We start from the raw sequence: 456,156 nt of genomic DNA on the forward strand, positions 1-456,156 counted from the left end.
ATCGTGGGAAACTGATGGCTGGGCGTCGTGAAGACCAGTTTGCACCCCGATGGAATGGCACTTGGAATGATCCCGTCATCGTCAATCGCCACGCCGATCATTTCACTTCCCGCCAGGCGGAAGGCGTTATGGGCGCCAAAAAACCCCGGATCCTCCAACGCGATCGGCTTGCCGGAGCGCGCGAAAATCGTGCCGAGGATGTAGAGCGCGTTTTGGGACCCCAGAGTGATTAGGATTTCATCATCGTCAGCGTAGATGCCGCGCGTATTCAGCAACCTTTGGCGTAGTTGTTGGATCAACTGAGGACTGTCGCTTTCGACCGAGTCGCTGGCCCAAACGGGCATGTGTTTGCGCCCCAGGGCCTGACGCGTGCACTCGCGCCAGCCATCGACGGGAAAGAGATCCGGATCAATCTGATTGTAGATGAACGGGTAGGGGTAGTCCTTCCAGTCCAGCGGATTGACGACCGGCAAGAGGTTGTTGGGAGGGAACGTCACCGGGCAGGGCACAGCCGGGGTTGCGGTGGCATCATTGAGCGATTGCGCTTTCTTCAGCGCGGCCATCGGGGGAGCAACGAAGTATCCCGAACGGTCCCTCGACACCAAGAGCTCCAGATCGACCAGGCGGTTATAGGCAGCGAAAACGGTGTTTCGGGAAACGCCCAACTGCTCGGCCAATTCGCGGCACGAGGGCAGGGGACGGTCATGGGCAAGCGATTCCGATGTGATCGCGGCGCTCACAACTTCGCAAATCTGATCTCGCAGACTGAGCTGGGAGTTTTCCGGCAGCTTGAGAAATCTTGGTGTGATGGACGCCACGCTTTGCCCCCGGTGTTGAGTGTCACGTGTCGATGACTTTATCGGCAACGGCGACAGACTGTCAGGTCCAAACCCATCTGTCCCCTTCTTTCAAACAATCTGTCACTTTCTTTGCCCTGACCTGAGGTGAAAGATATGCCCAATCAAAATCCAACGATTGGGAGTGGAAGAAGATGAGACTTATGACGATAGGAAAGGCGTTTTGCCTTGCAAGCGCGCTGGCAGTTTCCGCACAAACCGCTGCCGCGGAAAAAACACTGAAACTTGGGACAGTTGGGTTTATCGGCATGCCGATTGGCGACGCAATTGATCAGGCGCTGATCCCGACACTGGAGGAAGTGTCCGGTGGCAAACTCAAGATCGAACCGCATTATCGCAAATCGTTGTGCAGCGAGCAGACCTGTGGGGAGCAGGCGAACCAAGGGCTTCTGACGCTCTGGACCAGTTCAACCGCGAATTTCGGAAATTTCGGCACGTCGCTGGCGATTTTTGACCTGCCCTATATCTTCAAGAGCATCGAAGACGCGGACCGGATTTCTTCGGAATGGCTGGCCGAAAAGCAATGCCAGATGGCAGCGGAAGAAGCCGGGCATGTCTGCCTGACGGTCTATTCCAGTGGTGGGTTTCGCCAGTTGGGTAATGCCCACGGCCCGGTCCATGAACCCGCTGACATGGAAGGCATTAAATGGCGGGTGACCAAGAGCCCGATCGAATACACGTTGGTCAAGAATTGGGGTGCCGTGCCCGTGCCTTATGACTGGGGTCAGCTTTATCAGGGGCTGCAAACCGGGGTCGTCTCGGGCCAGTATGTCGCCACGCCCTGGCAGCATGTGGCCAAGCTGCACGAGGTCGCCCCCTACTTCACCGAGATCGGCGGATCGTGGTCGGGCAACCAGCTCTCCATCGATAAACGTCAATATGACGAACTGACCGACGACGAAAAGGAATGGCTGCACACGGCTGCCAAAGCCTTTGGTCAAAAGGTGCAGGAGCTTGACCGGGCATGGGTTGAGGCCGGGGAGGCCGAGATCAAGAAAACCGCCAAGGAATGGTACGTTCCGACCGAGGAAGAAATGACCAAATGGCGTGCCGGTGCCATCGATGCCTGGCTGAATGCCAAGGGCACCTATGATCCCGAAACTGCCCGCCGGGTGCTCGAGGAACAGGGCATGACAGGCTTCATCGCCCAGCTCGAAGAGGCAGGCGCTCTCTAGGGTCCCGGCCCACCTAAACAGTGACAGAAGCGCGGAATGACTTTCCGCGCTTTTGCTTGACAAGCCACCGCCGCAACTAGGATCAAGCTCCATGGAAAGCATTGTGCTTCTTATCATTTTGGTCGTGCTGATCATGCTGGGGGCGCCGGTCGGATTTATCATGATCCTGATCCCGGTGGTCTATATCCTCATCACCGATGCGGCACCGATGATCCTGATCCCAAGCCAGATGTTTCAGGCCATAGATTCAGTTCCGTTGACGGCAATTCCGTTTTTCATGCTGACCGGTGAGCTGATGACATCCGCCACCATCACGGACCGTCTGGTGGACCTCAGCCAGCGGATCATCGGGCGGATGCGTGGCAGCATGGCGCAAGCAAATGTCTTGGTGAGCATGTTCTTTGCTGGAATGAACGGCTCGGTTGTGGCGGATACCGCCACGGTCGGCTCTTTGCTGGTGCCGGGCATGAAAAAGGCCGGATACCCGCCGGAATTTGCCGCGGCCATAACCGCGGTCAGCTCCACCATCGGTGGGATCATTCCGCCCTCGATCATGATGATCGTTCTGGCCAATGCCGGGGGCATTTCGGTGGGCGCGCTCTTTGCGGGCGGGATCATTCCCGGCCTGATGATCGGCGCGCTTTTGATGGTGATCAATTACATCATCGCCAGGCGCAATAACTTCGAACGCAGCGAGGAGCCGTTCAGCCTGAAAGGCATCGCTGTCGCCGGGTACAGATCCTCCTTCGCCCTGCTGATTCCGGTCGTGTTGGTCGGATCGGTCGTCTTTGGCATTGCCGGTGTGGTGGAGGCCGGAGCTCTCACCGCGACGATTGCTTTGCTGGTGGGGCTTTTCGTCTACCGCACCATCACGTGGGGCAATTGCAAAAGCGCTTTCGTGCGCGCGTTTCGCAACTCTGCCATGGTCTTCATCATCATCGCGGCCTCTGGTCCGTTCAGCTGGCTGCTGACCTCTCTCGGGGCCATAAGCCAGTTGGAACAATGGTTGCTGGGGTACACTTACAATCCGCTGATGTTTGCGCTGGTTCTGGTCCTGTTCATCTGTCTTCTGGGCATGGTCATGGACTCGGCGGCCAATATCATTGTGGTCGGCCCGGTCCTGGTGGATGTCATGGTCAAGGCGGGCTACCCGGATGTGCAGGCCGCTCTTGTGGTTGTTGTCGGCTTCCTGATCGGATCGGTCACCCCGCCTGTGGGTGTTGCGTTCTTCACGGCGGGCGCCATTGCCGAAGTCCGGTTGGAGAAGGTCGCCATCGCCATGTTGCCCTATCTGGCCGCGCTTTTTGCGCTGCTCTTTGTGCTGATCGTCGTGCCGGACATCACCATGTTCCTGCCGCGTGTTCTGGGCTTTGGCGGTTAACGGATCGAGAGGGAATGACATGATTGCAGCGATCAAGTTTATCGACAAGGCGGTCAAGAAAACCCTGACCGCCTTCTGCGCTGTCCTGCTTTTGATGATGGTCTCTTTCACGGTCTATTCTGTCGTCATGCGATACGTGTTCAAGAACCCGCCGATCTGGGGGGATCTTCTGACGGTTCTGAGCAACATCTGGCTGGTGTTTTTCGCACTCGCGCTGACGGTGCGCGACAAAGACCACATTGCCCTCGATCTGATCTACAACTGGCTGCCCCGCAAAGCCGCCTTCTTTGTCCAGCAATTCTGGACGGCGGTCATTTTCTGTCTTGGATTGGTGATGATCATCTGGGGGATTGAGGCGGTGGCGACCATGGGCGGAAAATATTGGGAGATGTGGTACTTCGCATGGGAGGATGGCCGGTTTGTCTTCAAGCCGAATTACATGCCAAAAAAATACGCCATCGCCATCGTGCCTATTTCGGGCTTTCTGGTTTGCGTGGCCGCGGTTGCATCGATTATCGAAGATTGTCTGAAACTGAAAGCGGGCACGTACAAGCAGTCCAAGGACATCGACCACGTAGAATAAGGTAGTTGTTCGACATTGCCGCTCGTACAAGATGCTTCTCTTTCCCGAAGCACATTTCAGGCCGTGCGTATCGGTTGGCTGACCACAGTCGCCTTTTGCGGATGCGTGAACAGCGGTAAGTCACTCAAAGCCCACTGATCAGGATTTTGCAAAAGTGGCATTAATTTTTGCCCGCACCACCAAAGCCAGAAGTATTCTTTTCCACCGAGGGAATAAACCGGGGGCTTGGCACGTCAATGTCGAAACACTGCGCGGCCTTTGAACGTCGCGATCTTGCCAAGGGAGGACAAAATGGCATTCGACAACGACAAGAAACGGGACATCCACAGCTTTTTCGCCGCGGACCCGGAACAGGCGGACAAAGCGTTTTTTGGGCGTGTCGCCAACCCGGACCGACGCGGATTTCTGAAGCGCACCGGGCTGGCAACCATGGCGGCAATGGTCGGAACATCCATTCCATTTCATCGCAATATGCCCATCGGGTTTGTCCCGGCGGCCATGGCGCAGGAGGATGTTCTGGTCGGCAAGGATGGCCTCACGCTTTTGAATGACCGGCCCGTCAACGCCGAAACACCGCCGGAATTGCTGGACGATGCCATTACGCCAACGTCCCGGCATTTCATCCGCAACAACGGCATTCCGCCTGAAGAAACGGACGCCTCGACATGGACCCTGACCGTTGACGGATTTGTTGACACGCCCCTGACGCTCACGATTGTCGATCTGCGCGAACAGTTCGAGGTTGTCACCATGGCGCTGACGCTTGAATGCGGCGGCAACGGGCGCGGGTTCTTCAACCCACCTGCCAAGGGCAATCAATGGACCTATGGCGCGGTCGCCTGTTCGGAATGGACCGGTGTTCGGTTGAAGGACGTGTTGGAGAAGGCGGGCGTTCAATCCAATGTGGTCTACACCGCGCATTACGGCGCCGATGGGCATTTGTCCGGTGATCCCGAAAAACTGCCGATCTCGCGCGGTGTGCCAATTGCCAAGGCCATGACCGATAACGTCCTGATTGCGTTTGAAATGAACGGCGCTGAGCTGCACCCCATGAACGGGGCGCCGCTGCGTCTGGTGGTTCCCGGGTGGCCCGCGTCAACGGCACAGAAATGGCTGAAACGCATTGAACTGCGTGACATCGTTCATGACGGGCCCAAAATGACAGGAACAGCTTACCGCGTGCCCAATCGCCCTGTCTCTGCGGGCGAGGAGGTTGCGAAGGAGGATTTTGTGATCATCGAGCGGATGCCCGTGAAATCGCTGGTCACCTTCCCGGCAAATGGTGCGGATGTCGGCATGGAGACACAAGTGCGCGGCCACGCCTGGTCGGGCGACAGAACCGTCGAGACGCTCGAAGTTTCAATCGATTTCGGCGCGTCCTGGCAACCGGCGGAACTCGATGCACCGGTCAATGAGGGGGCCTGGCAAAACTGGCGTGCCACCGTGGCCTTCCCGCAAGCGGGCTATTACGAAGTATGGGCGCGGGCCACCGATAGCGCGGGGGCGATGCAGCCCTTTGCAATTGATTGGAATCCCAAGGGATATCTCAACAACACGATGCATCGCGTCGGGTTGCGTGTGAGTTAAACAGTGCGCGGCGGAGCGTCTGAAAACGCTCCGCCCCTCAAAGGAGATATCTATGAAACGCTTTTTGTCTGGGACAGTGTTCGCACTGGTTGCCACTTTTGCAGCAACATCCGTACCAGCTTCTGACGCCTCAGAATTCGGCGTGCTGAAGGTCGCGCCCGGCGCTGAAGAAACCTATTATGCCTGCACGGCATGCCATTCGGAGATGATTGTCGCTCAGCAAGGCCTGAGCCGCGAACACTGGGACGACCTGTTGGAGTGGATGGTCGAAGAGCAGGGCATGTCCGAGCTGGACGAACCCGACCGGACGATGATCCTGGACTATCTGGCGGCGCATTACGGCGAAGACCGACCTAACTTTCCGAAACCTCTGGAGTAGCGCACGGATTACGCGCAGCGGGCCGAATTTTGAACTGCCCCTTGCAGCGCAACAACCGTGTTTTGGTGCAGCTGCTGGCGGGTTGCTTGCAGCAGATATGCAGACACGGCCTTGAATTTACTCTGATCCATACCCGACGCCACGGTTTGAAACCACATGTCCTCCAGGTGCCATTCGGCTGATTGCAGGTCTGCCGGGATATCCGGCGCCTCACCACGGCCCCGCAAAACGGTCAGTCTGCATCCGTTTTTGCCGACATAATGCGCCGACGCTGTGGGGCCTTCCAGGTTTGTTACAACCAGTGTCAGGTTCGCCTCTTGCAACGCCGGAAATCCATCAACTTCGGTGCCTGCCACGCGATGCGTGTCCGATAATTTGTCGAGTTCGAAGTTTTGCGAGAGGTAGATCCGGTGGATGTGTTGCCCGGGGTTTTGTGCAGGTGCAAATGCCATGACAGCCGCAAACAAAACCGCCGCCGCCACGGCACCACCGGACGCCCACATCCATGGGCGGCGCGACAGGTTGGCAGCAGGCGGGGCGGCGTCAATTTCCGGCCGCATGGAGGCCAGAGACGACGACACCTGTTTGACCGAAGCCAAGGCATCGGCCAGTGCCGGTTCGGCCTTCAGCCGTTCAGACAGATTGGCCGCTTCGTCCTCGGACAGCTCGCCATCCGCCCAGGCGTTCACCAAATCCCAGTCTTGATCAGATAAAACTGTCATTCTTTCTTTTCTTTGCGGTCTGAACCAGACCCCTCCACTACACTCAGCAACAGTCGTCGTGCGCGACTGACCCTGCTCATAACAGTCCCGTTTGGGACATCCAACACCTGAGCGACCTCTGCATATTTCAGGCCCATCACATCCACGAGAAACAGCACTTCCCGGGGTTCCGGAGGGAGCTTTTCGAAGGCCAGACGGATGAGCACATCGCGGGCGTGATCGCCATGTTGACCAGCCTCGCGAGACAGACGTCCCAGCCCCGCGGTATATTCCCGCCGAACGCGTCTTTTTCTAAGCTCGTCATAGTGGAGGTTTCGCATGACGCGAAACATCCAAGGACGAAGCGCGTCGAGAGTATCCGGTTTTGTGGGCGCGCGAATGGTCCGTTCGATGGCGTCCTGAACCAGATCTTCGGCCTCATCAACGCTGTCGGCAATTGACCGCGAATAAGCCCTGAGCTCCGGCAGCAGACGTTCAATGAGAGGCATGCGTGTCATTCACAGACACTGCCCGAAATCCGATGGAGCGTCAAAGCCGGGTAGCGCAAAGGCCCGCGTTCTTGAGCGGGTTTTACCCCTTGGTACGTGATGTGCAAGCCGGACATCGGGTCATAATACGACCGTAGATTTAGCTTGAAGAATGAGGCGCAAGCTATGCATGGTTGAAAAAAGACAATTTAAGTTTGGTCAAATTGGAATATGTGGACGTACAAACAACCCTACGGGGCGGAAGAACTCACCAAAGAATATATTGATGAAAGAGGGCGCGTGGCCTTGTCGCGCGCACTCAGTATCGGACGTGTGGTCGGCTTTGTCGCATCCGGTGCCACGGTCAGTTATGGTCAACCCGATTGGAAATCCCTGATCGAACACGCCGTCGATTTGGCAGAGACCTTGTCTGACGACGGGCCCGTCCGAATGACCGGCGCAGCAACATCCGCTCTGACCCGCTTGCAACGCCTCAAAAACGAAAAGCGTCTAGACGAAAAAGCCATTCACACATTGGGCTTGGCTGAACGCGTGGCCGCGGAATTGGGTCGTGGTGAAGAGTTTCGAAATCAGATTGGGCTCTATTTCTCAAAAGTCCGCCAATCGGAAAACGAGAAACCCGCAGGCGGTTTCGAACGCAAATCAGAACCGTTGCGGCAATTGATAGCAAAGATGCGGGTCAACAGGTTGCTGACCCTGAACTATGATTGTGAGATCGAGGCAGAGTTTCGTCGGCTCTATCGCACATCCGGTACGTCTCGCCGTTCCATCATGCCCAGAACACCGACGACAAAAATCGTGAAGACCGATGACAGCGGGAACGTGGTGCCTGACCCGACTGCGCTGAGCAAAAACAATCAATCGCCACCGATGTCTGCATTTGATGTGCTCTGTTCGCAAGACTTTGACCGGGCCCGGGATGTCCCACAACGGGTCGAATATACCGATGGCACAACGCGCTCAGTGCTCAGCGTTTCGATGAGTTCGGAAAACATTGGCGAGCTGGTGAACTTTGCGCTGCAACCGCGCCAGTATGTGGGGCAGGTGTTTCACTTGCATGGCCGGTTCGACAAACCTGCGGACATGGTTTTGACCGACGCGGATTACAGGCGCACCTACCTCAAATCCGAAGAGCAGTCCAACACCTTCCAGGAAGCATTCGCGGCATTGATGTCCGGCAACGACGTGTTGTTTGTGGGTGTTGGGATGACCGAACAGGACCTGCTGCGCCCCCTTCGCCAATTCATCAGTCAGGACAAATCGCCGGATTTTGCCAAGCGGCACATTTTTGCGATGCGAGAGGCGACCGTAACGCTGGATAAGGATTGGCTGCACCAGAAAAGCGACGGTACGTCGTTGGAAGATCTGGAGGAAGAATTCATAAGCGATCACCTGAACATCTGGTCGCCAAGTGACGGCGAGTACGGCGGGAGCGCTCGCGCGGATTATTCGACAGATGAAACCACAGCGGTCGAATACCGGACCGAATATGGCGTCTACAGCCTTTTTCACGGGGACCAGACGTTGCGCACACTGCGTATGGCCATTCAATTGTTGCAGGCGATCGACACCAAAGTAGGCGCCGAAGGTGCGTTGGAACGCAAGTATGACCCGCAAAGATACCGGGCGGCGGTTTCGGCCTTGCGCAAGGCCGTTGCTGAGCTCAACCCGGCACCAACAGATCACGAAGCAGGTGTCACGAAGGATTTGCTGAACCAGGTTGAGCTTGACACAATCGTAGATTTGCTTGCGCAGGTTGACACACAATTGAAGGCATCCGCCAAAAATAACGACTTTGCGTCCGTTTCCCTAGAACCCTTAACAGTGGACAGTAAGATCCTGCGGGCCATGGATTCAGAGCTGAGAAGCCGCGCATTGGATGTGGCGCTCAAAGAGCACTGCAGCATAAAGGACAAATGGTGGGACGAATGGCGGACCTCGCCGAAAAACAGAAACCCGGAATTCCGCTCTGCGTATCTCGAGAATGACAAAAGTAAGACGACCCCTTCGGTCGCACGGCATCGGCCGGTCTATCAGGCAATCCCACAAAACAAACCCTTGTCGTTCGATGTCATTGATGCGTTGAAAACGCGGGCATTAGAGGCGCAATGCGAGATCGACGAATTTGGCAAAACGCCTCCGGTGCCAACCGGCAAGGTCAATGCGCGAGACGAAGGCGACCTGACCCTGTGCGGCGGGCATCTGGCGGGTTTGGATACAAACCAACTGTCCTATTTTGAGGGCGCAAATGCAGGCTTGCAGCGAAATTTCAAACGCGTCCCACCCCGGCGTATTGTGCGGGGGGTCATGTCACGAGGCCATGGCAAAGGCTCGTTGCTGCACATCCTTCAGCAAAAGATGCCGCAACAGGAATGTCTCTATGTCGACAGTCTGTTTGATATGCCGCAGGCGGCGTTGCATGACGGTCGGTTCTTTGGAACATTTTGTCTTCATCTGAGTTTCTCTATGGAGTTTGCCTCCGTCATCTCCGCGCTGAAGATTTTTGTCGAAAAGGCCATTCTGGGTGTCTTCACGGAGCATGCGGAAAGTGTCTTGAAGGGCTTGGAACGCCTGCAGGCAGATGGGGTTGATGGCACCTTCCTGCAGATGTTGCGCCGTGAGCAGGGCGAGACAGGTGCGCGCTCTCTAAAAGCGCTTTTGAAAAGTCTTGTTCCGGCCGATGTTGACGACGCCAAAATTGAGCATGCAAGGACATCCATCAGCAAGATTCTCTACGACAAGCACTGGTCCAAATATCAATACACAACCGGTGCCGGGCGTATGCACCGATTGGAAGAATTACGGACGCGTCTGTCTGCTTTCACGGATATGGTGGATCTGCTGGGGGATAAAAACCTGCGCATTTGTTTCGTGGTATCGGGCGTTGACAAACTGTGCGATGGGCAAGGCGTTGCCTTCAATCCGATGTTTAGGGCGCTTTTCCGGTTATTGACAGGATGCGGTGCAAAATATCCGTCGGAAAGTGACATCACCACGCCGATGGACGTGATCCTGATCAGCGGGGCCAAGGATACACCCACCCGATATTTGAGCGATGAACTATCCCGTAATCAGATCGAAGTTGATCTGGAGCGCAACCCGGGGGCACAAGACGGCGATCACTATGCTTCTTATGCGCAATACCGTTGCCTCGCGGGGGATCGGTTCCTTCGGGTGTGGGATCCTCTTCCGGCAATCCGACTGGGCGAGCGCTACTGGTTGCAATCGCCGCAATCGATTGCGCTCCGCACTGAGTTTTTAAAGGCGCTCGATGCGCAGGTTACCCCAGACAAAAACCCGCCCCGCGAAATAGCGCGCCTGTGTTCCAACAGTGTGGCGTTGCATTCCTGGGTCACCGGCGCGTTGGAAAATTTACCATCTATCGCCCATATCAACGATCCTGAGGATATTCCCGCGTCTACGGGTATGAAGGATTTCCTGCAAACCATGAACGCGGCCGCGGCCCGCGGTGACATTGCGTATCTGCTGCATGAAATCCTCGAAGTTCACAAACCTGTACTCCGCGCCTGGGGCGCGCGCCTTGCGCGGAAAATCGACAAGACAGATTTAAAGAAAATCCGAAGCTGGCCCCCAATTAAGCTGCTCAAGTCGGAGACGTTGGAAGAGGCATCGCCGGAAGATGCAAATCGAATAGTGGATTTAACCTATCTTGTGCTGTCGCATCTGTCGCTGTTTCCAATGCCTGTCGAACCGCGCATTCTTTACGGCTGCGATGAAATCCACGATATGCTGTGCCGGATTTGCAAACCCTCAAGCGCTGTGCGTCACAAAAATGCGCGAGATGTGGTCAAAAAACTTAACGGTGAAGGATCATGGGCCGCATCGATGCGCGAAGCACGGTTGCGTGTGCTCAACCAATTGCTCGCGTATCTGCATGAAGCGAACCTGATCATTGCGGTGCAGGGGAAATTGCAACAGGCGGATGCCAAGGCCCGGCACGAATTGAATGTTGGCCAAGCAGAACGAACGCAAGAAGACATTCACACGCGGTACACTGTTCAGCATCAACTCCGTGATTTCTCCGCGCGGCTGATGGACCTATCGCTGCCGGACCAAGGCGAGCAAAATTTCTTTCAGGTTACGGTTTATTGCGATCAGCCGCGTGATCTGCCGGCGCCCCGCGAAGATCATTACACGCTGGTGCGCAAAATCATGGACCGTCAGATCATTCAGGCCCGCAATACGATCTGGTGTCTGATGCAGCTCAGTCCCGGTGTTTTCGAGAAGGAAAAGCTCAATGAGGTTGAACGAACACTTTTGAAAAAAGGTTTGCGGCGTCGATTGATAAACCTGGCGCACGAAACTGAAAAATTTGACGAGTTTTTCCCATCCCTTCACGCGGTCCCCCAGAGAATTCGGGCGCTCTATGGCTTGCTGAGAAGCGGGTTTTCCATTGGCACAGTTTCGCGCCTCAATGCGCTGGACGATCAGGAGTTTGACCAGCCTTATGAGCGGTTCCGCGGGTGGCTTCGTGGGATCACCAATGCGGCGGTGGGGTGGGACTATGTGCTGGATCAGTGTTTTGTGAAGCCCGATGATGGCGCAGCTCTGAATAGAGATGCTCTAGAAGAAGAAAAAACAAAGCCCACCTTCAAAAAAGCATCCGAAATCACCGGACTTGCGCCGCAAACACCGTCTCTGAAAACGGAAAACGGGTTCAATGGGTTTGCCCGGCCGCTTTACCGCGATGAGATTGGTTGGCTTTTGAACGAGCGCGGTGTGGTGTCACTGGTGCAGGGCAAAGTTTTTGACGCCATTCCCCTTTTCCAACGCGCTTTGGATGAAATGCACCATGACGACGTCAATGGCGCCTATGATCCCTCGCTTCATGCGGCGGTTAGGCGCGTGCGTTTGAACATGAGTGCTGCGTTGATCGATCGGGGTCATCTGGACCGGGCACGCAATGTCTTGAGCGATTTGTACTTACCCGAGGATTTTTCGAGCCATTCGGGAAGTCAGGTCAGCTGGCTTGCCAATGGGTATTTGGGCCTCGTGCAACATCTCTCTGGTGATCAGGGACTGGCGGCCCAAAGCTACGAAGAGGTGATCAGCCGCGCGCAGGACCGAGAGATGATGCGTGTTGTGGCGATTTTCAGCAAACACATGGCAGATTTGTTGCGCCGGAAATCAGATTTCAACGGCGCGCGCGATGCGATTGACCGTGCGATAAATGCCTCGCTGAACTGCGCGCAGCGGGACATCTTGCACCTTGCCAAAGTTTCGCAGGCGCATATCGAAATTTCTGACCCTGCCGGCAACAAGGAACTGGTGGGTGTTGCACTGTCCGAAGCCGTGCAGTTCGCGCAATCCATGGGTATCCCCCGTTTGGAATCTGAGGCGTTGTGCCTGCAAGCGGCGATCATGTTGAAGCAAGGGGAACGCATGCTGGCCGGGTCCTTTGCCGCCGAAGCCGCAGCCATTGCCAACAGAAACGGTCTGCGGCTCAACAAATTGCAGGCGCTTCGCCACTACGGCGCGGCGTTGCGGCAACGCGGTCAGATCAATCTTGCGGTGCAAATTCTGACGGAAACACGTCGCGAGGCCGAGCGCCGGGGGTATCAGAGCCTGGCGAAGGGATTGACCAACGAGCTTCGGCAAATCCGGTAAGGGCAGACCATCATTTCCCATATTTTGTTGGCGGCCAACCACAGGATTGCACCAAAGCGTCAAAAATGTTAATATCTTTTACATTGGGCGTGGGGAAGCATCGGCAAGGTTCAAAAATGGACAGACGCACATTTAACTTGGGGTTGGGCACAAGTATCGCGGCTGTAGCGGCCCCCAAAACGGTTGCAGCCCGCGATTTCAAAGGCCCCAATGTCATTCTCGTTCGCTTTGGTGGCGGGGTCAGGCGCGCTGAGACCATTGGCGAAGCGACGACCTTTGCCCCCTATCTTCGACATGTGTTGGCAAAACGCGGCGTTTTCATCCCGGACATGCAGATCGCGCAATTGGACGGTGTGAACACGAGTCACGCTGAAGGAACACTGAACCTCCTGACTGGCCGATATCTGGCATACCGCGATGCCGGTTCCAAATTTCTGCAGGATCGTCTGGAACCGACAGAACCAACATTGTTCGAATATTTGCGGGAAGTATTTGATATCCCGTCACATCAGGCGCTTTTGATCAATGGTGAGGACCGACCCCAGGAGGAGTTTTTCACCTACGGCGTCGCTGAACATTTTGGCATCGCGTACCGGTCAGAAATGCTGAGCCTGCACCGGTTCAAATTGTACAAATTTGCCCAAATCCTGGCAGATGGCGCAGCGGATGAGGAAACGCTTGAAAATGCGCGCCTTCGATATGCCGAACTATTGGCCGCCGACCCGCGGGCCATCACCCCGGACCAATCGCCTGAAGTCACGCGATTTTGGCAGGGCTGGCGGGCACACTACGGCGATGACGGGTTCCGCAACCCCCGCGGGGATCGTTTGCTGACGGCCCTGGCAACACGGGCTTTGCATGAACTGAAACCCCGGCTGATGATGGTCAATTATCAGGATCCGGACTACGTGCACTGGGGCAACCCGAGCCATTATACACGCGCGATCCAGGTCATTGACGAAGGCTTGCAACGGTTGGTCGAGACCGTCGAAGCAGATCCGTTTTATCGCGACAACACCGTGTTTGTCATTTCCCCTGATTGCGGTCGGGATGACAATCCGTTGATGGGCGTGCCCTACCAGCACCATTTCAACTCCCGCACCGCACATGAGACATGGGCCGTGATTTTTGGCGCGGGTGTTGAACAAGGCAGGGTGCTGGACAAACCGGTCGATCAATCCGCCATCGCCCCCACCATAGCAGCCCTTATGGGCTTTCAGGCGTCGCGATCCGAAGGTGACGTCTTGTCAGATATTTTCACATGAATTCAGTGGCGGCCCGCCCACTTTTGGCCCGCAGACCGCTTCGGTTTCTGGCACTGCTGCGTGATCTTGCGGTCGGCATGGTGCTCTGTATCGCGCCGCTCACGGCGGTTCTGGCCCTCGGCTGGCAAACCCGCCGGATGAATGCCACAATCCGCAGGCGATGGGGAACTGCCGCGGCGCGGGCCGGTTGGGTATTGGGCCCACCACATCAGAGCTGGATCATCCGATTGACCGGGGGGCTTGCCGGGAATATCCGCAGTGGCCTGATATCGTGCCTTGGTCTCGCGTTACTCAGCGCACCTTTTACAGTTTTATGGCTTGGCGCATGGTGGGCAGGGTGGGAAAATTCCTTCAACAAAGGCTATGAACAAGCATCAATCGGCCCCGCCGTCTGGTTTCTAGGTGCTGTTCTGGCATTGCCATTGCTGGTGCATATGCCGTTTGGATTGGCACATGCCGCACATGAAAACCGGCTCAGCGCCTTCTTTGAATTCCGGCGTATCCGCAGTGTTGTTGCCGCCGCCGGATGGCGCAGTGTCTGGCTGGCCCTGTTGTCGGTCGTTCTCAGCGTTCCGTTCATGGGGTTGCGTGCAATCCCGGTTTTCATCGAAGAATTTATACCCGGTTTTGCCGACATGACATCGGACCAGCAGATTCAGGTGTCCCAATCGCTTGACCTCTTTGGTGCCGCGCTTGCTTTTGTGTTTCTCTGGTTCCTTCGACACCGAGCTGCCGTGATTTATGCGCTGGCGGCTCCACGTGCTGCGGTCGGGCGCTTTGCCCCATTTTGGGCGGAACATGCCGCGCAAACCGTGGCACCCACGGGCGCTGTGCCTTCCCGTTTAAGCGCTACAATCTGGCTGATATGCGCCATGCTGGTGTGGACCGCGCTTCCGGTCATGATCGTTGTGGGCCAGTTCATGAACTACGACCCCTGGCTTTGGCTCACGCACCCTGTGTTCCTACTGCCGTGGGCGGGGTAGTGCGCCGCGCAGATCTCAGAGTTTGTTGATCGGCAGTTTCAGAACCATGTTGCCGCGTTCATCTTGCGGAACTTCCCCGCCCCGCATGTTCACCTGCAGGGACGGGATGATCAGTTTGGGCATGGCAAGCTGTGCATCACGTTCGGTGCGAAACTTGATGAATTCGTCCCGTGTCTTGCCCCGGCCCACATGGATGTTGGCCTCACGCTGTTCGGCAATTGTTGTCTCCCATGAAATCGCGCGGCCGCCGGGGCCATAGTCATGACAGATGAACAACCTCAGCTGATCCGGCAGGCTCAGAACGCGCTGAATGGAGTCGTACAATTCGCCCGCATCGCCGCCCGGAAAATCCGCCCGGGCAGAGCCGCCATCGGGCATGAACAACGTGTCCCCCGCAAAAGCCGCGTTGCCCATGACATGCACCATGCAGGCAGGTGTATGGCCCGGCGTATGCATGGCAAAACACCGCATTTTGCCAACCATGTATTCATCGCAATCCTTGAACAACGCATCAAACTGCGTGCCGTCACGCTGGAATTCCGTGCCTTCATTGAAGATTTTGCCGAATGTATCCTGAACCTTGAGGATATGTTCCCCAATCCCGATCTTGCCGCCCAGCTCCTGCTGGATATAAGGCGCCCCCGAGAGGTGATCCGCGTGAACATGCGTTTCGATGATCCATTCCAGATCCAGCTTTTGCGCTCGAATGAAATCGATGATGCGATCCGCGCCATCATAGGTCAGACGACCAGCGGCCTGATCAAATTCCATCACCGCATCAATGACCGCACATGCAGTGCTGTCCGGGTCGCGCACCACGTAGCTGATCGTGTTGGACTGGTCGTCGAAAAAGCCAGTCACGTCCGGATTGCAGGTTAGCTCAACAGGGGGTGTCATCATGATCGTGTTCCTGTGCAGGCGTCAGTCTAGCGTTACTGTACCATTTGGCGTGGAAAAATCGAAACTCAATGCACGATCATCCCCTTGTGTAATTGTGACCAGATGATCCGCGGTCACAGCGCGCAGCAAGTTTTGCATCTGATCAGGGTCAGGATGCTGCAAATTGATGCCCGTCAAACGGACGCCAAGGTCCTGTTGGCCTGTGCTGGGATGCGGGCCGGGTGACCATTCGATAAATGCGGGCATCAGACCACGTTCCGGCAAATGTCCGTCCGCCGGAACCGTGAGGCGCCACGAGCGATCCCCGCGCGTAAAGTTCACGACTTCCCCAAGATCGATCGGGCTCGCAGCAACGACGCCATCCAGATCGTCCGTGTTCACCACCCAGCACAGCGCGCGGGGGCGCTCAGCGATCCGCTTTTGCGTCACCGGATCATCCATTGTGAACCATCTGGTCCGACCGGGATCAGAGGCATCGGGATCAATTGCCAACAGCTCAAAGAAGCTCTCGTTACCGGTCTGCATGACGCAGTTATGCGTGCTCATGGCAGCATGTTTCCCACCCATCGGGATCTCGACGCCGAGCGCCTCTTTCATGGCGGCCCTCCCATCGGAAAGGGATGAGGTGGCAACGGCGAAATGGTCAATCTTGTTGTGCACAGATGTCTCCTAAGCGGTGTTGAGATGCCCAAGAGCGGCCGTGATATCCGCCTTGAGGCTGTTGGGGTTTTCAAAACCAATGCTGAACCGGACAAGCTGGCCCGGTTCGTCCCAATGGGTGGCGGTTCTCACGGGTTTAACCGGCAGTACAAGGCTTTCAAACCCACCCCAGCTAACGCCAATGCCAAAGTGCTGCAGCGCATCGACGAACTGGTGTATTTGACTGTCGTAGCAGGGGTGAAACACCACGCTAAAGAGGCCGGACGCACCGCTATAATCTCGTTTCCAATGGGTATGGCCCGGACATCCGGGCAGGGCAGGGTGCAGAACTGTTTTGACCTGCGGAAGCGTGTCGAACCAATGCGCCATGTCCAGTCCGGCTTTCTCCACGTGTTCCATACGCATTTTCAACGTACGCAATCCACGCAGCGCCAGAAACACTTCCTGACCGCCGGTCTTGTCACCGATGCCCATCACGACCTTGCGGATGCGTGCCACATGCGGACCCCGCGCCGCGATGACGCCAATCATGCCGTCCGAATGGCCGCACAGGTATTTTGAACCGGAATAGACAACAAAATCGACGCCCAGATTGAGCGGTTGCACCAGCAGCGGTGACGCCCAGGTGTTATCGATGATGCTGGTGACACCGCGCGCTCGGGCCGCGGCGGCAATGGCGGGGATATCAGGAACTTCAAATGTGCCAGAGCCGGGGGATTCGAACATAAGAGCGGCCGTGTTTTCCCGGATCAAATCCGCGACAGCGCCACCGAGCATGGAATCGAAATACTCCACCTCGACACCCTGCTGCGTCAGCAATCCGTCACAAAAGGCGCGGGTATTCCCATAGACGTTGTCTGCCACAAGAACATGGCTTCCGGGTGTGGTGCAGGCCATCAACGGCATGGTGATCGCGGCAACGCCGGATGAGGTGAGCGTTACGCCATCAGCGCCTTCCATTTCAGCGAGCATGCGTTCCAACTGGTAGACGGCCGCATTGCCGTACCGGCCGTAATAAAGCGTGCCGCTTTCGTACCGGTCGTCGCGCGCGGCCTCAAATGCGGCCATCGTGTCAAACACCATGGTCGAGCCCAATTCGAGGGGCATGTTGACATGACGTCCCTCCGCACGTGGGGGACGACCGGCCTGTACCAGATGATCGTCAGGCGAAAACGAATGTCCCGTCACTATATGTCCTTTTCGTGAGTTCGTTCAGAGGATGACACCTCCGATGCATGTGTCAATATTTGGAAACGATGCGCCATCCCGCAAAACTCAACCAAGCTGACCGTCAGCGCGACGTATTCTCGCGCAATCGGGACACAAATCTCCCAGAAACAGCAGGCCGCCCGGTATCGGGCCGTTGTCTGGCCAACGAAACGGAGTTCCTTTAAACCAAAGGCATGAAAGCCGAAGACAAACCTGCCCCAAAGGTCGATCTCGACCTTGTCCAAGGGATTGGCCATTCTGGAGCATCTGGCAAAGGCGCAGACCGCCAAAGGTGTCACGGAGCTTTCCAGGGAATTGGGCCTGACCAAGTCCAACACGTTTCGTCTTCTTCAAACCCTCACAACGCTTGGCTATGTGAAGCATGGTGAGGACAAGACCTACGCGGCAACACTCAAAACCTGGCAAATCGGGCGGGCGTCGGTGGAAACCTTGAACCTGCGCGGGCTGGCGGCACCCGAGATGAATATTCTGGCGCAGGAGACCGGTGAGACGATCTATCTGGCCGTGCTCGAAAACCTGTCAGTCATTTACATCGACAAGATCGAAAGCCAGAAACCCATACGGTCGTGGAACCCGGTTGGCGGCAGCGCGCCATTGCATTGTGTGGGCACAGGTAAATCCATTCTGGCGGCAAATTACGAAATGCTGCGCGACAAGATTGCCGGGCACCTGCAGGAATATACGGACCACACACTGACGTCGTTGGAGGCGCTGGATGCCGATATCGCGCTGACGCGCAAGCGTGGCTACGCCTATGACCGCGGAGAATTCCGCGAACAGGTTGTCAGTTTTGGCAGTGCCATCGTGCTGCCGGATGGTGAGGCGATCGGATCATTGGGCGTATCACTCCCCAAGATCCACCTTGAGGATATCGGGGAGGAAAAAATCGGACATGCGGTTCAGTCAGCAGCGCAGAGCGTTTCTAGAAAACTGGCGCGGCTCTGACCGGAACAACCTTTAATCAGGCCGCTCAACCGGGCCGCCCTGTTTTTCCCAGGTTGAGAACCCGTCCTTGAGATGAGCTGCTTCGAACCCCATCTCGTTCAAGGTTTTGACGGTCAACGCTGAGCGCCAGCCTGACGCGCAATGAAACACGTATTTTTTCCCGTCCTGGTCAAACACGTCCTTGAAATAGGGGCTGTCTGGATCAACCCAGAATTCGATCATACCTCTGGGGGCGTGAAAGCTTCCAGGAATGTATCCGCCACGTTGTCGTTCACGAATGTCTCTTATGTCGACGACAACGACGTCAGGATTGTCTAGCATCGCGATCAGGTCTTTTGTGTCGATCTCTTCGATTCCGGACCGTGCATCCGCCACCATCTCGGCTGCAGACTTGTTGAGCTTTTTCATACGGTTATCCAAGTTGTGCTGATATGTGGAACAAACATGTCATATATTGACACTGTATTTGGTTTGGAGCAACATTTGTCGCGAGTTTTCTACCACGATTTGAACGCCGAAAGCACCCGGATTAATGGCAACAAAAACACCGATTTCGCTTTGGGATGCCTCGGCAGTGGAAGAGCCGTATGAGGCCGAGTTCGAGGGCGATGCGGTCGCGGATGTCGCAATTGTAGGCGGTGGTTTCACGGGTTTGTCGACGGCGCTGCATTGTGCGCAAAAGGGCCTGAATGCGCATGTTCTGGAGGCCAAGCAGATCGGTTTTGGCGGCTCCGGCCGAAACGTCGGGCTGGTAAACGCCGCCCTGTGGCTGCCGCCGCGCAAAGTGCGAGAGGTGTTGGGTGAAGAGATCGGACCGCGTTTCGTGCGGATATTTGGCGACGCGCCAGAATACGTCTTTTCTCTGATCGAAAAACACCAGATTCGCTGTGAGGTCACCAAGACCGGGACCTTGCATGCTGCCCATGCACCAAGCGGCTTTCGCAACCTGCAGGACCGCTATGACGAGTGGCAACGCCTGGGCGCGCCGGTGGATTTGTTGAACAGGGAAGAGGCGGCAGAAAAAATTGGGTCTGATGCATTCTATGGCGCTTTGTTGGACCACCGCGCAGGGACGATAAATCCAATGGGCTATTGCCGTGGATTGGCACGTGCCGCGCGCGCAGCGGGCGCCACGATCAGCACCGGTGTCCGCGTGACCCGTTTGACGCGGAACAACGATCGTTGGCGGGTTGAAACCGATAAAGGCGTGGTCGATGCCAAATACGTTGTCCTGGGAACAAACGCATACACCGATGACCTCTGGCCGTCGTTGAAGCGCAATTTCACCATGATCCATTACTTCCAAATGGCGACGCAGCCGCTTGGGGCCGACATCGAAAAGGTTTTGCCCGAACGACAAGGCCTTTGGGATACGGGTCAGGTCATGTTCTCACTGCGGCGGGATGCGTTTGACCGCTTGCTGATCGGCTCCATGGGCAAGGTTATCGGAAAGGCGGATGCCGGGCTGTCGCACCGATGGGCCCGCAAACGGCTGAAACACATGTTCCCGTCGCTTGGGGAGGTCGCATTCGAGGAGGCGTGGCATGGGCAAATTGCAATGACGCCGGACCATTTACCACGCATCTATAATCTGGCCGAAGGTCTCTATACGCCCATCGGCTATAATGGACGCGGCATCACGACCGGGACGGTGTTCGGCCGGGCCATGGCGGATTTGTTGACGGGCATGGCGCCAAACGAATTGCCACTTCCGATAACGGAACCAAAGCCGATCATGTCTGCGCCGCTTCTGTCGCGGTGCTATCAGGCCGCGTTCACATGTAAACAATTCATGAAAAGCCTCTGACCATGACCCTTCCTTCGATCCGTGTTGGCGTGGATATTGGCGGTACCTTTACGGATGTCGTCCTCAGCCACCCCGGCGGTTTATCGACCAGCAAAGTGCTCACAAATTACAGCCAACCGGAACAGGCGATTCTGGACGGGATCGCAATGGCCGCCGATGATGCGGGTGTCCCCTTGCAAGACATCGGGCAGGTGATCCACGGCACGACTCTTGTGACAAATGCATTGATCGAACGGCGCGGAGCCAAGACCGCTTTCGTGACCACAGAAGGATTTCGAGACGTCATTGAAATGCGGTCGGAAAACCGGTTTGAACAATACGATCTGAACCTCGAATTGCCAAAGCCGCTGGTGCCGCGCGCGCATCGGTTTACTGCGCATGAACGTGTTGCGGCCAATGGCGATGTCCTCCTGCCGCTCGAAGCAAACGATATCGACAGGCTGGTTCAGACCGTTCTGGCGGGCGCATTCGACGCCGTCGCCATCGGGTTTATGCATGCCTATGCCAACGACACGCATGAAAAGATGATGGCGGACGCATTGCGCAAAGCGGCGCCTGATCTGTCGATCTCGATCTCATCAGTGATCTCGCCCCAGATGCGCGAATTGCCACGGTTCAACACCGTGATAGCCAACGCCTATGTGCAGCCGAAGGTGGCGGATTACCTGGGCAGGATGGTTTCCCGTTTGCGCGATACCGGGATCACCGCGCCGGTTTTCATGCTGCATTCCGGGGGCGGGCTGATTTCGGTCGAGACCGCGTCGGAGCAGCCGGTGCGATTGCTGGAATCCGGTCCAGCGGGTGGGGCAATCTTTGCCGCAGATGTCGCGCGCTCCCACGGGTTGGACAAGGTACTGTCCTTTGACATGGGGGGCACCACGGCCAAAATCTGCCTGATCGAAGATGGCGCGCCGAAAACGGCAAACACATTCGAAGTGGCGCGCACGTACCGGTTCAAAAAAGGCTCGGGCATGACCGTCTCAACGCCAGTGGTGGAGATGGTCGAAATCGGTGCCGGGGGCGGGTCTATCGCATCGATTGACAGCATGGGGCGCATCCAGGTGGGGCCGCGGTCCGCAGGATCCGAACCCGGCCCGGCATGTTACCAACGCGGCGGCACCGAACCCACGGTTACGGATGCCAACCTGTTGCTGGGCCGGTTGGATCCGGATAATTTCGCTGGCGGTGAAATCCCCCTATCCCTTGCGAATTCGCGCGAGGCCGCACAGCAGAACCTGCCGGATATGTCCGTGCAGGATGCGGGGTTCGGCATCACCGAAATGGTGGATGAAAACATGGCCAATGCCGCGCGCGTGCACACGGTCGAAAATGGCCGGGATATCGAGCATTTCACCATGATCGCTTTTGGCGGTGGCGCGCCGCTTCATGCATGCCGGCTGTGCGAAAAACTCAACATAAAGGCACTCTTGGTGCCGCCGGGAGCCGGGGTTGGATCGGCCATCGGGTTTCTCAAAGCGCCGTTCAGCTACGCGGCCAGTCGCGGGCTGTTCCAGCGCCTCGCAGCGTTTGATCCAGGCGCGGTCAACGACGCCCTGCGCGACCTCGAAATTGAGGCGCGGGCGTTTGTCGATGCCGGTGCAAAAGGGGCACCAACCACCACGCGGCTGACCGCCTTCATGCGTTACGCGGGGCAGGGATGGGAAATCCCGGTTCTCCTGCCGTACCGGGATTTTGCCGCAGCCGACCAGACCGAGATCCAGACCGCCTTTGAAGCGGTCTACCGCACGCTCTTTGGCCGCACCATCGAAGGTCTGGCCGTAGAGATCACCAACTGGTCTTTGGTTGTTGCAACCGTTTTGCCGGAGGCGCGCCCTGTGACACCAAGCGCGGGATCAACACCTGTGCCTGCAATTGGCAAGCGGGATTTTTACGACGCTGCACTGCGCCACAGCGTCTCAGCCCCGGAGATCGACCGGCATGCCATGACCGCGGGCGCAATCATCGACGGGCCCGCCGTCATCATAGAACGCGAAACATCGACAATCGTGACATCCGGGTTCCGCGCCATCGGTCAATCCGACGGAAACCTGTTGTTGCTGCGCAAGGGAGAGGTCGCATGACCCCTACCGCAATCGACTACCAGATCATGTGGAACCGCCTCATTGCCGTGGTTGAAGAGCAGGCCACAACCCTGATCCGCACGGCGTTTTCCACGTCGGTGCGTGAGGCGGGTGATCTGTCAGCCGGGCTTTTTGATCAACAGGGCCGGATGATGGCCCAAGCGGTGACGGGCACGCCTGGTCATGTCAACGCCATGGCCGAGAGTGTCACCCATTTTGCCCGGGAAATCGGTGCGCAAAACACGTTCGAAGGGGATGTGTTTATCACCAATGATCCTTGGTTGGGGACGGGTCATTTGCATGACATCACCGTTGTGACGCCGGTGTTCCGCAAGACCAACCATATCGGTTACTTCGCCTGCACCGCCCATGTTGTTGACATCGGCGGGCGTGGTTTTGGACCCGATGGCAATGAGGTTTTTGAAGAGGGACTGTTGATCCCCATCACCAAATTTGCCGAGCGCGGACAGGTCTCGGACCTTTTGGTGAAAATGATCCGCGCCAATGTGCGCACACCGGATCAGACCGTGGGGGATATGTATTCACTAGCCGCGTGTAATGAGGCCGGAGAGCGTCGACTGCACGCCATGCTGGATGAGTTTTCCATCGATGACCTGCATGGCCTGTCGGATTTCATCATCGAAAGCTCACGCAAAGCCACGCATGCGGCCATCGCTACCGTGCCTTCGGGGACCTATCGCCATACGATGCAGGTCGATGGGTACGATGCGCCGGTTCATATGGAAGTGTCCCTCAGCGTTGACGGCGATAGCCTGACGGCGGATTTCACGGGCACATCTGGCATGAGCCGTTTCGGTGTCAATGTGCCCGAAGTCTACACCCGCGCCTATGCTTGCTACGGCCTGAAATGCGCCATCGCCCCCGATGTTCCCAACAACACCGGCTCGCTTGAACCCTTTGTGATCACCGCGCCCGAAGGATGCATTCTGGCGGCCAAACGACCGGCGCCTGTGTCAGTCCGGCACGTGTTGGGGCATCTGGTGCCTGATGTTGTGCTGGGCGCTTTGCATCAGGCCATGCCGGGTGTTGTGCCTGCTGAGGGGGCCAGCGCACTCTGGAATATCCAGATTTCAGCCCGTCCACTTGACCCCGATAGTGACCTGCCAAGCCGGGAGATATTGATGTTCAATTCCGGCGGAACCGGCGCGCGCCCCGGTGTGGATGGCCTCTCCGCCACGGCGTTTCCATCCGGCGTATCAACAATGAGCGTCGAGGCAACCGAACAGGTTGGTCCAATCACCGTTTGGCGCAAAGACCTGCGCGAAGGGTCTGGTGGGGCAGGAGCATTGCGCGGTGGTCTGGGGCAGGTCATCGAGATTGAGGCGCGAGAGGGTTATGAGTTTTGGTTCAACGCTATGTTTGACCGGGTCGAGAACCCGGCACGCGGTCGCGAGGGCGGCGCGCACGGTGCTGCGGGTGTGGTGGCGTTGACTGATGGCACAAGGCTCAACAGCAAGGGTCGGCAACACGTTGGGAACGGATCGCGCCTGCGATTAAGCCTGCCGGGCGGTGGGGGCTATGGTGATCCCAAGGCGCGTGACCCCGAAAAAGTCCGGCAAGATCTGGAAGACGGCTTCATCACGAAACGACAGGCCAAGGAAATTTATGGCTTTGAGAGCTGAGGAATTGAACATGTCAGACAAACCGATTGCATTGGTAACCGGCGGGGCGCAGGGCATCGGTCTCGCCTGCGGTGAAGCGCTGGCGGAAGACGGGTTTTTCGTCGTGCTGGCCGACATTAAGGAAACCGTGCATGGGGCCGCAAAAGGGATCGGCGGCGCAGGCCTGATCTGCGACATGGGTCATGTCGATGATATTGCCGCAATGTTCGACACGATTGAGGCAGATTACGGACCGGTGACTGCGCTGGTCAACAATGCGGGTATCGCAAAGCCCGGTGATTTTCTGAGCTACGAAGTTGATGCGTTCCAGAAGGTGGTTGACGTCAATCTGCGCGGGGTTTTTCTGGCCACGCAGCGTGCGGCCAAAACGATGGTTGAAAAAGGTATCGAAGGCGCGATTGTCAACATGTCTTCGATCAACGCCCAGGTCGCGATCCCGGCCATTCCGATTTACTGCGCGACCAAAGGCGGTGTCATGCAGTTGACCAAGGCGGCAGCCCTGGCGCTGGCGTCCCATAACATCCGCGTCAATGCCATCGGGCCGGGTTCGATCGATACCGAAATGATGGCAGGTGTGAACGCCAACCCCGAGGCATTTCGTGTGGCGATGTCGCGCACCCCTCTTGGTCGCTCGGGAACCGCGCGTGAAATCGGTGATGTGGCGGCCTTCCTGTGTTCAAAAAAATCGAGCTACATCACCGGTGAGACGATCTATGTCGATGGTGGTCGTCTGGGCCTCAACTACACGTGTTGACCGGTTGAACCCATGCCGCGTCACACGTGCAAACAGGCAATCCTTCCCCGCGGGCCTCTGGGGCGTTGCGTTTCATAACCCAAGCTTGTCGAGCATGCGAAGGCGCAGGATTTCCGCCTCGACCATGGTTTGGCGTGCAAAGGACAGGGGCAATGGTTTGATGGCGGTCACCGGAAAATCAAGATCATCCGCATGGGCCCCCATGGCCCATTTCGACAGCACGCGGCCCATTGCCGTGGCGATCGCAACACCGCGGCCATTGTAACCCAACCCGGCCTTAAGCCCGGGTGAGATTTCGTGCAAATGCGCATAGTGATCACGTGTCAGGGCCACAAACCCGCCCCAGGCATATTCCCAATCCACATCCGCCAATTGCGGGAAAAACTCGCGACTGACCCGTTTGAGCCGTTCGAACTGGCGGCGCGTTGACGTGTCATTGTAGGTGCCGCGTCCTCCCATCAGAAACCGGCCCTGCGCATCCAGCCTGAAATAGAGCAGCAACCGGCGAGCATCTGACAGTGCATGAAGTCCCGGCAAAATAGACGCGCGGATGTTGTCGGATAAGGGCGCCGTCGCGACCTGAACCGACCGCACTGGCAGGACGGATTTCGAAAGGGGTTTCTGAAGATCCCCGGAATAGGCGTTGGTACAGATCAATACCTGCGGCGCAGTGACCGTCCCGTCCGTGGCATGCAGGACATATCCTTTGGCGTTGCGTTCAATGGATGTCACCGGCGACTGCCCGTGCAGGATGGCGCCCAAACGCGCCGCAGCCTCTGCCAGACCAAGCGCATAGTTCAAGGGCTGAAGGTTGCCGCCACGGTAGTCCATCAACCCACCCAGATAAGCATCAGTGCCCGTCAGCCGGATCATGTCGCCCCGGTCCAACGCATCGACAGGCGCACCCAGGTCCGTCCATTCCGCCGCAAGGCCATGCAGTTTCGCGAGCGTCTTTGGGGTATGCGCGGCGCGTATCCAGCCCGGGCGCAGGGCATTGCAATCGATCTGATACTTTTCGATCAACTCGAACACCAGATCACCCGCGCGCCCGGACATGTCGATCATCCGTTGCCCTTGTGCATCGCCGAATTTTTGCCGGATGACACTGGGGGCATCGTAGAGACCGACATTGATCTGGCCGCCATTTCGACCTGACGCGCCCCAGCCGGGTTGTTCGGCTTCGAGCAGCACGGTTTTCACCCCCGCCTCGGCCAGATGAAGCGCCGCAGACAGGCCCGTGAAACCGCCGCCAATAACGGCCACATCCGCGGTTTGTGCCCCTGCCAAAGGCGCGTAGTCCGGCACGCGATTGGCGGTCGCGGTCCAAAGGGAATTGGCAATGACAGGACGTTCGTTTGGGATCATGGGTGTCGCCATTTCGCTTGTCTTGCCGGGGTTTTCGCATAAGCCTTGGCGGGGAAGACCACATAAGGATGCGCCACTTGCCATACCAATTGCTTAACCAGTTTAGCCTCAAACCCGGCTTGGACCGCGCCCGGTTTGATGCGGCATGGGCAGTCTTTGGCAACTACCTTGTTGCGCAGGATCTGGCGGTTTCCTTCAGCCCGCTTTTCAATCGCCATTCTGATACGGGATACGACACGGATGCCGACCGCCCACATGAATTGATGTCGACGATTGATTTTCGCGACAAGAACCAGGCCGATGTCGCGTGGCAGGCAATTGAAACCCGTGCCCAGCCTTTGGGGCGGTTGCATGCGGCTGTGTTTGGGCAGGTGCATGATCCGGTTTTTACCTTTTGGCAGCGCGATTAACCGAGGGCTTTTGCGATTTTTTTTGCCGTTGCGTGGCCGCTGTAATAGGCGCCGTTGACCAATGCCGACACAGGACCACCGGTTGCCTCACCCGCGAAGTAGAGCTTTTCATCCAGGGTTTCCGCCAGCTTTTCACGTGCACCAAGCGCGCCGGGTTTGACCGCGCCATAGGCCCCGAGCGTGAGCGGATTATCAGCCCAATCCGTGGCGAACCCTTTGACGAAGTGTTTGCGGGCGTCGCTGCCCACATTGCGCACCAATTGTTCGAGCGCATAATCGACCACCGCGTCTTGACCTTGACCATAAAGCTCCCAAGCGAACCTGCCGCCGATATTGCCAAAGAGGTAATCGTGCCCGCATGGCCAGGCGACAAAGTAACAGGCCCGGCCAGCTTGATCTTCGGGGATGCGGTAGGTGACCCAGTTGTTTTCGCCCAGACCCAGGCGTGCCCCGTCAAACAAGAGCGGCACTTTCATCAACAACCCCATGGGAATATTTGCTGCAGCTTCCTGCTTCCAATCGGGCAGGGCGGGTGTGAATTTGATCTTGTTGGCATTCAGCACACCGGTTGAGACGGTCAAAAGGCACGCTTTGGCGCGCAGCGTCCCGGTGTTGGTTTCGACCGAAACACCGGGGCCGGAATAATCAATGCCGGTGACGGTTGTGCCCAATGAAATCGGCAGGCCTTCCGCAAGGGTGGCGACGATACTGCCCAAGCCCTCCTTGACGATGAAGCTGGGTTGGCTTGATGCGCTGTCCCAGTAATCAGCGGTGGAGACCTGATCAAAGTCGACGCCGTAATCCATGGCGCCGGACCAGGACTGTATCGCGGCGCCGTAGGGGATATCTGGCACCACTGTTGATGCGGCCACGTCCTTGCCTGCGCTGCCCGCCCTGTTGAGCGCGCGTTCAATCGCGCCCCAGGCGCGATCATATGCGGCCCATTCCGCGTCATCAGCTCGGTTGCCCTCCAGATCAAACAGATCGGTGTCGGCGCTGGTGTGATTGACTAGCGTGAAGCCACCTTCGTTGCCGATGCGCGTGAAGGGGTTGTTGTCCGAGCCTGAAATCCACGAGCATCCGTGATCCACAGGTGCACCAAACGTCGTGCTTTCAGTATAGGCGCGCCCGCCCACGCGGTCCGCCGCCTCGACGATCACAAATGACACGCCCTTGTGTTGGAGTGTCCGGCCGGCCTGCAATCCTGCGGCCCCCGCGCCGATGATCACAACGTCCGGATCACTTGGGATATTCTGAGCAAACAGAGGCGTTGCGCTGGCCATGCTCAAACCGGCCAAGACGGCGCGGCGTCCGATATTTTGTGACATGTGATGTCCTCCGGATTTATAGCTTTGGACACACGCTCCGCGGTAGTGCGATCCTTGGTCGACGTTCTTGAAATGCGTTTCCGGGCCTCATCAAAATCGGTAGCCGCCCGGTATAGGCGATTGGATACGTGCGGTGTAGGCGGCGTCAAAGGGATGATTCGGTGTGGCACGTTCATCTCGATTTTTCCTTCCGGTCACGTTGTCTAAAAATTCACATTGTGCCTGTTTTTCATCCGTTTTTGCGGCTGCCAAGCCCGATCCGGGCAAAAACCTTGACTCGTGCTAAATGGCCAATGAATGATTGAATGGTCATTCAGTGGAATGAACGCAAGATGATAAAAAGTCAATCTGCCAAATGCGCGTCCGACGCGGTGAGGTGGATCAGAAACAAGAATGCAAACGACGTCCCGGGGCGCCGCATTTGCATCGTAAGGGAGATCAGATTGTCATGGATGTACTTGACCAACTAGGGGCTGTTCGCGAAGGGAAGCTGAGCCGACGCGCGTTTACCAAGGGGCTGATGGCGGCGGGTGTTGCGATGGCCACCGTGCCAGCCGGCACCAGAGGCGCAATGGCCGCGCCTGAAGATCAGGCCACGTATTTCACATGGGGTGGATACGACATTCCGGAGCTTTTCGGTGCGTACCAGGAAAAGCATGGCGAGCTTCCGAACTTCGCCATTTTCGGCGGCTCGGAAGAAGCGTTGACCAAGATGCGCGGCGGGTTTGTTGTGGATGTATCGCATCCTTGCAACGCCAGCATGCCGCGGTGGGTGCAGACCGGCCTGTTCCAGCCGATTGATACAACACGCCTCGGCAATTGGGGTGATGTGATCCCTGAATTGGTCGCACTGCCCGGCAATGACGCGGAAGGCGATAATGTATGGATGGTGCCCTTTGACTGGGGCCAGACCTCGATCACCTACCGGACGGACCTGTTTGAGCTCGAAGGCGAGGAAAGCTGGGACATGCTCTGGGACAAACGCTATGGTGGGCGGCTTGGCTCACTGGCGGCGGGTGCAGACGCATGGTGGTGCGGTGCGATCAAGGCCGGTGTTGCGATGGAAGATATCGCGACCGAAGACGCCTTCACAAAAATCGCGGCTGCCATGCGCGAGCAGCGTCCGTTGATCCGCGTCTACACCGACGATACGACAACGCTTGAACAGGCACTTTCCTCCGGTGAAATGGCTGCGGCGATGACCTGGAACGCCTCGGCCACCTTGCTGAAATCCGAAGGTGTACCCGTCAAATTTGCGAACCCCAAAGAGGGCGCGTTGACATGGGTTTGCGGCGTGATGGTCCACAAGGATGCACCGAATGTCGACCGCGCTTATGACGTTATCAATTCGCTTCTGAGCGTCGATACCGGCAAATTCATGATCAATGATTATGGCTACGGTCACTCCAACGCGAAATCCTTCGATAGTTTTGACGCTGAAACTCTCGCGGGCCTTGGATTGAGCAAGAACCCGACGGATGTTCTCGGCGCTGGTCACTTCCAGCTGCCGCAGACGCAGGATTGGGAAACCCGCATGAACGAGCTCTTCGAGCAAATCAAAGCCGGTTTCTGATCTCATCTGCTTCGGCCCGCCAGTGCGATGCTGGCGGGCCATTTTCTTGCGAGCGAGCGTTCCTGACACATGGCTGATACTTCCATCCCTCAGGCGAAAGCCGACCCTGCCAGTCGACCCAGTTCCAGACTGGGCGCGCTGCTGCATCGAAACGAAACCCTGCGCGGGTATCTGTTGATGTCGCCCACCGTGCTGATCATGACCATCGGCATTATTATCCCGACCACCATCCTGCTGGTCATGAGCTTCTGGACCCGCGAGGGCTTTGGGTTCGATACCACAATGACGCTCACGAATTATCAGCGGGCGTGGTCCGAGCCGATTTTCGGCGCGCTGTTGTCCCGGTCTTTCTGGATATCTGGCGTGGCGACCGTGGCGACAGTGGTGCTGTGTTACCCGATGGCCTACTTCGTCGCGTTCCATGTGCACCGCAACAAGATGATGTGGATCATCCTGATGACGCTGCCGTTCTGGACCAGCTACCTGCTGCGGGTCTTCGCATGGAAGGTGATCTTGGGCTACGAAGGGGTGATCAACTCGGGCATGATGACGCTTGGATTGATCGAAGCCCCGTTGGAATTTCTGCTCTACAGCCAGACGGCGGTGATCATCACGCTGGCCCATGCCTGGGCAGCCTTTGCGATTTTGCCGCTCTATGTGTCTCTGGAGAAAATCGACAAATCCCTGCTTGAGGCCGCAACTGATCTGGGGGATGGGCCGTTCAAACGGTTCCTGCGCATCACCTTGCCTTTGTCGATGCCGGGCGTGATTGCCGCGTCATTCCTGATCTTTATCCCGACGACCGGTGACTACATCACGCCCGCGCTTCTGGGCGGGCCCGACGGGGCGATGATCGGTAACTTCATCCAGCTTCAGTTCGGGGCAGTGAACAACTGGCCTATGGGTGCGACCCTGTCGATCGTTCTGATGCTCTGGATATCGGCCATTGCGCTGGTGTTCCTTTTCCTGACCCGCAAAGCACAGGACAAGATCGCATGAGTGGTACATATATCAAACGCCCCAACAGGCCGCTGCAGATTTATGCGGTGATCTTCCTGATCGTGCTCTACGTGCCTGTGCTGTTCATTCCGATGTTCAGCTTCAACGACTCGCTCTACGTGCGGTTTCCGCTCACTGGTTTTACCCTCAAATGGTACGGCGAGCTGTGGCTCCGCGAACCGGTGTGGCATGCGCTTTTCAACAGCATCAAAGTGGGCATCGTGGTTGCGCTGATCTCGACCCTGTTGGGAGTGATCGCCGCCCGCGCCATTACCCGTTACCGGATGCCCGGAAAAAGCGCACTCGTAACCTTCATCATGATGCCTCTGGTCATCCCGGGGATTATTTTCGGCGTGGCCTTGTTGGTGCTGATGAGCCGTCTGGGTATCCCGCTTTCGCTCTACACCGTCACATTGGGGCATTTGATCGTGTGTCTGCCATTTGCCGTCGCCACGCTGTTGCCGCGTTTTGAAGGGTTTGATCCGTCGATGGAAGAAGCCTCTGCAGATCTCGGCGAAAACGGCTGGTGGACCTTCTGGCGCGTCACCTTTCCGATGGTCTTGCCGGGCGTGGTGGCCAGCCTGCTTTTGACATTCACGATCTCGTTTGACGAGTTCATCATGGCGTTTTTTCTGACCGGCACTGACCCAACCCTGCCGATGTATATCTGGGGTCAATTGCGGTTTCCGCAGGAATTCCCGTCTGTCTTGGCACTCTCTTCGCTGATCCTTTTCATTTCATTCGCACTTGTCTTCATCGCCCAACGGATTGGGCGCGTGGGGCTGGACGATGACCTATAACCGGTGACGACACATGACCAATGCAGATGCGTTCATATCCATCCAAAACGTGAACAAGTATTTCGGGTCGTTCCAGGCCATCGACGACATTTCGATGGATATTGCCAAGGGCGAGTTCTTTTCCCTTCTGGGCGCTTCGGGGTGCGGCAAAACAACGTTGCTGCGCATGTTGGCGGGTTTCGAATCCACCTCAGACGGTGAGATTTTTATCGATGATCAACCCATGTCCGATGTTCCTCCGCACCACCGACCGGTGAACATGGTTTTCCAGAGCTATGCGATTTTTCCCCATCTCAACGTCCGCGACAACATCGCCTACGGGCTGCGCAAACAAAAACTGTCCAAGGCGCAGCGGGCGGACCTCGTGGACGAAATGCTGGAGTTGATAAAGCTGCCCGGGTTTGGGGATCGCAAGGCCACCGAATTGTCAGGCGGTCAACGCCAGCGGATTGCATTGGCGCGGGCCCTGATCCTAAAACCCAAAGTGCTTTTGCTGGATGAACCTCTGGGCGCGCTCGACAAACAGTTGCGCGATCAGATGCAGCTCGAATTGCGCGCGTTGCAGCGCCAGGTGGGCATCACCTTTGTGTTCGTCACCCACGATCAGGAGGAAGCACTGACCTTGTCTGACCGGATTGCAGTGATGTCCGGCGGCAAGGTCCTTCAGGTGGATACGCCCGAGGGCCTTTATGAGCGGCCCAAGTCACGCGAGGTTGCCAGCTTTATCGGCAACATGAACTTCTTTGATGCAACGGTGCATCGCAACGGTTCGGCGATGGGATCGGTCGAAGTTCAGGGATTAGGCACAATTCCGATGCCGATTGAGCACCTTGTCAAACCGGATCAGACCCCGGTGCAGGTGGCGTTGCGACCGGAGAAATTCACCTTGTCTCCCGACAAACCTGAAACCGGATTAAACGTGGCCGCCACGTTGAGTACATCGGCCTATCTGGGTGAGCGCAGCCATCATTATGTCACCATCGAAGGGCGCGATGAACCGGTCGCTGTTTCCTCCCCAAATCTGGGGATGGGACGTGGCGCAAACAACGGTCAAAATGGCGCCCCGGTTTGGCTCTCTTGGTCCGCCGATGCCATTGTGATTTTGGACCGGGAATAGCCACCCACCACCCGCCGCAACGCCATGTTGGATAGCAATATGAACAAAACGATCAGAAGCGAAAAATCCGGCCCCAAAACACAGCGGCGCACCGCGTCCAAGGAAGTGCGTCGTGGTCAACTGATTGATGCCACCATCAATTCCATCGCCAAGCACGGGATTGGCGGCACAACGATGCAAACTGTGACCGAGATCGCGGGCCTGTCGATCGGCATTGTGAATTTCCATTTCGAGAGCAAGAAAAAGCTTTTTGAAGAGACGCTGGTGTTTTTGGCGCGCGAACATCACGATCAATGGTTGAAAGCCTATGAAGATGCCGGGTTGAGTGCCACGACCAAGCTGCAGGCGATTGTAGATGCGCATTTCCATCGCAAAATCTGCACCCGCAAGAAACTGGCCGTTTGGTTTGCCTTTTATGGCGAGGCCGGTCGGCGTCGGGTCTATCGCAAATTGATCGAAGACATCGATGAGGAACGCTTCGACATCTGTATCGCGCTCTGCGAAGAGATCGTGTGTGAGGGCGGGTACAAAGGCATGTCGCCGCGCCAGATCGCGAATGTGCTCGAGGCGCTTTATGACGGGTTGTGGTTGGATATTCTGACCTATCCCGACAGCTATTCACGCGATTCCGCACGCGCCCATGTGCACGGGTTTTTGGCCACCGTGTTCCCGCAGCATTTCGAGATGCCTGAATTTTAACGTTTGCCTGATGGAGGCAGGACGGGCCGGGCATGCCTGTGCCGTCTCACGACCGGAGTACCCAAGATGGTCCGCGACCCGCGCTACGATATCCTGTTCGAGCCTGTTAAGATCGGGCCTGTCACCACGCGCAACCGGTTCTATCAGGTGCCGCATTGCAATGGCATGGGGCATGCGTATCCGTCGTCCATGGCAGAAATGCGGGGAGTCAAAGCCGAAGGCGGCTGGGGCGTGGTGTGCACCGAACAGGTCGAAATTCACCACTCTTCCGAACTGACCCCGATCATCGAAGGTCGTCTGTGGGACGACAGCGACATTCCCATCATGAAAAAGATGACCGACAAGATCCACGAACATGGCAGCCTTGCAGGGATAGAGCCTTGTTATGACGGCCTGCACACGGCCAACCGGTTCAGCCGCGAAATCCCGATGGCCCCGAGTGCGCGCCCGGTCAACTACATGGACCCGATCCAGTCACGGGTGATGGATATGGCGGACATACGTCAGGTCCGCCACTGGTATGTCGAGGCGGCCAAGCGGGCGCGTCGGGCCGGATTTGACGTGATCTATGTCTACGCAGGCCATGATTTGAGCGTGATCTCGCATTTTCTCTCGCGCCGCTGGAATGACCGCGGCGATGAATATGGCGGCAGTCTAGAAAATCGCGCCCGTCTTTTTCGCGAAATCCTGACCGACACCAAAGAGGCGGTGGGGGATACCTGCGCCGTTGCCGTCCGGTTTAGCGTTGATGAATTGATGGGGAATGACGGACTGACCTCTAAGGGAGAAGGCCGCGATGTCGTCGAAATGTTGGCCGATATCCCGGACCTTTGGGACGTGAATGTCAGTGACTGGGACAATGACAGCATGACTTCGCGTTTTGCCGGTGAAGGTTTTCAGGATAGCTATGTGTCCTTCGTCAAGACCGTGACCAACAAGCCCGTGGTGGGTGTGGGCCGCTACACGTCGCCCGATACGATGGTCAAGCTGATCAAATCAGGTGCGCTCGATTTGATAGGCGCCGCGCGGCCTTCGATTGCTGATCCCTTCCTGCCCAAGAAGATCGAGGAAGGGCGCGTGGAAGACATTCGCGAATGCATCGGCTGCAATATCTGTGTGTCGGCGGATTTCACGTCTGTGCCGATGCGCTGCACGCAAAACCCAACCGTGGGTGAGGAATGGCGGCGCGGCTGGCATCCGGAACGGATTGCCCAGAAACATGCGGATGAAAGCGTGTTGATCGTGGGGGCCGGTCCTTCAGGCCTAGAAGCGGCGCGGGCGCTGGGTGAGCGCGGCTATGCGGTGACACTGGCCGAGGGGTCAGATGTGCTCGGAGGGCGGGTGGTGTCCGATAGCCGCTTGCCCGGATTGACCGAATGGAAACGCGTTGCCGATTACCGCGCCTACCAGATCAGCCAGATGGCAAATGTGGCCACCTATCTGGACAGCCGGTTGAGCGCAGAACAAGTGCTAGAATTCGAGGCGGATCACGTGGTGATCGCGACCGGAGCAACCTGGTGTGACACAGGCATTGGCCGGGCGCATCACAAACCAATTCCGCGCGACAACGGCGCACGTATCATCGTGCCGGATGCGCTCGGGTCCGGCCCGGCGATCAATGGACCCGTGGTGATCTTTGACGATGATCACTTTTACATGGGCGGGCTCATGGCGGAACTGTTGCGCGCAGAGGGGCATGCGGTGACGTTTGTGACGCCAGCCGCAGATGTCTCGCACTGGACGCATAATACGTTGGAACAGGCACGCATTCAGACCCGTCTGATTGAGATGGACGTGGAGATCATTCCGCTGCACACGGTGACCCATATCGGCGTCGATAACGTAACGCTGGCCTGCGTCTACACCGACAGGACGCGCAAAATTGCCTGTGGAACGTTCCTGCCCGTCACCATGCGGCGGCCGGTAGATCAATTGTATCACGATCTGGTGGCGCATCCGGAGACAGGCGACGGTGGCCCCAAAAGCATTACCCGAATTGGCGATTGCCTGGCACCCGGCACGATCGCGGCGGCGGTTTATGCGGGCCATCGCTATGCCCGCGAGTTGGGGGAGGCGCGCAACGATCCCGATGTTGTGCCGTTCCGTCGTGAACTACCAAATCTGGCCGCCGAATAGGCCCCAAGGAGACAGGCCATGACCCGCGACCCTCGCTACGATATCCTGTTTGAGCCGGTAAAGATTGGCCCCGTGACCGCCAAAAACCGGTTCTATCAGGTACCGCATTGTACCGGGATGGGCCATATCAGGCCCCGGACGCTGGCCGCGATGCGGGGCGTTAAAGCCGAGGGCGGGTGGGGCGTGGTCTGCACGGAATACAACTCCATTCACCCAACCTCCGATGATCTGCCCCATCCATCGGCGTCGCTGTGGGATGACAGCGATGTGCGCGCACACAGCCTGATGACCGACGCGGTGCACGCGCATGGCGCGCTGGCCGGGGCAGAGCTGTGGTATGGTGGGGCGCGGTCGGCAAATCTGCTTACAAGATTACCGTCAATGGACATCTCCAGCATGCCAAATCTGGCGGGTCACCCATTTCAGACCCGGGCCATGGACAAAAGCGATATTCGCACGCTGCGGCATTGGCATCGGCGCGGGGCCCTGCGCGCCCGCGAGGCCGGGTTCGACGTGGTCTATGTCTATGCCACACATGGCTATCTGCTCTCGAACTTCCTCAATCCGCGGATCAATGCGCGTACCGATGAATATGGCGGCAGCCTTGAAAACCGCGTCCGGCTGGTGCGCGAACTGATCGAAGAAACCAAGGACGCGGTCGGCGATCGGTGCGCGGTTGCGGTCCGGTTTTCGGCCGATGAAGAGATTGGCGAAGATGGGCATCCGATCCCCGGCGAGCGGCGCGATATGCTGGAAATGCTCGCCGATCTGCCGGATCTCTGGGACATCAACATCGCAGATTACTCGTTGGAAATGGGCGTATCACGCTTCGTCAAGGAAGGCGCGTTGGAGCCCTATATGGCATGGGTGAAATCAGTCACGTCCAAACCGGTTGTGACCGTCGGGCGTTTTACATCACCGGACACGATGGTCAGTCAGGTCAAACGCGGGATCACGGATTTTATCGGCGCGGCACGCCCGTCGATCGCGGATCCGTTCCTGCCCAAAAAGATCGAAAAGGGCGCGATTTCCTCGATCCGCGAATGCATTGGCTGCAACGTTTGCTATTCGGGCGACAGTATCGGGGTGCCAATACGGTGCACGCAAAACCCGACAATGGGCGAAGAATGGCGCCGCGGGTGGCATCCCGAAGGGATCACGCCAAAGGCATCAAATGCACGCGTATTGATCGTGGGGGCAGGGCCCACGGGTCTGGAAGCAGCACGGGCCTTGGGCGCGCGCGGGTATGACGTCATGCTCGCCGAGGCCACGCGGGATCTGGGCGGGCGCGTCACAAAAGAGGCAAGCCTACCGGGCATGAGCGAATACATCCGTGTGCGTGACTACCGGGTGCAGCAGTTGAGCGAGATGCCCAATGTCGAGGTGTTCCGCGAAAGCAACATGAGTGCGCAAGATGTCATCGCCGTCGGCGCGGATCACGTGGCACTTGCAACGGGTGCGCATTGGCGCGCGGAGATCTTCAACGGTGAGGTATTTGCCCCCGTGGCCACCGGCGATGCGTCCACGCATGTCTTTACGCCGGATGACATCATGGCCGGTCACCTCCCGGACGGTCCGACGCTGATCTATGACGGAGACGGCTACTACATGGGCAGCGTGATGGCCGAGGTGGTGCGTGCCGCCGGGCAGGCCGTGACCTACTGCACGCCTTCCGACAGCGTGTCGTCCTGGGCGGGCAAGACATCGGAACGTTGGCGTGTCCGCTCGCACATGATGCGGCAGGGCGTTCAGATTGAAACCGCCCAGATTTTGACGGGCTTTGATGGCGCGCAGGCCAAATTGGAATGTGCGTATAGCGGTGCGGTGAAATCGTTGCCGGTCGAAAACATCGTGATGGTCAGCGGCCGACGGCCAAACGATGCGCTTTACCATGCGCTGCGCGGGAATGCAGAACCTGCTGATTTGCCCTTCACGCTGACCCGGGTCGGGGATTGCGACGCGCCGGCTATTATCGCGGCTGCGGTCTATGCCGGACATCGCTACGCGCAAGAGCTGGATGCGGAGATTGATCACGATGTGCCGCTGCGCCACGACCGCATCGATGTGGGGCTGGACGACGCGGCACCGGCCCAGTGGAAGTGAGGAACGCAGATGCCTGCAGATAAAATTTATCTTGAAACGTTGCTTCTCTACTATGAAGAAGAGGTCGAGGGCGAGGCCTATTTCGAAGTCATGGCCGAGGCGTTTGATGCACCTGAACACAAAGAAAAGCTGCGCCTTCTGGCCGATGTCGAACGGCATGCGGCCCAAAGTGTCGAGCCGCTTTTGGCGAAATACGGGCTGCAATCGCGCCCACGTGCAGAACTGCGCGCATTGGGGAAGGCCGAGGCGAAGGCGACCAAACCGGATTGGGCGGCACTTATTGGAGGGATGAGGGCGTCTTATCCCGGCTACCTCGTGTCCTTCGAGAAGCTTGAGGCAATGGCCCCGGCCGCAGATCGCGCGCGCCTGTCTTTCCTGACCGAACATGAGAACGCGGCGCTTGCGTTTTTGGCGGCAGAGGCGCGCGACCCGCTGACCAGCACAGCCCCATTGCAAAAATATCTGGCAACCGACCCGGCGGTCTGGGTTGCGCGGGTGGCCTGAAATGCGCCATGCCGGTCTGATGCTGTCTTTTGTCCTGTGGTCATCGGTGGCTTGGGCGCAGGAGGTGTCTGATACGGCGCTCGACCCGACGCCTGATGCGGAAACGCTAAACACTAATGAACCAAGCGCTGATCAAGCTTACGAATGCCAAAGCTGTACCGCGCGGCACAAAAGCCTGCAGAAGTTGCAGCAGGCACGAACCGGTCCTGATACGTCCACCGACACCGGCGATGACACCAACTGAAATCGGCACGGGCACATGGGCAAAGCGGCAACAGTTTGCATGTCCAAATTCAGGGGCCTGACATTTCGCAAATTGTTTGGTATGTCTGCTGCGACTCATGAAGGAGAGATGTCGATGAGAATGATCAGGATCCCGCGCCAGAGCTGACAAGCCGGTCCTGAAAGGGTGGCTTGCGCTACCCCAAACTCACATCGTCATTTACCTGCGCCCGTTGGAGGGCATCATGTTTCGAAAATTCGAGAATATCGTTGATCCATTCGCACCCGTTCCCCGTGGAACGCCGCCGCTGGCCCTTGGGGCCTACCTTCGGTCGCAAATGCGCCCGTTCAAGAAGTGGTTGCCCAGTATTTTCATCGTCGGCCTTGTTGTCGCGTTCATGGAAATCTGGCTGATCTTCTACGCGGGCCGTCTGATTGATCTCATGTCCGAGGCCGGACCCGGCCAATTCTGGGCCACCCACAAAGTGGAAGTCATCGCCGCAGCGCTCTTTATCCTGCTGCTCCGGCCCTGTCTCTTTGCGCTGAACCATCTGCTCTTGGGGCAGGCCATGGCGTCGAACCTTCAGGAACAGGCCAGATGGCGCGCCCATACGCATTTGTTGGGGCAATCCTCCGGGTTCTTCCAGAACGACTTTGCCGGTCGGTTGGCCAACCGCGTAATGCAGGTGGGTCCGGCGGTCGAAGACAGTGCTTATCTGGCGCTGGAAGGCATCTGGTTTTCGCTGACATACATCGTCGGCGCTATCCTGATCCTTGGTGATGTCGATATCCGGCTGGCCATTCCGGTGGCGCTCTGGCTGGTGGTCTACGTGCTCTTTGTACGCAAAATCGCGCTCCGCGTGGCGAAGGCGTCCGAAAAATGGTCGGACGCCCGATCGCTGGTGACCGGCCGCGTGGTAGATGCCTATGCCAATATCGAGACGGTCAAGCTTTTCTCCCATGGCGACCGTGAAGAGGCCTATGCCCTGTCGGCCATGCGGCGTCTGCGTTTGCGGTTCCAGCGGTTCATGCGACTGATGACCGAAATGGAGTTTGGCCTGAACCTGATCAATGGCTTGCTGATGGTCGGCGTTGTGGCGCCCGCGATCTGGCTGTGGAGCACAGGGGGTGTCACCCTTGGGCAAGTTGCAGCGGCGTCTGCACTCACAATCCGGCTCAATGGCATGAGCGGATGGATTGTCTGGGTAACCATTCAGCTTTTTGAAAACGCGGGCACCATACGCGAAAGCCTGCGGTCGATCGCCAAACCGCAAGTCGTTCTGGATGCCCCGGATGCGGCACCTTTGGTTGTGACCCGTGGTGAGATCAAGTTCGAGGATCTGAGCCACCACTATGGCAAGGACAAGGGTGGGTTAAGCCATGTCGATCTGACCATTCCTGCCGGGCAACGGGTGGGTCTGGTGGGGCGTTCCGGAGCCGGAAAATCAAGTCTTGTCAATCTGTTGCTGCGCTTTCGTGATGCGGAACAGGGCCGTATCCTGATTGATGGTCAATCCATCGCGGAGGTCACCCAAGACAGCCTGCGCCGCGAAATCGGGATGGTTACGCAAGACAGCTCCCTGTTGCACCGTTCGGTGCGTGCCAACATTCTTTATGGCAAGCCGGAGGCTACGGAGGACCAGATGATCGCGGCGGCAAAACGGGCCGAAGCACACGATTTCATTCAGGATCTGTGTGATCCGGAAGGACGTGTCGGCTATGCCGCGCAGGTCGGTGAGCGCGGCGTGAAGCTGTCCGGTGGTCAGCGGCAGCGCATCGCAATCAGCCGGGTTGTTTTGAAGGACGCGCCCATTTTGGTGTTGGACGAGGCGACATCCGCCTTGGACAGCGAGGTCGAAGCCGAAATCCAGAAGGCCCTTTATGGCATCATGCAGGGCAAGACCGTGATTGCGATTGCGCACCGTTTGTCGACGATTTCGCAGATGGATCGGATCGTGGTTCTGGATGAAGGCCACGTGGTGCAGGATGGCGCACCGTCCGACTTGTTGAAGCAGGATGGCATCTACGCGGACCTTTGGGCGCGGCAATCGGGCGGGTTCATCGCCAGCGGAGACTGAAGCCACATCGACCACGCGCGTGATCGCGTGGCCATGCAAAGAGAGCGGTGCGGGGGGAAACCTCCGTACCGTTTGCGTTTGGAAGGCGCGAACGTGCGAGTTCCGTCAAGTTAACAATAGAGTTCTTGACAAACCTGACTTAATCACTCAACAATAAATCAAGCCATCCTGTTACGACCGGACAAGCCAGCATTTCAATATCCCTGGAACTGGAGTGGCTCATGCAAAACCAAGCCCCAGACCCAATCAGCACACGTGCCTTCAACAGCAGCCGAATAGATTTGATCTGTTCGGCCTTCGAAACCGGCAGCTTGTCGTTTTTCAACCTCGAGCACTGCCTTGACGCAATCGAGAAAGACGAATGGAAGGGGATATGGTGGTGAGTGTGATCGAACAAAGTACAAAACGGCTTGAACATTCTGTTCCTGTCTATGATGCGATGGACCTGACCCAGAATGAGGGGGTGGCGCATATCCAATTGAATGACCAGCTCTACACCCTGCGCATCACCCGTGCGGGCAAGTTGATTTTGACCAAATGAGCACGCCAACGCCGTTTCGGGGCGGAGCCCCGGTGGGCCATGTGGGTGATCTTGGACCGGTGGAGGCGGGTGCCATCCTCTATATGCGCCTATGGAGTAATGGCGCCGAAGCGCAGGCGCAGGTCTGGAATGACTTTGCCACAGCGCTTGGCCCGGTGCAGGGGCGCAAGGCGTTGAAATCGTTTGAAACGCTTTGCCGTCTCTGCACCCACCATGCCCGCCGTCCGATGATGCGACACAGCGTTGGCTGCTCTTGTGTTGGGGCGGACGAATCCTGCTTTGCCAATTTCATCGGCTATGCCAGCGAGGGCGAACGGGAGGACGCGTTCTTGATCGCCACCAACATGGTGCGTCCGGATGTTGCGATCACGCTGGTGGAATTGGCGCAGGATGTGGGTGTTGCGCTCAAACGCATGGCTGTCATGGCGCAGCGCCCTGTTGGCCCCACACCGGACGTCAATATCCAACTGCACTAGGCCCAGGCACCGAACGGGACAATCCACAAAAAAGGGGCCGGAAATCCGGCCCCTTTTGCTATGTCTGATCGTGGAAGGATCAGGCGAACGACCAGCGCTCCGCCCAACGTTCCCCGTCCATATCCCAGTTCGAGCCCAGGCTGTCGGAGATCTTGACCTTGTTCGATGTTGCAAAGACGTAGTTTGCAAACATCGGGATGATCACACCACCCTGGTTCGAGACAATGTCCTGCATTTCGTAGTACATCGCCTGACGCTTGGCTGCGTCCAGTTCGGCGCGGGCTTCGACCATCAGGGCCTCGAACTTGTCGTGGCACCAGAAGCTGTCGTTCCAGGCCGCACCACACGAGTAGGCGGTTGCGAACATCTGATCCTGAACCGGACGACCCGACCAGTACACGGCCGAGAATGGTTTCTTCATCCAGACGTCTGACCAGTAGCCATCGTTCGGCTCACGCACGACCTTGAGGTCGATACCCGCGGCCTTGGCCGAGTTCTGGTACAGAACGCCCGCGTCCACGGCACCGGCAAACGCGGCATCCGCAGCCGAGAGGCTGACTTCAAGACTGTCCAGACCGGCTTCCTTCAGGAAGAACTTGGCCTTGTCCGGATCATATGTCTTCTGCTCCAGATCCTTGTTGAAATACTGCTGACCCTGGCCAACCGGCACGTCGTTCCCGACCGAACCGTAACCGAACAGGATCTTCTCAACCATTTCCTCGCGGTTGATGGCGTATTTCAGTGCCTGACGTACGTTGTTGTCGTCAAACGGGGCCTGGTTTGTGGACATCGCGAAGGTGAAGTGCTGTGTGCCTGCCACCGAGTTGATGTTGATATTGGCGTTGCGGCCCAGCAGACCCACTGTTTTCAGGTCCAGACGGTCGATCACGTCAACGTCGCCGGAAACCAGCGCGGTTGTGCGGGCATTCTGGTCCACCAGCGCCAGCATTTCGATGCTGTCGAAGAAGCCCACATCGTCACGCCAATGGTTCGGGTTGCGCTCCATTGTGACCGATACGCCGAAGTTCTTGGACTTCAGGATGTAGCTGCCGCAGCCATCGCCGGATTCCCAATCAATGCTGTCATCTTTGGCCGGATGGATTGTCAGGTGATAATCGCTGAGGATGAAGGGGAAGTCCGCGTTGCCGCCGGAGAGTTCAAACACAACCGTGTCGCCTTCGATGCCGATGTTTTCAACCGGAGCCACCAGTGGGCCCGCAGCCGAGGTTGAATCTTCGCCCCGGTGGAAGTTGATCGAGGCGGCGACGTCTTCCGGTGTCAGGTCTTTGCCGGAGTGGAATTTCACACCCTGGCGGATTTTGAAGCGCCATGTCTTGGCGTCTGGCGTGGCTTCCCAGCTTTCAGCCAGTTCCGGCGCGAGCGAGCCATCTGCCTTCACCTCGGTCAAACGACCGTGGATGGCAAACGCCATACCGATGGTGAAGCCGTTTTCCCATGTGCCGGGGTTCAGCGTGTCGGTTGTCTGGCCGTGGCCTTTACCGACGCGCAGGTGACCACCGCGCTTTGGGGCAGCAAGTGCGCCGCTGAGCGGCAGAGATGCCGCAACGGCGGTCGCTGCTGTAGTTTGTAGGAAACGGCGCCGATTCAGGCCGCCATTGTTGATAAGTGTCATACGTTTTCTCCCTGGTAGTTTGGTGTTCTTGGGGTTCTGCCACGGCGGATTGGCGTGGTCAGACCTTCTGTTACTTTCGTCGATCGTAGCAGCGTGTCTGCGGAAACTTGCGTCACAGAAGCGGTTGTTTTCGTCATATTTGGAGTAAAGCCCCTAACACGTTCCACGTCGATTGAACGGCCAAAGCTTAGGCCGATGCGCAAACTATGTGCAAGGTCAATGTAACATGACGGCAAAGAGACGGCGAACAAACAGCGCTCACTTTTTATTGATTGACGAGTCAATTAAACACGCATACGACGGTTTGGCAATTCAAAAAACGGGGGTTTTCAGTGCCAAAAGTGGGGATGGAACCGATACGCCGTTCGGCCTTGGTCGAGGCCACGATCCATGAAATCGGTGCGCAGGGCACGCTGGATGTCACCGTAAGCCAGATTGCCAAACGGGCGGGGATGTCCAGCGCGCTGGCGCATCATTATTTTGGCTCCAAGGAACAGATTTTTGCCGCCGCGATGCGCCACATCCTGACGCTTTTTGGTGCCGAGGTACGGGGCGCGATGCTGATGGCCAAGACGCCGCGTGACAGGATCGAGGCGATCATCCGTGCCAGTTTTGCACCGGCGCAGTTTCGCCCTGAATTCGTATCAGCCTGGCTGAACTTCTACGTTCAGGCGCAAAAGTCGGACGAGGCGCGGCGCTTGCTGCACATTTATCAGCGGCGTTTGCGCTCGAACCTGCACCATGCGTTTCGCCAGATTGCCGGTGCGGATGCGCGCATGCTGACGCGCGGATTGGCGGCCATGATCGACGGGCTCTACATCCGTCAGGCGCTGCGCGAGGACCCGATGTCGCGGGCGGCGGCGATCGACGTCTTGCTGCATTACCTCGACACCAGCCTGGCCGAAGGAGCACGTGAATGAGCGCGCCTAACATTATGATTTTTATGGTGGATCAGCTGAATGGCACGCTCTTTCCGGATGGCCCCGCTGATTGGTTGCATGCGCCCAATCTGAAAAAACTGGCGGCCCGGTCAACGCGCTTTGCCAATGCCTATACCGCGTCGCCGCTCTGCGCGCCCGGACGGGCCAGTTTCATGTCGGGTCTTTTGCCATCGCGCAGCCGGGTTTATGACAATGCGGCCGAATTTGCCGCCGACATCCCCACCTATGCCCATCACCTGCGCCGCGCCGGGTATCAGACGTGCCTTTCGGGCAAGATGCATTTTGTTGGCCCCGATCAGATGCACGGGTTCGAGGAGCGCCTGACCACCGATATCTACCCCGCCGATTTCGGCTGGACGCCGGATTACCGCAAACCCGGAGAGCGAATTGACTGGTGGTATCACAATATGGGCTCAGTCACCGGCGCGGGCGTGGCCGAGATTTCCAACCAGATGGAATATGACGATGAGGTCGCCTACAACGCGACCCGCAAGGTCTATGATCTGGCGCGCGGTCACGATGACCGGCCCTGGTGCCTGACGGTCAGCTTCACCCATCCGCATGACCCCTACGTGGCGCGCAAGAAATACTGGGATCTCTACGAGGATTGCGAGCATCTGCTGCCAGAGGTTCGGGCGATGGACTACGCCGATCACGACCCCCACGCGCAGCGGATTTTTGATGCCAATGATTGGCGGTCCTTTGACATCACCGAAGAGGACATCCGCAAATCCCGCCGGGCCTATTTCGCCAATATCTCGTACCTCGATGACAAGATCGGCGAAGTGATGGAGGCGCTGGAGACCACCCGGCAAGAGGCAGTGATCCTCTTTGTCAGCGACCATGGTGACATGCTGGGCGAGCGGGGCCTCTGGTTCAAAATGTGTTTCTATGACGGCTCGGCCCGTGTCCCGTTGATGGTGTCGGCGCCGGGCATGGAGCCAGGCCGGATCGACGCGCCGGTCAGTACGATCGACGTCTGCCCGACACTGTGTGAGCTGGCCGGTGTCAGCATGGAAGAGGTCGCACCCTGGACCGAAGGCCAGAGCCTTGTGCCACTGGGGCAGGGGCAGGAGCGTGATGCGCCGGTGGCGATGGAGTATGCGGCGGAGGCGTCTTACGCACCGCTGGTGTCGCTGCGCTATGGCAAGTGGAAGTTCAATCGCTGCGCGCTGGATCCGGATCAACTTTTCGACATGGAGGCGGACCCGCATGAGCTGACCAATCTGGCGGGTGACCCGGCACATGCGGGCACCCTGGCGCAATTGCAGGCCAAGGCCGAGGCGCGGTGGGACCTTGAGGCGTTTGATGCGCAGGTGCGCGAAAGCCAGGCGCGGCGATGGGTGGTCTATGAGGCGCTCAGAAAGGGTGGCTATTACCCCTGGGATTATCAGCCGCTGCAAAAAGCCTCCGAGCGCTACATGCGCAACCACATGGACCTTAACGTCGTTGAAGAAAACGCTCGGTTCCCGAGGGGCGAATGATGCTGACGGTACTGGGGCGGGCAACATCGTCAAATGTGCAGGCCTTGCTCTGGGGGCTGGAAGAGCTTGGTTTGAGCTACGAACGGCAGGACTACGGTGAGAATTACGGCGGCCTCGACACGCCGGAGTTCCGCGCGATGAACCCGCATGGCAAAATACCGGTTCTCAAGGTGGGGGAGCAGGCGCTTTTTGAGACGCCCGCGATACTGCGCTATCTGACTGAGGTCCATGGCGGTGAGGCGTTCTGGCCGCGCGATCCACTGGCGCGCGCCGAGGTCGACATGTGGGCGGAATGGGCCAAGCACGATGTGGCCGAAGCCTTTACCGGGCCAGTATTCTGGCGCGTTGTGCGTACGCCGAAGGCCCGATGGGACTTACCCGCAATTGGAACGGCAGTTGAGGACTTGGAACGTCAGTTGGAGATTGCCGAAGCGCGATTGGCGACACAGTCTTACCTTTGTGGCGATGCCCTGAGCCTTGCGGATATCCAGTTCGGGCATGTGCTCTACCGGTATTTCGATATTGAGATTGAACGGCGCGAATTTCCGGCTGTGCGTGCGTATTACCAACGTTTGACGGCCAGGCCCGCCTATCAATCGACGGTGATGATTTCCTATGAGGTGCTGCGTGACACGGTTTGATCTGACACCTCAACGGCGGGACCGTCGCATTGGCACGCCGCCCACCCACCCACCCCGTCGCGCCAATGCGACGCCTCAACTGATCCGGGGGTTCCATGGAAGCTGACTATGTAATCGTGGGCGCCGGAAGCGCCGGGTGCGCCATGGCCTATCGCCTGGCTGAGGCAGGCAAATCCGTGTTGGTGATCGAACATGGTGGTTCGGACATCGGGCCATTCATCCAGATGCCCGGTGCGCTCAGCTATCCGATGAACATGAAGATGTATGATTGGGGGTTCCAGAGCGAGCCCGAGCCGCATCTCAATAATCGCCGTTTGGCCTGTCCGCGGGGCAAGGTGATCGGCGGCTCGTCCAGCATCAATGGCATGGTCTATGTGCGCGGCCACGCCCGTGATTACGATCATTGGCGCGATCATGGTGCGGACGGATGGGGTTATGCCGATGTACTGCCCTATTTCAAACGGATGGAGGGCTGGGACGATGCCGGCCATGGCGGCGATCCGGCATGGCGCGGCAGCAACGGACCCTTGAGCATCACGCGCGGTACGATGGAAAACCCACTGACCCGCGCCTTTGTTACCGCTGGCGGGCAGGCCGGGTATGAGCTGACCGATGATTACAATGGTCAGAAGCAGGAGGGGTTTGGCCCCTTTGAAATGACCGTGAAGAACGGGCAACGCTGGTCAGCGGCCAATGCCTACCTCAAACCGGCGCTCAAGCGTGAGAATTGCGATATCCTGCGCGGCCTTGTGCACCGCGTGGTGATGGAAGACGGCCGCGCCGTTGGGGTCGAAGCCACGGTCAAAGGGCAGAAATCCGTGATCCGGGCGCGGGCGGAGGTGATCATCGCGGCATCCGCCATCAACTCGCCAAAAATCCTAATGCTTTCGGGGATCGGTCCCGGCGCGCATCTGACGGAGCATGGCATCGACGTGGTGGCGGACAGGCCGGGAGTGGGGGGCAACCTGCAGGACCACCTGGAGCTTTACATCCAGATGGCCGCAAGCCAGCCCGTCAGCCTCTATAAATACTGGAACCTTGCGGGTAAGGCCTATGTGGGTGCGCGTTGGCTGATGGGTTTTGGTGGACCGGGGGCCAGCAACCAGTTTGAAAGTTGCGGATTTATCCGCTCCGACAAGGGGGTGGATTACCCCGATGTGCAGTTCCATTTCCTGCCCATTGCCGTGCGTTATGACGGCAAGGCGGCGGCCGAGGGACATGGCTATCAGGCCCATGTCGGCCCAATGCGCAGCAAGTCGCGCGGGGCGATCACCCTGCGCAGTTCGGACCCGATGGCGGATCCGGTGATCCGCTTCAACTACATGAGTGACGAAAGCGATTGGGTTGATTTCCGCAAGTGTATCCGGCTGACGCGGGAAATTTTCGCGCAGGACGCTTTCAAACCCTTCGCCAAACACGAAATCCAGCCCGGTGCAGACGTGCAATTGGATGACCAACTGGATGATTTCATCCGCGAACATGCCGAAAGCGCCTATCACCCTTGTGGGACGTGCAAGATGGGTGCCGCGAACGATCCCGACGCGGTGGTGGACCCGCAGGGGCGCGTCATTGGCGTGGACGGGCTGCGTGTGGCCGATAGCAGCATTTTCCCGCAGATCACCAATGGCAATCTGAACGGCCCGTCGATCATGGTCGGCGAAAAGATGGCGGATCATGTTCTGGCGCGTGATCCCTTGCCGCTGGACAATTCGGAGCCTTGGATCAACCCGCGGTGGGAAACGTCACAGCGTTAACCTTTTTGGCCGCAGCCGCTTGATTTTGGCGCCATCACCGCCGATATAGGGCGCGTGTTAAGAATTTGTTCACTTTTTGTCCTGCTCGTACTGGCCGTTCCGGCACAGGCGTCGGTCGAGGGCGCAATCCGCGTGATTGACGGTGATACGCTGGATGTGGGCGGCGTGCGTGTGCGGTTACACGGCATTGATGCGCCCGAATCCAGCCAGACCTGTACACAAACCGATGGCACGTCATGGCAATGCGGCGCGTGGGTCAGCCGCGAGGTGCGGGCGCGTTATCAGGGCGCGCAGGCGGCGTGCGCACCGGTCGAAACGGATCGCTACAACCGGATCGTTGCGGTATGCCGGGTTAGCGGGCAGGACATGGCGCGCACCCTTGTGCGGGAAGGAATGGCCGTTGCGTTTCGGAAGTATTCCAGCGCCTATATCAAGGAAGAAGAACGCGCCGCACGGGCGGGTATTGGCCTGCATGCGGGTGTGTTTCAACGACCCACAGCGTTTCGCAAGGCACAGCGGTCTGAAGGCGCGACACCTACGGGTGAGTGCCGGATCAAAGGCAACATATCAAGCAAGGGCACCCGTATTTTTCACAGCCCCGGCCAGCGGTTTTACGACGCCACGACGATCCGAACTGACAAAGGCGAGCGATGGTTTTGTACCGAGGCAGACGCGCGGCGAGCAGGGTGGCGCAAAGCCCGGCAGTGATGCGGTTCTGCTATCCAACGGTGTAGGGCAATACGCCGCGCTCATCGGGTGTGATCGACAGGCGGCGTTCCAGCGGCGGTACCGAACGTTGGTGACAGTTGGTGCGCTCACAGATGCGGCAGGAAATACCAATGGGTTCAAACGCACGGGCCTTCGAGAGGTCCAGATTGTCGGCATAGACCAACGCCTCCGCATGTTTGACCTCGCAGCCCAGGGCAATGGCAAAGCGGCGCACCGGCGCACCGTAGGAGCCCCCGGATTTTGACACATCCCGTGCCAGGCTGATGTAGCGGACGCCATCCGGCGTTTCGGCCAATTGACGCAGAAACTGTCCGGGAATTTCAAACGCACGGTGCACGTTCCACAAAGGGCAGGCCCCGCCAAACCGGGCAAATTGCAACCGCGTTGCCGAATGGCGTTTGGTGATCGTGCCTGCCTGATCCACCCGTACAAAAAAGAACGGAACACCCTTGGCGCCGGGACGCTGCAGCGTGGACAGCCTGTGGGCGACCTGTTCAATGGACGCGCCAAACTGATTGGCCAGCACCTCAAGGTCATGACGGGTTATTTTGGCCGCCTCCAGAAACCGCCGATAGGGCATCAGCGCGGCCCCGGCGAAGTAGTTCGCGAGACCGATTTTCGCGATGGAGCGCGCGGCGTCGGACTGGAAATTGGCCAAATTAAGCGTGGCTTCAAGCAGTTTGTCCTGCGTCAGCAAAGCGACCTGTAAAAGGATCTGAAAAAGGCGTGTTTCAGGTGCCGCGCGGGAGGAAATATAAAGCGTGCCTGACGCGCGGTCGAAGGCCCGCAATTGATCGGTGTCCGCATCTTCGAGCCTGACGCCCAGGGCGGAGAGCCGTTCGGTCGCGATTTCGAAAATGCTGCGCTGTGTATCGCCGGGCTGGGCGAAATGTTCTGCGGCGCGGTCCACGGCATCGATGTAATTGTCGCAATAGTGAAAGAAATCACGCACCTCATCCCAGGGGCTCGTTTGAGTGCGACTGTCCTCACGCCCCAACGCCTCGTCCAGCGAGGCGAGACGTTCATGGGTTTGCCGATACGCACTATGGAGTTCCAGAAAAGCCCGCGCCAAGGCCGGAGCGTTCGACGCTGTTAGTCGTAAATCCGCCAGCGGCGGGGCGGTGTCACCAAAGACCGGATCGGCCAGTGCTTCGCGCATATCGCTCACCATCCGTTCCGCATCCCCGGTGCTGAGTTCGGTCACGTCAAAGCCGAATTCCTGCGCCAGTGCCAAAACGACCGTTGTGCTGACCGGACGATTATTGTTTTCCATCTGGTTCAGGTAGGGCAGGGAAACCCCTAATTTTGCAGCGAAATCCTTTTGTGTCAGGGCAAGGCGCTGGCGGGTTTCACGCAGTTTCGCCCCGGCGTAGAGTTTTTGAGTTGGCATGAGGTGGCCCAAAGCTTTGCAAATTTGCGGATGTCGCAGAATAGGTTTGCAAACCCCGCTGTGCAACCCCTAGACCTGTTCCAATGCCCTTTCGCGGCGGATCACCAGCAGGATCGCAACGATGCCCAGAAGCCCGGTGCTGAGCATGATCCACAGCAGGGGAAAGGCACCGGTTTCCGGGGTCAGCAGCGCGCCCGCCAGCGCCGACAGCGCGGCACCCAGGCCGATCATCAGTGCGCCAGCCAGACCACTGGCTGTACCCGCCAGATGCGGGCGTACCGATAGTGCGCCCGCGGTGGCATTGGGGATGGCCATCCCGTTGCCCAAGCCCATCAGGGTCATCAGGCCAAAAAAGCTGAGCGGGGTGCCAAGATCGGCGTAGAAAAGCGACAGATTGATGGCAATGCCCAAGGCATTGATCACGGTGCCCCAGAACACCATCCGGTTGATGCCCACGCGCACGGAGAAGCGACCGGACAGGAAATTGCCGGTGAAATAGCCGATGGCGGGGGCGCCGAAATAGAACCCGAGCTGCGCCGGGGTAAGGCCAAAGACCTGATCCCCGACAAAGGGCGCGCCGCCCAGATAGGCAAAGAAGGAGCCTGACGACAGGCCTGATGCCAATGCGTAGCCCCAAAACCGGGGTGAGGCGAAAAGTGCGGGGTATTCGCGGATCTGGTCGCGCAATGAACGGCCGGATAGTGGTGCGGTTTCCCCCAGATCGGCCCATGTCAACCAAAGCACAAGGCTGCCCAGCAACATCAGAAGCCAGAAATTGGCCTGCCAGCCAAATTGGGCGTCCAAAAGCCCGCCAATGGCCGGTCCGATCATCGGGACAACAGCCATGCCCATGGTCACATATCCGATCATGCTGGCGGCCTGCGCATCTGGCACGATATCACGAACGATGGCACGGCTCAGGACCATGGCCACGACGATGGTGGCCTGCATCATGCGAAAGGTGAGAAAGACATAGACATTGGTGGCGAAAACACAGCCCACGGTGGCCAGCAGGAAAAGCACCATGCCCCATAGAATTATCGGCCTGCGCCCCCATTGGTCAGAAAGCGGGCCGACCACCAGCTGCAATACTGCGTTGACCGCCAGATACAGCGCCACCGACAGCTGCATCAGCCTGTAATCTGTCTCGAAATAGGCGGTCATGCCGGGCAGGCTGGGCAAAAAGATATTCATCGCCAGAGCCGAGAGACCTGCGAGCAAAATCAGGGTCAGAATGTGTGGTGCTGATCGGCGATCGAGAAACCGAGAGCCGGAAATGTGAGCCATGGGGTATCGGTAAAGTTGGTGGTTGGGGAAGTCCACGCCCTGTGGCGGAAATTAGCAGATTTACAAGTTAGCTACATTAATTTTTCAAAACTTTGCAAATTTGCTGATTTTTGCTTTAATCCCCTCCGGTCCTTTCTCTATTATCGCGCGATGACCGAAAAGGGGAGCGCTATGAAGGATATTCTTGCAGAACTCGAAGATCGCCGCACGGAAGCCCGTTTGGGCGGTGGTGAAAAGCGAATTGAATCGCATCATGCCAAGGGCAAGCTGACCGCGCGCGAACGCGTGGAATTGTTGCTTGATGAAGGCAGCTTCGAAGAATTCGATATGTTCGTGGCGCACCGCTGTACCGATTTCGGTATGGAGAAAAACAAGATGCCGGGCGACGGTGTGGTCACCGGTTGGGGGACAATCAATGGCCGCATGGTCTATGTGTTCAGTCAGGATTTCACCGTGCTGGGCGGGTCCGTGTCGGCCACCCATGCGCGCAAGATCTGCAAGATCATGGACATGGCGATGCAAAATGGCGCGCCGGTCATCGGCATCAACGATTCTGGTGGCGCGCGCATTCAGGAAGGTGTCGACAGTCTCGCGGGCTACGGCGAAGTGTTTCAGCGCAACATCATGGCCTCGGGTGTGGTGCCGCAGATCAGCGTGATCATGGGCCCCTGTGCGGGCGGCGCGGTATATTCGCCTGCGATGACGGATTTTATCTTCATGGTGCGCGATACCTCCTACATGTTCGTGACCGGCCCCGATGTGGTCAAGACCGTCACAAATGAACAGGTGACAGCCGAAGAGCTGGGTGGTGCTGGTACGCATACCAAGAAAAGCTCGGTGGCTGATGCGGCCTTTGAAAACGATGTGGAGGCGCTTGCCGAAGTGCGCCGCCTCGTGGATTTCCTGCCGCTCAACAACCGCGACAAGGCGCCGGTGCGTCCCTTCTTTGATGAACCGGACCGCGCCGAAGACAGCCTTGATACGCTGGTGCCTGACAATCCGAACACGCCCTATGACATGAAGGAACTGATCGAGAAGGTCGCGGATGAAGGGGACTTCTACGAAATTCAGGCCGAGTTTGCCAAAAACATCATCACCGGTTTTATCCGCCTGGAAGGTCAGACCGTAGGCGTGGTGGCGAACCAGCCGATGGTTCTGGCCGGGTGCCTTGATATCGACAGTTCGCGCAAGGCGGCGCGGTTTGTGCGATTTTGCGATGCGTTCGAAATTCCGATCCTGACCTGCGTCGACGTGCCGGGCTTCCTGCCGGGAACCAGCCAGGAATATGCCGGTGTGATCAAGCACGGCGCCAAGCTGCTTTACGCCTATGGCGAGGCGACGGTGCCGAAGGTGACGGTGATCACGCGCAAAGCCTATGGCGGTGCCTATGTGGTGATGGCGTCCAAGCACCTTGCGGGTGACTTCAACTATGCCTGGCCCACGGCTGAGATTGCCGTGATGGGCGCCAAGGGGGCCACCGAGATCATCCACCGCGCTGATCTGGGCGATGCCGAGAAAATCGCCGCCCACACGACGGATTACGAAGACCGGTTTGCGAACCCGTTTGTCGCCGCCGAGCGTGGCTTCATCGACGAGGTGATCATGCCGCGCAGCACCCGCGTGCGGGTCAGCCGGGCCTTTGCCAGCCTGCGCAACAAGAAGGTCAAAAACCCGTGGAAAAAGCACGATAACATTCCGCTCTGATCGCGGGGGAGGCCTTCAGTTCCATGTCCCGCAATCGCTGGCATATCATTCGCGATAAGAACGTGCTGACGCTGGCGCGGCGTTTACCTGTGCGATTTGATCTGATGGCACAGACCATGCTGCCCGATGGGTCGCGGTTCAGGGTGGCGCATCAGGTACGCCAGGACATGTGGCGCGCGCTTCAGGGCCTTCGGGGTTTTTCACCGGTGGTGCAGGTGGCGCGGTCAGCATCGGGCCTGGAGGTAACGGCTGGGGGGCAAGTATCGGGCGCTTTGCCGCGCGCTCAGGCCGAGGCACGGATTGCCGAAGTGCTGGAAGACCCGTCCAATCGGGCCCGTTGGGTGCGGTGGGCGCGGTGAGGCCCGGGTTGACGCATATGACCGCCGGGATCGTTGGGGCAACGATGGCAGTTGCGGTAAGCGCGATGGACGTGCGAGCGGCTGAGGGCACAGAAGATGAGCCCATAACCTTGCCCTCTGGTCTGAGCGCCCATTTGCAGGAAATGCTATGGGATCGCCCGGGTGGTGGATTGACCTACCGCTTTCGTTTCGTGGCGCCAGATCTTTCGGTGGCGGAAGAGGATTTCGAGCAGGTGCGCGCGGATCTGGAACATCTATGCACTGATTTTGCGATCCCGCGGGTGGCCAATATCGGTCCAACGCCATCCCAGATCATCATTTCACTGGCGGATCGTGAAAGCGAATTTGGCGTCTTTGATCCTGATGTTGCGCAGGTTTTCGAGGCATATCGGATCGAAAACGATGCCTGCATATGGGAGGTTTTTTGATGTACCCACAACATGTTGCGCATAAAAGCTCAACCGGTGCGGCGTTTGAGGCTTTCCGATCACAGGCGCATGGCTTTGCGCGCCACGCATATCAATACAAAGTCGATTTCTGTATGTTTCCGGACGGTTGCACCCATGCAACTCAAACCTCGAGCAGATGGCAGGCGGGGCGAACATCGCTGTGTCTGTCGCATAAAAAATACAGGAGACATATATGTCTAACACCATCAAAAGCATCCTGGCCCTGGGCCTGGTTGGCATCGTTGCGGCATGTGCGCAGCCAGCCGAAGAAGAATTTGTGGTCGTTGATCCAGAGCCGATCTCGACCGAGCCTGTGCATTCGGGCAAATACTAAGACAACTCGGTCAGAGCGGGCTTTCGGGTCTGCTCTGATCTGCCCGCATCCCTCTGGTCCGGAGGGTGCACCATGCTGAAGCATCGCGGGTTTCCGGGGCGATTGCCCGGTTCGGACTTTCAATTCACCATCCGCCGCGCCAATCCCAAGGGCGTCACCGCGATTACGCGCCGCGAACGCTACCGCGATCGCAGACCTGCGGACCGACGCGCGGATACGGCATTCCTCAAGGCACTCTGGGAGCATTTTGGCGATCAACCGTTTGAACGCGGCAATCTTGATGCTGGCCGCCTCAGCTGGCTTTTTGGACGCGAAGTGGTGCCCGCCGAAGATCCTTTTGATCTCGCAAAGTTACGAGGCATTGCTGATTTTGGACGTTAATGCCGCAAAAGCGGCCTTCCCGGATGCCTTTGACGAGGAGGAGGGAGGACAATGAATGCGTTATTTGTTCATGAACTGCCCAATTACTCGCCTTTTGGTTGTAAAATGGGCATCTTTCTGCCCATCGAAATCAGGAATACGCGGAATATAGCCGATGCATTCATTGCGGGTGTTATCCCCTTGGATCGCCCCATGATTGCAGGCAGCATCAAAACTGTAGTGGCGGTCCCCCCCAATGGGCCGAGACGCATAGTCTAATCCGTTACCCTTCCCCTTACGGGCGGTCTCGTGCGTTTGAGCACAGACCGCCCTTTTTCCTTGGAGCCGAGCTGTTTCGTGCTATCGGCGGGGCGTTGCCCAGAAACCTGCACAAAGGGCGTTTCGTTTTGACCCGCGCGGCGCAATCGCGTTGAATCGTGGCACAATAAATCAAAACAAAACACGAGGCTCGAACCGATGCATTGCAAACCGAAACTCATGTTGCCCGTCCTGGCCCTTATCGGGCTTTCGGCCTGTGGCGACACCTTTGGCCAGCAGGCCCTTATTGGCGCGGGCGCCGGGGCGGGGACGGCCGCCGTTGTGGGCGGAAGCGTTGCAACCGGCGCACTTGTCGGCGCGGCGGGCAACGTCGCCTATTGCCAGGCCTATCCAAACCGCTGCTAACCACATTTCGCGGGCCCTGACGGGCACGCCTGACCATGAACAGACCATCGACGCGCCTGCCTGGCGTGCCGGTGGTTTTTTTGTTGCCATACCGCGTGCTGCGTCACGCCACCAAGACCTGACGGAAGGGACACCAGATGTTTAAAAAGATCCTGATTGCGAACCGGGGCGAAATTGCCTGTCGTGTGATCAAAACCGCGCGGAAGATGGGGATCAAGACGGTTGCGATCTATTCGGACGCGGACCGTAATGCGTTGCATGTCAAAATGGCGGATGAAGCGGTTCATATCGGACCGCCCCCGGCGAACGAATCCTATATCGTCATCGACAAGGTGATGGATGCCATCCGCCAGAGCGGCGCCGAGGCTGTGCACCCCGGGTATGGTTTTCTGAGTGAAAACAGCAAGTTTGCCGAAGCTCTTGAGAAAGAGGGAGTGGCCTTTATCGGGCCACCCAAAGGGGCGATTGAGGCGATGGGTGACAAGATCACCTCGAAGAAGATCGCGCAGGAAGCCGATGTCAGTACGGTTCCGGGATATATGGGCTTGATCGAGGACGCCGAAGAGGCCGTCAAAATCTCGAACCAGATCGGGTATCCGGTGATGATCAAGGCCAGCGCTGGCGGTGGCGGTAAAGGCATGCGGATTGCCTGGAATGATGACGAGGCGCGCGAAGGTTTTCAAAGCTCCAAAAACGAAGCCGCCAGCAGTTTCGGCGATGACCGGATTTTCATCGAGAAGTTTGTCACCCAACCGCGCCATATCGAAATCCAGGTGCTTTGCGATGGCCATGGCAATGGCATTTACCTGAACGAGCGGGAATGCAGCATCCAGCGCCGCAACCAGAAGGTGGTGGAGGAAGCCCCCAGCCCGTTTCTGGATGAAGCCACCCGCAAAGCCATGGGTGATCAGTCAGTCGCGCTGGCACAGGCGGTGGGATATACCAGCGCCGGTACAGTAGAATTCATCGTGGACGGCGCCAAGAACTTCTATTTCCTTGAAATGAACACCCGCCTGCAGGTGGAGCACCCGGTGACCGAATTGATCACCGGTGTTGATCTGGTCGAACAGATGATCCGCGTGGCCTATGGCGAAAAACTGTCGATGAAACAAAGCGATGTGAAGATCAACGGATGGGCCATCGAAAACCGGCTTTATGCCGAAGATCCCTACCGGGGCTTCCTGCCATCCATTGGCCGTCTGACACGCTATCGCCCACCCGCCGAGGTGGCCGAAAAGGCGCGCGCCGTGCGCAACGACACCGGCGTGTTCGAGGGTGGTGAGATCAGCATGTATTACGACCCCATGATCGCCAAACTTTGTACCTGGGCGCCGACCCGTGGCGAGGCGATTGAAGAAATGCGTGTGGCGCTGGATGGCTTTGAGCTCGAAGGTATTGGCCACAACCTGCCATTCCTGGCGGCGGTGATGGACCATCCAAAATTCATCAGCGGGGATATGACCACGGCCTTTATCGAGGAAGAATATCCCGAAGGGTTTCAGGGCGTTACGCTGGAAGGCGACACGTTGCGCCGCATCGCGGCTAGTGCGGCGGCCATGCACCGGGTGGCAGAAATTCGGCGCACGCGCGTATCGGGCCGCATGGACAATCACGAGCGTCATGTGGGTGACGAATGGGTTGTCTCGCTGCAGGGTGAAAACCACCCCGTCACAATTGACGCGTATCGCGGCGGATCCAACGTGCGGTTTGCCGATGGCACGGAAATGACCGTCGAAAGCGAATGGACCCCCGGCGACAAACTGGCAACGCTTATGGTCGATGGCGCACCTTTGGTGCTCAAGGTCGGCAAGGTCAGCGGCGGGTTCCGTATCCGCAACCGCGGGGCGGACCTCAAGGTTCATGTCCGTTCACCGCGTCAGGCGGAATTGGCGGCGTTAATGCCCGAGAAACTGCCACCTGATACATCCAAAATGCTGCTCTGCCCGATGCCCGGTCTGATTGTCACGGTTAACGTGAAAGAAGGGGATGAGGTGCAGGAAGGGCAAGCGCTTTGTACGGTTGAGGCGATGAAGATGGAAAACATCCTGCGGGCTGAGAAAAAGTCTGTTGTGACGTCGATCAAGGCCGGACCAGGTGACAGTCTGGCGGTTGATGATGTGATTATGGAGTTCGAATGATCTGATGCACGATCGGGGCGCAGATAAACGACCGGGATGGCGGGGCAGGTCTCTGTTGGCCATGGTCGTCCTGTCGCTGCTCTCCGGTTGCATCCGCGAGGATGAGACGGCTCTGCGTGACCGGCTGGAGCGTTGGTTTTCCGTCGGCGAAACGATCGCGTTTTATGCCACCAAGGACTGCGTTGCTGCGACCTTCCGGCTGGTGCAGTGGCAAATCAAATCGCCTTTGCCGGTGGTTCAGGGAACGCCACAGGCGGTTCGCGCATTATCGCGCGGTAACGCGGTTGCCCTGGATGACCCGGCATTGGCGCCCGATGCCGCGTTGGTGGAGGTTGCCAACGCCAACAGACCTTTGGGGATGGGCATGCGGCGCGCAGCGCTCGAAGGGCGGTTGTGTATGAATGAAGACACGGAAAGCGCCTTTCGCTACGCGCTCGACAACCCGCGCGCCGTGTTAGCCTTTGATACGGAAACGGCGACCCTGATGTTGCTGGACCCCCATACGGGCCTTTTGGTCGTGGCACGGGGGGCTGTGGAATGGCTGTGATGTGTGCGCCTCAGCTTCCGCCGAGACCATCGCGAATTTCCTGCTGGCGCAGGGGCAGTTTGTCGATGACACGGGTAATTTCGCGCACATTCCACGGCAACGGTTTGCGCAGGTACTTGGTGCCATCTTTGCCGATCAGCACCATCATGAACCCACGCGGGCGCAGCTTTTTCCGGAGGGCACTGGCGGCTTCGGGGTTTGTGTCGGTCAAGACGATCACGTCCCGATCCGCCAAATCCGTCGCGCGATCAGAGATATATTCCATCTGCTGGATGAACCGCGGATCCGCAGGTGTATCGGCAAACACGATGAGCGGCCTGTTTATCCACAAAAATTCACTCAAATCCGCGTCTTCGCCGGACATGACCACCGGGGCTTCCAGCGCGTCTTCGGTGCTGTCTGTGTCTTGTGCGATGGCGCCAGTGGCCAAAAAACTCAGCAAAATGAGCGGGGTAAACTTGTTCATCATGTCTCCTGTCGATGAAAATATAAGCGCCCGCGACAGGATTGCGAACGATAAATGTGCCGGAGGTCGGGAAAACTTTAACATTAATCTCGTTGATAGCATTGAGGTGTCAGAATGCAGCGCATGACCCTTCAATCGCCGTGTTTTGGGGCGAGATCGACAAAAGGTGACTTCGAGATGGATGTGATCCTGCATTTGGGGGCCCATAGAACGGCCTCGACCAGTTTTTACCACTACCTTCGGGCCAATGACGCACGTCTGGCACAGGGCGGTGTAGGGTTTTGGGGGCCGCAGGCCGTGGCAGGGGAAGATCCGGCGCCAGCTACCCAAGGTGAAACGCCCGATATGCAGATGGCTGTGGCCCGCGATCATGTGTGCGCAAACCTCGATCTGGCTGAGGCCCGGGGGATTTCGCATTTGGTGGTAAGCGATCAAAACGTGATCGGTGATCCCAGGGTCAATTTGCGTGACCAGCAGCTTTATGGCGCTGTCGGGGAACGCATGGCACGGTATTCGCAGACATTCGGCGGACGGCTGAACCGCATTGTACTATCGATCCGGTCGCAGGACAGATACTGGGGCTCGGTTGCGGCAACGGCTGTGGCGGAAGGGCAAGGTATCCCGGGCAACGATGCGTTGGACAGTCTGGTCACCAGTTCGCGGAACTGGCGCGACGTCATTACTGATCTGGCCTGCGCCGTGCCAAACGTGGCAATTGATATCCATTTGTTCGAGACCTTCTGCAGTATGCCCGAGCGTCGGTTGGCAGCGATGACAGGCGTGCAGAACCTTCCGGCCCAGCATGCGCGCGAATGGTTGAACCGTGCACCGGGCCTGGGCGAATTGCGTGAAATTTTGGGGACACGGGGCGAAACCCCGGACCCTTTACCAGCGGGCGATGGCCGTTGGAATCCGTTTGACAGGGAACAGAACATGGCACTGCGCGAGGCCTATGCGGACGATCTGTATTGGCTGCGTGCAGGCGCAGATGGGCTGGCGACATTGATAGAAGAAACCGGTGCGGAAAAGGCGGGGAAACACCCGCCAACCGACGACGTGCAAAGAGGACAATCTGATGGGAAAGAAGACCGAAGACTGGCGTGAGCTGGCGGAAAAAGAACTGCGGGGACGTCATCTGGATGACCTGACCTGGCAAACGCTGGAAGGGATCGCGGTCAAGCCACTTTACACGGCCGACGACACGGCGGGCTTGGATCATTTGGGCAGCATGCCCGGTTTCGCGCCCTTCACGCGTGGCGTAAAGGCAACCATGTATGCAGGGCGGCCCTGGACCATTCGCCAATATGCAGGGTTTTCTACAGCCGAAGAGTCGAACGCGTTTTACCGTCGTAACCTTGCGGCGGGTCAACAGGGGGTTTCGGTGGCCTTCGATCTGGCAACGCATCGCGGTTATGACAGTGATCATCCCCGGGTGATCGGCGATGTCGGCAAGGCTGGCGTGGCCATCGACTCGGTCGAAGACATGAAGATCCTCTTCGACGGTATCCCGCTGGATCAGGTCAGTGTCAGTATGACGATGAACGGCGCGGTCATCCCGGTTCTGGCCAGTTTTATCGTGGCAGGCGAAGAGCAGGGCCACGACAAATCCGTCCTTTCGGGTACGATTCAGAATGACATTCTGAAAGAATTCATGGTGCGCAACACATATATCTATCCGCCTGAGCCAAGCATGCGGATCGTCAGCGACATCATCGAATTCACATCCAGTGACATGCCGAAATTCAATTCGATCAGCATCTCGGGCTATCACATGCAGGAGGCTGGCGCGAACCTTGTTCAGGAGCTGGCCTATACCCTCGCTGATGGCCGCGAATATGTCCGCGCTGCGATTGATGCCGGTATGGATGTCGACAAATTTGCCGGGCGATTAAGCTTCTTTTTCGCGATCGGCATGAATTTCTTTATGGAGGCTGCGAAGCTGCGCGCCGCGCGCACCTTGTGGCACCGTATCATGATGGAATTCGGGGCCAAGAATGAACGCTCCAAAATGCTGCGCACCCATTGTCAAACAAGCGGCGTCAGCCTGCAGGAACAAGACCCCTACAACAACGTCATTCGTACCGCCTATGAGGCCATGAGCGCGGTTCTGGGTGGCACGCAATCGCTGCACACGAACGCGCTTGATGAGGCCATTGCATTGCCCACGGATTTCAGCGCGCGAATTGCTCGCAATACGCAATTGATTTTGCAGGAAGAAACCGGTGTGACCAATGTGATCGATCCGCTTGCCGGCAGCTATTACGTGGAGAAACTGACGGCCGATCTGGCCGAAGAAGCGTGGAAGTTGATCGAAGAGGTCGAGGAGATGGGCGGCATGACCAAGGCCGTGGCCAGCGGCATGCCCAAGCTGCGGATCGAGGAAAGCGCCGCCTCCCGGCAGGCGATGATCGACAAGGGTGACGAGGTCGTTGTGGGCGTCAACAAGTACCGCAAGGACAACGAAGACCCGATCGACATTCTGGATATCGACAATGCGATGGTGCGCGACGCGCAGATCGCGCGGCTCGAGAAAATTCGGGCGAGCCGGGATGAGACCGCCTGTCAGGCCGCATTGGACGAAGTCACACGCCGCTGTTCGGAAGGTGGAAATCTGTTGGAAGCAGCGGTTGAAGCCGCACGTGCACGCGCATCTGTAGGAGAGATCAGCATGGCCATGGAAAAAGAATTCGGGCGCCATCGTGCCGAAGTGAAAACGCTGGCCGGTGTCTATGGCGCCGCTTACGAAGGCGACGAAGGGTTTGCGGCCATTCAGAAATCTGTTGAGGATTTTGCCCAGACTGAGGGCAGGCGTCCGCGTATGTTGGTCGTCAAGATGGGTCAGGACGGCCATGATCGCGGCGCAAAAGTGATCGCAACCGCCTTTGCGGATATCGGCTTTGATGTGGATGTCGGCCCTCTCTTCCAGACACCGGATGAGGCCGCTCAGGACGCCATCGACAATGATGTTCATGTCATCGGCATTTCCAGCCAGGCGGCGGGTCACAAAACACTGGCACCCCAACTGATCAAAGTGTTGGAAGAAAAAGACGCGGGCGACATCATTGTGATCTGCGGCGGCGTTATTCCGCAGCAGGACTACGAATTCCTCAAGAAAGCAGGTGTCAAAGCCATCTTTGGTCCCGGCACCAACATCCCGGACGCGGCGCAAAATATTTTGCGCCTGATTCAGGAAGCGCGGGCCTGATATGCCCTTGGCCGGGCACGCAAATCCATGACCCGCCGCCGATCGATCATGGTCGGAATGGTGGCGGGTCTGGCATGGTCTGTTGCGGTGCTATGGCTGGCGGCAACCTATGTGGTTTTACCAGTGTTTACCTTGATGCCCACAATCATGACCGCGTTTCTGGCGCCGGGATTGGTGATTTTACTGATGATCGCGCGTCTGGCGCAGCGCCGTTTTTTCGATCCCACGCTTATCGACGGCCAGCCTTTCGAACAAGGCAGCAGTGCGGAGATTGACCAGCGGGTATTGTCCAACACGGTAGAACATGTTGCGATGAACCTGTGCATCTGGCCCGCTGCGGCGGTTCTGTTGGGTGGGGCCGGGCCCGGCGTGATTGTCGTGCTGGGGCTGAACTTTGCGCTGATGCGTTTGGTGTTCTGGGTTGGGTATCACCTGTCGCCCAACTTGCGCGCATTCGGGTTTGCCGCAAGCTTTTATCCCACCCTTCTGGTCGCTGGTTGGACGATCTGGGCCATGGCGACCTACGCACAGTAACGGTTTTGCCGGTGGTTCTGCCGATGATCTTGTGCGACGGCCCATTGCAAATCCGTAAACGAAGATTCTATCTTTTGGTATCCGCTTTGATCATTTTGCTGGACGGGCAGGAAATCGGTAATTTCAGGAGACATTTATGCTTGAATTGGACCATCTGGCTGTGGCGGCGCAGACGCTGGAAGAAGGTCGTGATTACGTCGAAGAAAAACTTGGTGTGGCCCTGCAATCCGGCGGGAAACACGCACATTTTGGCACGCACAACATGTTGCTGGGGCTCGAGGGCGGATTGTATCTGGAGGTGATCACCATTGATCCCGAAGCGCTCGCGCCCGCATATCCACGTTGGTTCAATCTGGATCAGTTTTCCGGCGCGTCGCGGGTAACCAATTGGATTTGCAGATCAGATGATCTGGATGCCGCTGTGGCGCGCCATCCCGGTGCGGGGGACCCGGTATCGCTGAGCCGTGGCGATCTGCGGTGGCGCATGGCCGTCCCGGCCACTGGCGCGCTGCCGATGCAGGGTATGTTTCCGGCTCTGATGCAATGGGATGGGCATGACCATCCCGCGCAACGGCTGATCGCGTCGGGCTGCGCGTTGAGCACCCTCACCATCTGCCACCCACAGATCGACGAACTGAGCGCGGAGTTTGCGGGTGAGATTGTGGATGACCGGGTTGTGTTTGAACAAGGTGAGCCCGGTTTGCATGCAGCATTCTCCACCCCTTCGGGACTGCGGATTTTGTGATGATCATCCGGGACGCCACCCCTGAAGATGCGGCAGAAATTGTGGCCTACTGGAATCCCCAGATCCGCGATACGGCGGTCACTTTTGCATCGGAACTCAAAACCCCTGACGCGTTGGCGGTCCTGATCCCCGAAAGACAGGCCGCGCATCAGGCGTTTCTGGTGGCCGAGGATGGGGGCGCGGTGCTGGGACATGCCACGTTTTTCCCGTTTCGGGGCGGGTCGGGATATGCCCGGACGATGGAACACACCGTTATTCTTGATCCGCGCAGAACGGGTCGCGGCATTGGGCGGCGCTTGATGGCGGAGCTTGAGGATCGCGCCCGCGCGGCCGGCATTCATGCCATGATCGCGAGTGTGAGCAGTGAAAACCCTCGGGCCGTGACATTCCACGAGCAAATTGGATTTCGCCATGTCGCCACGTTGTCGGAAGTGGGCCGTAAATTTGACCGTTGGATGGATATGGTTGTCTTGCAGAAACTCCTGTAAGCCTCGCCTGACAAGTTAATGCAAAGCCGATAGAGTATCGCCATGTCGATCTGGACACGCATATCCGAGGCCCTGTCGGCGCTGGCCAGCGGCGAAGGCTTGAGCGCGGTTTTCGACCGGTTGCGCACGCCGCCCGAACGCAGTGTCGCCTTTACCATCGCGGTGATCGCATTGAGCGCGAAAATGGCAAAGGCAGATGGGCTGGTGACGCGCGATGAAGTGACGGCCTTTCGCGAAGTGTTCCAGATTGCACAGGCGGACGAGGCTGGTGCGGCCAAGGTTTTCAACCTTGCCCGCCAGGACGTCGCCGGGTTCGAGGAATATGCGACGCGGATCAGCGGCATGTTCGGTGAAGAACGCGAAGCCCTGTATGACCTGGTCGAAGGCTTGTTCCACATCGCCATGGCGGATGGGGTGTATCATCCTAACGAGGACCTGTTTCTGGAACGCGTCGCAGAGATTTTCGACATCCCATCAACGGAATTCAAAGGCATGCGCAGCCGCTTTGTGCCCGATGCAACGCCTGATCCATACGTCGTTCTGGGCGTCACACCCGACACACCCCTTGAGGACATTCGCGCGGCATGGCGGCGGATGGTGCGTGACACACATCCGGATCGGATGATGGCCCGCGGCGTACCTCAGGAGGCAATCAAGCTGGCAGAAAAGCGGTTGATCGACATCAATCGCGCGTGGGAAGACATCAGCGAAGGGGCCTGATATGCGCATCGCCACATATAATGTGGAATGGTTCAATGCGCTCTTCGATGAAGAGGCTAACCTCTTGGATGATGGCGAATGGTCACGTCGTCATGATGTGACGCGGTCTGATCAGCTGGCGGCGTTGGGTATCGTTTTCACAGCCATTGATGCGGATGCGGTGATGGTGATCGAGGCCCCGGATCATAACGGCAAGCGCGCGACCGTGCCGGCGCTGGAGAATTTTGCGTCGGTGATGAAGCTGCGCACCAGCAAGGCTTTGGTCGGGTTTGAAAATGACACCCAGCAGGAAATCGCACTGCTCTATGATCCCAAAGCCCTGACCGTGCGCCATGACCCAAAAGGCGGGGAAACCGGCAAAAAGGGTTCTCGCGATGCGCCCCGTTTTGACGGCGTTTTCCGGATTGATCTGGACATCGACAATACAGAAGATTTGGTGACCTTCTCGAAACCGCCCTTTGAGGTTGCGGCAAAAACCGCCAGCGGGACCGAACTGCGCCTCATTGGCGCGCATCTTAAATCCAAGGCACCCCATGGCGCACGTAGCCGGGATGAGGTCATGCGCAAGGCCATCGCCAACCGCCGCAAACAACAGGCACAGGCGGTCTGGTTGCGTCAGCGGGTTGAGATGCATCTGGAGGCGGGTGACCACCTGATTGTTCTGGGTGACATGAACGATGGCCCGGGTCTGGATGAATATGAAAACCTTTTTGGGCACTCTTCGGTTGAGATTTTGATGGGCGAGGGGGCCGCCCCTGAAATGAGCCTTTATGACCCGCATGCCCGCCGCGCGTTGCAGCGCAAAATCGGGGCGGTCAACACAACCTCACGGTTTTATCTGTCCAAGGAAAAACGCTACATTCAAGCGCTTTTGGATTATGTCATGGTGTCGCCGGGTCTGCTCTCCAAACGGCCAACATGGCGTATTTGGCACCCGTTCGATGATCCTGATTGCTGGAACATGCCAGAGCTGCGACAGGCGCTTATTACCGCCTCGGATCACTTCCCGGTGACGATGGATATCGATATCTGACCTTCAATTGTTGCAAAAGTACCCTATATTCGGGGAATGAGACGTTTTGCACTGATCTTGACCCTCGCAGGTGCTGCTGCTGTTCCGCTGCACGCACAAGAGGCGGACTCCGAAGACAGTTTTTCTCTTATGGAAGAGGGCGCACGCCTGTTTTTTCGGGGCATCATTGAAGAGATGGAACCCCGGATGGATGAGCTGCGCGGCTTGGCAGACGACATGCAGCCCAAATTGCGCAGTTTTGTGGATGAAATGGGCCCGGCACTGGCCGAAATCCTGGGCAAAATCGATGATCTGAGCGTGTACCATGCGCCGGAGATCTTGCCGAATGGAGATATCATTATGCGGCGCAAAACACCCAAGGAAGAGACCGAAGAACCGCAAGGTGAAATCGAACTTTGAACCGGTTTTCGCGGATTTTCAGGCCTTGGCCCGCTTGACGACAACCTGAGCATCCAGAGACGCCGCCAGCGACATGAACCGCGCTTCGGCCACTTCTCCGAACAACGGTGTGGCCTCTGGTGACAGTTTGAGTTCCAGTACGCGTTTTCGTGGATGCCAGATCATTTCGCCGGGATTGGCATCTTTGCTCAACCACAGCATGGCCGCAAAACGCATCGCCTTGCCGAGCACTTCGGCCTCGTGCTGCCGCTCCGGTGGGATCAGACCATAGAGGGTTTCAAACCGGGTGCCGCCGCGCTTGTTGGAATACCGGTGCATCAAGGCCAAACCGACAAACACACGGTCCGAATGCTTTAACCCGCCCAGATTGGCCCGTGTCGCGTTGTCGAAGCACACTTCGGGACGGTAATCGGGATGGGCCCGCCAACTGACATCATGCAAAAGGCACGCGGCCTTGATCAGGCGGCGCTTTTCCGGGCCCGCAGATTTGAAAATCGGCATGATGAAATTGTAGATGATCTTGCCGAAACCCCGCACGCGTGCGTCCTTGGCCTCGGCAAACCGACAGGCCTCGATCAGGGGGTCACGGTCACGCAATTGCTGGGGCATTTGCTCGTAGAGCAATCCCTCGCGGATTCCATAGCTCGATAGTGCTATGTCGCGCGGTTTAAAAACCTTGACGATTTCGCGCAAGACTTCGGCCGCATGTGACACCAGCGCCATTCGGGCGGATGAAACACCCGCGCGCTGACGCAATTCTTCCGTATTGGTGATGTCGATATATTGCGCGGTTTCGCGGACGGATTTGGCCGACATTCGGTATTCGTGCAGAACCCGCAGCGGATAGCCGCGCCGTTCCATGTCGATCTTGGCAATTGCCCGCCACGATCCACCCACCAGAAACAGCCGGTTGTTTTGTGGCCCCATTTCCGCGCGCATTTCAGAAACTGTTTTTTCTATCAATGCCTTGCGGTCTTTTTTGCCACCCTTCACATCCAGAAGTTTGAGCGGCCCCAAAGCCGATGTGACCCGGCTGCCCACACGGCCGCCGTCGATCGCGGCAAGCTCCATCGACGATCCGCCAATATCGCACACCAACCCGTAAGAGCCGGGCCAGCCCAACAAAACGCCCTGGGCAGAAAGCCGCGCTTCTTCGGGCCCGTCGATCACCCACACTTTGGTGCCTGTCGCCTCTAAGATTTCGGCGCAGAATTCGGGCCCGTCTTCGGCCTCGCGCACGGCGGCTGTGGCGACCATGGTCAGCGGGCCGGTTTCCATTGTCTGGCTCAAGAGGTGAAACCGGGTGATCGCCGCCAGCGCCCGTTCCCGGCCTTCAGGATTTAACCGGCCGGTCTCGGACATGCCCGCGCCCAGCCCACACATGATCTTTTCGTTGAAGAAATAGGCAGGGCTCCGCGCGGCGCCGTCAAACACAACCATCCGAACCGAGTTTGACCCAATATCGACAACACCCACACGGCTGAGCGCGCGTGCCGAGGGCTTGTCAAACAGCGGCCTGCCAAACGGACCGGCGTCGCCTTGTGTGCTGTCGTTGCTGCCGTCCATGCGTCCCCCCGCAAACCTTGGCTAAGTGTATGCGACAGCCGGGCGGTTCGGTCAATCTTCGGTATGAGTCAATTTGGGCACATCCGACGCCCCGGCCGACCCGCGCCCCGACAGGGACGGGTTTTCCATGAAAAAGCGGTGACAGTTGAAGGCAAATTCGCCCTCAGGGGTTGGGTTGCGTACAAAACTGCCATCCCCGGTCATCACCCAGCTTTGGGCGACATCCGCCATGTTGGCCGCCATCACCTGACTGACGATCTGGGCTTTGACAGTTGGGTTTTCGATCTCGACCAGTGTTTCCACGCGGCGATTGAGGTTGCGGCCCATCCAGTCGGCCGAACTGATGAACACCCGCGCTTTTTTGTGCGGCAACCCGCGGCCATTGCCAAAACACACGATCCGGGAATGCTCGAGGAAGCGGCCGACAATGGATTTCACGCGGATATTTTCCGAAAGTCCTGCAATCCCGGGTCGCAAACAGCAGATGCCGCGGATCACCAGATCAATGCGCACGCCCGCCTGACTGGCGCTGTAGAGCGCATCGATGACATCGGCATCCACCAGCGAATTCATCTTGGCCCAGATCGCGCCGGGTTTGCCATTGCGAACATGGTCGACCTCGGCCTCGATCATCTCAATCAGGCTTGATTTCAAGGTCAGCGGCGAGATGGCCAGATTTTCGAGCGTTTCCGGTTGGGCATATCCAGACAGAAAATTGAAAACCTTGGTGGCATCGCGCCCCAACGTAGGATTGCAGGTGAAAAAACTGAGATCGGTATAAATCTTGGCCGTAATCGGGTGATAGTTCCCGGTGCCGTAATGGGTATAGGTGACCAGATTATCGCCCTCGCGGCGCACCACGGTGCTGATCTTTGCGTGGGTTTTCAGATCCAGAAAGCCATAAACCACATGGGCGCCGGCCCGTTCCAGACGTCTGGACTGCCGGATGTTTGCGGCCTCGTCGAAGCGCGCTTTCAGCTCAACCAGCGCCGTGACGGATTTGCCGTCCTCCGCCGCCTCGCACAGCGCCTCAACAATGGGTGACAGCTTGGATGTTCGATAAAGAGTTTGCTTGATCGCCACAACATTCGGATCGCGGGCGGCCTGATTGAGAAACCGCACAACCATATCAAAGGTCTCATAAGGATGATGGAGCAACACGTCCTTTTGCCGGATGGCCGCGAACATATCGCCATCGTGATCCTGCACCCGCTCGGGCACGCGCGGTGTGAAGGCGGGCCATAACAGGTCGGGACGGGCATCCAGAACCAGTTCGCTCAGATCGGCCAGACCGATCATGCCCTCTACCTCGACAACCTCGTCAGGGTTTACATTCAGCTCTCCCATGATCACGGCGCGCAGATTTTCCGGCGCGTCGGTCGAGATTTTCATCCGCACCACTTCGCCCCGGCGCCTGCGTTTCAGGGCAACTTCGAATTCACGCACCAGATCTTCGGCTTCATCCTCGACCTCGAGGTCGCTGTCGCGCAGCACGCGGAATGCACAATGGCCTTTGTATTTGTATCCCGGAAACAGGCTGTCGAGATGCAGGATCAGCAACTCTTCCAACGGCAAGGTGCGATGGCAGCCTTCGGGCGCAGGCAAGGTAATGAAACGGTCGATCTGAGCGGGAATTGGCAACAGAGCCTGAAGGGATCGTTTGTCCTTCTTGCGCTCCATTTGAAGCGCCAGCGAGTAGCCCAGATTGGGAATGAAGGGAAACGGATGCGCGGGATCAATGGCCAGCGGTGACAGAACCGGGAAGACCTTGTCCAAAAACACCTTGGCCAGGAAGGGCCGGTCATCTTCGGTGACACTGTTGCTGTCGAGGATCGAGATGTTTTCGGCTTCCATCTCAAGACGCAATTTCTGGTAGGTCGATTGCTGGGCCTGAAGCAATTTCCGCGCGTCTTCGTTGATCAGGACCAGTTGTTCGGCCGGGGTCAGCCCATCGGATGCCGGGGTGGTGTTCCCGGCCCGGGCCAGCTCCCGCAAACCCGCGACGCGGACGTTGTAAAATTCATCAAGGTTGTTGGCAGAGATCGACAGGAACCGCAGGCGCTCGAGCAGCGGAACGCGGGGGTTTTTGGCCTCATCCAGAACCCGCCAATTGAAGCCCAGCCAACTGAGTTCGCGATTGTAGAACCGGGCTGGGCCGGTCAAATCGACCTCCGGCATCTCGACCGGGGCGGGCAGGGGGATTTTAGAAAATCTGCAGGCGACATAGCCGGTTATTGTCCAAAATACGTAACAGGAAGGTGACGAGTGTGACGCTAGAACGCAATATTGTCCAGCACTTGCCGCGCAAGCGTGCGATTGATGGCGCGGCCACTTTCCATGGCCGTCTCATCAAGTGCGGCTACCACATGTCCCACAGCATCGAAGGCGCGGGGCATGCGCCGGATCAGATAGGGGATCGTGTCGGGCGCCGGTGACAATTGCCGGTCGGTAAAGAGCTTCATCAACACGGCGGCCAGCAGATCATCATCCGGGGCCTCAAGGGCCACAAGCCCGGTGCCCTGCATCCGGCTTGCAAGATCAGGCAGGGTCAGCCCCCAGTTCTGAGGTGGTTTTTCCGCCGTTACCAACAGCGCGTGACCCTCGGCAAGGGTCAGGTTGTGGAGGTGAAAAAGCGCGTCTTCCAATGGCCGCATTCCGGCGATCAGATGTGCATCTTCCACCGCTACATGCCCTGCCGCAAGTGTGGGGATGTCCGCGTTGCCAAGATCTTTTGCAGCGATGATTTCTGCCCCGGCCAAGGCACGCCAAACGCAGCACAGATGGGTTTTGCCGGCACCGGGTGGACCCGTCAAAATCAATTTGCGGGAGGTCCAGCCCTGCCACCCTTCGATCATGCCCACAGCAGCGGCATTTGCAGGCGACACAAAGAAATCATCGCGCCCCAAGGCCTGTCGGACCGGCAGCTCAAAGCTCAATTGCCGCGCCATCAGTTGTTGTCCTGTTCCTCAAGCCCTTGGTAGAGGCGGCTGTCCTTGTATTGGCCAATGGCAAACCGCGCCAGAACCCCGATCGATGCGGCCACGGGCACGGCCACCAGCATGCCGACAAATCCGAAGAGGGTCCCAAATACTGACAGGGCAAAAATCAGCCATACTGGATGCAGCCCGACCGATCCGCCGACCAGTTTGGGTGTCAGCACATTGCCTTCGATGACCTGTCCCAGCATGAAAATTCCGGCGACCAGCCCAATCGAAAGCCAATCCCCCCAGAACTGGAACAGGGCAAGGCCCAGAGCCAACGCCCCGCCAAGCAACGCCCCGATATAGGGAATGAACGTGATCAACCCTGCAAACGCGCCAACCACGAGGCCGAATTGCAGGCCCACCAGCATCAGCGCCAGCGCATAATACGTGCCCAGGATCAGGCAGACTGTGCCCATCCCGCGGATGAAACTGGCGAGTGTTTTGTCGATATCACCGGCCAGTCTCCGCACGACCGGCGCATGATCGCGGGGCAGCAGATCATCGATTTTTGCAATCATCCGGTCCCAATCATAAAGCAGGTAGAAGGCCACAACGGGCACGATCACAAAGAGCACAGCCACGTTCAGCAGCGATGCGGCTGAGGTCAGCACGGAGTTCAATAGCTCTCCGCCCCGCTCGCGGATGGTTTCACCCAAAGACAGAAGCGTTTTGTGAACGGTCGAGTCTGCGTCCAGCAATTGCGGAAACTTCTGCGTCAGAAACCCCTGTAAATCCCGCGCCAGTTGCGGCGCCACGTTGAAGAGCGCGATGGATTGTTCGACCAGCGTTGGAACGACCAGAAGCGCCATAACGACAAAGATCAGCAGGGCAATCAGTGTGATGATCGTAACCGAAAGGGCGCGCGTGCAGCCCATCTTTTCCAGCCGGTCCGCAACGGGATCCAGAAAATAGGCCACAGCGCCCCCCAGAACAAACGGCAAAATGACGTCGCCCAGAGACCAGAGAAGAATAAGGAAAACGGCTGAAGCAATGCCCCAGTATTTCATTTGTGTTTTGACCGGCAGGGCCATGCGCGCCTCAGTAATTGGTTAACCCTAGACATCGCCCAACGCGGCCATGCTTTCAAGGGCCGGGGCGCGAAAAGCACGGTGTGGTGGCTTGTATGCGCTTTCGCAAAGCCATAAACGGATGAAAACGTCTTTCCCTTTGAGGTGCCTCATGCGTCTGTCCCGCTATTTTTTGCCCGTTCTCAAGGAAAATCCCGCTGACGCGCAGATTGTCAGCCATCGTCTGATGTTGCGGGCGGGCATGATCAAGCAGGCGACCGCCGGGATTTATTCGTGGTTGCCGATGGGCTTCAAGGTGCTGCGCAAGCTTGAAAACATCGTGCACGAAGAACAGATGCGCGCAGGCCATGTGCCCATGTTGATGCCCACGCTGCAATCGGCGGATTTGTGGCGCGAAAGCGGGCGATATGACGATTACGGCGAAGAAATGTTGCGGATCTCCGACAGGCATGGGCGCGATATGCTGTATGGCCCCACGAATGAGGAATTGATCACTGATATCTTCCGCAGCCACGTGGGCAGCTACAAAGACCTGCCGATGACGCTCTATCATATCCAGTGGAAGTTCCGCGATGAGGTGCGCCCACGGTTTGGTGTCATGCGGGGCCGTGAGTTCTTTATGAAAGACGGCTACAACTTTGATTTGACAAAAGAAGATGCGCTGCACGCCTACAATCGCCATCTGGTGAGCTACCTGCGCACCTATGAGCGCATGGGCCTGCAGGCGATCCCGATGCGCGCGGATGGTGGGCCAATTGGCGGCGATTACACGCATGAATTCCTGGTTCTGGCCGAAACCGGCGAATCCGAGGTGTTTTACGATAGCGCCGTGACGGACCTGACCTTTGGGGATCGCGTGATTGACTTTGACAGCAAAGAGCAATGCGCTGATATCCTTGAGGAATTCACCACGCGCTATGCCCGCACGGATGAAACCCATGATGAGGCGCTCTACAATGAGATCCCCGAAGACCGTCGGCGCAGTGCGAGGGGCATTGAGGTAGGGCAAATTTTCTACTTTGGCACCAAATATTCCGAGCCGATGGGCGCCACGGTGCAGGGCCCGGACGGCAAACCTGTGCCAGTGCACATGGGTAGCCACGGGATTGGCGTCAGCCGCCTTGTCGGCGCGATCATCGAGGCCAGCCATGATGAAAAGGGCATTATCTGGCCCGAAGGTGTGACGCCCTATCACGTCGGGATCGTTAATCTGAAGCAAGGCGATGAGGAGGCCGACGCGGCATGCGAAAGCCTTTATGCCTCGTTGCAAACCCTTGGTTTGGAACCTCTTTACGATGATCGCAGCGAGCGGGCTGGCGGTAAGTTTGCCACAATGGACCTCATCGGCTTGCCGTGGCGTATAACGGTGGGGCCGCGTGGATTGAAAAACGGCGTGGTTGAGCTGACCAGTCGCCGCAGCGGTGAAAGCGAAGAGCTGCCTCCGGAACAGGCGCTCGAAAAGGTTGCCAAAATCTACGCGGCTCACCGGGTCACGGGCATCTGAAACACTCTGTGATTTTCTGGGGATTTCCGGACGAGTGACAAATCGCTATACTGTCTCAAAAAAGAATGAGGCAGAGCAGATGTTTATGAAAGCCATGGCAATGGCCTGCGGTGTGACGTGCGCCGCAGCTTTTTCGCAATTTCCGGAATATTCCCAGCAATATACGCAGCGACTTGCCGGCGCGGTGGATGAGCTTTCGGGCGTTGTGCAGGCGTTTGACGCGGACGCCGCGGGCCTTGGGCTCACCCGTGCAGCGGCGCTGGAACAGATGACCAATGCGCGTGGCATGTCGGCCGCACGGGCCAATTCCATGCGTCGCGTTTTTGATCGACATGATAGATTATCGAATGATCTGAACGCGTTGAAATACAAAGCTGTCACGGCGCAGGCGGCGCAAATCTGGCGTATGACGGATATGGATGTGGCGAAAAAAGCCTGGGCCGATTTCAAACCTGCCGTGCCTGTCTCGTCGGACGGGATCGGATTTGGCATTGCCGGCTTTCTGGCCGGGCTTGGCGTGATGGGCGCTTTGGGCGCGGTTTTGCGGCGGATGACAGGGCGCGCGCGGGTTGAGCCTTGACCTTGCCGGTGCCCACGGTCACTGTCCGCGCAAAACAAGACAAATCCGCGCTCTGAGGTCACATTTTGGCAGCCAACCCAACCCCCTTTGCTCCATTTGAATGGATGATCGCCTGGCGGTACTTGCGCGCAAAACGCGCCGAAGGTGGCGTCAGCGTGATGACATGGATCAGTTTGATTGGCATCACGCTTGCGGTGTTTGCGCTGATTGCTACGCTGGCTGTCCGCTCAGGCTTCCGGGCGGAGTTCGTTGACACCATTCTGGGAGCCAATGCGCATGTGACGGTCTACAATGCGGGGATCGTGGATGATCAAACCGGTCGCATCGACCGGACGCTCAAAGACTACGACGCAATGGCCGAACGTGTGCGCGCGGTGCCGGGCGTCACCCGGGTTGCACCACTTGTCAAAGGGCAGGTGATGGCCAATTCGCGAGATCGCAATGCCGGCGTCCAGGTCTTTGGCATCACGCTTGAGAATTTGAAAACCATTCCCCGCATCGCCAATCCCGACACCGGCATTGGTGACATCAACAGCTTTGGCCCCATTCCCGACACGCAGGAAGCTACCGTGGCCATCGGTTCGGGCGTGGCGCGTGAGTTGGGCCTTGCTGTGGGAGATCGCATCAAACTGATCCTGCCCGGCGGTGTAAAATCGCCCCTGGGCGCGACGCCCCGGGTCAAAAACTATGATGTCGGATATATTTTTTCGGCCGGGCGGTACGACATCGATCGCACCCGCATCTACATGCCATTTGCCGAGGCGCAGAGCTTTTTCAACCGCGAAGGGCGCGCCGATGAATTGGAAGTGATGACCACCGATCCGGACCGGGTCGATGATCTCGCGGTGTCGCTGCTGCGCGCGGCGGGTGAAACGAGCCAGCTTTGGACATGGCGGGACGCCAGTGGCGGGTTTCTGCGGGCATTGGATATCGAGGACAACGTGATGTTCATCATCCTGTCCATTCTTGTGCTGATTGCGGCGATGAACATCACCAGCGGGTTGATCATGCTGGTCAAAAACAAAGGCCGCGACATCGGGATTCTGCGCACGATGGGCCTGACAGAAGGATCGATCTTGCGGGTGTTTTTCATTTGCGGTGCGTTCACGGGCATGATCGGCACACTCTTTGGCGTGATCCTGGGATGCCTGTTTGCCGTCTACATCGATCCGATCTTTTCAGTGGTTAACATGATGTCGGGGGGGCAGGCATGGGATCCATCGATCCGCGGCATCTATCATCTGCCAGCGCAATTAAACGCCCGGGATGTGCTCTCGGCGGTGGCCTTGTCGCTCGGGTTGTCCTTTGTCGTCACGATTTTCCCGGCGCGGCGCGCGGCCCGGATGAACCCGGTTGAGGCGTTGCGCTATGAGTGATGTGATGCTGCGTCTCGCAGGTGTTGAGAAGACCTATAACGCGGGCAAATCCAATGCCGTTCAGGTGCTGAAGGATGTGCAGCTTGAGGTCGAAGCCGGTGAGATGGTGGCATTGGTCGCGCCGTCGGGCGCAGGCAAATCGACCTTGTTGCATATTGCCGGTCTGCTGGACACGGCCGATGCCGGTCAGGTGCAGATTGCGGGTACGGATATGACGGGGCTGAGCGATCGGCGCCGGACCGTGGCGCGCCGCCGGGATGTTGGGTTTGTCTATCAGTTCCACCATCTGCTGCCGGAATTCTCGGCGCTTGAAAACATCGTCCTGCCTCAACTGGCCAACGGTGTGGCGCGTGGTGTTGCCGAGGACCGCGCACGGGATTTGCTGACCAGGGTGGGTGTGGCCGAACGGGCGGGTCACAGACCCTCAGCAATGTCCGGCGGGGAACAGCAGCGCGTGGCGTTTTGCCGGGCCCTTGCCAATCAGCCGCGGTTGCTCCTTGCGGATGAACCGACGGGAAATCTTGATCCGGCGACGTCAGATCAGGTTTTCGCGGCACTTGTAGAGTTGGTTCGGGACACGGGATTGGCCGCCCTGATTGCGACGCATAACATGGAACTTGCTGCCCGAATGGACCGCGTGGTGCGTTTGGATAAGGGCGCTTTGGTGCGTGCCTGATGCGCGAAGCGCGCGGATTACCCCGCCAAAAGGTTAAAATCGATCCGTGATCCGGTGCCGGATGCAATATGCGTATTGACCGCGCCTCTATGTTTCTGGCACTGAGATAAGGCCGGTCCTTCGCGTCAATACTGGGGTGAGGGTAAAAGGGAATGCAGTGAGGATCCGTCCGACTCTGCGGCTGCCCCCGCAACTGTGAGCGGTGAGCAGGGCTGAAAACGCCACTGGAGAAATCCGGGAAGGCCAGCCTATGCATCGACCCGTAAGCCAGGAGACCTGCCGGTCTGGGACCACTAAACCCGTCGGGTGCGACGGAAAGGAAAATGAGATGAACGCTGTCACTGCTTCAGTAACAAAGACCAAATCAGGCCTCGGCGCCGCCGTTTTCGCAGCCTTCCTTGGCTTCGCGGTTGTTGCTGTTACAGGCCTTGCACAGGCTGAGACGCTGCACGCGGCCGCACATGACGTGCGTCACGCGACCGGCTTCCCCTGCCACTAAGCACGTGTTTACGCGCATACTGACCAGCGCGTTGTTTGCTGGTGCTGCCGCGGGGCTGATTGCCGCCCTGCTGCAGCTTGTCTTCGTTCAACCCGTCCTGTTGCACGCCGAGCTTTATGAAAGTGGTGAGCTTGTGCATTTCGGCGCGACGTCGACGGTTTCTGCACATCCCGATCTGGGTGGCATGGACATGTTGCGCGATGGTTTAAGCATCATCTTCAGCATGTTGATCTATTCCGGTTATGCTCTGATGCTGGTGTCGCTGATGTCTCAGGCGCAGGACCGTGGCGCTGTCATCAACGGCCGCACGGGATTGCTTTGGGGTCTGGCCGGTTTTGTGGCGGTGCACTTTGCGCCGGGCTTTTCTCTGGCACCCGAAGTGCCCGGTGTTGCCGCCGCGGATGTAAACGCACGGCAAATCTGGTGGTTGGCAACCGTGGCCACGGCAGGCGTCGCTATGTGGCTCATTGCCTTTGGACGTGGCTGGCTGGCCTGGGGTGTTGCTGTCGTTTTGCTTCTGGCCCCACATCTGATTGGCGCGCCAGAGCCTGATGTCTTCACCGGCCCTGTACCCACGGAAATTGGGGCGCATTTTGCGGCGCGTGCCTACGGCGTTGGGATGGCGGCATGGATCATCTTGGGCTGTTGTGCGGGCTATTTCTGGTCCCGCGATCCAGCGGCAGAAGGCATGACCCAGAACGCCTGACACGGCAGTGCATTTCGGAAAGGCGACCATGGACCGTTCAATCGTTCTGTTGATCATCGGGTTGGTTTTTGGCGGAGGCATCGGTTTTACGGTTGCCGCTGGCAATGGCATCACGCTGGATGGCCACGATCACGACATGCATGTCAGTGGCGGCATGGACCATAGCGCGCATGATATGCTGCTCTCTGTGCCGGCGGGCCCCGATGCGCCCGAGTTCGCGGTCGAGATATCAGCTGATCCCGTATTGGGCTGGAACCTGCATGTGATGCCGCGCAATTTTCGGTTTGCCCCTGACCGGGCCGGCCTTGATCATGTGGATGGCGAAGGCCACGCCCATGTCTATATCAACGGCGATAAACTCGCACGGCTCTACGGCCCTTGGATGCATATAGGTCAGTTGCCCGAGGGCGATGTTGAGGTGAAAGTCACGTTGAATTCCAACGATCACCGGCCGCTGGCCGTGGGTGATAGGCTGCTGGAACAGGTGGTGGACCTGAAAAACTAGTCCGTATCCAACGCCGGCACGCGCCCGATAAGGCAGTGTCGCAGGCGTCCACAGGGACGAGCGTCTTCGATCCAACCACGCGGGCTGTCGATATAGGCCTTCAGCGTGTTGATCACATCTTTCTGATCCGCTGCGGGATCAACCCCCGCAAAGAAACAGGTGGCGCGGCCAGCCCCTTGCAAGGCCAGGGATACAGGCGCGGCACAGCCGTTCATGCAGTCTTGCGTTTTGACAACAATGGGCACGGTCAATGCGGCAGCGTCGATCGCTGCGGCCAGTGCTTCGCCCGCCGGGTCCCCTTCGGGCAGGCAGGTCGCGCACAGACGTAGGATAATTTTGTCTTTCTGGCCCATTCCGACTCTCCGTCACGATGCTGACGGGGGTGTTAACGCATTGAATGGCGCTGCGCCATTGCGGTCTCTGTATGTTTGTAAGTCGCGCGTGTAAAACAAGCGATTGACCCCGGCGGTGCAAGTGCCCAAAGTCCCGCAAAATTATCGGAGGCGACATGGTAGATATATCTCTGGATCAGATCGAAGCAACCAGCCGCGCAGCGCTGGAACGTCATGGTGCCGCGCCGTGGATTGCCGCCTCTGTCGCAGATGCGGTGCGCAAGGCCGAGGCCGTGGGTAACAAGATCTGTGGGCTTTATTACCTCGAGAGCTACTGCACGCAGCTGAAATCGGGCCGGGTCAATGGCACCGTCGATCCGGTGGTCACACGGCCGCGTCCTGGTGCAGTTAAGGTCGATGCCAAATTTGGGTTCGCCCAGCCTGCGTTCGCCCGGGGTCTGCCCGAGGCGCTGGCTGCTGCGCGCGAATGTGGCGTGGCCAGTCTCGCGGTAGGTCATGCGCATACCTGCACTTCGCTGGGATATTTTACCGAACAGATTGCGGCTGAGGGATTGATCGCTCTGGGGCTGACGAATGCGTCGCCCATCGTCGCCCCGCCGGGGGGTAAGACCCGTGTCATCGGCACCAACCCGATTGCGTTTTCCGTGCCGGACGGCAAGGGCGGCATTGCCATGCAGTTTGACCAATCGACCACCACCGTGGCCCTTGGCAAGATCACCATGGCCAAAGCCGCCGGAGAACGCATCCCCGAAGGTTGGGCGGTGGATGCCGACGGCAACCCCACAACGGACCCCGAGGCGGCTCTGAGCGGATCTTTGGTCAGTATGGGTGGCTACAAGGGGTGGGGCTTCGGCCTGATGGCCGAGTTGTTGGCCGCAGGCATGACCGGTGGCGTGGTCAGTCGAGACGTCAAACCCCTGAAAGCGCCTGATGGTCCGCCCCACGACCTTGGGCAGTATTACCTGTTGATGGATCCCGACGTTTCAGGTGATTTTCTGGACCGTCTGGCGCAGGTTGCCGACGGTGTCGCCATGGACGAAGGCGCCCGCATCCCCGGTCAGACCAAGCGACATATGGATCCGGTTCCGCTGGAGGAGGCCGTTTGGGCGCAGGTACAGGCGCTTGCGGGCCACTAAACCTGCTGGGTAATGAAAACGCCCGCCGCCATGACCGCGATGCCGCCGGCACGCGTCAGCGACAAGGGTGAGATTTGCGCGCCGAACAACCCGAAATGATCTATTGCGGCGGCGCTAATGAGCTGTCCCAACAGAACAAAAAACACGGCATTGCCCACCCCGAATTTCGGCGCAACAAAGGTGATCGTCAGTACATAAAACGCCACCAGACACCCGCCGAGCAACAGGTGCTTAGGGGCTGTGGTGACCCCCAAAACGGCGCGGGGAGAGTTGAACAGCAGCACCAGCAGCGTGCTCAGCAATGCCACGACAAACAGAATGCAGGCGGCTGCGACCGGTGATCCCAACCGCGTTCCAAGGGCGGCATTCAGCGCCGCAAGGATGGGAATGCCAATACCGGCGATGAGCATGACCAAAGCATAGGACGTTGTGGGGGGCATGGGGATGTCTCCGGCAAGTGTTTTGCCTCAAACTGGCATGCGGCGGCGGCGGGTTCCAGTTCAAATACGGCGCAGGTGGGCCGGGGTGCTGGAGACACGCAAAGCAAAGGGCTATTTGATCCGCGCGCCGCTTGGCCTACCTTTGGGCTCGGAGGTGCGCGATGCGACAGTTTCTTTTTTCTCTTTTGGCAGCCTTGGTGTTCTGCCTTCCGGCACGTGCGGATGATACGGCCATCAGGTCCGTGATCTCCGCCCAGATCGAAGCATTTCAGGCGGATGATTTCGTGGCGGCATTCGACTTTGCAAGTCCGAACATACAACAGATTTTCGGCACGCCTGAAAATTTCGGCACGATGGTACGGCAAGGCTATCCAATGGTCTGGCGGCCAGCGCAGGTCGATTTTCTGGCGGTCGATACGGTGGACGGGATGCTTTGGCAAAACGTTATGATCCGGGATCAAGCAGGTGTTGTCCATATTCTGGAATACCAGATGATCGAGCAGGGAAATGGCTGGAAGATCAACGCTGTACGAAAGAAAATTGAGCCCGGCGGTACGGCGTAAAAGCAGATGTAAACCGGTTCAGAATTCACGCCAGATACCGAGTTTTGCGCCATAGACTGACCCGCCGCTGATATCTGCGACCAGACCCAGCTCCCAAAAGCGCCCGGGCTTGCGTTCGAAGACGTAGGAGGGCGCGAATTTGATGTAATCCGATCCCTTGGGCTCAAGCCCCGCTTGTATTTGTGCGATAAGTTTCGATCGTTTTCCCGCGTTCAGACCAAAGGTGAAATCCGCTTCGAACCGCATGTCGCTAGGGCCGTCCTTTAATACCGCGCGGGTGTCCAGCGTCATCCAACCGGTGCGTTTGCCCAACGTAAGGCCGCGGCCAATCGAAAACCCGGGCCGAAACGCCCATGCACCGTCAACCAACCCCACCCCCACTTCCACCGCATACCGGAACTTCCGCTCGGTCCCCAAAATGGGGATGCGTAAAAACGCGACGGCCTTATCGGTGCGAATTTCACTGCCGCTGTAATCCACGCCGATTGTGAGGTTTTCGGTCAGACCATATTCCGCGTAAATCGTGCCGAACTGTGTGACCAGACCGATATCATCTGAATATTCCCCATTCGCATGCGCGGAGTAAAACACCTTGCCCTTGCCGCGCGGCCAAGGCCCTGCCTGTACTTGCCCCGCCATCAGCAGCAAAAGAATGAATGCGCGCAAATTGGTTTCCTCCGCGTTAACCATCCTTAAAAAGGGTAAAGCGAGTGTTAAGGCCTTCGAGATTTTGCGCTGATGTCACAACCTGCTAGGCTGCGAGGCAGAAGGAGATGAGCCATGCCCGTAATAGCCAAATCCGACACCAACCAGACCGTGATCACCACCTTTGAAATGACCCCGGGGACCTGTCAGGACCTGCTGGAGCTTCTGACCGCTGCCTATGATCAGTTTATTTCCAAACAGCCGGGTTTCGTATCCGCCGGTTTGCACGTCAACGACGCCCAAACCCGTATCGCAAACTACTCGCAATGGGAGCGGCGGGAAGACTTTCAGGCCATGTTGCGAAGTGATGAGATGCGCAAAAGAAATCGTGAAATCAATGAGCTGTGCAAAAGCTTTGAGCCAGTAATGTACGATGTTGCGGCCACGTTTGGCTAAGCGCAGAATGGAAAGGGTCTCCCATGTGTGGCGCGGACGTTTGGCATGAGGGCACGTTTTTTCGATCTGGCGAAAAAACCGCCCCGTGCTAACGATTGCACATGGATAAACTGATTGTTCTTTGGTCACACCCGCGATCCATGTCGACCGCCACCGAAAGGGTGATGCGCGAGCGCGGTGATCTGTGGTGTGCCCATGAACCCTTCATGTATGACTATTACGTGCACCGCGGCGTAGCACGGATGCCGCATTTCGACGTCCAGTCAGACCACCCCGTGCGCTACGAAGACATCCGTGACATGCTTGTGGCCAAGGCATCAGACGCGCCGGTGTTTTTCAAGGATATGGCTTATTATGTCATGCCGCGCATTCTGTCCGATGTCGCGTTTCTGAAGCGGCTCACCCATGTTTTCCTGATCCGCGATCCCGTTGCGGCGATCCTGTCCTACCACAAACTCGATCCGGAGATGACGCTTGAGGAAGTCGGATTGGAGGCACAGTGGCAGCTTTTTGATGCATTGAAGGCGATGGGCATACGCCCGCCGGTGATAGAGGCTGAAACGGTTCAACGTGACCCCAAGGGTGTGATGCAAAAGGTGTGGCAAACCATTGATCTGCCCTTTCGGTCAGAGGCGTTTGACTGGGATGCCGCGCCTCCGGAAGATTGGTCGCAGGTTGAGCAATGGCACAGCCGCGCTAAAAACTCCTCGGGTATCGTCCCCGTCAAGGAAGGCGAACACGAAAGAAAACGCGCTGAATTCGAAACGCGGTCCGAACACCATCCACAACTGGCTGAATTCCTGATGCATCACGCGCCGTTTTACGAGCGCTTGCGCGAAAGGGCGATCAAGGTGTGATCGTGCAGTCCGCCTCAGGCAACACGGACCATGAGCACCATGGCCAACAAGGCGCACCCGATCCCGGCATATTCGCGAAGATACAGCGGCTCATCGAAGTACAGCGCACCAATTGCGCAAAGCGCCAGCAGCGTGATCATAGAAAACGCAACGCCCGCCTGCGACAGTGTCACATGCAGCAACGCGTAATACCACATCACAGCCGATATGGCGTAGAGCAGGCACCCCGACATCACCAGAGCGGAATGCACCGGCTGACCGCCATCTGCGGCGAGTTTGATCATATAGTCGCCGATGATAACCAGCAGCGCGGTGAACAGGCAAAATACAAAGCCAAATGTAATGGCCAACATAGCAACCTCCTGTCGAGGTAATTTGATTTCATTATAAAAATTAGGTCTTGAGAAAATGCGCCCCGAGCCGATTTCCCCCCGGGGCGCTGATACAAAATAAACAAATCAATCGTTAATGCAGCCATCCTGCGCGCTGCCGGGATGACAGACAAGTATGGAGAACCATACCTTTGTCTGGGCCTGACCAACCCGAGGGTTGATGACGATGGGATCGTTTTTTGAGAGGGATTTGGTAGCGGAGGAGGGACTTGAACCCCCGACACGCGGATTATGATTCCGCTGCTCTAACCACCTGAGCTACTCCGCCGGACCGAGCCGGTTGGTATGACACGATAAGGTCCACGTCAAGGGACAATCCGCGCTAATGTGCTGCGCGCAAATCAGTGTCGAGCGTGTCGCACAGGCGGGCCAACTCTGGCGCGACTGGTGCATCCGTTACCAAAGTGTCGATCCGGTTCAGGGAGGTGATGCATACCGGGGCCGTTCGGGTGAATTTTGACCCATCGGCGAGCAAGACACTGCTGCGGGCGCGGGCCAGGGCGCGTCGGCTGACGATCACTTCCTGCGGGTCAAAATCTAACACCTCGCCATCCGCATCTACGCCGGAACAGCCGATGATCGCGAGGTCAAACTTGAATCCCTCAAGCGCCGCGGCGGCCATATCACCCACCATCCCGCCATCTGCCGCGCGCAGTGTGCCGCCGGTCAACACGATCTGACAATTTTGGTTTTGCCCCAGGATTTGGGCGACGTTGATGTTGTTTGTCACCACGATCAGGTTTTCGTGGCCGGTCAATTCCTGCGCCAGAGCCTCTGTCGTGGTGCCGATGTTCAAGAAGATGCAGGCATCGTTTGGGATCATCCCGGCGGCCGTACGGGCAATGGCGTGTTTGGCGTCACTGTTGAGCTGCCGGCGCTCTTCATACTGGATGTTGCGGATGCCCGCGGGCAGGATCGCGCCGCCATGCACCCGCGTCAGACGCCCGGCATTGGCCAGATCGGTCAGATCACGGCGAATGGTCTGCACGCTGACGCCAAAGCGACCAGCCAGGCCATCCACGGTCACCTTGCCCTCGGACCGGGCAATCTCGAGGATATCCGGATGGCGGAATGTCTGCGACATAAACGCTCCTTTGCGCGCGAAACTTCTGAAAAACGAAAATAAACGAAAGCGCGTTATTGACAAGTTTTTCCGTATCAGGCTTTGTGAATGCTCTTCAACCGAGGCAGGGGGCCTCACGTGTCTGCATCCGCAAAAACTGCCGCAACGCCGTGGGACGTCGATCTTTTTGTGATCGGCGGCGGCATCAATGGGTGTGGCATTGCACGTGATGCGGCGGGCCGGGGCCTGCGCGTGGAACTGGCCGAGATGAACGATCTGGCCTCTGCCACGTCGTCGGCGTCGACTAAGCTCTTTCATGGCGGGCTGCGATATCTGGAATATTTCGAAATCCGGCTGGTGCGCGAGGCGCTGATTGAGCGTGAAACCTTGCTGCGTGCGATGCCGCATATCAGCTGGCCCATGCGATTTGTGCTGCCATATCATGCAGATATGCGGTTTGACGGCGATACGCCCACATCCAAGTTGCTCGGGTTTTTCATGCCGTGGATGCGCGGACGCCGCCCGGCCTGGCTGATCCGATTGGGGCTTTTCCTCTATGACAACCTGGGCGGGCGAAAAATCCTGCCCGCCACGGCCACGGTTGATCTGACATCCGACCCGGTTGGCGCGCCGCTGCAAGAGCGTTTCGCCAAGGCCTATGAATATTCCGATTGCTGGATCGAAGACAGCCGATTGGTGGTCTTGAACGCCCGAGATGCCCAGGCCCGGGGCGCTGTGATCAACACGCGCAGCCGTGTGACCCGGGCGGAGCGGAAGCAGGATTACTGGCAAATCACCGTTGAGATGCCAGATGGGGGGCAGCGCGATGTGCGGGCACGGTTGCTGGTCAATGCCGGTGGGCCATGGGTCAAGGATGTGATTGGCAACGTGGCGGGTGTGAACGCGACCGAAGGCGTGCGGCTGGTCCGCGGCAGTCATATCGTGACGCGCAAACTCTTTGATCACGACAAATGCTATTTCTTTCAGGGCGAAGATGGCCGGATCATTTTTGCCATTCCCTATGAGGGCGATTTTACCCTGATCGGGACAACGGATGCGGAGCACTCGGATGTGCATGAAAAGCCGGTTTGCACCCCGCAAGAGGCTGATTATCTTCGCAAATTCGCTTCTTCCTATTTTCGTACGCCGATCGAGGCTGATGATGTGGTCTGGACCTATTCCGGCGTGCGCCCGCTTTATGATGACGGGGCAAGCTCAGCCACGGCGGCCACGCGGGATTACGTTCTCAAGCTGCGCGAAGAAGGCGGCGCACCGATGCTCAATATCTTTGGCGGCAAGATCACAACCTATCGCAAACTGGCCGAAACAGCATTGGACAAGATCGTCCCGTTCTTTCCAAATGCAACCGGTCCCTGGACGGCAGGGGTGGCCATGCCCGGTGGTGATTTTCCGGTGGATGGGTTTGACGGGCTAGTGCGCGACCTGGCGCGGGATTATCCGTTTCTGGACGCCCGGCAGGCGCGTCGTCTGGTGCGGGCCTATGGCACCGAGGCGCGCGATTTGTTGGGCGCAGCCGTGACGCGCGATGACTTGGGCAAGGATTTTGGCGCTGGTCTGAGCGAAGCAGAAGTTCGCTGGCTGATGGCCCGTGAATTCGCGCGCACGGCCGACGATGTGGTCTGGCGGCGCTCGAAACTGGGTCTGCGGATGCGCGCGGCGGAAATCGAGGCGTTGGAGGAATGGATGCAGACCGCCTGAGCGCGGGATTGCCAAGTGCCGCACGCCTTGCCAGACTGGCTGAAACACGAAGAACGGGGAGGGGATCAGATGAGCAATATTCTGGCCATCGATCAGGGCACGACGTCCAGCCGGGCCATTGTCTTTGACGCGCAAATGCAGGTGGCGGCTGTCGCGCAGCAGGAGTTTGCACAGCATTATCCCGCGTCGGGTTGGGTCGAGCATGATCCGGCTGATTTGTGGGATACGACGCTGGCAACCTGCCGTGAGGCGATGGCACAGGCCAGCGGTGAAATCACGGCCATCGGCATCACCAATCAACGCGAAACGACTGTGGTCTGGGATAAGACAACGGGTGAGCCGGTTCATAACGCCATTGTCTGGCAGGATCGCCGGACCGCTGATTTCTGTCGCGAGCTGCGCGAGGCGGGGCATGGCGACATGATTACGGCACGCACCGGGTTGCTGGCTGATCCGTATTTTTCCGGCACAAAACTGCGCTGGATTCTGGAGAATGTCGAAGGTGCACGGGCGCGGGCGGAGGCAGGTGAGCTGCTTTTCGGCACGGTAGACAGTTTCTTGATCTGGAAGCTGACCGGTGGGGAGGTACATGCCACCGATGCCACCAACGCCGCGCGCACGCTGCTTTATGACATCCGCAAAGGCCGGTGGAGCCAGACGATTTGCGATCTGTTGAACATTCCCATGCAGATGCTGCCCGACGTGCGCGACAGTGCGGCGGACTACGGCAAGGCGCAGGCCGTGCATTTGGGGCAGGACATCCCGATCCTTGGGGTGGCCGGTGATCAGCAGGCCGCCACCGTGGGGCAGGCCTGTTTCAGCCCGGGCATGATGAAATCGACCTATGGCACAGGATGCTTTGCGCTTCTCAATACGGGCGATACGCCGGTTGAGTCCAACAATCGTCTTTTGACAACAATCGCTTACCAGCTGGACGGCAAGCCGACCTATGCGCTGGAAGGCTCGATTTTCGTGGCAGGGGCCGTGGTGCAATGGCTGCGCGACGGGCTCAAGATCATATCCGAGGCCGGGGAGACCAAAACCCTCGCTGAGAGCGCCGATTCTGGGCAGGATGTGGTGATCGTGCCTGCGTTCACGGGCCTTGGCGCCCCCTATTGGAACGCCGAATGCCGCGGCGCCGTTTTTGGCCTGACGCGTAATTCGGGCGCGGCGGAACTGTCGCGCGCGGCCCTTGAAAGCGTGGGGTATCAGACGCGAGACCTTTTGGAGGCAATGCGCGATGATTGGGCCGCCACTGGTGGCGAGGCGGTCTTGCGCGTCGATGGCGGTATGAGCGCCTCGGACTGGACGATGCAGTTTCTGGCCGACATCATCGACGCACCCGTTGACCGGCCTGTCGTGCTGGAAACCACGGCGCTCGGCGCGGCCTGGCTTGCCGGGATGTATGCGGGCATCTATCCAAACCAGGCGGAATTCGCCAAAAGCTGGGCCCGCGATCGCCGGTTCGAGCCGGATATGGACACGGACGCGCGAGAGGTCAAATATGCCGCGTGGAAGCGCGCGGTTGAGGCAACAATGTCCTACTAAGCGAGCGCGCGTGCCCACAAGATGCTAGATGTTGCGGGGCGCAAAGGCTAAAGACATGCACGTCCCAGAATGCGGGCAAAAACAGTACAGGTATTGAATTCGTATGGCGGAAAAACTCTTTGGAACCGACGGTGTGCGTGGCCGCGCCAACAGTTGGCCGATGACGGCTGAGGTGGCCCTTGGGCTGGCCGCTGCCGCAGGGCGCTATTTCCGCCGCGACAAGAATGAACACCGTGTGGTGATTGGCAAGGACACGCGCCTTTCGGGCTACATGATCGAAAACGCGTTGACGGCGGGGTTCACCTCCACCGGGATGAACGTATTTCTGCTGGGGCCCGTGCCCACGCCTGCGATTGGGTATCTGACCCACAGTCTGCGCGCCGATCTGGGCGTGATGATCTCGGCCAGCCATAACCCGGCATCGGATAACGGGATCAAGTTTTTTGGCCCCGATGGGTTCAAGCTGAGCGACAATGCCGAGGCGGAGATCGCCCGGCTGCTAGACGAAGGTGTGGCGCCTGCCGCGCCCGAAAACATTGGCCGGGCCAAAAGGATCGACGATGTGCGCGGCCGCTATATTGAATACGCCAAAACCACCTTTCCACGCGGCAAGCGTATGGATGGCCTGCGCGTCGTTCTGGATTGCGCCAATGGGGCTGCTTACCGCACAGCACCCGAAGTGTTGTGGGAGTTGGGGGCCGAGGTCATCCCCTTAGGAGTGGAGCCTAACGGCTTCAATATCAACGAAGATTGCGGTTCTACCCATCCGGAACGCGCCGCCGCCAAAGTGCTGGAAACCGGTGCTGATCTGGGCATTTGCCTTGATGGGGACGCGGACCGTGTGATCCTGATCGACGAAAAAGGCCGGGTGTCTGACGGCGATCAGATCATGGGGTTGATTGCATCACGATGGGCGCAGGAAGGGCGGTTGAGCGGTGACGCTCTGGTGGCCACAGTGATGTCCAATCTTGGGCTCGAGCGCTTTCTGGAGGCGCAAGATATCGGGCTGGAACGCACGTCGGTGGGGGATCGCTACGTAGTGGAACGGATGCGCGGCGGCAATTTCAACCTTGGCGGGGAGCAATCGGGCCATATCGTGATGACCGATTATGCCACCACCGGCGACGGGCTGATCGGCGCATTGCAATTTTTGGCAGCGATGGTAGAAACCGGCGACAAGGCGAGCACATTGAGCCATGTGTTTGATCCTGTGCCGCAAAAACTGGTCAACGTCACTTTTGAGCCGGGCAAGACGCCGCTTGAGACTGATCAGGTGCAGGCGGCGATTGCGGCGGGAGAAAAGACATTGGGGAATGCCGGCCGCCTTTTGATCCGCGAGTCGGGTACCGAGCCGCTGATCCGCGTGATGGGAGAAGCCGAGGACCTGACCCTTTTGGACCAGGTCCTGACCCAGATCACCGACGCGGTCCGCGCCCAAAGTTGAACCACGGTCTCACTGCAGCGCCTTTGCGAGATCCTGCGCGGGCTGCACCGGCTTCTCCTTTGCACCGGTGATCTGACGCAACATCGGTGCCAGTTCGACATGGCGGAAGGTAAATCCATGCCGCAACAGGGCGGCCGGCACCACGCGTTGACCCCCAAGCATGGTTTCCCGCGCCAGATCACCCAAGAGGCCGCTCAATACGCGGGACGGGAACCGCAGTAACAACGGCCGGTGCAACGCGCGTGCCAGATCACGCGAAAACCGTTCATTGCGTACCGGGTGGGGCGCGGTTGCGTTGATCGGGCCGGTGATTGCGTCATTGGCCATGGCAAAGGCGATCACGCGGATCATGTCATCATGTTCGATCCATGGCATCCATTGCTGTCCGTTGCCCATGATGCCGCCGCCGCCGAATTCAAATGGGGTTAGCAGTTTGGCCAGCATCCCGCCATCCACGCCCAGAACCAGCCCGGTGCGCAGCAGGACCAATCGCACGCCGTGCTTGGACACACCAGCGGCGGCCTCTTCCCATGCGGTGCAGATGTCGCGGGTGAAGGCGGCAGCTGGCGCGCTATCCTCCGACAATTTCGCATCACCTTGCAACCCGTACCAACCAACCGCAGAGCCGCTAATCAGGCAGTCCGGTTTGTGCGCAAGGCGTGCAACCAGCGCAACAATCGCCTTGGTCATATCAACCCGTGAGGCGATCAACAGCTTGTGCCGCTTTGCGGTCCAAAGCCCCCGGCGATGGATGCACCGGCGAGGTTGATAATGGCGTCAAACCTGTCCTGATCATGGATCTGATCAAGGCTGGTGATCACGCGAACCGGATGGGCAAGCACGTCCGAGTTGCGCGCATCACGGGTCAGGACGGTGACATGATGCCCGGCGGCGACAAGCGCCTCGACAAGCCGCGCGCCGATGAAGCCGGTGCCGCCGGTGATCAACACGTGCTGACGCGGTTTCAGCCCGGCCACGAGGGTCGCGGGATCGCCCCGGTCCAGCCGGTCACTGCGCGCGGCGGCCAGAAGGTCACGCGCGCTGAAGATGCCGACACCAAGGGCCGACAGTGTGGCCATCACGCTCCACCAGCCGTAGCTGACCGGGATCAGCGCGGAAGGCAAGAAGGCCCATTCCCAAAGGTAAGGCGCGGCCAGCGCAAGGATCGCGCCATAGTTCAGCGCCAAAAGCGTGTGGTTGATCCGCTCGCTGCCGGGCAGTTTGCGGGTCAGGTCTTCTTCAACGAAATCCCACAGGGTGATCAGCACTTCGACGGCCAGAATACCCGCTAAAACAACGGTATAGATGCCGTGAGGTTCAAACCAGGCGAAGCACAGAAAGATCACGATGTAAAAGAAATTGCGCACGCCATGCAGGCGCAATTCCTGTTTTTGCGACGGGCGCCAGGCCAGCCGTTCGGTGCCTTCATGATGCACCAGCGTGTCGAAAGCGCCCATGAAAACCTGAACGGTTATGAGGCTCCAGAGAATGGGATTGTCCATAGTGATTACTCCTTGGCGTCGTTGAAAAGCGCGTCCTGACGGATCAATTGACCGAACAGGCTGTGCTTGAGATCGAGAGAAAAGATGAACTGGCCGTGGCCCAGATCATGGTGGCCGATCACCAGCGCACCTGGGCTGAGCAGGCGGGGCAGGCGCAGGCGCCGGCCGAGGATTTGCAGAAAATAGTGATCGCTTTTGAAGAAGAGCGCGTCCGGGCCGGTTTCGATCTTGAGGGCCATGCCGATGCCATAACCCACGTATTCCTCGAGCCCGGTGGGACCGGCGAAGCGTTTGGAGCTGTGCACCACTTGCGGGAACCCGGATGCACGGCCGTATTGCCGGATCCAGAACTGGCCGTCGCTGGCGATATCCTCGGTCACGGTCACCACGGCGGGTTGTCCCACGGCGGTCATGTCATAGGGCAGGGGCGCGCCGACCAAACGTGCCAGATTGGCCAGGAATTTGCCGGCAAGGTTCATCTCCATCACGGTCACCTTGCCCTGATAGGTCACACTCGCACCGCCGCTGACGCGTTTGCCAAAGCGGTTGCGGATCGCCTGGGGCAGGCTGGACCAGGCGGCAGAACCGACAAGCGCGCTGAACCGGCCATCGGCCATTTTCTGTTTTGGGTGGGGTGGGGTGCGTATATGCATCATATCAACTCGTTCTGTAAGGTCACTTATTTCTGTATAGAGAGAAATTAAGGGGCAAATAAAAAGTATTGTTGATTATTCCGACTTTTTGCCGGTGAATTTGAGGAGGGAAAACACCTTATCGCCCATCTTCATCAGGGCATTCAGCTTGCCTTTGGGTACGGACAACATCTGGCTGGACCAATGGTCAGCTGTCTTCAGAAACGCCTGCATCTCCTGCATCCGGCTCAACACGACGGGGTTCAGGTTCGGCTCGTCCGCGGCCTGGTTCAGGCACATATCAATCGCGGCCATCGCGGGATCAATCTCGCGCTCCTTGCGGCCCTGGGCAATCAACATCGCCATTTCCCAGACATCCACCTCGGCGACGAAATGTTCACGGCGATCGCCGGGCAGGGGCACACGGCGAATGAGTTTCCACCCCACCAATTCCTTGAGCGAGTTCGACACGTTTGACCGTGCAATGCCCAGCTCATCCGAAATCTGTTCGGCATTCATCGGGCTGACACTCAGGAACAACAGCGCATGGATTTGCGCCACGGAACGGTTCACGCCCCATTGGCTGCCCATGTCCCCCCAGTAGAGGATGAATTGGCTCTTGGCCGATGAATCAGTGTTATCAGTAGTTTCTGTCATGACAGAAATATCAGTCAAAACGATCAAAAAGTCAAGTCAGCCTGATTAAGTCGCTTTTAGTCACACCCAAAAATACGGGCGTAATCACTGATACCAACGCCGAAATGCCGTTGAAACGCACGGCGCATGCGTTGCGTATCCCCAAATCCGCTGGCGGTTGCGACAGATTTCAGGGGCAGGCGGTTGTTCAGTAGCCCGCGCGCATGATCTACACGGATGCGTTCGACAAACTGCGCCGGTGGCATGTTGAGATGTCGGTTGAAATGGCGCGACAGGGTCCGGCTGTTCATGCCTGCTTCCTGTGCCAATGTCTCGAGCGTCCAGTTCCGGTCCGGGCGCGCGACCACAGCTTCGATCAACCGGCTCAGATGATCATCACGGGTGAATTGCCCGGCCAGATGCATGGCATACTGGCTTTGCCCGCCGGTGCGCCGCAATTGCACCACCAACTCGCGGGCAACCTCCAACGCAACTGTGTTTCCGCAATCTGCGCGGATGATGGCGAGGGCCAGATCGATGCCCGTGGTGACACCGGCCGAGGTGAAAATATTGCCGTGTGATGCGCTGATCCGATCCAGATCCCAGATGACATCCGTATAAGCGCGCGCATCTTCTTCCCGCGACCAATGGGTCGTGGCTGTTTGGCCATCCAGCACGCCAGCCGCGGCCAGAACCAAAGCGCCTGAGCATATCGATATCAGACGCGCATCGTGTGGTGCGTGCGAGCCTGAGGCTTTGTCGGCCACCGCGGACAGAAGCGGCTTATGGTGCAAAAGGGCGTCCACGCCGACGCCACCCGGGATCAGAAGATCAGCATCAATAGAATGGTCATCCAATGTGGCATCCGCACAAAGTGTCATCCCGTTGGAGGCGCGGACCGGCTCATCCTCCAGGCTGACGTAGCGGTGGGAATAAGCAGGCTTCCCCCCAAGGGATGCGGTTTCGAATGCCTGAACCGGGCCCGCCACGTCCAGCAGGTTCACGTTTTCAAAAATCAGAACGTCAATGTGGCGCGCCATGTGCGTTTGTCCGAATTTGATAGGTAAATGACATTTCAGACAATTTGTCTGGCAGCTAAAAAGCAAAAGGTCAAGAACGAGTACGAAGGGAAACACCATGGCATTCAGGGCCAGCGGCGCGCGCGACTTCGGGAGCCTGATGGCGTCAAACACCATTTTGGGTGTCGCCATGCCGATGCTTATCATTCTGGGCGGGCTTGCCGGATTGATGCTGGCGCCCAAGACGGCTTTGGCGACCTTTCCGCCATCAGTTCAGATGCTGGCGGGTTTGGGCGCGGCAGGCCCATTCTCGGTTTTCATGGGGCGCTACGGGCGCAAGGCCGGGTTTCTATTGGGTGGTGCCGTCGCCATTTTGGGCGGTGTCATTGGGACCGTCGCGCTGTTTCAAGGCAGCTTCCTGATGCTGTGTCTGGCGCATGTCTTCTTTGGAGCTGCGATGGCCTGTTACCAGTATTTCCGCTTTGCGGCCGCAGAGGTGGTTCAGACGTCGTGGCAGCCTGTCGCCATATCGCTGATGTTGACCTCTGGTCTGGTGGCCGCATTAGTGGGGCCGCAGATTTTCATTCTGGCCAAGGATTACTTTGCGCCGGTCCCCTTGGCCGGTGCCTATGCCGCGATCAGCGTGGTGAGTGCCGTTGGCCTGATGCCGCTGCTCTTGCTGCGTATGACAGAGGGCACGGCTACATCGCGCCCTGAACCGTTTGACTGGCCGACCACGCGCCGTGTCCTGCGGCGGGGGCCTGTCTTGCAGGCCATTGTCATCGCCTCAGCCGCCCAAGGGATCATGGTGCTGCTGATGGCGCCGACACCGCTGGCAATGATCGGGTGTGGTCTGAGCGAAACGCTGGCCGGTGACGTGATCCGCTGGCATGTGGTGGCCATGTTTGCCCCCAGTTTTGTCACCGGCTTTCTGATCAAACGGCTTGGTGTGCGGTTGATTGCGATTGGCGGTCTGGGGCTCTTGGTCGCGTCCTCTGGTGTGGCCGCGAGCGGGATGACACCGTTTCATTTCTATATGGCACTTGTTCTGTTGGGGGTGGGATGGAACTTTGGGTTCATCGGTGCCACCACCATGCTGAACGGCGCGTTAAGTGCTGATGAGCGATCCGGCGTGCAGGGCGTCAATGACACGATCATCGCTCTGGCATCGACCATTTGCGCCTTTGCTTCGGGCGCGGTTGTCACGGGGTTGGGGTGGACCGCGCTGAACCTGATGGCGCTGCCGCTTGTGTGCTGCGTGATCGTAGCAGTTCTGTTTTCCGGAAAATGGCGGCGGGCAGATACGGTCTGACTGCATCTGGGCGCGAGGCCACATCCCAAAAAGAAAACGGCCCCCGCAAAGCAGGGGCCGTTTCCGTCAAATCACAAGGCTTACTTGTGTTTTTTGTATTTTCCAGCTTCGCTGCTGTTTCCCATTAGCAAAGCGACAAGGCAGATGATGATCGCGATCAGGGTGATGATCCCTGGTGCGGATCCGCCCACGCCCATGAAGATTGCGCCACTTGCGGCGTCCCACGTGGGGGTGTCGAAAGGATATCCCATTTCAGTCTCTCCTCTTTAGTCGGATGCAGGCGCTGAGGCCGCAATACCTTCGGGGTATGCCTGTGCAGGCACTTTGACCGTATCAAGACCGGCTTCTTCTGCAGCGGCCGGAACACGTAGCATTCCCAGCATTTTCAGAACAAGCGAGCTGACAAAGCCCGTGATCAAGCCAATGGCGATGAACACCACAGCACCGACAAGCTGACCCATGAAGCTCACCGTTGGCGCACCTTCACCCAGAAGGGCAGGATAGCCGCTGGCAAAGATACCCAGCATCAGCATACCGTAGATACCCATCGTACCGTGCACGGTGACCGCGCCAACAGCATCGTCGATCCCCATATTCTCGAGGATGGTTGCGGCGGGTTTAAGCATGAACCCGGCAGAGAACGCGATGATCAGCGTTAGCGATGGCCAGTAGATATCAAGCCCCGACGCAACCGAGATCAGGCCGGCAAGAGCGCCGGACATCATCCAGAATGGATCCTTCGTAAAGAGCCATGCGCCGATGATGCCGCCCGCGATGCCCATCAGGATATTGAAGGTCAGAGCACCCAGGTTGGTAGGCGTGCCATAGATCGTCGAGTAGTTTGCACCCCAGGACCATGCTTCGCCACCAACAACCAGACAGGCCATCAGGAAGCCCCAGAAGCCGACAACGATCAGCATCAGACCTGTCGCCGTGAAGGGCATGTTGTGGCCTGGCAGATGATTGGCCGTCCCATCGGCGTTGAACTTGCCGATACGTGGACCGAGGTTGATCAGAACACCAAGCGCAAAGAACGCGGCAACTGCGTGAACAAGACCGGCGGCGCCAAAGTCATGCACACCCCAGTTTTGCACCAGCCAGCCATCTGCGTGCCATCCCCAAGCGGCGGCCAATGTCCAGCTGAACCCGCCCAGAACGATGGCCAAGATAACGAAGCCAACTGTCTGAATGCGTTCAATCACAGCACCCGACATGATCGAAGCCGTGGTTGCTGCAAAGAGCGTGAAGGCCCCCCAGAACACGCCGTCAATCTGGTCGTCCAGATTGGGGCCCATCGTGGCGGCGGCATCGCCCCATGCCAGCGCAAAGCTGTTTGCATATTCAGCGCCTGAAATCCCGTTGGGACCCGCCGACAGCGAAAACCCTGTTGGGAAAGCCCAATAAACCCACCATCCAAAAAAGTAGAATGCGGGGATCACAAAAGCGAAAGCCAGGATGTTTTTCACCCCTGACGACAACGCATTTTTCGCGCGTGAGGCGCCCATCTCATATGCCAAGAAACCTGCGTGAATGATGATCATCAGCGGAATTGTGATGTAATAGTACATCTCCGCGAACATCGTATTCGTCATGTTCCCCTTGGCTTCCATTGCGGCGACCTTCGCCACAAGTTCCGCGACTTGTTCTTCCATCTTAGTTCGTACCTCCGTGCCCTGTTTTCCGGCGTTTATTTTATTTTGGTTTACTTTTGGTCCACCAATGAAACCGATGTTACACCAACAATACCCCTAACTCGACTCTTTTCATCACGAAACAGTGGTGTCGCAAACAAGCTACTGTGTGCCGGTTTTCATTTTTGGTGCAAATTTCCACTGTGGTTTTTATCCCACATATAGTGGCGACGCCCGCAAATTAGCATAGACTTGCTCTGAATGACGCTCCGGAGCGCAAAGCCAGAGATGTTCGACCTGACGTTGAATTCAGGCTTTCAGCGCATCTGCAGCGCGTTGATATGCGGTACGGGTTTGGGTCAAATCATCATCGGTCAAGGCGAGGCATGGATAGGTTTTTCCGGGCGATTTGAAGAGGCCCTCTTGGCGTAAAACCGCGTTGAAAGTTGCGGTGCGCGCCGCATCACCATGCAAGACATCCCGGTAGTTTTGCGGTTCACGTTCCGCGAATACGACCTCGAACAACGTAGCATCCCCAACGATGGAATGGGCAATGCCGGCCTCATTCAACGCGGTGCGTGCCATCTCCATGATCTGCAATCCTAAGCTGCGCAGCCGCTCATATTGGCCGTCGCGGCGCAGGATTTCGAGCGTCTTCAAACCGGCGATCGCAGCCACTGGATTGCCCGAGAGCGTCCCAAGTTGCATCAACCAGCGATCGGCCCCAACAACGGCCTTGTCGAAATGCGCCATGATATCGGCCCGCCCGGCAAGTGCCGCGAGGGGAAATCCGCCGCCAATCACTTTGCCCAATGTACAAAGATCGGGTGTCACCCCGTAGTGCTCCTGCGCCCCGCCATAGGCAAACCGGAAGCCTGTGACCACTTCGTCAAAGATCAGGACGATCCCGTATTTGTCCGCCTCGTCCCGCAAGAGCTGCAGAAAGCCCGGGGCAGGGGGATGATCCGCTGCAACGGCTCAACGATGATCGCAGCCACCTGATCCCCCCATTCCGTCAGAAGCGACCGGATGTAGTCGGGATCATTGAAGGGTGCGATCAGCATCTCTGCGGTGACGCTATCAGGGATGCCCGCGCTGTCGGGAACCGCTTGCGGAAAGTTGGCTAGTTGCGTGGGGGCAAGGCTCATCTGTGCCTCGGCGGACATGCCATGATAGCCGCCTTCGAATTTCACCACCTTGTCGCGTCCGGTAAAGGCGCGGGCGGCGCGGATCGCGTACATGTCGGCCTCACCGCCCGAGGTGACATAGCGCAGCTGATCGGCGCAGGGCACTGCGCGGCAGATTTCCTCGGCCAGTTCGACCCCTGCGACGTTGTTGGCAAAGAACGTCATGCCGCGCGGCAGCTGTTCGAATATTGCCTCTTCGACTTCGGCATTGCCATGACCCAGAAGCATCGGACCGGACCCAATCAGATAGTCGATATATTCGGTACCATCCTCATCCCAGACACGACTGCCCTTGCCCTCGCGGATAAAGACAGACGGGTCGAAATTGCCAAAGCCGCCAGCAGGCAGCACAGCGCGGGCGCGGTCGGCCCATTCGGCCTGCGTGTTGATTTTCTGCATGGTGTTCTCCTAGTCGAGGACCAGATCAGGCTGGCCAAGGATGTCTGGATCCGGGGTGATGCCCAGGCCGGGGCCCTCAGGCGGGGCGATGCGACCCTGGTGGCGGGTGGGGCAATCAGGGGCCAAACGGGGCCCGACATAATGGCTCAGGTCGCAGGTATTCATAAGTCCACGCGCCGGTGTTGACGCCGCCAGATGCAGCACAGCCGCGGTGGTGATATCGCCGCCCCAGGTGTCTTCAACACACATTTGCGTACCTAGCGTCAGGCACATATCCCGCGCGGCGCGCATCGCACTCAACCCCGAAAACTTGCTGAGTTTCAGCGCAACAGCGTCCATGCATCCCTTTGCATGGCCCTCCAGCAGGCTCTCGATATCATACGCGTTTTCGTCGAGCTTCATGGGCAGGCCGGTCGCTGCGCGCACGGCGGCACATTCATCAATCGTGGCGCAGGGCTGTTCCAGCATGACATCCAGATGCGCCACCGCCCGACCCACACGGGTGGCGGTCAGCCGATCCGCGCCGCAGTTCCAATCACCATAGACCAGCGGGCCGGGGCCCACGGCCTCACGAACCTTTTTCAGACGCGCCACGTCCGCCTGCCAATCCGCATCCCGGCCCAGCTTGACCTGAAACTGCGTCATGCCATGCGATTGTGCCTCTATGGCCATGCGGGCCATCTCATCCGGGTCGACGCAGGTGATGGAATGATAAAGCGGCATGTCTTGCACGGCTCGACCCCCGAGCAGCACATAAACTGGCAGATTGGCCGCCTTGCCCGTCAGGTCCCAAAGGGCAGTATCCACTGCGGATTTTGCGTATCCGTGTCCTTTGAGCTGGTGGTTGAGGCGGTGCATCATGGCCTCTGGCCCAATGGGATCGCCGCCCAGAAGAACGCTTGCCATTTCCTCAAGTGCCGGGGCGACGCCGCTTGCATAGGCGGGCAGGTAATGGGGGATCGGACAGACCTCCCCCAACCGCTCAGGCCCGTATCCGTATCGAGCCGCACAACAACGGATGTGGTTGTGTCGCAGGTTTTCCCATCTGCCATGTGGTAGGTTTCATGGGCGGTCAAGGGTACATGCCAGAGGGATATGCGGTTTATCTTCATGGGCTTACTCGTAGATTGCGATGGGTTCGCCCAATGCCTCGGGGTTTGGCACAACGCCCAGACCTGGCGCGGATGGCGGGGTGGCAAAGCCACTTTGATTGCGCGCGCCCTGACCCGGAACCGGATCGATTGACAGGTGATAGTGACATAGCCAGGAGGCCAGGCGATTTGCCTCGGGCGTGGATGCAGCCAGGTGAATGGCCGCGGTATCGGCGAGGGCCGAGCCGCCCACATCCTCGATATGCATCTGCCAGCCGACAGAGAGGCCGAAATCACGGATCTGCTGCGCTTTGGTCAACCCGCCCACGCGGTTGGGTTTGACCTTGACCCCTTCGCAGGCGCGCCGCTTCCAAGCTTCAAGGTGGTCATTCATCGTGGTCATGCATTCATCCAGCAGGATCGGATTTTGCACCCGCGCGGCCACATGGGCGCATTGATCCAGTGTCTCGCAGGGCTGTTCGACCCAGTCCCGCGCGCTGACCGAATTCAAGACCTCGATCGCGGTGGATGGCTGCCACGCGCGATTGACGTCGAAGGTGACGCGATGCCCGGCGGGCAGGGCAGCGGATATCGCCTCGATCCGCGCGATGTCAGCGGCAATATCCGTCCCGCCCACCTTGGCGGAATGCACGGTGTAGCCCTTTTGGGCGGCGCGGTTGATCAGCGCGATCATTTCCTCAGGCGTGCCGGTAGAGATGGAGGAGTTGACCGCCACGGGCGCGGCCTGATCGCCGCCCAGCATCTGCCAGAGCGGCATGTTGGCGGATTGGCCGAGGATATCCCAACAGGCAATGTCGACCGCGGATTTCGCATATTCATGCCCGGGCAACTGCACATCCATTACCCGGTTCACATGATCCGTGCTGCGCGGGTCCAGGCCGATGAGAATGGGCGCAAGCGTTTCCAAACCAGCGCGGATACCGGGGCCATGGGCGGGCAGGTAGGTGTGGCCCCAGGGGCACCCCTCGCCCCATCCGTTGAGGCCCTCATCGGTGTCGATGCGGAGAAAGGTGCTGTCGAGCCGCTCAAACTTCAGCCGTCCGCCCGAGAGCCAGTAAGGCTCGGACAAGGGCAGATCAACCTGCCAGACGGTGAGGCGGGTGATTTTCATTTCAGCTCAACCTCGACAAAACTCATCGGGGCATCGCCCGCGTTGATGACATTGTGCTCGACACCCACGTCGCGGCGATACGCGGTTCCGGCAGGCACGGTCACTTCGTTGATCTCCCCGCCGGGCAGTTCAAGGCGCATGTGGCAGTCGGTGATGGCGGTGATCACGTAATCATAAGCATGCCTGTGCCATCCGGTGTCCTGACCCGGTTCAAAGTCAAACCGGGTAACGCGGGTGCGGGTGTCGTCGATCAATTCTGTGGCGGTGCAGTGGGTCATGAGACGCCTCCATACATAGCCACAGGCGCGCCGAGGCTGTCGAAATCGGGCGTCACGCCCAGCCCAGGCGTGTCAGTGGCATAAAGCCTGCCCTCTTTGACCAACGGTCCGCCAATCCCGGTAGAGCGGGTATTGTAATTCATCAGGTCGGTCGAATTGACGAGGTATGCCGCCGAGGTCGAGGCGGCAAAATGCGCCACCGCCGCACTTGTGATCTCGCCGCCCCAGGTGTCTTCGCTGACCACGGGGATGCGATTTTCCACCAGATAATCGCGCACCCGCCGCGCCTTGGAGAGACCGCCAAGGTTCGAGATTTTGAGGCAGCAGATTTCTGCGCCCCGGTCGGCCACAATGCGTTGCGCGGCGTGGATGCCTGTCACACATTCATCCAGTTTCATGGGCTGGGTGGCCACGCGGCGCACTTGCTGGCATTCCTCATAGGTTCGGCAAGGCTGTTCGAGGATGAAATCCAGATCAGACGTGGCGCGGGCCACGCGGATGGCATCATCGACGCGCCAGCCCTGATTGGCATCGGCCATGGCCTTTTCGCCCGGTTTGAGCAGGGGCACAGTAGCGCGGATGCGGTCAATATCCGTAGACCAGTCGCCGCCCACCTTGATCTGAAACTGCCGATAGCCATTGGCCCGGTGCCGGTCCAGTTCCGCAATGGTTTCATCCAGCGCGCGTTGCGGTGCGACGCGGTACATCGGTGCGCCATCGGTCAGCTTGCCGCCCATCAGCATCCAGACCGGTTGACCGGTGGCCTTGCCCAGCAAATCCCAACAGGCCGCGTCAAACGGCGCCTTGGCATAGCCGTGGCCCTGCACCAGATGATCCATCAATCGTTCTATCCGCGCGACCTGACGCGGGTCTTCACCGATCAGATGTGGGGCGACCAGACGCGCGAGCGCCTCGACCCCTTCGGAATGAGCCACCATGTAATTTTCACCGCAGGGCGTGAATTCCCCGCAGCCCTGCAGGCCTGCATCCGTGTCGATCACCACAACCGATGCCTTGGCCACCGAAATCGCATTGCCTGCGCCCCAGACATAGCTGCCATCGACATAAGGAAGGTCGGTCTTATAGATGCGGATGCGGGTGATTTTCATCCGTTACCTCCGTAACGCGAAACCGGATCGCCAAGTTTGTCCATATCAGGCACAACGCCCAGGCCGGGGATGTAAGGCGCGGTGACGCCGCCATTCACAACCGGCGCGTCCAATGTTGCCACGTTGATATCCACCATCGCGCGCGTATCGAGCGCACAGCGCAGCAGGTGGCGCGGTGTGGATTGGGCGATGTGGAAAACGGTGGCGCAGGCGATTTCGCTGCCAACGGTGTCCTGAATGGACATGACCATGCCAGCCGCCGCCGCGATACCGCGCTGTCGGATCATCGGCGTGACACCGCCCTGTTTCGAGACCTTGAGGCCCACCCCATCGCAAGTGTCATTGGCGATGGCCTGGATCAGATCGCCTTCAGATTGGATCAACTCATCCAGCAGGATTGGCACGGCGCACCGCGCGCGCAGTGATTGGGTTTCGCGCCACGTGTCACAGGGTGCCTCCAGCACGAAATCAAGCCCCTCGGGCAGAAGCGCCAGCATCCTGAGCGCTTGTTCCGAGGTGAGGCCATTATTGGCATCGGCCAGAAACCATTCACCCGGCCGACGATCTGCCAGACAGGCGCGGATGCGCTCGGCATCCAGTGCGGGGCCGCCCTCAACTTCTGTCGCGCCGATCTTGATGGAATGCCCTAGGAAGCCTTCAGCGCGATGCGCAGCGACCTTGGCGCGCATCGCCTCGGGTGTGTCGCCGCCGATGGAAGAGATCACTGGCACCGGTTCGGGGATACGCCCGCCCAACATGTCACAAAGCGGTACCCCGGCGGATTGCGCTGCGATGTCCCAGCAGGCCACGTCCAGCGCCGTGCGTCCATCGCGGTGGCCGCGCAAAGTGTCCCGCATCCGGTCCCAGATACGGTCAAGCTGGCGCGGGTCCATGCCGATAAGGGCAGGGGCCAAGAGGTCAAGTGCCGCACGTGTGCCGCCCGCATGGGCCGCCACGTAGGTTGCGCCAAAGGGCGTGCTTTCACCCCAGCCGACGCGCCCGCACGCTGTGGTCACCCGCACGATTGTGGCATCGTAAGAAGTGTATTCCCGCCCGCCCGACAGCCGATACACCCCGCCTTTAACGGGCAGATCAACCTGATAAATGTCGATACGGGCGATCTTCACTACAAATCCTCGGGATAGGTCAGCACGGGCTTGACGTTGAAGTGATTGCGCCAGAGCACATAGGCCAGCACCGGGTGGTCATGGGTTGTCAGCGCATGTGGCACGTTGGAGCGGTGATAGATCGTGGCCCCCGCCCGCAGGGTTTTCGATCCCTCGCCTTCGATGGCAAATTCGGCCTCGCCCGCAAGCACGACATACATTTCTTCTGCCGGGTGGTGATGCCAGGGATAGTGCAGGCCGGGTGGCTGATAGACGACAAATCCGCGCATCTGGTCCGTGCCATACGGCGCGTCCTGGCCAATGATTTCGTAACAGGCAAACTTCTCCATGAATTCCTGCCCGATCGAGGTGTCTTTGTAGGGCTCACGCCATTGCGCCAGCGGGCCCGCGGCAACAAGCGCGTCGCGGAACCCTTCGAACCCATCGGAAAAGAGATTGGGATCGTTGCACATCAGATCAGCCGCCGCGATATGATAGGGCGTCACATGTTGCGTGGTCAGGGTTTCGGGGACTTCAACAAACGCCTTGAGATCGGGGAGGCGATCATGCGCCGCGCGCACTTCTTTCAGCAAGGTGGTCCACCGTTCATCCATCATGGCGTCACTACGATGTTTCCAGTGTGCGTTTTGGCGATGAAGGCCGCCTGTGCTTCGCGCAGTTGGTTCAGGCTGTAGGTGGCCGCCAGCATGGGTTTGACCTCGCCTCTTTCGATATAGCCAATCAAGTCGTGGAACACGTGCTGAGGCAGAATGGTTGAGCCGCAAAACGTCAGGTCCCTCAGGTAAAACGTGCGCAAATCCAGCGTGACCATCGGCCCTGCGATGGCACCGGAACAAACATACCGGCCGCCACGTTCCAATATGTCGATCAGGCCAGGCCAAGCGTCACCGCCGACGATATCGGCAACAACAGTTATCTTTTCGTCTCCCAGAGCGGCGCGCAGGTTCTCTGGCGCGCGGGGCAGGATGAGATCAGGGCCGGAGAGGGCCACGTCCGCATGTTTGCTCTCGCTGGCCAGTGCGATGACACGCGCGCCGCGACGCTTGGCCAGTTGGATAAGCGCGCCACCCACACCGCCTGATGCCCCTGTCACCAGAACCGTATCTGCCGCCCCGACATTGGCGCGCACCAGCATACCTTCGGCTGTCGCATAGCTGCATTGGAATGTGGCGAGTTCCGCATCGCTCAGGTCACACTCGACAACCGCCACATCACGGTAGTCCGCTGTCGTGTATTCGGCATAACCACCATCGCGTTCGGACCCGAAATAGCCGGTTTTGTCCATGTTATCGGGGTCAGTCCAATCGCGCTGCCAGCCATCGACCATTACGCGTTTGCCGATGATACTCGCATCGCCATTGGCGCCCACGGCCACCACGCGGCCCACCACATCCGCGCCTTGGATGCGTGGAAAGGTCAGCGGGCGCCCGCCCCATGTTGGGTCGTCTTCGTTCACTGTCTCAAAAGCGCCCCCAGTGGTGGCATCATCCACGGCCTTGGAGTACCAGCCCGAGCGCGTGTTCACGTCCGTATTGTTCAGACCGCAGGCACCCACCTTGATCAGCACGTCGTCGGGGCCGACATCGGGCACCGGCCAATCCTCGTGCCATTCATAGGCATCCAGATCGCCGTGACCCATCAGGACCATCGCTTTCATTGTCTTGGGAATATCGGTCATGCATCTGTCCTTGGTTTCAGGCTGTCAGGATCATAGACCGGCGCATCCAGAATGCGGCCTTGGCGCGGCTCACCCGCGATGACAACCTCGATATCGGTGCCCGCAACGTTGGCGTGGGGCTTGATATAAGCAAAGGCCAGAATTTTGCCGACCGTGTGCCCATAGGCGACAGAAGCTGTCGAACCGACGACCTTGCCATCCAGTAACACGGCCTCTCCGCCATGGCCGTCATGCGCGCCGTTGGGTTCGATTTCGAGATAGGCGCAGACCCAGGGCATCGTGCCGTTACTTGCCATTTCTGCGCTCTCGCGGGTCTGATCCACGCCGATGTACGACTTATCGAGCTTGGCAAACCGCATCACATCCGCTTCGGGCAGGGTCACTTCGTTGGTCAATTCGCCTGCGCCTTTGAACATCTTTTCCATCCGCATGGCGTTCATCGCGAAGGACCCGGTATCGCGCAGGCCCAGAGGTTCGCCTGCGCTGGTGATCGCGTCATAAACAGGGGCCAGATGGGCCATGGGCGTATGAAATTCCCAACCCAGTTCACCGGCATAGGACATGCGCATCGCTTGCACCGGCTGGCCCGCCACGGTGATGTCTTGCGACGACAGCCATGGGAATGCGGCGTTTGACAGGTCCGCGTCGGTCAGTTGCGCAAGGATGTCACGGGCGCAGGGGCCTTGCAGTGCAAGTGCACCGTATTCAGCGGATTGATTGTGCAGAGTAACGTCCGCGCCGGCGGGGATATGGCGCGCAAGCCAATCCATAACGCGCTGTTCAAAGAACGCAGCACAGGTCAGATAAAACCAGTTTTCAGCCAATCGGACGATGGTCACCTCGGCCTCGATCCGGCCGCGGTGATTGAGCAGATGCGTCAGAATAATGCGCCCATCCTTGGAGGGCAGGCGGTTGGCCACCATGCCGTCCAGAAATGTTGTGGCATCCGCGCCTGCGATCTCGACCTTGGCAAAAGAAGAGATGTCCATGACACCCGCCGCCTCGCGCACGGCACGGCATTCTTCGGCCACGATGTCATGCACCGGCGTGCGGCCAAATCCGTAATAGTCGCGCTGTTCGACGTCGCCCCGGGCAAACCAGCGGGGCCGTTCCCAGCCAAAGACTTCCTCATGCACGGCGCCTTTGTTCTTGAGCGTTTCGTAGATTCCAGAAGTCTTGATGGGTCGTCCCGCGAGGCGGTTGAAATGCGGGAAGGGAATTTCGTGGCGCAGGCAATAATCTTCTTTGGCCTTAATGACTTGCCAGTCTTTGTTCGCGTAGTCACCAAAGCGGCGCGGGTCGTATTCGCGCATTGAGATATCGGCCGCGCCATGCACCATCCAGCGGGCCAGCTCACGGCTCAGGCCGGGGCCCCACCCGATGCCAATCTGCGTGCCGCAACAGCACCAGTAGTTGCGCACGCCGGGTGCGGGACCAATCAGCGGGTTGCCGTCAGGCGGATGGCTGATCGCGCCATGCACTTCGCGGGTGATGCCCAGTTCGGAGAAGATCGGCATCCGGTCCAATGCATTCTCCAGCCAGGGCATGACGCGATCATAATCGGCATCGAAAAGTTCATTCTCGGCTTCCCAGGGGCAGTGGTCCTCCCACACCGTGTTGGGGTTTTCCTTTTCGTAGATGCCGATCAAACCGCGTTTCTGCTCCATCCGGATATAGCCCGAAACCAATTTGTCATCACGAATGACAGGAAGTTCGGCTTCCAGGTCTTTGAATTCAGGCACATTTTCCGTAACGAAATAGTGGTGCGTCATAGATGTCATCGGCAGTTGCAGCCCGGACCATTCGCCCATCTGACGCGCGTACGTTCCGCCCGCGTTGACCACATGTTCGCAGGTGATGCTGCCCTGTTCGGTTTCGACAACCCATTCGCCCGTGTCTGCCTGAGTGATGTTGGTTGCGCGGCAGCGGCGGATAATCCGCGCGCCCAATTGGCGGGCACCGGCCGCCATGGCCATGGTGACGTTTGTTGGGTCCACATGGCCATCATCGGGCGTGTGCAGCGCGCCAATCACGCCATCCAGATTGTAAAATGGGTGCAGTTTGGCAATCGCATCCGGGCCGACAAGATCAATGTTGAAACCAAGTGAGCGGCCCACACTGAGCGTATGGCGCAACCAGTCCATCTCGTCTTCGTCATAGGCCAGCCGGAACGACCCGCAGCCATGCCATGTCACGGCCTGACCGGTCTCAGCCTCCAGCCCGCCTGAATAAAGCCCGATGTTGTAATCAACGCATTTGCCCAAGCCGAACGAGCTTGTGGAATGGGTGATCTGGCCCGCCGCGTGCCAGGTTGATCCGCTGGTCAGCTCGGCTTTTTCCAGAAGAACCACCTCCGGCCCCCAGCCCTCATGCGCGAGATGGTAGGCCAGCCCAACGCCCATGACGCCGCCGCCTACAATGACCACGCGGGCGTGGGTCGGGAATGATTTTTCGGACATGTTCATTTTCCTGAGGCCTGAGTCGAAATTTTCCTCGACAGGCTAATCGCACATATGTACCATCGTCAATCATGAATGATACAAATGTACAATCAACAGTTTTGGAGCGCCTGACCGAGGAATGGTCAGCCCTGACGCCTGAGGCGCAGAAAGCGGCGCGCTATGTGCTGGAGAACCCGGCGGATGTGGGCGTGTCGACCGTGCGTGAAATTGCCGAGGCGGCCAAGGTCAAGCCCAACACCTTCGTGCGCATGGCGCGGCAGGTCGGGTTCGAGGGCTATGATGATTTCCGCGAGCCGTTTCGTGAAGCGATCAGGCGCGGGCAGGTCAGCTATCCGGATCGCGTGCGCTGGCTGCAGGAGGTGCGCAAATCCGGCGATCTGGGTGGGCTCTATGCCGATCAAGTTGCCGCTGCGATTCTCAATATCGAGGAGACTTTTGCCGGGATCAGCGCAGAGGCCCTTAAATCGGCGGCGGAGACGATCTGGAATTCGCGACAGGTTTTCGTGATGGGGGTGGGCGTCAACAACGCCAACGCGCGCAATTTTACCTACCTGGCCTCGACCGGAATGACCCGATTTCACACGATTCCACGCGCCGGGTCCGTGGCGACGGATGATCTGGCCTGGGCGGACGAGCGCGATGTGTTGATCGCCATCACCTGCCATCCCTACCGGTCCGAGGTGATCGACGCCGTCAAGATTGCACGCGAACAGGGGATGAAGATCGTGAGCATTTCTGACAGCCCCGCCAGTCCGATTATTTTGGGCGCACAGCACGGGTTTGTCGTGGCTGCTGACACGCCGCAATTCTTTCCCTCCTCGGTGTCGACTATCGCTCTTCTGGAGACGCTTTTGAGTTTCGTCATCGCCGTGTCGAGCGAGGAAATCGTTGAACGCGTTGAGAAATTTCACGAACGCCGCCATCAGCTCGGCATCTACAAGGAGGGGCCTGAATGAGCGAACCGATCCGCTCTCTCGCCGCGCGCTACTACACTGATCCGGCGGTTTTTGAGGCTGAACGCGCCGGACTTTTGGCGCGGACGTGGCAGTTTGCCGGCCATGCCAGTCAGATTGAAAATCCGGGGGATTATTTTGCCTTCGATTTGGGAGGCGAAAGCCTCTTTTGTATCCGCGGGCGTGATGGCGTGATCCGCACCTTTTACAATGTCTGTCAGCACCGGGCGCACCAATTGGTCGACGGCAGTGGCCAGACCCGCGTGGTGGTCTGCCCCTATCATGCCTGGACCTATGAATTGACCGGCGAATTGCGCGCGGGGCCAAACATCAAGGTTGTGGAAGGTTTCGATAAATCAAAGGTTTGCCTGACCTCCGTGCGCACCGAAGAGTTTTTGGGTTTCATCTTTGTCAATCTGGATGACGCTGCCAAACCGATGGATGAATGGTTCCCCAATGCGCGCGCTGAGCTGGAAAGTTTTCTGCCGCACTGGGCCGATCTGAAGCCGCTGGAATGGGTTAAAATCCCTGAAAACTGCAATTGGAAAGTCAGCGTCGAAAACTACTCGGAATGCTACCATTGCAGCCTCAATCACCCGACCTTTGCGACCGGTGTGGTCAAGCCAGAAACCTACGATATCCAGCCGCAGGGTTATTGCCTGCGTCACACGACGGAATGCAACGCGCTGGACCAGATGTCCTATGACATCAACTCGGGTTTTGCCCATAACGAGGAGTATTCGAGCTGGTTTCTCTGGCCGATGTTCTCGTTCCAGGTCTATCCCGGCAACCTGTTGAACACCTATCACTGGCGCGCGATTGACGCCGATCACGTCGTGGTCTGGCGGGGTTGGTATTCCGTCGGCGGCGCCGAAGATGAGACCGTGCGGCAGATGGCGGTGCAGGATCGCGAGACAACCGTTGAAGAAGATATTCATCTGGTCGAATCCGTGCAACGCGGTTTGAAATCAAGAGGTTACGTGCCGGGGCCCCTGGTCGTGGACCCAAAGTGTGGGGTAAATTCCGAGCATTCGGTCATGCATCTGCAGCGCTGGATGCGGGAGGCAGTGGATGGCTGAATTAAAGGGAACCTGCATGTGCGGCGCGATCGGTTGGGCCTATTCTGGCCCGGTGACGCGGAGCCTTGTATGCCACTGCTCCGATTGCCAGAAAGCCACATCGTCACCTTTCACCGCCTTTGTGGGCCTGCGCATGCCATTATTGTTTTGGACTGGCGCGCCCAACCACTTCGAGAGTTCACCCGGCACGCATCGTGGGTTTTGCCCTACCTGTGGGACGCGTCTCTATTTTCGATCAGATAAATGGCCTGACGAAATTCATATGCATGCCGCCACATTGGAAGACCCCGCGGTCTATGAACCGACAGCGCAGGTTGTGATGCGCTCAAAGGTTCCGTGGTTGAAGGAATTGGAAAATATCCCTCGTTTTCAAAGCTTTGAAGCGCCACCGAAGGAGCGAATTTAACCATGCTGATGCCTGAAACCTGGCGGCCTGAACACAAACTTTTCCCGCATCAGGTGGGTTTTACCTGTCCGCCGTTTGACTACGATGCGGCGCCTTCGGATTTCCTGCGCATGGCCCCGGCTAGCGTCGGCGTGCATGGCTGGATGCTGCATGTGCCGGACTATGCGCATGGGCTGGACCAGCGGAAGCAGAATTTTGGGATGATGGATGATTTCGTGCATTGCATGGCGCGCAATGGCGTGGATGTGGCGGGGCAAGTCGGCAGCAATTGGGTGCATGCCAGCGGTCTGGGGGTCGAGGGTATTCGCCAGCATTGCGAAGACCTTTCCGATCGCCACGGGGTGCGGTTTCACATGGCTGGCTACGCCATGGTTGAGGCCTTGCGCGCGATGAATGTTGAGAAAGTTGCGCTGAACGCCGCCTACCATTGGCCGGAATGGTGGCAGGGCACGGTTGGGTTCCTGAAAGAGGCTGGATTTGACGTACTTTGGGCCGGAAATTTCCATGATCAGGGGTGGTTTGACAGCCAGGAAGCGGTGAATGACTGCCGGTGGGTGTTTGAGGGCGATCTGGCGCTCAAATCGTTTGAATATGTCGCGGAACAGGCCCCGGATGCGGATGCCTATCTGATCAATGGCATGTGCAATTTTCGCAGTGGAGAGGGCGGTTTACCGCAACGCCCGCTGCATTTGACGCCCGCGCTTGAAACACTTTTGGGTAAGCCGGTTATCGGCCATGATACCGCCCTTTATTGGCGTATTTTCAAAAGTTTAGGTCTGTCACCTACGTCCGCAAATGGCCAACTTCTGGAGAGTTTGAATGCATAAGATTGTAGCCCTTTGGGCGGTGCCGCGCTCAACATCGACGGCGTTTGAATGGATGATGCGGCAGCGTGGAGATCTGGATTGCCTGCATGAACCATTCGGAGAAGCGTGGTATCAGGGCGAAGCACCGCTTTGGCAGCGCTATCAGCCCGGTGATGTCACGACGCCCGGTCTCACGTTGGGCAGCGTGTGGGAGGATATCCAGAAACGCGCCCAATCCGGACCTGTTTTCCTCAAGGATTTCCCCCACTACATCAGTCACATGTGGGACCCGGAGTTTCTGTCGCACTTCACCCATGCCTTTTTGATCCGCGACCCGGCCAAGACCATCACGTCGATGCACCATAAGTGGCCGGATTTTCACGAAGGGGAAGTCGGGTTTCCGGAACAGCGCGCACTTTTTGATCTGCTTTCGGCGCTGAACGGATCACCGCCGCCGGTTGTCGACAGTGATGACCTGCTTGAAAACCCGCACGACATGACGCGCGCCTTTTGCGCAGCCGTTGGCATTCCGTTTGTACCGGAGGCTTTGAGCTGGGAACCCGGCGGAAATCCGTCCGAGCATAGCTGGTGGGATGGAGGATCCTTCCACGCAAATCTGGCGCAATCGACCGGTTTGACCCCGCAAAAACGCAAATATGTAGCGCTCGAAGATATGCCGCCACGCGTGCAGCAAGTGCATCGCCGTATGAAGCCACATTACGACAGGCTTTTTCAGCACCGCCTGCGCGTTGACGTAACCTAAAGCATGCCGAACTGCGCCGTTGCTTTGCCTAAATCAACCATTGCACGAGGCCGGGAAGATCGTGTTCAATTCTTGGATCAATCGCCAAAGAGCGATGTTTCAGGGAGATTTTAAGTCATGACAGATGCATTTGCGGAAGACACGGAAAATAAATGCGCCAAGATTTCGAATAAGGATTACGAGGCCGCGATGGCCGATATGCAGGTTGAGCTGGTCAAGCTGCAGGAATGGGTCAAGCAAGAAGGGTTGCGTGTTGCGTTGATCTTCGAGGGGCGTGATGCAGCCGGAAAAGGCGGTACAATCAAGCGCTTAACGCAGTCATTGAGCCCCCGGGTTGCGCGGGTTGTGGCGTTGCCAGCGCCTACGGAGCGCGAAAAGACGCAATGGTATTTTCAGCGTTACGTCACCCATTTGCCCGCGGCGGGTGAGATCGTGATTTTTGACCGGTCGTGGTACAACCGCGCCGGCGTTGAGCGGGTAATGGGCTTTTGCAGTGACGACGAGTACGAAGAATTCTTCACGTCGGTGTGCGAATTGGAACGCATGCTGGTGCGCTCGGGGATCAACTTGATCAAATACTGGTTCTCCGTGAGCGATATCGAGCAGGAAAAACGGTTCCAATCGCGCCTAACGGATCCGCTGAAACGTTGGAAACTGTCACCAATGGACCTCGAAAGCCGCAAAAAGTGGGTCGATTACTCCAAGGCCAAAGATGAGATGATGGCGCGCTCGGACATTCCCGAGGCGCGGTGGCATGTGGTGAACGCAGATATCAAGAAACACGCCCGGTTAAATTGCATCTCGCATTTCCTGGATCAAATCCCGTATGAGGACACAACACCTGAAGATATCGTTTTTGACGAAAGACCGCAGCATCCGGAATATGAACGTCCGGCGTTCTCGACGCAAAATATCATCCCGGAGCCATTCACGCCCGATGCCAAATAGGTTTCTACGATCAACATGTTGGTGAAAGGCTAAACGCAGCAAATGCAAAAACCATTCACCGAAGATCAGGCGCGCGGAATGCTGATTGGCCTGGCCGTTGGCGATGCTTTGGGCACGACGGTTGAAACATTGCCACGCGGCAGTTTTGATCCCATCACGGATATGGTCGGTGGTGGGCCGTTTGACCTTCAACCGGGTCAATGGACCGACGACACATCGATGGCGATGTGCCTTGCCCAGATGTTGCGCTCGGCCAATGGATGGGATGCCGAGGACGCGATGAAACGGTTCATCAATTGGCGCAATCATGGCTATCTGTCCTCGACCCGCGTGTGTTTCGGGATGGGTCAGCAGATAGCCAAGGCACTGACGGTCTTCGAGCAGACGGGCAACCCGTATGCGGGGGCGGTGGAGGCCGAAACTTCCGGCAGTGATGGTATCGCGCGGCTGGCACCTGTTGTGCTGGGCTATGGCGCGGTGGCCAATTCGGCGATGGCGGTGGCACAGCTGCAAAGCCGCCTGTCACATGGCAGCCCCTTGTGCCAGCGCGCGGCAGCCAACATGGCGCAATTCATGATCACCGGTGATTTGGAACTTTTGCCAAAGCCGGACGCGCCGCCCGAAGAAACAACGGGTTATGTGGTGCATACGCTACACGCGGCCTATTGGGCGATGACCCAAGGAGGCACGTTCCGCGATGTTGTGTTGGCGGCGGTCAATCTGGGCGGTGATGCCGCAACCGTTGGCGCGGTCACGGGGCAACTGGCGGGCCGCGTTTACGGCCACGCGAATATCCCGGAGGAATGGCGTGCCATTCTGTATGATCATGACAAGATACAAACCGCGGCGGACGATCTACGCGCGCAGCGACCTATAGATGTGTAATTTTGGAGAGGCTGAACACATGAGTACATTCGACGAAGATCTGTTCCTAAAGGGTCTTGAACAGCGCAAGGGCACGTTGGGTGCCGAATATGTTGAGAAAAACCTGGCGGCTGCGGATGACTTCACCCGGCCTTTTCAGGAAGCTATGACAGCATGGTGCTGGGGCTTTGGATGGGGCGACGAGGTAATTCCGGCCAAAACGCGGTCGATGATGAACCTGTCGATGCTTGGTGCATTGGGAAAGATGCATGAATGGGAAATTCATTGCCGGGGTGCGATAAACAATGGCGTAACCGAAGATGAAATTCGCGCCATCATTCATGTTGTTGGAATTTACTGTGGTGTGCCGCAGGCATTGGAGTGCTTCCGGGCCGCCAAAAAGGTCCTGGCAGAAAGCAAAGCGTGAGGCGGTCATATTTGTTCGATCCCTTCTGAAAGGTTAACCCATGAGCCAACCCTGCATTATTTGTGTCGCCATCACGGGATCGGTGCCGACCCAGGCTGATAACCCGGCCGTGCCTGTCACGATAGATGAGCAGATCGAAAGCACGCATGCAGCCTTTGAACTGGGGGCGGCCATTGCGCATTGTCATGTCCGTGATGATGCGGGGCTGCCCTGTTCGGATCCTGACCGATTTAAGCGGTTGGGCGAGGGCATCCGCAAGCACTGCCCGGGCATGATCGTACAGTTTTCCACCGGGGGCCGGTCCGGGGCAGGGGCGGAGCGGGGTGGAATGTTGGCCTTGCGACCGGATATGGCGTCTTTGTCCGTGGGCTCGAACAACTTTCCAACACGCGTCTATGAAAACCCTCCGGAACTGGTGTCGTGGTTGTCAGCAGAAATGCAGACCTATGAAGTAACCCCCGAAATTGAAGCTTTCGACCTTAGTCACATTCTGCATGCCATTCGGATGCATCAGGACGGTCTGCTCTACGGCCGTCTTTATGTGCAGTTTGTCATGGGCGTCAAAAATGCGATGCCCGCGGATCGGGAGGTCTTTGATTTCTACGTACGGTTGATGCAGGAGCGTGCGCCCGAGGCTCAATGGTGTGCGGCGGGGATAGGCCCGAACCAGATTGCGGTGAATGAATGGGCCATTGCCGCCGGTGGACATACGCGCACCGGGTTGGAGGACAACATCCGTATAGACCGGAACACGTTGGCTCCGTCCAATGCCGCACTGGTCGCGCGCTGCGTTGCACTTTGTGAAAAGTATGAACGCCCTATTGCGTCACCCGCTGAGGCCCGCGCGTTGCTGGGGTTGCGCGCAGCGGCGTGAGGGTGGGGCGATCCACCCCTTAAAGCGGCTGATCAGGTAGAATCGATTCTATCCGGGTTGCGCGGATAGTGGCGAAACCGCAACGGCCAAACCAATGCTCCACACGAAACCAAACAGTGACATGAGCGCCACGTTATCGCAGCCAAAGCCCTGTTTTTTCAGGCAAGCCCAGTAAAATAAGGCGAAACTGTGGTGTTGGTTGGAGCCGCCTCAAACAGCCGCTTCAACAGTGTGTGATTTAAACGTCACAACAAATACAACAACGTTTCCGCACTTGGCGCATTCGTTGACACTTGGGGGGTGTTTGCCTCATTCCATCATTCAAGTCGTGCCCGCGTTGGGGGCGGCGGAACTTAAACTCTTGCTTATGAGGAGGGATACCCTTGAAAAAGCAACTTCTCTGCACCAGCGCGATCGCACTTGGCGTTGCCGCTGCTGCTCCGGCTTCGGCCGCTGAATGGAATCTGGACTGGGGCGGTTTCTACAACGCCGGCGTCGCATATGCTGACGTAGGTGGCTCCCTGGCACTGGGTAGTGACTTCGACGGTGTCGACGTTCACAACACCGGTGAGATCTTCTTCACACCATCGATCACTCTGGACAACGGCCTGACATTCGGTGTCAACGTTCAGCTGGAAGCATCGCAAAACGGTGACCAGATCGACGAAAGCTTCATCACCATCTCCGGTGATCAGCTGGGTACAATCACCATTGGTGACGAAAACTCAGAAGGCTACCGTCACATGATCGGCGCACCTGCCGTGACATCCATGTGGATCAACTCACCTTCGATCTCTTCGTTCATTCCGTTCTCGGCCGCTCTTGGCGCGCTGGGTGGCTTCCGTACAGCGATCATCTCGTCGTACACAGAAGTTGGCGGCAACAACGACGCAGCTCGTATTTCGTACCGCACACCAAGCTTCAACGGTTTCACCGTTGGTGTTTCGTATGCACGTGACGGCAACCAAGACGCCAACTTCGCAGCTAACACAGCTGCAGGTACAGGCGCTCTGCATGACATCTTCGACATCGGCATGGGCTACTCCGGTACCCTCGGTGGCGCAGACATCAGCTTCGGCGCACGCTGGGGTACAGGTGACGTTGCTTCAACAGGTGTTGCACCTGCTCCGGTTACACCCGGTGGCACAGCTGAAACATGGGGCATTGGCCTGAATGTTGGCTTCGGTGGCTTCACAGTTGGTGGTTCGTACACAGAAAACGACAACCCAGGTACAGCTACAGACACATCCGGTTGGAGCCTCGGCGCCAGCTACGATGCACCTGGCCCATGGTCGTTCGCTCTGTCGACATACCAAGGTGAATCTGATGCACCTCTGAACCAAACATCGTATGAAGCCTACAAACTCGGCGCAAGCCGTGACTTGGGCCCAGGCGTTGATTGGGACATCTACGCGATCCAGCTCGACGCTGAAAACGCTGTAGGCGGTGACATCGATGGTCTGGCCATCGGTACACAGATCAACCTGAGCTTCTAAGCTTTAAAATTAGCGGCAGGGGATTTTAATTCCCCTGCTGTTTCTTTAATAAGGGGCGTGAATTTCACGCCCCTTATGCATGAGCAGACCCCATGAAAAAAAGTATCGTCTGGCTGGCCTCCTATCCCAAGTCGGGCAATACATGGGCGCGCATTTTTCTCGCAAATTACATGATGAATCAGACCGAGCCGGTACCGATCAATCAGGTGCACCGTTTCGGTATTGGCGACACAATCGAGAAAACTTACCGCATGGTTGGCGGGGCATCTGCGGATTTGACGTCAATTGAGGTGACTCTGGCTCTGCGTCCCAAGGTTTTGCGTGGCATTGTTGCCAATAATGCGGATGTGAACCTGGTCAAAACCCACAATATACGCTCTCAGGCCTTTGGTCATGATCTGATCCCCGCCCAACTGACGCGCTCTGCGGTTTACATCATGCGAAATCCGCTGGATGTGGTGATTTCCTATGCGCGTCACTTTGGAAAAACGCTTGAAGAAACCGCGGAAGCCATCGGTCGGAGCGATAATGCATCCCCGGGTGGGGCGGGTGTTGTGCATCAGTTCCTCGGATCGTGGAGCGAACACGTCCAAAGCTGGACATCCAAGGCCCCATATCCGCAGATAACCTTGCGATATGAGGATATGATGGATGATCCTCACAATACATTTGCCAAAATGGTCGAGCATTTTGGCGTGCCGCTCGAAAAAGAGCGTCTGGACCGGGCAATTCGTTTTTCGAGCTTCGATGAAGTGTCAAAGCAGGAAGAAAAAGGCGGTTTTGTCGAAGCGTCAGATAAGACGGACAAGTTTTTTGCCAAAGGCACGTCGGGGCAGTGGCGTGACGAGTTGGCACCAAAGCTGATCAAACGGGTCAAAAAAGAGCATCGTAAAGTCATGCAAAAATACGGCTATCTGGAATGAGTAATCTCAACCGCATCATCTGGATCTCGTCCTTTCCCAAGTCGGGCAATACATGGATGCGCAGTTTTCTGGCGCACTACATGATGCCGCCGGGACAAGCACCGGATATCAACAATTTGCGAAAATTCACCACCGGCGATGTGCGTCAGGATTTTTCGACGCAGCAGCGGGTGGAAAATTCCAAGCCGATACGATCGAAGACTGGCTGAAGGTGCGCCCCAAGGCATTGCGCCTGATTGCCGGATCAAAAACCGGGCATCACTTTGTCAAAACCCACTGTCAGGCCGTCAATTATCTGGGTCAGGATCTGATCCCGGCTGAAGTCACAGCAGCGGCGATCTATATCATCCGCAATCCGTTCGATCTTGCGGCCTCTTTCGCGCGACACCTTTCGGTAGATATCGATACAGCAATTGACCGGATGGCGGATCCGGATTCGATCATGGCCACGCATCAAGGCATCTATGAAGCCCTGGGTCGGTGGGATCGGCATGTCTATACTTGGACAAATGCACCAGGCTTACCACGATATGTTGTGCGCTATGAAGATTTGCTGGCCAAACCAGCAAAGAATTTCAGTGAGCTTCTCTCGAAATTCCTCAAGCTTAAAGTTGATAAACCCAAGCTTGCCCGAGCGGTCAAAGCGACCAGTTTTAAAGCTATGCAAAAGCAGGAAAATGAGCTGGGGTTCTTTGAAAAGCCAGATGGCATGAAGAGCTTTTTTGCCAAAGGTCAGGCAGGCGCATGGCGCGGAGACCTGACCCCTGAGCAAGTTGGCCGTATTCGTGAGGAATTTGGGCAAGCGCTGGAAAAATGGTATCCGGAGATGCTGGAAGACACAGCCAGTTTTGCAGCCAGTGCCTAGGTGTTGACGATAACGTCATCGTCTGTGCCTTGCTTTCAGGGCATCCAGACGCATTTTGAGACAGACCGCACACGTTCCTGGAGGACAAATTGATGAAACGATCATTCGCGGCGATGGTTTCCGTTTTGGCCGTCGCTTCTTGCACCACCTATATTGGCGACACGTTCAGCGCTGTCTTGTCCGAAGATCCCGCTGTCTCGGGAGGGCGGTATACGTCCGGTGGCGGATTGAGCCTTGCGGCGGACATCCGGGAAAAGGATGGTTACACGCTGGTTTGCGGTGTCTGGGCACAAAGCAAACAGCAGTCGATTTTGACCAAGGGAGCGGCGCGCGACGTGATAGCCGCGGGCAGTGTGTTCCTTGGAAAAGAACGTGTGGCGCAAGGATTGAATTTCTTCGCAGAGGTTGCCCCGACCGGCTCTTATGGCGGAAATCCTGCAACGTGTCGGTTAAGCGAACGCGCCTGGCAGAAGGACGATGAAAAACGCGCTCTGAATTTCCGAATTCCCCGTCAACAGGTCTATCGTGACAGCGATGGCGTCGACGGTGGGATCACGGTGATGTTCCTGCAAACGGGGCCAAGCGCCGAAGCAAAGTAACGCATCGGCGCGCTTTTCGGCTAAGGAATTCCCTGTTGGTAGGGGTTTCCGTTGTCGTGCGCGGAGAGACAATTCTTGACCGTGTAGAATGCAGACCTGTGTGCGAAGTCATTTCTTGCGGTTGCCGGAATATGCGTTAAAATTTTGAAATATATAGTATAATTTCGAAGTAATGTAAGTTCTTGCGGTCTTCGCTGACCGTGATCTCACCACTTAATCCCACCACGCCCGAGCACCGTGCCGTGTGGTTACCAATTCTTCACCGAACCCACCAAGTTTAGAACGTGAGATTTGCAACCAAAGCGGGTGGGTTTGGCGCGATAGGTGAAAAGACGTCTTCCTCGTGAGAGACGCGCTTTCCAAAACGACAGCTGAGGCAGTGGGCGGTTCACCGTCCTTGGACTGCTGACGGGTCTTTCCCCCCAAAGCCGGTTCCCGTTATGGGCGCAGGCCGAAAAACGACCGGATGCGAACACCAAAGAATACGCGTGCCCGTACCTGTGACCACCAGGTTCCGGGTGCCGCTTTGAATTTTAAGAACAATGGAAAGGAAGACCAAATGGCCGACAATTTTGCAGGGTTTGCAGCAAGTTTAACCTCACCGGGCGAATTGCACTATGTGATCACGCCTTCTGATTCCAGTGATCTTGATCCGCGTCCGCGGGCGCTGAAATGCCTGACATCGGGCAATGTCGCTGTTCGGGATATCGGCGGAACGGACGTTACTTATCCGGTCGAGGCGGGCGAGATTCTGGAATTTCGCGCGGTCCGCGTTTTGGCGACAGGCACAACCGCAACTGTGGTGGCCTGGGAATGATCGGTCTCTTTGTCGCGCCACGAAGGCGCAGCCGCCAAGGCGGTCAAAGCGGCCCGCCCGATACGACGGCTCCTGTTCTGAGCGCGCTGGTCATTGATCAGGGTGTCCCCAGCCTGACGGTGACGAGTGACGAATTCGGCGTCCTGCATTGGTTGATAGATGGTTCAGCCACCCACGCGAGTGTGGACGACTTGATTGCGGCAAAGCCGGCAGGCGAGGCGTCAAGCATTCAGGCCGTGACCCCGGGAGTGAATGTGGTCCCGTTGGACGTAGAAAGTGCATCGGCTGGAAGTTGGCGGGTGCATGTGGGTGTCCGGGATGGCGCGGGCAACGCATCGAATATTTTGAGCGGAGATCTCGCAATTTCATCCGGAGATTTAGCATTGGATGGCGATCCCCTGGAGTGGAACGGCGATCAACTGATCTTTAACGCGGCATGAGGAGTTAGACATGGCGACAGAATTCAATACAGGTAGCGACGCCTCACTGAATGAAGCGGTCAAAAGCCGCTATGAGGCAAACGCGAACACCAATGCGTTTTCGGATGCGGAAAAGAGCAAGCTTGCGGGTATTCCTGCAGGTGCAGAGGCCAACGCAGTCGACAGTGTCAATGGCGCAACCGGCGCTGTCACACTCAACGCAGACGACATAGACGACAGCACCAGCACGCGCAAATTTGCGACCGCGGCACAACTGGCCAAGATCGACGGTGTAGAAACCGGAGCGACGGCTGACCAATCGGGCGCTGAGATCGTCTCGGCAATTGATACCGAACTGGGTGGTGTTTCCTGGCAAAGTGGCGGCAGCGGCGGCGGTGGGCCGATAACCTCAGTCTCGGACGTTGCTCAGGACCGCATTCTAGGCCGTACTTCGGCTGGAAGCGGCAACAGTGAAGAGCTGACGGCGGCAGATGTCCGTGCGTTTTTGAATATCTCGGCCGGAGATGTGCCAATTGCCGACAATGGTGATTTCACATCTGCCACAACAACCGAAAGCGCCTTGCAGGAAATCTATAGTGTTCTGGATGCCCACGGGGACATCGTTACCCAAGATATCGCGAGTTTCGTCCGCAAATCCGAGCGCGAAGTTGTTGTTTATGATGCGGTTGGCGACGTCAACGCAGCCCGACCGACGCAGGCAAGCGACAAGACAGTCATCTGGTTCAACCATGGCGCAAGTTTGCCGGCCAATATGGGCGCGTTTGATATTGCGATCGGACAGGGCTTCGGTGTTGCTAACGTCAATACGCAAACGGGTACTGCCTACACCTTGGTATTGGGCGATGCGGGCTTTAATCTTGATATCGACAGCAGTGCGGCAGCAACAGTGACGATACCGGCAAATGCCTCGGTTCTGTTTCCTGTTGGCACCGTCATTTCCATTACACAGCTTGGAGCAGGTGGTACCAGCATTGCAGGAGATGTTGGTGTAACGCTGAACGGAACCAGTGCTGGCACCGTGACCATCAACACGCAATTCTCGGGATGTGTGATCCGTAAGACAGCTGCGGATGCATGGGTCGCGCAGGGGGATATCTCCTGATGGTTACCTCTGCCAACCAACTTATCGCAACGGGCATCGCGCAGTCTCGTGCGGGCGGGGCACCTTCGTTTATCGAGACCGGGGTCACCTTGTCCGGCGCGGAGTATCTGGCTGCGCCTACCAGCCTGCCAGACAGCCAGTTCGTGCTTGGGTTCTCTTCTTGGACCCTTGCCGCGTCTGGCAAGCAATTGCTGCACAGCTACCAATCTGGCAACGGGGCCAATGCGTTTCGCGCGGACTGGGGCGGAGCGGCACCCAATACTCAATCGGCCATGCGGTTTCCCATCAATGGGGCCACGGATTTTCTGTCGAACATCGGCGATCCCTATGCGCCCGGTAGCCGCTTGCATTGTCTCTACAGCGCGGAAATCGCCAGCGATACTGCGGTTATCAAAGTCGCAATATCAGCAAACGGTGCGGCTTGGGAAACAGCGATTGATTTCACCTCAAATGCGGGTGCTTTGTCCATCAACTATGCCACCGCAGGGACAGGTTTTTCGATGTTCGCGGCAGTTGGCGGCAATCGTCCAATGTCTGGTACCGTCTATCGCCAAGCCATTTGGGCCGGGACGACCTTTGCCGGTTTTCCAAATGTTTTAGACCCGTCGGTGCAAGCTCAATTTGCCAGCAACGGCTCAGTCATTGACCCGGCAGTTAGTCACGGTCTCTACGGCCTGCCGCTCTATGAACCGCTCGATACGGCAGCGGGCATGAACGCCGGGACAAATATCGGTACGGAATCAGATTTCACCAGCTTCGGAACATTCGTCTAGGGGGCCCCCATGCGGTCAGCACAGAACGAGCAATTCAATGGTACTAACGGCACAGGCATGGTTGCCATGTCAATCGTGGCTAACAGCCAAAATGAAACCCCGATGGGTGATCCGGCGACGTTCTCCGCCGCCGCACAAGCCTTGCAAGAGGACTACGATGATGCGGCTTACTTCGACACCCGGTTACGCGCGGATGTAAACAGTATCAAGTCGCATTGCAGCCGGTCCTTTGCGGATGTGGTTGCTGTTGCAAATGGTAATTGGTCCAGCGACAGCACCTGGTACAACGTGAACAGCGGTGCCCAAGTCAAGCCAGTTTCGGGCGATAAAGTATTGGTTCCAATCGGTATTTCAGTACTTTACGATCAAAACGATAATACTGAATACGATTGGGTGCGCGTCGACGGCACGTTCGAGTTTGACACCGCCGCAGACCGGAAGATCGTGTTGGACACGTTCTTCATTGATCACACCGGTCAGTTCAAAATCGCGACCGAGGCGGCACCATTGCCTGCGTCCAACACGATTGTCATTGAATATGCCGATAATGGTGATTTGGACGTCACGCATGATCCGGTGAAGATGCAACGTGGCTTCGTGTGTTTCGGTCGATCGTTCATTTATGGCGCACCCAAAGCCGCGTTCTTGCGCACTGCGACCGGACTTGCACAGGGTGCCACTTCGGTCACGTTGTCAGGCCCCGCGACAGGGTGGCGCGTCGGCGATGAAATCCTGATCACGGGCACGCGGTACCGCGGGTTTATTGGCGGCACGTGGACGCCTGGAGAAGACGAAACGCGCCTGATTACAGCGATCGACACCACCAATCCATCGGCGCCGGTTGTGACATGGTCCGGAGGGCTGACCTATCCGCATCCATCCTCACATCTCAACCCGGCGTTGACCGGGCACGTGGCCAACCTGACCCGCAATATCAAGACATACACAGCCGGCAATCCGCTGAACAAACACCGTGCGCATCAGCTATTCAAAAACAAGGATGCGAATGCCGTTTTCTACGTCGAAGCCCGAAAAATGGGGCGCACCGACATGGATGACAACAATGGTCAAATCCCGGTTGGCCTGCGTACCATTATGGAAAATGGCGGTATCGTCCCGGGCACCAGCGGCCCAATCAACGCGGACACAAACCATTCGGGGCGCTACACGTGGCACTTTCACCGCAATGGCCCGGATGACCCCACGCTCGATCCCACGATTTTCAAGGGACTGGTCGGCGTGGACTGCCCTGGTTGGATGTTTGTTCATCATGACAGTCACGGCTTTATGCGTGAATGTATCGCGTATGATTTCCAAGCCGTTGGTTTTGCCGGTGAGGGTGGCGGTAGTTTTGGCGCACTTGAAGACTGTTTGGCGTGCCATCAGCGTGAACCCAAAAAGCAATACTCCAACGCGAATACTAAGGATGGCGGCAATAAGATCGGTGATCTGGGCCATGGCTTTTGGACCAACAGCCGACCGCTGAACCTCAAGAGGTGCGTTGCATGTGGCGTGCAAAACGGCATGTCATGGACGTCGCGGGTGAGTTTTTCGACCAATGTCTATCCGGGCATTACCGAGGAAATCCGGGCGTTTTACGGTCTTGCAAGTTTGCCGGACACAGAAGTGATCAAGGCGTTCGCGGTGATCGAAGGGTTTGAGGACAACGAGAGCTATGCGTGCTGGATGGGCGGGTCTGTGGCCAAAAAGCAGGGCAACCAACACCACAATTTGCGATCGGTTCTGGACGGATTTACCGCGTGGGAAGTCAATATCGGCTTTCACCTGCAATACACGGCTGAGTATAGCCTGTTGCGTTTCCGCGCCTATGCGTTTGATCAGGCCAATCGAGGCGGTCAGGGGGATGAAGGTATTGCTATCTTCCGGCTGACATCGATGATCACGCTGGTCGAGCCCTATGCCGAAGGCTTTAAGCGAGGTGTGAGCTTTAGCAAGGCTTCGGGCTATAATTTTGACAGCAACTGGCAGAATGAGGTTGTCGCGCCCACTTGGGTCAACTGCACGGATGACTACTATATCACCGGCAATGCCGATGAACCTTCGGAGCCAATAACCGTTCCCTTCAGTCGCCAAAACAATGGTGTAATCGACGTGCGGGAGATGCCGCTCAGCGCCCTCGGGCCGGGCGGTGCAGGTAACATCGTGGCCGGGTACCCAGAGGATGAGTGCTACTGGAACGGCTATGGCAACAACTTCACGATTGCCGAGACGTTCACCCTGACGGACAGCCTTGGCCTGCGGACGCGCTATGCGGGACGCCCAAGTGCTGAGCGAGGCATCGGAGACCGGGTTGAGACGCAAGCCGAGGCGCTAACAGCCGGTAAAATCGGATCGGCCTGGGGCCATCTGACCATCATTGACCAGCAACAGATGGACCTGATGATCCGGCAAGAAGGGGTCTACACATCCAATGCGGGCGACAAGGTTCTGCTGATCCCGGATGTTGCGCAAGACCGCGGCGATGGCTCCACCACCTATTTCTACACGCCCTGTGCGCTACGCATGCCGACCTCGCAATATAACACCATTGCCCCGACTGAATTGGGCAATCTCGATACGTTGATGCCTGAATTCGCAGGCTTCAACCCGGCCGGTACGCCCGGCCTGACTTAATGGAAATCTGCGGAGTATCCCCCATGCATTCTGAACATATGTTCTCGAACGGTGCTGCCATCATCTTCATGATCGCCACCGCCATTGCCATCGTTTTTCACTATTACAACCAGATGAAGCCGGGGTGGCTTCTGGCCTTCGAGAAGGAGGAACTGGTGATGATGTTCCGTCAAATGGAGCGTAACATGCTTTATGATTGCGGCGTCATGATCTTCATGTCGTTCCACGCGCTCGGCCTGTTGCACGGACCCGTGGCGCAATGGGCGGGTTGGTTGATTGTGGCAACCCGTATCTACATCGCGTTCCGGGCGTGGCGCCGGGCCTCCAAAATCTACCACTTCAAATGGGAAGAAGTGAAAGAAGAATTGGGCGTTTGACCATGTCGATTTGACTGCACTTATACAGCTATGACGACAGGGGTCCGTTTTGCGGGCCCCTTTTTTTGATCCGAAATGTTTGCTCCGTGGAATCCGTCTGGCTGTGGACCTGCGATTGGTTCTGCTCTATCCATGCGCCGCCGCGGGGAACGACATCTTCGCACATCAAAAGGTCTGAAATGGCGCAGGGTGCCCAAGAAAAAATGGAATTGGCAGTGTCGGTGGATGCATCGACAACTGCGCCTGTGCCCGGTCAACGGGCCAGGACAACCCGTGCTGCGCGCCTGTCTGTTGCGCCAATGATGGATTGGACGGACCGTCATTGCCGATATTTGCACCGGCTGCTGTCGCACAACGCCCTGCTTTACACCGAAATGATCACGGCGCCCGCTTTGGTACGGGGTCAGGCCATGCATTTGCTGGACTATTCAGCGGCGGAACATCCCGTGGCGCTTCAGCTCGGTGGCTCTGATCCGGCCGAATTGGCGCAAGCTGCGAAACTGGGTGCCGAGGCCGGATATGATGAGATCAACTTGAATATCGGCTGCCCATCGGACCGGGTCCAATCCGGCACGTTCGGGGCCATTTTGATGCAGGAGCCCGGCCTTGTGGCCGAGTGCTGCGCGGCCATGATCGAAGCGGTGGATATCGACGTGACCGTCAAATGCCGCATTGGCGTGGATGACCAAGACCCCGAGCAGGTCCTGCCTGAGTTTCTAGCCCGGGTCAGTGCCGCAGGCGTGGGCCGGTTTGCCATTCACGCACGCAAGGCTTGGCTCAAAGGGCTCAGCCCCAAGGAAAATCGTGACATTCCGCCGCTGGATTATGATCTGGCGTTGCGCATGAAAGGGCTCTTTCCCGCATTGCATCTGAGCATCAATGGCGGGATCACAACGCTGGAACAGGCGGAGCAGTTTCTGGCGGCAGGCATGGACGGGGTGATGTTTGGTCGGGCAGCGTACCATCACCCAACGGATATTCTCTGCGCGACTGACCGGCGCATTTTTGGCGCCGATACACCCGATACGACACCCGAGCAGGCGGTCGAAGATATGCTGCCCTACATCGAAGCGCATCTGCGCGATGGCGGTCGACTGCATCAGATCACGCGTCATATGCTGGGCCTCTTTTCGGGTCAGCCGGGTGCGCGGGGCTGGCGACGCACCTTATCCGAAGGCGTGAGCAAAAAGGGGGCGGGTCCGGAGCTTCTCCGCGAGGCTCTGGCCCACGTGACATGACAAAAACCAATTGTCGGCGGGGCGCAAATCCGGTCTATGTGGCGGCAGATACGTAACAGGACCTTTCACCATGCCGGACCCTTCTTTGCTTTTTGCCATGCTGGTGCTGCTTTTGGTGATCGGAGCCTTTGCGGGCGTGCTGGCAGGCCTACTGGGTGTTGGCGGCGGGATCGTCCTGGTCCCAGCATTTTTCTATGCGTTTCAAACCTTGGGCTATAGCGGCCCGCAACTCATGCAAATCTGTCTGGCAACGTCCTTGGCCACAATCATCGTGACTTCGGTCCGGTCTGTCCTGAGCCATAACAAAAAGGGCGCTGTGGATTGGGATATCCTGAAAACATGGGCGCCGGGCATTGTTCTGGGCGCTCTCATCGGTGTGAGCGTCGCCTCCAACCTCAGCTCGGTTTTCCTGCAGGGTGTTTTCGGCATCTTGGGCATGGTGATCGGCCTCTACATGGGGTTTGGCCGCGCGGAATGGCGTCTGGGACAGGCCATGCCAACGGGCGTTACCCGGGCCATATTCTCACCGGTTCTGGGGTTTTTCTCGGTGCTGATGGGCATTGGTGGCGGCAGCTTTGGTGTGCCGCTCATGAGCCTTTACAACACGGTGATCCACCGGGCTGTGGCGACTGCGGCGGGGTTTGGCGTGACCATTGCCGTGCCGTCGGTGTTGGGTTTTTTGTTTCTGAACATTGCGCCTGAACATCGCCCGCCTTTCACAATCGGGGCCGTAAATCTGCCTGCCTTTTTCACCGTGATCGCGATGACGCTTGTGACCGCACCTTTGGGTGTCAAACTGGCCCATGCGATGGATCCTAAACCGCTCAAACGGGTGTTCGCCGTGTTCCTGACGCTTGTGGCTCTCAACATGTTGCGCAAGGCCATGGGATGGTAGCCGCCCTTTTCGACAAGGGCTGGGCCCTGTTTCCGGCGGAGCCTGCGGTGATGGACTGGGTCCGCGTGGCGCACGATCTGGCCAAAGAGCGGGTCCGCGACCCGGAAGAGCAGCGCCAGTGGCTGCAATGCGAAGGCACGTGGTTTGTGGGAGTGGATACGCTGCCCAACATACCGGACGGTGCAATCCCGGGTGCAGGTCCCTTGTCCGGAGAGGCCTATGCCGCCATGTGCGCGGCCTACGGCGCGCTGCCTCTGCACCGCGCGCAGGTGTCGGTGATGTATCCTGGCTATCCCCGCCCGCGTCAGGGCGAAGGGCAGGGCGCGTTTAACTACCGTCTGAAACGCGATGCGGCCCATGTGGATGGTCTTCTGGCGGTGGGTAATGATCGCCGCAGGATGCTGAAGGAACGCCATGCCTATATTCTGGGTCTGCCTCTGACACGATGCTCTGAGGATGCCAGTCCTTTGGTTGTCTGGGAAGGCAGCCACCATATTATGCGCGCGGCTTTTGAGGCCGCGTTGGGCAATGTGCCCGAGGCGGAATGGGCCGATTTCGACCTGACCGAGATGTATCAGACCGCCCGGCGCACGGTGTTCGAAACCTGCCCCCGCATCACATTGCCAGCGAAACCGGGTGAGGCCTATCTGGTGCACCGCCACGCGTTGCACGGAGTGGCCACTTGGGCGGAAGACGCAAAAGCTCCACCCGAAGGCCGCATGATCGCGTATTTCCGCCCCGAATTGCCGACCGGATCGAAAGATTGGCTGACTGCACCGTAGAAGATGAGCGTATCCGAATTTTGCCTGCCGTTGCAGCTTGATGATCGCAAAGCGGATGAAGCGGTAATTGCCGCCTGCGCCGTCAACGTTTGCTTGGATCAGCGGCATGCATATTTGTATTTTGCACATTTTGGAACGTGACCTACGGCGCAGTGTCGAAAGAGCTTTTCTTTGATTTGAGTTTCGCCTTTTATTCCAGACGCCTCACGCCCCGATCGTTGGATGATCGAAAATATCAATATCCGTTAAGGAAAATTCATGTCTGCAAACCTCTTCACGCCGTTCCAAATCAAGAATGTAGAATTCAAAAACCGGATCGGTATGTCGCCGATGTGCCAGTATAGCTCCACCGATGGTGTCGCAAGCGATTGGCACATGGTGCATCTGGGCGCACGGGCCGTTGGCGGCGTCGGCTTTATCATGACCGAATGCACTGCCGTCTCCGCAACAGGACGCATTTCGCAAGGCTGTGCCGGGCTGTGGAACGAAGAACAAGTTGCAGCCTTGAAGCCGATTGTCGCGTTGCAGCGCCAATTCGGAGCTGTGACAGGTATCCAAATATCGCACTCTGGCCGCAAAGGCAGCGCAGCCACAGCGCTTGAAGGTGGAAGCCACCTGGATGCCGATGATCCGAACGGCTGGGAGACCGTCGGCCCGACCGCTGATGCCTTTGATCCAGATGGCACCCGGCTTTGGAAGGCTCCGCGCGCCCTTTCAGTCCCCGAAATCCTCGAAATTCAGGACCAGTTCGTCCAGTCTGCCAAGCTGGCGCTTGAGGTCGGGTATGATCTGCTGGAGGTGCATTGCGCCCATGGTTATCTACTGCATTCGTTCCTGACACCTTTGGTCAACACCCGTACAGACGACTACGGAGGTGATCTGCGCGGGCGCGCGCGGTTCCTTTTGGAAACCGTCGAAAAAGTGCGCGCCGTTTGGCCTCAGGACAAGGCGCTTTCTGTGCGGCTTTCGGTGCACGATTTTGTTGATGGAGGTCTGACCCTTGATGACACAATACAAGTTGGCCTGTGGCTGAAGGAGCTTGGAGTCGACATTCTAGATTGTTCTGGAGGTGGCGCTGTGCCAGAGGCGCGTGGCGCTATCGGGAACCGCACTGCGGAACAGCCTGACATGGCGGGTGAAGTGCGCAAGGGGACGGGTTTGCCCGTCATGGCCGTGGGCGGCATCACCGATCCGAAACAAGCCGACGCGCTTGTAGCGAACTCCTGCGCGGACCTCGTATTGCTCGGTCGCGAAATGATGCGTGACCCTCATTGGGCCTTTAACGCGGCAAAAGAATTGGACGTGAATCCGCGTCACGTGCTTGCCGAACAATACGGATTTTTTGTCGGGGCTGCATGATGGCATAGCCACGATTGCCAACGTGCTCATCGCTCAAACCGGGTTCACCAATTCTGTTGCGTCATACCGCATGTTAATGCGGGGCATTCGTGTTGCCATCGACAAGCAGAGCTTGGTGCGACATAGCCCAGAAGGATGACGATCCCGAAGGTATTGCGAATGCGTCAAGTTCTTTGAGCCGGACATGCGCCACATTGCGGCATGCTAGTAAGCTGAACGCCAAACAGACATTCGGCATTCCTGAGCCGACTAGGTTCTCATCACTTCCCGCGCGCCATACGTGCGGCCCGGCCACCGCGTCGTTTGCGCAGCAAAGGCGCGCGGTCCGGTAAATCCGCCATGATGTCCCGGCGCTCGTCATTGCTCATCTTCGACCAGCGGGCGATCTCATCGATTGACCGATAACAGCCCGTGCAAATCCGCGCCTCAGGATGCACCACGCAGATGCGCACGCAGGGGCTTTCGACCTCATCGCGGGTCCAGACGGGAATGTCATCGCTCATGGTGTGGCTCTCAGATGGCTCAACCGGTCCAATACTCCTTGCAGGATATAGGACGCGGCGATGTTATCTATGACCTCGGCACGACGTTTTCGTGACGCATCCGCCTCAAGCAGCGCTTTTTCCGCCGCCACGGTCGACAAACGTTCATCCCAGAAGCCGATGGGCAGATCGGTCAGTTTTTCCAGATTGCGGGCAAAGGCGCGGGTGGATTGGCATCTCGGGCCTTCGCTGCCGTCCATATTACGGGGCAGGCCCAGGATGATCCCGGCAATACGCCGATCCTTGGCGATCTCCAGCAGCCGCGCGGCATCAAGGCCAAACTTGCGCCGTTTGATCGTTTCAAACGGGCTGGCCACCGACAGCATCCCGTCCGAGATGGCCACGCCAATCGTTTTGTCCCCCAGATCAAGGCCCATGACCGCCCGCAGACCGGGCAGGGCCTCGGCAAACTCTTCGATTGTCTCGGTGATCATTCCGCGACCCCGGCCTGTTGCGCGGCATTGCGGATCAACGCAAGCGCCTCGGGGGCATCCCAGAAGGTTTTCTGCGCATCTTCCCAGGTCGAGGCGGCCTGTTTGGTTTCGCCCAATACGCCGTAGGCCGAAATCAGGCGGGCCCAGTCAACGGGGGCCACGGCCTCGTTTTCGACCCGGTCTGCCAGATTGCGGACCATGCCACGGATCATCTCCATGCGCTCTTCGGGTGTCATGTCCTCCGCGGCAGCAATATCATCGGCCGTAGGGCCGCGCGCCGGTGTCATGGGGGCGTCACCCGGCAGGGGGGCAATTCGTATTCCACGCCCGCGCGCCAGGCCAAATCTTCGATCTGGGCGCGGATCGGGGGCACCCACGGCGCGTCGGCTGCGCTTTGCCGCAGGAGCTCTTCCCACATGCGGAACGCGGCATCCGGGCGATCAACCTGCATCAGATAGGTGCCCAGATAAAAGCGCGACGTGGGATGGTTTGGATCCTTAGCGAGAGAGGCGCGCAATGCCGATTCTGCCTCCACCGAGACATATCCACCCGCCGCCGCAATCATCAAATCGGCCAGCAGCCCGTGATCCGACGCGGTGGCATCCTCACCCTTTGCCTCAACCAGCTTCGCCTGCGCTTTATACGCGGCCTCGACATTGCCAAACGCCGCCTCGTTGCGCACCAGAAGGCTTAGCCCGCGCAGATCACCGGGCCGGTCTTTGACCGTTTGGCGCAGGCGATCCATCAGGGCGGCATATTCCGGGTCCGCTTCCCGGGCGGGTGCGCGGGGCGGCGCCATCAACTCGGCGTTGGATTGGCTCAACCGTTCCAACCGCGCCTGATCCGACGCGGCGAGGCGCACTTTGAGGGGCAGATCACCCAGGCCCGGAGCGCCGATTTGGGTGTAGAGCCCGACAGCACCCGCCAGTGTCAACGCCAGCAGACCCAGTGCGACCACGGGAGACTTGCCGCGCGCACCGCCGTCACCTGCGTGATGGGCGTGCAACTCGGCATCCGCGGCCAGAATCCGGCGTGAGACTTCTGTTCGGACTTTTTCAGCCTCCTCGGCGCTCATCACGCCGCGGGCCAGATCGCGGTCCACTTCCTTGAGCTGATCACGGTAAACCTGGAGGTCATAGGCCGCAGGTGCGACATCGCCCGCGCGGCCACGCAAAAGCGCCAGAGCCAAAATGGCTCCCACCCCGAGGGCCAGCGATGCAACGACAATCCAGAAAACCATAATCTCTCCCGTTCACCCCCATGTAGCGGTGCGCGGGGTGGGAAAAAGACCTAACCCATCACAACAGGGTCAGGCGGGGTGCGCCCCGACGTCGCGATGTCGCGATTTTGATGTTTTGTGCCGCCGTCAGTGTGCCATCTGGCCTCAAATCGGCGCATTACAAAACCTGACGCAGAATTCTGTGCTGCCACCCCAAAACCCGAGATCGCGCATGAAACGTTATTCCGCCTTTGCCGTTGCCCGTGAAGCTGCCCGTTACCACATGGGCTGGGAACGCGCCTGGGCCTCGCCCGAGCCCAAGAAGAAATACGATGTCATCATCATCGGGGCAGGGGGGCATGGTCTGGCCACGGCGTTTTACCTGGGCAAGAATTTTGGCATCACCAATGTGGCGGTTCTGGAAAAGGGCTGGCTCGGCGGGGGCAATACTGGGCGGAACACCACGATCATCCGCTCGAATTATCTGCAGGATCCGTCGGCTGCGATCTATGAAAAGGCCCGTTCGCTTTACGAGACGATGAGCCAAGATCTGAACTACAACGTCATGTTCTCGCCCCGGGGCGTCATCATGCTGGCCCAGACCGAACATGAGGTGCGTGGATACAAGCGCACGGCCCATGCCAATGCGCTGCAAGGGGTGACCACCGAATTCATCACGCCTGCGCGGGTCAAGGAAATCGTGCCGATCATCAATCTCGACGGTCCGCGCTATCCGGTGCTGGGTGGCCTCTGGCAGGCGCGCGGCGGCACGGCGCGCCACGATGCGGTGGCCTGGGGCTACGCGCGGGCGTGTTCGGACATGGGCATGCACATCATCCAGAAATGCGAAGTAACCGGCGTGCGCACCGAAGGCGGCAAGGTTGTCGGCGTGACCACCAACCGGGGCGATATCGATTGCGACAAGCTGGGCATGGTGACGGCGGGCAACGCGGGCCATGTGGCGGGCATGGCGGGCTTCCGTCTGCCGGTCGAATCCGTGGCGCTTCAGGCGCTGGTGTCTGAGCCGATCAAGCCGTGCATGGATTGCGTCGTGATGGCCAACACGGTGCATGGCTATATGTCCCAGTCCGACAAGGGCGAAATGGTCATTGGCGGCGGCACCGACGGGTTCAACAATTACACACAACGCGGGTCCTTCCACCATATCGAGGAAACCGTGCGCGCCCTGGTCGAGACCTTCCCGATGGTCGCGCGCCTCAAGATGCTGCGCCAGTGGGGCGGGATCGTGGATGTGACCGGGGATCGCTCGCCCATTCTGGGCACTACACCGGTTGAGGGTATCTTCATCAACTGCGGCTGGGGCACCGGTGGCTTCAAGGCGATTCCAGGCTCCGGCTGGGGTTTTGCCGAGCTGATGGCCAAGGGGTATTCGCCGCTAACTGCCGCTTTCGGTCTGGATCGTTTCTACGAAGGGCGATTTATCGACGAGAGCGTGGCTGCCGGGGTGGCGCATTAATGAACGTCCATGTTTTCAAGGCTGTCGCACCCCGCCGGGCGGAAACTGGCCGAGAGGCGTCTGCGCAACGCGCGGGCTTTAGCCGGTTTTGCCCGGGGTTTTCCGCTTATTCTTCTCATCTACCTGCCGCGTCCCCATCTTTGTTTGTGCAAGGAAAGGAGACCATGCCATGTCAAATTACGATCAGTGGCGCGACACGCATAACTACTCGCGCGGCGCAATCGATACCGGCAGTACAGGCTCAGGTCTGCTCTGGCTATTCGTGGCCGTTGCGGTTCTGGGTGTGCTCGTGCTTGTCGGCTCTCTCGGGGGCGGATCGACTGTCACGCAACACCCCGGTGGGGCCGGCGCGGATGCCGTTGCTGTCCCAACTGAACCGGCAGACGGCGGTACAAGTTCGACCGGCGCCGAAGCAGTCGGCACAGTGCCTATCGAATAACACCAAAACTCACGGGATTATCTCGGGCGGGTGCCAATCGGTGCCCGCCCTTGGCGTGTTCGTCAATGCCAAGCGGAGCACACACTGATGCGCTCCTCGCTGATCACTGACGCTATTGGCCTCCTAAGTCTGGCAGTTTGGCTGTCTCTTTCTTGCTATTTTGCTTTTTCTTTGAACGCTGAGTTTTTCCAAAGAATGGGGGCTTTTGGTGTTGCAACCGTTGTGGCGTATTTCACTTTCGTTCGCCACGCTGCTGCCCATCCAGTTCTGTTGCTGGAAAGATTAGCCCTGATACGTAAAACCCAACACTTGCACACTGAAGCCATCTTGAGCGCCAACAGAAATGCCTCAGTTGTCGCGGCTTACTTGAATCGTACGCGTGTTGAACTCGGTTGCTCCGAAGCAGAAGGCTTAACTTTGATGGCGAAGTGTTTAGACGAGCGTCGTTTGGATGAGAATGATATGTCGGCGGAACACATTATTGAGACATTTTCGTCGTTGGATGCAGAAGCGATTAAGGCAAACAATAACGTGGAGACTACACGTTGGTTTTCTGAACGCTTCCAAATGATCTTATTGGTCTTGTCGACCCTACAGTGGGGTTTTGGAGACCTCCTGATATCCGAGGAGTTCCTGATATGTTGATCCTGACCTGCCCCTGCTGCGGCGTCACTGGCGAGGAAACCGAATTCCACGCGGGCGGCGAGGCGCATATCAAACGTTTTGGTCCCGGCTCAACCGAAGAGGATTTCCACGGCTACCTCTTTGCCAAGGAAAACGCCAAGGGCGTGCATTTCGAACGCTGGCGGCACAACAATGGCTGCGGCAAGTGGTTCCATGCCGCGCGCTGCACCGTCACGCTTGAGGTTTTCGGCACCTATTCGGCCCAGACCTATGAGCCCCCGCAAGACATCAAGGACAAGATCTCGGCCAAGCGGCCGGGCTGGAGCTGGAGAGAGTTCGCATGAGCACACGTCTGGCCACGGGCGGCCGCCTTCTCAACAAGGACCGCGCGTATAACTTTACCTTCAATGGCAAGCGCCTGACTGGTTATGCGGGCGATACGCTCGCTTCGGCCCTTCTGGCAAACGACCAGATGCTGATTGGCCGGTCGTTCAAGTATCACCGCCCGCGCGGCGTGGTCGCCAGCGGTGCCGAAGAGCCCAATGGCATCGTCGGCATGGGCGATGGCGCCAAGTTTGAGCCCAACCAGCGCGTCACCACAACCGAGCTTTTTGATGGCCTGACCTGCGCCAGCCAGAACCATTGGCCAAGCCTCGAATTCGACGTGGGCGCGATCAACACCAAACTGTCGCGGTTCCTACCCGCAGGCTTTTACTATAAGACCTTCATCAGCCCGCGGCCCTTCTGGAAACATGTATACGAGCCGATCATCCGCAAATCCGCCGGTCTGGGCAAAGCACCCAAGGACCGCGATCAGGATACCTACGAGCATTTCTATGCCTTCTACGACGTGGTGGTGATTGGTGGCGGTGTGGCCGGTTTGCAGGCCGCACAGGCCGCCGGAAAATCCGGTGCGAAGGTATTGCTGATGGAACAAACCGCCCATTTGGGCGGGCGCGCTCCCGTCGATGGCGGAAAGGTTAACGGCGGTCCTGTGGATAAGTTCGTGGATGAAATTGTCTCCGAACTGGAAACAATGGATAATGTCACGCTGCGCACCCGGATGATGGGCGCAGGAGTTTATGACCACGGCTATGTCGTTGGCTATGAGCGTGTGAATGATCATCAGCCTTCGTCCGATGGCCCACGGCACCGTTTGTGGCGCATTCGCGCGGGTCAGATCATCACCGCCACCGGCGCCATCGAACGTCCGCTCAGCTTTGCCGGGAATGACATTCCGGGCGTTCTTCTTGCATCCGCTGTGCGCGATTATGCGGTGAATTACGGTGTTTCCATCGGTGATCGCACCGTTATCGTAACCAATAATGACGACGCTTACCGTACGGCAATTACCCTTAAAACGCTGGGTCTGGACGTGCCGGTCATTCTTGATGCAAGGGTTTTGCCTGAAGACAGCACATTGATGGCCGAGGCTAAGGCGCTGGGCATCCGCGTGATGATGGGCCATGGCATTGCGTCAGTCAAAGGCGGCAAGCGCGTCACCGGCGTTGAGATTTGCAGTCAGGCCGGCGAAGGCGCGGTGCTGGAATCCGTTGACTGCGATGCGGTTGCGATGTCGGGCGGCTGGTCACCCGTGGTGCATCTGTGGTCCCATTGCGGGGGTAAGCTGCTTTGGAACAACGATTTTGCGATGTTCCAGCCCGATGTGGATAACCCGCCCAAAGGTGCCAATGGCGAGGGTTTCGTGATCCCGGCCGGGTCCGCCAATGGCGCAATGGATCTGGGCGCGGTTCTGGCCGATGCCGATGCAGCCGGTAAAGCGGCCGCCAAGGCGACGGGGCACAAACCCGGCAAGGGCAAAGCACCGGAGGTTGAGGCCGTGGACGAGGCCGCGATGGCGGCCGTGTGGATGATGCCGCAGGGCGCGGGCATCAAGAAGCGGATGAAAGCGTGGCTGGATTATCAGAACGACGTGAAGGTGAGCGACGTGCAACTGGCCGCGCGCGAAGGGTTTGAAAGCGTAGAGCACGCCAAGCGCTACACCACGTTGGGCATGGCCACGGATCAGGGTAAGTTGAGCAATATCAACGGTCTTGCGATCCTTTCTGATGCGTTGAACCAACCGATCCCGCAGACGGGCACCACCACGTTCCGCCCGCCTTACACACCGATTTCGCTTGCTGCGATTGCCGGTGAGGCACGTGATGAGCGGTTCCAGCCGATCCGCAAGACGCCCATGCACGCGTGGCACGAGGAAAACGGCGCGTTCTTTGAACCCGTGGGCCAGTGGCGCCGCCCCTATGCGTTCCAGAAACCGGGCGAGGAGGTGCATGACGCTGTCACCCGTGAGATCAAGCAAACGCGTGACAGTCTGGGCCTGCTGGATGCGTCAACCCTGGGCAAGATCATCGTCAAAGGGCCCGATGCGGGGCAATTCCTCGACAAGCTTTACACCAACATGATGTCGACGCTGAAACCGGGCAAATGCCGCTATGGCCTGATGTGCAACGAAAACGGCTTCTTGATGGATGACGGTGTTGTGGCGCGGATCGACGAAGATACGTTCCTGTGCCACACCACCACCGGCGGGGCCGAGAGCATTCACGGCCATATGGAAGAATGGCTCCAGACCGAATGGTGGGATTGGAAAGTCTATACCGCCAACGTGACCGAGCAATACGCCCAGATCGCCGTTGTCGGCCCCAATGCGCGGAAAACGCTGGAAAAACTGACCGACGCGGATATCAGCGCCGAGGCGCTGCCGTTCATGGCCTGGGCGGATATCACTCTGGGTGATGGCATCCCGGCGCGGGCCTATCGCATCTCCTTCTCGGGTGAACTGAGCTATGAGATTGCCGTGCCTGCCAGCCGGGGGCGTGAGCTTTGGGACCTGCTTTTGGCCGTCGGTGCCGAGGACGGCATCACGCCCTATGGCACCGAAGGATTGCACGTGATGCGGGCCGAAAAGGGCTTCATCATGATCGGCGATGAAACCGATGGCACGGTGATCCCGCAGGACCTGAACATGCAATGGGCGCTGTCGAAGAAGAAAGACGATTACCTGGGAAAACGGGCGCAGGAGCGTAGCCACATGGCCGATCCGAACCGCTGGAAGCTGGTGGGGCTGGAGACGGTGGATGGCAGCGTGCTGCCCGATGGGGCCTATTGCGTGGCCGAGGGTGAAAATGAAAACGGCCAGCGCAATGTGCAGGGCCGCGTCACGTCGACCTATTATTCCCCCACGCTCGACAAGGGCATCGCCATGGGGCTGGTGCTGCACGGACCGGACCGCATGGGAGAGGTGATCAATTTTCCCAAGGTGGATGGCGCTGTGGTGAAGGCCAAGATCGTCGATCCCATCTTCTACGATAAGGACGGGGAGAAGCAGAATGTCTAATCCGGTCAGTGCGTTGGATGGCGCAGTTTATGAAGGTTTTGCCAAGGTCGAAGAGGTTGGCCTGTGCGGCATGATCACGATCCGCGGCGATGTGAGTGCGGCCAAGATCAAAAAGGCGGCCGTCAATGCAAGCGGCACAGACATGCCCGGCCAGCGGGAAGTGAAAACCGACAAGGGCCATGCATTGGCATGGATGTCGCCGGATGAATTGCTGGCCATGGTGCCCTATGCGGATGTGGACGCCAAATTAGCTGCAATCGACAAGGCATTGGCCGGGCAGCATTATCTGGCGGTCAACGTGTCAGACGCACGGGCCGTCTTTCGGGTGTCGGGTGCTGGCGCACGCGAGGTGATTGCCAAGCTTTCACCGGTAGATATGTCGCCTGAGGCGTTTGGCCCCGGTCAAATCCGCAGAACGCGCATGGCACAGGTCCCCGCGGCGTTCTGGATTGATGCGGACGGCAACATCACGGTCGTTTGCTTCCGGTCGGTTGCACAATATGTCTTTGATTTGCTCAAGGGTGCTGCCGCACCAGGCAGCGAAGTAGGCGCGCTGGTATAGCGCGCCCGGCCGCAACGGCTCCGGTCACGGAACCGATGCGGCAAAGGCGCTAGAAGTTAGTGATTGCCCCACCGTTTGCGCCAACTGCGGCGTTCCCAGGCGCTGATGAACCGGGGCGAGGGTTTGCCGGCCCGATCACGTCGGCTCTCAATTCGGTCAAACCGGTCCTCAATCACGTCGCGGCGGCCCAGATCAACCCGTTCATCCCGGATGCTCTCGCGCCGGTCGATCCTGTCTTCGATCCGGTCCCATGTCTGACGCGGTCCTGCTTCGGCCGGGGTGGTGAAAACGGTGCCCATGCTGAGGGCGGTGGCGATTAAAATCGTGGTCTTCATTTTAGGCGTCTCCTTTTTGCTCAACAGATTTTCTACGGGCGCCATGAAGGTTTCCGTCGCAAATGCAGATTTCCGGGGTACGGGAATTCCTTGCCAATTGCCGGCGGGCAGGCAGTTGGCCCTTGACCTTCCGGGCCCGAGCCTACCATTTAGGGTCAGACAATCTGCTAATGAACAGGGGGCCCAGAATGGCTTTTGAACTTCCCGATCTTCCCTATGCGCATGACGCGCTGGCCGATAACGGCATGTCGAAAGAGACGCTGGAATATCACCACGATCTGCACCACAACGCCTATGTGACCAACGGCAACGCCGCCATCGCGGGCACCGAGTGGGAAGGCAAATCGCTGGAAGACATCATCACCGGCACGTATGACGCAAGCTCTGTGGCCCAGAACGGCATCTTCAACAACATCAGCCAGCTGTGGAACCACAACCAGTTCTGGGAAATGATGGGGCCGGGCAAATCTGCCATGCCATCCGAATTGGAAGCCGCGCTGAAAGACAGCTTTGGCTCGGTCGATGAGTTCAAATCGCAATTCTCCGCCGCCGGTGCGGGGCAATTTGGCTCGGGCTGGTGCTGGCTGGTGAAAAACGCCGATGGTGGTCTTGCGGTGACGAAAACAGAAAACGGTGTGAACCCGCTCTGCTTTGGCCAAACCGCGCTTCTGGGCTGCGACGTGTGGGAGCATTCCTACTACATCGATTTCCGCAACAAACGCCCGGCCTACCTGACCAACTTCCTCGACAACCTGGTCAACTGGGAAAACGTCGCCTCGCGTATGTGATCTGGCGACCAATTGATAGAAACCCCGTTGGTCGCGTGGCCGGCGGGGTTTTTCTATGGCCCGTGCTGTTTTCAGCTGTCCAGACACTGTCCATTCGATCCGTCGGCGCATATGAAGGCGTGGGCAGACCCGTTGGGCGCGTGTTAGATTCCGTTTGATGCGACGATGGCGTCCAATTTGGCCCATGCACATTGGTTCAGGCCGTGTGCTTCGGTGACCAAAACGCCACTACCGTCCGAGCCCAGGACATGAAGAAGCCCGTTGCGGGAATTCAATTTGTGAAGGTGCAGCCAATGCGCCAGGTTTTTTTCTTCCGCGCATTCCGCAAACGCCGCCCTCTGGGTTTCTTCTGGAAGGGCGCGTCTGGCATCCACGGTCGCGGCATCATCACAGGCCGCGATTGACGTTGCCAGAAGCAGAGTGGCCGAGAGGCGATTGAACAAAGTCAAATGGAACTCCGGACGTTTTGTTGGTGCAACGTTACGCCAGATCGAGAGTGATGGAAACCAGTGGCGACCGCGGATGTGCCTGCCGATGGTTCGCGGTGAGACGCCTTTGGAGGACTGCAGGCCCGCCAATACCCGCGCCGTGGTAGACTGTTTAGCTTGATTTCTTGCTTTGCCGGGCAGCCATCACATCGCGCCCGAGGGTCAGCGTATAGGCTTCCAACTCGTGCAGCGCCTGGCCTGCTTTTTCGGCGTCCATCGCGTCGACCGCATCGGCAATTCGGGTGTGCAGGCGTACGATTTCTTCTCGGGACCGGGCGGTGAAAGTGATCATGTTCATCAAGGGCTGCATCGCCTCGACCGCGCCGGCCAGTTGATACGACAGCACCGGGTTGCCCGCCGCATCCACCAATGCGCGGTGGAACGTCACGTCCGAGGCGCAAAAGCTCTCATCGCTCAGGCCCGGCTGACCCTGACGGTGGATTTCCGCGCGCATTGTGGCCAGATGATCAGGCGACCGGCGTTCGACCGAGAGGGGTGTGCACGCGCGTTCCAACGCGTACCGGGCCTCACACGCAACATCAAAACTGACCGCGTTCATGCTCAGAAGCAAAGTCGAGGTTGTGATCTGCTGACCGTAGGCTTCTTGGTAGCTCAGCCGATTGACGAAGGCCCCGCCAAAGGCCCCGCGCTGCGTGCGAATGAGCGATTGTGCCGCAAGCCGTTTCAGTGCTTCGCGCACGGTCGGGCGCGACACCTGAAACTGATCAGCGAGTTCGGCCTCGGATGGCAAACGCTCATCCACGATCATATCGCCGCCGATGATCGCATCACGGATCGCTTGCGCAATCTGCGCCGACAAATCTGCCTTCTTATCCGGATCAATTTTCATTTGTCTTACATTTAAATGTCTGACATTTTAAAAGCAACCCCAAGGATGCCCTTGGGAAGCCTGTGAGTCGGAGGAAAAGACCGGTGCGCACCATCCTGCAATCGCCCGTGCGAAGCCTGTTATGGCTGGCGTTTTTCGCCACCATTCTGGGCGCGTGGTGGATGATGTACATGATGGCGATGGGCATGGGCCTTGATCTGATCGGTCGGCCCACCGGTGCCATGCAGGCCATGGGTGGCGACATGGCCATGGCGATGACCCGCTTTGGCCCGCTTTTTGCGATGTGGGCGATCATGATGGCCGCGATGATGCTGCCGACACTGGTGCCGACACTGCGCAGCTATGAAGACCTGATGACAAGTGCCGATGGCACGCGGGCCGGGTGGCTCGGCGTCTTGCTGGGCTACTTCGTGGTCTGGGTGGCCTTCGCCGCGTTGATCACGGCGGTGCAATTGTCCCTGCTTTATGGCGGTGTGATCGACATGCTGGGCATCGCCAAATCGCCTCTGTTTGCCGGGTTGCTCTTGTTGGTCGTGGGGGGCTTCCAGTTCACCCGCGCCAAGGAAATCTGCCACGGGGTCTGCCACAGCCCGATGACCTATTTCCTGGGCCATTGGCGCACGGGTTTTGCAGGCGGATTGCGCATGGGTCTGGGCCTCGGTGCATTTTGCGTCGGCTGTTGCTGGGGCTTCATGGCGCTCGGCTTTGTGGGCGGGGTGATGAGCCTTTTATGGATGGGGCTGGCCACGTTTTTCATGGTCTTGGAGAAATTGCCGCAGATCGGTCATCATGTGACAAAACCGATGGGTGTGGCGCTGATATTTGGCGGTCTGGCCGTGCTGGCCCTGCCGTTCATCAACGGAGGATAAATCATGGCGATCAAACGCAAACCGGAGGCTGATAAGCTGCCGGTCTCACAACGGATCGACAACCGGATGCCCAACCCGAAGCGGCGCAAGATGTCGCCCACGGAATGGGCCATCAAGGGCGAGCTTTTCCTGAACTGCTCCTGCACGGTTTTCTGCCCCTGCGTGGTCAGCCTGGGGGCGCATCCGCCGACCGAAGGACATTGCCATGCCTGGATGGCGATTGCGATTGATGAGGGTCATTTCGAGGGTGAAGACCTGGGCGGTCTGAATGTGGGTTTGCTGGTCGATATCCCCGGTCGCATGGGGGAGGGCAACTGGAAGGTTGCGGCCTATGTGGACGAACGCGCCAGCGGCAAGGCCTATAATGGCATCCTGCAGATTTTCAGCGGTCAGGCGGGCGGCACAACGGGCCTCTTCACCATGCTAGTCAGTGAAATCATCGGCGCCGAGCGTCAGAAGGTCGAGATTGTCCGCGAAGGCAAGAAACGCGGCATATACATCGGCCGCAAGATCGCCGGTGAGATCGAAATGGTAGACGGCCTGAGCCCCGATCACCCGGTGATGGTGTCCAATTCGAAATACTGGATGGGCCCCGATATCATCGCGGCTGTGGGCACAAAATCCAAGGTGCGCGACTATGGCCGCGTCTGGGATTTCGGCGGCAAATCGGCAGAGATCTGCCCGATTGATTGGAAAGGTCCAAAGTAAAATGCCAATCACGCCCGCGTGGTGCGCTTTGATGGCGCGCTACAACACCTGGCAAAACCGGAGCTTGGTCGCGGCCGCAGACGGGTTGGACGTCACGGCGCGCGAGGCCGACAGAGGGGCCTTTTTTGGCTCGATCCACGGCACGTTCAGCCATCTTCTCTGGGGGGATCTGATCTGGATGTCGCGGTTTGACGGCGGCACGCCTCCGGCCTCCGGCATTCCAGGCAGTGATCGGTTGTTCCCCGATTGGACCGCGCTGAAGGCAGAGCGGCAGGCCACGGATGCGCGTATCCGCGCTTGGGCCGAAGAAGTTGAGGCCGAGACGTTGGCACGCGACCTGACGTGGCATTCCGGTGCTTTGGACCGTGAGGTGACCAAGTCTTTTGGGTTGTGCGTGGCGCATTTCTTCAACCACCAGACCCATCATCGCGGGCAGATCCACGCGATGCTGACCGCCGCCGGGGCCCGCCCCGGCGATACCGATCTCTTTATCCTGCCCGAGGACATCTAAGACATGAGCGCATTGCTTTCCCCTCGCACCGGCTGCGCCGGACCCCGTTTTCGGACGGTGTCGAAGCCGCGGGCGTCAAAGCCTATACGGTCTATAACCACATGCTTCTGCCGACGGTGTTTCGCAGCGTCGAGGAGGATTACCGCCACCTGAAAGAGGCGGTGCAGGTCTGGGATGTGTCCTGCGAGCGACAGATCGAGCTGCGCGGGCCGGATTCTGGCCGCCTGATGCAAATGCTCACCCCGCGTGATCTGCGCGGCATGTCCGTGGGGCAGTGCTACTACGTGCCGATCGTCGATGAGACGGGGGGGATGTTGAACGACCCGGTTGCGGTCAAACTGGCTGAGGACCGTTGGTGGATATCGATTGCCGACAGTGATCTTCTCTTTTGGGTCAAGGCGATTGCCCATGGTTGGCGGCTGGATGTGCTGGTGCATGAGCCGGATGTCTCGCCTTTGGGCGTGCAGGGCCCGAAAGCGGATGATCTGATGGAGCGGGTCTTTGGCAGCGGTGTGCGGGATGTGAAATTCTTCCGCTACGGTCTCTTTGACTTTCAGGGCACTGAATTGGTGGTGGCGCGTTCCGGGTATTCCAAACAGGGCGGGTTCGAGATTTATGTCGAGGGCAGTGATCTTGGCATGCCGCTCTGGAACGCGCTTTTTGAGGCGGGCAAGGATCTGGATGTGCATGCCGGTTGTCCCAATCTGATCGAACGGATCGAGGGCGGATTGCTGAGCTATGGCAACGACATGAACACCAATAACACCCCGCATGAATGCGGATTGGGCAAGTTCTGCAACACCCATACGGCCATTGGATGTATCGGACGGGATGCCTTGTTGCGCGTCGCCAAGGAAGGCCCGGTTCAGAAAATCTGCCCGGTGGCCATCGACGGCCCACCTGTCCCAACCTGCGATCGCTGGTGGCCCTTGACCGCCGAAGGAACCCGTATTGGCCGGGTCAGTTCAGCCGCGTGGTCGCCGGATTACGATACGAATGTCGCCATCGGGATGGTGCGGATGACCCATTGGACCCCGGGCACGACATTCACCGTTGAAACGCCGGACGGCACGCGCAAGGCGCGGGTCAAGGAAGCGTTCTGGATTTAACGATGCCGCCCCGATGCCATCGGGTTTGCGGATTGGAAAAGATGAGAGGAAACAAGATGTTCAAGGCACTGGTTGTTGAAAAAGATGAAGAAAGCGGCAAGACGAGCGCAGCTGTCACCGAGTTGACGGATGCCGATCTGCCTGACGGCGACGTGACCGTCGCGGTCGACTATTCCACCGTCAACTACAAAGACGGGCTGTGCATCGGGCCGGGTGGCGGGCTGGTGCGCAACTACCCGCATGTGCCGGGCATCGATTTCGCCGGAACGGTCGAGGCGTCGTCGGATGACCGCTACAAGGCGGGTGACAAGGTGGTGCTGACAGGCTGGCGTGTGGGCGAGGCCCATTGGGGCGGGTACAGCCAGAAAGCCCGTGTGCGCGCCGAATGGCTGGTGCCCTTGCCCGAGGGACTGGATGCGCGTCAGGCGATGGCCGTTGGGACCGCCGGGTTTACCTCCATGCTGGCCGTCATGGCGCTTGAAGATCATGGGCTGAGCCCGGATCAAGGGCCTGTTCTGGTGACAGGTGCGGCCGGTGGCGTGGGCAGTGTGGCCACCGCGATCCTGGCCAATCTGGGATACGAAGTCGCGGGCGTGACAGGCCGTCCGGAGAGCGCGGATTATCTGAAATCCCTCGGCGCCACCCAAATCGTGGCCCGTGACGAGATTAACGAGACCACAAAGCGCCCGCTGGAGGCCGAAACATGGGCAGGATGCGTCGATGCGGTTGGTGGCGCCATGCTGGCGCGGGTGCTGGGCCAGATGAAATACGGGGCCTCAGTTTCGGCTGTGGGTCTGGCCGGTGGGGCCGGCCTGCCTGCGACGGTTATTCCGTTCCTGCTGCGCGGTGTGAACCTTTTGGGCATCGACAGCGTGATGCAGCCCTATGACAACCGCGTGCGCGCATGGCAGCGCATTGCCAAGGACCTGCCGATGGACAAGCTTGAGGCGATGATCCACCCGGCCAGCTTGTCTGATTTGCCGCAACTGGGCGGCGATATCCTCAAAGGTCAGGTTCAGGGGCGTGTTGTTGTCGACGTAAACGCCTGAATTTAAAGGCCAGGTTTCAGATTTCAATCAATACCGTCCGTGGGAAGCCCCGGGCGGTATTGTTTTTGTGTGATAAACAATCGCCTGTTTTGTGCCCTATTTCGGACAAATCAAATGTCCAACATCGCCTCGCGTAATTCTAGGAGGCAGGTGATGTCTTTCAAATACGATTTCGACATGTTCTCGGTCATGCCGGCCGAAGTTCAGCAAGAATTTAAAGGCATGTTTGATGAGCTTGGCATGGGCAATGCCATGAGCCAGCAGGTCGCGTTGTTTCGCGATCCGGCTCTGGTTGAGGCGCTTGCGTCAGCGGATGAACAGGTCAAAACCCTCTTCCTGGACTCCGGTTTTGGCCTCAACGTCTATGACAGCGGCGCGCCCGAGGGGCGGTATCCGGGGCATGACGAAGACGCGCGCAACGAATGTGTGCGCAAACTGGCGGATAACATTGCAACCGCGGAAGGCCTGAGCGAGGCGGATTGGGGCGGCTTCAGTATTGAAGAATTCCTGTCGCATCTTGTGACTGCCAAACCGGTTGAAGATATTGGCACAGTCCCGTCAGCCGCGGCGCAGGTGTTTGCACCGGTGGATGATTTCGAAGAAGCATCTGATCCCGTACTGGCCGCGGAACACGTGGAACCCCGGAAACTGTCCTACGCCCGTCTTGGCCTTGTCGCCGGTGGTGCCATGTTGATGGTGTCGACCGTCGGTATTTTGTTCAGCATGGTTCTTGGCTGAGGCCAAAATACCAGCCCGGCTCATTTCGTGCCTCAGCGGTATGCAACTCATATTGCCATGCTTGCGACGAATGTGATTGTCTGCCCGCGACAAAAATGACCTGGGCGGCATATCTGTGACGATCAAACCAAAAATCCGATTGGCGCGCGACAGCGATTTCGACGGGCTGTGGCCGATTCTGCGGGACGTGATCCGCGCCGGTGAGACCTACGCCATCGATCCAAAGATCAGCCGTGAAGGGGCCTTCGAATTGTGGATGAATGCGCCGCGCGCCACCTATGTGGTTGAACTGGGTGGCGACATTCTGGGCACTTATTATGTCAAAACCAATCATGCGGGGGGCGGGGCGCATGTGTGTAATTGCGGCTATATGGTTGCCGCCGCAGCGCGGGGGCAGGGCCTGGCCGCGCAGCTTTGTGTGCATTCGCAGGCCGAGGCGTTGAAGCTGGGATATCTGGCGATGCAGTTCAACCTTGTCCTCAGCACCAACACCGGCGCCATTCATCTCTGGCACAAGCTGGGGTTTGACACGGTCGGGCATCTGCCGCTGGCGTTTGAGCATCCGACAGCCGGGTTTGTTGATGCGCTGGTGATGTATAAATGGCTGGCGGGGTAGGGCGCCGCATCGGCCCCGGCGCATGAAAACAGCGCCTGACCCAAAGGGTAGGGCGCTGTCTTGTTTGTGTGGTGGCGTCTAGGCGTCCGCCAGTATCAGATCACTCGCCTTTTCGCCGATCATGATCGCAGGCGCGTTGGTGTTGCCCGACACGATTTCCGGCATGATCGAACAATCCGCCACGCGCAGGCCCTGAATGCCATGCACGCGCAGCTTTTCATCCACCACCGCATCTTTACCGCTGCCCATCTTGCAGGTGCCGGTTGGGTGATAAATCGACGCCGTATTGTTGCGCGCCCAATCGAGCGTGGCGTCGTAATCATCCATGTCCAGATCCGCATGGGGCCGGAACTCCTCGGATATTTTCGAGGTCAAAGGCGCATGGCGCGCGATGGTACGTGCGATATTCACGCCCGCCACCACCGTCCGGCAATCTGTTTCCGTCGAGAGATAATTCGGAATGATCTTGGGATAGGTGCGCGGATCAGCGCTGTTCAGCCTGATTTCGCCCCGGCTTTCGGGCCGCAGCTGACAGACCGACATGGTGAAGGCTGAAAACTTGTCTGCACCTTTGCCGGGATTCTCCGCTGAAAGCGGTTGTACATGGAACTGAATGTCAGGCGTTTCCTGATCTTCGTTGGTCTTGAGGAACCCGGTGGCCAGACTGGCGGCCATGGTCATCGGACCTGCCCGGAACATCAGGTACTTGAGACCAATCTTGGCCTGTCCAAAGAGGCTGCTGACCTCGTCGTTCAGTGTGGGTTCATTGCATTTGTAGACCAAACGCGCCTGCAGGTGGTCCTGCATCCCTTTGCCGACACCGGGCAGATCCTTGATCACGTCGATGCCGTGTTCCGATAACTGTTCGGCCTCGCCGATACCCGAGACCATCAGAAGCTGGGGCGAGTTGATGGCGCCGCCGCTGAGCACGATCTCGCGCCGCGCATTGACCGTTTGCACCGTGCCGCTGCGGTCCTTGTAACTGACGCCTGTCGCCCGCCCGTCGGTGATCTCGATCTTGTCGACCTGGGCGTGGGTAATGATCTTGAGGTTCTCACGGCCACGGGCCGGTTTGAGATAGGCTACCGCCGAGCTGCAGCGCCGCCCGTTTTTGGCCGTCAGCTGGAAAAAGCCAACGCCTTCCTGGCTGGCGCCATTGTAGTCGGGATTGAATTCATACCCGGCCGCCTGCGCTGCCGCGACCCAGGCATCGGTGATCGGACGCTGGATGCGCATATTCGACACGGACAAAGGCCCGCTGTCGCCGTGGAATTCATCCGCGCCGCGTTCATTGTTTTCAGCGCGTTTGAAGAGGGGCAGGACATCATCCCAGCCCCAGCCCTTGTTCCCCATCTGGCGCCAGCGTTCGTAATCCTCGGGCTGGCCCCGGACATAGAGCAACCCGTTCAGCGAGGATGAACCGCCCAGCACCTTGCCGCGCGGCCATTCGATGGACCGCCCGTTAAGCCCTGGATCAGGCTCGGTCTTGTAACACCAATCAACCGACGGGTTGTGAATGGTTTTGAAGTATCCAACAGGGATATGAATCCAAGGGTTAAGGTCACGCCCCCCGGCTTCAAGCAAGATAACTTTGTTCTTTGGGTCAGCACTTAAACGATTAGCTAAAACACATCCGGCGGACCCTGCACCAATGACTATGAAATCCGCGTCCATCTGGTACCCTCCTAAAAGATTCAAAATAATTCTAGGCAGGTTGGAAAAAATAAGCTAGTGTTTTTTGAAACTAAAAGTCTCATTCAATGAAACCCAGGGAGGAAACTATGGGAACACACAACAAGATCAACCACCTATCGCGACGCGACTTGTTCAAAGTCGCCGGGCGCTACGGTATGAGCTCGACTTTGCTCGCAGCAGGTAGCTTTGGCGGGGCGATGAGCCTTGCAAACTTGGCTTCTGCGGCAGAATCGACATACGAAAAGCGCTTCGCGAAAGAGCCAAAACACACGCTGAAATTCGGCGCTTCTGGCTTCAACGCGCGCAACCTTTTGATCGAACGCGCCGGTGCGCTGGAATTCGCTCGTGACCTCGAATCACGTACCGATGGTGAGATTCGCGTCGAGTTTATCGGCGACAATCAGATCTGTGGTCAGGTGTCTTGCGTTGAAAAAGCGCAGCAAGGGATTGTGGACATCTACGCGGCATCGACTCAGAACTCAGCGGGCGGTGCGCCGTACCTGAACGTTCTGGACTATGCATTCATGTTCCGGAACCGGGCGGATCAGTACCACTTCCTGTATCATCCAAAATCCGTGAACTTGCTGCGTGACCCTTACGAAAAGCGTCACGGCCTGAAATTCCTCTTCAGCCACGCTGAATTGCGCGGGATCCAGTTGGGTCTGGCATGGGAAGACAAGCCAACGGTCACCAGTGTGGAAGAACTCTTCGGCACCAAAAACCGCGTCACGGGCACACAGCTGGGTCGTATTGCGATGACAGCTCTGAACCTGAACCCGGTTCCAGTGGCTTGGGAAGAAACACTCGACGGTCTGAAGCAGGGCCTGATCGATGGTGCGGAAACATGGGCCTCGGCCGTGGCATATGCCAACATGTCTCCGGTTGTTTCCCAGTCTGTCCATCTCGACTTCTTCTGCGGCACCGAGCACACCGCCATGAACGCAGGCGTGTTCGATGGTCTCTCGGGCGAGTTGCAGGATGCAGTTCTGGAAAGCTCCTACTGGGCACAGACACACGTGCAGGCGGCGAACGAAGCGGCTCTGGTCAAGACCGTTGGTCTGTCGGATCCACAACTGCCGAGCACAATCTTTGCGCAAAACAACGTCCGCAACGCCTTCCTTTCGAAGGAAGAGCGCCGGAAAGCCGAAGAAATGTGCTCGCCAGAGTTCCAGCCCCAGCTTTGGGAAGAGTGGCGCGAGCGCCTCAACGGCTGGTCCGGTGGTCAGGACACGTATCAGGAAATCTACGACATTGCGCGTGAGATTGAAGAAGATACGTTGCCAGAAAACGTGGAACCACGTCGTTGGTGGAAAGCCTAATACAGGCTTCGCAGATAAAGAGAGCCGGCCCTGGATCAGGGGCCGGTTTTTTTTAACTGAACCAAGTTTCTCTAGATGTATGCGTTCCGGGTTTTGTCCAATACGAGGCACAAGCCTTCGGAATTTCAACATTTTCCCAAAAGTACTTTGATCTTGCAGGGAGTTTGGGGCAGCATCGAGTAAAACAAATTAGGGAGGGCAACAGATGTCTATCTGGTCTGACATGGTCACCATCGTCAGTGCGACACTGAGTGGAGACATTAACTTCAAAGTAGTTCAGGCATACCGATCAGATGCCGCATGGTTTGTTTTTGGGCCGTTGACAGTTATTGGCGCCATACTGACGTATTTCATGTACAAAAAAGTGCCCTGGATTGATCGAAATTTCGAACGGGCCGTCATTGTCTATACCTATATCATCATCGCGTTGATCATCTTTGTAGGTGTGATCCAGCGCTTTGTCTTTGCGTCCCAGGTGCCGTGGTCCACGACGATCCCGCCGCTCCTGTTCATGATCATGGCGTGGTACGGATGTTCCTATAACGTCAAGCTGCGGACGCATTTGAGTTTCAGCGAATTCCGCACCAAAATGGGCCGCTCGGGTCAATTGACATGCCTGATGCTGGACAATGTGTTGTGGTTCATTTTCTGCATCATCGTTGTCACGACAACGGCACGCGTGACCGTGAACACCTATGACAACTTCGCCATCGTTTTGGGCACCGACAACGTCATGCGTTGGTGGTTCCTGGTGACCATGCCGATTTGCTTCATCATGATGGCCGGTCGCGTTCTGGAAAACACGCTTGAAGATCTTGCGAACTTCCGGGAAGGCAAACCGCTTATTCAACAAGCCGTAATCGGGGGAGATGTCTGATGACCGACGGAACATGGATTACACTCATCTCGCTCGGCGTGACCTTTCTCTTTATGCTTGGCACACCGGTTCTGTTGATCATCTTCTACTGGGTTGTGGGCTGTAGCTTTGTTCTCGACCTGACGCTGGACAACACCGGCGCAGAGATGCTCAACGTCTTCAAAGACGGGTTCGCGCTCTTGGCGATGCCGCTCTTTATCCTGACCGGTGACTTGATCAACAAGTCCGGGATCGCCAAACGACTGTCCGATTATGCCTATGCCTGTCTGGGCTGGTTGCGCGGCGGTCTGGCAATGGCCTCCATCGGGGCCTGTGGCCTCTTCGCCGCGATCTCCGGATCGAACTCGGCGACCACGGCGACAATCGGTTCGATGCTGCATCCTGAAATGGTCAAAGGCGGCTATGACGAACGCTTCTCCGCGGCAACCGCGGCGGCGGGTGGTACAGTCGGGATCATCATTCCACCGTCGATCATCTTCATCGTCTACGGCTTCCTGATGAACCTTGAGGTTGGTCAGCTCTTCCTCGCGGGTATCATCCCGGGTGTCCTGATGGTTCTGGCCATGATGATGGTCTGCTTTGTTGTGTGTACGCTCAACAAATGGGGCATCCTGATCAACATCAGCCCGACGCGCATTGTCAAAACGGCAATTGGCGCCTGGCTGGGTTTCTTCGCCATTGGTCTTGTGCTCTGGGGCATCTACACCGGTAAGTTCTCACCAACAGAAGCTGCGGGTGTGACAGTTGGATTTGGTATCATCGTGGGTCTGATCAGCTACCCGCTGAACAAGCTCATGGGCTCTGATTCCAGCACACCGATCGATCAAAAATCGATCTCCTCGATGTTCGTGGTCGAAGGCTTCACATTGCCCGAGATCCCGTCAATCGTGGTACGGTCCGCACAGATCACCGGTATTCTTGCGCCGCTGATCGCCGTATCGGTCGTGATGCAGCAGATCCTGTCCCTTCTGGGTGCACAGGAAACCATCGGTGGTTTCGTGACCAGCATGGGCGGCTACTATCCGGTGCTCTTCACGTCGATGGCGATGGTGTTCGTTGCGGGTATGATCCTGGAAAGTCTTCCGGTGACGATTATCATGGCACCAATCCTTGCACCTATCGCGGCCTCCGTTGGGGTTGATCCGATCCACTTCTCGGTCATCTTCCTCGTCGGCGCATCGATTGGGTTCATTACGCCACCTTACGGATTGAACCTTTACGTTGCATCTGGTGTAACAGGGGTCCCATATTTCAAGTTGTTGCGCTACTCAACGATGTACCTGTTCTCTCTGATTGCAGTGTGGATCCTTGTGGCGTTGACACCTGAATTGGCACTGTTCTTGCTACCAAACCAGTAGGGTGAAATGCCGAAAGAAAGCAGCAATCTGATGGAAAACGACGGGCAAATCCCGACCAACCTCAGATTGCTTATCATCCTCGAAGAAGTCGCACGGGCAGGCGTACCAGTGAAGCCAGCAACAATTGGCAAACTGGTCGGCCTGCCCAAGCCGACGGTCCACCGCCTCTTCCAAACGGCAGAGGCGGAAGGATTTCTACAACGCGATCTGGATGGCAGGTCCTATGGGCCGGGGCCCCGGTTGCGTGATCTGGCGGTCAACGTCATTTCCTCACAGCATATGCGCACTGCGCGCCTGGCCATCCTCAAATCCGTCGCCGAAGAGATTGGGGAAACCTGCAACCTGGCGACGCCGGACCGGGAAGGGATGGTCTATCTCGACCGGGTCGAAACACATTGGCCATTGCGCATTCAGCTGCCAGTGGGCTCACAGGTGCCGTTCCATTGCACCGCCAGCGGCAAGATGTATCTGGCCTCGCTCAAACCAACGATCCTTGAAGGGTTCCTGTCGGCCAGCAGGTTGGAAACCTGTACCGACCGCACGATCACGTCGTCTGACGAGCTGCGGGCTGAGGTCGAGGCCACGCGGGAGCGTGGGTATTCGATCGACAATGAAGAATTCATGACCGGCATGACCGCCATTGCGGTGCCGGTCACAGACGGGCAGGGGCGGCTTGTGGCCACCCTATCCGTGCACGTGCCGGTGCCGCGCCGCACCCTTGAGGACCTTCTGACCGCTTTGCCGGTTTTGCAGGCCGGCGCGCAAAAGCTGTCTCAGCTGAACGTCGACTAACCCCATAAAGTCTGATTTCCGGGAATTCGTGGGAAACAACATGTGTTTGCTGCGATTCCGCCCTTTCCAAACGAATCACGCCGTGGGATTGCGCCCATGTAAGGGCTGTGATCGCGGGAAATCATACGATATGTGATGGGTAACGATGGTATTTTGAATAAATTTTGGGAATTTATGGTACCGATTTACCCAGTCAAAAATCGCCTGATGCAATCTACATATAGTGTTTTAGTTTAATTTAGATACCAATTGAAGTGCAAAATTCAGCAATTTGACCACATCATCTTGTTTTTGGAGGGCGCTCAAAACAAGATGATGTGTCAATAAAGGTCAAATTTATGTTGATTTCCATGATTTCCCATGTCATCCCTATAACCACGATGAGGACGGGAAAATAAGGGGCGACTTAGAACCCCGAAACAAAACTCCCAAGTCAGGTTTCATACAGGCCCCGATTTCATCGAAACTAAGGATCCGGCGCGCGGGCGAGCAGACATCCCCCCAGGTGGCGCGCGCAGCTGGACACACCCCGCATAGCGGGACGAGGGCGGCGGATTGGGCAGTGGCAGCAGCTCAATCCGCCGTTTCGTTTTAACGAGGTAATTGGGGGAGAGAGAGGCCAGCGGGACAGTGGTTCTGAGCTTCAGAGGCGAATTCAACCAGAAGGTTGACGGCAAGGGACGCATGTCGATCCCGGCCGATTTTCGTGCCGTGCTCTCCGATGGTGACCCGCGTTGCCCTGAAAATCCTTTACCGCGCTTGGTTGTTCTGCATGGGCCCCATCTCAAGGGATGCCTGCACGCCTACACAATAGATGCCATGGCCGAGATCGAAGCCGGTATTCGTGAACTTCCCCGCGGCTCGGTCGAGCGCAAGCGCGCCAGCCGTCTGATCCTGGGCAAATCCTGGGACACTGAGATTGAAAAGGACGGTCGCATCGTCCTGCCACAGCGTCTGCGTCAGCAGATCGGTCTGGAAGGCGAGGCGGTGATGGTTGCCATGGGCGACTATTTCGAGATCTGGAACGCCAAGACCTATGAAGAGGTCGAAGCCGCCGAGACCAATGACTGGCTCGATGGCATGCCCGAGGATTACGATCCGCTCACCTTGATCAGCCCGCCTGGCGGGGAGTGATCAATGGGGAGTGCTGCCGCCGATATCCCCCATGTTCCGGTGCTCATCGCGCCGCTGATTGCCGCTTGCTCCCCGATTGAAGGGATCTGGCTGGACGGCACGTTTGGCGCGGGTGGGTATTCCCGTGCCTTGCTGGATGCGGGCGCAGACAAGGTGATCGGGATCGACCGCGACCCGCTGGCCTTTGATCTGGCTGCCCCCTGGGCGGGCACATATGGCAACCGGTTGGAGCTGGTCGAAAGTGTCTTTTCGCAGATGGATGATCATGCCAGCGATCTGGATGGCGTGGTGCTGGATCTGGGTGTCAGTTCGATGCAGCTTGATCAGGCCGAGCGCGGATTCTCCTTCATGAAGGACGGCCCGCTGGACATGCGGATGAGCCAGGAGGGGCGAACCGCGGCCGATCTGGTCAACAACGCATCCGAAGGCGAACTGGCCGATATTCTCTATCTCTACGGCGAAGAACGCGCCAGCCGTCGCATTGCGCGCGCCATCGTCAAGGCCCGTGCCGACGCGCCGATCAACACGACGCTGCAACTGGCAGAAATCATTGAAAAATGCCTCCCGCGCGCCAAGCCCGGACAGGCCCACCCGGCCACACGTAGCTTTCAGGCGATACGCATTGCGGTGAACGATGAATATGGTGAATTGATCGGCGGGCTGGAGGCAGCCGAACGTGCGCTGAAGCCACAAGGGCAGTTGGCGGTTGTGACCTTCCACTCGATCGAAGACCGGATGGTCAAACGGTTCCTGCAGGCGCGTGCCGATGGGGGCGGGCGCGGTAGCCGTCATGCGCCGGCCACGGCGGTCAGTGCGCCACAATTCACGCTCAAGAGCCGCAAGGCCATCGGGCCCGACAAGACCGAACTATCGGTCAATCCACGCGCACGTAGCGCCAAGCTGCGCGTTGCCATCCGCACCGACGCGGCACCCGGCACAACAGATCGCAAAGCGATCGGCATGCCGCAACTGAAAGGGGACATGTAATGCGTAGTTTTTTCCTTGGGATGACCGCCTGTCTGGTGATTGGTTTGGCCTTCTGGGCGTATCATGAAAACTATGAAACCCAGGAAGCTCTGAGCGAGGCTGAAACGCTGCAGCGCGAGATCAGTCAGGCGCGCCAGCGTCTGCGGGTCCTGAACGCTGAATGGGCTTATCTGAACCGCCCCGACCGGTTGCGCGATCTGGCAGAAATCAATTTTGACAAGCTCGGGCTGTTGCATCTGCAGCCCTCGCAATTCGGCAAGATCGATCAGGTGGCCTACCCGCCTGAGGAGACGTTGCCGATCACCAATCCTGTTGACGTTATCAATCTGGAGCCCACCGAATGATCCGAACGCCTCTGCGCCCGCTGGCCCGTATTCTGGATGCCCGCAACAAGGGTGAAAACCCGGATGCGATCGAGCGCGAAAACATCCGTCTGCGCCATGAAGAAATGCGCGACAAGGCGCGCAGCCGCGCCGAGGGGCGGCTTTTGGTCATGGGCGCCATGTTCTTTTGTGCCTTTGCCGTTGTGGGTGGGCGCATGGGTGTTCTGGCGAGTTCCGAGCCAAGCGAGCCGCGCAGTTCCGTGGCCGGGGCCAGCATCATTGCTGAGCGCGCTGACATCGTGGATCGCAAGGGGCGCGTGCTTGCCACGAATTTCGAGACGCATAGTCTTTATGCTCAGCCTCAGCAGATGATTGAGCCGCAAAAAGCGGCGGACAAGCTTGTCGAAATCTTCCCTGATCTGGACCGGGAGCGGTTGATCAAGGATTTCACTGGCAAGCGTAAGTTCCTGTGGATCAAAAAGAAAATTAGCCCTGAGCAAATGCAGGCTGTGCATGAGTTGGGGGAGCCGGGGTTGTTGTTTGGCCCCCGCGAGATGCGGCTATATCCCAACGGCAAGCTTGCCGCGCACGTCATGGGCGGTGCCAGCTTTGGCCGCGAAGGGGTTGATGCGGCCGAAGTCATTGGTGTGGCCGGCGTCGAGAAGCATTTTGATGCGCGCCTGCGCGACCCGGCACGTGGTCACGAACCCTTGAAGCTGTCGATTGACATGTCGGTGCAATCCGCCACCGAACGCGTGCTTTATGGTGGCATGAAGCTGATGAACGCCAAAGGCGCGGCGGCCGTGCTGATGGACATCCACACGGGCGAGCTTCTGGCGCTGGCATCCCTGCCAGATTTTGACCCGAACAACCGCCCGCGTCCTCCGGTAGAGGGCAACCCGTCTGACAGTCCGCTCTTTAACCGGGCGGTGCAGGGCGTTTATGAATTGGGCAGCACATTCAAGATTTTCACCGTGGTGCAGGCGATGGATCTGGGGCTGGTGAACCCGTCCACGGTGATCGACATCAAGGGCCCTCTGACATGGGGCAAGCACAAGATCCGCGATTTCCACAACTATGGCAAAGAGCTAGCCGTCAGCGGCGTGATCGTGAAATCCTCCAACATCGGCACGGCCCGCATCGCGCAGATGATCGGCGCCAAACGGCAACAGGAATTTTTGCGTCAAATGGGGTTCTTCGAGGCCACCCCGCTGGAGATTGTCGAGGCCAAAGGCGGCAAACCACTCCTGCCGCCGAAATGGTCCGAACTCTCTGCCATGACAATTTCCTTTGGTCACGGCCTGTCGACCAGCCCGCTGCATCTGGCCTCGGGCTATGCGGCGATTGCCAATGGCGGCACGCTGGTCACGCCGACATTGCTGAAGCAACCACGCGGCCAGTTGGGGCCGCGAGTGATGTCCGAACGCTCTGCCGCAGCGGCGCGCAAAATGCTGCGCGAAGTGGTGACAGAAGGCACGGCCAGTTTTGGCGAGGTCGAAGGCTATGCGGTGGCTGGTAAAACCGGCACTGCCGACAAGCCCAAGGAACGCGGGGGCGGGTACCACAAGGACAAGGTCATCGCGACCTTCGCCAGCTTTTTTCCCGCCCATGACCCGCGCTACGTGTTGGTCGTGACGCTGGATGAACCTGTTGAAACCTCGGGTCGGGAACCGCGCCGGACCGCTGGCTGGACCGCAGTGCCCGTTGCCGCCGAGGTTATTCGCCGGGTGGCGCCGCTTCTGGGATTGCGCCCTGTGATTGAACCTGCTGCGTTAGGCAGTATAACCCTTACATCCAATTGACCCAAAGGTTAGGGGAATTCGGTGGTGGGGCAGAGTAGATCACTGGCAGAACTGGGCTTGACGGCCCAGGCCGGACGCAAGGCGGACGTGACCGGGCTCGCGGTGGATAGCCGTGATGTCAAAGATGGTTATCTGTTTGCGGCATTGCCCGGTACCCGCGTGCATGGCGGCGAATTTATCCAATATGCGCTGCGCATGGGGGCTGCGGCCATTTTGACCGACACACATGGCGCCCGCATCGCACACGAAGTGCTGGCCGAAAGCGAGGCCGCGCTGATCCTGGCTGAAGATCCGCGCCAGACGCTGGCCTTTGCCGCCGCCTTGTGGTTCGAGGCGCAGCCAGAGGTGATGGTGGCCGTGACGGGCACCAATGGCAAAACCTCCGTCGCCAGTTTCGCGCGCCAGATCTGGACCGAGCTGGGTCTGGATGCGGTCAACCTGGGTACCACCGGCGTTGAGGGTGCTTATACCGCGCCCTTGATGCACACCACGCCCGAACCCATCACGCTGCACCGCGTTCTGGCGGAAGCCGAGGGGGCAGGCGTGACCCATGCGGCGATGGAAGCGTCGAGCCACGGGTTAGAACAACGGCGGCTGGACGGCGTGCGCATTCAGGCGGCGGGATTTACCAATTTCACCCAGGATCATCTGGATTACCACGCGGATTTTGAAGAGTATTTTGCCGCCAAGGCCGGGCTTTTTGCCCGCGTTTTGCCCGAGGATGGCACCGCCGTGATCAACATCGATGACAGCCGCGGCACCGATATGCTGGCAATCGCGCAGGCGCGCGGTCAGGGTATCATCACCGTAGGCCGCGATGAGGGGGCTGATCTGCATCTGGCCGATCAACGCTATGAGGCAACGGGCCAGCGCGTGCGCTTTGCCTGGCACGGCGAAGTCCACCAGATGAAACTGGACCTGATCGGAGGTTTTCAGGGCGAAAACCTGCTTCTGGCGGCGGGGCTTTGCATTGGCGCGGGCGCAGATCCGGACCGTGTGTTCGAGACCTTGCCGCATATGAAAACCGTGCGGGGCCGGATGCAACTGGCTGCGACGCGCGAGAACGGTGCAACGGTCTTTGTGGATTATGCCCACACACCTGATGCGGTGGCCACGGCGCTCCAGGCGCTGCGCCCTCATGTGATGGGCCGTTTGATTGCCATTGTCGGTGCGGGTGGGGATCGCGACCCCGGCAAGCGGCCCCTGATGGGTCAGGCTGCGGCGGATAACGCCGATCTGGTGATCGTGACCGATGACAACCCCCGCTCCGAAGATCCCGCCAGCATCCGCGCGGCAGTGATGCAAGGCTGCCCCGAGGCCACCAATGTAGGTGACCGGGCCGAGGCGATCCTGCGCGGGGTCGATGCGCTTGGCCCTGGCGATGCCTTGTTGATTTCCGGCAAAGGGCACGAAACCGGCCAGATCGTGGGCGATGACATTCTGCCCTTTGATGACAGCGAACAGGCCAGCGTGGCTGTGGCCGCGTTGGACGGAGGTCTGGCATGAGCCTTTGGACCGCTGCTGACGCCGCAACGGCCACTGGCGGAAAATCCCAAGGCGATTGGCAGGCATCCGGCGTTTCCATCGACACACGCACGCTTGCACCCGGCGATCTTTTTGTTGCGCTCAAGGACATTCGCGACGGCCATGAATTTGTAGCACAAGCCCTGGCCAAGGGTGCCGCGGCCGCGATGGTCAGCCATATTCCGGACGACGTGGCGGCGGATGCACCGCTCCTGATTGTTGATAACGTGTTGCCCGCATTGGAAAAACTGGGTGAGGCGGCACGCGCCCGCACCGAGGCCCGTGTTGTGGCTGTCACAGGGTCCGTGGGCAAGACATCGACCAAGGAAATGCTGCGCGACGTGCTGAAATCCCAGGGTAAGACCCATGCGGCCGAGGCCAGTTACAACAACCATTGGGGCGTGCCGCTGACGTTGGCGCGGATGCCGGTGGATACGCAGTTTGCAGTGATCGAAATCGGCATGAACCACCCCGGTGAAATTGCCCCTTTGGCGCGTATGGCGCGCCCGCACGTGGCGATGATCACCACGGTGGCCGCCGCGCATCTTGAGGCGTTTGACGATATCAGCGGCATTGCCCGTGAAAAGGCGGCGATCTTTGACGGGCTGGAACCGGGTGGTGTTGCGATCATCAACGCAGATCTCGATACCACGCCGATTTTGACCGAAAAGGCCAACCATGTCGGTGCCCGCATCGTGACTTTTGGAGAGACGGACGCGGATTTCGCCCTGTCGAACGTGACCCTGAGCAATGACAGAACCATTGTGCAGGCGCTGTTGCGGGACGATCCGGTGCTCTTCAAGATCAACAGTGCCGGTCGACATTTCGCAATGAACGGGCTGGCGGTTCTGGCGGCGGTTGACGCGTTGGACGGTGATTGCGGCATGGCGGCCGTGGACATTGCGGGGTGGGTGCCACCGGCAGGGCGCGGCACGCGCGAAATCATTGCGCTCGACGAGGTCGAGGAAAACAAGACCATCGACCTGATCGATGACGCCTTTAACGCAAACCCAACGTCAATGGCTGCAGCTCTGGAAGTCCTGGCGGCGGCAACCCCAAGCGATGATATCGGTCGCGTGGCCAAGGGCCGGCGGATCGCCATTCTGGGCGACATGCTGGAACTGGGTTCCGAGGAATCCGCCCTGCATCGCGACATCGCTGATCTGCCCTATATCAGCGCGCTGCACGTGATCCACTGCGTGGGGCCGCGGATGCAGACGCTCTGGCAGGCACTGCCCGAGCCAATACGGGGTCGGCAGGTTGACACTGCCGAAGAATTGGCAGAACAGGCCCATCGCATCATCGACGCAGGCGATGTGGTGCTGGTCAAAGGCTCCAAAGGCAGCCGTGTCAGCCTGGTGGTGGATGCCCTGCGCAAGGCGGGCAGGGTGCTCGACACCCAAAAAGACGCCCAGAGAGGGGACGCATAGATGCTCTATTGGTTGACGTTGTGGTCGGATGGTGGGGATTTCTACAACCTGTTTCGCTACATCACGTTCCGTTCGGGCGGGGCGTTTCTGACGGCGCTTGTGTTCGGCTTCATCTTCGGCAAACCCCTGATCAACGTGTTGCGCCGCAAACAGGGCAAGGGTCAACCCATTCGTGATGACGGCCCCGAGGGCCATTTCGTAAAGGCAGGCACGCCCACGATGGGCGGTTTGTTGATTGTGGGCGCGCTTCTGACCTCGACCATCCTATGGGCACGTCTTGATAACCCGTTCATTTGGCTTGTTCTTTTTGTTACGATGTCCTTTGGCATGATCGGATTTCTGGATGACTACGCCAAGGTGTCGAAACAAACCGTCTCGGGCGTACCTGGCAAATTGCGCCTTGGGCTGGGGTTCCTGATTGCCGGGATTGCCGCCTATTGGGCCACGCTGGCGCATCCCGAGGCGCTGCAATACAAACTTGCCCTGCCGGTCTTTAAAGACACGCTGATCAACATGGGATACTTCTTCATTCCCTTCGCCATGTTTGTCATTGTGGGGGCTGCGAACTCTGTGAACCTGACCGATGGTTTGGATGGATTGGCCATCATGCCGGTGATGATCGCGGCGGGCACGTTGGGCCTGATTGCCTATGCTGTCGGGCGCGTTGACTTCACCGAATATCTGGACGTGCATTACGTGCCGGGGACCGGTGAAATCATGGTCTTTGTCGCGGGGCTTTGTGGCGGCGGGCTTGGGTTCTTGTGGTACAACGCGCCGCCGGCGGCCGTCTTCATGGGCGATACCGGCTCGCTGGCTCTGGGCGGTGCGTTGGGGGCCATTGCGGTTGCCGCCAAGCACGAGATTGTGCTGGGCATCGTGGGCGGGCTTTTTGTGGTCGAAGCGCTCAGCGTGATCATTCAGGTGCTCTATTTCAAAAGCACGGGTAAACGCGTTTTCCTGATGGCGCCGATCCACCATCACTATGAGAAAAAGGGATGGGCCGAGCCGCAGATCGTCATCCGGTTCTGGATCATCGCACTGATCCTGGCAATGATCGGATTGGCCACGCTCAAGGTGCGGTAAACCCGCGCCTCCGGGTCAAAACATCGCTGGACAAGAGGCATGGCTTGCTGGCAGCTTTGGCGCAGGTTTGCATGATTTTTGGATAGCGACTTGGAATTACCCACAATCACCTTCGCGCTTGGAACCATAGGCTGGGATGCGGTTTCAGCGGTATCGGGCTTTGTGATCGCCGCCGTCGGTATCGCCATCGGCAGCGCCTTGCGACGGCGGGAAAAACGTTCGCAGCAATATGCATTGCTGGCGGAGTACCGCAGTGAAATCATCGATTTTTCGGAGAAATTCTTCGACACAGTATCCGAAGCTCTGGCTGTTCAGGCCTGTACTGATGGCGGCAAGCCGGATATGCGCGAGCTGGACAAGTTAAGCTCGAAACTGTCCAGCCTGGCCGATACAGGCCGGTTTCTTTTTCCCAATGACGTGAGTGCCAATGATGACCATGGCGCCCATAAGGGGCCGGCGTTTGCCGGGCATCGCCGTCCGCCGCTCGATGCGATACTCGCGGCGCATTATTCGGTCGAGGCGATGAAGAGAACCGGCGACGGCAAAAAGATCTATCTTGAAAGAGCGCTGACAGAACTCGAAAAAACCGGGCAGCCCATGACCCAGCCGGTGCGCGAGTCCGACCCGGTCTATTTGCTGGTTCAAAGTCGGCGGTGTTATTTGAACTGCGTTGTGCCCGACACATTCCCGCGCGAATGGTTGTCGATGTTCTCGGAACTTCTGGGCCCGATGAAAACCAGCGGCAAGACCTCCTGATCTCACGTGCCTCTGGCCAAGATGAGTATCATGCGCTAGCGATATGTCCCAAGGAATGAAGGGCAGGAAATGATACCAGTCAGGGGGTTTGAAGGGCGCGAGGTTGCGGTACTGGGCTTGGGCCGTTCGGGTTTGAGCGCGGCACATGCGCTTGCTGCGGGAGGTGCGAAACCGGTCTGCTGGGACGATAATCCGGAGGCGCGCGCCCGTGCCGAGGCCGCCGGGTTTGACATAAGGGACCTGTCGCGCGACGGCGCATTTGACAGTGTCGCCAGCCTGATTGTCAGCCCCGGTATCCCGCATCTCTACCCCGAACCCAACCGGATTGTGGCGGCCGCGCAGGCCGCAATGGTGCCGGTTGATAATGATATCGGGCTTTTCTTCCGGTCATTCGGCTCGGGCGATTGGCACCAGATGGAACAACCGCCCAAGGTGATCGCGGTCACCGGAAGCAATGGCAAATCCACCACGTCGGCGCTGATCCACCATGTGCTGACAGAGGCTGGAAAACCCTCGCAACTGGCCGGGAATATTGGCCGGGGTGTGCTAGATATCGAGCCGCCTGAGGATGGCGGCGTGGTGGTACTGGAACTCAGCAGTTACCAGACCGAACTGGCGCGCGCACTGACGCCGGATGTCGCTGTTTTCACCAATCTCAGCCCTGATCATCTGGACCGTCACGGCGGGCTTGGCGGGTACTTTGCCGCCAAGCGCAGGCTTTTTGCAGAGGGGGGCCGGACCGGTCGGTGATTGGCGTGGATGAAGCGGAAGGCATCTATCTGGCCGGTGAACTCAGCCAAGGTGCCACGGATGACAGCGTGATACGCGTTTCCGTGTCGCGGAAGCTATCGGGCCCGGGGTGGTCTGTTTTCGCCCGCAAGGGATTTTTGTCGGAGTATCGCAAGGGCCGACAGGCAGGATCGGTGGATTTGCGTCCAATCAAGGGCTTGCCCGGCGCGCATAACCACCAGAATGCCTGCGCCGCCTATGCCGCCTGTCGCACATTGGGTTTGGCGCCCAAGGTGATCGCCGCCGGGTTCCAGAGTTTTGCGGGGTTGCCGCATCGCAGTCAGGTGATCGCAGAGGCAAATGGCGTCAGTTACGTCAACGACAGCAAGGCGACCAATGTCGACAGCGCGCTCAAGGCGCTTCAGGCCTTTTCCAAAATCCGCTGGATTTGCGGTGGTTTGGCCAAGGATGGCGGCATGTCAGGGCTGAAGCCGGGCTTTGACAATGTAATCAAGGCATATGTCATTGGTCGCGAGGCGGCGGGTTTTGCGCTCGAGCTGGAGGGCGTGGAAACCGAAACCTGTACCACGATGGAACGTGCTGTCGCGCGCGCGGTCGCAGAGGCTCAGGCCGGGGAGACCGTTTTGCTGGCCCCCGCGGCGGCCAGTTTTGATCAGTATGATAGCTTTGAAAAACGCGGCGATGACTTCATAGCGCAGGTTGAACGGCACCTTTGACCGCGCGCCCGTTGCGTGCGGCGGTTGGAACCGGCTGATCGGGGTGGTTATTGCGTGCCAGGTTCCGCCAGCGCCACAGCCAAATTGTGCAACGCTGCCCGCTTGTGCTCAGAGATTTTGTAATAGCTCGAAACCAGCAAGGCCGCGCTGTGATCCGCCATTATCTCTTCCATATCCGTGTCATCATTCTCGGGGAGTCGAAAAAGAAAGACACGGGGACATCGAGAGCGCGTGAGATTTCCCATAATTTAGAGGCGCTTACCCGGTTTCCACCGGTTTCGTACTTTTGAATTTGCTGGAACCTGAGGCCAATTCGTTCGCCGAGTTCCTGTTGCGACATGCCAACCATCCAGCGACGAAACCGGATGCGCCGCCCCACAAAAGCATCTGTCACCTCTGTCATATCCCTCACTCCAACATGCCAATTGCGCCTGCGTGGCACCGTCGGTGCCGACGGGGAACAATAGTTAACAAACCGGAAAATTTGTATTCGTGTGATTACCTATGCCGCTGACAAGGTCGCGGGAAACGCACACATGGGCCGTTTGGTATGCGCGTCAGTGCTATCTAATTGATGCGAGAGCTGCGAATGGCCTGTCCCGCGGCCCAGCCCGAACTCCACGCCCATTGGAAATTGTAGCCACCGAGCCAGCCGGTCACGTCCACCGCTTCGCCTATGAAATAGAGGCCCGGCACGATGTTCGACATCATTGTTTTTGACGAGAGCCCGCCTGTATCAATACCACCCAATGTGACCTCGGCGGTGCGGTAGCCCTCTGAACCGCTAGGTTTGAGCCGCCAGTGCTTGAGGGTATGCTCCAACGCCTCAAGACGCGCATCGGATTGGTCCGCGAGGTTTCCCGACAGACCTAGCTGCGGTGCAAGATACTCAACCAGCCGGGCGGGCAGGTGGCGCGCCAACTCGGTTGTCAGGTTACGCCGCCCTTCCTTCTGTCGTTGCGCGCGCAGGGCGTCGCACAGTGAAATCTCGGGCAAAAGATCAAGTGAAATTTCCTCGCCTTCCGACCAGTAAGACGAGATTTGCAGGATCGCAGGGCCGGAAAGACCGCGATGGGTGAAGAGCACAGCCTCATCAAATCCTGTCCGGTCATTCGAAACACGCGCGGGCGTCGCCACGCCGGACAGACCCGCAAAGGGGGTGTCGGAAAACGTCAATGGAACAAGGGCCGGACGGGTCTGCGTCACCTTGTGACCGAACTGGGCTGCGATGTCGTAGGCAAGGCCCGTGGCACCCATTTTGGGGATGGATTTGCCCCCTGTGGCAACGACGACATGGCGTGCGGTAACGGTAATATCCTTGCCGTCCTGCTCCAGTATGGCAGTAAAGGTCTGACCGTCATGCGACAGGGATTTCAGCACCGTCTGCAGCCAAAGTTCGGCACCGGCAGCGGCCATTTCAGCCCTCAACATGGCGATGATCTGGGGGGACTTACCGTCGCAAAAGAGCTGTCCCAGTGTTTTTTCGTGCCAGGTGATGCCGTGGCGCGCCAGGAGGTCTATGAAATCCCATTGAGTATAGCGGCTGAGCGCGGATTTGCAGAAATGCGGGTTGGACGAGATGAAATTGTTCGGCCCCGCGTGCAGATTGGTAAAGTTGCAACGCCCGCCGCCAGAGATGCGAATTTTTTCGCCGGGCGCCTTGGCGTGATCGATGATCAAGGTGTTTGGCCCGGCATGCGCCGCGCACATCATCCCGGCGGCACCCGCGCCCAATATCAACGTCTCGACCTGCATGGAAGGTGCCCTGCCTGAGCGGAAGGATATCGTCAAGTTCTCCATCCATTTTGAGCATCTGATCGGGCCTGCACCCTCACCTCGTTCAAGCGGAAATCGCGCATTTAGTAATCGGCAAGAAAACGCCCGCTAAATAAGGGGCAAAATGCCATCAGAACCCTTCCCACAAAGGCTCCTAGCTGTTAGTATAGCTTCAACGACCCCGCAAACGGGGCGGCGAATGAGGCAGTTTGGCGGTTAGCAGATGACAGAGATGGTGTATGGCGCGGTCCCGGTGCGGGACGGAGAGCCCATTTTGCCGAAATGGTGGCGCACGATCGACAAGTGGTCGGTGTCGTGCATCCTGATGCTGTTTGGCATTGGCATCCTCTTGGGGCTTGCAGCCTCGCCGCCGCTGGCAGAGCGCAATAATTTCCAGCCTTTCCACTATGTGCAGCGGCAGGCATTTTTCGGATGTCTTGCGCTGCTGGCAATGATGTTGACCTCCATGATGACCCCGCAGCTGGTGCGGCGGTTGGCTGTACTTGGCTTCGTTGTGGCGTTTATCGCACTGTTATTCCTGCCATTTTTTGGCACTGACTTTGGCAAAGGTGCGATGCGATGGTATTCGCTTGGCTTCGCCAGCATCCAGCCATCCGAATTTCTCAAGCCCGGATTTGTGGTTGTTGCCGCATGGATGATGGCCGCCGGACAAGAGATCAATGGCCCGCCGGGCCTGCGCCTGTCGTTCCTTTTGGCGATCGTGATCGTGACGCTTTTGGCGCTGCAGCCGGATTTCGGGCAGGCCTGTCTGGTGCTCTTTTCGTGGGGTGTGATGTATTTTGTAGCCGGCGCGCCAATCCTGCTGCTGATGATCATGGCGGGGCTTGTGGTGCTGGCGGGCAGCTTTGCCTATTCCAATTCCGAGCACTTTGCGCGGCGCATTGATGGGTTCCTGAGCCCGGATGTTGATCCCAACACGCAGCTTGGATTTGCCACAAACGCCATCCGCGAGGGTGGGTTTTTCGGCGTTGGTGTCGGCGAAGGTGAGGTGAAATGGTCATTGCCCGATGCGCACACCGATTTCATTATCGCGGTCGCGGCCGAGGAGTATGGTTTGGTTCTGGTGCTCTGCATCATCGCGCTTTACGCCGCAATTGTGCTCAGGTCGCTGACGCGGCTGATGCGTGAACGTGACCCCTTTATCCGTCTGGCAGGGACGGGCCTGATTGCCGTGTTCGGCGTACAGGCGATGATCAATATGGGCGTCGCGGTGCGGCTCTTGCCGGCCAAAGGCATGACATTGCCCTTCGTCAGCTACGGTGGGTCGTCACTGATCGCGATGGGGATCGCGATGGGCATGCTCTTTGCATTCACGCGCAGTCGACCCCAGGGCGAAATAGGGGACATTTTGAAAGGCCGGGTCAGATGAACGCCGACGCGCCCTTGCTGGTCATTGCCGCCGGAGGGACCGGCGGGCACATGTTCCCGGCTCAGGCTTTGGCCGAGGTGATGTTGCGCCGGGGCTGGCGGGTCAAACTCTCGACCGATGAGCGCGGCGCGCGCTACACCAGCGGGTTTCCCCATTCCGTCGAGATCGAACAGATTGCCAGTGCCACGTTTGCCCGCGGCGGCATCGCCGCCAAACTGGTGGCCCCGTTTCGCATTCTCAGCGGCATCGTCAGCGCGGGCATGCGCATGATGTCCGACAGCCCGGCGGTTGTTGTGGGTTTTGGTGGATATCCCACCATTCCGGCCCTGTCAGCGGCCCGTCTCTTGCGCAAACCCACGATGATCCATGAACAAAACGGTGTTCTGGGTCGTGTGAACAGTTTTTTCAGTGCGCGGGTCGATCGGGTCGCGTGCGGCACATGGCCCACAAGACTGCCCGATGGCGTGGAGGGGGCGCATGTTGGTAACCCGGTGCGCGGCGCCGTCTGGGACCGGGCCAATGCGCCCTATATCAGTCCGGGCGATTACCCGATGTCGATCCTTGTGATCGGGGGCAGTCAGGGCGCACGAATTTTGTCGGATGTCGTGCCGCCCGCCATTGCGGCATTGCCGATGGAGGTGTTGCGCAACATCCGCGTCAGCCATCAGGCGCGTGACGAGGATGCGGAGCGTGTGGCGCAGTTTTACGCTGATCACGACATTGATGCCGATGTGCAGCCGTTTTTCCGAGACGTCCCGCGCCGCATGAGCGAGGCGCAATTGGTCATCAGCCGATCCGGCGCCTCATCCGTTGCGGATATTGCGATGATCGGACGCCCCTCGATCCTTGTTCCCTATGCGGCGGCCACCGGCGATCACCAGTCGGCAAATGCGCGCGGGTTGGTCGAAGCGGGTGCCGCCATCCTGATCCCGGAACGGCGGCTTGAGGTCGAGACATTGGCGCGTCAGATCTCAACCGTGATTGAAAATCCGGAAGGGGCGTCCAAAATGGCCCGCGCGGCATTTTCCTGCGCCATGCCCGACGCGCCGCAAAGCTTGGCGGATATGGTTGAAGAATTGGCCGGCAGAGAACTGGCAGAAGCGAGGACAGGCACATGAATGCGGCAACCAAACTTCCCGGCGACGTTGGCCCGATCCACTTTGTGGGTATTGGCGGCATCGGCATGTCAGGCATTGCCGAAGTGCTTTTGAACCATGGTTACACGGTGCAGGGGTCGGATCTGAAACGCTCGAAAATCACCGATCGGCTTGAAAAGGCAGGTGCTGCGATTTTTGAGGGTCAACGGGCTGAAAACCTCGAAAACGCCGAGGTCGTGGTGATTTCATCTGCGATCAAACCCGGGAACCCGGAGCTGGATGAAGCCCGTGCCCGGGGGCTGCCGGTCGTGCGGCGCGCCGAGATGCTGGCCGAATTGATGCGTCTGAAATCCAACGTTGCGGTGGCCGGTACGCATGGCAAGACCACCACCACCACGATGGTTGCGGCGCTGCTGGACCACGGACAGTTTGATCCGACGGTTGTGAATGGCGGCATCATTCATGCTTACGATCCCAACGCCCGCGTTGGCGATGGCGAATGGATGGTGGTCGAGGCGGATGAAAGCGACGGCACGTTTAACCGGTTGCCCGCGACCATCGCGATTGTCACCAATATCGACCCCGAGCATATGGAGCATTGGGGCACCGAAGAAGCACTGCACCAAGGGTTTCTCGATTTTGTATCGAATATTCCGTTTTACGGGTTGGCCGTGTGTTGCACCGACGATCCGGATGTGCAGACCCTTGTGGGCAAGATCACCGACCGCCGTGTTGTGACCTACGGTTTCAATGCGCAGGCGGATGTGCGGGTGGTCAATGTCAGCTACGACAAGGGTGTCGCGCATTTTGACATCGTGTTGCAGGCCGAGGGCATGCTGATCGAAGGATGTACTTTGCCCATGCCGGGCGATCACAACATCTCGAACGCGCTCAGCGCCGTGGCCGTGGCCCGTCATCTGGGTATGAAACGCGATGAAATCCGCGAAGCTCTGGCAAGCTTCGGCGGCGTTAACCGGCGGTTTACCCGTGTCGGCGACGTTGGGGGCGTGACGATTATTGACGATTATGGCCATCACCCTGTGGAAATTGCCGCCGTGCTCAAGGCCGCCCGTCAGGCGACCGACGGGCGCGTGATTGCTGTCCATCAACCACATCGCTACACGCGGCTCAGCCATCATTTCGAAGATTTTTGTGCCTGCTTCAACGAAGCAGACGTGGTTGCCATCGCTGATGTGTTCTCGGCGGGCGAAGACCCGATCGAGGGCGCCAGCCGCGATGATCTGGTGGCGGGGCTCATCCGTCATGGCCACCGTCATGCCCGCGCGCTTCAGGATGAAAATGACCTTGAACGGTTGGTGCGCGAACAAGCCAAATCCGGGGATCTGGTGGTCTGTCTTGGGGCCGGTACGATCAGTGCCTGGGCCAATGCCTTGCCTGCGCGGCTCATGAAAGGGGCGGCATGACGCTTTTGGTGCTCTCCTGCCTTTGGGTTTTGGCCGCGACCATCGTGGCGTTTTTGCCGATGCGGCGCCAATATATTCCCGGCATCATCTTGTTGCTGGCAGCCCCCGTTCTGATCTATCTGATCGGTCGTGATTTATCCGTCTGGGCGGGGATTGCCGCAGGGTTAGCTTTCATCTCCATGTTCCGGAATCCATTGCGCTATTTTGCAAAGCGCGCTATGGGCCAGAAGGTGGAGGTGCCAAAATGAGTTTATCGCTGATTCTTGCTTGTGTCTGGGCGTTGGTCGCCAATGTTTTGGCGATGATCCCGTCAAGCGACAACCTCTGGCGCCGGGCCTATTTCCTGATCGCTTTCGGCGTGCCGATCGTGGGCTTTGTGACCTATGAAAACGGACCGTGGATCGGCCTTTTTGTCCTTGCCGCAGGCATGAGCATGCTGCGCTGGCCGGTCATTTATCTGGGCCGGTGGTTGAAATCCCTTTTTGTAAGTGGCGGTGCTGACGCGTAAGCGTGTCGTTTCGACCTCAATCAGTTCGAAGAATTCTGCGGGTCTTTACCTCGGGGATGTGACAGGGCAAAAGCCGGTCCATGACGCTTGAAATGCCCGATACACGTGGAAAATTGACCCCAAACCGGCCGCTGAATGACCTGACGTGGTTGCGGGTTGGCGGACCTGCGGATTGGCTGTTCCAACCGGCGGATGCTGACGATCTGGCTGACTTCCTGACTAACCTTGCGCCGGAGGTTTCGGTCTTTCCCATGGGGGTGGGCAGCAACCTGATTGTGCGTGATGGTGGTATGCGTGCGGTCGTGATCCGGCTGGGGCGCGGCTTCAACCAGATCTCGGTCGAGGGTAACCGCGTCACCGCAGGGGCGGCCGCACTTGATGCCCACGTCGCGCGCAAGGCCGCGGATGCGGGGGTGGATTTGACCTTTCTGCGTACGATTCCAGGCGCAATTGGTGGGGCGGTTCGGATGAATGCGGGCTGCTATGGCAGCTACACCGCGGATCACTTCATCGAGGCGCAAGCCATCACACGGGCAGGGGAGCGGGTAACGCTGACCGCTGACGATCTGAATTTCCAATATCGCCAGACTGATCTGCCCGAAGGTTGGGTGGTTACGCATGTGACGTTCGAAGGGCGCGCAGCAGACCCGGGTGAATTGCACGCCCGCATGGAGGCGCAACTCAAAAAGCGCGATGAAACACAACCCACCAAAGACCGCACAGCGGGCAGCACGTTCCGCAATCCGGCGGGTTTCAGCTCGACCGGGCGCGAGGATGATGTGCACGATCTCAAGGCGTGGAAAGTCATCGACGACGCCGGAATGCGCGGCGCCACAAGGGGCGGCGCGCAGATGAGCCCCAAGCATTCCAATTTCCTTGTGAACACCGGTGATGCAACCGCCGCCGATCTGGAAGGATTGGGCGAAGAAGTACGAAAAAAGGTTTTCCAAACCAGTGGAATAGAGTTACATTGGGAAATCATGAGGGTCGGCGAAACGGCCCCGGATTAAGTCAGTAGGCAGTTAACAATAACAAGGGCCAAAAGCGGCCTGACATATTGAGGCACAAGGTGGTTCGTTCGAGCAGGACAACCCCGAAAGTGGCGGTGATCATGGGTGGCCCCTCGGCTGAGCGCGAGGTGTCACTGTCATCCGGACGCGAATGCGCGGTCGCTTTGCGGGAAGCAGGGTTTGAGGTGGTTGAGCTTGATGCCGGCCACGATCTTGCTGTGCAGCTTGCGGATGTTTCCCCAGATGTTGTGTTCAACGCGCTCCACGGTCGGTGGGGGGAAGATGGCTGTGTGCAGGGCATTCTGGAATGGCTGCGCATCCCCTATACGCATTCCGGCGTTTTGGCCTCGGCGTTGGCGATGGATAAGGAAAAGACCAAGGAGGTTTACCGCGCCGCCGGTTTGCCCGTGGTCGACAGCGTTCTGGCCGACAAGGCCGATGTGTCCACACGCCATGTGATGACGCCGCCCTATGTGGTCAAACCTTACAACGAAGGCTCCTCTGTGGGTGTTTACATCGTCAACGAGGCTGCGAACGCGCCGCCGCAATTGGCCGATGACATGCCGCAGACCGTGATGGTCGAAGCCTTTGCGCCCGGGCGTGAGCTGACAACAACCGTGATGGGGGGCAATGACGGTGACCCCGGCGCGTTGACGGTCACGGATATCATCACCGACGGATGGTATGACTATCACGCTAAATATGCCGAAGGTGGGTCGCGCCACGAAGTGCCTGCAGCGATCCCGTCTGAGATTTTTGATGCCTGCATGGATTTTGCCCTGCGCGCCCATCAGGTGCTGGGCTGTCGTGGGGTCAGTCGCACGGATTACCGGTGGGACGAAACGCGCGGCCTTGACGGTCTGATCCTGCTGGAAACCAACACGCAACCCGGGATGACGCCGACGTCACTCAGCCCGGAACAGGCACAAAAGGTTGGGATCTCTTTTCCCGATATGTGCCGCTGGATGGTGGAGGACGCGTCATGCGACCGATGAGCCCTCGCAATGACCCGGCCCCGTCGCGGTGGTCCTATCGCTATCAGCGTCTGATGCTGACGCCGTTGTTCCGGCAGGTTTTGCGGGTTGGGATTCCGTTTGGCCTGACATTTGGTCTGGCCTCGGCCTACCTGGCGGACGAAGAACGCCGCGAGCAATTGATCCTGACTTACACGGAACTTCGTCAGGACATTGAAACGCGCCCGGAATTCATGGTCAACCTGCTGGCGGTCGAAGGCGCGACCACCGCCGTCTCTACCGAAATCCACGAAATCTTCCCGATCGAGTTCCCAATCAGTTCATTTGATCTGGATCTCACAGAAATACAAAGCCTGATCAAAGCGTTACCGGCTGTTGCTGATGTCAGCGTCCGCATCCGGCAGGGCGGTGTGCTTGTGGCCGACGTGACCGAACGTCAGCCCGCCGCGCTCTGGCGTAGCCACGAGGGTCTGGCCGTGGTGGACCGCGAAGGCGTGCGCATCGCCGAGGTCGACAGCCGTGTGGCGCATGCGGATTTGCCCGTTGTGGCCGGTGAGGGCGCGGACGCCGCCATTCCAGAAGCGCTGAGAATTCTGGCCGCTGCTGCTCCGCTTGAGGGCCGGGTGCGCGGCCTTGTGCGCATGGGCGAGCGGCGATGGGATCTGGTGCTGGACCGCGATCAGCGCATTTTGCTGCCCGAAGACGGGGCGGTGCGCGCGGTTGAGCGCGTGATCGTGTTGGGTGACGTCCAGGACATGTTGGAGCGCGATCTGGTGGCCGTTGATATGCGGTTGGCCGCACGACCGACCATCAGAATGAACGCGAGAGCCGTCGAAGAATGGTGGCGCGTCAAAGGATTTACGGCAGGGGAACCGAGTGATGATTGAGCTTTACGAAACGCAACGGGCCATGCGCAACATGCGCAAAGCGGCGATGCAGCGCGGCGTTGTGGCGATTTTGGACGTGGGCAGCTCGAAGATTGCGTGTCTGGTGTTGCGCTTTGACGGTACAGACCGATTGGCCGAGGCCGAGGGGATCGGCGCCATGGCGGGGCAGGCCGGGTTCCGGGTCATCGGCGCGGCCACCACCCGATCTCGCGGCGTTCGCTACGGCGAGATTGAGGCGATGCAGGAGACTGAGCGCGCCATCCGGACCGCACTTCAGGCGGCACAGAAAATGGCCAATATCCGCGTCGATCACGTGATCGCCTGTTTTTCTGGTGCGCAGCCACGATCGTACGGGCTGGCCGGTTCGATCGAGCTGGAAGGCGAGAATGTGAATGAGCAGGATGTGAGCCGCGTGCTCAGCGCCTGTGATGTGCCCGACTACGGCGAGGGGCGTGAGGTTTTGCATGCCCAACCCGTTAATTTCGCGCTGGATCATCGGTCCGGCCTGATAGATCCGCGGGGACAGCTGGGTCAGGTGCTCTCGACGGATATGCATATGCTGACCGTGGACGAGATTGCAGTTCAAAATCTGGCGCATTGTGTGAAGCGCTGTGATCTGGAACTGGCCGGTCTGGCGAACTCGGCCTATGTGGCCGGGATCGCGTCGTTGGTTGAGGACGAACAGGAGCTGGGTGCCGCCTGTATTGATCTGGGCGGCGGTAGCGCAGGCGTCTCGATCTTCATGAAAAAGCACATGATTTACGCCGACAGCGTGCGGATGGGCGGCGATCACGTGACCGGCGATATTTCAATGGGCCTGCAGGTGCCCAAGGCCACGGCCGAGCGGATCAAGACCTTTTACGGTGGGGTCGTTGCCACCGGCATGGATGACCGTGAGATGATCGAAATCGGCGGTGACACGGGCGATTACGAACATGACCGCCGCACGGTCAGCCGCGCGGAATTGATCGGCATCATGCGGCCGCGTGTCGAAGAAATTCTGGAAGAAGTGCGCGCACGCTTGGACGCGGCAGGCTTTGAACACTTGCCCAGCCAACAGATCGTCCTTACCGGTGGCGGCAGCCAGATACCGGGCCTTGACGGTCTGGCCAGCAAAATTCTGGGGCAACAGGTGCGCCTGGGGCGTCCGCTGCGGGTGCACGGCCTGCCACAGGCCGCGACCGGGCCCGGGTTTGCCAGCGCCGTCGGCATGTGCCTTTTTGCGGCCAATCCGCAAGACGAATGGTGGGATTTCGAAATCCCGGTCGACCGTTATCCCGCGCGTTCGCTGAAACGCGCGGTCAAGTGGTTTAAAGATAACTGGTGATCAGCGGCGCCGCCGCAGCACGCCCATCATCGCTATCGCACCCATCATCAAAGGCAGGCCCGCAGGAAGCGGGATGACATTTGGCGGCACGACCGTGCCATCGTCATAGGTATATTTGACCGCGATTTTGTATTCCGCGCCGTAGAACCCGCGCAACCGGGCGCTACACCCGGTCAAAATGGTGAGGGTGCTGGGCCGGCACGTCAGGTTGGGATCGATCTCCGGCAGGAAAAACGGTGTGATCTCAAACGTGCCCAAGCCGGAAAACGCTTGCAGATCGCCGGGGCTCGTAAACGCGTCTCGTGCTGAAAAATTCTGGATGCCAAAAAAGGACGTGCTGGTTTGCGACGTCGACATGCTGGTGCTTCTTTTGAACGAGATTTCGTCCGTGCTCCCAACGTTCAGAAAAATGCCATAGGTGACCGAGTAATCCGAAGACAAGCTGACTTGCCTGCAACTGGGATCGCGAAGCCCTGTATCCCCGCAGCTCAGATTTAACCTGTCGATCCGCCCGAACGCGATGCCGAAATAATCGATATCGACCGACAGCAGCTTGCCAAGGCTTGGATCGAATTTCTGAACCTGAAAACTAGGCGCCAGGTCAAAGACACCCTGGCTTGCGCCAAAATTGACGATCGAGCCAGTTAACGGAATGCGAGGCGAAAGGGTTCTTGTGTATTGGTTGTTCTTCTCGCCTTCCAGGAATGGCAGGCCCAAACTGACAGGAACAGCGTGGGCCGCACCTGTCGAGAGCATCAAAGTGAAGGCGAGTATTGCCAACCGCGTTGACACAATAAACTTGCGTGTTTTGAGCATTTTCAAATGTCCCCCAAAATATAGTTTTTGATCCAAAATGGACCGGAAACACAAATTTCAACAAAGTCTAATGGGTTAAAACTAGCATGTTTTGGCATGCCGTGTGGTGGTTTTTTGAGGCGAATTTGGGGTTCAGATCGCCGCGCCGATTCGGAGAAACGCATTTTGGCGCGCCAAATAAGAATCAGGTGACGTTAAGTATTTGTTGTGATACACTTTTCCTTAAGGCCCAAAGAGGCCGACACGAAGGATGAGCAGACATCCTTACATCTGATGGTTGAATGAATACGCCCTGCGCGTGTTCTTTGTGGTAGCGAGTACTTGTGTGTACCAAATCGAAATCCGCGATATCTTGCCGATTTGGCGAAATAACGCGTTGAAACTCAATGAACTAACCACATTTTGTGTCCAAAGGGTGGTTTTTTGATGACTGAAACGTTAACGACGGGTAATGATACCCCTCATTAAGCGGAACATCAGCCTGCGCGGGCAGGCCTAACAGCAGGCGGAACAAAAAATGACATTGAACCTGACAATGCCAGGACATGAAGAACTAAAACCCAGGATTACCGTTTTTGGTGTCGGCGGCGCAGGTGGCAACGCCGTGAATAACATGATCGAGAAACAGCTCGATGGTGTGGAGTTCGTGGTTGCCAACACCGATGCGCAAGCGCTGAGCCAGAGCAACGCAGACAGCCGGGTGCAACTGGGCGTGAAAGTCACCGAAGGTCTCGGCGCAGGGGCCCGCGCCAGCGTTGGTGCCGCGGCGGCCGAGGAAAGCATCGAACAGATCGTAGATCATCTGGCGGGCGCGCACATGTGCTTCATCACCGCTGGTATGGGCGGCGGCACCGGAACGGGTGCAGCACCGATCATTGCACAAGCTGCACGTGAGCTTGGCGTCCTGACCGTTGGCGTCGTGACCAAGCCCTTCCAGTTCGAAGGCGCCAAGCGCATGAGCCAGGCCGAAGAAGGCGTTGAAAGCCTTCAGAAAATGGTCGACACGCTGATTATCATTCCAAACCAGAACCTGTTCCGTCTGGCGAATGAGAAAACCACCTTTACCGAAGCCTTCTCGATGGCAGATGACGTTCTCTACCAAGGCGTCAAAGGTGTGACCGACCTGATGGTTCGTCCTGGCCTGATCAATCTCGACTTCGCCGATGTCCGCGCGGTGATGGATGAGATGGGCAAAGCCATGATGGGTACAGGCGAAGATAGCGGCGAAGATCGTGCGATCCAGGCCGCAGAAAAGGCCATTGCCAACCCGCTTCTGGACGAAATCAGCCTGCGCGGCGCGAAAGGCGTCCTGATCAACATCACAGGCGGACACGACCTGACCTTGTTCGAGCTGGACGAAGCCGCCAACCGGATCCGCGAAGAAGTCGACAGCGATGCCAACATCATCGTCGGCTCGACGCTGGACACTGGCATGGAAGGCTCCATGCGCGTGAGCGTGGTCGCTACAGGCATCGATGCGACCGAAGTTGTGTCGGACATTCCCGTCCCACGCCGATCACTGGCCGAGCCGCTGAAACCGGTTGCCGAAATCGAGCAAAGCGACGCCGCACCTGAAGAAGTGGCCGCTGTCGCGGTCGCGCGCAGCGAAGTCGAAGAACCCTCTTTGTTCAATGAGATGGATGCGCGGCGCGCCTCCGCGGAAGAACAACGCGAACCGGTCTTCACTCGGTCAGCCGAGGCGCGTGCGACATATCAAGACGATGACGTGCCGCCACCCGCGTATACGCCACGCGTAGAAGAATTCGATCCTGTCGCCAGCGAAGAGCGCGGCACCATGGAAGAATTCGTGGCCCCACGGGCGCCATCTGCGGGCACACCGACACCAGATGCGATGGCACGCCTGCAAGCGGCCGTGGCGAAAGTGCCGGCAAGCGGTTTCCAGCGCCCTCCAGAGCGTCAGGCGGCACCCGAGGAAGCAACCGGCGCTGAGCGTCCACGCTTCGGTATCAACACGTTGATCAACCGCATGACGGGCCATTCGGGAGAGGCGGAAGCGCATGCAGCACCTCGCCCCGCACGGCAGCAACCGTCCATGCAAGCGCCGCAGGCGCAGCGTGCACCGGTTGAAAGCCACGACGAGGAAGACGAGCAAATCGAAATTCCGGCCTTCCTGCGGCGTCAAGCCAACTGATTGACGGTCACATAAAACTGACCCATTGGGCTGCCTTCGGGCGGCCCTTTTCGTTTAGTTACAGAGGGTTAGGTGGCGCAAAAACGGACTCGGCGGATTACCGCCAACGCGCCGATACGCCATGTTTCAGACCGTTGCAAAGTTTGAGTTGAGCATTTGCAGGTGCAGCATTATTCACAAATCCCAAGACAGCGGACCACTCTCCGCGTGGGGACTTGAGGCACGATTTGCAGAATACGATTAAATCACGACTATCCTTTGACGGGGTTGGCCTGCATTCGGGCGCGGCAGCGCGCCTGACCGTATTGCCTGCGCCCGCGTCGCAGGGCGTGGTTTTCCGGCGGGTCGATGTCACCGAATACAACAATGAAATCCCGGCGCAATGGGACCATGTGCGCCAGTCGCCGCTGTGCACACGTCTGGTGAATGACCAGGGCGTGTCCGTCGCGACCGTCGAACACATCATGGCCGCGCTTGTTGGCTGTGGCATTCACAATGCCATCGTCGAGGTGGATGGCCCGGAAGTCCCGATTTTGGATGGCAGTTCCGCCGCCTTTGTGCGCGGCATCCTGGCCACGGGCATTGAGCGTCTCAGCGCGCCTGTGCGGGCGTTGCGAATTCTCAAGCCGGTCGAAGTACGCAAAGGGCAGGCATGGGCGCGGCTCAGCACTCATGAGACACTCCTCATTGAATTCAACATCGAATTCGAAGATGCGGCGATTGGTGAGCAGAAGAAAACGCTGAACATGTCCAACGGCAGTTTCGTGCGCGAATTGTCCAACAGCCGTACATTCTGTCGTAAGGCGGATGTCGATCAGATGCGCGCCAATGGGCTGGCTCTAGGCGGCACGCTGGAAAACGCGGTGGTTGTCGACGGCGACAATGTGCTCAGCCCGGGTGGCTTGCGGTACAGTGATGAGGCCGTGCGCCACAAGATGCTGGATGCACTGGGCGATCTGGGCCTGGCGGGCATGCCGATCCTGGGCCATTACCAAGGGTTCCGCGCCGGCCATTCATTGACCAACGATCTGCTGGTCGCCCTTTTCGCGGACAAGACCGCTTTTGAAGTGGTCGAATGTGATCCGGACATGGCTGCCAAACTGCCGGGTGCGGGCGTGCATTGGGGCGAAATTCCCGACGTTGCTTAACCCGTCACGGCGAATTGTGCCAAAGGCGTTTTGCCCCGCAAAATTCTGTGCTAGGACCGTATGCAAGAGTGGGGTACATACTCCTGTAAGGCGCAACTAGGGTGGGTTTTTCTGATGACAGTCCGTAAGTTCCGGGCACACTGGATTAGCGCGTTGGCGATTGCGATTGCCGTTGCTGGATGCAGCGACAGGGGCAAGGTTGAACGCGGCGACGTTGATTTCGAAAACTTCACAGCGAAGCAGATTTTCGAACGGGCGGAATACGATCTGGCGCGTAAGGATGCGGAACTGGCGGCGAAGCATTTCGCTGAGGTTGAGCGGCTCTATCCCTATTCCGAATGGGCCAAGCGTGCCGTGATCATGCAGGCCTTCGCCTATCATCAGGACAAGGACTATGAAAACAGCCGGTCCGCCGCACAGCGTTTCATTGATTTCTACCCGACCGACGAAGATGCCGCTTACGCGCAATATCTTCTGGCGCTGAGCTATTATGACCAGATCGACGAAGTCGGCCGCGACCAGGGGCTGACCTTTCAGGCGCTGCAGTCGCTGCGCGAAGTGATCGAGCGGTACCCTGACAGCGAATATGCCAGCTCGTCAGTTCTGAAATTCGATCTGGCGTTTGATCATCTGGCGGCCAAAGAAATGGAAATTGGCCGTTATTACCTGCGCCGGGACCATTTTGGCGCGGCGATCAATCGATTCCGTGTTGTGGTCGAGGATTTTCAGACCACCACGCATACCGCCGAAGCGTTGCACCGTTTGGTGGAGGCCTATGTGTCATTGGGTCTGGTGAATGAAGCCCAGACAGCGGGCGCCATTTTGGGACATAACTTCAAATCAACCGATTGGTATGAGGACAGTTACAAACTGCTGACCGGTCGCGGGCTGGAGTTGGAGGCCGCTGGTGACAGTTGGCTGCGCCAGATTTACCGCCAGATGATCCAAGGCAGGTGGCTGTGATCAAAGAGGCGTGCGTGTAACCACGTATCGGGCAGGTGGGGCCAATGCTGCGCACACTTGATATCCGCGACATGCTGATCATTGATCGGTTGGAAATGGACTTCCAATCAGGTCTGAATGTGCTGACCGGTGAAACCGGGGCGGGGAAATCCATCCTTCTGGATTCGTTGGGGTTTGTCCTGGGCTGGCGTGGTCGTGCCGAATTGGTACGTGCGGGCGCGGATCAGGGTGAAGTGCAGGCGGTTTTTGACCTACCGGCGGATCACCCGGCCCGTGCGATTTTGCGCGACGCGGGACTGCCGGAGAACGATGAGCTTATCTTGCGCCGCATCAATATGGTTGATGGCCGTAAAACCGCTTGGGTTAATGACCGGCGGTGCTCGGGCGAGGTGTTGCGCCGCTTGTCTGAGACCCTGGTGGAATTGCACGGGCAGCACGATGATCGGGGTCTTCTGGATCCGAAAGGGCATCGGGCGTTGCTGGATGAATTTGGCCAGTTGGATGCGGCACGCGGTAAAATCGGGGCGGCATGGCGCAAGGTGGCTGAGCGGCGCAACGCCTTGCAGGCGGCTGAGGCCGCGCTTGCCGAGGTGCGGGCTGAAGAGGAGTTTCTGCGTCACACGGTGGCGGAACTTGACGCATTGGACCCGCAGCCGGAAGAAGAAGCCGAGCTGGATACACGTCGGCGCATGATGCAGGGCGCAGAGCGGATCCGCGAAGATATTGGCAAGGCCGCACAGGCATTGGGGGCCGAAGGCGCGGAAGGGCGCGCAAGTGACGCCCTGCGCTGGCTGGAGGATGTGGCGGACAAGGCGGAAGGGCAGTTGGATGCACCGATTGCCGCATTGGGACGTGCCATGGTGGAGCTTGATGAAGCATCCGTGGGTGTCACACGATGTCTCGAAACCTTATCCTTTGATCCCTTGGAATTAGAACAAGCCGAGGAAAGGTTGTTTGCGATCAGGGCCTTGGCCCGCAAACATGACGTGGCGCCCGATGATTTGAGTGCCTTGGCCGACACGCTCAGAGGTAAGTTGACCACGTTGGATCAGGGCGATGCGGATATCCACTCTCTGACGCAGGAATTGACCAAGGCGCAGGCTGATTATGACAAGTCCGCACGGTCATTGAGTGCCGCGCGGAAAAAGGCGGCCAAGCGTCTGGACAAGGCGGTAATGGCCGAACTTGCCCCGTTGAAAATGGATCGCGCGGTGTTCATCACCGATATATCGGAAACGGATCCGGGCCCGTCGGGCGTGGATGAGGTGACATTCACCGTGGCCACCAATCCGGGTGCGCCATCGGGACCTCTGGCGCGGATCGCATCAGGCGGCGAGCTGAGCCGGTTCCTCTTGGCCCTCAAAGTCTGTTTGACCGATGCCAGCGGCATGACCCTCATCTTTGATGAAATTGACCGCGGGGTCGGTGGGGCCACGGCTGATGCGGTCGGGCGGCGGTTGTCACAGATATCGCAAGCGGGGCAGGTGTTAGTGGTCACCCATTCGCCTCAGGTTGCGGCCTTTGCCGCGCATCACTGGCGCGTTGAAAAGCGCGTCAGTCAGAATCAGACGCTCTCAACCGTGGTGGCACTCGCGGAAAACGATCGTATCGATGAGATTGCCCGGATGTTGTCAGGTGACACAATTACCCCCGAGGCCCGCAGCGCGGCTCAGGCTCTCTTGGCTACTTAAATAATTGAAAATACGTAAATAAACAGCATTTCAGCTTGCATTTGACCGCGGCAATTTTGCTCCATTCCTGCCACATTTCGGACGCATTTACAGCAAACTTGCCTTGAATTTGTCTCAATTCGTGGTATCGCAAGGGTAGTAGTGAGTAAAACTGTGTGGGGTTATTATGCTTTTTCAAAGCAAAAATGCGGCTGTCTATACACGCGCCGCGATTTCATTTCTTTTCGTAGCTGTGTTCACCCTTTGGGTCTCCGATGCGCACGCGAGCGTTAGCGGTGGCAATTCCGGTGGCACGGGTGGTGGTACATCTGGCGGCACGTCCGGCGGAGGAACATCCGGTGGCGGCACGTCTGGCGGCGGTACTTCTGGCGGTGGCGATGTGGGGGACCACAGCGGCCGCGAGGATGACCGTTCTGGCCGTCAGAACCGGGGCGAGGTCACCAAGTCGCGCACCAACTCCGTTGACGTCCCGCTCGGGTATGTGGTGTCAGACGATATCTGCACCGGCGGCAAATTTGAGAAGTGCTACTAATCTAGCACTTCCAAAGACTTGGCTGGAAAAGCTCAGGCGGTACTTCTGTGCCTGTCCGCTAGTTTTGCGGCGGCACCAGCTTGCCTGGATTCATGATGTTGTCGGGGTCCAGCGCTTTCTTGATGGCGCCCATAACGCCCCATCCGCCACCATGTTCGCGTGCCATGTAAGGTAGTTTGCCCATGCCCACGCCATGCTCGCCGGTGGCCGTACCGCCAAAGGTCAGCGCCCGTTCGACCATCCGTTCCGATGCGGCCTTGACCGCTTTGACCTGCGCGGAATCCGTTTCGTCAAACATTAGGGATGTGTGGAAATTTCCGTCGCCTACATGGCCCACTATCGGCCCTTCAATGCCCGCCTCTGCCAGATCAACGCGGGTTTCTTCGATCACCTGAGCCAGGTTCGAGATGGGTACACAGATATCCGTCACCATCACGCTGGATGACGGATATGCGGCTTTGAGCGCGTAGTAAGCGTTGTGCCGCATGGCCCACAGGGCGGTACGGTCTTCGGATTTGGTGGCCCAGTCAAAACCCGAGCCGCCATGGGTTTCCGCGATTGCGCCAAAGGTTTCCGATTGTTCGGCCACGCCGCTGTCGGACCCGTGAAAATCCAGTAGAAGATGCGGCGCTTCGCTCAGGTTGCTGCCCGCATAGGCGTTCACAGCCTTGACCGTGGTCACATCGACCAGTTCGATCCGGGCCATCGGAATGCCCATCTGAATGGTGTCGATCACCGCGGCCACAGCGTTTTCAACGCTCGGAAAGGCACAAACGGCGCTGGCAACGGCTTCGGGCTGCCCTTGCAGGCGCAATGTGAGCTCCGTGATCAGGCCCAATGTCCCCTCTGAGCCCACCATCAACCCGGTCAGATCGTAGCCAGAGGAGGTTTTGCGGGCACGGCTGCCGGTGCGGATGATCTCACCTGATGCGGTGACCACCTCCAGCGCCAGCACGTTTTGGCGCATCGTGCCGTAGCGCACGGCCGTCGTGCCGCTGGCGCGTGTGGCAGCCATCCCGCCCAAGGTGGCATTGGCGCCGGGATCGACCGGGAAAAAGAGGCCCGTCGCACGCAAATCTTCGTTGAGAGCTTCCCGCGTGACCCCGGGTTGCACGGCGACATCCATATCTGCTTGCCGGACCTCAAGGATGCGGTTCATCCGACTGAAATCAACGCATATCCCGCCGCGCGGTGCCTGCGCCTGTCCCTCCAGCGAGGTGCCCACACCCCAGCCGATGACGGGAATGCGGTGCCGGGCACAGACCTTGACGATGTCCGACACTTCCTGCGTGTTCTCCGGATAAACCACCGCGTCCGGCGGCATCAGTGGGAAATGGGTTTCACTCTGTCCATGCTGGTCCAGATCGGACTTGGAGCAGGAGACGCGTTGGCCTAGACTTGTGGATAACTCGGAAATGACGGCCTTAATGCCCATAGGCGCTTCTCTTCTTCTGATTGCCGGGTCATTCTAAGCGAGATGCCGTTCCGGGGAAAGTGGATCGGCATGGCAGGAAAGTACGTGTAAGTGTCTGAACCGGAATCTTCGAGCTGGGCGGAAACGCGGCGCACCATCGCCGCTTCCATTCGCAAGGCCTGGAGCGTGTTGCGCACCCATGGGCCAAGCCAGTTCCAGTTCTGGGTCATTGCGCTGATTGTGGGGATTGCGGCAGGCTTTGCCACTCTCCTCTTTCGCAAGGGCATCCATGCGCTGCAATATCTGGCCTATGGCGCCGAAGATATGGCTCATATCCACTCCCACATCGCGCAATTGCCATGGTTTCTTGTGCTGACCGTGCCGATCATCGGCGGGCTAATTGTGGGGCAAATCCTGCATCACTTTACGCCCGACGGTCGGGTCAGATCCGTGGCGGATGTGATCGAAGGTGCGGCCCTGCATGAGGGACGTGTCGAAAAACGGGCGGGCATCGCCTCGGCCTTTGCCTCGCTGATCACGTTGGGTACGGGGGGATCGACGGGGCGTGAGGGTCCGGTCGTCCATATGGCGGGGGTGATTTCAAGCTGGGTCAGTAACCGGATCAACGCCAATGGGATCACTGGTCGCGATCTGTTGGGCTGTGCGGTGGCCGCGGCCGTTTCTGCTTCGTTCAATGCCCCGATTGCGGGGGCACTTTTTGCGCTCGAGGTCGTTTTGCGCCATTTCGCCGTCCATGCCTTTGCGCCCATTGTGATCGCAAGCGTTGCGGGTACGGTGATCAGCCGTTTGGAGTTTGGCGACATCACCGAGTTCACCCTCGCGCAATCGGGTGTGCTGGAATTTTACGTGGAACTGCCCGCCTTCCTGATCCTTGGCCTCTTGTGCGGATTGGTGGCGACGGCGCTGATGCAATCGATCTTTTTCGCCGAAGATTTCGCCAATCGCTGGCAGGAACGGATCAATCTGCCGCGCTATCTGCGCCCGGCTGTATCCGGTGCCCTGCTTGGGGCACTGGCAATCTGGTTTCCGCATATCATCGGTGTTGGATATGAAACGACAACCGCCGCGCTCAGCGGTGAGTTGTTGTTGCACGAAGCAGTGGTGTTTGCGGTGCTCAAGGTGATGGCGGTTGCGATCACCTTTGGCGGGCGCATGGGGGGCGGGGTGTTTTCGCCGTCTTTGATGGTCGGGGCGCTGACCGGTCTTGCCTTCGGCCTGATCGCCACCTCACTCTTTCCCGATGTGTCCGGCTCGCACACGCTTTATGCGCTGGCGGGAATGGGCGCGGTATCAGCCGCCGTTTTGGGCGCGCCCATATCGACGACGCTGATCGTTTTTGAACTGACCGGCGATTGGCAGACAGGGATTGCCGTGATGGTCGCGGTGTCGATGTCAACGGCACTGGGGTCAAAACTGGTGCGGCGCTCGTTCTTCCTGACACAACTTGATCGCCGCAACATCCGGCTGGCGGCGGGCCCTCAGGCCTATCTCCTGACGACCTTCCGGGTGGCCAAACTGATGCGTGCGCCGGATCATCCGCGCGCCGCTCCGGAGCACGCGTGCTGGGACCTGATCGAAGACGGGATTTATGTGGATGGCAACGCAACGCTGGATGCGGCTATGGCCATTTTTGATCGCTCAGATGCTCGTTTTATCCCGGTTGTGACCTTGGGAGGCGAAGATCAGCCGCCCGAACTCTGGGGCGCGTTGTTTCATGTCGATGCGCTCAAGGCCTACAATTCTGCGTTGGCGGCGGTCTCTGAAGAAGAGCACAGCTGACGCACGCGCGCCGATGATTGCGCCCAACAGAAGACGTCGCAGGCGATGACCACCCGCTGCCAAAAATCCTCTTCAAACTTGCCTGATCGATGATCTTGGGTAAACTTAAAGTCGATTTTAAGAAGGGCATTTCAATGAATAGTCGTGCGGCGGTCGTTATTGGCGTCAACAAAGGGGGCGGGTTAACACCCCTGGTGTCCGCCGCAAAAACAGCTCAGGAAATTGGACAATGGCTGGCAAATGGCGATCCCGCCTATGACGTCGCATTGCTCACAGATGCGGGGTTGACGCTTGCAGGCGATCCCCAAGATCCCAAACCGGTGACGATAGATGCGGTCGAAGATGCGGTTCATTCCTTTGTTACCGTCCCGCCGCGTTATGATCTGCTGCTGATCTACTATTGCGGCCACGGGCTTTACACCAAGGGCCATGATGTCTGGCTGTTGAACAAGGCCCCGCGGCGATCGCGTGAGGTTATCAGCGTCAACGCGTCGGTTGATCTGGCGCAGGATAGCGGCATTGAAACCGTGGTCTTTGTCTCGGATGCGTGCCGGGATACGTCGGACAAGCTGTCGTTGAACCGTCTGGATCCGGGCGGTGTGTTCCCGAATGATCCGGCATTGCCCGCATCGTCCAGCAAGGTTGATCTGATCCGGGCGACGATCAAAGGGGCAAAGGCCTATGAGGTGCCGAAAGGATCGAACAAAACGCCCCTGTTGTCCGAGGCGCTGCGCAATACGTTTCGCACCCCTCCGCCGGGACTGGTGCGCAACATCACCACGCCGGGCGGTGCCTATGATGTGGTGCCTAACCGAAAGCTCGAGGATTGTCTGCAGAATGCGGTCTACGACGCGATTGATGCCGCGGACGAAGATGTAAATCAGTTTGTTTATGTCAACGTGCCTTCCTCCGACGACACGTTCATCGCCGCGATTGATCCGCAACAACCGGTGGCAATGGCCGCGGAGAAACCGGCGATGTCTTCGCCGCCCAAGGCGTCTGCACCAAAGGCCGCGGCGCCAAAACTGTTGGCGGGCCAGCCGGAGGATGCGGACAAGCTGTCCCTGATCAAAGGCATCGGGCCCATGCTTGAAAAGAAACTGAACTCACTTGGTATCCACTTTTTCGCGCAGATCGCGGACTGGAGCGAAGAGGAAATCGAGTGGATCGAGCCGAATTTGGGCGGCTTCATCGGGCGGATTACGCGCGATCAATGGGTGGCGCAGGCCCGTGATCTGGCCGATGACGAAGATGCATTGAAAATCGATGCGATGGTTGCGATGAGCCCGCCATCGGATGAGTTTGATGCCGACGCTGTAGATGAGCTTTTGTCGCACGATTTCGGATTGGAATCGTTCCAGCCCGAAGCCCCACCGCCGCCCACACCGCGAAACCCGGCGGCTGAGGCCAATGCGGAGACGCACCGTATCCTGCGCGCGGGTGAGCTTGGGCCCTATATGGTGCATGATTTCCGGTGGCAAAAACCGCTGACCCTGCCAAGCCACTTTGAATCGACCTGCGGGCTGAGCATCAATGGCGCGCGTGTGGACCGTATTGAATCCGGCAGTAATGACTGTTTTGTGGAGCTTCCGACCCCCGGTGATGGCGGCGATGAGGCGGCGTTGATCCGGGTCTGGGATGCCGATCCGTGCACGCAGGTTGCCGTGGTGCTGGAGGACGGGCGTTCGATGTTGCTGGGCGCGCTGAACGGGTATCTGGGACACGCTGTTGTGGATCATGTCGGGATCAACAAACTGTCCTACATCCCGTCTGACAATACCGACAGATGGACCGACTACGAAGACAAACGCGACATGCTGGAGCAATTGCGCGGGGCGGCCACGGTTGCCATGCAGGGGGGCAGCTCAAGGCCGGATCAAGCGAGGATGCGGATACTCTCGGCAACACGTTGCAAGACCTGAAGGCGCTTGACCCCATCCTGAGCCTGCTATCCGCCTGGAGCTATTCCGAGGCGACATATCTGAGCAAGATCCATGATGTTCTGGGCACCCTTCGAAACGAATTGGGCGCGGATCTATTCGATCTTCGCATGCTGTCCTATCGCAGACTGCCCCCGGAAGACACCTTGCCGCCCCTGGTGCCAAGCTGTCCGATCCTGACCCAAGGCTGGCACATTCTTGGCAGTCGCGGGATCACGCTACCCAAGCGTTTGGAGCGGGGAAAACGGCATCTGACGGACGCGCTTTACACGACATTTGAACCCGAATTTGCAGACACACTTATTGGATATTTGAGAGAGGAGAAGGCCAAATGAAAGTATTGATGGTCCATGGGCGCGCACAGGGCGGACGCGATCCGGAGGAAATGGCGCAGGAATGGAAAGACACATTGGCAGAAGGGTTGACGGCGGCGGGCCTTCAAATGCCGTCTGATGTGGAGCTTGTGTTTCCGTTTTATGGCGATGTGCTGGACGAAGAAGTCAAACGTATGTCCGAGCCGCAGGCGGGTGGTGCCAACGCGATGGGCGACGGGGATGACAACGAATACGAAGAATTCATGCGTCAGGCCATGGAAGAGGTGAACGAGGTCGAAAACCTGCCGGAAGCGGAAATCAGGGCGGAAATGGCCGAAGGTGCCGGTGCGATGGGCCCGCAGAACTGGGAATGGGTCCAGGCCATCGTCAAGGTGATTGATCGCCGCTGGACAGGGTTTTCCTCCTTCACGATCGAGGTTTTTTTGCGCGATGTGTTTTTGTATCTCAACAGCCGGCGGATGCGGCGCAAGATCAATGCCGTGGTTGAAGAAAAGATCACGGATGAGCCGACAATTGTCGTCTCGCACTCTCTGGGCACGGTGGTCTGCTACAACATCTTCAAAGACCGGGACCCGGGTAACATCAAAGGATTTCTGACGCTTGGCTCCCCTCTGGGCATCAAGGCAGTCAGCGGAAAACTGGGAAGACCCAAGCATCCAGCACCCTTGCGCGAATGGTACAATGCTTATGACGAGCGTGACGTGGTGGCACTAAATCCGCTGGATGATCGGCATTTCCCCACATCGCCTGTGATTTTCAACAACAACAAGGTCAGGAATGACAGCGACAACCGTCATTCGATTTCGGGGTATCTGGATGACCCGGCCATTGTGAAGAAGATGATCGAAATGATGTCCTGAAACGCCGCTGCCGGTGGGGTCAGATTTGCTCCACCGCCACGGCTTCACTTTGATAAAACGCCAGATGGCCTTTGATGCGTGCGACATCTTCCAAAGGGTTTTCATAGCTCCAAGCGGCGTTTTCCAGCGTCTGGCTCTTGGTGATGATTGAAAAATAGCTGGCGCTGCCCTTGTGCGGGCAGGTGGTGCTGTGATCGGTGGCATCCAGAAAGGCCATGGCGATGTCTTCGCGCGGGAAGTAGATCACCGCAGGATAGTCGCCTTCGCTTAGCTCCAGAGCGTTCTTGCTTTCGGCCAGAACAGCCCCGCCTGCACGTACCGTCCAGACACCGTCGGCCTTGCGTATCCTGATAGTTGCCATGGCTGTTTTCTCCCCATTGATCGCTCTTCGCATCCTGTTGGATGCAACCGTACACCAGAACTCTACAAAGGGGCAGTCGCCTGATCCAGCCAATTTGCCGCAGCATCCGTGAGGCGCGGGCGGATTTTTTCGCGGCAAGTTGCGTGGTAGTGATCGAGCCAGTCCCGTTCCGCCGTGCTCAGCATACCAACATCGATCAGGCGGCGGTCAATCGGCACCCAGTTCAGCGTCTCAAAACACAATTTGCCCGTCTGATCCCCGCCCAAAATCGGCTGCGCCTCGGTGACCACCACAAGGTTTTCGATGCGGATGCCAAACGCCCCCTCGCGGTAATATCCCGGCTCGTTTGAAACGATCATGCCGAGCTTGAAGGGCACGTGGCTGACCCGTGACAATCGCTGCGGGCCTTCGTGCACACACAAATGAACGCCCACGCCGTGACCGGTTCCGTGGTTGTAATCCTGATCCGCGAGCCAGAGCGGATAGCGCGCTATCGCATCCAGATCCCGCCCGGCCAGCCCCGCAGGCCAGCGCAAACGGCTGATCGCAATCATCCCCTGCAACACGCGGGTAAAGGCCGTTCGCTCATCCACGCCCACGTCACCGATGGGCAGGGTGCGGGTGATATCCGTGGTGCCGTCCAGATATTGCCCGCCGCCGTCCAGCACCAGTAAATCGCCGTTTTCGAGTGTTCGGTTGGTGCCGGTTGTGACGCGGTAATGGGCCAGCGCGCCGTGGGGGCCAGAACCTGCAATTGTATCAAAGCTGATGTCCAGAAGCTCACCCGTTGCGGCGCGACAGGCCTCGAGCTTGGTGACCACATCGATTTCCGTGATCGACCCCGGCGCTTGCGCTTCGAACCAGGTCAGGAATTCGCACAAAGCGGCGCCGTCGCGCAAATGCGCCTCTCTCGTGCCTGCGATTTCGGCGTCATGTTTGCATGCCTTGGGCAAAATCGGGGGTTCATCGCCCCATTCATGCGCGACGCCCGCTTCCTGAAGCTGCTGCATGACCCAAACCGGAACCCAGCCTTTGTCCAGTCTCACGGGGCCCGTGAGGCTGCGCAGGGCCGGGCCAAAGGCGTTGAGCGGCCGGGTCAGGACGTCGTCGCCCAGATGCGCTCGCACGGTGTCATCCAGCTTGGCCTCATCCACAAAGAAGGTGAGATTGCCAGTGTCATGCAAAATGGCAAACCCATGCGCAACAGGGTTTCTGGGAATGTCACGCCCCCGAATATTAAGCGTCCAGGCGATGGAATCGGGCAAGGTAATCACCGCTGCCCTATGCCCGGAGTTGCGCAGATCATCTGCCATCGCGTTGCGCTTTTCCGCGTGGTCGCGACCGGCAAGATGCACCGGATAAGGCGTGATCTGACCTTGCGGCGCGGCGGGTTGATCGGGCCAGATACGGTCAATCAGGTTATCCATCGGGCGCAGCGTGATGTCGCTGCCCGCCAGGCCTTTCTCGAGTGTTTCGATCTGCTCCACCGTATAAAGCCAGGGATCAAACCCAACGATCCCGCCCGCCGGCAAGTTCTGGCGCAGCCACGCGGCAGGCTTGGTTTCTGGCCAGTCCACAGGTGTGAAATGCGCGGTATCGACCTGCACCTTGACCTGCACGCGATATCGCCCATCCACAAAGACCCCGGCTATCTCGGGCAGTGCGATGCAAAACCCCGCCGAGCCTGTGAATCCGGTCAACCACGCCAGCCGCGCGTCGCGATCGGCCACATATTCCCCCTGATGCGCGTCGGCGCGAGGCACCAGAAAACCCTGCACACCCTCGGCCTGCATGGCATCGCGCAGTGCTGCCAATCGGGCAGGGCCTGCGTCGGGACTGGCGGTGTCTTCGAAGGATTGAAACATGGTCGGTCTCCGCTTGCATTCTGGTCTATTACTTGCCCAGTCTTGTGGAAATGACCAGCGTTGCCTTTGCCCGTCGCGGGTTTATCTGCGGATCAATTTGCGGCGAAAGCAGATTGCGGTAGGATCAGGCAGGAACAGCCAGTGAGGGTTTGTCATGAAATTTCGAAGCTTGGCTCTTATGGTGATGGCAGGCGTTGTTTCGGCCTGTGTCAGCTCGCAACCCAAAATCACCGCGCCGTTGGGTGCGCAACCCATCCTCGGGGGCGGCACCTACACGTCTGGCGGTGGCATTACGGTCGCGGCGGATCTGCGCAACAATGCGGGGATGACGATGGTGTGCGGTGTCTGGGCCATCGGCAAACAATCGGCGCTGACCAGCCTGGCTGAATTTCCAGTGCTGGAGTCGGGCTCGGTCTATATCGGGCGGGAACGCATTGTCAGTGGCCTCAGATTTATGCGCCGGGTCGATCCCGCACCAAGCTATGGCGGGCAGGAGGCACACTGCCGCGTCACTAACCGTCCCTGGCGTGGTGAGGCCGCGGCGAAACAGGCGCAGCTCTTCTTTCCGCGACAGGTGGTTGCCGACGAAACCCAAGGCTTTCTGGGTGGCTTCCTGGTCTGGTTCGAGCCCACAGGCCCCGGCGCGGGCGAGGGGTGAGGCCAGCCCACCGCGGCGGGTCTGAGCCCTGATTTTGTGGGTTAGCTGGCCTTTTTCATGCCCATCACACGCGCCCGCGCGCGGGGATCACTGTCAAAGAGCGCGGCCAGTTGTTCGGTCATCGCACCGGCCAATTGGTCCACATCGGTGATCGTCACGGCACGGTTATAGTACCGCGTGACATCATGGCCGATGCCAATGGCCAGCAGTTCGACCTGGCGGCGTTTTTCCACCATTGCAATCACGTCGCGTAGATGTTTTTCCAAGTAATTCGCGGGGTTAACGGACAAAGTTGAATCGTCCACCGGCGCACCATCACTGATCACCATCAGAATCTTGCGCGCCTCGCGGCGGTTCACCATGCGCCGATGCGCCCATTCCAGCGCCTCGCCGTCGATGTTTTCCTTCAACAGGCCCTCTTTCATCATAAGGCCCAGATTTTGACGGGTCCGGCGCATGGGCGCGTCTGCGGATTTGTAAATGATGTGGCGCAGGTCGTTCAGCCGCCCGGGCAGTTGCGGTCGCCCGTTTGCCAGCCAGTTTTCCCGGCTTTGGCCGCCTTTCCACGCGCGTGTGGTAAAGCCGAGGATTTCGACCTTGACGCTGCAGCGTTCCAATGTGCGGGCCAGAACATCGGCGGAAATCGCCGCGATGGAAATCGGCCGCCCGCGCATCGAGCCGGAATTATCCAGCAGAAGCGTCACAACCGTATCGCGGAATTCAGTGTCCTTTTCGACCTTGAAGCTGAGCGGGGTTGTCGGATTGGCCACCACGCGCGCCAAACGTCCGGCGTCCAGCGTGCCTTCCTCCAGATCAAATTCCCACGATCGGTTCTGCTGCGCCTGCAACCGGCGTTGCAACTTGTTGGCCAGACGGCTGACGGCGCCCTTCAATGGTTCAAGCTGTTGGTCCAGATAGGCGCGCAACCGTTCCAATTCGACGGGTTCAGCCAGATCTTCGGCGGCAATCTCTTCGTCGAACTCGGTGGAATAGACGCTGTATTCAGGATCTGCGTCAGAAATAGGTTGCGGGGCAGGGGGTTCGAGCGGCGCTTCTCCTTCGGGCAGTTCGGTTTCGTCCCCCATTTCCTGATCAGCCATGTCATCCATGCTGACCTGGGCCTGACTGTCATCTTGTTGATCGTCCTGCGCCTGTTCGGGGTCCGCGTCGACCTGATCGTCGTCACCGTCATCCTCGCCAGAGCTTTCCGGCTCTTCCTGCTCATCGCCATTGTCGTCGGCCTGATCGTCTTCGTCATCATCCAACGTGTCCGGATCATCGCCCAGCTGATCGCCATACCCCAAATCTTCGATAATCTGGCGGGCGAATTTGGCAAAGGCCGTCTGGTCCACCAAAATGTCTTGCAGGTCTTCCAGTGTTCCGCCGGCCTGCTCTTCGATAAATCCCTGCCACAGCTCCATGACGTTCTGGCACGCGGGCGGCAGATCGCGACCCGTTGCCAGATGGCGGATCAAATACCCGGCGGCGGTCGGCAATGGCACCTGGGCGGCATCGGTCACCTGATCATAGCCCAAACGCAGGGCTTCGGCCTCGATCTTGGTGTCGATGTTGCTCGCCGTGCCAGGCATAACGCGTGCGCCTACGGCCTCGCAACGTGCTGTTTCCATTGCATTATAAAGCTCGCGCGCCATTTCACCCTGCGGGTTGTAGCGGGCGCTGACGGATGGGTCATGATATTTGTGACGCAGCGCCAACGCATCCGCCGTGCCCCGCGCCATCAACACCTCGTCCCGCGTCAACCGGCGGCTGACCTGTGGCAAGCGCATGGCGTCGCCGCTGACACCGGCGGGATCAACCGAATAGGTGACCGACAATTCCGGATCATCGGCCATGACCTTGGTGGCTTCGGCCAACGCCTTTTTGAACGGATCAGCAGGGTTGTCGTTGGGTTTCTTCATCACACCGTCTCCAGGTCGTTCAGACCCAATTCATCACAGGCCAACTGTGCCAGCACGTCCACATGCACCTCAAGCGCATCGATCACGCGATAATCGGGCGTCTGCCCGTCAAACGCAAGGTTCAGGTCAGTCCCGGCCAGCACCACCGCATCGGCGCCGTGATCCCGTGCCAGCCGTTGCCCGGCCTCCAGAAAATAGGCGCGATCCGCATCTGACGCAGTGCCCGCCAGCGCCATATCCACATACCGTCGGCCCAGCTCGGGAACGTCGTCTTCGATGGCAACAGCGCGGGTCCGGGTCAATTGCCCGTATAGCTTGGTGGCCATGACAACTTCGGTCCCCAAAAGCCCAACAGTTTCAATGCCCTGATCCGCAAAAAACGCATCCAAAGGCGACACTCCTGAGACCAGAGGAAGGGAAGACACGGCCTCGGTCTCGGCATAACAGAAATGTCCGCCGAGCGAGGTGATGGCCGCACACTCCGCGCCTGCTGCTTTCAAACGGTCGATCAAGGGTGCATAGACAGCGGCCTGTGCCGCGCGATTGCCTTCGCGGTTGTTCTTCACCAGCGTCGGTGCATCCGCCTGGACAATGGTCAGATCCAGCGGCTTGCCCTTCGCCGCAACAGCCGCCGCCAAACGCTGGTAATACACCACCGTCGCCGCCACGCCGATACCGCCAATGAGACCTATATGCATGCCAAACCTCGCGGGGTTGGGCGACCCAAAGGGTTACCCCATGCTCGTGCTTGCAGCGCTTTCCGGGAGTTCTTCGTCAAAGCAGCGCTGGTAGAATTCCGCCACGGTCTGGCGTTCCAACTCATCGCATTTGTTGAGGAACGTCAGGCGGAAGGCATAGCCGACATTGCGGAAGATATGGGTGTTCTGCGCCCAGTTGATGACCGTCCGCGGGCTCATCACCGTGCTCAGCTCCCCGTTCATGAACGCCGTGCGGGTCAGTTCGGCCACAGTGACCATCTGGCTGATCGTTTTGCGGCCCTGCTCGTTGTTGAAGAGCGGGTTCTTGGCGATCACGATGGCGGTTTCCGCGTCGTGGCTGAGATAGTTCAGCGTCGCCACCATCGACCAACGGTCCATCTGCGCCTGGTTGATCTGCTGCACACCGTGGTAGAGCCCGGTCGTGTCACCCAGACCCACGGTGTTTGACGTGGCAAAGAGGCGGAAATTCGGGTTCGGCGTGATGATCTCGTTCTGATCCAGCAATGTCAGCTTGCCGTCATGCTCCAGCACCCGTTGGATCACGAACATCACATCCGCGCGGCCCGCGTCATATTCATCGAACACGATCGCAACGGGGTTGCGCAGGGCCCAGGGCAGGATGCCCTCGTGGAATTCGGTCACCTGCTTGCCATCGCGCAGCTTGATCGCGTCCTTGCCGATCAGGTCGATCCGGCTGATGTGACTGTCGAGGTTCACGCGCACGGCGGGCCAGTTCAGGCGTGCGGCCACCTGTTCGATATGGGTCGATTTACCCGTGCCGTGGTAGCCTTGGATCATCACCCGCCGGTTATGCGAAAAACCCGCCAAAATCGACAATGTGGTGTCCGGGTCAAACTTGTAGGTATTGTCGTGGTCCGGCACCCGGTCAGTTCGCTCGGCAAAGCCTTTAACGATCATGTCAGTGTCGATGCCAAAAACCTCACGCACCGAAATCTCTTCGGTTGGTTTCGCGTTCATATCAATCGTGCCGTCGGCCATTGGCAGGGTCCTTCAATCGGGTCGTTGTAATTTGCCCCGTGGTGCCTGAATTCAAAGCCAAGGGCAAGGGGAAGGGGCGAGAATACACGTCAGTTTCAACTGGAATATACGTGCTTTTAATACCCCTGCGTTCTGACCGCAGCTAGGGCCAGTTTGAAGCCAATCAATATCCAGTTTGTAATGTCCGCACTGCGGAAAGGGTCTTTGATGAAAAATGTGACGGATCCCAAAAGATTTGCGTAAATCCGGGTCTTTGGGCGAAACTATTTCAATCGCGCGGTCGTGTCTTCACCGTGAGCACCAGGAGATTACGAGACAGGAGAGGCCACATGGACGCAAAACCATCCGCTCGAATGGGCAGACCGCGCAAGGGTGCACCCCCTGTTATCTGTGCCTGTCCTCTTGCGATGCCGCCCGTTGATGCTCACATCTACGCCAACAACAAAGGACTTTAACCGATGCAACGTCGTCATTTTATCTTATCCGTTTTGACCTCCGGGACGGCCATTTCTCTGGGGATGCAGGCGGGCGCCGCGAAGGAAACGTTTGAGGTCACCCGCACTGATGCCGAATGGCGCAAGATGCTCAGCGATCTGGAATACCGGGTCATGCGCAAGGAAGACACTGAACGTGCCGGCAGCTCTCCGCTCGACAAAGTCTATGATCCAGGCACGTATCATTGCCGCGGGTGTGATTTGCCGCTCTACAGTTCAAAAACCAAGTATGACAGTGGCACCGGCTGGCCCAGTTTTTACAAGTCTTTGCCTGGCGCCATCGGCACCAAAGAAGATCGCAAGCTGTTGTTCAGCGTGCGCACCGAATGCCATTGCGCCCGCTGCGGCAGCCATCTGGGACATATCTTTGATGATGGACCGGCCCCGACCGGCAAACGGCATTGCCTGAACGGCGTGTCGCTGGTGTTCAAAGCCGCCTGATATGCGCAGATCGTGATGCACCGGGATGCAGTTTTCCGGTGCGTCGCCCAATGCGGAACCGGTTGATCTGATTATTTGAAATTGCGGCTTGGTTTGATCTGATCCCAGGCCCAGACAACCTGCTGCAATTGCTCTTCCTGACTGCGGTCCCCGCCATTGATGTCGGGATGAAGAATTTTGATCAACGCTTTGTAAGACTTGCGAATTTCCGCCTTGGTCCAGTGGTCCTTGGCTTCCAGAATTTCAATGGCGCGTCGTTCTGTCGGGGGCAGTTTCCGGCTGCTGGTCGTGGTGCCCTTGCCCGGATTTTGCGTGGCATTGCCGCCCAGCACCTGATGCGGGTCTTCGATGCCCAGACGTGCCCATGCCCGCGCCTCGGGGTCCGCAAAGGATTTGGTTTCACGTTCCCAGACCTTGTCTTTCGACATCTGGGCGTTCATTTCGGCTTCGGTGGTCCCGTGGAAGAAATTCCATTTCAGATTATACTCGCGGACATGGGTCTGGCAGAACCAATAGAAGTCATCCAAAACATCCGGCGCTTTTGGCGCGCGAAACTTGCCCGCCTCCTCACATCCTTCATGCTCACAGACCCGAACCGACGTTTCAGATTCGCCCGACATTCCCCGCCGCCCGCGCGGGTTTTTCTTCTTTGCCGAAGACACGGACATATCGAAACCGAATGGGTCAGATTTGGACATAGGATCACCTTTGCGACTCGGAGAAGAGAGTTTAGGCCAAAACGCGGCGAATAGAAGGGGGCAGGTGGTAAAAAATTTGAAAAATAATTTAACGAATTGCCGACGGGCCGACCAGTGGCGTTCCGCCGCTCATAATGGCGCGTCGGAACGTCAGGGTTGTGTTTTGCGTGACGTGTTTTGGGTCAGCTCGGCTGCTTTTCCACGTCACTGTCGGATGTAGCGTTCTCGGTATCGTCGCCCTGCGACATGTCGTCTTCGGAAGATGTTGTGGGTTCGTCCAAATCATCCGGCATGTCTTCGGCTTCGGGACTATCTTCCACCGGGTCTGTGTCGTGCGCATCCTCGATATCATCCGCAAAAACGTCGACCTCATCGTCGGCGACCAAGGCGCGGCGGAAAACCAGCAATGAACGATACACGGTCTGCGTCGAGGTCAGACCCTGACGCTCCTCACTGGGCAGAATATCCGAGCGGATGTACTCCCACCCTTCTGCCGCGAGTTCATTGATGCGCAGTTCCATCGCATTGGCAAACCGCGCACCGGGCCCTTTGACGCCACGCGCCTTTTGCCCTTTGGTCGGGGCCGGAATGACCCTGTATTCATAACCCACCATTACCCTGTCCACACCCGTCCTGTCTTTGCTAAGCGCCGCATCCTAGCTATGCAGACGTTCAGCGCAAGCCCGAACACGGCGTCACGCGCGCATTGCGTGCCTATTCAGAGCCCGGTAGGGGCGCCATCAAGGCTGATGCTGTTCTTTTTGCGCCAGAACGCCTCGATCTCTTCCTGGGTCATTTTGGCGTACCACGGCTCCAGCTCGGTGCCGGCCCGATCCCGGGTGATGGTCATTTCGGGGACGCTGGTGCCGCAGGAAGTGGTCACCAATTCGATGTCGAGCTCATAGATATTGCGCGCACCGGCATATTTGGGAAACTGGGCCAGCATATCTGCCCATTCCGCGTCGCGCGGATGGACCACACGCGCGGTGCCGTAGACCCGCAAGGTCAAGGCGTCCCCGTCAATGGCGCAAAACATCAATGTCATCCGGGGAAGCTGCCGGATATGGGCAGCAGTTTCATTGCCGCTCCCGCTCAGGCTCAGCCAGAGGATCCGAGTGTCTGACAAAATACGAAGTGAATCCAATCCTTTAGGTGACATGTTCACACGTCCGGTTGCGGCGGCCGTGGCCACGAAAAAGAGGGGCTGGCGTTCGATGAAATCCCGAAAGCTGCGATTCAGTTTGTCGGTCTTGATACCCATCGGTTGATCCTTTCAGAGTGGTTTCGGAAGTTTTTTGCGGGAGGGAAGCTGCGAGTAGATCACTGCCAGCATGACCAGAATGCCGCCCGCAATGGCCCAAGACGTGGGCAGTTCCCGTAAGAAAAGCCAGGCCCAGATGGGTGCCAGCGGCGTCTCCAATGCGCCCAGAAGCGCGGTTTGCGCGGCCGGTATGCGCCGCGCGCCTTCGGTCAGGGTGATGGAGGCCACGGCAAAGACCAACCCAAAGATCAAAAGAATGCCGATCTCGGGCGCGGAGGTGGCCATGGGCCCCCCGAAGATCCAGCTCGGTACCAACAGGATGACCGAGGCCAGAACATTGGGCAGCACCGTGGGTGTGTCGGGCCATATGCGATATATCACGTAGAAAAGTGCCATCATCAGTGTCATCCACATAGCCAGCATGTCACCCACCAGATTTCCGGTACCCAGAGAGCCGCGCAGTGTGAGTGCTACGCCGATCAGCGCCAGAACGCTGCTCAGCATGACCTTCAACCCTGGCCGTTCACCGATCAGGCACCATGCGAGCGCGGCAGATACAAACGGGGCTGTTGCCCATATCAAGACAACATTGGTCACGCTGGTCAGCTTGAACGCCGGGATAAACGCCGCCGTGCCGGATGCCGCAACCACAGAGACCAACAGGGCGGGCCAGCCAAATCGCGCGATTTCCCCGGGCAGGCCGCCCCGCAATGCCACATATCCAAGCGACAAGACCGCAGCGCCCAGACCGCGCCAAAATATGACCGACCATGCATTCGCATCGACGCCTTTGGTGAATATGCCGGCCGTGCTGAACACGATGGCAGATATGCACACCAACGCCACGCCTGCCATGTGGCCTGTCATCGGTTTGCGTGTCTGGGTCCGGGTCATGAATGCCTCATCCTTAAAGAAGTCAGGCGACGCTACCAAACCACTGCTGACATGTATCTGTCAGCAGTGTCATGATAAGCTGCAATTGACCGGCGAAAGGAAACCCCCGTGACGCGATCTACCCGGATGTTTGAGATCATTCAGATACTGCGCAGCGCCGATCAGCCGCGCACGGCGGCTCAGCTTGCGACAGCTCTGGAAGTGACCCCGCGCACGGTGTACCGCGACATCGCGTCGTTGCAGGCCATGCGCGTGCCCATCGAAGGGGCGGCGGGCGTGGGCTATATCATGCGGCCGGGGTATGACCTGCCGCCGATCAACTTTGATATCGAAGAGGCCGAGGCGGTGACCGTCGGGTTGGCAATGATCGCGCGCACTGGAGACCGCGGGCTGAAAGAGGCCGGGCACCGCGCCTGCCGCAAACTGGAAGAGGCCACCCAGCTCAGCAACGCGCTTTTTTCGTCAACATGGGGCCCGCAGGTGCCGGACACGGTGGATCTGTCCGATCTGCGGGCCGCAATCCGGTTGGAACGTAAGCTGGCAATCAGCTACTGCGATGGCAATGGCGATGTCTCGGAACGTCAGATCATGCCCTTTGCCATCGTCTACCATTCCGAGGCCATCGTGCTGGCGGCGTGGTGCGAGCTGCGCAAGGATTTTCGCAACTTTCGTCCGGATCGGATCATGGCCTATGAATTGCTGGAGGCGTCCTTTGCCGGGCAGGGCGAAGATTTGCGCCGCGAGTGGATGCAAAGCTATGCCGCGTGGTTGTGATCGCGCCCGCATACAAAATGCCTAGACGTTTCGAATAGCAGCGGGTTAGGGTTGGCCCAACTCACTTGGGCGGTCTGGGGGCTGTCTGCAATCTGTCCGCCAACCTGGTGCTTGATACATGTTAAGAATGCTCGTGCGCCGACTGTTCCTGGGGTTTGTGACCGTCTGGATCGTATCGGTGATTATCTTCGCGGGGGTCGAAGCACTGCCCGGCGATGCCTGCACGGCCTTTCTGGAGCGCGACGCCAAGGGTAAATTGCTGGAAAACTGCCGCGCTGATCTGGGCCTCGATAAACCCGCCGTGACACGGTATCTGGAATGGGCGTCCGGCGCCATCAAGGGGGATTTTGGCGTCTCGGCGGACGGTCAGCAAAGCATCGCGGCACTGGTGGGGGACAGGGTTAAAAACTCGATGCTCTTGGCCGCGGGTGCGTTGGCGGTGGGCGTTCCGTTGGCGATATTCCTGGGCATTATCACAGGGTTGTGGCGCGACAGCTGGATCGACATCGTTCTGTCGACCGGCGCGATTTTCGCCATGACCATCCCTGAATTTGTGTCCGCCACCGTGCTGATCCTGATCTTTGCGATCTGGCTGGGCTGGGTGCCCGCTGTCGTGCTGACACCGGCGGATGCCCCGGCCCTCGACTTCTTCCCGGAATTCATTCTGGCCGCCGTGGTGCTGACCATGGTGATGATCGCCCATATCATGCGCATGGTGCGTTCTTCGGTGATCGAAGTGATGGCCAGCGATTACGTTCAGATGGCCACGCTCAAGGGCGTGCCTTATTGGCGGATCGTCTTTCGCCACGCATTGCCCAACGCGCTTTTGCCGGCAATCAACGTCGTGGCGCTGACGGTGGCCTGGCTGCTAGGGGGCGTTGTCGTGGTTGAAATGGTGTTCAACTATCCGGGTCTGGGCCGCACGATGATTGCCGCGATTTCTGATCGCGACTTGCCGGTGGTGCAGGCGCTGGCCCTGATTGTCGCGGCCACTTATGTGGGTGTGAACCTGGCGGCAGACATGCTCACCATCATTCTCAACCCGCGGTTACGCACCTTAAGCCAGAGGCGTAAATGACGGATATCGCCCATCAAAAACCAAGCTTGGGTTTGCTGAGCCGCCTGCGTGTCATTCTGCGCGACGTTGCCTCCCGGCCCTCTGGTCTGATCGGACTGATACTGGTTTTTGGACATATCGTTCTGGCCATCACCAGCCCGTGGTTGGCCGCGTATGACTATAAGGCCATGGACTCTTCGTTGATTTTGGAAGGCCCGTCTGCGGACCACCTTCTTGGCACGGACCACCTCGGGCGGGATATCCTGACGCGCGTGCTTCAGGGCGGGCGCGTGGCGTTGCTGGTCACCGGGATTGCCACGCCGATTGCCCTGCTCTGGGGCGGGATGACAGGCATCTGGCTTGGCCTCGTGGGCGGGCGAACCGATGAGATTGCCATGCGCGTTGTCGATGCGTTTTTGTCGATCCCGGGGGTTTTGTCGCTGCTGGTGCTGGTTGCGGTTTTCGGCACCGGAAACGCGGTGATGATCCCGACACTGGCGTTTTTCTTTGGCATTCCGGTCATTCGGGTCATCCGCGCGGCAACCCATGACGTGGTTGCGCGTGATTTTGTTCTGGCGGCGCGGGCACGGGGCCACAGCCGCCTCAGCATCGTGTGGCGCGAATTGCTGCCCAATGTGCGCGACGCGATGATGGTTGAGGGCGCGATGCGATGGTCCTGGATGCTGCTGGCGTTTTCATCCCTTTCGTTTCTGGGTTTTGGCGTGTCGCCGCCCACGCCGGATTGGGCGGTCATGATTGCCGATGAGCGCGCCTATATGCCTCTGGCCCCGATGGGCGTTCTGGCCCCGGTGGTAGCGCTGTCGTCACTGATCATCGGCATCAACCTGACCGCGGATGCGCTGGCCAAGGCCATGGGCATCGACCGTGCCAGAAAGGCAGTGGTTTAAATGGTCGAACCGATCATCGACATCCGCAACCTGTCTGTCGGGTTCACGGGGCGGGGCGGTCACACCCTGCCGGTTCTGCGCAATGTAGACCTGCGGATTTGCCCGGGTGAGAGCATTGGTATTGTGGGCGAAAGCGGATCGGGCAAAAGCACGCTGGCACTGGCGTCGATGGGCTTTTTGAAACAGGGTTTGCGCGTCATCGAGGGATCCGTCTGTTTCAACGGGCAGGACATGTTCAGCCGGTCCCGCGAAGAGCTGGAGGCGATCCGTGGCGGACAATTGGGCCTGATCCCGCAGAATTCCGGACAATCCCTGACCCCGACCGCCCGGATTGGCACGCAGATGGCCGAGGCGCTGGAGCTGCATTGCAACCTTGCCAAGAGCGCATATTATGACCGTATCATAGATTTGCTGGGGCAAGTGCGCCTGCCTGATCCGGAGGTGATTTACACACGCTATCCGCATGAATTGTCAGGCGGTCAGCAGCAACGCGTGGCCATTGCCATGGCCTTGGCCGGTGAACCGGACGCCTTGTTGTTGGATGAGCCGACCACCGGTCTGGATGTGACCACGCAAGCGCATATTCTGGAGCTTTTACAAGATCTTGCCCGTGAGCGAAACATGGCGATGGTCTATGTCAGCCATGATCTGGGTGTGATCGCCCGGGTCTGTGAAAGGGTCATGGTGATGTATGCGGGCGAGGCCGTATTGGAAGGGCCCACACGCGCGGTCTTGCAGGATCCGGCACACCCCTATGCGCGCGCGCTTCTCGCCTCGATCCCCCGGCTGTGCGATGATCATCTGCCCATCGCGTTGGATGGGCGCCCCCGCCACCCGGCGGCGCGGGCGGTGGATGCGCCTTTGCACCCCGCTGCGGTCTGGCCAACACCCAATGCCTCAACGCCCGCCCGGAATTGATGAAAGCGGGCGATGACAGCCGCGCGCGGTGTTTCCGCCACGCCGATGCCCATACGCTGGCCGTAGGCGGCACAGGCGCCGTACCCTTGCACCATTGCGATGGCGGCGAAACCGCGCTGGAACTGGATGATCTGTCGATCAGCTACGCGTCACCGGGCTTTTTCGAACGCCTCTTTGGGGGCGGGGAAGAGGATGTGCCGACGGTCGATGACATCTCAGTCGCGATCACGGCAGGTGAAACGCTTGGTCTGGTGGGAGAATCCGGTTCGGGCAAATCCACCATTCTCAAGGCCGTTGCGGGCCTCCTGGCACCGGCAGGCGGAAAGATCAGCGTCGCCAATGATACGGACCTGCCCGTTATGGTCGAGCAACGCCATCCACAGCAGCTGCGCCGCATCCAGATGATTTTCCAGAACCCGGATGACAGTCTGAACGCGCGTCACACGGTGGCGGAAATTCTGGCGCAACCCCTGCGGCTCTATGACGGGCTGAGCGGGCAGGCCTTGCATGACCGGAGCGTTGAAATCCTCGAAACCGTGCGTCTGGGTGCGCATTATCTGGACCGTCTTCCCGGCCAGCTTTCGGGCGGAGAGAAGCAGCGCGTGGCGATTGCACGCGCCTTTGCGGCCAACCCGGAAATTGTGCTCTGCGATGAAATCACCTCAGCCCTGGATGTGTCTGTTCAGGCTGCGATGCTGGAACTTCTGAATGAATTCAAGAAGCTGAAGGACACAACCTATGTGTTCGTCAGCCACGATCTGGCCGTGGTGCGTGCCTTGTCGGACCGGGTGGCCGTGCTCTATCAGGGACGGCTTTGCGAAATTGGCCCTACGGATAAAGTCTATGGGCCGCTCTCACACCCCTATACCTCGGTGTTGCTGAACGCCGTGTTGGAGCCTGATCCGGACGCGGCGCCGCACCTGATGGCCGAAGACGTTGTGGAGCTTTCCCCACCCGCCCGCGGCTGCCCTTTTCAGCGCCGCTGTACCCGCAAACTGGGGGCCATCTGCGAAGAAGAAACCCCGCCTTGGCGCAAGACGGATGACGGCCATATCATAAGCTGCCATATCCCGCTGGGGGATTTGAAGCAAAGCACGTAAGGTTGCATCGCTTTTGGGCATGCAATTGCATAGAGATCAGCGCACTAGTCGGTTGGCTGTATGTTTGTTGTGATCCAACCAGCAATAACTTGAGTTCTTGTCGGTTAACTCGCAACATGTGGATATACAAAATGATGCAAAACTGATCATTCTTTTCCGGGTGGCCGCGTTTTTCGAATGATATCCAAATTTCATAAATCTGAGCTCGAGTCCTCTGCCGCGGCAGCATGGAAAGAAGTTCAAACAAAGACCAATTTGCCTAGACATGAATGGTCATTCGAGCAGCTTGCTAAACAAGACGGTCCTGAAATCGCAACTGCAACGTTTTTGGCAAAGCATCCCGACGGTTTGCGCTATACATACAAACACCAGATGAAACCTTATGTACCTGAGGGATTTGTCAATCACTACAAAATGCAGGCTCAAGCATTTCTCAAATTCGCGCATACCGCAAAAAACACACTGCCTGAGCCCGTGTTTGTCGATCCTGATAACCAAGCAAGTCTTCTAACTTACATCGAAGGTAAGCCATTTTCAGATGTCATGCGCGACGTTATTCACGATCGAAATGCGCAGTTGGCCTTATTGCGGAGAGCTGGATCATGGCTTGATGCGTTTCATAGATGCCAAGTGGATGAAACTCGAAATTTCAACCCGAAATACACTGTCAGTTACTACCAGAAACTACGTGAAGAAATTATGTCTGGTACGACAGAAGTCGCCGCGAGAGGTCTCTTTCTACGTGGCATTGAACATATTGTTTCAATTGCACCTAAGTTTGAAAAGCGTAAAACTGTTTCGGCAAATCAGCACGGTGATTTTCACATGCGAAATTTGATTGTCTCCGACTCTCAGATGGCAGGTATCGACATTTCCAAATCTGGCCCTGCGCCTGTCGGTTATGATATTGCAAAGGTATTGCTCGATTACACTTCAATAATACGAGATGCGAACGATGTGCGCCCCGGTCATATCGTTCCGGATGACGCGTTTTTTTCGTTCTTCGACGGTTATAAACTGGTCGATCCGAACGACCCTGGCGTCAATTTTCTTTTATTCGCCCGCATATTGGCGACGCTTTTAGGTGTTCCTAAAAGGAAGGCAGATAGAACAGATGCCAAAATGAGGACGTTGCACCGATTGCGACCAATCGCAAGGAAAGCGTTTTGTATCGAACAGTAGAAAATGCGATTCCGGCATTGTCCTTTGGTATACATCCCTGAAGATACAGCCTCGCTTTACTTTCCCAAGGTGCTTTCTGGAAAGCGAGCGCAAATTTCATGCCAATGTATCTCATAACAGTAGTAGAGATGAGCCAACTGTTTTTCAGACCACAGGGAGAACGGCGGATTAGAAATTGAAACTGGGAATTTTCGAGTTGCCTTCCTGACGACTTTCCTTGGCTCGGCAAAACGGCCCTGTTTGCGGAGAACATGAGAAATGCGCCTCATCGCATCCTGTGAGAGGCTGATATTTGGGCGAGATTCTAATCTTGACTCAAAACTCGCTACCAATTCGGCAAAAACAGTGGCCTCCAGATTTTGAAACTCTTCATATCGCCAAACTTTCAAGTTGGCTGCCGGGAAGACTGAGTGAATTTCGGAGACTATATCCACCCAGGTTCTGTGAAGCGCCAAAAAAGCGGTGCGCAAGTCTTGGTAGTTGAAAGTGTCGCCGGTTCTCACCGCTGTTGTAATGTTGGACGAGATAAACGCACCATAATCGCGAAGCGCCAAAAGGAAAGTCACATTTGGGTGGTCGAACTCTGATGGGAGTTTGCCAAGCTTGGACTTTAGATCTGGATACAAAGATCTCTCGTCGAGGTTGTTGTTAGTGGATCCAAGTATAGCTTCTTCTGATAGAATAATCCGCTTCGTCTCCGGATGTGCTGCAATGCCATTTAGGAGTTGGATTATTTCAATATGCCGTACATCAGAACTCGCCGAAATCTCTTTCGGTCCATTATGCTTTGCCAGTTTCCGGAACAGGCCAGTCACGCGTAAATCACTGGGCAACAACAATGAAACGCCGGCAGCTTTGAGCCGCTCACGCTGATCGCCGAGCGATTGTTGTATGTAAGTTGTAGCTGTCTTGTGAGCGCCCAAATGAACGATCACTTTATGGTCTTTTAAAAACTCAACTAACACGTCAAAAGTTCGACTTCATTTAGATTGGTTCACTTATCTACATTCAAACAACGGTGACGCGCACACTTATACTTTCATTTACGTAGAAATCCGCCGGGGTTTAAACCGATGAGTAAGCCACGGATACAAATATCTTCTTTCAGTCAAGAACTGAAGCATGCATTTCGAAATCAGAAAACAGGAAAGACAGCTTCAGCGGCAAAGCTGGCGTCACATCAAAGCCCCAGCTTGGCGCTCACAATCTGGTTGACCGCTTTGGGGTTGGCCTTGCCGCCGGTGGCTTTCATCACCTGACCCACGAACCAGCCCGCCAGTTTCGGGTTGGCCTTGGCCTTTTCCACCTGGGCCGGATTATCGGCGATGATCTGATCCACCGCGGCCTCGATGGCACCGGTATCGGTGACCTGTTTCATGCCGCGCTCTTCGACGATTTTCGCCGGATCGCCGCCTTCGGTATAGACGATCTCGAAGAGGTCCTTGGCAATCTTGCCGGAAATGGCGTCGGAGGCGATCAGATCAATGATCCCGCCCAATTGCGTCGGGCTGACCGGGCTTTCGGTGATATCGTGGTCATCCTTCTTGAGGCGCCCAAAGAGTTCATTGATCACCCAGTTTGCGGTCAGCTTGCCATCACGGCCCCCCGCCGCTTCCTCAAAATAGGCCGCGTTGGCCACATCGGCCGTCAAAACATTGGCGTCATATTCACTCAAGCCAAATTCGCCCATGAACCGCGCCTTTTTGGCATCCGGAAGCTCCGGCAGCGAAGCGGCGATGTCATCCACCCAAGCTTGCTCGATCTCCAGCGGCAACAGATCGGGGTCGGGGAAGTAGCGATAATCATGCGCCTCTTCCTTGGACCGCATCGAGCGAGTCTCGTTCTTGTCCGGATCATAGAGCCGCGTTTCCTGAACGATTTCGCCACCCGCTTCCACGATCCCAATCTGACGACGTGCCTCGTAGTCGATCGCGGCCTGAATGAACCGCATCGAGTTCATGTTCTTGATCTCGCACCGCGTGCCGAGATGACCAAAATCACCGGTCTCGCGGTATTTTTCGTACTGACCCGCCTGGCAAATACTAACGTTCACATCCGCCCGCAGATTGCCGTTTTGCATGTTGCCATCACAGGTGCCCAGATAGCGCAGGATCTGGCGCAGCTTGGTGACATAAGCGGCGGCCTCTTCTGGCCCGCGAATATCGGGGCGGCTGACGATTTCCATTAGGGCGACGCCGGTGCGGTTCAGATCGACGAAAGACATGTTTGGATCCATGTCGTGGATGGATTTGCCCGCGTCCTGTTCCATATGAATGCGCTCGACCCGTACCAGACGTGCGATGCCCGGCTCCATATCGACCAGGATTTCGCCTTCACCCACAAGTGGTTCATAAAGCTGGGAAATCTGGTATCCTTGAGGCAGATCAGGGTAGAAGTAATTCTTGCGGTCAAAGGCGGATTTCAGGTTGATCTGCGCCTTGAGGCCAAGCCCCGTGCGCACGGCCTGTTCCACGCAATATTCGTTGATCACCGGCAGCATCCCCGGCATTGCAGCATCCACAAAGGCGACGTTTGAATTGGGTTCGGCCCCAAACCGGGTGGAAGCGCCGGAAAAGAGCTTGGCGTTCGAGGACACCTGCGCGTGAACCTCCATGCCGATCACCAGTTCCCAATCATGTTTTGCCCCCGCGATCACACGCGGTTTGGGGCTTTCATAGGTCAGGTCCAACATAGGGGTGCCTCTTCAATTGCTGCCCGCTGGTTCTAATCCAGCAAAGGGGTACGGGCAAGGGGTTGGAAACGGTGTGTTTTTGCAATTTCCGCCACGGTATGGGTGGTCTTTTAAGTTGAATTGTCGGTATACAGGCTCAACACTAAGCGGAGTCGTAACAAGTGCCTAATATCGTTGGAACAAAGTGGGGTGACCCCACGCTCGGAACACCCGGTGGAACCGTCACATGGAGCGTGGCGGATGGCGGAACGGTCATCTCGGATTTCTTCACAAGACCGGTCGATATTTTTGGAAGGCCTTGGCGGTCCGTCGACGGTGATGACTTCATGAATTTCGACTACGTGTCGGTGATTGCCGATGCGTTCGCGGAATGGTCGAAATACGGCAATATCGAATTCCAGCAGGTGGCCGACAGTGGCTCAAGCGCCGGAAGCTCGGGCAGCGGCGACATCCGCATTTATTTCGCCAAGCTGCCGGGTCAGACATTGGGCGTTGGTGCCTTTCCGAACCCGGACGACTTCATCGGCGGTGATATTCTGCTGGATCAGCGCGGGTTGTACAATTTCGACCGCGCTATTTTCAAAGGGCTGGTGTTGCATGAAATCGGCCACGCTCTGGGGTTGGGGCACGTGTCGGGCGGTTCTGTTTTGACGCCCGTGATCAGCCGGTCGAACCTCACGCGTGACGACCGCGATGGCATTCGCGCGATCTACGGCAATCAGGATGAGGGCGAGCAGACCTATGACGTCTCCGGTGCCTTTGTACAGCTCAAGACCAAGAATGATGATCTCGCGGCCATCGGGAGTGACGGGAATAACAAAATCCGTGGCACCAGCAGCAACGAGACGATGGACGGTGCGGACGGCAATGACATTTTGGTCGGTCGCGGGGGGCAGGACCAATTGCGCGGCGCAGCCGGTGATGACACGCTCAAAGGCGGCGAGGGGGCTGACATTATGAATGGCGGTGCGGATTACGATACCGCTGACTACCGTAATTCCAAGCTTGGCATTGTGCTCGACCTGGAACAGCCCTTTGGTGTGGGTGGCGACGCATTGGGTGACACATTGATTGATATCGAGCGCGTGATTGGCTCGCTGAAAGACGATGTGATTCAAGGAGATAGCACGGACAACCGGTTTGATGGACAGACCGGTCACGATCTTTTGGGGGGCGCGGTGGAGATGACTGGCTGCGTGGCCAAGGTGGACATGACACGCTAAGTGGCGGTACAGGGAACGACACGCTGGAAGGCGGCGGCGGTCGTGATCGGCTGATTGGTGGCGATGACCAGGATTTCCTGCATGGAGGCAGAGGTGACGACGAGTTACAAGGCGACGACGGCAATGACGAGCTACGCGGAGGTTCAGGAAAAGATGAACTGACCGGCTATTCAGGCGACGACATCCTGAATGGTGGAATGAACGCAGATACATTCATTTTCAACGAAAATCACGGCCATGACGTTATTCAAGATTTTAATCCGCACAGCCGGTCTGAAGTGATTGTCCTAAGGGACTTTGAAGCATTTGATGGTCTTGCGGACTTGATCGCTGTCTCGACAGATACGGACGATGGCGCATTGCTAAATACCGGTGCGTCTAGCTCAATATTGTTGAATGGCGTACGTCTCGAGGATTTAAGTGAGCAAGATTTTTCGTTCGCCACGACGACGTTCGGCATCAATATCGAATTCATGCTATGATTGTGTTTTGTTGCCTGCCGAGGTGTTTTTCTGCAGGCAGGCAACATATGACCACCAAAAATAAAGTATAAGTATCAGCGTATTAATTGCTTTAATTTGCTGAAAACAACCTAAAGATGTAGATCTGCAAGACCCTGCATTTTTTGCGTGATCACATTTTGCAAATGGTTAATTTTGCCCTTTTGTTCGCCAGCACAGTGCCCTTATGATCCTCTGAGTTTGCGGTTGGTGAGCGTGGTTTTTGACATGCCCCGGCTGAGAAGGCGCATTTTGATGCGCAGGTAACGAGTTCTGAAGGGTCAGACAGGGGGGTCTGAGATGCCAAATTTTGTTGGCAGAAAATGGGGTTTTTCGGCCTTCGGTTCGCCGAGCGGCACGGTCACCTGGAGTATCGCCGGTGGTGGAGAAAACATCGATCGTTTCCCCGTTGGCGCAGGCAAGTCGATCGCTGGTGAAAGCTTCCTGAATTTTGACTTTGAGCAAGTCATTCGCGACGCGGTTGCGGAATGGTCGCGCTATGGTGAGCTTGACCTGATCCAGATCGAAGATGGCGGCGGCCCGGCCGGGACGGGCAAGAAGGCCGATATCCGGATATTCTTTGGTGATATTCCGGGCTCAACCGTCGGCTACGGGTTTTTCCCCACTTTTGGTCTTTCTGCAGCGGCTGGTGATGTCCTTTTGGACGCGCTCGACCGCTACAATAATGACAGGGATTTCTTCCGGGGTCTGGTCATTCACGAATTGGGCCACTCACTGGGCCTTGATCATGTGGAGGACGATTCAGTCCTGACGCCCATCATTTCGGTCAGCGAATTGCAGCCGGATGACATTGAGGGCATCCAAGGCATTTACGGTGTGCAGGACGGCGCGCCCACGGTCTACGATCTGAAAGGCGCGCGAAAGTTCGAGTATCTTTATGGTCAGGACGGCATGATCGTGAACGGCAACGGTCAGAACAATGTCATCCGTGCGGGCCATTCGCAGGAAACAATCAACGGCGGCAACGGCGCCGACATGCTCTATGGCCGCGGCGGTGCAGACCTGATCAATGGCGAAAACGGCCAGGATTTCCTGATCGGCGGCGCGGGGGCCGATACGCTCGATGGTGGAGACGGTCTCGACACGGTCGATTACCGGGAGGCTTTTGCCGGGGTTGGGGTGGACATGCTCAACCCGAATGTCGGTGGCTTTGGCGATGGCCGCGGCGATACGTTGATCAGCATTGAAAAGGTCGTGGGCTCCACGTGGGACGATAATATTGCCGGCGATAACGCCGAAAACCGCCTGATAGGAGATGATGGCGACGACAATCTATCGGGTCGCGGCGCCAATGACGTGCTAAAGGGCAAGGACGGTGACGATACCCTGAATGGCGGCGATGATGACGATCAGCTTTTCGGCAATGGCGGCAACGATCTTTTGCGCGGCGATGCCGGTGTGGACGTGGTGCGTGGCGGCCGGGGGGATGACACGCTGGAAGGCGGTGACGGCGCCGACAAGCTGCGTGGCGGATCGGACCGCGACGAAATTCAGGGCGGCGGCGGTGATGACAACCTTGGTGGGGGCACTCAGCCCGATGTTTTCATCTTTGCGGACGGCCATGGACATGACAGGGTTGTCGACTTCAATCCCTTTAACGTCGAAGAACAGATTGATCTGAGCGGCGTCAGCACGCTCAATGATTTTGAAGATGTGCGGGCGGCCTCCAAGAACACGCTCTTCGGGGTCAAGATCGATACTGGCGCAGACAGTTCAGTCCTGTTGGTCAATGTTCGGCTAGGCATGCTGGATGCGGATGAATTTCTCTTCTGATCTGTGCCAACGGCCCTCGCAAACAGGACTGATGGGCGGATCACGCGAATCGATACTCTGGTAAAGCGAGTGGCCTCCCAATTGGGTTAACGCTTAAGGCGAACAGGTCCAGAATCACCGCGTCAAAATCCGTTGAATCCGAAAAATTTCCGAATGGGCAAATTACCGCCAACGCAAGAGATTTCTCATCGAATGTGGCGCCGGTGGGACGTAACCAGCATATTTCCGCCTTTTTTCGCACATACATGGTTAACGGCTGGCGGAATCCCGCGAGTATAGAGGGGGGCGATGGGAACATTGTTGAGTGTCTTCATGGGAAATGGTTTGGGTTTCCGTGGGATGAACGACAATAAGCATTGAGGTGTCTGAATTGGCAAATGTAGTGGGAACGAAGTGGGGATCGAGCAAACTTGGTACCCCAGGGGGAACAGTGACGTGGAGTTTGGCAGGCGCGGGATTGGATATTTCGCGCTTTAACACGTCCACTAAGAAGTCTACCACAGGGGATACTTTTCTGGATTACGACTTCGCCGAAGTGATTGCGGGCGCATTCGCGGAATGGTCCAAATACGGTGATATCGAATTCAAGCAAGTCGCAGATCGGGGCGGCGCGGCCGGAACCGGCAAAAACGCAGATATCCGCATCTTTTTTGGTGAAATTCCGGGAGGCACAGCCGGCTTCGCATTTTACCCTTCAGCTTTCGGCTCAGCTATCGCGGGAGATATCCTGCTCGACACGATAAACCAGTTCAACAACGACCCTGCACTCTTTGAAGCGGTTGTCTTGCACGAGATTGGTCATTCGCTCGGTCTGGGTCACACCACCGGCAATTCCATCATGACACCGAACGTCAGGAAAATCGGCCTGCAGGCGGATGACATCAACGGAATTCAACAGATTTACGGCGTCCAAGATGGTGCACCACAGAATGATGGTAGCGCCGGTGATGACGTGCCACCACCTCCTCCGCCAGCGGAAGAGGATGATCACGACCATGACCACGATCATGATGATCACAGCCATTCGCCAGACGAGCCGCATGATGATGGACCACATCCGGAGGATCAGCGTCTTGTTGGCACCGGCGGTTCAGACAAAATCTCCGGTCGCGACGGCGAAGATACGATTATTGGTCGTGGCGGTGCGGATCGACTGCTTGGCGGCGACGATGATGATGAAATCTACGGCGGCAACGGCCTCGATCGTCTGGAAGGTAATTCTGGCAACGACAAACTCTACGGCCAGGGCGACCGCGACATCATGCTCGGCGGCAACGGTAACGACTACCTCGACGGTGGCCGCGGCAATGACAAGATCAAAGGCGGTTCTGGCGAAGACACGTTGAACGGCGGGTCGGACAATGACTGGCTGCAGGGCGGTAACAACTCTGATACCTTCGTGTTCACCAATAAACATGGCCGTGACACGATCGCAGATTTCAACGCGCGTAACAACGCAGAGAAAATCGATCTGAGCGGCGTGACCGGCTTCGACAGCTTCCGCGATGTACGCGATGCGGCCAAGCAGAAGAGCGGCAATGTCCTGATCGAAACATCGGACGACAGCTCGATCCTTTTGCAGCGGGTGAACCTCAGCGATCTGGATGCGGGCGACTTCATCTTCTGATCGACGCAACATCGGCTAACACATATGCGCGCGCATCTACCAAGATGCGCGCGTTTTTTTGTGGATTGTCACCTCAGGCGGTCACCAAAGATGCACTGGTGCGACGCAGGCGGCTCAGCGTCACCAGATGGAACGCCAGGAACAGCGGCACGAAAAACCCCGGAAACATGGCAAGCGGGTGCAGGTTGATGATGTTGGGCATGTCCGGTGAGAAGAGGTGCAAAAACCCCTCTGACGTGGTGATCCCGACCAGAACCGCGACCAGAAAATCCAACATGCCGATCACTGTGGCCTGAATAACCTTGCGCCGCGCATTGGCGGCACCCCGTCGCACGGCGACCCACGCCTGATACCCGGCAATACCCGCCCAGATATCGCCAAGACCTGCCAGCAGTGCAAACTGCCACGGGATGACGCCCATGACCCACCCGATCAGGAAAAGCGCCCCCATGACGCGCGGGATCTGAAACGCGCTCAGCAGGCCAATATCGACATGGTCACTGACCCGCCGTCCGGTATGCGTCAACCGCGCCAAAGCCCACAGGATAAATGCGCCGATAAAGAGAAACCCAAGCACGGTAGGAGGTTCGGCTAAGGTATCGGGAACATTGAAGAAGTTGAATTCCGACAGGGCCATGGCAAGCGCGAACCAAAGGCCAAAAACCGCTGATGGAACCAGAATAGCGCGCCGTAGAGCTGGTCCTGTCAGCCCGGCCTCATGGGCGCCGATGGTTACAATTGAGACTGTGAACACCGGCAACAAAACAGCGAAAAAGTGAACATACCCGAGAAAGAAAACGTCTAGCATTTTGAGCTCCTAGTAAGGTACGTTTTACGTAGTAACTACGTAAATAGGAGTCAATTCACATTTTGAATTTAGATCTTATATTGCAATTCATGACCAAGCATGGCCGAGAAAACTGCCCCATTGTGCGGGCAACAAACGTAATGGGCGACCAATGGTCGTTTCTGATCCTGCGCGAATTCTTTTTGGAAGGGTCCCGGCGGTTTCAGGACCTTCAGGACGTGCTCGAGGTGTCGCCCAATACACTGTCAGGCCGTTTGAAGCGGCTGGAAGCGTCGGGCATATTGGTGCGCCATCAATATTCGACCAACCCACCGCGATCTGAATACAAGCTGACGGAAAAGGGTCAGGCCTTGGCACCGGTGATGAGTGCATTGCGCAGTTGGGGCACAAAACACACCCCCGATCTTGACTGAAATCTTGACAGACTGGTGGCGTTACAGCGCAGGCAGCCGGTACATGCCCGCCGATGAGAACGCGATGGAATTCCCGCTGGCAATGTCATCCGCAAAACGTTCAGCGATCACCCGCAACGCTGTTTGACGCCCCTTGGCCACCAAAGCACGTCGGGAGGGCAGGGGTGGCGTCAAACCCGGACTGAGCAAGGTCTGAGACCAGATCAGGGGATGCAATTCCTGAAGGTGGCAGGTCAGGATCCAGTCCAAGAACTCATGTAGTTTCTTGCGCGACGCTTCGGCCGGAGCGGACCTGCGTGGTTCTTTTGTATCTGGCCCCATGGTGATTGCACAAAACGCCGCCAGAAGATTGGTCAGGTGCTGTTCCTTGCGCGCGTTGAGGATGTCTTTCATCCCCTCGATAAAGAAATCGCAATCAAGGTGGTCCAGCGCCAACCGGTCCAGTGCCAGAGCGTCGAAATACACCCATGAATATGCGCCAGCGCCCCAAATCTCGCCAGTGCGTGCGGCGGTGCGCCGGGCCTCCAGCTCCAGTTTCTTGTAGTCACCGTAATAGGCGGGCAGCAAATGTTGACCGAGGGCCCGCATGTGACGCGGGCTGTCAGGGTCAAGGTCGATCAGTGTTTCATAGTCATCGGCCACGCGGTTGCCGGGCTGGCGCCGCGATGCCAGAAGCGCGCATTGCGCTGCCGCAAGGGATGGGGCATCCAGATCGACCCCGTCAAACGGTCCCAGAATGTCATCGGCGCGTTTGAAATGTTCCTTGAACCGCAAGGTGTGCGTGTCGCTGCCCCCTTCGGGCGTCGTGTTGCGCCATGCCCATCCGATATCGATATGCGCAAGCGCGGTCACAAGAGCACAAGCATAATCGCCGTAATGCTCCGCCAGCATTTCTTCCAGCGCATTGATCCCGTCGGGGCTGGGTTCGGCTTCGTCGTAGAGCGCATCTTCTGCCACGGCAACGACATCGCTGCGCGCGCCAAAGGCCAGGAGCATCGCCGCGGATTCGCCTCCGGGTGTGCTCAGGCGGCAATCTTCGGCATATCGGATCAGGCGCGACAGCTCTTTCCAATTCTCCTGCCGGGCCAGCTTCTGACCATTGTCTTGATGCGCCGCCCGGGCCATCTCCTCATCGGTGACGGGCAGGGAGGGCAAAATGATGTGTTTGGTCAGCACATCCATGTCGACATCCGGCTTGCGGCGGATCACGGAAGGAACCGCGCGCTCTGGCAGAGCCGTCTTCAGCGTCTTGAAGACAGAACCTGCCAAGGATTTGCCGGTTTCAAAAGGGGTCGTCATTGCGGCTCCAACATGTGTTTCGCCTGTAGAATGACGATTTTTGTGGGCCAAAACATGTCCGGCCTTGGGAGAAGGCAGGGAAAAATACAGGCCGCGCAGGGGCGTTGCCAAGGGGAGGCAAACCGGTCAGAATGCCCTGATGAAACGCGCTGCCGCCCTTGTTTTACTGGCCCTGATGCCAGGATTCGCCATGTCTGCAGAGACTGAAACACGCGACTTTGCCATGGCAAAGCCCAAACCGCCCGCGCGGGAGGGCAATTTACCGCGCACACGGTGGGAAAACCGCCCCGAGGCACAATTGTGGACCCGGGCGGCCTTGTCCGCCCTCAAAGAGCATGGGGCGCGACTGCCGCAAACCGTTCCGCGCGACATCGAAACCTGGTGTCCGGCCTATACCAGTGCGGACGAAGCGCAACGCCGCGCATTCTGGGTTGGGCTGCTCTCGACGCTGGCAAAACACGAAAGCACCTATAAGCCACGCGCCGTGGGCGGGGGCGGCAAATGGTTTGGCCTGTTGCAAATTTCGCCCGGGACCGCGCGTGGCTATAAGTGCCGGGCGCGCTCTGGCGCTGCGCTGAAGGACGGCGCGGCAAACCTTTCCTGCGCGATCCGGATCATGACCGTGACGGTGCCGCGCGATGGCGTTGTGTCACAAGGCATGCGCGGTGTGGCCGCCGATTGGGGGCCGTTCCACAGCCGCGCCAAACGAAACGACATGATCCAGTGGACCCGGAACCAAACCTATTGCAAACCGATGAACGCGGTCCGGCCCAAAACGCGCCCAATCGAAGTGGCCAGCGTCGATCTGAACTGATCCCGCCCTTTAGGCCGACAGGATGCGGCTGACCATTTCGGTTGTGTCGCGGCTCAGATCAGGCGTTGCCAAAATACGCTCCAACTGGACCTTGATTAGCGCCTGCCGATCCTTGTCATACCGCCGCCATGTCTCAAACGCTGTGGACATGCGCGCCGTAGTCTGCGGGTTCAGCGGGTCAAGCTTGATCAGCCAATCCGCCAACACGGTATATCCCTTGCCGCTTTTGTGATGAAAGCCAGCGGCGGAGGCACTCAACCCGCCAAGTGTGGACCGGAAGCGGTTTGGATTTTTCATCGTGAAATCAGGGTGTTCCGTTAGTCCTGCCGCGGTATCAGCCGTTTCGGCGGGATCAGCATGAATGATCTGCAACACGAACCATTTGTCGATCACCAGCCGGTCATGTTGCCATTGTGCGTAAAACGCATCGGTCGCCTCCGCGCCGTTTCCGGCCTGCAACAAACACGACCAGGCGGCCAGTTGCTGGGTCATATTGGTGGCGCTGTCATACTGGCGCTTGGCCTGTGCGCCGCCGTCCAGACGGGTGATCATCGACAGGGCGGCATTGGCCAGCGCCCGGGCGCCGGATTGCTCTGCGTTGGGCTGGTAGGGCGCGCTGATCTGGTATTGCGCGTATAGGCGCGGGGCCAAATCCTGCAGGGCCTGTGCCTTGGCCTGCCGCAGGGTTTCCTGCGCATCCCAAATGGCCTGCGGGTCGGGTGTGTGGCCACGGTCATACAGGGTTTGTGCCAAATCGTCCTGACTGGGCAACCCCAGTGCAAGCGCGCGAAATGCGGGATCAAGCGCATCATCGCGCGCCATGGTTTCTACCGCATCCAGATAGCCGGCATCAGGTGCGGCACCATTGCAGATCATGTCAATCAAGCCCTCGCGGGCGAGGCTCAACCCGGCCTCCCATTTGTTGAACGGATCGGTGTCATGGGCCAACAGGAATGCGCGCTCGGCGTTGGTGACCTCGCGCTCGAGGATCACAGGGGCAGAAAAGGCACGTAGGATCGATGGTGTTGGGCGTGCGTCCAGACCTGAGAAAGAGAAACTCTGCTGCGCTTGGGTCATTTCCAACACGGTGGTTTGCTGTACCTCAGCCCCGTTTGGATCGAGCAGACCCACGGCAATCGGGAGTACCCTGGGGTCTTTGGTGTCCTGTCCGGGCGTTGGTGGTGTTTTTTGTTCAAAATGAAGGGTGTAAGTGCCATCCTTGAAGTCATCTGTGACGCTCAGCCGTGGTGTTCCGGCCTGTTCATACCAGCGTTTGAATTGCGTCAGATCGCGGCCGGTGGCGTCTTCGAAGACCTGTAACCAATCTTCAATGGTTGCCGCATCTCCATCGTGGCGCTCAAAGTAGAGGTCGAGCGCCTTGTAGTAGGCCGTATCCCCCACAAGTGTTTTGAGCATGCCGATGAGTTCCGCGCCTTTTTCGTAGATCGTTGCGGTGTAAAAGTTGTTGATTTCGACAAAACTGTCCGGGCGAACGGGATGCGCCAGCGGGCCATTGTCTTCGCGAAACTGACGGGCCCTGAGCGCAATCACGTCTGAGATACGCTTGACAGGTTCGGACCGCAGATCTGACGTGAATTGTGCGTCACGAAACACGGTCAGACCCTCTTTCAGGCACAGCTGGAACCAATCGCGACAGGTGATGCGATTGCCCGTCCAGTTGTGGAAATATTCATGGGCGATAATCGCCTCAATCCGTTCGAAATTCATGTCGGTCGAGGTTTCTTCGCTGGCCAACACCGCGGAAGAGTTGAATATATTCAACCCTTTATTCTCCATCGCCCCCATGTTGAAGTCATCGACCGCGACGATGTTGAAAATATCCAGATCATATTCGCGGCCATAGGTATTTTCGTCCCAAGTCATGCTGTCCTTGAGCGCTTGCATGCCAAAGGCACATTTGTGTTCATCCCCGGGGCGCACCCAGATGTTCAATTCGACATCGCGGCCGGATTTGGTGGTGAACCGGTCGGGATGGTTGATCAGATCGCCCGCCACAAGCGCAAAGAGATAGGCCGGTTTGGGCCAGGGATCATGCCATTCGGCGAAACCGTCGCCCGCGTCACCGGGATTGCCGTTGGACAGCAGGATCGGCTCCTTTCCCTCGATGCGCACGTCAAAACGGGCCATGACGTCCGGACGATCAGGGTAATAGGTGATTTTGCGAAACCCTTCCGCCTCGCATTGGGTGCAATACATGCCGTTCGACATATATAGGCCTTCCAGCGCGGTGTTGGTCTGGGGTGAAATCTGAACCTCAGCCTCCCACAGGAACGGCGCATCGGGGACGTCACAGGTCAATCCGCCATCCACGTGTTGCGGGGTCACCGGAGCACCGTCGATCTTGGCATTGATCAGCGTAAGCTCTTCACCATGCAGGAAAAACCGATGATCCGTCGCATCCGGATTGGGCCGGAATTTGATGCGTGAGATGACCCGCGTTTCGGTTGGATGCAGGCGAAATGTCAACGTGACGCCATCAATCAGATAACCAAACGGAGTGTAGTCCTTGAGATAGATCGTTTGAGGGGCGGCATCACGCATGGGCGGGCTCTCCTGTCATCGGGGTTTTGACAGGTGTAGCGCACTGACACGTGGCTGCAAGTAATGTGCTGGTGTGGACGACGACATCCTGCCCTGTCCGGGATGCTTGTGGCCAGAACAGGGGTGCGTTTTGGCACCAAATGCCGCCGCCCACGGCTGGAGAACCTAAGATCCTGCCGTTACCATAAGGTGCATGAGCGCGCGAAACACTGTGCGGGGATTGGTGTTTTATTATCAATTTGATGCATATACTAAAGTCTCAGAGACACTGTTCAGGGGAATAACATGACGCGTCCGGTCATTGGTATTGTTGGCAACCGGTATGAAATCGAAGAACGGTATCTGGTCCATGCCTCCGGGCGGATCAATGTGACCGCGATTTCCGAGGTCGCGACATGTTTGCCTTTGATCATACCGTCGGACCCGGAAGTTGCGGACATCAATGACCTGCTGGACGTGTGCGACGGGTTTTTGTTGACTGGCGGTCGCCCCAATGTCCACCCGGAGGAATATGGCCACGCAGAAACCGATGCGCATGGCGCCTTTGACCGGGAACGCGATGCGCTCAGCCTGCCACTGGTGCGGGCCTGCGTTGAGCGGGGGCAACCCATATTGGGTGTTTGCCGCGGGTTTCAGGAGGTCAATGTGGCGATGGGGGGCACATTGCACCCCGAAATTCGGGATCTGCCCGGCCGCGACAATCACCGGATGCCACCCGATGGCACGCTGGAGGAGCAATTTGCGTTGCGCCACGTGGTGACCTTCCGCGAGGGTGGCCCGTTTCACCGGTTGATGGGCGCCACCGAAGTGATGACCAACACGCTGCATGGTCAGGGCATAGAAGAGGCCGGACCACGGATTGTGATCGATGGTCACGCGCCAGACGGCACGCCCGAAGCGATTTATGTGGAAGGCGCATCGGGGTTTGCCCTGTCCGTGCAGTGGCACCCGGAATGGAATGCCGCACATGACCCGGTCAGCCGCCCGCTCTTTTCCGCCTTTGGCGATGCGGCGCGCGCGTGGCAATCCGGACGCCGTTCACCCGCCTTAAAAACGGCCTGAGGCCGGCATTACCCCGATATCGACGGTCGCTCTGGCGCCAAAAGGCGCGCTTCGTGGGCCTTGAGGCAGGTCCGCGCCGTACCGCCATAGGCGCCGATATTGCTGCGAAGTTCCGGGAAAATCGCGAACATCTCATCGCGTGATTGATCTGAAATGGCCGAAATCCCGATGTCACCTGCGTGAAAACTCTCGGTGGCCGTGCCGTTTGCGTATATCACCTCATGCTGATCAAACATCAGATGCAGATAGGTCACTGAAGGGCATTCGATCTGGCATATGTTCAGGTCATTCACCAAATGCTTGGCGGTCACCAGAACTTCGGACGTGCCAAAGAGCAATTCCGCCCGGTACCCCGAGAACAAAAACCGGTGCTGGGGCGAAACCAGCAAGGGCTGGGTGATGCCTTCCAACGCACCGGCCTCAAGCCGGACGGGTGCAAAGCGCTGCAGGCCCGGCACCGCCCGATTGCCCAACCAGCGTATAGGCTGTGGTCCGTTATCGCGTGTGATCACCAGATCACCGGCGCGCAGTGTTTCAATGGCGCGCTCCCCGTGGGGTGTCAAAATCATCGCGCCTGGCGTGAAACAGATGATGTTCTCGATCTCGCTGAACGTCACCAGAGTGCCATCGGCCATGGTGAAACTGCCCGACAGGCCGCCCGCGTCATCATCTGTGTTGGTAAAGGTTATGTCGGCTTGCGAAATGTCAGAGGTCAGGCGCAGCGTGTCACCGTCGGTTTCATCGCCTTCGCCACCAATGATCGTGATGCTGTCGTTGCCAGCCTCTGACAGATCGGTCAGCGTGAAGAAATCATCGCCGTCGCCGCCTTCTGCCGTATCGCCCTGGGCCACGTTAAACGCGTCGTCACCGGCCCCGCCGACCATGCTGTCGGACCCGGTGCCACCGGTCAGGCTGTCATCACCGGCACCGCCGTCCAGCGTGTCATCGCCGCTGTCGCCGCCAAGCGTATCATCGCCGCCTTCACCGAAAATCTGGTCAGCACCGTCGCCGCCATCAATGACGTCATTGCCGTCTTCGGGGGGCACCGCGTCGAAATGGATATCCGTTACGTTGATCCCATGGGTGCCGTTTTGGCCGTTGGAATAGACGATTTCGATCTGCGACACCGGACCCGCGATTTCGACAAGGACCGAGCCGTTGGCGTCATCGGGATCATCCAGCGCGCCACCAGCCGTGATTGTGTTGCCCAAGACCGTATCATCACCTTCGGCCGTCAGAACCACCGTGACGGGATCACCATTTGCGTCAAACGCGTTGATGGTCACCGTATCCGTGTGGTTGCCGGCGAAACTGTCGATGTCGTTGATCCGGAAGCTGACATTCTCGACTTCATCGGAATAGGTGCTGTTGGGGGCGGCGGCAAAATCGATTGTTGTGGTCGACGTTGCGGCATCCCCGTCTCCAAACAGAGCAAGCGAGGAGGTGGTGTTGAACGGCTCACCGGTATCTTCGTATTGGGTATCGGAGCTTTCGATGGTGAATGTGGCCGAGTTGTTGCCATCGTTGCTAAAGCCGACTGTCACCTCGATTTCGCCGGTGATCTGGGTGATCCCGGTCGAGACGTCATCTTCGTCGTTGTCAGCGGCTTCCCAGTTCAGGAACTCCGAGGATGTGGTCGGCGTACCATTATTGTCGCCATGCAGAACATCCGCACCGCCACCGCCGGAAATCGTATCATCCCCACCACCGCCTTCGACAGTGTCACTGCCCGCGCCGGTGGTGACGTTGTCATTGCCATCTCCGGCCTGAACGCTGTCATTATTGGTCGTGTCGTTGACCGCGTCATTATCCTGATCGCGGTAGCTGTTGTTGATCGTGTCATCGCCCGACGTGCCGGTGACAACCGTATCGGTGCCGACATAGTTCGAAATATTGAAGCCCGGATCGTCGATGGCCACGTTGGGGTTGCTGTCAAAGGCCACCACCTCATAGCTGCGCCCGGGGATGAGGGGGCGTTCGGAAATCGTATAGAAACCGGCGGCAGACCCGTTTTCGACCTGAAACTGCGAAACGTCGAATTCTTCGCCGGTCACCGTATCGCGGATTGTCCAGCTTTGTTCGGCATCGACGTTGGAACCTAGGGACGTATTGCCACCGATGGTGACATTCGCGGTCGCTGTTTCCGCGCCGTTATTGTCGTCGTCGAGCGTGTAGCCCTGGAAATTGGCCTCATTGTCGGTGACGGTGGCCGTGCCCTCCTGATCGGCGGGGCCGGTCCAGCTGAAGGTTGACCCGATCGTCGTCGTGAAGATCGTTGTTGGATCAACATCGTAAATACCAACGGTATATGTGGGCATTAAACGCCCTCCTGTCTTGCAAAGCTAGGATTTGCACCTGTTCATTCGCGCCCGTTTTGGGCTTGGGTGACGGAAATCACCGCTCGTTCTCGACGCGTAGTTTAGGAGGGCGCTGCGGCGCAATTGCGTATGGATTTGGGTAAATTTTCGGCCAAATCTGTTCTAATTGCGGTTTTTCAATCGAAGAGTGTAGCGTTGAATACTGCGCGCAATCTGGAGGGGGTGTTTGTAGCTGAAGCAGCAGGCAGGCGCGGTTTTTGCTATGAAGTTCAATCCGCAAGCAGCTTGAATCATTCAGCTTTTTTCAGGAATGCCCAATTCTGTGCGTTTCTTCTTGCTCAGATTTGCCGCCGCCAGATGATAGGATGCGATCAGATGATCGCGCAGTTCGTCGTCCGACAGACCGGGCAGATCATAGACCTGTAGCCATTTGAGCCCGCGAGAGGCCAGATAAGGCGCTGGCCGGATGCCCGGCTGGTCGCTCAGCACCTCGAAAGCAATGTCGGAGGCTTTGAACGTGAAGGCGTCGCGCCCGTCATTCCATCCGCAAACGGCAAACACCTTGGTGCCGACCTTCCAGACATCCGCATTTCCCCATTGCACCACGTGATTGGTTGCCGTCAGGCCGCCGCAGAAGGCATTGAATTCGTCGCGGGTCATGTCAAAATTTTCCGCCTGCAATTTCAATGGTTTGCCCGTTGATGCTGTCAGACCCTGAACCGCAGAGCCAGAGCACGGCTTGTGCCACCTCATCGGGGTGGATCAGCCGCTTGTGTTTGTTGGCATTGACCATCATCGAGCGGGCCTCGTCTTCACTCACGCCGGCGCGTTCCTGAATGGCGGCCGTGTTCCGGGTCACAATGTCGGTGTCTACATAGGCGGGGCAGACGGCATTGAATGTGTAGGGCGTGCCCAGATAGTCCTCGCTGAGGGCACGGATAAGGCCCACCATCCCATGTTTGGACGCGGTATAGGCCGCGGCCCCGCGCAACCCCTTGAGCCCGGCGATGGACGATATGGCAATCATGCGACCCCACTGCGTATCGCGCATCGATGTCAGGCTCTCGCGAATGGTGAAAAACGCGCCGTCCAGATTGGTGGCCATGGTGCGTCGCCAAAACGCGGCATCTGTTTTGTGCACGGCGCGGCCTTCGGCAATACCCGCATTTGCAATGCATATCTGAACAGGTCCGCGTTGGCGCACCGCCTCGGCGATTGTCTGGCACAGCTGGGCTTCGTCGGTCACGTCCATCACGGCGGCATGCATGCCGGGGCCCGCGACCTTCTCCAGCACCTCGGCGCGCCGACCGGTGATCGTCACCTCGGCACCCTCGGCGGCCAGCGCCCGGGCGATGGCAAGGCCGATCCCCGTACCACCCCCTGTGACCAATGCGTGTTTGCCTGATAGAGACATGGGGCGCAGCCTAGCAAAACGTCGGGCTGTGACAAGTCGCGCGCTTTTGTCTGCGGACAGATCGGGGTAGGGGGCACCCATGTTCAAATGGATTGACATACCACCCATATGGCTGGGGTTTTTTGCAGCATTGGCCTGGGCTCAGGCGGCTTACACCCCGATGGGGCTGACGTTTGGCGGCACATGGGCCGGGTTCGCAGGCGGGCTTCTGGTGGGGGGCGGTCTGGTGCTGATGGCACTGTCCTTTGCAGAGTTTCGTCGCCACAAGACCACCGTTATCCCGCATATGGAGGCCGCACGTCTCATCACCAGTGGTATCTTTTCGCGCACGCGCAACCCGATCTATCTGGGCGATGCGTTGATCCTGGCGGGCCTGATTCTCCGGTGGGATGCGGTTTTATCGCTGCCTTTGGTGCCTATTTTCATCTGGGTGATTGAAAAAAGGTTCATTATCGCAGAAGAAGATCGCTTGCGGCGCAAGTTTCGGGCGGATTTCGCCCGGTATTGCGAAAAAACGCGTCGATGGGTCTGACGGAGATGGGACAAAGTGACCATCCTACCTTGGGTGGCCTTGTGAAATAACGACGTTTGACGTTAAGAGAGCGACGACCGATCAGGGCGGTCGGGCAAGCGGAATTGCCAGAAGAGGAAACGGTACAGTGAAGATAGGGACACCTAAAGAGGTCATCGAGGGCGAAAACCGAGTCGCAATGACGCCGGATTCAGCCACTCAGTTGCAAAAACTGGGTCATGACTGTGTGATCGAAGCCGGAGCCGGTGCATCGGCTGGTTTTTCAGACAAACAATACAAAGAAGCCGGTGTGGAGGTTGTCAAAACCGCCGCCGCTCTTTGGAAAGCAGCCGATGTGGTGGCGAAAGTGCGCCCGCCCACGGAAGCGGAAATGAAACGGTTGAGCGACGGTCAGACGCTGATCTCGTTCTTTAATCCGGGCGGCAACGAAGCCCAGATGAAGTCAGCCGCCAAGAAGGGCGCAACCGTAGTGGCCATGGAAATGGTCCCGCGGATCAGCCGCGCGCAGAAGATGGACGCGCTGAGCTCGATGGCCAATATCGCGGGCTACCGCGCGGTGATTGAGGCGGGTAACAACTTTGGCCGCTTCTTCACCGGTCAGATCACGGCGGCGGGCAAGGTGCCCCCGGCCAAGGTTCTTGTCGTTGGTGCCGGTGTGGCCGGTTTGGCCGCGATTGGGACCTCAACCAGCCTGGGTGCGATCACCTACGCTTTTGACGTGCGGCCAGAAGTGGCCGAACAGGTGGAATCCATGGGCGCTGAATTCGTCTATCTGGATTTCGAGGAAGAACAGACCGATGGCGCGGCCACAGGTGGGTATGCGGCGGTCTCCTCACCAGAGTTCCGCGAAGCACAGCTGGCCAAGTTCCGCGAACTGGCGCCCGAGGTCGACATCGTGATCACGACGGCGCTCATCCCCAACCGCGAAGCCCCCGAGCTCTGGACCGAAGACATGGTCAAATCCATGAAGGCCGGTTCGGTCATAGTGGATCTCGCGGCGGAAAAGGGCGGCAACTGTAAGCTTACAGTGATGGACGAAAAGATCGTGACAGATAATGGCGTGACGATCATCGGCTATACCGACTTCCCGAGCCGGATGGCGGCACAATCGTCGAGCCTTTATGCCACCAATATCCGCCACATGATGACGGATCTGACGCCGGAAAAAGACGGCGTGATCGTGCATGACATGGAAGATGACGTGATCCGCGGGGCCACGGTGACCCACGCCAAGGAGGTCACCTTCCCGCCGCCCCCACCCAAGGTGCAGGCAATTGCGGCTCAGCCCAAGAAGGAGGAGCCCAGAGAACTGACACCTGAAGAAAAACGCGCCGCTGAAATGGACGCGTTCAAACAGCAGACCAAAACCCAAGTGGGCCTCCTGGCAATCGGTGGCGCGTTGGTATTGGGGATTGGTGCAATCCCCGGAATGCCCGCAAGTTTCATGCAGCATTTCATCGTGTTTGTCCTGTCGGTCTTCATCGGCTTCCAGGTCATCTGGAACGTGGCTCACAGCCTGCACACCCCGCTCATGGCGGTGACAAACGCGATCTCCTCGATCATCATTCTGGGCGCGCTGATCCAAATTGGATCGTCCGGCGTGCTGGTCACCTTGCTGGCTGCCTTGGCGGTCTTCATGGCATCGGTGAACATCTTTGGCGGGTTCCTCGTGACCCGGCGGATGCTCGCCATGTTCCAAAAGTCTTAAGGTAGGGGATTACGCAAATGGAAAACGCATTCACGATTGCGGCCTATGTGGTCGCGGCGATCCTCTTCATCCTCTCACTCGGAGGATTGTCAGGACAAGAAAGCGCGAAACGCGCTGTGTGGTATGGCATTGCCGGTATGGCGCTTGCGGTTGTAGCCACGTTGTTTGGCCCCGGTTCGGGCCTGTGGTTTGTCTCGCTCGTCATGATCGCGGGTGGCGCGGCCGTTGGATACCAACTGGCCACGCGTGTTCAGATGACACAGATGCCGGAACTGGTGGCGATCATGCACTCGCTGGTCGGCCTAGCGGCGGTCTTTGTGGGCTTCAACGCTGACTTTACCATCACCGCCGTTGAAGCAGCCAAAGCGGCAGGTGACACGATCGAGGGCACTTTTGCTCAGCTTGTGGCCAAGAAAGAACCCATTGAAATCACCATCCTGCAGATCGAACTGGTCCTGGGTGTCTGGATCGGTGCGGTGACCTTCACCGGCTCCGTGATTGCCTATGGCAAGCTTGCGGGCAAGGTGGACAGCGCAGCCAAGCAATTGCCGGGCGGTCATATCCTTAACGCATCCGCGGCGGGTCTGTCGCTGATTTTTGCGATCTGGTATTTCCAGGGCGGCGGCTTCATTACGCTCTTCGTGCTGACCCTGCTGGCGCTCTTCATCGGGTATCACCTGATCATGGGCATCGGTGGCGCGGACATGCCCGTGGTTGTCTCGATGCTCAACAGCTATTCCGGCTGGGCGGCGGCGGCCATTGGCTTCAGCCTCGGCAATGACCTTCTGATCGTTGTGGGTGCACTTGTGGGGTCGTCCGGTGCGATCCTGAGCTACATCATGTGCAAAGCCATGAACCGCTCCTTTGTCAGCGTGATCCTGGGCGGCTTTGGCGGCGCTGCGGGTGAGCAGATGGCCGTTGAAGGTGAGCAGGTCGCGATCGACGCCGATGGCGTTGCCACGGCGCTCAACGAGGCCGACAGCATCATCATCATCCCGGGCTACGGTATGGCGGTGGCACAGGCGCAACAGGCGGTCAGCGAGTTGACCAACAAGCTGCGCGCCAAGGGCAAAAACGTGCGCTTTGCGATCCACCCGGTCGCCGGGCGTCTGCCGGGACACATGAACGTGCTGCTGGCCGAAGCCAAAGTTCCCTATGACATCGTGCTGGAAATGGACGAGATCAACGAGGACTTTCCGGAGACGGACGTGGCCATCGTGATTGGGTCGAATGACATCGTGAACCCTGCCGCGCAGGATGATCCCAACAGCCCCATCGCCGGTATGCCGGTGTTGGAATGCTGGAAGGCGAAACAGGTGTTTGTCTCGAAGCGCGGGCAGGGGACCGGGTATTCCGGCATCGAAAACCCGCTGTTTTACAAAGAAAACACCCGGATGTTCTACGGCGATGCCAAAGACAGTGTCAGCTCGCTGTTGTCCAAGATCGACTGACGCATTCGACATGCAAACCGGTCGCCAGTGTTTCAGTGGCATCGACCTGTTTGGAGAATACCACGGAAAAGGGCCTGCACCGCGCGGGCCCTTTTTCGTTTCTCCGGGCGCGGGTGTGCCCCGCGCCCGACATCCGTACCCGACACCTGTGGACAGGCGCAAAAGGCCGAAACCCAAACGCGATGCGCGGCAAATCTGGCGGCTCTGCCTATTTTGGCAGCATGTCGGTGGCCTGTATACGGTAGTATTCACTTAACCTATTGTGGATAAAGGAAAAAATAGGTTTCAATGCGTAGGGTGTGCCGCTATGGTGCCCCGATTCCCAGGAGAGCTGCAATGCCCCCGATCCAAGACCACCCGCTGCGCTATGCGCTGGCCAATGAATTGCATGCGCGCCCGTTCCCGTCGGTGGGCCTGCCGGCGCGGGCGGTGTATCTCGCCATCAAACGCCCGACTGACGCGGCCAAGCGTGACCGTGCGGCGGATCGGGACCATCTGCTGGAACTCCTGGACCGGCACGGCGCGCCGCATCCGCAACCCGAGGCGACGCATTACTTCGGGCAGGTCGGTCAATTCATGCTGAAATGGGAAAGCCACACGGAGTTTGTGACCTACACGGCACTGATCGACGGGATCAGCGAGCGGCCATTCGATCCCGCCGATTTTGAGGTTTTTCCGGAAGACTGGCTGGAAACTGCGCCGGGGCAACGCATCACATCCGGTCTGATCCGCGTGGCCCCGTGGAACAGTGATGAAGTGCTGCGCGAGGAGCTGACCAAATGGTTTGTTCCCGAAAGCGTGGCCGTGGCGCGGGTATTGGATAATTCAGCAATTGTTGCCGGGGATTTCCGGATCGATTCCGCGGGTCATTTGCGATTTCTGGTCAGCGTCATGCCGGGTACTGGTCCGCGCCGTATTGGCCGCGTGGTACAGCGCCTGTGTGAGATTGAAACCTACAAAACCATGTCGATGCTGGGCTTCAGCCGGGTACGCGATATGGGCAAGCATATGGGCGATATCGATGGGCGTCTGGGCCGGTTGATGGGGGATATGTCCGGCGGGCTGGCGGGGTCCGAAGATACGCTTCAGGAATTACTGGATGTCTCCGGTGAGTTGGAATGGATGGTTGCTCAATCGTCGTTCAGGTTTGGGGCGACAGAAGCCTATTCGCGACTAGTGTCACAAAGGATTCAGGTCCTGCGCGAAGAACGGTTTGAGGGCCGCCAGACATTTTCGGAATTCATGATGCGGCGGTTTTCGCCGGCGATGCGCACGGTGTCATCCTCCAAGGACCGGCTGCGCAACATGTCCGACCGGGCTCTCCGGGCCGGCAACTTGCTCAGAACGCGGGTGGATGTGGAGCGCAGCGCCCAAAACCAGATATTGCTGGAAAGCATGAACCAAAGGGCTGACACGCAATTGCGATTGCAGCGCACGGTCGAAGGGCTCAGCGTTGTGGCAATCAGCTATTACGCGGTGTCGCTGGCCGGGTACCTTCTCTATCCGCTCAGCGATGTGCTGAATCTGAGCAAGGGTATGATCACGGCGTTGGTTACATTGCCTGTTGTGGGTTTGGTGTGGTGGATGATCCGCCGCATTCGTAACAAACTCCATTAGTCACGTATGTGCCATTTGGCACCGCCAAAGCGTTACGCCACATGTATATCGCGCGGTGCGCGGCCCTCTTGCCAATTGTCCCACGCGGCGCGGTACCCGTCCTCCAGATGCCGGGTGTAGAGGCGTGTATTGAACAGCGGCGCCGCGGGCAGGTTGCCCGCAAGTTTTTGCCGGATGTCCGACAGGGCGGCCGGGTCTGTTGCCAGACGCAGGATCAGCGCCTCGTAGGCCTCACTGTCCTGCGCAATCAGCTCGGGCATCTCCACCGCGTGCAGCAGACTTGAGGCGACACGCGCGGCAAATTGTGCACCGGGCCGGGTGACAACGGGCAGCCCCGCATAAAGCGCATCACTGGCCGTAGTATGGGCGTTATAGGCAAAGGTATCCAGAAAGAGATCGGCCAGGCGGTGGCGCGCGAGGTGTCGATCCTGCAGCAGTTTGTCGGCAAAGATCAAACGTGCTGGTTCGATGCCATGTGCCTTGGCCGCATTCCGCATGTTTTTCTCGGCCACCGGCGTGCTTTTCATCAGCCACAGCACGGCATTGTCGACCTGCGCCAAGACCCGCATCCAGATACGGAACACCTGTTCGCAGATTTTGTAGTTCTGATTGAAGCAACACAGAACCAGCGCATCCTCGGGCAATCCCATGTCTGTGCGACTTACCAGGACGTCAGAAATCAGCCGTCGGTCATCGTTGGGTTGGTAACTGTGCGGCAGGTAAATCACCTGTTCTGCGTAATGCGGGCGCTGCGCAGGGGGAATGACCTGCGGGTCAGCGATGATGTAGTCCATTGCTGTCATGCCCATGCTGCCGGGATAGCCCAGGTAGTTGATCTGGACGGGGGCCACGCCGGCGGCAAAGAGGGCAGGGCGCGCGCCCAACGTGTAGCCCTTGAGGTCAACGGCGATGTCGAGCGCGTCCTGCCGTAACCGGGTGATGACGTCAGTATCGGACGCCTCGTGCAGATCAACCACCTGCGCGACATTGCTGCGGAGCCGGTCGAACTGCGCGCTTTCACGCGGCGCGTTCAGCCCGTAGACGATGACTTCAAACCGGGTTTTGTCATGCTGTTCCAGCACACCGTTCAGCAAAAACAGCGTCGCGTGATCAAAAAGATCGCCGGACACATAGCCAATCCGCAGGCGCTCTTTGGGTGCACATGGTTCAAAGCAATGGCGTGGCATATCCCATTGCCGGGCATAATGCGCCGCGCGCTGCAGGTGTCGGGCGGGATCATCTTCAAATCCCAATAGGGCAAAGGGCGATACAGGCTCTCCGCGCAGTCCAAGCGAATTGGCCACGGCGTCGAATTCCTTTTGTGCCTGCCAATCACAAATCTGGGCCTGAAAATGCAGTTTCTGCGCCAATGCGGCATGTAAATCGGGGTTTAGCGCAACGGCTTGGCCATAGTGATGGATGGCTTGGTCAATCTGACCCAGCCGTTGATGAACATTCGCCAGGTTGTGATGCGCGCGCGCGTGAGTTGGATCAATTTTCAAGGCGGACTGACAGGCGTCCTGCGCGCCCTGATAATCGCCCATGGCATAGAAAGCAGAGGCCAGATTGTTCAGTGCTTTCACCGAACCCGGGTCTTGAGCGAGGACCTCTTTCAGCGTGACGATGGCACGTGCCGGATCACCGGCCTCTAGGGTGGTTGTAGCGATGCATAGCGCAATGCGGAGGTCACCGGGATGCGTTTCTTGCGCCTCTGACAACAGGGCAATTGCATCCTCGGCATGCCCGATGTCACTCAGTGTTTCTGCCAGCGTGATCAGCGCTTCGATGTTGCCGGGGTCTGTCGACACAATGGCCGACAAATCCTCCACCGCCTCCGCGTTCTGACCAAGTGCCACATAGGCAGTGGCCCGCGCCTGCAGATACGGGGCCGCGCCCGGGGCGAGATCTAGCGCCCGGGTAAAACACGCCACCACGTCTTTCGGCTTCTTTTGGCGTTCGTAGACGGCCCCCAGATTTGCGTGTGCCTGAACTGACGACGGGGCAAGCTGTGCGGCAGTCTCGAACGCCTCCCGGGCGGCCTCCAAACGCCCCAATCCCACGGCCGAAGCGCCCAGAAGAGTCCAAACCGGTTCGGACCCGGGAAACCGTGCACTCAGCCCCTTTGCTGCGTCAAAGGCCGTTTGAAACCGCCGTTGCGTATAGGCGGCATGCACGGCCTGAAGCTCGGCTTTGGGCGGTGTGTTTTGCACATGCGATAACCGGTCGAGCGCTTTTTTGGCCCGGGCGTTGGCGGGAAAGACCTGTAAAACCTGCTGGTAACACTGGATGGCATCGGCCATCTGCCCCCCGCGTTCATGGGTTTTTGCCCGTCGCAACGTGCGATCCACACTCAAAGCCATGGCATCCCTTTCCTGCAAATGCTGATGGCGCCAACGGTCAGATTGGCACCGCTCTTTCGAGTGATGTCATCGCTTGTTTAAAATTCGATTGATTTTCGCAGCGGCGCAACGGCACCCCATTTTTTGCCGATGCGGCGGTCTTCAGCGGCCTCTGATCCTCGGGTCCAGCGCGTCGCGCAGACCGTCGCCCATGTAATTGACGCTGAGCACAGTCAGCGAAATGGCCAGGCCAGGCCAGATAACCCGCTCGGGATAGTCTTGCAGGTACACAACCGCATCGTTCAAAAGCCGCCCCCATGTGGGGAAATCCGGTGGAAAGCCAAGCCCCAGAAAACTGAGCGCGCTTTCTGTGATGATGGCATTGGCGATGCCAAGCGTGGCCGAGACCATGATGGGTGACATCACATTGGGCAGGATGTGCCGGGTGATCAGGTTCAGGTTGCTTGTGCCGATGGACCGCGCCGCCAGTACAAATTCGCGCTCCTTCAGCGCCAGAACGTCGCCGCGTACAATCCGCGCCGTAGGCATCCAACTGGTCACGCCAATGGCCACAACGATCAGGATGAAAATGCCCGTTTCCGGGCCAAAGGCCGTGTTCAGCGCTTCGCGGAACAGCATCACCATGACCAGCAGCAAGGGCAGCAAGGGCAGGGACAAAAAGAGATCAGTCAAGCGCATCAACGGCCCGTCCAGCCATCGGAAAAAGCCTGCAACAACGCCCACAAACGTGCCTAGGATCAGGGCCAGCAACATGGCGGTCAACCCAACGGTGATCGAGCTTTGTCCGCCCGCGATCATACGCGCCAGCGTGTCCCGGCCCAGTTGATCCGTCCCAAAGGGATGCGCCCAGCTGGGCCCCTGATTGCGCGACGGGATGTCAATGAAGGTGGGATCAATCCGCCAGACCAGAGGTCCCAGAAAGACCGTGGCGATGATCAGCAGAAAGATGATCATGCCAATCAACGCGCCGCGATGGGCCCGGAATTGCACCCATACATCATGCCAATGGCTGCGCGGTGGTGTGTTGATGGCCGGGTCACTCATATCGGATCCTCGGGTCAAGGACGCCGTAGAGCACATCCGCCAGTACGTTGAAAAGAACGATCAGGATGGCCAGCATGAAGGTAACAGTCTGAACCATGGGCAGGTCATTGGCCTGAATGGCGGTGATCAACAATTGCCCCAGCCCGTTCACCTTGAAAATCTGTTCGGTGATGATGGCTCCGCCAAAGATTTGCGGCACACCAAGTGCGATGACCGTGACAACCGGGATCATTGAATTGCGCAGCACATGGACCATGACCACCACACCTTCGCCCAGGCCCTTGGCGCGCGCGGTACGCACGTAATCCTGCCCCAGATTATCCAGCATCGACGCGCGCATGAAGCGGCTGATCTGGGCGGTAATCTGCAGGGCCAGCACCATCACCGGCATGACCATCTGTTTGAGTTGAATGACAAAACTGTCCCAATCGACCACGCGGTGCGTGGTGTCATAGATCGACGGCAGCCAGCCCAGTTGCACCGAGAAGATCACAATCACCAGCACACCGGAAAAGAAGGGCGGCACGGAATAGCCCACCATGGTCACAAATGTGCCGACCTGATCAAAGGCGGAATACTGACGATACGCTGAATAGATGCCGATCGGCAGGGCAATCAGAATGGCCACCAGATACGCCATGGCCACCACCCAGAGGGTCTGTGGCATCCGTTGCATGACAATTTCCATCACCGGCGACCGGGTTTGCCAGCTGATCACACGTTGCTGGCCTTCGGACAGGGTTGTGCCAAAAGTGGCATCAATCAGGACTGATGGTTCCACCACGAAAAACTGGTAGAGCCATTTACCAAAGCGGATATGGGTGGGCTCGCCAAGGCCCAGAGCCTCGCGCATCTGTTGTTTAACTTCCGCCGGGACGGTCAGAGGTACCTGCGCCATGGGATCACCGGGCGCCAGTTCGAGCAGCAGAAAAATGACAAGGGCGATAAAAAGCAGCGTCGGAACGGACAAGACCAGTCGTCGGACGGTGTAAGTCAGCATTCGTCGCCTCGATTTCGTCGGCGGGTAAGCCGGCCGGAAAGGGGCCCCGCGGGGCGGAGCACCCTTTTTGGTTTAGGCGATTACTTCACGCGATACCAGTCAGCCGCGTTCCAAAGTTCGCTGTCCCAGATGTTGAGGACAACGCCGCCAAGCGTATTGGAATGACCAGAGACGCGACCGCGATCCACCAGCGGCAGGATCGCATATTCCTGCATCAGCATGTCATTCATTGCCTTGGCCAGACGGGCGCGTTCATCCAGATCCGCCGTGACGGCCATCTCTGCCACCAGCGCATCATATTCGGGCGAACAGAACCGGCCCATGTTATTGCCCTGCCACTGGTTTTCCGGGGCAGGGGCCTGATCACAAGCCCACCGGGCCATGTAGTTTTCAGGGTCCGTGCCGTCGAAATTATTGGCATACATCTCTACATCAGCAAAGAATTTCTGGAACGTGTCCGGGCTCCCGGGGTCGCCGCCAAAGAAGACCGATCCGTCAATGCTTCGAAGCTCGGTTTCAATGCCGATCTGCGACCACCATTGTTTGATCTGCTCCTGAAAGTCGCGGCGCACGGCGTTGACCGAGGTCTGGAACAGCAAGGACAAACGCACGCCATCTTTTTCACGGATGCCGTCCGCGCCCTTGACCCAACCGGCCTCGTCCAGAAGCGCGTTTGCGCCGTCGATATCCTGTATCTTGCAGGCGTCATTCGCGGTCGAGGCGTAGATTTCCGGCGCTGGCAACACGTTGCAGGTCACGCGACCCGCATCGCCATAGCCGATTTCAACCAATTGCTCGCGGTTGATCGCCATCGACAGGGCCTGTCGCACGGCCTTGTCCGTCAGGAAAGGATGCGGATGCGCCCGTGTGCCACGTTCGTCGCCCAGGGCAATATCCGGGTTGGTGAAGTTGATCATGATGCGCTCGACAAGGGTGCCAAATGTCGACACGGTCTTGCCCTTGCCCGCCGCCTCCATGCGCGCCAGGACATCCGGCGCCAGTTGCAGGTTCCACGCGTAATCATATTCCGCCGTTTCCAGAACCGCCCGGCCTGCGGCCGCGGCCTCACCGCCCCCTTTGAAAAGAACGTTCTGGAAGGCGGGCTTGGCCGGGTCGCGGTAGTTGGCATTAGCCTCAAGCTGGATCACGTCATTGGGTCGGAAATCCGTGACGGTGAAGGGGCCGGTGCCGACCGGGCTGAAATTGGCGTCGGTACATTCCGGCGCCTTGGGCCCAAGGCAATCTGCGAACTGCGCCTTTTGAATGATCGGGGCCTGACCGCCCACAAACGGACCGTAGGGGAAGGGTTTGGGCACGCCAAAGGTCACCACCACTGTGCGTTCATCCGGCGTATCCACCGAGACCACATCAAGGTATTTTTCAGCCTGGGCACATCCGCCGCCATCCGCGGTACAATACTGCCAGGTGAACTGCACATCTTCGGAGGTAACCGCGCTGCCATCCGACCACAGCAAGCCGGGTTTCAGGGTCCATGTGATGGTGGTCAGATCTTCGCTGACACCGCCATTGCCGACGGTCGGGATCTCTTCGGCGAGCCATGGCACGAGATTGCCGCCCTGGTCATACCGCGCCAATGGTTCGATCACGAGGCTGGCCGCCTCCATGTCCTTGGTGCCACCCGACAGGTAGGGGTTCATGATTGAGGGCGCTTGCCAATAGAGGATGTTCACCTGTCCATCCGCGCCGCGTTCTGCCTGCGCCGCCGTGGTCAATGCCAGCGAAGCGGCCGTGGCAGCCAATAGGGCTTTTAGTCTCATCTTTGTCTCCCCGTTTGTGCCAGAGGTGTGGAGCGCGCTCCCGCCTCTGCGATTTGGACATGTCCATTGCAGTATATCATGCATGTTGGAAGCATAATGTATACGTAAACAATGGCTTGCACGCCCTTATTTTCTTGCAGTTACGTCCATTTCAGACCGAATTGAACGTAAAAATCAAGGTTTCCTTTACTACCCTCTGGTTAAGGTTGTGTTAGGAGTTTGACCCTGTGTGCGTCCGTCTGTAGCGTGATGACAGTTTAGAGAAGAAAAAAGGGCGCTGTTTCAGCATGACCGCCGACCCTATCGCCCGGATCGAAAATCTGCGCGTCGAATTTGCAACGCGTGATGGCCCGGTGGTGGGCGTCGAGGACGTGTCTTTCGACGTTTATCCCGGTGAAACACTGTGCATTGTTGGGGAAAGCGGCTCGGGTAAATCGGTCTCCTCGCTGTCGTTGATGCGGCTGGTGGAATTTGGCGGTGGCCACATCAGCGGCGGACGTCTGATTTTTGACCGTAAGGCATCCGGACAGCTTGATATCGCCCGGTCCGATCAAGACATCATGCGGCATGTGCGCGGCAATGAAATCGGTATGATCTTTCAGGAGCCGATGACGGCGCTGAACCCGGTTTTCACCATTGAACGTCAATTGACCGAAGGGTTGCGCCTGCACCGGAAAACGTCACGCGCGACAGCGCGGGCGCGTGCCATCGAGCTCTTGCAGGAGGTGCGCATCCCCGAGCCGGAACGCCGCCTGCGACAATATCCCCATGAGCTCTCGGGCGGTATGCGCCAGCGGGTGGTGATTGCCATGGCGCTGGCCTGTCGCCCGCGGTTGTTGATTGCCGATGAACCCACGACCGCACTGGATGTGACCATTCAGGCGGAAATTTTGGCACTGATCGACCGGCTCAAGCGCGAAACCGGGACGGCGGTAGTGTTCATCACCCATGATATGGCTGTGGTGGCGCAATTGGCGGACCGTGTTGTGGTCATGTATCGCGGACGCAAGGTGGAAGAAGGGCCGGTGGCACAGATATTCGACGCCCCACAGCATGCCTATACCCGTGCCTTGCTAGCTGCGGTTCCGCGTTTGGGCGAAATGCGGGGCAAAGCTGCGCCGGAACCGATGCGATTGGTAGGCGAGGAAAGCACACCAAAACCCATCCCCGGCAGCGATGATGTGTTGCTGGAGGTCGAAGGCCTGACCACACGTTTTGCCGTGGCCGGTGGGTTCATGCGCCGCACGGTGGCCAATGTGCACGCGGTCGAGGATGTCTCGTTTCAGGTGAACCGGGGGCGGACGCTGGCGCTGGTGGGCGAATCCGGTTGTGGCAAGTCCAGTGTCGGTCGCTCTCTTTTGCGGCTGATTGAGCCAATGGCCGGGCGCGTGACGCTGGACGGTGTGGATGTGACCAGTCTGCAAGGGGCTGCGCTACGGCGCGCCCGGGCCGATATGCAGATGGTCTTTCAGGATCCGTTTGCGAGCCTCAATCCGCAGATGAAGTTGGTGGATCAAGTTGCTGAACCTATGCGCAATTTCGGGATTTCCCATGCCGAAAGGAATTCCCGCGTTTCGCAGCTTTTTGATCGGGTCGGCCTGCCGCAAAGCTACCTCAGACGCTATCCGCATGAGTTGTCTGGCGGGCAAAGACAACGGGTCGCCATTGCCCGCGCCTTGGCGCTCAAACCCAAATTGATCGTGGCGGATGAAGCCGTCAGCGCGCTGGATGTCAGCGTGCAGGCGCAGGTGTTGAACCTGATGATGGAACTGCAAGCGGAACTTGGGATTTCCTATCTTTTCATCAGCCATGACATGGCCGTGGTGGAGCGTGTCAGCCACGATGTGGCGGTGATGTATCTGGGCCGGATTGTCGAAAAAGGGCCGAGATCTGCCATTTTTGAAAACCCGCAGCACCCCTATACCAAGGCCCTGATCAAGGCCGTACCAATTGCCGATCCCAGCCAGAGAAAGCTGGAAAAAGACATGAATTTCAAAGCAATACCATCGCCAATTCATGCGGTTGGACACGTGCCCGGCCCGTCCGAATACGCCAAGGTCGCACCCGGTCACTTTGTCCTCAGCAGCGAGAGCGGATATTGACCGGCTTTCCGATCACCAAGGATGATCCGATCGCGCATGACGCGCCGCTGCCTGAGCGCGTGGATGTTGCCATTGTGGGTGGCGGCATCATTGGTGTAATGACGGCCTATTTCCTCGCCCTCAAGGGGCAGAAGGTGGTGGTTCTTGAAAAGGGCAGGATCGCTGCGGAACAATCCTCGCGCAATTGGGGATGGGTGCGTCAAACCGGAAGGGACGCGGCGGAATTGCCGATCATGGTTGAGGCCAATCGCCTCTGGCCTGAGCTTCAACGCAAAACCAACGAAGATCTAGGGCTGGTGCAGAGTGGACTGACCTATCTGGGCAGCACACAAAAGGATATGAGCGGGTTTGAGGCGTTTCTGACGCTGGCCAAGGAAAACGGCGTCGACAGCCGCATCCTCTCTGGCAGCAAGGTTGCTGATATGCTTACGGGCGCCTCGCGCAGCTATCTGGGTGCGCTGCACACACAATCGGATTACCGGGCCGAACCCTGGGTCGCGGTGCCCCGTCTGGCCAAGGCGGCCGTGCGCGCCGGAGCCGTTTTGATCGAGGGATGCGCGGTTCGGGGGCTGGATCAAACAGGCGGCGCGATATCCGGTGTCATCACAGAACGCGGCCCTATTGCCGCAGATCAGGTGCTGGTGGCGGGCGGTGCGTGGTCATCGCTTTTCCTGCGGCGCCACGGGGTCAAGATCCCGCAGATATCCGTGAAATCCACCGTCGTTGCCACCGGACCAGTGGCGTCTATCCACGAAGGTGGTGCCGCAGATCACAAACTGGCCTTTCGCCGCCGGGTTGACGGGGGCTATACGCTGGCGCCCGAAGGGTTTCACGAACTCTATATCGGCCCTGATGGCATGCGTGGATTGCCCAAATACCTGCGCCCACTGATGAATGATCCGTTCAGCCGCAAATATTATCCGGCATCTCCAAAGGGCTTCCCCGATGCATGGGGCACACCGCGCAATTGGGCGATGGATGCACCGTCGCCCTTTGAGGCAACACGCGTCCTGAACCCGATCCCGGATCGGCGTCGCACGGCGCGTCTGCTTCAGGACTTCCAATCCCTTTTCCCGCAGGTGGGACAGGTCGACATGCGCGCCAGTTGGGCCGGAATGATCGATGTTTTGCCCGATGTCGTGCCGATTGTGGATCACGTTCCTGATTTTCCAGGCCTATGGATTGGCACCGGCATGTGCGGGCATGGCTTTGGCATCGGCCCGGCCTTTGGTCGCATTCTGGCCGATATTATGACGGGTGCCGCGCCGGGGCATGATATGACACGGTTCCGCTTTTCGCGCTTCACCGATGGCAGCAAACTGGTGATGGGCCCCGGAATGTGAGCGGGCACGCGTCAAAAGCGCCATGTTCCGCCGAATGTGATCGGTTTTGCGGCACCAAGCCTTGCCCGTTCGCGTGCATTGCGGCAGGTTGATCACACCCAATCGCGACAACAGGAGGCCCCGATGCCGATCAAGAACCGTTTTGCGGAATTGCATGATCAGATCACCGAATGGCGCCGCGATATTCACCAACATCCCGAGCTGATGTACGACACCCACCGGACCTCTGCACTGGTTGAGGAAAAGCTGAAATCTTTTGGCTGTGATGAGGTGGTCACCGGCATCGGGCGCACCGGTGTTGTGGGTGTGATCAAGGGCAAGGCCTCGGGGTCGGGCCGGGTGATCGGCCTGCGCGCCGATATGGATGCCCTGCCAATTCACGAAGAAACCGGGTTGGACTATGCCTCCAAAACCGACGGGGCGATGCATGCCTGTGGTCACGACGGCCACACCGCCATGTTGCTGGGGGCCGCGCAATACCTGACCGAGACGCGCAATTTCGATGGCACCTGCGTGGTGATCTTTCAGCCCGCCGAAGAGGGCGGTGGCGGCGGCCGCGAGATGTGCGAAGACGGCTTGATGGCGCGATTTGGCATTCAGGAAGTTTATGGCATGCACAATTGGCCCGGCGTGCCGGAAGGCACGTTTGCGATCCGCCCGGGCCCGTTTTTTGCCGCAACGGATGTGTTCAAGATCAAAATCGAAGGGCGCGGCGGACACGCGGCCAAACCCAACGAAACCATCGATCCGATTGTGATGGCCAGCCATCTGGTTACCGCGCTGCAAACCATTGCCAGCCGCAACACCGATCCGACCGAACAGGTGGTGGTTTCGGTCACGTCAATCCAAAGCTCATCGGATGCATTCAATGTGATCCCGCAATCGGTGGACTTGCTGGGCACCGTGCGCACCCTGAGTGGCGAAATCCGTGATCTGGCGGAAACCCGGATGCAGGCGCTTTGCGACAGCATCAGTGCGGGATTTGGGGGGCACGTTGATCTGACATATGACCGGAACTACCCGGTGATGGTGAACCACCCGGAACAAACCGATTTTGCCGCCGAAGTGGCCCGATCCGTCAGTGGCGATTGCCCGGAGGCGCCTTTGATCATGGGCGGTGAAGACTTTGCCTACATGCTCGAAGAACGGCCCGGCGCCTATATCCTGATGGGCAATGGCGACACGGCCAAGGTCCACAGTCCGGACTATAATTTCAACGACGAAGCGATCCCGACAGGGTGCAGCTGGTGGGCGGAAATCATCGAACAGCGGATGCCGGCCTGAGGGCCAAGCCAGCGCCTTTATGATCCGGGTTTGCGCCCGCGCAGATGATGCGGGCAATGCTCGCCGGTTTTCAGAACCTTGATCATCGCATTCCAGATATCGACGTTTTCACGGATGAGCTTTGCACCGAAGCGATCTTCGAATTCGGCCCGGCGCGGCCCTTCAAGCACGGCCCGTTCCTCTGTCGCGACACCAAGGTACCACAGGTTTCGGTTGACCGTCTGCACATCCTCGAAACCTGCCTGTTCCAGCGCCCGGTGATAGCGTTCCGGCGATGCCATCGCAAAATCGAGCCCTTCGAGCGCGATGTAGCGCGCCATGTCATCCGACGGGGGGCCGTCATGGGAAATCAGCCAATCAGAGGCGGCGAAAGACCCACCGGGGCGCAACACGCGAAAAATCTCATGTGCCAATGCTTCCTTGTCGGTGATGTGGATGATCGAGATCCTTGGAAAAGACGACGTCGAATTCATTATCGCCAAAGGGCAGCGGCCCGGGTTCGACCTTGATGATCCGGGTGGTGTCACTCAGGCCAGCCTCTGCCACGCGCATCCGTGCAATGTCGCAAACCGTTTCTTCCACGTCGATGCCCACAACGTCTCCGGCGCCGTGCGTCTGTTTGAGGTCGAGGACGATGGCGCCGGTGCCGCAGCCGATATCGAGCACGCGCTTGCCTGTCAGGTCCAGCCCTTCAAGGACGCGCGCTACCTCTTCGGGGCCCCCGGGCGACATGTAGCCTTCGCCCCACATCTCCTCGAGGAAGGCCGCGAAATTCTCGTCGTAATGTTCGTCTGGTCCGGACATGATGCGCCAGCCTGCCGCGTCTTGCGCGCAACATCAAGGGCGGGCATGTCGGCGCTTGGTCCGAACGTAAACCTTTTGGTGCAACAGGCGTCAAACACCAAAAAAGGCCCCGGCGTTGACCGGGGCCTTCTGTATCACGTTCGAAATAGCGGGTTAGTTGACGGCTTTTGCGTCGACCACGTCTTTTTCGATGGCCGAATGCGTGGCAATTTCGATCCGGCGGGGCTTGAGGGCCTCGGGTACTTCGCGCACCAGATCAATATGCAGCATGCCATCCGCATGGGCGGCACCGTTCACGCGCACGTGGTCTGCAAGCTGGAACTTGCGCTCAAACGCGCGGGTTGCAATGCCACGGTGCAGGTAGGTTTTGCTTTCGTCATCGTCCGTCTTGCGGGCCGAGACAACAAGCGATCCTTCCTTGACCTCTACCGAAAGATCTTCATCAGAAAACCCAGCCACGGCGATCGAGATACGATACGTGTCATCGGCGGTTTTTTCAATGTTATAAGGGGGGTATGTGGGATGGTTAATCTCACTCGACAGAACACGATCCATCATGTCCGCGATCTGATCGAAACCAACAGTTGCCCGATAAAGCGGGGCCAAATCAAAGTTACGCATGGGTTATCCTCCATTTGAGCGACAACAATATTTATGCCTTCCCTTTGGGACAGGCGGTGGAATGTGCGACCTGCATTGCAGCGTCGAACATGCCTTATGTGGGGGCTCAAAACCGGGTTTCAAGACCCGAAATTATGGGTGTTAAACCGCCTGATTTTTCAGGGTTTGGCGAATTTGGCACCGGATGCGCCGCCACCCTGGCCAACCTTGACACGGCGAATGCCGGTGCTGGCGGTCTCAGCCGCCGGGGCGGCCCGCAAATCGCGTTTCAAATCGGCAACCAGCGGGGGCAGATCCATGCCAAAGGCCACCGGGTCGCCTTTGCCTTCTTCCATATTGCCGCCGCTGACCAGCGACAGAATACGCGCGCGTGATCCGTCACGGACAAAAACCGGGGCACCGGAAGAGCCATAGGTGATGTTGCAATCAAATGCGATCATGCCGCGGCTACGGCCCAAGACGCCGCAATCACGCTGCCAGGACAGCGCCTCATCACGCCCTTTGCCATATGACACGACGCTGACACGCCGCCCGTCACTGGTCCCTTTGTAGAGAACAAACGGGTTGGCCACTGAGGTGGGAATGGGCTCGGCAAGCTCCAGCAAGGCCGCGTCATGGCGGATGTTATTGTCACCGTAGGGCAATTGCGGATCATATCCCGAATGTGCCACCAGCCGGGCAACAGGGCGATCGGCAATTGATGTGCCGTCTTGTAGTCCTGCGCGGAATGTCAGGTTGCCCGGCTCAATCGCCATTCTTCGCTGATCATACACGCAATGCGCCGCGGTCAGCACCAGATGAGGTGCAATCAGAACGCCTGTGCAATAACCGCTGCCGCCGATTTCAACGCGGCCCACGGCCTCCCACCCAAAAAGGTCATCGCGATCCGACAGGCGGATCAAACCGCTGCCCGCCGTCGCCTGCAGGGTCATGCAGCTCAGCAATAATGCGGTGAGGGAGAAGCGTTTGAACATCATGGTTTCGCAAACTTTGCGCCGGTGTTGCGGCGTTCCGTGCCGCTGAACATCTTGGGGGCGGCGTGTTGAAAGACGCCCTGACCTTCATCCAGCGCGGCCTTCAGGACCACCAGTGGCTCCTGTAACAGCGTGCCCAGAGACACCTTGTCGCCATCGACCTCTGCCATCGCGGACACCACGGAAACGATGCGTGGTTCGTCGCCCTCAAAGCTGAAGACCGGCGCGCCGGAGGAGCCAAAATTGACATCACAGGACATGATCAACACACCAAGCTGACGGGCCCGAACGTCACAGACTTCCTGAAGCGATGGTGCCTCGGAACGGCCTTTGGCATAGCTGACAACGCCGATGCGTTGGCCTTTGCGCGGGCGTTTGTCGGTTAAAAATGGGGTGATGCGGGTGTTTTTGATCGGGTGATGCAGCTCCAACAGCGCCACGTCATTGCGCACACGCAGTTCGCTTGATGCATCGCCATAGTCAAATTCGGGGTGCACCACAGCGCGTTTAACCCAACGATAGGCCGACGCGCGGCCATTGCGCCATCCGGCCAGAAATTCGATTTTAGTGTGATTGATCCGGTCCCCGGTGTGACGATCAAAAAGGCAATGTGCTGCTGTCAACACAAGATCTGGCGCAATCAGGGCGCCGGTGCAAAATCCGCGCCCTCCGATATCGAGGCGCCCGACAGCTTCCCATGCGCGGCCTGCGTCGCCGGTGTCGAGACGTTCCAAAGTGCTGTCTTCGGCGGTGGCCATTCCTGCGGAGGCTACGAAGGCAAACACAAACAACAAGATACGCAACATGAGGTCTCCGACATGGGACTGATTTGCCGGGCAACCTAGGGGGGTTTAGGGCGAAAATAGGGCAGTTTCGAAAGAACTCAGCGAATTTCTGGAGGTTAGAATACTGTGATTTTTGGCATAAAAAATTATGGAATACCAAATAATTTCAGAGAGTTGATTTAGTTCGACACGCGCTCCACCCGAACTTCCGGTAGTCCGGTGAAAGGCGCTTCAATCAGGCGCATCGCCGACAGCGAGAGCCGACTGCCTGCGGTTTTGGGTCCATCAATCGGGATCAGGTCAACCTTTACCGATTTGCCGTTTTCCGGATAGGTCACACGGCCCTTTGCGGGCGTATCCACCAGGGGCGTCTTGAGCCAGAAACCAGGCTCGCTTGGTGAGCCGAGCGATGCAATCGTAACCCCAAGATCCACGCTGGCACCGCCTATTTTGGCGGTCGCCGCGGCTTTTTGCTCGGTGGTTGTGGTGTCGAAATCATCCACGGTCCGCGCAGCGGGCGGAACAGATGCCACAGTCTGACCCGGGTTTTCCGCGGGTGTCGGTTCTTCAACCGGGGCAGGGCGCGATTTGCCGGGCCATTGCAATTGTGCGCACCCGGCGACCAGAAAAAGTACTGAAAACGTTACCAAAGCCTGTTTCATAAAGTTAATTTAACCACGTGCCCCGGATGCTTCAATGGCAAGTTCTGGCTTGCCCCCGGTCGCGTGCGCGCCTAGGTTCATCCCATGGTAACACCGTTGATTGATCCCTTTCAGCGCGCAATTTCCTACCTGCGCGTCTCGGTCACTGATCGCTGCGATTTTCGCTGCGTCTATTGCATGTCTGAGAACATGACGTTCCTGCCCAAAAAGGAATTGCTGACGCTCGAAGAACTGGATCGCATGTGCACCACCTTCATTCGTTTGGGCGTTGAAAAGCTGCGCATTACAGGTGGTGAGCCTTTGGTACGCAAGGGGATCATGACGTTTTTCGGGTCGATGACACGACATCTGGAAAGCGGCGCGCTGAAGGAGCTGACCCTGACCACGAACGGCAGTCAGCTGGAGCGTTTTGCCGATGATCTCTACGCCGCAGGCGTGCGCCGTGTGAACATCTCGCTCGACACGATGGATGAGACGAAATTTGCCGATATCACCCGATGGGGGCGTCTGCCCCAGGTGATGCGCGGTATCGATGCCGCGCAAAAGGCCGGGCTCAGGGTCAAGATCAACACCGTGGCGCTGAAGGGTTTTAACGAAGATGAACTTTTCCAGCTGATCGAATGGTGCAAGACGCGCGACATGGACATCACCTTTATCGAGGTGATGCCGATGGGTGATATCGGCAACGAAGATCGCCTTGATCAATACTGGAAGCTGTCAGACCTGCGCGCCCGCCTGGCGGAAGAGTTTACCTTGCGCGAACTTGCCGAGCGCACCGGTGGACCCGCGCGGTATGTCGAGCTGGAAGAAACCGGCCAGAGGGTCGGGTTTATCACGCCGCTCACACATAATTTCTGCGAAAGTTGCAATCGCGTGCGCCTGACCTGTACCGGGGAGCTGTTCATGTGCCTGGGGCAGGAAGACATGGCGGATCTGCGTCCCGCGCTGCGCAACAATCCGGGCGATGACGCGCTGTTGGAAGATGCTATTCGCGCCGCCATTGCGCTCAAGCCTAAGGGTCATGATTTTGATTATTCCCGCCAGGTTGTGGATGGCAAAATGTCCCGCCACATGAGCCATACCGGCGGCTGATGACCCCCTTACCGGTCCGTCTCTACTCCCTCGTGGCAAACCTTGTCGCGCCACTGGCCTACCGCCGTGTCGCCGCTAAACTCAAGGCGCATGGTACGGATCCCGCGCGGTTCCGCGAACGCATGGGACATACCACCGCGCAGCGCCCTGACGGTCCGCTGATCTGGTTTCATGCCGCGTCGGTGGGTGAAAGCCTGTCGGTGCTACGGTTAATCGAACATATGGGCGATGCGCAGGAAGACTGGCAGTTTTTGCTGACATCCGGCACCGCGACTTCGGCTGAAATTGTGGCCAAGCGGCTGCCGCCGCGCTGCCAGCATCAATTTGCACCGCTCGACGCCAAACGTGCCATGCGCCGGTTTTTGACCCGATGGCGGCCGTCAGCCGTGATCTTTGTCGAGAGCGAGCTTTGGCCGCAGATGCTGCAGATGACCAAGGATGCAGGCATTCCGCTGGCCTTGCTCAACGCGCGCATCTCCGACCGGTCTGCGCGCAACTGGAAACGCTTTCCGGCCACATCGCGCCACCTGATGGGACATTTCAACATCATTCACACGCAGGATGCGCGCACCACGGATCATTTGCATGATCTCGGGCTCACGCATGCCTATACCGGGCAAAACCTCAAATCCGTGGCGGGACCTTTGCCCTTTGACGCCGCTGAGCAGCAGAAGTTGCAGACAGTCATTGGCACGCGCGCCGTTTGGGTGGCCAGTTCGACCCATCCGGGCGAGGATGAGGTGGTGATCAAGGCGCATGCTGATGTCTTGCGTCATCATCCCAAGGCGTTGATGATCCTTGTGCCGCGCCATCCGGAACGGGCCGCTGAAATTGAGAAACTTGTTTCGGATGCGGGTTTGACCCTGGCGCGACGGTCTGAGGGTGGTGAAATCACCCCGGACACACAAGTTTATCTGGCCGACACTCTGGGCGAAACCGGTCTTTGGTATGCGCATTGCCCCGTCACGTGCCTCTGCGGTTCGTTCAGCGCTGTTGGTGGTCACAACCCTTACGAGCCTGCCTATGCTGGATCCGCAGTTTTGCATGGCCCGCTTTATGCGAATTTTGCCCAAACCTACGCGGATTTTGATGCCACGGGCGGCGCACGGCAGGTGGCCGGTGCAGAAGAATTGGCGCAGGCTGTGCATGACCTCCTGTCACAGCCCGACACCTTGCGCGACATGCAGTCAAAATCCCGCGCTTTCGCGGTGGCGCAGGACGATATGCTTGAAGAGATCACCGCAACACTGACCGACGCATTGGGGCTTGCGTCATGACCGAACTGATTGTCACCAATTTCAACCGTAATTTCACCGGCGTCTCGGCCACGGCGGCGGGCGTTGTGTGCCAACAGATGACGCGCTACGACATGGCGCTGGCGGGCGTTGCGCTGCCGGGGTGCCCGGATCCGGTCACGACAGCACAAGCCCGCGCGCTAACGCGGACCACACCACCGGAGCGCCCCTTTGCGCTCTGGCACGTGCGGCGCAACACCGAAATGCGCGCCGCGATCTGGGCGCGGGATGTGATGCGCCTGCCGATCAAAATCGTCTTCACCTCAGCGGCAATCCGACGGCATTCCGCCTTTCCGCGGTGGCTGATTTCGCGCATGGATGCGGTGATTGCCACCACCGAGGCGGCAGCAGGATTTGTGCCGCATGTGCGCGCGGTTGTTCCTCATGGCGTTGATACCGAACGGTTTACCCCCGCGCCGGACCAATCCATGGCTTGGGCTGCGACCGGTTATCCTGGCACGCGGGGCATCGCCACCATTGGCCGCATCCGCCCGGAAAAAGGCAGTGACCGCTTTGTGGATGCGATGCTGCGGTTCCTGCCGGATCATCCCGATGTAACGGCTTTGCTGGTGGGGCGCGCGGGTCGGTCGGATCAGGCTTTTCTTGACGGTCTCAAACGCAAGGCCGCAGAGGCGGGCCTGAGCGAACGTATCCTGTTTCCGGGGGAAGTCGCACCGGATGACCTGCCCGGATTGATGCGTGGTCTGTCGGCTGTTGTGCAATTGCCCCGCTATGAAGGCTACGGCATGACCCCGCTCGAGGGTATGGCCAGCGGTGTGCCGTTTGTGGCTACGGATCAGGGCTATTACCGGAGTTTTTCCGGCCAGGGGAAAACCGGTACCATTGTGCCGGAGGATGACCCGGATGCCGTGACGCACGCCTTGGGCAAGATGTTGTCAGACCCGGAGCATTACGCCGCCATGGCGCGGATGGCGCGAGACACGGCCCAGACCCATTTCAGCATTCGATCCGAAGCCGATGGTATTGACGCGGTCTATCAAGAGCTTTGGAGCGCAGGCTGAACCACCGCATGAAAAACCCCCGGGCGATGGCATCGTCCGGGGGCGTTGTTTTGAAGCTGCGGCCGCTTAGCTGTGCTTACGGCGACGTTTGATCGCGCCAAGCGCACCCAAACCACCCAGCAACATCCAACCAGCGGCAGGAAGCGGCACCTGACCACCTGTTCCACCGGGTTCGATTTCAAAGCTGGCAATCAGCTTGGCTTTGTTCGACTTGTTTTCCTTGGTGAGGAAACTGGTGAACGGCCCACTGCCATCGTCAAAGCCCAAAATCGTCAAGGTGAATTCGTCACCATTGGCCAGTGTCAGCACCTGCGACAGGTCCTGTTGGTTTACAAGCGTCACAAGGTCAGGACACGGGTTGGATCCGCCCGCACCACAAGGGTTTGCATTGTTGGGCGTCTCAAAGTGGGTGAACGAGAAGATAGGTGAAAGGTTGAAAATCTCGCCATCAACCGTGCCCGAGATATCAACCTTGAGGTCCGCTGATGTCAACGAATCCCCTGACTGAACGGGGAAGTTGTTGTGTACGAACTTACCCAGGCTGAAGGGCGACGATACGTCGTTTTGAGGTGTTGGTACCGCATTGAATTCGTAGCTGCTTGACCCGTTGCTGGTTGCAGGGACGCCCCACGAAATCACGTTAGTGCCTTCTCCCGTCACAGGATCACCCGCAGTCACTGTGTTCTGCCAGGTGCCGACCACATTTGTGAGATTGACTGTCGCAGCTGATCCTGCTGTGGCGGCCAGTGAAATAAGGGCCGCTATTGCCGTCGATTTAATAAAATACATCTTTACTACCTTTCTGGTAGCCCGCCAAAAATCCGTTTTGAAACCATGCTGGAGCAACGTGCGGACAACCGGTTTGAAATAAATATTCTAAAATAAGCGCCAGCATTCAAAACAGACGCGGGCAAATGATCACTCAAAACTGATTTTTTTGAAAGGGTGCTAGTGTTCAATACTCGCCCCATGATTGTGTTTTGATGGGTTGGTACCGAATTACGCTACGTAAGGATGAGATTTTGCTGAGCGTCCTCAGGCCATTTTGGCGTGCAAAGCGATGAAAACACGAGATCTGACCGCCATTTTGCGCAAATTCCGAACAATCAGCCACGTGATTCGCTGTTGTTTCCGAATGCGAAACACGTGCCGACCGAAGGGTTGGCACTCGTTTGCGCAGCCAAAACGCATCTGACGATTACGCTTTCGGCAGGTGCTTTTCCGCCTCGCGCCGGGCGAACGGCTTCATATGACGGCCATTGGCGACCATAAAGGCGCGCACGCGGTCCGGGTCATGTTTGCTCAGATCGCGTAACCACCATGCGACAGATTTCTGAATGAACCAGTTTTCGTCCTGAACATACGCCGCCGCCCATCCCAATACGCGCTCTCGGATGGCTGCGTCAGCGGGTTTGGGATGGTTCTGTTTGGTCCAGGGCAGGGTGATCACCATTGCCGCGCGCCGCGTCCAATGGCTGTCTGATTTGGTCCACGCCTCAACCGTATCGACGCGGGATGGATCCGCGCTCAGGCGTTTTTGCCCGGCCATACAGGCGTGATCAGCAATGGCCCAGCTGTCAAAATCTGGCACCCATGCGGTGATCAGCGCCCAGGCGCTTTCATCGGGTCGAATTCGGGCTTGGGTCAGGAGCTTGGCCGCGGCCAGCCGGGCTTCGAACACATTGGTCTTCCAGAGCCCATCGGCCAATGCCACACGCGCCTCGACATCCAGAGCGCCGCGCCATTCCTTGGTGATGTCATTAATCGCCGGGTTCGGGATGCCCAAATACGTGCGCGGCACCTTGTGATAGGCCGCCATCCCGTCAGCGCGGCCTGGTTCTGCCAAGCCACGCAATGCGTCAAGCGCTTGTTCTGGTGTCATTTTTCAACGATTCCTGTGGGCGCACCGTCTAGCGTTTTTGTGTTGCTCTTGGCCCAATAGGCTTCGATGCCGTCTTCGCCCTTGTTGGCCGCCCAGTCTTCGAGCGTGTCGCGCTCACCGGCATGTTCAAAGAAGGGCACCGCATAGCCGCAGGATTTCTGCACCATGTCGATTTTCATATCATATAGCTGCCGCATCCCCAGTTGATCGGGGAAAAGCGCCGCCAGTGCCGCCCAGTCATCGTCGCGCGGATGAATGGCGCGGGCGGTGCCATAGGCGCGCAGGATCATCGGTTGTTTGCTGAACGAGCACCACATCAGCGTCATCCGGTTGTTCTGCGCCAGATGGCCTGCGGTTTCATTGCCGCTGCCAGTGAAATTGCGCCAAAGGATGCGGTTCGGGTCCAGAACCCGCAGGCTGTCCATGCCCTTGGGCGAGATATTGACCTTGCCCTCGGGTCCGGCTGAGCCGCTGAAAAACAGATGCTGCTTGCCGATGAATTTGATCAGCGGATCGCTCAGACTGTCATATTGTGTGCCCATGGGTCACTCCACCGTTACGGATTTGGCAAGGTTGCGGGGCTGATCCACATCCGTCCCCTTGGCGACGGCGGTGTGATAGGCCAGCAATTGCGCCGGCAGCGCGTAAAGAATAGGCGTCAGGACCGGGTCAACATGCGGCATGATCAGATTTTGCCAAACCTCTTCGCCCGCTTCCTTGGCACCGGCGGCGTCTGACACCAACATCACCTTGCCGCCCCGCGCCATCACCTCTTGCATGTTCGAAACGGTCTTGTCGAAGAGGGTGTCGCGCGGCGCCATCACGACCACCGGCATTTTCTTGTCGATCAGGGCAATAGGGCCGTGTTTGAGCTCGCCAGACGCATAAGCTTCGGCGTGTATATAGCTGATTTCCTTGAGCTTAAGTGCGCCTTCCAGCGCCAGCGGATACATCAGGCCGCGCCCCAGAAAGAGGACGCTGCTGGCTTCGGCCAAGCGGCGCGCTGATTTTTTGAAATCCGCATTGTTCTCAAACGCGTGGTTAAACGTCCCCGGCAAGGCGCGCAGGGCCGACAGCTTGTCGGCGTAGTCTTCGCGGCTGATGGCGCCGCGATCATGCGCGGCCTTGAGCGCCAGCAACAGCAAAACGGTCAATTGGCAGGTAAAGGCCTTCGTCGATGCCACGCCGATTTCAGCACCCGCATGGATCGGTAATGCCAGATCACTTTCCCGCGCAATCGAGCTTTCCGCGACATTCACCACCGACACGATCTTGTCGGCTTTGCCTTCGCAATACCGCAAGGCAGCCAGCGTATCGGCGGTTTCCCCAGACTGGCTGACAAAGAGCGCTGCGGTACGCTCACCGATCGGGGGTTCGCGGTACCGGAATTCCGAGGCGATATCGACTTCGACGGACATCTGGGCCAGCTGTTCGAACCAGTATTTAGCGGTCAGGCAGGCGTAATAGGCGGTGCCGCAGGCGACCATGACCATCCGGTCGATTTTTGTGAAATCAAGGCCGGCATCGGGCAACGTGATGTCGTTGCCATCCTTGTTCAGATAGAAGTTCAGGGCATTTGAGATCACCGTGGGCTGTTCAGAAATTTCCTTTGCCATGAAATGCTTATGGCCACCTTTATCAACGCGGGCGGCGTCAATTTGGACCTTTTTGATCTTGCGATTGGCCAGCGCACCGCGTGCGTCGGTGACCGTCAAACTGTCGCGCGTGATCACCGCCATATCGCCCTCTTCGAGGTAGGTGATCCTGTCGGTCAGAGGGGCCAGTGCGATGGCGTCTGACCCCACGAACATTTCACCGTCTCCGTGACCGACGGCCAAGGGGCTGCCCTTGCGGGCGGCAACAAGCAAATCATCCTCGCCATCAAACAGGAAACACAGCGCATAGGCGCCATCAAGCTTGGCAATCGTGTCACGTGCCGCCTCAACGGGGGAGTGACCCTGGCTCAAGAAATGCTGCACCATCAGGGCGACTGTTTCGGTATCGGTATCGGTCTCAAAACCGATGCCATAGCCAGCCAGTTCGTCGCGCAGTTCGCGGTAGTTTTCGATGATCCCATTGTGCACGACCGCCACGCCATTGGCGCTGTGCGGGTGCGCGTTGGCCACATTGGGCGCGCCATGGGTGGCCCACCGCGTGTGACCAATTCCGGACTTGCCAGCCAACGGTTCATGCACAAGCAGATCGTTCAGATTGACCAGCTTGCCCACCGCGCGGCGGCGGTCCAGACGATCCTTGTTGATGGTGGCGATCCCGGCGCTGTCATAGCCCCGGTACTCCAGCCGTTTGAGCGCTTCGACCAGCAACGGCGCGGCCTCATGATGACCCAGAACCCCTACAATACCACACATTATGCTGCCCCTTTGTCGCGTTTTTGTTTCTTATTCTTAAGCATTTCGAAGAGCTTACGGGCAAAACCCGGTTTGTTTTCCTGCACCGCGCGGGCGACCGCCAATGCGCCCTCCGGCACGTCCTTGTTGATCACCGATCCGCTGGCCGTCATGGCATCGTCGCCCACATTCACCGGCGCGATCAGCATGGTGTTGGAGCCGATAAAGGCGTTTTTGCCCACCTCCGTGTGATGCTTCATCACACCATCATAATTGCAGGTGATCGTGCCCGCGCCGACATTCGTGGCCTCGCCCAGATGCGCATCACCGATATAGCTGAGGTGATTGACCTTGGCGCCCTCGTCGATGATCGCGTTCTTGATTTCCACGAAATTGCCGACACGGGTCTGTTCCGCCAACTCTGTTCCAGGACGCAGCCGCGCATATGGCCCCACAGTGGCCCCGCGGGAGACGTGACAGCCTTCCAGATGCGAAAACGCCCGGATATGCGCGCCGGATTCGATGGTGACACCGGGGCCAAAAACCACATTCTGCTCAATCACCGCGTCTCGGCCCACCACGGTGTCATAGGCAAAGTGTACGGTTTCGGGGGCAGGCATCGTGATGCCGTCTTCCAGCGATGCAGCACGTGCGCGGGTTTGAAACGCGGCTTCGGCCTGCGCCAGTTCACCACGGGAATTGATGCCCATCGTTTCAGCTTCGTCGCAGGCAACCGCCGTGGCGCTGAGCCCTTTTTTGCGTGCGATTTCAACGATATCCGTCAGGTAATATTCGCCCGATGCGTTGTCGTTGCCCACCGCGTCGATCAACGCGAATAGCTCGGAGGTCTTTGCTGCGACGACGCCGGAATTGCAGAATGTGATCGCGCGTGTGGCTTCATCGGCGTCCTTGAATTCGGTAATGCGTTCCAGCGTTCCACCTTGCATGACCAGACGGCCATATCGGCCCGGATCGGCGGCGTGGAAGCCCAGCACCACCACATCATGGGTCTTGCGCGCCTCGGCCATGCGCAACAGCGTGTCCTGGCTTATAAACGGCGTATCGCCATAGAGCACGATGGCATCACCGGCGTGATCTGCCAGGGCGGGGGCGGCCTGCGCCACCGCATGGGCGGTGCCCAACTGCTCGGTCTGGCGCGCGATCTGCAGCGTGTCATCATAGTCATGCGCCGCCGCGGCCACGGCGTCACCATCATGGCCCACCACGACAACGGCCGCATCAGGCTCCAACACCTGACCTGCGCGTACCGCATGAACCAGCATCGGCGCGCACGCGATATGGTGCAGGACCTTGGCCCTGTCGGATTTCATGCGAGTGCCTTTTCCTGCGGCCAGGATGATCAGCGCGGTGCCCATGCGGTTTCTCTTTGTAATTACGTCGCGCCCGTTTTATCCGGAAAGCGGCCCCGCGCAAGGTGGGGCGAGATCAAACAAGATTGCGGGATGTGACAGGTGTGTGCAGAAATTCGCCTACCGCGTTGAATTAAAGGGGAAATAGGCGATATGCGGACAGTGGTTTTTGACCTGGATGGCACACTTGCGGACACAAGTGGTGACTTAATTGCCGCAGCCAACGCCTGTTTTCGCGATATGGGTGCGGGTGACCAGCTGTCCGCAACCACCGATGCAGGCACCGCGTTGCGCGGCGGACGGGCGATGTTGCGTCTGGGTCTGGAGCGGTTGGGACAGGGTGTGGATGAGGCCCGGATTGATCAGTATTACCCCGTCCTGCTGGATGCATATGAAAGCGCGATCGATACGCACACTGTGCTCTACCCCGGCGCGATGGAAGCGGTGGAGGCTTTGAGCCGTGATGGGTATGCCGTTGCGATCTGCACAAACAAACCTGAATACCTCGCCCGTCTGTTGATGGGAAATCTGGGCGTTCTTGATGCATTTGGTGCGTTGATCGGCGCGGATACGCTGCCGGTGCGCAAACCTGATCCGGAAGCGCTTTTGGAAACGGTGCGTCGGGCAGGCGGCGATCCGGGACAGTGTTTGTTGGTTGGCGACACGGAAACAGACCGTGAGACATCCAAACGGGCAGGGGTGCCCTCTGTCTTGGTCACTTTTGGCCCCAATGGTGATGATGTGACGGCGTTGAAGCCGGAAGCGACGATCAATGCGTATGGCGAGTTGCAGGGCGTGGTGCGTGATCTGATCGGGTGAACGGAATACACCCTGTGCCGCGGCGATAGTGTTCAGAAAACATGCAAAGACGTTGCTGATTTCTTGATCAAACCGTGTTCGGTGGCGTTTGCCATTGACCTGAGCGCGGCGGGGTTTCAAAACCATCCTATGACAGAGATTTTCAATGGCAGTTTCACCCAGCAAGAACCCATCCCCGAGGATGGGATCAAGGCCGCTTTGGAGGTGATGCAATCCGGGCGGTTGCACCGGTACAATCTGGCGCCCGACGAAGTGGGTGAAACGGGTCTGCTGGAACAGGAATTTGCCCAATATGTCGGCGCGAAATATGCACTTGCCGTGGCCTCGGGCGGTTATGCCATGGCAACTGCCTTGCGCGCCGTCGGGGTCAAGCCGGGTGACAAGGTCCTGACCAACGCCTTTACCCTGGCCCCGGTGCCGGGGTCGATTGCGAGCGTGGGGGCAGTTCCGGTTTTTGTCGGTGTCAGCGAAAACCTGACTATTGATCTGGAGGATCTGGCCACCAAGGCAGATCAGGCGTCGGTATTGATGCTGTCACACATGCGTGGACATCTGGCAGATATGGACCGGCTTATGCAGATCTGTAACGACGCCGGGATCACCGTGATCGAAGATTGCGCCCATACGATGGGAGCGGCGTGGAAAGGCCGCGCCTCCGGCCGCGAAGGGCTGATCGGCTGCTATTCGACCCAGACCTACAAACACATGAATTCCGGCGAAGGCGGCTTCTTTGTGACCGATAATGATGAGGTGATGGCCCGCGCCATTATCCTCTCGGGCTCCTACATGCTTTATGGGCGCAATGGCACGGTGCCGCCCGCGGAGGTGTTCGAACGCGTCAAATACGAAACCCCCAACGTTTCGGGCCGGATGGACCACCTGCGCGCGGCGATTTTGCGACCACAGCTGCGCCGTCTGGATGCACAATGTGCGGCGTGGAACGAACGGTATGATCTGGTCGAAGAGGGTTTGCGCGGCACACCCGGTCTGACGGTGATTGATCGACCGGAAGCGGAAACCTATGTCGGCTCATCGATCCAGTTTCTGCTTCTGGATTGGAGCAATGAGGCCGTGGATGATGTGATCCGGCGCTGCCTGAAGCGCGGGGTCGAATTGAAATGGTTCGGCGGTGCTGAGCCTACCGGATTTACCAGCCGCTATGACAGTTGGCGCTATGCCCCGTCCGAGCGGATGCCCAAATCCGACCGTATCCTGCGAGGAATCATCGACATGCGGCTGCCCCTGACCTTCAGCCTCGATGATTGCGCTTTGATCGCACGGATCATCCGGGCCGAAGTGGGGGCCGTGTACCAAGCGACCTGATCACAGGCTTTTCAGGCACGGGATTGACCCGACTCACTTCTACGCGTAATAAATGAACAAGTGTTCAATAAATGCCGGAGGCGGGGCGATATGTTCAACGCGGTGATGCAATTTGATCTGGGCGAAGATGTAAACGCACTGCGCGAGATGGTGCATCGTTGGGCGCAGGAGCGCGTGAAGCCGATGGCGGGTGAGGTGGATGCCTCAAATGCATTCCCCAATGAGCTCTGGACCGAGATGGGTGAGCTGGGCCTTTTAGGCATCACGGTACCCGAAGAATTTGGCGGGTCCGACATGACCTATCTGGCGCATGTGGTCGCGGTGGAAGAAATCGCTCGGGCTTCGGCCAGCGTGTCGCTGAGCTATGGCGCCCATTCCAACCTTTGCGTGAACCAGATCAAGCTGAACGGCACCGATGAACAGCGCCACAAATACCTGCCGGGGCTGATTTCGGGTGAACATGTAGGCGCGCTTGCCATGTCGGAGGCCGGAGCGGGCAGCGATGTGGTCTCCATGAAATTGCGGGCTGAAAAGCGCAACGATCACTACCGCCTCAACGGCAACAAATATTGGATCACCAACGGCCCGGATGCGACCACGCTGGTGGTCTATGCCAAGACAGACCTTGAGGCCGGACCCAAAGGGATCACGGCCTTTATCATCGAAAAATCCATGGCCGGTTTCACGACAAGTCCGCATTTTGACAAGCTGGGCATGCGCGGCAGCAACACGGCCGAGTTGATCTTTGAGGATGTCGAAGTGCCCTTCGAAAACGTTCTGGGGGAAGAGGGCAAGGGCGTGCGTGTGTTGATGTCCGGCCTTGATTATGAACGCGTCGTGCTGGCGGGCATCGGCCTTGGGATCATGGCGGCCTGTCTGGACGAGGTCATGCCGTATCTCAGCGAACGCAAGCAATTTGGTCAGCCGATCGGGAATTTCCAGCTGATGCAGGGCAAGATCGCCGACATGTATACGGCGATGAATTCCGCACGTGCCTATGTCTACGAGGTCGCCAAAGCCTGCGACCGAGGCGATGTGACCCGCCAGGACGCTGCGGCCTGCTGCCTCTATGCGTCGGAACAGGCCATGGTGCAGGCGCATCAGGCAGTGCAGGCCATGGGCGGCGCGGGTTTCCTGCAAGACGCGCCTGTCGCGCGTATTTTCCGCGATGCCAAGCTGATGGAAATTGGGGCGGGCACCTCGGAAATTCGCCGCATGCTGGTCGGACGCGAATTGATGGGGGCGATGGCATGAAATATCTCGCCGTGATCGCCACATTGACCGCGTGCAGCGCTGGCGCACAAGAAGCAGCTTTCTCTCTGGCTGCGACGGAAACGTGTCTGAATGGAGCGGAAAGTATCTCGGAGAAACGAGTTTGCATCGGAAAATCTGCGGAAGCGTGCACCAAGCGCGTGTCCGAGGGCGCGACTTTGATCGGCGGCGTCGGGCGTTGTTACTCGAAAGAAGGTCAGTATTGGGAAAGCCGATTGGCGGATACATACGCGACTGGGTTGGCGCAGGCTGAGGCAAACAACACGCAACCGGCGGGACTGGAGGCATTGGTGCCGCCAAAGGCAGATGCTTATCGTGAAATGCAAACAGCTTGGGTGTCGTTTCGTGACGCGCGGTGTCGGTTTGAAGGCAATTATGTTGTCTCGGTCATTCCCGCGGTTCATGTTTGTTTGTTGCAAGTGACAGCTGAACAAACGCTGCATCTCGAAGAGATCCAAGCGCGTTTCTGATGCTGGAACGCGCTGCGACATATGACGCCCTTTGCGACGGTTTCGCGTGGAATTTGCCCGCGCAGTTGAACATGGCCGCGCAGGTCTGTGATGACTGGGCGGCGCGGGCGCCGGATCGTTTGGCGATCATTGATCTGACCAGTGGGATGAATAGCGGGCGGCGCGATGTAAGCTATGGTGAATTGCGCCGTTTGGCCGATGGTCTGGCGCATGATCTTGTGGCGCGGGGCGTTACCGCCGGTGACCGGGTTGGTGTTTTGCGCTCGCAGGGCGTTTGGACGGCGGCAGCGCATATCGCGATCTGGAAAATAGGTGCGATATCAATACCTTTGTTTAAGCTCTTCATGCGGGACGCGCTGCTGAGCCGGGTCATCGATGCCGGTGCGCAATTTATCATCACGGACCCGGAAGGTGCGCGGATGCTGGACGGGCAAACGCCGATTTTCCCCGAAGACTTGGTGCTGGATCCAACCCCGTTTGAGACCGCAGAAACCACGCCTGAGACACCTGCCGTCCTGATCTACACCAGCGGCACCACGGGCAGTGCGAAGGGCGCGCTGCACGGCCACCGCGTGCTGACGGGTCATTTGCCGGGCACGGAATTGCCGCATGATTTTCTGGGGCAGGACGGCGATTGCCTCTGGACGCCTGCGGATTGGGCGTGGATCGGCGGGCTTTTCAACATCCTGATGCCGGGGCTGGCCCTTGGCGTGCCGGTGGTGGCTGCGCGTCTGCCCAAGTTCAACGTGGAAGAATGCCAACAGATCATCCAAGAGGCGGGTGTCAAAAACATCTTCTTCCCGCCCACAGCACTCCGAATGCTCAAGGCGGCAGATGCGCGTATCGATGGCCTGCGCACCGTGGCAAGTGGCGGCGAACCTCTGGGCGCGGAGATGCTGGAATGGGGCCGCGCGGCGTTTGGCCTGACGATCAACGAGTTTTACGGCCAGACGGAATGCAATCTGGTGGCCTGTTCCAGTCAGGTGCTTTTCGACCCGAAACCGGGCTGCATCGGGCGTGTTGTACCCGGGCATGAGGTTGCGGTGTTGGACGCTGCGGGCCAACCGACACAGGATGAGGGCGATGTGGCTGTCAAACGCGGATCGGCCTCGATGATGCTGAAATACTGGAACCGGTCTGAACAAACCGCAGAGAAATTCAAGGGCGACTGGATGCTGACCGGCGATCGCGGCATCTGGGAGGGGGAATACCTGCGTTTTGTCGGGCGCGAGGATGATGTGATCACCTCTGCCGGATATCGCATCGGGCCGGCGGAGGTGGAGGATTGCCTGTTGCAACACCCAGCCGTGGCAACGGTGGGCGTTGTGGGTAAACCCGATGCGCTGCGCACCGAAATCGTCAAAGCCTATGTGGTGTTGAAACCCGAAAACACGCCGTCTGATACGTTGGCAACAGAGTTGCAGAATTTTGTCAAAGAACGCCTCGCAAGATACTCATATCCAAGGGAAATCGGATTTCTGGATGTGCTTCCCATGACGGTGACCGGCAAGGTGATCCGGCGCGAACTCAAGGCCCGTGCTGCGGCGGAAGGTGAGGTGATATCGTGAGAGAGTTTTCATTGCGCATCCATAGGCGCAAACCCAGTGGGCCGGGCGGGGCTGCGGATACGCGCGCCGCCAAACCGATCAAACCGTGTGAGGGACCATGAAGCTGAAATCCAAGGCATTGGCGTCCTCGGAGACGTTCCAACAGAACCAGGCCGCCAATCTGGAGGCTTTGGCGGTTGTCGAAGACGCGGCGCTGGCGGCGGCAAGCGGAGGTGGGGAGACGGCCCGTGAACGCCATCTCAGCCGGGGTAAAATGTTGCCCCGCAATCGGGTGGCGGGCCTTCTCGATCCGGGATCGCCCTTTCTGGAGGTGGGCGCGACAGCCGCGCATGGCATGTATGACGGTGCCGCACCCTGTGCCGGGGTCATTGCGGGAATCGGCCTTGTGGAAGGCACCCAGTGCATGATCGTCTGCAATGATGCGACGGTGAAGGGCGGCACATATTACCCGTTGACGGTCAAAAAACACCTGCGCGCCCAAGAGATTGCCGCGGAATGCAACCTGCCTTGCATCTATCTGGTCGATAGTGGCGGCGCGAATTTGCCCAATCAGGACGAAGTATTCCCAGACCGCGATCATTTTGGGCGGATTTTTTACAATCAGGCGCGCATGTCGGCCCAGGGTATTCCACAAATCGCGGTGGTCATGGGGTCGTGTACTGCAGGGGGGCCTATGTCCCGGCCATGTCTGATGTAACGATCATCGTCAAAGATCAGGGCACGATCTTTCTGGCCGGACCGCCGCTGGTCAAAGCCGCAACCGGTGAAGAAGTCACGGCGGAAGATCTGGGTGGCGGGGATGTGCATACGCGCCTGTCAGGCGTGGCGGATTACCTTGCCGAAGATGACGCCCATGCCCTGGCCTTGGCGCGGCGCACGGTGGCGGGGCTAAACCGCCGGATGCCGCAAACGGTCAATTGGGTCACCCCGGAGGAGCCCGCCTATGACCCCGCGGAACTTCTGGGCGTTGTCCCGGGTGATCAGCGCACGCCCTATGATATCCGCGAGGTCATTGCCCGGCTGGTTGACGGCTCGCGGTTTGATGAATTCAAGGCGCGGTTTGGGGAAACGCTGGTCACAGGATTTGCCCATCTCAAAGGCTGTCCTATCGGCATCATCGCCAATAATGGCGTGCTCTTTTCCGAAGCGGCGCAAAAGGGTGCGCATTTTGTTGAGCTCTGCAGTCAACGCAATATCCCCTTGGTATTCCTGCAAAATATCACCGGGTTTATGGTTGGCCGGAAATACGAAAACGAAGGTATTGCGCGGCACGGTGCCAAGATGGTGACCGCTGTGGCCACCACAAACGTACCCAAAATCACCATGGTTGTGGGTGGGTCATTCGGCGCGGGCAATTACGGTATGTCGGGCCGCGCCTATCAGCCGCGCTTTATGTGGAGCTGGCCCAACTCGCGCATTTCCGTGATGGGCGGCGAGCAGGCCGCTGGTGTTCTGGCGACGGTCAAACGCGACGCGATTGAGCGTAAGGGTGGCAGTTGGAGCGCCGAGGAAGAGGCCGAATTCAAGCGTCCTACGGTGGAGATGTTCGAGCGCCAGTCGCATCCGCTTTATGCGTCTGCACGGCTCTGGGATGATGGCATCATTGACCCCCGCAAATCCCGCGACGTTCTTGCCCTGTCGCTCAACGCAGCCCTCTGCGCCCCCATCGAGGAAACACGCTTCGGCGTGTTCAGGATGTAGCATGGTGAGTTACCCGACGCCGGGCGCCCTTGCGCAAGGCTCAGCATTGAGGAAATGAGGTCGAAATGTTCGATAAAATCCTAATCGCCAACCGGGGTGAAATTGCCTGTCGGGTCATGGAAACGGCGCGCAAGATGGGCGTGCGGTCGGTGGCGGTCTATTCTGATGCGGACCGCGAGGCGCGGCATGTGTCGCTGGCGGATGAGGCCGTGCATATTGGCGGGTCTGCACCGGCGGAAAGTTACCTGAAGGGCGATGTCATCATTCAGGCGGCCCTTGATACGGGCGCTCAGGCGATCCACCCGGGCTATGGGTTCCTCAGCGAAAACCCAGATTTTGTCGAAGCCGTCGAAAAGGCGGGGCTTGTCTTTATTGGCCCGTCAGCCGCCGCCATCCGGGCCATGGGGCTCAAGGATGCCGCCAAGAAACTGATGGACGATGCCGGGGTGCCGGTGGTGCCAGGCTATCACGGTGACAACCAAGACGCGGATCATCTGGCGTCAGAGGCAGGCAAAATCGGGTTTCCGGTTCTGATCAAGGCCGTTGCTGGCGGTGGCGGTAAAGGCATGCGGTTGGTGGAAGCGCCGGACGCCTTTCACGATGCGTTGGAAAGCGCCCGCAGCGAAGCCGCAAAAGCCTTTGGCAATGACGCTGTTCTGATTGAGAAATTTGTCGATAAACCGCGCCATATCGAGGTGCAGGTATTTGGCGACGGCAAGGCGGCGGTTCATCTTTTTGAACGCGATTGCTCGCTGCAGCGTCGCCACCAAAAGGTGATCGAAGAAGCGCCCGCGCCCGGCATGACGCCCGAAATGCGCGCCGCCATGGGGCAGGCAGGGGTGCGGGCCGCAGAAGCAATAGGATATGCCGGGGCGGGCACCGTGGAATTCATCGTGGATGGTTCGGACGGGCTGCGCAGTGACGGCTTCTGGTTCATGGAAATGAACACGCGACTCCAGGTGGAGCACCCGGTGACCGAAGCCATCACCGGCGTTGATCTTGTCGAATGGCAGTTGCGTGTTGCCAGCGGTGAAGGCCTGCCTGCAGCACAGGAGGATTTGTCGATCAACGGGCATTCCTTTGAGGCGCGGCTTTATGCGGAAGACGTCCCAAAAGGCTTTTTGCCCGCAACCGGAACGCTGTCGCATCTGAAATTCCCCGCCGATGCGCGTGCGGATACGGGCGTGAGGGCAGGCGATGAAGTCAGCCCGTTCTATGATCCCATGATTGCCAAGTTGACCACCCATGGCCCAACCCGCGCCGTGGCCCTCAGGCGGCTTTCGGCAGCATTGGCCGACTGCGAAGTGGCGGGTACGGTGACCAACCTGGCCTTTCTGGGTGCGCTGGCGGCGCATGAAGGATTTGCCAAGGGCGATGTCGATACGGGGCTAATCGCCCGCGATATAGATGCACTGGTTGCGCCGCCCGCGTCAGACCCACGCATAACAGCATTGGCGGGTTTGGCGGCGGCCGGTGTGCTGGATTTGACGGATGACGGTTCCGGTTTTGCACTTTGGGCACCGGTGGGCCGGTTGCAGGGTTTGCGACAGGGTGATGACACCATCGAGATGCGCATCAGAACTCTGTCACAACACGCCCACGATGTGGTGCTCGATGATCAGGTGATCGAGGCGCGCCGCGTGGGTGATCGCTGGCTGATAGATGGCAAAACAGCACCCAATGTCGTGGTTGCCGGAGGGCAGGTGAATGTGTTCTCCGATTACGGCATCAGCTTTGATATTGTAGATCCGCTGGATCGCGACAGCACAGCGGCAGGGTACGCCGCGGTGATCGAAGCGCCAATGCCCGGATTGGTCAAAGCGGTGCATGCCAAGGCGGGTCAGACCGTCGCCGAGGGGGACCGGTTGGCTGTTCTGGAGGCGATGAAGATGGAGCACAGTTTGTTGGCCGCGCGCGATGGTGTGGTGGCCGAAGTATTGGTGCGCGAAGGGGATCAGGTGACCGCCGGGGCAGCTCTCGTAAGGTTGCAGGAGGAGGAGACCGCATGATCAGACTGCATCACGTGCCATTTTCGCGATCCTTTCGCGTCCTGTGGATGCTGGAAGAACTGGGTCTGGATTTTGAGATCAAACGCTATTCCATCCGCGATGGCAGTTTGCGCGATCCCGCCTTTCTGGCCGTGTCGCCCGCTGGCCGGGTCCCCGCGTTGGAAATTGACGGGCAGGTATTGTTTGAAAGTGCCGCCATTTTGCAGGGACTGTGCGAGCGACACCCAGAGGCCGGTCTGGCCCCGTCCGCAGGCGACCCTGGCCGCAGCCGGTATCTTGAGGCCTTGGGCTATGCTGAAACCATGGCCAGCCTGCTTGAATTTCTAAACATGCAGCATGTCTTCCTGCGGGACCCCACTCAAGCCTCGCCCATTGTGATCAAGTTGACCACGGGGCGGCTGGCGTCGACCCTTAAAGGGATGGAGGCCATGTTGGGCGATCAGGATTATCTTTTGGGTGGGGAGTTTTCGGCCGCGGATGCGATGATGGGGTTCAATCTCTTTTCCGCGCCGTATTTCGTGCGCCTTGAACCGTTTGAGAAGCTCCGCGCCTATTGTGGGCGGCTGAGCGCGCGACCGGCCTATCAAAGCGCCCGGGTCAAGGACGGGGAACAGGATTTTTACACCCAGGATTTCTATCCGGTGCCGGATACGTAAATGTCTGAATATGTAGAGATATTTGAGGTCGGACCGCGCGATGGGCTGCAAAATGAAAAGCGCCACATCCCCGTGTCGGAAAAAATTGATCTGATCAATTGCCTGAGCCGCGCCGGATTTCGCCGCATTGAAGTTGCCAGTTTTGTCAGCCCGAAATGGGTGCCGCAGATGGCCGATGCGGCCGAGGTTCTGGCGGGGATCACGCGCGCCGACACGGTCAAATATGCAGCTTTGACCCCCAATCTTCGCGGTTTTGAGGGCGCGATGGCCGCCCGCGCGGATGAGATTGCAATCTTTGGGTCGGCCTCGGAAGGTTTCTCTAAGGCCAATATCAATGCCACTATTGCTGAAAGCCTTGACCGGTTCCGTGCCGTGGCAGAAGCGGCCCGATCAGCCAACATCCCCATGCGGGGTTATGTATCTTGCGTGGCGGAATGCCCCTATGACGGGCCCACCGCACCGGGTCAGGTCGCAGACGTGGCCGAAACGCTGTTGAAGATGGGATGTTACGAAATCTCGCTGGGCGACACGATCGGGCAGGGCACACCTGAGCAGATTGATGCGATGCTGGCGGCGGTGTCGGATGTGGTGCCGGTGGCGCAACTGGCGGGGCATTACCATGATACCAGTGGTCGGGCTTTGAGCAATATTGAGGTGTCTCTGGCGCGCGGGCTGCGTGTGTTTGATGCGGCGGTTGGCGGGTTGGGCGGATGTCCCTATGCGCCCGGTGCTGCGGGAAATGTTGCCAGCGAAGCGGTGCATAACCGATTGGTTGCATTGGAGTACGAGACCGGATTGAACCGTCAGAAACTGGAAGAGGCGGCAGAAATGGCGCAGGCCATGCGGCAGGGATGAGGAAGCCACGAGATGTTTGAAACCGTTGAGATCACAACCGATGACCGTGGCGTCGCGACGCTGTGGCTGAACCGGCCCGAAAAACATAACGCCTTGTCGGCCCAGATGATCGCCGATCTGACGACCGCAGCGGGCACATTGGCATCGGATGACGCCGTCCGCGTGGTGATCTTGGCCGCCCATGGCAAATCGTTTTGCGCCGGGGGGATCTGGGGTGGATGCGCGAGCAGTTTGATGCCGCCCCCGATGTGCGCGCCGCCGAGGCGACCAAGCTGGCGCAGATGCTTCAGGCCATGAACACCTTGCCTAAACCGCTGATCGGCCGCGTGCATGGCAATGCGTTTGGCGGCGGGATTGGCATGGCCAGCGTATGCGATGTGGTTGTTGGAGCGGATCATATCAAACTTGGCCTGACCGAGACCAAGCTTGGCCTGATCCCCGCGACCATCGGACCCTATGTGTGTGCCCGGATGGGCGAGGCCAATGCGCGTCGGGTTTTCATGTCCTCCCGGCTGTTCGGGGCTGAGGAGGCTATTTCCTTGGGTATACTGGCCCGCGCCGTTCCCATAGCAGATCTGGATGCGGTGGTAGAGGCGGAAGTTTCACCTTATCTGGCCTGTGCACCCGGTGCTGTGGCGCGCTCCAAGGCTTTGTTGCGAAGTTTGGGGCCGCAGATCGACGAAGACGTGATCGCGCACACCATTGCCGAACTCAGTGCGTGTTGGGCGGGAACCGAGGCACCGGAAGGGATTGGTGCGTTTTTTGACAAGCGCCCAGCCTCCTGGGTGCAGGAAAACTGAGCGCTGTCGGAGGATCAGTGCGCGGCTAGCGCAGGGTCAGCAGGGCCGTCATCGACGGGTGATGGACGCAAAAGAAATCCAAACCCCACCCATCCGACATGATCAGGGTTATGCTTTCACCCTGTTCCAAGGTGCCGGTGTCCCAACTGCCGTCCCGCGCCGTGGCCGTATGAGGCGCCAGATCATGATTGGTAAATGTGATCTGATCCCCGGGACGCACGACAATCGGATCCGGTTCATATCCAAAACCGCGAATGTCGACATGAATGAACCGCGCCTCGGCAGATGACGCGTGGGTGGCCGCGACCAGTGGCGCGAGCATCGAAACACCCGTCGCCACTGTCAGTTGGCGCAGTACCCGGCGACGCGCGCCGTTCATGGTAGCGCTTTGACCATCATTTCAGCGTGATCTTCATGGGCCTTGAAAATCTCCAAACCCTGCTCGAAGAGCGCCTTGACTTCGGGGTGATCAATGTTGGGCAGGAAGGTATTTTCCACCAGATTGTTCACCGCCTGATGATATCCCAACTCATTTTCCGCATAGGCGCGGTCAAATTCGGCGCCGCGCAGTTGCGACAACCGGTTGATGATTTCTTCCGCATCAGCGGCCAGTTTTTGCGACAGGAAGTTGTCCTGTGCCTCGACGCCGAGCTTGTCTAGCAAACCCAGGGCGGCTTCGTTTACAGCCTCATGATCGCGGATCATGGTATTGGCAAATTCATGGATTTCAGGCGAACTGCTGATGGCCAGAGCCAGATGCGCATACCGGATATCAATCGTATCCGCGACATAGGCCACATGGGCAATTTCCGTGTCGTTGAGCTCGGCAGGGTCGCTGGCCTGCGCCGCGCTGGCGACGCTCAACATCAAAAGGGCGGCAAGGGTACGTTTCATGGGGTTTGCTCCTTTGGAAAAACGTTTTGCGTGTTTCCAACAAAAGTCAGCTCGCCCGGTTCTTGAATGCCGCTACGTTCAAAATACCGTGCAGATCGTTCAATCAGATAGACGACTGGACAATTTTCTGCATTCTGACCGCCATGACCGACTTACTCAGCGATATTTTGATGCAGCTGTCGATGCGCGGCACACTCTATTTCCGCACGTCTTTCCGGCCGCCCTGGGGCGTGCGCGTGCCCGATTATTCCAACGTGGCGCGGTTCCACTATGTGCACCGTGGCGAATGTCTGATCAGACATCAAAACGGTGGTGATCCTCTGCGGTTGGCGCAGGGCGATCTGGTGATCATACCCCATGGTGCCGCGCACGCGCTCTACTGCACGCCCGAAACCGAAACCGATGCCCTGCCACTGGAAACCGTGTTGGAGCGTGCGGGGTATCAGGACGAGGGCGTGCTGATCTATTCGGGCGATGACAATCCGCAAGATCGCGAAACACAGTTGGTTTGTGGGCATTTTTCGATTTCCGAGGGGCAGGAGCACCCGATTTTTGACCGTCTGCCACCCTTCGTGCATATCCCGGACTACGGCGCCGAGGCGGGGCAGTGGATGGAGGCCAGCCTTCGGATGATCGGGTCCGAGGCCGGGCGACAAGGCATGGGCGGTGATCTGATCGCCCTCAAACTGTCAGAAACGATCTTTGCCCAGGCGATCCGCGCCTTTCTGGCCAGCCCGGCGGCGCAGGATGTGGGCCTTTCAGGGTTTTCTGATCCGCAATTGGCGCGGGCCCTTACGATGATTCACTCGGATCCGTCCAATGGCTGGACACTGGAGACGTTGGCGCGCGAGGCTGGTCTGTCCCGCACCGGGTTCGCCGTGCGTTTTGCCGACAAGATTGGCATGCCGCCTCTGCAATATGTGACCTATTGGCGGATGCAGCTGGCGTGTCGCGCGTTGCGCGAAACCCGCAAATCAATCGCGGATGTTGCGGCGGATGTGGGATACAGTTCGGAATCCGGTTTCTCGCGTGTGTTCAAAAAGGAAAAGGGTCTTCCACCCGCGCGGTACCGGGCTACGGCCCACGCCGCTTGACGTTGTTTCTCTTGCTGAGGCCTGCCAGCGTGGCTAGCATCGCGCCCGTTTGGACCGGAAAGAAAAGAGAGACGCGCCATGCCTTTGCCCACCACCTGTCTCGGGGCCTACCCCAAGCCGGATTACGTGCCCATTTCTGATTGGTTTCAGGTGCGCTGCGACGACGAAAGCTATGGCGACAAGGTGTTGCGCCAGTGGACCGAAGAGGATGAGAAAGACAATGAAGCGTTGCTCGACAGAGCCACAGCCGAAGCGATTGCAGACCAGATTGCCTGCGGCATCGATATGCCCACCGATGGTGAACAACGGCGCGAAAACTACGTTCATTACCAGTGCCGCCATTTCGAAGGGTTTGACTTCACCAACCTGACGGAAACCGTGCAGCGCAACGGGGCATATTCCTCAGAACTGCCCACCATCCGTGCGCCCATCCGTGCGACAGACACCTCGACGCTGGTGCGCGATTGGCGCATGGCCGAAGAAGCGGCGGGCAGGGCGGTCAAAATCACCGTGCCGGGGCCGATGACCATATCTGACACCACGGCAGATGCTTATTACAACGATGCGCCCAAACTGGCCCGCGATCTGGCGGATGCGTTGAACGGGCAAATCCGCGCGCTGGCCGATGCGGGATGCAAGAACATTCAGGTGGACGAGCCGATTTTCGCCCGCAAGCCCGAAGCCGCGTTGCAATACGGAATGGAAACGCTGGAGCGCTGCTTTCATGGGTTGCCGACGGACGTGAACCGCGTGGTGCATATGTGCTGCGGATATCCCACCTATCTGGATCAGGAAGGATATCCCAAGGCCGAACAGGAATCTTACGTAAAAATCGCCGATGCCGTGGATGGGCTTGCGGATGAAATTTCGATCGAAGATGCCCATCGACACAACCCCGCGCACCTCTTTACGCAGTTTCAGAAATCCAAGCTGATTGTGGGATTTATAACCGTGGCGTCTTCGCGTGTGGAGCCGGTCGAGGAGATCCGCGCGCGCATGATCGACGTGATGCAGTATATCCCGTCAGAGCGGCTGATTGCCGCGCCGGATTGCGGGCTTGGTTTTCTGGGGCGTACACTGGCAATGCAGAAGCTGACAAACCTGTGCGACGCCGCGAAATCGGTTTGAAAGCAAGCGCTTTGGGCAATGGTCAGGCGGGCGATCAGGTTTTCGGTTAACAACGCGGCGAAAATCACATGCTTTGGTTGACCCCACCAAGGGGCGCGGGTAAACCCGGCTGTAGCCATGACAGACATCTGAATGCGCGGCAATCTAAGCGCATGAAAGGAGCCACCACGTGGAAGAGATGCTGAGGGAATACCTTCCCATTCTTGTGTTTCTAGCCATCGCCATCGGTCTCGGACTTGTTTTGATCCTTGCCGCCGTTGTTTTGGCCGTCCGCAACCCCGATCCGGAAAAAGTCAGCGCCTATGAATGCGGGTTCAACGCCTTCGATGATGCGCGGATGAAATTCGACGTCCGGTTCTATCTGGTTTGCATTCTATTCATCATCTTTGATCTCGAAATAGCGATGCTGTTTCCCTGGGCCGTGGCGTTCAAGGACATCAGCATGGTGGGTTTCTGGTCGATGATGGTGTTTTTGGGCGTGTTGACGGCTGGTTTTGCCTATGAATGGCGCAAGGGAGCGATGGAATGGGATTAGCAACCGGCCTCAACACCGCAGGCGGTGATCGCGACTATGCCACGCAGGAGCTCAATCGCGACCTGCAGGATAAGGGCTTTTTGCTGACCACCAGCGAAGACATCATCAACTGGGCGCGCACCGGTAGTTTGCACTGGATGACTTTTGGCCTTGCCTGCTGCGCGGTTGAGATGATGCACACCGCCATGCCGCGGTATGACGTGGAGCGCTTCGGCTTTGCCCCGCGCGCCAGCCCGCGCCAGTCCGATGTGATGATCGTGGCAGGTACACTGACCAACAAAATGGCCCCCGCGCTGCGCAAGGTCTATGACCAGATGCCCGAGCCACGCTACGTGATCTCAATGGGAAGCTGCGCCAATGGCGGCGGCTACTATCACTACAGCTATTCCGTTGTCCGGGGCTGCGACCGGATCGTGCCGGTTGATATCTACGTGCCCGGCTGCCCACCCACCGCCGAGGCGCTGGTTTATGGCATTATGGCACTGCAACGCAAAATCCGCCGCACCGGGACGATCGTGCGCTGAGCGTGCGTCTATGCAAACCGCGCGGTGAATTTGCGCGCAAGGAGTTGAACAATGACTGACGCGCTGAATGAGCTTGGCACGTATATCGAGGCGAAACGCACCGATTGCGTTCTGGCGTGGGACGTGACCCACGACGAGCTCAACGTCGATGTGGCGCTGTCCAATATTGCGGGTTTTGCGGAATTCCTTAAAAGCGACCAGACCTGCAAATTCTCAAGCCTCGTGGACATCACGGCCGTCGATTACCCCGAGCGGGCCAAGCGGTTCGACGTCGTCTATCATTTCCTGAGCATGTACCAGAACCAGCGCATCCGCCTGCGCGTAGCGGTGCGCGAGGATGAGATGGTGCCATCGATCACCGAGGTGCACCCATCGGCCAACTGGTTTGAACGCGAAGTCTTCGACATGTACGGCATCCTGTTTTCGGGCCATCCCGACCTGCGCCGCATTCTTACGGATTACGGTTTCCGCGGGCACCCGCTGCGCAAGGATTTCCCGACCACGGGCTATACCGAGGTGCGCTATGACGAGGTGCAAAAACGCGTGGTCTATGAGCCCGTCAGCCTTGTCCAGGAATACCGCCAGTTTGATTTCATGAGCCCGTGGGAAGGCGCCGAATACATCCTGCCCGGTGATGAAAAGCAGGAGGAGGCGAAGTGATGGCGTTGACGACTTTCCTTGCCATCTTTGCCATGCTCTTCGCGGTTATGCTTTTGTATCCGCCGGTTTTCTTAAGTGGTTTGATTGCAGGTTCGTTTTTCCGCCAACCCTATACGGCGTCGATTGCAGGTGCGTTGTTTGCGTTGGCGGTTTTCTTTGCGCTTGTTTACTTTGGGATGTTTCATTTGGAAATGGGACGGTTCCCGAGCACTGAGGGTATATTGGCCTACTTCTTTGCAGCGATGTTTTCTGGCGCGGTTTGGGCGTTCATGGTTCGAAAACTCGTAAACTGGCGTTTCGGCGGCCCATCGGGAACAGGAATTTCTGCTGACGGAGTAGAGAAATGATGGATGGAGCGGTCAAACCGGATCATGACGCTGTTCACGCGCAGGCCGTGGCCTATTGCAAGGGTATTCATCATTCAACGCCCGGTACGTTTGTCGAGATGTGTCACGATAATTTTCTGATGACCGCTGTGACCCGATCGGGAGGTACGGTGTTCTGGGACAAGGCAGCCTATCTGGAGCGTGTTACAGGCCGTGATCCGTTCCCAGGTGAGCCGTCCTACGAGATTTTGAGTATCGATGTTGCAGGGGACGAGATTGCGCGCGTCCACCTTTGGGTCGATGTGCCGCCGCGCCGGTTTGAGGACCATTTGGGCTTCATCCGGGTGGATGGTAATTGGAAACTGATCACCAAAGTGTTCCGGACCATGGATGGTCCGGCGCTGGAAGGGTGAGGGAAGCATGATGGACGGCTCCAACACTGGACGCGGCTACGAAGACGCCCTGACGGGCGAGCAGCAGATTCGCAATTTCAACATTAATTTCGGGCCACAGCACCCGGCGGCCCACGGCGTGTTGCGCTTGGTGCTGGAGCTGGACGGCGAGATTGTCGAGCGGTGCGATCCGCATATCGGCCTGCTGCACCGCGGCACTGAAAAGCTGATGGAAAGCCGGACGTATCTGCAGAACCTGCCGTACTTTGACCGGTTGGATTACGTGGCGCCGATGAACCAGGAACATGCCTGGTGTCTGGCCATCGAAAAGCTGACCGGCACGGTTGTGCCTCGGCGCGGCAGTCTGATCCGTGTGCTGTATTCCGAAATCGGTCGCATTTTGAACCATCTCTTGAACGTGACAACCCAGGCGATGGATGTGGGCGCATTGACGCCGCCGCTCTGGGGCTTTGAAGAACGCGAAAAGCTGATGGTGTTCTACGAGCGAGCCTGCGGCGCGCGACTCCACGCCGCCTATTTCCGCCCTGGCGGGGTGCATCAGGACCTGCCCGAAGACCTGATCGACGACATCGAGATATGGGCCAATGAATTCCCAGCCGTGATCGATGACATCGACGGGCTGCTGACGGAAAACCGTATCTTCAAACAGCGTAACGCCGATATCGGGGTGATCACCGAACAGGAAGCACTGGATTGGGGCTTCTCGGGCGTGATGGTCCGAGGCTCGGGCATGGCCTGGGATCTGCGCCGCGCGCAGCCCTATGAATGCTACGACGAGTTCGAATTCCAGATCCCTGTCGGCAAGAACGGCGATTGCTATGATCGCTACCTCTGCCGCATGGAGGAAATGCGTCAATCGCTGCACATCATCCATCAGGCCATCGCCAAGCTGCGGGCCGAGGATGGCAAGGGCGATGTACTGGCGCGGGGCAAGCTGACGCCGCCCACACGGGGCGACATGAAAACCAGCATGGAAAGCCTGATCCACCACTTCAAGCTTTACACTGAGGGCTTTCACGTGCCTGCGGGCGAGGTTTATACCGCCGTCGAAGCCCCCAAGGGTGAGTTTGGCGTCTATCTCGTGGCCGATGGCAGCAACAAACCCTACCGCGCCAAAATCCGCGCGCCGGGTTTCCTGCATTTGCAGGCGATGGACCATGTGGCCGGCGGGCATCAATTGGCCGATGTGGCGGCAATCATCGGCACCATGGACGTGGTTTTCGGGGAGATTGACCGCTGATGACGCTGGAAAGCGTGGCCATAACGCTGTCGGGCGTCGGGATCCTGGTCACAGGCGCGCTGGCGCTGGTGTTTCTGCGTGATCCCATTGCGGGCCTGACGCATACAACGCACCGGATGGAAAAACTGCCGGAGGTGATGACAGATCGCTACATCGCTTTGACGATGTTGACCGTTGGCGCCACGCTTTACGGTGATCTGAACGTGATTGCAGTGCTGTTCGCCAGCTTTGCGTTCATGGGCTTTGCCGATGCCTGGATCTATGCGCGCGGCGGGTTTGCGTTTGGCAAACACCTGGCGGCGGGGATAGCGGCCTCGGTTGTGGTGGTCGTGGCGCTGTTGGCCATTGGGCAGGGGGCCTGATGATGGTGAAGACTTTTGAGGGAATGTTGGGAATGAAGATGCGTACACAAGTGAGCCTGGCCGTTGCCGGTGTGATGTTGGCCGGATGTGCCCTGCCGCCGGATGGGGTCACTCAGAAAAATATCTCGGATTACGAGGCGGCCGTGGCCAGCATCGGCTGTGTTCTTAAACACGAATCCGACTATCTGCCGGTCGAGTTGCAGACCGGATTGACGCGCCAGCAGGTACTGGACGTGACCAAATACCAGATTGCCGCGGACCGGGCGATGAACCTGGAGTCCGGCGGCGTGAAGCTGACAACAGGAGCCTGCGCCTAGATGCTACGTCGTCTCTACCACGAGCAGCCTGACAGTTTTGCCTTCACGCCCGCCAATCAGGCATGGGCTGAGGGGCAGATCACGAAGTTCCCCGAAGGGCGTCAGGCCAGTGCGATCATCCCACTATTGTGGCGCGCACAGGAGCAGGAGGGCTGGTTGACACGGCCGGCCATCGAACATGTTGCTGATATGCTGGGTCTTGCCTATATCCGCGCGCTCGAAGTGGCCAGCTTTTACTTCATGTTTCAACTGCAACCCGTTGGTTCTGTTGCGAATATTCAAGTTTGTGGTACGACCTCCTGTATGATCTGCGGCGCTGAGGATCTTGTGAGCGTCTGCAAGGAAAAGATTGCCGACAAACCCCACACCCTCAGCGCGGATGGCAAGTTCAGCTGGGAAGAGGTGGAGTGTCTGGGCGCCTGCGCGAATGCGCCCATGGCGCAGATCGGCAAGGACTATTACGAAGACCTGACAGCGGCCCGTCTGGGCGAGATTATTGACGAGCTGGCGGCGGGCAAGGTGCCCACACCGGGCCCGCAAAATGGCCGCTATGCCGCAGAACCGTTGAGTGGGTTGACCACACTGAAGGATTTCGACAGCGGCCAGACCAAATACAATGCCAGCGTGCAGCTTGCCACGGATATTGGTGAGACGGTCAAGCGGATCGACGGCACCGAGGTGCCGCTCTTGACGCCGTGGCAGCAACACGGTGCCAACCACGCGCCGGGTGCGCCCAAGGTCAAGGTAAATGCAGCACCCGCACCCGTAACGTCGAAACCTGCCGCAAAGGCCGCCCCAAAGGCCAAGGCGAAACCCAAGCCTGCTGCCAAAGATGCCCCAAAAGAGACCAAACCCGCCGCAACCGGCGCGGGCACCCGGCCCGAAGCCTTGAAGGCGGCGCGCGACGGCAAGGCGGATGATCTCAAGCAGATCAAGGGCGTTGGGCCCAAGATGGAAAAACTGTTGAATGCGCTCGGGTTTTATCACTTCGATCAGGTTGCAAGCTGGTCCGGTGATGAGGTGGCCTGGGTGGATCAGAATCTGGAAGGCTTCAAAGGTCGCGTCAGTCGCGATAACTGGGTCGAACAGGCAAAAATGTTGGCATCAGGCAAGGAAACCGAGTTTTCCAAGCGCGTGAAAAAGGGGGATGTCTATTAGGGCCGGACCAATCGGCACCTTCCAAAGATAGCTGACACGATGCACATGTTTCGCCCCCAACATACTGGCCAAAAGGCCCACAAATGCCCGCCAAACCGGGCGGATCGTTCCGTGGAACGGGGTGAGAACGCAATACGTAATGCTCTTAGGGAGGAGACATTTGATGAGTGAAGGTAACAATGGGATCGGATGCACCCTTGGCTGCTGGCTTCTGGCCGCGGGCATGGGGGCGGTCGCGACAATCTTGATGCTGGTTCTGGGGGACGTGCGCTTCATGTCCGCCATATTCCTGGGGGGCGTGATCTTTGTCGTCCTGGGCCTGCTGCTGTCCTGGATCTTCTGCCGCGAGCTGCCACCGCTGCAGCAGGCTGGCAGTGCGGGTAAACCGGCTGAACCAGCCAAACCTGTGGCACAGAAGGCCGCAGCGACGGCAACGGCAACCGCTGCTGCCCCCAAAGCAGAGGCCGCGCCCAAACCGAAACCCAAAGCAAAACCCAAGCCCAAGGCAAAACCCAAACCGGCCCCTGCGGCTGACACGACACCGGACTATGACGGTGACGGTGTGCATGAGGGCGCTGATGAAGGCACCAAGCCCGAGACGCTGAGTGCGGCACGTGGCGGCAAGCCCGATAATCTCAAGCAGATCAAAGGGGTAGGGCCCAAACTTGAAGGCCTTTTGCACTCGATGGGCTTCTATCACTTCGATCAGGTCGCCAACTGGGGTCCCCAGGAAGTGGCGTGGGTTGATGCCAACCTGAAAGGCTTCAAGGGTCGCGTCAGCCGCGACAATTGGGTCGAACAAGCCAAAACACTTGCGGCGGGCGGCTCGACCGAGTTCTCCAAGCGGGTGAAAAAAGGCGACGTGTACTGACGGATGAAAAGCGATGAGCGCGCAGGACGACGAAAGCAAAAAAGGCCGCAGAGCCTCCTTGGTGATCGCCGGAACGGCGGTTTTCTGGGTGGTGGCGTCCTTTGTGGGAGGTCAGCTCGGGCTGGACAACCGCACGCGCGCGCTCTTCGATCTGATGGCTTTTGCAGGCTTCGTCTGGGGCCTGTGGATGGTGTTTCAAATCTGGCGCGCGCGTCAGGATAATCAGAGGTAGCAGCGGATGCTCAGTGATCAGGATCGTATCTTTACCAATCTCTACGGGATGCATGATCGCACCCTGAAAGGCGCGAAGGCGCGGGGGCATTGGGACGGCACGGCCAAAATCCTGCAAAACGGCCGCGACTGGATCGTCGATCAGATGAAGGCTAGCGGGCTGCGCGGACGCGGCGGGGCGGGTTTCCCGACCGGTCTTAAATGGTCGTTCATGCCCAAGGAAAGCGATGGTCGCCCAGCCTATCTGGTGGTCAATGCCGACGAATCCGAGCCCGGGACCTGCAAGGACCGTGAGATCATGCGCCATGACCCGCACACGCTGGTCGAAGGGTGTCTGATCGCGTCTTTCGCGATGCAGGCCCATGCCTGCTACATCTATATCCGCGGCGAATATATCCGCGAAAAGGAAGCTCTGCAGGCCGCGATTGACGAGGCCTACGAGGCCGGTCTGATCGGTAAGAACGCGTGCAAATCGGGCTATGATTTCGATCTGTATCTCGCCCATGGGGCCGGGGCGTATATCTGCGGTGAAGAAACCGCATTGCTCGAAAGTCTTGAGGGTAAGAAGGGCATGCCGCGCATGAAGCCGCCCTTCCCGGCGGGCGCGGGTCTATATGGCTGCCCGACCACGGTGAATAACGTGGAATCCATCGCTGTAGTGCCCACGATCCTGCGGCGTGGCCCTGAATGGTTTGCGGGCTTTGGCCGCCCAAATAATTCGGGCACCAAACTTTTTGCCATCTCGGGCCATGTGAACAACCCCTGCGTCGTCGAAGAGGCGATGTCGATCACCTTTGAAGAGCTGATCGACAAGCATTGCGGCGGTATTCGCGGCGGGTGGGACAACCTCAAGGCCGTTATCCCCGGTGGGTCATCTGTGCCCTGTATTCGCGGTGAGCACATGAAAGAGGCCATCATGGATTTCGATTACCTGCGCGATCAGCGCTCGGGCCTCGGCACGGCGGCGGTGATCGTGATGGATCAATCCACGGATATCATCAAGGCGATCTGGCGGCTCTCGAAGTTCTACAAGCACGAAAGTTGTGGGCAATGCACACCCTGCCGCGAGGGCACGGGCTGGATGATGCGGGTGATGGACCGTCTGGTGCAGGGCGATGCGGAACCCGAAGAGATCGACATGCTGCTGGACGTGACCAAGCAGGTCGAAGGCCATACGATCTGTGCGCTTGGGGACGCAGCAGCTTGGCCGATCCAGGGCCTGATCCGCAACTTCCGCGATGAAATCGAAGACCGGATCAAAGCCAAACGCACCGGCGCCGTCAGCGCCGTCGCGGCGGAGTAGGGCAATGAAAACCAACAGCATCACGAAACTGTTCAGTGCGCTCTTGCTGGCGTTGAGCCTTGCAGCATGTAACACAACGTCGGGGTCCGAAACGGCATCTGCAGGCACGGCTGCTGCGCCTCAAACGTTACCGCCGCTTGCACCGCGCGTACATGCATTCACGCGGGATGCAGGTGTGGCCAGCTTTTTGGCAGATGCATGTCCCGGGATACGACTGAGAGAGGGAAGCCAGCTTGCCTTGGTGCAGTCGCAGGTCAAGGTATGGAAGGCGCAGGGCTATAACGACGCGCAAATCAAAGCGGCAAACGCCGCGGGCAAAAACCGAAATAGCGGGCAGCAAGCCATCAATTATTTGACCGCGCGCGGCGCGCGTCCGGGTGATCCGGGATCGCTCTGTCGTGTGGCGCGGCGCGAAGTCGCGGAAAAAACGGCAATTGGCAGGATGTTGAAGGCATGATCAATAACATGGCGCAGACATGTCCGGCTGACGTGACCGTGGGGCAAGGCTGATGGAAGCGTTTGTCGCATATGGCCATGCGATTGTAGCAATTGCGGGCACAGCCCTGTTCGGGTTGGTGCTCAGCCCGTTGTCGGCCATGCGCAAAACCGCACTGCAATTGCCGCCCGGCGCCGAGCCGGAGGCGGATTACAGCACCGCCGCTTATCGGTGGCACCGTGCCTATCTTAACCTGTCCGAGACCATCGGCTTTTTCGTTGGCTGTGCTGTCGCGGCGATATTGGCCGGCGCGAGCCCGTTTTGGGTCAATCTCTTTGCATCGCTGTTTTTTGTCAGCCGTTTGGTCTTGGCCGTGGTTCATATCAGGGGAATTGGCAAGCCGGATGCGGGCGCGCGTTCGATCGTCTACGTCATCGGGTGGTTGATGTGCATCCTTTTGGCGCTTATGGCGATTTTTGGGGTGATGTGAGGTGAGAAGAATGCAGATTTGTTATCGGTCAATGGGGGGAATGTGCGGATGAGGAGCCTGATATTGGTGATAGGCGCCGTGGCGGCGCTTGGCGCATGTTCCCAGAAGTCGGACCGCGTCTTTTTTGATGGAAAGTTTTATCCGGCCAAGGCCAAGAAGGTGAAAGGCGATCGCGAGTCGTTCACTGTCAATGTGCGCAAGGTCGATCAGGGTCTGGCCGGTGCACGCGAAGCAGGCCGCCATGCGGGTGTGAAATACTGCGTTGAGACATTTGGATATTCGGAAATCGATTGGGAAAATGGCCCCGATGACGATGAGGCAGCGTTGCTGCGCGGCAATAAGGGCCTGACGTTAAAAGGGCGTTGCGAAGTATGGGATTAAATCGCGCAATATCATGGGTTTGGCCCGCTTGTTATTGCATATCAGGCGCGGGTGGCACCACGTTTGTGCGTCACGGGACTTCTCTTTCGGGAAGGCCCGGTTATCGCATCGAAGGAGGCACCCAATGCGTATGATTACCCCCTTATCCTGAGTGTTGCGCTGTTGACCGGCTCAATCGCTGCTGCGGATAATTCACCGCTGCACAACGAGAAATCTATCAACGATCAGCTATTGCTGGTGGCCGTGGTCGACAAGATCAATCGCGGCTGCGGCAGCATCAAGGTGAAGTTTTTCAAGGCCCAGTCTTTCGTCAATAACCTCAAAGCCGAGGCGCGGGATCTGGGTTACACCAAGACCCAAGTGAACAACTTTATCGAGAACAAGGCCCACCGCGCCGATATGCGCAAACGCCGCGACGCGTTTTTCGTGGCAAACGGTGCCAGCAGCACAGATCCGCAAAGCCTGTGCGTCTTTGGCCACGCAGAAATCAATAAGCAGAGCCAGATTGGCGTGCTGCTAAAACCAAGGTGAGAATGGATGTCGGAACTACGCAAGATCATCATTGATGGCGAAGAGATCGAAGTAGATGGCGCGATGACCCTGATCCAGGCCTGTGAGCAGGCCGGGATCGAAGTGCCGCGTTTTTGCTACCATGAGCGTCTGTCAATCGCCGGAAACTGCCGGATGTGTCTTGTCGAGGTCGTGGGCGGCCCACCCAAACCGGCCGCCTCCTGCGCCATGCAGGTGCGCGATCTGCGGCCCGGCCCCGAGGGTCAGCCGCCGGTCGTGAAGACCAACAGCCCGATGGTCAAGAAGGCGCGCGAAGGCGTCATGGAATTTCTGCTGATCAACCATCCGCTCGATTGCCCGATATGTGATCAGGGCGGCGAATGTGACCTGCAGGATCAGGCCATGGCCTATGGCGTGGATTTCAGCCGCTTCCGCGAGGCTAAGCGCGCGGTGGATGATTTGGATCTGGGGCCGCTGGTCGAAACCCACATGACGCGCTGCATTTCCTGCACGCGTTGTGTGCGCTTTACCACCGAAGTGGCGGGCATCACCCAGATGGGCCAGACCGGCCGTGGTGAAGACAGCGAGATCACCGCCTATCTGGGCGAAACGCTCGACAGCAACATGCAGGGCAACATCATTGATCTTTGCCCCGTTGGGGCGCTGGTCAGCAAGCCTTATGCCTTTACCGCGCGTCCCTGGGAGCTGACCAAGACCGAAAGCATTGATGTGATGGATGCGCTTGGCAGCAATATCCGCGTGGATTGCAAGGGTCGCGAAGTGATGCGCATTCTGCCGCGCAACCATGACGGCGTGAACGAAGAATGGATTTCCGACAAGACCCGCTTTGTCTGGGACGGCCTGCGCCGACAGCGCCTGGACAAGCCGTACATTCGTGAAAACGGCAAACTGCGCCCCGCAAGCTGGGGCGAGGCGCTCGGCGCTGCCGCAGCCGCGATGGACGGCAAGAAGGTGGTCGGACTGGTGGGCGATCTGGCGCCGGTCGAAGCTGCTTTCGCGCTCAAGCAATTGGTGGAAGGTGTTGGCGGCGCGGTGGAATGCCGGACCGATGGCGCCAAACTGCCTGCCGGTAATCGCTCGGGCTATGCCGGAACAGCGATGATCGAAGACATTGATGCGGCCAAATTCATTCAGTTGATCGGCACCAACCCCCGGGTTGAAGCGCCTGTCTTGAATGCGCGCATTCGCAAGGCCTGGAGCAAAGGCGCGCATGTCGGTTTGGTGGGTGAGCCTGTCGATCTGACCTATGACTACGCCCATGTCGGCACAGATCGGGCAGCGTTGAACAGCATTCTGGACAAAGACTATGGCGCTGTTGTTGACGCGCCGAGCGTTGTCATCGTGGGGCAGGGTGCCCTGCGCGAAGCAGACGGTGAAGCGGTGCTGGCGGCGGCGATGAAACTGGCCGAGGACACGAAATCACGGTTGATGGTCCTGCACACGGCCGCGTCCCGCGTCGGTGCGATGGATGTCGGGTGTACCGCCGATGGCGGGCTCGACGCAGCCATGAACGGCGCAGAGTTGGTCTATAACCTTGGTGCGGATGAGGTCGACATCGCCGAAGGGGCGTTTGTGATTTACCAGGGCAGCCATGGTGACCGCGGGGCACATCGCGCCGACGTGATCCTGCCGGGCGCTGCCTACACCGAAGAACAGGGCCTCTTTGTGAATACCGAAGGCCGCCCGCAACTGGCGCAACGCGCTGGATTTGCCCCAGGGGAGGCCAAGGAAAACTGGGCCATCCTGCGGGCGCTGAGCGGCGAAATGGGCAATCCGCTCCCGTATGACAGCATCGCGCAGCTACGACAGGCGATGGTGGAAGTTGCCCCGCATCTGACACAGATCGACAGCGTGCCGGAAAATGGCTGGCAACCGCTGGCCGTGGGTAAGCTGGGCAAGGCCGATTTCCGGGGCGCGATCAATGATTTCTACCTGACCAACCCGGTTGCCCGGGCCAGCCAGTTGATGGCTGAGCTGAGTGCCGCCGCCAAGGCACGCAATTCCAAACCGATGGCGGCTGAGTAGTGATCAAACCGGCAATCATATCATCAATGCTGCTTGCCAATGCGGCGGGGTTGTTGGGATGCGGTGCACCGAAATACGATCAGGTCAGCCGCGCCGCTCCTGAATATCAAGGCATCGAGACGCGGCTTCTGGATGGCGATCTGGTGAATTTCCTGGTCTCGATGTCCGGTTCAAGCTCCGCCGAAGACGTGGACCAATACGCGGAATGCGCCGCCGCGCAATATACCCTGATCCGCGGCTACGGATTTGCGCGCCATGTGCGCACGAATGTGGTCGAAGAGGGTGGTATCTGGCGCGGCGATGCGGTTTATACGATCTCGCCGGCACTGCCCCGCGGATTGAAAACAATCGACGCCGAAGTCGTCGCCGCACATTGTGCGGAAAACGGAATACCGATGGTGTGAGGACCTGATGGCTGAATTCTTAACAACCCCCGCCGGGATCGCCGTATTGATCGTGGCGCAATGCCTTGCCGTCATTGGTTTCGTCATGGTTTCGCTGCTGTTTCTGGTCTACGGCGATCGCAAGATCTGGGCCGCGGTCCAGATGCGCCGCGGACCCAACGTTGTGGGAACCTTCGGGTTATTGCAAACCGTGGCTGATGCGCTGAAATACGTGGTCAAGGAAATCGTCGTACCGGCGGGTGCCGACAAGGCCGTTTTCATGCTGGCCCCGATGACCAGCTTTGTGCTGGCCGTTCTGGCCTGGGCGGTCATCCCGATGAACGAAGGCTGGGTGCTCAGTGATATCAACGTCGCGATCCTGTTTGTCTTCGCGGTCTCCTCGCTGGAGGTCTACGGCGTGATCATGGGCGGCTGGGCGTCTAACTCGAAATACCCCTTCCTGGGCTCGCTCCGGTCGGCGGCGCAGATGATCTCTTACGAGGTGTCGATTGGCCTCATTATCATTGGCGTCATCATCTCCACCGGATCAATGAACTTCGGTGATATCGTCGCGGCGCAGGATGGCGATTACGGCTTCTTCAGCTGGTATTGGTTGCCGCATTTCCCGATGGTGTTCCTCTTTTTCATCTCGGCCCTGGCTGAAACCAACCGGCCGCCATTTGATCTTCCCGAAGCGGAATCCGAACTGGTGGCGGGCTACCAGGTGGAATATTCCTCAACGCCGTTCCTCTTGTTCATGGCCGGTGAATACATCGCCATCTTCCTGATGTGCGCGCTGACCACACTCTTGTTCTTTGGCGGCTGGCTCAGCCCCATTCCGGGCCTGCCCGATGGCGTCTTCTGGATGATTTCCAAGATGGCGTTCTTCTTCTTCATCTTCGCGATGGTCAAGGCGATCACCCCGCGCTACCGCTACGATCAGCTCATGCGGATCGGCTGGAAAGTATTCCTGCCGCTGTCGCTTGGCTGGGTGGTGATCGTGTCGTTCCTCGCAAAATTCGAAGTCCTCGGCGGCGCATGGGCCCGCTGGGCGGTGGGAGGATAATTCTTGGGCATCGACTGCGTCCTTTTCGAACGATTGGTTGAGCTTTCAACCCGGTTCCAGCCGAAGGGCCGGACCCTGATGCTGGGGCGTCAATCGTTCGGGATTCAGACGCAGTTCCGGCTGGAGTATGACCGGTGCCTGGAGGCGCACGGCATCAACGCCTCGCGGTTCGATTTCCTGCAAGAGGACGGATTTTCCGAGACCCTGATGGCCAAGCTGGGTTTTGGTGCGATTGAGACTATGGATTTCTCCGACTACGAAGGCGCGTCGATCCTTCATGATCTCAACAAGCTGCCGCCCAAGAAGCTGGAAAAGAAATTCGACCTGATCTTTGACGGCGGCACAATCGAACATGTGTTCAATATCCCCAACGCGCTGGAAGCGGTGTACCGGATGCTCAAGCCTGGGGGCGGTTCATCTCGGCTAACGGTCTCAATGGCTGGTACGGGCATGGCATGTACCAGTTTAACCCCGAATTGGTCTGGACCTACTGGAAACGCGCGTGCAATTGCAATGTGATCGATTGCCGTGCCGTGCCGATTGAGCCGACATCCGAGTTTGGCCATGTCACGTTCCCCGATCCGGCCCTGACCGGCACCCGGCTGCGGCTCAAGAACAAGATCGGACCGGGGCGCACATATCTGTATTACGAGGTCGAAAAGACCAAGGACTCCCATCTGCCCAACTACGCGTTGCAGAGCGATTATGAAGAAACCTGGCAAGGGCACAAAAACGCTGGAGATATCCACGTGGAAGAGGCGAGAGGCTGAACCGATGGCGAACATAGATTACGGACGCGCGGCGGGGTATTTCCTGCTGACGGACTTCATCAAGGGTTTCAAACTGGGGCTGAAGTATTTCTTTGCCCCCAAGGCCACGCTGAACTACCCGCATGAAAAGGGGCCTTTGAGCCCACGGTTCCGTGGCGAACATGCGCTGCGCCGCTATCCCAACGGCGAAGAACGCTGTATTGCCTGCAAACTCTGCGAGGCGATCTGCCCGGCGCAGGCCATCACCATCGATGCCGAGCCGCGTGATGACGGCAGCCGCCGCACCACGCGTTATGACATCGACATGACGAAATGCATCTATTGCGGATTCTGTCAGGAGGCCTGTCCGGTCGACGCCATCGTCGAAGGGCCAAATTTCGAATTCGCCACCGAGACCCGTGAAGAGCTTTTCTACGACAAGGCCAAGCTTCTGGAGAACGGCGAACGTTGGGAAGCCGAAATTGCCCGTAACCTGGAACTGGACGCGCCGTACCGATGAACAATTCTGACGCCTATACCCGTGGCAAGGCGATGGCCGAAGCTACCAATCCGGGGATCGAAAGTGCTCTGGCGGAGCGCTATGATGCGGTTCTGCCGGGATTTTCGACCACGATGATGGAAGTGGCCTTTGGACACTACTACACGCGGGACGGGCTGGACGATAAAACACGGTATCTTGCAACGGTGGCGGGCTTGGCAGCTCTTGGAGGGCAGACTGGCCCGCAATTGAAAGTCCATATCCGAAACGCTCTGCGGTCCGGCGCAACTTGTCGCGAGGTCGCAGAGGTGATCAACCAGATGGCGCTCTATGGCGGCTTTCCGGCGATGATCAACGCGCTGAACGTCGCCCTAGAAGTGTTCGGCGAAGAGGAATTTGATGATGTCTGACACCAGCAACCCTTTTGCCGCCATGATGGCCCAGGCCCAGGAAATGGCCAAGGCGATGAACCCGTCGCTTGAGAGTTTCTCACCCAAGGGGTTCGAGAACCTGTGGCCGACCATGCCCAAGGAATTCATGGAGATGGCCTTTGGCAAGGGCATGAGCAAAAACGGGCTGGACGCCAAGACGCGGTTGCTGATCACGCTGTCGGGCCTGACAATGCTGGGCGCGCAGAGCGATACACAGATCCGGATGACCGTGCGGCACGCGCTTGAGGCCGGGGCCACCAAGGATGAGATTGCCGAGACCATCGGGATGATGTCGATGTTTGCGGGCCTGCCGTCGATGACCCGCGCGATGGAAATTGCGCGTGATGTTCTGGACGAGCATGAGGATGAGGGAAGAGACACATGACCATCGCCGCCTTCTGTTTTTATCTCTTTGCGGTCTCGCTGCTGGTGGGCGGGCTCTTTACCGTCATCAGCCGCAACCCGGTGCATTCGGTCCTCTGGCTGATCCTCTCGTTCATCAGTGCCGCGGGTCTTTTCGTGCTGTTGGGCGCGGAATTCGTGGCGATGCTGCTGATCATTGTTTACGTGGGCGCCGTCGCGGTCCTCTTCCTCTTCGTGGTGATGATGCTTGATGTGGATTTTGCGGAACTGAAGGCCGAAATGGCCAAATACATGCCGCTGGCCATCCTGATCGGGATGATCCTTTTGATGCAGTTTGGCCTGGCCTACGGCGTCTGGGAAACATCGACGGGGGCAGACGCGGCCCGCGCCGCACCGACGCCGGACGGGGTGGAAAATACCGCCGCTCTGGGCCTCTTGCTCTACGATAAATACTTCCTGCTCTTCCAACTGGCCGGTCTGATCCTGCTGGTTGCGATGATCGGGGCGATTGTCCTGACCCTGCGCCACCGCAGTGACGTCAAGCGCCAGAACGTGCTGGCCCAGATGTACCGCGATCCGGCCAAGGCGATGGAACTCAAGGACGTGAAACCGGGGCAGGGGCTGTGATGCGGCGTCTGGTCCTCGGGGGCATATTGGCCATGTTCAGCCTGGTCACAATAACAACACTATATCACGGCGCCTATTCGCCCGTGATGATCGTACACTGAGGGACGACATGATTGGTTTGGAACATTATTTGACGGTGGCGGCAGCCTTGTTCGTCATCGGCATTTTCGGCCTCTTCCTCAACCGGAAGAACGTCATCATCCTGCTGATGTCGATCGAGTTGATGCTCCTTTCGGTCAATATCAACCTCGTTGCCTTCTCGTCCTACGCGGGCGATCTGGTGGGGCAGGTCTTTACCCTCTTCGTGCTGACCGTGGCCGCCGCCGAGGCCGCGATTGGTCTGGCCATTCTGGTCTGCTTCTTCCGGAACCGCGGCACGATTGCGGTCGAAGACGTCAACGTGATGAAGGGCTGATATAATGGAAAAAATCATCCTCTTTGCGCCCCTGATTGGCGCCATCATCGCGGGCTTTGGCTGGCGGATCATCGGCGACAAGGGCGCGCAATGGGTGACCACGGGTCTCTTGTTCCTCTGCGCCTTGCTCAGCTGGATCGTTTTCCTGGGCCATGACGGTACGACCGAATACATCCACGTTCTGGACTGGATCCAATCCGGCACGCTCGACACCGCCTGGGCCATCCGCGTGGACCGCCTGACCGCAACCATGCTGATCGTGGTCACGACCGTCTCGGCCCTCGTCCACCTTTATTCCATGGGCTACATGGCCCATGACAGCCAGTTCAACGAAGAAACCGAAAGCTACCGCCCCCGGTTCTTTGCCTATCTGAGCCTCTTCACCTTTGCCATGCTGATGCTGGTCACGGCCGACAATCTGGCGCAGATGTTCTTTGGCTGGGAAGGGGTGGGCCTCGCCTCCTACCTCTTGATCGGGTTCTACTATCGCAAGCCAAGTGCTAATGCCGCCGCGATCAAGGCGTTTGTGGTTAACCGCGTGGGTGACTTTGGCTTCGCGCTTGGGATCATGGCGCTCTATTTCCTGACGGACAGCATCAAGTTTGATGACATCTTTGCCGCAGCACCCGAGCTGGCCGAGACACAGCTGACCTTCCTCTGGACGGACTGGAACGCCGCCAACCTGATTGCGTTCCTGTTGTTCGTGGGCGCCATGGGCAAATCGGCGCAGCTCATTCTGCACACTTGGCTGCCGGACGCGATGGAAGGCCCCACACCGGTGTCGGCGCTGATCCATGCCGCAACAATGGTAACGGCGGGTGTCTTCCTCGTCTGCCGCATGTCGCCGCTGATGGAATTCGCGCCCGAAGCGAAGCTCTTCGTCATGTATCTGGGGGCCACAACCGCCTTCTTCGCGGCCACGGTCGGCCTCGTGCAAAACGACATCAAACGCGTCATCGCCTATTCGACCTGTTCACAGCTTGGCTACATGTTCGTGGCTGCGGGTGTGGGTGTCTATTCGGTTGCGATGTTCCACCTCTTCACCCACGCGTTTTTCAAGGCGATGCTCTTTTTGGGCGCGGGTTCGGTCATCCACGGGATGCACCACGAACAGGACATGCGCAATTACGGTGGCCTGAGGAAGAAGCTGCCCTACACCTTCTGGGCGATGATGATCGGCACACTCGCCATCACCGGCGTGGGCATTCCGCTGACCGGCTGGATCGGTTTTGCGGGCTTTGCCTCCAAGGATGCGGTGATTGAAAGTGCCTATGCCTTTGCGCCGAGCGGCTACGCCTTCTGGATGCTGGTCATCGCGGCGCTTTTCACCAGTTTCTACAGCTGGCGGCTGATGTTCCTGACGTTCTATGGCGAGGCGCGCGGCGATAAGCACACGCACGAGCATGCCCATGAAAGCCCGATGGTGATGTTGGTGCCGCTTGGCGTCCTCAGCCTCGGCGCGATCTTTGCCGGTGCAATCTGGTATTCGTCCTTCTTTGGCAAAACGAACGAGGTCGCGTCGTTCTTTGGTGTGCCCTACGCGCAAGAGGCGCATGAGAAGGGGCATGATGACAGCCACAGTGACGATCACGCTAAGGAGGATCATGGCGAGGCCAAGACCGACGGCAAAGAGAAGAGCGAGAAGAAAGCTCATTACGTCTTTGACGGCAAACCGGGCCAGGGCGCGATCTATACCGCCAAGGACAACCACGTGCTGCATGACGCGCATTACGTGCCGAAATGGGTCAAGATCAGCCCGTTCATTGCCATGGTGCTCGGCTTCCTGACCGCCTATTGGTTCTACATCGTGAACCCGGCGCTGCCCAAGAAACTGGCCGAAAACCAGCGCCCACTTTACAACTTCCTGCTTAACAAATGGTACTTTGATGAGATCTACGATTTCCTCTTCGTGCGGCCCGCCAAGGCATTGGGGTCGTTCTTCTGGAAACGGGGTGACGGCAATGTGATCGATGGATCGATCAACGGGATCGCGATGGGGATTATCCCGTTCTTCACGCGCCTCGCGGGCCGCGCGCAATCGGGCTACATCTTCACCTATGCCTTTGCCATGGTCATCGGCATCGCGGTGCTTGTCACCTGGATGAGCTTCACCGGGGGGCCGAGTAATGGATAACCTTCTCTCCATCACAACCTTCATCCCGACGATTGCCGCGCTGATCCTTGGCGTGTTCCTCAGGGGCGAGGATGAGGCCGCGCAGCGCAATGCCAAATGGGTGGCACTGATTGCCACGTCGCTGACTTTCATTGTGTCGCTCTTTATCCTTTTTGGCTTTGATCCAAACAATACCGACTTCCAGTTCGTGGAAGAGCGCGATTGGCTTCTGGGCCTGAAATACAAAATGGGCGTGGACGGGATCAGCGTGCTTTTCGTGCTGCTGACCACCTTCATGATGCCGCTGACGATTGCCGCCTCGTGGAACGTGACCACGCGGGTCAAAGAGTACATGATTGCGTTTCTGGTCTTGGAAACACTGATGTTGGGCGTCTTCATGGCGCTCGATCTGGTGCTGTTTTACCTCTTCTTCGAGGCGGGTCTTATCCCGATGTTCCTGATCATCGGCATCTGGGGCGGCAAGGAACGCATCTACGCCAGCTTCAAGTTCTTCCTCTACACCTTCCTCGGCTCGGTCCTGATGCTGGTTGCGATGGTGGCGATGTTCGCCGATGCGGGGACTACGGACATCCCGACCCTGATGAACCACCAGTTCTCGTCTGACAGCTTCAGTATCTTGGGCGTCTACATCGTGGGCGGCGCACAGACGCTGATGTTCATCGCCTTCTTCGCCAGCTTCGCGGTCAAGATGCCGATGTGGCCGGTACACACATGGCTGCCCGATGCCCACGTGCAGGCGCCCACGGCGGGCTCGGTCGTGCTGGCGGCGATCCTGCTCAAGATGGGCGGCTATGGCTTCCTGCGGTTCAGCCTGCCGATGTTTCCCATCGGGTCCGAGGTGATGACACCGCTGGTCCTGTGGATGTCGGCCATTGCGATTGTCTACACCTCGCTTGTGGCGCTGGCACAGGAAGACATGAAAAAGCTGATTGCCTATTCGTCCGTCGCGCACATGGGATATGTGACCATGGGCATCTTCGCGGCGAACCAGCAGGGGATTGATGGCGCCATCTTTCAGATGATCAGCCACGGCTTTATCTCCGGCGCGCTCTTCCTGTGCGTGGGCGTGATCTATGACCGGATGCACACGCGCGACATTGATGCCTATGGCGGTCTGGTCAACCGGATGCCCGCCTATGCGCTGATCTTCATGCTCTTTACCATGGCCAATGTCGGCCTGCCGGGCACATCGGGGTTCATCGGTGAATTCCTGACGCTGGTCGGTATCTTCCAGGTCAATACCTGGGTGGCCCTGGTGGCCACGTCCGGTGTGATCCTCAGCGCCGCCTATGCACTATGGCTCTATCGCCGTGTGGTCATGGGCGATCTGATCAAAGAGAGCCTGAAATCGATCTCCGACATGGGAACCCGCGAACGGGCGATCTTTGCCCCGCTGGTGGTGATGACCCTGCTCTTGGGCGTCTACCCGGCGCTTGTCACGGATATCATCGGCCCCTCGGTTGAGGCGTTGATTACAAACTACGACACTGCTCTGGCAGACGGCCACGCCGCTCGCCAGTCCGCAGCGGTCGCGCAGTAACGGGAGCCCTGAAAATGATTCAGGCTGATCTGAATATCATCGTGCCGGAGATCGTCTTGTCGGTCTATGCGCTGGCGGCACTTCTGTTCACGGTCTACACCGGCAAGGACAAGATGGCAGGCATGCTGGTCTGGCTAACGGCCGCCCTTTTTGTCGCGATGGCGCTCTTTATCGGGGCCACGGGCAATACCACCCGCGTGGCGTTTGACGGCATGTTTGTCGATGACGGGTTCGCGCGGTTTGCCAAGGTCACGATCCTGCTCAGCGCCGCCGCTGTTCTGGTCATGGGCCAGGAATATATGGCGCGTCGCAATATCCTGCGGTTCGAATATCCGCTGCTGATCGCGTTGGCGGTCGTGGGTATGATGGTGATGGTCAGCGCCGGTGACCTGATGGCGCTCTACATGGGACTCGAACTGCAATCGCTGGCGCTTTATGTCGTGGCGTCGCTGCGCCGCGACAGTGCGAAATCCACCGAAGCGGGCCTCAAGTACTTCGTTCTGGGCGCATTGAGCTCCGGCTTGCTGCTCTATGGGGCTTCGCTGACTTATGGCTATGCGGGCACCACGCTCTTTTCCGGCATCATCGAGGCGGCACAGGGGCAGGCGCCTTTGGGCCTGCTCTTTGGCCTTGTCTTCGTGATCTCAGGTCTGGCCTTCAAAATCAGCGCCGTGCCGTTCCACATGTGGACACCTGACGTCTATCAGGGCGCGCCAACCCCGATCACCGCCTTCTTCGCGACAGCGCCCAAGATGGCGGCCATGGGTCTTTTTGCCCGCGTGGTGCATGACGCCTATGGAGGTGTCGTGGGGGACTGGCAACAGGTCGTGGCACTCCTGAGTGTGCTGTCAATGTTCCTTGGCGCTGTCGCTGCCATTGGCCAGACCGATATCAAACGCCTGATGGCCTATTCCTCGATCGCGCATATGGGCTTTGCCCTGATGGGTCTTGCCGCAGGAACCGCCTTTGGCGTGCAGGCGATGCTGATCTACATGGCGATCTACGTTACAATGAATGTCGGTACCTTTGCCTTCATCCTCAGCATGGAACGGGATGGCCAGCCGGTCACGGATATTGCCAGCCTGAACATGTATTCCAAGGCCCATCCGGCGCGCGCCATGGCGATGCTGGTGCTGCTCTTTAGCCTCGCTGGTGTGCCGCCGCTCCTTGGGTTCTTCGGCAAGTTCTACGTGCTGCGCGCAGCCTATGATGGCGGTCTGGCATGGCTGGCGGTGGCGGGCGTGATCGCCTCGGTGATCGGGGCGTTCTACTACCTGCGGATCGTCTTCTTCATGTATTTCGGTGAGGAGCAGGAAGAACTGGAGACGGCACGCTCACCTGTCCTGTGGAGCCTTTTGATGGTGTCCGCGGTGGTCATGCTGGTTGGGATTATTAACATGTTCGGCGTCGAATCCATTGCGGCCGCCGCGGCGGCCACCCTTGTTAACTAAGCGCTGCGCCCGCCGTGACGGATGATTGGCCCGCAGGGTACGGCCGCCGGGTTCTGGACCGCGTGGACAGCACCAATGCCGAGGCTGCCCGCATTGCCCCTGATCTGACCGGCCCGGAATGGATATTGGCGCTGGAACAGACCGCCGCCCGGGGCCGTCGCGGGCGGGCCTGGGTCAATCCGGTTGGCAATTTCGCGGCCACGCTGGTGATGCATCCGGGCGAGACACCAGACAAGGTGGCCCTGCGCTCCTTCGTGGCGGCACTGGCCTTGAACGATGCGCTGGTCGCAGCGACGGGGCGGACAGAACCATTTACGCTCAAGTGGCCCAACGATGTGCTGCTGAACGGCGGCAAACTGGCCGGGATCCTGTTGGAAAGCGCGGGTGTTGGCGGGCAGCTCACGCATTTTGCCATTGGCATCGGCGTGAACCTCAAATCCGCCCCCGGTTCTACCGAGGTGGAAGAGGGCGCCATGCGCCCCGTCTCCCTCATGTCGGAAACAGGCGTGGACATTACACCGGAAGATTTCCTTGATCTGCTGGCCCCAGCCTATGCCCGATATGAGGCGCAGTTTACCACCTACGGGTTCGATCCCATTCGCACCGCATGGCTCGACCGGGCGGCACGGTTGGGCGAGGTCGTGACCGCAAGAACGTCGCGTGACGAAGTGACCGGCACCTTTGAAACGGTGGACGCGGCGGGCAATCTTGTACTATCTACGGCCAAATCCCGCGTGGCCATTCCGGCCGCGGACGTGTTTTTCTAAAGGGCGAGGGCGCGATGCTTCTGGCAATTGATTGCGGCAACACGAACACTGTCTTTGCCATCTGGGATGGCGAGAAATTTTTGTGCACGCTGCGCACGTCAACCCATCACGCCCGCACGGCGGACGCGTATTTCACCTGGTATTCGACGCTGGTCAAACATTACGGGATCGATGTTGATATCACCGATGTGATCATCTCCTCCACCGTGCCGCGCGTGGTCTTCAACCTGCGCGTCTTTGCGGATCGGTTCTTTGGCTGTCGCCCGATGGTGGTGGGCAAGCCGGAATGCCGCCTGCCAGCAGAACCACGGGTGGACGAAGGCACAATCGTGGGGCCCGACAGGCTGGTCAATGCGGCCGGGGCCTTTGACCGTCACGGGGGCGATTTGATCGTGGTGGATTTCGGCACGGCGACGACGTTCGACGTTGTTTCAAAAGATGGGAATTACATCGGCGGGGTGATCTCACCGGGGGTGAACCTGAGCCTCGAAGCGCTCCATATGGCCGCCGCCGCCTTGCCGCATGTGGACATCTCCAAGCCACAAAAAGTGATTGGAACCAACACGGTAGCTTGCATGCAATCAGGCGTGTTCTGGGGCTATATCGGGCTGGTCAAGGAATGCTGCGCCCGGATCAAAGCCGAGCGTGAGCGCGACATGACGATCATCGGCACGGGCGGCCTTGCGCCGCTCTTTGCCGAGACGGAAGAGCTTTTTGACGTGATAGAAGATGATCTGACGATGCACGGCCTGACCGTGATTCATGAATATAATAAGGAGGGCTAAGGCCCCATGAGCAGTGAAAGACTGATTTACCTGCCCCTCGGCGGGGCGGGCGAGATCGGGATGAACGCCTATGTCTATGGTTATGGCAAACCCGATCAGGAACGCCTGATTCTGGTCGATCTGGGTGTCACGTTTCCCGACATGGATGGCAGCCCGGGGGTGGATCTGATCTTGCCGGATATCACCTGGCTGAGTGCGCGTCGTAACCAGTTGGAGGCCGTGTTCATCACCCACGCGCATGAAGACCATGTGGGTGCGGTGGCGCATTACTACGAAGCGCTCGGCGCGCCGATCTATGCGCGTGCTTTCACAGCCAATATCGCGCGGCGCAAGATGGACGAACATGGCCACCCGGAAAAGGCGGTGCGCACCGTCTCGCCTTGGCCCGAAACCGTTGAGGCGGGGCCGTTCAACGTGGGCTTCGTGCCGATTTCTCATTCCATTCCCGAAAGCTCCGGGCTGGTCATCGACACGCCGGATGGGCGGCTTGTCCATACCGGTGATTTCAAAATGGACACCGACCCGGTGGTGGGGGAACCGTTTGATGCCAGTGTCTGGGAGGACATTGCCAAACCGGGCGTCAAGGCGTTGGTATGCGATTCCACCAATGTGTTCAGCGCCGCAGAGGGCCGGTCGGAATCGAGCGTCGGGCCCGAGATCGAAAAGCTGGTGGCCGGGGCCAAGGGCATGTTCGTCTGCACCACCTTTGCCAGCAACGTGGCGCGCGTGAAAACCCTGGCTGAGGCCGGGGAGCGGGCCGGGCGATCCGTCTGCCTGATGGGCCGCGCGATGCGCCGGATGATCGAGGCCAGCGTTGAAAGCGGCGTGCTCAAAGGGTTTCCGCGCACGGTCAGCCCGGAAGATGCCAAGGAAATCCCGCGCGACAGCCTGATGCTGATCGTGACAGGCAGCCAGGGCGAGCGCCGGGCCGCGAGTGCACAGCTGGCGCAGGGCAAATATATGGGGATCACACTGGCCGAGGGGGACACGTTCCTCTTCTCCTCCAAAACCATCCCGGGCAATGAGCGCGGCGTGATCAGAATAATCAACCAATTCAGTGAGATGGGCGTTGATGTGGTGGATGACACCAGTGGGCTTTACCACGTGTCGGGCCATGCCAACCGCCCCGATCTGGACGCCATGCACAAGCTGATCAAGCCGCAGATGGTGATCCCGATGCATGGCGAACACCGGCATCTGCGTGAACATGTGAAACTGGCAAAGTCGAACCGCCTTTACGGGGTCTTGGCCGTCAACGGCATGATGATGGACCTGAGCCAGAACACCCCCACCGTGGCCGAATATATCGAGACGGGCCGGACCTATCTGGACGGATCGGTCAAGGTGGGCGCGCTGGATGGGGTGATCCGCGACCGGATTCGCATGGCGCTGAACGGGCATGTGATGGTCAATGTCATTCTGGATGAAGACGATGAGCCGTTGGGTGAACCCTGGTGTGAAATCAAAGGCTTACCGGATACTGGTGCCAGCCGCGCACCGCTGGTCGATGTGCTGGAAGAAGACCTGAGCCAGTATCTTGGCCGCGCCGGATCGAAGACGCTGATCGACGATGACAAGCTGGAAGACGGATTGCGCAAGATCGTGCGCCAAAGCGCGCAGGGTGAAATTGGCAAGAAGCCCGAAGTGTCAGTGATCATCAGCCGGCTTTCGGCCTGACCCTTAGGGTTTCCGATTTGCGACATTTCAGATGTCGAAATTGGCGCAGACGGCCCTGATGTCGGGGCGGTTTCATGGACACCGCTACGAAGAGGTGTCCCCATGACGTCCGATGCATCCGACCTGATCGATCTTGCCAGCTATCCCATTCACCGGGATGGGCCTGTGCGCGACAGGCTGCTCACTGATGTCAGGGCCGACTTGGCGCGTGACGGATGTGCGGTCATCAAAGGGTTTTTGACCCAGACCGGTGTGGATGCGTTGACGGAAGAGGCGCAGGGGGTGGCCGATAAAGGGCATAAATCCTTCAACCGGACCAACGCCTATTTCACGCAGGATGATCCGACGCTGCCCGCTGATGATCCGCGCCGGCAATTCTTTGACCGCTCCAACGCTTTCATCCCCGCCGATAATTTCGCCAAGGATGGTCCGTTGCGCCGGGTGCATGACTTCACCGGGTTTGACGAGTTCATCCGCGATTGCCTGCAGGAAGACCGCTTTTACCGCTATGCTGATCCGTTGGCAGATGTGATCGTCAACATGGCCGAAGAAGGCAACGGCTTTCCCTGGCATTTCGATACGAACAACTTCACCGTCACCCTTGCCATTCAGAACGCGGAAGCGGGCGGCGAATTTGAATACGCGCCGGGCATCCGCGAGGGGAACGAGAACTTTGAGGAAGTGGCACGTGTTCTTAACGGCACTTCTGACAAGGTCACGGTGCTGGAACTTGAACCCGGCGACCTGCAGCTCTTTCGCGGTCGCTATTCGCTGCACCGGGTGGCACCGCTCAAGGGAAAACGCCCGCGCTTCGTGGCAATTTTTTCCTATGTGGAAGAGCCCGATATGGTAGGCGCTCCGGAACGCACCCAACAGCTTTACGGTCGGACCCTGCCGATCCATCACGAACGGGCAGGGCACCGGGCGGATCAGTTCATCGACTGATGCAGCTTCAGTTTGCGTTTGGAACGAAAGACCAATGCTGTTTCTTGTCGTCAAAACTGCAATTTGCCGTTCGGACATAGGTCAGTTTCGTGTCGTTCTTTTCGTTGAAGGTCAGGCATCTGCCAAACCCGGCTTCCTGAATCAGGCCCGGCGTTCCGGCATCAGCGGAGGACGCATCGCGATCCAGCGGGATGAACCGCCAGAGCTGCTGGCTTTCGCGGCTTTTGCAGTTATGCGGTGCCACGCGCGCGCCGCTTTTTGTTGGTCCGGCCACACATTCGTCCGTGCGAATCTGCAACTGGCCAGTGTCGACCGTCGCGAGACGCTGCTTGGCTTCTGTAGCATTGGCCTTGCACGCCCGGATGAAGAGCACGTTGTCTTTGTTATTCTTCGGATGGGCGGTCAGGCAGATTTCAGCGCGCGTAAAGAGAGATTTGATCTGATACCCGGCAGGCTTGGGATACCAGGTGTCGGTGATAACCGCGTCAAGCTCGGGCCCGTACTCCGCATTGAGCTGGGCAATATCCTTGCAGCCGGGATGAGACAGCTCAAGTTTTTGCTGCAACTTGCAGGATCCATCCGCCGCAGGAATGTGGTTTTGACGCAGAAGCGCCTTTTTGAGATCAGACTTTGGCAGAAACGCCTCGACCGGGTTGGCTTTGTTGGCCATCTTGAGCGGCAGGCGGGACATATAGATATAGGGGTCCGTCAAGGTGCCCGTTAGATTGGCCGTCAGCGCATCCGTATCCGCACAGGCCGCCGGAGCGCCTTCGGCTTTCCAGCTGTTGCAGGCGTCATAAAGATCGCTGGTTTGTACGATGTCGTCGCGGATCGCTTTGCTGAGCTGGCTAATTGTTATGTCATCCCCCGCACCACCCATTTGGTTGCGTCCCAGCACATGGGTGTATTCGGACCCGTTGCCCATGGCTTTGATCTGGTCAATCGTATTGGCAAGTGTTTCGTAGCTGGCGCGGTAGTAGGCCAGTAGAACAAGGTCGGGGCTGGGCTTGAGCTTGAGTTTTTCAACATCTATCAGCGCGTTGTAGGATTGCACCTGATAGCCGACGGGCACGGTGTTGGTTGTGGTCTGCAAACTCTCCAACTTGCCTTTGAGCTTGTCCCAATCTGTTTCGGCGGCTTTTGTTTCGTCTGTAGCACTGACGCCATCACCACCGCCGATCTGTTTATACGTGATCCGGAGGTTTTTGCTGCTTGTCTGCTTTGTCATTTCAGCATCCATGCTTGCGCTCGCTTTCCACGCGACGCCGGCCACATTGACGGAGGCTGTGATCTTGTCGCGTGTTGTCTGATCAATCGCCGTCAGGGTCAGGATCGCAAATCCCTCTGCCCCGGTGTAATTGGCCCGCACAAAGGAATCGCCGCATTTATCCCGAAACGCGTTTTCACCTTTGTTTTTCAGCAGCTTCATCGCGGATTTGGTCAAGCGGATCGTTTCACCCTCTTTTGGGCGAAGCCATTTTGTCGGGCCTTCCCGATTGGCATAAAACGCATAGTTGAGATTGTTTTGATTGAGCGACGTACTGCCCGCAAAACCCATTTTCCCCGAACTTTCCGCGCCAAATACCTTGCCGCTGGCCGAGACATCAATATTGAGCGTCTGCATGAGGCCCAAGGTGCTGGACACCTGCAACAGGCGGGATGTGAATGACCCTGTGTCCTGTTCATCCTGTTTGGCTTCGAACCCCGTGATACAGGATTCCGGTCCAATGAAAGAACTGGTCACGGTATTGAAGGGCAAACCGATGGTCGCGTCATCGCCTTTGGTCAATGGATAGTTGCGCGTCCCTTGGGTTTCGCTGACCTGCGCCTGCGCCACGGCGGAGGTAAGTATCAATAGGCAAAGTCCGAGTTTAAACGGGTGTATCATCAATCTGTCCTATGCGTATCTGAAATAACTCAACCTAGAGGCGCACTTTCCCTAACGTCAAGGTTTGAAACCATGTAAGCATAAGGCCAATCAGGCGTGTCCCGGGCGGCTCGATACCAGGACGGATCGTGACAAACGAGCCGGTCAGAGGGGCCTTGGACAGAGGAGAAAGACAGTGATGACACGGGTATTGCTCAGCGTTACGGTGCTGATGGCCGCATGCACGCCGGAACCTGCACCGCACCCGCCGGAAGACCCAGATTTGCCGTTCGTCCGGCCATATCGCGCGGAGGGGGATCAGTGTTATCTGGTTGGCGAAAGCAATGTCACCGGCGAATTCCTGGATGACGCTGCAGATCTGGTGGCCTGTCCCACGGATTATGAAGGGCTGGGCGTTTTCGTGACCGAAACAGGCGCGCAGCAGGTCGCGCTACACGGGGCCTATACGCTCTTTTCTGTTCCGGTCAGGTAATCGCGGGCGGGTTCAGCCCGCGCGACGATCATCAAAACTCAGGGCAATGAAGCTGGGCATGTGATCACCCATGCCAACCACCTTGTTGCCATCCGAGCGCCGATTGTCGGACTTACCGCGCCCACCGCGACGATTGCGTGATTTGGGTGCGTCTTCCTGTGGCGCCTCTGGGGCAGGGTCGGCTGATGCCGCATCTGTCGCTTGATCCTGCACAACCTGATCCTGCACCACCTTATCCGGCGCTTCGGCCGTCTCTTCAGATTTCTTGCGGGAACGGCTGCGGCGCGGTTTGGCCACCTTTTCCTCAGCGGCCTCATCCTTTTTGGGCGCATCGGATTTCAACGGATTGTCCAGCCGCGGGATTTCCTTCTGGATCAGGCGCTCAATCGCATCCAGATTTTTCTCATCGCGCGGAATGCAGATCATCATCGCCTTGCCATCACGACCGGCGCGGCCCGTGCGGCCAATACGGTGTACGTAATCTTCGGCGTGACCGGGCACATCGAAGTTGAACACATGGCTCACGGAAGGCACATCAAGGCCCCGCGCCGCCACGTCTGATGCGCACAGGAACCGCAACGCGCCTTCGCGGAACCCGTCAAGGGTGCGCGTCCGCTGCGACTGGTCCAGATCACCGTGGATAGGAGCGGCGTCATAGCCATATTTCTTGAGGCTTTTGGCAACGATATCCACATCCGTCTTGCGGTTGCAAAAGATGATCGCATTGGTGCATTTCTCACCTTCACCATCGATCATTGCACGCAGAAGCTTGCGTTTTTCGGTACCCTCGCGGTCACGACGTGACCCCTTGAACATGACTACGCCCTGTTCAATGGTTTCCGATGCGGTGGCCTGACGGGCCACCTCGACACGCTCAGGATTGCTGAGGAACGTATTGGTGATACGTTCAATTTCCGGCGCCATTGTTGCGCTGAAAAAGAGCGTTTGCCGGGTGAAAGGCGTCATGCCAAAGATGCGTTCGATATCGGGGATGAACCCCATATCCAGCATCCGGTCCGCCTCATCCACAACCATGACTTTGACGTCAGACAGGATCAATTTGCCGCGCTCGAAATGGTCGAGCAACCGGCCCGGTGTTGCGATCAGGACATCGACCCCCTTATCGATCAACTGATCCTGTTCCTTGAAACTCACACCGCCAATCAGCAAGGCTTTGGTCAGCTTCAAATGCTTGGAATAGGTGTCGAAATTTTCCGCAACCTGTGCGGCCAATTCGCGCGTCGGGCAGAGCACAAGGCTGCGCGGCATCCGCGCCCGGGCGCGTCCGCGCGCCAACAGCGAGAGCATGGGCAGAGTGAAGCTTGCCGTTTTGCCAGTGCCGGTCTGGGCGATGCCCAACACGTCACGGCCTTCAAGCGCGGGTGGTATGGCACCTGCCTGAATGGGGGTAGGGCTTTCGTAGCCCGCTTCGACGATTGCTTTCAGAACCTTCGGGTTCAGTTTTAACTCAGAAAACTTGGTCATATGTGTCCGTTACTTGCGGACACGTCCATGGCCCGCGCATCTGATATCAGGTCGGGCCCCGCATGGGCCTGTGGACATCCACAAAAAATGACCGGATACGCAGGGCTTACCGGAAGAAGGGGGTGTGGGTCAATGGACGCGGCCAATTCAACCCAAATGGGCGGAACAGTGCAAACTTTGTCGTCAAAGTCGCAACAATCCCGGGTTGCACACGGGATTGATCACCGAAAACTAGACCAGATTTAAACCAATCCACCCGCCGCCCGCAGCAGGTTTTTGGCATCGGGATGCAGGCCGGGTTCATACCCGTTGCTAAGTGCCGCAACCGTTGGGGCAGGGGTCAGCACATTTGCTGTGCCCGAGGCGGGGCGCGGAACGCAGTCTGTATATGCCCCCTCTTCGGAGCGTAGCATATGAGCACCCCAGATCAGATGCGCGGCCCCGTCATGCCAGATGAAGCTCCCATTTGGCAGCGCGTCGATCGGGGCGGCGTGACGCAGATGGTGGCGGGTCCGGGAGACACGCGCCTTGTGCAGCATCCTGTCATCATGCTCCAACGACTGTGACCCATGTGCGGCTGCCCATGCGGACCGGAATGCGGTGTAGTCTTGATGCCGGCATAGGCCACAGGGGCGGTGACCCGCCGCCAGAGCCGTGCATTCATCCAGGAAAAACAACTCGGTGTAGCGGCGCGGTGTCATGACCGGGCGGTGCCAGTCGTTGTAGGTCAACACGCAGGTGACCCAGTGCGGATGGGTCCAGCGCGACGTTTTCAGGCGTTGGTGATCGTCGTGCAGAATGCCCCGGTTGCCCATCAATGTGCCCCGAAACGGGGCCGCGACGATGTCACCGGTGGGCAGCACACGATTTTGCAAAGGCATCTGAGATCTCCAACACGAAAAAGGCCGCCCCTAGAGGCGGCCAATCTAGCATCGAATTCAAAAAAGCTTAGGCTTTTTTGCGACGTCCAGCTGCACCCAGTGCGCCGATACCGGCCAGCAGCATCCATGCTGCGGCTGGAAGCGGAACCGTACCGCCTGTGCCGTTCGGGTCAACTTCGAGGTCGATGTTGATGTCGCCCTTGCCCGAGCTGTTGAAAGTGTAAAGGTCCGCCGAGTCTGACACGTTCATGCCCGACTTTTCCCATGTGAACCACATCGAGAAGCCAAGACCGGTTTCTTCCAGCGCGTTTGCCGCTTCACCAGCTTGTGGTGCGTGCTTTGGGTTGCTGACCAAAGAGTAGATCAGACCTTCCATGTGCGAGCCAACGGCGCCTGTGAAGATCGCGGAGCTCAGCGAGAAGTAGGTCCAGTCACTTGGGTCAATGCCCGCGTTTGTGGTTGAGCAGTCATGCATGCTGCCGGCACCTGCCTGCTGGCAATACGCTGTGTTGCCAGTTGTTTTGATGTCGAACTGCAGATCGAAATCAAAAGCCAGGTTGGATTGACCGGTGTTTGTGGCCGTGCCTGTCAACGAGGCTTTCGAGCCATCATACGAAAAGGCGCCGCCTGTGCCGAACGACCACGTGGCGCTTGCGCCATTGCCGTTTACCAGAGCGTGTGAGCTGGTTGTGTTGTTTCCGCCAGGTGTCCAGATTGACCGCAAGCCATTATAGTCCAGGGCAAGGTAATCATCGGCGGCGATGGGGGCTGCAAACACGGCCGAAGGGGCCAGTGCTACACATGCAGCTAGAATAGCATTACGGAATGTAGACATCGTATTCTCCTTACTCGTTACAAATCCAAGAATGCTGATAACAGTCCCGTGATCTCAAGCCAAGAAAAATTGTGTCAAATTTAGGGGAATTTTGCAGCAATTTCCCAATTTCGGGGTCAAGTGTACACGAGCTCACAACAATCCTTGCAATTAGGGCGTGTTTGTTGCCGTCTCTGGCCGTTTTCCGCGGCGTTTTCAGCTGGCCATCATCTCTTTGGTGGCCGTCAGTGTGACGTCCGGGAAATCACGCTCAACCCGGTCGATATCCCATTGCAAACGCGTCAGGTATACGGTGTCACCGTCGTGATCATGCGCGATGTGTTGCTTGTTTGATTCCGTAAATTTATCAACGGCTTGCCGATCGCCGCTCACCCATCTGGCAGACGTAAACTGGCTGGCTTCAAAGCGCACCGGCAGACCGTATTCCAACTCGATTCGGCTGCCGAGAACCTCAAATTGCAGCGCGCCCACAACGCCCACGATAAAACCCGAGCCAAAGGCGGGTTTGAACACCTTGGCCGCCCCTTCTTCGGCAAATTGCATCAGGGCCTTTTCAAGGTGCTTTGCCTTCATCGGGTCGCCCGCGCGAGCCTGTTGCAGAAGCTCTGGCGCGAAGGAGGGGATGCCGGTCACGCGCAGCGCCTCACCTTCGGTCAGGGTGTCCCCGATGCGCAGCTGACCGTGGTTCGGGATGCCGATGATATCCCCGGCCCATGCCTCTTCGGCCAGTTCCCGATCGGAGGCCAAAAACAACACCGGATTGCTGATCGCCATCGGCTTTTTTGACCGCACATGGGTCAGCTTCATACCGCGTTTGAAATGCCCCGATGCCATGCGCAAAAACGCCACGCGGTCGCGGTGTTTGGGGTCCATATTGGCCTGCACTTTAAAGACAAACCCGGCAACCTTGGTCTCATCGGGTGAAATCTGGCGCGGCTCGGCGCGCTGTGGCTGTGGCTCGGGGCCATAAGTGCCGATACCGTCCATCAGTTCCTTGACGCCAAACGAGTTGATGGCGGAACCGAACCAGATTGGCGTCATGTGTCCTTCAAGGACGGATTGCGGGTTGAGCTCAGGGAGTAGCTCGCGTGCCATCTCAACCTCTTCACGCAGCTTGTCGAGCAGGGTGGTAGGCACGTGATCTGCAAGAGCAGGGTCGTCCAAGCCCTTGATCTCAATCGATTCCGCAACACGGTTCCGATCAGCGCGGTCCATCAATTCGAGCCGGTCGTTCAGCATGTCGTAACAGCCGAGGAAGTCCGAGCCCACACCGATGGGCCAGGACGCGGGAGTCACGTCAATCGCCAGATTTTCCTGAATCTCGTCGATGATATCGAACGTATCGCGGCTTTCGCGGTCCATCTTGTTACAGAAGGTCAGGATCGGCAGATCGCGCAGGCGGCAGACCTCAAAAAGCTTCTGGGTCTGGCTCTCCACGCCCTTTGCGCCATCAATCACCATCACGGCCGCATCCACGGCAGTGAGCGTGCGATAGGTATCCTCGGAGAAATCCGAGTGGCCGGGTGTATCGACAAGATTGAACCGGAAATGTTTGAAATCAAACGACATTGCCGAGGCGGAAACGGAAATCCCGCGATCCTTTTCCATTTGCATGAAGTCCGACCGCGTGCGCCGGGCCTCGCCCTTGGCCCGCACTTGCCCCGCCATCTGGATCGCACCCCCGAAAAGCAGGAATTTTTCCGTTAACGTGGTTTTGCCCGCGTCCGGATGCGAGATGATCGCGAAGGTGCGGCGCCGGGCAATTTCCGGCGGCAATTCGGGGGAGTTTGAGGCGTTGTCCAACATGGGGCGGCGTATAGGCAAGCGCGCCGCAATAAGCAAGGGAATGCGCATTCCGAAACTGTCAGTAGACGAGGTGCGTGCCACCAGATTAAATGCGAACATAACATGAACATACATAGGGAGAATCATTCATGTCATTGCACGAAATTGCTCAGGAACTGGTCGCCGGATGTCGCGAAAACCGTTCTAAGGAGAACCTTGCCAAACTTTATGCGCCTGATGCGGTGTCGGTTGAGGCAGCGGATATGGGACAGGGGCGCGAGGCCCGTGGTGTCGAGGCGATCAGCGCCAAACATGACTGGTGGGAAAGCACCATGGAGGTGGAAGAGGCGCATGTGTCCGATCCGATGCCCCATGGCGACGACCGCTTTGCCGTGATTTTCAAGATGCGTGCCGGTGAAAAAGGCAGCGGACAGATGATGGATATGGAAGAGGTCGCACTTTACACGGTGGCGGATGGCAAGATCACCCGTGAAGAATTTTTCTATGCCATGCCAGAGGCGTAACGCCTGATCTGTTTCCTCCCCGAAATATTTCTTTACGCAAAGGCATGTTTCGGGTGCTATGCGCCAAGGATACTTTTTGGGGGGAGCGATGGCGGGGCTACTGACGCCTGAAACGCTGGTATTGCTGGCGGGTGGCACATTTGTGCTGGGATATCTGACAATCAATCAGGTGCTGCTGCGGATCTTTGTGCTGGTCGGCACCATTCTTTACATCTGGTACTACGCGACCGTGGCGTCGTCCCCCCTGTGGGAGGCAATTTATACGTCGCTTGCGATGGGGGCCGCGAACCTTTTTGGTTTGATGAGCCTGATGGCACAGCGCTCGCGCATGATTGTGCCCGCCCGTCATCGCGATATCTATCCGCAATTTAGCAATCTGACCCCGGGCGACTTTCGGTCTCTGATCCGCCGTGCGGAGCGGTTCATAACTGACGAAGACATGGTGTTGGCCACAGAAGGTGGCGCGTCAAATGACCTCTATTTCATCATCAGCGGTGGCGCGCGGGTGCAAAAGCTGGGCGCGGAGTTTGCGTTGCCCTCGGGCACGTTTGTGGGGGAGGTCGCGTACTTGACGGGCAAGAAAAGTGCTGCAACAACGGTGCTGGTGGCCGGATCAGAAGTGCTGCGTTGGGAATATGCAGACCTTTATCGGCGCAGTGCCAAATCCTCCCGCTTCAAATTGGCGCTGGAGGCGATGATATCGGGTGATCTGGCGGCCAAGGTATCGCTGGCCGTTGCACCGCAGAAATTGCAGGAAATCATGGCCGCGCAGCAAAAGGCGTGACGAGCCTCAGCGGGTCGAAGCGCGTTTGAGGAATTTGGCCATATCCGGGTGGTTCAAAAGGCTCTCACCGACTTCGAACTGCAAATGCTTGCGATCGGCATGCCCCGACAGGGTCTTGGCCAATCGCTGACCCAGCTCAGGCGGCAGTACCGGGCTGGTCCGCCCATCCACCAGCAATGTCTCTGCCGCGATCCCTTCGGCGTAGATGATTTGGTGATCGTCGAAAAGCAGTTGAAAATAATCAACAAATCCGCCGTCTTGCTGCACCACCGTCGTCCCGTTGATCAAATGGCGCGCCCGCACCAGCACTTCGTTACGACCCGCGCCAAGCGCGTCCGAGCGTTGATAGATAAACAACCGGTGATCCGGGCTGACCAGCAGATCGTTTTCGTTGTGCAATGTGCCTGCCGTGATGCGAACCGGGGCAAATTCGCCAATGGCGCGCACTGTTGCATTGCCAATCCAGCGGATTTTTTGCGGCCCGTCATCGCGCGTCAGGACGCTGTCACCAACGGATAACTCTTCAATCCGCTTCTGTTCGCCTGAGGCTAGCGTGATATGCGTGCCGCGAGTAAATGAGACGCATGCCGCTTCGGCGAATTTTGTGCGCGCGCTGTCTTGGTTGATCCCGACCAGCGAGTACCCAAGTTGCGGCTGCAGAGGGGCCAGCGGCAGGGCAAAGACGTTTTCGACATCCCCCTCGACGTCGACTTCGACAAGCACGAGGATTTCCGTGGTCACACCATTCCCGGACATCAACGTCAGGCAACTGTCGAGATGAAGCGTGGCACCGGGTGTCCCGATCTGGGTATCCGATGCGATTTCGAACGTACCTTCGGAAATGGCGTGTATCGCCAGGCTAAGCTGCGTTGCGCCGACGGCCAGTTCATAGGTATCGTCAAGGTCGAGCTCTGCGGCAAATGAAATCGGATCACCCAGATTGGCACCGCTGGTCACAGTCACATCGGCCGACTGGTAGACCGGGATCGATTGCGAAGGGGCGCGCGTGGGTGTGCTCATGGCTCTCGGTGAAGTGGATGACGTTGGGCGAGTGGTTGTTCGGGTAACGTAGGTTTGTGCAGGTGGCGGGTCAATGAGCGCCGCTTTCTCTGGCAATACTGCGCGCACGAATGGTATGTGTCATGGGGAATTGCAAAGGGAATTCATCATGGATTTAGGAATTAGCGGAAAGCGCGCTCTGGTTTGTGCCTCCTCCAAGGGTTTGGGTCTGGGATGCGCACGGTCATTGGCCGAAGCCGGGGTTGATCTGGTCATGAATGCACGCGGGAGCGAGGCGCTTGAGGCCTCCGCCGCTGCAATCCGCACGGATTTTGGCGTATCGGTCGAAACTGTCGCCTGCGATGTGACCACACCCGACGGCCAGGCAAAGGTGCTGGCAGCGGCGGGTGATCTGGACATTCTGGTGACAAATGCGGGCGGTCCACCCCCGGGCTCTGGAGCGATTGGGAGCGCGAGGATTTCATCAAGGCGCTTGACGCCAACATGCTGACACCCATTGCGCTGATGAAGGCATCCCTGCCGGGGATGATGGAGCGCGGTTGGGGCAGGGTGGTCAACATCACCTCGGTCAGCGTCAAAGCCCCGGTGCCGGTGCTGGGCCTTAGCAACTCGGCGCGCGCCGGGTTGACCGGTTACGTCGCTGGAACAGCCCGTCAGGTGGCTGGCTCGGGCGTGGTGATCAACAATCTGCAACCGGGTATTCACGCAACAGATCGGGCGGTATCGCTGGATAACGCGGCGGCGAAAGCCCAGAACATTTCGGTCGAGGAAGCCATGGCCAACCGGAATGCGACCATACCTGCCGGTCGCTACGGCACCATGGAGGAATTCGGCGCAACCTGTGCGTTCATGTGCTCGCAGCACGCAGGGTACATGATCGGGCAGAACATTCTGCTGGATGGCGGCGCGACAAACTCAACCATGTAAAGGGGCGGTACGGCGCTGTGGCACAAGGGTTTTCACTCAAGGACCAATTGTTCAATGCCGACAGTATTGGTGATCTGGCGGCAGAATTTGCCGCCGGGGTGCCCGGGTTCGATGCGGAGGCGTTTCATGCTGAAGTGATGTCAGGGTTGGCGGAACGCGAACTCATGGCGCGGCTCGATTGGATCGCCGATTGTCTGGAGCCGCGGCTGTCCAGCGATTTCCCGACCATGGCGGATCAATTGGAAGCGGCCATGCCACCCGAACTTGACCCGTCTTTGTCAGATGATGATTTTGGCCGGTTCATTCACGCGACACCCGGTATATTGGCGGTGCGTCACGGAATGGAGCCCGCGCATCTCAACCGGGCGCTGGACCTGCTGCACCGGGCCACCAAACGGTTCTCGATGGAGTTTTATATCCGGCCCTTCCTGAACCAATGGCCGGACCAGACGTTGGAACGACTGGCCCTCTGGGTCGAGGACGCGAATTACCATGTGCGCCGGCTGGTCAGCGAAGGCACCCGGCCCAAACTGCCCTGGGCCAGCAAGGTGACGATTGATCCGATGGTGCCGCTGAAATTTCTGGACGTCTTGCATGCCGACCCGACGCGCTATGTCACGCGCTCGGTTGCCAATCACCTCAATGACATCGCGAAATTCGCGCCGGACACGGTTGTCGCGCAACTGGCCAAATGGCAAGGGGCAGGCAGGCAAGACCCAAAAGAACTGGCATGGCTCACGCGTCATGCGGCACGCACCCTGATCAAGGATGGCCATTCTGATGCGCTCCTCCTGTTGGGATATCGCCCGGATATCGAGATTGATGCCCGGCTCACACTGGCACCCGGCCCGGTGCGCATCGGGCAGGCGCTGTCGTTCAGTTGCACGCTCACAACGCCTCAGCCCCGGCCGGTGATTGTAGATTACGTGCTGCATTTCCACCGCCCGGATGGACGCGCAGGCCGCAAGGTTTTCAAGCTGAAAACGAGTGAAACAAAGGCCGACAAACCGCTGACCTTAAACAAAAAACACGCCCTAAAAGGCGACGCCACAACGTTTCGCCTCCACCCCGGCCCACATCGGATCGAACTGCAGGTCAACGGCCGGATTGTTGCCGAAGCTGCATTCGATTTGCAGGCCTGAACTATCCCTTCGGACAGCTATCCATCACAATCGCGTTGGTGCTTGTTGGATCGACTGGCATGGGTCGACGCCTCCTGATACGCCCATCCGAATTGTACCAGGGATGGGAATGACGCGATGCATGCGACCGCGATTGTAATGGTTTTTGGATTGGTGGTTTTGGCGAGCCTTATGGTGGCCCCACGACGCGCCACAATCGAAGGGTTTTTCGGCGGTGCCGGTGCAAATGGGCGCGCGCCCGGCCTTGGATGCTGGTGCTGAGCCAGGTCACCACGTGGATTTTCGCCCGATCCCTGATGAACTCCGCCATCCTGGGGTATTTCTACGGCATTTGGGGCACAATGGCCTATGCGGCCTACTATGGCTCATTCCTGACCGGTGGTTTTATCGTGGGCCGTTTGCGTGAAGGCGGTGCGCGATCGGTGCAGGATTGGCTAGGCGCGCGTTTTGGCACCGCTGGCGTGACCTGCTACAACATCGTGATCGCGCTTAGGCTTTTGTCGGAAGTTTTCGCCAATCTCTTGGTTGTCGGGCTGATCTTTGCAGCGGCTTTGCCCGAGGTCGGACTGGCGCGGGAGGCATCGATCATCATCGTGGCGCTTCTGGGCCTTGGATACAGCGCCTGGGGCGGGTTGAGTGCCGCGCTGCGTACGGACGTCCTGCAAATGCTGGTGTTTCTTGTGGTCTTCGCCATGGCCTTTGTGGCGCTTGTGACCAGCCCGGGTTTCGATCTGGGTGCTGTCTTGACGTCAGAAGGGACCAGCGGCGCGTGGAATGGTCAGGTGTTGCTGCTGGTCGCGTTTCTGCAGGTGTTCTCCTACCCGGCCCATGATCCGGTGATGATGGATCGCGGCTTTATCGCGGATCGCGACACCACCCGCCGGTCGTTTTTACACGCCTTCTGGATATCTGGCCTCTGCATCATCGCCTTTGGCTTTTTTGGCATTCAGGCGGCACTTCTGGGCGCTGAATATGAAGGGCAGTTAATCGGCACATGGATGAACATGTTCCCGGCATGGCTCTTTGTGGCATTGCTTGTGTCGCTGCTGATCTCCGCGCTCAGTACGCTTGATTCTGCCTTGGCGTCGGCGGCGCGACTGGTCGTCGATGAATTGAAGCTCTCTCCCAGAACGCTGAACGGGGGGCGCATGGCGATGGTGATTTTCATGATCCTCGGCGCGCTTCTGACGCTTTGGGGCAACCAAACCCTTTTTGACGCGGTGGCCGTCAGCGGCACCGCCAGCATGTTCCTGACACCGGTTTTGATTGTGGGGCTGGTGATGGGCCGTCAGGTGGCGCTTTGGTCCTATCTGGTGGCGTTTGGCGCGGCTATCCTTGGGGCGGTGGCGTATTTTGACCGCGACGGGGCATTTGCCGCGATCCTGCCTGAGGGCCATAAATACGAGCAATTGCTGGCGATCTGCGTGGTTGTTCTGATCGTCGGGTTCAGCGCCGTTCTTGCCAGCGCACGACGGCCTTAATCCGGCGATGAGGACGCGGGAAACACCATTTTAACCTTTGGCAGATCCCGCCCGACATCACACCACGGGCTGCGCTCTTCGTGGCGCCAATGCAACGTGGGCGGATGGGCATCTGGCGTGTCCAACGTGCCGATGTGCACCGAGATCAGCCCGTGGCCATGCCAGCTCAGGCTGGTACCGCAGCGCGCACAAAACCCCCGCTCGATCCCGGGCGAAGAGGTGTAACGCGACAAGTCTCCGGCAGTGACCGTTACCTGTGCCGGGGCGAACACCAGCATGGCGGCCACGGCGGCACCTGAATGGTGACGGCAGCTTCGACAATGGCAATAACCGGTGTGCATGGGCTTGCCATCGGCCTTGTACCGAATATCCCCGCACATACAGCCGCCTGTGATCACGTCATCTTTTGCCATGGAAAACCTCACCGCTTGGCGTCAAACCTGACAATCCTTAGCAAACTCTGGATACGCGCGGCAGCAAAATCACCGCCCCCTATGCCAAGGCGCACTTGCCTCAGACGGGTGGGATTGCTATCTGGCGTGTCGAATGTCTGATCAAATTGATCGGAAAAACGTGAGGCCCCGTGGACGCAAGCCCCCCAAGACTTGAAATCAAGAACCTCAAACGCCTCTATGACGGGCGCGTGGTGGTGGATGATGTGTCGCTGGCGGTGCAGCCGGGGCAGGTGACGTGCCTTCTGGGTCCGTCGGGCTGCGGCAAGTCGACAACCCTACGCATGATCGCGGGTGTCGAGATGCAGGATCAGGGTGAAATCTGGGTGGATGGCGCGCTGGTCTGCGACACGGTCTACCGCGTGCCGCCCGAACGGCGTCATATCGGGCTGATGTTTCAGGATTTCGCGCTCTTTCCGCATCTGCGCGTCGGCGAAAACGTGGCCTTTGGTCTGGAAGGCGACAAGGCGGCGATGGGTGCACGGGTGCAGGAATTGCTGAAACGCGTTGGTATGGCGGGATATATCGACGCGTTTCCTCATGAGCTGTCTGGGGGCGAGCAACAACGCGTGGCCTTGGCCCGTGCCTTGGCCCCGCGTCCGCGGATCATGCTGATGGATGAGCCGTTTTCAGGCCTTGATAACCGCCTGCGCGATGGCATTCGCGATGAAACGCTCGATATCCTGCGCGAGGAAGACACCGCCGTTCTATTGGTCACGCATGAGCCGGAAGAGGCGATGCGCATGGCGGATGAAATTGCGTTGATGCGCGGTGGCCGGATTGTTCAGCAGGGGGCGCCCTACAACATCTACAACGCGCCCGTAGATCGTGATGCTGTGGCGTTTTTTAGCGATATCAATACGATAACGGGCAAAGTTCAGGGGTCTCTGGTGCAAACACCTTTTGGCCAGTTCCTGGCGCCCGGTGTGATGGAAGACCATGAGGTCGAGATCGTCACACGCCCGCAGCACATAAAAATCGACTTTGATCGCGACGGTCGCGGGCCAAACCCCACGATCTCTGATGGCACGGCCGTGCGGGGCATCGTACAACGGTCGCGATTTATGGGCAGCGAGAGTCTGGTGGAATTCAAAATGGACCACGATGGCACGATCCTGAAGGCGACAGTGCCCAACGTGTTCCTGCCAAGCCCCGGAAAACCACTCTGGCTGATGATCCGCCGTGATAAATGCTTCATTTTCCCGGTCGAAAGCCGCCAAAATGGCTGATTTAAGCGGAAAATATGCGTTGGTGACGGGCGGGGCCGGCGGCATTGGGCTGGCCTGTGCCAAAGGTCTGGCAGAGGCAGGCGCCCGCGTGACAATCGCCGATATGACGGCAGACATGTGCACGCGCGCGCTGTCAGAGTTGCCAGACGGGGTCGAATTCTGCGCCTTTGATGTGGCGGATCGCGCCGCCACTGAAACGGCCTTTGCGGCGCTTGGTGATCAGGGCGGGGTAGATATCCTCGTGACCTGTGCGGCGATTGTCAAAGCCCTGCCGGTGCTGGATTTTGACCCGGAAGACTGGGCAAAGATCATTGATGTAAATCTCAACGGGACATTCCATTGCTGCCAGTTGGCCGGACGTCAGATGGTGAAAAAAGGCTGGGGCCGGATCATCACGTTGAGTTCCGTCAACGGGCAGATCGCCAATATCGGGCGCGGCGCGTATTCGTGCAGCAAAGGGGGCGTTGATATGCTGACCCGCCTTTTGGCCGCCGAATTGGGCAATCAGGGCGTTACGGCCAATGCCGTGGCCCCGATCCCTGTGGACACGCCGATGATCAAAGAGGTGCATGGCCCACAGGACCGCGCGCTCTGGTATGCGCAAACGCCCATCGAACGCTATGCCGAGCCTGAAGAGGTGGCCTCCGCCGTCTGTTATCTGGCCTCTGAAGAGGCGGCATTTATCAACGGTCATATTCTCAACGTGGATGGCGGCTTCATGGCATCGGGTGTGCTGCCGCGCGGTTGAATTCTGCGGATTTTGCGCGTTCAGGTTGTTGTGTTAAGGTTCCGGTATTTCCCGCAACACTGCGGCATAACGGATTGAAATATGCGCAATTTCCTGACTGAGAAGCGGCACGTACCGCCGGCTTGTTTTCTGATATTGGCGGCACCGGTGCTGATCTTTGTGCTCAGCGATTGGATGGTGCCCAACCTGGGCGTGCCGATGCTGGACGTTGCGGCGGATGATCTGCTGATCGACGGGCAGGGTTATCTCGAAGCGGCCGGGCGCAACCGGTATCTGGGCGCGCTAATGTTTTTTTCCGTTCTGGTGATCATTGCGATCGTGATGTTCGTGGGCGAGTTGATGCGGCCCCTGACGACCAAGACCCGCGTGCTGGCGGTTGCCGTTCTGATCGCCACGCAAATGCCTGTTCTGACCAGCGTTTTTGGCCATCAGGAAGAGGCGATTTGGAGCTGGCGCTCCTACCATCAGCTTGGCACCGATGTGATGGAAAAGGTGTTGGAGCGCGGAGAGGTCCGGCGGTGTCAGGAACTTACATGGCAGAATGGTGTGCCCAACTACCAAACCAACCCTGAAAAGACACTGTTGGTCGGTCGCCCCTGTACTGACAATCCGGCGCTGGCGCTTTTTCGGTTGTTGCTTGATTACTCATCCGTGCTGTCGGGGATAGGCGTGGCGGCGCTTGTGCTGGGGATGATCCTGTCGTTGTCGAGCCCGCCCGCGGGCACCCCTCTGGAGGAGCGTGCGTTTGATCACGGGCGTAACCAGCGCGCGGCGCGGCGGTTTTTATATCTGGCGGGTTTGATGCTGAGCGCGGGCATGTTTATGGCCATGGCGTGGATGCATTGGCCTTTGCCGCTGGTCGATACCAAGGCGCATCCGGGCTACGCCGATACGATCAAGGCGACGCTGTTTTACTACGGTGTGTTCTACACATTGCTGATCGTCACCGGTTTTGGTCCGGTGATGTATCTGGCCGCCAAGCGCACCGATCAATTGGCGCTGGAAAGCCTAATAATGGCGGAAAGCACGCCCGAAGCTGCCAAGGATGCCATTATGCCCACGGTGACGCGCCTCGACAAATGGAAGGCCAGCCACGGGTTGCAGATCTCCATGACTGAAGTATTTCAGGCGCTGATTGCAACCGGGTCGCCGTTGCTGACGGCCTTTGCGGGCAATTTCTCCCCGGTTTGAGAGTGCATTGCATGATGGGCTTTGTGCCCAAGACGGCAGATACTGCACCGTCACCGAACGACAGGTAACCTAGCTGATCGGGACTGTGCTAAATAGGGCAATTTCAGTAAAATTCTAGGGCTCTAAAGTTTCGCCAGTGCTTTTGCCATGCGGCCCACCAAGTTTGGGATGCGTTTCTCGTTCACGCCCGAAAACCCCAGCACAAGAGCATCTTGCCCGATCGGTTTGGACGCATAGACCGACAATGGCAGGGACTCGATCCCGGCCTCCAGCAAGGCGCTGTGGGCAGTCTGATCATCAAGGTCGCGCTTTAACCAGGCCAGCATGTGCATGCCCGCGTCCGTTGGTTGCACGTCCAGATGATCTGCGCAGTCCCGCTGTAAGCAGTCGTGTAATACGTCGCGCCGTGCACGGTATACCCGGCGCATTTTTCTGATGTGTTCGACGAAACGACCGTTGTCCATAAACTGTGCCATCGCGCTTTCCACCACGGCCGACGAGCTTTGTCCCAGCAGGTTGCGCGCCTTGGCAAACGTATCGACCAGCCCCGGCGGCACCACGATGTATCCCAACCGCATGGCGGCAAACATCGACTTTGAAAACGTACCGACGTAGAAAACCCGCCGTTCCGTATCCAGAGCGCTGAGCGCCGGCAGTGGTCTGCCGCGGTAACGGAATTCGCTGTCATAATCATCTTCGATAATCCACGCACTCTGTTCTTGCGCGTAGTTGAGCAGGGCCAACCGTCTGACCAGTGACATGGTTGTGCCCAATGGTTGCTGGTGTGAAGGCGTGGTGAATATGACTGTGGGTTTGGGATGTCGCGACATGGCATAATCGAGATCAAGCCCTTCGCCATCGATAGGGACCGGCGCAACCTGGGCACCCATGGCCTGCAAGACATCACGGCCAGCAATGTGGCCCGGATTTTCGTACCAGACGGTGTCACCGCGATTTAGCAAGGCAAAGGCAATCATGACAAACGCCTGTTGCGCGCCCGAGGTGATGATAATTTGCGAAGGATCGGTCTGCACGCCGCGCGCATCCGCCAGATGTCGGGAAATCGCCGCGCGCAACGCAGCCGAGCCCGTGACCCCTCCGTAACTGAGGTTGCGGCGTTCATGGACAGTCATCGCGTCAAAAAGATACTTGTTCCAAGTTTTGACCGGAAACAAGTCCAGCGCAGGCACGCCCGGCCGAAACCCGTCGGTTTTGCCGTGGCGGATGCTGGCCTGGGACGACATGATCATGCGGGCATGGTCCGAAATCTCGATGTCCGGTGGATGTGCGCGGCGGCGCGGGAGCCGAATATTCGGAGAGAAATCCGGATCCAGCCCGTGCGCCACATAGGTTCCAGCACCTGTCCGGGCCTCGGCGTAGCCTTCGGCAACCAGCTGTTCATACACCGACTTGACCGTAATGCGCGACACGCTCAGATCTTGCGCAAGTTCACGTGTTGATGGCAGTTTCTGAGCCGGATGCAGCGTGCCTTCCAGTATCAGTCTGCGCAGCGCCGCATCCAGCTGACGATAGATCGGCACCGATGAGGTGCGATCAACGCTAAAACCGTGCAGCAACACGCCTCCGGGAAGTTTCGACATGCGGATTTCTCAAAATGGATCTAACAATTTTACGATAATGGGTATATTCCGCTTATCCATTCCTGAATAGCTTTTTGAACAGACCCGCCGCGAAACGGCTGAATTTTGATCAAGAGCGATAGCGACCCATGACTGATCTGGAAAATTACCGTTACCCGTCAGGCCTTCATTTGCTGCAACGCTGGCAATCTGGCGACCCGCAGGCGAAGCAGGAGATGACTGAATTTTTTGATGCGGCCATCGCTGGTGAATTCGATGAAAATTTCAAAAAACGTGCACCTGCAGATCGGGTGCATTCGACGGCATCGGTCCATATGCTGGCGCTTGCCCTGCTGCACGATCTTTATGGGATTGAATCGCGTGAATACTACCATGAAGATCCATACCGTTACGTGCGCGCCAACCTTGCGGTCAGCCGCCTTCTGGGGATCAGCAAGTTCTATATGACCTGGGCGCTGTATGCCTGGACCTGTGAGCCGTTGGGCCAGACGATGATGTATCCCGACAAGTTTCCACCCGGCGCGGACCCCGACGCCATCCTGATCAACAAAGACACTTGGCGGGATCTAAAGACGCCCGACTTTTCAACCGGTGTCCCGGCGGCCATCGACGGTATCCTGCGCGTGACCCAGGAACTGACCGGGATTGCACCGCTGTTGCAGATATCTGCGCCCTACAGCCTTGCCGCGGATATCTATGGGCAGGAACCTTTGCTGGCAGATGTCATAAATGACCCCGTCGAGGTCAACGCTTTGCTGGATCATCTGGGCGACGCGGTGCTGGCGCCGTGGATGGATCATCATTTCGAGATGTTTCCCGGTGGCTGGGTCGAATTGTCGGACGCCTCCGGGTCCCCGTTTTTCATCGGGCCGGATAATTGCATGAACATGTCTATCCGCTCGATCCGGCATATGCTTCGGGACAAACCCTATGCAGATCGTGTTTTCGACAATAACTATCGCGGTGATTTCGTGACCGAGGTGCGAAAAAAGGGCCGGTCCGCCAGGCGGCGAGGGGCGATCAGTGAAGGCGCCAGCAACGCAAACCGCGCCAGGCTGCTGGCTCTGACCGAGGCCAAGGTCAGCGTCAACCCGCTCTTCATCATGCGTCTGGAATCCGACAAGGTGGACATTTCGTTCTATGAACAACAGGCGATGGAACGGAACATGCCCTTGACCGTCGGCATCGGATCGCCGGAGATCGACCGCAACAGCATCGAGGATCTGGACGCGACCAAGGCGGAAACGGTCGCCAAAGCACGCTCTTTTGTGGCCGCGATCAAAAACGTCTGCGAAACGGTCGACCTGCCAGAGGATAACCACGTGGGGCAATCCTGGCCCAGCCATATCTATTTTGAGGACGTTAATGGCCAGTCCCAGTTCGAGCTTGTCGAGTTAATCCTAAAAGAAGTTCATGACTGCCCGGCGATCGAAAGGTCAGGCTCGGGCTCGGAGGCGGGTGTTCAACCCGCGTCAGACGATGCTGTCCTCGGGTAATTTGACCAGATAGTTCTCTGCGCTTTTGTCTGATTTTAGCGTCTCGCGGCAAACATTCGCGAAGGCTTCTATCAGCTTCGTAGGGATGGAACGATTGGTCAGGGCCAGCCCGTATTGCGGCGCGGGCACATCATCGGTCAGCGGAACATAGACCAGTTCACTCCCATCATAGGCGCGTTCATTCACGGGCCGCATGATCAAAAGCGCATAGCCCTCTCCGGCGCCGACGAGACTTCGGACAAGCTCATAGGATTTGGCTTGATGTTTGATCCGGGGGTTCAGATTGGCCTGCGAAAACAGCGACAAAAAGAATTGCTGGGTGATTGGCAGGTTCAGAGCAACCATGTCACGGTCAGCAAGCTGGGCCAGCGAGATGGAGGGTTGACTGGCCAGCGGATCGTCCTTGGTCAGCAGCACATAAGGCGGCGCTTCGATCAGGGTTTCAAATTCAATGCCCGGGCTGGGATGCATGTTGTAGGTCAGCGCCACATCGATCCTGCCTTGGGTCAGCATGAGGTTGATCTCATCCAGATCCGCCTCGTGCACCTGCAGGGATATGTCGAATCCCCGGTCCCTCAATCCACGCAGAATAATCGGGATGATAAAGGCCGCGGTGGGTAGAAAACACCCCACCTCTACGACGCCTTTGATCGTCTGGCGCAGGTTGCGGGCGTCATCATCGAACTCCTGCGCGTTCTCAAGCAAGCGCCGGGCACGGGCGATGAAACGCCGCCCAACGGGTGACAGCACCACCTTTTGCGGGCGCTCGCGGATGAAGAGTTTGAGCTGATATTCCTCCTCAACCTTTTGAATGGCGGCACTAATTGCCGGTTGGGAAATCGACAGATTTTCCGCAGCAGCCGAGATGCTGCCGTAATCGGCCACCGCCACAATGTAGGAAAGTTGGCGAAAGGGGATCATTATAAGAAAACCTGAGATTGATTGATATTATAATACTATTTTACAGATATTAACCGATCCATTCAACTTGCTGGAATAATCCGCCCCGCTTTTCGATCCGCATTTGGGAGACCGGTCGAGGGCGTAAACAGCCATTGCTGTCATCCGGAAGGGTGTCATGCGGCTGTCAAAAAACAGGGCGAAAAAGACGACGAGATATTGAAACCTGGGAGGTCCAAATCATGAAGAAAACAAATTTTATTGCGGCTGTTAGTGCTGCTTTTGTCGCCTGTGCGGCGCCGGCCATGGCCGAGAAGCTGGACGTGGCCAGCACCTTTGGCACGAACAACCTATTGGGACAGATGGGCGTGAAATTTGCCGAAAACGTTGCGATCGCAACGGGTGGCGAACTGGAGCTCGAGATTAACGAGCCGGGTGATCTTGTACCAACGTTGGAGGTGTTCGATTCCGTGGCCTCAGGCGCAATTGATGCCGGTTGGGACTGGATGGGGTATTGGTCCGGCACGGTGCCTGTGGCGCAGTTCTATGGTGGCCTGCCCTTTGGCCCAACCTCGGAAGTGTCCTCATCCTGGATGTGGAATGGTGGCGGGATCGAGATCATCCGCCGCGAATATGCCAAGCACGGCGTTGTGGTCTTTCCCTGCTTCATCGAACCGCAGGAAACGGCCGGTTGGTACCGCGAAGAGATCACGGGCCCCGAAAGCTATGACGGTATGAAAATTCGCATCTCTGGTCTGGGCGCGAAGGTGCTGACCAAACTTGGCGCGTCTACTCAGCTGGTGCCCGGTGGCGAGACGTTCCTGGCGCTTGAGCGTGGACGTGTGGACGCGGCTGACTTTGCCATTCCGACCGTGGACGAGGCGATGGGCTTCTACGAGATCGCCAAATACAACTATTTCCCCGGTTGGCATCAGTCGGCCAGTTGGTTCTCGTTCATCATGAACAAGGACATGTATGACAGCTGGAGCGACGACCGTAAGGCGCAAATTCACATGGCGTGTCAGGCGACCATCCAGTACACGTTCAACCGCCTGCCGGCGGAACAGATGGACGTCATCGCACGTATGGCCGAAAAGGGTGCGATCACCAAACGTCTGCCAGACAGCGTGATGGAACGTCTGCGCGAGGCATGGGCCGAAGTTCTGGCCGAAGAAATGGCCGCGAAACCGGTTGTGAAGGAGATGTACGAGATCTCTGCAAGCGCATCAGGCAAAAGTGGATGCCTGGAACGAGTTGCAGAGCCTCGACTAAACACTCCCTGACCTGAAGACGGAGGCCTCACCTTTGAAACAGCTTCTTGTGAACATCGCCCGGCTGATCGAACGTTTTGGACGTTGGTTGGGCGAAATCACAAGCTGGCTGGTTCTGGGTGTTCTGGCCTCCGTCCTTGTCGCCGTCATCGCAAGTGCCATGCGCGCCAATGTGATGCTGGAATGGGGCAGTGACATTCCCCTTTTTGGCGACAACCTGACGGTCAATGATGTAATCGATCTGGAATGGCATTTCTTTGCGATCATGGTCATGGTGGGCGGCACCTATGCCTATCTTGATGACAAGCATGTGCGCTCTGATCTGATCTATGGCGGGCTGCCGGACCGCAAAAAGAAATGGATCGATACAATTGGCGATGTCTTCCTGATGCTGCCGTTCACCGCCGTCATGTGCTGGCTGTCGATCGGATTTGTCATGCGGTCCTACAATTCTTCCGAAGGATCGGACTATGGAGGGATGCTGGATCGGTTCCTGATCAAATCGACCATACCGATTGGGTTCGCGATCATGTTCATTGTGATCCTGGCACGCGTCATCCGCCGTCTTCTGGACGATGAACTGGCCGAGAGCACCTATTCCCCGATAGACGAAAGCAGTTAGCCGGAATGGAGTTTTTCGTCGAATACAGTTGGGCGATGGCCATGATCCTTGCCCTGGTGGTGGGGGTCTTCACGGGCTACCCGGTGGCCTTCCTGCTCTGTGGGCTTGGGATTGTCTTTGCGATCCTGTCGGGCATTCCGCTCAAGTTCATGGGCACGGTGGTGTCCAAGATCTATGCGGGCACGCTTTCGAACTGGCTGCTTCTGGCCGCACCACTATTCATCTTCATGGGTCTGATGCTGGACAAATCCGGCCTGGCCGAACGGCTTTTGTTGACGCTTGAACGTCTCTGCGGGCGGCTGCCGGGCGGGCTGGCGCTTTCGGTGGCCCTTCTGGGGATCATCATGGCGGCCAGCACCGGCATCGTGGGCGCTTCGGTCATGCTTTTGGGGGTGATAGCCCTGCCAGTGATGATCCGGCAGGGGTATGATCCGCAATTCGCCACCGGGGTCACCGCCGCCTGCGGCACGTTGGGCATTCTGATCCCGCCCAGCATCATGCTGGTTTTCATGGGGGCCATTCTGCAGGTTTCCATCGGTGATCTCTTCAAGGCGGCGTTTGTTCCGGGTCTGCTGCTTGGCTCCGTCTATATCCTTTATATTCTGGGCGTTGGCATTTTCAGCCCGCACAGAGCGCCCGTGCCGGACCGGAGCGAGATTGACAAAATTGCTCAAAAGCAGGGCAACCTCTTTGTTGAATTACTGCTCAACCTTGTAGGTCCGCTCTGTCTGATTGCGGCTGTCCTGGGGTCCATCATGATCGGCCTTGCCACCCCGACAGAGGCGGCAGGCATTGGCGCGGGCGGGGCCTTGGTGCTGGCGCTGCTTGCGCGCAAACTGAGCTTTACCGTGATGCGGGATGTTGTGCGCGACACGTCCAAAACCACGGCCATGGTGATCTTTGTCATGATCGGTGCCGCCTGTTTCAGCGCCGTTTTCAAGCGTCTTGGCGGTGATGACATGATCGAGGAACTATTCATCGGCACCGGGTTTGGCCCTTACGGGCTGCTCCTGCTGATGATGGGGCTCATATTCGTGATGGGCTTTTTCCTCGAATGGATTGAAATCAGCTTTATCGTGCTGCCTTTGTTTGCGCCGATTGTCACATCACTGGATTTCGGGTTCGACGCCACCCGGCCTGAAATGCTGGTCTGGTTTGCGGTGCTGGCAGCCGTAAACATGCAGACCTCTTTCATCACACCGCCCTTCGGCTATTCCCTCTTTTACCTGCGGGGCGTTGCCCCTGAGGGTGTCACCATCAAAACGATCTACCGGTCATCCATCCCCTTTGTTGTCCTGCAACTCATCTGCCTGGGCGCGCTGGTGATATTTCCGGACATCGTCCTGTGGCTGACCCGGCTCTGATCCGCACATACATCTGACGAGGCATAAGATGACCACCAATCAGGAATTTGAAATCAGACGCGACAACGCCGTGGCCCGCGCCATCGCCTATTCCTCGACCTTCGTGGCGGACCGGGCGGAAAATGCCGAGGTCTGGGATGTCGAGGGCAACCGCTACATCGATTTTTGCGGCGGCATCGGCTGCCAGAATGTGGGGCATCGCAACGACACGGTCATCACGGCCATCAAGGATCAGCTTGACCGGTTGACGCATACCTGTTTCCAGGTGACCCCCTATGAGACATACATCACCCTGGCCGAACGTCTAAACGCGCTGCTGCCCGGTGATTTTGAGAAGAAATCCCTGTTTTTTTCCGCCGGTGGCGAGGCCGTTGAAAATGCGGTCAAGATCGCCCGCTATCACACGGGCCGACCGGCTCTGATCACATTTACCAACGGCTATCACGGGCGTTCCTATATGGGCATGGGACTCAGCGCGCGGATGGTGCCCTTTAAGCAAGGGTTTCGCCCGTTCCCGACCGAGATTTACCGCCTACCGTTTCCGGACGAATTCCATGGCGTCAGCCTGGAGGACACGAAACGCGCATTTGAAACGCTCTTTCGCAGCGATTGCCCACCCGATCAGATCGCGGCGATGTTCTTTGAGCCGGTTCAGGGGGAGGGCGGCTACAATATCGCCACGCCGGATTTCCTAAGCTACCTGCGCGAATTGTGCGACGAACACAGCATCGTGCTTGTGGCCGACGAAATCCAGACAGGCATGGGCCGGACCGGCAAACTTTTCGCGATGGAGCATTTCGGCATCTCACCCGATCTGACCTGCATCGGCAAAAGCATCGGCGGCGGCCTTCCCATTTCCGGCATTGTCGGGCGCGCGGACATCATTGATACGGTGCCTCCGGGGGGCTTGGGTGGCACCTTTGGGGGCAATCCAATTGCCTGCGCGGCAGCCCTTGCGGTGCTGGATGTGATCGAGGCCGAAGACCTCTTGCAACGGGGTCTCGACATGGGCGCGTTGATCGACGCTCGCCTGCGCAAGATGGCGCAGCGCAACGCCTTCACCTGCATTGGCGACGTGCGCGCGTTGGGCTGCATGAACGCCATCGAAATCGTCAAAGACCGCGACAGCCGCGAACCTGACGGTGATCTGACGGCGCAGATCGCATCAATTGCCCTCAAGAAGGGCCTGATCCTGATTACTGCGGGGCCCGCCCGCAATGTGATCCGGCTGTTGGTGCCTTTGTCAGCCTCCACCGGGGTGCTCGAAGAAGGGCTCGATATTCTGGAAAATGCGTTGGAAGAGGCAACGGCCTGATCGTTTAAAGGGGCTGGAGGAAAGCCATGAAAATCAAGGCAGCAGTGTTAAGGCGATCCGATCTTCCCCGTCCCTATGCGCAAAGCACACCTCTGAACATTGAGGAGATTGACCTTGATCCCCCGCAGCAGGGTGAAGTGCTGGTGCAGATCAAAGCCGTGGGGCTGTGCCATTCTGATTTGGTCGCCATCAATGGCGAACGCGGCAAACCAATGCCGATTGTCATTGGGCATGAGGCTGCAGGTATCGTCGTTGAACTGGGCGCGGGCGTCACGGGATTGAAGGTCGGTGATCATGTTGTGCCCTCATATGTCGCAAGCTGCGGGCATTGCGAAATGTGCAATGTGGGCAGGCCGGCCCTGTGCGAACCAGCGACCACATCGAACGCTGCGGCCGTCCTGCGGGATGGCACGACGCGGCTGCACAGTAACGGCAAGCGCATTCACCACCATTCCGGGATTGCCGGTTTTGCCGAATACTCCGTGATGCCGATGGAGGCGCTGGTCAAAATTGACAAAGATATTCCCTTTGAACACGCCGCTCTCTTTGGGTGCGGCGTCGTGACAGGCGTCGGAGCCGTTGTGAACACATCCGGTGTCAGGCCAGGCGAAAGCGTCGCGGTGGTCGGCTTGGGCGGTGTTGGGCTCAGCGCCTTGCTGGCGGCGCGGGCGGCGGGGGCGGGGCGGATTGTTGCGCTGGACCTCAGCGAAGACAAGCTGACCCTGGCCCGAGACCTTGGCGCGCATATCGCGCTGAATGCAGCCGATCCCGACTGTATTGAAAAAACTCTCGAAGCCACGGCAGGCGGTGTGCATGTCGCCATTGAAACCGCCGGATCACCCCGCGCGTTGAAAACGGCCTATGACGTGACCCGCCGTGGTGGCACAACCGTTGCGGCCGGAATGCCCGGGCCAGACGCGGAAGTTACATTCTCGCATCTCAGTATCGCGGCGCATGAACGGACGTTGAAAGGGTCATACATGGGCAGTTGTATCCCCAAACGCGACATTCCGCGGTACATGGCCATGTTCAAAGATGAAAAACTACCGGTCGACCGTTTGTTGACCCGTATGATTGGCTTTGATGATCTGAACGCTGCAATGGACCGACTTGATGATGCCGCAACGGTGCGTGAAGTTCTGATCCCCTGATGTTCCCGTGAATGTGCGATTAGGCCCAGTTAAACGCTACATATCGCATCGAAACCGGCCATTCCTGCAACGTCTCCCAAGGCACGCATCGTCCGGACTGCGGATATCGTAAATCGCGTGCGCCGACTGATGTGGTTTGCCGAAAGTAAGGCCAGTGAGCAGTTTTCTCTCAATTTTTGGCAGAATTAACCTTTTGATCGCGCATTGGTTCTTCCAACCGGCGCGTGAAGCGCTTAGATACAGTTGACGAAATTCCCGGGGCTGCTCAAGAATGGCCTCGATCTAGGGAGAAAAACACATGCTTAACAATATTGGCCTGCCGGGCATATTGCTGATTGCCGTCGTGGTACTGGTGCTGTTCGGGCGCGGTAAAATCTCGTCGCTGATGGGCGAAGTGGGCAAAGGCATCACATCGTTCAAGAAGGGCGTCGCCGAGGGCAACAAAGAGATCGACGATGCGACCGAAGATGCGGTCGAAGCCGCCAAGGACGTCACTCCCGAAGACGAAAAAGACAAGGCCTGAGGCCCTAGATGTTCGATCTGGGCTGGACCGAGCTGCTGCTGATCGGCATCGTGGCGTTGATCGTCGTGGGGCCGAAAGACCTGCCTGGCATGTTCCAGGCGGTCGGCAATTTTGTCGGGAAAGCCAAGGGTATGGCACGTGATTTCAGTCGGGCGATGAATGATGCGGCGGATCAGGCAGGTGTCAACGATGTGACGGACACGCTGAAAAAGGCCAGCAATCCGATGTCCGGCGCGATGGATGAGGTCAAGAAGGCTACCAGTTTCACCGAACAGACGATGAATAGCGGGCTGCCCAAGGACAAGCCTAGCACCTTGTCGCCGGAGCGTCAGGCCCAAGCGGAAAAAATCCGCGCCAAGACAGCGGAGAAGGCCACCGAGCGGCTGAAAGCCGAGGCCGCGGCAGAGACAACCAAGAAGACGGCGGCCAAAACCGCCAAGACGGTGTCTGCGAAAAAGCCTGCGGCCAAGAAACCGGCCGCCAAAAAGCCAGCTGCGAAGAAGCCTGCGGCAAAGGCTGCGCCAAAACCAAAAGCCGCGCCTAAGGCTGTTGCCAAGAAACCGGCTGCCAAGAAATCTGCCGGGGGCAAGGCATGACCAATACCGACGAGATCGACGACAGCTCCGCGCCGCTGATTGAACATCTGGCAGAACTGCGCAATCGCCTGATCCATTCGGTGGTTGCCTTTATCGTTGGCATGGTGATCTGTTTCACGGTCGCCACACCCATATTCAATTTCCTCACCGCGCCGCTGTGCTCCGTACTGGCCGAGCGCGGGCAGGATTGTGACTTGATCTTTATCAGTCCGCAGGAAGGCTTCTTTGTTGCCATCAAGGTGTCGCTTCTGGGGGGCTTCATATTGGCCTTCCCCTACATCGCCAACCAGATGTGGCGGTTCGTGGCGCCCGGGCTTTACAAAAACGAAAAGGGCGCGTTCCTGCCGTTTCTTGTGGCGTCACCCTTCATGTTTTTTCTGGGCGCGGCGTTTGCGTTTTATGTCGTAACCCCGCTGGCGTATGATTTCTTCCTGGGGTTCCAGCAATTTGGCACCGAAGGCGAGGCGGTTGAAGGCGGGCAGAATGCAGCACCGTTGAGCGTTGTTTTCCAGGGCTCGGCACAGGAATATCTGAACCTGACAATCAAATTCATTGTGGCCTTTGGCATGTGTTTCCAGCTGCCGGTTCTGCTGACCCTGATGGGCAAGGCCGGTCTGGTCAGCGCGGAAGGTCTGCGCGGCGTGCGCAAATTTGCCGTTGTGGGCATTCTGGTACTGGCCGCGTTGGTCACACCGCCCGATGTCATCACGCAGGTTATCCTGTTTGTCGTGGTCTATGGTCTTTACGAAGTATCGATCCAGCTGGTCAAACGCGTCGAAGCGAAACGCGAAGCCAGGATGCGCGCCGAGGGCACGTGGTTTGAAGATGACGATGATCTCGAGGCAGAGATGGACGAGGAAGAACTCGCCGATGAGGCTTTGGCCGACGCGGGTGAGGCTGAGGATCCCAAGGCGTGAGTGATGCGCTGGAGCGGATTGCCGCAGCGTTGGAGCGGATGTCGCCTGCGCCAAGTGATGCGCCGGATTTTGATGCGGCAGAGGCGTTTGTCTGGCATGTCGAGCCGGATCGCTTGCAACCTGTCGATCGGGTGAACCGGGTGGACATGACGCTTCTGGTCGGGGTCGATCGGTCGCGCGATACACTTTTGGAAAATACGGCTCAGTTTGCCCGGGGCCTTCCTGCCAACAACGCCTTGTTATGGGGTGCGCGCGGGATGGGGAAATCCTCCCTGGTCAAGGCCGTGCACGCCGCCGTCGTGGCGCAGGGTCACGCTCTGAAGATTGTGGAATTGCAGCGGGAAGATCTGAGCAGTGTCGGGAGATTGCTGGACTTACTGCGGCAAAGCTCAAAACGGTTTTTGCTCTTTTGTGATGATCTGAGCTTTTCGCATGATGATGAGCATTACAAATCTCTCAAGGCCGTGTTGGATGGTGGGATCGAGGGACGGCCGGAAAACGTGGTGTTTTATGCCACATCAAACCGGCGCCACCTGATGCCCCGCGACATGATCGAAAATGAACGATCCACCGCGATCAACCCAAGCGAGGCCGTGGAAGAGAAAGTGTCACTGTCCGATCGTTTTGGGCTTTGGCTGGGCTTTCATCCCTGCGACCAGGACGAATATCTGCAGATGATCCGCGGCTATTGCGACGCATATGGCGTGACGATTGATCCCGAAACCCTGCGCGCCGAAGCGATTGAATGGCAGGCCACGCGCGGCGCACGATCCGGGCGCGTGGCGTGGCAGTATTTCACTGATCTTGCCGGCCGACAGGGCGTTTCACTTTAACTGTGCGATGTCAAAAGGCGTGCGCTTGCGCGCAAAAGGCATGTCTCGTCGACAGCCCAAGGCTGTCTCCTCGGGGGAGATGGTTGCAGATGTGACATGCCCCTGCAAAGGGCGCTTTTGCCGGTCTCAGGAATTCAGATAGGGCATCGGGTCAACGCTATCGAACCCTTCGCGCACTTCGAAATGCAAGGCCGCAGCGCCGTCGCGCCGGATTTCAGCGAGTTTTTGTCCGCGCGTGACCTGATCGCCCTTTTTGACGGCAACCTTGGCGACGTTCGAATAGACGGTAAGCACGTTGTTTTCGTGTTTGATCACAACAATCGGCACACCGTTCGTGTCTTCGGTGATCGCGGCAACCACACCTGTGGCAGCGGCTTTGACCGTGCTGCCCGGGGTGGCCGCGATATCAATCCCGTCATTCTTGCCCTTTTGATACTCGCGGATGATGTCGCCCCGGACCGGGAATTCCATCCGGCTTTTGGTGACAGACGCCTGTGTGCGGCTTTTGCTGAGGTCTGGCGCTGTGGTGGCTTTTACCGGACGCGCGGCGGGTTTGGTATCTTCGGCGGGCAGGGGTTTGGTCGCACTGGGCGGTGTCGGTGTCGGTGTGCCTTGTCCCGGCGCTGATGCCTCATCGAACGGGTCTGTTTTGCTGCCGGGCAGGGCGACCGGGATCAGCAGAAACTGCCCTTCGCGAACCGAGAAATTACTGTCCAGCCCGTTCCATTCCGCCAAGCTGCGGATGGAGACATTGTAAAGCCGCGCGATGGTAAAGGCGGTCTCGCCGCGCTCCACCTTGTGGCGGATAGGCTCAACGCCGGTTTGGCCTGCGGGTTCCAGGGCGGAAGTCTGCACGTCCGAGGTTTGCGCATTGTCGAGCGCGGTGCCCGCGATAGAGGTGATGTCGGAATTAGGCGGCTGGATCGGGCCGCCGGCGGGTTCGGTGACCCGGCCGGGCAGGGCCACGATTTCACCGGCACGCAGGGTGTCGCCGGTCTGGATGCCGTTGAACCGGGCCAGTTGCGTGGCGTCCACTCCGACACGGGCGGCAACACTGGCCAGCGTATCGCCGCGTCGGGCAACGGCGACCTGATACCCGGGATACGAGATGATCCCGCGTGCATCCGGCGCAGGTCGTTCGGCGGTTGCGGACCGGGCGGCAGCGGCGGTGCTGGGTGCCTTGCCGCCGCGCAGGTCAAAATCAAGCGGTGTATCGCAGGCGGACAGCACCAAAAGGGCCGTGCCGGCGAGCGCCGTGGCGGGTCGGAGTGAGAAGGTCATATGCTCGTGTCCTCGGTATCGTCCCCTTGTTGGTCGGGGATTGTTTGCACTTATTATGGTCTTTTTACGCGTCTTTGCCCAGCCCTTCGAGCAAGGGCACAAAACGCACCGGCAGCAATTCGTCATAGTCAAAGCCCTGATCGGTCCGCGTGACCCGGATCAGGCTTTGCACGGCATCAGACTGTCCCACCGGCACAACCATGATACCTCCGATCTTGAGCTGAGCCAAGAGTGGCCCGGGCGGATCTTCGGCGGCTGCGGTCACAAGGATACGGTCAAACGGTGCCTGATCGGGCAGGCCGAAACTGCCGTCGCCCATCACGGGCGTAATATTGGTGAGGTCGAGATCGTTGAAAATGGCGCTTGCTTCGCGCACAAGACGCTTGTGGCGGTCAACCGTGTAGACGCGGCGCGCCAGTTGACTGAGGATCGCGGCCTGATAGCCGGAGCCTGTCCCGACTTCGAGAACCTTGTCGCGCGGTTCGATTTTCAGCGCTTGTGTCATCAGCCCGACGACCGATGGCTGGCTGATGGTCTGCCCGCAGGCAATGGGCAGCGGCATGTCCTCATAGGCGCGTTCGGCAAACAGGCCACGAATAAACGGGCCCCGATCGATTTTTTCCATTGCCGTCAACACGCGCGCGTCGGTCACACCCTTGGAACGCAGGGCAAACAGGAACTGCATTTTGCGCTCGGCTGCGTCGTCTTCGGCGTCGTTCATTAGATGGCTTTCAATGCATCAAGCGCGTCATGTGCCGTAAGATCTGCGCGCATGGGAGTGACCGAAATATAGCCCTGAAGGTTCACATCTGCATCAGAACCGGGTGAGCTGGCTTGTTGCTGCGGCGCGCCGGTGATCCAGAGAAAGCGGCGGCCTGATGGGGAAACATGCGGCTGAACGCCGAAACCCATATCGCGACGAAAGCCCTGATGGGCGGCGCGCATGCCCTTGACCGCATCGGCGGGCACAGGCGGGAAATTTACGTTGTAAAAGATGCCGTAGTCATCTTTGCCCCAGACACCTTTGTCCAGCAACCGCCGGACGGTTTCGGTGCCGTGAACCCGTGCGGCTTCGAACGTATCCTCGAGGTCGCGGTTGTCGGGCCCGTAATATTGGCTGAGCGCAATCGCTGGAATGCCCTGCAGCGCGGATTCCATCGCGGCACCCACCGTGCCGGAATACACTGCGTTTTCCGCGGAGTTGTTACCGCGATTGACGCCTGAAAGCACAAGGTCGGGTTTGGCGTCTTTCATGACATCATGGACGGCGGCAAGAACGCAATCCGCCGGGCTGCCTTGGGTGGCAAACCGGCGCGGGCCCATTTGGGTGACCATCATCGGTTGGGTGAAGGAGATGCAATGTCCGACACCGGATTGCTCAAAGGCGGGTGCCACGGTCCAGACTTCTCCATCCGAGCCAGCGATGTCGCTGGCAATCTCGTGCATGACCTCGAGACCGGGGGCGTTGATGCCGTCGTCATTGGTGATCAGAATGCGCATTTTCGCCCCTTTTATGCCTTTAGTCTTAGTAGCGAGCGTGGTGCGGCGGGGCAAGCGCCTGCGATGCGCTGCGCATCAGATGGCCCTGCCTGCGGAACGCCCACCCACCCGCCCCGTCCCGCAGGCAGGGCGAAGTCGTTTCAGGCGTGTTCCGACAACAGACGTTGCGCTTCGGCAATTGGGCTTGCCAATGGTGTCCGGTCTTCACCCGGAAAGAACCGCGCCCGCGTTGCCGTTGGCATTGGGGCGGGGGTGAGAATGTGCACCTTGGGACCGATGCGCGCAGATTCGGCCTGCCAGCTGCGGGCCAGAGCGATCTGGGCCGATTTGGTCGCGCCATATGCGCCAAAGAATTTTTGCCCGGCTTGCGGGTCATCAAAGAAAAGGGCAGTGCCATTTTCACCCAAAAGCGGCGAAATGAACGGGATCAACTGCCCGGTTGCGGTGACATTGCAGGAAATCGACTTGGCCCAGTCTTTAGTGTCCAGATGCGCCGCAGGTGTCAGCGGCGCAGCATGCACCGCCGTATGCGCCCAGATATCGAGCCCGCCCCACCTGTCGTGGATCGAGCGGCAAAGCTGTGCCATGGCGTCAACATTGGTGATGTCCATCGGTGCCAGTGTCGCCTGTCCACCGGCCGCTTGTATCCGATCATCCAATTCTTCAAGCGCACCCGTGGTCCGACCAACAGCAACCACGTGATGTGTCTGCGCCAGTTTTTCCGCCAACGCAGCACCCAATCCGCGCGTGGCCCCGGTGATCAAAGCGACTTTTGGCTCATTCTTCTCTGTCATAGCGCCGGAAATCCCATTCCTTGGTGCATTAATCAAGGGCATTTGCTTGACTTTCTCGCACCTGCGGCGAAAAAGAGGGTCATCTGAGATGAATTTTCAAAAGGGGTGCAGCAAGATGCACGATACTGTTCTGAGCAAGGCCATCATCGGTCAGGAGACGCTGCTGAAAAAGGTAGCACTGGTATTGGGCGGCACGCTGTTTATCGCGATGGCCGCGCAGATTTCGGTGCCGTTCTATCCGGTTCCGCTGACCATGCAGACCCTTGCGATCCTGATTGTCGGCCTGACATTCGGTGCGCGTTTGGGCGGCTTGACGCTCGTGGCATATCTGGCCGAAGGCGCGATGGGCCTGCCGGTCTTTGCAGGCGGCGCCTCAGCACCGGCTCTGATTGGACCAACGGCTGGTTTCCTTTTTGGCTTTGTGGCCATGGCATATCTGGCCGGGTTGGCTGCGGATAAAGGCTTGGCGCGTGGATTGGTATCCACGGCGCTTGTGGGCATTGTTGTCTCGGCGCTTCTTTATATTCCCGGCGTGGCCTGGCCGATGGCCATTGCTGAAACCGCAGGCATGACCGGTAAATGGGTCGGCTCTTCGGCAGATGTGATCTGGACCTACTGGGTCAGCCCCTTCCTGCTGGGCGATGCGGTCAAAGCCGTGATCGCGGCCATGATCGTCTGGGGCGGCTGGAAAGCGTTGGAGGCCCGCAAAGGCTAATCCCGACCAACACGATATAAAAAAACGCCGTTCCCTAGGGGGCGGCGTTTTTTTGTGCATGGGCGTCAAATTCGAGCGCGTCGCCTAGAGGTTGTTGAAAAACCACCAGCTTAGCGTGGTGGCATCCACCTCGCGGGTCGCAGGCCCTTGCAGAAGCGTTGCTCGTGCGCCGCGTCGCGGCCAGTCATGGCCGTGCCCGTCGATCAGGACGTAGGTCAGGCGGGCCGCGCAACGTGCGAATTGTGTAATCTTGGCGGTGGTGCCGTCTTGCGCATTATCTAGTGTTTTCTCGCGCGCCACGCCGCGGCATTTGTTGCGTTTTTGCCAGAGCGCAATGGTCGCGAGCCCTGATAACGCGCCCCCTAAACGGCTGTCCCCAGAGCGTCCGGAATGCGGTGAAATCGGATCCTGCGTGCCATGAAAGAAGATGGCGGGGACTGGCGCACCATTGCCGCATTGTAACTTCAGAGGGGATTTTGTGGCGACAACGGCAATCCCTTTCACCAGATCAGGCCGTTCACACGCCATCCGCATCGCCATGCCGCCGCCATTCGAATGACCAGCCAAAAACACACGGTTCGGGTCGACCGCACCTTTGGCAATCATGCCCGTGATGATCGCCGAGATGAAACCGACATCATCCACATCCGCGCCCGGGCTGCGCCCGTCGTTCCACCGCCGTCTTTTGCCGTTGGGATAGGCCACGACAAGGCCATGACGACGGGCGACCTGATCAAATCGCGTTTTCTTTCGCATGTTCGATGAATTGCCCAGAAAACCATGCATCGCCACGATCAGAGGCGCCGATGCGCTGGCACTTGCGCGGCCATCCGTGATGTCGACCTTGCGCCCCATGACGGTTTCGGCCCGGGCAGGCAGGCTGGCGATGACAAACGCGGCAACAATGAAAACTAGGCGAAACATGTGACCCCCGGGGATGAGATTACGCGATCGTACCAATAAACCACGGGGGCGGCTACCGCGGTGGGTTTGGTTGCCTGATGCAGATGTACCTAGATCTTTTCGTGAAGGTCGCGCAGGGCTTGTTCGCACAGGCCCAACTCCAGCCATTGGCACCCCTGGCAAAGCGTTTGCAAAGAACCGGGTGGCACGCGTTTGACGATCCTGCGTTTCGCCTCGCCCCACGTCATTTTGGTGCCGACAAACGCCCCGATTGCGCGGGCATGACGGGCATCCAGCGCGGCAATTTTTTCCTGTTCGGTGCACAATGTATCACGCCGCTTGGGGCAGGGGCCGCAAATGTCATCGGTCACGCCCGTGACAGCAATCACCGTCTCATCGCCACCCTCCGCGCGCAGCCCATCAACAACGATCCGCGTCATGTTTGCGGTAAAGCCGTCGGAATATCCTTCGCCCTGATATCCCAGTGCGCATAGGAAATGATGGGGACGGAAAGTGACGGTCTCGCGGGTCATGTCGCGGCAAATGCACGGGTCAGGGGGCTGTTGTCAATTGAAACGGCGGGGTTGCGACCGCATGACCCGCATCGCACGTCAAAGGGAAATGCGGCTTTACTCTGCCGCTTTGAGTTCAAAACCCTTGTCGATCATGTCGGAGGGCGACACAGGATATTCACCCGAGAAACACGCATCACAATATTGCGGGCAGGACACATCGCGCCCTTTGGTTTCGCCGACCGCCCGGTAGAGCCCATCAAGCGAAATGAATTTCAAACTGTCGACCGCCAGATGCTCGCACATTTCTTCTTCTGACATGGTCGCGGCCAGTAGTTTTTCGCGGTTTGGCGTATCGACCCCGTAGAAACAAGGCCATGCCGTGGGCGGTGATGCGATCCGGAAATGGACTTCCTTGGCGCCCGCATCGAGGATCATTTCCTTGATTTTGCGGCTGGTTGTTCCGCGCACAACGCTGTCATCGACAAGGATCACCCGTTTGCCCTGAATCAGCGCGCGATTCACGTTGAGTTTCAAGCGCACACCCATGTTGCGGATCTGCTCGGTTGGCTCAATAAACGTCCGGCCCATATACTGATTGCGGATGATGCCCATTGCATAGGGAATGCCGGATTCGTGGCTGAACCCGATGGCCGCAGGCGTGCCGCTGTCCGGAACCGGGCAGACAAGATCCGCGTCGACCGGGGCTTCACGGGCCAGTTCGATGCCAATCTGGCGGCGCGTTTCATAGACGCTGCGCCCGCCAATGATGCTGTCGGGGCGCGAAAAATAGACATGTTCGAAAATGCAGAAGCGCGACGGTTGCGGTCGGAACGGATAATGGCTTTCGACCCCGCGATCGGTGATCACAACCATTTCACCCGGTTCGATTTCGCGCACGAATTTTGCACCAATGATGTCCAGACCGCAGGTTTCCGAGCTTAGCGCCCAGCCGTCACCGACCTGACCCAGTACCAGAGGGCGCACGCCCAACGGATCCCGCACGCCGATCAGTTTGGTTCGCGTCATGGCAACCACCGAAAACGCACCTTCGACGCGGCGCAGCGCTTCTTCCATCCGCTCGGGGATTGTACGCTGCAACGACCGCGCCATCAGGTGAATAATGCATTCAGTGTCGGACGAGCTTTGGAAAATGCTGCCGCGTTCGATCAGTTCCTTGCGCAACGCGTCGGCATTGGTGATGTTGCCGTTATGGGCAATGGCTGCGCCACCCATGGAAAACTCGCCAAAAAAGGGCTGCACGTCACGGATCACGGCGCCTTTGGAGCCTGCGGTGGAATAGCGCACATGCCCGATCGATAGTGGGCCGGGCAGGGTTTCCATCAACGATTGCTTGGTGAAGTTATCGCGGACATAGCCAAATCGGCGGGCCGAATTGAACCCATGTTCGGGATGGTGGCAAACGATGCCTCCGGCTTCCTGACCCCGGTGTTGCAGGGCGTGCAGGCCAAGTGCCACGAAATTTGCTGCGTCCGTTACGCCGACGACGCCGAATATGCCGCATTCTTCATGGAGTTTGTCATCATCGAAAGGATGGGCGGGTGGCATCTGTTTGGACAAGGCGGGCAGCTCCGAATCCGTTAACTCGTGATCTGTTTCGTTCATAAGGGCTGAATATCCTTATGTCACGAACCGATGACAAAAACCGGGATGTCCCGTTACGTCGTTGTCGCGTTGCGACCACAGGCAGGGGGACGGGTGAGTGGTTACATGTAGGCGCGCAACACCGTTGCATCGGCCTTTTTCAGCGTCATGGCGGCACTTTCGCCAAACTGGCTCAGCCCCTCGTGGATTGACGGGAAGAGCGCCAGAATTTCTTCTCTCTGGCGATCATTGACGCCGGTGATGGCATTCTCTGACAGAAAGAAGCTCTCGGTCAGTGCGCCGTTTGACTGGATGATCTGGTGGTTTTTGAACATCACATGGCTGTACTGAATTTCCTCCTGTTCGCGAATGTCGATGCCGGGCAAGCCGCATAGATGCTTGGCCGCGATCAGCACTTCGGACTGACCAAAGAGCATCTCGGCATTGACGCTGTCAAAAAAGATCCGGTGCTCTTGCGAGACAACCAGCTCCTGCACATTACCGATGGTGCCGGGTGCAAAGACAACAGGTGCAAACGAACCAACACCCGGCACCACGGTTGTGCCGACCCACGCTACTTTTTGCGGGCCATGATCGCGTGTCCAGACAAGCTGTCCGGGCACGAGTGTTTCAACGGCCTGATCCCCGTCAGGCGTCTTGATTTTGGTGCCCGCGCCGAAGCAGGCAATGAAATCGCTGTATTGGCTGTCCCCGTTATTTGAGCCGCTAATCTTCACGTAGGACACGCCGTCTTGCAGGGCGGTATCGGTGGCAAAGCCCCAGACATCCCCCGTCACGCCGCCTTGCGAAAAAACCGTAATGTCGATCACCGGCCCCGTCGGATTGCCCGCGCCATCCAGCGCCCGCACGCGAATGATCGATTCCGCTTCGACCTCGGTGCCATCGGCGACAATCCCGCCCCCGTCGGTGATGACATGGTTCGCTTCGTCATCATCGTCGAACGTGTTCCTGCTGCCGCCGGTGTCATCCAGCGTGACGGTTGTACCGCCCCCGGACGCATAGGTGAAAACCGTCCCATTGGGCGTACTGGAATTGTTGATCACCGGGTTGCCGACAATCGATGGATTGGAACTTGAATCGACCACCAGGTTCGCATTGTCGAAAGCGAAGAAACTGCGAAGTGCCATGTCACGTACCTTCCAGAGCCAAAGTTGAGGGCTTATGTAGTTTGAATACCGGCGGTGGTAAGACCACATTATGATTAATTTTCGATGCAATTTCACTAGTTGAGGAATTGCCGGCGATTTTTAGCCCAAATCGTTGATCTTATTGGTGGAACCAGTGGCGAAAACAGTGCCGCCCCATCAGGTAGGGGCGGCCTTGTTGTGGCGGGCATGGTTTACGCAGCCAGTGCGTGCAGCCGTTCGGTTTCATCGGTGTCCAGAAGGGCCAGCAGGATACGGGCCTCGGCATTGGTCAGAACCCGGAAGAAGCCATCGGTCTGGCCGGATTGCGCCGCACAGTGCAGCATCGCGCCACTGTTGGCAAAGATCACCTCTTCGGTTTCAAACGTCACCTCAACGGCAACGGTGCTGGGCAGGCTGTCAATCTGACGGGTGCCGCGGAAGCCTTGCAGGGCAGGGACGGGAACCAGCACATACGGCGTATCATAGAGGTCTTCGGCATTGTCGTCGAAGATCATCACGTGCTGATCCTGCGTCAGGTACATGTCGGCACAATTGTTCAGAACGCCACCCGGCACGTGCCAGAGCTGTGTTCCGGCATTCAGATGCGTCTGGCGCAGGCCGGCAACACGGGCGGCACCGCCATCAAACGTGTAGATCGCATCGCCCAGGCAGAGCCGTTCTACAGGCATCCAGCCGGTCTCGGTTTCCACCATAGTGCCGGCGGTGATGGTTGGGGCTGCGTGGAAACTCCGGGGCTTCGCGGCGCTCTTTTCTGTGGTCTCGGTGACGGGCTCAAAGCTTGTGAAGGCGGCTGTGTGATTGAGAAACATTTTGTAATTTCCTTGGTTGATTGCGTTTTGTTGTCTGCAACCAAACTGGACCGCAAATTCTGCCGTAATTCCGACACTGTCGGGGCTTTTAAAAGTCAATATTTCCATATGGTTGCTAGTCCGCCCATGGGGCCAACATTCCCGGTCAGATGCGAACACCGGGCAAGGTTTTGTTAACCAAGAACGGCCATTTCGACCTTAAAAACAAGGATTTTCGCTCTCACGCGCGCGAGGCGAATCGCAACGATTCACCCCTAGATGCCGGGTTTTGAGGTGAAACCGCGCTTATTCGAAGCGCGGACCCTCGCATTTACCGACCAACTGTTCGTATTGCTGGGTGATCCAGCCAAGCGCCTGCTCCGGGTTGCCGCTTTCAACCTGATTGGTCAGTTGGGCAAAGACACGGGCCGAGCGGCTGTCGTCAATGATCTGGATGTTTTGGGATGTGACGACCGTCTCGTACACGAAATAGGCGATGGCTACCAAGAGGATGCCGCGCGCCACGCCAAAGATGAACCCAAGGCCCTGATCCAGCCCGCCCAAAGCGGATCGTTGGATGAGTGACGAGAAAAGCGGTGTGATCAGTGAAGACACAATAAGTGCAACGGCGAATACAACACCAAAGGCACCGATCATCGACAACTCACAACTGTCGGCGATGAATTCGCCCACAACCGGGATTTCCTTGACCAGTGGCTCAAGCTGCGGGGCAAAGATGAAGGCCAATATGCCCGCAACGACCCAGCCTGCAATCGCAAGCGACTCGCGCACGAACCCCCGCGAATAGGCCAAGAGTGCCGACAGCACGATTACCAGCGCAACCACGCCATCAATGATGGTAAAGCCTTCCATACCTGCTCTTCCTCAACTTCTCAGCGCCTATCCGGCGCCGAATTTTTCACCCACAAAACTTGTCAAATCACCCATCAGCGACAATGCCATGCCGCTTTCCCCGGTGGATTTTCCACCCGCGGGCGCGATGGCCGACGTGAAACCAAGTTTTCTGGCTTCTTTCAACCTGTTTTCCGTCTGTCCTACCGGTCTGAGCGCGCCGGACAAACTAATTTCACCAAAAACCACCGTATCTGCGGGCAAAACTGTGTCTTCCCGGGCACTAAGGAGCGCGGCAGCTACGGCCAGATCGGCGGCGGGTTCGCTGATTTTCAGGCCCCCCGCGACGTTCAGGTACACGTCCAGACCCGCAAAGGGGATGCCGCAGCGCGATTCCAGAACCGCGAGGATCATGGCGAGACGCGCCCCATCCCAGCCCACAACCGCGCGGCGGGGTTGCGAATGCGGGGTGGGGGCCACAAGCGCCTGTAGTTCGACCAGAACGGGCCGCGTGCCTTCGATCCCGGCAAAAACCACACTGCCGGGGCTGGGCGCGCCGCGGGCAGACAGGAAGAGCGCCGAGGGGTTGGTGACTTCGGCCAATCCACCGCCGGTCATTTCAAAAACCCCGATTTCATCCGCCGGGCCAAAGCGGTTTTTGACCGCGCGCAGAATGCGGAACTGATGGCCGCGTTCCCCTTCGAAATAGAGCACGGTATCGACCATATGTTCGACCACGCGGGGGCCGGCAATCTGGCCCTCCTTGGTGACATGACCCACCAGAACAACCGAGACACCCTTGCGCTTGGCAAAGCTGGTCAGTTCATGGGCGGCGGCGCGGACCTGCGCCACGCTGCCCGGTGCGCTTTCGACCGTGTCGGACCAGATGGTCTGAATGGAATCGATGATCACAAGGCCAGGCGCTTCGGCCTCCAGCGTGGTCAGGATATCGCGCAGGGACGTGGCGGCGGCCAGTTGCACGGGCGCGTCCGCCAGCCCAAGGCGCTGCGCACGCATCCGGACCTGCGCGCTGGCCTCTTCACCCGAGACATAGATGGTCTTGAGGCCGGATTGCGCAAATCGTGCTGCGGCCTGCAAAAGAAGGGTCGATTTGCCGATGCCCGGATCGCCGCCCACCAGGATGGCACTGGCAGGCACCAGCCCGCCGCCCAAAACGCGGTCCAGCTCGGCAATACCCGAATGCGTGCGGGGCGGAGGGGCTTCATCGGTGGCCAGATCGCTCAGGGCAATAGGCGTGCCGCGTTTGGCGCCAAGGGATTTCGATTTCGGCCCGGTGGTCAGCGGGGCCTCTTCCACGATGGAATTCCATTCGCCACATGCGTCGCAGCGCCCGGACCAGCGGGAATGGGTCGCGCCGCAGGATGTACAGGTGAAAGAGCTTGATTTTGCCATGACCCGGTGATGCCCGATGCGGGCCGGGGGTCAAACCCTCAATCACCCCTCCGGGCGCGCGCGTTTTTCCGTCAGATATCCGATGGCGATCGAGGCCAGAATGCAGGCCGTGAAGAGGTAAAGCCCCCACGCGGTTTCGATCTTGCCGATGCCAATGCCCTTGGTCAGCGTGATGTAGACTGCGATCAGAAAAACATCCGCCATCGCCAGTTTGCCAAGGATATGCAGCACCGGCAGTACCTTGCGGCGCATCAGGCCAAAATGGATGAGCGCCAGGCCAATGGTTTTCAGATAGGGCGCGAAAAGAGCGAAGAAGGTGACCATGAGGGCCAGAAAAACGTCCGTTTCCCAAAGGCTTTGCAGGCCGGAGATGACACTGATTTCATCCAACCCGAAAAGCGGCAGACCAAGGCCCGCGCGCATCAGCGGGGCAAACCACGCGATGGGAAACAAAATCAGCAACAAGAGATTGGCGTATTTGTGCATGAGACCTCAGACTGGTGCGTGCACTACGTAACCCCCGGTGGGGCGACCCGCAAGTTTTTGATTGAACTATGATCCTTAGAAAATTGAAAACGAACGAAATTCGGGGGTTTCATAGGGTGAATTCTACCACATCCGCCTGCGCCATGCGCCGCAAATCTTCGGGCGCTGCTGCAAAGACATGGCGCGGGGTGCCCGCCGCGGCCCAGACCTGTTTGAACGTCAATAGATGGGGGTCGAAAAATGCGCGTGGGGGTGTCAGGTGCCCGACGGGCGACACACCGCCAATTGCGAAACCGGTTTGGGACCGGATCAATGCGGCATCTGCCTTGCCCAAAGGCTCTCCGGCGAGGGCACTGGCGCGTTCGGTACTGACGCGATTGCCACCCGCCGTCACAAAAAGCAGGGCAAGCCCCGTCGTTTCACCGCGGAAAATGATCGATTTGGCAATCTGGTCAATCTCGCAGCCCACCAGATCAGCGGCCATTTGTGCTGTGGTTGCCTGACCGATTTCGACAGGCGTTGTGTTAACTCCGGCATCGCTCAGGGCTCGGATCACACGTTTCAGGCTTTTGCTCATGTCATTCGCTTTGATTGGACCGTTGGATTGCGGGAGTATTCCAAGGCCGCGCCCCATTGACCAGCCCCGGATAGATGGGTTCAGTGGTGATATGGATTTTGAAAGCCGGATCACGCGTTTACCCCGTCCCTTTGACCCGGATCAGGGGGCCGAAGCGGCGGCAAGCCTGCCCGAAATGAGCCAGTCCCTGACCGATCTGGTGATTGGCACGGCGGGATGCAGCCCCTATCTGGCGCAGCTGCTGGCGCAGGAAAGCGATTGGGTGCCTGTGGCGCTTCATGACCCGGAAGGGGCGGCACAGGATATTTTTGCCGATCTGCCCGAGGTTGCGCCTGACCAATTGGGCGATGCCCTGCGCCGCGCCAAACGTCAAATCGCGCTGATCACCGGGTTGGCCGATCTGGCGGGTGTATGGCCGCTGGAAATGGTCACGCAGGTGTTGACCGATTTTGCCGATCTGGCCGTTGATCTGGCCACGAAGGCGATGATTGCGGCCGAAATCAAACGCGGCAAACTCCCCGGCATGGGCAACGAAGATGTCGCGACCGCCGGGGGGATGGTGGCGCTGGCCATGGGTAAAATGGGCGCGGGAGAGCTCAATTACAGCTCAGATATCGACCTCATCTGCCTTTTTGACGAAACCCGGTTCGACCCCGATACCTATCACGATGCGCGGGCCAGTTTTGTGCGGGCCACGCGGCGGATGTCGTCGATGCTCAATGACAGGGATGCGGGCGGGTATGTGTTCCGGACGGATTTGCGGTTGCGCCCCGACCCGGCGGTGACGCCCGTTTGCATGGCGATGGCGGGGGCGGAGGCCTATTACGAAAGTCTGGGCCGCACATGGGAGCGCGCGGCCTACATCAAGGCGCGCCCCTGCGCCGGAGATATCCGCGCGGGCCAGCGGTTTCTCGAAACCCTGCGACCGTTCGTTTGGCGCAGGCATCTGGATTTCGCCGCCATCGAGGATGCGCACAATATGCGGTTGCGTATCCGCGAACACAAAGGTCTGGGCGGTCGGTTGAACCTCGATGGCCACAACATGAAACTGGGGCAGGGTGGCATCCGCGAGATCGAGTTTTTCACCCAGACGCGTCAGATCATAGCCGGCGGGCGCGATCCGGATTTGCGCGTGCGCGGTACGGTCGAGGGGTTAGGGAAATTGGCGAAAAAAGGGTGGATCCCCTCCGAGGCCGCGACGCTTCTGGCGGATCATTACCGATCGCACCGCGAGGTCGAGCATCGCTTGCAGATGTTGCGGGATGCCCAGACCCATTCGCTGCCGAAATCCGAAGAGGAGTTTGATCGCCTGGCCTGTTTCATGGGCTGCGCCACAGATGCGTTGAAAACCGATCTGACGCATCGGATCATGCAGGTGCATGAGGTGATCGAGGGCTTTTTTGCGCCGGAAGCGGGCGATGGGGCTGCGCCAAGATCGCCCGATCTTGATGCTGAGATCATTGGCCGATGGCGCAGCTATCCGGCGCTCCGGTCTGATCGGGCACAGCAAATTTTCAACCGGCTCAAGCCCGAAATCCTGACCCGTCTTGCGCAAACCAGTCAGCCGCACGAAGCGCTTGTGGCGTTTGACGGGTTTCTGGGTGGGCTGCCTGCGGGGGTTCAGGTCTTTTCGCTCTTTGAGGCCAACCCACAGCTTATTGACCTGTTGGTGGATATTGTTGGGACCGCCCCGGCCTTAGCGACATATCTGTCACAAAACGCCGGGGTGTTCGATGCGGTGATCGCGGGTGATTTCTTTGCGCCCTGGCCCGGGCAGGAGGCGCTTGAGGCGCTGTTGCGGGTGCGCCTTGCGACCGAAGATGATTACGAACGTAAACTCGACGCGGCGCGGCGGTGGCGCAAGGAGTGGCATTTCCGCATTGGTGTGCATCTCTTGCGGGGGTTGATCGATGTCGACGATGCGGGGCGGCAATATGCCGATCTGGCCGGTGCGGTCTTGGCCTGTGTCTGGCCCGAGGTTGTTGCGCATTTCGCCGCCAAACATGGGACACCGCCGGGGCGCGGTGCAGTTTTGTTGGGGATGGGGTCTTTGGGTGCGCAAAAACTCAATGCGGGCTCTGACCTTGATCTGATCGTGATTTATGATGCGGCGGGTGTGGAGCAATCCGAGGGGCGCAGACCTTTGGCCGCACGGCTCTATTACGCGCGCCTGACCCAGGCGATGATCACCGCTTTGACGGCGCCCATGTCCGAAGGGCGGCTTTACGAGGTTGATATGCGGCTGCGGCCTTCGGGCAATCAAGGGCCGGTGGCCACGGGATGGGCATCATTTCAGGAATATCAGCGCACCGAGGCTTGGGTGTGGGAACATCTGGCGCTGACCCGCGCACGGGTGATTGCCGGTGATCCCGGGTTGGCGTCGGAGGTCGAAACCTTTCGCGCGACATTGCTGACCGAAAGCGGCGCGCCGGACCGGGTATTGCGAGAAGTCTCAGAGATGCGCGCCAAGATTGCAGCCGCCAAACGGGCCGAAGGTGCCTGGGACACGAAACTGGGCCCCGGGCGTCAGCAGGAGATCGAACTGGTGGCTCAGGCCGGTTGCCTGATGGCGGGATTGAGTGCCCGCGATATCGCCGCCGGTTTGGATGGCAGCGTCGCAATCAACTGGTTGAGCGACGCAGACAGGACGGCATTGATGCGCGCCTACAGGCTTTGTTGGCAGGTGCTTCAGGGGTCTCGCTTGCTGAGTGACAAACCGATGCAATCAGATGAGATTGGCGCAGGTGGCGCGGGATTTATCCTGCGCGAAACCGGCCATGAGGATCTGGGCGCATTGCACGCGGATCTGGAGGACGCCACCAGTGTGGCGGCAGAGGTAATTGACCGCGCCTTGGCGCGACAACCGGGAGGGATGTGATTTGGAGCGAGATCCGCTGGACCACAAGGGCCTGATCCGCGAGGCCTACCGTATTGAGGGCATTACACTGGGCGAGTGCCGGTCGATCTTTTTGGACTGGGCGCTCTCGACCCCGGAGGGGGCGGATACTGCTCCCATGATTGCGGGGCTGTTGGAGGCTTATGCCCCCGAAAACCCGGACCATCCGATGACCCAGGTCCTCCACGAAGGGACCACACGTGCCACGGCCCCCCGACGCCGGGGAGGCTGGCGATCCCGGCCACGCGATCCGCAATAGGCGGATTTATCCGAGGGCCTGCGCGCCCAGATAAATCACAACCGCCACCACAAATGAAAATCCGAAGATCAATGTGATGGCCGTGCCTTCCAGGAAGGTGCGGCGTGCGGGTTCTATCGAACAGATAGCAAGGATGCCCATTGCGCCGAGCGCGAGCAAAAGCAGCAGAAACATATTCATCGTAAACAACCAAAAATAGCAGAAGCAGAGCTAAATCATGCCCCTAAATTTTGGCAGAAATTAGTTGGAATAGGGCAGTTCCTATGGTGGTCGAAACAATGGCCAACCGGGTGCGGGATTGTTGCGAAAAATTCGGGCCGTGGCGGCGGGCCCGGCACCACTCTAGGCCGCTTTGTGCTGAGGTTTCTTTTGGGACATCTGACGCGCCCGTTGTGTGATGACCTCCCAATCCCCGGCCTGGATCAGCGCGGGCGATGCCACGCAATCGCTTGCGATGCTCATGACATTCGGCAGCGCCAGGTAAGGCGCGCTCATGTCCATGTCGATCTCGCCCGATACGCAGAATTTGATATGTGGCAACGGGTGCTGCAGCGCGGTGAGGGTTTGCAATGCGTTTTGCGACGCACCGGGAAAGAAGTTCAGCATCGTGTAACCACGGCTTAGCAAATGCATTGCCTCGGTCGGGGTGGCCACGCCGGGCAGCAGCGGCATATCAATGCCGTCGAAATACCGCAGCAACGGGTCGGTGATGCCGGGGGTCGACGCAAACTGCGCGCCTGCGTCACGCGCAATGCGCACATCGTCATGGGACAGGACCATGCCCGCACCCACAATCGCATCGGGGACTTGAGACATTTCGCGAATGACCGCAGCCGCATTGCGGGTGCGCATCGAGACCTGAATGACCGGCAAGCGCCCTTTGGTCAGTGCCTGTGCCAGAGGAGCCGCGCGCGCCGCGTCGTCGATAGCGGGGGTAGAGATAACAGGTGAGATGCGACAGATCATTTCGATCGTGTCCGAGGCCAGTTTCGTCTGCATTCATCGTCCAATTCTGCAAAACGTGAGTGCCCCCGCACGAGCAGGATTAATCAGGTTATGCGACGCCTGCGTCAATGCTCAAAACCTTTTAAAACAGGGTTTTCTGCCCAGGTGTTGCACATGCGTTTCAGGTTTCGCCAAGGCTCGAAAAATGCCGCGCATTAACCATGTATTTGTTCTGAGCGTGCCCAATGCTTGCCGCAATCTCCGGCCACAACGAGCCAAAAGAAACATGGCAAAATGCCAGGAGGACGACATGAGCAGTCTCAAGATTTTTGCACTATTACTGGCCGGTCTTGGCTTGTCCGCGTGCGCGCAAATGGACAGCACCACCCGCAACGCATTCGTGGTGTCGGAGGCCGTAAAGGCCACACCGCTATCGGTAGATGTTCAGGCGGTCCGCGTGGTTGTACCGGAAACACTGAGCGTATCGGAGGCCAACCTTTATTACCCCGGTGGAGATATCGTGTGGCGCGGTGATCCCCCCGGCGACCGTCGCGCACAGGTCAAAGCGATCTTTGAAACGGCAATGACGCGCGGCGTCAAATCTGTGCCCAAGGGCAACGTGCCGGTAGTCATGGACATCCAGATCACCCGCTTTCATGCGTTGTCGGAAAAGGCCCGGTACACGGTGGGTGGCGTGCACGCCCTGCAGTTTGCCGTGATCCTGCGCAATCCTGAAACCGGCGATATCCTGGGCGCACCGCGCCACGTAAAGGCCGATTTCCGAGCCCTGGGCGGCGCCGAAGCACTGACCGCAGAGCGCAACGGCATCACGCAGAAAGTGCGCATCACCGAACATCTGGCCGCGGTCATCGCCACACAGCTGCGTGATCCCGCGGGCCACAAGGCTGAAAAACTGGGCCTTCTGGGCGCCATCAACCAAATGTAAGCTTTTCGGCACGGTCGAAACCTTTTAAGGGGGCAGCATGACGCTGTCCCCTTTGCCTGTTATCCGCCTGAAACCGAAAATTCGCCCGCAAGCCATCCGGCACGGGTTTCCGTGGGTGTATGACAATGAATTGGTGACGGACCGACGCACCAAAGCGCTGTCTGCGGGCAGTATTGCTGTGCTCGAAGATGCGGAGCGCGCGCCGATCGCCCTCGTTGCGGTCAACCCCGCCTCGCGGATCATGGCGCGGGTGCTGGACTATGACGTCACTATGCCCATTGACCAGGACTGGCTGGCGGCCCGTGTGCAGCGGGCGCTATCGTTGCGGTCGCGGGTGTATGACGCGCCATTTTACCGGTTGGTGCACGCCGAGGCGGATGGTTTGCCCGGCGTGGTCATCGACCGGTTCGGGGATGTGGCCGTGATCCAGCCCAACGCGGCCTGGATCGAAGCGCTCCTGCCGGCGCTTGTTGCCGCTCTTCGCGATGTTACCGGCGTGACAACGGTGTTGAAAAACGCAGGCGGTCGCGCGCGGGTGCTAGAAGGCCTGGATCAGGAAAACAGCATTCTGGCGGGCGATGCGCCCGATGGCCCGGTGCCCGTACCGATGAACGGTGCCACCTACATGGCTGATCTGGTGGGCGGGCAAAAAACCGGGTTGTTTTATGATCAACGCCCCAACCACGCCTTTGCCGCGCGCTTGGCCGAAGGGGCACAGGTCCTTGATGTATTTTCCCATGTGGGCGGGTTTTCATTGGCGATGCTGGCGGGGGGTGCGACCTCCGCACTGGCGGTGGACGGATCAGCCCCTGCGCTCGATCTGGCCAAGGAAGGCGCTGCGCGCATGGGCATGTCCGAGAAATTCGACACACGCCGCGGCGATGCGTTCGACGTGTTGACGGCACTCGCCACCGAAGGGCGTGTATTTGATGTCGTGATCTGTGACCCGCCCGCGTTCGCCCCTTCGAAAAAGGCATTGGATGCCGGGCTTCGCGCCTATGAACGGGTGGCACGGCTTGCCGCCCCACTTGTGGCCGATGGCGGGTATCTGGGCCTGTGTTCGTGTTCACATGCGGCGGATCTGAGCAAGTTTCGTGGCGCCTCGACCCGCGGGATTGGTCGGGCCGGTCGATCGGGTCAGGTGATCTGCACAGGGCAGGCGGGTGCCGATCACCCGCAACATCCGCAACTGGCAGAAAGCGGATATCTCAAAGCGTTGTTTTACCGCCTGTGAAGGTGCTGTTGGATACCTGCGTGATCTACCCCACGGTGATGCGCCAAGTGATCCTCGGTGTCGCGAAAGAGGGCGCGTTCACACCGCTCTGGTCTGCGCGCATCATCGAAGAATGGCAGCGCGCCGCCCTTAAACTGGGGCCTGAGGGCGTGGCACAAGCCGGGGCAGAAGCCGCACTGCTTGCCGCACGTTGGCCCGAGGCGGAGGTCACGTATCCCGCGTCTCTGGAGGCGAGGTTGTGGTTGCCCGATCCGGCAGATGTTCATGTATTGGCGGCAGCCATTGCCGGTTCGGCGGACATCATCCTGACCCTCAACGCCAAGGACTTCCCGCGCAACGTGCTGGCCGAAGAAGGCGTGAGCCGGGCGGACCCTGATGGCTTTTTACACGGCATCTGGCAGTCGCAGCCCGAGATGGTTGCAGGCGTGGCCGGCGGAGTTTTGGCAGATGCAAACCAACTGTCGGGCAAGACATGGCAGATGCGTGCATTGCTAAAAAAGGCGCGTCTGCCGCGTCTGGCCAAGGCGCTTGGCTAAAGCCGGATCAGGAGGATTGCCAGCGCTCTTCCAGTTTTTCGATGGCCGCTATGCGCTCATCTACCTTCGGGTGGCTCATCAACCACGCAGGCGCGGTGCCAGCGCGGGATTGGGTCAACGCCTCAAGCTTGGTGAAGAGTGATTTCTGGGGCTCCGTGCCGATGCCCGCCTTGGTCAGCAAGGCCGCTGCATATTCATCCGCCTCATATTCATCCGAGCGTGACAAGCGGGCGGCCAGCAACGTGGTCAGGCCATTGGCAATCCACACGCCGATGCCGGGCAGAAACCGGCTCAGCACCATCGCCAGCGCCGTGCGCAGGGCGTTTTGGCCGGAAAAATCGATCATCCGGCGGCGTGAATGCCCTAAGGCCACATGCCCCAGCTCATGAGCGATGACCGTGGCCATTTCATCCGCCGTCACATCGCCGTTCTGGAATTTGCGGTAAAAGCCACGGGTGATGAAAATCCGTCCATCCGGGGCCGCCAGCCCATTGACCGGATCGATTTCGTAAATGTGCACTTTGATGCGGGGCAGATCGAGCGCCGCGGCCAACCTGTCGGTCATGACCTTAAGCAACGGATCGGCCAGTTCGGTCGAGCGCGCATCAAGTTCGCGCCGCGTGCGCCACGCGGAGACCCGGTACATGGCCAGCGCATAGGCAATTGCCAGAAAGATGGGGGCGAACTTCAGCATAAAGGATATATGGGGCAGGGATGGGACCGGGGCAAGCTGCTTGTCACAGATGCAAGGCAGGCCATTGGAAACCGCGATGCGACGGAGATGGCCTTTACGCGGTAAAGAGGTTTTGGAACTGATCGCGCAACAGGTTTTTCTGGACCTTACCCATCGTGTTGCGCGGCAATTCAGGCAACAGTTCCAAGTGCTTAGGCTGTTTGAAGCGGGCCAATGACTGCGCCATATCCTGCGAAATCACCTCCAAATCCGGGTCCATGCCCGGACGGGGCACCAATACGCCCACAACTGTTTCGCCGAAATCCGGGTGCGGTACGCCGATCACCGCGCTTTCCAGCACACCGTCTTGCTGATCAAGGATCAGTTCAATTTCCTTGGGGTAGATATTGTAGCCGCCGGAAATGATCAGGTCTTTGTTGCGGCCCACAATGTGCAGATATCCGTCTGCATCCAGTTTGCCCAGATCGCCGGTGATGAAAAACCCGTTTGCTCGCAGCTCTTGGGCGGTCTTCTCGGGCATCTGCCAATAGCCTTTGAATACGTTGGGGCCGCGCACCTCGATCTCTCCGATCTCCCCCGGAGGCAATGGTTCGCCTGTGCTGCTGTCGCAAATCTTGACTTCCACCCCGGGCAAGGGATGACCCACCGTGCCCGCGCGTCTGTCGCCGGAGTAAGGGTTGGACGTGTTCATATTTGTTTCGGTCATGCCGTAGCGCTCAAGGATGCGGTGGCCGGTACGCGCCTCAAAGGCGGTATGGGTTTCAGCCAGAAGCGGTGCGCTGCCGGAGATGAACAGGCGCATGTGCCGGGCATGATCTTGGGTGAAGCGCATATCTCCCAAGAGCCGCGTGTAAAATGTGGGCACGCCCATCATCGACGTCGCCGCTGGCAAATGATCCAGCACGGTGTCCAGATCAAACTTCGGCAAAAAGATCATCTGCCCGCCAGCCAGACAGGTGATGTTGCTTGCCACGAAAAGCCCATGGGTGTGGAAAATGGGCAGCGCATGCAAGAGCACGTCATCTTCGGTGAACTGCCATTCGTCCTTCAGCGTTTGGGCATTGGACAGCAGATTATCCTGTGTCAGCATCGCACCTTTCGAACGCCCGGTGGTGCCGGACGTGTAAAGGAAGGCGGCCAAGTCATCAGGCGTGCGGGACACGGTCTCGAACACCTCGGGCATGGCGCGCGCCGCACTGGTGAAGGTGCCGGAGCCATCCGCACCCATGGTTTCAAGTGACGCGCCGCAGCTGTGCGCAATGGCCGACAGGGCGGCCTTCTTGGCGGGATCGCAAAGCATGAGGCGCGCGCCACTATTCTCAAGGAAATATGCGACCTCATCGGGCGTGTACGCGGTATTGAGCGGCAGGAAGATCAATCCGGCCTGCGCGCAGGCGGCATAGACCGCCAGCGCATTGGGGGATTTTTCGATCTGAACCGCCAACCGGTCCCCGGCGACCAGGCCAAGCGCCGTAAGCTGTCCGGCATATTGTGCGGCCAAACCCACAAATGCCCGGTAAGTCAGAACCGCGCCATCCGGCAATTGCAGAAACGGTGCGTCGCGCTTGGAATGCTGACCAAAGAGGGCATCATAAAGCGGGTTGGCCATGGCGATACTCCTACTTGCCGGGCGTGACAGACGCGCTCAGATTGCGCACATCCGTGGAGGCAATCACAGTTTTCTCCGCCACGAATTGCTCGTGGTTCTGCGGAATTTGCGACAGGTCGTAAAGATAATTCACCATCGCGCCATTGGATTGTGCCATGCCGTTTTCGGAAATATCGGCACGGGCGTGCACCGCATGGACCCGCGCGCCGTTGCCCAGATGGAACCGGGCGACGGGATCAACAGGCATGCCGTCAGGGCGTTTGGCGTTCAGCAGGTAATGCGCGGCCAAAGCCTCCTCAGTGGCTTCAGCGGGCGGATCGAGATCAGCCGATTTGAGCCAGGCGTTCATCCCTGGGATGGGCGACAGTGTGACAAAAGTCGTCAACGACGGCAATTCACGCGACAAATCCGCGACCACTTGCTTGATCAGCGAGTTGCCAAACGAAATGCCCGCAAGCCCGGCCTGACAGTTTGATATGGAATAAAAAACCGCTGTGTCTGCCTCATCCGTAGCAATTGCATCGCGCCCGTCCGCCAAGAGATCCTGCACCGAATTGGGAATGCCCCGGGTCAGGGCCACTTCGACAAAGATCAGGGGCTCATTGGCCATGGCCGGGTGAAAAAATGCGAAACAACGCCGGTCCGACGGATGCACGCGGCGGCGTAAATCCTCCCAGCTGTCGATGGTATGCACGGCCTCATACGCGATGATCTTTTCCAGAATGTCGGCCGGGCTGGACCAATTGATCGGACGCAAAACCAGAAAACCACGGTTGAACCATGACGAAAACAGATGTTGCAAATCAACGTCCAGCGGCTCCAGTGCCGGATGATCGCGCAGCAGCTGAAGAAGGTCCTTGCGCATTGTCACCAACTGCCCGGTCGCGCCCGGCACCTGATTGAGGCGTCGGGTCAATTCCTGTCTTTGCGGCTCGCAGGCGGCTGCAAATGCGCGGTAACTCGTGCGGGACGGGGCGTCGCGATAGATGGCCAGCGTTCTTGTGACCTCTTCCGCATCAATCTCCAGATCATGGGCGAGGAAGGCAAAGAACGCCTGTTTTTCTTCAGGTGTCATTTGCGCGTACCGGTCCATAATGAGGCGGGCTAGAGTGCTGCCCGATACCTCGCCATGGGTGCCCAGAAGGGACCGCGCCAGATCTTCGGTGGATTGCCCGGTTGCATCCTCACGCAGGGCGCCGCGATACCGCCGCTCGAACACCGTTGAAATGAGATCGCTGAAATAGCTCACACGCCGACCCCCATCACCGCATTGGGCAGCCAGGTGGCCAGCCCGGGGAAGATGCACAGCAGGATGATGGCCAGCACCATGCACGCCACGAAGGGCAGCGATCCACTCAGGATCGTCTTGAGGGAAATATCAGGCGCGATACCGTTGATCACATAGAGATTAAGACCCACCGGTGGCGAGATCAGACCAATCTCCATGTTGATCGTCAAAATGACGGCAAACCAGATCGGATCAAACCCGGCCGCCGTGATGATCGGCAACAAGATCGGTGCGGCCATCAGGATCACCGCCACTGGCGGCAGGAAGAACCCGGCGATCAGCAGGAATATGTTCACGGCCCCCATCAGGACCCATGGGTTTACGTCAAGTGTGCCGATCCACGCGGCGATGGATTGGGTGATGAAGAGGCTGGAGAGCATGTAAGAAAAGACACCCGCCGCCGCGATGATGAAGAGGATCATCACGCTTTCCTTGGTGCTGTCGCGCAGGACGACCCACAGGTCTTTCGGGTTCCAGAGCTTGTAGATCACCATTGCGATGATCAGGCACAAGAGGGCGCCCACGGCGGCGGTTTCAGACGGTGTCGCAACGCCGCCATACATCGCGTAGAGCACGCCGATGATGATCAGCAGAAACGGCAAAACGCGCGGCAGGATTTCGAATTTTTCCTTCCAAGAATAGCTGCGCGTGGCCAGAAGCGCGCGATCGCCGGAGCGCCATGTTGAATAGAGCGACCACACCATGAAAAGCCCGACGAGCAGCAATCCCGGAAAAACACCCGCCAGAAAAAGACGCCCAATCGAGGTTTCGGTTGCGATGCCGTAGACGATCATCGTAACGGATGGCGGGATCAGAATGCCCAACGTCCCACCGGCGGCGATCGAGCCCGCGGCGACACCATCAGGATAGCCGCGTTTGCGCATCTCGGGGATGCCCATTTTGCCAATGGCCGCGCAGGTGGCCGGGCTGGATCCGGACATGGCCGCAAAGAGCGCACAGGCCCCAAGGTTGGAAATGACCAGCCCGCCGGGCACACGGGTCAGCCAGCGCTCCAGCGCCTCATAGAGATCGGCACCGGCGCGGGTCGACGCGATGGACGACCCCATGATGATGAACATCGGGATCGACAGAAGGGCAAAATTGTCCAGCTTGCCAAACAGGATTTCGGGCAGCAGTTCCATCGATCTCATGCCGTCGAAGATCAGCAGGAAACCGGTGGACACGATCAGCAATCCAATCGCCACGGAAACGCCGGAAAAGAGCACCAGAATCGTGCAAAGCGCGACAATGCCGCCAAGCGTGAGCGGGTCCATCAGGCGTCCTCCAATCCGAAAGGCGCGTCAATTTTGAGAAGGACGGCGACAAGGTCTGCGATCAGTTGCAGCAAGAAGAGTGCAAACCCGATGGGCAAGGCCGCATAGGGAATCCAAAGGCGGACACCCCACACCGTGTCGGATTTCCAGTTGCGTTCAAAAGCAAGGTGCCAAAATTCATACCCGTACCAGAGCATGATGGCGACCATCAGGATGGACAGGGACAGAGTGAAAACCGCCAAACCAAACCGGGCGCGCGCGCCAAGCCAGAGCGGGATGAGATCAACGTTCACGTGCCCCCGCAGCCGCTGCACATAGGGCAGGCCAATCAGGGTTGCGCCCACGGCCAGATAAATCACCGCTTCGGTTTGCCACACGGTGGACCCGTTCAGCACGAAGCGAATGAAAATCATCTGGCACGTGATGGCAACCGCCGCGACGATCATCGCCGCTGAACACCACCCGGCGCATGTTGAAAGGGCTGCCACCGCCCGCAAAAACGGGTTGTTGCCCGTCCGGGAAGCGGCAGTCGCGCGTTGGCCCGCCATGGTGAAATCCTCGGAGTCAGAAGGGGAAAGGGGTGGAAGGCCGCCACGATGCGGCCCTCCAAAAGATCACTATTCGACCGCAAGCGCCATATCGAGCAGCGCCTGCCCGTCGGGCACTTCTTCGACAAAGGCCTTGTAGGAGGTCTCTTGCGCCAGGGCGCGCCATTTCTCGAAGTCTTCGGTCGACATCTGGGCAATCTCAACGCCCGCGTCACGGAAGACCTGCTCGGATGCAGCATCCTGCTTCTTGGCCTCTTCAAGATAGAAAGCCTGCGCCTTGGCAGATGCATCCAGCAGGGCTTGTTGTTGATCCGCATTCAGGCTGTCGAACTTGGATTTGTTCATCAAGAGCGGTTGATACATGAACCACAACGCAACATCGCCCGCAGGTGTATAGCAGCTCACCTGCTCATAAATCCGGTAGGATACGAAGGAGGAAGAGGATGTGTTCGCCGCGGTCAGAACACCGGTTTGCATGGCATTGTAAATCTCGGACGACGCCATCGACGCGATGGAGGCACCAGCACCGGCCAGCATTTGTTCAAACGCCTTGCCCGCCGCGCGGGTTTGCAGGCCCTTCACGTCCTCTGGCGCGGTGATGCATTTATCCTTGCCGACAAATCCACCCGCCAGATAGCCATGGACAAGGACCATGACGTCATCATCCGCCATTTTCTCTTCCAACGCGGCCATGAACGGTGAGGCGCTCAGACGCGCCGCATGGTCATGGTTTTTGACCATGCCCGGCATCAAGGTGAGGTTATAGGCTGGCTGCTGACCGCCCGCATAGCTCAGGGGCAGCACGGTCATGTCAAGCTGGCCACGGCTGAGCGGGCGGTATTGTTCGCGTGGCTTAAAGAGCGATTTCGATCCGAAGATCTGAATCTCAAGATCGACATTCGCATCGGCGACGCCTTGCGCCACGATTTCCGCCACTTGGTGGCGCACATCTTTATTAGACCATTGGTGCGACAGGCGCAGCGTCTCTGCGTTGGCGGCAGCGCCGAACGCAAGACAGCTCATCACGGCTGCCGTGGTAAAAAACTTCGATTTCATTGGTTCCTCCCAGGTTGTGACCTGACTTTTATGTCTGGCACTGTGTATCGGTCCTTTCAAACTTCGCATTCCATGTCAATGTTTTTGTATACAAGAAATATGAGATTGCATTATTTGGCGCCGCTGTGATAGTCGAAGGGCATGGAAATCAGGCGTTCGGAAAAAATTGCAGAAGCTTTGGAGCAGTTGGTATTCTCTGGCGAATACCCGGATGGCGCGCGTCTGGATGAGCTGAAGCTGGCCGAGCAATTCCATGTCTCACGCACACCCATTCGCGAAGCGTTGCAGGTGCTTGTTTCCACCGGGATGGCCGAACAAATCCCGCGGCGCGGTGTGTTTGTGCGTCAGCCGGGCCCCGTCGAATTGATGGAAATGTTCGAGACCATGGCCGAGCTTGAGGCCTCGTGCGGGCGTCTGGCGGCGTTGCGGATCAGCGATGAGGCATTGGACAAGCTGGCGGTGGCCAATGACAATTGCCAAAAGGCCATCGAGGCATCGGACCACGGACGATACTACGCCGAGAATGAGATATTTCACCAGATCATCTACCGCGGATCAGCAAACAGCTATCTCGAGAAACAGGCGTTGCAGTTGCAAAACCGGCTCAAAGCCTACCGCAAGGTCCAGCTGCGGTTTCGCGGGCGCATGACGCAATCCATGGCGGAACATCGGGCCATCGTAGAGGCGCTGCAAAACGGCGATGCGGATGGGGCGGCACAGGCTTTACGAAGCCATGTGGCGGTGCAGGGCGAAAAATTTCACCAATTGATGACCAGCCTGCGCCAGTGACACGCCGCCGTGGCTAGCGGATCAGCAAATCCAGTGAATGCCGCGACAAACGTTCCACGCCTTTATCCGTGACCCGCACCGAATGCCCGTAACACATGGCCTGACCGGCCTCGCTATCCATCAGGATCATATGCAGAAAGAACACCTGATTTTCCTGCATCAACAAAGGGTTGCCGTGATAAAACATCGGAAAATCCACCCAGATTGGGTTGTATATGGCACCCATGGCATAGCCGCAGGCCTGTGATCTGGCGTGGGACAGCCCGGCGGCGTCGAATACCTTGGCATGAGCATCAAACACGTTGCCCATCGGCTCACCGGGGCGGATCGCGTCTTCGCAGGCAGCCATGGCGTCGACCGTGGCCGTGTGCATGTGGCGCTGCCAATCGGTGGGCTCTCCGATCACCACGGTGCGCATCATCGCGGCGTGATAGCGCGCATAGGCCCCGGACCATTCCCAGGTGATCTGGTCTTGGGCATCCAAGTGGCGGCGACCGGAATAGTAACGGCAGAGAAGCGCACCCGGACCGGAGCCGAGGATGAATTCGTTGCCGGCGTAATCACCACCGCCCCGAAACACCGCCCCCTGCATTTCTGCCAGAATATCACCCTCGAACGCACCGGCGTGCGTCGCCGCAAGCCCGGCATCCATCGCGTCATCCGACAGCGCCGCGGCTTTGCGATGCATCTCGATTTCGGCAGGGGATTTGATGCGCCTGAGCGTGCGGATCACCTCGGAGGCATCCACCATGTCGGGCAGGGCACTGCGCACCATCTGGCCGTTGAAATCCGTAAGGCCCGCCGTGTTGGACTCGAACCCGAGCCGTCCGTTGGCCACGCCCAACCTTTCCAGAAGACGGATCAGATCCTGCACCGGTTTGGCGCCTTCGACCTCGGTCCAGATATGGATTTCGTCATCTTCGAGGGTCGAGGTCAGTTGCGCCTGACGCAGGTCGGGCAGGCGGGTCAGCAAGTGCAGATCGCCGTTGGACGTCAGCACCATCGCCTGAAACATCGCAAATCCAAACGTGTCATACCCACTGATCCAGAAATGGCTTTCGGGGGCAAACATGATGAGCGCGTCAAGCTCTGCGTCGGCCACGGCCTGGGTGGCGCGGGCCTGACGGGCCGCATATTCGGCGGCGTCGAAATGAAGGGTCATAAAGGTCTCCGGGTTTGCGTCAGGAAAACTCAATCGCGGGACCGGAGATTTGGCAAGCAAAATGAACCGCAGGCGGCGGCTGCGTGACCGCCGCCTGCGCCTGGTTTATGCGACGACGGACAGACACTCCAAAATCGCGCGCCAGCCATTTTCGTGATTGTCGCGGCTTTCCTCATTTGGAAAACGGATATGGGTCAGGGTGACATGGGTGCCCGCACCGTCCGGGCGAAAGTCGAGCGTGACCTGACTGCCTTCGACCGAAAAGGGCGATTCCCACGAAAAGACAATCTGATGCGGCCGGTCAATCACCTGGTAAACGCCGCCATGGGGCATTTCATCGTCACCGTTTTTCATGATCAGATCAAAGCGCCCCCCGACACGGGGGTCATTGGTGGCGGCGGGGGTGGTCATGCCGGTGCCTGGACGCATGAATTTCATCAGCATCTGTGGGTCCAGCCATGCGTCAAACACCCGCTCGGGCGGGGCGTTGACGGTGCGCGATACGGTCAGCGACAGGTCGGTTTCAGTTACAGTCATTTGGCAGTCTCCTCTGTGAGCAGGGTGTCCAGCGCGTCCAGTCGTTGCGCCCAGATTGAACGCAGGCCCGAGAACCATTGATCGATTTCCGTGAGTGGATCGATCTGCACCTCAATGAGATGCTCGCGCCATTCGGTCCGCCGGACGACCAGCCCGGCCCGTTCCAACACCTTGATGTGTTTGGAAACGGAGTTGAGGCTCATGTCGAAATGTCCGGCAATCACCGTCACCCTTTGCGGCCCATGCTGCGCCAGAAGCGTCAGAATGGAGCGCCGCGTGGGGTCACTGGCAGCCTTCAGAATATCGGTCAGCGGGTCATGTGATTCTTGTTCAACCATAAGGGTGAATAACAACTCACACCCAATCAATCAACCCAAAAGGTGAATGAGTGCGTTGCAGCAAACGGGCGATGAAGTGAGCTAAGACTTTAGTCGTTAATCCGCGCGTCGCCGGAAAACAGCCTTCCCATAACAAAGGATGCATGTTTATCTTTGCAGAATAGAAAGATAACAAAACTGGGAGGTGCCTATGTCACAGGTCAACATGACCGTGAATGGCAAGTCTGCGTCCGGCGATGTCGAAGGACGCACTTTACTTGTTGAATTCTTGCGCGAAAATCAGGGCCTGACGGGCACGCATGTCGGCTGCGACACCAGCCAGTGCGGTGCCTGTGTTGTGCATGTTGATGGCAAGGCCGTCAAAGCCTGCACGATGTTTGCCGCCGAAGCGGAGGGCGCAGAGGTGACCACGATCGAAGGCATGAGCAATGCCGATGGGTCGTTGGGCACGATCCAGCAGGCGTTTCAGGACCACCACGGATTGCAATGCGGGTTCTGTACGCCGGGCATGGTGATGAGTGCCGCCGCTCTGTTGTCAGAGAATCCGAACCCCAGTGAAGCAGAGATCAGAGATTACCTTGAAGGCAATATCTGCCGCTGCACCGGGTACCATAACATCGTCAAGGCGATCATGGCCGCGGCCGGTCAGGACGTATCGCACATCGCCGCAGAATAAGCGCCAAGTAACGCCAGCATTTAGGAGGAATTCACATGCCAGCAGATGGAGGCATAGGCGCCGCAACACCGCGCCGCGAAGACGTCAGGTTTCTGACAGGGGTCGGAAACTACACCGACGATATCAATTTACACGGTCAGGCCTATGTGCATTTCCTGCGCTCGGACGTGGCCCATGGGACGCTCAACAGCGTGGACACATCCGCGGCGGACGGCATGCCGGGCGTGTTGCGCATCTTTACCGGCGGTGATTTTGCCGAAGTGGGCGGATTGCCCTGCGGCTGGCAGGTCACCGACCGCCACGGTGAGGTCATGCAAGAGCCCGCACATCCGGTGCTGGCGCAAGGCAAGGTCCGCCATGTCGGCGATCCGATTGCGGCCATCGTGGCCGAAACCCGCGAACAGGCCCGCGATGCGGCCGAGGCGATCGAGGTCGATATCGACGAATTGCCCGCCGTAGTCGACATGAAGGCCGCGTTGCAGGACGGGGCCACGAAAGTGCACGACGATCTGACATCGAACCTCTGCTACGATTGGGGCTTTGTCGAAGAAAATAAGGGCGCTGTGGATGAGGCGATCAAGAATGCCGCCCATGTCACCACGCTTGAGCTGGTCAACCAGCGGCTAGTCGCCAACCCGATGGAGCCGCGTGTGGCCGTGGGAGATTATCAGCGTGGCACCGATGACAGCACGCTTTATACCACCAGTCAGAACCCGCATGTGATCCGCCTGTTGATGGGTGCGTTTGTTCTGGGCATTCCGGAACATAAACTGCGCGTTGTGGCCCCGGATGTAGGGGGCGGCTTTGGCTCCAAAATCTTCCACTACGCCGAGGAAGCCTTCTGCACCTTCGCTGCCAAGGCGCTGAACCGTCCGGTCAAATGGACCTGCAGCCGGTCCGAGGCGTTCATGACAGACGCCCATGGTCGCGATCATGTGACCAAGATCGAACTGGCGCTGGATGCGGATAACAATTTCACGGCCATCCGCACCGATACCCATGCCAATATGGGCGCGTATCTGAGCACGTTCGCGCCGTCCGTGCCCACATGGCTGCACGGCACACTGATGGCGGGCAACTACAAAACCCCGCTCATCTATGTGAACGTCAAGGCAGTCTTCACCAACACGGTGCCCGTGGACGCGTATCGCGGCGCGGGCCGCCCCGAGGCGACGTTCCAGTTGGAGCGCGTGATCGACAAGGCCGCGCGTGAATTGGGCGTCGACCCGATTGCGCTCAGACGTCAGAACTTCATCACCGAGTTCCCCTATGCCACGCCGGTGGCCGTTGAATATGACACCGGCAACTATGGCGCGACGATGGACAAGCTGGAGGAGATCGCCGATCTCAGCGGGTTTGCAGCCCGTCGCGCCGAGAGTGAGGCCAAGGGCCGTCTGCGCGGCCTCGGTGTCAATTGCTATATCGAGGCCTGTGGCATCGCGCCATCGAACCTTGTTGGGCAATTGGGCGCGCGCGCGGGTCTCTACGAGATCCGCGACCGTGCGGGTCAACGCCACCGGCGGCATCACCGTCATGACCGGAAGTCATTCACACGGTCAGGGCCATGAAACGGCCTTCCCGCAGGTGGTGGCCGACATGATTGGTATTGATGCCGGCATGGTCGAGATCGAACATGGCGACACGTCCAAAGCCCCAATGGGCATGGGTACCTATGGTTCCCGCTCCATCGCCGTGGGAGGCAGCGCCATGGTCCGCGCAACCGAGAAAATCATCAACAAGGCCAAGAAAATTGCGGCCCACCTGATGGAAGCCTCAGACGCGGATGTGGAGCTCAAGGACGGTCAGTTCAGCATCGCAGGCACAGATAAATCCGTCGCCTGGGGCGATGTGACGCTGGCCGCTTACGTGCCGCATAACTACCCGCTTGAAGACATCGAGCCGGGGCTGGAGGAAACCGCGTTTTATGACCCGGCCAACTTCACCTATCCGGCCGGTGCCTATGCCTGCGAGGTTGAGGTGGATCCCGATACCGGCAAGGTCACCATCGAACGCTTCGCGGCGGCCGATGACTTTGGCAATATCGTCAATCCGATGATTGTCGACGGTCAGGTCCACGGTGGTCTGGGGCAGGGGATCGGGCAGGCACTGCTCGAATCTTGCGTCTATGATGAAAACGGTCAGCTGCTGAGCGGATCCTACATGGATTACGCCATGCCGCGCGCCGATGACGTGCCGTTCTATCAGGTGGATCATTCCTGTCAGACGCCGTGCACGCACAACCCTCTTGGGGTCAAAGGCTGCGGTGAGGCGGGGGCGATTGGCTCACCACCCGCTGTGGTCAACGCCGTCGTGGATGCGCTGCAAAACGCGGGCCACAACGTAACGCACATCGATATGCCGCTCTCGCCATCGCGCGTGTGGCAGGCCATGCAAGGGTAAGGAGATCAGATATGTATGCATTTGACGTAGAACGCCCGACCCGCCTGACCGATGCGGTGAAACTTCTGAGCGACTCGACAGACAGTCAGCCCTTGGGCGGCGGTCAGACCCTGATCCCCACGCTGAAACAGCGCCTGGCCATGCCCGAACGGCTGGTCAGTCTCGGGGCCATTGATGAGATCAAGGGCATCTGTACCGGCGACGATGGCGCGCTGTGCATTGGCGGGGCCACAACCCATGCTGATGTGGCCGCAGGGGCGGGGGCCTATCCCGCGCTTGCCGGTCTGGCGGGGCATATCGGTGATCCGGCGGTGCGCAATCGGGGCACCATTGGCGGCTCACTGGCCAATAATGACCCGTCGGCCTGTTATCCGGCCGGTGTATTGGGGTCAGGTGCCACGGTCGTGACCAACACGCGCCAGATCGCGGCGGATGATTTCTTTGACGGGCTCTTTACCACGGTGCTCGAAGAGGGTGAGATCATCACCGAGGTTCGCTTCCCGGTGCCCGAACGTGCGGCCTATGAGAAGTTCGAACAACCTGCCTCGCGCTTTGCGCTGGTGGGCGTGTTTGTCGCAAAATTCGCCGACGGTGTGCGCGTGGCTGTGACCGGCGCGTCGGAGGAAGGCGTCTTCCGCTGGAGCGAGGCGGAGGCGGCCCTGAGTTCGGATTTCTCAGGCAGTGCGTTGGACGGCTTGTCGCCAGCGGGCAGTGGCATGATCAGCGATCTACACGGCACGGGCGAATATCGCGCGCATCTGGTCAGCGTTATGACCCGACGCGCCGTTGCAGCCGCTTGACATGAAACACCGGCACAGGCGGGCGTGATCTGCCTGTGCCGCTTACCCCTGATGCCCGCGCTTTTCGAAACGCGGCAACATGGCGCTGAAGTCTTTTCCCGCGCCGTCTTCCTGTTCGACAAACTGTGCATAAAGATCCCGCGCGGCCTGCCCCAATGGCGTGTCTGCATCTGCGGCCTCGGCGGCCTGCAGGGCCAAGCGCAGGTCCTTGAGCATCAGATCGGCGGCAAAACCGGGTTGGTAGTCATTGTCCGACGGGCTTTGCGGGCCAATCCCCGGCGCGGGGCAATAGGCATTCATTGTCCAGGAATAGCCCGATGACGTGCTGACCACGTCGAACATCGCCTGCCGGTCCAGCCCCAGCTTGTCGGCCAGGGCAAAGGCCTCGCAGGTCACAATCATTGTCGCACCCAGGATCATGTTGTTGCAGATCTTGGCGGCTTGGCCATTGCCAGATGGGCCGCAATGAACCGCCTTTTGTCCCATGATATCAAAAAGTTCCTTGGCAGTGTTAAAGCCCGCATTGTCGCCGCCGACCATAAAGGTCAGCGTGCCGCCCTGCGCGCCACCCACGCCACCGGACACGGGCGCATCCAGCGCCGAAAGACCGGCATTTTGTGCCTGATCCGCAACCGCCCGCGCACTTTCGACATCGACGGTCGAGCAATCGAGCAGCACGGCACCCTTCTGCATCACCGGGATCACCTGATCGGCCACGCTGCGCAGAATCTGACCGTTGGGCAGCATGGTGATCACCACATCGCGGCCCTCGGCGGCCTCTTCGGCGCTGGCAGCGTTGCTGACGCCCTCGATGGTCACATCGGCCATGTCAAACCCGGTCACTTCATGGCCCGCCTTGGCCAGATTGGCCGCCATCGGCCCGCCCATGTTGCCGAGCCCGATAAATCCGATTTTCATGGCCTAACTCTCCCCTTCGAAGGTCAATTTATGTGCGCCCAGAGGCATCAACATCCTGGTCGCCGCCAGCGCGGGCGGGTTTTCCAGATCGTGCTGCCACTTGGGCGCGCGGTCCTTGTCGATCACGGCGGCGCGGATGCCCTCCAGAAAGTCACCGTGTTCCATGGCGCGGTAGGTGAAACGATATTCCAGTTCCAGCGCGTCGCGGATGCCGGTGCGCGACCCCCGCAGGCGATGCGTCATCTCGATGGCACAGGCCATGGAAAGCGGTGAATTGCGGCCCATGGCCTTGAGGGCCTGCGTGGCAAATTCACTGTCATCGCCGCGCAGGGCATTCAGAATATCCAATAACCCCTCGCCAGAAAAATGCTGGTCGATCATGGGCTGCAGCTTTGCAAATGTGCCGTCGGGGGCAGGTTCGGCAGCGGCTTCAATCTCGGTCACATCGCCGGTTTCCTCCAGAGAGGTAATCAGGTTTTCCCACTTTGAGTTCGGAATGTAAGTATCTGCAAAACCTGCGTATATCGCATCCGCGGGCCCCATGCGTGCGCAAGTGGTCCCCAGGTATTCTCCCAACCGGCCCGGCGCCAAGGCCAGCATCAGTGAGCCACCAACATCCGGCACCAACCCGATGCCGCATTCGGGCATCGCGACCTGGCTTGTCTCATCCACGATCCGGTGTGAGCCGTGACAGGAAATGCCGACACCGCCGCCCATGGTGAAGCCCTGCATGAAGGCCACATAGGGTTTGGGATACTCAAAAATCTTGGCGTTGAGACGGTATTCATCGGCCCAGAATGACTGCCCATAGGCAAAATCACCGGCGCGGCCCGTCTCATAGAGCTTCTGGATGTCCCCGCCCGCGGAAAACGCCTTGTCCCCCTCCGCATCGATGATCACCAGCGCCACGTCATCATCATCGCGCCACGCATCCAGCGCCTGTTCAATCGCCGTGCACATCTCATGCGTGACCGCATTCAGTGCCTTGGGCCGGGTCAGCGTTATACGCCCCGCACGGTCGGTTTTGCGTATGTGGATGTCAGGCATGTTCTTCGATCCATTTTTTGTACTCAAGCTCAGCTAAGTCTTTGTAACTGTTTGCTGTGGCCGGTCGTCCAAAAAGTGCACTGACGTGGGCAGCCGGGGCATTGATGGACTCTGAAAACATTGCCCAAAGAATGGGAGCATGAACAGTAATGAACCCCGAGAGCACTATGCCAATTGCGAGGCCGGGACTGACCTCCAAAAGGAGTATCAATCCATTGGTCAAACAGATTACTCCTACGAAAGGGATAAAAAACCAGACCACAAAATAGGCGAATTCAGCAAGAAAACCCAAAGCTGGTTTGGTCGCTACTACGGTCCATTTCCATGCACGTTGGCGCAGAAATTGCCCGTACAACCGGCTGCTCTTCAACCATTTGTACCAGCGCTTCATTTCTGCTCTGCCAGCAATTGCCGGGCGACGATCAGGCGCATGACCTCGTTGGTGCCTTCAAGGATTTCGTGCACGCGCAGGTCACGGACCAGTTTTTCGATGCCGTAATCCGCCAGGTACCCATAGCCGCCATGCAATTGCAGGCACTGGTTCACGACCTTCGATCCGGTCTCGGTCGCCAGCCGTTTGGCCATAGCGCAGAATTTGGTCGCATCTGGTGCGCCGGTGTCGAGCTTCCACGCGGCCTGACGCAGGAAGGTTCGCGCGGCCTGAAGCTCGATCTCCATATCCGCCAGCCGGAATTGCAAGCCCTGAAACTGGTCAATGGTTTTGCCGAAGGCCTTGCGTTCGGACATGTATCGCAGGGTCATGTTTAGCGCGTTCTGCGCCGCTCCGATGGAGCAGGCCGAGATGTTGAGCCGCCCGCCATCAAGCCCTGCCATGGCATATTTGAAGCCCTTGCCTTCCTCGCCCACCAGATTGTTTGCGGTGATCTGGCAATCGTCAAACTGAACTTGTGCCGTGGGTTGCGAGCGCCAGCCCATCTTGTCCTCCAGCGCGCCAAAGCTGAGGCCCGGGGTGCCATCCTCGACATAGACGGTAGAGATGCCTTTGGGACCATCCTCACCGGTGCGGACCATGACGACATAGGCGTCGGAGTACCCGCCACCCGAGATGAACGCTTTGGACCCGTTGAGCATATAACCTTCGTTGGTGCGTTCCGCGCGGGTCTTGAGGGCCGCGGCATCCGAGCCGGAACCGGGTTCGGTCAGGCAATAGCTGAGCACGGTTTGCATGCTCAGGATATCGGGCATGATCCGCGCCTTCATCTCCTCGCTGCCAAACGTATCGATCATCTTGGCGCACATGTTGTGGATTGATAGGAACGCCGCAACCGACGGGCAAGCCATTGAAAGCGCTTCGAAAACCAGTGTGGCATCCAACCGGGTGAGGCCCGATCCGCCACCGTCTTCCGACACATAGAGCCCGCCAAACCCAAGCTCGGCAATCTGCGGCCAGAGCGCTTTGGGGATCGTGCCCTCAGCTTCCCACGCGCGGGCATGGGGCGCGATGTTGTCCTGCCCGAAGGCATGGGCCATGTCGAATATCGCCGTCTGTTCTTCGCTCAGCGCAAAATCCATCGAATCGTCCCCTTTGGCGCAAGAATTGAACGCATGTTTAATTACCAAATCTTGCAGCAATGTTGCAAGCTAAGCCCTGCTTGGCCGCCGTTTTTCACAGGTCGGCGTGAAACTCCTCGATCAGGTGGCGAACCACATCTTGCAGGGCGTCGTCGCTCGTTTTTCCGGCGGTGATCGCGTCTTCATACGTACGGCGCTGGCGGGTGGAACTGGTTCCGGTTTTGAGAATGTCGCGGGCGGTTTCAAGCTCGGAAACGGACGTGAAAAACCGGGCATCTTCCTCGGTCAGTTCAAACAACTCCTCCAGCAATTCCGCCATGGGAACGATCTGGGACTGCCCAAAGTCGATCAACCCTTCCTTGATACCATAGCGCTGCGCCCGCCACCGGTTTTCTGAGACCAGAAAGTGGTCGTAAATGCGCCAGCGCTGGTTTTTCTTGGCCAGCCGCCAGAGCATCCGGGTCAGGGCTTGGGTCATCGCGGCCAGCGTCAGGGTGTGTTCAAGCCGGGGCTGCACGTCGCATATACGCGACTCAATTGTGGGAAATTTGGAGGATGGGCGCAGATCCCACCAGATTTTCGAGCTGTCTTCGATCACACCCAGATCAATCAAGACGTCGACGGAGCGTTCAAACTCACCAAAGCTCTCCATCCGCGGCGGCAGGCCGGTGCGCGGCAGGTTGTCAAAAACCGTCAGCCGGTAACTGTCGAGACCGGTATCGCGCCCTTGCCAGAAGGGTGAGGAGCACGACAACGCCAGTGTATGAGGCAGGAAATAGGTCAGCTGATTGATCAGGTCGATGCGCCGGTCCCGCTCCGGAATGCCCACATGCACATGCATCCCGCAGATCAGCATGCGGCGCACAACACCGGCCAGATCATGCGAAAGGTCGTTGTAGCGGTCTTTGTCCGTATGGCTTTGATCACGCCAGTCCGAGAACGGATGGCACGACGCCGCAATGGGTGCCAGATTGTATTCTGCGGCATGTTTGGCCACGCAGCTGCGTAGGTGTTTCAGCTCTTCGCGCGCCGCACCCACATTGGCGCAGACCTTGGTGCCAATCTCGATCTGGCAATTCAGGAATTCGGGGCTGACCTGATCCTGCAACTCCGCCTGGCAGGCCTCCATCAATGCCGAAGGGGCAGGGGACAAGGCCATGCTGTCGCGGTCAACCAACAGGTATTCTTCTTCGATGCCTATCGTGAAATCCGGGTCCGCCGACACATGGTCCTCCTGAAATGACGTTCAATCAGGATGCATAGACAGGCATTGTTTGGCAAGGTGCACCCTTGCCGTTCAATCCCAGGGCGTTGCGCGGTGCTTACTGAAAGGACGCTTGAAGATCACCCAGCTCGTCTTGCACGTGCTTTTGGGTTTGCGCATCGATAGCGGCAAACCGTTGTGGCAATGCACGGCGCAGCAACGCGGTCGATATCTGCGCGTCGGAATGCAATTGATCCGCAAGGCTTGCCGTTTGCTCAACCGGTTCAGCCACGCGCGGTGTCGGGCGTTTCGGTGTCACGTGAACCGATTGACAGGGTTGGGTCACCGGCTCCGGTACATATTGCACAGGCGCGCGGTTGTGCCGGTGCGAATACCGGGTGTATTTTTCCTCCGGCGGTTGGGCCAGAGCCGTTTTATCCACCGATCTCGTTCCAAAGAGCTTCATATCCAAACATCCCCAAGATGTAACTTGGGTAAAGGCTAGGTAATGAATGGGACGAAAATTTGTCCAAACCTTGGCTTGGACTTGCCAACAAAAAAGGCGCAAACCGAAGTAAGCGCCTTTGTTTGTTGAGGTTTTGGGGTCTTTAGTCCATCGCCTTGAAGTTGAATTCGCCGCCTTCCTTGATGCCCGAGGGCCAGCGCGCGGTCACGGTTTTGGTCCGGGTGTAGAACTTGAACGAGATCCGGGCCGTGTTGGTTCAGGTCGCCAAACATGGATTTTTTCCAGCCGCCAAAGGTGTGGTAGGCCAGCGGCACTGGGATGGGCACGTTGATCCCGACCATGCCGATATTGATGCGGTGGGCAAAATCGCGCGCCGTATCACCATCACGGGTATAGATCGCGGTGCCGTTGCCATATTCATGGTCCATCGCGAGGCCCATTGCCTCTTCGTAGGAACCCGCGCGCACGGTGCTGAGAACTGGGCCGAAGATTTCCTGCTTGTAGATGTCCATGTCAGGGGTGACGTGGTCAAAAAGATGCGGGCCGACAAAGAAGCCGTCTTCGTAGCCCTGCAATTTGAAATCGCGGTTATCGACCACCAGTTTTGCGCCCTGATCAACGCCAGACTGGATCAGACCCAGAATGCGTTCCTTGGCGGCTGCGGTGACCACGGGGCCAAAATCGACGTCATCGCCATCGGTGTAGGGGGCCACGCGCAGTTTTTCGATCCGGGGCACAAGCGCATTGATCAAACGGTCAGCAGTTTCATCGCCCACAGGCACGGCCACGGAAACCGCCATGCAGCGTTCGCCAGCCGCTCCGAAGCCCGCACCCACAAGCGCGTCTGCTGCCTGATCCATATCCGCATCGGGCATGACGATCAGGTGGTTCTTGGCACCGCCAAAGCATTGTGCGCGTTTGCCGTTGGCTGTGGCGCGGCTGTAGATATATTGCGCAATCGGGGTGGAGCCCACGAAGGATACACCGCCGATGATGTCATGATCCAGAAGCGTATCCACCGCTTCCTTGTCGCCATTGACCACCTGAAACACGCCCTTGGGCAATCCGGCCTCAACAAACAGCTCCGCCAGCATCAGGGGCACGGACGGGTCCCGTTCGGACGGTTTCAAAACAACCGCGTTGCCGCAGGCCAGCGCCGGGCCGACATGCCAGAGCGGCATCATGGCCGGGAAGTTGAACGGCATGATCGAGGCAACCACACCCAGAGGCTGGCGCATCGAATACATGTCAATGCCGGGGCCTGCGTCATCGGTATACTCACCCTTCAGCATTTGCGGCGCGCCGATGCAGTATTCGATCACTTCCAGACCCCGTTGCAGATCACCTTTGGCATCAGGGATGGTCTTGCCGTGCTCGCGGCTCAGCGCCTCGGCCAGCTTGTCCATATCGCGGTTCATCAGGCCGACCATGGCCATCATCACCCTTGCGCGCCGCTGCGGGTTCATCGCACCCCATGCGACCTGTGCGGCGGCAGCGTCTTCGATCGCCTTTGTGGTTTCGGCCACGCTTGCCATCGGGCAGTGTGATTGCGTTTCGCCCGTAGCCGGGTTGTAGACATCGCTGAACCGGCCGGACGTGCCCTTGACCTGTTCACCGTTCAGAAAATGCGTGAGCTCTTGCATTGGGTTCTCCTTCAAGATTTGCGCGCAGGGTAGCGTTGCAATTTTGGTTGGAAAAGAGGCAATATACCAAAAGAGATTTGCAAAAATGCAAAGGGGGTAGGCATGGACCCACAATGGGATGATCTGAAAATCTTTTTGGCCGTGGCGCGGAGCGAAAGCCTGTCGGCGGCGGGGCGCATCCTGAAGGTTGACCCGGCCACCGTCGGACGGCGCGTGGCGCGCCTTGAGGCGGCCTATGGCGCGCCGCTTTTTGCCAAGTCGCCCACCGGCTATGCGATGACGGATGCAGGCCAGCGCCTGATGGCCCATGCGGTGCGCGTAGAGCAGGCGATGGAGGACGCGGCCGAAGAAATGATGGGTAAATCCGGTGGTTTATCCGGTCAGATCCGGATCGGCGCACCGGATGGATCGGCCAATTTTCTCCTGCCACAAGTCTGCACGCAAATTTCGGAGGCGAACCCTGATCTGGACATCCAATTGGTGGCCCTGCCGCGGGTTTTTAACCTGACCCGCCGTGAGGCCGACATGGTTGTGGCCGTCAGCCCACCCAATGCGGGGCGCCTGACCGTGCAAAAGATTGCAGACTACAAGCTGCATCTGGCCGCCTCGCGGAAGTATCTGAGCAAACACCCGCCGATTGAGCGGCTGGAAGATCTGCAGGGACACAAGATCATTGGCTACATTCAGGACATGATTTTCGACAAGGAGCTGGATTACCTGAGCGCCACCGGGTTGGAGCGCGTGCATCTGGCCTCGAATTCCGTGTCGGTACAAATCAATTGGATCAGGCATGGCAGCGGGATTGGGATAATCCATGACTTCGCCATTCCATGGACCCGGGGCATTGTGAAGATTCTGCCAGACCAGTTCAATCTGACCCGTAGCTTTTATCTGGTGCGTCACGCAGATGACCGGCGGTTGGAGCGGCTCAATCGGTTTGCCGCCGCCCTGGTCGATGCCGTGCGCCAAGAGGTGGCACGACTGGAGGCGTTGACTTGACAGGGTCCGGATCAAGCGGGCAGGTTGAAAGTCTAACATTAAAAAATAGCGGAGGCCCGTGATGCTGGTGCAACAAATCCTTATGTCAAAGGGCGATGAGGGCGTGATCACTGTTGAGCCGGGCACGTTGGTGTCTGATGCCGCCCGAATTCTGGCGGAAAAACGCATTGGGGGTCTGGTTGTGTCCAAGGATGGGACCAGCCCGGATGGCATTTTGTCGGAACGCGATATTGTCCGGTCTTTGGCAATGCGCGGCGCAACCTGCCTGACCGACAAGGTCGAGACCATGATGACGCGCAATCCTGTGTGCTGTGCGCTACAAGACCCGTCGGATGCGGTGCTGGCGCGGATGACCGATGGCCGCTTTCGCCATATGCCGGTTGTGCAAGAGGGCATGTTGGTGGGCATTGTGACCATCGGCGATGTGGTCAAGGCGCGCCTCAATGAACTTGCGGCCGAGAAAGATGCCCTTGAGGGCATGATCATGGGCTACTAACCGCTTGCATTCCGCGCCGCAGTATTATTGCGTAGCGCCATATGTTTGACGCCTGTTGCAAGGAACACAGCGATGCGCATTGGCCTCTATCCCGGTACATTCGACCCCATCACCATGGGTCATATTGATATCATCCGGCGCGCGGCCGTCTTGGTAGACAGGTTGGTGATCGGAGTGGCGATCAACCGGGACAAGGGCCCGATGTTCTCGCTTGAAGAGCGGGTGGCGATGATCGAGGCGGAATGCGCCAAGCTGTCGAAGGAAACCGGGACCGAAATCGTCGTTCATCCCTTCGAAAACCTGTTGATCCAATGCGCCCGCGATGTCGGGGCCCAGATGATTGTCCGCGGCCTGCGTGCGGTGGCGGATTTCGAATATGAATTCCAGATGGTCGGCATGAACCGGGCGATGGATGCCTCGGTTGAGACGGTGTTTCTGATGGCCGATGCCAATCATCAGGCGATTGCATCGAAACTGGTCAAGGAAATCGCGCGGTTGGGCGGAGATGTCACCAAATTCGTGCCAAGCGATGTCAAAGACGCGCTGCTGACCAAGCTGAGCTAGTTTCGACGCGCGTCAGGGCGCGTGGAACCTGTCTTCGGGGATCACCGCAATCGCCGTCAGTTCGACAAGGATCTCGGGTGTCCAGAGATCGGCCACGCGCACACCGGTCGCGACAGGGCCGCATTCAGGATCAAGCCGCGCGGCGCGGGCACGGGTGATGGCCTCCTGATCGCCTTCGCGGGTAAAATAGGTCGTCAACGATACGATGTCGCCCATGCGCCCGCCTAGAGATGCCAGAATGCGTTCGATGTGATCCAAGGCGGCATGGGTTTGTGCCTCGGCATCCTGGCCACCGATCAGATTGCCATCCGCATCCCACGCAACTTGTCCTGTCAGATGCACCCGGCGGCCCGAGGGTTCGACCACGGCGTGATTCATGGGGAAGCCGTCACGGGGCCAGGTGCCTTTGGGATTAGAATGAAGTCGGTTCATCATCGCGGCCTCCTACGCTTTTTGCGCTGCATGGTCTTTGAAAAAAGGATCAGCCGTCCGGTCAACGCCAGAAGGCCATCCACTCGATCAGGTCTGCCAGTTTACGGCCAACAAACAGCGTGGCCGTCCACTCATTGAAAAACCAATCCAGCCCCAGAGCGATCAAGATGAGGCTCCCCAGCAAGATGGCAATCTGATTGGTCATGGTGAGTGGCCCGCAAGAAAAGTCCCGCCGGGTATGCCCGACGGGACCAACATCTGCAATATCGCAAAACTCAGCCGAGCTTGCCCATGGCCACGGCCACATCGGCCATCCGGCAGGAAAAGCCCCATTCATTGTCATACCAGGCCAGCACGCGCACCAGCCGGTTGCCAATCACTTTTGTCTGCTCTGGTGCAAAGATCGAGCTTTCTTCGGTGTGGCAGAAATCGACGGAAACCTTGGGCTCTGGGTCATAGCCCAGAACGCCCTTCAGCGGGCCTGCGGCAGCTTTGGCCATCAGTTCGTTAACGTCCGCTTCGGTCACGTCTTTTTGGGCGACAAAGGTCAGGTCCACGGCCGAAACGTTCGGCGTGGGCACCCGGATGGCCGAGCCGTCCAGCTTGCCCTTGAGAGCGGGCAGAACCTCACCCAATGCTTTTGCCGCGCCGGTCGAAGTCGGGATCATCGACATCGCCGCCGCGCGGGCGCGGTAAAGATCCTTGTGGCGGCGGTCCAGCGTGGGCTGATCACCGGTATAGGCGTGGATCGTGGTCATGATACCGGACTCGATCCCGATGCCTTCGTGCAGCACCTTGGCAACCGGGGCCAGACAGTTGGTGGTGCAGGAGCCGTTGGAGATCATCCGCTCACCGGCCTGCATATCCGCGTCATTCACGCCAAAGACCACCGTGCGGTCAACGTTCTTGCCCGGCGCTGATAGCAGCACCTTGCCCGCGCCACGCTCCAGATGTTTCTGTGCCTTTTCGCCATCGTTGAACTTGCCCGTGCATTCCAGCACGACATCAACACCGGACCAGTCGAGCTCATCCATGTCATAGGTCGAGAACATCTGCATCGGGCCCTTGCCCAGATCCATCGTGCCATCGCCCAGGGTAATCTCATTGGCGAAGCGGCCATGCACGCTGTCATATTTGATCAGATGTGCCGCGGTTTCCAGCGGGCCGGTTGCGTTGACCTTGACGACCTTGATGTCTTCGCGCGCGCTTTGCGCGATATAGGCGAGGGTGCAACGGCCAATGCGGCCAAAGCCATTGATGCCAACTGTGATGGTCATGGCGGGTTCCTTTGATGCGAATTCTTGCCCGCGATATAGACCCGGCGCGCCCATGCTGAAAGGCGAAAATCACCTTGATTTCAACTGTTAGCGATAAACACCGTTCGCAAAATGGAACCTGTTGATGAATTTACCTGCCGCGCGCGCCGATTGGTGGATTTGGTAAAATACACAAACCTGTGCTAGAATTCTCGTCATAGTTGAAGTTGCCCGCATAGGGCGTATTTAGATTTGAGTATTTAGTCATGAGAGCTTTGCGTCTCTTTGTCATCGCGTGTGCCTGCAGTTTGTCCGTCTTATCGACGACGGATGCCTTGGCGCAAACCACTGATACACAATCTGATCAAACTGGCAGAGCGACGGACAGAGAAAACCCATTAGAGCTCTTTCTGCGTGACCGTCTTCGCGATGCCATTCGCGAACGGCTGGAACAATCCCAAGAGCAAACGCCGCCTCGCCAAACGCCACCACGCCAGACACCTGAGACGCGACCTGTGGACGATGTGCAGCGTGCGGACCGGGCGGGCCCGACGGTAACGCCAACGGCAAAACTGTTCGACAATGACAGCAAATCGGTGGAGGTGACCGCCACCATTACCGATCCAAGCGGCGTGCTGGCCGCTTTCGTGATCGCAGATAATACACGCATTGAAATGGTGGGACGCGGAAACACCTATCGCGCGGCGGTGCCGTTGCCGCAGAATTACGACGCTACCCAAGTGGACATCCTGGCCTATGACCGGCTCAAAAATCAGGCCAAAAGAGTTCCGGCCTTCATCCAACGGCTCCCTGTTTGCGGGGAGGTGAACGGGGTCAGCGTGGCTGTGGTGCAGTCGGTTCAACGTAGTCTCACGGCGCTGCAGCGCGCGCCCGGTCCTGCAGATGGCATCGCCGGAGAGCGAACCTGCACCGCGCTTGAACAAGAGAAGATATTCGAGCCGTTTAGCTGGCCGAAGATCGCGCGCCTTCTGGAAACGCGTGTGGCTGAGCGGCTGATCACCCTGACCGCTGAGGGGCCATTGGAAGTGACCCGCGACATCACACCGGTCGTGGTGCGTCTAAAGGATCCTCGCCAAACCGGGGCCGTAGTATCGGTGGAAATGCAGGTGAATGGCACGGTCGGCGGGCGCCAAAACAACCCGGCATCGACGACGCGGTTTGCGGTCAAGACACCGCAAGGCGAGGTGCAGAAGCTGGTTTTCCTGGCCGTTGCGCGCGACGGGCGCGTCTTGGCACGTGCACCCCTCACACTCGAACGCCCGGGTGCTATTTCTCTTGCGTTGACCAGTGCGGCATTGATGGACGACCGCATCGAGACGGACCTTGCAGGGGTCAGGATGCGAGCCGATGTTGACGGTACGAAAGAGGCGCAGATCATGGGGCAGGCCGATAGCAGGCCCGCCCAGGAAATCACGAAATTTCTGGGTGACCCGGTCGAATTCATGATTGGCATGCCGCAAGTGGGCGAAACGGCGACGGTGGCCTTTTGGGCGCAATCGGGCGCGCGTGCGGCGCCGCGCCGGGTGATCACGCTGATCCGGGTGGACGCCTCGATCAACCCGCCGCCGCTGACAGACGTGGTCGAACCTGATGCCCCTGAAGCTGATGGCCTGGTTGCCCTTCGGTTTCCCGCGGCGCCCTTCGACCCGGCAAATATGCCCGACACACCGGACCCCACAAAGGTGAATGCGTTGCCGGAGGTGGATCTTTCGACGCCGTACTACGCGCCCGAACCTGACCCGTTGCCGGTGACACCCGGTATTTTGGCAGCAATTCTGGTGGCGCTTGGGGTTCTTGTGGCGGCTGGCCGGAGGCTATTGCGCCGCGATCCTGTAGAAACGGTTGAGACTCCCGTTGTGCCCCCGACATTGCGCGTCATTGCTTTGCCGGACGACACCCCGGATGTTGAGGTAACGGGCAATGATCTGCCCGGCCTCGTGATGGTGGTCGACGACGATGAGACTGCTGAAATCGAATTGGAATTTGATAGTGATTTGGAGGATGTAGCGCGATGAGCGATCAAACGGTTGCCCAGAATATGGCCCCGGCAGATTTCAGCAATGTGGTCGATGCGGTCAAATCGACATTGGCTACAGGCCGATCCGGCGTTCAGCTCAAAGGTTTGGGTCTCGATGGTGACACGTTGCAGAAAAGCGTGGCAGACGCGGTTGAAAACGCATTGTCGATTTCGGTGTTCGACGCGCTTTTGAAAGGCTGGTACGGCGCCAAGAGTATCGCCGAACTGGTGGGCAAAAAGGGACCAATGGATGGCAAGCCGCGTGTTGCGGCACTGGCCACGCATAAACTCAAAGTATCCCACAGACCGCAAATCCGCCTGAGTGTCGGCGGGCAGGTGGATATCCGCACCATAGCCATACCCGTGACGCTGGAAATCGAAGCCGCTGGCGTTGCCCTGACGGTGGTCAACCGCAAGATCACCAAGGCGTCCACTGGCTACGTCGAGCCAAAACTGATCGTGAAGGTGGAAAAAGTGAAGGTTGTCGAAACCGTGCTGACGCGGGTCGATCTGTCACGCAATGTCCTACCCGAGGGTGCCGCGCCGCGCGAAGAGGTTGTTGCCTAGCCGGTCCGACCCCGCCAACAAGTGGCAGGGCCGAAACCGGGTTTAGAGCAGCGATTTAACCTTGTCCGCCACGGCCTCTGCGGTGATGCCAAACTTTTCAAAGAGCGTACCGGCGGGGGCGGACGCCCCAAAGCTCGACATGCCCACAAAGCCCGCCTTGGCCTCACGTCCACGTTCGCCCAGAAGCCAACGGTCCCATCCTTGCTGCACGGCGGCTTCGACACCCACGCGCACCGGCCCGCCGGGCAAGACACGTTTGCGATAGGCTTCGTCCTGGTCGGCAAAAAGCTCCATGCAGGGCATCGAGACAACCCGTGTGCCGATGCCTTCGGCCTGCAACATGTCGCGGGCTTTCATGGCAATTTCGACCTCAGAGCCGGTGGCGATCAGGATCGCCTGACGTTTGCCATCGGCGTCGGCCAGCACATAGGCGCCCTGCGCGGTCAGGTTCTTGTTCTTGTGCTCAGTGCGCACGGTGGGCAGGCCCTGACGCGTCAAGGACAGGACCGATGGCGTAGATTTGGCACTCAGCGCCAATTCCCAGGCTTCAGCCGTTTCGACCGTGTCGCAGGGGCGAAACACCATGGTGTTGGGCGTGGCCCGGCTGATCGCGAGATGCTCGACCGGTTGGTGCGTTGGGCCGTCTTCGCCCAGACCGATGCTGTCATGGGTCATCACAAAAACAGTTGGCACTTTCATCAGCGCGGCAAGGCGCATGGCGGGGCGGGCGTAATCGGTGAAACACATGAACGTGCCGCCATAGGGGCGGATGCCGCCATGCAGCGCCATGCCGTTCATTGCCGCCGCCATACCATGTTCGCGAATGCCCCAGTAGACATAGCGCCCCTTGCGGTTATCCGTGTCAAAGACGCCCAGATCACCGGTTTTGGTGTTGTTTGACCCGGTGAGGTCCGCCGAACCACCCACGGTTTCGGGCATGATCGGGTTGACCACTTCCAGCACCATTTCGGATGACTTGCGGGTTGCAACCTTCGGCTTTTCCTCGGAAACCTGCTTTTTCAGCGCTTTGATCCGGGCGGAAAGCTTTGCGGGGGCATCGCCCTCAAAGACCCGGTTGAATTCGGCCTGACGTCGCTCGGACACATCGGCCAACCGCGCTTTCCATTCCGCGTGATCCGCGGCACCGCGGCTGCCCATGGCCTCCCACGCGGATTTGATCTCTGCGGGCACTTCGAAGGGCCCTGTTTTCCAGCCATAGGCGTCTTTGGCGGCGGCCATCTGGGCCTCATCCGTCAACGCGCCATGACCCTTGGAGGTGTCCTGCGCCGCGTGACCCAGGGCGATGTGGGTTTTGCAGGCAATCATCGTCGGCTTTTTGGTCTTCTTCGCCGCCGTGATGGCCGCGTCAATTTCATCCGGGTTGTGGCCGTCGATTTCCAGTACCTGCCAGCCCGCAGCGCGGAAGCGTTTGACCTGATCGGTGCGATCCGACAGGTCGACCGTGCCGTCGATGGTGATGTTGTTGTTGTCCCAGAAGACGATGAGCTTACCCAAGGCGTGACGCCCGGCAAGACCGATCGCCTCGTGGCTAACGCCTTCCATCAGGCAGCCATCGCCCGCAATCACATAGGTGTAGTGATCCACCAGTTTGCGGCCATAGCGCGCGCGCAGGATTTCTTCGGCCATGGCAAAGCCGACGGCGTTCGAAATGCCCTGACCCAGAGGACCGGTGGTGGTTTCGATCCCGTCATGCAGGAAGTTTTCCGGATGCCCCGCCGTGACCGCGCCCCATTGGCGGAAATTCTTGATCTGGTCCAGCTCCATGCCCTTGTAACCGGTCAGATGCAGCAACGCGTATAGCAGCATCGAGCCATGTCCCGCCGACAGGATGAACCGGTCCCGGTCGGGCCAGTTGGGGGCGGAGGCATCGAATTTGAGGTGCTTTTCATAGAGAACCGTGGCCACATCTGCCATGCCCATGGGCATGCCGGAATGTCCGGAATTGGCGGCATGGACGGCGTCAAGGGTCAGCGCGCGGATCGCGGCGGCCTTGTTCCAGTGGTCGGGATTGGCTTGGCGCAGAGCGGCGATATCCACGGGCGAACTTCCTTTGGCAGTGGCAACAGATAGAGGCTGAATAACAGTCCAGCCCCAAAGATCAACCCGGCCAGAACCCTCCTGCGCAAAGGGGGCGCAATTTACGTGGGTCTTGGGTACACTTAGGATCAAATCAAGCGTGTCGCGATTCGCGGCGCGGGTGGGACAGAGAGTTGAGGGGGTTGTGGCAATGAGCCAGATTGATGAGCTTGAGCGTCGTATCACAGGCGCATTGGACCGGATCGGGCAGGGCCTGGACGGCATGTCACAGGGCGGCGGCGTGGATGCGGCCGAAATGGATGCGCTGCGCAAGGAACTCGAAGACGAAAAGCTGGCCAGTGCGCAGCTGGAGGAACGCCTGCGCGCGTTGAGTCATAAACAGCGGGAACGCGCCGAAGCCGAAGACAGCGCCCGCGCGGCACAGGCAGATGCGATGCGCAAGCTGGACAGTGAATTGCAGTCCCTGCGCAAGGCCAATCAACAATTGCGAGAAAACAATCAGGCGCTGCGCGAGGCCAATGAAGCTGGCGTGGCCGAGCCTCATCTGATCAACAAATCCATGCTGGCGGAACTGGAAGGCCTGCGCGCTGCCCGGGCCGCGGACCGCGCCGAGGCCGATGTTGTTATGTCGGATCTGTCGGCGCTGATCACGGGTGCCAAACATGCCGAGACCAGCCAAGCGGAGGATGCGTAATGCCCGAAGTTACGATAGAAATCGGCGGCCGCAGCTTTGATGTGGCCTGTCAGGAAGGCGAAGAGCATTACCTGCACTCCGCCGCAAAGATGCTGGACGAAGAGGCCGGTGTTCTGGCCGCACAAATCGGACGTATCCCCGAAGCGCGGATGCTGTTGATGGCGGGTCTGATGCTGGCGGACAAGACCGCAGGCGTGCAGGACAAGTTGCGTGACGCTGAAAATCGCATGGCTGAAAAAGAGGCCGAGCTGGAGCAATTGCGCAGCGCGCCGCGTCCGGATGCGGAGCGGGTCGAAGTGCCGGTTGTCCCGGCCCATGTCACCGACACGCTGGCCGAAATTGCCGCACGCGCTGAAGCGCTGGCCGAAACCGTGGATGGCAAGGTCGCCGGTTAACGGGCGCGATTTTCGAAGGCTTGACAGATGGCGGCAGTGATGCTGCGCAGGGCAGGTGTTTCGGGCCCTGCCGTTTTCAGGATCAGATTGGATTTTGGCATCTCCGGAAACCCATCCTCCGGACCCAGAGCGATAATCTGTTGGCTCAGCGCATTGCTGCTCAACAGCGCCACCGCAACGCCCGCCTCAACCGCAGCCGTGATGCCTTGCACCGATTGGCTTGAATAGAGCACACGGTAGGGCCTGTTCATCGCGGCCAATGCACCAAGGGCCGCATCCCGCCACCAGCAATCGCGATCAAACAGGGCAACGGGCAAAAAATCGCGCGACAAAAGATCGTGGTGGCGCGACGTGACCCATTGGGTTTGATCCTGCCAAAGCACGAGATCTGTCGGGGCGGGGGTTTCAACCTCGTAGATGGCCAGATCAAGCGTGCCCTCGGCCAACATATCAGGGAAACGCGCGCTCAGATCACAGGTGACGTCCAATTCGACCGCCGGGTGTGATTGGGCAAAGGCGGCAATAATCTGTGCCAAGGTGTCGTGGCTGTGATCGTCCGGCACGCCGAGACGTAATCGACCGTCCAAAGAATCGGCGCGCAATTGCCTCAGCGTGGTTTCCAGCGTCGTTGTGACCTGTTGCGCGGTTGGCAGCAGACGTTCCCCCATCGGCGTTAGGGTGACACCACGCCCATGTCGCTCAAAGAGCGGTTGGCCCAACGTGTCTTCCAGACGTTTGACCTGAAGACTGGCGGCAGATTGCGTGCGCCCGATACGTTCCGCGCCAAGCGTGATGCTGCCGGTTTCGGAAACAGCCAGAAATGTGCGCAGAAGGTCACTGTCCAGTTGAGGCATTTGGAAAACTCATGTCTGAATTATAATCTATTCGTTTTTCTTTTATCTTAAAGGTGCGCATTTTGCCAGCCAGAGGATACAAGGACTGCAAAATGAGTGACCAGACACAAACCACCACACCGTCCCGACCCCTTTGGATGATCGTGGCTGCAAGCCTGTTGGCCGGTGCCACCGCCATTTGGCCCGCTGCGGTTTGGGACACGGCAAAGTTCGTGGCCTACAGCATGGTGGTGATCGCGCCGCTGGTGATCCCGGGCATCTTGCTGGCCGCATGGATCATCGCAAGCGGGGCCGACAGCCGGATCGCAAAGGCTCTTGAGGGGCGCATGGGCCGCGCCATTCTGGCAGCATCGGCCATCGGCGCGGTCACACCGGTCTGCGGTGTAACCGTGCTCCCGCTGATGGCCGGGCTGTTGGCAGGGGGCGTGCCTTTGGCTCCGGTGATGGCTTTTTGGCTGTCATCTCCGGTCACGGATCCGGCCATGCTGGCCACGACAGCAGCCACATTGGGCGTAAGTTTTGCCGCGGGCAAAACCACAGCCGCGTTTTGTCTGGGCCTGTTGGGGGGCGCTGTGACACTCGTTTTTGCGCGGGCCGGTTGGGCGATCAGCCCCTTGCGCGAAAACGGGTTTGTCGGTCGGATCATTGCGTCGCGATGTGGCTGCGACATGCCCTATGTTGCTGCGATTTGGCGCGATGCGGAGAGGCGTGACCTGTTTTTCCGCCAGATGCGGGCGACCACAAGACTTATTCTGATTTGCTTGATCCCGGCATTCGCGGCCGAGCATCTGTTGAACGCGCTGCTGCAGCCCGAAGCGCTGAGCGCCTATGTCGGGCGGGATCAGAGCTGGGCCATACCGCTGGCGGTTTTTGTGGGCGCTCCGGCCTATGTGGATGGCTACGCCGCCCTGCCGTTAACGCGGGCCCTGATTGATCACGGCATGTCCAACGGGGCCGCAATGGCGTTCCTGGTGTCGGGCGGGGTGGTCAGCATCTGGGGAGCGATGGCAATTTTCCCGGTGCTGCGTCTGCCGCCGTTCCTGCTCTATCTGGTGCTGGCCGTGATCGGCTCACTACTGGCCGGATACGGGTTTGAGGCCGCGATGTGGAACAGCACGCCTGCCATAAAATAAGGGCGCCGCGAGGTGATCGCGACGCCCCAAAATCATGCCCGGTTGCTCGGGATCAGGCGTTGGCTTCGCGGATCTTGTCCGCCGCTTCCTTGTCAAAGGCCACGCCATTTTCTTCAAACAGTGTGTCCAACTCACCCGACAACGTCATCTCGGTGATGATATCGCAGCCGCCCACAAACTCGCCCTTTACATAAAGCTGTGGGATGGTGGGCCAGTCTGAATAATCCTTGATGCCCTGACGGATGGCGTCATCGGCCAGTACATTGATATCGGAAAATTCGATGCCCATAAAGTTCAGCACACCCGCGACACGGCTCGAGAACCCGCATTGCGGCATGTCCTTGGTGCCTTTCATAAACAGCACCACGTCATTGGCTTTTACGGTTTCTTCGATCTGGGTTTTGGCGTCGGTCATTTCGATTTGTCCTTTGGTACGAAACTTCTGGCATATTCCTGCGGGTCACGTGGCACTTTCCACGTTGTGACATGTCCGCCGCCCATGCCGGATTGGTAGTCAGCGGTCAGGGTATGGTATCCCTTGCCGGGTTCGCTGCCGCGCAGCTTGATGCTTTTGCTCTTGCCCATACGGGCCAGCGCACCGACGGCCAGCACGATCAACGCACTGATGATTAGCACGGAGATGTCCATCAGTCAGGTGCTTTCGTTGTCAGTGCCAGGGCATGTACTTCGCCCGCAGGCCCGTCCATTTTGCCCTTGAGGGCCGCGTAAACGGCGCGCTGTTGCTGGACGCGATTTTTGCCGCGAAAGCTCTCGTCGATCACCTCTGCCGCGAAATGTGCCCCATCATCCCCCTGAACGGTGATCTGTGCATTGGGAAAAGTTTCGCGGATCAACGCTTCGATGTCTGTGGCGAGAATGGCCATCCGAGCCCTCCTTGGTACGTATCTCATGATGTAGAGTGCACGCCGGGCAAGCGCAAGGTGTCAGACGTGAGCCATAGTTCAGATCTCTTCGCCCTTCTTCAGCAAATCTTCGATCAACTGGCGTTGGATCGCGCCGCTGTCACCGCCGCCAAATTGCAACCCACCGCCGGAATAAAGCGTGCCATAGGATTGCGCCAGATTGACCGTTTGCCCCAGCCCGGAAATGAATTCATCTTTTTCCAGGGGTGACAGAGGGTGAATAAACGTGGCCCAGAGAATGCCCTGCGCAACCGCGTAGCGCGCGTCCAGTGCGGTATCGAAATTTGCCTGCATCATGCGCAGAAGGTCTTCTTGTGTCAGCCCGTCGGCGTTTCGTACGGGCGACATGGCCCGCATACGGTCCGCCGCTTCATCCGTCACGATCAATACCGCCGCGTCGCCGATTTTCAGCTGCCACACGCGACCATCGCTCTTGGCTTCAGGATCGAGCGCCATGATGATCTCGTTCAGGGTTTCAAGCGTCATCGGCGGTTCAAGCACAACCTCAGCCTCAGGGGTTTCCGGGGCGGCGTCCGGTGCGATTTCCGGCGCAGTTTCGGGGGTGCTTTCCTGCGCTGTTGCCATGAATGGCAAAAGGGTCAGGCAAAAGGCAGCGAGCATTCGAAGCATAGGGACATCCTTTCAGGTCTGGCCCCAACCTGACATGCGCGTTTCAGCCGCGCTATGCCCCTGATACAAATGTGATCAAAAGTTCAGTCGAAGATCGCGCCGAATGTGCTGCGGAAAACGCCCGACAAATCGGCAAGCGGCGCGGATGAGGCGCCAAACGCGACCGTGTCACCGGCAAACCGACCTACCTGCGCCACCGGGACGCCTGCCGTCTTGGCCGCATCGGTCAGGGCTGCGGCATCCTCGGGCGACGCGGCAATCAGATAGCGCGCCTGATCTTCCCCAAAAAGCGTAGCAGTATCCTCACTGTCGATTGTCACACCCATACCCGCCGCTTCGGCCAGCTCAAACGCAGCCAGCGCCAGACCACCATCCGACAGGTCCGTGCAGGCACCGATCCGGGCATGGTGGGTGCGAATGAAATCACCGTTGCGTTTTTCTGTGTCCAGATCGACAGGCGGCGCGTCGCCTTCGGCACGGCCATGCATTTCGGCCAGCAGGGCGGATTGCCCCAGATGGCCCGCGGTTTCTCCGACCAGCAGGGCGACATGCCCGTCCTGCGCCTGTCCGGTGATGGCATCACCCGACGCTTCGATCAGGCCAACCGCACCAATCGTCGGCGTGGGCAGGATCGCAGCACCGTCGGTTTCATTATAAAGCGACACGTTGCCCGACACGATGGGCATATCAAGGGCGGCAACCGCTTGACCGATGCCTTTGATCGCGCCCACAAACTGCCCCATGATCTGCGGCTTTTCAGGATTGCCAAAATTCATGTTGTCGGTGGAGGCAAGGGGCAGGGCGCCCACGGCGGTCAGATTGCGATAGGCCTCGGCCACGGCCTGTTTGCCGCCCTCAACCGGGTTGGCTTGCACATAGCGCGGCGTCACGTCTGAGGTGAAGGCCAACAACTTATCAGTGCCATGCACGCGCACCAGACCCGAACCCAGACCGGGCGTACGGGCGGTATCGGCCATCACCATCGTGTCATATTGCTCGAACACCCATTCGCGCGACGAATAGTTGGCGGATCCGATCAGCGCCTTGAGCCCGTCGATCGGATCAACCGGCGCAACGCTTGTTGGATCAAGCGCGGCAGCAGCGGGTGTTTCTTCCCAAGGGCGATCATATTCCGGTGCGGTGGAGCTCAGTTTCGACAGCGGCAGGTCGGCCTTGACCTCATTATGGTGCAGGATCAGGAAGCGATCTTCGGCGATGGTCTCGCCCACGATGGCGAAATCGAGGTCCCATTTTTCGAACACGGCGCGGGCTTCGGCCTCAAGCTCAGGCTTCAGGACCATCAACATGCGTTCTTGCGATTCCGAGAGCATCATCTCGTAGGCGGTCATGTCTTCTTCGCGCTGCGGCACGTCTTCCAGCGAAAGTTTGACGCCCAGACCACCCTTGTCGCCCATTTCCACCGCAGAACATGTCAGGCCCGCGGCCCCCATATCCTGAATCGAAATCACCGCACCGGTGGCCATCAGTTCCAACGTCGCCTCCATAAGGCGCTTTTCGGTGAACGGGTCACCGACCTGCACCGTGGGGCGCTTTTCTTCGATACTGTCATCAAATTCAGCGCTGGCCATGGTGGCCCCGCCCACGCCGTCGCGACCGGTCTTGGCGCCCAGATAGACCACGGGCATGCCGACGCCCGATGCCGCTGAATAAAAAATCGCGTCCGTATCTGCGAGGCCTGCCGCAAAGGCATTGACCAAACAATTGCCGTTATAGGCCTTGTCGAACCGGACTTCGCCGCCTGCCGTGGGCACGCCGAAGCAATTGCCATACCCGCCCACACCGGCCACCACGCCATGCACCAGCTGGCGGGTCTTGGGATGCGATGGCTCCCCAAAGCTGAGCGAGTTCATCGCCGCGATGGGCCGCGCGCCCATGGTGAAGACATCGCGCAGAATGCCCCCCACGCCGGTGGCCGCCCCCTGGTAGGGTTCGATATAGCTGGGGTGGTTGTGGCTTTCCATTTTGAAAACAACGCATTGGCCGTCACCGATATCGACGATGCCCGCGTTTTCACCGGGCCCGCAAATCACCTGTGGGCCTTCGGTAGGCAGTGTCCGCAGCCATTTCTTGGAGGATTTGTAGGAGCAATGCTCATTCCACATCGCCGAGAATATCCCAAGCTCGGTAAAGCTCGGCTCGCGTCCGATGATCTCAAGGATGCGCGCGTATTCGTCGGGCTTGAGGCCATGGGCCTCGATCAGCTCGGGCGTGATTGCCGGGTCCTGCATCTGAATGGAATCCCCCACGTGTTCCGTTGGCGTCTCTTTAGGGTATTGCTGGCCGTTGGGAAAGGCCCTGTCGCCATGATGCTTGACCATTTTGAGCGTATCGGTTTCAGTCGCGCCAAATGAGGGAGAGATCATGGAAAACCTGCAGAACCCATGGCGGGGCAAAGGCCTGTCTGATGAAATTCTGAGCGGCGCGCCCTATCCCAGTGTGGATGCGGCTGCGCCCACAGGCCTGCTGACCCGATGCCCGGCGGCGAATGAGACGCCGATGCTGCGGATCGATGGGCTGGGCGCGCAGGTTTGGGCCAAGGATGAACGCCAGCGCATGGGTCTGGGCAGTTTCAAGGCCCTGGGTGCTGCTTACGTGATCGCGCATCAAGCGGCGGCCACCGGCAAATCTGATCTCACAAATGTCCTGGCGGGCGAAACCTTTGTCAGCTCCAGCGCGGGTAATCACGGCCTCTCCATTGCGGCGGGGGCCAAGGCCTTTGGGGCCAAAGCAGTGATATACCTTTCCGAAACCGTGCCCGAAGGGTTTGCCGAGCGTCTGCGCGATCTTGGTGCTGACGTGGTCCGCGCCGGTTCGGATTACGAGGGCAGCATGACCGCCGCGATGGACGCCGCGCATAAAAACGGCTGGACCATCTTGTCGGACACGTCCTGGCCCGGGTATTTCGACATCCCGCATCGGTTGATGGAAGGCTATCTGGTCATGGCGGCAGAGGCCGAAAGGCAAATGCCCGAGCCACCGACGCATATCTTTCTGCAGGCCGGTGTGGGCGGGTTGGCCGGGGCCTGCGCCGCCTATTTCCGCAAAGTGTGGGGCGACGCACCTCAGATCATCGTGGTCGAGCCCGAATTTGCCCCTGCGTTGCAGGTCAGTGCGCGGGAAGGCAAATGCGTCAATACCGAGGGGCCGGTTTCAGACATGGGGCGGCTTGATTGCAAGGAGCCGTCGCTCATTGCGCTCAACGGTCTGGCGCGCGATGCGGATCAGTTTGTGACCATCAGCGAAGAAGAAGGCTTTGCCGTGTTGCCGGTGCTTGCCGATCAGGACGCGGCCACCACCACGTCGGGCGGGGCCGGACTGGCCGCGACGCTGGCGATGGATCTGCCTGCGGATGCGCGTGTGCTGTGTTTCATCAGCGAGGAGGCCTGAGATACAATGACGGGGTTTCCGGAGAGCGAATTCCAGACACGGTTGACGATGGCTCAAACCAGAATGAGCGACACTGGCCTGAGCGCCATTCTTCTGACAACCGAGCCGGAAATCCGCTACTTCACCGGCTATCTGACCCGGTTCTGGGAAAGCCCGAGCCGGCCTTGGTTTCTGGTGGTTCCGGCCAGCGGTAAACCCATTGCGGTGATCCCGTCGATCGGCGCGGCCTTGATGGGCCGCACCTGGATTGACGATATCCGGACCTGGTCTGCCCCTGATCCGGCGGATGACGGTGTGACCCTGCTGGCCGCTACGCTGCGCGAGGTGGCTGCGGAGGGTAAGATTGGCGTGCCCTCCGGTCCGGAAAGCCACCTTCGGATGCCGCTGATTGATTTTGACCGGGTCAAAACAGCCTGCGGGCTGCCTTTCACGGATGATCGCGGCATCGTTGCGGCGCTGCGCATGATCAAATCGGACGCCGAAATCGAAAAGATTGCCGCGATTTGCACGATTGCGGGCCGTGCCTTTGGCCGGATGGGTGAAATCGCTGGCGCGGGTACGCCCTTGGCGCAGGTCTTCCGCAATTTCCAGCGGTTGTTGCTGGAGGAAGGCGCGGATTGGGTACCGTACCTGTCGGGGGGCGCCGGACAGGGGGGATATGGTGACGTTATCTCGCCAGCAACAGACACGCCGCTTGTCGCTGGTGATGTGTTGATGCTGGATACAGGCGCAGTGCTGGATGGGTATTTCTGCGACTTTGATCGTAATTTTGCGATTGGTCATGCCCGTGACGCCGCTCAATCTGGTCATCAGCGCCTGATCGAGGCAACAGAAGCCGGGCTTGAGGCGTCGCGTGTCGGTGCCCGTGCCAGCGATGTCTGGAAGGCCATGGCTGATATCGCGGGTGGCGGTGAGGGGGCGGGCAGGCTTGGCCACGGGCTTGGTATGCAACTGACCGAAGGACTGTCCCTGACAGCAAAGGATCACACCATTCTGCAGCCGGGTATGGTCATCACGCTGGAGCCGGGAACGGAAACCGAAAACGGCATGCTCATGGTCCATGAGGAAAATATCGTGATCACCGATGCCGGGCCGCGCCTGTTATCGCCGATGGCCGCGCGCGACATTCCTGTGCTTTGAGCCACCAGCTACCCGAGAGGGTATTCCAGAAGCGGAAGCACCCGACCGGGGATGGATCCGGACGGCGCGGTCCCGACAGGGCGGGCTCCAACGCGCTCGTAAAACGCGGCTGCCTTGGGTTCGGCCACGATCACAAGGCGCGTGTGCGAAATCTCCCGTGCCGCGGCAACCGCCCACTCAAAAAGTAGCGTGCCAATGCCCCTGCCAATAAAGGGGGGATCAACAAACATGCCCATCAGGTCAGCATCGTCACCGTCGGGGCCAACCTGCGCCACACCGGCCAGCTGGCCATTTTGCTCGGCCACGGCGAGTGCTGTTGTCGTCAGGTCGTCCGGGCGCAGCGTCAGCTCCTCGGCGCAGGCCGCCATGAATGCAGCGTCATAGCCCCAATGCGCCTTCGACCGGAGTTGCAGCGCCGACAAGGCGTCCAACTCGGACAAAAGAGGCGGGCGGATCACGGTGGTGGTCATAAGGATGCGTAATTCACGCAGGTTCAGGACGCAACGCAGAGGCCGGGCGCTTGCGCAAAAAAAGGGCCGAGCAAAAGCTCGGCCTTAGTCCAACAGGGAGGTATGATGGTGACCGCCTCGCGGCTATCACCGTCATGGGTTGAATTAGGCACCCAAAGTGAGTCGTTCAAGGATAAATATGCCGCACCCGCAGCATTGCCGGTATGCGTTGCGTGCATACCACGGTTAAAAATCAGGCAACTTGCTGATTTTTTGTGATTTTCCTGTAATTTACGATTTCTTCCTGCACAAAGTCGCGGAACACAGAAATCCGTTTTGAATGCCGTAATTCCTCTGGATAGGCCAAAAATACCGGTACTTCGACTGATTCTACCCCTGGTAGAACATTCACAAGCTGCGGGAAATCATTGATCAGGTAATCCGGCAGTACGCCGATACCAAGATTGTTCAAAACGCTTTGCAAGACGCCGTAGTAGTTATTGACCGTCAGGAGCGATTCAATGTCATGCGTCATCAGGTCATTGACGAATTCCGCCCCGGCGCCAACCTGCGCGGATCGGGGGTTTTGACAGATCAACCTGTGCTCTCGCAGATCTCCTGCGGCGTGTGGCACCGGATGCGTCTCCAGATAGCTTTTTGCGGCATAGAGCTTCATATGCACGCTCATCAACCGCTTGCGGATCAGATCCGCCTGGCTCGGCTCTTTCATGCGGATCGCGATATCGGCCTCGCGCATCGGCAGGTCCAGCACCTTTTCTTCGAGCATCAGGTCGATTTTGAGATCAGGGAATTTCTCATAGAGTTTCGGCAGGCGCGGGGCCAGCCATAAGGTGCCAAAGCCGATGGTGGTGGTGACACGCAGTTCGCCATAGACCTCTTCTTCACTATCCCGAATGCGTGCCGTGGCTGCATCCAGCCGCTTCATCATGGCGCGGGTCGCATCAAACAAAAGCTCACCCTGTTCGGTCAGAATAAGCCCTCGGGCATGGCGGTGGAAAAGCGTGGCACTGAGTGATTCTTCCAGCGCCCGGATCTGACGGGAAACCGCAGATTGCGACAGGTGCAGCTGATCTCCCGCATGGGTCAGGCTGCCAGCATCCGCAACGGAATGAAATATTCTAAGCTTGTCCCAATCCATATCCGCAACTTTCGAGTCATTCTATTCGCGCTCACGCAATAGCAAATAATTCTGCGACTTACACGGGCCGTTAACAATAATTCTGCTTGGTAGGTCATATATTTTGACCTATTATGGGGTTATATTCAATAAAGATGGTCACATGTGGGGAGGTCCGCAATGAGCACGCAAGCGATAACGTTGAACGATCGGTTTGATCTTGAAAAATCACCGGTCTTGCTGAACGGAACGCAGGCGCTTGTGCGACTGATGCTGGCGCAGGCCGCACGTGATCGGGCGGCGGGCTTGAACACAGCCGGCTATGTCACCGGATACCGCGGGTCGCCTCTGGGCGCGGTCGATATGCAGATGACCCGCGCCGCCAAGGTTCTGGGCGAGGCCAGTATCACCTTTAACGAAGGCCTGAACGAAGATCTGGCCGCCACGGCGCTCTGGGGCAGCCAGCAGGCAGAATTGCGCGGCGAAGGCAAATATGACGGCGTATTCGGCCTCTGGTACGGCAAAGGTCCGGGTGTGGACCGGTCCGGTGACGTCATGCGCCACGCCAACATGGCGGGCACCAGCAAATTCGGCGGTGTGCTGATGGCGATGGGCGATGACCACACCGGCGAATCCTCGACCGTGTTGCACCAATCGGAATGGGCGTTGGTGGATGCCTATATGCCTGTGGTCAGCCCCGCGGGTGTGCAGGAAATCATTGATTTTGGCATCTACGGATACGCGCTGAGCCGTTTTTCCGGTCTTTGGGTCGGCCTGAAGACGATGAAAGATACGGTCGAGGCCACATCGGTGGTGGATGGCAGCATCGACCGGGTGCAACTGGTGACCCCCGATTTTGACATGCCCGAAGGTGGCTTGAACATCCGCCTTGGCGATACACCGCATCTGCAAGAGACGCGGATGATCGATTTCAAACGCTTCGCCGCGGAAGAATTCAGCCATGTCAACAAAATGGACAAACGCGTGCTGGGGAAACCGGGTGCGAAAATCGGGCTGGTGGCGGCGGGTAAAAACTGGCTCGACCTCGTTCATGCCCTGGATCTGTTGGGCATTGATGCACCCGAGGCTGAACGGCTGGGCATTACAACCTATAAGGTCGGCCAAACCTTCCCGCTGGACATGAAAGGCTTCCACAGCTGGGCGGAAGACCTTGAGCTGATTGTAATTGTTGAAGAAAAGCGCAAGCTGATCGAAGTGCAGGTCAAAGAAGCAATATTTGATGATCGCCGAGGTCGCCGGGTCTATGGCTGGTACAAGGGCGGCACGGGCGGGCTGCACCGCGAAGAGCTGTTTCCCACCCGTGGCGCGCTGGACCCGATCATGATTGCCGAAAAGCTCGGCGGAATTCTGGTTGAGGAAGGGCGTGGGACCGAACGGGTCAAGGCAGGCCTTGATATGCTTGCTGACGCGCGTCGAAACGACAACGCCGAGGAAATCGCCTCGCGGCTACCCTATTTCTGCTCGGGTTGCCCGCATAACTCCTCCACGAAAATCCCAGAAGGCGCGCGTGCCTATGCCGGGATCGGATGCCATTACATGGTGCAGTGGATGGACCGCGAAACAACCGGTTTCACCCATATGGGCGGAGAAGGCGCAAATTGGATCGGCGAGGCACCGTTTTCGACCCGGGCGCATGTGTTCCAAAATCTGGGCGACGGCACCTACAACCATTCGGGCGTTCAGGCCATTCGCGCGGCTTTGGCCGCGGGCACCAACATCACCTACAAGATCCTCTACAACGACGCCGTCGCCATGACCGGTGGCCAATCCAACGAAGGCGGACTGGATGCGCCGCGTATTGTGGCCGAACTCAAGGCGATGGGCGTGAAACATCTTGCTGTCGTCTATGATGAAAAAGAGGATGTCGACATCAAGTCATTCCCGCAAGGCATTGAAATCAAAGAGCGGTCCGAATTGATGGGTGTTCAGAAATCAATGTCTGAGATCGAGGGGGTCAGCGCCATCGTTTATGTGCAGACCTGCGCCGCGGAAAAACGCCGCCGTCGCAAACGCGGTCTGTTTCCGGACCCTGATAAACGCGTCTTTATCAACACGGATATCTGCGAAGGATGCGGCGATTGCGGGGCGCAGTCCAATTGCGTGTCAATTGTGCCTGTTGAGACGGAACTGGGCCGCAAACGGGCCATTGACCAATCGAGCTGCAACAAGGATTTCAGCTGCGTCAACGGGTTCTGCCCGTCTTTCGTGACCCTTGAAGGCGCCAAGATTCGCAAGGAAACAACGGCGGAGATTGAAATTCCCGATTTGCCGCAACCCAAATTGCCCAGCATCGACGGGACACATAACGTCGTGATCACCGGCGTCGGGGGCACGGGTGTGGTGACCATTGGTGCGGTGCTGGCACAGGCCGCACAGATTGATGGCAAGGGCGCTGGCATGATGGAAATGGCAGGCCTCGCGCAAAAGGGCGGTGCCGTGCATATCCATTGCCGGTTGGCGGAACGCCCGGAGGATATTGCCGCCATCCGTGTGGCCACAGGGGAATGTGATGCTCTGATCGGCGGCGATTTGGTGGTGAGCGCGGGGGCAAAGACCCTGGGCCTGACCAAACGCGGCCGTACCGGAGCCGTGGTCAACAGCCATGAGATCATCACCGGTGACTTTACCCGCGATACGGAATTCAAGCTCCCCACGGACCGGCTCGAACTGGCGCTGGAAGCGCGGCTCAAGGACGGCGTGCAGATGTTCGATGCCACGGATCTGGCGCGGATCACCATGGGGGATCTCGATCTTCTCCAACATGATGATTTTCGGTGCCGCATGGCAACGCGGGTTGATCCCGTTGAGCCTTGACTCGATCACGGCTGCGATTGAGTTGAATGGGGCGGCTGTGGCCAAAAACCTACGCGCATTCGAGATCGGTCGCTGGACCGCCACACATCCCGAAGACGCCGCCCGCGTCGTGCAGCCCACAGTCGTTGAGTTGCCAAAATCGACCGAAGAGAAAATCGCCTTTCGCGCGGATCATCTGGTGGCGTATCAAGGCAAGGGCCTCGCCAAAAGATACCGCAAACGCGTGGGTGCCGTTGAAGATGAAGGCGTAAAGGCCGCCGTGGCACAGGGGTATCACAAGCTCTTGGCCTACAAAGACGAATACGAAGTCGCCCGGCTTCTGCTTCGGTCGCAAGAAAAGGCCGCGGCGGAGTTTGACGGCGATTTCAAAATGACGTTCCATCTTGCGCCGCCGATCCTGTCCAAGACCGGGTCGGATGGACGCCCTGCCAAACGCAGCTTTGGCGCATGGATGGCCGGACCGTTGAAGTTGATGTCGAAGCTCAAATTCCTGCGGGGCACGCCGCTGGATATGTTCGGCTATTCATCGGAACGGCGCATGGAACGCGGTCTGATCAAGCAATATGAACGTGATCTGAAAGAGGTTCTGCCCAAGCATGACAGCGCCACGCATGATGCGATTGTTGCTCTGGCGTTACTGCCGCTTCAAATCCGCGGGTTTGGCCCGGTGAAAGAAGCCAACGCTGCCAAGGCCGCGAAGCGCCGAGAAGAACTGTTGGCGGTCATCCGCGCGGGCGGGGTGCAGGTGTCAAAAGCTGCAGAGTAATTGTCACAAATCTGTGGTAGAAGTGCGTAATACCCAAATTGTCCGGGAACCGGGTTTGCAGGTTTGAGGGAAACGGCATGCCGCAACAGCGCCATATCGCACGGGATATCAGCTATTCACATTCCGCAGAAACGCGCGGTGGCCGGGCGCTGATCCGAACTATGGAAAACCTGACCGGGCGTTTGAGGCTCATCAAACGCGCGGATGGGTACGAGGATGAGGTCGCATCGGGCCGGGATTTCTGGCAGGTCATGGCCGATCGATACGGGTTGTCGCTTGATGTGCAGGGTGGATCGCTGGCGGATATTCCGTCGCAAGGTCCACTGATCCTGATTGCCAATCACCCTTACGGTATTCTGGACGGGCTGATGATGGGTCTTGTCTTGCGCCAGACCCGGGGTGATTTTCGTATCCTGGCCAATTCGGTGTTTCGCAAGGCGGATGAATTGAACCGATATGTTCTGCCCGTGAGTTTTGATGAGACGCGCGAAGCCCTGCAGACAAATCTGCAGACCCGGCGGGAAGCATTGGATTTCCTCAACAACGACGGCGCCATCGGGATTTTTCCGGGCGGCGCGGTTGCGACCTCCGCACGGCCGTTTTCGCGGCCTATGGATCCGGGCTGGGGCAGTTTTACCGCCCGTCTGATCGCGAAGTCGCAGGCGACCGTGGTGCCGATGTTCTTTGACGGGCAGAACAGCCGGTTGTTCCAGATTGCCAGCCATATGCATCAAACCCTGCGCCTTGGGTTGCTGATCAAGGAATTTGGCCGACGGGTGGATGCGCCGGTAAAAATAGCGATCGGAGAGCCATTGGGGCACAATATTCTGCATCCTTTGGCCAGTGACGCGAAATCCCTCATGGAATTCCTGCGCCATAGGACGTATGAGCTTTCTTCAAAGCCGATTGATCCGAAAATGGTCGGCTATGAATGGAATTGAAGGCGCTTTGGCGTAGGCATAATGGCAGTTGGTATTTTCGATAGCGGGCTTGGCGGCCTGACGGTTCTGGACGCAGCGCAAAAGCGCTTGCCGGACATGCCGTTCGTCTATTTCGGCGATAATGCCCACGCGCCCTATGGGGTCCGCGATGCCGATGATGTTTACGGGCTGACCAAGTCCGCGGTGTCGCATTTGTGGAATGCAGGGTGTGATCTGGTGATTCTGGCCTGCAATACCGCGTCGGCGGCCGCGTTGCGGCGCATGCAAGAAGCCGGTGTGCCCGAGGGCAAACGGGTTTTGGGTGTGTTTGTACCGCTGATCGAAGCGCTGACCGAGCGGCAATGGGGTGATAATTCCCCGCCGCGGGAAGTGGCCGTGAAACACGTGGCCCTGTTCGCGACACCAGCGACCGTGTCCAGCCGGGCGTTTCAGCGGGAACTGGCCTTTCGCGCCATCGGCGTCGATGTTGAGGCGCAGGCCTGCGGTGGTGTCGTCGATGCCATCGAAGACGGCGACTTGATCCTGGCGGAAGCGCTGGTGCGCAGCCATGTCGATGCCCTCAAGCGTAAAATGCCCGAACCGCAAGCCGCGATCCTGGGCTGTACGCATTACCCGTTGATGGAAGAGGCGTTCCAGCAAGCCTTGGGACCGGATGTGAAGGTGTTTTCGCAGGCCAGTCTGGTTGCAGAGAGCCTTTCGGACTATCTCGAACGGCATCCGGGCATGATGGGAAGCGCGACGGAAACACAGTTTTTAACGACCGGGGATGCCAAGCGTGTCTCGGACCGTGCAACGCAGTTTTTGCGACGAAAAATCGAGTTTCAGGCCGCATAGATTGCCGCCCCGCTGATTTTTTCCTAAACGCTACCATGAGATTACAGAAAGAGGTCTGACATGACCCATAAAATCGCCATTCTGGGCGCCTCCGGGTATACTGGCGCCGAACTTGTCCGGCTGATCGCCACCCATCCCACGATGGAGGTCGCCGCTCTTGCCGCCAACTCCAAGGCCGGTCAGTCGATGGCTGACGTGTTCCCGCATCTGCGCCACCTTAACTTGCCCAAGCTGGTCACGATTGATCAGATTGATTTTGCCGGAATTGATCTGTGTTTTTGTGCGCTGCCGCACGCGACATCGCAGGCGGTGATCAAGGACCTGCCAAAAACCCTGAAAATCGTCGATCTGAGCGCGGATTTCCGGCTGCGGGATCCGGAGATTTATGCCAAGTGGTACGGTGGCCAGCACGATGCGCTCGATTGCCAGGCAGAGGCGGTCTATGGCCTGACCGAGTTTTACCGGGATGACATCCGGCAGGCGCGGTTGGTTGCGGGTACCGGCTGCAATGCGGCCACTGGCCAGTTTGCCGTGCGGCCTTTGATCGCGGATGGTGTGATCGATCTGGATGACATCATCATCGACCTCAAAACTGGGGTCAGCGGTGCCGGGCGCGCGCTGAAGGAAAACCTGTTGCACGCGGAGTTGTCCGAGGGCAGCCACGCCTATGCGGTGGGTGGAACACATCGTCACCTGGCCGAGTTTGATCAGGAATTCAGCGCCGTGGCCGGGCGGCCGGTCAAGGTCCAGTTCACGCCACATTTATTGCCTGCAAACAGGGGGATAATCGCCACTGTTTATGTAAAAGGCGATCCGCAGGACGTCTATCATTCTCTGGAACGCGCCTATAACGATGAACCATTTGTCGAAGTGCTGCCCTTTGGGCAAGCGCCCAGCACACGGCATGTCAGGGGCAGCAATTTTTGCCATATCGGCGTCAGCGGTGACCGGATTGAAGGGCGCGCTATTGTGATTGCCGCGTTGGACAATCTGACCAAAGGCTCCAGCGGGCAGGCCTTGCAGAACGCGAATCTGATGTTAGGTGAAGACGAGACGTTGGGCCTGATGCTGGCCCCACTCTTTCCGTAACGGGGGGCACGATGAAATCGCTCAAGAAACAGCGACGGATACAGATCATTGCACTCGCCATGGTCGCGCTGGTGATCTCGACCGGTCTGATTGGCTATGCCTTGCGTGATGGTATCAACTTCTTCCGCTCCCCCAGCCAGGTTGTGGCCGAACCACCCTTGTCCAGTGAAGTGTTCCGCATCGGCGGTCTGGTGGAAGAGGGCAGTCTGGTGCGCGGCGAAGGCAAAATGGTGCGCTTCAACGTGACCGATGGCGGCGCAGTTGTGCCGGTGACTTATACCGGCATCCTGCCTGATCTTTTCGAGGAAAATCAGGGCATGGTCGGTATGGGCAGTTATGTGGATGGTGTGTTCCGCGCATCAGAAATCCTGGCCAAGCATGACGAGGATTACATGCCGAAAGAGGTGATCGACGCGCTGAAGGAACAAGGAACCTATCAATCGCCGGACGGTAGCTAAGCCCTGCGTTAACCCCAAAAGACGATTCTGCGCGCCAATTTCCCTCATTTTACGGGCTACAGGCATGCAGAGCGTCGCAGAAATTGCTAAACAGATCGTCGACCGCGAAGGCGGCTATGTGAATGATCCGGATGATCCCGGGGGTGCCACCAAATACGGCGTCACAATCCATACGATGCGCCGGCTTGGTATGGACCTCACGGGCGATGGCCGTGTGCGCGCGGACGATGTACGTCGTCTGACACCTGCCCAAGCCGAGGAAATCTTCATCGATCACTATTTTCGCAGGCCAGGTATTGCACGCCTGCCTGAACCGCTGCAGGCGAGTGTTTTTGACATGTATGTCAATGCGGGCGGCAATGCCGTGAAAATCCTGCAACGCCTGCTGCGCCAGATGGGGCAGCGCGTGGATGTGGATGGGTTGATCGGTCCACAAACCGTGGCGGCGGCCAGATCGGCCTATGCAGCAGCCCCGGATCATCTGGCGGATGCATATGGTATCGCGCGGCGCAATTACTACTTCAGCCTGGCCGATCGCCGGGCCGCATCCCGCAAATACGCGCGCACCCGTGCCGGTGGCAAAGGTGGATGGATCAGGCGGGCCGAAGAATTCATATCGACCGAGTATCACATGACGCCAGCGCAGTTTCGGCAAAGGACGTCGGCATGGGGTTGATCGGTCAAATCCTCAACGTCATCTTTGGCGGCGGCAGGAATGTTGTTGCTGAAACCGTCGAGGTGTTTCGTGAAAATGCCGAAGCCGGGGCAACGCGCCAGGCCGACATGCGTACGCAGACCATGGCACAATATGCCGGAGAGTTTGCGCCACGTCAGCGCGGTTGGTTTGATCGGCTGATGGACGGTGTCAACAGATTGCCGCGTCCGGCCATGGCGTTGGGCACCTTGGGTCTCTTTGTGGCGGCAATGGCGGATCCCGTTTGGTTTGCCGAACGTATGCAAGGCATTGCACTGGTGCCTGAGCCGCTCTGGTGGCTGTTGGGAGCCATCGTGTCGTTTTACTTTGGAGCGCGTCACCAGATGAAGGGGCAGGAGTTCCAACGGTCCATCGCGGCAACAATGGCGCGTGCGCCCAAGGTCATCGACAATATCGCGGCGCTGCGTGCGCTTCGCGCGGACAGTCCCGGCGTGGCGGATACCGGATCGGATGCGGCGCTCACGTTGGCCAGTGTGAAGCCAGGTGACAACCCGGCATTGGAAGATTGGAACCGCTCGCGCAACTGACCGGGTTGACCAACCTGCCCGCGACAATGTGAACACCCATCGGGTGGTTTTCACGTTGGCCCGGCGCGCGGGACGAACTATAACCTTCATATGATTACCGAACTCGGTCACTTCGCGCTGATCCTTGCGTTTTTTACGGCGTGTTTTCAGGCCATAGTTCCGCTTGTCGGTGCGCAAAAACGGCTGCCGGGATGGATGGCCGTGGCAGAGCCTGCCGCCACTTTGCAATTTGTCCTGACAGGGGCTTCTTTTGCAGCGCTTACCAACGCGTTTGTCATGTCCGATTTCTCTTTGAAACTTGTGGTGCTGAACAGCCATACGGCCAAACCGCTGCTCTACAAGGTCACCGGCGTTTGGGGCAATCACGAAGGCTCGATGCTGCTCTGGGTTTTGATTGTCACGCTGTTTGGCGCATTGGTCGCATGGTTCGGAGGCAACCTGCCGCCCGGCCTCAAGGCACGTGTTCTGTCGGTGCAGGCGATGATCGGCGTCGCGTTTTTCGCGTTCATCCTGTTTTCATCCAACCCGTTTTTGCGCCTTGCAGTGCCCCCCTTCGATGGTCAGGACCTGAACCCGCTATTGCAGGATCCGGGCCTCGCCTTCCATCCGCCCTTCCTTTATCTCGGCTATGTCGGTCTCTCGATGACCTTCTCCTTCGCTGTCGCGGCCCTGATCGAAGGGCGTGTCGATGCCGCCTGGGGTCGATGGGTGCGGCCCTATACACTTGCAGCTTGGATATTCCTGACCATCGGCATCGCGCTTGGCAGCTGGTGGGCCTATTATGAACTGGGCTGGGGCGGCTTCTGGTTCTGGGACCCGGTCGAGAATGCAAGCTTCATGCCATGGCTGATCGCGGCGGCGCTTTTGCATTCCTCCATCGTGGTTGAAAAGCGCGAGTCGCTGAAAAGCTGGACCATTCTTCTGGCCATCATCGCCTTTGGGTTTTCCATGGTGGGTGCTTTCATCACACGCTCTGGCGTCCTGACATCCGTGCATGCCTTCGCCACGGACCCCGAGCGCGGTGTCTTTCTGCTGGGTATTCTGGCGATCTTCATGTTGGGCGGTTTGACCCTCTTTGCGGCCCGGGCAGGGGCCATGCAGGCCAAAGGCGTGTTTGGCGTGGTCAGCCGCGAATCCGTTCTGGTGGTCAACAATATCCTTCTGGGGGTGTCGGCGTTCGTGGTCTTTGTGGGCACCATCTGGCCCCTGATCGCCGAACTCTTTTTTGACCGGAAGCTTTCTGTCGGGCCACCGTTTTTCGACCTGGCCTTTACCCCCTTCATGGTCGTGCTTGGCCTGATCCTGCCTGTTGGCGCAATGCTGCCCTGGAAACGGGCGAAACTCGGCCGGGTCCTGCGGAGCCTGCGCGTGCCCTTTTTGTTCGCCGTCGCGGTTGGCGTTCTCACATGGTCGCTTCAAACCGGTCGCTCGGCCTTGGGTCCGATGGGCCTCTTTCTGGCGGCATGGTTGCTGGCAGGATCAGCGGTTGATCTGTGGTCGCGGACGGGGCGCGGGCCCAACCGGTGGGGACGCCTTTGGCGGCTGCCGCGCGCGGATTGGGGCAAGGCTGTGGCCCATGGTGGATTGGGGGTCACAATGGCCGGTATTGCCGGGATGATGGCGTGGCAGCTCGAAGACATTCGCGTCGTGAAAGAGGGCGAAACCATCGAATTGGCCGGATATACGCTGACGCTGGATGGCGTGCGCGAGGTACAGGGCCCTAACTTCAACTCCACCACTGCCGACTTGACCCTGACGCAGGACGGGCGCGTAATCGGCACGATGCATCCGGAAAAACGTTTCTACCCCGTCGCGCGGATGCCGACCACCGAAGCGGCGCTCAACAATGGGTTTCTGCGCGATATCTACGTTGCGGTGGGTGATCGGCAGGTGGGCGGCGGATGGGCGATCCGCAGCTACTATAAACCGCTGGCCAACTGGATTTGGGGTGGCGCGATCCTGATGGCGTTGGGCGGCTTTTTGTCGTTGAGCGATCGTCGGTACCGCGTGGCGGCCGGCGCCCGCAAAGCACCCGCCGCAGGGGTGCCTGCGGAATGAAACGCATATTGCTCTGCCTGTGCCTGATCATGACACCTGCCTGGGGCGTGCAACCGGATGAAATCCTTGAAGATCCGGCGCTGGAGGCCCGTGCGCGAGAGCTGTCCAAAGGGCTGCGCTGCCTGGTCTGCCGCAATGAAAGCATCGACGAATCCCACGCGGAACTGGCCCGCGATTTGCGTCTGTTGGTCCGGGAACGGCTGATGGCGGGCGACACCGATGAGTCGGCGATCGCCTTCATCGTGGATCGCTACGGCGAATATGTCTTGCTGAAACCGCAAGCGGGTGGATCAAACCTCGTTTTGTGGTTGGCGGGGCCCGCAATGTTGTTGATGGGCGGGACAATGGCCGCGTTGTATTTGCGACGGCGATCCAGAGCCGCCCCTGTGGCAGAAGCGGGCCTGAGCGAGGCGGAAACCGCGCGCCTCAAGGAAATCATGAAGGACTGACGCACCGTTCCCTCTTTCGCAATCGTGCCGTATAGGGTTTGACTGAGCGCAGGCGAGACAAAAGGGGTGCTTTCCGTGAAAGATTATCAAACCATCACCTTGGACGTAACCGACGATATGGCCGTGCTGCGCCTGAACCGGGCCGACAAGATGAACGCGCTCAACACCCAGATGCGCGCCGAGATCACCGATGCCGCCACCTATGCCGGCAAAAACGCCCGCGTGCTGGTGATGACAGGTCAGGGCAAGGCGTTTTGCTCGGGTCAGGACCTGAGCGACAATGGTAACGCTGCCTCGCTTGATCTCGAGCGGGTGCTGCGTGACGAATATGTGCCAATGCTGCGGGCGATTTCCGATTGCCCGATCCCGACCATAAGTGCGGTCAACGGACCGGCGGCCGGGGCAGGGGCCAATCTGGCGCTGGCCGCGGATGTGGTGATTGCCTCGGACAAGGCGTATTTTCTACAAGCCTTTACCCGGATTGGTCTGATCCCGGACGCGGGCGGTACCTATTGGCTGCCCCGCCAGATGGGAGCGGCCAAGGCCATGGGGGCGGCGCTTTTTGCCGAGCCAATCAGCGCGCAGCAAGCGGATGACTGGGGCATGATCTGGGAAGCGGTGGCAGAGGCGGAATTTGAAGCCCGGTGGCGGGCGCGGGCCGAACATTTGGCCAAGGGGCCAACGCAGGCCTATGGCAATCTCAAACGCGCGGTGCGCGACAGTTGGGAAAACGGATTGGCATCGCAGCTCGATCTGGAGGCCAAACTGCAAGGCGATTGCGGCAAGACCCGTGATTTCAAGGAAGGTGTCGTGGCGTTCCTGGAAAAAAGACCAGCGGCGTATGAGGGCCGGTAAATGGCCGAGGCGCCGGAAACGGCGCTCTACGCCCTGGTGAAAGCCTATCTCGAAGGGCAGGGCTATACCGTCAAGGGTGAGATCGGTGCCGTGGATGTTGTGGCCATACGTGGCGATGAACCGCCTGTTCTGATTGAACTCAAGACCAATTTCACGCTGAGCCTCGTGCATCAGGGCATCGCGCGCCAATCGGTCAGCGATGCGGTCTATCTGGCGGTGCCGCACAAACCCGGCAAACGCGCCTATGCCAATATGCGCGACAACACGGCGCTGTGCCGGCGTCTGGGTCTTGGCCTGATGACGGTGCGGGCGCGCGACGGTTTCGTGGATGTTCTGGTGGATCCCGGGCTCTATAAACCGCGCAAATCCAAGGTCAAACTGGGCCGGTTGCTGCGCGAATTCCAACGCCGGGTGGGGGATCCGACCAAAGGCGGATCAACCCGCGTGGGCTTGGTCACGTCCTACCGGCAAGACGCCCTGCGCGTGGCCACTTTTTTGTCGGACGAAGGGGCCAGCAAAGGCGCCGTGGTGGCCAAGGCCACGGGTGTGGCCAACGCCACGCGGATCATGGCCGATGACCATTATGGATGGTTTGAGCGGGTCACCACCGGCATCTATGCGCTGACCCCCGTGGGGGCGGAAGGATTGGCGCAGTACGGCCGGGTTGAATGCGGGCCGAAATCGGAGCCTAGTTTGCCGTGACTGTTCCCGTCGGTTGCAACTGAAGCAATTGCCCGGAACTTGTGGAGCTTGTGATAAACGCCCTGCCGTCCGGATAAACCGTGATACCCGCCACGACATTATCTTGCGGAACGAAATTATGGGCGGTCACGCGCACGGTCTGGCCGCTTGGCAATGTGCAGGACGCGGGTGCGTTACGATCTCTTTGGGAAAAATTGATCTTGCCGGGAATGTTCGCGTTCTTGAGAACGCCCGCTGATGTGCTGACCTGACATGTTGATCCTGCTGGGAATTCGAAAAGAAGGCTGATCCTGGATTTCGCAATGTCAGGGGCCTCTACCGTCGGGTAGGAAGAAACACAGGCGGTAAGCGTCGTTAAGGCTGCAACACCGTATAGAAGTTTGAACATTTGGGACCTTGTCCGTTTCTATGGACGGGCCGTTGCCTCACAACGGACCGTCCTTCCTTAATTAACGGTTTTCGATATCGACGTAATCGCGTGCCGTTGGCCCTTTGTAGAGCTGGCGCGGCCGGCCGATTTTGAGCTGTGGGTCGGCAATCATTTCCTTCCACTGCGAAATCCAGCCCACTGTGCGCGATACCGCAAAGATCGGTGTGAACATCGAGGTGGGGAAGCCCATGGCCTCGAGGATAATGCCCGAGTAGAAATCCACATTGGGGAACAGCTTCTTCTCGGCGAAATACGGATCCTCCAGCGCCTGTTTTTCAAGCTCCTTCGCAACCTGCAGGATCGGGTTGTCCTCGATCCCCAAGAGCTCAAGCACCTCATCGGCGGATTGCTTCATCACCGTCGCGCGCGGATCAAAGTTTTTGTAGACGCGGTGGCCAAAGCCCATCAGGCGGAAATCGTCATCCTTGTCCTTGGCCCGGTCGATATATTCCGGAATGCGGTCTACGGTGCCAATCTCGCGCAGCATCTCAAGACAAGCCTGATTGGCGCCGCCATGGGCAGGGCCCCAGAGGCAGGCAATGCCCGCCGCGATACAGGCAAACGGGTTCGCCCCCGAACTGGATGCCAGCCGCACCGTCGAGGTCGAGGCGTTTTGTTCGTGATCCGCATGCAAGGTAAAAATCCGGTCCATCGCGCGGCTCAGGATCGGGTTAACTTCATAGTCTTCGGCTGGTACGGCAAAGCACATGCGCAGGAAGTTCGACGCGTAATCGACATCGTTGCGTGGATACACGAAGGGCTGACCGATCGTGTATTTATACGCCATCGCAGCGATGGTTGGCATTTTGGCGATCATGCGGATCGAAGCGACCTCACGCTGCCACGGGTCGTTGACATCGGTACTGTCGTGATAGAACGCGCTCAGCGCGCCCACAACGCCCACCATAATGGCCATCGGATGCGCGTCCCGGCGGAACCCGCGGAAGAGGAAGTGCATCTGTTCATGCAGCATCGTGTGATTGGTCACACGGCTCTCAAAATCCTCCAGCTGTGCGGCCGAAGGCAGATCGCCATATAGCAGGGTGTAGCATACTTCGAGATAGTGGGACTTTTCCGCCAGTTGGTTGATCGGATACCCGCGATGCAGCAATTCACCCTTGCCGCCATCAATGAACGTGATGGTACTGTCACAACTTGCGGTCGAGGTGAAACCGGGGTCATAGGTGAACACGCCCGCCTGACCATAAAGCTTGCGAATGTCGATGACGTCGGGCCCGGCTGTCGGGGAAAACACCGGCAATTCGTAGCTTTTCCCGTCAATTTCCAGCGTAGCAGTCTTGGTTTTGTCAGCCATTTTCTGTCCTCCGTCACATAGCCCGCGCCAGATGCGCCGAGGGGCTTTTATCCTGTTGGCACTGAGGACAGGTTAACCGGCCTCATGTGCAGCATCGTCGAGTCGGGCAAGCGATTCTTCCTGCCCAAGCACCAACATCATATCGAATACACTTGGTGTCGCACTGCGCCCCGCCAGAGCGGCCCGCAACGGGCCGGCCAACGTGCCAAATTTCATGTTATGGTCTTCCGCAAACCGATTGGCGACTGCTTCAATGTCTTCGCGTGTCCACCTAGCATTTCGCAACTGCGGCGTCAATTCATACAGTATACCACGGGATACATCATCAAGATTCTTCGCGGCCTTTTCATCTGGCCGGATGGGCCGATCAGCAAAGATAAACTCAGCCTTATCAATGAGTTCCGGGTATGATTTCGCGCGCTCTTTGAGGCAATACATGGCCTCTTCAAGCTGCTTCACCTTTGTGTCACTTAGCGATGGTTTTCCGGTAACCTCCATAAAGGCCAACAGGTTATGCAGCAGCGCAGCATCATCTGAGGCGGCAATATGCTGACGGCTCAGGTTATCGAGCTTTTTAAAGTCGAACCGCGCCGGAGATTTCCCGACGCCGCCCAGATTGAACCAATCGCGGGCCTGCTCATCGGTGAAAAACTCGTCATCGCCGTGGCTCCAGCCCAGTCGCGTCAGATAATTGCGCATCCCCGCCGCCGGATAGCCCATATCGCGGTATTCCTCGACGCCGAGCGCACCGTGCCGCTTGCTGAGTTTCTTGCCATCGGGGCCGTGGATCAGGGGGATATGCGCCCAGACTGGCACATCCCAACCCATGGCCGTGTAAATGCCCATCTGACGGGCGGCATTGTTGAGGTGATCGTCGCCGCGGATCACGTGCGTGACGCCCATATCATGGTCATCCACAACAACCGCCAGCATATAGACCGGTGTGCCATCGCTGCGCAGCAGGATCATGTCATCAAGCTGATCGTTACGGATCGTCACATCACCTTGCACCTGATCATGGATCACGGTGGCTCCATCATTGGCCGTGCGCAGGCGGATGACATAGGGCGCATCGGGATGGGTGGCCGGATCAGCATCCCGCCACGGGCTTTGAAAAAGGGTCGAGCGTTTTTCGGCCTGTGCAGCCTCGCGAAACGCGGCGATCTCTTCCTGGGTCGAGAAACATTTATAGGCCTTGCCCGCCTCCAGAAGCTCATGGGCCACGGCCGCGTGGCGTGGCGCGTTGTCGAACTGGCTGACCGCGTCACCGTCCCAGTCGAGCCCTAACCACGTCATCCCGTCCAAAATGGCCTGACTGGCCGCGTCTGTTGAGCGGGCGCGGTCCGTGTCTTCGATCCGCAGTTTGAATTCACCGCCATGATGGCGCGCAAAAAGCCAGTTAAAGAGCGCCGTGCGCGCGCCGCCAATGTGCAAATAGCCCGTGGGCGAGGGGGCAAATCGGGTCACGACATGCTGGGACATGGGGCAAATTAACCTTTCGGTAACCGGGATGGAGATAGCGTTAACGCCTGTCTATCCACCCGTCAGAGGGGTGACAAGTCTTGGCGGTCCAGCAGCTCTTGCAATCCATGTGGCTCTCGCAACGGGGACATTTGTTCCCGTGGGTGCCGGTATGTCTTGCGGTGGGGATCGTGGGCTATTTCACGCTCAAGATCGAACCGCAAAACACGCATTATTTGTTGATCGGAACCATCTCCGCCAGCCTCATCCTCTTGACCCGGTGGACCGGTATCATCGCGACACCGATCCTGTGGGCCATCGCCTTGGTGGGGGTCGGCTTTTGCCTTGCGGGGGTGCGCGCCCACCAGATGGACGCGCCGGTGATGAGTTGGCGTTATTACGGTCCCGTCGAAGGGCGGATCATCGGCATAGACCGCTCCGGCAGTGATGCGGTGCGCCTGACGCTGGATCAGGTTGTGCTGCGAGACACGCCGCCTGAACGCACGCCGGAGCGTGTGCGCATCTCGCTGCACGGGCAACAGGGGTTCATTGATCCGGTACCGGGCCTGCGGGTCATCGGCACCGCGCATATTTCCCCACCCGGTGGGCCGGTAGAACCCGGCGGTTTTGATTTCCAGCGTCATTCCTGGTTCTTGAAACTGGGCGGGGTGGGATACACACGCACGCCCCTCTTGGCGATTGAACCGCCGGGGGACGGGTTGCTTCTGTTCAAAACGCGAATGGCGCTTTCGAGCCGGGTGCAGGCCGCTTTGCCGGGCGAAGTCGGTGCCTTTGCCGCCGCGATCATGACCGGGGATCGCGCGGGCATGGGGCAGGACACGTTGAAGGCGCTGCGGGTGTCGAACCTGGCGCATCTGTTGGCCATATCGGGTTTGCATATGGGGCTTTTGGCCGGGTTTGTTTTTGCCGTGTTTCGGCTCGGTTTTGCGGCCATTCCGGCCATTGGCCTGCGTTTGCCAACCAAGAAAATGTCGGTGGTCATGGCGATGATCGTGGCGGCGGGATATCTTGCATTGTCGGGCGGCAACGTCGCGACGGAGCGTGCCTTCATCATGGTGGCCGTGGCCTTGACAGCGGTGCTTTTTGATCGGCGCGTGCTGAGCCTGCGTGCCGTGGCCGTGGCGGCCATCATCGTCCTTTTTTTGCGGCCCGAGGCGCTTCTGGGTCCGGGGTTTCAGATGTCTTTTGCCGCGACGACTGCACTTGTTGCGGTCTTTGGCTTCATCCGGGACCACAAGATCCGCTTCAAACACCCTTGGCTGCAAGGCGCATCTTCTGTCGTGATTTCATCGCTGGTGGCGGGGCTGGCCACGGCCCCCGTGGCCGCCGCCCATTTCAACCAGATCGCCCATTACGGCCTGATCGCCAATCTGGTAAGCGTGCCCTTGATGGGGGTTTTGGTCATGCCCGCAGCGGTGTTGGCCGCCTGCCTGATCCCGTTTGGCCTGGATGCCATCGCCCTCTGGATCATGGGTCTGGGGCTGCGCTGGATATTGGGCGTGGCCCATTGGATTTCCGGCATCGAGGGCGCGCGGGGTACGGTGGTCAGCCCTGATCCTTATGTCCTGCCGGTCATGGCCCTCGGTGCGCTTCTGATCGTGCTGTGGCAGGGACGGGCGCGAATGCTGGGTGCGGTACCCATGGTCGTGGCGTTCTTCCTCTGGTCCCAGACGACGCGACCCGACGTGTTGATCGCTGACACCGGCGCCTTGGTGGGCGTGATGACGGCCGAGGGCAGGGCACTCAGCAAGCCCAAGGGCGGCGGGTTTATCGCCACGAACTGGCTGGAAAATGACGGCGACGCCGCTGAACAGGAGGGGGCCGCCAATCGCTGGCATGCGGAACTGGCCAGTTCCTTCAACATCACGGCAATTTCTGGAAAGCGCGCGGCGCAGGCGCTGACCGAATGCGCCGCAGATGAATGGGTGGTGATGAATGTCAGCCCGCCGCACAATTTGCCCTGCACCGTGATCCACCCCAAAACACTGATGAAATCGGGCGCCCTGGCGCTTTACCGAACAGATCAGGGGATCAAAACGATAACCGCGCGCCAAATTACGGGCGCGCGGCTTTGGAATTCCAGATAGAGCTGGCTCAGTAAGTGCGGATCAATCCAACCAGACGCCCCTGGACCTTGACCTTGTCTTCGGGGAAAACACGCGTCTCATAGGCGGGGTTTGCCGCTTCAAGTGCGATGGCATTGCCCTTGCGGAAAAACCGTTTGAGCGTGGCTTCCTGATCCTCGACCAGCGCAACAACGATATCGCCGTTATCGGCCACGCTGCTTTCACGGATCACAACCACATCGCCATTGTTGATCCCGGCGTCGATCATCGAATCACCTTTGACTTCAAGGGCATAGTGATCACCTGAGCCGCTGATCATCCCGCCCGGGACGGCCACATTGTGCGAGGCATGCGCAATGGCTTCAATCGGCACACCGGCGGCAATCTGACCCATCACGGGCAATTCGACCGCGGCCGCCTGAACCGGTTGCGCATTGGCAGGCTTGCTGACATCCGGCTTGTCGCCATCAATCACGCGGGGGGAAAACCCATGCGTGGCCTCACCGCCCAGACTTTCAGGCAGTTTGACAATCTCCAGCGCCCGCGCCCTATGCGCCAAACGGCGGATAAAGCCGCGCTCTTCCAGCGCGGTGATCAACCGGTGGATGCCCGATTTGGAGCGCAAATCCAGCGCTTCCTTCATTTCATCAAAACTCGGGGGAACACCATCGCGTTGCACACGTTTATGGATAAACTCCAACAAATCCAACTGCTTCTTGGTCAGCATTTGACATGTCCTTTGGTCACTGCGTTTTGTTTTGTTCTACGCATGTTCTCGTTTTGTGTCAACTGTGCTGGTATTTGTCGCTAAATCGGGATGTACTCAACCGTATCGCCCACGGCGCGCGCATCATCGGCAACAGGCCGGATCAAAAGCGCATTGGCATCGGCCAGAACAGTCAGCAAGGCGCTGTCCTGCCGGGTTTCGGCCCGGATCTGGTCACCGTCGACAAAAGCGCGCATGTAATGTTCCCGCGGGCCGTTTTCCGGCAGCGGTGCGGCCAGCACAGCGCGGCGGCGGGGCAACGGTGCCGCCCCCAGACCCAGCATCGCGCGAATGACCGGCACCACAAAAACATGGCCGCACACCATGGCGGATACCGGGTTGCCGGGCAGGCCAATCATCATCGCGTCGCCTTGATCACCAGCCATCTTCCCGGCCATCAGCGGTTTGCCGGGGCGCATTGCAATCTTGTAGAACGCGCGATCCATTCCCAGGGATGCGGCTACATCTCCGACCAGATCATGATCACCCACGGACGCGCCCCCGATGGTGATGATCAGATCAGCGTCTGCCGCAAGGGCAAAAGCGGTTTCCAGAAGCGGGCGGCTGTCCCCAGCAATGGGCAGGATGCGCGCCTGTGCCCCCGCCGCATCCAACATGGCTTTCAAGCCAAAGGTGTTTGACGCAATAATCTGGTCCGGGCCGGGGTTCTCACCCGGCATAACCAGCTCATCCCCGGTCGAAATCAACGCGACGGACGGGCGGCGCGTCACCTGCACCGCAGCAATATTCATCGAGGCCAAGAGCGCAATGTCGGACGGGCGCAGGACACGTGGTGCGGCCAACGCGTCACCTATGCGGAAATCAGCGCCCGCGGGGCGGATATTATCGCCGCCGCCCAGGCGGTCAGTCAGGGTAATCTGATCTCCATGCCGGTCAACATCTTCCTGAATGACCACGCGGGTGGCACCTTCTGGCACAGGCGCACCGGTGAATATCCGCACGGCATCGCCCGGGCCACATGTGCCATCAAACCCATGACCCGCTGCAGCCTCGCCGATGACGTTGAAGGTGGCCCCAACGGTGGCCGCGTCGCCGTGCACGGCATATCCATCCATGGCGGAGGCGGCAAAAGGCGGTTGATCGCGGGTTGCAATGGCGTCTTCTGCCAAAACCCGCCCCGAGGCCTCGGTGAGCGACACGCTTTCCGTTGGCAATGCACGGGCCAGCGCAAACAGATGCTCCTGCGCCTCTTCGACAGTGATCATGTCGCTTCGTACCGCCCTGATTTTCCACCATCTTTCAGAATGACACGGGTGGCGCCGATTTCCATGCCGCGGTCTACCGCCTTGCACATGTCATAAACGGTCAATGCGGCGACGCTGGCAGCGGTGAGCGCTTCCATCTCGACGCCGGTTTGACCGGTGGTTTTGACGGTGGCCTCGATCGCCACGCCGGGCAGGTCGGGATCAAGCATCATATCAACGGTGACCTTGGTGATCGGCAGCGGATGGCAAAGCGGGATAAGATCAGCGGTTTTCTTGGCGCCCATTATGCCCGCCAGCCGTGCCACCGACAAAACATCGCCCTTTTTGGCGCGACCTTCTGCAATGATATCAAAGGTTTCTCGCTGCATCTTGATGTGACTTGCCGCCACCGCGACACGGTCCGTCACCGCCTTGTCGGAGACATCAACCATATGGGCATCGCCCTTGCCGTCAAAATGCGTGAGGCCGGCCATTTACATCCCCCCGGGCGTCAAAGGCGCGCTGAGCAGATCACGGGTGGCTGCGGCCACGTCATCCGCGCGCATCAGCGTTTCACCGATGAGGAAGCTGCGCGCGCCATAGCGGGCCATATCGGCCAGATCTTCGCGCGTCGCCAAGCCGCTTTCGCAGACAATCATCCGGTCCACGGGCACAAGTTTCGACAGGTGGCGCGTGGTATCCAGCGTGGTTTCAAACGTATTCAGATCGCGGTTATTGATGCCGATCATGGGTGATTTCAGGGTCGCTGCGCGTTCCAGTTCGGGCTGGTTATGCACTTCGATCAGCACATCCATGCCCCAATGAACCGCCGCGTCTTCCAATTCAGCGGCCTGGCTGTCATCGACGCTGGCCATGATAATTAGGATGCAATCCGCGCCGAGGGCACGTGCTTCGGCAACCTGATAGGGATCATACATAAAGTCTTTGCGCAAGACCGGCAGATCGCACGCTGCCCGGGCGGCGGGCAGGAATTCTTTTGCGCCCTGAAAACTGGGCGTATCCGTCAGCACCGAAAGACAGGCCGCACCGCCGCTGGCATAGGCCTCGGCCAGTGTTGCAGGATCAAAGTCATCGCGGATCAAGCCTTTGGAAGGGCTGGCTTTTTTGATTTCGGCGATCAGGCCATAACCGGGCTGTGACGCCGTGCGCAGCGCATCCATGAACCCGCGCACAGGATCCGCCTCGCGGGCTGCGGCTTCCACCGCCTCCAGAGGGGTTTCCGCCTTCGCTGCGGCCACTTCATCCAGCTTGTAAGCCTTGATTTTTTCCAAAATGGTGGGCGTGCTCATGCGGCCTCCGATGTCAGGGTGGCAAGGGCGTTGATCTTGGCAAGCGCCGCCCCACTGTCGATGCTCTGGGCGGCCATTTCAACGCCCGATTTCAAATCCGGTGCCGCGTCGGCCACAACCAGCGCAGCCGCAGCGTTGAGCAATACTGCGTCTCGGTAAGCCCCTTGGGTGCCTTCAAGAAGCGCGCGGAACGCGACGCCGTTTTCTTCCGGTGTGCCGCCCAGAATATCGTCGAACGGATGCACAGGCAGGCCAAACTCTTCGGGATGCACTTCCAGATCCCGCACGCTGCCATCGATCTCAAGCGCGCTGACCCAGCTGACGCCGGTAATGGTCAATTCGTCCGTGCCATCGCTGCCATGCACCAGCCACGCGCGTTCCGACCCCAGCTGACCAAGCGTTTCGGCCATGGGGCGGATCATCTCGCGTGAAAAAGCGCCGGTCAGTTGGCGTTTGACACCCGCCGGATTGGTCAGAGGTCCAAGAATATTGAAGATCGTGCGGGTGCCAAGCTCCGCCCGGGTGGGCATCACATGCGCAATCGCCGGGTGGTGCATCGGCGCCATCATGAAGGCGATGCCAACCTCGGCCAGCGCGCGTTCAACGACGTCTGCGCCCACCATCACATTCACACCCATCTGGCCCAGAGCATCCGCAGCACCCGATTTGGAGCTGAGATTGCGGTTGCCGTGTTTCGCGACGGTCACGCCCGCACCTGCGACCACAAAGGCCGTCGCGGTTGAGATGTTCAATGTACCCTTGCCGTCACCGCCGGTACCGACGATATCAATCGCATCTGCGGGCGCATCAACGGCGTTGCATTTGGCGCGCATCACAGCCGCGGCGGCGGCATATTCATCCACCGTTTCCCCGCGCGTGCGCAGAGCCATCAACAAGCCACCGATCTGGCTCGGGGTTGCCTGACCTTCAAAGAGGGTATTGAAGGCCGATTCGGCCTCATCCCGGGTCAACGGGCGATCTGCCGCCGCCCCGATCAGCGGCTTGATGTCGTGGTTCATGCAGGCACCTTCACGGCTTTCGGTGTGAAGCCGGGCATTGTTTCGAGGAAGTTTTTCAACAGCGCATGCCCGTGTTGGGACGCAATCGATTCCGGATGAAACTGAACGCCGTGAATCGGCAATTCGCGGTGCCGCAGCCCCATGATGGTGCCGTCTTCCAGCTCGGCATTCACCTCCAGCACGTCCGGCAGGCTGTCACGGTCTACAACCAACGAATGGTAACGCGTTGCCTCAAAGGGCGAGGGCAATCCGGCGAAAACACCCGTACCCTTGTGATGCATATTGCCCATCTTGCCATGCACGATCTCGGAATGTCGCATGACGGTGCCGCCAAAGGCCTGCCCGATGGCCTGATGGCCCAAACAGACGCCCAGAAGCGGTGTTTTTGTCTCGGCTGCCGCCTCGACCAGCGCCAAGCAAATGCCCGCCTGATCCGGGTCACACGGGCCGGGGCTCAGCAGGATACCGTCGGGGTTCATGCCCATCGCTTCCTGCACGTTGAGCGCATCATTGCGGCGCACAACCACATCCGCCCCCAATTCGCCCACATAATGCACGAGATTATAGGTGAAACTGTCATAGTTATCGATCAAGAGCAGCATTTTGCCAGTCCTTACGTTTTAGGGGCTGGAGGCCCCATATAGGGTCGCGCTATACTTGTTCAGGGTTGCAGGGCAGCGTCAAGGGGCGCAAAGCTGGTAAAAAGGCAAATAGAGGGGCAAAGGCAGTGGCACGCGGAACTTTATCAGGCATGGTCGCCGGGGCGGTGGTCTCGGGGCTTGTTGTGGGCACGGCGTCGGTAATGACCGAGATACCGGGCGTTGGCGCGCCGGAAACAACATCCGTGGAGGTTCCCGCAGGCACCGAATTTGATCAGGCGCGCGATGATACGCAGGCTGATCTGCCAGAGGCCGCTGATACGCCGGATGCGGGGGATGTTGCCCGGATCGAGCCACCCGCAGCGGATGACCTGAGCACCGTAGAAACCGATGATGTGGCCGGTGTAGCCCAACCCGAAGCCGGCAGTGCCGAAGACACAATGGCGGCCCCCGAGGCGGATGAAAGCGCGGGCACCGTGGCGGTTGGCAGCGAAGCGCCAGCACAGCCCAGCCTGCAGGCCACCGCGCCAGAAGCCCCGAGCACGGAAGAAGAATTGTCGATCTCGACCGAACCGGCGCAACCGGTGCAGCCGGACATTACCGGAGAAGACAGCGCCTTCGCGGTGGAAAACCCGGAAGAGGGTGGGGCGTCGGACGAAGCGGCTGCGGATAGCGCTGGCGATAGCAATGGTGAGACTGTGGCGCAGACGGCAGAGGAAACCACCACTGCGGAAGAAGTTGTCGAAGAGGCCGAAGCCGAGACCACAACAGAGACATCAACAGACACGGCCACCGAAACGGCGGACACCTCCGATGAGGCCACCTCCGAAACCGAGGAGACCGCACCAGAGGTCGCAACTCTGGATGTGCAGGACGATATTGTGGCACCTCAGGCCCCGGCGGATGATACGTCCAACCTCGGCGCGCCGGAGATCGCACCATCAGACGCAAGAGATGACGCCGCAACAGAGACAGCACCCAAGGTGGCCGTCACCTCGACGCCAGAGACGGTTCCGGATGCGGATGCCGAAACACCTCCGCAGGAGCCCGTGGCCGAGGAAGATGCCCCCAAAGAGGATGTCGTGGCCCTTGCCGAGCCCGAAACCTCATCCAGCACGATCAATAACATCGCCAAGAATGTCACCACCGGGCGCTTGCCGTCAGTAACGGATGAGCCAGAGACAACCGCGGAAGAGGCGATTGCCGGGGATGGCGCCACGCCGGAGACGCCCACGCCGGATGCGTCAGACCTGCCGCCGCTGAAACGCTTCGCGGCGGCGTTTGAGAACCCGGATCAGAAACCGCTGATGTCGATTGTCCTGATCGATGATGGCAAGAGCCCGATTGGCCTCGATGCGCTCAAAAGCTTTCCATACCCGCTGAACTTTGCGATCGACACGGGCTGGGATGGCGCGGGCGATGCCATGAAGGATTACCGCGATGCGGGGTTTGAAGTGTTGGCCATGGTCAACCTGCCCGAAGGGGCGGCCGCCACGGACACGGAAGTGGCGATGCAGACCTATCTGGATCGGGTACCCCAGGCCGTTGCCGTGATGGAGGGCGAAGGCACCGGGTTACAATCCAGCCGCGCCGCCAGCGAGCAACTGGCCAAGATCTTGAGCGACACGGGCCATGGCGCGGTGATGTTCCCCAACGGACTCAATACGGCGCAAAAGCTGATCGCGCGCGAAGGTGTGCCATCGGCCAGCGTGTTCCGGGATTTTGACGCCAAAGGGCAAAACGCATCGGTCATTCGCCGGTTTCTGGATCAGGCCGCGTTTCGGGCCGGGCAGGAGGAAAATGGCGTGATCATGGTGGGCCGTCTGCGGGCAGAAACCATCAGCGCGCTGTTGCTCTGGGGCTTGCAGGACCGGGCCAGCCGCGTGGCTGTCGCACCTATTTCGGCCGTGCTGGCGCCTGTTGAGGCGGTTCAGGAAACATCCGACGAGGCGGCGGAATCGCAATAACCGCTCAGGCGTCGCGCCACGCCCCGGTTTCCAACCCGTCGAGCGACCAATCCCCCACGCGCCAGCGCACCAGACGCAGCGTGGGATGCCCCACATGGGCCGTCATGCGCCGCACCTGCCGATTGCGCCCTTCGAAAATGGTGATTTCCAGCCAGCAATCTGGCACGGATTTGCGGTACCGCACCGGCGGGGTGCGCGGCCAGAGGTCTGGCGGATCAATCCGCCGCACCTCGGCGGGTCGCGTGGGGCCGTCCTTGAGCGTCACGCCGTGGCGCAACGCATCCAGCGCGGCTTCATCCGGCAAGCCCTCGACCTGCACCAGATAGGTCTTGGTGGTCTTGTGGCGCGGGTTGGCGATGCGGGCCTGCAGTTTGCCGTCATCGGTCAGTACCAAGAGCCCTTCGCTGTCACGATCCAGTCGACCGGCGGCATAGACGCCCGGCACGTCAATATAGTCCGACAGGGTTTCACGTTTGCTGCCCTCAGTGCCCTTGTCAGTAAATTGCGACAACACGCCGAAGGGTTTGTTGAAGAGGATCATGCGGGCCACCCGGACCTCAGGAATTGCCTGATCCGGTAAAGCGCGCCGCGTCGGCAGCGGCCCGGCGGATGGCGTTCGATTTATGCACGGTTTCCATATATTCCGCCTCCGGGTCGCTGTCATAGACAACGCCGCCACCGGCCTGAATATAAAGCTTTTCGTCCTTGACCACGGCGGTGCGCAGCGCGATGCAGACATCCATGTCGCCGCCCGCGCTGAAATACCCCACGCCGCCGCCATAGACGCCGCGCTTTTCCGGCTCCAGCTCGTCGATGATCTCCATCGCGCGGACCTTTGGTGCGCCCGATACCGTACCTGCGGGCAAACCGGCCAGAAGGGCACTCAGCGCGTCCTGATCCTCGGCTAACTCGCCAACTACGTTCGAGACGATATGCATTACGTGGCTGTAGCGCTCGATGATAAACTCTTCAGTCGGGCGCACGGTACCGATTTTGCTGACGCGCCCTGCGTCATTGCGGCCCAGATCGAGTAGCATCAGATGCTCGGCCAGCTCTTTGCCGTCGGCCATCAGATCGGCCTCATGGGCGCGGTCTTCTTCGGGTGTGGCGCCACGGGGGCGGGTGCCCGCAATGGGCCGGATCGTGACCTCATCGCCGAAGACCCGCACGAGGATTTCGGGGCTGGCACCCACCACCTGAAAACCGCCGAAGTTGAAATAGAACATGAAGGGCGACGGGTTGGTCCGGCGCAGCGACCGATAGAGCGCGAAGGGCGGCTGGCGGAATGGTTGCGTCCAGCGCTGGCTCGGCACGACCTGAAAGATATCGCCCGCACGGATGTATTCCTTGGCCTTCTCTACCGCGTCTTTATACGCGTCCTTGGTGAAGTTCGACACCGGTGGCGCATCCTCATGCGCCTCACCCAGATCGCGGGCCTGCTGGGGCAGGGCGCGTTCCAGATCGCGCATCGCATCCATCACCCGTTCGGCGGCCTGGGCATAGGCGGCCCGCGCGTTCAGGCCGGAATTGGCCCAAGCGGGGGCGACGATGATCACCTCACCCTTGACGCCGTCCAATACCGCCACGACGGACGGGCGCAACATCACCGCATCGGGAAGGCCAAGCGGGTCAGGGTTCACATCCGGCAGATGCTCGACCAGCCGGATCATGTCATAGCCCAGATAGCCGAAAAGCCCGGCACTGGCCGCAGGCAGATCTTCCGGCAGGTCGATGGCACATTCCGCAATCAGCGCGCGCAGGTTATCCAGCGGTGCACCGTCTTGTGCCTCGAAACTGTCCGGATCGATCCGCGCCTGCCGGTTGATGCGGCTCGCCTCTGCGTGGCACTGCCAGATCACATCCGGTTTCATGCCGATGATCGAATAGCGCCCGCGCACCTCACCGCCCGTGACGGATTCGAGCATGAACGCATCACGCGCGGCCTCGGTCAGCTTGAGCATCAGCGAAACAGGCGTGTCCAGATCAGCCGCGAGCCGGGCATAGACCACCTGATTTTGCCCGGCGTCAAAGCCCTTGGCAAAAGCATCAAAACTGGGCGTCAATTCCACGATGCGCCGCTCCTACTGGAAATTGGTGTGAACGGCGTTCAGCGCTTGCTGATTGATCTCAACGCCGATCCGGCTGCGAATATCGCTGGCCAGCGCCTGATAAAGATCCTGTGACATGCTGTTGGCGGTCTGATCCTGAATGCTTTGGCGCAGAACGGCCAAATCCTCGTCCTGAGGGTCAGGCGCACGCACGTCATCCAGGCGCAGCACAAACACGCGGCCACCCCCCTGGATCAGTTCGACATCGCCCTTTTCCATGGCAAACAGGATTTCGGTGAACTCGATGGGCACATCATCCTGAATGCCGCGCCGGTTCAACCCGCTGGCCGATTGTGGGCTCATGCCAAGCTCTTCGAATGATGTCCCCGACGACAGTTCGGCGGCCTGTGCCTGCACCTGCGCATTCAATGCCTCTTCGACCTGCGACATGCGCCATGCCTCGGTTGCCGCTTCGCGGACCTCATCCAACGGCTGCACTCTGGGTGGCACAACTTCGTCAAGGCGCAGCGCGAAAATACCGTCATCTTCCAGCTGTTCCACTTCGGGGAAATCCGCATCGGTGACGGCGGCGGCGGCGGCGCGGAAGGCGATATAGGCAGCAACACCGTCGCTGACGCCCGGATGCCACTCAATCTGACCGACCTGCATATCCGTCTCGCGGCCGAGATCTTCGATGGTTGCGCCCCCGGCCAGAAGGTCATCCACGCTTTCGACCTGTGCGTCGATCACCCGTCGGCTGCGGTCTGCGGCCACGGCATCCCGCAGCATCGGCTGTGCATCCTCAAAGCTGGTTTCCTGGGCTTCCAACACGGCGTTGACCCGGAAAAGTGCCGGACCAATTGGTGTATCGATCGGGCCCACGATGTCCCCGGCGGCGGCGGCGAATACCGCCTCATCCGCGGCGCCCAACTCGCCCTGACGCACATCGCCCAGATCTACATCCGCAAGGTCCAGCCCCCGGCCTTCGACCACGGCTTCGAATGTGGTTTCGCCATTGGTGATCTGGGTCAGTGCCGTTGTCGCTGCAGTCTCATCTGCAAAGGCCAGCCGCTCTACCAGGCGTCGTTCGGGCAGGTTGAATTCGGCTGAGCGATCATCATAGGCCGCACGCAGATCTTCTTCTGCCACTTCGACCGTGTCGATAATCATCTCAGGGGTCAGCCATGCATAGGTAATGCGCTTGGTTTGTGGCGTGGTGAACAGTACCGGGTTGTCGCTGTGAAACGCCGCAAGTGCGTCATCGGTGGGCGCCGCGGGCGGCGTTTCCAGACTGCTTTCGTCCAGAACGGCCCAGGTGATGTCCCGCTCTTCCGCCAGATACTTCAGCAGCGTGTTGGTATAGGTATCGGACGTATTCACACCGGCCAAAACGGCCGCTTGCAGCAGGGAGCTGGCCTCCTGACCGCGAAAACTCTGTTCGAATTCGCCTTCCCGCATGCCCGCCTGTTGTAACGCATAGCTATAGGCCTCGCGGTCAAAGTTTCCGTCAAGACCGGTGAAGGCCGGGATTGCCCGGATACGCTCACCCAAGTTGTTATCACCAATGGAAATGCCGAGCCGCCGGGTTTCCTCGACCAGCGAACTGGTGGCCAGCAGCTGTGACAAAGCGGCCGCATCGGCACCTTCTGCCTGCGCCTGGGCAAACCGGACACGCTCGCCCCGTTCGGCTTCCAGCGCGCTGATTTCGGCCTGCAGGGCCTGTGCGTATTCGTTCACGGTAATGTCGGTTTCACCCACAGAGGCAACGCTGTGCACCATGCCAGTCAGGTTGGTGGCCCCGAACCCGCCCAGGCCAAGAATAAGCAGGCCCATCAGGATCCAGACCAGCGTTCTCGAAATACCGTTTTTACCTGCCATGGGACCCCCCTTGGCGGCGCTTCAGCGCACGCGTGTGATAACCATTGTTGGGCGTCTGTCTACGCGTTGCCCGCAGCCGGGGCAAGGGGCCAGTCCAGTGCGGTGAGGCGGTCAAAAAGCTGTCCGATCCCTGTGCGATCAACGTTGGCAAAGGCCACACGCATCTGGCGTGCGCCCGAGGCGTCACCCTCGGGGGTGAACATCGTGCCCGGCAACAGCAAAACACCGGCTTCGGATACCAGCCGTTTGGCCATTTCATCCGACGCCATGTCAAACGGGTGCTGCATATAGGCGAAATAAGCGCCGCATCCCAGCAATTGCCAACCCTGTGCGGTCAAGCGGGGCATGTTGTCTTCGATCGCGGCGCGCCGGTCGAGGATTTCGTCACGTTCACCCGCCAGCCATTGCGTCAGGTTCCGCATCCCCCACAGGGCCGCAATCTGTCCCAGCTGGTTGGGGCAGATGGTGACGGTATCGAGGAATTTTTCCGCCTCGGCCAGGCGGGCGGGGGCGGCGACCATGGCGCCCACGCGATGCCCGGTCAGCCGGAAGGCTTTGGAAAACGAATAAAGCTGCACAAGTGTCTGATCCCAATCCGGATCGGCAAAGAGATCATGCGGCGCACCCGAGCGGGCGTCAAAATCGCGGTAGGTTTCATCGACCAAAAGGGTAATGCCCCGGGATTTGGCCAGTTCATAGAACGCGCGCACCAGATCGGCGGGGTATTCCACGCCGCCTGGATTGTTGGGGGTCACCAGCGATATCGCCCGGGTTCGTGGTGTGATCAGTGCAGCGGCGCGGTCGGGATCGGGCAGCAGACCCGCGCCTGCGGGCAACGCAACAGACTGTACACCAACGATATCCAGCCACATTTTATGATTGAAATACCAAGGGGTTGGAAGGATTACTTCATCCCCTTCTGCGCAGAGGGTTGAGATGACCGCGCAAAAGGCCTGATTACAGCCGGAGGTGATGGCCACATTGCCCGCCGTGATCTCACCGCCATAGGCTGCGCACCATTGATCAGCCACTTCCTGACGCAGATCGGGCAACCCGAGAACAGGGCCATAAAGATGCGCCTCAGGCGTGTTGACGGCGGCCTCGGCGATCACCTGACGCAAGGCTTCGGGCGGTGGATCGACAGGTGCGGCCTGGCTCACATTGATCAGCGGACGGTCAGGCGGGAATGACACGCCCTCCAGCCAGCGGCGCGCCTCCATCACGGGCGGGAAAAACGTTGTGGCGGTGCGGGGCAGGGACATCAGACGCTCCTAGAGATTTCAGGTGCCGCGATAGGGCTCGACATATTGCAGGGCCATGTCCCACGGAAAGAAAATCCACGTGTCCTGACTGACCTCGGTGATAAAGCTATGAACCTGCTCGCGCCCCATGGGTTTGGCATAGACCGTGGCCACATGCGCCTTGGGCATCACCGCGCGCACCACTTCCAGCGTCCGCCCGGTGTCGACCAGATCATCCACCACCAACACACCTTCGCCATCTCCGATCAGATCCATATCCGGGGATTTGATGATCTTGGCTTCGCTCTGATCCTGATGGCTGTAGCTTTTGACGCTGATGGTATCGACCGTCCGAATGTCCAGCTCGCGCGCCACGATCATCGCGGGGGCCATACCGCCGCGGGTGATGGCCACAACGGCCTTCCACGCCCCATTGTCCGGCCCCTGGCCATCCAGCCGCCACGCCAGTGCGCGCGCGTCCCGGTGCAGCTGGTCCCAACTGACATGGAACCCTTTTTCATGGGGCAGTCGGTCATTCATCGTCAATGTCTCCGCTTACGGTGTCCGGTCCGCCAAAAGGCGCAGGCCAAGCCCGCCCAATACGGCGGCTGTGATCCTGTCAAACACGGGCTTGAGGCGCAAAAAACCATCCCGCGCCGGACGTGTCGACAGCGCCGTGGCAAAGATCGCATAGGCCAGCGCCTCAACCACAAACTGGTTCAGCACAACGATGGCCTTGCCCGCAAAGGCCATATCAGGTGGGAAAATCACCAGGAGCACGGCCGAGGCGAACAATACTGATTTCGGATTGGCCAGGTTGACCAACGCACCGGCCACAATCAGGTTGCCGGACCTGACATCACCCTTGGTTTCAATCGGGTCGGCGGCATGGCGCCATGTCGTGATCGCCAGCCAGATCAGATAAGCCGCCCCGATGAGTTTCAGTGCCGTGTAGGCAAAAGGGAACATCTGGAAAATCAGGTTGAGGCCCAAAAGCGCCGCCGCCGTCCAGCCCGCGGCGACCAGCCCCAGGCCGATGCCAAAAAGAATGCCCGCCCGACGGCCCGACGCAAGGGTTGTGCGCACCGCCATCAACATCGCAGGGCCGGGGCTGATCAAAGCCGCAGCAAGGGCGATGTTAAACGCGATGAGGTGGGTGATCTCCATGATGTGTCAGCTTTTGTCGATATCGGGCGCGTCCACCGCCTTCATCCCGACAATATGATAGCCCGCGTCGACATGCAGGTTTTCGCCGGTGACGCCACTGCCCAGATCGCTGAGCAGATAGAGCGCTGAGTTGCCCACATCATCAATGGTCACATTGCGGCGCAGCGGCGAATTCAACTCGTTCCATTTCAGGATGTAGCGGAAGTCACCAATGCCGCTGGCGGCCAGCGTTTTGATCGGGCCGGCGGAAATGGCGTTGACGCGGATGCCGTCCTTGCCCAGATCCTCGGCCAGATATTTGACAGATGCCTCAAGAGCCGCCTTGGCCACGCCCATGACATTATAATGCGGCATCACCTGTTCCGCGCCGTAATACGTGAGGGTCAGCATCGCACCACCATCCGGCATAATCTTTTCGGCGCGCTGCGCCACCGCGGTGAAAGAATAGACCGACACATCCATCGTCATCAGGAAATTGTCGCGGCTGGTGTCCACATACCGCCCGCGCAATTCGTTCTTGTCGGAAAACCCGATGGCATGGACCAGAAAGTCCACCTTGCCCCATTTTTCCTGAATGGCGGCAAATGCCGCGTCGATCGAAGCGGGATCAGAAACATCACAATCAAAGAGGTTCGTTACACCCAGTTGCTCGGCCAGCGGCTCCACCCGTTTTTTGAACGCATCGCCCATATAGGTGAAGGCCAGTTCGGCGCCCGCATCTGCGCAGGCCTTGGCGATGCCCCATGCGATGGATTTATCGTTCGCGAGGCCCATAATGACCCCACGTTTGCCCGCCATCAGATTATTTGACATTCTGTGCCCTCGGCCCATTTTTTTGTTATACTATGTGTTTAGGCCATTGCTGATGGGGCATCAAGGGCATGGCGTACCGCCGCTTACGCCCTCTGATTGAAACAATTGCAACCTTGAAATGTGGCGTCGCGCAGTCTAGGCGCGAGAGAGAAGCTTGTAGCGAGTGAAGAGATGACGGAACGCGACGGAATTTTTGCGGGGACATCCCCATTCGACATTGTTCAGCGATGGATGACCGAAGCCGAATCCACGGAACCTAACGATCCCAATGCCATTGCCTTGTCGACGGTTGATGCCGACGGCATGCCCAATGCGCGCATGGTTCTGTTGAAGGATGTCGAAGACGATGCGTTTGTATTCTATACCAATTACGGCAGTGCGAAGGGGCGCGAAGTATCCGCCTCAGGCAAGGCTGCGTTTGTGATGCATTGGAAATCACTGCGCCGTCAGATCCGCGTGCGGGGACATGTCGAGAAGGAAGATGGCGAGAAGGCAGATGCCTATTATTCCTCCCGCTCTCTGCAGAGCCGGTTGGGGGCTTGGGCATCGGACCAGTCCCAGGAGCTCAAGTCCCGCGCGGCGTTGATGGCCAAGGTTGCAAAGGTCACCGCGAAAATGGGCGCAAATCCGCCGCGCCCATCCTTTTGGGGAGGTTTTAGAATCCGCCCGGTTGAGATTGAGTTCTGGGCGGATGGGGCATTCAGATTGCATGATCGTATTGTTTGGCGGCGCGATGAAGTGGAAAGCGCGTGGCAAATAACACGCCTAAATCCGTGACGTTCGCGTCACGTAAAATGCAAACGTTTGAATGTAAAAGAGAAATTTTGGGCTTGCAAGAGATCATCGAGTGGCGCAAAAGTTGTTAAGGTCTTGGGGACGAAGACTGTTGGGTAGGACAAAGTGACAAAAGAGACAGAAGGTACCCGCAGAGTAAAAGGACAGGTCAAGTGGTTCGATCCCGTTAAGGGGTTTGGTTTCGTCGTTTCTGACGAAGGTGGGCCGGACATTCTTTTACATGCAAATGTGCTGCGTAATTTCGGCCAGAGTTCGGTCGCGGATCGCGCTGGCATTGTCATTGATGTGCAAGATACAGATCGCGGCGTTCAGGCCGTGGAAGTGCACCAGATCGACCCGCCTGAGGATGCGATCGCCTCGACGCTTCTGGATTTGGACGATGTCGATCCCGAGGTGATCAGTGCCGCCAAATTAGAGGCCGCGCGGGTCAAGTGGTTCGATAAGGGTAAAGGGTTTGGATTTGCCAATACCTTTGGCCGCGATGAAGACGTTTTTGTTCACATTGAAGTGTTGCGCCGGTCAGGCTTGGCCGATTTACAGCCCGGTGAAGCCGTGGCAATCCGTGTTATCGAAGGAAAGCGCGGACGGATGGCAACAGAGGTATGTGGATGGGAAACGGCCGTAAAGGACGCCGACTAGGGTTTGTTCTGACATGTTTGCTGGCCGGGACGGGTGTTGCGGCCAGTGAATGTCGTGACGACCAGGTGTTGTTGCGCGGCGATTGGGGCACCGCCCGCTTTACCGTTGAAATTGCCGATGACGAGCAGGAGCGCAACCGCGGTCTGATGCATCGCGAAAGCATGCCCAAAAGTGCGGGCATGCTTTTTGTCTATCCCAAACCCGGCGTCGTTGGGTTCTGGATGCGAAACACGCTGATCCCGCTGGACATGATCTTTGTCGATGAGACCGGCACCGTGCAGCATGTCCACCATAATGCCATACCACATGACGAAACCCCCATTCAGGGCGGTGACGGGATATTGGCGGTTCTGGAAATCAATGGTGGGATGGCGCAGGTTTTTGGCATAGATAAGGGCGCGCAGTTGCAGCACCCGGCCTTTGATCCGGCAACCGCCGCGTGGCCATGTTGAAGATGATATTTGCCAAGCATTGCTTTTGGGCTTTTCAAACGAAGTAATCGCATTTAGATAGGCCATCGGTCCGGGGCGTAGCGCAGTCTGGTAGCGCACCTGTTTTGGGTACAGGGGGTCGCAAGTTCGAATCTTGCCGTCCCGACCATTCACTAAATCTCAGCGAAGTGATTCTGGCCAAATCCCGGCCAGACAGGCATGCGAGTGTAACATTCTTGCAAAGCTGCACGGCTGTTTGTCAAAAAATTTCACGATGGGTAATTCTGGCTGTATCCGCCGGACGTGTTAACGCGGTGGTTGAAGGGTATGTGGCGTTTTTCTTGAGATGCACCGCCTAAACCAGCCGAATAAATAGGGTTTCCGTGTTCTCAGATTTCACGCCCCGTGGGTTAAGAAATATGAAGATTGGCCGGAATGAATCACGTGGATGTGATGGCCCATCCCCAGCGCCATACGTCAACGGTTTTTTCCAACTTTTTTTAGAAATTTGTGTTGACCAACTATGGCGCGATACGTCAGGTTGTGTGGACCGGCTAATAAGCCACAAGATATAGTGGCGACGGCCAGGCAGGGACAACCAACCCAGACATACCCAGATCATGTGATCGGGGCGTGACATCTGCGCTCATCAGTCGAGCCGCAGGGGGATCGATCTTCTGCCGGAGGGAAAGGGCAGTCGGCCTACGATGTGGGGCCGACATATAAAACGCAATGCTGGAATATGGGGCAGCACATGAAAATCGAACGTAAATTTACCACCGCCGGGCAGGACGCATACGCCGCATTGGACTTCAAACTGGTCAGCTCGGAGATCCGTAATCCCGATGGCACCGTTGTGTTCAAGCTGGACGATGTCGAAGTGCCCACCGGCTGGAGCCAGGTGGCCAGCGATGTGATCGCGCAGAAGTATTTCCGTAAGGCGGGCGTGCCGGCAAAGCTCAAGAAGGTAAAAGAAAAAGACGTTCCCGAATTCCTGTGGCGGTCGGTGCCAGATGGCGACGACGTGGAAAAGGGTGGCGAAACCAGCGCCAAGCAGGTGTTTGACCGATTGGCTGGCGCCTGGGCCTATTGGGGTTGGAAAGGTGGCTATTTCACCACCGAAGCCGACGCCCGTGCCTATTTTGACGAAATGCGTGTGATGCTGGCCAAGCAGATGGCCGCGCCGAACAGCCCCCAATGGTTCAATACTGGCCTGCACTGGGCGTACGGCATCGATGGCCCAAGCCAGGGCCATTTCTACGTGGACTACAAGACCAAGGAACTGACCAAGTCGAGCAGTGCTTACGAGCACCCGCAGCCGCATGCCTGTTTCATCCAGTCGGTCGCCGATGACCTTGTAGGTGAAGGCGGGATCATGGATCTGTGGGTGCGCGAGGCGCGTCTATTCAAATACGGGTCCGGGACGGGCACGAACTTCTCCTCCCTGCGTGCCGCCGATGAGCCGCTGTCAGGCGGGGGCAAGTCCTCCGGCCTGATGGGCTTCCTCAAGATCGGTGACCGGGCTGCGGGCGCCATCAAGTCGGGTGGTACAACCCGTCGCGCCGCCAAGATGGTGATCTGTGATGCGGACCATCCGGACATCCAGGAATTCATCAACTGGAAGGTCAAGGAAGAGCAGAAAGTGGCGAGCATCGTCGCAGGCTCCAAAATGCACGAAGCCAAACTGAATGACATCTTTGGCGCGATCCGCGCATGGGATGGCAGCAGCGAAGATGCCGTAGATCCGAAGAAGAACGATCAGCTGAAGGACGCCATTCGCGGGGCAAAGAAATCAGCAATCCCCGAGACTTACGTGAAGCGCGTGCTGGATTATGCCAAGCAAGGCTATGACAGCATCGAGTTTCCGACATATGACACCGACTGGGACAGTGAAGCATATGCATCGGTCTCGGGGCAAAATTCCAACAACTCGATTCGCGTCACCGATGCCTTCCTGAAGGCCGTTGAAAATGACGATGATTGGGCGCTTCTGAACCGCACAGATGGCAGCGTCGCCAAGACCATCAAAGCCCGCGACCTGTGGGAAGATGTGGGCCACGCCGCCTGGGCCTGTGCCGATCCGGGCATCCAGTATCACGATACGGTCAATGCCTGGCATACTTGCCCGGAAGACGGTGAAATTCGCGGCTCAAACCCTTGTTCTGAATACATGTTCCTCGATGACACGGCGTGTAACCTGGCCTCGATGAACCTGCTGACCTTCTACAAGAACGGCCAGTTCGATGCAGAGGCCTACGTGCATGCCACGCGCCTCTGGACCGTAACGCTGGAAGTCAGCGTGATGATGGCGCAATTCCCCAGCAAAGAGATCGCGCAACTCAGCTATGAGTTCCGCACCTTGGGTCTGGGCTATGCCAATATCGGCGGTCTGCTGATGAATATGGGCCTGGGCTATGACAGTGATGAGGGCCGTGCACTTTGCGGGGCGCTGACCGCTGTCATGACCGGCGTGTCTTACGCGACATCTGCGGAAATGGCTGGAGAACTGGGCCCGTTTGACGGCTACAAACGCAACAAGGACCACATGCTGCGGGTCATCCGGAACCACCGGAACGCGGCCTACGGCGCGACCGAAGGCTATGACAAACTGGCCGTGAAGCCGGTACCACTGGACTTGGCCAATTGCCCCGATAGCCGCTTGGCCGATCTGGCGATGGCCAGTTGGGATGAGGCGCTGAAGCTGGGTGAAAAACACGGATACCGCAATGCGCAATCCACCGTGATCGCGCCCACCGGCACCATCGGTCTGGTGATGGATTGCGACACCACGGGGATCGAGCCGGACTTTGCGTTGGTGAAGTTCAAAAAGCTTGCCGGTGGTGGTTACTTTAAGATCATCAACCAATCGGTTCCGGCCGCGCTTGATAAACTGGGCTATGGCTCGGCGCAGATCGAAGAGATCGTTAGTTATGCGGTGGGTCACGGCACCATCGGCAACGCGCCGGGCGTCAACCACACCTCGCTGATTGGCCATGGGTTCGGCTCGAATGAGCTGGAAAAGGTTGATGCGGCTCTGGGCAGCGCTTTTGATATCCGCTTTGTCTTCAACCAGTGGACCCTGGGCGAAGAGTTCTGCACCAACGTGTTGGGCATCCCGGCAGAAAAGCTGAACGATCCGACCTTCGATTTGCTGGCCAGCCTCGGGTATTCCAAGGCCGATATCGACGCCGCAAACGATCATGTCTGCGGGACGATGACGCTGGAAGGTGCGCCGCATCTGCGCGAAGAGCACTACCACATCTTCGATTGCGCCAATCCTTGCGGCAAGAAGGGCAAGCGGTATCTGGGTGTCGACAGCCACATCACCATGATGGCCGCGGCGCAATCGTTCATCTCGGGGGCGATCTCCAAGACGATCAACATGCCCAACGATGCCACGATCGAAGACTGCCAAAAGGCCTATGAACTGTCGTGGAGCCTTGGTGTGAAGGCCAATGCGCTTTACCGTGATGGCTCGAAACTGAGCCAGCCGTTGGCCGCAGCACTGGTCGAAGACGATGATGACGCTGCTGACGTGCTTGAAAGTGGCACGCCGCAGGAAAAGGCCGCGGTATTGGCCGAAAAGATCGTCGAGAAGGTGATCGTCAAGGAAATCGTCAAATCGCACCGCGAAAAGATGCCGGAGCGTCGCAAGGGCTATACCCAGAAGGCGGTTGTCGGTGGCCACAAGGTTTACCTGCGGACCGGCGAATACGAAGACGGCGCCTTGGGCGAGATCTTCATCGACATGCACAAGGAAGGTGCCGGGTTCCGGGCGATGATGAACAACTTCGCCATCGCCGTGTCGGTTGGCCTGCAATACGGCGTGCCGCTGGAGGAGTTCGTCGATGCCTTCACCTTCACCAAGTTTGAGCCTGCGGGCATGGTGCAAGGCAATGACAGCATCAAGAACGCCACCTCGATCCTCGATTATATCTTCCGCGAACTGGCGGTCAGCTATCTGGACCGGACCGATCTGGCCCATGTGAAACCCGAAGGCGCGAGCTTTGATGATCTGGGCCGTGGCGAGGAAGAAGGCGTCAGCAATATCTCGGAAATGTCCGAAGATGGTGCCAGCAAGTCCTTGGAAGTGCTGAAACAAATCAGCTCAACCGGATATCTGCGCAAGCGTCTGCCACAAGAGCTTGTGGTGCTTCAGGGCGGTCAGGCGATTGGCGCCACGGCACTGAGCACAGCATTGGACCCGGTGGCAACGCTGGAGACACTGGTGCCGGAAACCGCAGCCACAACAGCCACGACCACGGCAAGCGTCACCACGACGGCACCCGCGGCCCCGACGCAGATGGATGCGCGGACCAAGGCCAAGATGCAGGGCTACGAGGGTGATCCTTGCGGCGATTGCGGTAACTACACGCTGGTGCGCAACGGCACCTGCATGAAATGCAACACCTGCGGCGCGACAAGCGGGTGTAGCTAAGGAACTCGCGTCCTCCTGGGGCGCGTAGGGGTCTCGGTTCTTTCCTGAGGCCGGACCCCGACGAAATAGGGTGGAGGCGGCTTACAGGCTCCGGACCACCTTACACGGGGCGGGTGCGCTCGCCCCTGACGACACTCAGGCCGCAGGCAGAAACCGGGCGGTATAAATAGTGAGCTTGAGTGGCGAAACTACCGGGGGGCTTAGGCCCCCCGTTTTTCTGTTGCGGGACCGGACCGGGTAAGAGAAAACCATCCTATGGCACAACCGATGATCAGTGTGTGTATTCCGGCCTATGACATGGGCGGCAAGGGGGCCGAGTTTCTGGCGGCATCCTTTCAGCATCTGCGGGAACAGACCTTCCGTGATTTCGAAATTGTGGTGTCTGATCAATCGGATACAGACGGTGTTGCTGAAATCTGTGCCTCCTACAGTGTCGAAATGCCAATTCGCCACACGGATTTCCGCGATGGCCCTCGGCAGGCGTCGGCCAACACCAACAATGCGATGCGCCATGCGTCAGGACGTATTCTGAAGATTTTGTTCCAGGATGATTTTCTGGCGGCACCCGAAGCCCTGGGGAAAATGGCGCAAGCGTTTGAGACAAGTGACAGCCGCTGGTTGCTCTGCGGGTCTGGCGTGAGCCGCGACGGTCAAACCATTGAAAACCCTATGGTTCCGCGTTTGGACGCGCAGCTGCGATTCGGGCGTAACACGGTCTCCAGCCCCTCTGTTCTGGCACTCCGTGCGGAGGTGGGTCTGCAGTTCGACGAAAGCCTGATCTGGCTGATGGATGTCGAATTCTACGACCGATGCGCGAGCGCCTTGGGGGCGCCGGCGATTGTGCCGGATATGCTGGTTGTCAACCGGTTGCACGATGGTCAGGTCAGCGCGATTGTCACCAAGGCCCGCCGCCGGGCCGAACTGCGCCACGTCTGGCGCAAAACCCGGGACCGGGCAGGGTGGCAGGATTTTCGGGCCCTTGCCTATCAATTCCTCAAGGCGCTGTAAGGCGTCGCTCAACCCCGACGCTTCCATTCTTCCCAGATAAACGGGTACGACCACGGACAATCGTGACTGCCCTGCAGGGCTGTGCGAATGTCTTCGCGATCTGCGATCTGGCTTTCTCCGGTCAGGTGAAATTGTGCCTGTAACCTTTTGATTTTTGGCATGATTCCCTCGCGCATCAGGCTTGGCAGCAGATCATATTCTGCGCCGCCAATATTGAGCTTCATCAGATCAATCTGCGGAAAATCAAAGGTCTCGAAGAACCGTTTGACCGACACGACGTCAACCGTGGCCTCAACCCCGCTGACCGACGCTTCGGGCAAGGGCAGTTTGCCCTCGGCCGAGCCGAGCGCATAGTCATAAGTCTTAACCCGGTCGTCCTCGCGGTACTTGTCGCGCAGTTCCGCCGCGCGGCGAGGGTGGGGCTCAAAGAGGTGGATGGTGCATTCGGGCTGTTGATCCAGCACGACATCGGCCCATTCACCGGCACCACCGCCCAAATCAAACACAACGCCGTCTTTGGGCACGTCCATATAATCATAAAGCAGCGTGTGGCCACGTTCCCCGCGCCAGAGGCGCAATGCGTCGTAATAGACATCTTTCCAGGGGTGTTCGCGCCGATCCCGCCAGTTTTTTAGAACATCCAACATTCAGTCCTTCGTCTACCTCCTACATCTCTAAGCAGAGCGGCGATATCGCGCAAGTCTGTGTCAAATAAGTTCGCTGGTTGGGGCATTTGCCGCCAATCCAATTCTGGCACGCAATCGGGCCCGGGCGCGGGCCAGCCGAGACATCACCGTGCCGGAGGGCACCCCTGTAAGCTTGGCCAATGCCAGCGGGCTGGTCTCGCCGGACGCGACCAATCGCATCAATCGGGCCTGCGGGGCGGGCAGATCGGCAATGGCGCGTTCCAGCTCATGAACCGCCATGGTCGCAAAGACATCCGGCGCAATGGGCTTGTCGGCCTCCTCAAGGGCAGCGCCGGGCAGCTGATTGCGCAATGACTGGCGGTATTGGTTGCGCAGGGCGGTCATGGCATAGGCGCGCAGATCGTCGATCTGGTGATCTTCCTGCAGACGAACCCAAAGCTTCAGCAACACTTCCTGACAAAGATCCTGTGCTTGATCTGGGTTGCCGGTCAGGTGTTTGGCAAGGCGTTTCAACTGCGGGATCAAATCGGTCAGGGCGTCGGGTGGATCGGCCGGGCAGGGCATGTCTGCGTCTCCTTCGGTCTCGAAGATGGGAACAGCGCGCGCCTTTTATCCTACCATTTCAAATGGGTATTTTCCGCCCCCTGCGCCTTTGGCGCGACTTTGGGCGGGCTTCTGCCACTTAGGCCTGTGGGCATCGGCGACGCATCGCGCAGGCGTAAATTAACGCCCGGACCGACGGACGGAATGCCGCTGCGACGCGTCTTGTCTTGCGAGGGCCGCGTTTCTGCGCCCTGCCACACAATTGTCCAAGGAGACATCACATGACGAAATTCATCGCAACCCTTATCGGCCTTGGAGCCTTGGCCACATCAGCGCTCGCCATGGGCGAGGGCGTGGTCGAAGTGGACGCCAACGGGGACGGTCTGATGACCGTGGATGAGGTTCAGGCCGTTTATCCCGACATCACGGCGGAAGTCTTTGCCGAGATCGACACCAACAATGACGGTGCATTGGACGATTCCGAAATGGTGGCCGGGCAAGAAAAGGGCCTGATCGCCCCCCCAAGTGACAGCTGAAACCTGTCGGCTGTCATGCTCTCCCGGGTCCATCGTTCCCCAACCAACGGACCCGGGGGATTTCTGCGACGCTGGCGCGCTATAAGGGACTCAGGCTGCTGAGCGCTGCACCATACCAAAGAGATCGCGTGGATCGTCCGGATCGGCCAGCAAATCCAGCTCGATGAACATCTCCGTTCCCTTGATCCGGTCGCGCACAAACCGCAGCGCGCTGAAATCCTCGATCGCAAAGCCGACGCTGTCAAAGAGCGTGATCTGATCCGCGCTGGTCCGGCCTTGGGCCGTCCCGTTGATCACTTCCCACATCTCGGTCACGGCAAAATCATCCACCATCTGTTGAATTTCACCTTCAACGCGGGTTTGCGGCGGGTATTCCACGAAAACGTCGGACCGCGTCAGGATATCCTTGTGGAGTTCGGTCTTGCCGGGGCAGTCACCGCCGATCGCGTTGATGTGTACACCGGCGCCAATCATGTTGTCGGTCAGGATCGTGGCATTCTGCTTGTCGGCGGTGCAGGTGGTGATGATCTGCGCGCCTTCCATGCTTTCTTCGGCGCTGCTGCAGGCAACGACGTTCAGGCCAAGCCCGGTGAGATTACGCGCCGCCTTTTCGGTTGCGGCCGGATCGATGTCATAGAGGCGCACAGTATCCACCCCACAAATCGCTTTCATCGCCAGGGATTGGAACTCCGATTGCGCGCCATTGCCGATCATCGCCATCGTGGTGGCCCCCTTGGGCGCCAGATACTTGGCAACCATGGCCGACGTGGCCGCCGTCCGCAGCGCTGTCAGCACGGTCATTTCGGTCAGAAGCACCGGGTAGCCGGTATCAACATCCGCGAGGAGACCAAAGGCCGTGACGGTTTGCAAACCTTCCTTGGTGTTCTTGGGGTGGCCGTTCACGTATTTGAAGCCATAGGCCTCCCCGTCTGACGTGGGCATCAGTTCGATCACGCCGACATCGGAATGGCTGGCCACGCGGGGGGTTTTATCAAAAAGCGCCCACCGCTTGAAATCATCTTCGATATACCCGGCAAGGCCCTGCAACATCGGTTCGATCCCGATGTGGTGCACCAGTTTCATCATGTGATCGACCGAAACAAAAGGCACCAGCGCCTTGTGGGAAGGGAAGAGGTTGTTCATGTCTGGGTGTCCTTCAGTTGGAGCGGCGGGCCAGATGCAGCCCCGCGATCATGCAGCGGGCAGAGCCGCCAGCGCTTTCAATGGTGGGCAGGTCCAGGGGGACCAGCCGCACGGATTTTTCGAGTGTGGTAACCTGTTCGGGTTTCAGCGCGGCCATGGCACGCGCCGAAAGGGCCAGGATCAGGCCATCGGGTGTTTCCAATTCGATCGCATTACCGGCAAATTCGGCAATCTGGTGGTGGCTCAGCGCCACGACCTCGCGGTGGGTTTCCTTCAAACGCTCGACAATCGTGGCCCGGCGTTCCGCATCGGGCACCATGTCCAGGCCCACCATTGCCACCTCCGTGCCAATCGCCATCAAAACGTTGGTGTGATAGACCGGTGTGCCGTCGGCATCGACCGCATCGAACACGATGGGCTCGTACCCGAAACGCGTGCAGAAGCGCTCGAGAAGAATGGGGTCGGCGCGGTGTGAGCGGGCCACGAATGCCAATCGGCCTATGTGGTCCAAAACCATCGCGCCGGTGCCTTCGAGCGACAGACCATCCGGCTCAAGCCCAGAATAATCGGTAACTTCTGCAACGCGGTAGTCGCGCTTGAGCATCTCGATCACATCCACGCGCCGTTCACGCCGTCTGTTTTCGGCAAACATCGGATAGATTGCCACGTGCCCCCCAGAGTGCGTCGAAAACCAGTTGTTGGGAAAAATCGAGATCCGGCGTGTCATCGGATGTGTCCTGAAACACGTGGACGACAACGCCTGCATCGCGCAATCGCGCGACAGCCGCGTCAAATTCGGCCTGCGCCCGGGCTGCCACATCATCAGCGCTCAGGTCCGGGACCGACTGAAACCGGTTGTCGCCTGCGGTTTCGGGGTTTGGATGAAACCGGTTCGGCCGGATCATCACCACGGAAGACGGGGCTTGAACGCTCATGTGAAGGCGTGCGTTGGCCGGTCAAAGACCCGACGTCCCAGGGCGGAGGCGGCCAGATCGACCATGACCTGTGCGGTGCGGCCGCGCTCATCCAGAAACGGGTTCAACTCGACCAGATCCAGCGACGTCATCAACCCGCTGTCGCAGATGATTTCCATCGCCAGATGGGCCTCGCGCATGGTGGCACCGCCGGGCACGGTTGTGCCGACAGCCGGGGCAAAACTGGGATCCAGAAAATCCACATCCAGCGAGACGTGCAGATCGCCCCCGGCATTCGACACCTGCTCCAGAAAGGTACTGAGGGGCCGGGCAATGCCGGTTTCATCAATCGAGCGCATGTCATGGTAGCGGATTTTGGTTGCCTGCAGTTTATCGCGCTCCGGCCCATCGACCGAACGCAGCCCCAGAAGGCAAATCTGATCCTGGGGCACCGGATGCTCAACCACCGGAAAGCCATCGAACCCCTCCAACCCGGCGAGGTAGCCCACTGGCGTGCCGTGCAGATTGCCCGACGCGGTGGATTGCGGCGTGTGATAATCGCTATGCGCATCCAGCCAGAGCACAAACTGCGGCCGCCCCACATGTGCGGCATGTGCCGCCACACCGGTGACCGAGCCCAATGAAAGGCTATGATCGCCGCCCATAAAAATGGGCAGGCCGTTTTTCATCGCGTCCTGTGCCGCCTGGCGCAGGGTCAGCGTCCAGCCGATGGTTTCGGCCGGTTTGATCAGGTGTTTGGGTGTTTCCTTGGGGGCGGTCACCTCGGCGGGGCGCAGGTTGCCCATATCGATAACGTTATGGCCCAGATTGGCCAGTGCCCGGGCAATACCGGCGACGCGGTAGGCATCGGGGCCCATCAGGCATCCTTGTCGTTCTTTGCCGCTGTCTACAGGGGCGCCAATCAATATGCAGGTCTTTGTGGTCATGTTTATCTCGCATCTTGTGATGGCGCGGATAATTCTTCCGATTTGGGTTGAATAAAACCCTTTATTTTGTACTTATCGGGACATGTTTTTACAAAAAGGACGCTAAAGGTTTCGAAATGGACGACATAGATCGCAAGCTCATCTCCGCGCTGCGCCACGATGCACGGGCCTCTTTATCCGATCTGGCCGCGATGCTTGGCGTGTCGCGCACCACGGTGCGGGGCCGGATGGAACGGTTGCGCAGATCAGGTGAAATCGTGGGCTTTAGCGTGGTGCTCAAAGGCGACGTGGCGCGCGACCCGGTGCGGGGGTTGATGATGCTGGGCATCGAGGGGCGCGGGACTGAACGCATTCTGCGCCAGCTCTCGGGCATGAGCACCGTGCGCGCGCTGCATACCACCAATGGACGGTGGGACGTGATTGTCGAAATCGGGACCGATACGCTGGAAGAACTCGATCGGCAACTGGCCCATATCCGCCGTCTGGACGGGATTGCACAGTCCGAAACCAGCCTGCTGTTGAACACGCGCAAATCCGCGGCCTAGTCGCAACCGCGTTGATTTTGAGCCGCGTTGCGCGATTTTCCCACTAGGAAACCGGGCTTCTGTTGCGCATTGTCAGGGCACATAACCAAGAGAGGACATGACGATGGGTTTGTGGAGTTTTATGAAGGATTCGGGTAAAAAACTGTTTGGTGGCGACGAAGAGCCAACAGCAGAAGCCCTTGAAAAAGAAGTGGCCGATCTGGGCCTGAGCACCGAAGGTTTGGACATTTCGGTGGAAGGCGACAAGGTGAAGGTGGCCGGGATGGGCATCAGCCAGGAAATCCGTGAAAAAGTCATGCTGGCGGTCGGCAATGTGGCCGGTGTGGCCGCCGTTGAGGATGATGCAGACAGTGAAGGCACCGTTTTTCATACGGTGGAGCGCGGCGACACGCTTTCGGCGATTGCCAAGAAAACACTGGGCAGCGCCAATCGCTACAATGAGATATTCGAGGCCAACCGCCCGATGCTGACGCATCCGGACAAGATCTACCCCGGTCAGGTGTTGCGCATCCCGCAAGACAGCGCTGCCTGAAAATCACGTATTCTATCGGAAAAGGCGCCCTTTGCAGGCGCCTTTTTTGTGTGGCATACGCGCTCGTTTTGGAACGTGGTGCCGCCGGGATTTGGGCCCTAGAATTGCCACTGCGTTGTACCCGCGGGCAAGGCGTTGTTGTCGTAAATATGTGGGCCCCATTGCGATATGATCTGGGCGCGTGAAACGAACCAGTCATGGGATGGCCGTTCTGCGGGCTCCGTACACATGGTCGTGGGCACAACCGTGACTTTTTCGGGTGGTACACCGACCGCGCCCAAAGCCTGATCTGAGATGACCAGCATATCCAGCTTGTTGCCCTCGTCATTGACGCGCCATCTGACCGGCTCCATCGAAAGGGCAAGAACAATATGCGTGTCGCTATTTCCCGACGTTTTGTACCAGAAAAGCTCTATTTCCGTCTCGCCCGCGGCGTTCTTTTGGCCAGCCCCGGCCGACGCCCTCACAATTTTTGTCCAAACCGCTGGCGGCTCCGCAATCGGTACGGTCGGTAAAACGCATGCGCTTGGGTCAAACACGTAATCCGCGACCGTTGAGACAAAGGTTTCGACCTCTTCCACGGTCACGGCGCCGTCCCCGTCGAGATCATGATACATCAAATCCGCGCCGCTTTCGCGATCGAGGTTGGCATAGTTCAGCGCATAGGATTCGGCAAAAGCTTCGTTCTCGGCGCGGCTGACAATGCCATCGCGATCCGTGTCCGCGTCTCTCAGGATCTGATTGTAACGGCCTTCTCTTGCAGGCTCCCACGCGATGGCCTGTTCAGCCTCTTCGGGCGTGATTGCACCGTCCTCATCGAGGTCAAACGCCGATGCGACCCTGAGCCTGTCGGAGATGCGCCACGCGATGCGTTCTTGGCGTTTGGTGGCAATATCCGCCGCGGAGAGTTCACCATCGCGGCCGCCAAAACGATTTATCTTGCCGATGACGGAGCTTTGATGTCCCTTCGGAGATCCAAGCAATCGGGCCAAGGTTCCTGTGGGCTCCACGCGGGAAATAAGGTCCGGCGCTTCTTGGGAATGGGCCGGAAGAGCGATGCAAAACGCAAGGGTGGAAATGGCTGTTCGTATCATTGCAAATCTCCTTAACCAGCCCTGAAATGGCAAAGATATTTGTCGTTTTTTGGGCGAAAAAGCTGAAAAAGACAGGAAAATGGTTGCGCGATCGGGCCTCAATGGCCCTTCATCACCAAACCATTGGGGTCAAACAGGGGGCCATTTGTGCAGGTGGCCGGAATACGCTCTCCGGCGATGTCGATTTCCACATGTGTGCCATCCGGAAGGGCGTTTTTGACATGCCCAAGTGCCACCGGTTTCCCCACACGGTACCCAAAGGCGCAGGAGGTTGTCTGACCGATAATGTGACCCTCCAGCATGATCGGTTCGTGCCCAAGGGGCGTTGCGGCCAGATCATCGAGGGTCAGCGAGATCACGCGTGACGCGGCACCCCGGGCGCGCCGTTCACAAAGCGCCTCATGCCCGATAAACCCGCCTGTCTTGCGCGTGGCAAAATCCAGCCCGGCTTCAACAGGGGACGTGTCGCCGTCAAGCTCATGCCCAAAGGCGCAAAATCCCTTTTCAATCCGCATCGATGTCTGCGCATAAAGACCGGCAGGCTGAGCGCCCGCATCCAGTAGGGTGGCGTAGATTGCGGGTGCCACTGTGGCCGCGCAGGTGATTTCCCAACCGGCTTCGCCCACATAAGACATCCGCGCGGCCCGCAGGGATTTCCCTGCCATATGCGCGGTTCCATGTTTGAAATAGCCCAGTTCATTCAATTCCGGCGCGCCCAGTTTCGCGACAATCCGCGCGGCGTCCGGACCCATCAGCCCAAGCGTTGCATAATGTTCAGTTCTGTCTTGCAGGCGCACCTCGAACCCATCGGCATGTCGGCGCAACCACGCCAGATCGCGTTTGATCGCACCCGTGCCCGTGAAAAGACGATAGTGATCCAATGCAATCCGCTGCGCGGTGATATCGCTCTCGAATGTGCCGCAATCATTGAGCATTGCCGAATAGATCACCGATCCGGGGGCGCGGTCCATGAAACCAGCGCAGGTTTTCAGCAAAAACGCTTCGGCGTCCGGCCCTGTCACGTCGATTTTGCCAAACGAGGATGCGTCGAAGACAGCAGCGCGCTGGTGCGCCGCCTGAACTTCCGCCGCTACGTTTTCGAACCAATCCGGCCGGTCGAAGCGCAGGCGCGGGGCGCGCGTTTTGCCAAAGTAGAGCGGCCGCTCCCAGCCGTAGAACTGGCCCACATGCGCACGTGCCGTGCGGTGCGCGGCATCCAGCGGCAGGGCGCGCAGATCACGCGCCGTTTTGAGCTCTTTGCCGGGGTAGGCGATATCGTAATGCGTGCCCAGAATTTCCGGGGCACGGGCCATCAGATGCGCCACATTGTTGAACACAGGTGCAAAGCGTTTGGCATCCGCTTCGGTCAGGTCATAGGCCGTGTGGCCATGCACAATGCAATGCGCCAGGTTCATGCCCGCGCCACCGCCCGAAGCCATGCCCACAGAATTCATCCCACACCCCAGAAAAAGCCCGCGGGTTTCAGCGGTTTCACCCAGCATGAACGTGCCGTCCGGTGTGAAGCTTTCCGGGCCGTTCAGCAGCATTTTCACCTCGGCCGTTTCAAGCGGTGGCAACCGGTGCAGCGCCAGGTTCATCATCGGCTCGAAATGGTCCCAGTCTTCCGGCAGCAGGCCAAACTCAAAATTCTCGTCAAGCACGCCCGGCGCAATGGGTTTGCCCATCGGCTCGAAGCAGCCGACCAACAGACCACCGCTGTCATCGCGGATATAGAGATGACTGTCATGATCGCTGAGCGTGGGCATGTTGCCAGTGATGCCGTCAATGGGTTTGGTCAGCAGATAGAAATGCTCGCAGGCCAGTGCCGGGATGTCCGCGCCGCCCAAAGCGCCCAGTTCGCGTGACCACAGACCGGCGCATAGGGCAATGGCATCGCACATCACCGTACCCGCGGTTGTCTCCACGCCCTTGATGCGGCCCCGCTCCGTCAGAATGCCGGTCACACTGGTTTGTTCAAAGATCTTGGCACCCATGCCCTTGGATGCCTTGACCAGAGCGGCGCACACATCACTGGGCGAAACCCGGCCATCTTCGGGTGACCATACGGCACCAAGCACATCATCGGCATTCATCAACGGCCAGCGCTCTTTCGCCTCGCCCGGGGTGATCGAGGTGGCATCAATGCCATATGCGCGGGCCAATGCCTCTTGCCGCCGGATATGCACCAGCCGATCCGGGTGTGTGGCAAGCGACAACGACCCTTTTTGAATCCAGCCCACGGATTGTCCGGTTTCCTGTTCCAGCCGACTGTAGAGATCGACCGAATATTGGATCATTCGGGTCAGATTTCGGGAATGTCGCAGGGCGCGAACCTGTGCCGCGGAATGCCACGTGGTGCCGGATGTCAGGCGATTGCGCTCCAGCAGGATGGCGTCACTGACGCCCATCTGGGCAAGGTGGTACAAGGTCGAACAGCCCATGATCCCACCACCGATGACAACAACACTGGCCTGTTCGGGAAGGGAGGTATCGGACATGGGCACCCCAGCTTGACGATTCGTGTATCGTATGTTTCATTCATATCCATGGTTGAAATGATTGCAACAAAACTGCGTGTGCCGTGGCCCAATCCAAGTTGAAAGAGCTCACGCCACGCACGCTTCAATCGCTCAGCCCGCAATTGCGCAAGGCTGCCCGGTTTGTGGTTGAACATCCCGGTGAAATCGCCACCCGGTCGCAACGGTTTGTGGCCGATAGCGCGCAATTGCCGGCCCCCACATTCACCCGCCTGGCCCATGCCATCGGCTATGACAGCTATGATGATCTGCGCGAAACCTGCCGGGTAGAAGTGCTGCAAAAACAAACGGTTTTGGCCGAAAGGGCGCAGGCGTTGGTGGATGCGGACGAAAACAGTGCAGGCTTTGCCGCACGCCATGCCGCCGCAACAATCCGCAACACGGAGGCGTTTGTTGCCCAGCTTGATCCGCAGGAGCTTGAGGCGGCGGCTCAATTGCTGGCCGGGGCACGCCGCATCGCGTTGCTGGGGGTCATGAGCGGCAGACCCATTGTCGATTATGCGATGTATCTGGCCAATATGTCTCTAGCGGGCTGGATGGTGCCGGGACGCAAAGGGTACGGATTGGCCAGCGATCTAACCGATCTGACACAAGACGATGTTGGCATAGTCTTCAGCATCGAACCCTATGCCGCGCAGGCGGTGGAGCTGGCCGAACATGTCAGCGCCAAGCATGTGCCGCTTATTGCGTTGACGGACAGTCATCTGTCGCCCGTGGCTGAACATGCGCGGCATTGCTTTACGATCGGGACGCAGAGCCCACAGTTTTTCCCGTCACATGTCGCCGCAATGGTATTTTTTGAGGCCATTATCGGTATGATCATCCAAATGAAGGGAAAAGAGGCGCAGGAACGGATTGCCGCAGTAGAACGGCAAAATCACGCATTAACAGAATACTGGCAGGACAAACCTGCCTTTAACAAGGGAGAATAAGCTTATGAAAAAGATGATTAATTCCACCGTAAGTGGTATCGCGCTTGCGGCGATGGCGGCGGGCAGCGTCAGTGCGCAATGCACCAACGAAGTCTGGAACCGGGTCATGGAGCGCGGCAAGGTCGTGATTGGGGTGAAGGCCGATTACAAACCATGGGGTTTCCGCGATGAGAGCGGTAATCTGGTGGGTATGGAAATCGATATGGCCAATGACGTCGCCGCAAAAATGGGCGTCGACGTAGAGCTGGTGCCCGTCCAGTCCTCGAACCGGATGCAGTTTCTGGAGCAGGGCAAGATCGATATGATGATCGCCACCATGTCTGACCGGGCCGATCGCCGCGAGATCGTGGGTATTCCGGGGCCGAACTATTACACATCAGGTACCAATGTGATGGCGCCCAAGGCGCTCGGCTTCAGCAATTGGGAAGATCTGGGCGGCAAGAAGGTCTGCGGCAAGCAGGGTGCGTTCTATAACCAGATCGTCGAAGAGCGCTACGGCGTTGAAATCGTTGCCTTTACCGGCAATGCCGAGGCCAAGCAGGCGCTGCGCGACAAAAAATGCGTGGCCTGGGTGTATGACGACAGCTCGATTGGGTCTGATTTGAGCTCAGGCAATTGGGATGAGTTCGAAATGCCGCTGAATTCAGAGGATGACAACCCTTGGGGTCTGGCCGTGCCACTGGACGAAGTGAGCTGCGTCTTTGGTCAGTTCATGTCTGGGATGCAGTATAACTGGCATCGCGACGGCACGTTGATTGAGCTTGAGGCGAAATGGGGCATCAAGCCCACCGCCTATCTGGCCAAGGAAAAAGAGCGCTACGGCGACTGGCTCAAGTAAACCGGTGTAGATCAACGCGTCCTCCCGCTTTTGGGGGGACGCAGGCATTCCGGGATACTTGAATGGAAGAGTACTTTCGCGAACTGGCCAGTGAAGCACCGCGCTGGAACTTCATCTGGATGTATGATGACCGTCAGCAGGGCAAGGTTCTGGCCGGCCTGTGGATGACCATCAAGCTCAGCGTCTTGTGCCTGATCTTCTCGGTTGTGATCGGCCTTGTCGGGGCGTGGATGCAGGGCGCGCGCTCAGCCCTCGTTCGGGCCGTGGTGCAGGGCTACATTCAGTTCTTCCGCAACACACCGCCGCTGGTGCAACTGCTGTTTTTCTACTTTGCCTTGGGCCAGTTCACCCCGGTTGTGACAGGTGAAGATGGCTGGACGGTCGAGCCGATCATTTCCAATGTCGGTTGGGCGGTGATTTCCCTGTCGTTTTTTGCCGGGGCGTTCAATGTCGAGATTTTCCGCGCCGGGATCGAAGCGGTGCCGGAATCCACGGTTGAAGCGTCCGAATCCCTGGGCTTTTCGCGGTTGCAAACCTACACGAATGTCGTGCTGCCCCTGGCATTTCGCGTCTGTCTGCCCGCGCTCAACAACAATCTGGTCAATCTGGTCAAAACCACCACACAGGCCTATGCCATCGCGGTGCCTGAACTCTTGTATCATTCCGTGTCGATCTGGAATGACTATCCGTCGGCGCAATATCCCACCATGCTGATGCTCTTTGTCGCCTATATCGTGCTGGTTGCCATCCTCGTCTTCGGGATGAGCCGGTGGGAGCGGAGCATGAAAATACCGGGGTATGGGACATGAAACATATCCCCGGTGTCACCGTACCCGCCCGCAGCAATATGGCCGTGCTCAAACCGTTTGAGACCGAGAAATACGTGCCGGACGGGTATATTTTCACCCGGTGGGTGGCCAACCTGCCTTGGTGGACGCCGTTTGCCGTTTTGATGGTCATGGTGATCTGGCCGCAGATCGCCTATGCGCAAAGCCGCTACAGCACGGCCGAGGCGTTTGATGCGCTCTGGCGCTGGATGCCGTTTCTGGTCAAATCCGGCTTTTTCTTCAACGTGTTGATCTCGCTTCTGGCGATGGCCATCGGCACGGTCGCGGGCGCGGCCCTTGGGCTTGGGCAAATCTCGCTCTATCGTCCGGTGCGCGCCTTTGCGTGGTTTATCACGCAGCTTTTTCGCAATTCGCCCTGGCTGGTGATCCTCTTCATCGTGCTTCTGGCGTTTCCGTTTGAGGTCAAACTATTCGGCACCGTCTTCCGCATTCCTGACTGGATCAAGGGCGTTATCGGGTTGAGCCTGCCGGTGATGGCTAACATATCCGAAGTGGTGCGCGGCGCGGTGCAATCGGTGCCCACGGCGCAGTGGGAAGCGGCCGAGAGCCTGGCCTTCACCCGGCGGCAGGTCCTGTGGCAGATCATTCTGCCGCAATGCTACAAACGCATGCTGCCCCCTTGGATGAACTGGTATGCGATCCTGACCATGGCCACGCCGCTCTGCAGCCTTCTGGGGATTGAGGAGCTGATCACGCTCAGTCGTCAGGCCATGGAATCCGAAGACAACCACCCGGAACTGCTCGTGCCGTTTTTCGGCTTCGCGCTCGTTCTTTTCTTTGCCTATTGCTATCCCATTGCTCGCCTGACCATCCGGCTGGAGCGTAAATTCGCGGTGAAACTATGACCTGGACTGATGATCAACCTATTGTCTCGCTCAAGGAGGTGCGCAAGTCCTTCGGCGATCTCGAAGTGCTCAAGGGCGTGTCGCTGGATGTGATGAAGGGCGAGGTGATCTGCATCATCGGGCCGTCCGGTTCGGGCAAATCAACGCTCATTCGCTGCATCAATGCGCTCAACGACATTCAAGGCGGATCGATCACGGTGGAAGGGCAGGAAGTCCACACGCCTGACCTCGATAAGCTGGAGTTGCGCAAGAAGGTCGGCATGGTCTTTCAGCAATATAACCTCTTCCCCCATAAAACGGCGCTGGAAAACGTGATGATGGCGCCGGTCAAAGTGCTGCGCGAAAACAAGGCAGATGTCGAAGCCCGTGCCCGCGCGTTGATCAAAAAGGTGCGGCTGGACGGCAAGGAAGACAGCTATCCCGGTGAGCTGTCCGGCGGGCAGCAACAGCGCGTGGCGATTGCACGGTCACTGGCGATGAACCCCGACGTGATGCTCTTTGACGAAGTGACCGCGGCACTTGATCCTGAAACAGTCAAAGAAGTGCTGGTCACAATCAAAGATTTGGCAGCGGAGGGAATGACATGTATCCTCGTCACACACGAAATGGGATTTGCGCGCGAAGTTGCAGACCACATTTACTTTACGGACCGCGGCGTGATCGTTGAACATGGCCCTCCAGCCACGTTTTTCTCTGAAGCCAGCGACCCACGCACTCAGGAGTTCCTGAGCCAGATACTTTGAAGACCGCGCCGCAAATGGCGCACCCACGACCAAGACCAATAACAATAATCTCAAGGGAGAGACTATGACACCGAAAATGGACCAAATGCTTATAGACCGGTTGGCGGATGCCGCCCGTGAGGGGAAGATCTCACGTCGGTCTTTCATGAACCATTCCGTAGCGGCTGGCATGACCGCATCCGCGGCCACCGGCCTTTGGGGGACGGCCGCCAAAGCTGAACCGAAACGCGGCGGTACATTCCGCATCGCGCAGCATGATGGCAACACAGGCGATCAGCACAACCCGGCGAACTACGTCTCATTTGCCGATATTGCGCTGGCCCATACGTTCCGCGCTTACCTGACCATGATCAACCCGGACCAGACCCTGGGCCCGGATGTTGCCTCCGAATGGTCAGCCACACCGGATGCCACCGAATGGACCTTCAAGATCAACGAGAATGCGACCTTCCATTCCGGCGGCAAGGTGACGGCCACGGATGTGATCGCGTCGATCAACCACCACCGTGGCGAAGGCAACCCCTCTGCGGCGGCGGCCCTGCTCGCGGGTGTCGTTGATCTTGTGGACAACGGCGACAACTCGGTCACGTTCAAACTGGATGCGCCAAATGCGGACATGCCTTGGATCATGCCGGATTATCACCTGCCCATTCTGCCGGCCAATGCCGATGGCACGTTGAACTGGGAATCGGCGGATGGCTGTGGCCCTTACGTTCTCAAGGAATTCGAGCCCGGCGTGCGGGCCTATCTCGAGCGCCATGATGGCTGGCATGGTGAGGGGGCGTATTTCGATGCGGTTGAATTCCTCATCATCAACGATCCAAACGCGCGTCAGACCGCTCTTGTGACCGGCGATGTGGATGCCTGTAGCCTGTTGGAAAACAAAACGCTCAGCCTGCTGGCGCGTGACCCCAATGTGGAAGTTGACAACGTACCGTCGGCCTCCTGCATCACGCTTCCGATGCACACCAACAAGGCGCCGTTCGATAACCCCGATGTTCGCATGGCCTTGAAGCTGGCGATGAACCGCCAGGAGATTGTGGACAAGATCGCCTTTGGTGCCGCAACCATTGGTAATGACTTCCACCATTCGGCAGCGATGCCGTATTTCCCGGATGATATCCCGCAACGTGAATACGATCCGGATCAGGCCCGTGCCTTGTGGAAGAAGGCTGGCATGGAAGGTCAGACCATCGACATTTCCACAGCGGATTCGATTACCACGGGTGCGGTCGACATGCTGGTGCTCTATGCGGCCCACGCCAAGGAAGCGGGGATCAACCTCAATCCGATCCGGGAGCCGAACGATGGCTATTGGTCGGATGTCTGGCTGAAAAAACCGTGGATGATGTCGAACTGGGGGGCACGGCCAACGCCGGACGTCATGTACACACTGACCTATAAATCAGGTGCGCCGTGGAACGAGACCTTCTGGGAGAATGACCGTTTCAATGAACTTCTGGTGATGGGCAAAGGCGAGCTGGATGACGTCAAACGCGCCGAAATCTACCGCGAAATGGGTATGATCCTGCGCGACGATGGCGGGGCTGTCATCCCGTACTTCCCGAACTTCGTCTATGGTCGCCGCAAGAACGTGAAGCATATCGGCCAATTGGCAGCCAGCTGGCATATGGATGGCGGTCGTGCCGCCAGCCGTTGGTGGTTCGAGGGCTAAGGCCTTTCGCACTTGGAATTGTACGTTTCGTACAAAGCCTGAAACACCCTGGCGGGGAATTTTCCCTTCTCGCCAGGGTATTTTTTGTAAGATGAGCTGTTGCCATTCCCGCATCCAAGGTTGGAATTTCACATGACGTCCACCGCGCGCGCACCTCAAAATCTGACCATGCTCGCGTGCCAGATCAGCATCCCACCGATGACCACCGCGACGGAACGGGATGCCCATCTGAACAGGTCGGCGAACGACGTGTCAGCCCGGCTTGAGGCCTCACAGGGTACCATTGACCTTGTTGTTCTGCCTGAGCTGTCAAGCATTGACTACGCGCGCGAAACCTTTGCCGCGCTGTCCGATCTGGCGGAGCCACTGGACGGTCCGTCTTTTCAGGTATGGCGCGAGGTGGCGCGGGCGCATGCGGTTCACATCATTTATGGTTTTGCGCGCAAGGGCGCTGACGGCTTTTACATCACAATGGCCGTCATCGGACCGGACGGGACGCTGATCGGGCATTACGACAAACTCCACCTGGCCCAATATGGCGCGTCGATGGAGAAGGAATATTTCAAACGCGGGGGCCACTTGTGTGTTTTTGAGATCAAGGGTTTTCGGCTGTCGCCGATCATTTGCTATGACATTCGCATCCCGGAACTGGCGCGCAGTTTGGTCATCGACAAGGGCGTTGATGTGATCCTGCATTGCGGTGCCTATTATCGCGATGAAAGCTTCAAGACATGGCATCCCTTTGCGATCACCCGCGCGATGGAGAGCCAGATCTTTCTGTTATCGCTGAACCGGGCCGGAGAGAACTATGGCGGCTCGCTCTTTTGCCCGCCGTGGCAGGACGAAGAAACGCCGCCGCTGGCCTTCGCGGAAACAGGTGAAGAGTTTCGGACCATCACGGTGGAGCGCGACACGCTGGATCAGGTTCGGACCGAGTATACGTTTCTCAAGGACCGGTTGGACACGTACCGGTTTGAATGATGCAGAGCGCGCGGCGGGTTGTGACGGCCTTAGACGCCGCCCGCTGCTCCCGGTGCCGCGGATTTACCAGACATAGACTTCCATCGCGTCGGCCTTCAACGCATAGCCGATATCAGCCAAGTTTGTGGATTGGATTTCGTGATGCATTCGGCCCGTCACCCAAACGGCTTCCCACAGATCATCGCCAGGCCATGGGGTTTTGGTCGTAACGAACACCAGCTGGTTGGGCGGAGGAGGGGGTGTGGATGCAGGCCCCTACATAGGGCACGAGAATAAAAGTGGTCACGCCGGCGGTCGACAGATCGATCGGGATGATGAAGCCAGGCATCTTGATATACGCACCATCCAGCGACGGATTGAGCTTGGTGGCGTTTTCGTCAAAGATCGGCCGCCAGAAATCATTGGCTTCGTCTATTTCGCCTTCACCGATGATTTCGGAATAGGGCACGCCGGGTGGGATCAGGTCATCCCACGTGATTTCCTTGGCTCTTTTCGCAAAGGCCGCCTGTGGCTGGGCGACGCTGGCCGCAGCCATGGCAATCAAGTGACGGCGTGACAGATGCATCGTCTTAACCCTCTCAGTCAAATCCGCACCATCATACCATCGGCAAGCGACATTCGGTAGGCCCTCAGTGCCGGAACCATGCTCACAATTGCGCCAGCAGCCACCACGCCGCAGAGCACCAGACCTTCGCGCATCGTCGGCGCCTCAATGGGCAGCCAGAGGCCAAAGGCGCTGTCAATCAGCGGCTGGCCGATGAACAGCCCCAAATAGAGCAGCATAAGCCCAAGGGCGGCCCCAAGCGCGGCCATCACGACCGCCTCAAGCACCAGCAGGCCCAGAATGTCCCGTGGCCGCGCCCCCATGGCCCGGAAGATCGCCATTTCGCGGCGCCGTTCGTTGAGGCTGGAAAAGATCGTGGCCATCATGCCGATCAGGGCGGTGATCACCACCATCGCCGACACGCCGATCAGGGCGGTTTCGGCAATCCCGACAATCTGCCACAACTCCTGAAGGGCTACGCCCGGCAGGATCGCCAGAAGCGGCTCTTGCGTGTATTCGTTTATGGCCCGCTGCAACCCGAAGACCTTCAGGCGGCTTTTGGCCCCGATCAGCGCGGCGGTGATCGCCTGCGGTTCGAGTTCCATCTGCCGGATCACATCGGCGGGCGTGTTTTGACCGGGGATTTTCGCCCCGCTTTTCCAATCGACATGGATCGCCTCGATCGCCTCAAGGCTGACAATGACCGTGCGGTCCACAGGGGTGCCGGTCTTTTCCAGAATGCCGGACACGCGAAACGGCTGATCGTCATGTTCGGTAAACGAGGCCAGCCCGTGCGCGACCACAATCGGATCGCCAATAGAATAGCCAAGCGTTGCCGCGACATCCGCCCCGATGACCGTATCGAACAGATCAGACATCAGGACCCCGTCGCCCAGGGCCAGCGACTGGCCGGCACGGTACTTGTAACGCTCAAAGAACGCGGCTGTCGTGCCCATCACCCGGAATTGCCGGTGACTGTCGCCCAGAGAAATGGGCACGATCCAATCCACATCGGGGCGGGCGGCAATGTCCTGATAGCTTTGCCAGGTCAGGTTGTTGGTGGCGTTTCCGATCCGAAAAACGGAATAGAGCAGCAACTGCACGGACCCCGACCGCGCCCCGACGATCAGATCGGTGCCCGATATCGTATCGGCAAAGCTGGCCTTTGCGCCGGTGCGCACCTTTTCAACGCCCAGAAAGAGTGCAACCGAAAGGGCAATCGCCAGGATCGTCATGCCCACGGTCAATGCGCGGGCCATCAAAGACGCAAAGGCAAGGCGCAGGATCATGCCGCGTCCCGCCCGGTTTTGGCGATGTCAGCCATCTGCAGAACCCGGTCGAACTGATCAGAAAGGCGCGCGTCATGGCTTACCATCAATAGCGCGGTGCCGTGGGCACGTGACTGGGCAAAAAGCATTTCCAGAAATGCCGCTTGCGTGGCCGCATCTAGAGAGGAGGTCGGCTCATCGGCGATGATCAACGGGGGCGTGCCAATCAGTGCCCGGGCCGCCGCAACCCGTTGCTGTTGCCCCACGCTCAGTGTTCCGGCACGCGCGGCCGTTGCCCCATCCGGCAGACCCAGTTCCTGACAGAGCCGTTCAGGCTCGGCGGCGACATTTTCAACACGGGTCCGCCGGTCGGGGGCGAACTGCAAGGGCAGCAGGATATTGTCCCGGACGCTGGCATAGGGCAGCAGATTGAACTGCTGAAAAATCAGACCGATCTGCTCGGCACGGAACCGGTCCCGCTGGCCCGCGGTCAGGGATGCGATGTCGGCCCCTGCCACCGTGACAGCGCCGGATTGCGCCAGAATGGTGCCGCAGATCAGCGAAAGAAGCGTTGATTTGCCCGAGCCGCTTTCACCAAGCAACAACACGGTTTCAGATGGGTTCAACGAAAGCTCCGGGACGTGCAACCCGAAGGCCGATTTGCCCGGCCATCGGTATCGAACGTCCTTGAGGTGCAGGATCGGAGAGAGGTCTTTCAATGAGACGGTCAGACCTAGAACATGCCGCGCAGATCGAGCGTTGGTGCCTCGCGCGGTACCTCAAAAGCTGAGGCCCCGGCATCGGACAGGACCTGCACTTCAAGCTCCAGCGCATTTGGAAACGCGTCGAAATAGGCGAATGTGATTTCGGATATGGCGGCAGGATCAGCGCATGTCAGCAGATATTCGGCATGAAACTCTGTGTGGCTGGCCTCAGCGGCGTGATCGTCGTGATCCTCAGCTGCATGTTCTTCGTGCGCGTGCTCTTCATGCCCGTGGTCGTCTTCGTGGTCATGCTTGTCGCCATGCGCATCCGTCGCGTGGTCGTCCGCGTGCTCCTCGCCATGGTCATGATGGTCGTCTTCGCTTTCCAACGCGGCACTCGCTTGAACAACGCTGCACCCTGCCGCATCGGCCAGCACAAACAAATCCAGTGGCCGGGCCAGCGTTGCCACGGCGGCGTCAACGGCGGCGCGATCTTCGGCTGTCTCCGCGGCATATTCGAACCCGACAATATCCGCGCCGGGCACATGCAGTTCCATCGCGATCTCCCCGCCATCAAACGCGATGTCGAAATGGCCCTTGCCATGTTCATGGGCGTCAAGCTGGCGGGCTTCCTCGGCGGCCAGTGGCGTGGCGGCTGTCAGAGCGAGGGTCAGGAGAGGAAGAATTTTCATGATGATATCCTGTTGGTTATCGGGATGGAAAGGACGGCCTGCGATCCGGATGCTGCTGTAATGAGTTTACGGTATGCCCGGCCGAAGAAAAAGTTGATTATCAATTTGATGTGCCCGCGCCGCGCACGGATGTCGCCATTCGAATAAAAGAATATGTTGCGCCGCAATCAATCCCGCGTTTCTGCAGATCAGCAGAGGACCGCCGATGCCAGCCTGGCTTACACGGTGGCCTTTGCGGCCTTTACCCAGAAGACCACCAATACAAGGGCAATCACCGCATTCCATCCCGCCATCGACAGGCCAAACATCTGCCATGGAATTTCGTCGCATCGCACAAGCGGGGCCGCCATGATCTGATCCATCAATTCTTCGGCTGAGAGGTTGGAAATGTCGGATGAGCTGCAGGATGCCGGGCCTTCCCAATACCCACGCTCGACCCCGGAATGGTAAATTCCGATGGCGGCGGTTGTTGCAGCGGCGGCAGCACCCAACAGGGCCAGCAAACGGTGCGGCACAAAAAACGCAATGATCCCGATGGCGATTGCGGCCACATGGGGCCATCTTTGCCAGATGCATAATTTACACGGCGGCATGCCCCCCAAATGCTGAAAGGCAAATGCGCCCAGCATCAGCAGCACAGAGCCACCGGCGGCCAGGACTGTCCAACGCTGTGCAGCCGTCATGATCACAGATGCCTCACCAAATAGAATCCGCCAAACAACAAGACCACAAAGATCACCGTCATCAAGCCCAAACGCTTTTCGATGAAGTCACGAATAGGTGCGCCGAATTTCCACAACAACGCGGCCACAAGGAAAAACCGCAGGCCCCGTGCGATGATCGACGTGATGATGAAGGTCGAGAGCGGCATTGCCGTCCAGCCCGACATGATGGTGATGACCTTATAGGGAAACGGCGTGATCCCTGCGGTCAGCACGGCCCAGAACCCGAAATCGTTGAACCGGGTGCTGAATTCGCCCATCGCATCGCCTTTGCCGAGGCTTTGCAGTATGGGTTGTCCGATCTGTTCATAGGCCAGTGCGCCAATTGCATAGCCCAGTATACCTCCGAGAACCGAGGCCACCATCGCCACCCCGGCGATCAGCCACGCACGGTTCGGGCGTGCCAGGATCATCGGGATCATCAGAACATCCGGCGGGATCGGAAAGACCGAGCTTTCAACAAAAGCAACCAGCGCCAAAACCCAAAGCGCACGCGGATGGTCGGCCATCCGAATGGTCCAGTCATATAGTGCACGGATCATCGCGTGAGAGCCTTAGAAATTTCCATGCTGCCTCAGACCATGCAGGGCTGAGCGGGTCAAGCCCCGGAGGATACTCCAGCCGCAAATCGCAACCCAGGTGATGCGTGAACGGAGGTGCAAACTGCCGTCGCCACCGCCGGAGGCAAAGTCACATCGGGCAGACCGATAAGTTTTTAAGCATTAGATACCTTTGCGGGCAACGCCAAGGTCATATGGTTTTCAGATCCACGTGAATTCCAATCTCTAAACGCAGCGGGTGAAATGCTTTTTCAAGCGCGGCTGATGCATAAAAACCCGCGATTCAAACCGCGGATGCAGGCGTCTTTTAGCTTTGCAATATCGCCCGATAGGCGGAAGACCGCCACCACCTGAGAGCCGTTTAGAATTTGAGAACACCTGTCTGGCTAAGTCTGTGGACCACTCAAAAAATTCATCGAGGATAGCAGACATTATGCCCAACATTGTTGGAACGAAATGGGGTAACCCGACACTCGGCACACCCGGCGGCACAGTAACGTGGAGTATTGCAGGCGCCGGTGTGGATATCAGCAGGTTTAACACCTCAACCACCACATCCGTCAGCGGCGACAGCTTTCTGACATTTGACTACGCTCAGTCCATTGCGAACATGTTCGCGGAATGGTCACAGCACGGGGACATTGAATTCGAACAGGTGCCCGATGGCGGCGGGGCGGCTGGCGTGGGGTACAATGCCGACATCCGCCTCTTTTTCGGTGAAATCCCCGGCGGCACCGCTGGATATGCGTTTTATCCGTCGATCTACGGCGGTGCTATTGGCGGCGACATCATGATCGATACGCTTGCCAAATTTAACACCAAGATCTGGTTGTTCGAAGCGGTTGTGTTGCACGAAATTGGCCATGCCTTGGGGCTGGGTCATGTCGACAGCAACAGTGTCATGACCCCTGTTGTGGGCACTGACGGGCTGCAACCGGATGACATTGAGGGCATCATCGGCATCTACGGCGCGCAGGATGATTGGCCTGTGGATGATCCGGACGATCCAGGTGGCAGTGCGGGTGATGATGGTGGTAACACCAATGGCGACCCAAGCCTGACGGGCGATGCCTTTGCCAACAAAATCTACGGCACAGGCGCCGCTGACATGATCGAGGGTCTGGGCGGGCGCGACACGATTTACGGTGAATCCGGCGACGACCTGATCAAAGGCGGTGAGGACAAGGACCGGTTGGTCGGTGGTGCCGGGCGCGACACGATTGATGGCGGGACGGGCAATGACTTCCTCAAGGGCGGCAATGACGCGGATGTGTTTGCCTTTGTCGATGGTCACGGCAGTGACACCATTCGGGATTTCGGGGATGGCGCGGATCTGATTGACATGGCCGGCGTGTCCACGCTGTCTGATTATTCCGACGTGGTTGCCGGTGCGTCGCAGCAAGGTGACAACGTTCTGATCGACACAGGCAGTGGCGCGATCCTTCTGCAGAATTTCGATCTGGCCTCGCTTGGATCGGATGATTTCCTCTTCGGGGATGAGCAGCAGGATGAACATGATCACGACCATGATCATGATCACGACCATGATGACGTCACCCATGAGGGCGATGACACGGCCAATATGCTTATCGGTACGGCGGATGCGGATGTGATGCATGCCAATGAAGGGCGTGACACGCTGAAGGGCCTTGCGGGCGACGATGTATTGGAAGGTGACGCGGACAATGACAGGATGCTCGGTGGTGCCGGCGACGACACGCTTGAAGGCGGCGCAGGTGATGACTTCCTCAAGGGCGGTCAGAACGCCGATACGTTTGTCTTTGCGGATGGCCACGGCAATGACACTGTGCGCGATTTCAAAGTGACAGAAGATCGGATTGATCTGAGTGATCTGACGACCGTCACAGATTTTGCAGATGTCATGAATGTCGCCAGCCAAAATGGCGGGAACGTCGTGATCGATACGGGCGGCGGCAACAGCATCCTGCTGCAATCCGTGAGCATTGCGGCACTTGCGGCAGATGATTTCATTTTCTGATCACAGCTAAAAGTATCGGCCTGGATCGCAAAGTCTGGGCTGTTTCACCAGTTGGAGCCGCCGAACACGTCGGTTCCCTTTTCAAAAATCCGCGTGAAAACAAAAAACCACGTCTTGGCTCTGGACGTGGCCTACGGGCTTCGCTAGAGCTATCCGGCGTGCCCAAGTGGCGGAATGGTAGACGCAGGGGATTCAAAATCCCCCGCCTTAACGGGCGTGCCGGTTCGAGTCCGGCCTTGGGTACCAATGACTTAACTCATTTCCGCAGATCGTCCGTTAGTCACCCGTTAGTCAGGGTGTTAGTCGTTCGTTGTTTGGCGTTGGTATGTCGGTGCTAGACCGGCAGCAAACCTAAAGTAAGATCAGCTGAGTGGAACGATAGCTGAAAGACGTTGATTTGTAGAGAAATCCAATCAATGATGTCGCCGCAGTACTGTTGGCCATAAAGCAGATCAACTAAGGTGATCAAAACGACGTTCTATTTATTCAAAAGAGTCTAAGAACTGTAACCCTGTTTCTTGGACGCGATACCAGCGTTCGAGATTCAATATATCAGGGAAAGACAATGGTTAAAAAATTGATAGAGATGACTGATGAAGAGTTAGCTGCAGTTGGAGGCATGCCAGGGTCAATTGAGGACTACCAGCGGACGATGGAATTCCGTCGACGCGAATTGGATGTTCAGCGCGAAGTCGCGAATGCACAGATTTCCGCAGCTCGATCTGTTAAGTGGTCTGTTTTAGTTGCGTGTATTTCGGTCGTTGTCACCGCGATCAGTCTCATTTAACTCAAAAGAGAGGGACAACCGATTTTCTGGCACATTTGTTTTTACAACGGGACTGTTCTGGCGAAAGATTCTAAGTCTCAAACTCACTTTTTGGACGATGCAAAGCTATTCGGTACTTATGATGAAGCTTTTGCGTACTTATCCTCTGAGGAAGTTAAGAGAATTTGCGTGAATGATCCTGAGCCTCCATCGGTAGGAAAGCACAAAAAATAGAATTGGTGGACGTGGTTTCCGAATGCGTTGGCAAAAAAAAACTCCACCGAAGTGGAGTTACATATTGAGTTTAAAAGCGTCCAACTCACTCTGCGCTAATTCATTACCGCGTCGATGAGAGAGATCTGGGTTCCATATTTTTCCAATGCATCTGAGCCCGGCTAAACACCAGGTTCTCAGAAGCCTTCTCTTCAGCTTGATAAAGATCGATAATCACACTCATGATTTCCGCTTGTTGGTCGGGGAAAAGGTGAGTCACATATAGTGCTCGCAACATCCTATCCGCGGGTCCTGTCACGTCCGTGTGCTCTTCTTTCTCGTAGCGTGCCACCATTTGAGAAGACACACCAATCTCGTTTGCCAGTTCAACCTGGGTCTTGTTCATTTGTTCACGCAAAAAGCGAACTTCCCTGTGCGACAAATGGACTCTATTCAGCACGATTTCCAATCCTATGACCTTGTGTAGGTCATCGGCTTCCTCAATCACGATACTTTTCCCATAGCCGTCATCTACGACTTGGAAGCCGTCACAAAGGTATACATTGTCCACACCACACGCCTTGTAGTGGTATGGCTCTATCGCTCCCTGCTGCTCGCCCCTGCAAAAAGACAATATCTCAGTCATTTCAGGTCATCCCACATAGCTGTAATTACAGTCAATCTTCCTCCACTCGAAACGATTGCACAGATTGTACTTGCTGAACGAGTGGAATTGACAATTTTGCTCACGCGCACAATTTCGTTTCCCCTTTCATCTGTACGCTCATACTTTACTTCTCCGGTTCTGAGAATTTTTAGCACTGTATCGTAGCTAATATTTCTCTCGTACATTCGGTCTTCTGCATGATCTGTGATCGCGATATTGGATGTGTCCAATGCCAACTTGTGCACAAGATCAGAACAGCGTTGATCCAGCAGTCTATTAGATATCTTCTCCGGGTCTGCCAAATCATGACCTATCATTATGATAGTTTGTAAATATGTCTTTAATTGGGCCGGAGTCAATGATGTAAGCAAAAACGTGCTTCAAAATGCGATAAAGCGTGAGCGTTGTTGAATAACACCCCCCTTGATTTCAAACACTTTTCCCACGTTTCAAAATCCCCCGCCTTAACGGGCGTGCCGGTTCGAGTCCGGCCTTGGGTACCAATACCTTCCATTCCCAAAACACATCTTCGATTCGGGATTGTTCAACTGATTGTTTCCAGATCGGATACAATCGGGCGTTGAATGTGCAATTCAGGTCATTTTGAAAACGGCACCTGATCGATTGCGGCAAAAATGCGCCGTCCGCGCTGCGGCGAATTGGCCCCATTTTTTATAGGCCATAATGGCTACCCGGCAATATTCTTTGGGTTGTGCCTGTTAATAAAAGTTAAGCAAAAATAGCTTGTTAAATGCGTTTCTTCGACCTACGGAGGAGGCGTCAAATAAACTTAAGGTTGTTCTCAAGTGCCTCAATTCGTTGCCGAAACGGTATCTCCCCGCGGAGATAGGAACAAATTTCAGACAAATTTCGCTTTTTTGGAAACGTCGCTTTGCTACAACGAGCAAGCCCTACTGGGGGGCAGTATTTGTTGGTTGCGGGGGCGACCGCACAAGACGCGCATCAGCAAAGATGCGGGAGTCGTGCGATTGCCACGGTTGCGAGTGCAACATGTGGGAAAAGCCAGACCGCGAGACTTTATATCGCGGCAGGGTTCGCCAAGGTTCGGTGGACCAACTCCCGACGGAAATCTGAGGTTGATGCAGTTGGCCTATGCCCGATGGTGTCGGGGTGGGTCCAGGTAAATGGTTTTTGCGATTTGGCTCGTCGACATCGGCCAAGCGCAATGTAGGAGAAGACAATGTCGCATAATTTCGACGGCCCTTTTGCGTCAAATTTGATAGGCTTGTGGGACTTCCTTGGAAGTGGCCCTACCGACGACACCGGTCTTGCCGATGGCGTCGCACAAAACGGGTTTACACAAGGCGATGCGTTCATTTCCGGAGATGCGCTGCACACCAACGGTTGCGGGATTTTCGAAGTTCGCGGCGGGGATGAAACGCCGTTCAACCTCGCACAGGGCACATTGGCCGTCGAATTCACACAGGACCGTCATATCGGCTCGTCGCCCGACACAATCGTAAACCGGGGCGAACGGGCGGATCGGGACGATGAGGGCTGGTTCGAAATCAGCGTCACCAAGGATGGTGCCGTACAAGTTTCGCATTTCGACAATGGCGAAGATGCCAAACTGACAACGGGGCCGGGCTTTTTCGAGACCGGTGATACCGTTCTGGCCACATACTCCTGGTCGCCGGAAGGGGGGCTGACCTTCCACGTCGAAAACCTGACGCAGGAAACAGACGTGACCATCACCGCCGACAATCCGGGTCTGACCATGGATGTCACGGATAATGACGACGAAAGCTGGACCTTTGCCGCGCGCGAAGTGGATGACGGCCGCATCGGCAATTTCTTTGATGGATCGATCGATTACGTGGCTCTCTACGAGATCGATATCCTGAACGGCGCCGGATTGGACCCGGTGGCCAATGACGACACCGCAGATGTGGATGAAGACAACAGCATCATCATTGATGTCTTGATCAATGACGATGATGCGGGCGAGCCGCTGCAAGTGAGCGAGGCCAGTGACGGCGAGAACGGCACGACCACGATCAATCCCGACGGCACTGTGACCTACACGCCTGATCCGGATTTCAATGGCACGGACACCTTTACCTATACCGTCACAGACGGGCAGGGCCGCACCGATACGGCCAGTGTGACGGTCACGGTTGATCCGGTGAATGATGCACCCGTTGCAACGAATGATGACGCGGATGCCGGGTTTCAAACGGCGACGGTCATCGATGTTCTGGGCAATGACGAGGATGTGGACGGGGATCCGCTTGAGGTGACCGACGTTGCCGATGGTGACAACGGCACCACCACGATCAATCCCGACGGCACAATCAGTTACACGCCCAACCCGGGATTTTCCGGGACGGATACGTTCAGCTACACGGTCAGCGATGGAGAGGGGGGCAGTGATACCGCGACGGTCACCGTGACGGTTGGCGATGACATGCGCGACGGTATCGTTGAGGGCACCGGAGATGATGACCTGATCGACACGGATTACGATGATGATCCCGATGGCGATTTCATCGACAATAACGATGCCATCTTGCCCGGTCAGGCGCCGAATGACGATATCGTTCTGGCCGGTGACGGCGATGATACCGTGGTGGCGGGCTTGGGTGATGACCTGATCCGTGGCGAAGACGGTGCCGACAATTTGATGGGTGGCGACGGCGATGACACCATCGAGGGCGGTCTGGATGATGATCTGATCCAGGGCGGCGCTGACGATGACGTGCTGGATGGTGGCGAGGGTGATGACACGCTGACCGGTGGCGTTGGCAATGATTTCCTATCCGGCGGTGCGGGTGAAGATGACCTGATCGGTGGCGCGGATCGCGACACGTTCACAGGCATCACGGCGGGCGATATCGTGGACGGCAACGAGGCCGGTGATGATTTTGACACGCTGGATCTGACCGGCGCGGCCGAGGCCGCAAGCCCCGGTGGCAGCCTGTCGGTGACCTTCATTTCACCGGATCAGGAAGACGGTTTTGTCGAATTTCTGGATGCCGATGGCAACCTCACCGGCACAATGCAATTCGCCAATATCGAAAATGTTATTCCCTGTTTCACACCCGGCACGGTGATTGCCACACCGCGCGGTGAGCGGTTGGTGCAGGAGTTGCAGATCGGCGACCGGATCATCACGCGGGACAACGGTTTGCAGGAAATTCGGTGGATCGGGAAACGCGATCTGACCGGGGCGGAGCTGCAACATGCGCCGCATCTCAAACCGGTTTTGATCCGGGCGGGATCGCTTGGGCATGATTTGCCGGAACGAGATCTGCTTGTCAGTCCGCAGCATCGCGTACTGGTCAACAACGACAAGACGGCGCTCTATTTTGAAGAGCGCGAGGTGTTGGCCTCAGCCAAGCATTTGACGGGTATGGACGGTGTCAGTCGCGTTGAAACGCCCGGCCTGTCCTACATCCATTTCATGTTCGACCAACATGAGGTGGTGCTGTCAAACGGCTCCTGGACTGAAAGTTTTCAACCCGGTTGTCAGGTGCTGGATGGCATGGGCAGCGAACAGCGCGACGAGATTTTTGACCTGTTTCCTGATCTGCGCACGCAAGAGGGGTTGCGGACCTATCAGGCCGCGCGCAAGGCGTTGAAGAAACACGAGGTGCGGCTTCTGGTCGAATAATGGAACATGCAGCGGCCGTCCCGTGCACGGGAGGGTCATCGAAGTCGGACGGTGGGGGCTGCCCCGATTTCAACGTGAACAATCCCGGTCATTGGCCGGGATTGTTTCGTCTATGAGGTATCGTTTTAGCGCCCGGTACGTGCGCGCCAGGCCTCCCATTCCTCTGGCGTGTCGAGGTCGGTTGTTGCGCGGTGCCCGGGCAGGGGGACCAAGTGCACGGTTTCCTGACGCAAAAGAGCGCGCGCGCCCTGATCGCCTGTCAGTTCGGACAGGGTTGAAAAATATTGCTTGGGAAAAACCACCGGGTGCCCCGGTTGTCCGTCTTCGTCACACGCGCGCAGAGTGTCCGCGCCCGTAAAGTGCGCCATCAGCAGTTCTAAGTCTTCTGCTTCGATATCGGGCATGTCGGGCAGACAGACCATCAAGCCGTCGACATTTTGTCGTTGCGCATGAGCTGCGCCGCTGCGGATCGAGGCGGCCATGCCTTCGGCCGCATCCGGGATCACGATGGCCGCCAGCCGGTCACTGTCGATCCCGTCCATCACACCGGCGCGTTCGGGGTTGTCCGGTGGCAAGGTGACCAACACCTGCGCGCCGGTTTGCAACGCCATCTCAACCCGCTCGGCCAGAAGCGGTTGGCCATCCACACGTTCCAGCAATTTGTCCCGCCCGCGCATGCGCAAAGACGCGCCCGCGGCGGGGATCAGGATCAGCATCAGCCGCGCATCCGCGCGCCATCGGCATCAAAGAGCGGCGTGGTGATCAGGCGGGCAGGGCGCATCTCACCCAAAATCTCGATCTCAACTTCCAGACCGTCCTGCGCCTGATCGGTTGGGATGAGGCCCAGGGCGATGGATTTCTGCGCGTAATGCGAATAGCCGCCCGAGGTGCAAAAACCCTGCACTTTGCCGTCGATCCAGATGGGTTCATAGGCGGCCACATCGGCATCCAGCGCATCAACCTCAAAGGCGCAGAGCTTGCGCGCGGCGCCCGCATCGCGTTCGGCCTTGGCCGCTTCGCGTCCGATGAATTCGAAGTTTTTGTCGAAGCTGGTGAAGCGATCCATGCCCGTCTCAGCGGGCGTGTAATCCGGCGAAAACTCATTGAGCCAGGAGCCGAAGAACTTGTCCAACCGCAGAGACATCATCGCCCGCATGCCAAAGGGGCGCATGCCATGGGGTTGCCCGGCCTCCCAAAGTGTGGACCAGAGCGCGCGTTGCGCCATCGGATCGCAGTAGATTTCGTAGCCCAGGTCGCCGGTGTAGCTGACCCGCTGGATCAGGCAGTCGACCATGCCAATGCTGGCATGGCGCAGATCCATGAAACGCATATCGCCCAGATCATCGCGGGTGCAGGCCAGCAGCACGTCGCGCGCCTTGGGTCCAGCAATCTGGAACCCGTTGAGCCGGTCGCTGATGTTTTCAACGATCACGCCCTTCACCTCGTTCATCTCGAACCAGCGCATGTGATTGGCCTGCGCGCCGTAGGAGGCGGTCAGTTGAAACGCCTCATTCGACAGGCAGGAGATGGTGAAATCTCCAATCAGACGGCCCTTGTGGCTGAGCATCGGTGACAGGCTGATCCGCCCCGGCTTGGGCAGGCGTCCGGCCATGATCCGATCCAGCCAGATGCGCGCATTGCGCCCGGTGACCAGATACTTGCCGAAATTATGCACCTCGTTGATGCCCACGGCCTCGCGCACGGCCTTGACTTCGCGCGCGGTGGCCTCAAACGCGTTGGAGCGGCGGAAGGAGGGTGTCTCGTAACGTGGCTCATCACCTTCGGCGAAGTAATTGACCACCTCAAGCCCATATTGATGGCCCCAAACCGCGCCCATCTGGTCAAAAACGTCATACATTGGCGTCTGGTTGAAGGGGCGCGCGGCGGGCAATTCCTCATTAGGATAGGCCACGCTGAACCGCTTCTGGTAGTTCTCGATCACTTTGGGGCGGGTGTAGCCGGGTTTGATCCAGTCGCCGTAGCGCGCCACATCCATGGCTGTGACGTCCCGCTCGCATTCACCCTCGACCATCCACTGCGCCAGCATCAGGCCGACGCCGCCGCCCTGGCTGAAGCCCGCCATGACCCCGCAGGCGGACCAGTAGTTTTTCATGCCCGGCACCGGCCCCACCAGCGGGTTGCCATCAGGGGCAAAGGTGAACGGCCCGTGGATCACCGATTTCACACCCGCCCGCTCCAGCGCGGGGAAGCGTTTATAGGCAAATTCGATGCTGTCCTCGATCTTGTCCAGATCATCGGGCAAAAGCTCATGCCCAAAATCCCACGGCGTGCCATCGACGGCCCAGGGTTTGCAGGGCTGTTCGTAAAACCCGATGCAGAGCCCGCGCCCTTCCTGCCGCAGGTACGACTCGCCTGCCGGGTCCATCACATGCGGGTGCTCTTCATTACGCTCGACAATCTCTGGCACCTCATCGGTGACGATATATTGATGCTCCATCGGGTGCAGCGGCAGGTAAACGCCCGCCATCGCGCCCACTTCCCGCGCCCAGAGCCCCCCGGCGTTGACCACATGTTCGGCGTGAATGGTGCCCTTTTCGGTCACCACATCCCATGTGCAGTCATCGCGCGGGTTGGTCTCGATCACCTTACAATGGGTTTCGATCGTGGCCCCACCCATGCGCGCGGCCTTGGCGTAGGCATGGGTCGTGCCCGACGGGTCCAGATGGCCATCAAGCGGGTCATAGAGCGCGCCCAGAATGCCATCGGTGTTGGTAATGGGCGCGATCTTGGCGATCTCTTCGGGGCCTACGATTTCGGTCTCAAGCCCCATGTAGCGGTGCTTGGCCCGCTCGGCCAAAAGCATGTCGAACCGGTCTTTGTTGTCCGCGAGCGTCACGCCACCCACATGGTGCAGCCCGCAGGACATGCCAGTGATCTCTTCCAACTCTTTATAGAGCTTGATCGTGTAACCCTGGAGCGCGGCCATGTTGGTATCGCCGTTCAGCGTATGAAATCCGCCCGCCGCGTGCCATGTGCTGCCGCTGGTCAGCTCCGAACGCTCGATCAGCATGACGTCAGACCAGCCCAGTTTCGTCAGATGATAAAGAACACTACAGCCGACAACACCGCCGCCAATGACGGCCACCCGCGTGGTGGATTGCATTTGTTTTTCTCCCAAAGGTTTTCGTTACCCTGTCATCTGCTACTCTACTGGCCCGCCAAAAAACGACAACATGGGTCGCATGTGGAATCTCGAAAGCGCAGGGGGCGCAATTTCGTTAATTTCACAGCGTCTGGCTAAATCCGACAGAACATGACGCATTCGTAAACCGTTTTGGTGCTGCTGCGGCTAAGTTTGTCGCGAAAGTGCAAACGCAGGCCACTCAGATTCGGCACTGTGGATCAAACGGCTACCAAGGAAGTACATCATGAAAACCCATGCACAGGCAGTTGTCATCGGCGGCGGCGTCATCGGATGCTCGATCCTCTACCACCTCACCAAGCTGGGCTGGACCGATGTGGTTCTGCTGGAGCGGGACGAGCTGACATCTGGCAGCACATGGCACGCGGCCGCAAACATCCACGGCCTGCACGACAGCGCCAACATCAGCCGACTGCAGCACTACACGATGAACCTCTATAACGCGCTCGAGGAAGAAACCGGCCAGTCCTGCGGCGTGTTTCAGCCCGGCTCGCTCTATCTGGCGCAGACCGAAGCGCGTGAGCATCAGCTGAAACTGCAGGCCGCCAAGGCCAAGCTCTACAACATGAATTTCAGCGAAATCACCCGCGAGCAGGCCGAAGAGCTTCATCCGCTGGTGAATTTCGACGGCATCCGCTGCATCATGTGGGAACCCGATGGCGGCAATGTCGACCCATCAGGCGTGACAAATGCCTATGCCGTGGGGGCGCGCCAACGTGGCGCTGAAATCCACCGCTTCACCCCGGTGACCGGCACGATCCAAAAGCCCGATGGCACCTGGACGGTCGAGACGCCAAAGGGCAATATTGAGGCGCAATGGGTGATCAACGCCTGTGGCCTCTGGGGCCGGGAAGTGGCCGCGCTGGCGGGCATCGAATTGCCGCTGCAACCGACCGAGCACCAGTATTTCGTGACCGAGACGATCGACGAGATTGACCAGATGGATCGTCGTTTGCCATCTGTTGCCGACCGCGATGGCGAATATTACCTGCGCCAGGAGGGCAAGGGCCTCTTGATCGGCGCCTATGAGCAGGACATGAAATTCTGGGCCGAAGATGGTACGCCGCTTGATTTTGCCCATGATCTTTTCGCCGACGATCTGGACCGGATCATGGAAAACGTCATGCGTGCGATGGACCGCGTGCCGCTGGCCGCGGAGGCCGGCGTCAAACGCGTGATCAACGGGCCAATGATCTGGTCACCGGACAGCAACGTGATCCTCGGGCCTGTGCCTGAGTTGAGCAATTATTTCGTTTGCGGCGGCATCATCCCCGGTTTCTCGCAATCGGCCGGCATGGGCCTGATGGTGGCGCAATGGCTCACCACCGGTGAGATGGAATATGACATGTTCCCCTGGGACATCGCGCGGTTTGGCCTCTGGGCGAACAACAAGGAATTCGTCAAAGCCAAGGTCAAGGATCAATATGGCCACCGCTTTGCCATCCATTACCCGAACGAAGAGCGTGAGGCAGGCCGTCCGCTGAAAACGCGCCCGGTCTATGAGATGCAAAAGGACATGGGGGGCGTCTTTGGCCTCAACTACGGGTGGGAGCATCCGCAATGGTTTGCCGGAGAGGCAGGTGCCAAGGACACCAACGGATTTACCCGCCAGAACTGGTGGGGCCCTGTGGGTGAGGAATGCAAGATGCTGCGGGATCGCGCGGGCATCATCGATATCTCGAACTTCGCCAAATACCGCTGCAAGGGGCCGCAGGCGTCAGAATGGCTCAATTCCGTTTTTGCCAATAACATGCCCAAGGGCATTGGCCGGTCGTGCCTGACGCCGCTGATCGGTGTGCGAGGTGGCATTGCTGGCGACGCGACCGTGACGCGTGTGGCTGAAGACGAGTTCTGGATTGTCAGCTCCGGCATGGCCGAGCGCTATCACAAGCGGTTCTTCGATTCCGTACCATTGCCCGAGGGCACCACGTTTGAATCCTTTACCGAAGCCATGTGCGGGTTCAACGTTGCGGGTCCGAAATCCCGTGAACTTCTGCAGCGGCTGACCAACGCGTCGCTTGCGACCGAAGATTTCCCCTTCATGCGCTCGCAGCAGATCGAGCTGGCCGGGGTGAAATGCCTGGCGCTGCGCGTGAGCTTTACCGGCGATCTGGGCTGGGAATTGCATTGCAACACCGAGGATCAAAAGCGGCTCTATGAGGCGCTGATCGAAGCCGGCAAGGACTTTGGCGCGGGCCCTGTGGGCGCACGGGCGCTGATGTCGATGCGGGTCGAGAAGGGTTATGGCTCATGGTCCCGCGAATACAGCCCGGAATATTTCCCGCACGAGGTCGGCCTCGACATGTTGTGCAAGATGGACAAGGAATTCCTCAACAAGACCGCGGCGCAGGAAGCGCTGTCAAAGCCCACGCGCGAAAACCTTGTGCTCATCCATATCGACGAAGCGGCCACCAAAGCGTCGAACGCCGATGCGACGGGCGGCGAGCCGATCTTCAAGGATGGCAAAGGTGTGGGTCGCGTGACCTCGGGCACCTATGGCTATACGGTTGGCATGTCCCTGGCGCTGGGATATGTGCGCACGGGCGAGGCCGCACCGGGTGACGAAGTCGACGTGATGGTGCTGGGCCAGCCGCACAAGGCGCGCATCCTGCATGAGCCGCCGTTTGATCCCAAGGGTGAAAAACTGCGCGCCTGAGCGGCACGCCGGAGGGCTATCGCGGTTTGATCGGGGCGTCACCAAAGGTGACGGCTTCCCCATCCGGGTTCATCACAACCCACCGGGCGGCAAAAAGCTGATGATCATGGGTCTCCCACCCCTGATCATCGCGCTGAAACCGCCGACGCCACGACCCTTCGATGCGCACGGTATGACGGATGTCATCAATGGCCACGGGCGCGCCCGCTTTCTTGCGCGCATTGATCAACAGATGTTGTAGCCGCGCCGTCAGCGGTTTGGCCTGTGATTTTCGACGCCCCGCAAAGACAACATCGATGGCGGCGTTCCCCTCCACATAGCCCTTTACCATGATGTCGCGACGGGAGTTTTGCCCAAAAATCGGCACCAGTTGCACCGTCAATTGCACGATGTCACCCTTGAAGAGGCCCGCATCTTCATATTGCGGGGTCACCTCATTGGCGGGTTTGCGGCGCTCTTCCATCTCAGCTCCGGGGGTCAACGACGGGTCAGGGCCAAAGCGCCTTCACGCAATGTCCCGCCAGGAAGCTACCGGTTGAGGCTTAACAGAGGTTAAATACCAGGCGTTTTGGCCGTCAGAGTCTGCGGATTTTCAACCGCGTGATGCGGTTATCGATCACCTCAACCACTTCGAACCGAAACCCGTGGAAGCTGAAGACCTGTCCGACAACCGGAATGATCTGCGCCTCATGGATAACCAGACCGGCGATGGTATTGGCCTCTTCGTCGGGGAGTGTCCAATCGGTGGCGCGGTTCAGATCCCGGATCGTCATGGAGCCGTCGACCAGATACTGATTGTCCGACGTCAGCTCCAGCGGCACCTCTTCTTCCTCGTCAAACTCATCGGTGATTTCGCCGACGATTTCCTCAAGGATATCTTCCAGCGTGATCAACCCTTCGAGCGTGCCATATTCATCGACCACGAGGGCAAAGTGGCTGCGCATGCGCAGGAACTGCCGCATCTGATCATCCAGCGTCGTGGTTTCGGGCACAAAATAGGGTTTGCGCGCCACGCTGCAGATATCGAATTTCTCCAGCGCGTCGAGGGACGCGTTGGGACCGGCGACCAGCTTGTGCATCGCGCGCAGCAGGTCTTTGGCATGCACCACGCCAATGATGTTGTCGGGATCGTTGCGATAGACCGGCAGGCGGGTGTGGTTGCTCTTGAGGCATTGCCGCAGGATCGCATCGGGTTCGGATTCCGCGTCGATCATCTCGATCTGCGAACGGTGCAACATGATCTCTTCAACCGCACGGTCGCCCAGATCAAGCGCGCCCAAAATCCTGTCCCGGTCTTCTTTTTCGACCACGCCTTCGGACTGGCCCAGATAGAGCGCGCCAGCAATTTCCTCCCGCACGGCCAGAATGTGACTGTCGGGATCAATCTTGACCCCAAAGAGGCTCAACACACCCCGGACAAGCCATCTGACCATGGCGACGATTGGCGAAAAAACCTTTATTACCAGTACGATAATGGGCGCAGTTCGCGCAGCAGCCGTCTCGGCATTGGTGATCGCATAGGTTTTGGGCAGAACTTCCGCAAAGATCAGGACAAGAAGCGTCATCACCAAAGTGGCCAGGGCCACACCGCTTTCGCCAAAAAGACGCGTGAACATGGCGGTGGCAAGGGATGCTGCAAGAATGTTGACGAGGTTATTGCCGAGCAGGACCGAGCCGATCAGACGCTCATTGTCCTCGGTGATATCAAGCGCCTTTTGAGCGCCCATGGAGCCCTTTTCGGCCTGCGCGCGCAATTTGCCGCGTGAGGCGGCGGTCAACGCGGTCTCACTGCCCGAAAAATACGCGGATAGCACAAGAAGTGCGATGATGGCGGTCGAGGTGACCCAGAAGGCACCGTCGATCACAGTTGTAGTAGCTTCCATTCCAGCCTTTGTCCTTTTATCCACCTGGGTTATGGGGTGCGCAGGCACGTCAATCAAGGGATCATCGGAAATGCTGGTGCAGGATTTGGGGCAGATTGACGGACAAGTGCTGGTCTTTGGCGGTCCGTATTCGAATTTGCCCGCCATACAGGCCTTGATCCGCCGGGCGGTCAGTCTGGGCGTGCCGACGCACCAGATGATCTGCACCGGTGATTGCGTGGCTTATTGCGCGGAACCTGCGGAAACCGTGGCCGCACTGCGTGGCTTGACGTGCCCGGTGGTAGCGGGCAATTGCGAGAAACAGCTGGCACAGGGCGCCGACGATTGTGGCTGCGGATTTGAAGAGGGCAGCACCTGTGATCTCTTGTCAAACGGTTGGTTTGCCCATGCGGATGCCGCAATCGGGGCGGAAGATCGATCGTGGATGGCGGGCCTGCCGGATATCATCACGTTCACGCATCAGAGCGCACGGTGCGCCGTCCTGCATGGCGGTGTGACGGATATCAGCCGGTTTATCTGGTCAGTCAGTGATGCGCATGTCTTTGACGAAGAACTAGCGCGCCTCAAGGCCATCGCAGGACCCGTGGACATGGTGTTTGCCGGGCATTCCGGGCTGCCGTTTGAACGACATGTCGGGGGGTAACTTGGGTGAATGCCGGTGTGATCGGCATGCCGCCCCATGATGGCGCGCCGGATACGCGGTATGCGGTGTTGCAGGACGGTGTCGTGCAGATCCACCGCCTGTGTTATGATCACGACGCCGCCATTGCCGGGATGCAGCGCGCGGGCCTCACCCAGGGATATGATCAGGCGTTGATCAGCGGTTACTGGCCGTCGGAAGATGTTTTGCCACCGGCCTTGCGGCGCGAAGATTTGGACAACGGATGATGGTCATGCACCAGTTCACGCAACCGTTCGTCCAGCACATGCGTGTAGATTTCCGTTGTCGCCACGTCCGCATGCCCCAATAAGGTCTGGATCGCTCGCAGATCGGCGCCATTGGCCAGTAGATGCGTGGCAAAGGCATGGCGCAGCGTATGGGGTGTGACCTTGGCGGGCGACACACCGGCATGCACGGAAAGCTCCTTGATCAGCATGTAAAACCGGTGTCGGGTCAAATGCCCCAGCTTGCCCTTTGACGGAAACAGAAACGACGATGGCGCGATGCCTTTTTCCCGCGCCGTTTCTTCGGCGTCGTCCCGCAGGGCCAGCCATTCGGTCAACGCATCGCGGGCAGGGGGCGATAATGGCACCATCCGTTCCTTGCCGCCTTTCCCCCGGATCAACAGCATCCGCGGGTCGCCCCGGGCGGCGGCAACGGGCAGGGATACCAGCTCGCTGACCCGCATTCCGGTGGCGTATAAAAGCTCCATCAGGCAGGTGTTGCGCACCCGGTCCGCCGGAGATTTGGCTGACTGGCGGGCCGCATCCAAAAGTGCATCAACTTCGGATTCCGTCAGTGTTTTGGGCAGGCGTTTGTCGCGTCCCGGGCCCTTGATGCGAATGGCCGGGTTGTCCGCGCGCAGTCTTTCCTCATAGGCAAAACGGTAAAGCTGCTTGATCGCCGACAATCGCCGCGCCCGGGTCGATTTCGCCAGACCCTGCGCGTCGCACCAGACCAGATAGGCTTCGACATCCTGTTGCCCGGCGCTCGAGAGCGAATGCGCCGCGCCGGTCAGCCAACCGCAAAAGTCATCCAGATCGCGGGCATAGGCGGCCAATGTGTTTTGCGCCGCCCCCAGTTCGGCCGCCTGAGCTTCCAGAAAACTGCTGACCCAATAGCGATCACTGGTTGCCGTGTCGCCAGACATCAGGACGCCTCAAGGATCAGAAGCTGCAACGCCGCCCGCCGGGCCGTGTCTTCCAACCCAAGCGCCCGCAGCGTCCGCAACGCCTCAACCATATCGCTCAGATTGCCATCTCTGGTGCCGTCAAGCTGATTGGTGGCCAATAAAATCGCCTCACCGATCTTACCGGCATTGATCAACGCCGCATGGCGGGTCGCGGGCCCCGTTGAGGCGAAGGCCCGAGCGATGGCCTTTTCACGACTGGTGGAGGCGTCGGTGGCCGGGGGATTGCCCGCGGCCAAAGCGATCAGAAAGGTCTGACTTTTGTCGGGATTGTCCAGAATGGTACCTGCCTCTTCATAGGCATCCGACAGCAAGGTGACATGAAAGGCGATGTCGGCCGCGCGCCCCGTCAGAGGTGTCAGGCGCAACCCCTCCGCATAGAGCTGCGCAAAGGCGGCGTGGAGCCCGCGTGCACGCATTTTGCGCCAGGCGGTGGGCAGGGCGGCCGTTACGGCATCCGCATCTCCGGATCTCAAAGCCGCGTCCAGATCCTGAATGGCGCGAACCCTGTCCCAGACCCCGCCAGACGCCGCAGCGCGCCTCTCGGTATAGAGGCCGAGCAACCGGTTTGCAGGCAGGGCATTGGTGCGCGCCAGACGCTCCGCCGCTTCTATTTCAGCGCGCCAGGCGGCGGTTTCGCGCAGGTCCGCCATCGCGAAGGCGCGCGGTAACCGGCGGGTGGGCAACGCGTTTCCGGCCGCTTCAAACAGGCGGAAGACCAGCGGTGTCATGGCCGCTGGTGGCTTTGGCGGACGCGTGGTTTCGGCGATCTCGGGGTCGAGGTAAATGGCCAAAAGCTGCGCCTCGATATCAGACAGCGTTTCGAGCGCCACGGCGGTCTCGTAGGTCAAAGCCGCGGTGGACCAGTCGCCCGCCCGCGCGGTGCAGTATATCCGGGCGGCATAATCCTGGCTCAGTGCCGGGTCTTCACGGAGCGCTTGACACGCGGCTTCCTCCGCCCCGCTCAGGAGCGAGACATCCAGCCATGTGTCAAAAAGCGCCGGTGTGCGTGGGCCCGCCCGTTCGATCAGCGCCCGCGCGGGATCGACCGCCCCGAACCCGATCAGGGCATTCAGCCTGGCCTTGAGAAATCCGGCTTCCGCGCCGGCACTTCGGGGCGCTTCGGCTTCGGCCAGCAGCAAGGTGTAGTAGAGCGCCTGCAATGCGGGCAGGGGTACGGGCGAAATGCGGCGCATTTCTGCTGCAACATCCCGGGTTTCGCTGGCGGACCAGAGCGAGGCGGGCAATCCTGTCGTTTGCCGCGGCAAAAGCCCCACTGCGTCCGAACTCGCGCTGTCCAGCGGGATCACATCCACCTGCGGCGTGGTGGCCGTTTCAGAGACATCCGGTTCGGGCACGGGTTGCGCCACAGGTTCGGCCACGATCTCATCCAGCCACTCTATGGCAGAGAGCGGCGCATCCTGAGCAATCGAGGCGGTGCCCCAAAAGGCAACGCACGCGGCGGCTTTAACTGGCTTCAAGGATGATTTCCTGGCGAATCTCATCAGCGGGCGGAGAGAAATCCGCGCCAAAAAAGGGACCAATATACGCATACCCCACAAGACCAATGAACGCTAAACAAGCCATATAAATCAGCCATTTGAGAAGTCGAAACATTGTTGTTCTGCCCGTTTTTCATTTTGTTTTGCTAAACTTATAACTGGCCTTTTGGGCAAGATCACGTCATTCAATGGCAAAATGTTGAATTTGGCAGGGGAGCGCCGAGGCGTGGCGGCGGCGGAGAGCTGGAAATTGAAGAAGACCGTTGTGCTGGTGGGCATGATGGGCGCTGGTAAAACTGCGGTCGGTAAGGCATTGGCTTTACAGCTAAATGTGCCGTTCCTGGATTCCGATGCCGAAATTGAAACGGCCGCCAACATGTCGATTGCAGAAATTTTTGAACGCGACGGCGAGGCGTTTTTTCGGGCGCGAGAAACCGAAGTGCTGGACCGGCTGTTGGAGGACGAATGTGGCATCCTTTCCACCGGCGGTGGCGCATTTCTGGACGAAAAGAATCGCGCGCTGATCACACAGAAAGGCGTGTCCGTCTGGCTGAACGCGGATGTGAACCTGCTGTGGGCGCGGGTAAAACACAAAAATACCCGGCCGCTTTTGCGCACGGCACACCCTCGCGAGACACTTAACAAGATCTACGCCGAGAGAGTGCCGATCTACGCCACCGCTGATCTGGGCGTCGAGGCGCGCGCGGACTACACGATCGAAGTGATGGCGGGTCACGTTTTGGATGCCTTGAAGGCGCGGCCTGATGTTCTGGAGATTGAGGCATGACGCAAAAAGTTCATGTGGGCCTTGAGGGGCGCGCCTACGATGTCCTGATCGGCCCGGGATTACTGGCCACGTCCGGCGCGTTGATATCGCCATTCCTGTCGCGCCCGCGCGTGGCCGTGATCAGCGACGAAACCGTGGCCAACCTGCATCTCGCCACATTGCAGGGCGGGCTGGAAGCGGCGGGCCTTGAGGTTTCCGCACTGACGCTTCCAGCCGGGGAAGCCACGAAATCCTGGCCGCATTTTGAGCGGGCCGTTGAATGGCTTCTTGAACAGAAAATTGAGCGAAATGATGTGGTTATCGCCTTTGGGGGCGGGGTAATCGGGGATCTGGTTGGGTTTGCCGCAGCCGTGTTGCGCCGAGGCGTGCGTTTTGTGCAAATCCCCACGAGCCTTCTGGCCCAGGTCGACAGTTCCGTTGGCGGCAAAACTGGCATAAATGCGCCGCACGGGAAAAATCTGATCGGGGCGTTTCACCAGCCGAGCCTCGTTTTGGCGGACACGGATGTCCTGGGCACGCTGACCGAGCGCGATTTTCTGGCGGGTTACGGCGAGGTGGTGAAATACGGCCTACTCGGCGACGCTGCGTTTTTCGACTGGCTTGAAGTCAACGCGACAAAGGCGGCGGCGGGCGATATGGACGCCCGTATTGCCATCGTGAAACGTTCGGTGGAAATGAAGGCCGATATCGTGGTGCGCGATGAAAAAGAACATGGCGACCGTGCGTTGCTGAACCTCGGCCATACGTTTTGCCACGCTTTTGAGGCTGCAACAGAGTATTCCGACCGGTTGTTGCACGGCGAAGGCGTTGCGATCGGCTGTGCTATGGCGTTCGAACTGTCCGCCCGGTTGGGCTTGTGTTCTCAGGAAGATCCAAGCCGGGTGCGTGCCCATCTCAAAGACATGAAGATGAAGGTTGATCTGTCTGATATCGAAGGAGATTTGCCGGATGCAGATACGTTTTTGGACTTGATGGCGCAGGACAAAAAAGTCGTCGATGGGCAGTTGCGCTTTATTCTCGCCAAAGGCATTGGAGAGGCTTTTGTCACCGGCGACGTGCCTTCAGGTGCGGTCAAATCCGTGCTGGCCGATGCGCTGGCGCAGCGCGGCTAGCACGTTACATTACCTTCAAATTTGTTGCGGTGTCTGCCGGTCTTTGAGAAGCCAGCCGAAAATGAGCACTGCGAGCACCGATCCGATCACCTGTGCCACGATGAAACCCGGCACATCCATGGGCCTGATCCCGGCAAACGTGTCGCTGATGGCCCGGCCAATGGCCACTGCCGGGTTTGCAAAGGACGTTGACGCGGTGAACCAGTAGGCGGCGGTGATATAGAGACCTACGAGCCACGGTACGGCGTCGCTCCGAAAGCGGATACCACTCAGAATGATGCCGACCAGACCAAAAGTGGCGACGATTTCGGCAATCCATTGCGGTCCGCCGGTCCTCGCGGTTTGCGAGATTTGGATCAGGTTCTGATCAAACATGGCGTGGGCAAGGATGCTGCCGGCCAGCCCGCCTGCGATCTGTGCCAGCACGTATGGCGCAAACGCGGGCAGGGGCAATTCACGCCGCAGGGCAAAGGCCAGGCTGACCGACGGATTGAAATGCGCGCCGGAGATTGGCCCCAGAACGGTGATCAGCACCACAAGGATCGCGCCCGTGGGTATCGTGTTGCCCAGAAGCGCCAGCGCCACATCGTCGGTCAGCGTGTCGGCCATGATGCCGGAGCCCACGACAGTGGCCACCAACAGGCAGGTCCCAAGCGCCTCGGCGGTCAGGCGGCGGGGCAGATCAAAGGTCATTCAGGCGTCTACCGTGTCTTGGGCTTTGCCGATCTCATCCAGCTCGCGTTTCAGGCTCAGCGTGTCGAGTTCAGCCAGTGGCAGATTGGCAAAAATGGTGATGCGATTGTAAAGCATGC

General features: G+C 58.5%; 439 protein-coding genes, 3 tRNA genes, 13 pseudogenes and 1 riboswitch (2 of these 456 only partly in view). Of the genes and pseudogenes, 278 read left to right on the top strand and 177 right to left on the bottom strand.

Going from position 1 to position 456,156, the window contains the following annotated elements:
• Positions 1-818, bottom strand: partial view of a MocR-like pyridoxine biosynthesis transcription factor PdxR gene (gene pdxR / locus ACZ1HJ_RS11405; protein WP_472718785.1) — the 5' portion only. The gene continues 646 nt to the left of window position 1, outside the view; only the first 818 of its 1,464 coding nucleotides appear in the window; the start codon lies at positions 816-818; its stop codon lies off the left edge, out of view.
• A gap of 182 nt (positions 819-1,000) precedes the next feature.
• Between pdxR (ACZ1HJ_RS11405) and ACZ1HJ_RS11410 the strand changes: the two genes are divergently transcribed.
• From ACZ1HJ_RS11410 to ACZ1HJ_RS11430, 5 genes are all read left to right on the top strand, one after another.
• Entirely contained in the window at positions 1,001-2,032 is a 1,032-nt protein-coding gene (locus ACZ1HJ_RS11410; protein ID WP_472718786.1) for a TRAP transporter substrate-binding protein, read from the top strand.
• Positions 2,033-2,123: 91 nt separating this feature from the next.
• Positions 2,124-3,413: a TRAP transporter large permease gene (locus ACZ1HJ_RS11415; protein WP_472718787.1), complete on the top strand. Its 1,290-nt coding sequence runs from the start codon at positions 2,124-2,126 to the stop codon at positions 3,411-3,413.
• 19 nt (positions 3,414-3,432) lie between these two features.
• On the top strand, positions 3,433-3,996 hold the full coding sequence (locus ACZ1HJ_RS11420) for a TRAP transporter small permease (RefSeq protein WP_472718788.1): 564 nt from the start codon (positions 3,433-3,435) through the stop codon (positions 3,994-3,996).
• Between the two features lie 291 nt (positions 3,997-4,287).
• The gene (locus ACZ1HJ_RS11425; protein ID WP_472718789.1) at positions 4,288-5,583 is read left to right on the top strand and encodes a sulfite oxidase; all 1,296 of its coding nucleotides are present in this window, start codon (positions 4,288-4,290) and stop codon (positions 5,581-5,583) included.
• Positions 5,584-5,635: 52 nt separating this feature from the next.
• The gene (locus tag ACZ1HJ_RS11430) at positions 5,636-5,962 is read left to right on the top strand and encodes an aldehyde dehydrogenase (RefSeq protein WP_472718790.1); all 327 of its coding nucleotides are present in this window, start codon (positions 5,636-5,638) and stop codon (positions 5,960-5,962) included.
• Positions 5,963-5,970: 8 nt separating this feature from the next.
• Here the strand turns inward: ACZ1HJ_RS11430 and ACZ1HJ_RS11435 are convergent, their stop codons facing one another.
• Both ACZ1HJ_RS11435 and ACZ1HJ_RS11440 read right to left on the bottom strand, forming a co-directional pair.
• Positions 5,971-6,684, bottom strand: coding sequence for an anti-sigma factor family protein (locus ACZ1HJ_RS11435; protein WP_472718791.1), 714 nt, complete (start codon positions 6,682-6,684; stop codon positions 5,971-5,973).
• Positions 6,681-7,181, bottom strand: coding sequence for an RNA polymerase sigma factor (locus ACZ1HJ_RS11440; RefSeq protein ID WP_472718792.1), 501 nt, complete (start codon positions 7,179-7,181; stop codon positions 6,681-6,683). The genes ACZ1HJ_RS11435 and ACZ1HJ_RS11440 overlap by 4 nt, the downstream gene beginning before the upstream one ends.
• Before the next feature lie 270 nt (positions 7,182-7,451).
• Here ACZ1HJ_RS11440 and ACZ1HJ_RS11445 point away from each other — a divergent pair, with 270 nt between their 5' ends.
• The 3 genes from ACZ1HJ_RS11445 (at position 7,452) to ACZ1HJ_RS11455 (ending at position 15,048) form a co-directional block, all read left to right on the top strand.
• Positions 7,452-12,800 (top strand): SIR2 family protein, encoded by a 5,349-nt coding sequence (locus ACZ1HJ_RS11445; RefSeq protein ID WP_472718793.1) that lies wholly within the window; start codon positions 7,452-7,454, stop codon positions 12,798-12,800.
• 116 nt (positions 12,801-12,916) lie between these two features.
• Positions 12,917-14,065, top strand: a complete 1,149-nt coding sequence (locus ACZ1HJ_RS11450; RefSeq protein ID WP_472718794.1) for an alkaline phosphatase family protein — start codon at positions 12,917-12,919, stop codon at positions 14,063-14,065.
• Positions 14,062-15,048, top strand: coding sequence for a hypothetical protein (locus ACZ1HJ_RS11455; protein ID WP_472718795.1), 987 nt, complete (start codon positions 14,062-14,064; stop codon positions 15,046-15,048). Before ACZ1HJ_RS11450 ends, ACZ1HJ_RS11455 begins: the two co-directional genes overlap by 4 nt.
• Positions 15,049-15,063: 15 nt before the next feature.
• On the opposite strand, the gene ACZ1HJ_RS11460 is transcribed toward ACZ1HJ_RS11455, so the two are convergent.
• The 3 genes from ACZ1HJ_RS11460 to metC are packed head-to-tail and all read right to left on the bottom strand — an operon-like array spanning position 15,064 to position 17,796.
• Positions 15,064-15,948: an MBL fold metallo-hydrolase gene (locus ACZ1HJ_RS11460; RefSeq protein WP_472718796.1), complete on the bottom strand. Its 885-nt coding sequence runs from the start codon at positions 15,946-15,948 to the stop codon at positions 15,064-15,066.
• Positions 15,949-15,969: 21 nt separating this feature from the next.
• A complete protein-coding gene (locus ACZ1HJ_RS11465) occupies positions 15,970-16,608 on the bottom strand; it encodes a VOC family protein (RefSeq protein WP_472718797.1) in 639 nt (212 codons plus the stop codon).
• Positions 16,609-16,617: 9 nt separating this feature from the next.
• A complete protein-coding gene (gene metC / locus ACZ1HJ_RS11470) occupies positions 16,618-17,796 on the bottom strand; it encodes a cystathionine beta-lyase (protein WP_472718798.1) in 1,179 nt (392 codons plus the stop codon).
• A gap of 258 nt (positions 17,797-18,054) precedes the next feature.
• Here metC and ACZ1HJ_RS11475 point away from each other — a divergent pair, with 258 nt between their 5' ends.
• On the top strand, positions 18,055-18,783 hold the full coding sequence (locus ACZ1HJ_RS11475; protein WP_472718799.1) for an IclR family transcriptional regulator: 729 nt from the start codon (positions 18,055-18,057) through the stop codon (positions 18,781-18,783).
• Between the two features lie 12 nt (positions 18,784-18,795).
• On the opposite strand, the gene ACZ1HJ_RS11480 is transcribed toward ACZ1HJ_RS11475, so the two are convergent.
• On the bottom strand, positions 18,796-19,191 hold the full coding sequence (locus ACZ1HJ_RS11480) for a rhodanese-like domain-containing protein (RefSeq protein ID WP_472718800.1): 396 nt from the start codon (positions 19,189-19,191) through the stop codon (positions 18,796-18,798).
• Positions 19,192-19,315: 124 nt separating this feature from the next.
• Between ACZ1HJ_RS11480 and ACZ1HJ_RS11485 the strand changes: the two genes are divergently transcribed.
• From ACZ1HJ_RS11485 to ACZ1HJ_RS11500, 4 genes are read left to right on the top strand one after another with little or no spacing between them, the layout of a single operon-like run.
• A complete protein-coding gene (locus tag ACZ1HJ_RS11485; RefSeq protein WP_472718801.1) occupies positions 19,316-20,590 on the top strand; it encodes an NAD(P)/FAD-dependent oxidoreductase in 1,275 nt (424 codons plus the stop codon).
• Positions 20,591-20,592: 2 nt separating this feature from the next.
• Positions 20,593-22,671, top strand: a complete 2,079-nt coding sequence (locus tag ACZ1HJ_RS11490) for a hydantoinase/oxoprolinase family protein (protein ID WP_472718802.1) — start codon at positions 20,593-20,595, stop codon at positions 22,669-22,671.
• Positions 22,668-24,314, top strand: coding sequence for a hydantoinase B/oxoprolinase family protein (locus ACZ1HJ_RS11495; RefSeq protein ID WP_472718803.1), 1,647 nt, complete (start codon positions 22,668-22,670; stop codon positions 24,312-24,314). Before ACZ1HJ_RS11490 ends, ACZ1HJ_RS11495 begins: the two co-directional genes overlap by 4 nt.
• A gap of 10 nt (positions 24,315-24,324) precedes the next feature.
• Positions 24,325-25,068: an SDR family NAD(P)-dependent oxidoreductase gene (locus ACZ1HJ_RS11500; RefSeq protein ID WP_472718804.1), complete on the top strand. Its 744-nt coding sequence runs from the start codon at positions 24,325-24,327 to the stop codon at positions 25,066-25,068.
• A 72-nt stretch (positions 25,069-25,140) separates the two neighbouring features.
• Here ACZ1HJ_RS11500 and ACZ1HJ_RS11505 read toward each other — a convergent pair whose 3' ends face one another.
• Complete coding sequence (locus ACZ1HJ_RS11505; protein WP_472718805.1) at positions 25,141-26,445, bottom strand: NAD(P)/FAD-dependent oxidoreductase; 1,305 nt, start codon at positions 26,443-26,445, stop codon at positions 25,141-25,143.
• 65 nt (positions 26,446-26,510) lie between these two features.
• Between ACZ1HJ_RS11505 and ACZ1HJ_RS11510 the strand changes: the two genes are divergently transcribed.
• Entirely contained in the window at positions 26,511-26,843 is a 333-nt protein-coding gene (locus tag ACZ1HJ_RS11510; RefSeq protein ID WP_472718806.1) for a hypothetical protein, read from the top strand.
• Here the strand turns inward: ACZ1HJ_RS11510 and ACZ1HJ_RS11515 are convergent.
• Positions 26,840-28,171 (bottom strand): flavin monoamine oxidase family protein, encoded by a 1,332-nt coding sequence (locus tag ACZ1HJ_RS11515; protein WP_472718807.1) that lies wholly within the window; start codon positions 28,169-28,171, stop codon positions 26,840-26,842. The two genes, ACZ1HJ_RS11510 and ACZ1HJ_RS11515, sit on opposite strands and share 4 nt — an antisense overlap.
• 448 nt (positions 28,172-28,619) lie before the next feature.
• Between ACZ1HJ_RS11515 and ACZ1HJ_RS11520 the strand changes: the two genes are divergently transcribed.
• From ACZ1HJ_RS11520 to ACZ1HJ_RS11580, 13 genes are all read left to right on the top strand, one after another.
• Entirely contained in the window at positions 28,620-29,744 is a 1,125-nt protein-coding gene (locus ACZ1HJ_RS11520) for an ABC transporter substrate-binding protein (RefSeq protein WP_472718808.1), read from the top strand.
• Positions 29,745-29,813: 69 nt separating this feature from the next.
• Complete coding sequence (locus ACZ1HJ_RS11525; protein ID WP_472718809.1) at positions 29,814-30,743, top strand: ABC transporter permease; 930 nt, start codon at positions 29,814-29,816, stop codon at positions 30,741-30,743.
• Positions 30,740-31,543 carry an ABC transporter permease gene (locus ACZ1HJ_RS11530; protein ID WP_472718810.1) on the top strand — a complete coding sequence of 268 codons (804 nt, stop codon included), beginning with the start codon at positions 30,740-30,742 and terminating at the stop codon, positions 31,541-31,543. The genes ACZ1HJ_RS11525 and ACZ1HJ_RS11530 overlap by 4 nt, the downstream gene beginning before the upstream one ends.
• Before the next feature lie 13 nt (positions 31,544-31,556).
• Positions 31,557-32,660 (top strand): ABC transporter ATP-binding protein, encoded by a 1,104-nt coding sequence (locus ACZ1HJ_RS11535; protein WP_472718811.1) that lies wholly within the window; start codon positions 31,557-31,559, stop codon positions 32,658-32,660.
• 39 nt (positions 32,661-32,699) lie between these two features.
• A complete protein-coding gene (locus ACZ1HJ_RS11540) occupies positions 32,700-33,359 on the top strand; it encodes a TetR family transcriptional regulator C-terminal domain-containing protein (protein ID WP_472718812.1) in 660 nt (219 codons plus the stop codon).
• 66 nt (positions 33,360-33,425) lie between these two features.
• Positions 33,426-35,495: an oxidoreductase gene (locus ACZ1HJ_RS11545; protein ID WP_472718813.1), complete on the top strand. Its 2,070-nt coding sequence runs from the start codon at positions 33,426-33,428 to the stop codon at positions 35,493-35,495.
• An 18-nt stretch (positions 35,496-35,513) separates the two neighbouring features.
• Complete coding sequence (locus ACZ1HJ_RS11550) at positions 35,514-37,598, top strand: oxidoreductase (RefSeq protein ID WP_472718814.1); 2,085 nt, start codon at positions 35,514-35,516, stop codon at positions 37,596-37,598.
• A 9-nt stretch (positions 37,599-37,607) separates the two neighbouring features.
• A complete protein-coding gene (locus ACZ1HJ_RS11555) occupies positions 37,608-38,102 on the top strand; it encodes a hypothetical protein (protein ID WP_472718815.1) in 495 nt (164 codons plus the stop codon).
• Position 38,103: 1 nt separating this feature from the next.
• Positions 38,104-38,346, top strand: a complete 243-nt coding sequence (locus tag ACZ1HJ_RS11560; RefSeq protein ID WP_472718816.1) for a hypothetical protein — start codon at positions 38,104-38,106, stop codon at positions 38,344-38,346.
• A 223-nt stretch (positions 38,347-38,569) separates the two neighbouring features.
• Positions 38,570-40,402 carry an ABC transporter ATP-binding protein gene (locus ACZ1HJ_RS11565; RefSeq protein WP_472718817.1) on the top strand — a complete coding sequence of 611 codons (1,833 nt, stop codon included), beginning with the start codon at positions 38,570-38,572 and terminating at the stop codon, positions 40,400-40,402.
• Between the two features lie 221 nt (positions 40,403-40,623).
• Positions 40,624-40,785, top strand: coding sequence for a hypothetical protein (locus tag ACZ1HJ_RS11570; RefSeq protein ID WP_472718818.1), 162 nt, complete (start codon positions 40,624-40,626; stop codon positions 40,783-40,785).
• Complete coding sequence (hemP, locus tag ACZ1HJ_RS11575; RefSeq protein ID WP_472722200.1) at positions 40,776-40,943, top strand: hemin uptake protein HemP; 168 nt, start codon at positions 40,776-40,778, stop codon at positions 40,941-40,943. The genes ACZ1HJ_RS11570 and hemP overlap by 10 nt, the downstream gene beginning before the upstream one ends.
• Complete coding sequence (locus ACZ1HJ_RS11580) at positions 40,940-41,419, top strand: hypothetical protein (RefSeq protein WP_472718819.1); 480 nt, start codon at positions 40,940-40,942, stop codon at positions 41,417-41,419. The genes hemP and ACZ1HJ_RS11580 overlap by 4 nt, the downstream gene beginning before the upstream one ends.
• A 79-nt stretch (positions 41,420-41,498) precedes the next feature.
• Here ACZ1HJ_RS11580 and ACZ1HJ_RS11585 read toward each other — a convergent pair whose 3' ends face one another.
• Positions 41,499-43,052 (bottom strand): ABC transporter substrate-binding protein, encoded by a 1,554-nt coding sequence (locus ACZ1HJ_RS11585; protein ID WP_472718820.1) that lies wholly within the window; start codon positions 43,050-43,052, stop codon positions 41,499-41,501.
• A 347-nt stretch (positions 43,053-43,399) separates the two neighbouring features.
• Between ACZ1HJ_RS11585 and betI the strand changes: the two genes are divergently transcribed.
• The 5 genes from betI (at position 43,400) to ACZ1HJ_RS11610 (ending at position 48,580) form a co-directional block, all read left to right on the top strand.
• Complete coding sequence (betI, locus tag ACZ1HJ_RS11590) at positions 43,400-43,972, top strand: choline-binding transcriptional repressor BetI (protein ID WP_472718821.1); 573 nt, start codon at positions 43,400-43,402, stop codon at positions 43,970-43,972.
• The gene (betC, locus tag ACZ1HJ_RS11595; protein WP_472718822.1) at positions 43,969-45,477 is read left to right on the top strand and encodes a choline-sulfatase; all 1,509 of its coding nucleotides are present in this window, start codon (positions 43,969-43,971) and stop codon (positions 45,475-45,477) included. Before betI ends, betC begins: the two co-directional genes overlap by 4 nt.
• On the top strand, positions 45,474-46,118 hold the full coding sequence (locus ACZ1HJ_RS11600) for a glutathione S-transferase family protein (protein ID WP_472718823.1): 645 nt from the start codon (positions 45,474-45,476) through the stop codon (positions 46,116-46,118). The genes betC and ACZ1HJ_RS11600 overlap by 4 nt, the downstream gene beginning before the upstream one ends.
• Positions 46,119-46,213: 95 nt before the next feature.
• Positions 46,214-47,872 (top strand): choline dehydrogenase, encoded by a 1,659-nt coding sequence (gene betA, locus ACZ1HJ_RS11605; RefSeq protein WP_472718824.1) that lies wholly within the window; start codon positions 46,214-46,216, stop codon positions 47,870-47,872.
• 54 nt (positions 47,873-47,926) lie between these two features.
• A complete protein-coding gene (locus tag ACZ1HJ_RS11610; protein WP_472718825.1) occupies positions 47,927-48,580 on the top strand; it encodes a thermonuclease family protein in 654 nt (217 codons plus the stop codon).
• 10 nt (positions 48,581-48,590) lie between these two features.
• Here ACZ1HJ_RS11610 and ACZ1HJ_RS11615 read toward each other — a convergent pair whose 3' ends face one another.
• The gene (locus ACZ1HJ_RS11615) at positions 48,591-49,991 is read right to left on the bottom strand and encodes a helix-turn-helix domain-containing protein (RefSeq protein WP_472718826.1); all 1,401 of its coding nucleotides are present in this window, start codon (positions 49,989-49,991) and stop codon (positions 48,591-48,593) included.
• Between the two features lie 69 nt (positions 49,992-50,060).
• A complete protein-coding gene (locus tag ACZ1HJ_RS11620; RefSeq protein ID WP_472718827.1) occupies positions 50,061-51,278 on the bottom strand; it encodes a multidrug effflux MFS transporter in 1,218 nt (405 codons plus the stop codon).
• Positions 51,279-51,449: 171 nt separating this feature from the next.
• Here ACZ1HJ_RS11620 and ACZ1HJ_RS11625 point away from each other — a divergent pair, with 171 nt between their 5' ends.
• The 8 genes and pseudogenes from ACZ1HJ_RS11625 to ACZ1HJ_RS11660 all read left to right on the top strand — a co-directional run bounded on the left by ACZ1HJ_RS11625 (position 51,450) and on the right by ACZ1HJ_RS11660 (position 57,853).
• Positions 51,450-52,982: an acyl-CoA carboxylase subunit beta gene (locus ACZ1HJ_RS11625; protein WP_472718828.1), complete on the top strand. Its 1,533-nt coding sequence runs from the start codon at positions 51,450-51,452 to the stop codon at positions 52,980-52,982.
• A gap of 23 nt (positions 52,983-53,005) precedes the next feature.
• Positions 53,006-53,341: a hypothetical protein gene (locus ACZ1HJ_RS11630; protein ID WP_472718829.1), complete on the top strand. Its 336-nt coding sequence runs from the start codon at positions 53,006-53,008 to the stop codon at positions 53,339-53,341.
• A gap of 17 nt (positions 53,342-53,358) precedes the next feature.
• A complete protein-coding gene (locus ACZ1HJ_RS11635) occupies positions 53,359-53,769 on the top strand; it encodes a DUF6497 family protein (RefSeq protein WP_472722201.1) in 411 nt (136 codons plus the stop codon).
• A 214-nt stretch (positions 53,770-53,983) separates the two neighbouring features.
• Complete coding sequence (locus ACZ1HJ_RS11640; RefSeq protein WP_472718830.1) at positions 53,984-54,124, top strand: hypothetical protein; 141 nt, start codon at positions 53,984-53,986, stop codon at positions 54,122-54,124.
• A 72-nt stretch (positions 54,125-54,196) separates the two neighbouring features.
• Positions 54,197-54,560, top strand: a pseudogene (locus tag ACZ1HJ_RS11645) (hypothetical protein).
• Positions 54,561-54,961: 401 nt separating this feature from the next.
• Complete coding sequence (locus ACZ1HJ_RS11650; protein ID WP_472718831.1) at positions 54,962-55,168, top strand: hypothetical protein; 207 nt, start codon at positions 54,962-54,964, stop codon at positions 55,166-55,168.
• Positions 55,169-55,305: 137 nt separating this feature from the next.
• Positions 55,306-57,306: an acetyl-CoA carboxylase biotin carboxylase subunit gene (locus ACZ1HJ_RS11655; protein WP_472718832.1), complete on the top strand. Its 2,001-nt coding sequence runs from the start codon at positions 55,306-55,308 to the stop codon at positions 57,304-57,306.
• A gap of 4 nt (positions 57,307-57,310) precedes the next feature.
• The gene (locus ACZ1HJ_RS11660) at positions 57,311-57,853 is read left to right on the top strand and encodes a hypothetical protein (RefSeq protein ID WP_472718833.1); all 543 of its coding nucleotides are present in this window, start codon (positions 57,311-57,313) and stop codon (positions 57,851-57,853) included.
• Positions 57,854-57,863: 10 nt separating this feature from the next.
• Here ACZ1HJ_RS11660 and ACZ1HJ_RS11665 read toward each other — a convergent pair whose 3' ends face one another.
• Entirely contained in the window at positions 57,864-58,322 is a 459-nt protein-coding gene (locus ACZ1HJ_RS11665; RefSeq protein WP_472718834.1) for a DUF4174 domain-containing protein, read from the bottom strand.
• Between the two features lie 120 nt (positions 58,323-58,442).
• Between ACZ1HJ_RS11665 and ACZ1HJ_RS11670 the strand changes: the two genes are divergently transcribed.
• The 8 genes from ACZ1HJ_RS11670 to ACZ1HJ_RS11705 all read left to right on the top strand — a co-directional run bounded on the left by ACZ1HJ_RS11670 (position 58,443) and on the right by ACZ1HJ_RS11705 (position 65,443).
• A complete protein-coding gene (locus ACZ1HJ_RS11670) occupies positions 58,443-59,423 on the top strand; it encodes a hypothetical protein (protein WP_472718835.1) in 981 nt (326 codons plus the stop codon).
• The gene (gene scpA / locus ACZ1HJ_RS11675; protein ID WP_472718836.1) at positions 59,395-61,524 is read left to right on the top strand and encodes a methylmalonyl-CoA mutase; all 2,130 of its coding nucleotides are present in this window, start codon (positions 59,395-59,397) and stop codon (positions 61,522-61,524) included. The genes ACZ1HJ_RS11670 and scpA overlap by 29 nt, the downstream gene beginning before the upstream one ends.
• Before the next feature lie 27 nt (positions 61,525-61,551).
• On the top strand, positions 61,552-62,058 hold the full coding sequence (locus ACZ1HJ_RS11680; protein WP_472718837.1) for an MAPEG family protein: 507 nt from the start codon (positions 61,552-61,554) through the stop codon (positions 62,056-62,058).
• A 136-nt stretch (positions 62,059-62,194) separates the two neighbouring features.
• Positions 62,195-62,803 (top strand): VOC family protein, encoded by a 609-nt coding sequence (locus ACZ1HJ_RS11685; RefSeq protein WP_472718838.1) that lies wholly within the window; start codon positions 62,195-62,197, stop codon positions 62,801-62,803.
• A complete protein-coding gene (locus ACZ1HJ_RS11690; RefSeq protein ID WP_472718839.1) occupies positions 62,803-63,291 on the top strand; it encodes a GNAT family N-acetyltransferase in 489 nt (162 codons plus the stop codon). Before ACZ1HJ_RS11685 ends, ACZ1HJ_RS11690 begins: the two co-directional genes overlap by 1 nt.
• 42 nt (positions 63,292-63,333) lie before the next feature.
• Complete coding sequence (locus tag ACZ1HJ_RS11695) at positions 63,334-64,011, top strand: TerB family tellurite resistance protein (protein WP_472718840.1); 678 nt, start codon at positions 63,334-63,336, stop codon at positions 64,009-64,011.
• A 1-nt stretch (position 64,012) separates the two neighbouring features.
• Positions 64,013-65,044 (top strand): endonuclease/exonuclease/phosphatase family protein, encoded by a 1,032-nt coding sequence (locus tag ACZ1HJ_RS11700; protein ID WP_472718841.1) that lies wholly within the window; start codon positions 64,013-64,015, stop codon positions 65,042-65,044.
• A 36-nt stretch (positions 65,045-65,080) separates the two neighbouring features.
• Entirely contained in the window at positions 65,081-65,443 is a 363-nt protein-coding gene (locus tag ACZ1HJ_RS11705; RefSeq protein WP_472718842.1) for a hypothetical protein, read from the top strand.
• A gap of 18 nt (positions 65,444-65,461) precedes the next feature.
• Here ACZ1HJ_RS11705 and ACZ1HJ_RS11710 read toward each other — a convergent pair whose 3' ends face one another.
• The 4 genes and pseudogenes from ACZ1HJ_RS11710 to ACZ1HJ_RS11725 form a co-directional block, all read right to left on the bottom strand.
• Complete coding sequence (locus ACZ1HJ_RS11710; RefSeq protein WP_472718843.1) at positions 65,462-67,009, bottom strand: Ppx/GppA family phosphatase; 1,548 nt, start codon at positions 67,007-67,009, stop codon at positions 65,462-65,464.
• A 51-nt stretch (positions 67,010-67,060) separates the two neighbouring features.
• Positions 67,061-69,234, bottom strand: a pseudogene (locus ACZ1HJ_RS11715) (RNA degradosome polyphosphate kinase).
• 48 nt (positions 69,235-69,282) lie between these two features.
• Positions 69,283-69,957: a P-loop NTPase family protein gene (locus tag ACZ1HJ_RS11720; protein WP_472718844.1), complete on the bottom strand. Its 675-nt coding sequence runs from the start codon at positions 69,955-69,957 to the stop codon at positions 69,283-69,285.
• Complete coding sequence (locus ACZ1HJ_RS11725; RefSeq protein ID WP_472718845.1) at positions 69,957-71,024, bottom strand: AI-2E family transporter; 1,068 nt, start codon at positions 71,022-71,024, stop codon at positions 69,957-69,959. Before ACZ1HJ_RS11725 ends, ACZ1HJ_RS11720 begins: the two co-directional genes overlap by 1 nt.
• Positions 71,025-71,172: 148 nt before the next feature.
• Here ACZ1HJ_RS11725 and proS point away from each other — a divergent pair, with 148 nt between their 5' ends.
• From proS to ACZ1HJ_RS11760, 7 genes are all read left to right on the top strand, one after another.
• Positions 71,173-72,525 (top strand): proline--tRNA ligase, encoded by a 1,353-nt coding sequence (gene proS, locus ACZ1HJ_RS11730; protein ID WP_472718846.1) that lies wholly within the window; start codon positions 71,173-71,175, stop codon positions 72,523-72,525.
• Between the two features lie 79 nt (positions 72,526-72,604).
• Positions 72,605-73,105 carry a DUF2937 family protein gene (locus ACZ1HJ_RS11735; RefSeq protein ID WP_472718847.1) on the top strand — a complete coding sequence of 167 codons (501 nt, stop codon included), beginning with the start codon at positions 72,605-72,607 and terminating at the stop codon, positions 73,103-73,105.
• Positions 73,106-73,170: 65 nt separating this feature from the next.
• Complete coding sequence (locus ACZ1HJ_RS11740; RefSeq protein WP_472718848.1) at positions 73,171-74,481, top strand: lipoprotein-releasing ABC transporter permease subunit; 1,311 nt, start codon at positions 73,171-73,173, stop codon at positions 74,479-74,481.
• Positions 74,474-75,157, top strand: coding sequence for an ABC transporter ATP-binding protein (locus ACZ1HJ_RS11745; protein WP_472718849.1), 684 nt, complete (start codon positions 74,474-74,476; stop codon positions 75,155-75,157). Before ACZ1HJ_RS11740 ends, ACZ1HJ_RS11745 begins: the two co-directional genes overlap by 8 nt.
• 96 nt (positions 75,158-75,253) lie before the next feature.
• Positions 75,254-75,455: riboswitch (cobalamin riboswitch) on the top strand.
• Between the two features lie 30 nt (positions 75,456-75,485).
• Positions 75,486-75,656 carry a CbtB domain-containing protein gene (locus tag ACZ1HJ_RS11750; protein WP_472718850.1) on the top strand — a complete coding sequence of 57 codons (171 nt, stop codon included), beginning with the start codon at positions 75,486-75,488 and terminating at the stop codon, positions 75,654-75,656.
• 4 nt (positions 75,657-75,660) lie between these two features.
• Positions 75,661-76,362 carry a CbtA family protein gene (locus ACZ1HJ_RS11755; protein ID WP_472718851.1) on the top strand — a complete coding sequence of 234 codons (702 nt, stop codon included), beginning with the start codon at positions 75,661-75,663 and terminating at the stop codon, positions 76,360-76,362.
• Between the two features lie 28 nt (positions 76,363-76,390).
• A complete protein-coding gene (locus tag ACZ1HJ_RS11760; RefSeq protein WP_472718852.1) occupies positions 76,391-76,867 on the top strand; it encodes a hypothetical protein in 477 nt (158 codons plus the stop codon).
• Here the strand turns inward: ACZ1HJ_RS11760 and ACZ1HJ_RS11765 are convergent.
• Complete coding sequence (locus ACZ1HJ_RS11765; RefSeq protein ID WP_472718853.1) at positions 76,864-77,220, bottom strand: DUF1636 family protein; 357 nt, start codon at positions 77,218-77,220, stop codon at positions 76,864-76,866. The two genes, ACZ1HJ_RS11760 and ACZ1HJ_RS11765, sit on opposite strands and share 4 nt — an antisense overlap.
• Positions 77,221-77,375: 155 nt before the next feature.
• On the opposite strand from ACZ1HJ_RS11765, the gene ACZ1HJ_RS11770 reads away from it, so the two are divergent.
• Entirely contained in the window at positions 77,376-78,356 is a 981-nt protein-coding gene (locus tag ACZ1HJ_RS11770; protein ID WP_472718854.1) for an Ldh family oxidoreductase, read from the top strand.
• Here ACZ1HJ_RS11770 and ACZ1HJ_RS11775 read toward each other — a convergent pair.
• Positions 78,353-78,796: a DMT family transporter gene (locus tag ACZ1HJ_RS11775; RefSeq protein WP_472718855.1), complete on the bottom strand. Its 444-nt coding sequence runs from the start codon at positions 78,794-78,796 to the stop codon at positions 78,353-78,355. The two genes, ACZ1HJ_RS11770 and ACZ1HJ_RS11775, sit on opposite strands and share 4 nt — an antisense overlap.
• Positions 78,797-78,957: 161 nt before the next feature.
• On the opposite strand from ACZ1HJ_RS11775, the gene ACZ1HJ_RS11780 reads away from it, so the two are divergent.
• Positions 78,958-79,359, top strand: a complete 402-nt coding sequence (locus ACZ1HJ_RS11780; protein ID WP_472718856.1) for a DUF4864 domain-containing protein — start codon at positions 78,958-78,960, stop codon at positions 79,357-79,359.
• Between the two features lie 18 nt (positions 79,360-79,377).
• Here ACZ1HJ_RS11780 and ACZ1HJ_RS11785 read toward each other — a convergent pair whose 3' ends face one another.
• A complete protein-coding gene (locus tag ACZ1HJ_RS11785; protein WP_472718857.1) occupies positions 79,378-80,025 on the bottom strand; it encodes a hypothetical protein in 648 nt (215 codons plus the stop codon).
• 114 nt (positions 80,026-80,139) lie between these two features.
• Here ACZ1HJ_RS11785 and ACZ1HJ_RS11790 point away from each other — a divergent pair, with 114 nt between their 5' ends.
• Both ACZ1HJ_RS11790 and ACZ1HJ_RS11795 read left to right on the top strand, forming a co-directional pair.
• On the top strand, positions 80,140-80,460 hold the full coding sequence (locus tag ACZ1HJ_RS11790) for an antibiotic biosynthesis monooxygenase family protein (protein WP_472718858.1): 321 nt from the start codon (positions 80,140-80,142) through the stop codon (positions 80,458-80,460).
• 101 nt (positions 80,461-80,561) lie between these two features.
• Positions 80,562-81,317, top strand: coding sequence for a sulfotransferase-like domain-containing protein (locus tag ACZ1HJ_RS11795; protein ID WP_472718859.1), 756 nt, complete (start codon positions 80,562-80,564; stop codon positions 81,315-81,317).
• Positions 81,318-81,331: 14 nt separating this feature from the next.
• On the opposite strand, the gene ACZ1HJ_RS11800 is transcribed toward ACZ1HJ_RS11795, so the two are convergent.
• The 3 genes from ACZ1HJ_RS11800 to ACZ1HJ_RS11810 form a co-directional block, all read right to left on the bottom strand.
• A complete protein-coding gene (locus ACZ1HJ_RS11800) occupies positions 81,332-81,742 on the bottom strand; it encodes an EamA family transporter (RefSeq protein ID WP_472722202.1) in 411 nt (136 codons plus the stop codon).
• A 158-nt stretch (positions 81,743-81,900) separates the two neighbouring features.
• Positions 81,901-81,977, bottom strand: a tRNA-Met gene (locus ACZ1HJ_RS11805).
• Between the two features lie 54 nt (positions 81,978-82,031).
• Positions 82,032-82,793 carry a DeoR/GlpR family DNA-binding transcription regulator gene (locus ACZ1HJ_RS11810; RefSeq protein ID WP_472718860.1) on the bottom strand — a complete coding sequence of 254 codons (762 nt, stop codon included), beginning with the start codon at positions 82,791-82,793 and terminating at the stop codon, positions 82,032-82,034.
• A 117-nt stretch (positions 82,794-82,910) separates the two neighbouring features.
• On the opposite strand from ACZ1HJ_RS11810, the gene glpD reads away from it, so the two are divergent.
• From glpD to glmM, 3 genes are all read left to right on the top strand, one after another.
• Complete coding sequence (gene glpD, locus ACZ1HJ_RS11815; RefSeq protein WP_472718861.1) at positions 82,911-84,491, top strand: glycerol-3-phosphate dehydrogenase; 1,581 nt, start codon at positions 82,911-82,913, stop codon at positions 84,489-84,491.
• Positions 84,492-84,560: 69 nt separating this feature from the next.
• Complete coding sequence (gene glpK / locus ACZ1HJ_RS11820; protein WP_472718862.1) at positions 84,561-86,039, top strand: glycerol kinase GlpK; 1,479 nt, start codon at positions 84,561-84,563, stop codon at positions 86,037-86,039.
• Positions 86,040-86,142: 103 nt separating this feature from the next.
• Positions 86,143-87,483, top strand: a complete 1,341-nt coding sequence (gene glmM, locus ACZ1HJ_RS11825; RefSeq protein ID WP_472718863.1) for a phosphoglucosamine mutase — start codon at positions 86,143-86,145, stop codon at positions 87,481-87,483.
• Between the two features lie 9 nt (positions 87,484-87,492).
• On the opposite strand, the gene ACZ1HJ_RS11830 is transcribed toward glmM, so the two are convergent.
• From ACZ1HJ_RS11830 to ACZ1HJ_RS11850, 5 genes are all read right to left on the bottom strand, one after another.
• Entirely contained in the window at positions 87,493-88,173 is a 681-nt protein-coding gene (locus tag ACZ1HJ_RS11830) for a TIGR01777 family oxidoreductase (RefSeq protein WP_472718864.1), read from the bottom strand.
• A gap of 17 nt (positions 88,174-88,190) precedes the next feature.
• Complete coding sequence (locus tag ACZ1HJ_RS11835; RefSeq protein ID WP_472718865.1) at positions 88,191-88,985, bottom strand: NAD-dependent epimerase/dehydratase family protein; 795 nt, start codon at positions 88,983-88,985, stop codon at positions 88,191-88,193.
• A gap of 5 nt (positions 88,986-88,990) precedes the next feature.
• The gene (locus ACZ1HJ_RS11840; protein WP_472718866.1) at positions 88,991-89,641 is read right to left on the bottom strand and encodes a DUF4166 domain-containing protein; all 651 of its coding nucleotides are present in this window, start codon (positions 89,639-89,641) and stop codon (positions 88,991-88,993) included.
• 72 nt (positions 89,642-89,713) lie between these two features.
• Entirely contained in the window at positions 89,714-90,274 is a 561-nt protein-coding gene (locus tag ACZ1HJ_RS11845) for a GbsR/MarR family transcriptional regulator (protein WP_472718867.1), read from the bottom strand.
• 56 nt (positions 90,275-90,330) lie between these two features.
• Entirely contained in the window at positions 90,331-91,293 is a 963-nt protein-coding gene (locus ACZ1HJ_RS11850; RefSeq protein WP_472718868.1) for a GlxA family transcriptional regulator, read from the bottom strand.
• Positions 91,294-91,390: 97 nt separating this feature from the next.
• Between ACZ1HJ_RS11850 and ACZ1HJ_RS11855 the strand changes: the two genes are divergently transcribed.
• Entirely contained in the window at positions 91,391-92,584 is a 1,194-nt protein-coding gene (locus tag ACZ1HJ_RS11855) for an MFS transporter (RefSeq protein WP_472718869.1), read from the top strand.
• 80 nt (positions 92,585-92,664) lie between these two features.
• Here ACZ1HJ_RS11855 and ACZ1HJ_RS11860 read toward each other — a convergent pair whose 3' ends face one another.
• From ACZ1HJ_RS11860 to ACZ1HJ_RS11915, 12 genes are all read right to left on the bottom strand, one after another.
• The gene (locus tag ACZ1HJ_RS11860) at positions 92,665-92,835 is read right to left on the bottom strand and encodes a hypothetical protein (RefSeq protein WP_472718870.1); all 171 of its coding nucleotides are present in this window, start codon (positions 92,833-92,835) and stop codon (positions 92,665-92,667) included.
• A gap of 15 nt (positions 92,836-92,850) precedes the next feature.
• A complete protein-coding gene (locus ACZ1HJ_RS11865; RefSeq protein ID WP_472718871.1) occupies positions 92,851-94,236 on the bottom strand; it encodes an ammonium transporter in 1,386 nt (461 codons plus the stop codon).
• A gap of 288 nt (positions 94,237-94,524) precedes the next feature.
• Positions 94,525-95,148 (bottom strand): aminotransferase class III-fold pyridoxal phosphate-dependent enzyme, encoded by a 624-nt coding sequence (locus tag ACZ1HJ_RS11870; protein WP_472718872.1) that lies wholly within the window; start codon positions 95,146-95,148, stop codon positions 94,525-94,527.
• Complete coding sequence (locus ACZ1HJ_RS11875; protein ID WP_472718873.1) at positions 95,112-95,801, bottom strand: aminotransferase class III-fold pyridoxal phosphate-dependent enzyme; 690 nt, start codon at positions 95,799-95,801, stop codon at positions 95,112-95,114. Before ACZ1HJ_RS11875 ends, ACZ1HJ_RS11870 begins: the two co-directional genes overlap by 37 nt.
• Before the next feature lie 9 nt (positions 95,802-95,810).
• Positions 95,811-96,779: a mandelate racemase/muconate lactonizing enzyme family protein gene (locus ACZ1HJ_RS11880; protein ID WP_472718874.1), complete on the bottom strand. Its 969-nt coding sequence runs from the start codon at positions 96,777-96,779 to the stop codon at positions 95,811-95,813.
• A 138-nt stretch (positions 96,780-96,917) separates the two neighbouring features.
• Positions 96,918-98,024, bottom strand: coding sequence for a mandelate racemase/muconate lactonizing enzyme family protein (locus tag ACZ1HJ_RS11885; protein WP_472718875.1), 1,107 nt, complete (start codon positions 98,022-98,024; stop codon positions 96,918-96,920).
• Positions 98,021-98,302 (bottom strand): cupin domain-containing protein, encoded by a 282-nt coding sequence (locus tag ACZ1HJ_RS11890; protein ID WP_472718876.1) that lies wholly within the window; start codon positions 98,300-98,302, stop codon positions 98,021-98,023. Before ACZ1HJ_RS11890 ends, ACZ1HJ_RS11885 begins: the two co-directional genes overlap by 4 nt.
• Positions 98,299-99,411 carry a mandelate racemase/muconate lactonizing enzyme family protein gene (locus ACZ1HJ_RS11895; RefSeq protein WP_472718877.1) on the bottom strand — a complete coding sequence of 371 codons (1,113 nt, stop codon included), beginning with the start codon at positions 99,409-99,411 and terminating at the stop codon, positions 98,299-98,301. Before ACZ1HJ_RS11895 ends, ACZ1HJ_RS11890 begins: the two co-directional genes overlap by 4 nt.
• Positions 99,408-100,538: a mandelate racemase/muconate lactonizing enzyme family protein gene (locus tag ACZ1HJ_RS11900; RefSeq protein ID WP_472718878.1), complete on the bottom strand. Its 1,131-nt coding sequence runs from the start codon at positions 100,536-100,538 to the stop codon at positions 99,408-99,410. The genes ACZ1HJ_RS11895 and ACZ1HJ_RS11900 overlap by 4 nt, the downstream gene beginning before the upstream one ends.
• Positions 100,538-101,134 carry a dimethylsulfonioproprionate lyase family protein gene (locus tag ACZ1HJ_RS11905; RefSeq protein ID WP_472718879.1) on the bottom strand — a complete coding sequence of 199 codons (597 nt, stop codon included), beginning with the start codon at positions 101,132-101,134 and terminating at the stop codon, positions 100,538-100,540. Before ACZ1HJ_RS11905 ends, ACZ1HJ_RS11900 begins: the two co-directional genes overlap by 1 nt.
• A complete protein-coding gene (locus tag ACZ1HJ_RS11910; RefSeq protein ID WP_472718880.1) occupies positions 101,131-102,216 on the bottom strand; it encodes an alcohol dehydrogenase catalytic domain-containing protein in 1,086 nt (361 codons plus the stop codon). Before ACZ1HJ_RS11910 ends, ACZ1HJ_RS11905 begins: the two co-directional genes overlap by 4 nt.
• On the bottom strand, positions 102,213-104,675 hold the full coding sequence (locus tag ACZ1HJ_RS11915; protein ID WP_472718881.1) for an FAD-dependent oxidoreductase: 2,463 nt from the start codon (positions 104,673-104,675) through the stop codon (positions 102,213-102,215). Before ACZ1HJ_RS11915 ends, ACZ1HJ_RS11910 begins: the two co-directional genes overlap by 4 nt.
• Positions 104,676-104,746: 71 nt before the next feature.
• Between ACZ1HJ_RS11915 and ACZ1HJ_RS11920 the strand changes: the two genes are divergently transcribed.
• From ACZ1HJ_RS11920 to ACZ1HJ_RS12030, 23 genes are all read left to right on the top strand, one after another.
• Positions 104,747-105,634 (top strand): MurR/RpiR family transcriptional regulator, encoded by an 888-nt coding sequence (locus tag ACZ1HJ_RS11920; RefSeq protein ID WP_472718882.1) that lies wholly within the window; start codon positions 104,747-104,749, stop codon positions 105,632-105,634.
• Positions 105,631-106,710, top strand: coding sequence for an aromatic ring-hydroxylating oxygenase subunit alpha (locus tag ACZ1HJ_RS11925; RefSeq protein ID WP_472718883.1), 1,080 nt, complete (start codon positions 105,631-105,633; stop codon positions 106,708-106,710). The genes ACZ1HJ_RS11920 and ACZ1HJ_RS11925 overlap by 4 nt, the downstream gene beginning before the upstream one ends.
• Positions 106,703-107,116: a GFA family protein gene (locus ACZ1HJ_RS11930; RefSeq protein ID WP_472718884.1), complete on the top strand. Its 414-nt coding sequence runs from the start codon at positions 106,703-106,705 to the stop codon at positions 107,114-107,116. Before ACZ1HJ_RS11925 ends, ACZ1HJ_RS11930 begins: the two co-directional genes overlap by 8 nt.
• Before the next feature lie 2 nt (positions 107,117-107,118).
• The gene (locus tag ACZ1HJ_RS11935) at positions 107,119-107,943 is read left to right on the top strand and encodes an aspartate racemase/maleate isomerase family protein (protein ID WP_472718885.1); all 825 of its coding nucleotides are present in this window, start codon (positions 107,119-107,121) and stop codon (positions 107,941-107,943) included.
• Complete coding sequence (locus tag ACZ1HJ_RS11940; protein ID WP_472718886.1) at positions 107,936-108,685, top strand: sulfotransferase-like domain-containing protein; 750 nt, start codon at positions 107,936-107,938, stop codon at positions 108,683-108,685. Before ACZ1HJ_RS11935 ends, ACZ1HJ_RS11940 begins: the two co-directional genes overlap by 8 nt.
• A 117-nt stretch (positions 108,686-108,802) precedes the next feature.
• The gene (gene ppk2, locus ACZ1HJ_RS11945; protein WP_472718887.1) at positions 108,803-109,633 is read left to right on the top strand and encodes a polyphosphate kinase 2; all 831 of its coding nucleotides are present in this window, start codon (positions 108,803-108,805) and stop codon (positions 109,631-109,633) included.
• A 42-nt stretch (positions 109,634-109,675) separates the two neighbouring features.
• A complete protein-coding gene (locus tag ACZ1HJ_RS11950) occupies positions 109,676-110,518 on the top strand; it encodes an ADP-ribosylglycohydrolase family protein (protein ID WP_472718888.1) in 843 nt (280 codons plus the stop codon).
• Between the two features lie 19 nt (positions 110,519-110,537).
• The gene (locus ACZ1HJ_RS11955) at positions 110,538-110,924 is read left to right on the top strand and encodes a carboxymuconolactone decarboxylase family protein (RefSeq protein WP_472718889.1); all 387 of its coding nucleotides are present in this window, start codon (positions 110,538-110,540) and stop codon (positions 110,922-110,924) included.
• 40 nt (positions 110,925-110,964) lie between these two features.
• Positions 110,965-111,798, top strand: coding sequence for a 3-oxoadipate:acetyl-CoA acetyltransferase (locus tag ACZ1HJ_RS11960; protein ID WP_472718890.1), 834 nt, complete (start codon positions 110,965-110,967; stop codon positions 111,796-111,798).
• Positions 111,799-112,181: 383 nt separating this feature from the next.
• The gene (locus ACZ1HJ_RS11965; RefSeq protein WP_472718891.1) at positions 112,182-113,294 is read left to right on the top strand and encodes a porin; all 1,113 of its coding nucleotides are present in this window, start codon (positions 112,182-112,184) and stop codon (positions 113,292-113,294) included.
• A 92-nt stretch (positions 113,295-113,386) separates the two neighbouring features.
• A complete protein-coding gene (locus ACZ1HJ_RS11970; RefSeq protein WP_472718892.1) occupies positions 113,387-114,217 on the top strand; it encodes a sulfotransferase domain-containing protein in 831 nt (276 codons plus the stop codon).
• Positions 114,218-114,269: 52 nt separating this feature from the next.
• The gene (locus tag ACZ1HJ_RS11975; RefSeq protein WP_472718893.1) at positions 114,270-115,082 is read left to right on the top strand and encodes a sulfotransferase domain-containing protein; all 813 of its coding nucleotides are present in this window, start codon (positions 114,270-114,272) and stop codon (positions 115,080-115,082) included.
• 92 nt (positions 115,083-115,174) lie between these two features.
• The gene (locus tag ACZ1HJ_RS11980) at positions 115,175-115,681 is read left to right on the top strand and encodes a hypothetical protein (RefSeq protein WP_472718894.1); all 507 of its coding nucleotides are present in this window, start codon (positions 115,175-115,177) and stop codon (positions 115,679-115,681) included.
• 559 nt (positions 115,682-116,240) lie between these two features.
• Positions 116,241-116,498 carry a spike base protein, RCAP_Rcc01079 family gene (locus tag ACZ1HJ_RS11985; RefSeq protein ID WP_472718895.1) on the top strand — a complete coding sequence of 86 codons (258 nt, stop codon included), beginning with the start codon at positions 116,241-116,243 and terminating at the stop codon, positions 116,496-116,498.
• On the top strand, positions 116,495-116,938 hold the full coding sequence (locus ACZ1HJ_RS11990; RefSeq protein ID WP_472718896.1) for a hypothetical protein: 444 nt from the start codon (positions 116,495-116,497) through the stop codon (positions 116,936-116,938). The genes ACZ1HJ_RS11985 and ACZ1HJ_RS11990 overlap by 4 nt, the downstream gene beginning before the upstream one ends.
• 10 nt (positions 116,939-116,948) lie before the next feature.
• Entirely contained in the window at positions 116,949-118,040 is a 1,092-nt protein-coding gene (locus tag ACZ1HJ_RS11995) for a hypothetical protein (RefSeq protein WP_472718897.1), read from the top strand.
• Positions 118,040-118,813 carry a hypothetical protein gene (locus ACZ1HJ_RS12000; RefSeq protein WP_472718898.1) on the top strand — a complete coding sequence of 258 codons (774 nt, stop codon included), beginning with the start codon at positions 118,040-118,042 and terminating at the stop codon, positions 118,811-118,813. Before ACZ1HJ_RS11995 ends, ACZ1HJ_RS12000 begins: the two co-directional genes overlap by 1 nt.
• Positions 118,814-118,822: 9 nt before the next feature.
• The gene (locus ACZ1HJ_RS12005; RefSeq protein ID WP_472718899.1) at positions 118,823-121,447 is read left to right on the top strand and encodes a G8 domain-containing protein; all 2,625 of its coding nucleotides are present in this window, start codon (positions 118,823-118,825) and stop codon (positions 121,445-121,447) included.
• Positions 121,448-121,470: 23 nt separating this feature from the next.
• Positions 121,471-121,824, top strand: coding sequence for a hypothetical protein (locus ACZ1HJ_RS12010; protein ID WP_472718900.1), 354 nt, complete (start codon positions 121,471-121,473; stop codon positions 121,822-121,824).
• Between the two features lie 203 nt (positions 121,825-122,027).
• Positions 122,028-123,062, top strand: coding sequence for a tRNA dihydrouridine(20/20a) synthase DusA (dusA, locus tag ACZ1HJ_RS12015; protein ID WP_472718901.1), 1,035 nt, complete (start codon positions 122,028-122,030; stop codon positions 123,060-123,062).
• A 70-nt stretch (positions 123,063-123,132) separates the two neighbouring features.
• The gene (locus ACZ1HJ_RS12020; protein ID WP_472718902.1) at positions 123,133-123,957 is read left to right on the top strand and encodes a sulfite exporter TauE/SafE family protein; all 825 of its coding nucleotides are present in this window, start codon (positions 123,133-123,135) and stop codon (positions 123,955-123,957) included.
• On the top strand, positions 123,951-124,739 hold the full coding sequence (locus tag ACZ1HJ_RS12025) for a hypothetical protein (RefSeq protein WP_472718903.1): 789 nt from the start codon (positions 123,951-123,953) through the stop codon (positions 124,737-124,739). Before ACZ1HJ_RS12020 ends, ACZ1HJ_RS12025 begins: the two co-directional genes overlap by 7 nt.
• A gap of 258 nt (positions 124,740-124,997) precedes the next feature.
• The gene (locus ACZ1HJ_RS12030) at positions 124,998-126,098 is read left to right on the top strand and encodes an NADH:flavin oxidoreductase/NADH oxidase (protein ID WP_472718904.1); all 1,101 of its coding nucleotides are present in this window, start codon (positions 124,998-125,000) and stop codon (positions 126,096-126,098) included.
• A 260-nt stretch (positions 126,099-126,358) separates the two neighbouring features.
• Here ACZ1HJ_RS12030 and ACZ1HJ_RS12035 read toward each other — a convergent pair whose 3' ends face one another.
• Genes ACZ1HJ_RS12035 through ccmI form a run of 4 tightly spaced genes read right to left on the bottom strand, consistent with a single transcriptional unit; the run spans position 126,359 to position 128,314 of the window.
• On the bottom strand, positions 126,359-126,601 hold the full coding sequence (locus ACZ1HJ_RS12035; RefSeq protein ID WP_472718905.1) for a DUF1289 domain-containing protein: 243 nt from the start codon (positions 126,599-126,601) through the stop codon (positions 126,359-126,361).
• On the bottom strand, positions 126,598-127,074 hold the full coding sequence (ruvX, locus tag ACZ1HJ_RS12040; RefSeq protein ID WP_472718906.1) for a Holliday junction resolvase RuvX: 477 nt from the start codon (positions 127,072-127,074) through the stop codon (positions 126,598-126,600). Before ruvX ends, ACZ1HJ_RS12035 begins: the two co-directional genes overlap by 4 nt.
• Positions 127,071-127,361, bottom strand: a complete 291-nt coding sequence (locus ACZ1HJ_RS12045) for a hypothetical protein (protein WP_472718907.1) — start codon at positions 127,359-127,361, stop codon at positions 127,071-127,073. Before ACZ1HJ_RS12045 ends, ruvX begins: the two co-directional genes overlap by 4 nt.
• The gene (ccmI, locus tag ACZ1HJ_RS12050) at positions 127,358-128,314 is read right to left on the bottom strand and encodes a c-type cytochrome biogenesis protein CcmI (RefSeq protein ID WP_472718908.1); all 957 of its coding nucleotides are present in this window, start codon (positions 128,312-128,314) and stop codon (positions 127,358-127,360) included. The genes ACZ1HJ_RS12045 and ccmI overlap by 4 nt, the downstream gene beginning before the upstream one ends.
• A 211-nt stretch (positions 128,315-128,525) precedes the next feature.
• Here ccmI and ACZ1HJ_RS12055 point away from each other — a divergent pair, with 211 nt between their 5' ends.
• The 6 genes from ACZ1HJ_RS12055 to ACZ1HJ_RS12080 all read left to right on the top strand — a co-directional run bounded on the left by ACZ1HJ_RS12055 (position 128,526) and on the right by ACZ1HJ_RS12080 (position 134,753).
• A complete protein-coding gene (locus ACZ1HJ_RS12055; RefSeq protein WP_472718909.1) occupies positions 128,526-129,770 on the top strand; it encodes a sarcosine oxidase subunit beta family protein in 1,245 nt (414 codons plus the stop codon).
• Positions 129,771-129,939: 169 nt separating this feature from the next.
• Entirely contained in the window at positions 129,940-130,209 is a 270-nt protein-coding gene (locus tag ACZ1HJ_RS12060) for a hypothetical protein (RefSeq protein WP_472718910.1), read from the top strand.
• 87 nt (positions 130,210-130,296) lie between these two features.
• Positions 130,297-130,854, top strand: a complete 558-nt coding sequence (locus tag ACZ1HJ_RS12065; RefSeq protein WP_472718911.1) for a hypothetical protein — start codon at positions 130,297-130,299, stop codon at positions 130,852-130,854.
• Positions 130,848-131,177 carry a sarcosine oxidase subunit delta gene (locus ACZ1HJ_RS12070; RefSeq protein ID WP_472718912.1) on the top strand — a complete coding sequence of 110 codons (330 nt, stop codon included), beginning with the start codon at positions 130,848-130,850 and terminating at the stop codon, positions 131,175-131,177. Before ACZ1HJ_RS12065 ends, ACZ1HJ_RS12070 begins: the two co-directional genes overlap by 7 nt.
• On the top strand, positions 131,174-134,191 hold the full coding sequence (locus tag ACZ1HJ_RS12075; RefSeq protein ID WP_472718913.1) for a sarcosine oxidase subunit alpha family protein: 3,018 nt from the start codon (positions 131,174-131,176) through the stop codon (positions 134,189-134,191). Before ACZ1HJ_RS12070 ends, ACZ1HJ_RS12075 begins: the two co-directional genes overlap by 4 nt.
• Positions 134,184-134,753: a sarcosine oxidase subunit gamma gene (locus ACZ1HJ_RS12080; RefSeq protein ID WP_472718914.1), complete on the top strand. Its 570-nt coding sequence runs from the start codon at positions 134,184-134,186 to the stop codon at positions 134,751-134,753. The genes ACZ1HJ_RS12075 and ACZ1HJ_RS12080 overlap by 8 nt, the downstream gene beginning before the upstream one ends.
• A gap of 56 nt (positions 134,754-134,809) precedes the next feature.
• Here ACZ1HJ_RS12080 and ACZ1HJ_RS12085 read toward each other — a convergent pair whose 3' ends face one another.
• Positions 134,810-135,088, bottom strand: a complete 279-nt coding sequence (locus tag ACZ1HJ_RS12085) for a hypothetical protein (protein ID WP_472718915.1) — start codon at positions 135,086-135,088, stop codon at positions 134,810-134,812.
• A 188-nt stretch (positions 135,089-135,276) separates the two neighbouring features.
• Between ACZ1HJ_RS12085 and ACZ1HJ_RS12090 the strand changes: the two genes are divergently transcribed.
• Positions 135,277-135,876 carry a superoxide dismutase gene (locus tag ACZ1HJ_RS12090; RefSeq protein ID WP_472718916.1) on the top strand — a complete coding sequence of 200 codons (600 nt, stop codon included), beginning with the start codon at positions 135,277-135,279 and terminating at the stop codon, positions 135,874-135,876.
• A gap of 143 nt (positions 135,877-136,019) precedes the next feature.
• Here the strand turns inward: ACZ1HJ_RS12090 and ACZ1HJ_RS12095 are convergent, their stop codons facing one another.
• The gene (locus ACZ1HJ_RS12095; RefSeq protein ID WP_472718917.1) at positions 136,020-136,325 is read right to left on the bottom strand and encodes a hypothetical protein; all 306 of its coding nucleotides are present in this window, start codon (positions 136,323-136,325) and stop codon (positions 136,020-136,022) included.
• Positions 136,326-136,476: 151 nt separating this feature from the next.
• The gene (locus ACZ1HJ_RS12100) at positions 136,477-137,214 is read right to left on the bottom strand and encodes a FadR/GntR family transcriptional regulator (RefSeq protein WP_472718918.1); all 738 of its coding nucleotides are present in this window, start codon (positions 137,212-137,214) and stop codon (positions 136,477-136,479) included.
• Positions 137,215-137,297: 83 nt separating this feature from the next.
• Between ACZ1HJ_RS12100 and ACZ1HJ_RS12105 the strand changes: the two genes are divergently transcribed.
• From ACZ1HJ_RS12105 to ACZ1HJ_RS12135, 7 genes are all read left to right on the top strand, one after another.
• Positions 137,298-138,083 carry a DUF2182 domain-containing protein gene (locus tag ACZ1HJ_RS12105; protein ID WP_472718919.1) on the top strand — a complete coding sequence of 262 codons (786 nt, stop codon included), beginning with the start codon at positions 137,298-137,300 and terminating at the stop codon, positions 138,081-138,083.
• Positions 138,084-138,086: 3 nt separating this feature from the next.
• A complete protein-coding gene (locus ACZ1HJ_RS12110; protein ID WP_472718920.1) occupies positions 138,087-138,791 on the top strand; it encodes a DUF1326 domain-containing protein in 705 nt (234 codons plus the stop codon).
• 1 nt (position 138,792) lies between these two features.
• A complete protein-coding gene (locus ACZ1HJ_RS12115) occupies positions 138,793-139,302 on the top strand; it encodes a DinB family protein (RefSeq protein WP_472718921.1) in 510 nt (169 codons plus the stop codon).
• A gap of 11 nt (positions 139,303-139,313) precedes the next feature.
• The gene (locus ACZ1HJ_RS12120; protein WP_472722203.1) at positions 139,314-140,411 is read left to right on the top strand and encodes a dimethylsulfoniopropionate demethylase; all 1,098 of its coding nucleotides are present in this window, start codon (positions 139,314-139,316) and stop codon (positions 140,409-140,411) included.
• A gap of 56 nt (positions 140,412-140,467) precedes the next feature.
• A complete protein-coding gene (gene acuI / locus ACZ1HJ_RS12125; protein WP_472718922.1) occupies positions 140,468-141,460 on the top strand; it encodes an acryloyl-CoA reductase in 993 nt (330 codons plus the stop codon).
• Positions 141,461-141,613: 153 nt separating this feature from the next.
• The gene (locus tag ACZ1HJ_RS12130) at positions 141,614-142,198 is read left to right on the top strand and encodes a hypothetical protein (RefSeq protein ID WP_472718923.1); all 585 of its coding nucleotides are present in this window, start codon (positions 141,614-141,616) and stop codon (positions 142,196-142,198) included.
• Positions 142,199-142,313: 115 nt separating this feature from the next.
• Positions 142,314-142,814, top strand: a complete 501-nt coding sequence (locus ACZ1HJ_RS12135) for a GNAT family N-acetyltransferase (RefSeq protein WP_472718924.1) — start codon at positions 142,314-142,316, stop codon at positions 142,812-142,814.
• A gap of 78 nt (positions 142,815-142,892) precedes the next feature.
• Here ACZ1HJ_RS12135 and ACZ1HJ_RS12140 read toward each other — a convergent pair whose 3' ends face one another.
• The gene (locus tag ACZ1HJ_RS12140) at positions 142,893-144,488 is read right to left on the bottom strand and encodes a GMC family oxidoreductase (RefSeq protein ID WP_472718925.1); all 1,596 of its coding nucleotides are present in this window, start codon (positions 144,486-144,488) and stop codon (positions 142,893-142,895) included.
• Positions 144,489-144,595: 107 nt separating this feature from the next.
• Between ACZ1HJ_RS12140 and ACZ1HJ_RS12145 the strand changes: the two genes are divergently transcribed.
• The 13 genes and pseudogenes from ACZ1HJ_RS12145 to murD all read left to right on the top strand — a co-directional run bounded on the left by ACZ1HJ_RS12145 (position 144,596) and on the right by murD (position 159,360).
• A complete protein-coding gene (locus ACZ1HJ_RS12145) occupies positions 144,596-145,828 on the top strand; it encodes a TRAP transporter substrate-binding protein (RefSeq protein WP_472718926.1) in 1,233 nt (410 codons plus the stop codon).
• Between the two features lie 205 nt (positions 145,829-146,033).
• Positions 146,034-146,705, top strand: coding sequence for a TRAP transporter small permease (locus tag ACZ1HJ_RS12150; protein WP_472718927.1), 672 nt, complete (start codon positions 146,034-146,036; stop codon positions 146,703-146,705).
• The gene (locus ACZ1HJ_RS12155; protein ID WP_472718928.1) at positions 146,705-148,063 is read left to right on the top strand and encodes a TRAP transporter large permease; all 1,359 of its coding nucleotides are present in this window, start codon (positions 146,705-146,707) and stop codon (positions 148,061-148,063) included. Before ACZ1HJ_RS12150 ends, ACZ1HJ_RS12155 begins: the two co-directional genes overlap by 1 nt.
• 6 nt (positions 148,064-148,069) lie before the next feature.
• Positions 148,070-148,855: an IclR family transcriptional regulator gene (locus ACZ1HJ_RS12160; protein WP_472718929.1), complete on the top strand. Its 786-nt coding sequence runs from the start codon at positions 148,070-148,072 to the stop codon at positions 148,853-148,855.
• A 630-nt stretch (positions 148,856-149,485) separates the two neighbouring features.
• Positions 149,486-149,989, top strand: coding sequence for a division/cell wall cluster transcriptional repressor MraZ (locus ACZ1HJ_RS12165; protein WP_472718930.1), 504 nt, complete (start codon positions 149,486-149,488; stop codon positions 149,987-149,989).
• Positions 149,990-149,992: 3 nt separating this feature from the next.
• The gene (gene rsmH / locus ACZ1HJ_RS12170; RefSeq protein ID WP_472718931.1) at positions 149,993-150,976 is read left to right on the top strand and encodes a 16S rRNA (cytosine(1402)-N(4))-methyltransferase RsmH; all 984 of its coding nucleotides are present in this window, start codon (positions 149,993-149,995) and stop codon (positions 150,974-150,976) included.
• Positions 150,976-151,320, top strand: coding sequence for a cell division protein FtsL (gene ftsL / locus ACZ1HJ_RS12175; RefSeq protein WP_472718932.1), 345 nt, complete (start codon positions 150,976-150,978; stop codon positions 151,318-151,320). Before rsmH ends, ftsL begins: the two co-directional genes overlap by 1 nt.
• Positions 151,317-153,101: a peptidoglycan D,D-transpeptidase FtsI family protein gene (locus tag ACZ1HJ_RS12180; RefSeq protein ID WP_472718933.1), complete on the top strand. Its 1,785-nt coding sequence runs from the start codon at positions 151,317-151,319 to the stop codon at positions 153,099-153,101. Before ftsL ends, ACZ1HJ_RS12180 begins: the two co-directional genes overlap by 4 nt.
• Before the next feature lie 24 nt (positions 153,102-153,125).
• Complete coding sequence (locus ACZ1HJ_RS12185) at positions 153,126-154,607, top strand: UDP-N-acetylmuramoyl-L-alanyl-D-glutamate--2,6-diaminopimelate ligase (protein ID WP_472718934.1); 1,482 nt, start codon at positions 153,126-153,128, stop codon at positions 154,605-154,607.
• On the top strand, positions 154,604-156,055 hold the full coding sequence (locus tag ACZ1HJ_RS12190) for a UDP-N-acetylmuramoyl-tripeptide--D-alanyl-D-alanine ligase (protein WP_472718935.1): 1,452 nt from the start codon (positions 154,604-154,606) through the stop codon (positions 156,053-156,055). The genes ACZ1HJ_RS12185 and ACZ1HJ_RS12190 overlap by 4 nt, the downstream gene beginning before the upstream one ends.
• Positions 156,056-157,138, top strand: a complete 1,083-nt coding sequence (gene mraY, locus ACZ1HJ_RS12195) for a phospho-N-acetylmuramoyl-pentapeptide-transferase (protein WP_472718936.1) — start codon at positions 156,056-156,058, stop codon at positions 157,136-157,138.
• Between the two features lie 90 nt (positions 157,139-157,228).
• A complete protein-coding gene (locus ACZ1HJ_RS12200; RefSeq protein WP_472718937.1) occupies positions 157,229-157,894 on the top strand; it encodes a hypothetical protein in 666 nt (221 codons plus the stop codon).
• Positions 157,895-157,963: 69 nt separating this feature from the next.
• A pseudogene (gene murD, locus ACZ1HJ_RS12205) lies at positions 157,964-159,360 on the top strand (UDP-N-acetylmuramoyl-L-alanine--D-glutamate ligase).
• A gap of 47 nt (positions 159,361-159,407) precedes the next feature.
• Here the strand turns inward: murD and ACZ1HJ_RS12210 are convergent.
• Both ACZ1HJ_RS12210 and ACZ1HJ_RS12215 read right to left on the bottom strand, forming a co-directional pair.
• Positions 159,408-159,763: pseudogene (locus tag ACZ1HJ_RS12210) on the bottom strand (helix-turn-helix domain-containing protein).
• Between the two features lie 164 nt (positions 159,764-159,927).
• Positions 159,928-161,115 (bottom strand): BaiN/RdsA family NAD(P)/FAD-dependent oxidoreductase, encoded by a 1,188-nt coding sequence (locus tag ACZ1HJ_RS12215; protein WP_472718938.1) that lies wholly within the window; start codon positions 161,113-161,115, stop codon positions 159,928-159,930.
• 244 nt (positions 161,116-161,359) lie between these two features.
• Here ACZ1HJ_RS12215 and ftsW point away from each other — a divergent pair, with 244 nt between their 5' ends.
• The 9 genes from ftsW to ftsA all read left to right on the top strand — a co-directional run bounded on the left by ftsW (position 161,360) and on the right by ftsA (position 169,753).
• A complete protein-coding gene (ftsW, locus tag ACZ1HJ_RS12220; RefSeq protein ID WP_472718939.1) occupies positions 161,360-162,526 on the top strand; it encodes a putative lipid II flippase FtsW in 1,167 nt (388 codons plus the stop codon).
• Complete coding sequence (locus tag ACZ1HJ_RS12225) at positions 162,523-163,644, top strand: UDP-N-acetylglucosamine--N-acetylmuramyl-(pentapeptide) pyrophosphoryl-undecaprenol N-acetylglucosamine transferase (RefSeq protein WP_472718940.1); 1,122 nt, start codon at positions 162,523-162,525, stop codon at positions 163,642-163,644. Before ftsW ends, ACZ1HJ_RS12225 begins: the two co-directional genes overlap by 4 nt.
• Positions 163,641-165,047 carry a UDP-N-acetylmuramate--L-alanine ligase gene (gene murC / locus ACZ1HJ_RS12230; protein WP_472718941.1) on the top strand — a complete coding sequence of 469 codons (1,407 nt, stop codon included), beginning with the start codon at positions 163,641-163,643 and terminating at the stop codon, positions 165,045-165,047. The genes ACZ1HJ_RS12225 and murC overlap by 4 nt, the downstream gene beginning before the upstream one ends.
• The gene (locus tag ACZ1HJ_RS12235) at positions 165,044-165,295 is read left to right on the top strand and encodes a DUF2484 family protein (protein WP_472718942.1); all 252 of its coding nucleotides are present in this window, start codon (positions 165,044-165,046) and stop codon (positions 165,293-165,295) included. Before murC ends, ACZ1HJ_RS12235 begins: the two co-directional genes overlap by 4 nt.
• Positions 165,292-165,555 carry a DUF2484 family protein gene (locus ACZ1HJ_RS12240; RefSeq protein WP_472718943.1) on the top strand — a complete coding sequence of 88 codons (264 nt, stop codon included), beginning with the start codon at positions 165,292-165,294 and terminating at the stop codon, positions 165,553-165,555. Before ACZ1HJ_RS12235 ends, ACZ1HJ_RS12240 begins: the two co-directional genes overlap by 4 nt.
• Before the next feature lie 80 nt (positions 165,556-165,635).
• Positions 165,636-166,565: a UDP-N-acetylmuramate dehydrogenase gene (gene murB, locus ACZ1HJ_RS12245; RefSeq protein WP_472718944.1), complete on the top strand. Its 930-nt coding sequence runs from the start codon at positions 165,636-165,638 to the stop codon at positions 166,563-166,565.
• A 101-nt stretch (positions 166,566-166,666) separates the two neighbouring features.
• Positions 166,667-167,560 (top strand): D-alanine--D-alanine ligase, encoded by an 894-nt coding sequence (locus ACZ1HJ_RS12250; RefSeq protein ID WP_472718945.1) that lies wholly within the window; start codon positions 166,667-166,669, stop codon positions 167,558-167,560.
• The gene (locus tag ACZ1HJ_RS12255) at positions 167,548-168,426 is read left to right on the top strand and encodes a cell division protein FtsQ/DivIB (RefSeq protein ID WP_472718946.1); all 879 of its coding nucleotides are present in this window, start codon (positions 167,548-167,550) and stop codon (positions 168,424-168,426) included. The genes ACZ1HJ_RS12250 and ACZ1HJ_RS12255 overlap by 13 nt, the downstream gene beginning before the upstream one ends.
• Complete coding sequence (ftsA, locus tag ACZ1HJ_RS12260) at positions 168,419-169,753, top strand: cell division protein FtsA (protein WP_472718947.1); 1,335 nt, start codon at positions 168,419-168,421, stop codon at positions 169,751-169,753. The genes ACZ1HJ_RS12255 and ftsA overlap by 8 nt, the downstream gene beginning before the upstream one ends.
• On the opposite strand, the gene ACZ1HJ_RS12265 is transcribed toward ftsA, so the two are convergent.
• Complete coding sequence (locus tag ACZ1HJ_RS12265; RefSeq protein ID WP_472718948.1) at positions 169,754-170,569, bottom strand: choice-of-anchor E domain-containing protein; 816 nt, start codon at positions 170,567-170,569, stop codon at positions 169,754-169,756.
• A 517-nt stretch (positions 170,570-171,086) separates the two neighbouring features.
• Between ACZ1HJ_RS12265 and ftsZ the strand changes: the two genes are divergently transcribed.
• From ftsZ to ACZ1HJ_RS12290, 5 genes are all read left to right on the top strand, one after another.
• On the top strand, positions 171,087-172,721 hold the full coding sequence (ftsZ, locus tag ACZ1HJ_RS12270) for a cell division protein FtsZ (protein WP_472718949.1): 1,635 nt from the start codon (positions 171,087-171,089) through the stop codon (positions 172,719-172,721).
• 227 nt (positions 172,722-172,948) lie between these two features.
• Positions 172,949-173,869, top strand: a complete 921-nt coding sequence (lpxC, locus tag ACZ1HJ_RS12275) for a UDP-3-O-acyl-N-acetylglucosamine deacetylase (protein WP_472718950.1) — start codon at positions 172,949-172,951, stop codon at positions 173,867-173,869.
• Between the two features lie 114 nt (positions 173,870-173,983).
• Positions 173,984-174,832: an outer membrane protein assembly factor BamD gene (locus ACZ1HJ_RS12280; RefSeq protein ID WP_472718951.1), complete on the top strand. Its 849-nt coding sequence runs from the start codon at positions 173,984-173,986 to the stop codon at positions 174,830-174,832.
• 44 nt (positions 174,833-174,876) lie between these two features.
• A complete protein-coding gene (recN, locus tag ACZ1HJ_RS12285) occupies positions 174,877-176,523 on the top strand; it encodes a DNA repair protein RecN (RefSeq protein ID WP_472718952.1) in 1,647 nt (548 codons plus the stop codon).
• A 166-nt stretch (positions 176,524-176,689) separates the two neighbouring features.
• Positions 176,690-177,055: a hypothetical protein gene (locus ACZ1HJ_RS12290; RefSeq protein WP_472718953.1), complete on the top strand. Its 366-nt coding sequence runs from the start codon at positions 176,690-176,692 to the stop codon at positions 177,053-177,055.
• Positions 177,056-177,113: 58 nt separating this feature from the next.
• Here ACZ1HJ_RS12290 and ACZ1HJ_RS12295 read toward each other — a convergent pair whose 3' ends face one another.
• The gene (locus tag ACZ1HJ_RS12295) at positions 177,114-178,490 is read right to left on the bottom strand and encodes an FAD-binding oxidoreductase (RefSeq protein ID WP_472718954.1); all 1,377 of its coding nucleotides are present in this window, start codon (positions 178,488-178,490) and stop codon (positions 177,114-177,116) included.
• A gap of 90 nt (positions 178,491-178,580) precedes the next feature.
• On the opposite strand from ACZ1HJ_RS12295, the gene ACZ1HJ_RS12300 reads away from it, so the two are divergent.
• From ACZ1HJ_RS12300 to ACZ1HJ_RS12315, 4 genes are all read left to right on the top strand, one after another.
• Complete coding sequence (locus ACZ1HJ_RS12300; protein ID WP_472718955.1) at positions 178,581-180,269, top strand: chloride channel protein; 1,689 nt, start codon at positions 178,581-178,583, stop codon at positions 180,267-180,269.
• A 134-nt stretch (positions 180,270-180,403) separates the two neighbouring features.
• On the top strand, positions 180,404-182,191 hold the full coding sequence (locus tag ACZ1HJ_RS12305) for a caspase family protein (RefSeq protein ID WP_472718956.1): 1,788 nt from the start codon (positions 180,404-180,406) through the stop codon (positions 182,189-182,191).
• Positions 182,179-182,544, top strand: a complete 366-nt coding sequence (locus ACZ1HJ_RS12310) for a hypothetical protein (RefSeq protein WP_472718957.1) — start codon at positions 182,179-182,181, stop codon at positions 182,542-182,544. The genes ACZ1HJ_RS12305 and ACZ1HJ_RS12310 overlap by 13 nt, the downstream gene beginning before the upstream one ends.
• Positions 182,541-183,404, top strand: coding sequence for an alpha/beta hydrolase (locus ACZ1HJ_RS12315; protein ID WP_472718958.1), 864 nt, complete (start codon positions 182,541-182,543; stop codon positions 183,402-183,404). The genes ACZ1HJ_RS12310 and ACZ1HJ_RS12315 overlap by 4 nt, the downstream gene beginning before the upstream one ends.
• 19 nt (positions 183,405-183,423) lie before the next feature.
• Here ACZ1HJ_RS12315 and ACZ1HJ_RS12320 read toward each other — a convergent pair whose 3' ends face one another.
• Together ACZ1HJ_RS12320 and ACZ1HJ_RS12325 are read right to left on the bottom strand one after the other, a co-directional pair.
• Positions 183,424-183,765, bottom strand: a complete 342-nt coding sequence (locus tag ACZ1HJ_RS12320) for a DUF427 domain-containing protein (protein ID WP_472718959.1) — start codon at positions 183,763-183,765, stop codon at positions 183,424-183,426.
• Between the two features lie 62 nt (positions 183,766-183,827).
• Complete coding sequence (locus ACZ1HJ_RS12325; RefSeq protein ID WP_472718960.1) at positions 183,828-185,630, bottom strand: aminopeptidase P family protein; 1,803 nt, start codon at positions 185,628-185,630, stop codon at positions 183,828-183,830.
• A gap of 154 nt (positions 185,631-185,784) precedes the next feature.
• On the opposite strand from ACZ1HJ_RS12325, the gene ACZ1HJ_RS12330 reads away from it, so the two are divergent.
• Positions 185,785-186,288, top strand: a complete 504-nt coding sequence (locus ACZ1HJ_RS12330) for a hypothetical protein (RefSeq protein ID WP_472718961.1) — start codon at positions 185,785-185,787, stop codon at positions 186,286-186,288.
• Between the two features lie 41 nt (positions 186,289-186,329).
• On the opposite strand, the gene cobT is transcribed toward ACZ1HJ_RS12330, so the two are convergent.
• From cobT to cobS, 3 genes are read right to left on the bottom strand one after another with little or no spacing between them, the layout of a single operon-like run.
• Positions 186,330-188,207 (bottom strand): cobaltochelatase subunit CobT, encoded by a 1,878-nt coding sequence (cobT, locus tag ACZ1HJ_RS12335; RefSeq protein ID WP_472718962.1) that lies wholly within the window; start codon positions 188,205-188,207, stop codon positions 186,330-186,332.
• The gene (locus ACZ1HJ_RS12340; RefSeq protein WP_472718963.1) at positions 188,207-188,905 is read right to left on the bottom strand and encodes an aspartate/glutamate racemase family protein; all 699 of its coding nucleotides are present in this window, start codon (positions 188,903-188,905) and stop codon (positions 188,207-188,209) included. The genes cobT and ACZ1HJ_RS12340 overlap by 1 nt, the downstream gene beginning before the upstream one ends.
• A 33-nt stretch (positions 188,906-188,938) precedes the next feature.
• Entirely contained in the window at positions 188,939-189,925 is a 987-nt protein-coding gene (gene cobS / locus ACZ1HJ_RS12345; RefSeq protein ID WP_472718964.1) for a cobaltochelatase subunit CobS, read from the bottom strand.
• A gap of 458 nt (positions 189,926-190,383) precedes the next feature.
• On the opposite strand from cobS, the gene msrB reads away from it, so the two are divergent.
• On the top strand, positions 190,384-190,860 hold the full coding sequence (msrB, locus tag ACZ1HJ_RS12350; RefSeq protein WP_472718965.1) for a peptide-methionine (R)-S-oxide reductase MsrB: 477 nt from the start codon (positions 190,384-190,386) through the stop codon (positions 190,858-190,860).
• Positions 190,861-190,931: 71 nt separating this feature from the next.
• Here the strand turns inward: msrB and ACZ1HJ_RS12355 are convergent, their stop codons facing one another.
• From ACZ1HJ_RS12355 to ACZ1HJ_RS12370, 4 genes are all read right to left on the bottom strand, one after another.
• A complete protein-coding gene (locus tag ACZ1HJ_RS12355; RefSeq protein WP_472718966.1) occupies positions 190,932-191,558 on the bottom strand; it encodes a DnaJ domain-containing protein in 627 nt (208 codons plus the stop codon).
• A gap of 182 nt (positions 191,559-191,740) precedes the next feature.
• A complete protein-coding gene (locus tag ACZ1HJ_RS12360) occupies positions 191,741-192,172 on the bottom strand; it encodes a DUF4177 domain-containing protein (RefSeq protein WP_472718967.1) in 432 nt (143 codons plus the stop codon).
• Positions 192,173-192,276: 104 nt separating this feature from the next.
• Entirely contained in the window at positions 192,277-192,819 is a 543-nt protein-coding gene (locus ACZ1HJ_RS12365) for a pyridoxamine 5'-phosphate oxidase family protein (protein WP_472718968.1), read from the bottom strand.
• A 12-nt stretch (positions 192,820-192,831) separates the two neighbouring features.
• The gene (locus tag ACZ1HJ_RS12370; RefSeq protein WP_472718969.1) at positions 192,832-193,713 is read right to left on the bottom strand and encodes a DMT family transporter; all 882 of its coding nucleotides are present in this window, start codon (positions 193,711-193,713) and stop codon (positions 192,832-192,834) included.
• Between the two features lie 108 nt (positions 193,714-193,821).
• On the opposite strand from ACZ1HJ_RS12370, the gene ACZ1HJ_RS12375 reads away from it, so the two are divergent.
• From ACZ1HJ_RS12375 to ACZ1HJ_RS12400, 6 genes are all read left to right on the top strand, one after another.
• Positions 193,822-194,487: a helix-turn-helix transcriptional regulator gene (locus tag ACZ1HJ_RS12375; protein WP_472718970.1), complete on the top strand. Its 666-nt coding sequence runs from the start codon at positions 193,822-193,824 to the stop codon at positions 194,485-194,487.
• A 127-nt stretch (positions 194,488-194,614) separates the two neighbouring features.
• Positions 194,615-195,565 carry an ABC transporter permease gene (locus ACZ1HJ_RS12380; RefSeq protein ID WP_472722204.1) on the top strand — a complete coding sequence of 317 codons (951 nt, stop codon included), beginning with the start codon at positions 194,615-194,617 and terminating at the stop codon, positions 195,563-195,565.
• A complete protein-coding gene (locus ACZ1HJ_RS12385) occupies positions 195,562-196,452 on the top strand; it encodes an ABC transporter permease (protein ID WP_472718971.1) in 891 nt (296 codons plus the stop codon). Before ACZ1HJ_RS12380 ends, ACZ1HJ_RS12385 begins: the two co-directional genes overlap by 4 nt.
• Positions 196,453-197,370 (top strand): ABC transporter ATP-binding protein, encoded by a 918-nt coding sequence (locus tag ACZ1HJ_RS12390; RefSeq protein WP_472718972.1) that lies wholly within the window; start codon positions 196,453-196,455, stop codon positions 197,368-197,370.
• Positions 197,370-198,470 carry an ABC transporter ATP-binding protein gene (locus ACZ1HJ_RS12395; protein ID WP_472718973.1) on the top strand — a complete coding sequence of 367 codons (1,101 nt, stop codon included), beginning with the start codon at positions 197,370-197,372 and terminating at the stop codon, positions 198,468-198,470. Before ACZ1HJ_RS12390 ends, ACZ1HJ_RS12395 begins: the two co-directional genes overlap by 1 nt.
• A gap of 177 nt (positions 198,471-198,647) precedes the next feature.
• Positions 198,648-199,652, top strand: a complete 1,005-nt coding sequence (locus ACZ1HJ_RS12400; RefSeq protein ID WP_472718974.1) for a phosphotransferase — start codon at positions 198,648-198,650, stop codon at positions 199,650-199,652.
• A 56-nt stretch (positions 199,653-199,708) separates the two neighbouring features.
• Here the strand turns inward: ACZ1HJ_RS12400 and ACZ1HJ_RS12405 are convergent, their stop codons facing one another.
• Together ACZ1HJ_RS12405 and gatB are read right to left on the bottom strand one after the other, a co-directional pair.
• Entirely contained in the window at positions 199,709-200,617 is a 909-nt protein-coding gene (locus ACZ1HJ_RS12405) for a hypothetical protein (RefSeq protein ID WP_472718975.1), read from the bottom strand.
• Between the two features lie 215 nt (positions 200,618-200,832).
• Positions 200,833-202,344, bottom strand: a complete 1,512-nt coding sequence (gene gatB / locus ACZ1HJ_RS12410; RefSeq protein WP_472718976.1) for an Asp-tRNA(Asn)/Glu-tRNA(Gln) amidotransferase subunit GatB — start codon at positions 202,342-202,344, stop codon at positions 200,833-200,835.
• Positions 202,345-202,505: 161 nt separating this feature from the next.
• Between gatB and ACZ1HJ_RS12415 the strand changes: the two genes are divergently transcribed.
• The 4 genes from ACZ1HJ_RS12415 (at position 202,506) to ACZ1HJ_RS12430 (ending at position 207,488) form a co-directional block, all read left to right on the top strand.
• Positions 202,506-203,567, top strand: coding sequence for a matrixin family metalloprotease (locus tag ACZ1HJ_RS12415; RefSeq protein WP_472718977.1), 1,062 nt, complete (start codon positions 202,506-202,508; stop codon positions 203,565-203,567).
• Complete coding sequence (locus ACZ1HJ_RS12420) at positions 203,537-204,049, top strand: calcium-binding protein (RefSeq protein ID WP_472722205.1); 513 nt, start codon at positions 203,537-203,539, stop codon at positions 204,047-204,049. The genes ACZ1HJ_RS12415 and ACZ1HJ_RS12420 overlap by 31 nt, the downstream gene beginning before the upstream one ends.
• 318 nt (positions 204,050-204,367) lie before the next feature.
• A complete protein-coding gene (locus ACZ1HJ_RS12425) occupies positions 204,368-205,861 on the top strand; it encodes a matrixin family metalloprotease (RefSeq protein WP_472718978.1) in 1,494 nt (497 codons plus the stop codon).
• 430 nt (positions 205,862-206,291) lie between these two features.
• A complete protein-coding gene (locus tag ACZ1HJ_RS12430) occupies positions 206,292-207,488 on the top strand; it encodes a matrixin family metalloprotease (RefSeq protein WP_472718979.1) in 1,197 nt (398 codons plus the stop codon).
• Between the two features lie 73 nt (positions 207,489-207,561).
• Here ACZ1HJ_RS12430 and ACZ1HJ_RS12435 read toward each other — a convergent pair whose 3' ends face one another.
• Positions 207,562-208,296, bottom strand: a complete 735-nt coding sequence (locus ACZ1HJ_RS12435; protein WP_472718980.1) for a hypothetical protein — start codon at positions 208,294-208,296, stop codon at positions 207,562-207,564.
• Between the two features lie 140 nt (positions 208,297-208,436).
• Here ACZ1HJ_RS12435 and ACZ1HJ_RS12440 point away from each other — a divergent pair, with 140 nt between their 5' ends.
• Positions 208,437-208,709 (top strand): winged helix-turn-helix transcriptional regulator, encoded by a 273-nt coding sequence (locus tag ACZ1HJ_RS12440; protein WP_472718981.1) that lies wholly within the window; start codon positions 208,437-208,439, stop codon positions 208,707-208,709.
• A 21-nt stretch (positions 208,710-208,730) separates the two neighbouring features.
• Here ACZ1HJ_RS12440 and ACZ1HJ_RS12445 read toward each other — a convergent pair whose 3' ends face one another.
• A complete protein-coding gene (locus ACZ1HJ_RS12445; RefSeq protein ID WP_472718982.1) occupies positions 208,731-210,008 on the bottom strand; it encodes a hypothetical protein in 1,278 nt (425 codons plus the stop codon).
• Positions 210,009-210,147: 139 nt separating this feature from the next.
• On the opposite strand from ACZ1HJ_RS12445, the gene ACZ1HJ_RS12450 reads away from it, so the two are divergent.
• Positions 210,148-210,822 carry a transglycosylase SLT domain-containing protein gene (locus ACZ1HJ_RS12450; protein ID WP_472718983.1) on the top strand — a complete coding sequence of 225 codons (675 nt, stop codon included), beginning with the start codon at positions 210,148-210,150 and terminating at the stop codon, positions 210,820-210,822.
• Between the two features lie 9 nt (positions 210,823-210,831).
• Here the strand turns inward: ACZ1HJ_RS12450 and pepN are convergent, their stop codons facing one another.
• The gene (pepN, locus tag ACZ1HJ_RS12455; RefSeq protein ID WP_472718984.1) at positions 210,832-213,384 is read right to left on the bottom strand and encodes an aminopeptidase N; all 2,553 of its coding nucleotides are present in this window, start codon (positions 213,382-213,384) and stop codon (positions 210,832-210,834) included.
• A 285-nt stretch (positions 213,385-213,669) separates the two neighbouring features.
• Between pepN and ACZ1HJ_RS12460 the strand changes: the two genes are divergently transcribed.
• Positions 213,670-214,446 (top strand): gamma-glutamyl-gamma-aminobutyrate hydrolase family protein, encoded by a 777-nt coding sequence (locus ACZ1HJ_RS12460; protein WP_472718985.1) that lies wholly within the window; start codon positions 213,670-213,672, stop codon positions 214,444-214,446.
• 8 nt (positions 214,447-214,454) lie between these two features.
• On the opposite strand, the gene ACZ1HJ_RS12465 is transcribed toward ACZ1HJ_RS12460, so the two are convergent.
• The 3 genes from ACZ1HJ_RS12465 to ACZ1HJ_RS12475 form a co-directional block, all read right to left on the bottom strand.
• Entirely contained in the window at positions 214,455-216,764 is a 2,310-nt protein-coding gene (locus ACZ1HJ_RS12465; RefSeq protein ID WP_472718986.1) for a Hint domain-containing protein, read from the bottom strand.
• 294 nt (positions 216,765-217,058) lie between these two features.
• Positions 217,059-217,424 carry an MmcQ/YjbR family DNA-binding protein gene (locus tag ACZ1HJ_RS12470; protein ID WP_472718987.1) on the bottom strand — a complete coding sequence of 122 codons (366 nt, stop codon included), beginning with the start codon at positions 217,422-217,424 and terminating at the stop codon, positions 217,059-217,061.
• 1 nt (position 217,425) lies between these two features.
• Positions 217,426-218,178 (bottom strand): SDR family NAD(P)-dependent oxidoreductase, encoded by a 753-nt coding sequence (locus ACZ1HJ_RS12475; RefSeq protein WP_472718988.1) that lies wholly within the window; start codon positions 218,176-218,178, stop codon positions 217,426-217,428.
• Between the two features lie 79 nt (positions 218,179-218,257).
• On the opposite strand from ACZ1HJ_RS12475, the gene ACZ1HJ_RS12480 reads away from it, so the two are divergent.
• The 4 genes from ACZ1HJ_RS12480 to ACZ1HJ_RS12495 all read left to right on the top strand — a co-directional run bounded on the left by ACZ1HJ_RS12480 (position 218,258) and on the right by ACZ1HJ_RS12495 (position 223,486).
• Complete coding sequence (locus ACZ1HJ_RS12480) at positions 218,258-218,710, top strand: methyltransferase family protein (RefSeq protein WP_472718989.1); 453 nt, start codon at positions 218,258-218,260, stop codon at positions 218,708-218,710.
• 127 nt (positions 218,711-218,837) lie between these two features.
• Positions 218,838-220,418: a Re/Si-specific NAD(P)(+) transhydrogenase subunit alpha gene (locus tag ACZ1HJ_RS12485; protein WP_472718990.1), complete on the top strand. Its 1,581-nt coding sequence runs from the start codon at positions 218,838-218,840 to the stop codon at positions 220,416-220,418.
• Positions 220,419-220,435: 17 nt separating this feature from the next.
• A complete protein-coding gene (locus tag ACZ1HJ_RS12490) occupies positions 220,436-221,869 on the top strand; it encodes an NAD(P)(+) transhydrogenase (Re/Si-specific) subunit beta (protein WP_472718991.1) in 1,434 nt (477 codons plus the stop codon).
• A gap of 336 nt (positions 221,870-222,205) precedes the next feature.
• On the top strand, positions 222,206-223,486 hold the full coding sequence (locus ACZ1HJ_RS12495; RefSeq protein WP_472718992.1) for a DUF3422 family protein: 1,281 nt from the start codon (positions 222,206-222,208) through the stop codon (positions 223,484-223,486).
• Between the two features lie 32 nt (positions 223,487-223,518).
• On the opposite strand, the gene ACZ1HJ_RS12500 is transcribed toward ACZ1HJ_RS12495, so the two are convergent.
• From ACZ1HJ_RS12500 to ACZ1HJ_RS12515, 4 genes are all read right to left on the bottom strand, one after another.
• The gene (locus ACZ1HJ_RS12500; RefSeq protein ID WP_472718993.1) at positions 223,519-225,846 is read right to left on the bottom strand and encodes a tetratricopeptide repeat protein; all 2,328 of its coding nucleotides are present in this window, start codon (positions 225,844-225,846) and stop codon (positions 223,519-223,521) included.
• Between the two features lie 141 nt (positions 225,847-225,987).
• Positions 225,988-226,890, bottom strand: coding sequence for an ABC transporter permease (locus ACZ1HJ_RS12505; protein WP_472718994.1), 903 nt, complete (start codon positions 226,888-226,890; stop codon positions 225,988-225,990).
• The gene (locus tag ACZ1HJ_RS12510; RefSeq protein ID WP_472718995.1) at positions 226,883-227,890 is read right to left on the bottom strand and encodes an ABC transporter permease; all 1,008 of its coding nucleotides are present in this window, start codon (positions 227,888-227,890) and stop codon (positions 226,883-226,885) included. Before ACZ1HJ_RS12510 ends, ACZ1HJ_RS12505 begins: the two co-directional genes overlap by 8 nt.
• Positions 227,891-227,970: 80 nt before the next feature.
• Positions 227,971-229,668: a peptide ABC transporter substrate-binding protein gene (locus ACZ1HJ_RS12515; protein WP_472718996.1), complete on the bottom strand. Its 1,698-nt coding sequence runs from the start codon at positions 229,666-229,668 to the stop codon at positions 227,971-227,973.
• A gap of 287 nt (positions 229,669-229,955) precedes the next feature.
• Between ACZ1HJ_RS12515 and ACZ1HJ_RS12520 the strand changes: the two genes are divergently transcribed.
• From ACZ1HJ_RS12520 to ACZ1HJ_RS12530, 3 genes are all read left to right on the top strand, one after another.
• Positions 229,956-231,770, top strand: coding sequence for an ABC transporter ATP-binding protein (locus tag ACZ1HJ_RS12520; RefSeq protein ID WP_472718997.1), 1,815 nt, complete (start codon positions 229,956-229,958; stop codon positions 231,768-231,770).
• On the top strand, positions 231,767-233,113 hold the full coding sequence (locus ACZ1HJ_RS12525; RefSeq protein ID WP_472718998.1) for an NAD(P)/FAD-dependent oxidoreductase: 1,347 nt from the start codon (positions 231,767-231,769) through the stop codon (positions 233,111-233,113). The genes ACZ1HJ_RS12520 and ACZ1HJ_RS12525 overlap by 4 nt, the downstream gene beginning before the upstream one ends.
• A 123-nt stretch (positions 233,114-233,236) precedes the next feature.
• A complete protein-coding gene (locus ACZ1HJ_RS12530; protein ID WP_472718999.1) occupies positions 233,237-234,397 on the top strand; it encodes a M20 aminoacylase family protein in 1,161 nt (386 codons plus the stop codon).
• Between the two features lie 17 nt (positions 234,398-234,414).
• Here the strand turns inward: ACZ1HJ_RS12530 and ACZ1HJ_RS12535 are convergent, their stop codons facing one another.
• The 6 genes from ACZ1HJ_RS12535 to ACZ1HJ_RS12560 all read right to left on the bottom strand — a co-directional run bounded on the left by ACZ1HJ_RS12535 (position 234,415) and on the right by ACZ1HJ_RS12560 (position 238,243).
• Entirely contained in the window at positions 234,415-234,810 is a 396-nt protein-coding gene (locus ACZ1HJ_RS12535) for a hypothetical protein (RefSeq protein ID WP_472719000.1), read from the bottom strand.
• Positions 234,800-235,201 carry an SAM-dependent methyltransferase gene (locus ACZ1HJ_RS12540; RefSeq protein WP_472719001.1) on the bottom strand — a complete coding sequence of 134 codons (402 nt, stop codon included), beginning with the start codon at positions 235,199-235,201 and terminating at the stop codon, positions 234,800-234,802. The genes ACZ1HJ_RS12535 and ACZ1HJ_RS12540 overlap by 11 nt, the downstream gene beginning before the upstream one ends.
• A gap of 153 nt (positions 235,202-235,354) precedes the next feature.
• Positions 235,355-235,822, bottom strand: coding sequence for an Hsp20 family protein (locus ACZ1HJ_RS12545; protein ID WP_472719002.1), 468 nt, complete (start codon positions 235,820-235,822; stop codon positions 235,355-235,357).
• Positions 235,823-235,980: 158 nt separating this feature from the next.
• Positions 235,981-236,799 (bottom strand): trypsin-like serine peptidase, encoded by an 819-nt coding sequence (locus ACZ1HJ_RS12550; RefSeq protein ID WP_472719003.1) that lies wholly within the window; start codon positions 236,797-236,799, stop codon positions 235,981-235,983.
• Positions 236,796-237,602, bottom strand: coding sequence for a trypsin-like serine peptidase (locus tag ACZ1HJ_RS12555; RefSeq protein WP_472719004.1), 807 nt, complete (start codon positions 237,600-237,602; stop codon positions 236,796-236,798). Before ACZ1HJ_RS12555 ends, ACZ1HJ_RS12550 begins: the two co-directional genes overlap by 4 nt.
• Before the next feature lie 158 nt (positions 237,603-237,760).
• The gene (locus ACZ1HJ_RS12560; protein WP_472719005.1) at positions 237,761-238,243 is read right to left on the bottom strand and encodes a hypothetical protein; all 483 of its coding nucleotides are present in this window, start codon (positions 238,241-238,243) and stop codon (positions 237,761-237,763) included.
• 84 nt (positions 238,244-238,327) lie between these two features.
• Here ACZ1HJ_RS12560 and moaA point away from each other — a divergent pair, with 84 nt between their 5' ends.
• From moaA to ACZ1HJ_RS12575, 3 genes are read left to right on the top strand one after another with little or no spacing between them, the layout of a single operon-like run.
• Positions 238,328-239,335, top strand: a complete 1,008-nt coding sequence (gene moaA / locus ACZ1HJ_RS12565) for a GTP 3',8-cyclase MoaA (protein ID WP_472719006.1) — start codon at positions 238,328-238,330, stop codon at positions 239,333-239,335.
• On the top strand, positions 239,335-240,612 hold the full coding sequence (locus ACZ1HJ_RS12570) for a 3-deoxy-D-manno-octulosonic acid transferase (RefSeq protein WP_472719007.1): 1,278 nt from the start codon (positions 239,335-239,337) through the stop codon (positions 240,610-240,612). The genes moaA and ACZ1HJ_RS12570 overlap by 1 nt, the downstream gene beginning before the upstream one ends.
• On the top strand, positions 240,609-241,652 hold the full coding sequence (locus ACZ1HJ_RS12575; RefSeq protein ID WP_472719008.1) for a glycosyltransferase family 4 protein: 1,044 nt from the start codon (positions 240,609-240,611) through the stop codon (positions 241,650-241,652). The genes ACZ1HJ_RS12570 and ACZ1HJ_RS12575 overlap by 4 nt, the downstream gene beginning before the upstream one ends.
• Before the next feature lie 66 nt (positions 241,653-241,718).
• Here the strand turns inward: ACZ1HJ_RS12575 and ACZ1HJ_RS12580 are convergent, their stop codons facing one another.
• The 5 genes from ACZ1HJ_RS12580 to glmU all read right to left on the bottom strand — a co-directional run bounded on the left by ACZ1HJ_RS12580 (position 241,719) and on the right by glmU (position 247,258).
• A complete protein-coding gene (locus tag ACZ1HJ_RS12580; protein WP_472719009.1) occupies positions 241,719-242,441 on the bottom strand; it encodes a THxN family PEP-CTERM protein in 723 nt (240 codons plus the stop codon).
• Between the two features lie 409 nt (positions 242,442-242,850).
• On the bottom strand, positions 242,851-243,534 hold the full coding sequence (locus ACZ1HJ_RS12585; RefSeq protein WP_472719010.1) for a DNA alkylation repair protein: 684 nt from the start codon (positions 243,532-243,534) through the stop codon (positions 242,851-242,853).
• The gene (locus ACZ1HJ_RS12590; protein ID WP_472719011.1) at positions 243,531-244,076 is read right to left on the bottom strand and encodes a pyridoxamine 5'-phosphate oxidase family protein; all 546 of its coding nucleotides are present in this window, start codon (positions 244,074-244,076) and stop codon (positions 243,531-243,533) included. The genes ACZ1HJ_RS12585 and ACZ1HJ_RS12590 overlap by 4 nt, the downstream gene beginning before the upstream one ends.
• 3 nt (positions 244,077-244,079) lie before the next feature.
• Positions 244,080-245,903: a glutamine--fructose-6-phosphate transaminase (isomerizing) gene (gene glmS / locus ACZ1HJ_RS12595; protein WP_472719012.1), complete on the bottom strand. Its 1,824-nt coding sequence runs from the start codon at positions 245,901-245,903 to the stop codon at positions 244,080-244,082.
• A complete protein-coding gene (glmU, locus tag ACZ1HJ_RS12600) occupies positions 245,903-247,258 on the bottom strand; it encodes a bifunctional UDP-N-acetylglucosamine diphosphorylase/glucosamine-1-phosphate N-acetyltransferase GlmU (RefSeq protein ID WP_472719013.1) in 1,356 nt (451 codons plus the stop codon). The genes glmS and glmU overlap by 1 nt, the downstream gene beginning before the upstream one ends.
• Before the next feature lie 147 nt (positions 247,259-247,405).
• Here glmU and ACZ1HJ_RS12605 point away from each other — a divergent pair, with 147 nt between their 5' ends.
• From ACZ1HJ_RS12605 to ACZ1HJ_RS12650, 10 genes and pseudogenes are all read left to right on the top strand, one after another.
• The gene (locus tag ACZ1HJ_RS12605; RefSeq protein ID WP_472719014.1) at positions 247,406-248,071 is read left to right on the top strand and encodes an HAD-IA family hydrolase; all 666 of its coding nucleotides are present in this window, start codon (positions 247,406-247,408) and stop codon (positions 248,069-248,071) included.
• A gap of 129 nt (positions 248,072-248,200) precedes the next feature.
• A complete protein-coding gene (locus ACZ1HJ_RS12610) occupies positions 248,201-249,394 on the top strand; it encodes a DegT/DnrJ/EryC1/StrS family aminotransferase (RefSeq protein WP_472719015.1) in 1,194 nt (397 codons plus the stop codon).
• A gap of 90 nt (positions 249,395-249,484) precedes the next feature.
• Positions 249,485-250,648, top strand: coding sequence for an isovaleryl-CoA dehydrogenase (locus ACZ1HJ_RS12615; RefSeq protein WP_472719016.1), 1,164 nt, complete (start codon positions 249,485-249,487; stop codon positions 250,646-250,648).
• Positions 250,645-251,136, top strand: coding sequence for a lysozyme inhibitor LprI family protein (locus ACZ1HJ_RS12620; RefSeq protein WP_472719017.1), 492 nt, complete (start codon positions 250,645-250,647; stop codon positions 251,134-251,136). The genes ACZ1HJ_RS12615 and ACZ1HJ_RS12620 overlap by 4 nt, the downstream gene beginning before the upstream one ends.
• Positions 251,136-252,704 (top strand): AMP-binding protein, encoded by a 1,569-nt coding sequence (locus tag ACZ1HJ_RS12625; RefSeq protein WP_472719018.1) that lies wholly within the window; start codon positions 251,136-251,138, stop codon positions 252,702-252,704. Before ACZ1HJ_RS12620 ends, ACZ1HJ_RS12625 begins: the two co-directional genes overlap by 1 nt.
• A 97-nt stretch (positions 252,705-252,801) precedes the next feature.
• Positions 252,802-254,405: pseudogene (locus ACZ1HJ_RS12630) on the top strand (carboxyl transferase domain-containing protein).
• 65 nt (positions 254,406-254,470) lie between these two features.
• The gene (locus ACZ1HJ_RS12635; RefSeq protein ID WP_472719019.1) at positions 254,471-256,414 is read left to right on the top strand and encodes an acetyl/propionyl/methylcrotonyl-CoA carboxylase subunit alpha; all 1,944 of its coding nucleotides are present in this window, start codon (positions 254,471-254,473) and stop codon (positions 256,412-256,414) included.
• On the top strand, positions 256,411-257,070 hold the full coding sequence (locus tag ACZ1HJ_RS12640) for a glutathione S-transferase family protein (protein WP_472719020.1): 660 nt from the start codon (positions 256,411-256,413) through the stop codon (positions 257,068-257,070). The genes ACZ1HJ_RS12635 and ACZ1HJ_RS12640 overlap by 4 nt, the downstream gene beginning before the upstream one ends.
• Positions 257,071-257,925, top strand: a complete 855-nt coding sequence (locus ACZ1HJ_RS12645) for a hydroxymethylglutaryl-CoA lyase (protein ID WP_472719021.1) — start codon at positions 257,071-257,073, stop codon at positions 257,923-257,925.
• Positions 257,926-257,937: 12 nt separating this feature from the next.
• Positions 257,938-258,725: pseudogene (locus ACZ1HJ_RS12650) on the top strand (crotonase/enoyl-CoA hydratase family protein).
• Between the two features lie 25 nt (positions 258,726-258,750).
• Here ACZ1HJ_RS12650 and ACZ1HJ_RS12655 read toward each other — a convergent pair.
• Together ACZ1HJ_RS12655 and ACZ1HJ_RS12660 are read right to left on the bottom strand one after the other, a co-directional pair.
• The gene (locus ACZ1HJ_RS12655; RefSeq protein ID WP_472719022.1) at positions 258,751-259,104 is read right to left on the bottom strand and encodes a cupredoxin domain-containing protein; all 354 of its coding nucleotides are present in this window, start codon (positions 259,102-259,104) and stop codon (positions 258,751-258,753) included.
• The gene (locus ACZ1HJ_RS12660) at positions 259,101-259,619 is read right to left on the bottom strand and encodes a DUF4142 domain-containing protein (RefSeq protein ID WP_472719023.1); all 519 of its coding nucleotides are present in this window, start codon (positions 259,617-259,619) and stop codon (positions 259,101-259,103) included. Before ACZ1HJ_RS12660 ends, ACZ1HJ_RS12655 begins: the two co-directional genes overlap by 4 nt.
• Positions 259,620-259,762: 143 nt before the next feature.
• Between ACZ1HJ_RS12660 and ACZ1HJ_RS12665 the strand changes: the two genes are divergently transcribed.
• The 35 genes from ACZ1HJ_RS12665 (at position 259,763) to ACZ1HJ_RS12835 (ending at position 287,476) form a co-directional block, all read left to right on the top strand.
• Positions 259,763-260,713 carry an AraC family transcriptional regulator gene (locus tag ACZ1HJ_RS12665; RefSeq protein ID WP_472719024.1) on the top strand — a complete coding sequence of 317 codons (951 nt, stop codon included), beginning with the start codon at positions 259,763-259,765 and terminating at the stop codon, positions 260,711-260,713.
• A gap of 78 nt (positions 260,714-260,791) precedes the next feature.
• The gene (locus ACZ1HJ_RS12670) at positions 260,792-261,841 is read left to right on the top strand and encodes a hypothetical protein (RefSeq protein ID WP_472719025.1); all 1,050 of its coding nucleotides are present in this window, start codon (positions 260,792-260,794) and stop codon (positions 261,839-261,841) included.
• Positions 261,842-262,010: 169 nt separating this feature from the next.
• Positions 262,011-262,376: an NADH-quinone oxidoreductase subunit A gene (locus ACZ1HJ_RS12675; protein ID WP_472719026.1), complete on the top strand. Its 366-nt coding sequence runs from the start codon at positions 262,011-262,013 to the stop codon at positions 262,374-262,376.
• On the top strand, positions 262,367-262,900 hold the full coding sequence (locus ACZ1HJ_RS12680; protein WP_472719027.1) for a NuoB/complex I 20 kDa subunit family protein: 534 nt from the start codon (positions 262,367-262,369) through the stop codon (positions 262,898-262,900). The genes ACZ1HJ_RS12675 and ACZ1HJ_RS12680 overlap by 10 nt, the downstream gene beginning before the upstream one ends.
• Before the next feature lie 51 nt (positions 262,901-262,951).
• Positions 262,952-263,560 (top strand): NADH-quinone oxidoreductase subunit C, encoded by a 609-nt coding sequence (locus ACZ1HJ_RS12685; protein ID WP_472719028.1) that lies wholly within the window; start codon positions 262,952-262,954, stop codon positions 263,558-263,560.
• Positions 263,560-263,907 carry a hypothetical protein gene (locus ACZ1HJ_RS12690; protein WP_472719029.1) on the top strand — a complete coding sequence of 116 codons (348 nt, stop codon included), beginning with the start codon at positions 263,560-263,562 and terminating at the stop codon, positions 263,905-263,907. The genes ACZ1HJ_RS12685 and ACZ1HJ_RS12690 overlap by 1 nt, the downstream gene beginning before the upstream one ends.
• Complete coding sequence (locus ACZ1HJ_RS12695) at positions 263,904-264,299, top strand: nuclear transport factor 2 family protein (RefSeq protein WP_472719030.1); 396 nt, start codon at positions 263,904-263,906, stop codon at positions 264,297-264,299. Before ACZ1HJ_RS12690 ends, ACZ1HJ_RS12695 begins: the two co-directional genes overlap by 4 nt.
• Positions 264,300-264,306: 7 nt before the next feature.
• A complete protein-coding gene (locus ACZ1HJ_RS12700; protein ID WP_472722206.1) occupies positions 264,307-265,539 on the top strand; it encodes an NADH-quinone oxidoreductase subunit D in 1,233 nt (410 codons plus the stop codon).
• Entirely contained in the window at positions 265,539-265,901 is a 363-nt protein-coding gene (locus ACZ1HJ_RS12705; protein WP_472719031.1) for a hypothetical protein, read from the top strand. The genes ACZ1HJ_RS12700 and ACZ1HJ_RS12705 overlap by 1 nt, the downstream gene beginning before the upstream one ends.
• 32 nt (positions 265,902-265,933) lie before the next feature.
• The gene (locus tag ACZ1HJ_RS12710) at positions 265,934-266,218 is read left to right on the top strand and encodes a hypothetical protein (protein WP_472719032.1); all 285 of its coding nucleotides are present in this window, start codon (positions 265,934-265,936) and stop codon (positions 266,216-266,218) included.
• Positions 266,219-267,376: an NADH-quinone oxidoreductase subunit E gene (locus ACZ1HJ_RS12715; protein WP_472719033.1), complete on the top strand. Its 1,158-nt coding sequence runs from the start codon at positions 266,219-266,221 to the stop codon at positions 267,374-267,376. It begins immediately after the preceding gene.
• Positions 267,377-267,539: 163 nt separating this feature from the next.
• On the top strand, positions 267,540-268,247 hold the full coding sequence (locus ACZ1HJ_RS12720) for a hypothetical protein (protein ID WP_472719034.1): 708 nt from the start codon (positions 267,540-267,542) through the stop codon (positions 268,245-268,247).
• Between the two features lie 13 nt (positions 268,248-268,260).
• Positions 268,261-268,479 (top strand): DUF5337 domain-containing protein, encoded by a 219-nt coding sequence (locus tag ACZ1HJ_RS12725; protein ID WP_472719035.1) that lies wholly within the window; start codon positions 268,261-268,263, stop codon positions 268,477-268,479.
• A 6-nt stretch (positions 268,480-268,485) separates the two neighbouring features.
• Positions 268,486-269,781 (top strand): NADH-quinone oxidoreductase subunit NuoF, encoded by a 1,296-nt coding sequence (gene nuoF / locus ACZ1HJ_RS12730; RefSeq protein ID WP_472719036.1) that lies wholly within the window; start codon positions 268,486-268,488, stop codon positions 269,779-269,781.
• A gap of 4 nt (positions 269,782-269,785) precedes the next feature.
• Positions 269,786-270,238: a DUF5333 family protein gene (locus ACZ1HJ_RS12735; RefSeq protein WP_472719037.1), complete on the top strand. Its 453-nt coding sequence runs from the start codon at positions 269,786-269,788 to the stop codon at positions 270,236-270,238.
• Between the two features lie 52 nt (positions 270,239-270,290).
• Positions 270,291-270,707: an MAPEG family protein gene (locus ACZ1HJ_RS12740; protein ID WP_472719038.1), complete on the top strand. Its 417-nt coding sequence runs from the start codon at positions 270,291-270,293 to the stop codon at positions 270,705-270,707.
• Positions 270,708-270,755: 48 nt separating this feature from the next.
• Complete coding sequence (locus ACZ1HJ_RS12745) at positions 270,756-271,088, top strand: hypothetical protein (RefSeq protein WP_472719039.1); 333 nt, start codon at positions 270,756-270,758, stop codon at positions 271,086-271,088.
• A 51-nt stretch (positions 271,089-271,139) separates the two neighbouring features.
• On the top strand, positions 271,140-271,619 hold the full coding sequence (locus ACZ1HJ_RS12750; RefSeq protein ID WP_472719040.1) for a DUF5333 domain-containing protein: 480 nt from the start codon (positions 271,140-271,142) through the stop codon (positions 271,617-271,619).
• Between the two features lie 6 nt (positions 271,620-271,625).
• Positions 271,626-273,644, top strand: a complete 2,019-nt coding sequence (gene nuoG, locus ACZ1HJ_RS12755) for an NADH-quinone oxidoreductase subunit NuoG (protein ID WP_472719041.1) — start codon at positions 271,626-271,628, stop codon at positions 273,642-273,644.
• Between the two features lie 26 nt (positions 273,645-273,670).
• A complete protein-coding gene (locus ACZ1HJ_RS12760; RefSeq protein WP_472719042.1) occupies positions 273,671-274,048 on the top strand; it encodes a hypothetical protein in 378 nt (125 codons plus the stop codon).
• 7 nt (positions 274,049-274,055) lie between these two features.
• A complete protein-coding gene (nuoH, locus tag ACZ1HJ_RS12765) occupies positions 274,056-275,093 on the top strand; it encodes an NADH-quinone oxidoreductase subunit NuoH (RefSeq protein WP_472719043.1) in 1,038 nt (345 codons plus the stop codon).
• A 3-nt stretch (positions 275,094-275,096) separates the two neighbouring features.
• Positions 275,097-275,612 carry a methyltransferase domain-containing protein gene (locus ACZ1HJ_RS12770; RefSeq protein WP_472719044.1) on the top strand — a complete coding sequence of 172 codons (516 nt, stop codon included), beginning with the start codon at positions 275,097-275,099 and terminating at the stop codon, positions 275,610-275,612.
• Positions 275,609-275,863 carry a hypothetical protein gene (locus tag ACZ1HJ_RS12775; RefSeq protein ID WP_472719045.1) on the top strand — a complete coding sequence of 85 codons (255 nt, stop codon included), beginning with the start codon at positions 275,609-275,611 and terminating at the stop codon, positions 275,861-275,863. Before ACZ1HJ_RS12770 ends, ACZ1HJ_RS12775 begins: the two co-directional genes overlap by 4 nt.
• A gap of 4 nt (positions 275,864-275,867) precedes the next feature.
• Complete coding sequence (gene nuoI / locus ACZ1HJ_RS12780; RefSeq protein WP_472719046.1) at positions 275,868-276,362, top strand: NADH-quinone oxidoreductase subunit NuoI; 495 nt, start codon at positions 275,868-275,870, stop codon at positions 276,360-276,362.
• Positions 276,359-276,751 carry a carboxymuconolactone decarboxylase family protein gene (locus ACZ1HJ_RS12785; RefSeq protein WP_472719047.1) on the top strand — a complete coding sequence of 131 codons (393 nt, stop codon included), beginning with the start codon at positions 276,359-276,361 and terminating at the stop codon, positions 276,749-276,751. The genes nuoI and ACZ1HJ_RS12785 overlap by 4 nt, the downstream gene beginning before the upstream one ends.
• Positions 276,744-277,157, top strand: coding sequence for a carboxymuconolactone decarboxylase family protein (locus tag ACZ1HJ_RS12790; protein WP_472722207.1), 414 nt, complete (start codon positions 276,744-276,746; stop codon positions 277,155-277,157). Before ACZ1HJ_RS12785 ends, ACZ1HJ_RS12790 begins: the two co-directional genes overlap by 8 nt.
• A complete protein-coding gene (locus ACZ1HJ_RS12795; protein ID WP_472719048.1) occupies positions 277,154-277,762 on the top strand; it encodes an NADH-quinone oxidoreductase subunit J in 609 nt (202 codons plus the stop codon). Before ACZ1HJ_RS12790 ends, ACZ1HJ_RS12795 begins: the two co-directional genes overlap by 4 nt.
• Before the next feature lie 109 nt (positions 277,763-277,871).
• Positions 277,872-278,177, top strand: a complete 306-nt coding sequence (gene nuoK, locus ACZ1HJ_RS12800; RefSeq protein ID WP_299848573.1) for an NADH-quinone oxidoreductase subunit NuoK — start codon at positions 277,872-277,874, stop codon at positions 278,175-278,177.
• A 4-nt stretch (positions 278,178-278,181) separates the two neighbouring features.
• Positions 278,182-280,311, top strand: a complete 2,130-nt coding sequence (gene nuoL, locus ACZ1HJ_RS12805; RefSeq protein WP_472719049.1) for an NADH-quinone oxidoreductase subunit L — start codon at positions 278,182-278,184, stop codon at positions 280,309-280,311.
• Positions 280,304-281,851: an NADH-quinone oxidoreductase subunit M gene (locus ACZ1HJ_RS12810; protein WP_472719050.1), complete on the top strand. Its 1,548-nt coding sequence runs from the start codon at positions 280,304-280,306 to the stop codon at positions 281,849-281,851. The genes nuoL and ACZ1HJ_RS12810 overlap by 8 nt, the downstream gene beginning before the upstream one ends.
• Before the next feature lie 14 nt (positions 281,852-281,865).
• Complete coding sequence (nuoN, locus tag ACZ1HJ_RS12815; RefSeq protein ID WP_472719051.1) at positions 281,866-283,302, top strand: NADH-quinone oxidoreductase subunit NuoN; 1,437 nt, start codon at positions 281,866-281,868, stop codon at positions 283,300-283,302.
• A 14-nt stretch (positions 283,303-283,316) separates the two neighbouring features.
• Positions 283,317-284,069, top strand: a complete 753-nt coding sequence (locus ACZ1HJ_RS12820; protein WP_472719052.1) for a biotin--[acetyl-CoA-carboxylase] ligase — start codon at positions 283,317-283,319, stop codon at positions 284,067-284,069.
• A gap of 14 nt (positions 284,070-284,083) precedes the next feature.
• A complete protein-coding gene (locus ACZ1HJ_RS12825) occupies positions 284,084-284,854 on the top strand; it encodes a type III pantothenate kinase (protein ID WP_472719053.1) in 771 nt (256 codons plus the stop codon).
• A gap of 6 nt (positions 284,855-284,860) precedes the next feature.
• Positions 284,861-286,531 carry a ribonuclease J gene (locus tag ACZ1HJ_RS12830; RefSeq protein ID WP_472719054.1) on the top strand — a complete coding sequence of 557 codons (1,671 nt, stop codon included), beginning with the start codon at positions 284,861-284,863 and terminating at the stop codon, positions 286,529-286,531.
• Between the two features lie 102 nt (positions 286,532-286,633).
• Positions 286,634-287,476, top strand: coding sequence for a HalD/BesD family halogenase (locus ACZ1HJ_RS12835; RefSeq protein ID WP_472719055.1), 843 nt, complete (start codon positions 286,634-286,636; stop codon positions 287,474-287,476).
• 7 nt (positions 287,477-287,483) lie between these two features.
• Here the strand turns inward: ACZ1HJ_RS12835 and ACZ1HJ_RS12840 are convergent, their stop codons facing one another.
• Positions 287,484-289,331: a ricin-type beta-trefoil lectin domain protein gene (locus tag ACZ1HJ_RS12840; RefSeq protein ID WP_472719056.1), complete on the bottom strand. Its 1,848-nt coding sequence runs from the start codon at positions 289,329-289,331 to the stop codon at positions 287,484-287,486.
• Between the two features lie 211 nt (positions 289,332-289,542).
• On the opposite strand from ACZ1HJ_RS12840, the gene ACZ1HJ_RS12845 reads away from it, so the two are divergent.
• A complete protein-coding gene (locus ACZ1HJ_RS12845) occupies positions 289,543-289,836 on the top strand; it encodes a hypothetical protein (RefSeq protein ID WP_472719057.1) in 294 nt (97 codons plus the stop codon).
• Between the two features lie 12 nt (positions 289,837-289,848).
• Here ACZ1HJ_RS12845 and ACZ1HJ_RS12850 read toward each other — a convergent pair whose 3' ends face one another.
• The 4 genes from ACZ1HJ_RS12850 to ACZ1HJ_RS12865 all read right to left on the bottom strand — a co-directional run bounded on the left by ACZ1HJ_RS12850 (position 289,849) and on the right by ACZ1HJ_RS12865 (position 294,843).
• The gene (locus ACZ1HJ_RS12850; RefSeq protein ID WP_472719058.1) at positions 289,849-291,321 is read right to left on the bottom strand and encodes a DEAD/DEAH box helicase; all 1,473 of its coding nucleotides are present in this window, start codon (positions 291,319-291,321) and stop codon (positions 289,849-289,851) included.
• A gap of 242 nt (positions 291,322-291,563) precedes the next feature.
• Positions 291,564-292,202 carry a hypothetical protein gene (locus ACZ1HJ_RS12855; RefSeq protein ID WP_472719059.1) on the bottom strand — a complete coding sequence of 213 codons (639 nt, stop codon included), beginning with the start codon at positions 292,200-292,202 and terminating at the stop codon, positions 291,564-291,566.
• Positions 292,203-292,269: 67 nt separating this feature from the next.
• Complete coding sequence (locus ACZ1HJ_RS12860; protein ID WP_472719060.1) at positions 292,270-293,037, bottom strand: VPLPA-CTERM sorting domain-containing protein; 768 nt, start codon at positions 293,035-293,037, stop codon at positions 292,270-292,272.
• 195 nt (positions 293,038-293,232) lie between these two features.
• Complete coding sequence (locus tag ACZ1HJ_RS12865) at positions 293,233-294,843, bottom strand: peptide chain release factor 3 (protein WP_472722208.1); 1,611 nt, start codon at positions 294,841-294,843, stop codon at positions 293,233-293,235.
• A 128-nt stretch (positions 294,844-294,971) separates the two neighbouring features.
• Here ACZ1HJ_RS12865 and ACZ1HJ_RS12870 point away from each other — a divergent pair, with 128 nt between their 5' ends.
• On the top strand, positions 294,972-295,346 hold the full coding sequence (locus ACZ1HJ_RS12870) for a SnoaL-like domain-containing protein (protein WP_472719061.1): 375 nt from the start codon (positions 294,972-294,974) through the stop codon (positions 295,344-295,346).
• A gap of 88 nt (positions 295,347-295,434) precedes the next feature.
• Complete coding sequence (locus tag ACZ1HJ_RS12875) at positions 295,435-296,130, top strand: cyclic nucleotide-binding domain-containing protein (RefSeq protein ID WP_472719062.1); 696 nt, start codon at positions 295,435-295,437, stop codon at positions 296,128-296,130.
• A gap of 6 nt (positions 296,131-296,136) precedes the next feature.
• Here ACZ1HJ_RS12875 and ACZ1HJ_RS12880 read toward each other — a convergent pair whose 3' ends face one another.
• Positions 296,137-297,150 carry a Hint domain-containing protein gene (locus tag ACZ1HJ_RS12880; protein WP_472719063.1) on the bottom strand — a complete coding sequence of 338 codons (1,014 nt, stop codon included), beginning with the start codon at positions 297,148-297,150 and terminating at the stop codon, positions 296,137-296,139.
• Between the two features lie 148 nt (positions 297,151-297,298).
• Here ACZ1HJ_RS12880 and ACZ1HJ_RS12885 point away from each other — a divergent pair.
• From ACZ1HJ_RS12885 to ACZ1HJ_RS12895, 3 genes and pseudogenes are all read left to right on the top strand, one after another.
• Positions 297,299-298,077, top strand: a pseudogene (locus ACZ1HJ_RS12885) (SDR family oxidoreductase).
• 17 nt (positions 298,078-298,094) lie between these two features.
• Entirely contained in the window at positions 298,095-299,219 is a 1,125-nt protein-coding gene (locus tag ACZ1HJ_RS12890; RefSeq protein ID WP_472719064.1) for a hypothetical protein, read from the top strand.
• 117 nt (positions 299,220-299,336) lie between these two features.
• A pseudogene (locus ACZ1HJ_RS12895) lies at positions 299,337-300,700 on the top strand (SLC5/6 family protein).
• Here the strand turns inward: ACZ1HJ_RS12895 and ACZ1HJ_RS12900 are convergent.
• The gene (locus ACZ1HJ_RS12900) at positions 300,697-301,113 is read right to left on the bottom strand and encodes a GFA family protein (protein WP_472719065.1); all 417 of its coding nucleotides are present in this window, start codon (positions 301,111-301,113) and stop codon (positions 300,697-300,699) included. The pseudogene ACZ1HJ_RS12895 and the gene ACZ1HJ_RS12900 overlap by 4 nt on opposite strands.
• A 170-nt stretch (positions 301,114-301,283) precedes the next feature.
• Here ACZ1HJ_RS12900 and ACZ1HJ_RS12905 point away from each other — a divergent pair, with 170 nt between their 5' ends.
• The 3 genes from ACZ1HJ_RS12905 to ACZ1HJ_RS12915 all read left to right on the top strand — a co-directional run bounded on the left by ACZ1HJ_RS12905 (position 301,284) and on the right by ACZ1HJ_RS12915 (position 304,320).
• Entirely contained in the window at positions 301,284-302,381 is a 1,098-nt protein-coding gene (locus ACZ1HJ_RS12905) for an ABC transporter ATP-binding protein (protein ID WP_472719066.1), read from the top strand.
• Positions 302,374-303,129, top strand: a complete 756-nt coding sequence (locus ACZ1HJ_RS12910) for an SDR family NAD(P)-dependent oxidoreductase (protein WP_472719067.1) — start codon at positions 302,374-302,376, stop codon at positions 303,127-303,129. Before ACZ1HJ_RS12905 ends, ACZ1HJ_RS12910 begins: the two co-directional genes overlap by 8 nt.
• A gap of 81 nt (positions 303,130-303,210) precedes the next feature.
• Entirely contained in the window at positions 303,211-304,320 is a 1,110-nt protein-coding gene (locus ACZ1HJ_RS12915) for a hypothetical protein (RefSeq protein ID WP_472719068.1), read from the top strand.
• Positions 304,321-304,442: 122 nt separating this feature from the next.
• On the opposite strand, the gene pdxR (ACZ1HJ_RS12920) is transcribed toward ACZ1HJ_RS12915, so the two are convergent.
• Positions 304,443-305,921 carry a MocR-like pyridoxine biosynthesis transcription factor PdxR gene (pdxR, locus tag ACZ1HJ_RS12920; RefSeq protein WP_472719069.1) on the bottom strand — a complete coding sequence of 493 codons (1,479 nt, stop codon included), beginning with the start codon at positions 305,919-305,921 and terminating at the stop codon, positions 304,443-304,445.
• Positions 305,922-306,049: 128 nt separating this feature from the next.
• Between pdxR (ACZ1HJ_RS12920) and ACZ1HJ_RS12925 the strand changes: the two genes are divergently transcribed.
• Positions 306,050-307,417 carry a uroporphyrinogen decarboxylase family protein gene (locus tag ACZ1HJ_RS12925; protein WP_472719070.1) on the top strand — a complete coding sequence of 456 codons (1,368 nt, stop codon included), beginning with the start codon at positions 306,050-306,052 and terminating at the stop codon, positions 307,415-307,417.
• Here the strand turns inward: ACZ1HJ_RS12925 and ACZ1HJ_RS12930 are convergent.
• Complete coding sequence (locus ACZ1HJ_RS12930) at positions 307,394-308,338, bottom strand: LysR family transcriptional regulator (protein WP_472719071.1); 945 nt, start codon at positions 308,336-308,338, stop codon at positions 307,394-307,396. The genes ACZ1HJ_RS12925 and ACZ1HJ_RS12930 overlap by 24 nt on opposite strands.
• Positions 308,339-308,559: 221 nt before the next feature.
• Here ACZ1HJ_RS12930 and ACZ1HJ_RS12935 point away from each other — a divergent pair, with 221 nt between their 5' ends.
• The 9 genes from ACZ1HJ_RS12935 to ACZ1HJ_RS12975 all read left to right on the top strand — a co-directional run bounded on the left by ACZ1HJ_RS12935 (position 308,560) and on the right by ACZ1HJ_RS12975 (position 316,909).
• The gene (locus tag ACZ1HJ_RS12935) at positions 308,560-309,600 is read left to right on the top strand and encodes a TRAP transporter substrate-binding protein (protein ID WP_472719072.1); all 1,041 of its coding nucleotides are present in this window, start codon (positions 308,560-308,562) and stop codon (positions 309,598-309,600) included.
• A 22-nt stretch (positions 309,601-309,622) separates the two neighbouring features.
• A complete protein-coding gene (locus ACZ1HJ_RS12940; protein WP_472719073.1) occupies positions 309,623-310,210 on the top strand; it encodes a TRAP transporter small permease subunit in 588 nt (195 codons plus the stop codon).
• Positions 310,211-310,215: 5 nt separating this feature from the next.
• Complete coding sequence (locus tag ACZ1HJ_RS12945; RefSeq protein WP_472719074.1) at positions 310,216-311,574, top strand: TRAP transporter large permease; 1,359 nt, start codon at positions 310,216-310,218, stop codon at positions 311,572-311,574.
• Positions 311,575-311,602: 28 nt separating this feature from the next.
• Positions 311,603-312,889: a 4-aminobutyrate--2-oxoglutarate transaminase gene (gene gabT / locus ACZ1HJ_RS12950; RefSeq protein WP_472719075.1), complete on the top strand. Its 1,287-nt coding sequence runs from the start codon at positions 311,603-311,605 to the stop codon at positions 312,887-312,889.
• Between the two features lie 26 nt (positions 312,890-312,915).
• Positions 312,916-314,040 (top strand): zinc-binding dehydrogenase, encoded by a 1,125-nt coding sequence (locus ACZ1HJ_RS12955; protein ID WP_472719076.1) that lies wholly within the window; start codon positions 312,916-312,918, stop codon positions 314,038-314,040.
• Positions 314,041-314,338: 298 nt separating this feature from the next.
• Positions 314,339-314,563: a twin-arginine translocase TatA/TatE family subunit gene (locus tag ACZ1HJ_RS12960; protein ID WP_472719077.1), complete on the top strand. Its 225-nt coding sequence runs from the start codon at positions 314,339-314,341 to the stop codon at positions 314,561-314,563.
• A gap of 8 nt (positions 314,564-314,571) precedes the next feature.
• The gene (gene tatB, locus ACZ1HJ_RS12965) at positions 314,572-315,159 is read left to right on the top strand and encodes a Sec-independent protein translocase protein TatB (RefSeq protein WP_472719078.1); all 588 of its coding nucleotides are present in this window, start codon (positions 314,572-314,574) and stop codon (positions 315,157-315,159) included.
• Complete coding sequence (gene tatC / locus ACZ1HJ_RS12970) at positions 315,156-316,076, top strand: twin-arginine translocase subunit TatC (RefSeq protein WP_472719079.1); 921 nt, start codon at positions 315,156-315,158, stop codon at positions 316,074-316,076. The genes tatB and tatC overlap by 4 nt, the downstream gene beginning before the upstream one ends.
• Before the next feature lie 38 nt (positions 316,077-316,114).
• Positions 316,115-316,909 carry an ATP-binding protein gene (locus ACZ1HJ_RS12975; RefSeq protein WP_472722209.1) on the top strand — a complete coding sequence of 265 codons (795 nt, stop codon included), beginning with the start codon at positions 316,115-316,117 and terminating at the stop codon, positions 316,907-316,909.
• Positions 316,910-317,035: 126 nt separating this feature from the next.
• Here ACZ1HJ_RS12975 and ACZ1HJ_RS12980 read toward each other — a convergent pair whose 3' ends face one another.
• The 4 genes from ACZ1HJ_RS12980 to ACZ1HJ_RS12995 form a co-directional block, all read right to left on the bottom strand.
• Positions 317,036-318,190 (bottom strand): peptidoglycan DD-metalloendopeptidase family protein, encoded by a 1,155-nt coding sequence (locus ACZ1HJ_RS12980; RefSeq protein ID WP_472719080.1) that lies wholly within the window; start codon positions 318,188-318,190, stop codon positions 317,036-317,038.
• A 64-nt stretch (positions 318,191-318,254) separates the two neighbouring features.
• On the bottom strand, positions 318,255-318,911 hold the full coding sequence (locus tag ACZ1HJ_RS12985; protein WP_472719081.1) for a protein-L-isoaspartate(D-aspartate) O-methyltransferase: 657 nt from the start codon (positions 318,909-318,911) through the stop codon (positions 318,255-318,257).
• The gene (gene surE, locus ACZ1HJ_RS12990; protein ID WP_472719082.1) at positions 318,911-319,690 is read right to left on the bottom strand and encodes a 5'/3'-nucleotidase SurE; all 780 of its coding nucleotides are present in this window, start codon (positions 319,688-319,690) and stop codon (positions 318,911-318,913) included. Before surE ends, ACZ1HJ_RS12985 begins: the two co-directional genes overlap by 1 nt.
• 140 nt (positions 319,691-319,830) lie before the next feature.
• Positions 319,831-320,484 carry an SDR family NAD(P)-dependent oxidoreductase gene (locus ACZ1HJ_RS12995; protein ID WP_472719083.1) on the bottom strand — a complete coding sequence of 218 codons (654 nt, stop codon included), beginning with the start codon at positions 320,482-320,484 and terminating at the stop codon, positions 319,831-319,833.
• A 115-nt stretch (positions 320,485-320,599) separates the two neighbouring features.
• Here ACZ1HJ_RS12995 and ACZ1HJ_RS13000 point away from each other — a divergent pair, with 115 nt between their 5' ends.
• Complete coding sequence (locus tag ACZ1HJ_RS13000) at positions 320,600-321,199, top strand: biotin transporter BioY (protein ID WP_472719084.1); 600 nt, start codon at positions 320,600-320,602, stop codon at positions 321,197-321,199.
• An 84-nt stretch (positions 321,200-321,283) separates the two neighbouring features.
• Here the strand turns inward: ACZ1HJ_RS13000 and ACZ1HJ_RS13005 are convergent, their stop codons facing one another.
• The 9 genes from ACZ1HJ_RS13005 to ACZ1HJ_RS13045 all read right to left on the bottom strand — a co-directional run bounded on the left by ACZ1HJ_RS13005 (position 321,284) and on the right by ACZ1HJ_RS13045 (position 329,504).
• Complete coding sequence (locus ACZ1HJ_RS13005) at positions 321,284-322,123, bottom strand: CE1 family esterase (protein ID WP_472719085.1); 840 nt, start codon at positions 322,121-322,123, stop codon at positions 321,284-321,286.
• 89 nt (positions 322,124-322,212) lie between these two features.
• The gene (locus ACZ1HJ_RS13010) at positions 322,213-322,635 is read right to left on the bottom strand and encodes a DUF1284 domain-containing protein (protein ID WP_472719086.1); all 423 of its coding nucleotides are present in this window, start codon (positions 322,633-322,635) and stop codon (positions 322,213-322,215) included.
• A 96-nt stretch (positions 322,636-322,731) separates the two neighbouring features.
• Positions 322,732-324,183, bottom strand: a complete 1,452-nt coding sequence (gene purF, locus ACZ1HJ_RS13015; RefSeq protein WP_472722210.1) for an amidophosphoribosyltransferase — start codon at positions 324,181-324,183, stop codon at positions 322,732-322,734.
• Positions 324,184-324,341: 158 nt separating this feature from the next.
• Positions 324,342-325,367 (bottom strand): Hint domain-containing protein, encoded by a 1,026-nt coding sequence (locus tag ACZ1HJ_RS13020; RefSeq protein ID WP_472719087.1) that lies wholly within the window; start codon positions 325,365-325,367, stop codon positions 324,342-324,344.
• 212 nt (positions 325,368-325,579) lie between these two features.
• Complete coding sequence (locus ACZ1HJ_RS13025; RefSeq protein WP_472719088.1) at positions 325,580-326,197, bottom strand: Hint domain-containing protein; 618 nt, start codon at positions 326,195-326,197, stop codon at positions 325,580-325,582.
• Between the two features lie 285 nt (positions 326,198-326,482).
• Positions 326,483-327,049, bottom strand: a complete 567-nt coding sequence (locus ACZ1HJ_RS13030) for a CvpA family protein (RefSeq protein ID WP_472719089.1) — start codon at positions 327,047-327,049, stop codon at positions 326,483-326,485.
• Between the two features lie 27 nt (positions 327,050-327,076).
• Positions 327,077-328,441 carry a DNA repair protein RadA gene (gene radA, locus ACZ1HJ_RS13035; protein ID WP_472719090.1) on the bottom strand — a complete coding sequence of 455 codons (1,365 nt, stop codon included), beginning with the start codon at positions 328,439-328,441 and terminating at the stop codon, positions 327,077-327,079.
• A gap of 42 nt (positions 328,442-328,483) precedes the next feature.
• Complete coding sequence (locus tag ACZ1HJ_RS13040) at positions 328,484-328,927, bottom strand: paraquat-inducible protein A (RefSeq protein ID WP_472719091.1); 444 nt, start codon at positions 328,925-328,927, stop codon at positions 328,484-328,486.
• A gap of 109 nt (positions 328,928-329,036) precedes the next feature.
• A complete protein-coding gene (locus ACZ1HJ_RS13045; RefSeq protein ID WP_472719092.1) occupies positions 329,037-329,504 on the bottom strand; it encodes a YbaK/EbsC family protein in 468 nt (155 codons plus the stop codon).
• 91 nt (positions 329,505-329,595) lie between these two features.
• On the opposite strand from ACZ1HJ_RS13045, the gene ACZ1HJ_RS13050 reads away from it, so the two are divergent.
• Together ACZ1HJ_RS13050 and ACZ1HJ_RS13055 are read left to right on the top strand one after the other, a co-directional pair.
• Positions 329,596-332,382 (top strand): [protein-PII] uridylyltransferase family protein, encoded by a 2,787-nt coding sequence (locus ACZ1HJ_RS13050; RefSeq protein WP_472719093.1) that lies wholly within the window; start codon positions 329,596-329,598, stop codon positions 332,380-332,382.
• 1 nt (position 332,383) lies between these two features.
• Positions 332,384-332,659, top strand: coding sequence for a hypothetical protein (locus ACZ1HJ_RS13055; RefSeq protein WP_472719094.1), 276 nt, complete (start codon positions 332,384-332,386; stop codon positions 332,657-332,659).
• Positions 332,660-332,665: 6 nt separating this feature from the next.
• Here ACZ1HJ_RS13055 and ACZ1HJ_RS13060 read toward each other — a convergent pair whose 3' ends face one another.
• Positions 332,666-332,839, bottom strand: a complete 174-nt coding sequence (locus ACZ1HJ_RS13060; protein WP_472719095.1) for a hypothetical protein — start codon at positions 332,837-332,839, stop codon at positions 332,666-332,668.
• Positions 332,840-333,001: 162 nt separating this feature from the next.
• A complete protein-coding gene (gene eda, locus ACZ1HJ_RS13065) occupies positions 333,002-333,658 on the bottom strand; it encodes a bifunctional 4-hydroxy-2-oxoglutarate aldolase/2-dehydro-3-deoxy-phosphogluconate aldolase (protein ID WP_472719096.1) in 657 nt (218 codons plus the stop codon).
• Positions 333,659-333,914: 256 nt separating this feature from the next.
• Between eda and ACZ1HJ_RS13070 the strand changes: the two genes are divergently transcribed.
• From ACZ1HJ_RS13070 to ACZ1HJ_RS13080, 3 genes are read left to right on the top strand one after another with little or no spacing between them, the layout of a single operon-like run.
• Entirely contained in the window at positions 333,915-334,550 is a 636-nt protein-coding gene (locus tag ACZ1HJ_RS13070) for a DUF6778 family protein (RefSeq protein ID WP_472719097.1), read from the top strand.
• A 37-nt stretch (positions 334,551-334,587) separates the two neighbouring features.
• Complete coding sequence (locus tag ACZ1HJ_RS13075; RefSeq protein WP_472719098.1) at positions 334,588-335,784, top strand: RSP_2647 family RNA methyltransferase; 1,197 nt, start codon at positions 334,588-334,590, stop codon at positions 335,782-335,784.
• Positions 335,781-336,320 (top strand): RSP_2648 family PIN domain-containing protein, encoded by a 540-nt coding sequence (locus ACZ1HJ_RS13080; protein WP_472719099.1) that lies wholly within the window; start codon positions 335,781-335,783, stop codon positions 336,318-336,320. The genes ACZ1HJ_RS13075 and ACZ1HJ_RS13080 overlap by 4 nt, the downstream gene beginning before the upstream one ends.
• Positions 336,321-336,327: 7 nt before the next feature.
• Here ACZ1HJ_RS13080 and ACZ1HJ_RS13085 read toward each other — a convergent pair whose 3' ends face one another.
• From ACZ1HJ_RS13085 to dctP, 6 genes are all read right to left on the bottom strand, one after another.
• Complete coding sequence (locus ACZ1HJ_RS13085; RefSeq protein WP_472719100.1) at positions 336,328-337,014, bottom strand: M48 family metallopeptidase; 687 nt, start codon at positions 337,012-337,014, stop codon at positions 336,328-336,330.
• Positions 337,015-337,108: 94 nt separating this feature from the next.
• Complete coding sequence (locus ACZ1HJ_RS13090; RefSeq protein ID WP_472719101.1) at positions 337,109-338,623, bottom strand: malonate--CoA ligase; 1,515 nt, start codon at positions 338,621-338,623, stop codon at positions 337,109-337,111.
• A gap of 10 nt (positions 338,624-338,633) precedes the next feature.
• The gene (locus tag ACZ1HJ_RS13095; protein ID WP_472719102.1) at positions 338,634-339,872 is read right to left on the bottom strand and encodes a malonyl-CoA decarboxylase; all 1,239 of its coding nucleotides are present in this window, start codon (positions 339,870-339,872) and stop codon (positions 338,634-338,636) included.
• Positions 339,869-341,185, bottom strand: a complete 1,317-nt coding sequence (locus tag ACZ1HJ_RS13100) for a TRAP transporter large permease (protein ID WP_472719103.1) — start codon at positions 341,183-341,185, stop codon at positions 339,869-339,871. The genes ACZ1HJ_RS13095 and ACZ1HJ_RS13100 overlap by 4 nt, the downstream gene beginning before the upstream one ends.
• Positions 341,185-341,733: a TRAP transporter small permease gene (locus tag ACZ1HJ_RS13105; RefSeq protein ID WP_472719104.1), complete on the bottom strand. Its 549-nt coding sequence runs from the start codon at positions 341,731-341,733 to the stop codon at positions 341,185-341,187. The genes ACZ1HJ_RS13100 and ACZ1HJ_RS13105 overlap by 1 nt, the downstream gene beginning before the upstream one ends.
• A 69-nt stretch (positions 341,734-341,802) precedes the next feature.
• A complete protein-coding gene (gene dctP, locus ACZ1HJ_RS13110) occupies positions 341,803-342,789 on the bottom strand; it encodes a TRAP transporter substrate-binding protein DctP (RefSeq protein WP_472719105.1) in 987 nt (328 codons plus the stop codon).
• A 141-nt stretch (positions 342,790-342,930) separates the two neighbouring features.
• Between dctP and ACZ1HJ_RS13115 the strand changes: the two genes are divergently transcribed.
• Positions 342,931-343,578, top strand: a complete 648-nt coding sequence (locus ACZ1HJ_RS13115) for a GntR family transcriptional regulator (protein ID WP_472719106.1) — start codon at positions 342,931-342,933, stop codon at positions 343,576-343,578.
• Positions 343,579-343,591: 13 nt separating this feature from the next.
• On the opposite strand, the gene ACZ1HJ_RS13120 is transcribed toward ACZ1HJ_RS13115, so the two are convergent.
• The 3 genes from ACZ1HJ_RS13120 to ACZ1HJ_RS13130 all read right to left on the bottom strand — a co-directional run bounded on the left by ACZ1HJ_RS13120 (position 343,592) and on the right by ACZ1HJ_RS13130 (position 345,630).
• A complete protein-coding gene (locus ACZ1HJ_RS13120) occupies positions 343,592-344,740 on the bottom strand; it encodes a M24 family metallopeptidase (protein WP_472719107.1) in 1,149 nt (382 codons plus the stop codon).
• Positions 344,741-344,845: 105 nt separating this feature from the next.
• Positions 344,846-345,277, bottom strand: coding sequence for an SRPBCC family protein (locus tag ACZ1HJ_RS13125; RefSeq protein ID WP_472719108.1), 432 nt, complete (start codon positions 345,275-345,277; stop codon positions 344,846-344,848).
• Positions 345,274-345,630 carry an ArsR/SmtB family transcription factor gene (locus tag ACZ1HJ_RS13130; protein WP_472719109.1) on the bottom strand — a complete coding sequence of 119 codons (357 nt, stop codon included), beginning with the start codon at positions 345,628-345,630 and terminating at the stop codon, positions 345,274-345,276. Before ACZ1HJ_RS13130 ends, ACZ1HJ_RS13125 begins: the two co-directional genes overlap by 4 nt.
• Before the next feature lie 175 nt (positions 345,631-345,805).
• Here ACZ1HJ_RS13130 and ACZ1HJ_RS13135 point away from each other — a divergent pair, with 175 nt between their 5' ends.
• From ACZ1HJ_RS13135 to ACZ1HJ_RS13145, 3 genes and pseudogenes are all read left to right on the top strand, one after another.
• On the top strand, positions 345,806-346,291 hold the full coding sequence (locus ACZ1HJ_RS13135; protein WP_472719110.1) for a (2Fe-2S)-binding protein: 486 nt from the start codon (positions 345,806-345,808) through the stop codon (positions 346,289-346,291).
• 35 nt (positions 346,292-346,326) lie between these two features.
• Positions 346,327-348,691 (top strand): annotated as a pseudogene (locus ACZ1HJ_RS13140) (xanthine dehydrogenase family protein molybdopterin-binding subunit).
• Between the two features lie 11 nt (positions 348,692-348,702).
• The gene (locus ACZ1HJ_RS13145; RefSeq protein WP_472719111.1) at positions 348,703-349,491 is read left to right on the top strand and encodes an FAD binding domain-containing protein; all 789 of its coding nucleotides are present in this window, start codon (positions 348,703-348,705) and stop codon (positions 349,489-349,491) included.
• 42 nt (positions 349,492-349,533) lie between these two features.
• On the opposite strand, the gene mmsB is transcribed toward ACZ1HJ_RS13145, so the two are convergent.
• The 7 genes and pseudogenes from mmsB to ACZ1HJ_RS13180 form a co-directional block, all read right to left on the bottom strand.
• The gene (gene mmsB / locus ACZ1HJ_RS13150) at positions 349,534-350,409 is read right to left on the bottom strand and encodes a 3-hydroxyisobutyrate dehydrogenase (RefSeq protein ID WP_472719112.1); all 876 of its coding nucleotides are present in this window, start codon (positions 350,407-350,409) and stop codon (positions 349,534-349,536) included.
• A gap of 3 nt (positions 350,410-350,412) precedes the next feature.
• Positions 350,413-351,456: an enoyl-CoA hydratase/isomerase family protein gene (locus ACZ1HJ_RS13155; protein WP_472719113.1), complete on the bottom strand. Its 1,044-nt coding sequence runs from the start codon at positions 351,454-351,456 to the stop codon at positions 350,413-350,415.
• On the bottom strand, positions 351,449-351,847 hold the full coding sequence (locus ACZ1HJ_RS13160) for a hypothetical protein (RefSeq protein WP_472719114.1): 399 nt from the start codon (positions 351,845-351,847) through the stop codon (positions 351,449-351,451). Before ACZ1HJ_RS13160 ends, ACZ1HJ_RS13155 begins: the two co-directional genes overlap by 8 nt.
• Complete coding sequence (locus ACZ1HJ_RS13165; RefSeq protein WP_472719115.1) at positions 351,844-352,989, bottom strand: acyl-CoA dehydrogenase family protein; 1,146 nt, start codon at positions 352,987-352,989, stop codon at positions 351,844-351,846. Before ACZ1HJ_RS13165 ends, ACZ1HJ_RS13160 begins: the two co-directional genes overlap by 4 nt.
• Before the next feature lie 94 nt (positions 352,990-353,083).
• On the bottom strand, positions 353,084-354,214 hold the full coding sequence (locus ACZ1HJ_RS13170) for a carboxylate-amine ligase (protein ID WP_472719116.1): 1,131 nt from the start codon (positions 354,212-354,214) through the stop codon (positions 353,084-353,086).
• Positions 354,215-354,311: 97 nt separating this feature from the next.
• Positions 354,312-354,659 (bottom strand): hypothetical protein, encoded by a 348-nt coding sequence (locus ACZ1HJ_RS13175; RefSeq protein ID WP_472719117.1) that lies wholly within the window; start codon positions 354,657-354,659, stop codon positions 354,312-354,314.
• A 142-nt stretch (positions 354,660-354,801) separates the two neighbouring features.
• Positions 354,802-356,302 (bottom strand): annotated as a pseudogene (locus tag ACZ1HJ_RS13180) (CoA-acylating methylmalonate-semialdehyde dehydrogenase).
• A gap of 102 nt (positions 356,303-356,404) precedes the next feature.
• Between ACZ1HJ_RS13180 and ACZ1HJ_RS13185 the strand changes: the two are divergent.
• The 3 genes from ACZ1HJ_RS13185 to coaD all read left to right on the top strand — a co-directional run bounded on the left by ACZ1HJ_RS13185 (position 356,405) and on the right by coaD (position 358,361).
• On the top strand, positions 356,405-357,301 hold the full coding sequence (locus ACZ1HJ_RS13185; RefSeq protein WP_472719118.1) for a LysR family transcriptional regulator: 897 nt from the start codon (positions 356,405-356,407) through the stop codon (positions 357,299-357,301).
• Between the two features lie 61 nt (positions 357,302-357,362).
• A complete protein-coding gene (locus ACZ1HJ_RS13190; RefSeq protein ID WP_472719119.1) occupies positions 357,363-357,797 on the top strand; it encodes a CBS domain-containing protein in 435 nt (144 codons plus the stop codon).
• A 72-nt stretch (positions 357,798-357,869) separates the two neighbouring features.
• Positions 357,870-358,361 (top strand): pantetheine-phosphate adenylyltransferase, encoded by a 492-nt coding sequence (gene coaD, locus ACZ1HJ_RS13195; RefSeq protein ID WP_472719120.1) that lies wholly within the window; start codon positions 357,870-357,872, stop codon positions 358,359-358,361.
• Positions 358,362-358,373: 12 nt separating this feature from the next.
• Here the strand turns inward: coaD and ACZ1HJ_RS13200 are convergent, their stop codons facing one another.
• From ACZ1HJ_RS13200 to gap, 3 genes are all read right to left on the bottom strand, one after another.
• Positions 358,374-358,796, bottom strand: a complete 423-nt coding sequence (locus ACZ1HJ_RS13200) for a RidA family protein (RefSeq protein ID WP_472719121.1) — start codon at positions 358,794-358,796, stop codon at positions 358,374-358,376.
• A 58-nt stretch (positions 358,797-358,854) separates the two neighbouring features.
• Complete coding sequence (locus ACZ1HJ_RS13205) at positions 358,855-358,998, bottom strand: hypothetical protein (protein ID WP_472719122.1); 144 nt, start codon at positions 358,996-358,998, stop codon at positions 358,855-358,857.
• Between the two features lie 70 nt (positions 358,999-359,068).
• A complete protein-coding gene (gene gap, locus ACZ1HJ_RS13210; protein WP_472719123.1) occupies positions 359,069-360,070 on the bottom strand; it encodes a type I glyceraldehyde-3-phosphate dehydrogenase in 1,002 nt (333 codons plus the stop codon).
• A gap of 245 nt (positions 360,071-360,315) precedes the next feature.
• Between gap and ACZ1HJ_RS13215 the strand changes: the two genes are divergently transcribed.
• Positions 360,316-362,085 carry a hypothetical protein gene (locus tag ACZ1HJ_RS13215; protein WP_472719124.1) on the top strand — a complete coding sequence of 590 codons (1,770 nt, stop codon included), beginning with the start codon at positions 360,316-360,318 and terminating at the stop codon, positions 362,083-362,085.
• The gene (locus ACZ1HJ_RS13220) at positions 362,082-362,654 is read left to right on the top strand and encodes a hypothetical protein (protein ID WP_472719125.1); all 573 of its coding nucleotides are present in this window, start codon (positions 362,082-362,084) and stop codon (positions 362,652-362,654) included. Before ACZ1HJ_RS13215 ends, ACZ1HJ_RS13220 begins: the two co-directional genes overlap by 4 nt.
• Positions 362,655-362,696: 42 nt before the next feature.
• Here the strand turns inward: ACZ1HJ_RS13220 and tkt are convergent, their stop codons facing one another.
• A complete protein-coding gene (gene tkt / locus ACZ1HJ_RS13225; RefSeq protein ID WP_472719126.1) occupies positions 362,697-364,712 on the bottom strand; it encodes a transketolase in 2,016 nt (671 codons plus the stop codon).
• 190 nt (positions 364,713-364,902) lie between these two features.
• Here tkt and ACZ1HJ_RS13230 point away from each other — a divergent pair, with 190 nt between their 5' ends.
• Positions 364,903-365,406: a hypothetical protein gene (locus ACZ1HJ_RS13230; protein ID WP_472719127.1), complete on the top strand. Its 504-nt coding sequence runs from the start codon at positions 364,903-364,905 to the stop codon at positions 365,404-365,406.
• Positions 365,406-365,801 carry a cell division protein ZapA gene (locus ACZ1HJ_RS13235; RefSeq protein ID WP_472719128.1) on the top strand — a complete coding sequence of 132 codons (396 nt, stop codon included), beginning with the start codon at positions 365,406-365,408 and terminating at the stop codon, positions 365,799-365,801. The genes ACZ1HJ_RS13230 and ACZ1HJ_RS13235 overlap by 1 nt, the downstream gene beginning before the upstream one ends.
• Here the strand turns inward: ACZ1HJ_RS13235 and ACZ1HJ_RS13240 are convergent.
• On the bottom strand, positions 365,798-366,655 hold the full coding sequence (locus ACZ1HJ_RS13240; protein WP_472719129.1) for a LysR family transcriptional regulator: 858 nt from the start codon (positions 366,653-366,655) through the stop codon (positions 365,798-365,800). The genes ACZ1HJ_RS13235 and ACZ1HJ_RS13240 overlap by 4 nt on opposite strands.
• Positions 366,656-366,747: 92 nt before the next feature.
• On the opposite strand from ACZ1HJ_RS13240, the gene ACZ1HJ_RS13245 reads away from it, so the two are divergent.
• Complete coding sequence (locus tag ACZ1HJ_RS13245) at positions 366,748-367,788, top strand: permease (protein ID WP_472719130.1); 1,041 nt, start codon at positions 366,748-366,750, stop codon at positions 367,786-367,788.
• A gap of 52 nt (positions 367,789-367,840) precedes the next feature.
• On the opposite strand, the gene grxD is transcribed toward ACZ1HJ_RS13245, so the two are convergent.
• The 5 genes from grxD to purL all read right to left on the bottom strand — a co-directional run bounded on the left by grxD (position 367,841) and on the right by purL (position 371,590).
• Positions 367,841-368,203 (bottom strand): Grx4 family monothiol glutaredoxin, encoded by a 363-nt coding sequence (gene grxD, locus ACZ1HJ_RS13250; protein WP_472719131.1) that lies wholly within the window; start codon positions 368,201-368,203, stop codon positions 367,841-367,843.
• On the bottom strand, positions 368,200-368,424 hold the full coding sequence (locus ACZ1HJ_RS13255) for a hypothetical protein (RefSeq protein ID WP_472719132.1): 225 nt from the start codon (positions 368,422-368,424) through the stop codon (positions 368,200-368,202). Before ACZ1HJ_RS13255 ends, grxD begins: the two co-directional genes overlap by 4 nt.
• Positions 368,425-368,435: 11 nt before the next feature.
• Positions 368,436-368,672: a BolA/IbaG family iron-sulfur metabolism protein gene (locus ACZ1HJ_RS13260; RefSeq protein ID WP_472719133.1), complete on the bottom strand. Its 237-nt coding sequence runs from the start codon at positions 368,670-368,672 to the stop codon at positions 368,436-368,438.
• Positions 368,673-368,750: 78 nt separating this feature from the next.
• Positions 368,751-369,341, bottom strand: coding sequence for a type III secretion system chaperone family protein (locus ACZ1HJ_RS13265; RefSeq protein ID WP_472719134.1), 591 nt, complete (start codon positions 369,339-369,341; stop codon positions 368,751-368,753).
• Positions 369,342-369,424: 83 nt separating this feature from the next.
• Entirely contained in the window at positions 369,425-371,590 is a 2,166-nt protein-coding gene (gene purL, locus ACZ1HJ_RS13270; protein ID WP_472722211.1) for a phosphoribosylformylglycinamidine synthase subunit PurL, read from the bottom strand.
• A gap of 133 nt (positions 371,591-371,723) precedes the next feature.
• Here purL and ACZ1HJ_RS13275 point away from each other — a divergent pair, with 133 nt between their 5' ends.
• Complete coding sequence (locus tag ACZ1HJ_RS13275) at positions 371,724-372,749, top strand: pyridoxal-phosphate dependent enzyme (RefSeq protein WP_472719135.1); 1,026 nt, start codon at positions 371,724-371,726, stop codon at positions 372,747-372,749.
• Between the two features lie 6 nt (positions 372,750-372,755).
• Positions 372,756-373,889 carry a M24 family metallopeptidase gene (locus tag ACZ1HJ_RS13280; RefSeq protein WP_472719136.1) on the top strand — a complete coding sequence of 378 codons (1,134 nt, stop codon included), beginning with the start codon at positions 372,756-372,758 and terminating at the stop codon, positions 373,887-373,889.
• A gap of 8 nt (positions 373,890-373,897) precedes the next feature.
• Here ACZ1HJ_RS13280 and ACZ1HJ_RS13285 read toward each other — a convergent pair whose 3' ends face one another.
• Both ACZ1HJ_RS13285 and ACZ1HJ_RS13290 read right to left on the bottom strand, forming a co-directional pair.
• Positions 373,898-374,347, bottom strand: a complete 450-nt coding sequence (locus tag ACZ1HJ_RS13285; protein ID WP_472719137.1) for a GNAT family N-acetyltransferase — start codon at positions 374,345-374,347, stop codon at positions 373,898-373,900.
• Positions 374,348-374,591: 244 nt separating this feature from the next.
• Positions 374,592-375,497, bottom strand: coding sequence for a LysR family transcriptional regulator (locus ACZ1HJ_RS13290; RefSeq protein ID WP_472719138.1), 906 nt, complete (start codon positions 375,495-375,497; stop codon positions 374,592-374,594).
• 159 nt (positions 375,498-375,656) lie between these two features.
• Here ACZ1HJ_RS13290 and ACZ1HJ_RS13295 point away from each other — a divergent pair.
• The 11 genes and pseudogenes from ACZ1HJ_RS13295 to ACZ1HJ_RS13345 all read left to right on the top strand — a co-directional run bounded on the left by ACZ1HJ_RS13295 (position 375,657) and on the right by ACZ1HJ_RS13345 (position 387,705).
• Positions 375,657-379,077 (top strand): annotated as a pseudogene (locus tag ACZ1HJ_RS13295) (indolepyruvate ferredoxin oxidoreductase family protein).
• Between the two features lie 77 nt (positions 379,078-379,154).
• The gene (locus ACZ1HJ_RS13300) at positions 379,155-380,018 is read left to right on the top strand and encodes a lysophospholipid acyltransferase family protein (protein WP_472719139.1); all 864 of its coding nucleotides are present in this window, start codon (positions 379,155-379,157) and stop codon (positions 380,016-380,018) included.
• Positions 380,019-380,039: 21 nt separating this feature from the next.
• Positions 380,040-380,852 (top strand): glutamate racemase, encoded by an 813-nt coding sequence (gene murI / locus ACZ1HJ_RS13305; RefSeq protein WP_472719140.1) that lies wholly within the window; start codon positions 380,040-380,042, stop codon positions 380,850-380,852.
• A gap of 60 nt (positions 380,853-380,912) precedes the next feature.
• Complete coding sequence (argC, locus tag ACZ1HJ_RS13310; protein WP_472719141.1) at positions 380,913-381,941, top strand: N-acetyl-gamma-glutamyl-phosphate reductase; 1,029 nt, start codon at positions 380,913-380,915, stop codon at positions 381,939-381,941.
• A gap of 11 nt (positions 381,942-381,952) precedes the next feature.
• Complete coding sequence (gene ccmE, locus ACZ1HJ_RS13315) at positions 381,953-382,399, top strand: cytochrome c maturation protein CcmE (protein ID WP_472719142.1); 447 nt, start codon at positions 381,953-381,955, stop codon at positions 382,397-382,399.
• 64 nt (positions 382,400-382,463) lie between these two features.
• Positions 382,464-383,075: a holin-associated N-acetylmuramidase gene (locus ACZ1HJ_RS13320; RefSeq protein ID WP_472719143.1), complete on the top strand. Its 612-nt coding sequence runs from the start codon at positions 382,464-382,466 to the stop codon at positions 383,073-383,075.
• Positions 383,066-383,641, top strand: a complete 576-nt coding sequence (locus ACZ1HJ_RS13325) for a holin family protein (protein WP_472719144.1) — start codon at positions 383,066-383,068, stop codon at positions 383,639-383,641. Before ACZ1HJ_RS13320 ends, ACZ1HJ_RS13325 begins: the two co-directional genes overlap by 10 nt.
• Before the next feature lie 90 nt (positions 383,642-383,731).
• Positions 383,732-385,699, top strand: coding sequence for a heme lyase CcmF/NrfE family subunit (locus ACZ1HJ_RS13330; protein ID WP_472719145.1), 1,968 nt, complete (start codon positions 383,732-383,734; stop codon positions 385,697-385,699).
• On the top strand, positions 385,696-386,148 hold the full coding sequence (locus ACZ1HJ_RS13335; protein ID WP_472719146.1) for a cytochrome c-type biogenesis protein: 453 nt from the start codon (positions 385,696-385,698) through the stop codon (positions 386,146-386,148). The genes ACZ1HJ_RS13330 and ACZ1HJ_RS13335 overlap by 4 nt, the downstream gene beginning before the upstream one ends.
• Positions 386,149-386,265: 117 nt before the next feature.
• On the top strand, positions 386,266-387,003 hold the full coding sequence (locus ACZ1HJ_RS13340; RefSeq protein ID WP_472722212.1) for an enoyl-CoA hydratase-related protein: 738 nt from the start codon (positions 386,266-386,268) through the stop codon (positions 387,001-387,003).
• A complete protein-coding gene (locus tag ACZ1HJ_RS13345; RefSeq protein WP_472719147.1) occupies positions 387,004-387,705 on the top strand; it encodes a DUF2161 domain-containing phosphodiesterase in 702 nt (233 codons plus the stop codon).
• Here ACZ1HJ_RS13345 and ACZ1HJ_RS13350 read toward each other — a convergent pair.
• The 3 genes from ACZ1HJ_RS13350 to gltX form a co-directional block, all read right to left on the bottom strand.
• Entirely contained in the window at positions 387,692-388,093 is a 402-nt protein-coding gene (locus ACZ1HJ_RS13350; RefSeq protein ID WP_472719148.1) for a hypothetical protein, read from the bottom strand. The genes ACZ1HJ_RS13345 and ACZ1HJ_RS13350 overlap by 14 nt on opposite strands.
• 61 nt (positions 388,094-388,154) lie before the next feature.
• The gene (gene gltA / locus ACZ1HJ_RS13355; RefSeq protein ID WP_472719149.1) at positions 388,155-389,450 is read right to left on the bottom strand and encodes a citrate synthase; all 1,296 of its coding nucleotides are present in this window, start codon (positions 389,448-389,450) and stop codon (positions 388,155-388,157) included.
• Between the two features lie 72 nt (positions 389,451-389,522).
• Positions 389,523-390,932 (bottom strand): glutamate--tRNA ligase, encoded by a 1,410-nt coding sequence (gltX, locus tag ACZ1HJ_RS13360; RefSeq protein WP_472719150.1) that lies wholly within the window; start codon positions 390,930-390,932, stop codon positions 389,523-389,525.
• Positions 390,933-391,012: 80 nt separating this feature from the next.
• On the opposite strand from gltX, the gene ACZ1HJ_RS13365 reads away from it, so the two are divergent.
• Positions 391,013-393,019: a ComEC/Rec2 family competence protein gene (locus tag ACZ1HJ_RS13365; protein WP_472719151.1), complete on the top strand. Its 2,007-nt coding sequence runs from the start codon at positions 391,013-391,015 to the stop codon at positions 393,017-393,019.
• Positions 393,020-393,026: 7 nt separating this feature from the next.
• Here ACZ1HJ_RS13365 and lexA read toward each other — a convergent pair whose 3' ends face one another.
• The 6 genes from lexA to ACZ1HJ_RS13395 all read right to left on the bottom strand — a co-directional run bounded on the left by lexA (position 393,027) and on the right by ACZ1HJ_RS13395 (position 397,900).
• Positions 393,027-393,725 (bottom strand): transcriptional repressor LexA, encoded by a 699-nt coding sequence (lexA, locus tag ACZ1HJ_RS13370; protein ID WP_472719152.1) that lies wholly within the window; start codon positions 393,723-393,725, stop codon positions 393,027-393,029.
• Positions 393,726-393,805: 80 nt separating this feature from the next.
• Positions 393,806-394,990, bottom strand: coding sequence for a molybdopterin molybdotransferase MoeA (locus ACZ1HJ_RS13375; protein WP_472719153.1), 1,185 nt, complete (start codon positions 394,988-394,990; stop codon positions 393,806-393,808).
• Positions 394,987-395,463 carry a cyclic pyranopterin monophosphate synthase MoaC gene (moaC, locus tag ACZ1HJ_RS13380; protein ID WP_472719154.1) on the bottom strand — a complete coding sequence of 159 codons (477 nt, stop codon included), beginning with the start codon at positions 395,461-395,463 and terminating at the stop codon, positions 394,987-394,989. The genes ACZ1HJ_RS13375 and moaC overlap by 4 nt, the downstream gene beginning before the upstream one ends.
• A complete protein-coding gene (gene trpC, locus ACZ1HJ_RS13385) occupies positions 395,464-396,279 on the bottom strand; it encodes an indole-3-glycerol phosphate synthase TrpC (RefSeq protein WP_472719155.1) in 816 nt (271 codons plus the stop codon).
• Positions 396,276-397,298 (bottom strand): anthranilate phosphoribosyltransferase, encoded by a 1,023-nt coding sequence (trpD, locus tag ACZ1HJ_RS13390; RefSeq protein ID WP_472719156.1) that lies wholly within the window; start codon positions 397,296-397,298, stop codon positions 396,276-396,278. Before trpD ends, trpC begins: the two co-directional genes overlap by 4 nt.
• Positions 397,295-397,900 carry an anthranilate synthase component II gene (locus tag ACZ1HJ_RS13395; RefSeq protein ID WP_472719157.1) on the bottom strand — a complete coding sequence of 202 codons (606 nt, stop codon included), beginning with the start codon at positions 397,898-397,900 and terminating at the stop codon, positions 397,295-397,297. The genes trpD and ACZ1HJ_RS13395 overlap by 4 nt, the downstream gene beginning before the upstream one ends.
• Before the next feature lie 125 nt (positions 397,901-398,025).
• On the opposite strand from ACZ1HJ_RS13395, the gene ACZ1HJ_RS13400 reads away from it, so the two are divergent.
• A complete protein-coding gene (locus ACZ1HJ_RS13400) occupies positions 398,026-399,864 on the top strand; it encodes a divergent polysaccharide deacetylase family protein (RefSeq protein WP_472719158.1) in 1,839 nt (612 codons plus the stop codon).
• Positions 399,865-399,868: 4 nt separating this feature from the next.
• Here ACZ1HJ_RS13400 and ACZ1HJ_RS13405 read toward each other — a convergent pair whose 3' ends face one another.
• The 7 genes from ACZ1HJ_RS13405 to fabI are packed head-to-tail and all read right to left on the bottom strand — an operon-like array spanning position 399,869 to position 407,011.
• Entirely contained in the window at positions 399,869-400,414 is a 546-nt protein-coding gene (locus ACZ1HJ_RS13405; protein ID WP_472719159.1) for a pseudouridine synthase, read from the bottom strand.
• A gap of 7 nt (positions 400,415-400,421) precedes the next feature.
• Positions 400,422-401,933, bottom strand: a complete 1,512-nt coding sequence (gene trpE, locus ACZ1HJ_RS13410) for an anthranilate synthase component I (RefSeq protein ID WP_472719160.1) — start codon at positions 401,931-401,933, stop codon at positions 400,422-400,424.
• A gap of 12 nt (positions 401,934-401,945) precedes the next feature.
• A complete protein-coding gene (locus ACZ1HJ_RS13415; RefSeq protein WP_472719161.1) occupies positions 401,946-403,790 on the bottom strand; it encodes a peptidyl-prolyl cis-trans isomerase in 1,845 nt (614 codons plus the stop codon).
• Positions 403,791-403,849: 59 nt separating this feature from the next.
• Positions 403,850-405,052, bottom strand: coding sequence for an aminotransferase (locus ACZ1HJ_RS13420; protein ID WP_472719162.1), 1,203 nt, complete (start codon positions 405,050-405,052; stop codon positions 403,850-403,852).
• 18 nt (positions 405,053-405,070) lie between these two features.
• On the bottom strand, positions 405,071-405,571 hold the full coding sequence (gene gpt / locus ACZ1HJ_RS13425) for a xanthine phosphoribosyltransferase (protein ID WP_472719163.1): 501 nt from the start codon (positions 405,569-405,571) through the stop codon (positions 405,071-405,073).
• A gap of 15 nt (positions 405,572-405,586) precedes the next feature.
• On the bottom strand, positions 405,587-406,198 hold the full coding sequence (locus ACZ1HJ_RS13430; RefSeq protein ID WP_472719164.1) for a LysE family translocator: 612 nt from the start codon (positions 406,196-406,198) through the stop codon (positions 405,587-405,589).
• Between the two features lie 6 nt (positions 406,199-406,204).
• Positions 406,205-407,011, bottom strand: coding sequence for an enoyl-ACP reductase FabI (gene fabI / locus ACZ1HJ_RS13435; RefSeq protein ID WP_472719165.1), 807 nt, complete (start codon positions 407,009-407,011; stop codon positions 406,205-406,207).
• 171 nt (positions 407,012-407,182) lie between these two features.
• Here fabI and pdxH point away from each other — a divergent pair, with 171 nt between their 5' ends.
• The 6 genes from pdxH to ACZ1HJ_RS13465 all read left to right on the top strand — a co-directional run bounded on the left by pdxH (position 407,183) and on the right by ACZ1HJ_RS13465 (position 414,322).
• The gene (pdxH, locus tag ACZ1HJ_RS13440; protein WP_472719166.1) at positions 407,183-407,788 is read left to right on the top strand and encodes a pyridoxamine 5'-phosphate oxidase; all 606 of its coding nucleotides are present in this window, start codon (positions 407,183-407,185) and stop codon (positions 407,786-407,788) included.
• A 123-nt stretch (positions 407,789-407,911) separates the two neighbouring features.
• Complete coding sequence (locus tag ACZ1HJ_RS13445; protein ID WP_472719167.1) at positions 407,912-408,445, top strand: cold-shock protein; 534 nt, start codon at positions 407,912-407,914, stop codon at positions 408,443-408,445.
• The gene (locus tag ACZ1HJ_RS13450; RefSeq protein WP_472719168.1) at positions 408,415-408,897 is read left to right on the top strand and encodes a DUF192 domain-containing protein; all 483 of its coding nucleotides are present in this window, start codon (positions 408,415-408,417) and stop codon (positions 408,895-408,897) included. Before ACZ1HJ_RS13445 ends, ACZ1HJ_RS13450 begins: the two co-directional genes overlap by 31 nt.
• Before the next feature lie 71 nt (positions 408,898-408,968).
• Positions 408,969-409,045: transfer RNA gene (locus ACZ1HJ_RS13455), tRNA-Pro, on the top strand.
• 585 nt (positions 409,046-409,630) lie between these two features.
• Positions 409,631-413,314, top strand: coding sequence for a vitamin B12-dependent ribonucleotide reductase (locus ACZ1HJ_RS13460; RefSeq protein ID WP_472719169.1), 3,684 nt, complete (start codon positions 409,631-409,633; stop codon positions 413,312-413,314).
• A 255-nt stretch (positions 413,315-413,569) separates the two neighbouring features.
• Positions 413,570-414,322: a glycosyltransferase family 2 protein gene (locus ACZ1HJ_RS13465; protein ID WP_472719170.1), complete on the top strand. Its 753-nt coding sequence runs from the start codon at positions 413,570-413,572 to the stop codon at positions 414,320-414,322.
• An 8-nt stretch (positions 414,323-414,330) separates the two neighbouring features.
• Here ACZ1HJ_RS13465 and ACZ1HJ_RS13470 read toward each other — a convergent pair whose 3' ends face one another.
• Both ACZ1HJ_RS13470 and ACZ1HJ_RS13475 read right to left on the bottom strand, forming a co-directional pair.
• Positions 414,331-414,969 carry an FkbM family methyltransferase gene (locus ACZ1HJ_RS13470; protein WP_472719171.1) on the bottom strand — a complete coding sequence of 213 codons (639 nt, stop codon included), beginning with the start codon at positions 414,967-414,969 and terminating at the stop codon, positions 414,331-414,333.
• Positions 414,970-415,029: 60 nt separating this feature from the next.
• On the bottom strand, positions 415,030-415,533 hold the full coding sequence (locus ACZ1HJ_RS13475) for an RNA polymerase sigma factor (protein ID WP_472719172.1): 504 nt from the start codon (positions 415,531-415,533) through the stop codon (positions 415,030-415,032).
• A gap of 260 nt (positions 415,534-415,793) precedes the next feature.
• Between ACZ1HJ_RS13475 and ACZ1HJ_RS13480 the strand changes: the two genes are divergently transcribed.
• The gene (locus ACZ1HJ_RS13480; protein WP_472719173.1) at positions 415,794-416,048 is read left to right on the top strand and encodes an EF-hand domain-containing protein; all 255 of its coding nucleotides are present in this window, start codon (positions 415,794-415,796) and stop codon (positions 416,046-416,048) included.
• 90 nt (positions 416,049-416,138) lie between these two features.
• On the opposite strand, the gene ACZ1HJ_RS13485 is transcribed toward ACZ1HJ_RS13480, so the two are convergent.
• The 3 genes and pseudogenes from ACZ1HJ_RS13485 to rocF form a co-directional block, all read right to left on the bottom strand.
• Entirely contained in the window at positions 416,139-417,191 is a 1,053-nt protein-coding gene (locus ACZ1HJ_RS13485) for an ornithine cyclodeaminase (protein ID WP_472719174.1), read from the bottom strand.
• Positions 417,192-417,204: 13 nt separating this feature from the next.
• Positions 417,205-418,126: pseudogene (gene ctlX / locus ACZ1HJ_RS13490) on the bottom strand (citrulline utilization hydrolase CtlX).
• Positions 418,123-419,052: an arginase gene (rocF, locus tag ACZ1HJ_RS13495; protein WP_472719175.1), complete on the bottom strand. Its 930-nt coding sequence runs from the start codon at positions 419,050-419,052 to the stop codon at positions 418,123-418,125. Before rocF ends, ctlX begins: the two are co-directional and overlap by 4 nt.
• A 116-nt stretch (positions 419,053-419,168) precedes the next feature.
• Between rocF and ACZ1HJ_RS13500 the strand changes: the two genes are divergently transcribed.
• On the top strand, positions 419,169-419,597 hold the full coding sequence (locus tag ACZ1HJ_RS13500) for an Lrp/AsnC family transcriptional regulator (RefSeq protein ID WP_472719176.1): 429 nt from the start codon (positions 419,169-419,171) through the stop codon (positions 419,595-419,597).
• 103 nt (positions 419,598-419,700) lie between these two features.
• On the top strand, positions 419,701-420,129 hold the full coding sequence (gene lysM, locus ACZ1HJ_RS13505; protein WP_472722213.1) for a peptidoglycan-binding protein LysM: 429 nt from the start codon (positions 419,701-419,703) through the stop codon (positions 420,127-420,129).
• Positions 420,130-420,227: 98 nt separating this feature from the next.
• Here the strand turns inward: lysM and ACZ1HJ_RS13510 are convergent, their stop codons facing one another.
• Positions 420,228-421,223, bottom strand: a complete 996-nt coding sequence (locus ACZ1HJ_RS13510; RefSeq protein WP_472719177.1) for an EF-hand domain-containing protein — start codon at positions 421,221-421,223, stop codon at positions 420,228-420,230.
• Between the two features lie 98 nt (positions 421,224-421,321).
• A complete protein-coding gene (locus ACZ1HJ_RS13515) occupies positions 421,322-423,721 on the bottom strand; it encodes a GcvT family protein (RefSeq protein WP_472719178.1) in 2,400 nt (799 codons plus the stop codon).
• Positions 423,722-423,804: 83 nt separating this feature from the next.
• On the opposite strand from ACZ1HJ_RS13515, the gene ACZ1HJ_RS13520 reads away from it, so the two are divergent.
• The 7 genes from ACZ1HJ_RS13520 (at position 423,805) to ACZ1HJ_RS13550 (ending at position 430,622) form a co-directional block, all read left to right on the top strand.
• The gene (locus tag ACZ1HJ_RS13520) at positions 423,805-424,692 is read left to right on the top strand and encodes a MurR/RpiR family transcriptional regulator (protein ID WP_472719179.1); all 888 of its coding nucleotides are present in this window, start codon (positions 423,805-423,807) and stop codon (positions 424,690-424,692) included.
• A gap of 4 nt (positions 424,693-424,696) precedes the next feature.
• Positions 424,697-425,530 (top strand): transporter substrate-binding domain-containing protein, encoded by an 834-nt coding sequence (locus ACZ1HJ_RS13525; RefSeq protein WP_472719180.1) that lies wholly within the window; start codon positions 424,697-424,699, stop codon positions 425,528-425,530.
• 62 nt (positions 425,531-425,592) lie between these two features.
• Entirely contained in the window at positions 425,593-426,339 is a 747-nt protein-coding gene (locus ACZ1HJ_RS13530) for an amino acid ABC transporter permease (RefSeq protein WP_472719181.1), read from the top strand.
• Positions 426,336-427,223, top strand: a complete 888-nt coding sequence (locus tag ACZ1HJ_RS13535; RefSeq protein ID WP_472719182.1) for an amino acid ABC transporter permease — start codon at positions 426,336-426,338, stop codon at positions 427,221-427,223. The genes ACZ1HJ_RS13530 and ACZ1HJ_RS13535 overlap by 4 nt, the downstream gene beginning before the upstream one ends.
• Complete coding sequence (locus ACZ1HJ_RS13540; protein WP_472719183.1) at positions 427,220-427,966, top strand: amino acid ABC transporter ATP-binding protein; 747 nt, start codon at positions 427,220-427,222, stop codon at positions 427,964-427,966. The genes ACZ1HJ_RS13535 and ACZ1HJ_RS13540 overlap by 4 nt, the downstream gene beginning before the upstream one ends.
• Positions 427,967-428,030: 64 nt before the next feature.
• Positions 428,031-429,641 (top strand): ABC transporter substrate-binding protein, encoded by a 1,611-nt coding sequence (locus ACZ1HJ_RS13545; protein WP_472719184.1) that lies wholly within the window; start codon positions 428,031-428,033, stop codon positions 429,639-429,641.
• 132 nt (positions 429,642-429,773) lie between these two features.
• Positions 429,774-430,622 (top strand): carbon-nitrogen hydrolase family protein, encoded by an 849-nt coding sequence (locus ACZ1HJ_RS13550; protein ID WP_472719185.1) that lies wholly within the window; start codon positions 429,774-429,776, stop codon positions 430,620-430,622.
• 63 nt (positions 430,623-430,685) lie between these two features.
• Here the strand turns inward: ACZ1HJ_RS13550 and ACZ1HJ_RS13555 are convergent.
• The 6 genes and pseudogenes from ACZ1HJ_RS13555 to ACZ1HJ_RS13580 all read right to left on the bottom strand — a co-directional run bounded on the left by ACZ1HJ_RS13555 (position 430,686) and on the right by ACZ1HJ_RS13580 (position 435,094).
• A pseudogene (locus ACZ1HJ_RS13555) lies at positions 430,686-431,187 on the bottom strand (DUF3299 domain-containing protein).
• Between the two features lie 17 nt (positions 431,188-431,204).
• A complete protein-coding gene (locus ACZ1HJ_RS13560) occupies positions 431,205-432,455 on the bottom strand; it encodes an ABC transporter permease (protein ID WP_472719186.1) in 1,251 nt (416 codons plus the stop codon).
• A complete protein-coding gene (locus ACZ1HJ_RS13565; protein WP_472719187.1) occupies positions 432,452-433,153 on the bottom strand; it encodes an ABC transporter ATP-binding protein in 702 nt (233 codons plus the stop codon). The genes ACZ1HJ_RS13560 and ACZ1HJ_RS13565 overlap by 4 nt, the downstream gene beginning before the upstream one ends.
• A gap of 14 nt (positions 433,154-433,167) precedes the next feature.
• Entirely contained in the window at positions 433,168-433,830 is a 663-nt protein-coding gene (zrgA, locus tag ACZ1HJ_RS13570; RefSeq protein ID WP_472719188.1) for a zinc uptake protein ZrgA, read from the bottom strand.
• Between the two features lie 218 nt (positions 433,831-434,048).
• Positions 434,049-434,513, bottom strand: coding sequence for a disulfide bond formation protein B (locus ACZ1HJ_RS13575; protein WP_472719189.1), 465 nt, complete (start codon positions 434,511-434,513; stop codon positions 434,049-434,051).
• A 2-nt stretch (positions 434,514-434,515) separates the two neighbouring features.
• A complete protein-coding gene (locus ACZ1HJ_RS13580; protein ID WP_472719190.1) occupies positions 434,516-435,094 on the bottom strand; it encodes a YqaA family protein in 579 nt (192 codons plus the stop codon).
• A gap of 451 nt (positions 435,095-435,545) precedes the next feature.
• Here ACZ1HJ_RS13580 and ACZ1HJ_RS13585 point away from each other — a divergent pair, with 451 nt between their 5' ends.
• From ACZ1HJ_RS13585 to ACZ1HJ_RS13595, 3 genes are all read left to right on the top strand, one after another.
• Complete coding sequence (locus ACZ1HJ_RS13585; RefSeq protein WP_472719191.1) at positions 435,546-437,111, top strand: matrixin family metalloprotease; 1,566 nt, start codon at positions 435,546-435,548, stop codon at positions 437,109-437,111.
• Between the two features lie 160 nt (positions 437,112-437,271).
• Positions 437,272-437,357, top strand: a tRNA-Leu gene (locus tag ACZ1HJ_RS13590).
• A gap of 319 nt (positions 437,358-437,676) precedes the next feature.
• Positions 437,677-437,898 (top strand): hypothetical protein, encoded by a 222-nt coding sequence (locus tag ACZ1HJ_RS13595; protein ID WP_472719192.1) that lies wholly within the window; start codon positions 437,677-437,679, stop codon positions 437,896-437,898.
• A gap of 316 nt (positions 437,899-438,214) precedes the next feature.
• Here ACZ1HJ_RS13595 and ACZ1HJ_RS13600 read toward each other — a convergent pair whose 3' ends face one another.
• Positions 438,215-438,736, bottom strand: coding sequence for a helix-turn-helix domain-containing protein (locus ACZ1HJ_RS13600; protein ID WP_472719193.1), 522 nt, complete (start codon positions 438,734-438,736; stop codon positions 438,215-438,217).
• Entirely contained in the window at positions 438,733-439,074 is a 342-nt protein-coding gene (locus ACZ1HJ_RS13605) for a DUF4258 domain-containing protein (RefSeq protein ID WP_472719194.1), read from the bottom strand. The genes ACZ1HJ_RS13600 and ACZ1HJ_RS13605 overlap by 4 nt, the downstream gene beginning before the upstream one ends.
• Positions 439,075-439,958: 884 nt before the next feature.
• Between ACZ1HJ_RS13605 and ACZ1HJ_RS13610 the strand changes: the two genes are divergently transcribed.
• On the top strand, positions 439,959-442,391 hold the full coding sequence (locus tag ACZ1HJ_RS13610) for a Hint domain-containing protein (RefSeq protein WP_472719195.1): 2,433 nt from the start codon (positions 439,959-439,961) through the stop codon (positions 442,389-442,391).
• Between the two features lie 125 nt (positions 442,392-442,516).
• On the opposite strand, the gene ACZ1HJ_RS13615 is transcribed toward ACZ1HJ_RS13610, so the two are convergent.
• Entirely contained in the window at positions 442,517-443,107 is a 591-nt protein-coding gene (locus ACZ1HJ_RS13615) for a nucleotidyltransferase family protein (RefSeq protein ID WP_472719196.1), read from the bottom strand.
• On the bottom strand, positions 443,107-445,515 hold the full coding sequence (locus tag ACZ1HJ_RS13620; RefSeq protein ID WP_472719197.1) for a GcvT family protein: 2,409 nt from the start codon (positions 445,513-445,515) through the stop codon (positions 443,107-443,109). The genes ACZ1HJ_RS13615 and ACZ1HJ_RS13620 overlap by 1 nt, the downstream gene beginning before the upstream one ends.
• A 265-nt stretch (positions 445,516-445,780) precedes the next feature.
• On the opposite strand from ACZ1HJ_RS13620, the gene ACZ1HJ_RS13625 reads away from it, so the two are divergent.
• Positions 445,781-448,210, top strand: a complete 2,430-nt coding sequence (locus ACZ1HJ_RS13625) for a GcvT family protein (protein WP_472719198.1) — start codon at positions 445,781-445,783, stop codon at positions 448,208-448,210.
• Positions 448,211-448,226: 16 nt separating this feature from the next.
• Here the strand turns inward: ACZ1HJ_RS13625 and ACZ1HJ_RS13630 are convergent, their stop codons facing one another.
• Entirely contained in the window at positions 448,227-448,673 is a 447-nt protein-coding gene (locus ACZ1HJ_RS13630; RefSeq protein ID WP_472719199.1) for a hypothetical protein, read from the bottom strand.
• A 112-nt stretch (positions 448,674-448,785) separates the two neighbouring features.
• A complete protein-coding gene (locus ACZ1HJ_RS13635) occupies positions 448,786-450,093 on the bottom strand; it encodes an HlyC/CorC family transporter (RefSeq protein ID WP_472719200.1) in 1,308 nt (435 codons plus the stop codon).
• A gap of 70 nt (positions 450,094-450,163) precedes the next feature.
• On the opposite strand from ACZ1HJ_RS13635, the gene ACZ1HJ_RS13640 reads away from it, so the two are divergent.
• The gene (locus ACZ1HJ_RS13640) at positions 450,164-450,736 is read left to right on the top strand and encodes a metallophosphoesterase family protein (RefSeq protein WP_472719201.1); all 573 of its coding nucleotides are present in this window, start codon (positions 450,164-450,166) and stop codon (positions 450,734-450,736) included.
• Between the two features lie 5 nt (positions 450,737-450,741).
• The gene (locus ACZ1HJ_RS13645) at positions 450,742-450,981 is read left to right on the top strand and encodes a hypothetical protein (RefSeq protein ID WP_472719202.1); all 240 of its coding nucleotides are present in this window, start codon (positions 450,742-450,744) and stop codon (positions 450,979-450,981) included.
• Here the strand turns inward: ACZ1HJ_RS13645 and ACZ1HJ_RS13650 are convergent.
• Both ACZ1HJ_RS13650 and ACZ1HJ_RS13655 read right to left on the bottom strand, forming a co-directional pair.
• The gene (locus tag ACZ1HJ_RS13650) at positions 450,918-451,904 is read right to left on the bottom strand and encodes a site-specific tyrosine recombinase XerD (protein WP_472719203.1); all 987 of its coding nucleotides are present in this window, start codon (positions 451,902-451,904) and stop codon (positions 450,918-450,920) included. The two genes, ACZ1HJ_RS13645 and ACZ1HJ_RS13650, sit on opposite strands and share 64 nt — an antisense overlap.
• Positions 451,904-453,424 (bottom strand): hypothetical protein, encoded by a 1,521-nt coding sequence (locus ACZ1HJ_RS13655; protein WP_472719204.1) that lies wholly within the window; start codon positions 453,422-453,424, stop codon positions 451,904-451,906. Before ACZ1HJ_RS13655 ends, ACZ1HJ_RS13650 begins: the two co-directional genes overlap by 1 nt.
• A gap of 217 nt (positions 453,425-453,641) precedes the next feature.
• Here ACZ1HJ_RS13655 and ACZ1HJ_RS13660 point away from each other — a divergent pair, with 217 nt between their 5' ends.
• Both ACZ1HJ_RS13660 and aroB read left to right on the top strand, forming a co-directional pair.
• Entirely contained in the window at positions 453,642-454,232 is a 591-nt protein-coding gene (locus ACZ1HJ_RS13660; protein WP_472719205.1) for a shikimate kinase, read from the top strand.
• Positions 454,229-455,344 (top strand): 3-dehydroquinate synthase, encoded by a 1,116-nt coding sequence (gene aroB / locus ACZ1HJ_RS13665; protein WP_472719206.1) that lies wholly within the window; start codon positions 454,229-454,231, stop codon positions 455,342-455,344. Before ACZ1HJ_RS13660 ends, aroB begins: the two co-directional genes overlap by 4 nt.
• Before the next feature lie 15 nt (positions 455,345-455,359).
• Here aroB and ACZ1HJ_RS13670 read toward each other — a convergent pair whose 3' ends face one another.
• Both ACZ1HJ_RS13670 and ACZ1HJ_RS13675 read right to left on the bottom strand, forming a co-directional pair.
• Positions 455,360-456,037: an MIP/aquaporin family protein gene (locus ACZ1HJ_RS13670; protein ID WP_472719207.1), complete on the bottom strand. Its 678-nt coding sequence runs from the start codon at positions 456,035-456,037 to the stop codon at positions 455,360-455,362.
• Positions 456,038-456,156: the 3' portion of an arsenate reductase ArsC gene (locus ACZ1HJ_RS13675; RefSeq protein WP_472719208.1), read on the bottom strand. It continues 391 nt past the right edge of the window; only the last 119 of its 510 coding nucleotides appear in the window; the start codon falls outside the window, past its right edge; it ends in the stop codon at positions 456,038-456,040.

This window comes from Roseovarius sp. JB2-10 (assembly GCF_055693585.1).

Coding starts and splice junctions, on each gene's coding strand:
- ACZ1HJ_RS11410 (WP_472718786.1), top strand. CDS start 1,001: ATGACGATAGGAAAGGCGTTTTGCCTTGCAAGCGCGCTGGCAGTTTCC.
- ACZ1HJ_RS11415 (WP_472718787.1), top strand. CDS start 2,124: ATGGAAAGCATTGTGCTTCTTATCATTTTGGTCGTGCTGATCATGCTG.
- ACZ1HJ_RS11420 (WP_472718788.1), top strand. CDS start 3,433: ATGATTGCAGCGATCAAGTTTATCGACAAGGCGGTCAAGAAAACCCTG.
- ACZ1HJ_RS11425 (WP_472718789.1), top strand. CDS start 4,288: ATGGCATTCGACAACGACAAGAAACGGGACATCCACAGCTTTTTCGCC.
- ACZ1HJ_RS11430 (WP_472718790.1), top strand. CDS start 5,636: ATGAAACGCTTTTTGTCTGGGACAGTGTTCGCACTGGTTGCCACTTTT.
- ACZ1HJ_RS11435 (WP_472718791.1), bottom strand. CDS start 6,684: ATGACAGTTTTATCTGATCAAGACTGGGATTTGGTGAACGCCTGGGCG.
- ACZ1HJ_RS11440 (WP_472718792.1), bottom strand. CDS start 7,181: ATGACACGCATGCCTCTCATTGAACGTCTGCTGCCGGAGCTCAGGGCT.
- ACZ1HJ_RS11450 (WP_472718794.1), top strand. CDS start 12,917: ATGGACAGACGCACATTTAACTTGGGGTTGGGCACAAGTATCGCGGCT.
- ACZ1HJ_RS11455 (WP_472718795.1), top strand. CDS start 14,062: ATGAATTCAGTGGCGGCCCGCCCACTTTTGGCCCGCAGACCGCTTCGG.
- ACZ1HJ_RS11460 (WP_472718796.1), bottom strand. CDS start 15,948: ATGATGACACCCCCTGTTGAGCTAACCTGCAATCCGGACGTGACTGGC.
- ACZ1HJ_RS11480 (WP_472718800.1), bottom strand. CDS start 19,191: ATGAAAAAGCTCAACAAGTCTGCAGCCGAGATGGTGGCGGATGCACGG.
- ACZ1HJ_RS11485 (WP_472718801.1), top strand. CDS start 19,316: ATGGCAACAAAAACACCGATTTCGCTTTGGGATGCCTCGGCAGTGGAA.
- ACZ1HJ_RS11490 (WP_472718802.1), top strand. CDS start 20,593: ATGACCCTTCCTTCGATCCGTGTTGGCGTGGATATTGGCGGTACCTTT.
- ACZ1HJ_RS11495 (WP_472718803.1), top strand. CDS start 22,668: ATGACCCCTACCGCAATCGACTACCAGATCATGTGGAACCGCCTCATT.
- ACZ1HJ_RS11500 (WP_472718804.1), top strand. CDS start 24,325: ATGTCAGACAAACCGATTGCATTGGTAACCGGCGGGGCGCAGGGCATC.
- ACZ1HJ_RS11505 (WP_472718805.1), bottom strand. CDS start 26,445: ATGGCGACACCCATGATCCCAAACGAACGTCCTGTCATTGCCAATTCC.
- ACZ1HJ_RS11515 (WP_472718807.1), bottom strand. CDS start 28,171: ATGTCACAAAATATCGGACGCCGCGCCGTCTTGGCCGGTTTGAGCATG.
- ACZ1HJ_RS11520 (WP_472718808.1), top strand. CDS start 28,620: ATGGATGTACTTGACCAACTAGGGGCTGTTCGCGAAGGGAAGCTGAGC.
- ACZ1HJ_RS11525 (WP_472718809.1), top strand. CDS start 29,814: ATGGCTGATACTTCCATCCCTCAGGCGAAAGCCGACCCTGCCAGTCGA.
- ACZ1HJ_RS11530 (WP_472718810.1), top strand. CDS start 30,740: ATGAGTGGTACATATATCAAACGCCCCAACAGGCCGCTGCAGATTTAT.
- ACZ1HJ_RS11535 (WP_472718811.1), top strand. CDS start 31,557: ATGACCAATGCAGATGCGTTCATATCCATCCAAAACGTGAACAAGTAT.
- ACZ1HJ_RS11540 (WP_472718812.1), top strand. CDS start 32,700: ATGAACAAAACGATCAGAAGCGAAAAATCCGGCCCCAAAACACAGCGG.
- ACZ1HJ_RS11545 (WP_472718813.1), top strand. CDS start 33,426: ATGGTCCGCGACCCGCGCTACGATATCCTGTTCGAGCCTGTTAAGATC.
- ACZ1HJ_RS11550 (WP_472718814.1), top strand. CDS start 35,514: ATGACCCGCGACCCTCGCTACGATATCCTGTTTGAGCCGGTAAAGATT.
- ACZ1HJ_RS11555 (WP_472718815.1), top strand. CDS start 37,608: ATGCCTGCAGATAAAATTTATCTTGAAACGTTGCTTCTCTACTATGAA.
- ACZ1HJ_RS11560 (WP_472718816.1), top strand. CDS start 38,104: ATGCGCCATGCCGGTCTGATGCTGTCTTTTGTCCTGTGGTCATCGGTG.
- ACZ1HJ_RS11565 (WP_472718817.1), top strand. CDS start 38,570: ATGTTTCGAAAATTCGAGAATATCGTTGATCCATTCGCACCCGTTCCC.
- ACZ1HJ_RS11570 (WP_472718818.1), top strand. CDS start 40,624: ATGCAAAACCAAGCCCCAGACCCAATCAGCACACGTGCCTTCAACAGC.
- hemP (WP_472722200.1), top strand. CDS start 40,776: ATGGTGGTGAGTGTGATCGAACAAAGTACAAAACGGCTTGAACATTCT.
- ACZ1HJ_RS11580 (WP_472718819.1), top strand. CDS start 40,940: ATGAGCACGCCAACGCCGTTTCGGGGCGGAGCCCCGGTGGGCCATGTG.
- ACZ1HJ_RS11585 (WP_472718820.1), bottom strand. CDS start 43,052: ATGACACTTATCAACAATGGCGGCCTGAATCGGCGCCGTTTCCTACAA.
- betI (WP_472718821.1), top strand. CDS start 43,400: ATGGAACCGATACGCCGTTCGGCCTTGGTCGAGGCCACGATCCATGAA.
- betC (WP_472718822.1), top strand. CDS start 43,969: ATGAGCGCGCCTAACATTATGATTTTTATGGTGGATCAGCTGAATGGC.
- ACZ1HJ_RS11600 (WP_472718823.1), top strand. CDS start 45,474: ATGATGCTGACGGTACTGGGGCGGGCAACATCGTCAAATGTGCAGGCC.
- betA (WP_472718824.1), top strand. CDS start 46,214: ATGGAAGCTGACTATGTAATCGTGGGCGCCGGAAGCGCCGGGTGCGCC.
- ACZ1HJ_RS11615 (WP_472718826.1), bottom strand. CDS start 49,991: ATGCCAACTCAAAAACTCTACGCCGGGGCGAAACTGCGTGAAACCCGC.
- ACZ1HJ_RS11620 (WP_472718827.1), bottom strand. CDS start 51,278: ATGGCTCACATTTCCGGCTCTCGGTTTCTCGATCGCCGATCAGCACCA.
- ACZ1HJ_RS11625 (WP_472718828.1), top strand. CDS start 51,450: ATGAAGGATATTCTTGCAGAACTCGAAGATCGCCGCACGGAAGCCCGT.
- ACZ1HJ_RS11630 (WP_472718829.1), top strand. CDS start 53,006: ATGTCCCGCAATCGCTGGCATATCATTCGCGATAAGAACGTGCTGACG.
- ACZ1HJ_RS11635 (WP_472722201.1), top strand. CDS start 53,359: ATGACCGCCGGGATCGTTGGGGCAACGATGGCAGTTGCGGTAAGCGCG.
- ACZ1HJ_RS11640 (WP_472718830.1), top strand. CDS start 53,984: ATGTCTAACACCATCAAAAGCATCCTGGCCCTGGGCCTGGTTGGCATC.
- ACZ1HJ_RS11650 (WP_472718831.1), top strand. CDS start 54,962: ATGCATTGCAAACCGAAACTCATGTTGCCCGTCCTGGCCCTTATCGGG.
- ACZ1HJ_RS11655 (WP_472718832.1), top strand. CDS start 55,306: ATGTTTAAAAAGATCCTGATTGCGAACCGGGGCGAAATTGCCTGTCGT.
- ACZ1HJ_RS11660 (WP_472718833.1), top strand. CDS start 57,311: ATGCACGATCGGGGCGCAGATAAACGACCGGGATGGCGGGGCAGGTCT.
- ACZ1HJ_RS11665 (WP_472718834.1), bottom strand. CDS start 58,322: ATGATGAACAAGTTTACCCCGCTCATTTTGCTGAGTTTTTTGGCCACT.
- ACZ1HJ_RS11670 (WP_472718835.1), top strand. CDS start 58,443: ATGACCCTTCAATCGCCGTGTTTTGGGGCGAGATCGACAAAAGGTGAC.
- scpA (WP_472718836.1), top strand. CDS start 59,395: ATGGGAAAGAAGACCGAAGACTGGCGTGAGCTGGCGGAAAAAGAACTG.
- ACZ1HJ_RS11680 (WP_472718837.1), top strand. CDS start 61,552: ATGACCCGCCGCCGATCGATCATGGTCGGAATGGTGGCGGGTCTGGCA.
- ACZ1HJ_RS11685 (WP_472718838.1), top strand. CDS start 62,195: ATGCTTGAATTGGACCATCTGGCTGTGGCGGCGCAGACGCTGGAAGAA.
- ACZ1HJ_RS11690 (WP_472718839.1), top strand. CDS start 62,803: ATGATCATCCGGGACGCCACCCCTGAAGATGCGGCAGAAATTGTGGCC.
- ACZ1HJ_RS11695 (WP_472718840.1), top strand. CDS start 63,334: ATGTCGATCTGGACACGCATATCCGAGGCCCTGTCGGCGCTGGCCAGC.
- ACZ1HJ_RS11700 (WP_472718841.1), top strand. CDS start 64,013: ATGCGCATCGCCACATATAATGTGGAATGGTTCAATGCGCTCTTCGAT.
- ACZ1HJ_RS11705 (WP_472718842.1), top strand. CDS start 65,081: ATGAGACGTTTTGCACTGATCTTGACCCTCGCAGGTGCTGCTGCTGTT.
- ACZ1HJ_RS11710 (WP_472718843.1), bottom strand. CDS start 67,009: ATGGACGGCAGCAACGACAGCACACAAGGCGACGCCGGTCCGTTTGGC.
- ACZ1HJ_RS11720 (WP_472718844.1), bottom strand. CDS start 69,957: ATGGCGCGGCAATTGAGCTTTGAGCTGCCGGTCCGACAGGCCTTGGGG.
- ACZ1HJ_RS11725 (WP_472718845.1), bottom strand. CDS start 71,024: ATGGCCCTGCCGGTCAAAACACAAATGAAATACTGGGGCATTGCTTCA.
- proS (WP_472718846.1), top strand. CDS start 71,173: ATGCGTCTGTCCCGCTATTTTTTGCCCGTTCTCAAGGAAAATCCCGCT.
- ACZ1HJ_RS11735 (WP_472718847.1), top strand. CDS start 72,605: ATGTTTATGAAAGCCATGGCAATGGCCTGCGGTGTGACGTGCGCCGCA.
- ACZ1HJ_RS11745 (WP_472718849.1), top strand. CDS start 74,474: ATGAGTGATGTGATGCTGCGTCTCGCAGGTGTTGAGAAGACCTATAAC.
- ACZ1HJ_RS11750 (WP_472718850.1), top strand. CDS start 75,486: ATGAACGCTGTCACTGCTTCAGTAACAAAGACCAAATCAGGCCTCGGC.
- ACZ1HJ_RS11760 (WP_472718852.1), top strand. CDS start 76,391: ATGGACCGTTCAATCGTTCTGTTGATCATCGGGTTGGTTTTTGGCGGA.
- ACZ1HJ_RS11765 (WP_472718853.1), bottom strand. CDS start 77,220: ATGGGCCAGAAAGACAAAATTATCCTACGTCTGTGCGCGACCTGCCTG.
- ACZ1HJ_RS11770 (WP_472718854.1), top strand. CDS start 77,376: ATGGTAGATATATCTCTGGATCAGATCGAAGCAACCAGCCGCGCAGCG.
- ACZ1HJ_RS11775 (WP_472718855.1), bottom strand. CDS start 78,796: ATGCCCCCCACAACGTCCTATGCTTTGGTCATGCTCATCGCCGGTATT.
- ACZ1HJ_RS11780 (WP_472718856.1), top strand. CDS start 78,958: ATGCGACAGTTTCTTTTTTCTCTTTTGGCAGCCTTGGTGTTCTGCCTT.
- ACZ1HJ_RS11790 (WP_472718858.1), top strand. CDS start 80,140: ATGCCCGTAATAGCCAAATCCGACACCAACCAGACCGTGATCACCACC.
- ACZ1HJ_RS11795 (WP_472718859.1), top strand. CDS start 80,562: ATGGATAAACTGATTGTTCTTTGGTCACACCCGCGATCCATGTCGACC.
- ACZ1HJ_RS11810 (WP_472718860.1), bottom strand. CDS start 82,793: ATGTCGCAGACATTCCGCCATCCGGATATCCTCGAGATTGCCCGGTCC.
- glpK (WP_472718862.1), top strand. CDS start 84,561: ATGAGCAATATTCTGGCCATCGATCAGGGCACGACGTCCAGCCGGGCC.
- glmM (WP_472718863.1), top strand. CDS start 86,143: ATGGCGGAAAAACTCTTTGGAACCGACGGTGTGCGTGGCCGCGCCAAC.
- ACZ1HJ_RS11830 (WP_472718864.1), bottom strand. CDS start 88,173: ATGACCAAGGCGATTGTTGCGCTGGTTGCACGCCTTGCGCACAAACCG.
- ACZ1HJ_RS11835 (WP_472718865.1), bottom strand. CDS start 88,985: ATGGACAATCCCATTCTCTGGAGCCTCATAACCGTTCAGGTTTTCATG.
- ACZ1HJ_RS11840 (WP_472718866.1), bottom strand. CDS start 89,641: ATGATGCATATACGCACCCCACCCCACCCAAAACAGAAAATGGCCGAT.
- ACZ1HJ_RS11845 (WP_472718867.1), bottom strand. CDS start 90,274: ATGACAGAAACTACTGATAACACTGATTCATCGGCCAAGAGCCAATTC.
- ACZ1HJ_RS11850 (WP_472718868.1), bottom strand. CDS start 91,293: ATGGCGCGCCACATTGACGTTCTGATTTTTGAAAACGTGAACCTGCTG.
- ACZ1HJ_RS11855 (WP_472718869.1), top strand. CDS start 91,391: ATGGCATTCAGGGCCAGCGGCGCGCGCGACTTCGGGAGCCTGATGGCG.
- ACZ1HJ_RS11860 (WP_472718870.1), bottom strand. CDS start 92,835: ATGGGATATCCTTTCGACACCCCCACGTGGGACGCCGCAAGTGGCGCA.
- ACZ1HJ_RS11865 (WP_472718871.1), bottom strand. CDS start 94,236: ATGGAAGAACAAGTCGCGGAACTTGTGGCGAAGGTCGCCGCAATGGAA.
- ACZ1HJ_RS11875 (WP_472718873.1), bottom strand. CDS start 95,801: ATGCAGAAAATCAACACGCAGGCCGAATGGGCCGACCGCGCCCGCGCT.
- ACZ1HJ_RS11885 (WP_472718875.1), bottom strand. CDS start 98,024: ATGAAAATCACCCGCCTCACCGTCTGGCAGGTTGATCTGCCCTTGTCC.
- ACZ1HJ_RS11890 (WP_472718876.1), bottom strand. CDS start 98,302: ATGACCCACTGCACCGCCACAGAATTGATCGACGACACCCGCACCCGC.
- ACZ1HJ_RS11895 (WP_472718877.1), bottom strand. CDS start 99,411: ATGAAAATCACCCGCATCCGCATCTATAAGACCGACCTTCCTTATGTC.
- ACZ1HJ_RS11905 (WP_472718879.1), bottom strand. CDS start 101,134: ATGATGGATGAACGGTGGACCACCTTGCTGAAAGAAGTGCGCGCGGCG.
- ACZ1HJ_RS11910 (WP_472718880.1), bottom strand. CDS start 102,216: ATGACCGATATTCCCAAGACAATGAAAGCGATGGTCCTGATGGGTCAC.
- ACZ1HJ_RS11915 (WP_472718881.1), bottom strand. CDS start 104,675: ATGTCCGAAAAATCATTCCCGACCCACGCCCGCGTGGTCATTGTAGGC.
- ACZ1HJ_RS11920 (WP_472718882.1), top strand. CDS start 104,747: ATGAATGATACAAATGTACAATCAACAGTTTTGGAGCGCCTGACCGAG.
- ACZ1HJ_RS11925 (WP_472718883.1), top strand. CDS start 105,631: ATGAGCGAACCGATCCGCTCTCTCGCCGCGCGCTACTACACTGATCCG.
- ACZ1HJ_RS11930 (WP_472718884.1), top strand. CDS start 106,703: ATGGCTGAATTAAAGGGAACCTGCATGTGCGGCGCGATCGGTTGGGCC.
- ACZ1HJ_RS11935 (WP_472718885.1), top strand. CDS start 107,119: ATGCTGATGCCTGAAACCTGGCGGCCTGAACACAAACTTTTCCCGCAT.
- ACZ1HJ_RS11940 (WP_472718886.1), top strand. CDS start 107,936: ATGCATAAGATTGTAGCCCTTTGGGCGGTGCCGCGCTCAACATCGACG.
- ppk2 (WP_472718887.1), top strand. CDS start 108,803: ATGACAGATGCATTTGCGGAAGACACGGAAAATAAATGCGCCAAGATT.
- ACZ1HJ_RS11950 (WP_472718888.1), top strand. CDS start 109,676: ATGCAAAAACCATTCACCGAAGATCAGGCGCGCGGAATGCTGATTGGC.
- ACZ1HJ_RS11955 (WP_472718889.1), top strand. CDS start 110,538: ATGAGTACATTCGACGAAGATCTGTTCCTAAAGGGTCTTGAACAGCGC.
- ACZ1HJ_RS11960 (WP_472718890.1), top strand. CDS start 110,965: ATGAGCCAACCCTGCATTATTTGTGTCGCCATCACGGGATCGGTGCCG.
- ACZ1HJ_RS11970 (WP_472718892.1), top strand. CDS start 113,387: ATGAAAAAAAGTATCGTCTGGCTGGCCTCCTATCCCAAGTCGGGCAAT.
- ACZ1HJ_RS11975 (WP_472718893.1), top strand. CDS start 114,270: ATGGATGCGCAGTTTTCTGGCGCACTACATGATGCCGCCGGGACAAGC.
- ACZ1HJ_RS11980 (WP_472718894.1), top strand. CDS start 115,175: ATGAAACGATCATTCGCGGCGATGGTTTCCGTTTTGGCCGTCGCTTCT.
- ACZ1HJ_RS11985 (WP_472718895.1), top strand. CDS start 116,241: ATGGCCGACAATTTTGCAGGGTTTGCAGCAAGTTTAACCTCACCGGGC.
- ACZ1HJ_RS11990 (WP_472718896.1), top strand. CDS start 116,495: ATGATCGGTCTCTTTGTCGCGCCACGAAGGCGCAGCCGCCAAGGCGGT.
- ACZ1HJ_RS11995 (WP_472718897.1), top strand. CDS start 116,949: ATGGCGACAGAATTCAATACAGGTAGCGACGCCTCACTGAATGAAGCG.
- ACZ1HJ_RS12000 (WP_472718898.1), top strand. CDS start 118,040: ATGGTTACCTCTGCCAACCAACTTATCGCAACGGGCATCGCGCAGTCT.
- ACZ1HJ_RS12005 (WP_472718899.1), top strand. CDS start 118,823: ATGCGGTCAGCACAGAACGAGCAATTCAATGGTACTAACGGCACAGGC.
- ACZ1HJ_RS12010 (WP_472718900.1), top strand. CDS start 121,471: ATGCATTCTGAACATATGTTCTCGAACGGTGCTGCCATCATCTTCATG.
- dusA (WP_472718901.1), top strand. CDS start 122,028: ATGGAATTGGCAGTGTCGGTGGATGCATCGACAACTGCGCCTGTGCCC.
- ACZ1HJ_RS12020 (WP_472718902.1), top strand. CDS start 123,133: ATGCCGGACCCTTCTTTGCTTTTTGCCATGCTGGTGCTGCTTTTGGTG.
- ACZ1HJ_RS12025 (WP_472718903.1), top strand. CDS start 123,951: ATGGTAGCCGCCCTTTTCGACAAGGGCTGGGCCCTGTTTCCGGCGGAG.
- ACZ1HJ_RS12030 (WP_472718904.1), top strand. CDS start 124,998: ATGTCTGCAAACCTCTTCACGCCGTTCCAAATCAAGAATGTAGAATTC.
- ACZ1HJ_RS12035 (WP_472718905.1), bottom strand. CDS start 126,601: ATGAGCGATGACATTCCCGTCTGGACCCGCGATGAGGTCGAAAGCCCC.
- ruvX (WP_472718906.1), bottom strand. CDS start 127,074: ATGATCACCGAGACAATCGAAGAGTTTGCCGAGGCCCTGCCCGGTCTG.
- ACZ1HJ_RS12045 (WP_472718907.1), bottom strand. CDS start 127,361: ATGACACCGGCGCGCGGCCCTACGGCCGATGATATTGCTGCCGCGGAG.
- ccmI (WP_472718908.1), bottom strand. CDS start 128,314: ATGGTTTTCTGGATTGTCGTTGCATCGCTGGCCCTCGGGGTGGGAGCC.
- ACZ1HJ_RS12055 (WP_472718909.1), top strand. CDS start 128,526: ATGAAACGTTATTCCGCCTTTGCCGTTGCCCGTGAAGCTGCCCGTTAC.
- ACZ1HJ_RS12060 (WP_472718910.1), top strand. CDS start 129,940: ATGTCAAATTACGATCAGTGGCGCGACACGCATAACTACTCGCGCGGC.
- ACZ1HJ_RS12065 (WP_472718911.1), top strand. CDS start 130,297: ATGCGCTCCTCGCTGATCACTGACGCTATTGGCCTCCTAAGTCTGGCA.
- ACZ1HJ_RS12070 (WP_472718912.1), top strand. CDS start 130,848: ATGTTGATCCTGACCTGCCCCTGCTGCGGCGTCACTGGCGAGGAAACC.
- ACZ1HJ_RS12075 (WP_472718913.1), top strand. CDS start 131,174: ATGAGCACACGTCTGGCCACGGGCGGCCGCCTTCTCAACAAGGACCGC.
- ACZ1HJ_RS12080 (WP_472718914.1), top strand. CDS start 134,184: ATGTCTAATCCGGTCAGTGCGTTGGATGGCGCAGTTTATGAAGGTTTT.
- ACZ1HJ_RS12085 (WP_472718915.1), bottom strand. CDS start 135,088: ATGAAGACCACGATTTTAATCGCCACCGCCCTCAGCATGGGCACCGTT.
- ACZ1HJ_RS12090 (WP_472718916.1), top strand. CDS start 135,277: ATGGCTTTTGAACTTCCCGATCTTCCCTATGCGCATGACGCGCTGGCC.
- ACZ1HJ_RS12100 (WP_472718918.1), bottom strand. CDS start 137,214: ATGAAAATTGATCCGGATAAGAAGGCAGATTTGTCGGCGCAGATTGCG.
- ACZ1HJ_RS12110 (WP_472718920.1), top strand. CDS start 138,087: ATGGCGATCAAACGCAAACCGGAGGCTGATAAGCTGCCGGTCTCACAA.
- ACZ1HJ_RS12115 (WP_472718921.1), top strand. CDS start 138,793: ATGCCAATCACGCCCGCGTGGTGCGCTTTGATGGCGCGCTACAACACC.
- acuI (WP_472718922.1), top strand. CDS start 140,468: ATGTTCAAGGCACTGGTTGTTGAAAAAGATGAAGAAAGCGGCAAGACG.
- ACZ1HJ_RS12130 (WP_472718923.1), top strand. CDS start 141,614: ATGTCTTTCAAATACGATTTCGACATGTTCTCGGTCATGCCGGCCGAA.
- ACZ1HJ_RS12140 (WP_472718925.1), bottom strand. CDS start 144,488: ATGGACGCGGATTTCATAGTCATTGGTGCAGGGTCCGCCGGATGTGTT.
- ACZ1HJ_RS12145 (WP_472718926.1), top strand. CDS start 144,596: ATGGGAACACACAACAAGATCAACCACCTATCGCGACGCGACTTGTTC.
- ACZ1HJ_RS12150 (WP_472718927.1), top strand. CDS start 146,034: ATGTCTATCTGGTCTGACATGGTCACCATCGTCAGTGCGACACTGAGT.
- ACZ1HJ_RS12155 (WP_472718928.1), top strand. CDS start 146,705: ATGACCGACGGAACATGGATTACACTCATCTCGCTCGGCGTGACCTTT.
- ACZ1HJ_RS12160 (WP_472718929.1), top strand. CDS start 148,070: ATGCCGAAAGAAAGCAGCAATCTGATGGAAAACGACGGGCAAATCCCG.
- rsmH (WP_472718931.1), top strand. CDS start 149,993: ATGGGGAGTGCTGCCGCCGATATCCCCCATGTTCCGGTGCTCATCGCG.
- ftsL (WP_472718932.1), top strand. CDS start 150,976: ATGCGTAGTTTTTTCCTTGGGATGACCGCCTGTCTGGTGATTGGTTTG.
- ACZ1HJ_RS12180 (WP_472718933.1), top strand. CDS start 151,317: ATGATCCGAACGCCTCTGCGCCCGCTGGCCCGTATTCTGGATGCCCGC.
- ACZ1HJ_RS12190 (WP_472718935.1), top strand. CDS start 154,604: ATGAGCCTTTGGACCGCTGCTGACGCCGCAACGGCCACTGGCGGAAAA.
- mraY (WP_472718936.1), top strand. CDS start 156,056: ATGCTCTATTGGTTGACGTTGTGGTCGGATGGTGGGGATTTCTACAAC.
- ACZ1HJ_RS12215 (WP_472718938.1), bottom strand. CDS start 161,115: ATGCAGGTCGAGACGTTGATATTGGGCGCGGGTGCCGCCGGGATGATG.
- ftsW (WP_472718939.1), top strand. CDS start 161,360: ATGACAGAGATGGTGTATGGCGCGGTCCCGGTGCGGGACGGAGAGCCC.
- ACZ1HJ_RS12225 (WP_472718940.1), top strand. CDS start 162,523: ATGAACGCCGACGCGCCCTTGCTGGTCATTGCCGCCGGAGGGACCGGC.
- murC (WP_472718941.1), top strand. CDS start 163,641: ATGAATGCGGCAACCAAACTTCCCGGCGACGTTGGCCCGATCCACTTT.
- ACZ1HJ_RS12235 (WP_472718942.1), top strand. CDS start 165,044: ATGACGCTTTTGGTGCTCTCCTGCCTTTGGGTTTTGGCCGCGACCATC.
- ACZ1HJ_RS12240 (WP_472718943.1), top strand. CDS start 165,292: ATGAGTTTATCGCTGATTCTTGCTTGTGTCTGGGCGTTGGTCGCCAAT.
- murB (WP_472718944.1), top strand. CDS start 165,636: ATGACGCTTGAAATGCCCGATACACGTGGAAAATTGACCCCAAACCGG.
- ACZ1HJ_RS12250 (WP_472718945.1), top strand. CDS start 166,667: ATGGGTGGCCCCTCGGCTGAGCGCGAGGTGTCACTGTCATCCGGACGC.
- ACZ1HJ_RS12255 (WP_472718946.1), top strand. CDS start 167,548: ATGCGACCGATGAGCCCTCGCAATGACCCGGCCCCGTCGCGGTGGTCC.
- ftsA (WP_472718947.1), top strand. CDS start 168,419: ATGATTGAGCTTTACGAAACGCAACGGGCCATGCGCAACATGCGCAAA.
- ACZ1HJ_RS12265 (WP_472718948.1), bottom strand. CDS start 170,569: ATGCTCAAAACACGCAAGTTTATTGTGTCAACGCGGTTGGCAATACTC.
- ftsZ (WP_472718949.1), top strand. CDS start 171,087: ATGACATTGAACCTGACAATGCCAGGACATGAAGAACTAAAACCCAGG.
- ACZ1HJ_RS12280 (WP_472718951.1), top strand. CDS start 173,984: ATGACAGTCCGTAAGTTCCGGGCACACTGGATTAGCGCGTTGGCGATT.
- recN (WP_472718952.1), top strand. CDS start 174,877: ATGCTGCGCACACTTGATATCCGCGACATGCTGATCATTGATCGGTTG.
- ACZ1HJ_RS12290 (WP_472718953.1), top strand. CDS start 176,690: ATGCTTTTTCAAAGCAAAAATGCGGCTGTCTATACACGCGCCGCGATT.
- ACZ1HJ_RS12295 (WP_472718954.1), bottom strand. CDS start 178,490: ATGGGCATTAAGGCCGTCATTTCCGAGTTATCCACAAGTCTAGGCCAA.
- ACZ1HJ_RS12305 (WP_472718956.1), top strand. CDS start 180,404: ATGAATAGTCGTGCGGCGGTCGTTATTGGCGTCAACAAAGGGGGCGGG.
- ACZ1HJ_RS12315 (WP_472718958.1), top strand. CDS start 182,541: ATGAAAGTATTGATGGTCCATGGGCGCGCACAGGGCGGACGCGATCCG.
- ACZ1HJ_RS12320 (WP_472718959.1), bottom strand. CDS start 183,765: ATGGCAACTATCAGGATACGCAAGGCCGACGGTGTCTGGACGGTACGT.
- ACZ1HJ_RS12325 (WP_472718960.1), bottom strand. CDS start 185,630: ATGTTTCAATCCTTCGAAGACACCGCCAGTCCCGACGCAGGCCCTGCC.
- ACZ1HJ_RS12330 (WP_472718961.1), top strand. CDS start 185,785: ATGAAATTTCGAAGCTTGGCTCTTATGGTGATGGCAGGCGTTGTTTCG.
- cobT (WP_472718962.1), bottom strand. CDS start 188,207: ATGAAGAAACCCAACGACAACCCTGCTGATCCGTTCAAAAAGGCGTTG.
- ACZ1HJ_RS12340 (WP_472718963.1), bottom strand. CDS start 188,905: ATGCATATAGGTCTCATTGGCGGTATCGGCGTGGCGGCGACGGTGGTG.
- cobS (WP_472718964.1), bottom strand. CDS start 189,925: ATGGCCGACGGCACGATTGATATGAACGCGAAACCAACCGAAGAGATT.
- msrB (WP_472718965.1), top strand. CDS start 190,384: ATGCAACGTCGTCATTTTATCTTATCCGTTTTGACCTCCGGGACGGCC.
- ACZ1HJ_RS12355 (WP_472718966.1), bottom strand. CDS start 191,558: ATGTCCAAATCTGACCCATTCGGTTTCGATATGTCCGTGTCTTCGGCA.
- ACZ1HJ_RS12360 (WP_472718967.1), bottom strand. CDS start 192,172: ATGGTGGGTTATGAATACAGGGTCATTCCGGCCCCGACCAAAGGGCAA.
- ACZ1HJ_RS12365 (WP_472718968.1), bottom strand. CDS start 192,819: ATGGGTATCAAGACCGACAAACTGAATCGCAGCTTTCGGGATTTCATC.
- ACZ1HJ_RS12370 (WP_472718969.1), bottom strand. CDS start 193,713: ATGACCCGGACCCAGACACGCAAACCGATGACAGGCCACATGGCAGGC.
- ACZ1HJ_RS12380 (WP_472722204.1), top strand. CDS start 194,615: ATGCTCGTGCGCCGACTGTTCCTGGGGTTTGTGACCGTCTGGATCGTA.
- ACZ1HJ_RS12385 (WP_472718971.1), top strand. CDS start 195,562: ATGACGGATATCGCCCATCAAAAACCAAGCTTGGGTTTGCTGAGCCGC.
- ACZ1HJ_RS12390 (WP_472718972.1), top strand. CDS start 196,453: ATGGTCGAACCGATCATCGACATCCGCAACCTGTCTGTCGGGTTCACG.
- ACZ1HJ_RS12395 (WP_472718973.1), top strand. CDS start 197,370: ATGAAAGCGGGCGATGACAGCCGCGCGCGGTGTTTCCGCCACGCCGAT.
- ACZ1HJ_RS12400 (WP_472718974.1), top strand. CDS start 198,648: ATGATATCCAAATTTCATAAATCTGAGCTCGAGTCCTCTGCCGCGGCA.
- gatB (WP_472718976.1), bottom strand. CDS start 202,344: ATGTTGGACCTGACCTATGAAAGCCCCAAACCGCGTGTGATCGCGGGG.
- ACZ1HJ_RS12425 (WP_472718978.1), top strand. CDS start 204,368: ATGCCAAATTTTGTTGGCAGAAAATGGGGTTTTTCGGCCTTCGGTTCG.
- ACZ1HJ_RS12435 (WP_472718980.1), bottom strand. CDS start 208,296: ATGCTAGACGTTTTCTTTCTCGGGTATGTTCACTTTTTCGCTGTTTTG.
- ACZ1HJ_RS12440 (WP_472718981.1), top strand. CDS start 208,437: ATGGGCGACCAATGGTCGTTTCTGATCCTGCGCGAATTCTTTTTGGAA.
- ACZ1HJ_RS12445 (WP_472718982.1), bottom strand. CDS start 210,008: ATGACGACCCCTTTTGAAACCGGCAAATCCTTGGCAGGTTCTGTCTTC.
- ACZ1HJ_RS12450 (WP_472718983.1), top strand. CDS start 210,148: ATGAAACGCGCTGCCGCCCTTGTTTTACTGGCCCTGATGCCAGGATTC.
- pepN (WP_472718984.1), bottom strand. CDS start 213,384: ATGCGTGATGCCGCCCCTCAAACGATCTATCTCAAGGACTACACTCCG.
- ACZ1HJ_RS12460 (WP_472718985.1), top strand. CDS start 213,670: ATGACGCGTCCGGTCATTGGTATTGTTGGCAACCGGTATGAAATCGAA.
- ACZ1HJ_RS12465 (WP_472718986.1), bottom strand. CDS start 216,764: ATGCCCACATATACCGTTGGTATTTACGATGTTGATCCAACAACGATC.
- ACZ1HJ_RS12470 (WP_472718987.1), bottom strand. CDS start 217,424: ATGACCCGCGACGAATTCAATGCCTTCTGCGGCGGCCTGACGGCAACC.
- ACZ1HJ_RS12475 (WP_472718988.1), bottom strand. CDS start 218,178: ATGTCTCTATCAGGCAAACACGCATTGGTCACAGGGGGTGGTACGGGG.
- ACZ1HJ_RS12480 (WP_472718989.1), top strand. CDS start 218,258: ATGTTCAAATGGATTGACATACCACCCATATGGCTGGGGTTTTTTGCA.
- ACZ1HJ_RS12490 (WP_472718991.1), top strand. CDS start 220,436: ATGGAAAACGCATTCACGATTGCGGCCTATGTGGTCGCGGCGATCCTC.
- ACZ1HJ_RS12495 (WP_472718992.1), top strand. CDS start 222,206: ATGCCCCCGATCCAAGACCACCCGCTGCGCTATGCGCTGGCCAATGAA.
- ACZ1HJ_RS12500 (WP_472718993.1), bottom strand. CDS start 225,846: ATGGCTTTGAGTGTGGATCGCACGTTGCGACGGGCAAAAACCCATGAA.
- ACZ1HJ_RS12505 (WP_472718994.1), bottom strand. CDS start 226,890: ATGAGTGACCCGGCCATCAACACACCACCGCGCAGCCATTGGCATGAT.
- ACZ1HJ_RS12510 (WP_472718995.1), bottom strand. CDS start 227,890: ATGCTGACTTACACCGTCCGACGACTGGTCTTGTCCGTTCCGACGCTG.
- ACZ1HJ_RS12515 (WP_472718996.1), bottom strand. CDS start 229,668: ATGAGACTAAAAGCCCTATTGGCTGCCACGGCCGCTTCGCTGGCATTG.
- ACZ1HJ_RS12520 (WP_472718997.1), top strand. CDS start 229,956: ATGACCGCCGACCCTATCGCCCGGATCGAAAATCTGCGCGTCGAATTT.
- ACZ1HJ_RS12530 (WP_472718999.1), top strand. CDS start 233,237: ATGCCGATCAAGAACCGTTTTGCGGAATTGCATGATCAGATCACCGAA.
- ACZ1HJ_RS12540 (WP_472719001.1), bottom strand. CDS start 235,201: ATGTCCGGACCAGACGAACATTACGACGAGAATTTCGCGGCCTTCCTC.
- ACZ1HJ_RS12545 (WP_472719002.1), bottom strand. CDS start 235,822: ATGCGTAACTTTGATTTGGCCCCGCTTTATCGGGCAACTGTTGGTTTC.
- ACZ1HJ_RS12550 (WP_472719003.1), bottom strand. CDS start 236,799: ATGATGTTCAAACGCTTCTCCCTCACCGCATTATTGCTGAGCTGCATG.
- ACZ1HJ_RS12555 (WP_472719004.1), bottom strand. CDS start 237,602: ATGTTGCGTATCTTGTTGTTTGTGTTTGCCTTCGTAGCCTCCGCAGGA.
- ACZ1HJ_RS12560 (WP_472719005.1), bottom strand. CDS start 238,243: ATGAAACAGGCTTTGGTAACGTTTTCAGTACTTTTTCTGGTCGCCGGG.
- moaA (WP_472719006.1), top strand. CDS start 238,328: ATGGTAACACCGTTGATTGATCCCTTTCAGCGCGCAATTTCCTACCTG.
- ACZ1HJ_RS12570 (WP_472719007.1), top strand. CDS start 239,335: ATGACCCCCTTACCGGTCCGTCTCTACTCCCTCGTGGCAAACCTTGTC.
- ACZ1HJ_RS12575 (WP_472719008.1), top strand. CDS start 240,609: ATGACCGAACTGATTGTCACCAATTTCAACCGTAATTTCACCGGCGTC.
- ACZ1HJ_RS12580 (WP_472719009.1), bottom strand. CDS start 242,441: ATGTATTTTATTAAATCGACGGCAATAGCGGCCCTTATTTCACTGGCC.
- ACZ1HJ_RS12585 (WP_472719010.1), bottom strand. CDS start 243,534: ATGACACCAGAACAAGCGCTTGACGCATTGCGTGGCTTGGCAGAACCA.
- ACZ1HJ_RS12590 (WP_472719011.1), bottom strand. CDS start 244,076: ATGGGCACACAATATGACAGTCTGAGCGATCCGCTGATCAAATTCATC.
- glmS (WP_472719012.1), bottom strand. CDS start 245,903: ATGTGTGGTATTGTAGGGGTTCTGGGTCATCATGAGGCCGCGCCGTTG.
- glmU (WP_472719013.1), bottom strand. CDS start 247,258: ATGGGCACCGCGCTGATCATCCTGGCCGCAGGAAAAGGCACTCGCATG.
- ACZ1HJ_RS12605 (WP_472719014.1), top strand. CDS start 247,406: ATGCGGACAGTGGTTTTTGACCTGGATGGCACACTTGCGGACACAAGT.
- ACZ1HJ_RS12610 (WP_472719015.1), top strand. CDS start 248,201: ATGACAGAGATTTTCAATGGCAGTTTCACCCAGCAAGAACCCATCCCC.
- ACZ1HJ_RS12615 (WP_472719016.1), top strand. CDS start 249,485: ATGTTCAACGCGGTGATGCAATTTGATCTGGGCGAAGATGTAAACGCA.
- ACZ1HJ_RS12620 (WP_472719017.1), top strand. CDS start 250,645: ATGAAATATCTCGCCGTGATCGCCACATTGACCGCGTGCAGCGCTGGC.
- ACZ1HJ_RS12625 (WP_472719018.1), top strand. CDS start 251,136: ATGCTGGAACGCGCTGCGACATATGACGCCCTTTGCGACGGTTTCGCG.
- ACZ1HJ_RS12635 (WP_472719019.1), top strand. CDS start 254,471: ATGTTCGATAAAATCCTAATCGCCAACCGGGGTGAAATTGCCTGTCGG.
- ACZ1HJ_RS12640 (WP_472719020.1), top strand. CDS start 256,411: ATGATCAGACTGCATCACGTGCCATTTTCGCGATCCTTTCGCGTCCTG.
- ACZ1HJ_RS12645 (WP_472719021.1), top strand. CDS start 257,071: ATGTCTGAATATGTAGAGATATTTGAGGTCGGACCGCGCGATGGGCTG.
- ACZ1HJ_RS12655 (WP_472719022.1), bottom strand. CDS start 259,104: ATGAACGGCGCGCGTCGCCGGGTACTGCGCCAACTGACAGTGGCGACG.
- ACZ1HJ_RS12660 (WP_472719023.1), bottom strand. CDS start 259,619: ATGAAACGTACCCTTGCCGCCCTTTTGATGTTGAGCGTCGCCAGCGCG.
- ACZ1HJ_RS12665 (WP_472719024.1), top strand. CDS start 259,763: ATGACCGACTTACTCAGCGATATTTTGATGCAGCTGTCGATGCGCGGC.
- ACZ1HJ_RS12670 (WP_472719025.1), top strand. CDS start 260,792: ATGCCTTTGCCCACCACCTGTCTCGGGGCCTACCCCAAGCCGGATTAC.
- ACZ1HJ_RS12680 (WP_472719027.1), top strand. CDS start 262,367: ATGGGATTAGCAACCGGCCTCAACACCGCAGGCGGTGATCGCGACTAT.
- ACZ1HJ_RS12685 (WP_472719028.1), top strand. CDS start 262,952: ATGACTGACGCGCTGAATGAGCTTGGCACGTATATCGAGGCGAAACGC.
- ACZ1HJ_RS12690 (WP_472719029.1), top strand. CDS start 263,560: ATGGCGTTGACGACTTTCCTTGCCATCTTTGCCATGCTCTTCGCGGTT.
- ACZ1HJ_RS12695 (WP_472719030.1), top strand. CDS start 263,904: ATGATGGATGGAGCGGTCAAACCGGATCATGACGCTGTTCACGCGCAG.
- ACZ1HJ_RS12700 (WP_472722206.1), top strand. CDS start 264,307: ATGATGGACGGCTCCAACACTGGACGCGGCTACGAAGACGCCCTGACG.
- ACZ1HJ_RS12705 (WP_472719031.1), top strand. CDS start 265,539: ATGACGCTGGAAAGCGTGGCCATAACGCTGTCGGGCGTCGGGATCCTG.
- ACZ1HJ_RS12710 (WP_472719032.1), top strand. CDS start 265,934: ATGAAGATGCGTACACAAGTGAGCCTGGCCGTTGCCGGTGTGATGTTG.
- ACZ1HJ_RS12715 (WP_472719033.1), top strand. CDS start 266,219: ATGCTACGTCGTCTCTACCACGAGCAGCCTGACAGTTTTGCCTTCACG.
- ACZ1HJ_RS12720 (WP_472719034.1), top strand. CDS start 267,540: ATGAGTGAAGGTAACAATGGGATCGGATGCACCCTTGGCTGCTGGCTT.
- ACZ1HJ_RS12725 (WP_472719035.1), top strand. CDS start 268,261: ATGAGCGCGCAGGACGACGAAAGCAAAAAAGGCCGCAGAGCCTCCTTG.
- nuoF (WP_472719036.1), top strand. CDS start 268,486: ATGCTCAGTGATCAGGATCGTATCTTTACCAATCTCTACGGGATGCAT.
- ACZ1HJ_RS12735 (WP_472719037.1), top strand. CDS start 269,786: ATGAAAACCAACAGCATCACGAAACTGTTCAGTGCGCTCTTGCTGGCG.
- ACZ1HJ_RS12740 (WP_472719038.1), top strand. CDS start 270,291: ATGGAAGCGTTTGTCGCATATGGCCATGCGATTGTAGCAATTGCGGGC.
- ACZ1HJ_RS12745 (WP_472719039.1), top strand. CDS start 270,756: ATGAGGAGCCTGATATTGGTGATAGGCGCCGTGGCGGCGCTTGGCGCA.
- nuoG (WP_472719041.1), top strand. CDS start 271,626: ATGTCGGAACTACGCAAGATCATCATTGATGGCGAAGAGATCGAAGTA.
- ACZ1HJ_RS12760 (WP_472719042.1), top strand. CDS start 273,671: ATGCTGCTTGCCAATGCGGCGGGGTTGTTGGGATGCGGTGCACCGAAA.
- nuoH (WP_472719043.1), top strand. CDS start 274,056: ATGGCTGAATTCTTAACAACCCCCGCCGGGATCGCCGTATTGATCGTG.
- nuoI (WP_472719046.1), top strand. CDS start 275,868: ATGGCGAACATAGATTACGGACGCGCGGCGGGGTATTTCCTGCTGACG.
- ACZ1HJ_RS12785 (WP_472719047.1), top strand. CDS start 276,359: ATGAACAATTCTGACGCCTATACCCGTGGCAAGGCGATGGCCGAAGCT.
- ACZ1HJ_RS12790 (WP_472722207.1), top strand. CDS start 276,744: ATGTCTGACACCAGCAACCCTTTTGCCGCCATGATGGCCCAGGCCCAG.
- ACZ1HJ_RS12795 (WP_472719048.1), top strand. CDS start 277,154: ATGACCATCGCCGCCTTCTGTTTTTATCTCTTTGCGGTCTCGCTGCTG.
- nuoK (WP_299848573.1), top strand. CDS start 277,872: ATGATTGGTTTGGAACATTATTTGACGGTGGCGGCAGCCTTGTTCGTC.
- nuoL (WP_472719049.1), top strand. CDS start 278,182: ATGGAAAAAATCATCCTCTTTGCGCCCCTGATTGGCGCCATCATCGCG.
- ACZ1HJ_RS12810 (WP_472719050.1), top strand. CDS start 280,304: ATGGATAACCTTCTCTCCATCACAACCTTCATCCCGACGATTGCCGCG.
- nuoN (WP_472719051.1), top strand. CDS start 281,866: ATGATTCAGGCTGATCTGAATATCATCGTGCCGGAGATCGTCTTGTCG.
- ACZ1HJ_RS12825 (WP_472719053.1), top strand. CDS start 284,084: ATGCTTCTGGCAATTGATTGCGGCAACACGAACACTGTCTTTGCCATC.
- ACZ1HJ_RS12830 (WP_472719054.1), top strand. CDS start 284,861: ATGAGCAGTGAAAGACTGATTTACCTGCCCCTCGGCGGGGCGGGCGAG.
- ACZ1HJ_RS12835 (WP_472719055.1), top strand. CDS start 286,634: ATGACGTCCGATGCATCCGACCTGATCGATCTTGCCAGCTATCCCATT.
- ACZ1HJ_RS12845 (WP_472719057.1), top strand. CDS start 289,543: ATGACACGGGTATTGCTCAGCGTTACGGTGCTGATGGCCGCATGCACG.
- ACZ1HJ_RS12850 (WP_472719058.1), bottom strand. CDS start 291,321: ATGACCAAGTTTTCTGAGTTAAAACTGAACCCGAAGGTTCTGAAAGCA.
- ACZ1HJ_RS12855 (WP_472719059.1), bottom strand. CDS start 292,202: ATGCCTTTGCAAAATCGTGTGCTGCCCACCGGTGACATCGTCGCGGCC.
- ACZ1HJ_RS12860 (WP_472719060.1), bottom strand. CDS start 293,037: ATGTCTACATTCCGTAATGCTATTCTAGCTGCATGTGTAGCACTGGCC.
- ACZ1HJ_RS12865 (WP_472722208.1), bottom strand. CDS start 294,843: ATGTTGGACAACGCCTCAAACTCCCCCGAATTGCCGCCGGAAATTGCC.
- ACZ1HJ_RS12870 (WP_472719061.1), top strand. CDS start 294,972: ATGTCATTGCACGAAATTGCTCAGGAACTGGTCGCCGGATGTCGCGAA.
- ACZ1HJ_RS12875 (WP_472719062.1), top strand. CDS start 295,435: ATGGCGGGGCTACTGACGCCTGAAACGCTGGTATTGCTGGCGGGTGGC.
- ACZ1HJ_RS12880 (WP_472719063.1), bottom strand. CDS start 297,150: ATGAGCACACCCACGCGCGCCCCTTCGCAATCGATCCCGGTCTACCAG.
- ACZ1HJ_RS12900 (WP_472719065.1), bottom strand. CDS start 301,113: ATGGCAAAAGATGACGTGATCACAGGCGGCTGTATGTGCGGGGATATT.
- ACZ1HJ_RS12910 (WP_472719067.1), top strand. CDS start 302,374: ATGGCTGATTTAAGCGGAAAATATGCGTTGGTGACGGGCGGGGCCGGC.
- ACZ1HJ_RS12915 (WP_472719068.1), top strand. CDS start 303,211: ATGCGCAATTTCCTGACTGAGAAGCGGCACGTACCGCCGGCTTGTTTT.
- pdxR (WP_472719069.1), bottom strand. CDS start 305,921: ATGTCGAAACTTCCCGGAGGCGTGTTGCTGCACGGTTTTAGCGTTGAT.
- ACZ1HJ_RS12925 (WP_472719070.1), top strand. CDS start 306,050: ATGACTGATCTGGAAAATTACCGTTACCCGTCAGGCCTTCATTTGCTG.
- ACZ1HJ_RS12930 (WP_472719071.1), bottom strand. CDS start 308,338: ATGATCCCCTTTCGCCAACTTTCCTACATTGTGGCGGTGGCCGATTAC.
- ACZ1HJ_RS12935 (WP_472719072.1), top strand. CDS start 308,560: ATGAAGAAAACAAATTTTATTGCGGCTGTTAGTGCTGCTTTTGTCGCC.
- ACZ1HJ_RS12945 (WP_472719074.1), top strand. CDS start 310,216: ATGGAGTTTTTCGTCGAATACAGTTGGGCGATGGCCATGATCCTTGCC.
- gabT (WP_472719075.1), top strand. CDS start 311,603: ATGACCACCAATCAGGAATTTGAAATCAGACGCGACAACGCCGTGGCC.
- ACZ1HJ_RS12955 (WP_472719076.1), top strand. CDS start 312,916: ATGAAAATCAAGGCAGCAGTGTTAAGGCGATCCGATCTTCCCCGTCCC.
- ACZ1HJ_RS12960 (WP_472719077.1), top strand. CDS start 314,339: ATGCTTAACAATATTGGCCTGCCGGGCATATTGCTGATTGCCGTCGTG.
- tatB (WP_472719078.1), top strand. CDS start 314,572: ATGTTCGATCTGGGCTGGACCGAGCTGCTGCTGATCGGCATCGTGGCG.
- tatC (WP_472719079.1), top strand. CDS start 315,156: ATGACCAATACCGACGAGATCGACGACAGCTCCGCGCCGCTGATTGAA.
- ACZ1HJ_RS12975 (WP_472722209.1), top strand. CDS start 316,115: ATGTCGCCTGCGCCAAGTGATGCGCCGGATTTTGATGCGGCAGAGGCG.
- ACZ1HJ_RS12980 (WP_472719080.1), bottom strand. CDS start 318,190: ATGACCTTCTCACTCCGACCCGCCACGGCGCTCGCCGGCACGGCCCTT.
- ACZ1HJ_RS12985 (WP_472719081.1), bottom strand. CDS start 318,911: ATGAACGACGCCGAAGACGACGCAGCCGAGCGCAAAATGCAGTTCCTG.
- surE (WP_472719082.1), bottom strand. CDS start 319,690: ATGCGCATTCTGATCACCAATGACGACGGCATCAACGCCCCCGGTCTC.
- ACZ1HJ_RS12995 (WP_472719083.1), bottom strand. CDS start 320,484: ATGACAGAGAAGAATGAGCCAAAAGTCGCTTTGATCACCGGGGCCACG.
- ACZ1HJ_RS13000 (WP_472719084.1), top strand. CDS start 320,600: ATGCACGATACTGTTCTGAGCAAGGCCATCATCGGTCAGGAGACGCTG.
- ACZ1HJ_RS13005 (WP_472719085.1), bottom strand. CDS start 322,123: ATGTTTCGCCTAGTTTTCATTGTTGCCGCGTTTGTCATCGCCAGCCTG.
- ACZ1HJ_RS13010 (WP_472719086.1), bottom strand. CDS start 322,635: ATGACCCGCGAGACCGTCACTTTCCGTCCCCATCATTTCCTATGCGCA.
- purF (WP_472722210.1), bottom strand. CDS start 324,183: ATGCCACCCGCCCATCCTTTCGATGATGACAAACTCCATGAAGAATGC.
- ACZ1HJ_RS13020 (WP_472719087.1), bottom strand. CDS start 325,367: ATGGCACTTCGCAGTTTCTTCGCTTTCGACAATGCGAACCTGGTGGTC.
- ACZ1HJ_RS13025 (WP_472719088.1), bottom strand. CDS start 326,197: ATGTTTCTCAATCACACAGCCGCCTTCACAAGCTTTGAGCCCGTCACC.
- ACZ1HJ_RS13030 (WP_472719089.1), bottom strand. CDS start 327,049: ATGGAAGGCTTTACCATCATTGATGGCGTGGTTGCGCTGGTAATCGTG.
- radA (WP_472719090.1), bottom strand. CDS start 328,441: ATGGCAAAATCAAGCTCTTTCACCTGTACATCCTGCGGCGCGACCCAT.
- ACZ1HJ_RS13040 (WP_472719091.1), bottom strand. CDS start 328,927: ATGCACAAATACGCCAATCTCTTGTTGCTGATTTTGTTTCCCATCGCG.
- ACZ1HJ_RS13045 (WP_472719092.1), bottom strand. CDS start 329,504: ATGAGCAAAAGCCTGAAACGTGTGATCCGAGCCCTGAGCGATGCCGGA.
- ACZ1HJ_RS13050 (WP_472719093.1), top strand. CDS start 329,596: ATGGATTTTGAAAGCCGGATCACGCGTTTACCCCGTCCCTTTGACCCG.
- ACZ1HJ_RS13060 (WP_472719095.1), bottom strand. CDS start 332,839: ATGAATATGTTTCTGCTGCTTTTGCTCGCGCTCGGCGCAATGGGCATC.
- eda (WP_472719096.1), bottom strand. CDS start 333,658: ATGCAGACGAAACTGGCCTCGGACACGATCGAAATGATCTGTCGCATC.
- ACZ1HJ_RS13070 (WP_472719097.1), top strand. CDS start 333,915: ATGAGCAGTCTCAAGATTTTTGCACTATTACTGGCCGGTCTTGGCTTG.
- ACZ1HJ_RS13075 (WP_472719098.1), top strand. CDS start 334,588: ATGACGCTGTCCCCTTTGCCTGTTATCCGCCTGAAACCGAAAATTCGC.
- ACZ1HJ_RS13085 (WP_472719100.1), bottom strand. CDS start 337,014: ATGCTGAAGTTCGCCCCCATCTTTCTGGCAATTGCCTATGCGCTGGCC.
- ACZ1HJ_RS13090 (WP_472719101.1), bottom strand. CDS start 338,623: ATGGCCAACCCGCTTTATGATGCCCTCTTTGGTCAGCATTCCAAGCGC.
- ACZ1HJ_RS13100 (WP_472719103.1), bottom strand. CDS start 341,185: ATGGACCCGCTCACGCTTGGCGGCATTGTCGCGCTTTGCACGATTCTG.
- ACZ1HJ_RS13105 (WP_472719104.1), bottom strand. CDS start 341,733: ATGGCGGGCCAACGCGCGACTGCCGCTTCCCGGACGGGCAACAACCCG.
- dctP (WP_472719105.1), bottom strand. CDS start 342,789: ATGAAATCGAAGTTTTTTACCACGGCAGCCGTGATGAGCTGTCTTGCG.
- ACZ1HJ_RS13115 (WP_472719106.1), top strand. CDS start 342,931: ATGGAAATCAGGCGTTCGGAAAAAATTGCAGAAGCTTTGGAGCAGTTG.
- ACZ1HJ_RS13120 (WP_472719107.1), bottom strand. CDS start 344,740: ATGACCCTTCATTTCGACGCCGCCGAATATGCGGCCCGTCAGGCCCGC.
- ACZ1HJ_RS13125 (WP_472719108.1), bottom strand. CDS start 345,277: ATGACTGTAACTGAAACCGACCTGTCGCTGACCGTATCGCGCACCGTC.
- ACZ1HJ_RS13135 (WP_472719110.1), top strand. CDS start 345,806: ATGTCACAGGTCAACATGACCGTGAATGGCAAGTCTGCGTCCGGCGAT.
- ACZ1HJ_RS13145 (WP_472719111.1), top strand. CDS start 348,703: ATGTATGCATTTGACGTAGAACGCCCGACCCGCCTGACCGATGCGGTG.
- mmsB (WP_472719112.1), bottom strand. CDS start 350,409: ATGAAAATCGGATTTATCGGGCTCGGCAACATGGGCGGGCCGATGGCG.
- ACZ1HJ_RS13155 (WP_472719113.1), bottom strand. CDS start 351,456: ATGCCTGACATCCACATACGCAAAACCGACCGTGCGGGGCGTATAACG.
- ACZ1HJ_RS13160 (WP_472719114.1), bottom strand. CDS start 351,847: ATGAAGCGCTGGTACAAATGGTTGAAGAGCAGCCGGTTGTACGGGCAA.
- ACZ1HJ_RS13165 (WP_472719115.1), bottom strand. CDS start 352,989: ATGGATTTTGCGCTGAGCGAAGAACAGACGGCGATATTCGACATGGCC.
- ACZ1HJ_RS13175 (WP_472719117.1), bottom strand. CDS start 354,659: ATGAAGCTCTTTGGAACGAGATCGGTGGATAAAACGGCTCTGGCCCAA.
- ACZ1HJ_RS13185 (WP_472719118.1), top strand. CDS start 356,405: ATGGACCCACAATGGGATGATCTGAAAATCTTTTTGGCCGTGGCGCGG.
- ACZ1HJ_RS13190 (WP_472719119.1), top strand. CDS start 357,363: ATGCTGGTGCAACAAATCCTTATGTCAAAGGGCGATGAGGGCGTGATC.
- coaD (WP_472719120.1), top strand. CDS start 357,870: ATGCGCATTGGCCTCTATCCCGGTACATTCGACCCCATCACCATGGGT.
- ACZ1HJ_RS13200 (WP_472719121.1), bottom strand. CDS start 358,796: ATGATGAACCGACTTCATTCTAATCCCAAAGGCACCTGGCCCCGTGAC.
- ACZ1HJ_RS13205 (WP_472719122.1), bottom strand. CDS start 358,998: ATGACCAATCAGATTGCCATCTTGCTGGGGAGCCTCATCTTGATCGCT.
- gap (WP_472719123.1), bottom strand. CDS start 360,070: ATGACCATCACAGTTGGCATCAATGGCTTTGGCCGCATTGGCCGTTGC.
- ACZ1HJ_RS13215 (WP_472719124.1), top strand. CDS start 360,316: ATGAGAGCTTTGCGTCTCTTTGTCATCGCGTGTGCCTGCAGTTTGTCC.
- ACZ1HJ_RS13220 (WP_472719125.1), top strand. CDS start 362,082: ATGAGCGATCAAACGGTTGCCCAGAATATGGCCCCGGCAGATTTCAGC.
- ACZ1HJ_RS13230 (WP_472719127.1), top strand. CDS start 364,903: ATGAGCCAGATTGATGAGCTTGAGCGTCGTATCACAGGCGCATTGGAC.
- ACZ1HJ_RS13235 (WP_472719128.1), top strand. CDS start 365,406: ATGCCCGAAGTTACGATAGAAATCGGCGGCCGCAGCTTTGATGTGGCC.
- ACZ1HJ_RS13240 (WP_472719129.1), bottom strand. CDS start 366,655: ATGCCTCAACTGGACAGTGACCTTCTGCGCACATTTCTGGCTGTTTCC.
- ACZ1HJ_RS13245 (WP_472719130.1), top strand. CDS start 366,748: ATGAGTGACCAGACACAAACCACCACACCGTCCCGACCCCTTTGGATG.
- grxD (WP_472719131.1), bottom strand. CDS start 368,203: ATGACCGACGCCAAAACCCAGATCGAAGAAACCGTAAAAGCCAATGAC.
- ACZ1HJ_RS13260 (WP_472719133.1), bottom strand. CDS start 368,672: ATGGCCATTCTCGCCACAGACATCGAAGCGTTGATCCGCGAAACTTTT.
- ACZ1HJ_RS13265 (WP_472719134.1), bottom strand. CDS start 369,341: ATGCTTCGAATGCTCGCTGCCTTTTGCCTGACCCTTTTGCCATTCATG.
- purL (WP_472722211.1), bottom strand. CDS start 371,590: ATGCAGGACCCGGCAATCACGCCCGAGCTGATCGAGGCCCATGGCCTC.
- ACZ1HJ_RS13275 (WP_472719135.1), top strand. CDS start 371,724: ATGGAAAACCTGCAGAACCCATGGCGGGGCAAAGGCCTGTCTGATGAA.
- ACZ1HJ_RS13280 (WP_472719136.1), top strand. CDS start 372,756: ATGACGGGGTTTCCGGAGAGCGAATTCCAGACACGGTTGACGATGGCT.
- ACZ1HJ_RS13290 (WP_472719138.1), bottom strand. CDS start 375,497: ATGGATTGGGACAAGCTTAGAATATTTCATTCCGTTGCGGATGCTGGC.
- ACZ1HJ_RS13300 (WP_472719139.1), top strand. CDS start 379,155: ATGCCGCAACAGCGCCATATCGCACGGGATATCAGCTATTCACATTCC.
- murI (WP_472719140.1), top strand. CDS start 380,040: ATGGCAGTTGGTATTTTCGATAGCGGGCTTGGCGGCCTGACGGTTCTG.
- argC (WP_472719141.1), top strand. CDS start 380,913: ATGACCCATAAAATCGCCATTCTGGGCGCCTCCGGGTATACTGGCGCC.
- ccmE (WP_472719142.1), top strand. CDS start 381,953: ATGAAATCGCTCAAGAAACAGCGACGGATACAGATCATTGCACTCGCC.
- ACZ1HJ_RS13320 (WP_472719143.1), top strand. CDS start 382,464: ATGCAGAGCGTCGCAGAAATTGCTAAACAGATCGTCGACCGCGAAGGC.
- ACZ1HJ_RS13325 (WP_472719144.1), top strand. CDS start 383,066: ATGGGGTTGATCGGTCAAATCCTCAACGTCATCTTTGGCGGCGGCAGG.
- ACZ1HJ_RS13330 (WP_472719145.1), top strand. CDS start 383,732: ATGATTACCGAACTCGGTCACTTCGCGCTGATCCTTGCGTTTTTTACG.
- ACZ1HJ_RS13335 (WP_472719146.1), top strand. CDS start 385,696: ATGAAACGCATATTGCTCTGCCTGTGCCTGATCATGACACCTGCCTGG.
- ACZ1HJ_RS13340 (WP_472722212.1), top strand. CDS start 386,266: ATGGCCGTGCTGCGCCTGAACCGGGCCGACAAGATGAACGCGCTCAAC.
- ACZ1HJ_RS13345 (WP_472719147.1), top strand. CDS start 387,004: ATGGCCGAGGCGCCGGAAACGGCGCTCTACGCCCTGGTGAAAGCCTAT.
- ACZ1HJ_RS13350 (WP_472719148.1), bottom strand. CDS start 388,093: ATGTTCAAACTTCTATACGGTGTTGCAGCCTTAACGACGCTTACCGCC.
- gltA (WP_472719149.1), bottom strand. CDS start 389,450: ATGGCTGACAAAACCAAGACTGCTACGCTGGAAATTGACGGGAAAAGC.
- gltX (WP_472719150.1), bottom strand. CDS start 390,932: ATGTCCCAGCATGTCGTGACCCGATTTGCCCCCTCGCCCACGGGCTAT.
- lexA (WP_472719152.1), bottom strand. CDS start 393,725: ATGCTGACCAAGAAGCAGTTGGATTTGTTGGAGTTTATCCATAAACGT.
- ACZ1HJ_RS13375 (WP_472719153.1), bottom strand. CDS start 394,990: ATGATCACTGTCGAAGAGGCGCAGGAGCATCTGTTTGCGCTGGCCCGT.
- moaC (WP_472719154.1), bottom strand. CDS start 395,463: ATGGCCGGCCTCACGCATTTTGACGGCAAGGGCGATGCCCATATGGTT.
- trpC (WP_472719155.1), bottom strand. CDS start 396,279: ATGAGCACGCCCACCATTTTGGAAAAAATCAAGGCTTACAAGCTGGAT.
- trpD (WP_472719156.1), bottom strand. CDS start 397,298: ATGAACCACGACATCAAGCCGCTGATCGGGGCGGCGGCAGATCGCCCG.
- ACZ1HJ_RS13395 (WP_472719157.1), bottom strand. CDS start 397,900: ATGCTGCTCTTGATCGATAACTATGACAGTTTCACCTATAATCTCGTG.
- ACZ1HJ_RS13415 (WP_472719161.1), bottom strand. CDS start 403,790: ATGGCAGGTAAAAACGGTATTTCGAGAACGCTGGTCTGGATCCTGATG.
- ACZ1HJ_RS13420 (WP_472719162.1), bottom strand. CDS start 405,052: ATGTCCCTGCCCCGCACCGCCACAACGTTTTTCCCGCCCGTGATGGAG.
- gpt (WP_472719163.1), bottom strand. CDS start 405,571: ATGAATGACCGACTGCCCCATGAAAAAGGGTTCCATGTCAGTTGGGAC.
- ACZ1HJ_RS13430 (WP_472719164.1), bottom strand. CDS start 406,198: ATGGAGATCACCCACCTCATCGCGTTTAACATCGCCCTTGCTGCGGCT.
- fabI (WP_472719165.1), bottom strand. CDS start 407,011: ATGTCAAATAATCTGATGGCGGGCAAACGTGGGGTCATTATGGGCCTC.
- pdxH (WP_472719166.1), top strand. CDS start 407,183: ATGACGGAACGCGACGGAATTTTTGCGGGGACATCCCCATTCGACATT.
- ACZ1HJ_RS13450 (WP_472719168.1), top strand. CDS start 408,415: ATGGGAAACGGCCGTAAAGGACGCCGACTAGGGTTTGTTCTGACATGT.
- ACZ1HJ_RS13460 (WP_472719169.1), top strand. CDS start 409,631: ATGAAAATCGAACGTAAATTTACCACCGCCGGGCAGGACGCATACGCC.
- ACZ1HJ_RS13465 (WP_472719170.1), top strand. CDS start 413,570: ATGGCACAACCGATGATCAGTGTGTGTATTCCGGCCTATGACATGGGC.
- ACZ1HJ_RS13470 (WP_472719171.1), bottom strand. CDS start 414,969: ATGTTGGATGTTCTAAAAAACTGGCGGGATCGGCGCGAACACCCCTGG.
- ACZ1HJ_RS13475 (WP_472719172.1), bottom strand. CDS start 415,533: ATGCCCTGCCCGGCCGATCCACCCGACGCCCTGACCGATTTGATCCCG.
- ACZ1HJ_RS13480 (WP_472719173.1), top strand. CDS start 415,794: ATGACGAAATTCATCGCAACCCTTATCGGCCTTGGAGCCTTGGCCACA.
- ACZ1HJ_RS13485 (WP_472719174.1), bottom strand. CDS start 417,191: ATGAACAACCTCTTCCCTTCCCACAAGGCGCTGGTGCCTTTTGTTTCG.
- rocF (WP_472719175.1), bottom strand. CDS start 419,052: ATGACCACAAAGACCTGCATATTGATTGGCGCCCCTGTAGACAGCGGC.
- ACZ1HJ_RS13500 (WP_472719176.1), top strand. CDS start 419,169: ATGGACGACATAGATCGCAAGCTCATCTCCGCGCTGCGCCACGATGCA.
- lysM (WP_472722213.1), top strand. CDS start 419,701: ATGGGTTTGTGGAGTTTTATGAAGGATTCGGGTAAAAAACTGTTTGGT.
- ACZ1HJ_RS13510 (WP_472719177.1), bottom strand. CDS start 421,223: ATGATACGAACAGCCATTTCCACCCTTGCGTTTTGCATCGCTCTTCCG.
- ACZ1HJ_RS13515 (WP_472719178.1), bottom strand. CDS start 423,721: ATGTCCGATACCTCCCTTCCCGAACAGGCCAGTGTTGTTGTCATCGGT.
- ACZ1HJ_RS13525 (WP_472719180.1), top strand. CDS start 424,697: ATGAAAAAGATGATTAATTCCACCGTAAGTGGTATCGCGCTTGCGGCG.
- ACZ1HJ_RS13530 (WP_472719181.1), top strand. CDS start 425,593: ATGGAAGAGTACTTTCGCGAACTGGCCAGTGAAGCACCGCGCTGGAAC.
- ACZ1HJ_RS13535 (WP_472719182.1), top strand. CDS start 426,336: ATGAAACATATCCCCGGTGTCACCGTACCCGCCCGCAGCAATATGGCC.
- ACZ1HJ_RS13540 (WP_472719183.1), top strand. CDS start 427,220: ATGACCTGGACTGATGATCAACCTATTGTCTCGCTCAAGGAGGTGCGC.
- ACZ1HJ_RS13545 (WP_472719184.1), top strand. CDS start 428,031: ATGACACCGAAAATGGACCAAATGCTTATAGACCGGTTGGCGGATGCC.
- ACZ1HJ_RS13550 (WP_472719185.1), top strand. CDS start 429,774: ATGACGTCCACCGCGCGCGCACCTCAAAATCTGACCATGCTCGCGTGC.
- ACZ1HJ_RS13560 (WP_472719186.1), bottom strand. CDS start 432,455: ATGATCCTGCGCCTTGCCTTTGCGTCTTTGATGGCCCGCGCATTGACC.
- zrgA (WP_472719188.1), bottom strand. CDS start 433,830: ATGAAAATTCTTCCTCTCCTGACCCTCGCTCTGACAGCCGCCACGCCA.
- ACZ1HJ_RS13575 (WP_472719189.1), bottom strand. CDS start 434,513: ATGACGGCTGCACAGCGTTGGACAGTCCTGGCCGCCGGTGGCTCTGTG.
- ACZ1HJ_RS13580 (WP_472719190.1), bottom strand. CDS start 435,094: ATGATCCGTGCACTATATGACTGGACCATTCGGATGGCCGACCATCCG.
- ACZ1HJ_RS13585 (WP_472719191.1), top strand. CDS start 435,546: ATGCCCAACATTGTTGGAACGAAATGGGGTAACCCGACACTCGGCACA.
- ACZ1HJ_RS13595 (WP_472719192.1), top strand. CDS start 437,677: ATGGTTAAAAAATTGATAGAGATGACTGATGAAGAGTTAGCTGCAGTT.
- ACZ1HJ_RS13600 (WP_472719193.1), bottom strand. CDS start 438,736: ATGACTGAGATATTGTCTTTTTGCAGGGGCGAGCAGCAGGGAGCGATA.
- ACZ1HJ_RS13605 (WP_472719194.1), bottom strand. CDS start 439,074: ATGATAGGTCATGATTTGGCAGACCCGGAGAAGATATCTAATAGACTG.
- ACZ1HJ_RS13610 (WP_472719195.1), top strand. CDS start 439,959: ATGTCGCATAATTTCGACGGCCCTTTTGCGTCAAATTTGATAGGCTTG.
- ACZ1HJ_RS13615 (WP_472719196.1), bottom strand. CDS start 443,107: ATGCTGATCCTGATCCCCGCCGCGGGCGCGTCTTTGCGCATGCGCGGG.
- ACZ1HJ_RS13620 (WP_472719197.1), bottom strand. CDS start 445,515: ATGCAATCCACCACGCGGGTGGCCGTCATTGGCGGCGGTGTTGTCGGC.
- ACZ1HJ_RS13625 (WP_472719198.1), top strand. CDS start 445,781: ATGAAAACCCATGCACAGGCAGTTGTCATCGGCGGCGGCGTCATCGGA.
- ACZ1HJ_RS13630 (WP_472719199.1), bottom strand. CDS start 448,673: ATGGAAGAGCGCCGCAAACCCGCCAATGAGGTGACCCCGCAATATGAA.
- ACZ1HJ_RS13635 (WP_472719200.1), bottom strand. CDS start 450,093: ATGGAAGCTACTACAACTGTGATCGACGGTGCCTTCTGGGTCACCTCG.
- ACZ1HJ_RS13640 (WP_472719201.1), top strand. CDS start 450,164: ATGCTGGTGCAGGATTTGGGGCAGATTGACGGACAAGTGCTGGTCTTT.
- ACZ1HJ_RS13650 (WP_472719203.1), bottom strand. CDS start 451,904: ATGTCTGGCGACACGGCAACCAGTGATCGCTATTGGGTCAGCAGTTTT.
- ACZ1HJ_RS13660 (WP_472719205.1), top strand. CDS start 453,642: ATGTTGAATTTGGCAGGGGAGCGCCGAGGCGTGGCGGCGGCGGAGAGC.
- aroB (WP_472719206.1), top strand. CDS start 454,229: ATGACGCAAAAAGTTCATGTGGGCCTTGAGGGGCGCGCCTACGATGTC.
- ACZ1HJ_RS13670 (WP_472719207.1), bottom strand. CDS start 456,037: ATGACCTTTGATCTGCCCCGCCGCCTGACCGCCGAGGCGCTTGGGACC.